The sequence below is a fragment of the Cystobacter fuscus genome, assembly GCF_002305875.1.
Classification (GTDB): Bacteria; Myxococcota; Myxococcia; order Myxococcales; family Myxococcaceae; genus Cystobacter; species Cystobacter fuscus_A.
In genome coordinates this window covers 9,168,928-9,628,706 of the sequence record NZ_CP022098.1, presented here as the reverse complement: position 1 = coordinate 9,628,706, position 459,779 = coordinate 9,168,928, and the positions used below count along the sequence as shown (strand labels likewise).

Here is a 459,779-nt window from a genome sequence, read left to right as displayed (position 1 = left end):
CTTCAGGCGCTCCGTGTCCGTGCGCCCTTCGTCGAGCCGGGTCCACGCCTTGTCCAGTGCCCTCCGGAAGCGCTCGGCGTCGTAGGGCTTGAGCAGGTAGTCCACGGCGTGGGCGTCGAAGGCCTTCAGGGCGAACTGATCATAGGCCGTGGAGAAGATGACCTCGGGGCAGTGCTCGGGCCCCAGGGTCTCCAGCACCTCGAAGCCGGTGAGCCCCGGCATCTGGATGTCGAGCAGCACCAGGTGGGGCTTCAGCGCCTCGATGCGTGCCACCGCCTCGGCGCCGTCCTGGGCCTCGCCGGCCAGGGTGAACCGCGCATCGTCCGCGAGGAAGCGCTTCACCTTGGCCCGGGCGGGGGCCTCGTCATCCACCACCAGCACGGAGAGGGGCGTCGTCATGGCAGGGCCTCCTCGGAGCGGGCCCTCGTCACGGGGACCCGGATGCGGACGCGGGCGCCACCCTCGGGGCCCGCTCCCAGCTCCAGGTGGCCCTCGGGCCCGTGGAGCAGCTCCAGCGCCTGCCGGAGCCCGGTGAGGCCCAGGCCGGCGCCGTGCGTCGCCAGGGAGGGGCGCGCGAGGCCCCGGCCGGTGTCCTCGACCTCCAGCAGCAGGGCGCCCCCCTCGCTCCAGGCGCGGAGTCGGACCTCCAGCCCGGTGAGCTGCTCCTGGTTGTGCTTGAGGGCGTTCTCCACCAGGAGCTGGAGCGCGAAGCGGGGGACGGGGAGGGGCTCCAGGCCGGGTTCCAGCTCCCAGCGGACGCGGAGCCGCTCTCCGAAACGGGCCTGCATCAGGGCGAGGAACCGCTCGGTGTGCTTGCGCTCGTCGGCGAGTGGCCAGGTGGGACCGGTGCCGCGCTCGAGGCTCTCGCGCAGCAGCAGCCCCAGGTCGCTCAGGAGCCGGTCCGTCTTCGCCAAGTCCTCGTACATCACGGAGCTGATGGTGTTGAGCGCGTTGAAGAGGAAGTGCGGGTTGAGCTGGCCCATGAGCGTGCGGAGCTGGGCCGCCTTGAGCTGCCCCTCGAGCCGGGCCTCGCGCAGGGCGTTCTCCTGGCGCTCCTTCCAGGCCGCGTAGACGGTGAGGCCCGCGTAGGCGAGCACGTAGACGATCAGATCCTTCTGGGCCTCCATGGGCACCCGGAAGCCCAGGTGCCCGTAATCGTAGGAGCCCCACCCGAGGAGCGCGTAGAGCAGGTTCCGCGATCCCACCATCAAGAGGATGTGCAGGGACGTGTAGAGCAGCCAGGTGCCCAGGTGGATGCCGAGGAACCGCCCCCAGGCCGCGCCACGGCTCCTCCCGGAGGCACGAGGGCTCGGGGCATTCAGGATGGCGGTCTGGACCATGGGAAGCAGCGGGAAGGCCGCGAGGGCTCCGGTGAGCTCCCACAGGAAGGGGCGGGTCCAGGGGACGGTGCTGCCGTCCGCCCTCATCGTGAGCCACACCGTGCTGCCCAGCCAGAGGCCCACCGCCACGCCGAACCCCAGCAGCGCCAGGGCCTCGCGGGCGCGGAGGACGGGCCAACGCCAGGGGCGGGACTCCAGGGCGGGCTGGCGCGTGGGGGTCGCTTCCATGGGGACTCAGGCTCCGGACCTGGCCTCGAGGGGGCTCGGGGTGGGAACCGCACCTGGCGCCACCGGCTTCCGGCCCGCCATGCCGAAACAGGGGCGGAGCCAGGGCACGCGCTTCACACACTCGCAGAGCGCCCAGGTGACGAGGAAGGACAGGGTGAGCACCAGTCCGAAGCGGGTCCACGGGCCCACGGCCGGCCGCAGGAGCGCGAAGCCCACGAGCACGATGACGGTCTGGTGGAAGATGTAGAACGGATAGGCGAGCTCCTGGGCGTACGTCACCCAGGCGCTGCGCGTGGGGATGTGGGCCCGCGCGTAGCCGAGGGCGGTGAGCAGCAGGCACCACACGAGGGCGTAGGTGCCGAGGTGCTCGAAGGGGAAGGGGTACTCGAAGGAGGGCACCATGAGCGCGAAGAGCACCCCGGAGATTGCCAGGGAACGGTGGCGCATGACCACCAGCCGCTCCTGGAGCCGGGAGCCCCGGCCGAGGATGTGCCCGAGCAGGAAGAGCTGGCCGTAGTAGACGAAGGTGTTGGGGTCGTCGGTGAGCGCGTGCGTCTCGGGGAAGCGCCGCAGCAGGATGCGGCCCAGGGCCAGGGGCAGGAAGAGGAGCCAGGGGTTCCAGCCCCGCGCGAGCCACGCCTCGGCGCGCTCGAAGAAGGCCCGGCCTCGCGCTGTCTCCAGCCACGCGAACAGGGGCGCGGCCAGGAGGCAGTAGATGAAGAGGTAGGCCACGAACCAGAGGTGGTGCCAGCTGAAGCTGCCCGCGGGGTAGGACACGAACTGGAAGACGGACGGGTAGAAGTCCAGGTAGCCGCCGTGGAAGGTGCCCCGGAAGAGGCGCTCGGCGTAGATCTGCGGGGGGACGATGACGAAGATGCCGAAGACGAGCGGCCACAGCAGGCGCTTCGTCCGGTCCCACACGAACGCCCCGAGCCCCCGCCGTCTCAGGGCCATGGCCGTGACCGCGCCCGAGATGAGCATCAGCAGGGGCATGCGCACGTGGTGCAGGAACTCCATGGGGGGCTCCAGGACGGGCAGGAGCTCGGGGGCCTTCAGGTGCCAGTCCCAGGAGTTGAACATCATTCCGGTGTGGAAGAGGTGGAGCAGCAGGATCGCCACCACCCGGAGCCAGTCCAGGTCGGGGCGGCGCTCGGTGGCGGGTCGCGGTATCGGGTTCATGGTCCCTCCTGGAGAGCCACGATGGGGCCCGGTCCTCCCAGGCTCCATGCGCTTGTCGCCAGCCGGTCTCCGGGCGGCGCAAGCCGGTCTCGGGCCATCACCGGGATGCCGCACCGCTTCTTGACTTCACCGATAGTGGGGAAATCAAGTCGTACCCGGCGAAAGTGGTTGAAGGGGACCCCTCGCCCTCGGACCCCCCCACCGATGAGAAACAAGATGAATCGCTCGAAGTGGATGTCGTACGCCGCGCTGGCGCTGGCCTGTGTGGTACCTGCCCGGGAGGCCGTCGCGGCCACCCAGCAGACCCAGGCCAGCACGGCCATCCTGGTGCAGGGTTTCCATTGGAACTCGGCCAGCTACGCCAATCCCAACTGGTACAACGTCCTGCAGGGCAAGGCGAGCGACCTGGGCGCCATGGGCTTCACCCACGTGTGGCTCCCGCCGCCCTCCGACGCGGCCTCCACGCAGGGTTACTTGCCGCGCCAGCTGAACGTCCTCAACTCCAGCTATGGCAGCGAGACCGACCTGAAGAACGCCATCACCGCTTTCTCCAACGCCGGCATCAAGTCGGTCGCGGACGTGGTGATCAACCACCGTGTGGGGTCGACCGGCTGGTATGACTTCACCAACCCGACCTGGGGCACGTACTCCATCGCCGCTGGCGATGAGTGCAATTGCTCCACGGGCGCCGCGGACTCGGGAGATGGCTACAGCGCCGCCCGGGACCTGGATCACAGCAACGCCACCGTCCAGGCGGACATCAAGAGCTGGCTGTCCAGCCGGCTCAAGGGCGTGGGCTTCAGCGGCATCCGCTTTGACTATTCCAAGGGCTATGCCCCCGGCTACGCGAAGCTCTATCAAGACGACATGAAGCCGGACTTCTGTGTCGGCGAGATCTGGACGAACCTCGACTACAACAACGTGGAGCGTATAGGCGGGATAGAAGCCATGTTGAGGGTGAGGGCTGGAGCGGAGAGGCCGAGAAGGGCCGCTGCCGGGGCTAGCAAGGCCGCGCGCCGCGCCAGTACACGGGGCGGTGCAACCCCTTGGGGCACACCTCTGCCCTGGCCGCCCTCGCTTGAGGAGAGAGGCAGGGGAGTTGGGGCGTGTTGACAGCAGACGGGGGTGCTCACGCAGATCGATCTGAACATCGCGCCCGATACGCGCTTTCTGTCCACCCTGGAGTGGAGGGGGTGGAGTCCCGACGGCCAGATGCTGTGGCAGCACCGTGCTCCCGGCGTCGCGCCCAACGTCCGCAACGGGGAGTTCCCCTGGTATTACGAGGTCCATCCCCGGGGTGAGGGCTTCCTCATCGTCAACTCCTGGGAGCGTGAATATGGCACCACCAGCATCGACTTCGGCTGCGCCGAGGTGCTCGACGGCAAGCAAGCCAACCGGCTGCTTCTGATGGATGGGCAGGGCGCCTGCACCCGCAGCCTGGGCATCGAATACGTGCCTACAGGAGTCGCCACCTCGGGCGAGGACTTCTGGATCTCGCGCTGCCTCTATCATGGCGCGGGAGTCCAGTGGCCCTCCATGCAGCGCCGCGACGCCATGAACCAGGTGCTGACCGATGTGATGGTGAATCCTCCTCCGCCGTACCTGACGCACGTCAGCCAGTCCACGCTGCTGAGCTGGGGAGACGGCAAGCTCAGCCGGCGGTCCGAGTCCTTCGAGCCGCTCTGGTCGCACGTCCTCCCCATCTTCGGACAGGAGAATCCCGCGGAGCTTCCGGATGGACAGCTGGGAGTGGTGGGACGCCGGAGCCGTTCCGAGGGCTTCACCTTCGGAACGAGTGTCATCCCGCTCGGCGATGACTTCGTCATGGTGCGGTTCTCGGGCCAAGGCAAGCCGCTCGGCGCGGTGGCCACCGGGATTCCTACCCGGGAGATCCCCGGTCAGCCCAGAGCCATCACCACGGACGCTCTGGGGATGATTGTGGCAGGAGGCGAGGCGAACTCGGTGGTGGCCCTGTCCTGGACGGGGAGCAAGCAGTGGGAGCGCGCCGTGAAAGACATGGTCCCGGAGCTGTGCCTGCCGAAGGTGCACTCCGTGGCCTCCCACGCCCGATACGGAGTGCGGGTGGTGGGGCTAGGCTACGTGCCTGCCGTGGATGGCACGTGCGAGGAGACACCCCAGAGCCAGCGCATCTTCGTCATGGCCCTCACGCGCTGAGCCGGTAAATACCTTTGGGTGCCGCTAGCATGCCTTTTGGTTATGCTGCGATCATGGAACTCAGACACGTGAGGTATTTCGCGGCGGTTGCCGAGCAGATCAGCGTGACCCGCGCGGCGCAACTGCTTCATGTTTCTCAACCTGCGCTCAGCCGGCAAATCCGCGACTTGGAGGAGGAACTCGGAGTCGATCTCCTCGAGCGATATCCCAATTCCATCGCTCTGACGGAAGCGGGCAAGGTGTTTCTCGCCGAATGCAAGGTCATCCTCCGTCGGGTCGAAGACGCCGTCGAGAAGGTGCGACGGAAATCGCCTTCGCATCGGTCCATCCTGAGGATCGGATTCGCCGCCACGCCGGCCGTGGAAATCCTGAAGCAAGCGATGCGGGTTTTCCACAAGCAGCATCCATCGATCCAGATCGAGCTCAAAGACCTGTCGAGCAACGGGATCGTCCGCGGCGTGAGGGATCTGAAGCTGGATCTCGGAATCACCATCGGCGTCGCTCCCCAGTCATTCGAGGGGCTGGCGATGAAAGAGCTCGGAAGCTACGGCGTCACCGTGGCTTTCCCCAAAGAGCACCGTTTCGCGAAGCTGAAGCAAGTGCCGTTGGCCGAAGTCGCGAAGGAAGGGCTGATCACCTTCACGAAGAGCGAGCACCCGGAGGCTCATTCGGCGATCCGGAAGATCCTCTCCGGGTTCACCGAGGAGCCGAACATCGTGATGGAGTGCGACGGGATCTCCAGTCTCTTCGCGGCCGTCGAGTCCGGCAAAGGCGTCGCGATCGGCTTCGAGACGATGGCGAAGCTCGCGGGCAGCCGGCTCAACTTCCGTCCGGTGCTGCCGGCCCCGCCCAGGCTGCCCGTCGTGGTGATCTACGATCAAGCCAAGCTGTCCTCGGCAGGGACCGACTTCCTGGCCACCCTGGCCGCCGTGAAGCTGAAGTCGCTTCGTCCGGCGGCAGGTCTGCTCATCGTCTGACGCCTCTCATCGGAACAGCTCGTCATTTCGCGCCAGAGTAGCCGCCGAAGTACTTGATCGGGGACCACGTCGGGATGATCTTCGGCAGTTCCGGAGCGAGTTTGCTGTATTTGCCCGCACCGAACACGACCTTCCCGTCCACGACGGTCATCACGGAAGTGATGTGCTGGATCTCCCCTTCCGGCACCGAGAAGTAGTCGGTGCTCAGCAGCGCGAAGTCCGCTAGGTTGCCCGGCGCGATCCTCCCGCTCTCGTTCTCGGTCTTGGTGAACCACGCGGCACCCAAAGTATAGAGTTTGAGCGCCTCTTCCCGGCTCAGGCGGTTGTCCTTGGCCAGGATCTCCGAGCCCGACACCGACTTGCCGGTGACCATCCACTGGATAGCCACCCACGGGTTGTAAGAAGAAGCCCTGAATCCGTCGGTGGTCATGGCCAGCGGGATCCCGCTGTCGACGAGCTGACGCAAGCGAGGCGTCTGCAGGGCCACCTCGCGGCCGTGGGTCTTGATGAAGCCGTCTCCGTGGAGCGCCATCTTGTCGTCCAGCGCGATTCCGCCGCCCAGTTTCTTGATCCTTTCGATGTTTTTCGGGCTGATCGTTTCGGCGTGCTCGATGCTCCACCGCAGGCCGTCGAAAGGCATTTTCTTGTTCAGCGATTCCAGAGCATCCAGGAATGGAGAGATGTTCTCGTCGTAGCTGACATGCATCCGGAACGGGCTTCGCCGCTTCACCAGCTTGCCCACGTCCTCTTCGACGGTCTTTCGCATGAGTTCCCGATCGATCACCACCGCCGGCCGGTCGAAGTTCTCATGGTCGTGGAGTTGGGCGTTCAGCACTTCTCCGTTGGTTTGGTATTCGTGACCATGCGCCAGGGTTGGGTGCGTGTTGTCCCCGGGGCTGGTCGGAGACTTCTGGGTGATGGCATCGATCTCGGCGTCCACCATCGAAGCGCCGGGCTCGACGAGCTGGAGATCCATGAAAGGCAAACGAACGTTCAAACGCTGATCCTTGATCAGGGCTTCAATGGGCTTGTGCCCTTCCGGGTAGGGGATGATGCTGCCGGACTCCAGCGCTGATACCACTCCGAACCGGTTCAAGTCGTTGATCGCGTAGGCGAGCGAGTTCACCTTCTCCTCGAAGGAAGGCAACGGGACCACCGCTTCGAGCGCCACGAAGGTCCAGGTGAACCCTCGCACGACGCCGGTGTACTTGCCTTGCTTGTCTTTCTCGAACTCCGTGCCGGGCGGCATCTGGAACTTGGGGGTTCCCACGCCGATCTCCTTCATCGCCAACTCGTTCAAGAACGCCTGGTTGTAGGCGTATTGAACGATGTACGGCCGGTCAGGTACCGCGGCGTTCAGCTCCTCCGGGGTCGGGAACCGGTTCTCCTTGAACTGATACGGCGACCAACCCCCGATCACCTTGACCCATTGGCCCTTGGGCGTTCTTTTGGCCTGTTCCTTCAACATCTCGAGGGCGCGGCTCAAGGTGGGAACCCCGTCCCACCTCACGTTGTAGTTGTAGTTGTTCTCATTCAGCACGTGGACGTGGGCTTCATTGAGGCCCGGGATCAGGCGATGCCCCTCCGCATCGATCAGTTGGGTTTTGCTGTTCTTGAGGGCGAGGATCTCGGCGTCGTCGCCCACTGCGTAGATCCGCCCTCTTTTGATCGCGACCGCGGAAGCCGCCGGCTGCGCCAGGTGCTGAGTGGTGATCTTCGCGTTGAAAACGATCAGATCGGCCCCGGGACGAAGCTCGTCTCCACGCGCAGGGAGGCCGGCGAGCAACAGGTGCGAGAGAGCCAGGAGTCGGAGTGCAGACATGGGTCCTTTTTCACGGCAGAGGGTTGCATGGGGAGGCCAGCAGAGGGCCAAGTGATCTGCCTTGGGTGAGAGTCTCGTACGGAAGAAAATCCCGGAACACTACTTGTTGGTAGGGACTAGCATGCCTATCGGGCATGCTGCGGTTCAGAGCTGGGTCGGCAACAAGCTCGCGGCCCAGCCCCAGAGGCGCTCGGCCCAGCTGCGCGCCTTCCATTCGGCAAGTAAACTTGCGAGAGAGCCTGCCGCCGCAGAAGTGACGCTGCGGCGGCAGGTTGTGCTGAGCCGCCACCCTCTATCGCGCCTCGGCGTATAGGCGGGATAGAAGCCATGTTGAGGGTGAGGGCTGGAGCGGAGAGGCCGAGAAGGGCCGCTGCCGGGGCTAGCAAGGCCGCGCGCCGCGCCAGTACACGGGGCGGTGCAACCCCTTGGGGCACACCCCTGCCCTGGCCGCCCTCGCTTGAGGAGAGAGGCAGGGGAGTTGGGGCGTGTTGACAGCGGCTGCGCCAGGTTCAGCACCACGCCCGCACTGGGAGGCCTGGAGTGGCCTGGACGTCCTGCCTTCCCTGGAGCCCGCCCTGCTGGTGCCCGAGGGCCGGCGTGCCGTCATCGTCGCGCCCCATCCGGATGACGAGGTGCTCGGGACCGGAGGGCTGCTCGCGCGGCTTGGTCGGCTCGGGCGGGACGTGTTGGTTCTCGCCGTCACGGATGGGACGGCGAGCCATCCGGGGTCCACCTCCTGGCCGGTGGAGCGGCTCGCGCGGACGCGGCCCCGGGAGACGCAGGAGGCGCTGCAACGGCTCGGGCTGGGCGGGGCGCGGGTGGAGCGGGTGGGGATTCCCGATGGCGCCGTCACCGAGAACGAGGAGCGGCTGGTGGAGTGGTTGGGCGCGCGGCTTCGTCCGGACGACGTGGTGCTGGCCACGTGGCGCCTGGATGGACACCCGGACCATGAGGCGGTGGGGCGGGCGGCGTCGCGGGCGTGTGCGGCGTTGGACGGCCGCTGCGTGGAGTTCCCCATCTGGATGTGGCACTGGGCCCGGCCCGGAGACACGCGGGTGCCCTGGTCCCGGGCGCGGCGCATCGAGTTGGACGAGGCCACGCTCGCGCTCAAGCGCCGGGCCATGGAGGCGTACGTGAGCCAGTTGGAGCCGGATTCCACCACGGGAAACCCGCCCATCGTGCCCCCTTACGCGCTCGAGCGGTTGATGCGGCCCTTCGAGGTGGTGTTCACATGAGCGTGCCCATGGCGCACTTCGAGCGCATGTACGCCGACAGCGAGGACCCCTGGGAGTACCGGCGGCGCTGGTACGAGCGGCGCAAGCGGGCGCTGACGTTGGCGATGTTGCCGCATGCCCGCTATGCGCGTGCGTTCGAGCCGGGGTGTTCGATTGGCGAGCTGAGCGCGGAGCTGGCGGCGCGCTGTGACGCCCTGCTGGTGGGTGACGGCAGCGAGGCGGCGGTGCGCGTGGCCCGGAGGCGCCTGGCGCCCTGGCCGCATGTTCGGGTGGAGCAGCGGCTGCTGCCGGACTCGTGGCCCGAGGGGACCTTCGAGCTCGTGGTGCTCGGCGAGTTTGGCTACTACCTACCTGGGGGCGCGTCACGCTCCTCTCCTCCGCACCTGCTTGGGGGAGCAGAAATGGCCGCACTTTCGCGCCTGGAGCGAAGACGCCATGAAACCTCGTGAGGTTTGCCCGAGGCGGAGGTACGAGGGACGCCACACGTCGTAAGAATTCCAGCCCGGTGAAGAGCAGGTGCGTGGTGCCGTCCGGCAGCGGGCGCCTCATGCGGTAGGCGATGCGGCCATCCTCCATTCGCGACAGGCGCTCCAGCGCCAGCGCGCCACGCGCCCCATAGCGGCACAGCCGCTCCGGCCCCTGCCTGTCATTGGCATGGAGGTGCGTATTGGCATGCAGGGAGAATCCTTCCAGGAAGGCGCACCGGGGCTGCTTTCGGGGAGGGGGCCGGACGTCCACCTCCGCCCAGCGCAGCCGCTGCTGCAGGGAGTGCGCCTGGTACGCCTGCAGCGCGTCCTCGGGTCCTTGCGCGGGCAGGGCCCCTCTTTTCTCCAGCAGGCGCAGCACCCGATGACGCACCACCCTCAGCAGCCTCTCCACCTCACTCTGCGTGGGCGGCGGCAACGTCTCGAAGCGCACGCCGCCCTCCCGCGGCACGAAGACGCCGTCCGGCACCAGCGAGTGGAAGTGCGGCGTCACCTGCAAGGCGGAGCCGAAGAACTGGATGAACGACACGGCCCCGACCTGCCCACCCCGCAGGCCCTGCCGCCGTGCCCTTCGGCGTTGAAGGGCAAACACCGCGCGCAGGAAGACGGTGAGGACGTCCGAGAGCAGTCCCACGTCCTTGAGCAGCACCCACCGGACCCGATGCGGAAAGGACAGCGTCCACTGCCGGTAGGGCACGTGCGGCAGCACCCCCTCCACCAAATGCACCGCCGTCACATGCGCCCGCTTCGCGTTGCAGGACGGGCACACCCCTCGGCCCTTACACGAGAAGGCGACGAGCAGCTCGTCCTTGCAACTCTCGCAGCGCACCCGCGCGAAGCCGTGCGCCAGCACTCCGCATTCCAGGTACTTGGCGAAGTCCCGCTCCACGTACCGGGGCAGGCCGCGCCCTACCTCGCTGGCCTCCGCCAGCAATGTGGCCAGGTTGTCCCTCACCGCCTCGTACAGCACCGTCCCCTCCGGCTGCCTTCGCCGGTACACCCACCCGTGCGTCCCCACCTGCCCCTCCCCAGCCACACCTCGCCAGGGCACACGCTACCGTCCGCCTCCCACAGGTCTTCGCGGAGCCCCTGCCTGCTTGTGGGGGGCGAGGCCTACGAGAGTAGAAGGCGCAGGAGGGTCGCGGCCCGCGCCGGGTTGCCTGCTTCCAGGGCCGCCAGGGCCGACGCGACGTGCTTTGCTACATTGCTACAGCAGACCCGCGCTGGAGCGCTCTCAACACACGTCGGCGCGGAGCAGCGAGCAGCGTAAGCGGCTGGAACTCCTACGAAAACCGCTCTCGACCGCTCTGAAGCGCTTTCTCTGGACGCCTCCGGCGGCGGGTTCGATTCCCGCCGCCTCCACTGGATGAAGCAAAGCCCCGGGCGCCATCAGGCGACCCGGGGTTTTCTTTTTCCGCCGAGACCGCCTGAGCCTGCCCAGGCCGCCCTCCCATGGGGGCGCGGTAGGGGACTGGGCCTGTTGGCTCTGTGGTGGCGTAAGCCTCAACGTTCAGACGACTCGTAGGGGTGACTCGGCGAGGCTCGACGCGGGGCGTCCAACGCCCTGAGAGCTGGTGGGACTCCTCCATCATTGACGGTGAGGCGGTTTGTGCCGTGGAGTGTGCCTCCATCCTCACCAGGAGAAATGATGCACAGGTTGCTCGTTCTTGCCGTGCTGACCTCCGCAGTGCTGTTCAGCGCCTGCGGCTCCGGAGGTGAGAGCACTGAGTGCCTCACGGGAGGCTCTGGCACACTCCAGGTGAATGTGACGGGACTGCCTGCCTCCACGCCTGGGAAGGTGACGGTCACCGGACCGGGAGGCCCCCAGGAGCTCACCAGCTCGCGGACGCTGACCGTGACGAGCGGGAGCTACACCCTCACCGCGGGAATTGTCGCCGCCAGCCACCCCCTCGTGAGGACGGCCTTCCGGGCGGATGCCACGCCCAACCCCGTCTGCGTGCACGAGGGGCAGAACACCACGGTGGCCGTGGCCTATGCCCCCATTGGCAGCAGCGGGAAGCTGTGGACGAGCAATGGCTCGGGCGGGAGCGCACCGCTGCTCGGGTTCTCCGCGGACGTGCTGGGCACCAGTGGGAGCCCGGCCGCCACGGTGGCGGCCACCACGGCTGGCGCGGAGGGCTCCGCGTTCGATCGCGAGGGCAACCTGTGGGTGGTGGGTGCAACGGCGGCGGATCCGCCGGTGCTCCGGCTCCCCGCCTCCGCGCTGGGAACCTCGGGCCGGAAGACGGCGGACATCTCCCTCACGGATGGCCCCCTGGAGGGCGGCTTCCCCCGAGCCCGCGCGCTCGCCTTCGATGCGAGCGGGAACCTCTGGGTGTCCGTGGTCTTCAACAACAAGATCGTCCGCTACACGTCGGAACAGCTCGCCACCAGCGGTAGCCCGACTCCCTCCGTCGAATTCAGCGGGCTCGAGGGCCCCTCGGGACTCGCGTTCGACTCGGCGGGCAACCTGTGGGTCGCCTTCATGGGTGCGGACCGCGTGGCCCGCTACAACGCGAGCCGCCTCGGGGCCTCCTCCATGGCCTCGCCGGACCTCGTTATCGAGGCGCAGACTCCGCCGCCCGTCATCGGCACCCTGCGCGCGCCCACGGGGCTGGCGTTTGATGTCTCGGGGAACCTGTGGGTGAACTTCAATGGGACGCTCACCCGCCTCACCCCTGGAGAACAGGTGGGCTCCGGCTCCATCACCGTGACGCCCACGGTGCAGGTGGGTCTCTCCGTCACCGCGCTTCCGGACGGGCTTGTGTTCGACGAGTCGGGGAACCTCTGGTTCGCCCTCAGCGCGGGGCAGTTCGGGCGTCTGGGCCCGAGCCAGCTCACCAGCTCCGGCAGCAAGACGCCCGAGGTCATCATCACCAGCCCCGATGTCGCCTATACCGGCTGGTTCTCCCTCTATCCCGCCCCTGCTGGACTCCCTCTGTACCACCGGCTCCCGTAAGAGCTCGTTTCAAGAATGGACCCGAGATGGCAGAGCACGTGACGTGCCTCTCGCGGTTGTGTCGGCAAGCTTCCCCGAGCTCGCTGCCGACGTGACGGCGTCCCCTGGAGCCAACCTCGGCGTATAGGCGAGATAAAGGCCATGTTGACGGTGAGGGCTGGTGCGGAGGGGCCGAGGAGAGCCGCTGACGGGTGCCGCCGAGCCGTGCGCCAGCACTGGGGCCAACTGGTAGAACGCGCCCCATGGACAACCCCGAGACCTGGCCCGAGGGACTTCCCGTCACGCAGGTGCGCATCGCCCGCCCCACCGACAAGTTGGAGGAGCTCGTGCGCTTCTACGTCGAGGGGCTCGGCTTGAGGCATCTCGGCGGCTTCGAGGGCCACGCCGGTTACGACGGCGTGTTCATCGGGCTCCCCGGGTATGGCGTGCACCTGGAATTCACCCGGCACGCGTCGGGCAGCCCGTGCCCGGCCCCCACACGCGACAACCTGCTCGTCCTCTACGTGCCGGATGCGGTCGCGCGCGATGCGCTCGTCGCGCGGCTCTCGGCCATGGGCTACCCGCCCGTCGAGCCCGAGAATCCCTACTGGGCCCGGCAGGGCGTCACCGTGGAGGATCCCGACGGCTGGCGCGTGGTGCTGCAAAACACGCGCGGCATCGGGCCGTGAATCGGACCCCGGCGGGGTCCTATCTCGCGGGCCATACGCACCCGAGGTGCGCCCATTCGCGTCAGCGTCCCCGCGGGCGGCTGCGTTCCGGGCGCAAGATGGCCACCTCTCCGTCGAACGCTCCTTCTCCCAGGCGCGAGAGATGGAGCGCCTCGGGGCCTGCATGCAGGACGAGATCGTCCGCGTCCAGGAGCCCGTTCGCGTTCCCGTCCGAGTAGAAGGCCCCCACGTGCTGGAACTGCCTCGCGGCGTATAGGCGGGATAGAAGCCATGTAGAGGGTGAGGGCTGGAGCGGAGGGGCCGAGAAGGGCCGCAGCCGGGGCCAGCAAGGCCGAGCGCCGCGCCGGTACACGGGACGGTACAACCCCTTGGGGCACACCCCTGCCCTGGCCGCCCTCGCTGAGGAGAGAGGCAGGGAGTTGGGGCGTATTGACAGCGGCTGCGCCAGGTTCAGCACCGCGCCTGCTGGGGTGGTCCCCGGGCCGGGGCCCGCTTCAGAGCCTGCGTGGGCAGTCCCAGGTGCTCCAATATCGAGCGCATCCCAGCGGGGGCCGTCACATACGCCAGCACCTTTCGCCTGCCTCCACACCGCGGACAGGCGAACACGTCCAGTGCGAACGTCCTGCGGAGCAGCCCGGCCCAATCACCCGCGCCGTCCTCTGATTCCTCGGCTCCTCCACCGTCGCGGCCAAGCAGAGGCTCTCCTTCTGTGGGCCCGCCTCCGTCCCCGCTTGAGTGGGCTTGCCCCGATTACGTGGACAGTAGGATTAAGATGCCAACTTTTGCGGTAAGGCCGCAAGCTCAAAATCCACTGGACTGACGTAGCCCAGCGAAGAGTGCCGCCGCTGGCGGTTGTAGAAGACCTCGATGTATTCGAAGAGGGCCAGCCGAGCCTGCTCGTGCGTGGCGAAGGCGGTGGTGTAGACGAGTTCCTGCTTCAAGCTGTTGAAGAAACTCTCCACCACGGCGTTGTCCCAGCAGTTGCCCTTGCGCGACATGCTGCATTGGATGCCCCGAGCAGCCAGTGCCTGCTGGTAGTCGGTGCTGGCGTACTGGCTGCCCCGGTCCGAGTGGTGCAACGTAGACGCCGGGCCTCGCACCGTCACCCTCGGGAACGTCGAGTTCCCGGTGAACCAGCAGGAGGGGCCCTGAGCACCGCCACCGCCAGCCGTGCCGAACCGCAAGAGGCTGCGCGCCCGCCGATCTCCGGCAAGCGCTCGTAGGCCCGTTGGAGCGGGTTCAAGTGCACGGGGTTGTCCAGGTCGAACTGCGCGCCCGTGAGCCCGAGGCGCGCGACCTCCGTTCTACAACGGCATGCGGTCCTTCGCTCCTCCGAGCAGCTCGAACGCGGCGTCCCACGTCTGTGAATCGGATTCAGCGCGCGGCGGCAGACGGTAGTGGGCGGGTCGACCGTCCTCGTCCGGGGCCCTCGGATCGGCGCCCGCGTCGAGAAGCAGCTTGATCATCGGAAGGTCCAGCCGACGTGCCGCGTGCCCGAGCGCGGTATATCCGGTCAGCCCGCCCCAGTCGTTGATCGTCCGAGTCGCCCCGGCGGCCAGGAGAAGAGTGGCCATGCCCACATTGCCCCTCTCTACGCATGCCCGCAGCGGCGTGTCCCCCTCGCTGCTGCACACGTTGGGCTCAGCCCCCGCCTTCAGGAGCGCTTCAACTGCCGCCAGCTCGTTTTCGCAGACGGCTATCAACAAGGGAGTCATATCCCGCTCGACGTCCCAGGCGTTGACGTCCGCGCCGTGCTCGATGAGCGCCAGGACCACGTCGAATTCGCCTCCATCGGAGAGCTCGTTGATAGCCACCTGCAACGGACGCAACCCCGGCCACTTCGACTGCGGCTCGTTTGGATCGGCCCCTCCGGCCAGCAGCGCCCTGACCTGGACCGTATCGTGCCTCTTGATCGCTGCGATGAGTTCTTGCGACATAATTTATTTATCCGCCATCGGATGACCCGGAGCGCAATTCTCCTTTTCGAGCTTCTCGGCCTTTGTGACTGCCCGTTCGAGTTGGAGCATTATTTTCTTGTGGCCCTCATCGGGCTTTCCTCCAAAGCATTTTTTCTGAATTTCCCATCGCTTATCTACAATTTTCTTCAGAGCTTCGATACGCAGCCGGATGGCAGAGCACGGCGCCTTATCCATCTGTTTTGAGTTGGGCGCCTTCGGATTGAAGGGGGGAACTGACGCGCTGAGCTTATCCTTCTCCGCCTGAAGTGTGTCGAGCAGACTGTTCTTGCAGGTCTGATTCGCATGGCGAGGAATCCGGTCATATTCCTCCACACTGGTGTAGGGCTTGCCCGTCGCCGGATTGGTCGCAGTCCGCCAAGAGGTGGGAGCCTTGACTGCCGCAACCGGATCCGAATCAAAGTCCGGCACGACCTCCTCTGCTTCCTGACGCTCAAATACCTCCATGAGCCGCCGTGACTCCTCCGCTACGTCCAGCAGTCGCGCCTCGTACTCCCGCTGAGCGTCGAGCCACTCCGGGCGGCGGTCGATCTCTGGCCCAGCGGTGCTGGAGGGGTAGACAGTGTGCCCCGCCAGCGGGGAAAGGGGTGGAACGCGAGGGCACGGGGTGGGACGGGACGGGATGACGAACCCGAGGAGAATCAAGGCGATAGCGGGTAACAGCGCGTCCTGCTTAGGGTTTTCTATCGCCTTGCTCACGGGTTCGATTCCCGCTGCCTCCACTGGATGTAGCAAGAGCCCCGGGCGCCATCAGGCGACCCGGGGTTTTCTTTTGCCGCCGAAGCCGTCAGCGTCCGGATCGTAGTGCTTCCAGCGAAGTCCGGCGGCCTCACCGTGCCGGAGTGACGAAGAGCTATGTTGTCGGCGAGTGGGACGAGTGCCGCTCCCGGGAGAAGGACACATGAGCTGGCGAAGGGTGTTTGCGTTCACGGTGTTGATGGCGGTGGGAACGGGTGCCCGGAGACATGGAGGGAAGGCGGCACCATCGACCGGGCGATGTCGAAGGACCTGGCTGAGGAACTGCACCGGCACGACTGCTCCTTGAGCGAGGCGGAGTGGAAGAGGACATGTGCGATTGCGGCTCGGTGGGAGCGGGATGATTGCCCTCATGCGTGTCAGTTCAGGGCCGGCCCGTGATGCGTTGGCGCATGACTCTGGCCCCCCTGCTGGCCCTTCTTCTCCTCCTGCCGTTGGCCTGGGCCATCCATACAGCCATGCTGAGGGGATTGCGTCCGGCTCCTGAAGCGCCGCTCGTCCCGATGCTGTCGCCTGGAGCGCGTCAGAGCTTGATGTCCTACGAGCGCCCCTGCTCGGGCCGCGAGGACTGCGAGCCACCGCTCGCGTGCTTCTTCAATGCGCGCTCGATGTGGACGTACTGCACCGACAGCCGGTGCATGACGGACGAACACTGCACCGAGGACATGGTGTGCCGCACGATGGAAACGGTGAAGGGGGGGCCTCGGCTCCGCCAATGCACGCTGGTGGGTGTGCGCAAGGAAGGGGAGCCCTGCTTGGACATGTCCGATTCACGTGAAGCGTCATGTGAACGGGGCCTCATGTGCCAGAACTACCGGTGCGGCCGGCCGTGCCGGATGGACGAGCCTGGGAGCTGTCCGGAGGGCTTCTTCTGTCGCGAGGGCCTGGATGGGCCTTCCTGCCTGCCAACGTGTGAGGGCCGTGCGTGTCCCGAGGGCCAGCACTGCATTCGGCCCGACCTCGATGAGGGAGTGTCGGTGTGCGCGCAGGTGTATGGCCAGAACTGCCAGGAGACGCCCTGCCCTGATGGCCAGAAGTGCTCCATGTGGAATGTCTACGACCACCCGCGCGAAGCCTGGGGGACGTGTCTCATCCGTTGTGGTGAGGAGCACTCGCCTGCATGCCCCGAGGGCTTCATTTGCCGGATGAAGTACTGCAGGAAATCCTGTGACCCGGCCGTCCCCAATGATTGCGGTCTCCATTACAAGTGTCACCGCTACTCCGAGGAGTACGCCTGGACGTGCCAGCCGGACATGTAAAGCCATTCGTTAGAGCGGGGCCTCGGAAGCCACGGGGCGGGGCGTTGACACGGGACGCGGCGTCTGGGACGGCGTCTGCCGGGTGGTACGGTTGTCAATGCGACCCACGGTGCTCTCCCTTTCCCAGACAGGACGTCTGGTTTTTCGGTGCGGAGACCACCCAATCCCATCTTCCTTGTCTCACTGGGGCTGGCCCGCTCGACAACTGCTTCCTCGTCCGCCCGCCGTATGGGAGGGTTCCGCCCTCACGAGGAGGAAGCACCCGGATGCTCACGCTCTATGCTTTTGGATGTGTCCACGCGAAGGTCATTGGCGTCACGCGCGACCTGCGCCCGCTGTGGATGTTGGAGGAGTGCGGCCTGCCCTATCAGGTGCGCGGCCTCGACCACTCCGCGGGCGAGCTGAACTCCGAGGCGTACCGGCGGCTGACCCCGTTCGCCCAGATTCCGGTGCTCGAGGACGACGGCTTCGTGCTCACGGAGACGGGCGCGATCCTGCTCTACCTGGCGGAGAAGTCGGGCCGCCTCATCCCCTCGGATCTCCAGGGCCGCGCCCAGGTGACGCGCTGGTGCTTCGCCGCGCTCAACACCGTCGAGCCCCCGCTCTTCCAGATCGCGATGATCGATCTGTTCAGCGCCGGCGACCCCTCCGAGCAGGCGCGCCGCCCCGGGCTCGTGAAGTGGGCGGACCGCGCGCTGGGCGGGCTCGAGGAGTGGCTGTCGGCTCGCCCGTACCTCGTCGGTGAGGACTTCACCGTGGCGGACGTCCTGATGACCACCGTGCTGCGCGAGGTGCGTGGCAGTGACGTGCTCGCCCGCTACCCACGCGTGCGGGCCTACCAGCAGCGGTGCGAGGCCCGACCCGCCTGGCAACGCACGCTCGACGCCTACGAGCAGCGATTGGGCGCACCGCCCGGCAGTACTCGCTAGCCAGGATTTCGCGGAGCAGTTCGCGGGAAGTGCGCGAGGTGCAGCGCGTCTTCAGCTCGAGAGGGAGCAGGGCGAGACCGAGCAGGAGGACACGCATGGAAGCGCGGGCTCAAAGCGCGCGCTTCATGCCTTCGTGGCTCGCCTCGAAGCCCAGCCGTGTGTAGAAACGGTGGGCGTCGGTGCGGCGCTTGTCGGTGGTGAGTTGCATCATCCCGCAGCCACGGGCCCGGGCGCGGGTCATCGCATCGCGGTGCTCACGGTGCGCCGCGACGCGGCCAAGGTCGCCCCCGCGGCGCAGCTCCGTCTGCCCCCGCCGGGCTACTCAGAGTCCGTTGGGGACCACGGTCACGGTGCCGGATCCCCTGTTGGTCAGGATGAGATCGGCGTACCCGTCCGCGTCCATGTCCGCGGTGGCGATGGCGTTGAGGCCAGGCGAGGCGCCGGTCGTGACGACGGTGCCCGAGGTGAAGCCTCCGTTGCCGTTGCCGGTCATCGGGCGGACGCCGCCCGAGGCCGTTGTAACGAGGATGTAGGCGTCGAGCTTGCCATCGCCGTTGAAGTCATCGGCCACGACGCCCAGCGCCGAGTTGGTGGCCGTAGTGGTCGCGGCGGCGGACTGAACGCCGCTCGCGAAGGTGCCGTTGCCGTTCCCTTTGAAGAAGAAGAGGTACCGGCCGGCCGCGCCGTTCGAGAGGATGTCGAGCGTGCCGTCGCCGTTGGCGTCGCCGAAGGCGATGCCCGCCGTCTGGCCGCCGACGGCGTTGGTGTAGGAGACTGGTGCGGCGAACGAGCCGTTGCCCTGGTTGATGAGGATCGACAGGCGTGCGCTGGCGGGGCTCGTCACCACGAGATCGGAGAAGCCATCGCTGTTCAGGTCACGGCAGGCGATCGTCGACTGCACGCCGCCGGTGTTCGGGATGCCGATGAGCGTGGGCGCGCCGAAGCTGCCCGCGCCGGTGCCGAAGAGCACGCTCACCTGGCTCAGGGTCACGCTTGTCGTGGCGATGTCAGCCACCCCGTCGTGATCGAAGTCCCCGGTGCAGAGGTGGACGGAGCCCGGGGTGCCGGTGGTGAAGCTCGTCGGCGCGCCGAAGGTCCCGGGCGCGCTCGGGCCCAGGTTCTTGTAGACGCTGATGTTTCCGTTGTTGAGGAGCAGGTTGGTCTGGCCGTTGACGGTGACGGCGTCGAGCCACCCGTCGCCGTCCACGTCCACGGCCACGACCGCGTTGCTGGAGAGTGAGGCGCTCCCGTAGTTGACCTCCGACTGGACGCTGGCGTCGCCGTTCCCCAGGAACACGGAGAGCGAGCCGGAGGGGGTCAGGATCGATCCGGATTCGGCGTTGGCCACCAGGATGTCGAGCTTGCCGTCGCCATTCACATCGGCGACCGCCGGGGCCAGCGGGTTGTGGTTCGCGGGGGAGCTGACCGGCGTGCCGGGGACCTGGCCGGTGGGCGCGGCCTGACAGGTGCCGTTCGAGCAGAGCTGGCCCGTCGCGCACACGATGCCGCAGGCGCCGCAGCTATCGGCGTCGCTCTGGAGATTCACCTCGCAGCCGTCGGACGAGTTCCCGTTGCAGTCCCCGAGGGTGCCGGAGCAAGCCTGGCAGTTGGTCCCCTCGTAGGTGGGAGCGCACGCGCACGTGTAGCTATTGATGCCGTCGGTGCAGGTGCCGCCGTTCAGGCACGGGCTTGCGGCGCATTCGTCGATGTTGGTCTCGCAGTTGGTGCCGGTGAAGCCGGGAGCGCACGCGCACGTGTAGCTATTGATGCCGTCGGTGCAGGTGCCGCCGTTCAGGCACGGGCTTGCGGCGCATTCGTCGATGTTGGTCTCGCAGTTGGTGCCGGTGAAGCCGGGAGCGCACTCGCACGTGTAGCTATTGATGCCGTCGATGCAGGTGCCACCATTCAGGCACGGGCTTGCGGCGCACTCGTCGATGTTGGTGCAGGTCACGCCGTCGCCCTCGTACCCCGCGTTGCAGGCGCAGGTGAAGGAGCCCACGGTGTTGGTGCAGGTGGCGTTTTCGTTGCAGTTGTCGGTACCGGCGGCGCACTCGTTGACGTCGGCGCAGGTGCCGCTCTGGCACGTGAGGCCGTCGCAGCAGGGGACCGTGGCGTCGCACGGCGCGTTCACGGACAGGCAGCCCTGGCCGCTGCACGTCGGGTCGTAGAGCGTCGAGGTCGGGTCGAGGCTGGTGACGTAGTCGCCGTCGTGAGCGCTGTGCGCGTTGATACACGCCTGCTCGCTAACACGGACGATCGTGTAGGGATGAATCGTCGAGCTGGTCTTGTGGCAGATATGGACATGCCCGTTGACATCGAAGTAGTTGCACTGCTCGGCGGGGAGCGCGTCATGGCTCTCGCCCACGGTCTCGTCGCCTTCGTGGCTGTCGGCCTCGGAGGGTTCAGTGCTGGTGCAGCCAGCGAGGAGCAGGGCGGAGAGAGTCGGGATCGTAAGGTAGGAGAGAGAGCTTTTGAGGTAGCGCATGTCTGGGTCTAGTCCTCTATTCTTGTCTTGTATACGCGTTATACGCGTGGGGTGCCTCGCGCAGCACCGGCCCTGATGGAGAAGCGTCAGGTCGTCAATACAAGGTACCCGTTCACCGGGTTGATGCATCTGGACTGGAATGAGTCACGCCTCGATGGCCAGCCTGTCAGATACTCGACGTTGTTGATGCCAAAAAAGGATGTGCTTGGATGGGTTGAAACGTGGACAGGCCTGCTCTCAAGACCTTGAGTTCCCGTAGTGCTTCGGGCCCAACTCCGAGGCTTGGCGGGAGTGCGACGCCACCAAGCGCTTCCTGGGGCGCGTCCGGGCGTTCACTGGGGGTGCACATCCTCCGAGACCTTTGGCGCCATCACCCCCCGGCAATCCAGTTCTCGATACGCGTGAGGTCCTCCGGCGTCAGCTCGAGCTGCGCCTGTCGACAGAGGTAGATGACATTGCGGCGTATAGGCGGGATGGGTGCCGTGTTATCGAACCATCAGGGGCAGAAGCCTGTCTTCCGGCATCATGGGAATGGCCTGGTAGTATTCGCAGCCTTGCCTGAAGAGGGAATAGGTCCGCGTCTTCACCGTATTGGCCTTGAGGTAGCGCTTGGAATACAGTCCCACTCCCTCAATCGGTTGAGCAGTAAGTCCTCGCCCGAGCCCGTCGTGACGAGAAAGATGACCCCGAGGCCGAGGGAGGCTCGCGGCCGTACCTGGCAGTCCATCATTCCACGGCCAAGGCCTACCCGGGTCCGGTTTGAGAAAACCCGGGTTGTACCCATCCTTCGTCAGCAGTGCATCGGGCCATGATGGCCCGAAACCAGGGAGGGATGCATGAATCGATTCCAATGGTACGTCATGGGGAGTGTCCTCGCGGCCGGTCTTCTGGGACTTGCACACGAGGCCTCTGGTGAGACTCTGGCGGTGGAGCCTGCGACGAATTCACAGTGCAAGCCGCGCACGCTGAAGGGCAACTACGCCTATGCGAGCGATGGGTACACCTTGAGTGGGACCGAGCGGGTCCCCTTCTCACAGGCCGGTCATGATTTCTTCCAAGGGGACGGGACCTTGACCGGTGCGGTGACCGTCAACGTCCAGGGCGAGCTCTTTCGCCTTACCTACTCTGGCACCTACACCCTCGAGCCCGACTGTCGCGGCACCATGACGGTCATCGACAACCTCGGAGTCACCGCGCACTTCGACATCTTCGTCACGAAGAACGGGTCGGAGCTGTCCTTCCTCCAGACCGACGCTGGCAACGTCACCTCCGGCTTCGAGGTGCGAGGGGACTAAGCTCGACTTTCGCCTAGACTCCAAGTGCCCTCGCTTCACGTCGGAGTCAGTGCTCGGGGCTAATAGGTGCCCTTGAGCGAGACACCCGAGAAGGTGCTGGAGGCGTGCAGCATCACGTAGAGGCGGGTGGCCGCGGTCTTCGCCGCGATGCCGCATGTCTCGGCGTTGCCGCTCTTGTTCGGACGGCAGTCATAGTCGGTCGTGGTCGGCATGGCGCCAGCCTTCACGTACAGGTTCGCGTTACCTGTGCCACCGCTCATGACGAACGAGGAGGCCTTGTTGGCTGGAACGTCCAGGTAGAAGTACAGCGCGCCGCCCGTGGCGGCGCCCAGGCCCGTCATCGCCACGCCATTGCTCAGCGCGAGAGCGGGCGGTGCGACGCCCACGCCCACCGCCTGCCAGGCCGCCGTCACGGAGGCGATCTCGGCCGAGGTGTAGCCGAGCGCCGCCGCGGCCTGTTCGGTGTATGTCTTCGCCTGGGCGTAGAGGGTGTACATCGTGAAGTAGTCCGTGTTGGCCTTGTAGAAGATGCGGCCGGCCTTCTCCACGCCAATGCCCGTCACCACCGTGGTGCTCTTGCCGCGCGGGTGCGTGCCTCCCTTGGACAAGAGCGCATAGGCCAGGTTGCCGATGCCCGAGGTGTAGTGCACGTCGACGACACCCACGCCGCTGGACCAGTAGTCGATCGAGGCGCCGTCCTTGGCCGGGTCGTCCATGTAGCGGATCGCATCCCCCTCGGTCCCCGGCGTCCAGACGTCCTCGCCGATCTTGTAGATGTCCGGGTCCGAGGACCAGGAGCCCGAGGCCCAGCTCTGGCAAACGCTGGCGAAGATGTCGGACAGGGACTCGTTGAGTCCTCCGGTCTCGCGCGAGTAGACGAGGTTGGACTCGTACTGGGTCACCGCGTGGGTGAACTCGTGCGTGGTCATGTCCTTGTCCAGACCGAGCGGCAGGGACCTCACGCCGTCGCCATCGCCGAACAGGATCTGGTTGCCGTCCCAGGAGGCGTTGACGTAGTTGGTGCCGTAGTGGACCTTGGCCTTCATTTGCGCGCCCGCGTTGTCGTACGAGTCGCGGTTGAACAGGATCTTGTAGCAGTTGTAGGTCTCGCCCAGGTTGTCGTAGGTCGTATCCAAGACCACGTCGCCCGTGGGTGAGTCTCCCTCCCCGCGCACGATGGGGTCGTTGGTCTTGCTCGAGGAGACGTTGCGATTGAGCGCCGTGTGGATGTCCGAGCCGCGTTGCTCGACGGCTCCGCTCACCGCGTTGACGAACACATGGTCACGGATGGGCAGTGTCTCGCCCTCGCCCGTCACCACCACCTCGTAGACCAGCTTCAACTTGTCGTCCTGGCTGGAGCGCACGTACACCAGACGCGGCTCGCCCTCGGCCTCGAGGTGACGGCCCGGGGTGGTGTTCAGGGCGGCGAGCCTGGCGGCGTCGCTGGCGATGAGGGGCTTGGAGGGAGCCTGCTCTCCGTCACGCGCCGAGCCATTGGCCGCGTAGATGAGGCCATTGGAGTCCTGGTGGAGGATGAGCTCCCCGCCCACCACGGGCAGTCCGTTCTTCATCTGGCCATAGCGGGTATGGGTGTGGCCCTGCTCGTCCCGGTGAGAGCGCGTCCGCACCAGGTCGGAGGCGCGCAGGCGGAACACCGCGGCGATGTCCGACAACGACGCGCCCGCGGCGAGGCCCTGGGCGGCGCCCAGCCGGCCCTTGATCATGAAGGGAACGCCATCGTCGTACGAGCCCACGACCTCGGCGGAGGAAAGCGCCGCGAGCGCGGTCTGGATATCCCCGGTGGAGTCGAGGCCGCGCTCTTGACGGGGGGGAGACTCCGACGGATCCGTCCCACAGGCCGAGAGAGTGAGTGACAAGCATGCCGCGAGCATCCGGGTCCGCATACAGTGTTTCCTCTTGATGCGCGGCGGGATGCCGCGGGGCGGGAGAGTATGACTGAGATTGGTAGTATTCGGGAAGGAACTCCTTTCAATGGATTCACTGAAGTCCCTGTCATCGATGTTCGCGCGCTCGTGGACGCGTCGTCGGGTGCCGCCGCGCGCCGAGCCGTCGCGGAACGGCTCGGTGCCGCCTGTCGGGAGAGCGGCTTTTTCTACGTCGTCGGTCACGGCGTCGACGAGGCCCTCCAGACGCGCCTGGAGGCATTGAGCCGCCGCTTCTTCGCGCTGCCCGTGGAAGAGAAGATGGCCATCCGCATGGCGCTTGGCGGGTCCGCCTGGCGGGGCTACTTCCCCGTGGGAGGTGAGCTGACCTCGGGTCGTCCCGACCGCAAGGAGGGCCTCTATCTCGGGACCGAGCTCGGCTCCGACCATCCGCTCGTCCGGGCCGGCACGCCCCTCCATGGCCCCAACCTCTTCCCGAGTGAACCGTCCGGTCTGCGCGAGGCCGTGCTCGACTACCTGGCCGCGCTCACCCGCCTCGGCCACTCGCTCATGGGTGGCATCGCGCTCAGCCTTGGCCTCGAGGAGGAGTACTTCGCCACGGGGGCCATGGCCGATCCGCTCGTGCTCTTCCGCATCTTCAACTACCCGCCTGGACCTGACACCGCCGGGGACGGACAGCCCGCCTGGGGCGTTGGGGAGCACACGGACTATGGCGTGCTCACCATCCTCAAGCAGGACGAGGCCGGTGGCCTCCAGGTGAAGTCCCGCATGGGCGGCGAGGTGCGCTGGGTGGACGCGCCACCCATCCCCGGCTCGTTCGTCTGCAACATCGGTGACATGCTCGACCGCATGACCCGTGGCGTGTACCGCTCCACGCCGCACCGGGTGCTCAACCGCTCCGGGCGCGACCGCTTGTCGCTGCCCTTCTTCTTCGACCCCGGCTGGACCGCCGAGGTCCATCCCCTCGAGGCCCCGGCCCTTCGTGGCGTCGCCACCGCCGAGGACTCCAGCGAGCGCTGGGACGGGCAGAGCGTCCACGCCTTTCGTGGCACCTACGGCGACTACCTGCTCGGCAAGGTGGGCAAGGTCTTCCCAGACCTGCGCTCCGAGGTCCTCTCGAACTCCGAGTCCTAGCGAGTGCTGGCTTCAGGAGCGCGTGTGGAGCGCTCCCTGGCCGAGAACGGCTGTGAGCCGAGCAAAACCTACCCGGGCCGGCGGACGGGTAGTCTACGGGCCATGCTCAGTCCCACTCCCCCTGTCCGCCGTGCGACCCACGACGACATACCCCACCTCGTCCGGACGCTGGTGCGATCGTTCGATCGGGACCCGATCCTCCGCTGGTTCCTGCGCGAGGACGAGCGGCGTGTGCGGGCTCTGGAGATGTACTTCGAGATCACCCTGCGCGAGTTCACCCTGCCTCATGGAGAGGTATTGACCACCGAGGACCGTGCGGGGACCGCGCTCTGGGTTCCCCCGGGCCGGTGGAAGCAGGGGCTGCGCGAGCAGCTTCGGGCGTCATCCACCATTGTCCGCTGCGTCGGCCTGGGCAAGGTGGTGCGCACCCTGCGCGGGTTGAGACAGATGGAGAAGCATCATCTCCCCCGGCCCCACTACTACCTGGCGTTGCTCGGCGTGGAACCCGAGCACCAGAGGCGAGGATATGCCTCCGCGCTGTTGCGGCCCGTGCTCGAGCGCTGTGACCGGGAAGGCGTGGGGGCCTACCTGGAGAGCACCACTCCGGAGAACACTGCCCGCTACCAGCACTTCGGCTTCAAGGTTGTCTCTCACCTGCGATTGGGACGCGGTGCGCCTTCCTACCCTGGCATGTGGAGAGAACCAACGGGGGCTCGCCTCCATGAAGAGTCGGAGTAGGGCAGGGGGCGGCGTAAAGTGTAATACCCCGAGAAGAGCCAGGTTCACGCCGCGTTGAATCGGCACTGGCGTCACGCGGCCCTGCCAGGAGAAGAGATGCGTCAGGTTCTCGCATGGATGATGGTGGTGGTCCTTTGTTGGACGGGTTGTGCGGTAGGAGGGAGGGTCGGTCAAGAGAGGCCAGATGCGCGGCTATTGGAGGCGCAGTCCGACTTTGACGCGGCGACGAAGCTCAAGGACGCGGGCAATTACTCCGAGGCACTTGCGCGGGCCGAGCATGCGCTCGCACTCAGAGAGGCCGTGCTCGGGAGCATGCACCGAGACGTCGCCAGTTGCCTGAACCTGATGGGAGACCTCTATCGGAGGCAAGGAGACCTGGCCCGAGCCGAGCCCCTCTTGCTGCGCGCGCTCGCCCTGCGCGAGGCCGCCCTGGGCAACAGCCACCCCGACGTCGCCTCCTCGCTCAACAACCTCGCCATTCTCTACAAGACCCAGGGGTTGTACGACCGGGCCGAGCCCCTCTACCTGCGCGCGCTCGCCATCTACGAGGCCGCCCTGGGCAACAGCCACCCCAACGTCGCTGACTCGCTCCACAACCTCGCCGCCCTCTACTACGTCCAGGGGTTGTACGGCCGGGCCGAGCCCCTCTTGCTGCGCTCGCTCGCCCTCCGCGAGGCCGCCTTGGGCAACAGCCACTCCAAAGTCGCCGCCTCGCTCAACAGCCTCGCCGTCCTCTACATGGACCGGGGGTTGTACGGCCGGGCCGAGCCTCTCTACCTGCGCGCGCTCGCCATCTACGAGGCCGCCCTGGGCAACAGTCACCCCTACGTCGCTGACTCGCTCCACAACCTCGCCAACCTCTACATGGACCAGGGGTTATACGGCCGGGCCGAGCCCCTCTTGCAGCGCGCGCTCGCCATCTACGAGGCCGCCCTGGGCAACAGCCACCCCACCGTTGCTGACTCGCTCAACAACCTCGCCACCCTCTACTCCGCCCAGGGGTTGTACAACCAGGCCGAGCCCCTCTACCTGCGTGCACTCAGCCTCCAGGAGGCCGCCCTGGGCAACAGCCACCCCGCCGTTGCTGACTCGCTCAACAACCTCGCCGTCCTCTATAGGAACCAGGGGTTGTACGGCCGGGCCGAGCCCCTCTTGCAGCGCGGGCTCGCCATCTACGAGGCCGCCCTCGGTCCCAGCCATCCCAACGTCGCCTTCTCGCTCAACAACCTCGCCACCCTCTACAAGGCCCAGGGATTGTACGGCCGGGCCGAGCCCCTCTTGCAGCGCGCACTCACCATCAAGGAGGCCGCCTTGGGCAACAGCCACCCCAACGTCGCCTCCTCGCTTCACAACCTCGCCAACCTCTACATGGACCAGGGGTTGTACGGCCGGGCCGAGCCCCTCTTGCAGCGCGGGCTCGCCATCTACGAGGCCGCCCTCGGCCCCAGCCACCCCGACGTCGCGGACTCGCTCGGCAACCTCGCTAGCCTCTACTTGATACAAGGGTTGTACGGCCGGGCCGAGCCCCTCTACCTGCGCGCACTCAGCCTCCAGGAGGCCGCCCTCGGCCCCAGCCACCCCGACGTCGCCTCCTCGCTCCACAACCTCGCCGTTCTCCGCCTGGCGCAGCATCGCCTCGACGATGCCCTTCCTCTCTTTACTCGCGCCTTCTCCCTCTTCGAGCAGCGCCTGCGTCACGAGGCTCTCGACTTCTCCGAGTCTCGCCTTTCTTCCTTCCTCCGCTATCTGCGTGACGCGGAAGAGAAGAACTACGCCCTGCTGCGCGCCTATCCCCAGGACGCCCGCGTGCAACACCTGGCCCTGAGCACCGCCCTCCTTCTCAAGGGCCGCTCTGTCGAGGAAACCGCCCACATTTCCCGTACCGTCTACCAGAGCCTGGGCCCCGAGGACCGCGTCGCCTTCGAGCGCCTACGCGCCCTGCGCACCCACCTGGCCTCCATGTCCTTCTCGGGCCCCGGCGCGCCCTCTCCCGAGGACTACCAACAACGACTCAAGGCCCTGGCCGACGAGGGCGACGCGCTCGAAGCCGACCTCGCCCAACGCTCCGCTCGACTGCGCTCCCACTCCTCCTTGCCTTCCCCCAGCGACATCGTCGAGCGCGTCGCCGCCTCCCTGCCCCAGGACGGCGCCCTCGTCGAGTTCGTCGCCTACAGCGACACGCCTCTCGTCCCCCAGCCCGGCACACCCGTGGCGGCAACCCCGGCGCCGCTGCGCTACCTCGCCCTGGTGCTCTTCCCCGATGGCTCCACCCGCGCCGTGGACCTGGGCTCCGCCGCTCTCATCGACTCCGCCGCCTCTCGCCTGCGCGACGCCCTGGCCCATAAGCACGCCTCCTTCGAAGCCATCGCCCAGCGGCTTCACCGGCTCGCCTTCCAGCCCCTGCTCCCCCTGCTGGGCAAAACCCGCCGCCTCCTGCTGTCTACCGACGGCCAGTTGAGCCTCGTCCCCTTCGCGGCCCTCCACGACGGCAAGGACTTCCTGCTGAACTCCTACGACTTCACCTACCTCACCTCCGGCAGGCAGTTCCTCCCTCGTCCCCAAGACAATCCCCCCACTTCCTCCATCATCGTCCTGGCCGACCCGGACTTCTCGGCGTCTGTTTCCGCCCCCCCTTCCTCTTCCAGCCCATCCTCTTCGCGCGCCCCGTCCTCCGACGCCCTCGCGCGCTTCTTCTCCCGCTCGGGCTTGCCCACCTCCTCCTGGGTGCCGCTGCCGGGTACACGCCAGGAAGCCCTGGACATTCAACGCCTGCTACCCCAGGCCCAGCTCTTCCTGGGGCCCGAGGCGACCAAGCAGCGCCTTTTCCAGCTACCGACCCCGAGCATCCTTCACGTGGCCACCCATGGATTCTTCCTCGGCGACGTCCCGGCCTCACGGAACTCCCGCGCTGTGGGCCTCTTCGGCGAGTCGATGAGCAACGCCCCTCCGCCCCAGCAGGACCCCCTGCTCAACTCCGGCCTCGTCTTGGCGGGCGCACGCTCCACGGCCTCGAGTTCCTCTGCTCCTCGGCCCGATTTCTCCCTCGTCACCGCCCTGGAGCTGGCCGGGCTGAACCTCTGGGGTACCCAGCTTGTCGTCCTCTCTGCCTGCGACACCGGCCGCGGTGAAGTCCGCCTGGGCCAAGGCATTCAGGGCCTGCGCCGCGCCCTCGTGGTCGCCGGGGCCGAAAGCGTCGTCATGAGCCTGTGGAAGGTGAATGACAACTCCACGCGCCTGCTCATGGACGCCTACTATCGCCACCTGCTCGCGGGGCAGGGGCGAGCCTCCGCCCTGCGTGAGGCTATGCGCTCACTGCGCGCTTCCCCTCTCCATCACCATCCCTATCACTGGGCCCCCTTCATTGCCCTGGGCAGCGATGCCCCCTTGCACGGCATCTCCCCCAGCACGCGTTGAAGGCCGCGTCTGGAAATAACGTTTCCAGTAGACGACGACGCATAGGCGGGATGGGGGCGGTGTGGAGGGGAGAGAGCCCCAAGGAGGGTGTCCAAGGAGGGTGTCTGAGCAGGCCGAGTGGGCAGTGACAGGTGCCCCAGAGCCCTTCATCCCAATCGTCACCCGCCGGCCGAGGGCCCCACGAGCCGCTCATTCCTGGAACGACGAGAACTCCGTCTCCTGGGCGGTGATGAATTCCAGCAGTGCGGGCACGCCGTCTTGCGTCCTGGCGATGCCGCGGTGGATGGCGGGGATGATCTGCTCGGGGGTCGTCACGCGCTCTCCATGGCCCCCGAGGGCCCTCGCCAGGTCGGCGTAGTTGCCGGAGATGTCCGTACTCCGGTACCGCTGGGTGGAGACCGGCATGACCGGTATCTCGAGCGCCATGGAGGAGTTGTTGAGGAGGATCGAGAGGATTGGAATCCGCTCGCGGACCGCCGTCTCGAAGTCCATGCCCGTGAAGCCGATGGCCGCATCACCCCAGATGTTGATGCAGAGCTGGTCGGGTCTCGCCAACTTAGCGCCCATCGCCAGCCCCAGGCCGTAGCCCAGTTGCGTGGTCTTTCCCCAGCCGATGTAGGAGAGCGGCGTGATGCTCTCCCAGAATGGCGAGAGCTGATCTCGCGGGCTGCCCGCGTCGTGCGTGATGACGGTGTTCGCGACATCCACCGTGTGCATCAGGTCCCAGATGACACGGTAGGGAGACAGGGGCGCCGCGTTGCTGGTGAGCTTGGGCCTCCACGTCGCCAGCCACTCTGCCTTGACGGCGGCGATCCGCCGTGTGACGTCGCCGGCTCTGCCGCGCGGCTTCCCCCCCAGCCTCTGGCGGATTGCCTGCACGAGCGCCTCGAGCGTCAGGCGGGCATCACCCGCGAGCGCGTGCTCGGCTTCGACGTCCTTGTGGATGTCCGAGGGATCGAGCGTGGCGTGGATGAGTGTCTTGCCCTTCGGAACCTTCACCCCGAACTTGGTGCTCGTGAAGCTGCAACCGATTCCCAGGAGGGTATCCGCGCTCTGCAGGAACGCGTGCACCGTGCGAGGAACGGCTCGGCCACCGGAACCGAGGGAGAGCGGATGATTCTCCGGAAACGCGCTCTTGCCTCCGAGGCTGGTCATGACCGGCGCCTCGAGCAACTCGGCCAGCGCCCTCAACTCGGCCCAGGCCCGCGCGTAGTGGACGCCCTGTCCGGCGTAGATGACGGGCCGCGCGGCGTCGACCAGGACACCGGCCACGCGCTCGACAGCGGCCGGGTCCGGTGCCGAGCGGACTTCCGGTGCCGGGCGGTAGTGCCAGGGCTCGGGCACCTCCTCGTTGAACAGATCGCTCGGGATCTCGACCAGCGTCGGGCGGGGCCGGCCATTGCGCGCCTGGAAGAAGGCACGGCGCAGGGCCTCGGGAATGACCCGGGGCACCAGGACCTGCTCGGCCGACTTGGTGATGTGGTGGAAGTTGAGCGTCGAGCTGAAATTGGGATTCACGCCGGAATGCGAGCGCGGATAACCCATGGGCAAGACGACGAGCGGCACCGACTCCCCATAGGCCTGCGCCACGCCGCCGAAGGCGTTCTCCGAACCCGGACCGTTCTGCATGCAGAAGACACCCATGCGCCGGCCAGAGGACATGCGGCTGAACGCGTCGGCCATGTGCAGACCGGTGCGCTCCTGCCTCACGATGATCGGCCGGATGTCCACGTTCGCGGCGGCCTCGATGATGGGGTTCATGGGATAGGCGAACAGATATTCGACACCTTCCGCCTTGAGGATCCGCGCGATTGCGTCAGCGACCTTCATGTCTTGCTCCTTGCTCCGAACGCTTCGGTGAGGCAGTCCAGTGTCTCCAGCTCTTCCAGGTGGAGAATCCTCTCGATGAGCTGCTCGCTCCGTGCCCGCGGCGCCTCCTCTCCACCCTGACGAAGGCAGGATCGGAACTTGTCCAGGATGCGCTCACGGAGATCCGGACGGGATGGGTCCCCCGCCTGAACTTCCAGGGTCCGCTGCCAGCGTGTTCCATCCCTGGCCATGAGTTCGACCGTGACTGGCAGCTCCGCACCGCGCGGTCCCGAGGGGCTCGACGCCTCGACCGTCACTCGCCTGGCGAGTTGGAGCACTTCCGGGTCGTCCTGGAGAGCATCCTCCTCGAGATCCTGGAGGGTGAAGCGCCTCCGCACCATGGCGGCCGCAACGAGATAGGGCAGGTTGACCTGGAGCTGGATTCGGGTGCTTCCCACCTCATGGGGGCGGCCGAGCTGCTCGGCCACTTCCCGAGGCGCGAGAACGCGGATTCCGGCCAGCCGCCGGGCGTCGATCGGATGGTCACGCATCAGTTCGAGAGCGGCCTGGAGCGGCGCCTGCGCCGCACTGCAACACGGGTGGAGCTTGCAGATGAGCTCGGTACCGAGGAATCGCCGACCCAGGCCATCGAGGAGGATGGCTTCGCTGAAGGCCCCACCGGTGTACAGCGCGGACAATCCAAACGGACCCGAGAGGAAGCGGGTCGCACCGGTGAAACCAGCCCGGGCGAGGTGCCCGGCGGTGACCGCCGCCCGAGCCGCGAGGCCGCACTGCAAGTATTTGGCGGCCCCCCCATCGAGCAACGCCTGCCGGTTGCCCATGGCCTGCGCATAGGCAAGCCCTAGCGTCTGACGAACCCCGCGCACATCGAGTCCGAGCAGCCGGGCCGTGGCCGCCGCCGCCCCGAATGTTCCGAACAAGGAGGTGGGCCACCACCCCTCGTTCATTCCCTCTCGGGCGGCGACTCCCAGGCGACAGGTGAGGTCCACCCCCAGCGCGATGGCCGTCAGGAGTTCGCGTCCCGAGACACGCCCCCGCTGCTCCGCCACCGCGAGGGCGGCGGGAAACACGGTCGCGTTGGCGTGGACGTTCGCCGCCACGTGGGTCTCGTCGTAGTCCAATACGTGGGCCAGCGTCCCGTTGATGAGCGCGGCCTGCTCCGCGGCCACCCGGGTGCCATTGCCCAGTATCGTACTTTCACCACGGCCGCCTTGTTCCAGCACATACTCCAGCAGGGGTTGAACCGCCGCGACGCGCGCCCCGGCGAATGACACTCCCAGCGTGTCGAGGATGAAGCTCTTTGTTGAGTAAATGACTGCCTCTCCGAGCGCCTCGTACCGAGTGTGGACGACATGTTCCGCGAGCTGGAGTTCCATCTCATGCCTCAAAAGACGACGTCCATGTCTTGACCTGGATGATTGAGCGCATATACTGCCAGTGCTATCCAGTTCACTTCGAGCGGATAGCAATAAATCCAACAAAATGGGGGTCGAGCATGGCGGTCGACAAGGACTCAATCACCTTCGAGCCCATTCGTGGGAGCGAGGTGACGAAGGCAAACTCCGCCTTGGCCGCGAAGGTCAAGCTGACGCAGGGAGACATTGGCACGAAGCGGCAGGACAACTTCGTGGCCTGGAACTGCCCCTTCGATGAGTGCAGGGTACCAAAGCGCTAGGAAGTCTGGCGAGAGAGCGCCCTCGTCGGCCGGGTCCGGCTTTCGCGGGTAACGAATCAACGAGGGCGGATGGCTCCCGCCATCCGCCCCGGCCCCTGGAGAGCGAGTCGCATGGGTTCCAGCTCCAATGTGATTGCGGAATTGACCATCGAGGCCCTGAGAGCGAGCGGAGCCAGGGGTCTGGCCAGCTATGAGCGGCTCCTGTGTGCCTCCTTCGAGGCGTGCGCGCCGCCCTTCGGCAAGCGCTGGTATGGTGAGGCCTACCGGGAGCAGGCAGCCGATCCCTCCTGGCTCGCGAGGTCCCTGGTCACCAATGCGGAAAAGGAGGCCGAGGGGGCCCGCATGTTGTGGCGGATGGCGGGTCTCATCGAGTCGCCGGTCATCGCCGAGCAGGTGCGTCGCCATGCGATCGACGAGTCCAACCACGCCCGCTATTACATCGCGATGCTCGGTCTGGCGTTCCCGGGCTGTGCGGGTGAGGATGTCCAGGCGCAGTTGGATGCCATTTCGCCGCGCTACTCGGTTCGCGAGCATCCAGAGCGAGGCGCGGTCACCGAGGAGCCAGTGCTCACCCTGGATGCGCTGGTGCAGATGAACATCGGGGAGATCCGCACGCGGGTCCATCAGCTCCTGCTGTATCCGATGCTCATGCGCCACAGTCCCCCGGAGCAACATGCCCGCATCAAGGGAGTGCTCGACGTCATCACCTCGGATGAAACACGGCACATCGCCTACACCGCGCAGGCGATGGAGGCCATGGCGCGCGACGGCTCCGAGGAGCTCGTCCGCGACATGCTCTTCAGCAGGCTCGAGCAGTTCTGCGTCCTCACGATGAAGGAGCTCGAGGCGCTCACCTTCGATGGCGCCTAGCCCAGGCTTCCTGCCCCGGAGAATCCATTGGTGCTCCTCACCCGGATGCTTGCTGGCGCCATCCTCATCCACGAGGCGCTGTATATCTTCAGGGATGGCCTCGGCTACCTGACGAATTGCTTCCTTCCGACGTTCGGTCTGCGCCTCGGTCCGCGAGCCCATGCCTGGGTGCATGGGGGGCTCATGGCCACCTGTGGAGCGCTGCTGTTCATGCCGCAGGCCGGATGGCTCCAGCTCACCTGCCTCGGATTCCTCTCGCTGGTCATCGCCAGCTACTCGCTCCGGCTCTCGAACCACCTGATCCTGGCCTGGTTCATGATGTTGACGCTCTGTCTCGCGCGAGGTGTCGAGCAGATGGAGACCTTCGTGTCCCTCGGCGTCCAGGGCCTCATCGTCCTCACCTACTTCTTCGCGTTCCTCCACAAGCTGAACGCGGATTACTTCTCGCCCGAGCGGAGTTGTGCATCCCAGCTCGTCGACTTTCTCTGCTGGGATCGCGGCGTGCACAGCCCGGGGCTCATCCGGTTCTTGCGGGGTGTGGGCATCTACGGAACGGTGCTCGTGGAGGGAGCACTGCCATTGCTGCTGTTGTTTCCACCCACGCGGCCCCTCGCGCTGGGAGTGGGCGTCCTGTTCCACTTCAGCATGGCCCTGCTGGGAATCGTGAACTTCTCGTCGATGATGTACGCGGGGTTGATGGCGTTCGTGCCGGAGCAGGCGCTTCTCGATGCCACCGCCCAGGTCCGCGCCCTGCCGCCCCTCGTCATTGGGGCGAGCTGTGGCTTCAGCCTCCTGGTGGTGTGGGTGCTGACCCCTCGTCATGCCAACCGCCACTGTCCCTACGTGATGCGTGCCCCCGCATGGCTCATCCAGTTGGGTTTCGGCGCTGGAACGGCGCTGCTGTTGCTGGGAATCGGCATGCTCTCCTGGCGCTCATTGGAGGTACCGGGCTGGGCGCTGCTCGGCTCGCTCGAGCAGGGAACGTTGCTCACGTTGTGGGCCGCGTTCCTGGTGAACGGTCTCGGGCCGTACCTGGGATTCAAGACGGAGTTCAGCTTCGCCATGTTCAGCAATCTCCGCTGCGAGCCGTGGCGCCATCTCTTCATCCCTGGCAACTGGCGGCTCTTCCAGGGGCCAGACTACGTGCGGATCGCCCACATCGAGGGGCTGCCTCCCGTGTCCACCCTTCAGGGAGACCCGGGGGCCCTCCTGGCGCATCGCGTCCTGTCCCAACCCGAGGCTTACCGCTATACCCGCTACTTCCTCCGCGAGTCGCTCTCTCGCCTTTCCCGCGCCATGAGTCCGGGTCACCCCCTCCGCGTCCGCTACGTGGACCGGGAAGGAAGCCACGAGGTCGATGGCGACACGAGTGGGAAGCTTCCGGGCAGCCGTGGTGGCCTTCCCGTGAATTTCTTTCCCTTCATCCTGCCCGATGACCCCGAGGCGCCTCATTCTGAACAAGGAACAGTACTCAACGGAAAGGAGCGACAACTGTTCTGATTCGCAGCAGAGGGAGATGTATCGCAGCCCGTGCTTTCACGAGACGTGTGACAGAAGAAGTGGCTTTTCACGAAGAAAGGGAGACCCATGCCTCAGTACGCCATCCTGTCGAAATATAGGAACGCCGCGGACCTCCGTTCGTTGCCCCAGCGCGCGCAGTCGGTACGGGAGAAGACCCTCAAGGAGCTTCCCCAGCTCAGGTGCACCCTCAAGCTCGCATTCCATGGGGGCCCCTACGATTCCCTCGACGTCGTCGAGACGGATGACGAGAAGGAGGCGCAGCGGGCGGCGGAGATCATTGGTGAGCTCGGCGAGTGCACGACCGAGGTCATCGCGGTGACCCACTGGCAGGACTTCGTGCGGACCACCCAGCGGGTCGCGTCGACGCTCCGCTAGCGGGCCCCGTCGCCGCGCCAGGCCAGGAGGGTACCCCCCTCCGCAGGTGGGTACCCTCCGTGGCCGACGCGGGGCCGTCGTCGTGACTCCGCTCCACCAGTTGACTGCAGGTCTTGGTGTACCGCACGTCCGAGAATTCGACGCCTGCTTGGACTGCACATGCGGGAATGTGACGACAGGCGTCCGGGAGCGGGTGTTGCCAATGAGAGGCATCTGGGTATCCGTCGCCGTCGAGCCCCCTGAAGGGATGTCTCGCGTCCTTGCCCACCGGGGCCCGGTTTCGTCCGGCCCGCACGTCTTCGAATCGCCGGCGGGAGCCGTGCATCTGTGGCAATGCGCCCATGCCGCGCCCCGTGAGGAGACGGGAAGGGAGCCGTGGCGCGGACGCTTCCATACCGTCTTCGATGGTTGTCTCTACAATCGCGAGGAGTTGTCCCGCCTGGTCGAGGTGCCTCCAGGAGCGACGCTCGACGACTCCGAGCTCATGACCGCCCTCTTTTCCAGATGGGGGGCCGAGTGTCTCTCTCGCGTCAACGGAATGTTCGCCCTGGTCATCTGGGACGACGTGGAGAAGCGTCTCTTCGCCGCGCGGGATCGCTTCGGCCTCAAACCCCTCTACATCTACAAGGGTCCGAGGGTCCTCGCGTTCGCCTCGGAGATCAAGCAATTCCTACCGATGCGGGGGATGGACGTCCGGTTGAATGCCCGGGCGGGCCTCGAGTTCCTCGTCGCGGGCTTGACGGACCACTCCGACGAAACGCTCTTCCAGGACGTGCTGCGTGTCCCGGGAAGCACCTGTCTGCAACTCGATTTGAAGCAGTGGCGCTGCACGGAGACCCTTCCGCCATTGCGAAGGTGGTACGAGCTTCCCGAGCCAGGTAGTCTTCGCCTGGAGGAGCCGGAGGCGGTGGAGCGGTTCCGAGACCTGCTCCTCGACGCGGTTCGTGTGCGCTGGGCGCAGCCGGGGCCCAGGGGCCTCTGTCTTTCAGGCGGGCTGGACAGCTCCGCCATCGCCGCCCTGCTGACCTCCGAGCTCGAGCGGTCCGGGTCCGCCGCGGACAGGCTCGTGACCTTCAAGGCCTACTTCGATGACCCCTTGTACGACGAGCCGCACCTGCTGAAGGCGGTGCTCGAGAGCACGGGGGCCATCCACCATCGGAGTCACTGTCATGGCGAGGATGCCATGAATGTGCTCGACCCCCTCGTGTGGCACATGGACGAGCCCTTTGGCCGCGCGAGTCTGGCCGCCCAATGGATGCTCTTCGAGCAGGCGGAAGAACTGGGTATTCGTTCCACCCTGGACGGCCAGGGCTCCGATGAGCTGCTCGCCGGCTACATGAGCATGGTGCGGGCGCACCAGGACGATCTCCACCGACAGGGCGCCGGGGCCAGCGCGGGCCTCTCCTCGAGATCCTCCCTGCCGGTGGCGGAGTTGCTCGACGGGAGGGAGCGGTACTCCTGGCTCACGGCGGACCTGCGGGAACGGGCCGCGCGCCTCCCCGCCTTCGAGCCCAACCCTCGGAGCTTCAACCTCGGAGAACTCTGCGGCTACCGGGTGTTCCACGGCGATCTGCCCATGATGATGAGGCACAACGATCGGATTGGCATGGCGCATGGGGTGGAGACCCACGTGCCCTTCATGGATCACCGTGTGGTGGATTTCTGCATCGGGTTGGGCGGCGCGTACAAGATCATCGGAGACGAGACGAAGTACCTGCTGCGCCGCGCGATGCAACACCTGCTCCCGCCCATCATCATCAAGCCCTATGGGAAGGGGAGCTACTCCTCCCTGGAAGAGGGATGGTTCAGGGGAGGAGCGGGCAAGGGCTTGAAAGAGGGGGTGTTGGAGGTGGTCCGCGAGCGGCCGGAGTTGTTCGACGTACGGGCCGTGGAGTACCTGGCCCGGGAACCCGCCCGGGCGGACAAGGAAGTCCTGATGTTGCTCTGGCGCATTCTCTGCTTCGGGCTCTGGATGCGGAAGTTCAGGGTGGGCAGCTGAAACCTTCCCAGGGAAAGCGAGGAAGACATCATGAGAACCGATGAGATTGTCGAGCGTGTGAGGGCAGAAGGCTGGTGCGTCGTGGATGGCATCATCCCGGCCCTGGAATTGCCCGAGGTCCAGGAGTCGGTACGCGGGGAACTCGATGCGCAGAGCGCCGGATGGGCCGCGGAGGTCTCGCGGATCTCACAAGCCGGTTTCCAGATGCCGCCCAAGGGAATCCTCCATGCACAGGCGGTGATCAACCGCCAGCCCCAGCTGGCGAGCCACGTCACGCACCCTCGTCTGATGGAGGCCTGTGAGGCGCTGCTTGGCCGTTACTTCAGGGTGTCCTCGGTTGGGGCCATCGTCACGTATCCCGGTAACGAGCGGGGCTACTGGCATGCCGACTGGCCCTTCAACCAGAAACTCGCCACGGCCCTTCCAAGTCCCTACCCCGACGCCGCGATGAACATCTCGGCCATCTTCATGCTGTCGCGGTTCAACAAGCGGACGGGTGGAACGATCCTGTTGCCTGGCAGCCACCGGCGCTCCTTCAATCCCAGCGGAGGGAGCCCCGCGGAGCAGTTCGAACCACACTCTGCGGAGGTGACTGCCGTCGGCGAGCCGGGGGATGTCTTGTTCTACGACAGTCGCCTGTGGCACTGCGTCGCCCCGAACCTGAGCGATGGGCCGAGGATGGCCTTGAACGTGCGCTACTCGGCGTGGTGGCTCAATCTCGAGTTCCGGAGGAAGAACTCACCTGAATACGAGCGGCTCCTGCGTGATTCCAAGGGGAAGGACAATTCGGTTCCCCTGATTCCGCGGGCGTCCTTCGAGTCCATGCCGGAGCGCGCCAGACCGTTTTTCGCACATTGGGTCGAGCGCTGACGCCGCCACCTCACCAAGGCGATCTTCAACGCGGAGGAGCCGCGCGGCCGATCACGGTTGACACGGCGACCCCAGAAGGCTGGCACGGCGGGATGCGCCGATTCCCGCTGCTGCTCCTCGCCCTCGGTCTGCAGCACTACCAGCCTCTCCTCTCCGCCCTGGCGCGGGTGCCGCTCCACCCTCTCGAAGGTGGGGGCCGGCGGCATGCACCGCCCCGGTATTCTCCAGGCAGGCACTCAGGGCTCTGTCTCTTTCCTTGGTTTGGCGTCAAAGTGCTTCTCTCTCCGGGGCCGTGCTCTCACGGCGCCGGGAGTGGCCGGTATGGGGGAGGGTAGGGAACCCACGCACCTGACGTTGTTCCCATCAAGAGGGGCCCATGTGATGCTCGATTCAGGTTGGGTAGGGGTTCCATGAAGGAGCCCCGGGCCGGTGCCGACAGCGTTGGTCGAGCTGCCCCCCAGGCCCCATGCGACAACCGCGGGGGAAAACACCGTGAAGTGGTTCCGCAACTTGAAGGTCGTCACGAAACTCACGCTCGGATTCGGGCTGCTCACGGTGCTTGCCGTCTTCGTCGGTGTGCAGGGCCTGCGTGGCATGGCCCAGACAGACGAGAGCCTCCAAGAGATACACGAGCACCACGCGCTCGGTCTCGCGAAGCTGCTCGAGGCGGACGTACACATGCTCCACATGTCCCGCACCATTCGAAACGTGGTGCTGGACGTGGGCACGGAGCGGCTCTCGGATCGCACCGCGGAGCTCGAGAAGAGCCGGGAGCAGCTCGAGGAGGCGTTCGCGGCATACCGGCGGACGATCTTCAGCTCGGATTCGGCCCAGCAGCGCAAGGCCGCGGAGGTGGACCGGCTCCTGACCCAGCTCCAGCGCGAGCAGCAGGATGTCCTGCAGCTCGCGGCGAGCGGGCGGCTGCCCGGGATGCTCACGACGAGCAAGGATCTCTACGTCGACGCGGGCGTGAAGGAGGTCCGGGCGGTCGAGAACCAGATCGAGGCGGCCATCAAGGAGCTCGAGGCGCACCAGTTCGCGGCGATGGAGCAGTTCTCGGAGCGGTCGGCGAGTTCATACGCGGAGTTCAGGCGGTCCGTCATGGGTGTCATCTTGGCTGCCGTCGTCGTCGCATTCGGGATCGGACTGCTCACGACGGTGGTGATCGCGGAGCAGCTCGGCGGGGAGCCGGGATACGCGGCGGAGATGGTGCACAGGGTGGCGGACGGAGACCTCTCCGTGAACGTGGAGACGAAGGGGAACGACAGGACGAGCCTCCTGTTCGCCCTGAAGGAAATGGTGAGGAAGCTCTCCGAGGCGATGGCGGAGGTCCGGATGGGAGCCGCCACGCTCAGCGCGGCCGCCACGCAGGTCTCGGCTTCCTCGCAGAGCCTCTCTCAAGGTACCGGCGAGCAGGCCAGCAGCGTGGAGCAGACCACCTCCAGCCTGGAGCAGATGACGGCCAGCATCACCCAGAACCGGGACTACAGCCGGCAGATGGCACAGATGGCCGTGAAGGGCGCCAGGGACGCCGAGGAGAGTGGCCAGGTGGTGAAGAAGACGGTGGAGGCGATGACCTCCATCGCGGAGAAGGTGTCCATCATCGAGGAGATCGCCTACCAGACGAACCTGCTGGCGCTCAACGCGGCGATCGAAGCGGCGAGGGCGGGAGCGCACGGCAAGGGGTTCGCGGTGGTGGCCACGGAGGTGCGCAAGCTGGCCGAGCGCAGCCGGACGGCGGCGAAGGAGATCAGCGGACTGGCGACGAGCAGTGTGAAGGTGGCGACGCGCTCGGGACATCTGTTGGAGGAACTGGTGCCCTCCATCCGCAAGACGGCGGACCTGGTGCAGGAGGTGGTGGCCGCCTCCAACGAGCAGGCCGACGGGGTGGTCCAGATGAACAAGGCCATGCAGCACGTGGACCAGGTGACGCAGCGCAACGCCTCGGCCTCCGAGGAGCTGGCCACTACCGCCGAGGAGCTCTCCGCCCAGGCGGAGGTGCTCACCCAGCTGGTGTCCTACTTCCGTGTGGAGGACAGCCACGAGCGCGGTGCTCGCATGCCGCCCCGTCCTGGAGTGGGGAGTGCTCCCCATGGGCAGACTCCGCCCACGGCGCACGCGCTCAAGGCCGCGGCGAATGCCCACGGTCCCGTGGCTCCGGCTCCTCCTCCCGCCGATGAATCACCGATGACATGAATCATCATGCGTGAGCCCATGTGTCCATGGGGGTAGGAGGAGAAGACCATCCTCCTCGACGAGGACGGGGGTCGTCTTGAGCAGGGAGAGGCGGCGGGCGAAGGGTGAGGTCTGGAAGTGGAAGAGGATGCGCATCGTCAGCGAAGGGCGAGGGGGTTGATGGCTCACGCCCATGCGGCGACGTGACCTTCAGGATGTGGTCCTGTCAGCGATGGCATGCCCGGCCGGAAGTGGCGGCTCGCCAGACGCTTTCGGCTTCGGGAGGCGCAAGGTGAAGAGGCTTTCGCCGTCGACCCGCGCGTAGTCGAGTGTGCCGCCATGCGCCTCGGCGATGGTCCGCGACATCGCGAGCCCCAGGCCGATGCCCTCGCCGTGCCGCGACGGGTCCGCCCGGGCGAAGCGCTGGAAGAGCCGGGCCTGGAAGGCGGCGTCCACCCCCTCGCCGTCATCCCCCACGGTGACGCGGAGGCCCATGTCCGTCGCGTCCAGCTCCACGCGGATGCGCTCGCGGGCGTGGCGGCGCGCATTGGAGAGCAGGTTGTCCAGCACGTGGGTCAACAGAACCGGACTGCCCCAGACCTGCGTGGGGCCGCCCTTCAGCTCCAGCGTCAGGTTCCGGGATTGCGCCGCCAGGTGCTGCTCCGTGCGCTGGAGGGACAAGCGCGCCAGGGAGTACAGGTCCACGGGCTCCACGGTCATGGCCTGGGTGCCGGCATCCGCGCGCGCCAATTGGAGCAGTTCGTCCACCAGGTGTGTGAGCCGGCGGGTCTCATCGAGCACGATCGCCAACGTGCGGCGGTATTCCTCCGGCGTCCGCTCCCTGCGCAGGCTGACCTCCGTTTCGCCCAGGATGATGGTGAGCGGCGTACGTAGCTCGTGCGCCGCGTCGGAGGTGAAGGAGCGGATGCGCACGAGCGACGCGCGGGCATCCGCGAGGAGTTCATTCAGGGTCGCTGCCAGCGTGTCCCACTCGTCTCTGGTTCCCCGATCGGGAAGGCGCAGGTCCAGCTCCGAGGCCCGCGCGGCGCGGACCCGGTCACTGGCTTCGCGCAGCGGCGCCAGCGCCCTGCGGGCCAGCGCGCCAGCGATCGCCGTGGACCCGAGCACTGCGAACGGCATGCTGAAGAGGATGGCGCCCAGGGCCTGCCGGGCTTCGTCGAAGATTCCCTCGGTCAACCCCAGGCTTGGGTTCGCGGTGTGTTCGATCCACTCCCCGGTGGCCAGCACCGCCGTCACCAGCACGCCGTAGAGGAGCGTTGTTCCCAGGACGGAGCAGGCGAAGAAGAATGTCAGCTGTTCGCGAAGCGTGCGCGGACGCCTCATGCGCGGCTCCGGAGCACGTAGCCCACGCCGCGCACGGTGTGGATGAGCCTGGTGGGAAAGGGCGTATCCACCTTTGCCCGGAGATAGCGGATGTAGACCTCCACGACGTTGGAGAAGGTCTCGAGGTCGTGCTCCCACACGGCCTGCACGATGCGTGTCCGGGACAGGACCTCGCCCGCGTGCTCGAGCATGAATTGCAGGAGCGCGTACTCCCGGGCGGTCAGTGGAATCTCCACGCCGGCCCGGACCACCTTCCGGGTGGTGGGGTCCATGGTCAGGTCCGCGTGGCTCATCAAGGGCGTGGCGCGGTTGTCGACGCGGCGGAGGATGGCGCGGATGCGCGCTAGCAGCTCCTCGAAGGCGAAGGGCTTGATGAGATAGTCGTCCGCGCCGGCATTGAGCGCGCTGATGCGGTCCGCGACCGCATCCTTCGCGGTGAGCATGAGGATGGGCGTGGTGTCCTGCTTCGCACGCAGCGCCCGGAGCAGGTCCAGCCCGGACAGCCCCGGCAGCATCCAGTCAAGGATGATGAGCGCGAAGCGCTCGTGGCGCATCATTTCCTGGGCCTGCGTGCCGTCCACGCTCTCGTGCACGCGGAAGCCCTCTTCCGTGAGGCCCCGTGAGATGAAGGCGCGGACCCGCAGTTCGTCTTCGACGATGAGGATGGACATGATGGGATTCCTGGCAACCAGGTCCTGGTGGGGCACAAGAGTGGAAGTCCCGGAGGAATGTCAACCGCAGGCGGGCTCCCCGCTGCGAGGGGAGGAACTCCGCGTGGGCCCGGTGGGCCTGATCGACGAGGGCCACCAGGGACAGGCCAATTCCATGGCCCTGCTTTCCGGCGTGGGCGCTCGGCGTGCGGTAGGCCGGAACTCAATCCCGAGGAAGGCTGCAACAGCCAGGTGAACGCCGACATGCGCAATGCACTCCCCGACTCAGTCGAAGAGCTTCACCGTCAGGTTCGCTCGGCCTTCATCCGCCTTGCCCGTCGCTACTCGGCCCTGGGTGGCTTCTTCCACCATGCAGGGCTACCCCTTCGCGGACCTGCCTGAAGGGGGTTAGAGCTGGATCTTGAAGCCGCCGATGAGCGTGCGGGGCGCATTGGGGCGGGCGCCGTACGGACGGCGACCGACGATGACGGCCTCGTTCAGGATGTTGCGGCCGCTCACGTAGAGTTGCCCCCAGCGGGTGATGTTCCAGTGGGCGTTCACGTCGAACGCCAGCAGCGCCCCCGTCTTCTTGCCCTCGGGGATGTCGCCCTGGCCCGCCTCCTCGCGCATGCTGCCCAGGTAGGTGGAGTTGATGAATGCGCCCCAGCGCGCGCCCTCCACGCCAATGGAGGCGAAGAGCTGGTGATGGGGTACGTACGGCAGCTCGTCTCCCGCCACCACGTTGCCGAACTGTGGATCCGACGAACGGAAGTCGTTGAGCAGCTTCGTGCGCGTGAACGTGTACGCCACCGTCAGCGGGAAGGTGAGACCGCCGCCCGGACGGAAGGTCTTCTCCGCGTAGGCCTCCAGGCCGTAGATGTTCGCCTCGCCCGCATCCACCTGCCGGTCCAGGTTGTCGTTGAGGCAGCCGTTGGAGAAGGTGCAGACGTCGGTGAGGTTGGAGTAGTCGTTGAAGAAGCCCACCACCTCGAAGCGCTCACCGCGTCGCGACCAGCGTGCACCGGCCTCGTAGTTGATGCTCTTCTCCGGGCCCACGGTCTGGGGCTGGCCCGGCGCGGGCGGGGAGAAGCCCCGGTAGGCGCCGGCGAACAGACCCAGCGCGGGGCTGAGCGCGCCATAGACGCCCAAGCCCGGCATCAGCGCCTCCAGCGCTCCGCTCTGGGTGGTGCCCGCCATCTTGTCCACGGACTGGGAGCGGATGACCTCCAGCCGCACGCCCGGCGTCACCACCAGGGGCCCCCAGGCGATGGCGTCCGTCGCGTGCAGCGCGAGCGCATGCGTGGAGTCCTTGTTGTCGGCGGTGACCTCGGTGGTGCCCCCCTCGGCGACCAGCTCGCCGGACACCATGCGGAAGCCGTCCTGCGTGTGGCGCCGGTCGATGCTGTCGAAGTGGTAGCGCACGCCGAACTCGGCGCTGTGCGACAGCGGGCCCGTCTTCGCCGTCCAGCGGGCGATGCTCTGGATGCCCTGGCTCACGAAGACGCGGTGGTTGGGCCCGATGAGGAGGATCTCTCCCGGCGTGGACGAGTCCAGCTCCCCGGTGAGCACTCCGTAGTAGATGGCGTTGCGCGCGCTGGTGGGGTCCGCGAGCACGTTGGAGATGTTGATGCCCCGGAAGCCGTTCACCTTGCGCCAGGAGCGGTCCAGGTCCTGGCGGTACAGCGACGTCGTCACCGTGATGTCGCGCCCCTCCAGCACGTGGCTGAGCACTGCCTGGGTGCGGTGCCACTGCATGTGGTCGAACTGGCTGGCCTTGTAGCGGCGCAGCGGGTTCGCCGCGAAGTCCGCGTCCGACAGGCCCAGGTACGTCTCGTTGGAGGCCTCGTCGGAGTAGCCCAGCTTGAGCTGGAGCGTCTGGCGCAGCTCGCCGTCCGGCACCAGCCGGTAGCGCGCCTTGGCCATCCACTCATTGCGGTGGAAGCCGGTGGTGGCGTCGCTGTTGTCGATGTCCTTGAACCCGTTGCTGCGCAGGTGGATGCCTTCGATGAGGAAGCCCGCGCGCTCGGTGCTGGCGCCGAAGTAGCCGTGCGCCTTGCCGTAGAGGTACTGGCCGCCCGCGACGTCCAGGCCGAACGACTCCTGCGTGGGGATGTCTCGGGTGATGAGGTCCACCGACCCGCCCACCGTCTGCGGACCCTGCTGCACGGAGGAGGGGCCCTTGAGCACGCGCACCGACTGCATGCGGGTCATCAGCGGGAAGTAGTACGCGGCGGGCGCGGAGTACGGGGCCGGCCCGAAGAGGATGCCGTCTTCCAGCAGGGTGACCTTCTTGCTGCGGTCCGGGTTGACGCCGCGCAGGCCCAGATTGGGCCGCAGGCCGAAGCCGTCCTCGCCGCGGCCGTACACGCCCGGCACGGACTGGAGGATGGCTTGGGGGTCGTCCAGCTCGTAGCGCTGGAGCTTCTCCGGCTTGAGGATGTGGATGGAGCCGCTCGTCTTCGCCTCGGACGTGCCCACCACGACGCTCTCGAAGCGGTGCTTGTCGGCGGGCGGCGCGGCCGGAGGCTCGGTCTCGGTTGGCGGCGGTGCCAGCGGAGCCTCGGTCGGGGTTGGGGAGGACTCCTGCGGTGTCGGCGGCGTCTGGGCCAGGACCGACGAGGAGACGACGAAGGAAACCACGGCGACTGCCCAGGTCGGTGCACCCATGAGGACGAAGACTCCCGGAGGAATGTGCGAAGAGATGCGGCGGTCGACCGCGCCAGCGGGGGAGTGGAACGTCCCCGCCGGCCCCGGAAGACCGACGCCGACCGCGACTGTGTGAACGACTACTGTGCTTCGGCGGCGCCCGCGATGACGATCTTGCCGTTGGACTGCACGGCGACGCTGCGAGCGGCCTCCTCCAGCTTGCCGACGATGACGTTCACCGTGACGATGCCACCGGTGCCGAAGGTGGTGTCGCGCGTGCCGTCCAGGTTGAAGCGCGCGATGGCGAAGCGGTTGTCACCGCCCTCGGTGACGAAGCCCGCCGCGTATACCTTGTTGTCCGGGCCGAACGTCACGCCCCAGAAGCGGTCGTTCTCCGTCTCGGAGAAGGGCACCGCGCCCGCGAACTCCGCGCCCGTCGTCATGTTGCGGATGAGCAGCACGGCGTCGTCGTCCTGTCCGCCACCGGCGCGGTAGCCCGCGGCCGCCACGTACTCCTCGGCACCCACGTTCGCCTTCTCCACGTCGAAGAAGGCCTCGTCCGGACGGTCGAAAGAGTAGAGCTTGAAGCCTTCGTTGAAGCCGTCCGCCGTCGCCGGCCGGCCGTCCGCCGTCAGCAGCACCGCCATGGCGTCGATGTTGCCCGACGTCGGGGTCCCGCTGCCCACCATGAACACGCGGTCGTCCTTCAGCGCCACCGCGTCACGGCCGCGGTCGTTGTCACCGGCCAGGTCCAGGATGAATGAACCGTCCGTGCCGAACGTGGTGTCGAGTGCGCCTGTTGCGGTGTAGCGAAACGAGATGAGGTCCACCGTGTTGCCGGACACGCCCGCCGCACGGCCGTAGCCGGTGGTGACGTAGGCGCCCGTGGACAGGCGCACCGCGGCGTAGGCCTCGGCGATGCCCCATTCCTTGGTCGGGTCGTTCGTGGCGAACGGCGCCGAGTTCAGTACGCCCTTGGATCCGAAGGTGTTGTCCACCGTGCCCGCCTCGTTCAGGCGCAGCAGCACGATGCGGTTGGCGGACTGCGCTCCCACGCCCGAGGGCTGCGACAGGTAGCCGGCGGACATGATCTTCCCGTCCTCCTGCACCATGCCGTGGCGAGCGGAGTCACCCAGACCGCTGATGTCCAGTGCGTAGAAGCCCTTGCGCGCGTTCGCGGCGGGGGTTGCGTTGAAGGTCTCGTCCAGCGCGCCGTTGGCGGTGATGCGGGCGATCACTCGGTCGGTGTCCGTGCGCGTGCCTTCCGCCTTCTTGGTGGCGAACACCACCAGCCGGTCCTGTGCGTCGCGGCTGATGCCCCACATGGCATCACGCACCGTGCCGGCGCCCCTGCCCAGGCTCACCCGCGAGATGCCGTTGCCGCTCGCGCCGAAGCTGTTGTCCACCGTGCCGTTGGTGTTGAGACGCACGAACGCCAGGTCCGTGTCTGGCGTGTCGGTGCCCGCGTCGGTGCCCGCGTCCGTCTGGGTGCCCGCATCCGGTGTCGGGGCGGGAGCTTTGTCGTCACCGCACCCACCCATGTAGGTCATGGCCAGGCCTAGGACCAGCATGCTGGGCAGCAGCTTTTCGATGCTCCGGTGCTTCCTCTCATTCGTCATGTTCAACCCTCGGGTGGGTGGTGAGTGATTTATGAGAGCGATTCTCATTTTTGGTGCCCACGCATGAGAATGGCTCTCATTTACGGTGGTCGAAAATGAGAACGATTCTCATTTTCAGACTCGTAATTGGGCGCCTGAGTAGACTGCGAGGCCCTCGAAGTCAAGGTGCCGTCCTGGTTTCGATAATAATTGTCAGTCGCAAGTTTGGTTGATACTGCGAGGGCCATGACTGTCTTCAAAGCCCGTCCTGAAGCGCCCTCCTGGCTGGGAGTGAGGGCCCTGGGGTTCATCGCGGTGCTGTGCGTGGCGTGCAGCGACGGCAAGCCCAAGCCGGTGGATCCTCCCCCCGGTGCTGGTGCGGACGTGCGCGCGCGGCTGTTGAGCGCGGCGGGCGAGTGCATCCTGGGGACGGCGCGTGACTTCCTGCCCAGGGCCGCGGCGCTCCAGGCGGCGACGGCGGCGCTGCGGGACGCACCGGACGCGGCGGCCCAGGCGGCGGCGCGCACGGCGTTCCACGAGGCCATGGACGTCTGGCAGGTGATGGAGGCGATGCAGGTGGGGCCCGCGGCGCCGCGCGGCAGTCCGGGCGGCGCGGAGATCCGCGACAACATCCATTCGTTCCCGCTCTACAACCGGTGCTCCCTCGAGGAGCAGATCGTCTCCAAGGGGTACGAGTCGGCCAGCTTCCCCTCCAGCCTGGTGACGCGGCGAGGGTTCCTGGCGCTGGAGTACCTGCTCTTCTATGAGGGCGCGGAGACGGCGTGCGGACCGAACTCCGCCATCGTGGCGCAGGGGACGTGGGCTGCGCTGTCCGTGGACGAGCGGGCGGCGCGCAAGCGGGCCTACGCGGCGGTGGTGGGAGCGGACGTGCACGTGCGCGCGCGGGCCCTGGTGGATGCGTGGGCGCCGGAAGGCGGCAACTTCCTGAAGACGCTGGCGATGGCGGGCTCCGGCAACAAGGTGTTCCCGACAGCGCAGGTGGCGCTCAACGCGATGAGCGACGCGCTCTTCTACGTGGAGCGCGAGGGCAAGGACCAGAAGCTGGCGCGGCCGCTGGCGCTGCGCGACTGCGCGTCGGACATCTGCCCGGAGTTGCTGGAGTCGCAGTTCGCGGGCCGTTCGAAGCAGAACCTGCACCTGAACCTGGTGGGCTTCCGCCGCATCATGGACGGCTGCGGCCCGGACTTCACGGGCACGGGCTTCGACGACGTCCTGGCGGCGGCGGGCGCGGAGGGCGTGGCCACGCGGATGCGCCAGCAGGTGGTGGAGGCCGAGTCGGCGCTGGCCGCGGTGGAGGAGGAGGACCTGCGGCAGGCGCTGGCGCGGGACAAGGCGTCGGTGATGACGGTCTACAACGGGTTCAAGGGCATCACGGACCTGCTCAAGACGGACTTCATCACCACGCTGGACCTGGAGCCGCCCGCGGGCCTCGAGGGAGACAATGACTGACGCGGCTGGCGGCGGGAGCGGGGCGTTCCAGCGTCCGGTGGCTCGGATGTGGGCATGGTTGCTGGTGCCCCGGGACATCGCCGCGCTGGTGGCGTTCCGGGTGGCCCTGGGGCTGCTCATCACCGTGTCGGCGGTGCGCTTCCTGGCCTACGGCTGGGTGGGCGCGTTGTTCGTGCAGCCCAGGTTCCGCTTCACCTATTGGGGGGTCGGCTGGGTGCCCGTCCTTCCCGGCCCATGGATGCCCACGCTCTTCGTGGTGCTGGGCGTGCTGGGGGCGCTGTTGATGATAGGGCTGTTCTACCGGGCGACGGTGGTGCTGCTGTTCACGGTGTTCGCCTATGTGCAGCTGTTCGACGTGACGAACTACCTCAACCACTACTACCTGGTGAGCCTGCTGCTGGCGTTGATGTGTTTCGTGCCGGCGCACCGGGCCTTCTCCGTGGACGCGTGGCGCAGGCCGGCGCTCCGGCGGGACTGGCTGCCGGCGTGGTGCACGGTGCTGCTGCGCTTCCAGGTGGCCGTCGTCTACGTGTTCGCAGGGCTGGCGAAGGTCACCACGGACTGGCTGGTGCACGCGCAGCCGCTCAACATCTGGCTGGCCGCCCGCACGGGGCTGCCATGGGTGGGGCCGCTCCTGGAGCAGCGCTGGGTGGCGTACGCGGCGGCCTGGGGCGGAATGCTGTTCGACAGCACCATCGTGCTGTTCCTGCTGTGGCGCCGCACGCGGCCGTTCGCGTACGTCGTGGTGTTGGGCTTCCACGCGGTGACGTTCGTGCTGTTCCCCATCGGGATGTTCCCCTTCATCATGGTGACGGCAGCGCTGGTATTCTTCGACCCATCGTGGCCACGCGCGCTCGCGGCCCGAGTGCGACTGCTTCCCGCCGCCGTGCGTCCTTCCGTGGCAGGCGAGGGGGCACCTCCGGCGGCGCCGGGTTGGAAGGGCCGCATGGCGCTGGGGGCGGCGCTGGCCTACGCGTTCCTCCAGGTTGCGCTGCCGTTGCGCACGCACGCGTATGGCGGCAACGTGCTCTGGCACGAGCAGGGGATGCGCTTCTCGTGGCGGGTGATGACGCGGGAGAAGAACGGAAGCGCGACGTTCATGGTGCGTGACAGCGTCACCGGCCGGCAGTGGCACGTTCCGCCCAGCCAGTACCTCACGCGGCTGCAGGAGCGGGAGATGGCGGTACAGCCGGACCTCATCCTGCAACTGGCCCACCGGATTGCCCGGGACTTCGAGACGGCCACGCACCACCCCATGGAGGTACGGGCTGACGCGCGGGTGTCCCTGAACGGCCGGATGTCGGAGCCGCTGGTGGATCCGTCGGTGGACCTGGCAAAGGAGGAAGACGGCCTGGGACCCAAGGCATGGATCCTCCCCGCGCCCGAGGGTCCCCCGGTGCATCTGCGCCCCACGCGGGGCGGCGGCCCCGGTGCCTGACTCCGGCCGTCAGCCCAGGGTCAGCAGTGCGCCGCAGACCATCATCCCCACGCCCATGACGAGCTTCCACGACATGGGCTCTCCCAGAAGACCCCACGCCAGGACGAGCGTGAGGGCCAGGCTGAGCTTGTCGATGGGTGCCACCCGCGAGGCGGGAGCGAGCTGGAGCGCCCGAAAGTAGGCCAGCCAGGACAGGCCCGTGGCCACACCGGAGAGGGCGAGAAAGAGGAGCGTGCGAGCGTTGAGGGTGGGAAGGGCGGCCCCCTCTCCCCGGGCCAGCGCGATGCTCCAGGCGAAGACCAACACCACCACGGTGCGCAGGGCGGTGGCGAGCGTGGAAGGCACGCCCTCCACGCCCACCTTTCCGAGAATGGCGGTCAGCGCGGCGAAACCCGCGGAAGCCAGGGCGTAGGTCCACCACGTCATGTGCGTGACTCCTGGGATTCAGCGATCACGGCCTACTCGGCCTCGCGCGGGCTCCTATCGACGCCCGATCAGCGCGGCAGCCACGACCAGGACGCCGAAGATGGCCGCGTTGAACTTGGGCTGCCAGTATTCCATGAAGAGGACCGCGATGGCGAGCCACCCGACGGCGGCGACCACCGACACCGTCACGACGGGGAGTTCCTTGAGCATGTCCAACGCGCGCCACGCGAGCCATAGCCCGAGCAGACCGAACACGAACTGTCCGAGCGCGAACGCTGAGTGGAGGCCGTAGTAGAGGGTCGTCTCGGTGCTGGGAACGTGCTTGCCACGTAGGTGCTGGGACACGACGTCGATGACGAAGTGCATCACTCCGGTGAAGGTCAGCCAGCCGTATGCTGCGTAGACGATGTACTTGTGCATGTCGTGCCCTGCGGGATTTCCGCGAATGCGCTCATTGAAAAGTGACTCCGGTGAGCTCCTCGGACACGCGCCAGAGGCGTTCGGCAGCCGTTTTGTCTTCCGCTTGCGGAGGAACCTTCGCCAAAGTCGGAAAGCCACGCATTTCGTTCATCTTGTCGGGGCCGTAGTAGGCGCCGGCCCTCGCCTCGGGCGAGGTCGCGGCGAAGAGCGTGGGGAGCGCACCCTGCGACGCGGGCTGGAACATGAACCACATGAGCGTCCGCGTCATGCCGGCGGCACTCCAACGGCCGGGAGCGTTGTGCAGCAGGTCGGTGCGCGAGATGCCGGGGTGCGCGGCGATGCTGGAGACGCCCCACCGATTCGCCTCGCTGCGCCGCTGCAGCTCGAAGGCGAAGAGCAGGCAGGCGAGCTTCGACTGGCCATAGGCCCGCATCGACTGGTAGCTCCGCGTCGCGTGCAGATCGTCGAAGTCGATCGCGCCGGCCCGCGCGGCAACGCTCGACAGCGTGACGACGCGCGTGTTCGTCCCATTGCGCAGCAGCGGCATGAGGTGGGCCGTCAGGGCGAAGTGGCCGAGATGGTTGGTGCCGAACTGCAGCTCGAAGCCATCCGAGGTTGCCTGACGCCTCGGTGGGGTCATCACGGCGGCGTTGTTGATCAACAGATCGAGACTCCCTCGCTGCCCCTTCAGCCGTGCGGCGAAGTCGGCGACGGACTTGAGGCTGGCGAGATCGACCTGCTCGAACCGGACATTCGCAGAGGGGACTTCGGAGCGGATTCTCGCGACAGCCTCCGCGCCTTTCTGATGATTGCGGCCCGCGATGATGATCTCACCGCCTGTCCGTGCGAGTTCGAGGGCATCCTCGAGTCCGAGACCTCCGGTACCGGTGATGACGGCCGAACGGCCCTTCTGAGAAGGCATGTTGGAAGTTGTCCACTTGGTCATGCGCCGTGGTGTAACGATCCACGCGGGTGTCGGTAAAGCGCGAGACTTCCGACACACTGTCTGGTAAATGAAGACAATGAGCCTTGACCTCGATGCCCTCAAGGTCTTCGTCCGGGTGGCGGAGCTGCGGAGCTTCACGCAGGCCGCTCACCAGCTCGGGATGCCCAAGGCACGCGCGTCCGCGCACGTGCAGAAGCTCGAAGCCGAGCTTGGAACGCAGCTCCTCCAGCGCTCGACCCGCGTCGTGCGCCCCACGCCCGAGGGAGAGCAACTCCTGAAGCGTGCCCACGGTTTTCTCGCGGAGGCCGAGGAAATCGCGGCGCTCTTTCATGCGAGTCGTGCGTTGCGTGGACGGGTGCGCGTGGAACTCCCCGTCCTCATTGCGCGCGAGTTCGTCATTCCTCGGGTGCCCGAGCTGCTCGCGCGCCATCCGCAGCTCCAGTTGGACATCTGCGCGAGCGACCGACTCGTGGCGGCGGTGCGTGAGGGGTTCGATCTCGTGCTGCGCGTGGGGCCGGTCAACGAACCGGGGCTCGTCGGGCGCCGCATCGGCGAGGCGCCGATGATGAACTGCGCAAGCCCCTCGTACCTGCGCCAGCATGGAACTCCGCGCACGCTGGACGATCTGCGCGACCACCTCGTCGTCCACTACGCAACCGACCCGGTCCCGGCCTTCGAGTACTTCGACGGCGAGACGTACAAGGAGCTACCGATGCGCAGCGTGGTGACCGTCGACAACTTCGACGTGTATGAGGCGGCGTGCATCGCGGGCCTGGGCATCGTGCAGGTGCCGCGACCCGGGCTGGAGCGGCACGCGAACAAGCTCGTCGAGATTCTGCCGGAGTTCACCGCACGACCGGTGCCCATCACGCTGCTGCACACGCACGGGCGCTCGGTGCCGCGTCGCGTGCGCGCCGTGATGACCTGGCTGATAGAGTTGCTGGCGCCCACCGTCGGCGAACTCGTGAGAGCTCGGTGAGGTGTCGCCAGGTCGTCGGCGTTACTCGATTTCGCGCCCCACGAGTCCATCACTCTGCGCGCCTACCCGTCACGAGGTGGACGTAAGCCTCCAGCCGGACGACTCCGTCTCGCAGGTGGCGCGAGAAGCGTTCCGTCAAAGCTCGACGCGCGCTTGCTCGCACCACGTCGTCCGCCTTGGCCAACGGCTCCGCGATCGAGAAGGCCGTGAGCGCGAAGTCCGCTGCCGCTGCCGCGGTGAGGCCACCACCGATCGCGAGCTCTCCGTGCCACGCGCGTACCTCCAGGTCGCCGAACCCAGCCCGCTGGAGCAACATCAGCAGCTTGTCGGGCTCACCATAGCGAAATGGGCCTGGGGTATCGGGCAGGGGGGGCGGCAGTTCGACGACCTCGGCGACGACGTCGCGCACCGTCGTCACCCAGGGGTTGTCGGCGGGTCGCCCCCAGACGGCGAAGGCGAAGCGTCCTCCCGGCACGAGCCAGCCCATGAGGTTGCGGAAGGCGGTGGGAGCGTCGTCGAAGAACATCACCCCGAAACGTGAGGTGAGTCGCTCGTAGGGACCCCTGGGCGGTGGCGTCGTCGCCACGTCCGCTGTCAGGAAGGTGATGGCGTGCTCATCGGGTGGAGTACGGGCGCGCGCCGTCTCGATCAACCCCGGCGAGATGTCGAACCCGTCAACGATGCTCCCCTCTGGCGCTCGACGTAGGAGCTCCCGCGTCGTTCCGCCGCCGCCACATCCGACATCGGCGATCCGAACAGGCTCGTCGAGACGCAGCGCACGGATCAGCGGTTCGTCGATTGGCGCGAGCATCCCTTCCATGCCGTCGAGCCTGGCGCGCCACTTCTCGCCTCGGGTAGCAGCCCAGTCGAACTCCGGGGAGTCCTTGTTCGTCTTCATAGTCCACGCTTTCTGTCGGCCCAGTAGGGCTTGGTGCGAATGCTACGCTTCGACCATCCGGCCTTGAGCAGATCCTCGCGGAGCCGGACGATCGAACGGTCGAAATGCGACGCCCTTGAGGGAGTCTCCCTCGACGCGGACATCACGATTGAGCCTCGACGACGGCGGGAGTGGAAGTCCCGAGCCGCCAGCCCTTCGCGCGCTCCTGCTCTCGCCACAGCCCCGCGTACACGTCTCCCTTGGCGAGCAGCTCGTCGTGCGTCCCCGACTCCGCGATGCGCCCCTTGTCGAGCACGACGATGCGGTGCGCACGCCGCACGGTGCGAAGGCGATGGGCGATGACGACGACGGTCTTCTTCTTCACCAGCTCGTCGATGGCGCGCTGGATCTCCGCCTCGGCGGATGCGTCGACCGATGCGGTCGCTTCGTCGAGCAGCACGATGGGCGCGTCCTTGAGGATGGCGCGCGCGATGGACAGGCGCTGACGCTCGCCACCGGACAGTGAGCCGCCTCCTTCACCGAGCACCGTGTCGTAGCCATTCGGCAACGCGCGGATGAACTCGTGCGCCCGCGCTGCCCTCGCCGCGTTTTCGATCTCTTCGCGCGTGGCGTCGGGACGGCCGACACGGAGGTTGTCGAGGATGGTCCCCGAGAAGAGGACGACATCCTGGAACACCATCGCGATGTGCTGATGAAGTGTCTCGAACGGTACGTCGCGGATATCGACGCCGCCGATGCGGATGGTGCCTTTCCCACGCGGGATGTCCCATAGCCGCGCGACCAGGTGCACCAGCGTCGACTTGCCCGAGCCGGAGGCACCGACGAGCGCGGTGAGCGAGCGCTCGGGAAATGTCGTCGAGACGCCGTCGAGCACGGCCTCGTCTTCGTAGGCGAACGAGACGCCATCGACCTCGACGTCGAAGCGCTGGATGGGCGCCGCGGGAGAAGCCGGCTCCGCGAGCGGCCTCTCGGCGAGCAGACGATCGACACGGCCGAGCGCGCGTTGCGACGCCCGCAGCATGAGCAGCGCCACGCCAAGGTCGGCGACCTGGCGCACGACCCCAACGGTGACGACGAGGAAGACGAGCAAGACGGCGGGCTGAATCGATCCGCGCAGCGCCAGCGCGCTCCCCGCGTACGCCACCGCGACGAAGCCCACCTCGATGACGAAGCCGAACACGGCGAGCAGCGGCGACGGCAGGACGTCGGCGCGGATGAGGCCATCACGCAGGCGCTCCATCGCCTTCACGAAATGCTGGTAGACCTCGCCGTGTCGGCCGAAGGCACGCAGCACCGCGATGCCCTGCACGTATTCGACGACGCGGGCGCTCACATCGGCGGTGGCCTCGAGCACCGCTTCGATCTCTCGTACGAAGATGGGCGTCGTCGCAGCCAGAACGAGGAGCGCCACCGGGAGCGACGCGAGGATGACGAGCCCGAGGCGCAGCTCCAGGAAACAGAGCCCGAGCCCGACCAGCATCGGCAGCGCGAAGCTCGCCGCGAAGATGCCGAGGGTGTGCGACCAAACGTCTTCGACGAGTGCCACGTCCGTGGTCAGCACGCCTGCGAGCTCGCCGCTCCGGCGCCCGGTGAAGAACCCCATCGGCAGGCGCCGCAGGTGGTCCGCGGTGCGGATGCGCGCCTGCCCCATGAGCGCATGCGCGGCGATGAAGATGTTGGACATCGCGCCGCGCGAGAACGCGAGGCGCAGGAGCACCGAGAGCACGATGCCACCGGTGATCCACCCCGTCAGATGCATCGACAGCCGGTGCTCGAGCGCCTCTCGGACGAAGAAGAGGACCAGCGCGTAGGGCACCGCGATGGTGAGCGCTTCGGCGAAGGCGAACACCAGCCCGCGACGAAGGCGCGCGTCTTTTCGCCCCGCGAGCTGCTCGCCGAGCAGGAAGATCTCTCGAAGCATCACGCCACCTCCTGTGCGCGGGACGTACCCGAAGGCTCACCAAGCGACCAGTCCAGCGCCTCGGTGTGGCTGTTCCACAGGCGTTGATAGAGCGCGCAGCGTGCGAGCAGCTCTTCGTGCGTGCCTTGGTCATTCACACGGCCGCCATCGAGCACGACGATGTGATCGGCGGTGGCGATGGTCGAAAGGCGATGCGCGACCACGAGGACCGTCCGCCCCGCGCACAGCTCCGAGAGTGCTTCCTGGATGCGGGCTTCGTTCTCGGGATCGGCGAACGCCGTCGCCTCATCGAGCAGCAGCACCGGCGCGTCCTTGAGCAGCGCGCGGGCGATGGACAGACGCTGCTTCTCGCCGCCCGAGAGCCGCGCGCCTCGTTCGCCGAGCATCGTGTCGTACTTCCGAGGCAACGTCTGGATGAAGTCGTAGGCGCGTGCGGCACGACAGGCGGCGTCGATCTGCGCGACGGTGGCGTCGGGCCGAGCGAGACGAAGGTTCTCGCGGACCGTGCCGTGGAAGAGGAAGACGTCCTGGAACACCATCGAGATGCGCGAGAGCAGCGCGTCGAGTGGCACGCGGCGCACGTCGGCACCGCCGAGTTCCACGGTGCCGTTCGTCGCCTCCCACAGCCTGGGGACGAGTCGCACCAACGTCGTCTTGCCCGCGCCCGAGGGCCCCACCAGCGCCGTGACCTTGCCGGGCGGTGCTTCGAAGGACACGCCGTGGAGGACGGCGGGCCCTCCCTCGTCGTAGCGGAAGCCGACGCCGCGGAACGCGACGCCGTCGTGCGCGGGTCGTGCGGTGCTCTCGTTGCTCTCCAGATCCGGCGTCGTGAGGATGGTCTGGATGCGCGCGTTGCCCGCCTTGATGCGGTCGACATTTCCCCATGCGAACAGGAGCCTCATCATCGACATGAGGAGCTGTGGCCCCAGCACGAGGAAGAGCACCAGCGACTCGAGCGAGAGCGTCCCTTGCGTGTACAGCCAGCCGCCCATCGGCACGAGCACGACGAGGCTGGAGCCGATGAGCGCGCCGAACGCACCGTAGCCGCGGCCGTTGGTGCGCATGAACCCCTCCATCCACGCGAGCCCTTCCTCGATCGAACGAGAGAGATCGCCGAAGCGCCGCGCGGACAGGCCGAACGTCTTGATGACGTGGATGCCCCGCAGGTACTCGAGCAGCGACGTGTTCATCCGGCTCTGGATCTCGTTCCATTGCTGATGCGCCTTGCCGACGTCGCGCATCGCGATGGCCATCGTCAGCACGGCGAGCGGCGCCATCACGAGACTCGCGAGTGTCATGCGCCAGTCGACCCATAGCAAGGCAATGGCGGTGGAGAGCGGCACGATGAACGCCGCGACCGCGTCAGGGAAGTGGTGGGCGACGAACGCCTCGATCTGGTTCACGTCATCCAGCAGCGTCTTCTTCAACTCGCCCGCGCCGCGATGGCTGAAGAACGAGAGCGGTACCGCGCCGAGCTTCTTCGCGAGCCGGAGACGTAGCTCGTGCAGGATGCGGAACGCGGCGACGTGCGCGGCCATGTTGGCGGCGGCGACGAAGACGTAGCGCAACGTGAGCGCACCCGCGGCGATGAGCGCCAGCGAGCGAACCGCGTCGAGATCCGGCGGCGCGGCGTAGATCGCCGTCGCCATGCGCGCCACGACGAAGAAGGGCACGAGCGCGAGGGCCGCGGCCAACGTCGACGCGAGAGCCGCTCCGGCGACGAGCGGGCCCTGCAGCGCGAGGAGAGAGCCAAGTCCCCTGGTCGACTCTGCTCGCTCCGTCGTGAGGTCGCCGCTCATGCGCGTCTCCGGCTGATGATGACAATGCGAGTCGTTCGCATGATGTTCTGGAAATTCGATCTTTCCGTCAAGTCCGACGCACGGTGCGCGGAGCGTTTACTTGGGCTCATGCCGCTGAGGAAATCGCGGGCGCGGCGCCGCGTATTGGATCTTTTTACCCGTACACCGAGACGTGGTCGGTGTCCGCGACACGTGCCGCGAGCCACTCGCGCGGGCTCGAGCCCGCGAGGGCGCGGAACTCGCGAAGGAAATGCGCCTGGTCGCAGTAGCCGTGCTCGTAGGCCAAGGCCGCTCCACGCAAGGCCCCTTGCTCCAGATCGCGCAGCGCCGCTCGAAACCGTCGGACGCGCCAGAAGGACTTGGGGCTCAAGCCGACCTCGTCGCGGAAGAGCGCGAGGAGGCGCTTCGGCGAAAGCCCCGTCCGGCGATTGACCTCCGCGACCGACGTGAGGGTGGGTTCTTCGAAGGCGCGGAGAGACGCGCCAAGCGCGGGCCCCAGGTCGAACGAGCGGCGTACTCGTTTGAGGAGCAGGGCCTCCAGCAGACGCGCTTGATCGACCGGCGTGGGTGCCTCCATGAGTCGCTCACGCAGCGAATGGGCTGACGTGCCCCACAGCGCTTCCAACGAGACGCTCTGCTCCGCCATCGCGTCGGCGGGGACGTCGAAGAAGGGGCGTGCTCCGCCAGGCTTGAAGTGGACGCCGACGGTCGGGCCAATCGCGGTGCCGATGAGCAGCGGGCTCTGCCTCGCGCCGCACAAGATGGCCCCGGAGAACTCGGCCGGCTCGCTCGTTCGCTCGTCGGGATAGATGCGCATCGGGCTCTCTCCGAGGTGGACGACGAGCGCCTGCGCGCCCGTTGGCAGCACGCGCTCCCGCGGCGCCTGTGCGACATGGGCGTCGGACACCCAGAAGAAGTCGACGAGCCGATCGAGAGGTGCCCTTGGCCGATAGAACGCGTGACTCATGTTGCACGCTGGCAGTTCTTGCAGACGCCGAAGAGTTCGTGGACGTGTCCGGTGAGGCGAAAACCCAGGTGCTCGGAGATGTCTCGCTGGAGCACTTCGAACGCCTCGAACTCGAACTCGACGACCTTCTTGCACGAGGTGCAGATGATGTGGTCGTGGTGCTCTCGCTCGAAGGCGCGTTCATAGCGATGGCCCTGGCCGGCCGAGAGGAGGGACTCCTGGATCAGCCCCGCCTCCACGAGGAGCGGCAGCACGCGGTAGACCGTCGCGGCGTGCGTGTCCGCAGCGCCTTGTGCGCGCAGCTCGGTGAGCAGCTCCTCGGCGGTGAAGTGCCCCTCGTACTGAAGCGCGGCGCGCGCGACGGCATCTCGCACGCCGGAACTCTTGAGACCCTTCCCGTGCACGACGGCACGGAGTTGTTCTAGGGCCCGTTCGAGCCCACCCGAGTCGAGGGCCGGAGCGTTAACCCTGCGCATGAGCGAACTATGCGAGTAGTTCGCATGATCTTCAAGCGCCTTCCGCCGGAGTTTCCGGAGCATCGCAATCCCATGCCTGGCCGCGGTTGGTGTCGCGCGGGAATTCAAGGCGCTCCGCCGACTTGCGTCGAGCGCACGAACTCTCGGATGGTGAGAATGGCGGCTCAAGTAACCTGGGGCGCCTCGAGTCCGAACGCATAGGTGGGATGGGGGCGGTGTGGAGGGTAGAGATGTTGCCGCTCTTGCGCGGTTCCACTCCTGTGTCCGTTTCCAGGGAACAGGAGTTGGGGGGGCCGAGCCCGCCGGGTCCCGGCGATTGAAACCCGATTCCACCGCATGGTAGGACGAGGGAGACCGCTCGCTCCCGACCGAACATCATGGAATCCCCCGGAGCTGGACGACCTCGTCGGCGGTTGACTCGAATCCTCGCAGGCGTGCTCCTGCTTCTCGTCGCGACCCCCGCGCTGGTGCTGGTCACGGCGGTGGTCGTTCTGCACGGCCTCGACCGTCCCTGGCTGAAGCAGCGCATCGTCTCCACGGTGGAATCGGTCACTGGCCTGCGGCTGGACTACCAGACAGCCCAGGTCGCCGTGCTCTCGGGTCTGCGCCTGGAAGGGCTGGTGGTGCGTACCCCATCGCCGTTTCAAGGCGTCGCGCCCGAGCTGCTGCGCGTCGGCGCCCTGGAGGCGCAATGGTCGCCCGGCTCCCTGCTGAGCGGGACCGTCCTGGTTGAGCGGGTGGCGGTGCGGGACGTGGTCTTGACCCTGGTGGCCGACGAGGCGGGGCCCACGTCTCTCACGGGATTGATGGGGCCGGAAGCCCCCGAGCTTCCGCCCGTTGACGCGCCTCTCGGGGCCTCTCGGCAGGTCGCTGCTCTCCTGTCCTTCGCGCCTCCCATCGGGAAGGTCGAGGTGTCGGGCGTGTCGTTGAGCTACGTCCGCGTTCGGAACGGTGAAGTGATCGATCGCTGGTCCTTGCGTGGGCTCGCGGCCACGGTCGAAGCGAAGCCTCAGGACGATGGATGGAGGATCTTCGCGCAAACAGGCCAGACCGGTAAGCCGCTTCCACTGGAGTTGAGCCGTGAAGGCCCGGCCATTCCGTCGGCCCTGGCTCAACTGGAACTGACCCTCTCGGCGGAAGCAGGGGCGTCGGCCGCTCGCGCGCGGGTGGACCTCGATGTCGCGCGGCAGACGTTCGATCCGCGGTTCACGGTTCGCACCCTGCTGCACGGCACGGTCTCCGCGAAGTTCGATGTCGAGAAGCGGCACATCGCCATCGAGCTGGACCGCACCCAGCTGACCGACAGCGCCGAAGTGCAAGCCCAGGTGGTGCTTCCGGATGCGGCGGGTGCTCCGCCAGTCATGACGCGGGCCCTGGCGGATGTTGATCTCGGACGGTTGCTGCAAGGGGTCCCCGCCGATTGGCTTCTGTTCTCCATCGAGCGCGGCAAGGTGCATCTGGACGCCCACGAGGTCACGCTCAGCGCCATGCCGCAGCTGGGCGCCCAAGGCAAACTCGGGCTGGACATCGACGTCGCGGCGCTCCAGCTCGTTCAAGACGATCTTCGGGTGGCACTCGGAGGTGGACGCGTCTCCTTGGTGGCGACCCCTGATCCCCAAAAGGGATTGGCCGCCCAACTCGCATTCGCGCTCCAGGGGCTCGATGTCGGGGGGCCCACCACGCTTCGTGTTCCGAAGGCCCACGGCGAACTGAAGGGTCACCAGCTGCGGCCAGAGCCCTCCTCGCCCATCAAGGTCGCGGGGGATGCCTCCCTGTCCGGAAGGGTGGATGCACTGGACGTCCGTGCCCCCGGGCTCCGTGCGACCGCTGAACGTTTGGGATTTCACCTCGATGCCCCCTTGGCGGGTGAGCCGCCCTTCGCACTGAAAGCGGACGTGCCCGTGGGAGCACTCCAGGTGGTGACGGCGGATGGCCGCGAGGTGCTGAAGGGCCCCGTGCACGTGACGCTCAACGTGTCGGAGGCGTTCCCTCGGTTGGACGAGCCACGGCTCGGCCGGGCCCGTGCCCGTCTGGAACTCGACGTTGGCACGATGCACGCGTCGATGGATGCCACCAAGGGGACCGACGATGTGGCGTACACCTTGGCCGTCCAGACCCCGGACCTCGCCGTCGCCCGGCCCTTCATCCCCGAGTCGATTGCCGCGCGCTTTCCCTGGAAGCACCTGGCCGTGAACCTGGCCTCCACGGGCAAGCTGGCGGCGCTTTTTTCCTCCTCGCCACGGTTGGAGCACCGGACGGAACTGAGTCTGCAGCGGCCGGGATGGGATGACGTGTCGGCCAGCAGCCTCGCCGTCGTGATGCGTTCGCGAGGAGATGTCTGGCGGCACAAGGGCGAGCTGGATCTTCGAATCGACGGGCTGCGTGTTGGTGAGAACGACGCGGGTTCTCAGCACCAGACACTGACGCTGGACCTCGATCGCCGGAAGCCGTCGCTCCGGTTGGGGCTCACCAGCCACGAGGGGCTGAAGATCTCACTCGATGCCGCGCTGGCGTTCGACCGGAAAGCCCGCGCGCTTCGCTGTGATGTCGAGGGCGACCTTCCGCCCCTCGGTGCGCTGTCTCCTCTGCTGGCCAAGGCCCGGGTACCCGCGGAACTGGATCCCTCGCGGCTCGCATTGAACGTCGAGTTGCATGGAACGCTGCTCGGCGTGATCACGGACATCGCCACCGATGGAACCCCGAGCCTGGCCCCCGCCCCTCTGCGGACCGCCAACTTCGAGGGAAAGGCGGTGGTGGACGCGCGCGGCATCCGCTGGAGACAGGATGGCCGGTCGATCAACCTCCCCGCGTTGCATTGGCAGGTCGAGTCGCACGCCGAGGGGCCGCGGCGAATCGTCCACAGCAACCTGGCGGTGGAAAAGCTCGCCGTGGGCATGGGCGATCGCCGGCTGTCATTCGCCGACGTGTCCAGCGACACCACGGCCACCATCCCCGAGAAGTGGGAAGCGGACGAAATCGAACTGAAACAACTCTTGAAGGTCCGCTCCCTCGAGCAGCGGCCAGCGCTGCCCTATCCGGTTCAGGACCTGGAATGGTCGTTCTCCGCTCGCCGTGGGCCCAATGGCGTCATTCACGTTCCCGACCTCCAACTGACCAATGCGGGGACGAGTACCCAGCTGAAAGCCAGGGGCCGGCTCGAGCTCGGTGACGACCGGCGCCGCCTGGCGGTCCAGGGTGAGCTGGAGCAGGACTTGTCCAAGCTCGCGCAGCCCGGTCTCATCGAGAGCAGCGGCCAGGTCACGGTCAATTTCCAGCTGGCTTCGCCCAACTTGGTGGTCTTCCGAACCCTCTCCGAGCTTCTCCTCCAGAACGTGAGCCTGCGGCTGCCCGGATCGGGGATCGCGATCGAAAGGCTCGATGGCAACGTGCCACTGACTGAAAACGTGGAGTTCACCGAGGGCCGGGTGCGTCTGCTGAACGACATCGACGTGAACCCGTACTCGATGCTGCGTTTCGCCGACCAACACCCCTTGCTCTCGCGCAACGGCTTCATGTCGGTGGGCAGCATCACCACGCCGCTCATTTCCATCGCGCCCCTGGCCGGAAACCTGTCCATCAACCAGAACATGGTGTCCTTGAGTCAGCTGGAGATGGGCGTCCGCGGTGGGCGTATCACCGGACAGTGCATGTTGGACTGGCAGGGAAAGAACTCCACCCTGGAGGCACACGTGCGGGCGACCGGCGTGAAATCGTCTCGGGGCGAGCCCTTTGACGGAAATGCCGCCGTGGTCATCTCCGGCAAGGATCGCAGCGTCAACGGACGCGCGGAGATCCTGCGCATTGGCAACCGCCACCTGCTCGACCTGCTCGATCTCGAGGATCCGCACCACACCGATCCCGCCACCAACCGCGTCCGCTACGCATTGGGATTGGGCTACCCGGAGCACGTACGGGTGAACTTCAACCGCGGCTTCGGCCGCCTGAGCATCACCATGGGTGGCCTGGCCAGGCTGCTCAGCATCGACGAGATCCGGGGCATCCCCATGGGTCCCATCGTCGACCGTGCCATCAACTCCCTGTCCCTTTCGGAGGCCACGCCATGAAACGCCGCGGGTTGTTGCTGCTTGCCGCCCTCGCCCTTCCCGGGTGCATCCGCGCCCCCGAGATCGTCATGGTCGATCGCGCGACGGCGCTCGAGGAGCAGGCCTCGGGATCGTTCAAGGACGTGGAACGGCGTCTGGATCGCGCGGGCATGAGCCCGACCCCGGTGCCGCTCACGCCCAACCAACTGGAGGAACTGGGCATCCAACCCACGCCATTGGTCGAGAACCTGGGCAGGACGCAGGCGGACCGCGTCGACGAGCTGCTGCGGCGCCACTGTGTGGGGGAGGGGAGGGATGGGTTGCTGGTGGACACCCGGAGCCGCTGCCAGTCCGGACGCTTGTCGGCCGATGACGCCGCCCTGGTGGAGCGGGTGAACCGGGCCCGGCGGCACCTGTGGCAGTGGATGCGGACGGTCCGCCCCAGCGTGCCCGAGGAGTCGTTGCGCCGGAACTGGCAACAGGTGCACTCGGAGGGGGTGATCTGCGGCGGCTGGGTGGAGTCCGAGGACGGCACCTGGGGAGAAAAGAAGTGCTGACGCCTCGTGGCCGGTGCTTCCTGGTCCTGGCCGTTCTCCTCGCGGGCAGTGCCTGGGCGCAGGACGATGAGAACGACGGAGGCTTGCGCAGGCCCTCACGGCTCACCGTGGGCATGGGAGATCAATTCCTGGGGCAGTTGGCGCCCGATGGGAACACGCTGATCTTCGTGTCCAACCGCAACATCGCGACCGAGATCTACGTTCAGGAGCTGGAGCAGGGCCGGGAGCGCCGCCTCTTCGACGAAGGCGCCGATGTGACCTGGCCGCGCGTCAGTCCCGACGGCAAACACCTGCTCTACATTTCGTTCCGGAACCAGGCCAGCGGTCAGCTGTGTGTACGGGAGCTGCCTGGCGCGGAAGGTCGCCGCTGCCTCGAGGAAGAGACCAGCGCGCTGCAGGCGGAATGGATCGATGCCTCGCATATCGCGCTGGTGAGCCGGGCGACCATCCAGGGCGATCTGCGATTGTCGCGGGTCTCGGTGGCGCGCGAGCTGAGCGCGAGTCCCCTGCTCGAGCGCAACCTGACCAGTCCCGCCCTCTCTCCCGATGGGCGCTGGCTGGTGTACGTCCCGGTCGAACGCTCCGTGCAGCAGGTGGGCCCTGGCTTCGCCGCGCGCGCCTCGCCCCATCTGGAGGTATTTCGGCTGGATCGCCCCGGCGCGGTCCCCATCCCGCTGGCGCTCGATCTTCCGGGACAGACCGGACAGCCGGTGTTCGCGCGCGATGGGCGCTCGCTGTACGTGGTGCAGTTCTTCACCGACTCCAATGCGGACGGGGTGATCGACGCCAGCGACAGGGGAGTGCTGTTCCGGGTGCCTTTCGCCGCCGAGCGCGAGGACGCGCCCGGGTTGGCCGCTGCCTCCAGTCCGGACCAGCTCACCAGTGTGTCCTGGAGCTGCGAGTACCCGGCCCCCGCGACCGAGTCACTCATCGCGACCTGTTCGCGTGATCAATCGCTGGATGTGTATCAGTTGCCGCTGGATGGCCAGGTTCCCAGCACCTGGGACGTTCCTCGTCTCAGCGCGGAATTGAAAATGGTCGGCAGGCGCGCGGATCAACTCCTGCTCTACCACCAACGCCTGCTGCGCGAAGTCCGGCCCAAACTGCGTCGTCTGCTGATGATGCGCCTGAGTCAGCTCCACCTGGCTGCCGAGGACTTCGATGCGGCGGAGTTCTACGCCCGCCGCATGCACTCGGTGGACGATCCCGCCACCGCGGGACTGTCGGAGCCGCTGCGGCTCCTCATCGATCACCGTCGCGCCATGAAGGAGAGCGAACGTGGCCGCATGGTGGACGAGCCGCTCGACGCCGAACGCAAACGCATGGCCGCGTTGGATCCCGCCGCCGCTCCCAGCCCCCCCTCCGCCGTCTTCCAGCACGTGGTGCGCAGTGAGCTGGCGGAGGACGCTGGCGACTTCACTCTGGCGCGTCAGGAACTGGAGGCGGCCCAGCTGACCGACACCACGCCGCGCGCGGTGCTGGAAGCCTATTACGAACGAGCGGACACGCTGTACCGCACGCTCGACGATCGGGAGGCCCTGGTCGAAGCCGGCCGCCGGCTCTCCATGAACAAGGTGTTTCCCGAAGACGACCAGCTCGACTTCGCTCGCGCCGCCGTCCGCGCCCTGTACCGGGGACGCCCCTATGACGAGGCGGATGCCGTCATGGCCCGGGCTCTCGCCTCGGCACCCGCCGGCTCGGCCTATGCGTTCGCCTTGGAGCTGGGCCGGCACGTCAATGCGTTGCACGACGAGCGTCCCCCCCGCGCCGTCCGGGAGGCCTTGATCGCGTTCTACCATCAGCAGAAGGAGCCCCTTCGCCGGCGCGTCCTGGTGCAGGACGCCGTCGAGCGCGCGGCGGGCCTCGGCGCCGATGGCGTGCTGGAGGCCCTGGCGACGGTCTACGTCGACGACGCCCCGCCCGGCACCGAGGAACGCCGCCAGGCCGAGCGGTTGTTTCGCCGCGCGATGATGGGCCGCGCCTATCGCCGGTTGGGGAGGCAGCGCCTGGACGAAGCCCGTGCCGACTTCGACCTCGTGACTCAGCGGACTGGCTCACTGGAAAGTGCCGTCGAGTCCATGAGCCTGCGTTTGCGTGCCGGCGTCAGCCCCGAGGTGGTGGAAAAGGAAGTCACCACCTCCTCCGCCAGCATGGCCAGGCCGCTCGCGCACTTCGTGAAGGCCTACCTCATGGCGCGCCAGTTGCCCAAGCTGGAGGATGACCGCGCCCACGCCCGGGCGGTGGCGGCGGCCGTGAAGGAGCTGCGTGCCTCGTGGCAGGAGCTCAAGAACCAACGCGAGGTGCATGCCCTCTCGGGTGCCATTCATCACGAGGACTTCCTCCGCGGCCACGCTCCCGCCGCCGCCGAGCGCGCCAACCGGCACTACCTGATCGCCCTGGACCTGGTGCGCAACAACGTCCGCTACCGGGCGATGATCCTCGGCGCGTTGGGGCTGTTGCACACCCAGGTGGGCAACTTCCACATCGCCCTGGGCTATCTCGAGCAACGGGACAAGTTGCCCTACGTGGACAACGCGCCGGGGCTGGCGGTGTCCCTTTCCCGCGCTCGGGCGCTCTTGCACGTCGGCCGCGAGGAAGAGGCCGCGCAGGCGGCGGATCAGGCCCTGGCCATGGTGGACGCCACACCGAAGCTGGCCAGGTTCGTCCCCCTGGTACTGGATCGCGCGGCGCTCTACAACCTCGCCGCGGGCCGATTCGAGCGTGCGTTGGCGCTCTATGATCGCGAGCTGCCCACCGTGGAAACGGGTCCCAGCGACGCGGAGGGTCTGCGCAACCGGTTGGTGGTGCGGCTGGCCCGCTGCGCCGCGGAGCTGGGGGCGGGGCAACCCCAGCGGGCATTGGAGGACCTGGACCGCGTCGAGCGCGACCTGGCGACCCCAGTCGTGCAAGCCTCGCTGACCTGGGCACACGCAACTCCCCAGCACGTTCAGCGCTCCTATCGCATCATCGCCGCGGGACTGCGCGCCAATGCGGAGACCCGACTCGGGCACCTGGACGCCGCCGCCCACGCACTCGAACAGCGGCGGGTGCTGTTCCTGGAACAGTTCGCCGAGTCGGATCGCGATGAGGACCTCCGCGCGGTGACGCTGGCGGAGATGCGGCTGGCCGAGAATGCCGTGGATCGCCGGGACACGACGCGGGCGGGCCACTGGTTGGGCAAGGCGCTCGAGCACACCGACACCCTGATCGAGCGCACCCACGCACCTCTCGATGCCGGTCAGCTCGACGTGCTCTGGTTCGCGGCACAGCTGCACTCGGATGGGAACACGCAGGTGCCTTTCGATGTGCACGAGCGTCTGGGTCAGGCACAACGCGCCCTCATCGACCAGCGTGATCCTTCCTGGCGCTCCTATCTGGCGTGGATCGAGATCTATCTGGCTCTTGGCGCGAACCCGCCAGCAGAGATCCGGGATGCCCTGGTTCTGCCCGCGCAGCCATAGTCGAGCGGCGTGAGCCTGCCCCGAGCTGATGGCTTTCCAGCGGTTCGTGTGTACCCCGGGGTGAGGCCAACCCGCCATCGGCTACCTGGGGAGCCTCTTGGGGCAGGGCGGCCTCATCGGATGGGTTTGTCCCTGTGTCGGAGCACCACCAACTTCGCTCCAGAAGGAGGTCGCTTGCTCATGATACGTCGAATCACAGTGTGTCTCGCCGCGCTCGTGCTCACCTCGCCCGTCTGGGCGCAGGATCAGGAGCACAAGGGCGCCCCTCCCGCAGCGAAGGGCTCGGTCACCCCCGTGGACATGTCCAAGATGGGGCCGTGGACCCGCAAGCCCACCCACGAAGCGAAGACCCGAAAGGAGGTCGAAGCCTGGTTCAAGGAAGGCGACGCCATCATGAAGCGGCGCGACTTCGAGGCGGATATCGCCCGGGCCGACTTCCCGATCTACATGGCGACCGATGACAGCAAGGGCATCCCGACGGCCGAGACGTACGACCGGCGGAAATACACGGAGATGATGAAGCCCATGTTCGAGCAGATACCCGCGGACACGCAGATGAACCACAAGCTCGACATCACCGTGTTGTCCGACTCGCTCGTCAGTTTCACCGATGACTACACCATGACCATGGGCGGGAAGAAGAAGCCCGGCCGGCTCACCGGGCTCCTCGTGAAGCGCGATGGCCAGTGGAAGTGGAAGGCGTTCTTCGAGGCGGGATGGGGCGAGGCGCAGACCTCCGCCGTCGGCGGCTCTGGAACGTCCGGAGACCAGGAGAAGCCGAAGTAGGCTCCTCGGGAGCGCATGGCGGTCGTGCCAGGGCAGGGGGGGTGAGCGCTTCCACGCTCACCCCCCTGGCGTGACTGTGTCCGCACTCACCTTGGTTGCTTTTTATAACCAGGGAAGCCATTCATGACATGACCGGGTTGAACGGGTGCACCATGGCGCGCTTCAGCATGTTCCCGCTCCGGTGTCCGGGGGCGGTTGGAGCATTCAAGGCCCCCAGGGCGCGAGGTTCGCGCTCACCGGTCCACGTCCGACGTAAAGGAGAACGGCCATGGAGAAGATCAGTCCCTGCCTCTGGTTCGACGGACAGGCCGAGGAGGCCGCCCGTTTCTACGTGTCGCTCCTGCCCGATAGCCGGATCGACGAGGTGGTGCGCTCGCCCGCGGACAATCCGAGCATGCGCGAGGGCGGCGTCCTGACGGTCGTGTTCACACTCGGCGGCCGGCGCTTCGTCGGGCTCAACGGCGGCCCGCACTTCAAGTTCAACGAGGCGGTGAGCTTCCAGATCCACTGCGAGGATCAGGCCGAGGTCGACCGGCTGACCCAGGCGTTGTCGGCGCATCCCGAGGCCGAGCAGTGCGGCTGGGTGAAGGATCGGTTCGGCCTGTCGTGGCAGATCGTTCCCCGCCGCCTGAGCGAGCTGCTGAGCAGCCCGGATGCCGCGAAGGCCCGGCGCGCGATGGAGGCGATGCTGAAGATGAAGCGGATCGACATCGCCGCGATCGAGCGCGCCGCGGCGGGCGGCGCCTGAAGAACCCGGCGGGTGTGCACCCCAGGGTGGACGCCGGCGCCTGGAAGGACTTCATGGGGTGTGCCGCTCATTCAGGGCAGGGTTTTCCTCCCGGGAGGCGGCTCGCATACATCGGTGGCAACGTCGAGCGCCGCTATCGCAAGCTCCGGCCCGAGGTGGAGACGCTTCCGTGGGGGACACTCCGCCCGGACGAGGCGATCTCCATCCCCCTGCTTCGAGGCACCTGGCGCTCCGCGACGCACCCGCTGGTGAAGGGGGTGTTGGGTCGGATCGTCAAGGACGAGGCCGCGCACGGGCAGTTCGGGTGGGTGTTCCTCGACTGGGCGTTGCCGATGCTGGAGGAGGACGAGCGGGAGGTCCTTCGGGAGGCGGCTGGGAGGACGATCGCCGCCGTCCGGGAGAACCAGGCACGCATCGCGGCACGGGGGGAAGGGGAGGCCAGCGCGATCCATGCGCTCGGGTGGATGCAATCCCAGTCGTATCTGGACCTCGCGCGCAGGTCGATGGAGACCGAGGTGCTCGCTCCGCTGCGGGCACGTGGGCTCGAACCTCTCTGACGCGACATGCGCGGGTACCTCACGGGCAGTGCGGTCGACCCGGCGGTGTTCCGCATCACCGTCTTTGTCGGCGTGGGCCGCGCTCGGGGTCCTCGTGCCTTCGACGCTCCTGGCCATCCTGGGCCTGTTCACGCGGGTGGCGATGGTGCTCGCGGTCCCTCAGTTCGCCGGGACGGTCCTCCACACCCACCACCTCCTGTGGTTCGCCGTGCTGCTCGCGGCGAGTCCCTGCGCGGATGTGCTCTCGGTGGACGCGTGGCTTCGCGTGAGGAGGCACGGCATCCGGGTCGCTCCGGACTCTGTGCACGGCAGGGAACGGCGTAACTGGCTGGAACACTTCAGGTTTTTTCAAGAAGTCTCGTTTTCTGGTTAATCTGGTTTTCATGGATCGTAACGTTATGATAGAGAGGCCGGCCAATTCAGCTTCTGCGTTGAAAGGGGTGCTTGAATGCGTGGAGCAGCTTCTCGCTTGTTTCTGCTGTCTCTCGTGGGGGCGATGACACCGGGCTGCGGGGAGTCCCCCGCGGAGGGCGGGTTGGACGAGGCCCTCGGAGGCGTCGTCGAGGCGCTCTCCGTCGATACCAGCAAGACGTACAACCTCGTCGGAGTGGGCAGCGACAAGTGTGTACAGCCCAAGGGCGGGAGTACGGGCGCTGGTACGGATGCGGTGATCTCGACCTGCAGCGGGGGCGTTGCCCAGCGGTTCGAGTTCCTCGCGCAGTCGGGCGGCTACTACAGCATCAAGAATGTCTCCAGTGGCCTGTGTCTCGACGTCACGGATGCCTCGACGAGCAGCGGCGCCCTGATCAAGCAGTGGTCCTGTTCGGGCGGGACCTACCAGCAGTTCCTGATCGAGGACACCGGCGAAGGGACGGTGAAGCTGGTGGCTCGGCACAGCGGCCTGGTGATGGACGTCATTGGGGGGGCGACGAGCAACGGGGCGGGGCTCCAGCAGTGGGGTTGGAGTGGGTCGACGAACCAGAAGTTCAAGCTGGTGGCCAGCGGCACGAGTGGTGGTGGTGGTAGCGATCCCTGCTCCATCTCCCTCTCCGATAAACCCGATGGCTTCGCCGCCCAATCAGGAGGCACCACGGGGGGAGGAAGCGCCTCCCCGATCCAGGTCACGACGACAAGTCAGCTCAAGCAGTACCTGGAGGATGGCCAGGCACGCGTGCTCCACATCATGAATGACCTGGACTTCAGGACCGCGGCTCGCACCGTGTCGGGATGCGAGAAGAAGGCGTCCTGTGACTCCATGGGCAAGGCCATCAAGGAGTTCCGGGTTTCGAGCACCTGCAACTCGGACGAGGTGACGTCCACCCGTACGCGCAACGAGACCACCATCAACGTCAAGTCGAACAAGACGGTGATCGGCATGGGTGACGGCGTCAGTCTTCGCGGAGTGTCGTTCAACCTCGGAAACCAGGAGAACTTGATCTTCCGCAACCTCGACATCCGCGACGTGAACCCAGGCCTCATCGAGGCGGGTGACGGATTCACGCTCACCTCGTCGAAGCACGTGTGGATCGATCACTGCTCGTTCGCGCTCATCAGCGATGGCTACCTCGACGTTGGCACCACGGCCTCCGAGACCAGTACCCATCCCGACTACATCACGCTCTCGTGGAGCTACATCGATGGGCGGACTCCGTACCAGTGTGGTGGTCAGCACAGCTTCGTGAACTTCGCCAACAACGCGAAGATGACCTGGCACCACAACTGGTACGACAACAGCTCGGGAAGAAACCCGAAGCTCGGCGGCGCGCTGATGCAGGCCCACCTCTACAACAATTACTGGCTCAACACGTCCTACTTCTGCATCACCGCCGCGGAGAATGCGCAAGCTCGCGTCGAGAGCAACTACTTCGAGAACGCGAGCAAGCCGCATTGGCTTCAGGCTCCGGGCGCGATCGCCATCGACAGTGGGAACGTCTATACCGGCAAGTCGTCGTCCAGCTCCCGGGACGTTGGCGGCAGCGTGTTCTCCGTCCCCTACTCGTACACCAAGGACAGTGGCACGGCCGCGAAGGACCGCGTCAAGGCGTGCTCCGGACCGCGGCGGATTCAGTAGCCGCGCTCGCGGGTTTGGGGACAGGGGGCGTCGGTGGGAGCGCCGAGCTCCTCCGGCTCCAGTACATCGAGCGGCGTGCAGCCGCTTCGGTGGCGGATGGGCAGCCCCGCGCGCGGCGCTAGGCACGCTTGATCGCGGCTTCGAGGTTCGTGAGGACCTCAAGCTGGCCCAACAGAATGGTCGCGGCGGTGTAGCAGTGGAACGACTGGACCTTGCCGTCCTTCAAGTGAAAGACGTCACAGCAGGGCGCGTGGATTTCCTTGCCTGTCGCGGGAATTGTTCCGACAGGCAGCTCCAGCGGCCCCCGATGCGTGCCGTTCAATGACAGCTCCACCACGACGACATCACCGCTGACATAGAACTTGTCAAGCGCCCGGTGCATGTCGGGAAATGCCGTCGCATAGATCTCGACCGTGCGGCCGATCTCGTCGCCACGATATTTACGACCAGCGGACACATCGTAGAAGTAGCCATCGTTCGCGAACAACGACACGAATTTCTTGACGTCCTGGACCTCCGCTGCCTCGTAGAGCGCGCGGATCACCTGCTCGTTCTTGGTCATTGCCATTCTCCTCGTCTGTGGTGGGTGAAGATTCCAGAGTTGTTGTGCGCGAGCGCGGAGGCGGCGATGGAGGTGCGGACTTCCATCGAGGTCTCCGGTCGAGTGTCTTGTTGAGGTGGCGCAGAAGTATCGACTCGCCACTCCTCGCGAAATAGAAAAGCCTGCAACTCATCGTTGCAGGCTTGTCGAGTCAGGAGAACTCGTGCGGGCGGGCTACCGCCCGAAGAACGACACCTGCTGGAATCGCAGTCCGGCCAGGATCTGCTCCACCCGCGCGTCGGACAGCGACCCGATCCGTTCACCCAGGCGGGCCTTGTCGACCGAGGAGAGCTGCGACACGACCACGACGCTCTGCTTGGGAAGGTTCCCCTCGCCCACCTCGAGCAGGACATTCCCCGGCTCGCTCGCCCGGTGCAGGTTCGACGTCAAGGCACACACGACCACGGTCGTGATGCGCGAGTGGTTGAAGACGTCGTCCTGAACCACCACGTGGGGATGGGAGTAGCTCGGGACGGGGCCGCGCGAGTCATCTGGCGCGATCCAGAACACGTCACCGCGGTTGATCCTCGCCGAGCGTGAGTCCGTGGGTTCTTCTGTGTTCGTCTTCATTTCGCGCTCACGGGCTTCTCCAGCGCGCCCGCCAGCCAGAGTCCCCAGAGCGTCACGGCAATGAAGAGAAGGGACAGCCCGAGGTTGATGGGGATGCCCATCTGGCGCAGCTCGTCGGTGGCGTAGACGTCGGTGCCGGGGATGAACCAGGAGACCAGCAGGCCTGGCCAGAAGGTGAGGGGCGCGAGCGCCGCGAGCCACGCCTTGGCTTTGTCCAGGGGCCCGGTGAGCGCGCCGAGCGAGGCGAGCGACACCAGGACCAGCGTGGTGAACTGCATTCCGATGTGAAAGCGGGCATGGCCCGGCCACCGCGGATTGAACAGGTGAGTGGCGTTGAACACGTCGGCGATTCCGACCACGACGACCGTCGCGATGATGGTGAACCCGAAGAGGGCCTTGGTGAGCCGGGTCCGGGTCGAGGCCTGGGAGGTGGAGTGGAAGACCGGCATCTCAGGGCCGGTCGTGGTGGGATTGGACATGACCTGAAGTATAGGAGCTGGTTTTGGAACGACAGACGCGTCTTTGACACCGCGGCGTCAGGCGAAGTGGTGGCCGGGCAGACCCATCTGCGTGCGGCCGAGGCTGGTGAGTGCGTCCCCGCGGCTGAGGACCATGTGCATCGAGGCCGCGTTCACGTCGCGCCACAGCGCCTGCATGGCGGACGTCTCGAACAGGGACATGGCCCCCGAGTCGAGGAACAACTGGTTCGTCAGCTCGGCGCAGGTCCGCGTGATGAAGGCACGCTGGCCGAACATCCGCGCGCGCTCCTCGTCGCTCGGAACCTGGCGCTCGGCCTCGGCGGCATCCCACGCGTCGCGGACATACTGCAGCAGGAGCGCCCGCGCGGCGTCCCACTTGACGGTGGCATCCGCGAGCGTCATCTGCGAGTACGGGGCCTCCTTCGCCGCGGTGTGCTCGTAGGCTCGCACGCGCTTCTTCGTCCAGGCCGCGTACTCCTCCAGGACCCGCTGCGCCGCGCCCAGCGCCGGATAGCACAGCTGAATGGCCGCCATCGCCATGAAGGGCAGCTTGTACAGCGTGCCGGGCTCGCTCACCTCACCCTGCGGCTTGCCGTCGGCGGCGAAGCGCGCCAGGGCGAAGATACGGTGCAGCGGCACGAACACGCGCTCGAGCTTGACCTCGTTGCTCGCGGTGCCCCGCAGGCCCACCGTGTGCCAGGTGTCCTCGATCTTCAGCTTGTCCGCCGGGACGAACATCGCGAGCGGCTCGGGTTCCGTCCGGCCGGGCAGCTTCGCGACGACGGCCAGACCAGCCCACGAGCACCACTCCACGCCGCTGACGAACTTCCAGTGACCGGACAGCAGGAAGCCTCCGTCGACGGGCTCCGCCTGGCCGGCGGGAACCAGCGAGTCGACGATCAGCCCCGGCTTGGAGTCGCGGACCTCCTGCTGGAACCGCTCGGACATGAACGACAGGTACCACTGATGTCCGATCGTCAGGCCGTAGAGCCAGCCGAGCGCCGCCGACCCACGCGACAGCTCCCGTCCGATCTCGACGATCGTCAGCGGGTGTCCCTCGAGGCCGCCCATTCGCTTCGAGGTCCCGAGCCGCAGCAGTCCCGAGTCGAACAGCGCGTCGATGACCACACGGGGAATCCGACGGGTGGCATCCGTCTCCTCCCGGTGCTTCCAGGCGAGCTCGGCGAGCCCCCGGGCACGCATCATCAACTCCGCCTCGGTGAACTCCTCGTTTTGAACAGCCATTCCCTGTCTGGACATGACATTCATCCGTTCCCGGCGCTCCGGTGAGCGACCGATCGATGTCTTCCATGCGGTGCATCCGCGCGGAGGGCTCCCTCCGGAAGACCGCCATGGAAGAGCGGTGTGACGGTGCGTGAACATGTAGTGCCATGCATGGCTGGCTGTCAATTGACGAATTGAATGGTTTGCGGCGAACGGGCGCCTCGGTATCGATGCCCTCGATGTGAGCTGCCTGCCGCGGCAGAAATCCGCTTGTGTTGTGCGAAAGGGCTTTCCAGGGCCGCCGCGACAAGTGCAGAGTGTTCGACGTGGCCGTCATGTCGTCCGCTGGACGGGGTGGTAGGGCAGCTCCAGGGTGAACGCGGCTCCACGCCCGGGCCCGTCGCTGTGGACGGTCAACGTTCCACCCAGTTCCTGGGCCGCCAGGGCGCTGGAGTGCAGGCCGAAGCCATGCCCTTCGTCCCGCGTGGTGAAGCCATACTGGAAGATGCGGGTGATCATCTCCGGCGCGATGCCCATGCCGTTGTCGCGGATGACGATGTGGACGCGGTCCGTGGAGGTCTGCTCCAGGCTCATCAAGAGAAGCCGCTCGCTCGGTGCCACCGTATCCAGGGCGTACCTGGCATTGCTGATGAGATTGACGAGGATCATCAGCGTCTTGTGCTTGTCGATCATCAGGTGGGGCAGGGGGGTCAGCTGCCGCTGTACCCGCACCTGGTGGCGCGAGAGCTCGGCCGAGTTGATGCGCAACGCGTCTTCCAGCAACTCCGCCAGGTCGACGGGCTCGTGCATCCGGGGCGCGCGGGCGTGATTTTGTTGCATCTTGATGATGTCACCGATGTGCTCGGTATAGCGGCCCACGTCATTCAGCAGCGAGACGATCTCCGTGCGCTCCTCGAGCAGGTTCTGCCCCAGCCGGTCCAGGAAGGGCAGCAGGAGCCGTCCGCGCTCATCCTGGGTCAGGAAGCGCGTGAGGTCGTCCTGGTTCTGCTCGAGCATGTTCGTCACCCGGCCCACCTGCTCCAGCCGCATCTTGAGCATCCGATCCTTGGCGAGCTGGGCCGAGGTGTAGACGCTGTTGAGCACGTTGCCCACGTTGTGCAACACATGGGTGGCGCTCTCCGCCATGCCCGCCCGCCGGGCCGTCTGCATCAGCTTCAGGTGGACGTCCCTGAGCTCGCGGGCGCGCTCCTCCACCCGCTGCTCCAGACCCTCGTTGTTCTGGCGCAGGGCCTCCTCGCGGTGTTGGACCTGGTCGGCCATGTGCTGGAAGGCGCGGGCCAATTGCCCCAGCTCGTCGCCGCGTGAGGTGCCCAGCGCCACCTGGAAGTCACCGGCCGCCACCTTGTCGGTGGCCTGGGTCAGGGTCTGCAGCGGGCGCGCGATCTGCTGCTGGAGCACCCGGTACATGATGACCAGCTCCAGCAGCAGCGACAGGAGGCCGAGCAGCAGCACGTAGCGCGCCGCGAGGAAGGCGGGCCGCGACACCACCTGCTCCGGCAGCACCGTGGCGAGGTTCCATCCGGGACCCTTCAGCCGTGTCACGGCGATGTACTCGCCGTGCTCTGGCAGCTCCAGGAGCGTCTGGTCGGGCGCGCGGTTCTTCACCCGCTCGAAGATGCCGCGCAGATGGGCCGCCTTCTCCCGGGAGCCGAGGCGGCTGACCGCGACGTCGGGTTGCTCGGCGCCGCTCAGGATGTTGTAGGCGCTGCGGGTGTCCTCCAGCCTCTGCTCGGGGTGGGCGATGAGCTGACCATCGTCGCGGAAGAGCACGTTGTAGGCACCGGGCAGATGGCCGTCGATGGTGCGGGCCATGACCTCGTCGAGCAGCACGTCGTGGCCGATCGTCGCGACATGGCGGCCGTCCAGGTCCAGCGGCGTGGCGCCCGACACCATCCATTCGTGGCTGATGGGCTCGTTGTAGATGCCCGTCCAGGTGGTCTGCCTCCGTGGGTTGTTCTCGGGTTGGCTGAGGATGAAGTCCTCGAAGCCGGTGATGGAGAAGTCGGACGCGAGCTCATGGCTCCAACGGGGAGTCCACGGACTGAAGCCCACGATCGCTCCCTCCGGGAAGGTGATGTAGGTCGTCTTGAAGCGGATGTAGAAGGCGGGCCCGTACTTGGAGAGCACGTCGTACGCGGCCACGAGCCGGGCGCGGAATCCGGCGTCGAGCGTCACGTGTGGGGGCATGAAGACATGGATGCCCTGGAGGGACTCTTCCTGCTCGGGGCGGTTGCGCAGCGTGCCATCGGGCAGCCGCGCGACCAGGCTGTCGAAGCGAGCGCTCACGTCCTCCCGTGGGAGCTCCCGGAGCCGTTCCTCCAGGGCCTTCTTGAGGAACGCATGGTTGTCTTCGGCCAGGGTGAAGATGGCCTGCTCCCGCTGGCCGCGCTCGGCGACATGCCGTTGCAGATGCTCCAGGGCCTCGGTGCGCAGGGCGTGGAGCATGTGGAGGTAGCTGACGAGCGTGGAGAGCGCGATGACGACCGCGATCCGCACGCCCATCTTGAGGAGCGTCGAGCGGGCCAGGGGGGCTCGGGGACGGAACGAGGGGTTCATGGTGACTTGCCGACCTGACTTGCTGCGCTTCCCGTCCGGCTTCAGGAGCCGCCGGTTCACGAAAGTATCCAGCCCCCCCGCAGTTCATCACGTCACACGCCTCGAAAGAATGGGGACCGCGTGGATGCGGCGGGCGGGTGAGTGGCGGGAGGGGCGGAACTCGGAAGGAAGCCAGCCGGGCCGACAGCCGGCGATGCGCGGAACCCACGCGCACCAGGAGTCAGGGGCTCGCGAGCGACTCCACCCGGGACAGCCGCAGCTTCAGGGTATGGGTCCCGTCCGCGGAGATGGGGAGTTCGAGCGTGCCCGCCGCGAAGTCCTTCTCCTCGAGCCTGTAGGACGTGGTGAGGATCTCCTCACTGGAGAAGAGATCGACATCCAGGACCCTGATGCTGATGGGCGCGTTCAGCAGCTCGGGGGAGGTGGTCACACAGGCGCCATTGTTCCAACTGGGAGTGAAGCTGGAGGACTCTCCGGTCTTCACCTTGCCCACGGAGCCCCCGGCCGGGCAGTCCAGTTCCACGACCACGTCGGGAGCATCGGAGCCCACATCCCATGAACCTCCATCTGGTTTCGTGGGTGGAATCGAGGCACTCAGCGGCTGGAGCGACCAGTGCGTGGCGCGATCGGCGAGGCATTCCCAGCCCCGGAGCACGTCCTGCTTCTGGCAGCTCTGGAGCAACTGGCACATCGCGCACTGCGCCCCCATGCTTCCACACGCGTATTGGGACTGGGTGCGGTAGCACGCGCCCCTGAGGCAGCAACCGCCCTCGCAACTCTGCGGGGTGCAGGTGGGCTCCGCGGGCGTACCAGGTTCCGTGGGTTCACCAGGCTCCGTGGGCTCACCAGGCTGTGGAGACCCGAGGGGGGGTCCTCCCGTGCTGGGCAGATCTTCCAGCCCCAGACCACAACCCCCAACGGCTCCGGTCAGTGGAGCCACGAGGAGAGAGAAAACAAGCCATCTCGCAATCTTCATACCGTCTCCCTTGTGTGACACCCATGGCCCTTCGATTCGCATCTACAACCGGGAAATGCATGAGACGGAGGCGGAGAGGTTCGCGTGTTCAGCCACACCATCCAGATACCAGGAGCCGTTCTGGACGTAGGCGCGCACGGAGTCCAACGTGCCTCCGAAATGGCCCGATACCATGCTCAAGAAGCACACCTGCCCGGTCGCCGTCCCCAAGGGGATGGTCCCCATGCCCTTGGACCAGGTGAATTCGCTGTGGTGGGTGACCTTCCCCACGCACCGGGCGGTCGCCGAGGCGCCAGGCTGTGAGCCGCCCCCGAGATAGTAGTAGCCGTCGCTCCCCACGGAGATCTCGATGCGATCATTCGCCCCTTGCAACCGGCCCGAGATGTTCGTGAGAAAGCAGGCGTTGCCCTCCTGAAGGACCATCCGCACGGGAGGCGTTCCCGCGCTCCACATGAAATCACCGGTCCTGGGATAACCATTGGCACAGGTCGCCGAGGCGCACACTCCGGCCTCGCTCGAATTCCCAGAAAGATACCAGGAGCCATTGCTCGTCAGGGTGGAAACCGAGTCCGTGGCGCCTCCAAACCTGCCAGACATCCGGCTCAAGGCGCAGGTCTGCCCGACGTCCTCCGCGAGGCGGGGCGGGGCTTCTCCCCGGCACCAATCGAAATACGTTGGCAGCCGGGTGACGACGCTGATCTCACTCAAGACCTTCTTCCCCGAGGTGATCACCAGCTTCTCGCTCTCGCCGCTGTAGTCGATGCGCGCATCGTCGACCCGGATGGTCATGAGGTAGTGCGACAAGAAGGATCTGGCGAAAGTGATGTCCTGCTGAGAGCCATTCCTGTTCTGCAGGAAGATCCTGACGTTCGAATCCCGGATGTCCTTCTCGAACAAGTCATAGCCGTAGAAGTTGACGCCCACCAGGGAGCCCTGCTGGATCTGCTCCAGCTCGACCACGGTCGGAGACACCGTGCAGAAATGCGGCACCGGGGGGGCTGGGGTCCGGCCGTCCATCTCGTCGAGGATCCGCTTGAGCCCCTCGATCATCCGGTTCCCGATGAAGTCCACATCACATCTGAGCTCGGCGCTGCCCGTGGCGATGCCTCGCTCCGCCAACATCGTCACCTGATGGGCGATGAGGTCATCGCCATCCTTGAACAGGTTGGCTTCGAGTTCCTTCATCGTGGTCTGCCATGATGAGGATTCACGGCCAATCATGTCGATCGCGCCCTGGATCGTGGTGACCGCGCCATTGATTTCCTGGCAGGAGTTGCTCAACACCGCCACCAGACACAACAGGGGGATCTGGACATGGCGGCGAAAGGAAAGGGTTTGACGCTTCATGTCCTGACTCCGGGAGTGATGAAAAGACGACTTTTCAAGCATAAGGCCTCCATAAACGTGATTTCAAGGACAAGCCTGAAAAACCTCTATGATGAAAAAATTCTGTGGGGTTGAGGATTTCCAGACGAGGGGTTCTCCTCCTGTCTGGTCACACAGCACCGTGAGCGTGGGTCGCGCCTTCTTCTTCTCGCCGAAGGAAACTCGATGGAGTTCATAACGATTCGGAGCGGCGATTGAGGCTTGCCGGGCGTGGGGGGTCCGGGCGAAGGAGGAATGGCGGGCGCATGTCGACGTGGATGCGCGGAGGGAAACCAATGAAGAGGAGCTGGCGATGGAGCTGAGCGCGGGGGTGTGGGAGTCGCTGAAGGCCGTGCGGGAGCGTGCGCCGCTCGTGCACAACATCACCAACTACGTCGTGATGAACAACACGGCCAACGCCCTGCTCGCGGTGGGGGCCTCGCCCGCAATGGTGCACGCGCGGGAGGAGGCGGCCGACTTCGCGGTCCTCTCGCAAGCGCTGGTGGTGAACATCGGCACCCTGTCTCCGGACTGGGTGGAGGCGATGCGGTTGGCCATCCACGCGGCGCGCCATGCTCGGGTGCCATGGGTGTTGGATCCGGTGGGCGCCGGTGCCACGCGCTATCGCTCCGCCACCTCCGCCGATCTGGCGCGACAGGCTCCGGCGGTCATCCGCGGCAATGCCTCGGAGGTGCTCGCGATGGCGGGTGAGGCGGGGGCCACGCGCGGCGTGGACAGCACCCAGTCCTCCGACGCTTCGCTCGAGGCGGCACGAGGGCTGGCCTCCCGCCTGGGCACCGTGGTGGCCGTCACGGGCAAGACGGACTACGTCACCGACGGCTCCCGCGTGGTGGCGGTGGACAACGGCCACCCGCTCATGGCCCGGGTGACGGGCATGGGGTGCACGGCGTCCGCGCTCGTGGGCGCCTTCCTCGCGGTGGAGCCCGACGCGGTACTGGCCGCCTCGCGCGCCCTCGCCACGCTGGGCCTGGCCGGGGAGCTCGCCGCCGAGCAGTCCAAGGGTCCGGGTTCGCTGCAACTCCACCTGCTGGACGCGCTCTACACCCTGGATGAGGCCACCGTGCGCGCCCGCGCCCGCCTGCGCTGAAGGAGACCGTCCGCATGACCCGTCGTGTGCCCGATCTGTCCGTCTACCTCGTCACCGACCGCCTGCTGTCGCGCGGGCGCGGGCTGGTGGACGTGGTGCTCGCCGCGGTGCGCGGCGGAGCGACCCTGGTGCAATTGCGCGACAAGGATGTCCCGGCGCGCGAGACGCTGGCATTGGGTCGGGCGCTGCTCGAACGGCTCCGGCCGCTCGGGGTGCCGCTCATCGTCAATGATCGGGTGGACCTGGCGCTGGCGATGGGGGCGGACGGTGTGCACGTGGGGCAGGGGGACCTGCCGCCCGAGGTGGCCCGGCGGCTGCTGGGGCCCGACGCGCTGGTGGGTCTGTCCATCACCGGGGCGGAAGACCTGCCCACGTTGGATCCGTCGGTGGTGGACTACGCGGGCGTGGGTCCCATCTTCCCCACCGGCTCCAAGCCGGATGCCACCCCGGCGCTCGGGCTGGAGGAGCTCACCCGGCTGCGGCGCCTGCTGCCCGTGCCGACCGTGGCCATCGGTGGCATCTCCGCCGCCAACGCCGCGGCGGTCGTCGCCGCCGGGGCGGATGGGGTCTCGGTGGTGTCCGCCATCTGCTCCGCGGACGACTGCGAAGTGGCCGCGAGCACCCTCGTCCGTGTCGTCCGCGAGGGGCGCGCGCGCAGGGGCTGCCCGTAAGGCCAGACAAAATGAGTGCCTCGACTCCCCGTTCACCGGGTGCCCGGGGAGTTCCCGACCGGCTCAAAGTCCGTCGGGATAGCACCACCCGGAGGTGTTATCGACCCCGCCGTTGGCGAGCGGGTAGGAGACATAGCCAAGCTCTTCTCCCGCGCCGCATTCCGAGCGGGCGCGTGCGTAGCGGTAGCAGGTGCCATGGCCCGAGCGTGTCAGGTCGACGCAGACGCCTCGCGCACCCTCGACGCCGCAGAACTCGGCCCAGTTGACGCTACAGGTCTCGCCAATGAGTGCCGGATCGAAGAGATAGCCAATGGGCTCCATGACCGACTGCTCGATGCACAGGCCATAGACGCCGCATACCGTGCCGGTCGGGCACCCCGGGTCCGCCGCCATGAAGTCGCACGTGGCGAGGCACTGCCGCGTGTCGTTGTAGGCGCTGGAGCAGGCATAGCCGGGCGCGCAGTCCGTCGAGGCGAGCTGGTCCTCGCTCGCCGCGGGTGTGTACGTGCATGCCTGTCCCTGCGTCTTGGTGCCCAGTGACTCTTCGAGCGTACCGTCGCTGCCCACGGTGTCGTCGGCGACGCAGGTGTGGTTTGGGGGGATCGTGGTCAGCGCACCTTCGCGGGGATCGCAGCCGCCGGGGCGGATCGTGCTCCACTTCGCGAACCGGATCCATCGGCACTCACCGCCCTCCACCGGTGCGGTTCCAGTGTACGGCACTCGGAGTGGCGGAGCGGCCACCGACTCGCGCAAGAGCACATTGGCGATTGCGCCGGCGGTCTGCTGGGGCGAGACCTTGCTCGCGACGAAGAGCTTGCCCGACTCGGCGACGAAGGTCTTCGCCGTCGACGCACCGGCGTCCTGGTAGCCATAGACGCATTGCTCGCACGAGAACAGGTTGGTGCCGCCGTTGGCCAGATCATGAAGCCCCAGGGCGGTGTTCACGTCCAATCGGATGTACGCGGAATCCGCCACCGCGGGATCCCCGAGGTTCGAAAACTCTCCGCGATACGTCGGCTGTTGCCCATACCTCACGGGTGACAGCTCGATGCCATTCTCGAGCTCGCCGAGGGTGATCTCCGTACACCCGGCGGGAGGCGGTTGGTGCAGCGTCTCTTGCTCGAGTGCTTCCATGGGATCCTGCACGGGAGCCGGCGCTTGTGTCTCCCGGCCACATCCCACCACTGCCGTCAGCAGAACCACGCCCCACCGCCACCCACTGGAAGATGCAACGTCGGCTCGACGGTACGTCATGTGAGTTCTCCCATTCGCGACGTGGCTGAAATATTTCAGCCATCCAGGAAAATCCTGGTTCGCATAAGTGACGTGGAGTAGTCAACACAATTGCCGAGACATGAAATGAATGGGGGCGTCGTGGGAGTCTCATTTTCTCATGGCTGAAGAATGCCTTTGTCTTGTCAGCCTTTCTTGCTGGGTCCCGGCTCCGGGACCCACGCGGGCCGTGCCCTGCTACGTGAGAGGAAGTTCCAGCGTGGCCACGGCGCCCTGGCCAGGCCCATTGCTTTCGAGCGTCAGGCGTCCATTGAGTATCTGCGCCGCCAGCGCGCTCGAGTGCAGCCCGAAGCCGTGGCCATTCTTGTGCGTGGTGAAGCCGTGCGTGAAGAGCTTGCCCTTCACCTCGGGAGCGATGCCCATCCCGTCGTCCTCCACCTGGATGCGAGCCACCGGCCCCGCCGCGCTCAGTCTCACCCACAGGTGACGATTCCCCTCGGGCATGGCCTCCAGCGCGTGACGGGCATTGCTGAGCAGGTTGATGAGGATCTGCAACACCTTGTGCTTGTCCACCCTCACCTTGGGGAGCACCGCCAGCTCGCGTTGGACGCTGACGCCATGACGTTGCAGCGTCTCCATCTGGATGCGCAGGGCATCATCGATGAGCTGGGCGAGATCGCACTCCTCCGTCATCAACGCGTTGCGCGCGTACGTCTGCTGCACCTGGACGATGGCGCGGATGTGGTCGATGTGCCGGCCCATCGCATCCATGTCCTCCATGAGGCGGGTCTGTTCCCGCACCAGCTCGTCGGCCACCACCGAGAGGTACTCCGGCAGGCGGCTGCCGCGCGAGCCCTCCGCGAGGAACTCCACCAGGTTCGCCTGGTTCTCCATCAGCAGGGTCGTGGCTTGCTTCAGCCGGCCCACGCGGGAGGAGCCCACGGCCTGGCGCATCATTTCCAGGTTGACGACGGCGCTGGTGAGCACATTGCCCACGTTGTGCAGCACGTTGGAAGCCACCTCGGCCATGCCCACCTCGCGCGCGGTGTCCACCAGACGGGCCTGGGCCTGCTTGAGCTCGCGCGTGCGCTCCTCCACCCGCCGCTCCAGCTCCTCATTGGCCCGGCGCAGCTCCGTCCGGGCGCGTTGCACGTCCGCGTACAGCCGCGCGTTCTCGATGGAGATGGCCGCCTGTGAGGCGATGTGTCCCAGGAGCGCCAGGCGCGCCGGACTGAAGGCATTGGTGGCCAGGTTGTTCTGCAGATACAGCGCTCCGGAGAACTGCTCCTGCTTCATCAGGGGCAGACACAACACCGAGCGCGCTCCGCCACGCGCCAGGGAGGGATCGGCCGAGAACGGGTGGGGCTTGGAGGCGTCGCCAATGAGCACGTGCTCCCGGGTGCGCCGGACATAGGACAGGATCGTCCATGGCAACTCGTGCGTTGCCCCCTCCGGCGACGTCCCGGAGATGGCCGCCACCGAGAGCGTGTTGCCTTCCGGCAGCAGCAGGGCGCCGCTCTGGGCGCCCGCGTTCTCGATGGCCGCGCGCAGCAGCGTCGTCACCAGATTCTCCAGCACGATCTCGCTGGAGACGGCCTGCTGGGCCTTGACGACGGTGAGCGCGTCGATGCGGGTCGAGGCCGTGCTGTGGGTGGTCAATGCCTCCTCGGCGTCCGCCGAGGACGCGACGTGGGGCCACTGGGATTCCAGGTGCTGCACCTTGCCCAGGGCTCCCCACTGCAGGTACGCCGCCCGGGCTTCTCTCGCGAAAGCATGGGCGACCACCGAGGCCTGCCGCGTGCGCCAGAAGTTGGCCGCGAGTTCGCTGGCCAGTCCCACGTACTGGGGGGCAGCGTTCTCCCGCGCCGAGCGGATGGCCTCTTCATAGGCGCGTGTGGCCTCGTCCGCCCGGCCCGCGAGGCGCGCCAGCTCCGCGGACACGAGCTGCTCGAGCGCGTGGAAGTTCTCGGGGCAATGCTCCGCCCAGTCCGCGAGCTGCCGCTGGTGGACCTGGATGGCCTCGAGATAGCGCCGCTGTTCCTCGGGCGAGGCTCCCTCGAAGCACGCGGCCAGGCTCAGGGCGCGAAAGAACTGGTACTCCCTGAGAAAGAGCATGCCGTGCATGGACCAGAGCAGCTCGGACGCCTTGTTCGCCGCCTCCAGGGCTTCCGCGTAGGCGCCGCACATGAAGCGCGACTGGAGCTTCACGATCCAATAGACGCACCGCATGGTGCCCATGCGCGCGGGAATCTGCCGGGTGGCCTCGAAGGCCTGCTCATCGAAGTCGCCCCCGCTCAACGTGTCGAAGGAGCGCGAGAGCCCGCGCATCTGCTGCACGTAGGCCTGGTAGCTCAGGAGCATGTCCATCGCATCCACGACCCCCGCCTTGTTCACGAACTCGCCGCGCGAGACCGCTTCCTCGTAGACGTCCTTGAGGTTGTGCCCCATGGCCAGACGGTTCTGGACGATCATGTGGCAGAAGAAGCTGGCGTTCAGGTAGTCCCCGGACTGGAGATCGTCCCGGAAGCCGCGCAGGGAAATCTCGTGCACGAGGTGGATGGGACGGGTCCAGTAGTCGGTGTATTGCACCCCGAAGAGCACCCGCGTGCGGCGATCGGGCAGGTCGTGCCGCTCGATGAGCTCGCACGCGAGCTGGCCCAGGGCCTCGCCTTGCCGGTACCGCTTGAAGTAGGAGCTGGTCAGCACCCCGAACCAGCAGATTCCCAGCACCGCGGCCTCCGAGAAGCCGTAGCGGAGGGTCAGCGACACCATGCGGCTCAGGTCGATGATGAGCAGGTGGTGATCGCTGAAGTAGGCCGGTCCGAAGAGCGAGGCGAGCACCCCCATCACCAGCTTCATGTCCGGATCCGTCATGGGCGGCAGATCGATGAGGCTCTCGATGGAGCGCTTTCCCAGCAGCGCCCACACCTCGTCGTGGGCGGCGATCGCCTCCTCCTGGGTGGGGTGGCGTGAGATGGGCATGCCCAGCACGTCGAGGCATTCCAGCATGCAGGTGACGGCGCCCTGGATGTCGCCCGTGACGAGGCCGATGTCATTCTTCAGGCAATACGCGGCGGTGATGTCCGCACGGCTCCGCGCGCGGGACAGCAGCTCCTCCGTGAGCTGGCGCGTCTCGGCGATGTTGCTGCTCAGCAGTTCGCATCTGGCCCGCGCGAGCCGTACCTTGAAGGCCAGCTCGGGGTCCGTCTCCCAGGGGTCTCCCGGGATGAGCGTGAAGGCCATCTCGAGGTAGCTGAGGGCGGGGCGGAGCGCGACCGCGGCCGCGGCCTTGCGTCCCGCCTCGGCGTTCAACCGCGCGAGCTGGTGGCGTTCCGCGGCCTCCTCCATCAGCTCCACGCCGGCGTTGAGCTGGCTCACCACGTCGAAGAGCGACTCGTGCACCTGCTCCTGTGTCAGGCTCTGGAGCAGCAGGCGGCCGATGCGCAGGTGGATGGCCTTCTGCTCCTCCTGGGAGACGAGGGAGTGGGCCGCCTGCTGGATGCGGTCATGCAGGAAGCGGTACTGCTCCGGGCCGGAGCGCACCAGCATGCTTTCCTGGAGCGCGGGCTCGAGCCCCTGTTCCACCTCCTCCAGCTGTCCCAGGCCGGCGAGGGTGCCCAGCATCTGGAGGGTGAAGTGGGTGCCCACGCACGCGGCCAGCCGCAGCAGGTGCTGCGTGCCCGGGGGGAACTGGCGCAGCTTGCCCACCATGAAGTCGACGACGTTCTCCGAGTAGTCCCGGGCCCGTACTCCCTCGGCATCCCACCGCCATCCTCCCTCGGGCACCCGCACCAGCAGACCATCCTGGTGGAGTGCCACCAGCAACTGCATCAGGAAGAAGGGGTTGCCTCCCGTCTTCTCGTGCACCAGCGCCGAGAGCGGGGCGATGGCCTCCCGTTCCGCTCCTGGCAACGCATCTCCCACCAGGTGCTCCACCTGAGCCACGCTCAGCGGCTCCAGCCGGATGTCCACCAGCCGGGTCCGCGCCGCGAGCACCTCGCGCAGCATCGGCAGGAGAGGGTGCGTGGGGCCCACCTCGTTGTCCCGGTAGGCGCCAATCCAGAGCACCGGCGGGGCTTCCGGCTGGGGATGCGACAGCAGATGTCCGAGCAGCTGGAGGCTGGCCGGGTCCGCCCACTGCAAGTCATCCAGGAACACCACCATGGGGTGCTCCCGGGTGGCGAACACCGAGAGGAACTGGCGCACCACCCGGTAGAAGCGGTGCTGCGCCTCGTTGGAGGACAGTTCCTGGAGCGCGGGTTGCGGGCCCGCCAGGATTTCCAACTGGGGCACCAGCTCCACGAGCACCTGGCCCTTGCCTTCCCAGGCCCGGTTCACCTGTTCGCGCCACCGGGCGAGCTCCTCGTCGCTCCCCGCGAGCAGTTGCTGCACCAGCTCGCGGAGGGTCTGCGCCAGGGTGGCGTAGGGAATGTCTCGCTGGAACTGGTCGAACTTGCCACGCAGGAAGACGCCGCGGCGCTGGACCACGGGCTTGTACAGCTCGTTCACCACCGAGGACTTGCCGATGCCCGAGTATCCGCTGACCAGGAGCAACTCCGGCTCGCTCGTCTGGGCCACCCGCTCGAAGCTCTCGAGCAGGGTGGCCACCTGCGCTTCGCGCCCGTAGAGCCGCTGCGGCAGTTGGAACCGGTTGGGCGTGTCGCGCGTCCCCAACACGAACTCCTCCTGCTCGCTCTGGCTCAGCGCCTCGCGGCAGCGCTCCAGGTCCGCCTTGAGTCCCTCGGCGCTCTGGTAGCGCTCCTCGGCCACCTTGGCCAGGAGCTTGAGCACGATGGCGGACAAGGCCGGCGGCACCTGCGGATTCAGCTCATGCGGAGGTCTGGGCTTTTGCGCCATGTGCGCGTGGAACCATTCGAGCGCATCCCGTCCCTGGAAGGGGCGCTGCCCTATCAGCAGCTCGTAGAAGGTCACTCCCAACGAGTAGAAGTCCGTGCGGTAGTCCACCGCGCGGTTCATCCGCCCCGTCTGCTCCGGCGACATGTACGCCAGCGTGCCCTCCACCAGATGCGTCGGCGCCGCGTCCAGGTGCTCCACCTGCTGCAGCGTGGCCACACCGAAGTCGATGAGCCGTGCATCCCCCGACGGCTCCTCGATGATGTTCGAGGGTTTGATGTCCTTGTGGATGACGTTGCGGGAGTGGACTTCCCCCAGGGTGGACGCCAGGGAGATGGCCAGGTGCAGGAACCGGGAGAGCTCCATGGGCTGACCCGTGAGCTCTGACAGGGGTTGGCCGAGCACCCACTCGAGCAGGAGCAGGGGCCGCTCGTGGAGTCGCTCGCAGGCATAGGGCCTGGCCACGCCCCGCACGTCCTTCAGCCGCTGCAGGATTCCAAACTCCCGCCGGTACCGCTCGTTCTCGACGGGACCTGGCGAGGCGGCGATCGGCGTCTTGATGATGACGGGTAGGGCATCGGCCTCGCGCACCGCCTGGAACAGCACGTTGGAGCCCATCGCTCGGATGGCGCCGAGAACCCTATAACCCGGTATGTCCAACATGCGGAGGACCCTCGTGGGCGAGAACCCGTCTCAATGACGGCGTCGCGCCAGCACTTCGGATCATACGTGTTCGAGTGCACGCGCAACCCACACGGGAGGAGGAGCGCATGGTGTGCCCCCGAGAACCTGCCGAGGGGGCATTCCCGGAGTTGCTCCTCGCCCTTGGGAGGGGGAGGCCGTGAGGCCGCTATCTTCCGGAAGCCGCTCCGCTGGGTGGGTTCCCCTGTTGGCGCGTCAGCACGGCGGGATAGCCGACGACATGCACGCCCTGGTTGTCGTGGTCGAAGCTCGCCAGGAAGATGCCCTCTCGGCCCGGGTTGACCTTGGAGATGGAGCGGACGCGCTGCCCGTCGTGCAGGGTCAGGTAGAGGGGCTGTCTGCCACTTGGATCCAGCACCAGGTAGCCCGTCTCGTGCGAGATGGGGAACAAGGCGGGCGGCAATCTCAAGAGCAGCGGTTTGATCCACGGGTTCGCGTGAATCCATGCCGCGCTCCTGGGGCGGCCACGATAGAGCGCCACGTAGATGCGCCCGCGCTCATCCCGGCTCAGCCCGTCTGGCATTCCTGGCAGGCCCTCTTGCAGGATCTCGGCGGTGCCTGCCTTGGGGCCCCCCACGAACAAGCGCAACAGCCGGAACTTGGGCGTCTCGGAGATGAGGATGGACTCCTCCATTCCAGTGCCGCCCTGGGCGGATTTGGAACCAGGGTCCAGCAGGACTCCGTCGACGAAATGGAAGTCCTGGGCCACCAGTCGAGCGCTTTGGCTCTCCAGATCGAACATCCACAGCCGTCCGTTGCGCGCCAGGGTGATGGCCTCGCGGAAGCTCGCCTCATGCCCCATGGCCGCGCCGGGATAGTCATAGGGCTCCGACACATAGAGGCGTTGACCGTCCTCGCTGATGTCCAGGTCGTTGCAGAACGCCAAGGGCCGGCTGTTGGCCTCGGTCATGTCGGCGAAGCGCAGCGCGGGGGTGGACGCGAGGGGGTACACCGTGCCCTCGCCTCGTCCTCCCGTTGGCTTCAGGGGTGGAGGCAGGGGAACCCGCAGGGCGACGGCTCGTATCTCCCGCGTGGACGGGCGCAGTTCATAGACGCCCACGGCGGCGTCGTGCTCCGGCCGGAACCCATGGAGATGCGAGGCACAGAACAGCATCCGGTCTGGATCCCCAGGCAGGAATTTCGCGCCGGACGCCACGAGGGGGGTCCGCACGAAGCGCTCGGCCTTGCCACTGCCGAGCTCCAGCCGCCAGATCCAGCCGTCTCGGGCGGTGATGAATGCCTGGCCGCGCTCCTCCTGCAGCACCACGTCGTCGTGTCCGGGCACCGTCGGCCCCAGCACGCCCGCCGCTCCCACGTCATCGCCGGTCGCCTTGACCGCGAGGAGCGCCGCGCTGGGCTCCGGCAGGACATAGGCCTCGGCCGGACGGATATGCGCCGGTGGCGCGCTGAGCAACCAGGCTCCGAGGACCACGACCACGAGCCCTCCCACCAAGCCCATCCTCCTACGCACCATGGCCCACCTGCCTGGCGATGCCGTTCACCCGTGGCACATCGTCATCCAACCAATACGCACGCTCCGGTTCGACCACCAGGCGCTCTTCGCACATGGCGCCGCCTCCCTCCCAGCCGATGTGGGGCTCGATGGCCCACAAGCCCGGCTTGCTCGCGTGAACATCGAGTTGGAATTGCCTCGGGCCGAACGAGGAGTCTTTCTGCTGGGCGGAACCCGACTGGATGGGGTTGCGCGCGAGCAGGGGTTTTCATTAGCTACGCGCCCCCTCTCTCCCTCCCAGGAGATGCCTCATGTCCGAACTCCGACCTCCCCTGCCTCCGTTCACCTACGAAACCGCCGTCGAGAAGGTCCGCAAGGCCGAGGACGCGTGGAACTCACGCGATCCACAGCGGGTGGCGCTGGCCTATACGCAGGACAGCCGTTGGCGCAACCGCTCCGAGTTCGTCCAGGGACGTTCCGAGATCGTCGGTCTGCTGACCCGCAAGTGGGAGAAGGAACTCGAATACCGTCTCATCAAGGAACTTTGGGCGTTTCACGAGAACCGCATCTCGGTGCGCTTCCAGTACGAATGGCATGACTCCGCGGGCAACTGGTTTCGCTCCCATGGGAACGAGCAATGGGAGTTCGACGAGAACGGCCTCATGCGCCGGCGCGAGGCGAGCATCAACGACGTGCCCATCTCTGCCTCGGAGCGCAAGTTCCTCTGGCCCCTGGGCCCACGCCCGGTGAATCACCCGGGGCTGCGCGAACTCGACCTCTGACCGGGTTCAGGGGAATGCCTTGACCCTGGTCGCGCGGTGCCATTACTCCAGCAGGGCAGCGGGGTGCCGCTGGTTGCTCGTTCGCCGGGCGGAGCACCACGACTCCTCCCGCGCCGTTGCGCGGCGTGGGGCGTGTCCACTGTAAGGCCCTGGCGGGTGCTCCGTCCGCCGGAGCGAAAGGAGTCGTTCTTCCCATGGCTCACGAGCACACCCACCCACGGCACTCCCACGCGGACCCCCAGCATGCTCCCTCCTCGATCGCGGAGGGCAAGGTGCTGGATCCGGTGTGTGGGATGACGATCGATCCGGCGACCGCCAGGGGAGGCAGCCACGTCCACGAGGGGACGACCTACCACTTCTGCAATCCGAAGTGCCGGGAGCGCTTCGCCGCCGAGCCCCAGAAGTTCCTCGTGCCCCAGGCCACGCCGGAGCCGGTGGAGGCGCCGCCGGGCACGATGTGGATCTGCCCGATGGATCCCGAGGTCCGCCAGGATCACCCCGGGGCCTGCCCCCTGTGCGGCATGGCGCTGGAGCCCGAGCAGCCGGTGACGATGATGGCACGCACCGAGTGGGTGTGCCCCATGCACCCGGAGATCGTGCGCGACGCGCCGGGGGCGTGCCCCACGTGTGGCATGGCGCTGGAGCCGCGCACGGTGCTGCCCGAGGAGGCGCCGGACCCCGAGCTCGTGAGCATGACGCGGCGGTTCCGGGTGGGCCTCGTCCTCTCGGTGCCGCTGTTCCTCCTGGGCATGTCCGAGATGCTTCCGGGCCAGCCGCTGGGGCGCGTCCTGAACCCGCGGGTGCTGGCCTGGGTGCAGTTCGTGCTGGCGTCTCCGGTGGTGCTCTGGGCGGGCTGGCCCTTCTTCGAGCGGGGCTGGGCCTCGGTGAAGAACCGGCACCTCAACATGTTCACCCTCATCGCCCTGGGGACGGGGGCGGCGTACCTCTTCAGCGTCGTCGCCACGCTGGCGCCGGGACTGCTCCCGCATGCCTTCACCGGCCATGGGGGCGCGGTGCCCGTCTACTACGAGGCGGCGGCGGTCATCGTCACGTTGGTGTTGCTGGGGCAGGTGCTGGAGCTGCGCGCTCGCCGGGCCACCTCGGGCGCCCTGCGGGCGCTGCTCGGCCTCGCCCCGGCCGTGGCCCGGCGCATTCGCGAGGATGGAGCGGAGGAGAACGTCTCGCTGGAGCAGGTGCGGGTGGGGGACTCGCTGCGCGTGCGCCCCGGCGAGAAGGTGCCGGTGGATGGCGTGGTGCTGGAGGGGGCGAGCGCGGTGGACGAGTCCATGGTGACGGGCGAGTCCCTCCCCGTGGAGAAGGGCCCCGGTGCCCGTGTCACCGGTGGCACCGTCAATGGCACGGGCGGCCTGGTGATGAAGGCCGAGCGGGTGGGGCGGGACACGTTGCTCGCGCGCATCGTGCAGCGGGTGAGCGAGGCCCAGCGCTCGCGCGCGCCCATCCAGAAGCTGGCGGACAAGGTGGCGGCGGTGTTCGTTCCGGCCGTGATCGCCGTGTCGGGGGTGACGTTCCTCGTCTGGGCCTTGCTGGGGCCCGAGCCGCGGCTGGCGCACGCGCTGGTCAACGCGGTGGCGGTGCTCATCATCGCCTGTCCGTGCGCGCTGGGTCTGGCCACGCCCATGTCCGTGGTGGCGGGCATGGGCAAGGGCGCCGGGGTGGGACTGCTCATCCGCGATGCCGCGGCCCTGGAACTGCTGGAGAAGGTGGACACCCTGGTGGTGGACAAGACGGGCACGCTCACCGAGGGCAAGCCGAAGCTGGTATCGGTGGTGGCGGCGGACGGCGTGGACGAAGCCCGGCTGCTCCACCTGGCGGCGAGCCTGGAGCGGGGCAGTGAGCACCCGCTGGCGGCGGCGGTGGTGGCGGGGGCCGAGGCGCGCGGAGCGGTGCTGACGGCGGCGCGGGACTTCCGCTCGGTGACGGGCAAGGGGGTGACGGGGCTCGTGGGGGAGGCGCGGGTGGTGCTGGGCAACGTGGCGCTGCTGGAGTCGCTCGGCGTGGACGCGGGCGCGCTGCGGCCTCGCGCGGAGGCGCTGCGGCGCGAGGGCCAGACGGTCATGTTCGTGCTGGTGGACGGCCAGCCCGCGGGACTGCTCGGCGTGGCGGATCCGGTGAAGGCGACCACGCCCGAGGCACTGGCCGCGCTGCACCGCGAGGGCGTGCGCGTGGTGATGCTCACGGGGGACAGCCGCACCACGGCCGAGGCGGTGGCGCGGGAGCTGGGCATCGACGAGGTGGTGGCGGAGGTGCTGCCCGAGGGCAAGGGCGACGTGGTGAAGCGGTTGCAGGCGGAGGGCCGCACGGTGGCGATGGCGGGGGACGGGGTGAACGACGCGCCGGCGCTGGCCCAGGCGGACGTGGGCATCGCCATGGGCACGGGGACGGACATCGCCATGGAGAGCGCGGCGGTGACGCTGGTGAAGGGGGACCTGCGCGGGATTGCCCGGGCGCGCAAGCTGAGCCGGGGGACGCTGCACAACATCCGGCAGAACCTCTTCTTCGCCTTCGTCTACAACACGCTGGGCGTGCCCATCGCGGCGGGGGTGCTGTACCCCGTCTTCGGCCTGCTGCTCAGTCCGATGCTGGCCGCGGCGGCGATGAGCCTCTCGTCGGTGTCGGTCATCAGCAACGCGCTGCGGCTTCGTCGGCTGGACCTGTAGTCCCTGGAGGACCGCTCCGGAGCAGGCACAGCCCCACCCGGACTCGTGACGGGAATCCGAGCGGGGCCGTGAGGATTCGAGACAGCCGATTCCTAACAGAACCAGCCGTTCTGCACCCAGCCGTTGAAGTTGCAGTAGCCGTACGCGAAGCCAAATACCCAGTCACCGCTCACGCTGCTCACGGTGAAGCTCTGGGCAGGCGGGGTGCCGTACAGCGTGCAGGTGGTGCCCGAGCTGGGCCCGCTCCGGAAGACAGTCAGGGTATTGGCGCAGACCGTCAGGCGCCGGCCCGCATCGGCCGAGGTCGCGTAATAATAGGGTCCGCCCATGGCGTGAACGGTCCCTTCCTCCTGGGGCGCCTGGGTCTGGGTTTGGGGCGCCTGGGTCTGGGTTTGGGGCGCCTGGGTCTGGGTCTCCGGAGTGGCGTCCGTCTCCGTGGGAAGCTCTCCACCACCACAACCGACGACCAGCAGTGCGCTCGTGACGACTGCTGAAGCAATGATACGCATCAGAGATGTACCTCCTGGGGTGAGAGCCCTGGAATTATCATTCTCCGGAAAAACAGCTAATGCTTATTTTCCAGGAAATGTCAGCCCATGGACACCTTCGTGCCAGGGCAGCCCGGTCAGCCGATGAAGCGAGAGCAGGAGCGCATGCAGCGACGCCGGCGGGTCACCGGGAAGCGCGCATGCCAAAATCGAAACCAGTGAGTTTCGGAACTTGACGGTTTCGATACTTGGCGGTATCGATATTGGACCGCTGCTTCCCGAGCCGCGGGAGGGAGACGGAAGAACATGCGCTACAACGTACTCGGCAACAGCGGGCTGTTCGTGTCGGAGCTGAGCCTGGGCACGATGGTGTTCGGCCCCAGCAGCGGACGCTACGCCGGGGCCGGCGACGTCGGGCAGGACGACGTGGACCGCATCGTGCGTCGCGCGTTCGACGCGGGGATCAACTTCGTCGACACCGCCAATGTCTATGCCGGCGGGCAGTCGGAAGAGAGCATCGGCCGCTCGCTCAAGAATCTCGGCATCGCGCGGCACGAGGTGGTGATCGCGACCAAGGTCGAGCACGCGACGGGCTCGGGACCGAATGATGGCGGGGCCTCGCGCTACCACATCGTGGACCAGCTCAAGAAGAGCCTGCGAAGGCTTGGCACCGATCACATCGATCTCTATCAGCTCCATGGCTGGGATCCGGCAACGCCCGTCGAGGAGACGGTCCGCGCGCTCGACGACCTCGTGCGGCAGGGACACGTCCGGTACGTGGGCGTGTCCAACTGGGCCGCGTGGCAGGTCACCAAGGCGCTGGGCGTCGCGGCGCGGCTCAACGCGGTCCCGTTCCAGTCGGTGCAGGCCTACTATTCGCTCGTCGGTCGAGAGCTGGAGCGCGAGATCGTGCCCATGCTCCAGACAGAACGACTCGGCCTGTTGGTGTACAGCCCGCTCGCCGGCGGCTATCTCTCGGGCAAGTACCGGGGCGCCACGAAGAGCGGGCGGCGCTCGATCATCGCGTTTCCCCCGGTGGATGAGGTGAAGGGCGCGCCGGTGCTCGAAGCGATGGACGGCATCGCGGCGAGACACGGCACGTCACTGGTGGCCGTCGCGCTCGCCTGGCTTCTCCAGCAGCGGGTGGTCACCAGTGTCATCCTCGGCGTCAAACGACTCGACCAGCTAGAGGAGCACCTGAAGGCGCTGGAGGTTCGGCTGTCGGAGGACGACCTCGAGACGCTCGACGCGGCGAGCGCGCTGTCGCTCGAGTACCCCGCGTGGATGGTCCAGACGGCCGACGCGGCGCGCACGACGCTCCTGAAGACAGGCGAGCTCCCGGATCCGCGTTGACACCTCGTGGCCTTTCGGAACCTCATGGTTTCGAAACCCATGGGCATCCGCATAGGGAGATACACGACATGCCTCAGTCCCCTGACGAACCCGTCGAGACCGTGCCAGCGCAGTCGGGGCGCAAGCGAGACCCCTCGCGCGACGCCGCCATCCTCGACGCCACGCTCGAGGTCCTCGCCGAGGTGGGCGCCGAAGGCCTGACGATGGACCTGGTGTCCGCGCGGGCGGGGGCCGGCAAGGCGACCATCTACCGCCGCTGGACGTCGAAGACCGAGCTCATCATCGACGCGGTCGCGCGCATGAAGCGCAACCAGGTCGATCTCCAGCAGCTCCCCGACACGGGCACGCTCCGCGGTGACCTGCTCGGCCTGTTCAAGCCGCAGTCGCTCGAGGAAAACGAACGCAAGCTCAAGATCATGACGGCGCTCGCGGCGCTGATCTCACAAGATCCGGCACTCGCCGAGACCGCCAACAGCGCGATGGTGGAGCCGTGGGCCGAAGCACATACCGCGCTGATGCGGCGAGCCGTCGCGCGCGGCGAGGTGTCGGCCTCCGCCGACATCGGCACGCTCTCCCAGATCATTCCGGCGATGGCCGCCTACCGCGCCCTCGTCCAGCGCAAGCCGTTCGACCTGGCCTTCCTCGTGTCGATGGTGGACGGAGTCCTCCTGCCGGCCCTGCGCAATCACCCCTCACGGGGCGACGAGGCCCCGTTGCCCCCACCCGCCACGACCGCGCGGAAACGCGCGAAATCCAAATCAGTCTAGGAACTCAATGACAAACATCTCCGATGCAATGACACGAATCAACTGGCTCGCGGTCCTGGCCGCGACCTTCGCCTGCACCGTGCTCGGCGGACTGTGGTTCACCGCGCTGTTCGGCAAGGCCTATGCCTCCGTTCTCGGCCGGGCGCACGACCCGAAGGCGAAGCCCGCGCCCATCTTCATCGTGGGGCCGCTCGTCTGCACGCTGATCGCGGTGATCACCAGCGCGACCCTGATCAAGGTCTTGAACCTCACCTCGGTCGGTGACGCCATCACCTTCGGGGCGGTGGTTGGCTTCGGCTACTTCGTCTCGACCATGGCGAACACCGCCATCAACCCCAACATGCCGCGCCCGCTGATGTACAGCCTGGTCAGCGGGCCCTACTTCTTCCTCCTGAGCATCATCACCAGCCTCATCCTCGTGACGATGCCCTAGCGAGGAAACCTGATGTTCTCGAACGCCAGCGCCCCCTCGGCCGGGGTGCCGCGCAGCGCGCACGTCGCCAGGGCGGCGCCTCCCGGCACCACTCGCCGAGCCACGTCTTCGCCGCCGTCCCGCGGATGAGGATCGGATTGCCCTCTCCAGCGCACAGCCAGCCGAGTCCTGAGCCATCCCCTCATTTTAACAGGCGAGCAAGGGAGCGCCGCGTAGGCCGAGTAGTGCGAGAAGTAGGACCCGCATGCTTACTTCCGCAGTCATGCGTAAGCCTCGCCTTGATGACCAGCAGGTGCATACCTTTCTGGAAGCCCTCTTCGAAGAAGACCTGCACGCCAAGCGCGTGTTGTCCCTGGCCTACGCGGTCCTGGGTGTCATTCACGCCGCCAGCCTGGGGGTTCATCTCATTGGCAAGGCCCTGGCGTGGGCCCGAGGCACCAAGAGCAAGCATGGGGTGAAGCAGGTGGACCGGCTCTTGTCCAACCAAGGGATTGATGTCTGGGAGCTGTTCGCACAGTGGGTGCCCTTTGCCTTGGGACAGAGAAGCGAGGCGCTGGTGGCGCTGGACTGGACGGACTTCGATGCGGATGGGCAGACAACGCTGGTGGCGTCGTTGGTGGCGAGCCATGGACGCACGACGCCCCTGGTCTGGCTCACGGTGGAGAAGTCCGCCTTGGAGGGGATGCGCAATGAAGTCGAGGACTTCGTGCTCAATCGACTGCGGCAGGTGGTGCCCGAGCGGGTGCGGCTCACACTACTGGCCGACCGGGGCTTTGGAGACCAGAAGTTCTATGCGCTGCTCGAGCAACTGAAGTTTGACTACGTGGTGCGCTTCCGTCAGTGCATTCAAGTGATGGATGAGACGGGAGAGAAGAAGAGCGCGGGGGAGTGGGTGCCCGAATCGGGCCGGGCGGTGCGCCTGGTGGGAGCGCGAGTCACCCAGGACGAAGCACCCGTGGGGGCAGTGGTGTGCGTGAAGCAGAAGGGAATGAAGGAGGCGTGGTGCCTGGCGACGAGCTTGAAAGAAGCGACGGCGGCCTTCGTGGTGGGGCTGTATGGCAAGAGGTTTCGAACGGAGGAAACATTCCGCGACATGAAGGACTTGCGTTTTGGAATGGGCCTGTCGTCGGTGAGGGTCCGCTCGACGGAGAGGCGGGACCGGCTGCTGTTGGTGAGCGCGCTGGCCTGCGCATTGCTGACGCTGCTGGGGGCGGCGGGGGAGAGCTTGGGGATGGAGCGTTACCTCAAAGCCAACACAGTGAAGACGCGCACCTACTCGCTCTTCCGGCAGGGCTGTGAGTATTACCAAGCCATCCCGATGATGCCGGAGGAGCAGCTCGTCCCGCTGATGGAGCGATTCGCTTCGCTGTTACGTGAACAACCAGTTTTTCAGGAATTTCTCGGCCCAATATGAGGGGATAGCTCAGAGCCGAGTCTCATCGCGCGGCGGTCTCGCCCTTGAGCAGCTGCCGGGCCACGTGATCGGCGGTGAACTGGCCGCCCCTGCAGCCGTCCGGGGGCTGGCCCCCCGCGTACGCGTTGGGCTTGGGCGCGCAGACGAAGGTCTGCTTGTGCTCGTCGCCCAGCACCTCCTCGGCCCACTTCTTCAGCTCGGCCGCCTTGCCCTGCGCCTTGGCCTCGAAGGCCAGCTGCAGCTTCGCCTCCAGCCGCAAGTCCGCGGTGGGCCACTTGCGCTCCTTGGGCCGCGCCTCGAGCCCCTTCACCCCCTCGCGGTAGAGCGCCAGCGCCTCAGCGCGCTTCTTCTCCAGATCCGCCACGCCCGCGAGGATGACGTACCCCTCGGGAAAGCCCTTGAGCTGCCCCTGCTTCTTCGCCCCGCGCAGCAGTGCCATCGCCTGCTCCCGCTCCGGGCTTTCCACGCCGCGCAGGAGCCGGAGCAGGCTATCCGCAGCCCGTTTGCGCAGCCGCTCCTCGCCGTCCTGGCAGAAGGGCAGGGCGCGCTCGACGGCCTTGGCCCTCAAGGGCGGCTGCGCCAGCGCCCCCAGGGCGTACTCCCGCACCTGAACCGACGGATCTCTCAGCGCCAGCGGCAGCGCCCGCTCTGCCACCGCCTCCCCGCGGCTGCCCAGGAAGTCCATGGCGCGCGCGCGCAGCAGCTCGGGCTCCCGCCGCTCCTCCAGCACGCGCAGGCCGAAGGCCTCCGCCTCCGCAGGCACACGCTGCTGCAGCGCCCGGAACACCTTCTCGTCCCGTTCCGGTCCCCCCGCCGGCAGCCGCGCCAGCGCGCGCACCTCCTCCTCCGTGCCAGTGGCCCCAAGCCCCATCACCGCCATCTCCTGCAGCCGGGGCTGCGTGCCGGGGGCCCGCAGCAGCTCCTGCCAGAAGCGGCTGAGCGCCGCATCACCTCCCTCCTTCACATCCATCGAGCGCTCCAGCAGCTCCTGCGCCAGCCGCTGGCGCTGCGGGGGCTCCGAGGCGCCCTGGTAGGCCTGGATCAGCTCCGCCGTGCTCTTCTCGGGGACTGGCGCGTCCCGCGTGAGCTGCCGCGTCTTCGGCTCAAAGCGCACGGCCGTGCCCTTGGGCTGCGCGTACATGGGCGGCACCCTGCCCCCGGTGGGCACCTCCAGCACGAGCAGCTCGCCCTCGAAGCGGGCCGCGCTCACCCACTGCTGGCCGCAGCTCGTCTGGGGCAGCTTGCGCTTCTCGCCTGCGGTGAGCTGAGGCTCCAGCGACAGCTTCCGCGCCTCGCCCCCCGGGCCATAGACGGTGAACTCGGCGGAGAAGTCGTCCACCAGCGCCACGTACGGGCCGCTCGGCGACAAGAGGGCCTGCTGCTCGTAGGGGGCCTCCTGGAGTGTGTGCTCCCAGAGCTTCTTGTCCGAGCGCACCTCGCGCAGCGACAGCGTGGCCGGGCCGAAGGCGCGCTCCCCCATGCGCGAGGACAGCTCGAAGGCCCCGTCCGCCGTCCGCTTCGTCCAGGAGCGGGGCACCGCCAGGGCGCATGCCGGCGCCTCCCAGGGCACGAGGAGCAGCACGGCGCTGAGCAGCAGGAGACCATGGGCCAAGCATCGGAGCATGCGCAAGACGCTAGCCGCTGCCTGCCCGTGGGACAAAGGTCCCAGGGGTCCAGGGCGGGTGTCCTGAGAAGAGCCGGGGGTCGAGCCGGCTGTCGTCTGTCCGAGCCGGCAGGAGGCGAGGACGTGAGCCTGGCGCGCCTCCGGTCCTCTGCTTTCTTTTGGAACCCCATCACTCCCGGTGAAGTCTCCGTTCATCGAGGTCTCGAGCCATCAGGCGCTCGGGCCGGGAAGTCTCGTGGAAGGGGTAGGGCCTTTTTCTATGCATTCGCGTCTCATTTACGAGTGCTCGCGGAGGAAGGGTTTCATTCAGGGTGTGCGAGGAGGCGCGGAGGGCCATCCCGGGAAAAGAAGAGGTAAATGCCTGGATGAGGGGGGCGCGGTGGAGGGTTGGATCAATACCTGGAGTACGAGTCGCGGGCAGTCCGCGAACTCCGCTCCGGGTCGCTGCGAGCCAGTGAAGAGGGGACATTCCGAGCTTCTTTCCTGGAGCCTCGTTCGTTCACCTGCATCATTGGGAGGTCTATTTTCATGAAGAGCATATTCGCTGGTGTGAGCATGCTGATGTTGGGAGCGGCACTCGCGGCGGGGTGCGGTGGTCCCCAGGACAGTTGAGAGGAGGCGCAGACCCCTGCCCCCGCGCAGACTCAGGTTCCTGCGGACTCGACCACCCCTTCGGAAGCGCTTCCGCCCTGGGCTCAAAAACAGACGGGAAAGGTGGGGGAACTCTCCGCTTGCTGCTACGTCAAGTGCTCGAAGTGGCACGGCCCATTCAGGGATGTTGTCTTCAACAACTGCACGAATTTCGGCAGGTATTGGTGCCCTCAGCAGGGTGGTGGTGCTTTCTCGGACGCCAAGTGGGATAGCTGCTGAACGCCGCCGTGAGCGCTCAGCACCCGCATACCCGGCCCGAGCGCCTCACTCGCAGCCCGCGGCCTCTGGGGCATGCCTCCACGCGCCAGGCGCTGCGGGAGTTGCGCGAGCAGTACCGGGCCTTCATCGCAGCATTCCGAGAGGCGGCAGTTCGCTGGGGGCGGGGGGGCTTCTCAGCACCCTTTCTGCCTTTCTCCTTCCCGCCACCTGTCGTGCCATGTCGCGTCGCTCGAGTTCTTTGACACCCTCTCTGGTGGGTGTGCCCCATGCACCCGGAGATCGTGCGCGATGAGCCGGGGGCGTGCCCCACGTGTGGCATGGTGCTGGAGCCGCGCACGGTGCTGCCCGAGGAGGCGCCGGACCCCGAGCTCGCGGTGCTGGCGCTCGCGCCGCTCATGCAGGCGCCGTTCGTCACCTTCGCGCTCGCGCGCCACCACCTGCGGCACTCCGTCACGGGCCGCTTCGCCTCCGGGCGCATCGCCCTCACGTTTATTGAGACACGAGGAGAGCCCTTACATTGATTACTGGATGCCGACGCCCACGAAGAGCTGGCACGTGATGGGATCGACCGACGAGCTGTTGTTGAGCAAGCACGTCGCACCCTGCTGACCATAGACGGACGCGGTGACGAGCGCCGTGCAGACACCGTCGGCGATGCGGACGTCAACCTCCCAGGTGCAGGTCTTCGCCCAGCCGTAAATATCGTTCGGGTTGGTCGTATAGCCGAAGATCTGGACCCAGGGCGTGAAGGTCGGGACCCGGGCCTGGGCCGCGCCCGAATAATGATCGGGGTCGTATACGGAGTGCAGGAAACTGGGCAGCGGAACCGGCACGCTGGAGCCATAGAGCTTGCCAATCGAATAGATGAGCCAGCCAGACGTCCAGTTGCCGAACATATAGGTCTGGGTCACTTCTGCGGCCAGCGGCGCCACCTGCCCATGGCCACGCAGCGCGGGGAGTTGCACCGTCTGACCTGGAACGAGGCTCATGTACCCCGACCGATGGGCGAGGAAGTCCTCGGTGGTGGGCTCCGCCGCGGATGCGATCGCGGGGACGAGGCAAAGCAGGGACAGGGCCAGCATGGGCTTCAAGTGGCGCGTCATGGATGTCTTCCTGTGTCTGGGGTTTCGGGTCAAGAGTCCGGGAAACTCATACTATCAGCGCGAGTTGTGTTCAATCCCAATGAGTCTGGATTTTGATTTCAGTGGCGACAAATGTTTGCGGGCGTATAGTACTATACGTTCTGCACCCAGCCGTTGAAGTTGCAGTAGCCGTACGCGAAGCCAAATACCCAGTCACCGCTCACGCTGCTCACGGTGAAGCTCTGGGCAGGCGGGGTGCCGTACAGCGTGCAGGTGGTGCCCGAGCTGGGCCCGCTCCGGAAGACAGTCAGGGTATTGGCGCAGACCGTCAGGCGCCGGCCCGCATCGGCCGAGGTCGCGTAATAATAGGGTCCGCCCATGGCGTGAACGGTCCCTTCCTCCTGGGGCGCCTGGGTCTGATAACGGATTTCAGTTGAATGTTCCGATCAAACCTGCTCCTCCCCGAGGGAGGAGGAAAAGTACATCGGAACACTCAACTGGTTTCCGTAATGAGTCTCCGGAGTGGCGTCCGTCTCCGTGGGAAGCTCTCCACCACCACAACCGACGACCAGCAGTGCGCTCGTGACGACTGCTGAAGCAATGATACGCATCAGAGGTGTACCTCCTGGGGTGAGAGCCCTGGAATTATCATCCTCCAGAAAAACAGCTAATACTTTTTTTGCAGGGAATATCAGCCCATGGACACCTTCGTGCCAGGGCAGCCCGGTCAGCCGGTGTCCACGTAACCTGATCAAGCCCACTACTGAGTCAGAACGAGACGCGGTGTAGACGGTTGAGCCCATCCCCTTCAACTGCTTCCGCGGACTTGCGAGTTGGCGCGCGCGGTGCATCCGGCCTGGCGGAGCGCAAGCAGGGGGAAGGGGATGGGCTGGTCGTTGACGCGGAAGCGAGGACATGGCGGAAGAGGGGCGCTTCGCGCAGGAGTGGGCTGAGCCGGTGGAATTGGAACTCGCGCCACTGCCGTGCTGGGAAGGACTGAACCCGGTCAGTTGCAGCCCAAGTAGTAACCAGCGCTGTTCAGGGAGAGCCGGTATCCCGCTCCGCACGTGAAGTAGGTCCCACTCGCTGACTGGACGCTGTGCGAGCTCGCGAGGATACAGGTGTAGAGATCGCCAGTCGACGCATAGAGGCTGGTCGATTGGCCACTCCTGCAAGTGATGTAGACACCGCGGCCAGTCCGGATGCTCGAGTTGCTGGAGAGGGTGCCCGTGTCAAAGTAACCCGAGGCATTCAGGGTCACCGGAGTCCCCTCCAGAGCCGTCAGATAGACGCCGCTTCCCGTGCGGATCGACGAGTTTGAGTTGAGCGTCCCCTGCTGCCAGTAGCCCGAGGCATGCAGGGTCACCGGAGTCCCCTCCAGAGCCGTCAGGTAGACGCCGCTTCCCGTGCGGATCGACGAGTTTGAGTTGAGCGTCCCCTGTTGCCAGTAGCCCGAGGCATCCAGGGTCACCGGAGTCCCCTCCAGAGCCGTCAGGTAGACGCCGCTTCCCGTGCGGATCGACGAGTTTGAGTTGAGCGTCCCCTGTTGCCAGTAGCCCGAGGTATAGAGCGAGAGGAAGTTTCCCCCCTGAGCCGTCAGGTAGACGCCGCTCCCTGTCCGGATCGACGAGTTGTTCGCCAGGATGCAGGACTGAAGGTTGCCGTTGGCATCCAGGGTGATGTTGCTCTGGCAGGACACGTACACCCCGGAGCCCGTCCGGACGCTGGTCAAGGTCTGCACTGGCAGCAGTTCGCTTTCGACTTCTGCTTCAGCGGTGGGTTCCTGCCCCGTCCCGTTCAAGGCCTCCTCCGGGGCCTCGACCCCGCATGCGGAAACGCCCAGGAGCGACATCAGAACAAGCCATGTTTTCTTCATAAGAACCTTCCCCGATGGGTCACTTCTCTCTGACTCCTCCCCAGGGAGACCGGGAGTGGATGGGCTATGCAGTAAATTTTTTGGCTCTTCCGCACAAAAGGCGCGCCCCGACAGCGATGGGCGAGCTCGCGGGGAGAGCGGCACACGGCAGCCGCGGCTCGGGCCTGTGGAGGGCTCCCAGGGGGGAGCGGTGCCAGTGGGCGCGCCGTCGGCGGGGAGCGGCGAAAACGAAGCGGCCCACCCCCACCGCGAGTTCGCGGGGAAGTGGGCCGTCCGTGTCAGGAGCTCTTCAGCCCGTCAGGGCTTGGTCCAGGTGTAGGTCGGGGTGTCGTACTGGGCGCCGTTCTTGTTGTAGGTGTACGAGTAGGTGATCACCTTGCCCGAGCTCAGGCCGGTCACGGGGAGCTCCCAGCGGCCCGTGGTGTTGTTGAACGTCAGGGTGACGTTCTGCTGCGAGATGCCCGAGTAGGCGTAGTGCACGATGACGTAGGCCGCCGTGAAGCCCGTGGGCTTGAACCACGAGGTCGCCTGGGTGGCGCTGTTGCTGTCCCACCCGTACGTCCACTCGGTGCCCGTGCCGCCCGTGCCGCCCGCCTGCGTGGTGGCGCTCGCCGTGTTGCTGACGGCCGAGAGATTGCCCGCCGCGTCCCTCGCCTTGACGGTGTAGCTGTAGGTCGTCGAAGCCGCCAGGCCCGTGTCGCTGTAAGACGTGGCGGTCGAGGTGCCCACCTGCGTGCCGCCGCGGTAGATGATGTAGCCCGTCACACCCACGTTGTCCGTCGAGGCGCCCCAGGTCAGGTTGATCTGGCTGCTCGAGGCGGCGGTGGCCGTCAGGCTCGCGGGCGCGGTGGGCGCCTGCGTGTCGCCCGTGGCCGCCTTCGTGGTGGCGCTGGCGGAGGCGCTGGCGGCCGAGGCATTGCCCGCCGCATCGCGCGCCTTGACCGTGAAGGTGTAGGTCGTGGAAGCCGCCAGGCCCGTGCTGCTGTACGACGTGGTGCCCGAGGAGCCCACGAGCGTGCCGTTGCGGTAGATGTCGTAGGCGGTCACGCCCACGTTGTCCGTCGAGGCGCTCCAGGTCAGGTTGATCTGGCTGCTCGAGGCGGCGGTGGCCGTCAGGCTCCCGGGCACGGTGGGCGCCTGCGTGTCGATCACCGGCGTACCGGTGCCCGCGAACTCGTTGATGGTCTGACGCATCGCCTCCGCGGGGGAGTTCGCGTAGACGCGGCCCCCCTGGCCGTTGATGACGTGGGTGATTTCACTGCCAGCCGTGCCGTTGAGCCAGATGGTGGTCATGTGGTGGATCTTGACGCCCGTGACATTGGGCACCTCGATCGCGTTCTCCGACTTGACGGCCGCGTCGCGGAAGTAGGAGTACACCCCCACGCCCCACGCCTCGTGGCTCGTCACCGTGTCGGCGACCTTGTACGACGCGTAGCCGTTCACCGTGCCATTCTTGCTCATCCACGACGACTGGTTGGGCACGTCATAGGGAATCTCGGACTGGTAGAAGTACACCCGGCCGCCGTTGCCGTTCCACAGCGTCTGGTACTCGTTGTGGTGCTCGTTGAACAGACCGTACATCGTGACGTTGTTGCCGTTCACGACGAGGCCGCTCTTGGTGGGGTTGATGTTCCAGGCGGCGCCCTCGCCGTGGTCCGCGCGCCACAGCCACAGCTGGTCTCCCACCACGTTGTGGCTGTTGATCTTGATGCCCACGTCGTTCTTGCCCGCCGTCGGGCCCGCGGTGCGCACCGTCAGGTCATAGAGGAAGGTGGGGTTGGCCGAGTGGTTGGCCGAGCTGCCCGTGGGACCGACTTCCAGCAGGGAGGGCGAGTTGATGGCGCCGGCATCGATGATGAGACCCGCGATCTTCACGCCGTCCACATCGGCCACGGAGATGGCCGGCTGACCGCTGGTGGGGATGAGGGAGGGGACACCCAGGCCGAGGATGATGGTGTCGGGCCTGGTGACCCGCAGCGTGTCGTTGAGTGGGTAGATGCCGGGCGTGAAGAGGATGTGCTTGCCGGCGCTCAGCGCCGAGTTGAGGCTGGCGGCGCTCGCCGTGGACGGCTGCGCGATGTAGAACTGATCGATGGAGATGGACGTGCCCGGCGTGGAGCCGGCGGCCCAGCTGGGGCCCTGGGTATTGGTCTGCAGGGCGGGAACGAAGACGGCGTACTGGCCGGTGCTGGTGACGTAGAGGTAGGGCTTCTCCCGGATGATGGGCGTCTGGGCCACCGTCGTGTAGGCATCCGTCGGGAAGTTGGCCTGGCTGGGCGCGTTGATGTCGCCCACGAAGACCATGTTCCACACGGCGTTGCCCCAGCTTCCCCACTTGCTGTTGCGCGCGAGCCATTGCTGCTGCGAGCCGGGGAGCACCTGGCCATCCACCACGGAGTCGGCGAGGAAGCCGCCGCTGGCCCAACCGCCAGCGCCCGTGCTGGGATCCACCTGGAAGAGCCACAGTCCGCCCGCGCTCTTGATGTGCATGCGCCGCAGGGGGGCGGCCTGGGAGACGGCGATCGTGGTCGTGTTGTTGGTGGCGGCCGAGGCGTTGATCGAGAAGTTCTCGTAGGCGCGCCAGAAGTTGCAGGTCGCGTTCATGTTCGGCATCCAGTAGGCCGGAACGTTCACGCCACCGTTGATGAGCACGTCGTCGGGGTTCTGCCCGAGGCCCGCCACGTGGGTATAGAAGCCCACGTCGAAGAGGACGTTGTACGTTCCCGGCTTGAAGAGCAGCGCGTAGCGCTCGGTGCCGAACTGGTTGGACTCCATCTGCGTGAAGATGGAGGTGGCCTTGGCCTGGATGTCCGCGGCCGGCATGCTCGTGTCGAAGACGTAGACATTCGGGCCGAAGAGGGTGGTGTTCGCCGCGGAGACCGGCCCGGCATGGGCACTGCCTGGCAGGAGCGCGCAAAGGCCCGCCACGGCGGCCCAGGTGGAAACCATAGACGCTACGTTCTTGATCATTTCGATGCCTCCAGGAGGACCGTGGCACCGTCTCGGATGTCGCGCTGTGTCAAACCCATGCGGCGCAAGTCGAGACGAGCTCGTGTTCTCGGAGAGATCATTAAAACTTAATTATCGAGAAAGTAAAGGCCGCTTTTGAAAGCGCTTTCACCTTGTCCCGGACATGTTGACTGGAAAGTTTGAACAGAGAGCGTCAGGGGAGGCGCGTGGAGTCGGGTCCGACCCGGCCAGACAGTGATGACGCTCCGCGTAAGGCCATGCGTCCGACACTCGTCGGCGGCGGTCCGCCCACTGGTGACAAGCGCTTTCAGGGGACGGGCGGGGCCGCGGGCCCCTCGATGACATGCCGCATCATGGTGGGGGAGGTGTGTCAGTCACGCCTGCGCATGGTGGACTCGCGCACGATGAGGTTCAGCGGGAGGTCCGGCTGGGAGACCTGCTGGCCGTTGATCATCCGCAGCATCGCCTCGCCCGCGGCATGGCCCAGGTCGTACGCCGGCTGGCGCACGGTGGTGAGCGGCGGGGTGGTGTAGAGCGAGCTTGGCAGGTCATCGAAGCCAATCAGCGACACGTCCTCGGGGACGCGGATGGACCTCCTGTAGAGCTCCAGGCGGGCGCCGTAGGCCATCTGATCATTGGCGATGAACAGGGCGGTGAAACCCTGGCGCGTCTCCAGCAGCTGGTTGAGCGCCATCAGGCCACTGGCTTCGTGGAACTGGCCGAAGGCGATGAGCCGCTCGTCCACGGGCAGGCCTGCCTGGAGCAGCGCACGACGGTAGCCCGCCAGGCGCTCCTGGGCATCGATGTTGTGCGCGGGCCCGGCGATGTGAGCGATACGGGTATGACCCAGCTCGATGAGGTACCAGGTGGCCTCGAAGGCGGCCTGCTCGTTGTTCAGCTGGATGCTGGTCACCCGGGGGCCTTGCAGGTGGCGCCCGGTGGTGACGAGCGGCAAGCGTTGCGAGGAGTGGAGCAGGGCCTCGTCGTCCATCATGGAGTTGAGCGAGATGATGCCCTCGACACGGCGCGCGACCAGCAACGCCACGCGCTCCACCTCCTTGGCCACGTTCCCATGACCGCTCACGAACAGCGGCGAGTAGCCTGCCTTGGCCAGGCTGTCCTCGATCCCCTTGAGTGTCTCGTTATAGAAGGGGCTTGCGATATTGGGCGTGATCACCCCCACGGACATGGTGTGGCCGCGAGCCAGTCCCCGGGCGATCACATTGGGTTGATATTGGAGTTCCGCGATGGCGCGCTCCACGGCCCGGCGCTTGCTCTCGCGCACGCGGGCGGTCCCGTTGAGAATGCGCGACACCGTACTCGGCGAGACACCCGCGCGACGGGCAACGTCCTCCAGCGTCACCCCGGGCGTAGAACTGCGCTCGTCCATGGGGGGGCTCATAACATCACTCCGGGAAAACCGTCAAAAACGTTTTCCAGGAGACCGAGGGAGACACGGCCGTTTCCCCTCCGCGCGATGGTCGCACTTCGTCTCGCACAAGGGGCGCAACCCAGCGCAGAATGCCGGGTGACCCGGTCGGGTCCGTCTGACACCAGGGGCGGCCGGACGGCGGTGGAGGCAAACGAATGGATGTCAAAGGCGTTGCGTTCCTGGCTCGGCAACTCCAGGCGGAGCAGACCTTCGGTAGGGATCGGTGGCGCGCATTCCTCACCGAGCAGGCGAAGCGGGACCCCGTCTTCGCCCAGCCCGTGCTGCCGGTGACGCGCATTCCGGCGGATGCCTTCCTGCGGCTCAACGACGCCATGACCCAGCAGTTCTACGCGGGGGATCCACAGGCCTATTGGAAATACGGCTTGAAGTCCGCCGAGTACGCGCTGGGCCAGGGCCAGCTCAAGGCGCTGTTCAGCAAGGGAGACTACCGGCGCTTCGCGCTGTTCACCCCGGGCATCTGGAAGGGGTACTTCACCGAGGGCGAGCTGACGGCGCAGGTTCGCGGCAATGTGGCGGAGCTGCGAATCACCGGCGTGCCCCGGCCGCACACCTACTTCGAGCTGTCGGTGATGGGCTTCGCGTCCGGCGGGCTCACCTACCTGAGCGGCAAGGAGATTCCGCACGAGGTGCTCAAGGGCTTCGGCCGGGGTGACCTGGAGGTCGCCTACCGCTTCACCCTTCCCGAGTGAGCTAGAGTCCTCCGGCGCTGTACACCTCCTGGAGACCTCATGAAGACCCCGCCCGTGGCGCCTCCGCGCGATGGACCCCCGACGACGCGCATCGAGGGCGTCGCCAAGGTGACGGGCCGCGCCGACTACACCGCGGATGCCGTGCCCCAGAACCTCGCCCATGCCGTGCTGGTGGGCGCGACGATCGCCCACGGCACCATCGTCACCCTCGACACCACCGAGGCGCGCTCGATGCCCGGCGTCCTCACCGTGCTCACCCACCTGAACGCGCCACGTCTGGACAAGGCCGCCGTCTTTCCCCTGGGCGCCGCCGGCAGCCGGCGCCCGCCACTTCAAGACGAGCAGGTGCGCTACCGGGGCCAGCACGTCGCCGCCGTCATCGCCGAGAGTCTCGAGGCCGCCCGCCACGCGGCCTCTCGGGTGCGGGTGACCTACCGCGAGACACCTCCCGCCGCCACGCTCGGCGCTGGGGAGGCCCGGCGCGTCGCCTGTCTGGGGCTCCTCTCCAAGGCGTTGAGCGGGGACTCGCATCGAGGCGATCCCGACGCCGCGCTCGCCTCCGCGCCGCTCACCCTCGACGCCGTCTACACCACGCCCCGCGAGTTCCACGTCGCCATGGAGCCCCACGCGACGCTCGCCTGGTGGGACGACGCGGAGCACCTCACGGTGCGCGAGGGCTCCCAGTGGGTGGATGGGGCGCAGGACGTGCTCGCCGTCTGGTTCGACTTGAAGCGTGAGCATGTCCGGGTGCTCTCCGCCTTCGTGGGCGGCGGCTTCGGCAGCCGGCTCAGCCTCTACCCGCATGTGGGGATCGCGGCCATGGCGGCGCGCGTGGTGCGCCGGCCGGTGAAGCTCGTCCTCGCCCGCTCCCAGGTGTTCCATTCGGTGGGCAACCGGCCCGCCACCCGCCAGCGGCTGCGCCTGGGCGCGGAGGCCACGGGCAGGCTCTCGGCCCTCATCCACGAGACGACGAACGAGTCGGACCGGGACTCCCATTACGCCGAGCAGGGCTCGCGCGCGTCCGAGGCCACCTACGCCGTGGCGAACTACCGGGCCGAGAACTCCATCGTCATGCTCGACATCCCCGTGCCCGGCTGGATGCGCGCCCCGGGCGAGGCCCCGGGCAGCTTCGCCATCGAGTCGGCGATGGATGAGCTCGCGGCCCAGGCCCGGATCGATCCGCTCCAGCTGCGCCTGCTCAACCACGCCGACTCCGACCCACACTCCGGCAAGCCCTGGTCGTCGCGCGGGCTGAAGGAAGCCTATGTCGCGGGGGCCGAGGCCATCGGCTGGTCCCGCCGCGCGCTCGAGCCCCGGAGCCGGCGCGAGGGCCACGAGTGGGTGGGGCTCGGCATGGCGACCGCCGCCTACCCCACCCGGCACGCTCCCTCGGAGGCACGGGTGGGCATCTCCCGCGACGGCGGCGTGTACGTCGAGAGCCGGGGCGTCGACATCGGTCAGGGCACCTACACCGCCCTCGCCCTCATCGCCGCCGAGGTGCTCGGCGTGCCGCCCTCGCGCATCGACGTGCGGCTCGGCGACACCCGGCATCCGCGCTCGGCCTTCGCCGGAGGCTCCATGCTGTCCTCCTCGCTCGGGCTCGCCGTCCATGGCGCCGCGAGCACGCTGCGCGACCGGTTGTTCGAGCTGGCGCGTCGGCAGCCGGCCTCCCCGCTCCACGGCCGGAGTTGGGAGGAGCTCTCCATCCGGGAGGGCCGCGTGGTGCTGGGCGCGGACCCGGCGGTGGGCGTGGACTTCGCGGCCCTCGTCTCGGGCTCGGGCCAGGAGCAGCTCGACGCCACCCACCGCACCCATCCCACGCTCATCAGCCGGCTCAGCGGCCCCAAGGCCTTCACCACCATGGCGGCGGTGCGGACCCAGGCCGCGGGCGACAGCTCCTGCTATAGCTGGGGAGCGCAGTTCGTCGAGGTCGCCGTCGACGAGGAGCTGGGCACCGTGCGCGTGCGCCGCATGGTCGGGGCGTTCGACTGCGGGCGGATCCTCAACCCCCAGGCGGCGCGCAGCCAGTTGCTCGGAGGCATGACGATGGGGCTCGGCATGGCGCTCACCGAGGCGGGGCACGTCGACCCGCGCACGGCGCTCGTCGTGAACGGGGACCTGGGCGAGTACCTCGTCCCCGTGCAGGCGGATGTGCCGGAGATCGAAATCCTGTTCGTGGGCGAGCCGGACCCGACCACGGCCCCGCTCGGCATCAAGTCGGTGGGAGAGATTGGCATCACGGGCGTCGCCGCCGCTATCGCCAACGCCGTCTACAACGCCACCGGCCGCAGGCTGCGCGACCTGCCCCTCGACCTGCGTGTATGAAAAGCATTCGAGCGAGTGTAGGGGCGCTGTGGAGGTAAGAGGTTGGCCAAGGATTCGTCCGGCTCCGACCAATAGCCCGTGGGGCCGGTTCTCCAAGGGCCGGGGTGTTGCTAATCCCCTCGAGAAGCCGTGTCCAGGAGCGTGAGCATGGTGTCTTCACACTCGGGGCGTGCCCCGACGTTCGGTGAGGAGATCGATCTTCTCCTCATTGAGCTGTTCAAGGCCAAGGCGCCCTATGAAGAGCGCAAGCGCGGACTGCTGGCGCTGGAGAAACAGTGGATGCGCAAGGCGAAGACTCCAGCCCAGAGCCTCGCGGTTCAGCGCATCGTCGCGAAGACCATCCTGACCGAGGCCTTCGGATTCGACATGCCGTGGAAGGAATTCGGGCGGTGGCTCCGGCGCCTTCAACGGCTTGGCTTCCAGGAGTTGGGAACGCGCGTGCACGTGGCCTGCCTCTACGTGCAGTCTCTTCACCGCTTCCCCCGGCAGGCCCGCGAGGCCTGGGCGATGCTGGAGGACGTGGAGCGGAGAGCGCTCCGACTTCGTCGCGATCGTCCCCTCAGACAGGAACATCTGGAGTCGATTACGCACGCGAGGAACGCCGCCAGGGTGTCCTCACCGCCGTGAGGAGATGCCCGCCTGGGTTTCCCCTGCACTTCGAGTGGCCGCGTGGGCTCGGCTCCTGGAGGTCACACCCGCGAAGTAGCTCTGGCCGCGGCAGTGGCGCAGGACATGGGCAACCGAGCGAGTGTGTCATCGGAACGCATCGACGATGTAGGCTGCGGCCTTGGAGCCTTCGAGGATGGCCATCCCGGGCTTCGACTCGGGCAGCTTCCGCATCTGGTCGCGGCTGAGCCGAGCGACCGCGCAGATGGGAACCTTCTCGCCGTCGGGCGGGTGGGCTTCGTACCACCGAATGACGACCTGTGGGCCGCTCGTCCAGACCTGCCCATACAAGCGGGTCGTCGATTCAAGTATCCCAAGATCTTCATCCAGCATGCTCTCGATAGGTCCGTCGTAGAGAGTGATGCGCCTTGCATCGAGTTGGTTCGCATCAAGGGACACCCAGGCATCATCCCCAACGCGCAGTCTCATGTATCGCATTGCCTTCTTTGCTTCCTCGGGGCACTCCTGCGGACCTGGGGTGCCGTCCGGGCGCAGCACCACGCCACCAGTCGTGGTGCATCCGGAAGGCGTAGTAAGTAGGACGATAGAGCTGAGCAGCAGAGCCTTGGTCGTGGGCATGAACGGTACCTCTACTGCCGAACCAGCGTGTGATCCACCGCAACGGCCACCTGTAGCAGACCGTCCCCACGGAAGAGCTGGAGGACCAGCTCGGCGAGCTGCCCCCCGTCCGTCTGGAAGGCGCTCCTGTCCACAACGACAGCGATGTTTCCCGACTGGCCGGGGACGATCACGGGTCGGTCCATGCGGAGCGCAAAGGGCCGAGCGGTGTAACTGGTGAAGTCGCGCGTCAGGTAGGCACCGTCGAGCTTCCAGGGCTCGCCGTAGTAGGTATTCTTCAGGTGAACCACGACCGCTGCCTTCCCAGGCCCTTCGTATAGGTCGACCCACACGTCCATGTCCTCGTTGGTGTTACCATGCCAGCGTCGCTTGCGACGAAACGGTGTCTTCTTCACTGCGCCGTTCGCAAGCAGCGTCGCGTAGGCGTGATCGACCGGGTTCTCTTCCTTCTTGAACCGCTCGTTCTCCTCGCTCAGTTTGCGCTCGCGATTGAGGGAGTCATAAAGGGACGAGAGGACCGCGTTGTAGCTGTCGTGGTCCTTGAACACGTTGACCTGATAGTCGATCCATCCCCAGTCCTCGCGGCTCTTGGGCTTCACAAGGAACGTGAACTCCGTCTCGTCAACGAGGGTCACGAGAAGGGGCAGCGCCTCGCCGTTGTCGAGGTCACGCAGCGGCTCTACTCGCGTGCCTCGCCTGTAGGCTGCCGGTCATCGTCCCCGTTCAGGGAGCCCAAGAATCGCCGGAGCACAGGCCTGGTGCGGGCTGGCTCGTCACCACGGTGGCCTTGGAGCCATAAGGAGGCTGGAGGAAATAACTTTTCCCTCTCCTTCCCAAGTAGCCATAAGCCATCCCCTTGCGACGGGTTGTGTGCTTTCCTGAAATGGAAAAGTTATTTCCTCCAGCCCCCATTAGCTAGAGTTCGTCCCAAACTTCGGCATCGGACGGAAAGATTCCATTCCTGGCCAGAATTCGGTCGTTCTCAAGCATCGCTTGCAGTTGCTGGTGCAAGAATGGCTCATCGGGAAACTTCTCCAAGGCCTCGCGCTCGAGCGCGGAGTCTTTGGAAAGCGCCTCAAACTTGACGGCGTCGCGTCCAGCCGCAGCGCGAATGGCAGCGCGCGTCGCGAGAAGCCAGCGGACGGATTCGGCTGTATTCATCTCTCCACCCTCGGGCGCTGTCTGTCAAACGCAGCGACAACCTCGCTGAAGATAATCTCCAGGTCCGGCAAGCTGAGGAAGCCATCGCACCGCCGCATCTGCCAGAAAAGGGCAGTCTGGACCTCTTGAAGATGCGCCGTCGCGAAGTCGACGCCCGGTGGCTTTGGCGTCAGGCGCGCCCGTGTCTCGACATCCCCCGACTGGCTGCTGACACAGTGCATGAGTAGACGAGCAGTTATGCACTCGCGAACTCTAGGTGGCAAGTTACGACGAGCATCCTCGCGGCCAGAGGCCAACGATGCTCGTCGTAGCCTCTCACGGCAGCCCAGCGCCTCCGGGGCGCCCGGGCTAGCCGTGGCGACAAGGAGTTCGTCTATTGTTTCAACAGGTGGGGGCCTGGGCCCCTTTTTGATTGCCTTCACCTCGTCCGCAGCCCAAACCCCCAGCTCACCTGTCGGCGGGAGCACCCGAGTATTCGGCGAACGCGTGATGGGCGGCACCTGGTCGCCTGGCTGCCCCACCATCGGAGCACCTGCTCCCGCAGGCGCGTAACGAGATACAGGGAACACCGGTGGCGGGGCAGGCTCGGAGGCAACCGATTGGGCGTGAGAAGCCGTGGAGAAATAGACGGCAATCAACACGGGCCGAAAGTCCATACGAGAGGCTCCACCACAAGAGGTCGGACGTCTTGTATGCGGCCCTGGGCGTCCGCTGCAAGCTGGAGGCCTCACTCCCCCCCACTCACCGCGTCTCATCCCGAGCCGGGGGCTACAGACGGGAGCGAAGCGATCGGAGAACAGCTCCTCGGTGACGAGCCCGGGATGGGGTCCTCGCCCGTACCGGATCGCCGCGTCGGCGACGCCGGAGCGGAAGCCGAGGTGGATGCCCTCGTCGACCGTCTGCTCGACCACCCGCGTTGGAGTGCCCCGGCTTCGGTGTGAACTGTCTGGTTTCGCCATCCCTCGATTCTCGTTGCTCATGAACCCGAGACAACCCACGTCCGCCGTTGGCATGCTCGCCTCCATGAGGAACCCCATCCCCGCCGAGGTGTCTCCCGCGAGCAAGCCGCTCGCGCTGGTGACGATTCCCATCCCCCCGTCCGAGTCCGGTGTCCGCCGCGACGCGCGCTTCGCCGCGCCCGGCGAGAAGCGCACGCGCTACCACCTGCCCGAGTCGCTCGAGTCCGCCTCGCCCGTCGGCTACCGCACCCGCGTCTCGCTCTCGCGGGAAGAGGCCGGCACGCTGCTGTCGCTGCTCTCGCGGCCGAGGCCGTCCCGCTTCGTCCCCGGTCCCGCCCCCACCGAGCGCGAGCTCTTCGAGGAGTGCTCGCTCGGGGTGCTCTCCGCCAGGCAGTCCACCAACTTCCGCGGGCAGCGCGAGGTGCTCCTCGGCCCCAAGGACTCGGAGCAGGCCGCCTCCCTGCTGCGGCGCATCGGCCGCGCGGAGGCGCCCGTGCTCGAGGGCGCCGCCTTCACCCATGTCGTGCTCGCGCGCCCCTACCGCACCCCCTTCACCTTCCTGCTCACCTTCGTTGGCCACAAGCCCCTGACCAGCCTCCTCACCGTGCCGCTGCGCGCCTGGGCCAAGCGCTTCCGCCACGCGGATGACATCCCCACCGTCGGCTACCTCAAGGAGCTGCACCTGGGCGTGCTCGCGGAGGCGATGGAGCGCGCGGCGGTGATCGCCTCCGCGGGGACCCGGGCCGCCCAGGTCTTCCTGGCGCCCTTCGAGAAGCCCGCGGACGCGGCGGCCCTGCGGGAGCTGGAGGCACTGGTGGGGCTCACCCCGGCGGAGCGCGCGGCGGGCTGGCGCGTCTCGCTGGTGGCCCAGGTGGGCCATGTCCCCGAGGCGGAGCGCGTGCCGATGGAGCGCGCCACGGCGCGGCGCCTGGGCGCGGCGCTGCTCGCCCTGCGCAGCGAGCGCATCCAACCCGGCGTCAACGCCGAGCCGAGCGCCCCCTCGGCCTATCAGGCGCGCCAGCCCCTGGACGTGCCCGACGAGCTGACGGTGCAGGCGGGCCGCGCGGCCTACAATGCCTTCGTCCGGTTCACCGGGGTGTCGCGCGAGCGGGCCAAGGAGCTGATGCTGCTCGAGCGCATCGATGTGCTCACGCCCCAGGGCAGGGAGCGGTTGCGCGAGGTGCGCGAGGACCTGGAGCAGATTACCGGGAAGATCATCGCCCGGCTGCCGCTGTGGGCGGACCTGGCGCTCGGACGCGCGCTCTCGCGCAACAGCGCGCGGGGGCGCAAGGCCTTCGCGCTGGCGGGCCAACGCATCTACGTCGGAGGGTTGTCGCGCCGCGAGGTGGAGCGCTCGGGGCTGTCCTTCGCCCACGCGGTGCGTGCCTTTGGCGCGGCGGCGGCTCGCGGCGCGCTGGTCGCCGAGGTGGCCGGCACGACGGAGATTCCCGAGGGGTGTGATCTCCGCGGGGGCGTGTGTCTGATGGCGGGGCCGGTGAACCAGAACGACATCGGCAAGCAGTTCTTCGGCGGCGAGGATCTGCTCGAGCGGGCCTTCACCGGGCGCGAGCCGACGAGTCTGTTGGTGTGGACGTTCAAGGCCAAGACGGTGGCCGACCCGATTGGCAACGAGCAGCAGTTGCTGGACGCCGCGCGCAAGGGGGCGCTCGTGGACTTGAGGCCGGGGCCGCACGAGGTGGTCGCGGTGCGACGGGGGACGGTGCTCGGGCCCATGCGCCGGAGGGAGGGCCGGGTGAATGCCGAGCGGGCGTTCGGGGATGTGGGCAACTTCGTGACCGACCCCGAGGGCCGGGAGATCGCTGGCAACCGGGGCACGCCCTGGTCCGCGGACGAGGCGGACGCTCCGGTGTGGCCGGGCGGCACGCGGTAGGCCCTCGTACCTGCCCCGGTTCCAGCGCCTCCCGGCGGTGCTGGACGCACTGTTCGGCGGGTGTCGCGGGCTGTGCGCTCCGCGACCCACGGGCAGTGGACCTGCCGCCCAGATGACAAGTGCGGGTGTCTTATCTCAAAAGAGACACTTGGCCGGGCCCTGTCCTGGGGGGAGCTGTTTTTTAGGTTTAGTCTGTATTCCTGGTTGAGCGGGGGATCGTCGTCCTGGCCTCCTCAAGAGAGCCTCGGGATCGGCCTCGTGGTTTTATGTCTGTCAATGGGGGGATGAAGTCATGAAGCCAGCAAGTGGAGAGGAGAGCGTTTTGCTCATGGATCGGCTCGCGCGTTCCCGGGCATGGGGGGACCTGCTCCTCGGAGCCCAGGTGCTGCTCTGGGCGGTATTTCCTGGCTGTGGCCACAGCGAAGTGGAGCCGCTTGACCAGGAGCCAGGGTTGTCCAGCACGGTGGAGAATCCGTTGTGGTCCACCAACAGCATGACTCCCAATGGGCTCATCATGAATGGGCTCATCATGAACGGGCTCTCCACCAATGGGCTCATCATGAATGGGTTGATGACGAGCGGGCTGAGCAGCGCGACGTTCAAGGATTGGTTCAATGCCAACCCGGAGGGCTATTCCAGCATGGTCATGAAGTACGTGGTCGGCTGCGCGGTGCAAAGCGGACAGGGCCGCACGTGGACCAACCCGCTCACCCAGGTGAGCTATACCTGGAATGGGGTGCTCGGGCTCACGCCGGACTGGGCCAGCGGGCTGCCCGCGACGGAGCGGGAGCAGCAGCTCCTCACCGCCTGTCTGGCGGCTCACGTCAACAAATACGGCCTGCAGGTGCTCGTCTCGGTGCAGGGCCTGAATGCCAAGGGGGTTGCCCTCCCCCGGGAGAGCAACGAACTCACCACGTTCTCCGTGTTGGAGGGGGCCTTCTTCGGAAACCTGGCAGTGGGCGGCTCCGCGTATGTCTGCCGGGGCTCCACCCTGAATGGAATGGAAAGCAGCCTCCGGGCCTGTGGGCTCACTTCCCAGGACACCGGCGTGAGCGTGGAGTGCCCGCCGCTCGTCCACGTGGGCCCCTGCTCGAGCTACTGCCAGCTCGACTCCACGAAGAGCTACTACACGCAATGCACCTATGGCGGGAAGACGTACGCCCCGCTCACCACCCGCCTCCGGGCCACGGACATCTACAAGTGCGGGGATGGCGTCTGCCAGGTGTCGGAGTCGTGCGGCACCGGGTCGCATTACAACAACTGCAGTGACTGCGGCGCCCGCCGGTGAAGACAGGCGTGCTCACGCCGTTCCCGGGAGGCTCGCCCGCTCCAGGCTGCGCCGCAGCCGTGCCCGCATGAGGTTGGGAATGAGGGCGGCGCGGCGCAAGGCCTCCTCCAGCAGGTCCACCGCCTCCTCGCGCCTGCCCCGCCGCAGCCTCGCCAGGGCGCGCAGCTCCAGCACCTCCAGCGGCTCCTGCTCCGTCGAGCACCTGTCGGAGCGGGCCTGGAGTTCGCGCCACTCCTCGGCGCTCGCCTCGCGGGTGGCCAGCTCCACCGACTGCAGGAGCACTTCCTCGGAGGGACTGAAGCGGGCCCCGCCGCGCTCCACCTCCTGGCACACCGCGGTGAACACCTCGCGGGCCCGCGCGTCCTCCCCGGAGAACGCCAGCACCCGCGCCTCCAGCAACAAGGCCGAGGGCCGGGGCGCCACCTCCGGATTGCGCCGCTCCAGTTCGATGGCGCGGGTGATGTGGGGCAGCGCCGCCTGGGTGTCTCCCGCCTGGTAGAGCAACTCCCCCATGTTGTACTCGGCGAAGTACTCCCACCCCACCATGCCCAGCTCGCGCCCCAACTGCATGACGCGCTCCTGGTCTCTCAGCGCGCTCTGCAAGTCCTCGCGCGCCACCCAGAGGTTGCGGCGGTTGTTGATGGCGCTGCCCAGGTGGAGCCGGTCTCCCCGCCGTTCGCAGGCGGCGATGACTTCCTCGAAGATGCGCCCGGCCTCGTCGATGTGGCCCAGCGTGGGGAGGATGGCGGCCAGCAGCAACTGGGACACCACCAGCGACTCGTACCCGGCGTCGCCCAAGCCGCGAGCGCGCGTGGCGGCCTCCTCCAGAAGGGGGCGGGCTTCCTCCCAGTGGCCCTTGCGCAGCTGCGCGCGCCCCAGTCCCAGCCACACCCGAGCCTCGAGCAGGGCGGAGCACAGCCCGGCGGAGAGCAGCAGCCGCCGCGCCTCCACGACCCGGGCCTCGGAGCGGCCATAGTCGTTCATCCAGTCCAGGGCCATCGACTCGTCCAGCAGCAGTCCCACCTCCTCACCCACCGCGCCCATGCGCTGAGCCAGCTTCCTGGCCTCGGCGAAGTCCGCCAGCGAGTCCTCGTAGCGTCCCACGCGGTAGCGCATGAGGCCCCGTCCGCGCAGGGCGAGGCGGCGGCGCCACTCGTCGCCCTCGTCCAACAGCTCCAATTTCCGGGTGTAGGTGGACTCGGCCTCCAGGTAGGCGTGGCGCGCACGGGCGGAATCCGCCAGGTCGGCGTAGAGCGCGGCGGCCTCCTGGCGCAGGCCGGCGGCGGCGGCGTGCAGGGCCAGTCGGGGCATGCGGTGGCGCTCCCCGCTCCGCAACTCGCGCCGGTGGTGGCGGTAGGCCGCCCGGTGGATGCGCGTCTGATCCTGCTTGGGCAGGGAGCGTGCCACGATGGCGCGCAGCAGCTCGTTGCGGAAGCCGAGGTTTCCCCTTCCGTCATCCACCAGGAGTCCCAGCTCCAGCAGCCGACGGGTGGCGTGGCGGGGATCCAACGGGAAGTCCTGCGCGCCCCCGTCGCGATCCAGCTCCCGCACCACGTCCTCGGTCTCCTCGAGGGTGAAGTCCGGGCCGAGCAGCGCGCACAGCCGCGCGTGCGCGGCGAGCTCCACGGGCAGGGTGTTCAGCTCGCGCTCCACCAGCCATTCCACCAGGTGCAGCTCCGGAATCCGATCCAACTCGTCCGTGGCCAGGTACCAGCTGCCACCACTGGTGTGCTGGCGCACCAGCCCCTGGCGCTTGAGGCCCCGCATCAGCTCCACGATGAGGAGGGGAACGCGCTGGGCGTGGTGGGAGAGCCGTGCCAGCGCCTCGGCGGGGATGTTCTCCGCCGGGTGGAGGTGCTGGCGGCACAGCTCCATCGCGCTGGCCAGGGACAGGGGGGCGAGTTCGAGGCGGCGGTGGTGCTCGGTGCGCGAGCCCGAGGAGGGACGGCCTCGCGCGAAGCCCGAGCGGGCCAGCACGCACACCCAGAGGGGATGGCGGGTGCCCGCCCGGGTCGCGTACTCCAGCGCGTCCAGGACCGTCTCCTCGGCGTAGTGGGCATCGTCGAGGATGAAGCAGAGGGGTTGGCGGCGGGCGCGCGCGGCCAGCAGCTCGCCCGCGGCGCGCATGGCCAGCGAGCGCAGCGCGCCGGGTGCCGCGGCCCGGCTGCGCACCTCGGAGGCCGTGTGGGTCAGCCAGCCCAGGGCGGAGGCCACGCCGGGCCACAGCTCCGTGCTCAGCGCGGGCCCCAGCAGCTCGAGGCAGGTGGCCCGGCCCATGTCCTCGGGGAGCTGCTTGTCCCGCCAGGCGGGGCCGAGCGCGGCGCGGATCAGCATGCGCAGCGAGCCCTCCAGGCCGCCCTGGATGGGTTGCCGGGCCCGCCAGGCGTACACGCGCGCGTGGGGCAGCCGGAACTGGAGCCGTTGGACGAGGGTGGCGCCCAGGTGGCTCTTGCCGTGGCCCCAGTCCCCCAGCACGGTGACGAGCCTGGGCGCCTGCTCCTCCAGGGCCAGGCTCGCGCTCCGCTCCAGCTCCGCGAGCTCCTCATCGCGGCCCAACAGCTCCCCGCTCTCGAGGCACAGGTCGGTGACGTCCTGGGGGGCGACCGCGAGCGTGGCGATCCGGAAGAAACCTGGCCGCTCGGGGACGGGGACGAACTGCTTCTCGGGCAGGGCCTCCACCGCGGCACGGGTGAGCAGGAGGGGAGGGGCGCCGTCCTGCCCGAGCTCGGGTTCGTTCCGGGAGAGGGCATTGCCCAGGTAGCGCGGTGGACCACCGGGGCGCGGCTGGACCACCACGGACAGCAAATCCAACAGCGTGGCCGTCGCCAGCTCCTGGGCCACGAGTCCCTCCGCGGCTCGCAGGGCGTGTTGCAGGGGCTTGTCACCCGCGTCCGGCTCGAACACGCCGGCGAACCGGCTGTCTTCGTGGAAGGCCAGGTGCCCGCCGAAGCTGGCGAGCACCTTCTGGAGGGTGACGGGGGTGGCGCCGGAGCGGAAGAAGAGCACCGCGACGGTGCGCCGGCGGGGCGCGGGGTGCACCAGCGGCAGGTGGGGTGGGGGCGTCAGGGCGCGAGGGCGCGGCTGCTCCTGACGGGACAGGGCGTCCCGGAGCGCGCTCCCGAGGTCCTCCGCGCGCCCGAAGCGCCGGTCGCGCTCCTTGACGAGGCAGCGCAACACCACCTGCTCGAGCGACTCGGGGACGGGGGCCAGCTCTCCGGGCCGGGGGGGACGGCGCGAGAGATGGGCCTGGAGCACATCCACTTGCCGGCCGAAGAAGGGCGGCCGTCCGGTGAGCATCTCGTAGAGGATGACGCCCAGGGCGTAGAGGTCCGCACGCGCGTCCAGGTCCGCTCGCCCCTCGCACTGCTCGGGCGCCATGTACTCGGCCGTTCCCGCGAAGGCTCCTTCGATGGGGATGAACCGGGTGCCATCGGGCATCGGCTCCACCGGGGCGTGCAGCGCGCGCGACAGGCCGAAGTCGAAGAAGCCGGCCCGGCCCGCCGAGTCGTCGTAATAGATGTTCTCCGGTTTGAGATCGCCGTGGACGAAGCCGCGCGCGTGCACCACCGCCAGGGAGTCCACCAGGGCCAGGGCACATCGGGCGAACATGTCGGTGGGCAGGGGACCGTCCCGCCGTGCCAGCAGCTCGGCCAGCGTGGGCTGGGTGATGAGCTGCATGGCGATGTACGGCACGTCCGTGGCGATGACGGTGCCCACCTCGTACACGGCGGGGACGGTGGGAGGCCCCAGGGCGCGCAGCACGGCGGCTTCCCGGTGCAGTTGCGCCCAGGCCAGCGGGGACTCCGGGTGGGCCACCTTGAGGGCCACCCGCTCTCCGTCCCGCTCCCGGTGCGCGAGCACGAGCATCCCGAATCCCCCCCGTGCCATCACCTCGTCCAGGTGGTAGCCGGCGATGGCGAACGGAGGCGGGGGGTGCTCACGAGCAAGGTGCGGCTCTTCCATGGGGGAGGCCCCACGTGGACAGTCCGTGTGGGTTCCCGCCCATCGTCGTCCGCAAGTCTGGCAACGCATCACGACGTATTCTGCCAGGGTTGGCCGCCCAGGATTCCGCCCGCTCCCGGGGTGCTCCCCGCCCTGGCGGTCAACCGACCGACGCCCGACAGTTCCAGGGAGACCGGTGGTCGTGCTGGTTGTCTTTGGGGACCCCCGTGAGCGGGGTAGCTTGAAGTCCGACAACGCCATCATGAGCGGGGCCCGCGAGGGGAGTCTCCGCTGGAGGACATACGGGATGACGCGCACGGCGATGAAGCAGTCTTCCGCGCAGCCGGGCTGGCGCGGGACCTTCCGCGACCTGACGAAGGATCAGGGCTTCCAGCCGCTCCGGGTGGAGGGGAAGTTGCCGGAGGACCTGCGGGGCACGCTGAGGCGGGTGGGTTCGATGACCTTCGGCGTGGGGGCGGAGCGCTACGGGCACTGGTTCGACGGGGACGGTGGCGTGATGGCGGTGCGCTTCGACGGGAGCGGCGCACGAGGGGCGGCGCGGGTGATCGACACCCCGGGCCTGCGCGCCGGGCGCGCGGCGGGGAGGATCCTCGGCGGCGGTTACGGAACGGGGTCCTCGCCGTGGCGCAGGCTGAGGCATGGGGCGCAAAAGAGGAACGCGGCGAACACGTCGGTGCTGGAGTGGAACGGGCGGATTTTCGCGCTGTACGAGGGGGGCCTGCCCACGGAGCTCTCCCCGGAGGATTTGCGCTGGCTGGGCGAGACGGACCTGGGCGTCATCCTGACGAACTTCTCCGCGCACCCGCACCGGGTGCCGGGGCGCGAGGCGACGTACAACTTCGGCATGCGCTACGGGCGCGTCACCACGCTGGAGCTGTACGAGCTGCCGGATAGCGGGGGCGCGCGCCACCTGGGCCAGGTTCCCCTGCCCGGGCCGACGATGATCCATGACTTCATCGCCACCGAGCGGCACCTCGTCTTCTTCGTGACTCCCCTGCGGCTCGACGTCTTCAAGATGCTGCTGGGGGTGGGGTACTATTCGAGGAACCTGGAGTGGCGGCCGGAGCTGGGGACGCAGGTGCTGGTGGTGCCCCTCGATGACCTGGCCAACCCGGTGCGCATCGAGACGGAGCCGCTCTTCACGTGGCACTTCGCCAATGCGTACGAGCGCGAGGGGAGCGTGGTGGTGGACTACGTGCGCTACCCGGACTTCGGCACCAACACCTGGCTGCGCGAGTTGACGCACGGCGTGCCCACGATGCCCTCCCAGGGCCGGCTGCACCGGGCGACGCTGGACTTGAAGGCACGCACCTTCCGCACCGAGGAGCGCCTGGCCCTGTCTTCCGAGTTCCCCCGGGTGGCGCCGCGGGTGGAGACGCGGGAGCACCGCTACCTCTACCTGTCCGTGCACTCGGGGCCGGCGGCGCAGCGCGGGCCGCACGACGCGGTGGCGAAGGTGGACATGACGACGGGGCGCGAGGAGCGCTTCGCGCTGGGGAGCGAGCCGTACCCCACCGAGCCGGTGTTCGTGCCGCGAGCGGGTGCCATCGAGGAGGATGACGGCTACGTGCTGACGCAGGTGTACGACGCGCCGAGTGGCCTGACGCACGTGGCGGTGCTGGACGCGCGGCACCCCGGCGCGGAGCCGCTGGCCCGGGCGTGGTTCGAGCACGCCATTCCCATCACCTTCCATGGCGGCTTCACCCCGGCTCCCTCGTCCAGCGGCTCGTAGCCCGGGTCGCTCTGGGGGCGGTGTCAGGATCTACTGGACATGTCCTGAGTCAGGACGGTGCGGGTGCACGGCCGGATTCTCCCGCGCTTCCAGGGGGTTGGCGGCTCGGATGTCAAGGTTCCATACAGCGGCGGGGGCCGACTGCGACATCCATGTACCAGGGGAGGTGCTCGCGCCATCAAGGATTAGATGGGCTTACGGCTCTTTAGCAAATGGCATGGATTCTGCTCGAACCGGGAACGGCCTCGGTGACATCTCCGTCACCGGCCAGCAGGAGGTTTGCCCTTGGTTCGTCATCGGATTCTGACCGCGCTCCTCGCCTTGCCCCTCGCGGCGTGCGGCGTGGAGGGCACGAACGCGACGCCGGAGAGCACCGACGAGATTGGCACCCTGTCCTCGGCCGACGTGAAGTCCGCGCTGAGCGCCATCCCTGGCGTCCAGATCGTCGGCAAGCACGAGGACGGAGTGATTCCCTTCTACGTCCGGGGTGACTTCGGCTCCACGGGCCAATCCCTACGGGGGCTCGCGGCCGGTGACGTGCGCGCCCGGATGGGCGACGCGCTCAACCGCATCGCTCCCATCTTCCGCCTGCAGGCGGCGGACCTGATGGTGCGGCGCACCCGCGTGGACGCCCAGGGCCACACGCACGTGCGCTATGCCCAGACGAAGAACGGCCTGCCGGTGGTGGGCGAGGAGCTCGTCGTCCACGTGGACCCCCAAGGCCACGTCTACGCGGTCAACGGCACGGCCCGCGATGGCGAGAACGTCCCGGCCGTGGCGCGCGTCTCCCGCGAGGCGGCCACCCAGTCCGCCCTGCGCCACACCGAGGGCACCGGGCTGAGCGCCGGGAGCGCCCAGCTCGTCTACTACCGCCCCGCGGGCAGCCGGCTCCAGCTGGCCTACGAGGTGGTGGTGACGGGCGAGGGCGCCCTGCTGCCAGTGCGTGACCACGTCTTCGTGAGCGCGCGCGATGGCTCCCTCCTGGGCCGCACCACGGACATCCACACCGCGCTCAACCGCAAGGTGTACTCGGCCAACAACACCAGCAGCACTCCGGGTACGCTCAAGCGCTCCGAGGGCCAGGCCGCCACGGGCGACACCCACGTCGACGTCAACTACGACAAGCTCGGCGGCACCTACGACTGCTACAAGAACAACTTCGGCCGTGACTCGCTCGACAACGCGGGCGCGACCCTCATCAGCACGGTGCATTACAGCACCAACTACGTGAACGCCTACTGGGACGGCACCCAGATGGTGTACGGCGATGGCAACGGCACGGACTCGACCATGCTCGGTCTGTCCGCGGACGTGACCACGCACGAGCTCACCCACGCGGTGACCGATCACGAATCCGACCTCATCTACTCGGGCGAGTCCGGTGGCCTCAACGAGGCGATGAGCGACATCTTTGGCGCCTACTGCGAGAGCTACGCCTCGGGCACCTGGGCCACCACGAACGAGGTGTTCATGGTGGGTGACGACATCTGGACCCCGGCCATCCCGAACGACGCCCTGCGCTACATGTACGACCCGGCCAAGGACGGCGCCTCGCTGGACTACTGGACCAGCAGCGCGGGCAGCAAGGACGTGCACTACAGCTCGGGTATCGCCAACCTGGCCTTCACGCTGCTCTCCAAGGGCGGCACGCACCCGCGTGGCAAGTCCACCACGGTCGTCCCGGCCATCGGCGTGCAGAAGGCCGGCGCCATCTTCTACAAGGCCAACGTGGACCTGATGACGCCCAGCACCACCTTCGCCCAGGCGAAGACGTACACCGAGCAGGCCGCGGCGGCGCTCGGCTACGACGCGGCCACCGTGGAGGCCGTGACGGCGACCTGGACGGCCGTGGGCGTGGGCATCCCCCCGCCGCCCCCCTGCACGACGCAGGTGGCGCTCTCCAACGGTGTGGCGGTGACGGGCATCTCCGCCAGCGAGGGCGTCTGGAGCTGCATCTACACGCTGGCCGTTCCCGCCGGCTCCACCAGCCTGACGTTCGACCTGAGCGGTGGCACGGGTGACGGCGACATGTACGTGAAGTTCGGTGCCGAGCCGTCCAGCACCGTGTACGACTGTCGTCCGTTCAAGGGAGGCAACACGGAGACCTGTACCATCGCCAACCCGCAGGCGGGCACCTGGTACGTGAAGATCTTCGGCTACTCCGACGCCTCGGGCATGAGCCTCAAGGGCACGTACTCCTCGGGCTCCGGCGGTGATGGCAGCGTGCTGACCAACGGCGTGGAGACGGCCTCGTACTCGGGCTCCTCGGGCACGTGGAAGTGCTTCACGTTGAGCGTGCCGAGCGGGAAGACCTCGGTCGTCTTCACCCAGACGGGCAAGACGGGCACCACGGGTGACGCGGACCTGTACGTGAGGCAGGGCTCGCAGCCCACCACCAGCTCCTACGCCTGCCGCCCGTACAAGAGTGGCAACAGCGAGAGCTGCACCATCAGCAGCCCGGCCGCGGGGACCTGGTACGCGTGCTCGTACGGCTACAGCGCCTACACCAACGTGACGATGAAGGGCACCTACTAGCCCTCCGGCACGCACCGTGACGTCCGGACGCCCGGGAGCCCCATGGCCCTCGGGCGTCGTCTTTTTCAGGAGTCGGAGAACAGGGGCCCGTGGGGGCGCAGCGGCAGTCGGATGCAGAAGGCCGTGCCCTTGGGGTGGTTGTCCTCCACCCAGATCCATCCCCCATGGGCCTGCACCGCGCGGCGGCAGAAGGCGAGCGCGAGCCGGTTGCCGCCCTCGGAGCGTCCCGAGGTGGGGGTGTTCTCGTCGGGCAGGTGGGCCTCGAAGAGGTGAGCGCGCGCGGAGGGGGGGATGCCGGGGCCCTCGTCGCGCACCCGCAGCTCCAGCAGGCCGGGCTCGGGGTTGGTGGCCTCGAGCGTGATCCTGCTGCTGCCCAGCGCCGTGTACTGGAAGGAGTTGTCCAGCAGATTGGCGAGGGTGCGGCGCAGCAGCTCGCGGTCCGCGATGAGCAGCGGCTCCGCCAGCTTCACGCACTGGATGAAGCGGCGCGGGGAGCTCACCAGCCGTTGCTGGAAGTCCCGCGCCACCTCGGACAGCAACAGGTGGGCGTCGAAGGGGGCCGCGACGAGGGGGGTGGCGGACTCGTCGCCGCTCGTGTCCAGCAGGTTGGACACGGTGCGCTGAAGATTGTCCGCCGCGTCGCGGATGTCGCGCGTGCTGCGCTGCAGCTCCTCGGGTAGGTGCGGGCGGTAGAGCGTGAAGGTGGCGTTGGTGAGGATGGTGGACAGGGGCGCCTTGAAGTCGCGCATCACCCGTTGGAGCAGCCCGTCCTTCTGGCGCTGCAGGCTGGCCAGCGTGTCGCGCTGCGAGCGCAGCTCCTCCTCGCGCCGCTCCAGCTCGCGCACCCGCAGCCGCAGCTGCAACTGGGCCTCCACCTGACGGCCGATCGCCGCCAGCATCTCCGCCTGCTCCGCGGTGAGCTGGCGCGGCTGTTGGTCGATGACGCACAGGGTGCCGATGTTGTGCCCCTCCACGCTCTTGATGGGGACGCCCGCGTAGAAGCGCAGATGGAGCTCCCCGGTGACGAGCGGATTGTCATGGAAGCGCTCGTCCTCGCGCGCGTCCGGCACCACGAAGGGCCGCTCGTCCAGGATGGCATGGGCGCAGAAGGCGATGTCGCGCGGGGTCTCCTGGGCCTCCAGTCCGACGCGGGACTTGAACCATTGTCGGGAGCGGTCCACCAGGGACACGAGCGCGATGGGCATTCCGCACATCCGCGAGGCCAGTCGCGTGAGATCGTCGAAGCCGGCCTCCGGCAGGGTGTCGAGGATCTGGAGGGCATCCAGCGCCGCGAGGCGCGCCTCCTCCTGCGGGTGGGGCGGGGCAACCTTCATGGATCGTTCTCCGGAAGGAGAGACTCGCTCCAACGATGCCCGACCTCATGGAGGCTGCCCAGGGGGATCCGCCCGAGGCCCGCCTGTCTGGCGGGGTACCTTCCCAGGTATGTAGTAGAGTCTGGCGCTTCAAGGAGGACGCACCAGGTGTTCAACGGTCTTCGGTGGTTGGAATCGTTGCTCGAGCGCGCGGGGCTCGGAGGCGTGGTGGCGGAGGCGTACGGAGCGCTGCGCGGCCGCGCCCCGTGCAAGCCGTCCGGTGCGTCCCGTTCCTGGCCGGAGGACGTTCCCCGGGTGGCTCCGCGCCAGGAAGTGCCCGGGCCCGTGGCGCCGGCCGGGACGCCGCTCGCGCCACCGCCTGCCACGCAACGTCCGGAACCGCTGGCGGCGCGGCCGGTGGAGCGCCCGCGCGAGGTGTCCCCGGCCGCATCGCCGAGGGCTCCGCGCGCGAAGAAGGCCGCCGCGCCGAAGAAGAAGGCCACCGCCGTGCGCAAACCAGCCTCCGGGCGGAGCAAGAAGGCCGCGCGCGGGCAGGTGGCTGGCTCGGCGCGGGCACCAGCCGCCGAGCCGGAGGACACCGTGGGCGCGCTGGTGGACGCGCTCCGGGCTCATCCCAGGCAAGAGGAGCTGGTGGCCGCCGGGCGGCGGAAGGACCAGCTCCTGCGCTCGCTCATTCCGCTCTACCTCGCCCGCGCCCTGGAACTGGAGGTGACGTCGGGGATCACCTCGCGCTTCTGGGGTGAGCTCGGCGTGACGTACGCCGCCCCGAACGCGGCCAAGGCGCTGCGCCTGAACGCCGGCTTCACCCAGGACACCCCCAAGGGCAGGGCGCTCACGCCCAAGGGGGTCAAATACGTCGAGTCGGCGCTGACCCAGCTGCGCTCCTCTGGCGCCTGAGCCGCGCGTCGCGGGCCCGTCCCGCTTGCCTGCCAGACCCACGACTCGCGGGAGGGGTCGGAGCGACCCCTGTCCGGGGTGGATCCACCGAGTGTCACCCGGTGCAAGGAACTGCGCGCGGCGGGCACACGGTCCCAGCGTTATCCTGATATGAGCGTCCTCCACCGGGGAGCGTGTATCCGAGGGCGCTCCCTCCTGGCTGGCGAGCGGGCATCCGAACGCATTCCCGCTCGCGGGGGCCTCACATCGTTCCCCGGACCCTGTCGTCCTGTAGGGGCCTGTCCCATCTTCATGGGGACCGGCCTGAAACCCTTTTCGGAGGTAAGTCACATCATTCGCGACCAGAGAAGCAGCCGCGGCGGTAGCCGCGATCAGAGAACCAATCGCCGTATCCGCGCCCGGGAAGTCCGGGTGGTGGGCCCCGATGGCGGGCAGCTCGGCGTCATGCCGCTCGAGGCCGCCCTGGATCGGGCCCGCTCCGAGGGACTCGACCTGGTCGAGATCAGCCCCATGGCCGTTCCACCGGTCTGCAAGATCATGGACTACGGCAAGTTCAAGTACGAGGAGAAGAAGCGGGCCTCGGAAGCCAAGAAGAAGCAGGTCGTCGTCCACCTCAAGGAGATCAAGCTCCGCCCGAAGACGGAGGAGCATGACTACGAGTTCAAGGTCCGCAACGTGCGGCGCTTCCTCGAGGATGGAGACAAGGCGAAGGTGGTCATCCAGTTCCGGGGCCGGGAAATCACCCACAAGGAGCAGGGCACCACCATCCTTCAGGACGTGATCCAGGACCTGAAGGAAGTGGCGGTCGTCGAGCAGGCCCCCCGCATGGAAGGGCGCCTGATGTTCATGATCCTCGCGCCCAACCCCAAGGTGGCCCAGCGTGCTCGCGAGCTGGCGAGGCAGGCCGCGGCCAGCCCCAGCGCCAAGAAGCCGGCGAGCGAGACCAAGCCCGCCGCGTCCTCCGCTCCCACGGCGGACGAGCAGGACGCACAGAGCGCCGCTCCCTGAGGGACGAGTTCCTCCCCGGGTGTGGGCCGGAAGCCGCTGGATTCCCAGCCGCTTCCGGCGTCGCATCGGCTCGACGGCCCTTGGCGTGGACGCCCCCGGAGATGCGGGAAGCTGATCCGCCCGGGATCTCCCTCCGGTAAAAGGAGGGCCATGCTCACCATTTTCGACTGTGACGGCGTGTTGATCGACTCGGAAATCCTGGCGTCGGGGGTCTACGCCGAGATGATGCGCGAGCTGGGCCTCTCCCTCTCCCATGAGGAGGCCATCAACCGCTTCACCGGGCTGACCCACGCGCAACTCGAGATCCTCATCCACCGGGAGCTCGGGCGGCCCCTGCCCTCAGACTTCCGTCAGCGCGCGACGCTCGAGATCGATCGCAGGTTGGAGAGCGTGAAGCCCATCGCGGGTGTGCATGCGCTGCTCGATCGGCTCCAGGGCCCGCGCTGCGTCTGCTCGAACTCGAGCACCGCGCGGCTGAAGATCAGCATGGGCGCGACGGGCCTCTGGGAGCGCTTCCAACCCCACATCTTCTCGGCCCCCGAGCTGGGCCGCTCGAAGCCCGCGCCCGATGTCTTCCTGCACGCGGCCCGGGTGTTCGGTGTGCAGCCGCGCGACGCGCTCGTCATCGAGGACTCCTCGCACGGCATCGAGGGGGCCGTCGCGGCGGGCATGCGGGTGATCGGCTTCACGGGAGGCGGCCACTCCTGGCCCGGTCATGCACGGGCCCTGCTGGAGGCGGGAGCGGTGAAGGTGGTGTCCCGCCTCGAGGATGTGGGCACGGCCATCGAGGCGCTCGCGGCCTGAGCGGCTCCGCTCAGCTGTCCTTCTTGTCCTCGTCGATGATGTGGCAGCGCATGTCCTCGTCGAGCGCGTCCTCGATGAAGCCGCGCACCACGTCCGCGCGGGATTGCACGCCACCTGCTCAGGGCCGCTCGTCGCCGAAGAGCGCGAGGCTGAGCGACAGATCCTGATGCACGTTGCCGAGTCCCGGCACGTGACCCTGTTCGCCGAAGGTGCACAGGCCGAGCATGGGCACCCCGGGAAGCAGTCGCGTGAACGTGCGCAGGCCTTCGTCGATGCGGGGCCCCAGGGCACCCGCGCACCCGGCGCAGAAGATGAGCGAGGCCCCCTTCACCTCACGCGCCGTCAGTCCCGCCCGCGCCAGCGTCATGTCGATGAGGTGGGCCATCTCGTTCACCAACCCCTCGGGCGTGCCGGTCATCAAGCACACCTCGTCCCGGGGCTCGATGTTGGCGAAGATGTCCACCGTGCCCCGGTCCGCGTGGAGATGGGCCGGGTGCACCGTGATGTAGTGCTCCCCCTGGCCGAACTCCCGGCGCACGGCGATGGGCCGGAGCGCCGTCTGCGCGAGGATGTTGCCGCCCGAGCGCAGCTGCTCGTCGATGGCCCCCTCCATCCAACGCCCCAGGACCTGGGCAGCGGGCTGATCATCCAGCGTCAGCAGGGTCCGGCCCTCGGAGCCCGTGGCCCGCGCGCGCGTGCCCGTGGGGGCGTAGGGCACCGACAGCGCCGTGCCACACCGCAGCTCGCCGAAGAACCCCAGCAGCGACACGCCCGAGCGCACCGGCCCCTCGTGGGTGAAGACACTCCACTGTCCCGCGATGGCGTGATCCGCGGCGCTGCCTCCGGAGCAGGGCACGTCCGGACAGACACTCGCGATGCCCGTCAGCATCGCCTCCTCCTGCCCCGGCGAGGCATTGAAGAGAATCATCCTCGGTTGACGGCCTCCGGCCTGGCGCACCAGCGCGCGTGCCGCGGTCTCTCCCGCCCGGCGCCCCTCCTCCTCCTGCGACGATGCCACGAAGGCCATTCCCGGTGGGCCGCCGAACAACATCACCGCCAGCGCCCCATGGCCCTCGTTCTGGACGCCCTCCGGCGTGAGCACCCCGAGCGACGTGGTCACCCCGTGCAGCGCGACTCCGGGCAACAGCTCCCGGAAGGTGGCATGGACGTCCGCCGCCTCGTGGTCCACCGTCGCGGTGAGGTAGGCCGCCTGGATGGGTGCGCCGCCCAGTCCCGCCCGTGCCCGCTCCACCGCGCCGCGCATTGCCTGCTTCGTGTCCTGGTCATGACCCACTCCCACTCCAATCGTCACCGTCATTTGTCGTTCTCCAGCAGGGTTTGAAGTTCTCGCAGCTCCTCGGGCGACAAGACCCGGACCAGCGCCTGCTCCAGTCGCCTCAACGCGTCCGGAGGGTCCGGCTCATCCGGTGGAATCGCGCGCACGTTCACCCCGCTCATCATGATGAGGCGCGCGACGCCGAAGCCGAGCTTGCGCTTCTCGACATAGGCGGTGATGCGGCTGATGCGATTGGCCATGGAGACCCCGTGTCCTGGAGCTAGCCAGGAGTCAGCATCCCACCAGGGATGGGCGAGGCGTCATGGTTTTCTCCCCAGGCGCTCACCGTCGGGCGGGAACGCTCAGTAGGTGATGGGGAGGATTGAATGAATCTGTATTTTTCAATACCCGCAGTAGGGGAGGGTTACTCCTCGGGTGTCTGCTTTCGCGAGAGAGGCCTCGAGGGCGGAGCGGGACGGCAGGCGAGCGCCTCGCCCTCGTGGGCCTCGCACATCCCCACGAGTGCGCGGGTCTGGTGGCTGAACTCGCAGGCCGCTCCAGGGCTCTTGGTGGCGCAGGCCTGCACCGCTTCGAGAGCCGGGCCGGGCCGGCTGGCGGGCAGTGCGTGAACCGACGCGGAAAGCAGGGCCGTCACCACGGTCAGCGTTGCCTGGATGCGGGATGATGGGCGCACGGGCTCCTCCGGGGAGTGAGGATGCGACGTGCGCCAGTTTGCGCGCCGAATGTTTCGGTTTCATTTCGGCCGCGCTGGGGTGCCGTTTTTCGCGGCGGGTGACGCGTCAGCGGTACACGGGCGAGGCCTCATGCGTGCGGTTTCCGCGCTCGCGCTCCCGGCGTTCACGCTCGGCACGCTCCCGGGCTTCCCGTTCCCGGCGCTCACGCTCGGCGCGCTCCCGGGCTTCCCGTTCCCGGCGTTCACGCTCCTCACGTTCGCGACGCTCGCGCTCGGCACGCTCGCGACGCTCCCGCTCCTCACGCTCGCGACGCTCACGCGCCTCCCGCTCGCGGCGCTCCCTCTCCTCTCGTTCGCGGCGTTCCCGCTCCTCTCGTTCGCGGCGCTCCCGCTCGGCGCGTTCGCGGGATGACTCGCGCTCCGGGCCACTCCGGCCGTGCACGGTGCCGGGATTGCCGTTGGGCGGGCCGTCGTTCCGCGACGAGGCCAGGGCCGGGGTGCTCGAATACAGAGCGAAGGCAACGGACATCCACGTGAACATGCGCTTCATGGCGGTGCTCCTTCATTCCAATGCTTCGGTGCGCGGAGCTCTTCTCGAACTTCTCGAGGGGGCTGCTCGCGTCCCGTTGTGCATGAATGGACCGCTGGAGGTGGCCGCGTATTTACCGCTCCGGGACGGAGTTTGATTTCGAAGTATTACTTCGCCGGGAAGGACTCCTTGAGCATGTCGATCAACGCGCGCAGCGCCGCGGGCATCTGCCGGCCACTCGGATGGTGCAGGTAGAAGCCCGGGAAGGGCGGGGACCACTCCTCCAACATCGGCACCAGCCGGCCCTCGTCGATGAACGGCCGCATGAAGCTCTCGGACCAGAAGGCGATGCCGAGGCCCTCCATCGCGGCCTCGATGGCGAGCCTCCGATCATTGAGGATGAGCGGACCCTTCACCGCCACCTCGAACCATTTGCCCTCCCGGGCGAACTCCCACGGGTAGAGGGCCAGGCTGCCAGACTGGCGCCAGTTGATGCAGGTGTGGTTCAGCAGCTCCTCGGGCGTGCGGGGCGTCCCATGGCGCGCGAGATAGCCGGGCGAGGCCACCGCGAGCTGGCGCAGCGGCCCCCCGAGCTTCACCGCCACCATGTCCTGCTCGAGCCGCTCGCCCAGACGCAGCCCCGCGTCGAAGCCCGCCGCGACGATGTCCACCACCGCGTCATCCACCGTGATGTCGAGCGCCACGTCCGGGTACTTCTCGTGGAAGCGGACGAACAGGGGCTGGAGGAAGTGCACGGTGGCCGAGCGGGGGGCCGTCAGGCGGAGGGTGCCCGTGGGGCGCTCGCGAAAGGCGTTGATGCCCTCGAGCGCCGCGTCCAGCCCCTCGAAGACGGGCACGAGCCGCTCGAGCAGACGCGCTCCCGCCTCCGTCAGGGCGACGCTGCGCGTGGTGCGGTGGAGCAGCCGCACCCCGAGTCGCTCCTCCAGGTGACGCATCGTCTGGCTGAGCGCCGAGGGCGACACGCCCAGCTCCGCGGCGGCCCGCGCGAAGTGCCCATGCCGGGCAATGGCGGCGAAGGCCTGGAGATCCGCGAACTCACCGCCACGCATGCATCCCTCCGTAGGATCAATGCCAGCACCCCAGCGCGCAGAACCGTGGGTGGGTCGAAGTGGCTCTCCACGTGACGTGCCCCCTGGTGCGAGTTCATGCCAGATGCGTCCGGGTGAAAACGCGGAGCTACACCAGGGTCCTCGCGGCGCGCAATATCCGCTTCGCCGTGTGTAGGACATTCGTTGCCGCGCTCGGGTCCGCGGGCTCATCTTCCCCCGACGAGGAGCGTGGGGGCCCGGTAATCTCGCGGCATGCGTCGACTCTGGATATTGGGACTGCTCTTGACGTCCGTTGCGTGCCGCGAGAAGGCTCCTCCCGAGGGGGCCGTGCGGGTCACGGTGAATTATGGCTCCTACCGGCCCGAGTGTCTGCGCGTGGTGGCCAAGGACGCCCAGGGGCAGGAGGGCCGGACGGAAATCCTCCAGGACAATTTCAAGGATCCGGATGGGAGGAAGATCCTCGTCGGGGTGTTCCGCAAGGCCGAGTGGAGTCGGGAGCTGACGCTGGAGGTGTCCTCCTTCGATAACTCCGAGGGAGAGGCGTGCTCCGGCAACGTGGTGGAGCAGCACTCCTCGCCGCCCATCCCGGTGCCCCCGGGGGACTTCGCCACCTACGAGGCGACGCTGCGGGCGAAGGACGATGACGGGGACTCCTTCGCCGCGCGCGAAGAGGGAGTGATGGGGCTGGACTGCGACGACAAGAGCGCCGAGGTGCACCCCGGGGCCGCCGAGCGGTGCAGCGTCGCGGTGGACTACGACTGCAACGGCTTCAAGGGCTGCCAGGACTCCAGGTGCCAGCAGTCGGCGTGTGATGATGACAATCCTTGCACCACGGGCGACCGGTGTGAGGGCTCGGGAGTGTCGGCGCAGTGCAAGGGCCAGGCGGTGCAGTGCGAGACGCCCGCCGGGGCCTGCGTCCTGGGGGCCGCTTGCTCCCAGGAGACAGGACAGTGCGTCGTCACTCGCAAGCAGTGCGCCGCACCAACGAATACCTGTCTCGAGGCGGGTGTGTGCAATGACACCACCGGCAATTGCGACTATGCCCCCAAGCAGGCCTCCATGAGCTGTGATGACAACCAGGCCTGCACCACGGGAGATGTGTGCAATGGATCAGGGGTCTGTCAGGGCACCCAGACCCCGTGCACGCCCTCCAGCATCTGTTTCCGCGTGAAGTCGGGCTGTACGGCGCTCGGCAATTGCATCGAGGAGCCGGATCCCGCCAAGGTGAGTACCACGTGCACGCTCGAGGGGGGCACGAATGGGGTGTGCCGTGCCACCGACGGCAAGTGCAGCCGCTTCCCCTACATTCCGAGCAACTTCGATCCGGATACCGTCCCCTCTGCGAGCATCATTCCCCTGAACATCACGTGTGATGTGACCTTCAACTCGGAGGACTTGAGCTGGAATCCCGCGACCTGCGTCAGCAATCCGCCCACTCCCATCGAGTTGTCTCAAGGCTCCGGCATGGTGCTGCTCGCCTTGTCGAACTTGAATTTGAACGCGAGTCTTCGGCTCGAGGGCACTCGCCCCGTCATCCTGGCGGTCTACGGAGATGCCACGCTGAACAACCACATCCTCGCCAATGGCAGGGGCACGGTGCCCGGCGCGGGCGGCAGCTTGGAGCAGGCCTGCACGGTACGGCGTGGCCGGGGGGGCGTGTTCAGTGGCTCGGTGGGAGGAGGTGGCGGAGGCGCTGGAGGGGGAACCGCCGGTGCCGCGGGAGGCAATGGGACGGCTGCTGGCTCGGATCGTGGCGAGGGCGGGAGCGCGGGGGGGAATGTCTTCGTGCCTCTCGAGGGCGGTTGTTCGGGAGGGTCTGGAGGAGGTGACGTCGAGGCGGGCAAGGGGGGCGCCGGAGGGGGCGCGGTGCAGATTTCGGTGGCGGGCACCCTCACGGTCAACCAACGGGTCTCCGCCAGTGGAGGTGGCGGGCGCGGCGGGCAGGGCACCGCCGATGGTAAGGTCGGAGGAGCAGGAGGAGGAGGCAGTGGAGGTCAGGTGTTGCTCGAGGCCCACCAACTCAATATCGGCAACTCGAGTCGGCTGACGGCGAATGGAGGAGCGGGGGGCGAGGGCGGTGGTTTTCTCTCCGGCGGCACCAGGAGCAATGGCAGAGCGGGAGGGGATGGTCTCGTGGATTCGGCGAACCAGGCTGCTGGTGGACGTGATGATTCAACCTCGGGTGGAGATGGAGGAGCCGGGGGCTCTCGCAACGGACCTCCTGGTGCTGGCGACGCGGGCCTGTCGGTCGCCGGCTCCAGTGGCGGAGGCGGAGGAGGCGGCGGTGCCGCGGGCCACATCCGGCTGAGGTCCGTGAAGTCCTGCTCCATCAGCAACGCCAACTCCATCAGCCCGGCGACCGACACGCAGTGCCCGCTGTAGTTTGTCTCCGCGCGTGTGCCCTCGTCACTCGTTGTCCATTTCGTGAGGCGAGCCACTCCGAGAGGGGTGGCTCGCCTCGCCGTGTTTCCTTCTCCGGACCCATCTCTCCCTGACGACGTGCGCCCAGGCCCGGTAATCTCGCGGCATGCGTCGACTCTGGATATTGGGACTGCTCCTGGCCTCCGTTGCGTGCAGCGAGAAGGGACCCCCCGAGGGGGCCGTACGGGTCACGGTGAAGTACGGCTCCTACCGGCCGGCGTGTCTGCGCGTGGTGGCCAGGGACTCCCAGGGGCATATGGAGCAGACGGACATCCTCCAGAACCAGTTCAAGGCTCCGGAGGCGAGGCAGGTCCTGGTCGCGGTGTTCCGTAAAGCCGAGTGGGAACGGCAACTGTCGCTGGAGGTGTCCTCCTTCGATGGCTCCACGGACGCGGGGTGTTCTGGCACCTTGATCGAGACGTACTCCACCTCCGAGCCCATCCAGGTCCCCCTGGGTGACATCCTCCCCTTCGAGGCGACGCTGCGGGCGAAGGACGATGACGGCGACTCCTTCATCGCGCGGGAAGAGGGCGTGGCGGGGACGGACTGCGATGACGGGGACAACACGGTGTATCCGGGCGCCGCCGAGCGGTGCAGTGCCTCCGTGGACTCCGACTGCAATGGTTTGTCCGGCTGCCAGGACTCCAGGTGCCAGCAAGCTTCGTGCGACGATGGCAATGCCTGCACCACGCAGGATGTGTGTACCGGAGCGAGTGTTTGTCAGGGTGCCCCGACTCCGTGCACGCCCTCCAGCAACTGTGTCCGAGTGACTGGAGGCTGTACGGCGCTCGGCAATTGCACCGAGGAGCCGGACCCCAGCAAGGTGAGCGCCACGTGCACGCTGGTGGGAGGCACCGGGAATGGGGTGTGCCGTGCCACCGACGGCAAGTGCAGCCGCTTCCCCTACGTTCCGAGCAACTTCGATCCGGATTCCATTCCCGCGGCGAGCATCATTCCCCTGAACATCACGTGTGATGTCACCTTCGACTCGACGACGCTGAGCTGGACTCCCGCGACCTGCGTCAGCAATCCCCCCACACCCATCCAACTGCCTGAAGGCTCGGGCATGGTGCTGTTCGCCTTGTCGAACTTGAACTTGAACGCGAATCTTCGGCTCGAGGGCACTCGCCCCGTCATCCTGGCGGTCTACGGAGACGCCACGCTGAACTACAACGTTCTCGCCAATGGCAGGGGCACGACGCCCGGCGCGGGCGGCCGTACACAGCAGACCTGCCCGGAGCAGCGTGGCAGGGGCGGCGTGTCCAGTAACTCGGTGGGTTCAGGTGGCGGAGGCGCTGGAGGGAAGACCAACGGTGCCGCGGGAGGCAATGGGACGGATGCTGGTGCGACGCGTGGCGATGGCGGGAGCGCGGGGGGTAATGTCTTCGTTCCCCTGGCTGGAGGTTGTCCGGGTGGTGGCGGCGGCGAGGACAGCGTGGGCGGCGCGGGCGGCGCGGGCGGGGGCGCGGTGCAGATTTCCGTGGCGGGCACCCTCACGGTCACCAAACAGGTCTCCGCCAGCGGAGGTGGTGGGCGAGGAGGGCGGAACACCGCCGACGGTGCGGTGGGTGGCGGAGGGGGCGGAGGCAGTGGGGGGCAGGTGCTGCTCGAGGCCCATCAGTTGAATCTGAACGCTTCTTCCCAACTGACGGCGAATGGCGGAGGGGGTGGTGAGGGCAGTGGCTACCGTTCCAGCAACAACCGGTCCGAGGGCAACAATGCTGACGACGGTTCCACGACGTCCGGCGGCCAGGCCAATGGTGGAAGCAACGGCTCCAATGGGGGCGGGGATGGAGGCAAAGGTGGCGCCCAGGCGTCGCCTGGTCCTGGCGGCAATGCCACTCCGGTGGCGACTGGTGACAAGGCAACTGGGGGTGGTGGCGGAGGCGCCGCGGGCCACATCCGGTTGAGGTCCGTGAAGCGCTGCTCCCTCAGCAGCTCCATCGTCATCAGTCCGCCGACCGACACGCAGTGCCCGCTGTAGCCAAGCTCTCTCGGGGTGCCGCCCGTGGGCCACCGTGCCCACGGGCCGCCCGCGTCACCTCGCGCGGCGTCCACGGAGGCCGTCATGTGCGGGAGAGTCGGGGCACCATCAGGCTGAGCGGCAGCGCGGCCAGCACCACGATCGTGGCCACCAGGTGCACGTCGTTGATGCTCGCCACGAACGCGAGCGCTTCCATGCGCTGGGGCTCCTCCATGACTCCCCGCTCCACCAGTTTCGCTCCCTCGATCCGGCCGAACGTGGACAGCAGCGAGGTGAAGATGGCGATCGAGAACGAGCCGAACACGTTGCGCAGCCAGTTGCTCAGCGAGGACGCATGGCCACTGAGCACGGGAGGAATCTGCTCCATTCCCGCGTTGCTCGCCGGCATGGTGGACAGCGAGATGCCCACGTTGCGCACCAGCATCCACAGCAACACGTAGGTGCGTGAGGTCTCCGGCTCCAGGTGGCTCAAGGCATAGGTGCCCACGCCGATCATCGAGATGCCCGTCACCATGAGCACGCGCGGCCCGAGCACGCCATACAGGCGTCCGACGAGCGGCATCAGCAGCGCCATGGCCAGGGACGCGGGCAGGAGGATCAACCCCGTGTCGAGCGGCGTCCTCCCTTGAATCCGTTGCAGGAACACCGGCAGCAGGAACACGCCCGCGTACAGGCTGATCGTGATGATGCTGGAGACGATCAGCGTCAGCAGGTAGCGCCGATTGGTGAGCACCCGCAGGTTGAGCAGGGGCGCCTCCACCTTCAACTCCCGGGCGATGAAGACGAGCAGCGACACGCCCCCCAGCACGAACAGGCCCAGGGTCTTCGGGTTGCCCCAGCCCCACGTCCCGCTCCGGCTGAAGGCCATCAACAGCGCCAGACTGCTGATGACGACCGTGAGCAGCCCGGGCAGGTCGAAGGGGCCGGGCTCGCGCAGCCGGTACCAGGCCACCTCCCGCTGCGTCAGCACGAGCGCCAGCAGGCACAGCGGCACGTTGAAGAAGAACAACCACCTCCAACTGCTCAGGGTGATCAACGCTCCGGCCAGCGTCGGACCGAAGGCGGGCGCGAGCATGGCCGACAGGCTCCAGAGGCTGATCGCCAGTGCCTGCTTCTCCCGGGGAAGTACCTGGTAGATGAGCGTCATCGTCACGGGCATGACGAGCCCGCTGAACGCCCCCTGCAGGCACCGGAACGCCACGAGCGACATCGCGTCCCACGCCCACCCGCACAGGAGCGACGCCACCAGGAAGCCCCCCATCGCCGCCAGGTACAGCCACTTGAAGCTGAACCTGTCCCCCAGATAGCCGGTGAGCGGCGCCACCGTGCCCATGGCCAGCATGAATCCCGTCAGCGTCCACTGCATCAGGGCGAGCTCGGCACCGAAGTGCCGCTGCATCTCGGGAATGGCGATCGTGATCGAGCTGGAACTCAGCACCGTGATGAACGAGCCGAGGAAGAGCGCGAACATGAACGGCCAGAACCTCACCTCGCGAGGTGCTTCCGCGTTCATGGTGGGCCCTCCTTTCGGCGCGCTTCCATCCCATGTTCGCACTGGCTCGTCCACGACTTCGCTATCCTCGCCCCGGAGAGGACCTCTGGAATGAACCTGCGCTGTCAGTCATGCGGAGCGGAGCTGGTGGTGGCCGCCGAGTCGTTCACCACGGTGTGCCCCTATTGCGTGGCTCCTTCCGTGGTGGAGCGCCCGGCGAGCGTGGATCGGCCCGTCCCAGCCTTCGCGTTGGGTTTCGCATTGACCCGGGAAGTCGCCGCCGAGCGGGTGAAGCACTGGCTGCGCACTCGCCACCCCTGGGCGCATGGTGGGCTCAAGCGCGCCTCGCTCCAGGACGTCCGGGGAGTGTACGCGCCCGCGTGGCTCTACAGCGCCCGCGCCGAGTCGCGCTACAGCGCCTCCATCGGCGAGAACTACCAGGAGACCGAGACGTACACGACCACGGAGAACGGCAAGACCGTGACGAAGACACGCACGGTGACGAAGACCGAGTGGCGCTCGCTCCAGGGCGAACACTCCGAGTACGTGCTGGACGTCCTGGTGACGGCCTCCCGTGGGTTGCCCAACGCGGAGCTGGAAGCGCTGGAGCCCTTCGATCTGCGGGCCCTGGCGCGCTACGAGCCGGCGCTCGTGGCGGGCTGGGTGGCCGAGGAACCCTCCCTGTCACGCGAGGACTCCCTGCGCCAGGCGCGCGAGGAGGCGCGTGAGCGGATCGGCCGCCGGCTGTCTGCCTTCATGCCGGGCGACTCACACCGCGAGCTGCGGCACGACACGCGGCTGGAGGAGGAGTCCCTGGACGTGTGCCTCGTGCCCGTCTGGGTGCTCGCGGCGCGCTACGCCCCCGACGCGCCCCCGGTGCGCGTGGTCGTCAACGGGCAGTCCGGCGAGGTGTTCGGCCAGGTGCCCGTGTCATGGGCCAAGGTGCTGCTCACCGTGCTCGCCGTGCTGGCGCTGGTGCTGCTCCTGGCGTGGTGGTTCTCGCGAGGAGGTGGACGATGACGGCGTGCGCGAGGTGTGGCGGTGCGCTGGAGGTGGGCGATCTGCGCTGCCCCTTGTGTGGACTGGCGGTGCCCGCGGCCCGGATGCCGGTGGCCGACACGGCGCTCGTGCGGGCGAAGGTGGTGCGGTGCGACACGTGTGGGGCCTCGCTCGAGTACTCGGCGGAGGTGAAGGCCCCACGGTGCGCCTTCTGCGCGTCCGTGATGCACGTGGAGATGACGACGGACCCCCTGGAGCAGGCCGATGCCTTCCTGCCCTTCACCGTGGACGTGGCGGCGGCCCGCGAGGCGCTCGGACACTTCCTGGCTCAGAAGCGCTTCTTCCGGCCCGGGGACCTGGCGCGGCTCGCGGCGGTGCAGTCCCTGCAACCCCTGTGGTGGCCCGCATGGGGCTTCAGCGCGGGCGCCCGGGTGAGCTGGGCCGCGGACTCGAACGCGGAGAGCCGCCGCTCGGACTGGGCGCCCCACGCGGGCCAGGTGGAGCTGTCCTTCCAGGACATCCTCGTGTCCGCGTCCCGGGGTCTCACGGAGCAGGAATGCGCCCGGCTCTCCGGAGCCTACTCCCTGGCGCGGCTGGAGGACTCGTCCCGCGGCCCCGAGGAGGCCCAGGTGGAGCGCTTCGACGTGACGCGCTCGGGGGCAAGGCGGCAGATCCTCGCGGCGGTGGAGGCCGAGGCGCGCGAGCGGATCCAACGCGAGCACATCCCCGGCCGTCGCTTCCGCAACGTGCACGTGGCGGTGGTGCTCTCCCACCTGGAGACGCGGCGCTACGCGCTTCCCGCCTACGTGCTCGCCTATCGCTACCGCCACAAGGTGTACCGGGTGGTGGTGCATGGGCAGGATTCGGCGGTGGTGCTCGGCGAGGCCCCGGTGTCGGTGCTCAAGGTGGTGCTGGTGGTGCTGGGGGTGTTGCTCGTGCTCGGGCTGCTCTTCCTGTTGTCGCGCTGAGCCGCGAGCCCGGTGCGGCTGATGTGGGATGGCCTGGTGGCATGGGTGTGATTGCCTCGCACGACACCGGCCCTGTAGCGTCTGGCCATGCCCCCCTCCCTGGTCGGACTGCGTGCCGCGCTCAAGCCGTCTTCCTCTCCGCCCGACGTGGCGCAACTCCGAGGGCTCTACTCGGGTCTTCCCGACCGGGAGCTGCGGCAGTTGAGCCTGGAGGAGATGTTCGCCCTCGGGGAAGCCACCGCGGACCGCATGGGCTTCTCGGATGCCACCTTCATCACCCTGGGGCAGCGCTACGAGAAGCTCACCGGGTGGATGCCGGGCCGCGTCGTCTTCGAGCTGCTGCAAGCCCGCAAGTTCATCCAGACCCACGTCGTCATCACCAACGACATCCTCCCCAACCTGGGCCCGTGGCCCGTGCTGAGCGGGGACGCGGGCATCACCCAATACCTCCAGGCCTATCAGCAGCGCATCCAGTACGCCGAACAAGCCACGCACGCGCATCTTCCCCGCGGTGTTCCCAGTTTCGAGCGCGACATCCTCGCGACGTTCCGCAAGCTCGCGAGCAGGTTCAATGGCAGCCTGCTGCTCAGTGCGCTCTACCGGTCGCTCCGGCACAAGAACAAGTGGCTGCTCATCTTCCCCAAGGTGTCCTCGCAGGCGCTCCCGGATACCTCCGATGGTCGATCCTTCTGCGAAACGAAGCTCACGGGCTCGCCCCAGGTGACCCCCGCGGACGAGGACGCGGCCGAGTGCACCCTCCACATGGCGGCCAGCCGCGACTCCACCGTGACGCCCGGCGCCGGCTCCCACTGCATGCTCCATGTGGATCCGTACTACATGCGCGAGGATCGCCAGACGATGACCGCGAAGTCCCAGCCGCGCTTCGACGCGAAGAGCAAGGGCTTCACCTCGCGCCCCATCACCAATCCCTTCTACATCGCCTTCGGCCATGAGCTGATCCACGTCCTCCACATCAGCTACGGGCTGGCCACCGCGTCGGTGAGGGGCGAGCCGCCCCTGTCCCTCAGGAGCTTCGATGACCTCGAGGAGGAGCGCACCATCATGGGCACCGGCTACTACCGGGTGCTCGCCAAATTCGACCGGGAGTTCTTCTTCGGCTTGCACGAGAACATGCTGCGCATGGACTGGGTCGACGAGGATCCGCAAATGCAAATGCGCCTGGGTCACGACGGCTCCGAGATTCGTCCCTGGGAATGAGAAAAAAGGTCTCATTCCCTGAATCCATTCCGTGGCGTCGACACGACTTGCTTCTGCCTCCCTGATCCTGTTCAAGGGAGTGAATGCGTCTACCGTCGCGCGACGCCCCCGCGTTCGCCACCGCTGTGTCCGAAGTGCCCTCCTGGGTGGATGTGCTCCGGGAGCGGGCTCGCGCTCAACCCGACGCGCGTGTCTTCACCTTCCTCGACGAGGAGGGTGAAATCCCTATCACCTATGGTGAATTGGACGAGGGCGCTCGCGCCGTCGCCGCGATGCTCCAGCGCCACCTCGCCCCGGGAGACCGCGCGCTGCTCTTGTATCCGCCGGGCCGGGAGTACGTGCTGGGGTTTCTCGGCTGTCTCTACGCGGGCGTCATCGCCGTCCCCGCCTATCCGCCAGACCCCACCCGCCTGGGGCGCACCCTGCCTCGGCTCCAGGCGCTCGTGGCCGATTGCCGGCCCGCCGCCGCCCTCACCACCTCGCCCCTGCTGGACATGGTGGAATTCCTCACCAGCGAGGCTCCGGATCTGCGCTCGCTGCGCTGGCTCGCCACGGATGCCCTCGCCCCCGGCACCTCCGACGTCTGGTCCTCCCCCCGGCTGTCCCCCTCGGACCTCGCCTTCCTGCAATACACCTCCGGCTCCACCGGCACGCCCAAGGGCGTGATGCTCAGCCACGCCCACCTGCTGCACAACTCGGGGCTCATCTCGCTCGGGTTCGATGCGCCCCCCCAGCCCGTGGGCATCATCTGGCTGCCGCCCTACCACGACATGGGGCTCATCGGCGGCATCCTCCAGCCCCTCTACCGCGACATCCCCACCGTCCTGATGTCGCCGCTCTTCTTCCTCCAGCGCCCCCTGCGCTGGTTGGAGGCCGTCTCCCGCCACGGTGGCACCGTCAGCGGCGGCCCCAACTTCGCCTATGAGTTGTGCGTGCGGAAGAGCACTCCCGAGGAGCGCGCCGCGCTGGACCTGAGCCGCTGGTCGGTCGCCTTCTGCGGCGCCGAGCCCATCCGCCAGGAGACGCTCGATCGGTTCGCCGAGGCGTTCGCCCCCGCGGGCTTCCGGCGCGAGGCCTTCTATCCCTGCTACGGGCTCGCCGAGGGCACGTTGATCGTCAGCGGTGGACGGCGCGCCGAGCCCCCCGTGGTCCGCCACTTCGAGCGCGATGCCCTGTTGCGCGGGGAGGCCCGGGTGTCCTCCTCCGAGGGCGTGGCGATGATCGGCTGCGGCCAGTCCCTGGGCGACCAGGAGGTGCGCATCGTCGATCCCCAGACGCTCGTGCCCTGTGCTCCGGGCCGCGTTGGAGAGATCTGGGTCCGCGGCCCCAGCGTGGCCCAGGGCTATTGGGAGCGGCCCGAGGAGACCGAGCGCACCTTCCACGCCCGGCTCGCGGGCTCGGGCGAGGGGCCCTATCTGCGCACTGGAGACCTGGGTGTCCTCGACGGGGGTGAGCTGTTCGTCACCGGCCGCCAGAAGGATCTCCTCATCATCCGGGGCCGCAATCACTATCCCCAGGACCTCGAGCTCACCATCGAGCGGTGTGATCCAGGTCTGCGCCCCGGCTGCGGCGCGGCCTTCTCCGTGACCGTGGACGGTGAGGAGCGCGTCGTGGCCGCCCATGAGTTCTCCCACCGCTCCGGCGATGCGGCGGAGCGCTCCCGCGAGGTCATCGCCCGCATCCGTCAGGCCGTGGCCGAACAGCATGAGCTCGCCGTCCATGCCGTGGTGCTCCTCACGCCGGGAAGTCTCCCGAAGACGTCGAGCGGCAAGGTCCAGCGCCACGCCAGCCGCGCCGCGTTCCTCGAGGGCTCCCTGGAAGTCATTGGCTCCTGGCGCGAGGACTCCTCGTCCCCCGGTGGGCAGGGGACACAGCCGGTGGAGGCGGAGGCTCCCGTTCCTTCTCCGGGCTCGACGCCCGAGTTCCTGTTGCCATGGCTTTCCGCGCGCTTGTCCCGGGCGCTCGGCCTCGCCCCGGGAGAGCTGTCGCTGGACGAGCCCCTCACCCGGTACGGGCTCGACTCGCTGCGCTCCCTGGAGGTGCAGAACGGTCTGGAGACCGCCCTGGGGGTCGCGCTTCCCGTCACCTTCCTGCTCCAGGGCCCGAGCACGCGGGAGCTGGCCGCGCGCCTCTCCGCGCGTTCCGCTCCCGCCGCCGAGGCTTCGGTCACCCCGGTGGACCCGGCCGCGCCCGCGCCCCTCTCCGATGGCCAGCGCGCCCTGTGGTTCCTCCAGCGCATGGCTCCCGACAGCACCGCGTATCACGTGGTGCGCGCGGTGCGGATTTCCTCACCCCTCGACGTCCCCGCGCTGGAGCGGGCCTTCCAGACGCTCGTGGCGCGGCATGCCTCGCTGCGCGCCGTGTTCCCCGAGGAGCAGGGCGCTCCCGTGCAGCGCTTCGTGGCGTGGCCGGGCTCCGTGCTCCACGTGGAGGACGCCTCCGGCTGGAGTGAGTCCGCGCTGGAGGCCCGGCTCGATGCCGAGGCGCGCCGGCCCTTCGACCTCGCCCAGGGTCCGTTGATGCGCGTCCTGCTGTTCTCCCGGGGCGCGGACTCACACGTGCTGCTGCTCGCGATACACCACCTCGTCACCGACTTCTGGTCGCTCGCGGTGATGGTGGAGGAACTGGGCGCGCTCTACTCGGCGGAGACGGGGGGCACTTCCGCCGTCTTGCCTCCGGGTGCACCCGAGCCCGTCGCGGCGATCCAGGCTCTCTCGGCGCGGCTCGCGGGCCCGAGGGGCGAGGCTCTGCGTGCTTTCTGGGGCTCCCGTCTTGGCGGAGAGCTGCCCGCCCTGGCGCTTCCCCTGGATCACCCCCGGCCCCGGCTCCAGTCCTTCCGGGGTGACTCGCTCCCGTTCCACGTGGGCCCGGAGACCACCGCGCGCGTGAAGGCACTCGCGCGGGAGCATGGCGCCACTTCGTACATGGTGCTGCTCGCGGCCTTCTTCGCCTTCCTGCGCCGCTACACCGGCCAGGAGGACCTCCTCGTGGGCTCGCCCACCGCCGGCCGCGCCCGCCCGGAACTGGCCCGGCTCGTGGGCTATCTCGTCAACCCCGTGGCCCTGCGCGCCTCGCTCCCGCCGGGGCTCTCCTTCGCCCAGCTCATCTCCCAGGTTCGCACCACCGTGCTGGAGGCGCTCGAGCACCAGGAGTGGCCCTTCGCCCGGCTCGTCGAGCAGCTCCAGCCCTCGCGTGAGCCGGGGCGCTCGCCCCTCTTCCAGGCCATGTTCGTCCTCCAGCGCGGCCACCTTCCCGGAGACCCGGGGCCGCTCTCCGCCTTCGCACTCGGCGAGGCCGGCGCGCGCATGCGTCTGGGTCCCCTGACCCTCGAGTCCCTGCCGGTCTCGACTCGCGGCGCGGCGTTCGACCTCACCCTGATGATGGCCGAGACGGGCGAGGGGCTGGGCGGCTCGTGGGAGTACTGCTCGGACCTCTTCGAGCCCTCCACGGCCGCGCGCATGGCCCGGCACTTCGTGTCGCTGCTCGCGAGTCTGGTGGAGTCCCCCGAGCGCCCGGTGGAAGCAGCGGAGTTGCTGGACGCGGAGGAGCGCGCCCGGGTGCTGGGCTCCTGGAGCGAAGGTCCCCGCGTGGACGTGGCCGAGGGCAACCTCGCGGGATTGTTGATGGAGCGGGCGCGGCGCTCCCCCGGCCAGGAGGCGCTGGTGTGCGGCGCCGAGCGGCTGGACTACCGCGAGCTGGAGGCTCGGGCCCGGAGGCTCGGTCACCGGCTGCGGCGCGAGGGCGTGGGCCCCGAGGTGCGCGTGGGCGTGCTGCTGGAGCGGGGCGTGGACGTGGGCGTGGCCTTCTGGGGCGTGCAGCTCGCGGGTGGCGTGTACGTGCCGCTGGATGCGGTGCAGCCCCGCGAGCGGCTGGAGTGGATGGTGGAGGACTCGCGGCCCCTCGTGGTGGTGACGCGCGCGGGCCTGGGCGAGCGCTGCCGGGTCCCCCCGAGCGTTCGCGTGCTGCGGCTGGACGAGCCCGGAGACGACGCGGCGGGCCCGCTGGAGAGCGCGGCCGGTGCCGAGCACGCCGCGTATGTCATCTACACCTCGGGCAGCACCGGCAGGCCCAAGGGCGTCGAGCTGACGCACCGGGGGGCGCTCCACCTGGCCCACACCCAGTGGCGCGTCTTCGGGCTCGCCGAGGGCAGCCGCGTGCTCCAGTTCGCGCCGCTCGGCTTCGATGCGTCCATCTCCGAGTTCCTGATGGCGGTGGCCGCGGGCGCGGCGCTGATCTTCCCCGCCGCGGGCGAGCTGCTCGTGGGCGAGGGGCTCAAGCGCACGCTGGTGGAGGGGAGGGTGGACACGGCCACGCTGCCTCCCTCCGTGCTCGCGCTGCTGCCCCTCGAGGGATTGGAGACGCTGCGCACCGTCATCTCCGCGGGCGAGGCGTGCCCGGTGGAGCTGGTGGCGCGGTGGGCTCCGGGCCGGCGCTTCCTCAATGCCTACGGGCCCACCGAGGTGACGGTGTGCGCCTCGTGGGCCGAGTGCCGCGCGGACGAGGCGCGTCCTCCTCCCATCGGCGGGCCGCTGGGCAACACCCAGGTGTACGTGCTGGACGCGGCCCTGTGGCCCGTGCCCCCTGGCGTGGCCGGTGAGCTGTACGTGGGCGGCCCGGGCGTGGCTCGCGGCTATCTCGGCCGGCCGGAGCTGACCGCCGAGCGCTTCGTTCCCCATCCCTTCGCCCGCGAGCCCGGCGCGCGCCTGTACCGCACCGGCGACGTGGTGCGCTGGCGGGTGGATGGCGCGCTGGAGTACCTCGGCCGCGCGGATGCCCAGGTGAAGCTGCGCGGCATGCGCGTGGAGCCCGGTGAAATCGAGGCCGCGCTCCTGGAGGTGCTCGGGGCCCGGCAGGCGCTCGTGCGTCCCTGGAAGGGCGCGGACGGGGAGACCCGGCTCGTGGCGTACCTCGTCCCCGGCGCCTCCCCGCTCCCCGAGGGCCGCGAGGTGCGTGAGCGGCTTCGCTCGCGTCTGCCCGAGCACATGCTCCCCGCCGCCTTCGTCCCCCTGGAGGCCCTGCCGCTCACGCCCCATGGCAAGGTGGATACGCGTGCCCTCCCGCCTCCCCAGCCTCCGGGCCGCTCCGCCTCCTTCGTCGCGCCGCGCACTCCGCTCGAGGTGTCCATTGCACGCGCGTGGAGCCAGGCGCTCGGTCATGAGGGCGTGGGCCTGTACGAGCACTTCTTCGATGACCTCGGCGGCAGCTCGCTCACCGTGGTCCGTGCCCGTGCCCTGCTGCGCGAGGAGCTGAAGCAGGACGTGCCCATCACCCACTTCTTCGAGCACCCCACCGTCCACGCGCTCGCCCGGCGCCTGGGCCCTTCATCTCCACCCCCGTCCGACTCCACCCCCCACCAGGATCGCGCCGAGGCCCGCCGTCAGGCCCTCCAGCGCCGCAACCCGAGAGGTAACCGAGGCAATGGCTGATCAGCAGTCGATGGATGAGGGGAGCGGCAACGACATCGCGATCATCGGCATGGCGGGGCGCTTCCCCGGTGCCTCGGACGTGCACGCCTTCTGGAGCAACCTGCGCCAGGGCGTCGAGTCCATCTCCCGCTTCCGCGAGGACGAGCTGGAATCATCGCCGCTCGTCCCGGACGCGTTGCGCTCGCACCCGGACTTCGTGCGCGCCGGCGGTGTGCTCGAGGGCGCCGACCTCTTCGACGCCGGTTTCTTCGACATCGCCCCGCGCGAGGCGATGTGGATGGATCCCCAGCAGCGCGTCTTCCTGGAGTGCGCCTGGGCCGCGCTCGAGGACGCCGCGTACGAGCCCGGCCGCTTCCCGGGGAAGATCGCCCTCTACGCCGGCGTGGGCCAGTCCAACCACGTGCTGTCCCTGCTCGGACAGGTGCGCAAGGAGCCCGCCGCCCTCTTCGAGGCGCTCGGCACCACCACCGCCGAGAACGCCACCACCAAGGTCTCCTTCAAGCTCAAGCTGCGCGGCGAGAGCATGGCGCTCTACACCGCCTGCTCCACCGGCCTCGTCTCCGTCCACATGGCCTGCCAGAGCCTGCTGATGCGGCAGTCCGACATCGCCCTGGCCGGCGCCGTGCGCATCTCCCTTCCCCAGCGCACCGGCTACCTCTTCCAGGAGGGGATGATCTTCTCCCCCGACGGGCACTGCCGCGCCTTCGACGCGCGCGCCCAGGGCACCATCAGCGGCAACGGCGTGGGCGTCGTCGTCCTCAAGCCGCTCGCGGACGCGCTGCGCGATGGGGACCACGTCTACGCCGTCATCAAGGGCTCGGCCATCAACAACGATGGTCACCTCAAGGTCGGCTACACCGCCCCCAGCGTCGAGGGCCAGTCCGACGTCATCTCCGAGGCGCTCGCCTATGCCGGCGCCAGCGCGGGGGACATCGACTACGTGGAGGCCCACGGCACCGGCACGCCGCTCGGGGATCCGATAGAGATCGCCGCGCTCACCCGCGCCTTCCGCCGCGACACGGACGCCCAGCGCTTCTGCGCGCTCGGCTCGGTGAAGACGAACATCGGGCACCTGGACACCGCCGCGGGCATCGCCGGCCTGCTCAAGGCCACGCTCGCGCTCCACCACGAGGAGCTCCCGCCCAGCCTCCACTTCGAGCGCCCCAACCCCGCCATCGACTTCGCGGCGAGCCCCTTCTTCGTCCTCACCGGCCGCCAGGACTGGAAGCGCGGCGAGCGGCCCCGACTCGCGGGCGTCAGCTCCTTCGGCATCGGCGGCACCAACGCGCACACCATCCTCGGCGAGGCCCCACTCGTGGCCCGGCAGCCGAGCACCCGCTCCCGGCAGCTCGTCACGCTCTCGGCCCGCACTCCCTCCGCCCTGGAGGCGATGACGCGTGAGCTGGCCGCCCACCTGGACGCCCACCCCGGCGTGGACGTCGCGGACCTGGCCTTCACCCGCGCCGTGGGTCGCAAGGGCTTCGAGCACCGGCGCGCCCTCGTCGTGGAGGACGTGGCCTCGCTCGCCGCCCGGTTGAAGTCGCCCCCCACGGCCCGGAGCCTTTCCCACCTGGAGGCCGCCCGCGAGCAACGCGTGGTCTTCTTGTTCCCCGGCCAGGGCGCGCAGTCCGTGGGCATGGCGCGCGAGCTGTACGTCTCCGAGCCCGTCTTCCGGGAGCACGCCGACGCGTGCCTCGAGCCGCTGGCGTCCCTGTTGGGCCGGGACTTGCGCTCGCTCTTGTACCCGGCGCCCGGACAGGAATCCCCGGCGCGTGAGGCCCTCGCGGATCCCCGCTACGCCGTGCCCGCGCTCTTCTCCGTGGAGTACGCGCTGGCCCACCTCTGGATGCACTGGGGCATCGAGCCCCATGCCCTGCTCGGACACAGCCTGGGCGAGTACGCCGTCGCGTGCTTCGCGGGTGTGTTGTCCCTGGAGGACGCGCTGAAGCTCGTGGTGGCGCGCGGCCGGTTGATGGCCTCCATGCCCCCGGGCGCGATGACCGCCGTGGCCTGCTCCGAGGAGGTGCTGCGTCCGCTCCTGGTGGGTGGGCTCTCGCTGGCCGCCCTCAATGGCGACTCGCGCTGGGTCGTGTCCGGCCCCGTCGAGGAGATCGAGGCCCTGGAGCGGGAGTTCGCGGGCCGGAAGGTGAGCACGATGCGCCTGCCCACGCGCCAGGCCTTCCACTCGGCCGCCGTGGAGCCGCTCATGGCTCCGCTCCAGGAGGTGCTCGCGGGACTGCGCCTGTCTCCGCCCCAGCGCCCCTATGTCTCCAGCCTCACCGGGACGTGGATCCGCGCCGAGGAGGCCACGGATCCCTCCTACTGGGCTCGGCAGATGCGCGAGCCCGTGCGCTTCGCCGAGGGCCTCGAGACCCTGCTGCGCGAGGGGTACTCCCTCTTCGTGGAAGTGGGGCCGGATCAGTCCCTCACCGGTCTCTCCCGCACGCGCCTGCGGGGACAGTCCGGTGCCCTCGCCGTGCCGTCGCTGCCTCGCGCGGGTGGCTCCGCGTCCGAGCAGGCCACACTCTTGGAGGCGCTCGGTGAGCTGTGGAGCGCTGGCCTCGAGGTGCGCTGGGACCGCTTCTACTCGCACGAGCGGCGCCTGCGGCTGTCCCTGCCCACCTATCCCTTCGAGCGGCAGCGTTTCGCCCTGGAGTCCCGCTGGCTGGAGCCCGAGGCGCCCACGCCCGCTCCGGCCCTTCCCGCGCCCGCTCCCGTCATTCCGGCCGCCGCTCCCGTCGCCGCGTCCGGGCAGGGTCCTCGCAACGACATCGAGCGTCAGGTGATGGAGATCTGGCGCGAGCGGCTGGGCATCGCGGACCTGGGTCTCCATGACAACTTCCTGGAGCTGGGCGGCAACTCGCTGATGGCCGCGCAGATGCTCACGCGCCTGCGCGAGACCTTCCCCGTGCAGCTCCCGCTGAGCGATCTCTTCGAGGCCCCCACGGTGGCGGGGGTCGCCTCGCGCATCGAGGCGCGCCTGAAGGAGCAGGGGCCCGGCGTGGGCCGCGTCCCGGTGCCGCCGCTCGTTCCCGTTCCTCGCGAGGGCGAGCTGCCGTTGTCCTTCGTCCAGGAGCGCGTGTGCGCCCTGGATCGCTTCGTGCCCGGCAACCCGGTGCTCAACATGCCCGTGGCCCTGCGGCTGACGGGTTCGCTCGACGTGGCCGTGCTGGAGCGGAGCCTCGCCGAGGTCATCCGCCGTCACGAGGCCCTGCGCACCACCTACGCCACCGTGGACGGACGCGCCGTGCTCCGCGTCCTCCCCTCGCTGTCGCTGCCCCTCTCCGTCACCGTGCTCGAAGGTTCGCCGGAGGCGCGCGAGGCCGAGGCGCTGCGGCTCGCCCGCGAGGAGGCGGCCCGGCCCTTCTCCCTGGAGAAAGGTCCCGTCATCCGCGCGGGTCTCGTGCGCATCGACACGGACGTCCACCTGCTGCTCGCCACCGTGCACCATGTCGTCTCGGACACCTTGTCCATGGTGGTGCTCGTGCGCGAGCTGGCGGCGCTCTACGGGGCCTTCGTCCAGGGCCAGCCCTCGCCGCTTCCGCCCCTGTCCGTGCAGTACCTGGACTACGCCGCCTGGCAGCGCCGGGCCCTGGCCTCGGGCGCCTTCGCCTCCCAGCACGCCTACTGGACCGAGCGCATGGCGCGGCCTCCCGCTCCGCTCGCGCTGCCCGTGGACCGTCCGCGGGACTCCGTCCGCCAGCTCCTCGGCACCCGCCGCGTGTTCGGCTTCTCCCGCCGCCTCACCAACGCCGTCCACGCGCTCGGCCAGCGCGAGGGCTTCACCGACTTCATGATCCTCCTGGCCGCCTTCAAGGCGCTGCTGGCCCGCTACGCGGGACACGAGGACATCGTCGTGGGCACGCCCATCGGCAACCGCACCCGGGGCGAGCTGGAGCCGCTCATCGGCTACGTGGCCCACGCCGTCCCCCTGCGCACGGACCTCTCGGGAGACCCCTCCTTCCTGGAGCTGCTGTCCCGCGTGCGCGACACCACGCTCGGCGCCTACGCGAACCCGGACATCCCCTACGAGCACCTCGTGCGCGAGCTGGAGCCCGCCAAGGATCCCGAGCGCGCCCGCCTGTTCGACGCGCTCTTCGTCCTCCACGCCGGCTTCCCCTCGAGCATGGAGCTGTCCGGCCTCCGGCTGAAGCTCGTGGACGTGCCGGACGTGCCCGCCCAGTTCGGCGCCACGCTCTCCCACCTCTCCATCTTCATGGGCGAGGGCGAGCACGGCTTCGAGGGCAGTCTCGAATACGCCGCCGAGCTGTTCGAGCCGCCCACCATCGACCGGCTGCTCGGCCACCTCGAGGCGCTCCTCGACGCCGCCGTGGCCGACCCGCACCAGCGGCTCTCCGCGCTGCCCCTGCTCACCGACGCCGAGCGCCCTCCGGCCGCCACTCCGCTCCCGGCTCCCGAGGTGACGCCCCTGCCGGCCCTGCTCGCGCAACAGGCTTCGCTCGCTCCCGAGGCGCTCGCCGTCCTCGCTGGTGTCCGGAGCTTCACCTGGCGCGAGCTGCGCGATCAGTCCCTGCGACTCTCCCGGCTGCTCGTCCAGCGGGGCGTGGGTCCGGGGCGGCTCGTCGCCGTGTGCCTGGAGCCCTCGGCCGAGCGGCTCGTGGCCCTCTGGTCCGTGATGGAGGCCGGTGGGGCCTGGGTCCTCCTGCCTCCCGCGCGGCTTCGCGAGCTGGCCTCGCTCTCTCCCGAAGGCGTGGAGCCCCCGCTGCTGCTCACGCACTCGCGGCTCCAGACGAGTCTGGTGCTCGACGCCTCCCGGGTGCTGCGCGTGGATGCGCTGTCCGAGGTGGACACCGCTTCGTTGGCGCCGCTCCCCCGGGCCACTCCGGACGCCGGGGCCATGGTGTGCCTCGAGCCCCTGGCCAGTGCCTCCGGGGCTCCGCTCCAGGGCATCCACACGCACCGCACCGTGGCGCACCTGCTCCACGCGCTCGATGAGGCGCAGGGCTCGGCGCCCGGGGGCGCGTGGCTCTGGTCCGAGGAGCCCGGTGTGCACGGAGGCGGCCTGGAGGTGCTCTGGGCCCTGAGCCGGGGCCTGCGGGTCGTCCTTCCTCCCGAGTCCCCTCACTCGCGGTTCGTGCCGGTGGGGCGGGGGGCTTCGTCCCGCCGCGCGCTGGACTTCAGCCTCTCGTACTTCGCCAACGACGAGGATGGGCTCGGCCGGCGCAAGTACCAGCTCCTGCTCGACGGTGCCCGCTTCGCCGACACGCATGGGTTCTCGGCCATCTGGACGCCCGAGCGCCACTTCCACGCCTTCGGTGGCCTCTACCCGAGCCCCGCCATCACCGGCGCGGGCATCGCCACCGTCACCGAGCGCATCGGCATCCGCGCCGGCAGCGTCGTCATCCCCCTGCACGACCCCATCCAGGTCGCGGAGGAGTGGGCGATGATCGACAACCTCTCCGGAGGCCGCGCGGGCGTGTCGTTCGCCTCGGGGTGGCATGCGAACGACTTCGTCTTCGCTCCCGATAACTACGCGCGCCGCAAGGAGATCATGCTGCGCGGCATCGAGGCGGTGCGCCACCTGTGGCGGGGCGGCTCGGTGCGCCGCCGCAACGGCGATGGCCAGGAGGTGGAGATCTCCATCCGGCCCCGTCCCGTGCAGGCCGAGCTGCCCTTCTGGCTGACGGCCGCGGGCAGCCCCGACACCTTCCGGCTCGCGGGGGAGATGGGCGCCCACGTGCTCACCAACCTGATGGGCCAGCAGCTCGACTCGCTCGCGGAGAAGGTGGCGCTCTACCGCGAGGCGTGGCGGCAGCACGGGCATGGTCCCGGCCGGGGCCACGTGAGCCTGATGATCCACACCTTCGTGGGCTCGGACGTGGCCGAGGTGCGCCGCACCGTGCGCGAGCCCCTGCTGCGCTACTTCCGCGGCTCGGTGGACATCTTCAGTGGCTTCGCCGCGAGCCAGGGGTTGAAGGTGGATCCGCGCGCGCTGACGCCCGGGGACATGGACGCGCTGTTGGAGCACGGGCTCGAGCGCTACCTGGAGGACGGCGGCCTGTTCGGCACGCCCGAGTCCTGCCTCCCGATGATCGAGCGGGTGCGGCGGCTGGACGTGGACGAGCTGGCCTGCCTCGTGGACTTCGGCGCGAGCACCGAGGCGACGCTGGGCAGCCTGCCGCACCTGGACGCCTTGCGGCGGCGCTCCCAGCCCGAGGACACCGGCCCGGCCACCGTCGTGCTGCACGAGAGCGGCGCGGAGATGGAGGCCCTGCTGGCGCTCGTGCGCGACGCGGGGGTCACCCACCTGCACTGCACGCCCGCGCTGGCCCGCGCGCTCGTCGCGATGCCCGGAGTGGCCGAGGCGCTCCGTCCGGTGCGCCGGCTCCTCGTCGACGGGGTGGCTCCCGAGCTGGCCGCCTCGCTCGCTCGCGCGGCCGGGGTGGAAGTGGTGCGCCGTGAGCACGCGTTCGGGCCCGGCACCTGGTTGCCCGTGCGTCCCGAGGCGAGTCCGGAGCCCTCCATCCTTCCGCCTCCTCCGGCGCATGTGCGGCTCCAGGTGCTCGACTCGCGAGGCCAGCCCGTTCCCGTGGGCGTGGCCGGAGCGCTGGCCGTGGGCGGGGGTTGGGTGCCCCAGGGCTTCTGGCTGGCCCCGGAGGCCACGCGCGATCGGCTCGTGCCCCATCCGTCCGAGGTGGGCGCGCGGTTGCTCACCACGGGGCAGCGCGCCCGCCTGCGCGCCGACGGCTCCGTGGAGCTGCTCGAGGCGAAGCCCTCCTCGGCGCCCCGTCCGGCTCCCGCCCGGTCTCCGGCTCCCGCCGCTCGCGGGGAGCAGGGTTCCCGTGCCGAGGGCCCTCCCCCCATCACCCGCGTGCCGAGGGAGCAGTCCCTGCCGCTCAGCTTCGCCCAGCAGCGGCTGTGGTACCTGGATCAGCTCGAGCCCGGGAACGTGGCCTACAACAACGCGTCCGCGATCCGTCTGAGCGGGAACCTGGACGTCTCCGCGCTGGAGCGAGCCATCGCCGAGGTGGTGCGCCGCCACGAGGCCCTGCGGACCACCTTCTCCCTGGAGGACTCCGGTCCCGTCCAGCACATCGCCCCCTCGCTGTCCGTGCCCCTGGAGCGCACGGTGCTGGAGGACTCCGGCGAGCGTGAAGCGGCGATCGCCCGGTGGGCCCGCGAGGAGGCCCGGCGTCCCTTCGAGCTGTCCGCGGGGCCGCTGTTGCGCACGGCGCTGCTGCGCGTGCACGACACGGAGCACGTGCTGCTCGTCACCCCGCACCACATCGTCTCCGATGGCTGGTCCGCGGGCGTGATGATGAAGGAGCTGGCCGTGTTGTATGCCTCCTTCGTCAAGGGTGCTCCGGCGCCGCTGCCCGAGCTGCCCGTGCAGTACGCGGACTACGCCGCGTGGCAGCACCAGTGGATGCGTGGCCCCGCCCTGGACGCGGGCGTGTCCTGGTGGAAGGAGACGCTGGCCGACGTGCCCATGCTGCGCCTGCCCACGGACCGTCCCCGGCCGGCGGTGCAGACGTACCGGGGCGCCCGGCACCACTTCAGCGTGCCCCGGAGCCTCGCCGACTCGCTGGGAGCGCTCGCCCGACGCGAGGGGGCCACGCCCTTCATGGTGCTCATGGCCGCCTTCCAGTTGCTCCTGTCGCGCTACAGCGGGCAGGAGGACTTCGCGGTGGGCACCGCCGTGGCGGGCCGCGACCGGCCCGAGCTGGAGCCCCTCGTCGGCTGCTTCATCAACTCGGTGGTCCTGCGCGCCGGGCTCTCTGGAGACCCGACGTTCCTGGAGCTGCTGGGCCGCGTGCGCACCACCTCCCTGGGCGCCTTCGCCCACCAGGACACGCCCTTCGAGAAGCTCGTGGACGCGCTGAACGTCACCCGAGACCTCGGCCACTCGCCGCTCTTCCAGACGATGCTGGTGCTGCACAACACGCCCATGCCCACGGTGAAGCTCGCGGGGCTCACCTTGAGTGGCATGGAGCTGGACATGGGCGCCTCCAAGATGGACCTCGTGCTGGAGATGCGCGAGGGCCCGGAGGGCCTGGGGGCCGGGCTCGAGTACAACACCGACCTCTTCGACGCGGCCACCATCGCCCGCATGGGCGAGCACTTCCTGCGCCTGCTGGAGGGCATCACCCAGAGGCCGGAGCAGCGGCTCTCCGCGCTGTCGCTCCTGTCCGACGCCGAGCGCCAGCGTCTGCTCACGGAGTGGAATCCGCCGCTCCCTCGCGCGGACGCCACCACCGTGTGGGCGCTGTTCGAGGAGCAGGCCGCCCGGACTCCCGACGCGCCCGCCCTGGCCGATGCCACCGTGGTGCTGTCGTACCGGGAGCTGTGCACGCGCGCCCACCGCATCGCCCACCTGCTGCGCCGCCAGGGCGTGGGCCCCGAGTCCGTCGTGGCGCTCGGGCTGGAGCGTCCCCTGGACGTGGTGTCCTCCATCCTGGGCACGCTCGCGGCGGGCGGCGCCTGGCTCCCGTTGGACCTCGCCCACCCGCCGGAGCGGATGCGGCTCGTGCTCGACGAGGCGGGGGCCCGAGTGGTGCTCACCCGCGCCGCCCTGAGTGGCCGGTTCGAGGGCAGGGAAGGTCGGGCGGTGGTCGCCCTGGAGGACGCGGCCTCCGAGCCGGCGACGCCTCCAGGCTCTCCCCCCGAGCCGCACCATGCCGCCTATGTCCTCTTCACCTCGGGCTCCACGGGTGTTCCCAAGGGCGTGGTGGTGGAGCACCGCCAGCTCGTGCACGCCACGCGCGCCCGGGCCCAGGTGTACGGCGCGCCGGGCATCTGCGTCTCGCTGTCGCCGTTCACCTTCGACGCCTCGCTCGCCGGACTGTTCTGGACGCTGCTGCACGGGGGCACGATGCGCTTCCCGGAAGCGGGGGTGATGGAGGATCCCCGGGCCCTGGCGGCGTCGCTCGCGCGGCACGGCGTCACGCACCTGGTGGGCTTCGTGCCCGCGCTCTACGCCCAGATTCTCGCGGCGGCTCCGGCGGGGGGACTCTCCTGCGTGCGCGCCGTCTGCCTGGGCGGCGAGGTGTTCCCGCGTGAGCTCGTGCGCGCCCACCACGAGGCCCTGCCAAACACGCCGCTCTACAACGAGTACGGTCCCACCGAGGCCACCATCTGGTGCACGCAGCACCGGGTGGATCCCTCCGATTCGGGGCCGGTGCCCATCGGTCGTCCCATTCCGGGCTCCCGGGTGTACGTGCTCGACGAGCGGCTCCAGCTCGCGCCCGTGGGCGTGCCGGGAGAGTTGTTCGTGGGTGGCCCCGGCGTGGCGCGCGGCTACCTGGGACGCCCGGGGCCGACCTCCGAGCGCTTCCTGGTCGATCCGTTCGAGCCGAGCCCCGGCGCGCGGCTGTACCGCACGGGAGATCGCGTGCGCTGGCGCGCGGACGGGGTGCTGGAGTTCCTCGGACGCCAGGACGGACAGGTGAAGGTGCGGGGCTTCCGCATCGAGACGGGAGAGGTGGAAGCGGCGCTCGCCTCCTACCCGGGGCTGCGCGAGGTGGCGGTGGTCGTGCGCGAGGACGGACGGGGCGTCCGGAGGCTCGTGGGCTACGTCGTGCCCCAGCGGCGCCCGGGCCCCGAGGCGGAGGCGCTGCGTGCCTTCCTGCGTGAGCGGCTCCCCGAGTACATGGTGCCGGCCACCTTCGTGGAGCTGGAGGCCCTGCCGCGCACGCGTCCGGGCAAGGTGGACACGCGGGCCCTCCCGGCTCCGGAGTTCCAGTCCGGCGGCCGGAGCACGGCGTACGTGGCGCCTCGCAACGAGCTGGAGGAGCGGCTCGCGGGCCTGTGGCGCGAGGTGCTCGGCGTGGAGCGCGTGGGGGTGGACGACAACTTCTTCGAGCTGGGTGGGGACTCCATCCTCAGCATCCAGATCGTCACCCGGGCGGCGAGGGCCGGCATCGAGCTGTCACCGCGCCAGCTCTTCCAGAATCCCACGGTGGCCCGGCTCGCGGCGGTGGCGAACACGCGGCTGGCGGTGCGGGCCGAGCAGGAGCCGGTGACGGGTCCGGTGGCGCTCTCGCCCATCCAGCGCTGGTTCTTCGACCAGGCGCCCGCCGAGCCCCACCACTGGAACATGTCGCTCTTCCTGGAGGTGCGCGGGGCCCTGGACGTGGAGGTGTTGGAGCGGGCGCTGACGCACGTGACGGAGCACCACGACGCGCTGCGCCTGCGCTTCGCGCGCGAGGCGGATGGTTGGCGGCAGGTGTGCGAGGCCCCGGGCATGCCGCCGCGGGTGGAGCAGGTGGACCTGTCGGGCGTTGCCGCGGAGCTCCAGGCGGCGGAGCTGGAGCGGCGGGCCACGCAGGTGCAGGGCTCGCTGCGGTTGGAGGAGGGGCCGCTGCTCCGGGCGGTGCTGTTCCACCTCGGGGCGGGGCGCTCCGGGCGCCTGTTGCTCGTGCTGCACCACCTGGTGGTGGACGGGGTCTCCTGGCGCATCCTCCTGGAGGATCTGCTCACGGCCTACTCGCGGCTCTCCGTGGGGGCCGCGCCGGAGCTGCCGCCGAAGACGACCTCCTTCCAGGCCTGGGCGCGGGGTCTCTCCGAGCATGCCCGCTCGGACGCCCTGGAGGCCGAGCGCTCCTGGTGGTTGGCGCGTCCCTGGTCGCGCGTCACGCGCCTGCCGGTGGACGGGTCGGGGGGCGACAACTCCGAGGGACTCGTGCGGAGCGTGAGCGGGAGCCTCACCGCCGAGGAGACGCGGGCGTTGCTGCAGGACGTGCCCCGCGCGTACCACACGCAGATCAACGACGTGCTCCTCACGGCGCTCGCCCAGGTGGTGGGGCGTTGGACGGGCAATCCGCTGGTGCTCGTGGACGTGGAGGGTCATGGCCGCGAGGAGCTGCTCGCCGGGCTGGACGTCTCGCGCACGGTGGGCTGGTTCACCACGTACTTCCCGGCGCTGTTGGACCTCCAGGAGGCGAAGGGTCCTGGTGAGGCCCTGCGGGCCGTGAAGGAGCAACTGCGCGCCGTGCCTTCCAAGGGCATGGGCTTCGCGCTGCTGCGCCACCTCGTGGAGCCCTCGCCGCTCGTCGCACTCCCCCGGGCGGAGCTGAGCTTCAACTACCTCGGACAGGTGGATGGAGCCCTGGCGGAGGGCGGACTGCTCGCGCTCGCGCCCGAGAGCGCGGGAGCACAGCGGGGCCCAGGCAATCGCAGGCCCCACCTGCTCGACGTGGTGGGCGCGGTGGTGGGGGGCCGGCTCCAGCTCACGTGGTCGTACGGGCAGGCCCCGCACCGCGAGGACACCGTCGCGCGGCTCGCGGCGGACTTCCTCACGCGGCTGCGCGAGCTGATCGCCCACTGCCAGTCCCCCGAGGCGGGCGGCCACACTCCCTCCGATTTCCCGCTGGCGAAGGTCAAGCAGAACCAACTCGACAAACTCTCCGCCCGTTTCGGCAAGAAGACCCGATGAGCGACAACCTCGAAGATCTCTACCCGCTCTCCCCGCTCCAGCAGGGCCTGCTCTTCCACGTCCTCCAGTCGCCGGGCACCGGCCTGTATCTCAACCAGCTCTCGTGTGAGCTGCGCGGCCCCCAGGAGATCTCCACCTTCCTCGAGGCCTGGCGGCAGGTGACGGAGGCGTACCCCATCCTGCGCACGGCCCTGGTCTGGGACGATGTCGACGAGCCCCTCCAGGTCGTGCTGCGCGAGGTGGAGTTGCCGCTCGTGCGGGAGGACTGGCGTGGCGTTCCGCCCTCGGAGCTGGAGGCGCGGCTGGCCACGTGGATGGAGGAGGACCGGCGCCGGGGGTTCGATCTCGGCACGCCGCCCCTGATGCGGCTTGCCCTGCTGCGCACGGGGGACACGACGTACCGCTTCGTCTTCAGCCACCACCACATCCTCCTGGACGGGTGGTCCGTTCCGCTCCTCATCCGTCAGGTCTTCGTCGTCTACGAGAGCCTGGCTCGGGGGCACTCGCCACGGGTGGAGCCGTCACGGCCGTACCGGGACTACATCGAGTGGATTCAATCGCGGGGCCTGGAGGAGTCCGAGCGGTTCTGGCGCCGCTCGCTCGCGGGCTTCTTCGAGCCCAATGAGCTGGGCAGGGGCTTCCCGGTGACGGGGGATGGCGCTCGGACTGGCCGCGCCACGCGCAAGCGCTACCTGTCCGCCGCGGCCACCGAGGCGTTGAGCGCGTTCGCGCGCCAGCACGGGCTCACGGTCAACACGGTGGTGCAGGGGGCCTGGGCGATCCTCGTCGGGCACTACTCGGGGCGGGAGGACGTCGTCTTCGGCACCACGGTGTCGGGCCGTCCGCCGGAGTTGCCCGGCGTGGAGCAGATGGTGGGCCTGTTCATCAACACGCTGCCGGTGCGCGTGCGGCTGACTCCGGACGAGCCGCTGGTGGCCTGGCTGGGTGCGCTCCAGGCGTGGCTGCTGGAGATGCGGCAGCACGAGCACTCGCCGCTGGTGAAGGTGCAGCGCTGGAGCGAGGTGCCCGCGGGCACGCCGCTCTTCGAGACCCTGCTGGTCTTCGAGAACTACCCGGTGGACGCCGCGCTCTCCACGCCGCTGCCCTCGCTGGAGGTGCGGGACGTGCGCTCGGTGGAGACGGACCACCATCCGCTGACGCTCGTCGCGGTGCCCGGGCGCGAGCTGCGGTTGGAGCTCTCCCATGAAGGGGCGCGCTTCGATGGGGCGTACGTGGAGCAGATGCTGGCGCGGCTGGGCCACCTGCTGGAGTCCATGGCGGCCCGGCCCGGTCAGCGGCTGCGCGAGCTGTCCCCGGTGAGCGGGGATGAGGCCCGGCGACTCCGGGAGTGGGGTACCCCGGGGGCGGAGGTCCCCCGGCCCGAGGCCCTGCACCGGCTCTTCGAGCAGCAGGTGGCCCGGACGCCGGACGTGGAGGCGCTGGTGTTCGGCTCCCAGCGGCTCACGTACGCGGAGCTGGAGGCACGGGCCAATCAGCTCGCGCACCACCTGCTCGGCCAGGGCGTGACGGCCGAGTCGCGGGTGGTGGTGTGCCTGGAGCGCTCGCCGGAACTCATCATCGCGATGCTCGGAGTGCTCAAGGCGGGCGGGGCGTACGTGCCCCTGGATCCCTCCTGGCCCGCGGCGCGGCTCCAGGCGATTCGGGAGGACAGTGGCGCCGTCCTGGTGCTCGCCCAGGAGCGCACGGCGGCCTGGCTCGAGGGGACGGGCGCCCGGAAGGTGCTGCTCGACGTGGAGCGCGAGACCCTGGCGCGCGAGCCCCGGAGCGCTCCCGAGGTGGCGGTGGATCCCGGGCAGCTCGCCTACATCATCTATACGTCGGGCTCGACGGGACGGCCCAAGGGCGTGCTGGTGGAGCACCGGGGCGTGCGCAACACCATCGCCTCCGCGGCACGCTGGTGGTCGGCCCAGCCCGGCAAGCGCTTCTTGCAGTTCGCCTCGGCGAGCTTCGATGCCTCCGCCTTCGACATCTTCAGCACCCTGCTGAGCGGCGCGACGTTGGTGATGGCTCCCCGCGAGTCGATCCTTCCCGGAGCGGGGCTGCTGCGGCTCTTGCGCGAGGAGCGGGTGACGGGCGCGATGCTCACGCCCTCGGTGCTGGAGGCCACGCCGGTGGAGGCCCTGCCCGAGCTGGAGTCGTTGCTGGTGGCGGGCGAGGCGTGCAGTCCGCGTCTTCCCGCGCGCTGGGGACCGGGCCGGCGCTTCGGCAATGTGTATGGGCCCACGGAAGTGAGCATCTGCTGCACCATCGCCGAGTGCTCGCCGGACGCGCCCGTGACGCCCCTGGGCCCGCCGCTCGCGGGGACGACGGCCTACGTGCTCGACGCGAGGCTGCGGCCGGTGGCGCCTGGCGTCCGGGGTGAGCTGTATGTCGGCGGCGCGGGCGTGACGCGGGGCTACCTCGGGCGCCCGGAGCTCACCGCCGAGCGCTACATCCCCGATCCCTTCAGTGGTGAAGCCGGGGCGCGGTTGTACCGGACGGGCGACGTGGTGCGGTGGATGCCGGACGGGCAGCTCGAGTTCCTGGGCCGCGCCGATCAGCAGGTGAAGCTGCGCGGGTTCCGCATCGAGCTGGGAGAGATCGAGACGGCGCTGCGGGCGCTGGAGTCGGTGGGAGAGGCCGTGGTGGTCCTCCGTCCGGGGCCCCAGGAGGGCTCACGGCTGGTGGGCTACGTGGTCGCTGCCGCGGGGAAGCCGGCGCCCTCGGGTCGCGACCTGCGTGAGCGGCTGCGCGAGCGGCTGCCGGAGTACATGGTTCCCTCGGACATCGTCGTGCTGGAGGCCCTGCCGCTCACGACGAGTGGCAAGGTGGATCGCCGGGCGCTGCCCGAGCCGGAGCGCACGCGGGACGTGGCGCTCGCCTATGAGCCGCCGCGCACGCCGGTGGAGCGGACGCTGGCGGAGGTCTGGGCGCAGGTGCTCGGGCACGAGCGCGTGGGCATCCACGACGAGTTCTTCGAGCTGGGTGGGGACTCCATCCTCGCCATCCAGATCATTTCGCGGGCGGCGCAGGCGGGCGTGCACGTCACGGCCCGGCAGCTCTTCGCGCACTCGACGGTGGCCCGGCTCGCGACGGTGGCGGGCTCGGCGCCCGTGGTGGTGGCCGAGCAGGGTCGGGTGACGGGCCCGGTGGTGCTCACGCCCATCCAGCGCTGGTTCCTGGAGCAGGAGTCGCTGGCCCCGCATCATTATAATCAGGCGCTGCTCTTCTCCCTGCGCGAGCCCATGGATGCGGGGTTGCTGGAGCAGGCTCTCCAGCACCTGCGCCTGCACCACGATGCGCTGCGCCTGCGCTTCACTCGGGACGGCGGAGGCTGGCGCCAGGAGAACGGAGGGCCCGAGGGCCGTCTGTCGCTGGAGCGCGTGGATCTCTCCGGACGGGAGCCCGGTGAGCGCCTCGCGGCCCTGGAGGCGCATGCGGCCCGGGTGCAGTCCTCGCTGAACCTGGAGGAGGGGACGCTCGCGCGCGCGGTGCTGTACGACCTGGGGGCGGGGGAGCCGGGACGGCTATTGCTCACCATCCACCACCTCGCGGTGGACGGCGTGTCGTGGCGGGTGTTGTTGACGGATCTGCTCACGGCGTGGAGTCAGTCGCGCGCGGGCGGACCGGTGAGCCTGCCGCCGAAGACGACGTCCTTCCAGCAGTGGGCGGAGCGGCTGGAGGCCTACGCCCAGACCGAGGCCGTCCAGGGGCAGGCGGCGTACTGGCTGGGCCTGCCCTGGGAGCGTGTCTCCCGGCTACCCGTGGACGTGCCGGGCGGAGAGGACACCGTGGGCACCTCGCGCGTGGTGCGAGTGGAGCTGGGCGCGGAGGAGACCCGCGCGCTGCTCCAGGAGGTGCCCCGGGCCTGGCGCGCGCGGGTGGAGGAGGTGCTGCTCACCGCGTTGGCGGAGACCTTCCGGGAGTGGACGGGCGCGCCCGCGCTGCTCGTGGACCTGGAGGGGCATGGCCGCGAGGACGTCCTCGAGGGCGTGGACGTGTCGCGCACCGTGGGGTGGTTCACCAGCCTGTACCCCGTGGTTCTGGAGGCGGGAGACGGACGGGTGCCCGAGTCGGGACTCAAGGCGGTGAAGGAAGCCCTGCGCCGCGTCCCCGAGCGTGGGCTGGGCTTTGGTCTGCTGCGCTACCTGTCTCGCGAGGGCGAGGTGGCCGCGCGGCTGGGAGCCCTCCCCCCGGCGGAGGTGGCCTTCAACTACCTGGGACAGTTGGACAACGTGCTGCCCCCCGAGTCTCCGCTCGCGCTGCTCTCCGACTTCGTGGGGCCCACGCAGGAGCCGCGGGCACGCCGCTCGCACCGGATCGTCGTCAACGCCATCATCTCGGGAGGCTGCCTCCAGGTGTCCTGGACGTATGGTGAGCGGGTCTTCCGGAGCGAGACGGTGGAGTCGCTGTCGCGGGGCTTCCTCGCGTCCGTGCGTGCGCTGCTCGGGCGGTGCGCGGCGGAGGATGGGGCGAGCGTGCTCACTCCGTCCGACTTCCCGCTGGCCCCGCTGGGACAGTCGGCGCTGGACGTCCTGGTGGCCCGGGTGGCCCGGGAGGGCGCGCGGGGTCGGCGCAACCTCGAGGAGCTGTACCCGCTTTCTCCGCTCCAGCAGGGCATGCTCTTCCACGTCCTCCAGGCGGCGGGCGGTGGGGTGTATTTCAACCAGCTCGCGACCGAGCTGCGCGGCACGCTGGAGCTCTCCGCGTTCACGAGGGCCTGGCGGCAGGTGGTGGAGGCGCATCCCATCCTGCGCACCGCCATCTTCTGGGAGGGCGTCGACGTTCCGCTCCAGGGGGTGTTCCGCGAGGTGGAGCTGCCGTTCGTCCAGGAGGACTGGCGCGGGGTGCCCGCCGCCGAGCAGGACGCCCGCTTCACGCGGTGGCTGGAAGCCGACCGGGAACGGGGCTTCTCGCTGTCCACGCCGCCGCTGGTCCGCCTGGCCTTGCTGCGCACGGGAGACGCGGCGTACCGCTTCGTCTTCAGCCACCACCACCTGCTGCTCGATGGGTGGTCGGTGCCCATCGTCGTCCGTCAGGTCTTCGCGCTCTATGACCAGCTCACCCGGGGGGTGGAACCTCGGGTGGAGCCGTCGCGGCCCTATCGGGACTACATCGCCTGGCTCCAGGGGCGAGGCCTGGAGGAGTCCGAGCGGTTCTGGCGCCACGCGCTCGAGGGGTTCTCCGAGCCCACGGAGCTGGGGCGCTCCCCGGGGCATCCGGCGGACGCGGGCCGGCGGTCGCGGCAGGTCCACCTGTCGGAGTCCGCCACCGAGGCGCTGAATGCGTTCGCGCGCCAGCACGGGCTCACGGTCAACACGGTGGTGCAGGGGGCCTGGGCGCTCCTGTTGGGTCACCACGCGGGCACGCGCGACGTCGTCTTCGGCACCACGGTGTCGGGCCGTCCGCCGGAGTTGCCCGGCGTGGAGCAGATGGTGGGCCTGTTCATCAACACGCTGCCGGTGCGTGTGCGCTTCTCTCCGGACGAGCCGCTCGTGGAGTGGTTGCGGCGCAACCAGACGTGGCTGATGGAGATGCGGCAGCACGAGCACTCGCCGCTGGTGAAGGTGCAGCGCTGGAGCGAGGTGCCCGCGGGCACGCCGCTCTTCGAGAGCCTGATGATCTTCGAGAACTACCCGGTGGACACGGCGTTGGCCACGTCGCTGCCCGCGTTGGAGGTTCGCGACACGCGCTCGTTGGAGGTGGATCATCATCCGCTGACGCTCATCTCGTCGCCGGGGCGCGAACTGCCGCTGCACCTGTCGTATGACGGCGCGCGTTTTGGCGGGGCGCATGTGGAGGGAATGCTGCGGCAACTGCGCCACCTGCTGGAGTCCATGGTGGCCCGGCCCGGATCTCGGCTGGGCGAGCTGTCCCTGGTGGACGACACCGCGCGGGGGCTGCTGCGGGAGTGGAGCGGGGCGGACGTCCGCGCGTACGCGCCGGAGTTGCTGCACGGGTCCTTCGAGCGGTGGGCCCGGACTGCACCGGAGGCGGAGGCGATCCGCTTCGCCGGGGAGCGGCTCACGTATGGCGAGCTGGACGCGAGAGCGAACCAGCTCGCGCACCACTTGAGGGGCCAGGGGGTGGGGGCGGAAGCGCGGGTGGTGGTGTGCCTGGAGCGCTCGCCGGAACTCATCATCGCGATGCTCGGGGTGCTCAAGGCGGGCGGGGCCTATGTGCCGTTGGATCCGTCCTGGCCGGCGGCGCGGCTGCGATCCATCCTCGAGGACAGTGGGGCCGTGCGGGTGCTCGCCCAGGAGCGCACGGCGGGGTGGCTGGAGGGGACGGGCGTGCGGAGGGTGCTGCTGGACACGGAGCGCGAGCGCCTCGCGCGCGAGCCGCGGACGACTCCGGCCGTGGCGCTGGAGCCGGGCCAACTGGCCTATGTCATCTACACCTCGGGCTCCACGGGCAAGCCCAAGGGCGTGCTGGTGGAGCACCAGAGCGCGAGCAACACGGTGAAGGGCACGCGCTGGGCGTGGGCGATCGGCCCGGACAAGCGGGTGCTCCAGTTCGCCTCGGCGAGCTTCGACGTGTCGGTGTTCGAGATCTACGGCGCGCTGAGCGACGGGGCGTGTCTGGTGATGGCGCCGCGCGAGGCGTTGATGCCGGGAGCGGACCTGCTGCGGGTGCTGCGCGAGGAGCGGGTGACGACGGCGGTGCTCACGCCCTCGGTGTTGGAGGTGACGCCCGTGGAGGCGTTGCCCGCCCTGGAGTCGATGATGGTGGCGGGCGAGGCGTGTGGACCCCGTCTGCCCGCGCGCTGGGGTGTGGGGAGGCGGTTCGTCAACGCGTACGGGCCGACGGAGGTCTCCATCTATGCGACGGCCGCCGAGTGCCCGCCGGGCTCGCCCGTGGTGCCCATTGGACGGCCGCTCGCGGGAGCGACGGCGTACGTGCTCGACGCGGAGCTGAAGCCCGTGGCCCCGGGGGTGCGCGGGGAGCTGTACATCGGTGGCGCGGGCGTGACGCGGGGTTATCTCGGACGCCCGGAGTTGACGGCCGAGCGCTTCATTCCGGATCCCTTCGGCGCGGCCCCGGGCGCGCGCCTGTACCGCACGGGCGACGTGGTGCGGTGGCTGCCGGATGGCCAGCTGGAGTTCTTCGGCCGCTCCGATGATCAGGTGAAGCTGCGTGGCTTCCGCATCGAGCTGGGGGAGGTGGCGGCGGCGCTGAGGGAGCAGCCGCGCGTGCGTGACGCGGTGGCGCTGGTGCGCCAGTACGGACCGGGAGATCAACGGCTGGTGGCCTACGTGGTGCCCGAGGCGGGAGGGCCAGCGCCTTCTGTGCGCGAGTGGCGCGAGCGGCTGCGCGAGCGGTTGCCGGAGTACATGATTCCCGGGGCCTTCGTGGTCCTGGATGCGCTGCCCTATACGACGAGCGGCAAGCTGGATCGCCGGGCGTTGCCCGCGCCGGAGCGAGTCCGGGACACGGCCGCGACACCGAGCGTCGCCCCGCGCACGCCCGTGGAGCAGTCCCTGGCCGAGGTGTGGGCCCGGGTGCTCGGCCACGAGCGCGTGGGCATCCACGATGACTTCTTCGAGCTGGGAGGCGACTCCATCCTCGCCATCCAGATCATCTCGCGGGCGGCGCAGGCGGGCGTGCACGTCACGGCCCGGCAGCTCTTCTCCCATCCGACGGTGGCCCGGCTCGCGGCGGTGGCGGGCTCGACGCCCGGAGTGGTGGCCGAGCAGGGCCGGGTGACGGGCCCGGTGGTGCTCACGCCCATCCAGCACTGGTTCCTCGAGCAGGAGTCGCCGGAGCCGCATCATTATAATCAGGCGCTGCTCTTCTCCCTGGGTGAGCCCCTGGACGCGGGGCTGCTGGAGCGGGCCCTCCAGCACCTGTACCTGCACCATGACGCGCTGCGGATGCGCTTCACGCGGGATGGCGGGGGCTGGCGCCAGGAGAACGCGGGCGGTGAGGGCCGGTTCCCGTTGGAGCGGGTGGACCTGTCCGGAGTCGCGCCGGGTGAGCGCCGTGCGGCCCTGGAGGCCCATGCCACGCGGGCGCAGGTGTCGTTGGACCTGGCGGGCGGGAGCGTCGCGCGCGCGGTGCTGTTCGACCTGGGGGCGGGAGAGCCGGGGCGGTTGCTGCTCGTCATCCACCACCTCGTGGTGGACGGTGTGTCGTGGCGGGTGTTGCTGACGGACCTGCTCACCGCGTGGCACCAGTTGCGCGAGGGACGTGCCGTCCAACTGCCTCCGAAGACGACGTCCTTCCGGGAGTGGGCGGAACGGTTGGAGGCCTGGGCGGGCACTCCCGCCGCGCACGAGGAGACCGGCTACTGGCTGGGCCTTCCGTGGGAGCGCGTCGCGCGCCTGCCGGTGGATCTGCCGGGAGGCGATGACACGGTGGCGTCCTCGCGCCAGGTGGGCATGGAGCTCGACGCCGAGGAGACGCGGGCGTTGCTCCACGAGGTGCCGCGTGCCTGGAGGACACGGGTGGAGGAGGTGTTGCTCACCGCGCTGGCGGAGAGCTTCCGGCGGTGGACGGGCTCGCCCGTGCTGCTCGTGGACCTGGAGGGACACGGCCGCGAGGACATGCTCGAGGGCGTGGACGTGTCGCGCACCGTGGGGTGGTTCACCAGCCTCTTCCCGGTCGTGCTGGAGACGGCGGACGGAGCGCCTCCGGAGGCGGGGCTCGTGAGCGTCAAGGAGACACTGCGGCGGCTGCCCCGGCGCGGCGTGGGCTTCGGCGTGTTGCGCTACCTGTCCCGCGAGCCCGGGCTGCGGGCCCTTCCCGACGCCGAGGTCTCCTTCAACTACCTGGGCCAGCTCGACCACGTGCTGCCCGAGGGCGCGCCGGTCTCGATGGCCTCCGAGCCGGTGGGGCCCACCTGGGCGGGCGGCACCCGGCGCCGCCACCTGATCGACGTGAGTGCCATCGTGTCCGAGGGCCGTCTCCAGCTCTCCTGGACGTACAGCGAGACCGTGCACCAGCGTGGCACCATCGAGGCGCTCGCCCGGGACTTCCTGCGCGCGCTGCGGACGCTGATCGCCCGGTGCACGAGGGAGGACGCGGGGGGCTTCACGCCGTCCGACTTCCCGCTCGCGGCGCTCGGGCACCGGGAGCTGGACTCCCTGGTGGAGCGGGTGACGCGGGGCGAGGCCCGGCTGCGGCGGAACATCGAGGACGTGTACGCGCTCTCTCCGCTCCAGCAGGGACTGCTCTTCCACGTGCTGCGTGACACGAGCGCGGGCGTCTACCTCAACCAGATGTCCTGGGCGGTGCACGGGGAACTGGACGTGACGGCCGTGGCCGGGGCCTGGCGGGAGACGGTGGCGCGGCATGCCCAGCTGCGCACCGCCTTCTTCTGGGATGGGCTGGAGACTCCGGTGCAGGTGGTGCTGCGCGACGTCCGGTTTCCCCTCCACTCGGAGGACTGGAGGGAGGTGCCCGCCTCGGAGCAGGGGGCCCGGCTCGCGGCGTGGGTGGAAGCGGATCGGCGGCGGGGCTTCGAGCTGGAGCGGGCGCCGTTGATGAGGCTCGCCCTGCTGCGCACCGGGGAGCGGGTGTGGCACTTCGTGTGGAGCTACTCGCACCTGTTGTTGGATGGCTGGTCGGTGCCGCGGGTGATGGGCGAGGTGTTCGGCCGCTACGGCGCGCTGAGCCGGGGCGAGGTGCTCTCCCTGCCCGAGCCGCGTCCCTACCGGGACTTCATCGACTGGCTGAGGCGCAGGGACCTGGAGGCGGCGGAGGCGTTCTGGCGCCGGTCGCTCGCGGGCTTCACCTCGCCCACGCGGGTGGGAGCGGATCGCGGCGCTCCGCCGGAGGGAGGCCCGGTGCGCCGGGAGTGGCATGCGCGGCTGAGCCCCGAGACCACCGAGGCGTTTCGGACGTTCTCGCGCCGCCAGCAGGTGACGCTGGGCACGTGCATCCAGGGGGCCTGGGCGCTGCTGCTGCGCCACCACGCGGGCGAGGACGACGTGGTCTTCGGCTGCACGATGTCGGGCCGTCCCGCGTCCTTGCCGGGCGTGGAGGAGATGGTGGGGTTGTTCATCAACACCCTGCCGGTGCGCGTGCGGGTGCCGCGAGGCAAGGCCGTGGGGGAGTGGCTGCGAGAACTCCAGGCGTGGCTCGTGGAGATGAGGCAGTACGACTACACGCCACTGGTGGATGTCCAGCGCTGGAGGGAGGTGCCGCAGGGCACGCCGCTCTTCGAGACGCTGGCCGTCGTGGAGAACTACCCGATGGACGCCGCCCTTGGCGCGGGGGGGGCGCTGGAGATCCGCGACGTGAGGGGGCACGAGCTGGACACCTTCCCGCTGACGCTCATCGCGGAGACGAACGAGGAGGTGAGGCTGCGCCTCTTTCATGACGAGCGACGCATCGACGGGGCGGACGCGGAGCGGATGCTGGGGCACCTGCTGACGCTGCTCACCCGCATGGTGGAGGATGCCGGGCGCCCGGTGGTGGAACTGTCTCCGCTGGACGAGGCGGAGCGCGGCCGGGTGCTGCGGGAGTGGAACGCGACGGCGGTGGCGCGCGAGGGGGGCGAGGGGCTCGCGGCGTTGTTCGAGGCGCGGGTGAGGCACGCACCGGAGGCACTGGCGGTGGTGATGGGGGCCGAGCGGCTCACCTATGGCGAGCTGGACTCACGGGCCAACCAGGTGGCGCACCGGTTGCGCCGGATGGGGGTGGGCCCGGACGTGTGCGTGGGCCTGTGCGTGGAGCGCTCGCTGGAGCTGGTGGTGGGGCTCTGGGGAATCCTCAAGGCGGGCGGGGCGTACGTGCCGTTGGACCCGGCGTATCCACCCGAGCGGCTGCGCTACATGGTGGCGGACTCGGGGGCGGGCGTGGTGGTGACGGCGGGCGAGGTGGCCCAGGGGCTCGTGGGGCCGGGGGTCCGGCTGCTGCGGTTGGACGCGGAGGCCGAGGCCCCGGGGGCCTGGCCGGAGACTCCCGTCGTGGGAGGCGCGGGGCCGGAGCACCTCGCCTACGCCATCTACACCTCGGGCAGCACGGGCCAGCCGCGGGCGGTGATGGTGCGCCAGGGCGCGGTGGTCAACCTCATCGAGGCGCTGCACCGCGAGGTGTACGCATCGCTGGAGCCGGCGCGGCGCGTGAGCGTCAACGGCTCGGTGTCCTTCGACACGTCGGTGAAGCAGCTCTTCCAGGTGTTGAAGGGCCACGTGCTGGACCTGACGCCGGAGGAGGTGCGCTTCGACGGCGAGGCGCTGCGCGAGTACCTGGAGCGGCAGCGGGTGGATGTCTTCGATTGCACGCCCTCCCAGCTCCTGTTGCTGGTGGAGACGGGCTGGCTGGAGGAGACCCCGCGCGCCCTCACGCTGTTGATTGGCGGTGAGGCCATCTCCGAGGTGCTGTGGCGGCGGCTGGGCGCGGCGCGGCGGGTGCGTGCCTTCAACGTCTACGGACCCACCGAGTGCACGGTGGACGCGACGGTGTGCCTCATCGGGGGAGCGCACGAGCGCCCGGTGCTGGGACGGCCCATCGACAACGTGCGGCTGTACATCCTGGATGGGCACGGACGGCCGGTGGGCGTGGGCGTGGCGGGAGAGCTGTACATCGGGGGGGCGGGCCTGGCGCGCGGCTATCTCGGCCGTCCGGACGTGACGGCGGAGCGCTTCGTGCCGGATGGCTTCGGGAGCGAACCCGGAGCCCGGCTGTACCGGACGGGAGACCGGGCCCGGTGGCGGGTGGATGGGACGGTGGAGTTCCTCGGGCGCGTGGACTTCCAGGTGAAGCTGCGCGGCTACCGCATCGAGCTGGGCGAGGTGGAAGCGGTGCTGAGGGAGCAGCCGGACGTGCGGGACGCGGTCGCCGTCGTGCGCGAGTACGGGCCGGGAGATCAGCGGCTGGTGGCCTACGTGGTGGCGGGGGCCGGGGTGGAGGGTGCCGCGCTCCGTTCCGTCCTCGCGGCGCGGCTGCCCGAGGCCTGGGTGCCCGCGGCCGTCATGAGCCTGCCTTCCTTCCCGCTCACGCCGAGTGGCAAGGTGGATCGCCAGGCGCTGCCGTTGCCCGGAGGGGTCTCGCGGAGCGAGGGCTTCGTCCCGCCGAGGACGGACACCGAGCGGCGGCTCGCGGAGCTGTGGGCCGCGACGCTGGGCGTGGAGCGCGTGGGGGCGACGGACTCCTTCTTCGCGCTGGGCGGACACTCGCTGCTGGCCACGCGGCTCGTGTCCCGTATCCGGAGCGCGTTCGCGGTGGAGTTGCCGTTGCGCGCCGTCTTCGATTCGCCCACGTTGGAGGCATTGGCCCGGCGGGTGGAGGCGGCTCCCCGGAGGGCGGTGCGGTTGTTGGCACCACCGCCCCTGGTTCGGCGTCCCGAGGGGGAGGTGCCGCTGAGCTTCGCGCAGCAGCGGCTGTGGTTCCTGGATCGGCTCCAGCCCGGGAGCGCGACCTACAACATCCCGTACGCGGTGCGGCTGATGGGCGCGCTGGATGTCCCGGCATTGGAGCGGGGGCTGGCGGCGATCCTCCAGCGGCACGAGGTGCTGCGCACGACGTTCGGTGAGGTGGAAGGACGGCCGGTGGCGCGCGTGGATGCGCTGGGAGCGGTGTCCCTCGGGCGGGTGGAACTCTCGGGGCTGCCGAGGGAGACGCGCGAGGAGCGGGTGCACCAACTGGCGGAGCGCGAGGCCCGCGAGTCGTTCTCGCTGGCGCACGGGCCGCTCTTGAGGACGACGCTGTTGCGCCTGGCGCCGGAGGAGCACGTGTTGCTGATGACGATGCACCACATCGTCACGGATGGCTGGTCCATGGGCGTCTTCGTGCGCGAGCTGGCGGCGCTGTATGGGGCCGCGTCGCGAGGGGAGCCGAGCCCGCTGGCGGAGCTGCCGGTGCAGTACGCGGACTACGCTCGTTGGCAGCGCGAGTGGCTCCGGGGCGAGGTGCTGGAGACGCAGTTGGCGTACTGGCGCGAGCACCTGGCGGGCAGCCCTCCGGTGCTGAACCTGCCGCTGGACAGGCCTCGGCCCGCGGAGCCGGCGTTTCGCGGGGGAGCGCATGCGTTCGTCGTGCCGGAGGCGGTGGTGGAGCCGCTCCGGGAGTTGGGGAGACGCGAGGGGTGCAGCCTGTTCATGGTGCTGCTGGGAGGCTTCCAGGTGTTGCTCGGCCGGTGGAGCGGGCAGGAGGACATCGTGGTGGGCTCGCCGGTGGCGGGGCGCACGCGGGCGGAGGTGGAGGGGCTGATTGGCTTCTTCGTGAACACGCTGGTGTTGAGGACGCGGGTGGGTGGGGCGCCGACGTTCCGGGAGGTGCTGGGGCGGGTGAGGGAGGTGGCGTTGGGGGCGTATGCGCACCAGGACGTGCCCTTCGAGAAGCTGGTGGAGGAACTGCGGCCCGTGCGGGACATGCGGTACACGCCGCTCTTCCAGGTGATGTTCTCGTTGCAGAACCAGCCTCGCGAGCGGCTGGAGCTGCCGGGGCTCACGCTCACGGCGCTCGAGGCGGTGGCGGGGGGAGCGAAGTTCGATCTCTCCCTGTTCTTCGAGGAGGAGGCGGAGGGAGGGCTGCGTGGGGTGTTCGACTACGACGCGAGCCTGTTCGAGGAAGGCACGGTAGCGAGGTGGGCCTCGGAGCTGGTGGCGCTGCTCGGGGCGGTGGCGAGACAGCCGGAGGTCTCCCTTCTCCGGCTGTTGGGAGAGAGGCCCGTGCCCACGCGGACTCCGGAGCAGCCGCTCGCCGAGCCACTGCGCGCTTCGCCGGGGTACGTACGGCCCGAGGAGCCGGTGGCGCTCGAGCTGGCGGGGCTCTGGCGCGAGCTGCTCCAGGTCGAGCGGGTGGGGCTGCACGACAACTTCTTCGAGCTGGGAGGGCATTCGCTGCTGGCGACGCAGCTCGTGGCGCGGGTGAAGCAGCGCCTGGGGGTGGAGCTTCCGCTGCGGGTGCTCTTCGAGGCGCCGGACCTGGGCGCGCTGGCCGAGCGCATCCAGTCCCGCGAGGGAGTGCCCGGGGCGGACGAGGGCAACCGGGTGACGCTCCAGGCGGAGGGGACGGGGACGCCCTTCTTCTGGGTGCACCCGGTGGGAGGCAACGTGCTGTGCTACGCGGAGCTGGCGAGGCGGCTGGGGACCGGGCGTCCCTTCCATGCGCTGCGGGCCACGGGGTTGGACGGGCGCGAGGCGCCGCTCACGCGGGTGGAGGACATGGCGCGGCGGTACGTGGAGCAGGTGCGCGCCGTGCAGGCGGAGGGCCCCTATCTGCTCGGAGGCTGGTCCTTGGGGGGGACGGTGGCGTTCGAGATGGCGAGGGAGCTGCGGCGCCAGGGGCAGGAGGTGGAGTTGCTGGTGCTGCTCGACAGCTTCGCGCCCTCGGAGTCGCCCGGGCCCGAGGGAAATGAGGCCCTGCTGTTCGCCGGTTTCGCGGCGGATCTGGCGCGGAGCGCGGGCCAGGAGTCACGGCTCACGCCCGAGTCCTTCGAGAACCTGTCGACGGAGGAGCGGCTGCGCGCCTTGTGGAGCCATGCGGTGGAGGCGCGGTGGCTGCCCGTGGGGACGCGGCTGGAGGAGGTGCGGGCGGTGGTGGAGGTGGTCCGGGCGAACCTCCAGGCGGTGTCGCGTTACACGCCCGAGCCCTCCGCGGGGCGGGTGGTGTTGCTCCGGGCGAGGGATGCCCGGCGAGGCGCGGAGCGAGACCCCACCCATGGCTGGGGGGGCCTCGTGCCGTCCGGGCTCACGGTCGAGGACGTGCCGGGAGACCACCACGGCGTGCTCCGGCCGCCGCACGTGGAGCACCTGGCGGAGCGCCTCGGGCGGCTGCTCCGGTAGGTTCTGCCCTCCCCGCGCGGATGAGTCCGCGCGGGCGAGGGCCTACTCGGACTTGGGGAGGGTGAAGATGGTCCAGTCGGTCCTCTCGTCCAGACCACCCCAGAGGAGCACCTTGTTTTCGGACAGTAGGATGGCGTTGCCCTTGCCGTGTTGCTTCGGATCCTCGCCGAGATCGGTCCAGGGCTTCTTGGTGTTGGTGGGATCGTAGAGTTCGACGCCGCCGATGCCTCCGATGGCCAGCGCCTTGGACTTGGTGAGAGGGATTGTCTTGTGTTTCCAATGATCCTTGTTCAGCGGGGGCCCACTGATCCATATCTTCATGGACGGATAGTACAGGGCGGTTGATTTATAGCTGAGCCCATTGCTACCGCCAGTGACCAGGATCTCGTTCGAGTCAAGGCGAGTCGCGGCATGGTCGGGAGGAGCCACGAAGGGAGAGGCGTATTCCTGCTGGATCCACGTGTTGGCTTCTGGGTTGTAGATGTCCACGCCGTGGTTGCTCAACGTCATGACTTCTCCCGAGCCCAACGAGATTACTGTGGCATCGAGTGTGGAGTACCTCAAGTTTCCTGCGGAACTCCACTGGTTCGTGGCGGGATCATACAGCTCTGCGGTGGTGGCATCCGCTTCCTTCTCGCCGGTGGGAGTCTCGATGAGGGTTCGCCCACCTGTTACCAGTATCTTTCCCGACGGCAGCAAGGTGGATTGATGCTTGTAACGCGGCCGACTCAGGTCACTGGTGGTTTTCCATGTGCCCGCGACCGGGTCGTACAGTTCCATGCTCTTGAGGAGTTCACCTGAAGAAAGGCTCTGGCCTCCCGACAACAGCACCTCGCCTGACGGAAGCTTCACGGCGGAGGCCAGCTGGCGTGGCTCGTTGATTTCTCCCGTCGGCTTCCACTCGTTCTTTACGGGATCATAGAGTGCTGAAGCCGTCTTGTTCCATTCGCTTCCCGGCGCATGGGGCCGACCTCCCGCCACCAGGACCAGACCCGAATCAAGCATGACCACGGAGGAGTTGGTTGTCTCCCCTTGCACCGTGTTCGTGATGGACTCCGAGATGGGCCGCTCAGGCCCACATCCCACGGTGAAGCTGACCCCCAGGACCAGTAACGAAAGACCCAGCGCAGTGCGCATGCATTGCTCCGAATAGAGAGGGCTGTCCCCAGCAACTGTCGGCGGACGGCGTGTGAAGCCATATCTCATTCGGAGTGTTTCGTACACGTGGATCATTCAGCCGGTGAGAAAATGAAACAAGCATTTCAGGGGATGTCTGTAATTGTTGGCTCTCTTCTGCTGAGTGGACGAATCCATCCAATGGGTGACCCATGTTGGACGAAATCGTCCAATCCCTCTCGCTGGACGATTTCGTCCAATCCCTCTCGCGATCTGCGGTGCACGCGCGAGTTGCCGGCATGTGGCGACAGCGCTTCTCCCCCAGGGCGTTGCTGACCAGCCATCCCTGGGGGATGCGCTCTGTACACCTTGAGCGCGGTGGTACTCAGCCCTTCACTCAGCGTCCGCCGAGGAAGTCACCCTTGCCGATGTCCAGGCCGTTGTGGCGCAGGATGGCGTAGGCCGTGGTGACGTGGAAATAGAAGTTGGGCAGCGCGAAGGAGAGCAGGTAGGCCTGTCCCTGGAACTGCACTTCCTGGGTGCGCATCTTGAGGGTGACGGTGCGCTCCTCGCTGCCATCGACCTGCGCCGCGCTCACGCTGTTGAGGAATTCGATCGTCTTGGCGATGCGTGTCTGGAATTCGGGGAAGCTGGACTCGGTGTCGGGGAAGCTCGGGGGATCGATTCCCGCGAGCCGGGCGGCACAGCCCTTGGCCACATCGCTCGCGGTTTGAATCTGGAAGGACAGCGGCCGCATGTCGGGCGCGAGCCGGGCGTTGAGCAAGACGGACGGGTCGATCTTCTTCGTCTCGGCATACGTGGCGGCCTTCGCGAGGATCGCCGACAGATTGCCCAACATGCGCACGAAGGTGGGAATGGAGGCCTGATACATCGACAGGGACATGGTGTCTCCGGGGGTAGGGGGACTGCGAAGGGCGCCCACCCTGGATTCGGGGGAAGACGAGGGCGGGGGCCGGCCGGCAGGTTGGGGGCCCGCGCGAGGGCTGTCAATCGCCGAATCCGTCACGCCGGACGCCGGGCCCGCGTCCCACTCATCGCCGCGGTGCGGCAGGGCGGGGCGCCTCGCCCCGTTCGGAGCGGCCGGCCCGAATCTCCATCAACAATCGTGCGCGGTAACATCTGGGCGCGGAGGCATTCACCCGGGGCTGCTTCGAGATGAATGGACGAGTAGTGGTGCGACTGTGGGGCCGCGACGTAGAGGTGGCCGTGAAGGGGAGTGGTAACGCCTTGGAGGGGCTGGGGGTGGACAATGCGCGCTGAGCCTGTGGGGTACAGGTGGGGGGTGCTGGTGCTGGGGGCGGCTCTGCTCACGGGTGGCTGCGTCACACTGGCGTTGCCCCCGGTGGGTCGTGGCACTCGAAGTCCGCTCGCCATGTCTGCCTTGCGAGCGGAAGCGGCCGGTAGTTCCCAACTCGAGATGCCCTCGGCTTTCTCTCCCTCAGAACCAGGAGAGCAGGAGCAGCGTGCTTCCATCGAGCCGGATGAGGAAGAGAGGCTGCGCTGGCGTCGAGGTGTCCGTGGGTTGGGCTCGGAGGTGGCCAAAGGGGGGATGGCACCGCGAGACCCGCCCTCATGCGGGGGGCAGGCCGTGCCGGAGGGTTGGCCGGATTACTCCACCTGGTGGGACGAAGAACTGCTCGCGCCCTTCCTCTCGTGCACCTCGCCCGCCGAATTCGTCGCGTTGCAGGACAGGGTGGACATGCCCCGGCTGGTGGAGGCGTTGAGTGACTGGAATGCCGTGCGACTGGGCTCACTGGGGCCTGTGCGAGAAGATGCCGCCGGCCTCGTCAACCTCAAGCGCATCGACTTCCTTCTGCGGGCCACCGAGCGGTATGGGCCCCCAAGGGCCACGGTATTCGCCCTCTTCGTCCTCCATTCGGCCCATGACGACGACCTGCGGGAGATGCTTTTCCTGCTGGCCCGGGACAAGCAACTGGAGGAGATGCTGCGGCAGCTGCCCACATTCCGCGCGGGGCTGGAAGACAGAGGTCTGAGGCCCTCGGCTCGTGCGGACAGGGCGTTTGAGTGGAAGGACGTGGGCCGGGGCCTGGCCCGCGCTGGCAGGGACGCACTCGCCACCAGCCAGTTGGTGGGTGGGGTGAGGGAAGCCACCTTGTTTACCCTCAAGGGCCAACTGCCACTGCCCTACCAGCAGGCGCTGGATGAGGTGGAGACAGCACTGGCGCGGGAGCATTTCGCGCCAGGCAATGTGGCACTGGGAAGCTTCGACCATCTCACTTTCGGTGTGCCGCTGGGCTTCTACGGGCTGGTGGCCGGCACGGGTCATGGGACATACGCGCTGTACCAAGGCCAGTATGAGCAGGCCACGCGCGAGTTGGCGCCGACGGCGTTGCTGGTGGGGCTGTATGCGGGCGGTAAGGGACTGCGCGCTTTCTCCGAGGGCCGAGGTGTACCGGGTGTTGGTGTGCCACGGCTCCGGGAGCCCATGGGGCTGGAGGTGCGGCTGCGGGCCCTCAAGGCAGTGGTGCGCGAGTTGGAGGTGCAACTGGGCGTGGAGGGGCTGAGGAAGCTCGTCAGCTACGTTCGTGCCAGCCGGGAGGCGGGCCGCCTCGTGGCCGTGGAAGGAGTGGACGGCGCCCTGGCCTTGTACGCGGCCGGGGGGGATGCAACCCAGGCCCGCCCGTTACTGTCCCAGGCCAGGGCCGAGCGAGGGCGCGCCCCTCTTGCCTCCAACAAGGCCCGTGCCGGCAATGCAGCCGGGAGCATTGCCTCCTTGGTGGACAAGCAGGTGGGTCTCACCCCCGAGGTGGTGGAGGCCAAGCTGGCGGCAGCGGAACTGGAGTCCCCGGGACAGCGCCTGCCCGCGGACCCGGCGATGCTGGAGAAGCACAAACCTCTGGTGGATGCTCCGCAATCCGGAGCCGAGGGCAACCCACGCTGGGGTGAGTACGTCAGCTACTTCGAGAAACGCCTCGTGGAAATAAAGAGGGGGCATACGAGAAAGGGACCCCTACCCTGGAAGGCCTATGAACAACTGCGGACGTGGTTTGCCCGGGGCCTGGCCTTCGAGCGCATCATGGTGGACCTGCTGGAGGCAGACGCGGCTCTGCCTCGGACTCAGCGCCGCTTTCTCGGAGACTTCAACACGCCCCGTATCGACAAGTACGTGGGTGTGTCGAAGCCGGGCATCGGCCTGAGCTTCGCGGACGTACTCATCATCGAGGCGGGCGAACTGGGCGGACGGCCTCCTCGCGTCGAGACGCTCAGCTTCAAGAGCCGCGATTTGTCGCGGTTGGATGGCAAGGCGCTGGAGGCCCAGATGATTGTGGATGCGAGGGAGGCCCTCTCGAAATATGGCGAGACGCTGGATATCCGTCGACCCTCCCTCCAGCCCCTCTTGGGCGAGGGCAGCAAGGTGCCGGTTTCAAGAGTTCGCCTCGTCTATGAAGGGGACGTCCTCAAGCCCAGGGATTTACGAGAATTGAGGTCAGCCGTGAACGCAACCAGGAAAGAAGTTCCGGGTGTGGAGGTGCTGTTCCAATGAAGAAGTTGAGCGTGCACGACTTGATGCCGCAGGACAGCCTCCGGCTCTCTTTCGACGGGACCATCGATCCGCGGGCGGAACTGGAGAGCGAACTGGGACCCTTCTTCCAGGCGCTCGAGGAAAATGCCGACGGATGGATGCCGGACGTCGTTGAAGGCAAGCGGCGACGCAAGTACAGCCGCGCCGCCGTCTGGAAGGCGCTGGAGGAGGAGCGCCGCGAAAGAGGAACAACCATTGGGCTCTACCGGACGAGCTGGCCCGCGTTGGACATGACGCTCAGACTCTGGTTCCCACCTCTTCCTTCCGAACTGAGCATCTCTGTCGAGGTGAAACCCCTGTCCTTCTTCGCGGAGGAGGCGCACTGTCGCCGATTCGTGGACATGGTGCGTGCCTGGGCCTCTCTCTACCCGGTGTCCCATGCCTTGGCGCATAGTTTGGCTGACGACCAGTTGGCGGGCGCTCCCGACTTTGGCCGTGATGAAGAGACCTCGCGAAGGGACGGGTTCGACAAAATCTACGAGGTATTCTGGCTCAACGTCTTCGGTCGGAAGCTGGTGGAAACCGTCGGCCGCGAGCGCATGTTGTCCACGCCGGCCCATCGGGTGGAGGAGTTGCCAAACGGGTCTGTCCTCCTGGTGACGTGGCCTACGGTAGCGGACTTCGCCAGCGCGGAAGCGCGCAGGGCCCAGGCTCGCGCCTACGCCCACCTCCGCCCGGACCTGGACCCTGACACCGTGATGAGGACCCTGAGCGAGCGCAGCACCACACTCGCCTTCGTGGAGCCTCGCTTTCACCCGGACGTCGCCCCCCTTCTCTCGCGCGTGGTGGATGATGTCGCCATTCACGAGCGCCAGCGGAAGATTGCCGAATTCAACGCGTACCAGCCACCCGAGCCCGAGGAGTGGCGCCCCTCCGACTCCGCCCTGCCTCCGGACGTGGCGGATTCGGAGCGCGCTCTCCAGCATTACAGCCACCTTGCCGAACACCTCGTGGCGCTGCTGCATACGAAGGTGCCCTCCGTCTTCGCGGAGACGCCCGAGTCTCTCACGGATGTGGACTACCAGTTCTGGCGCGAGCAATTCCCGAGAGTCTTCGAGCGGGAGAAAATCGACGCGCATGCGGTGCCCGCCATTGGTGCCTACCTGGGGGCGGTGTTGGTGAGAAACCTGGGGGGTCAATGGATACCGCGCAAGAGGCTGGAGGAAGCCCAGGTGCTCGTGGGCAATCGCGTCTGGTTGCCTTTCGTTCGGGCCCATCGGTACATGCGCTCCTGCCAGTCACTGCTGGACTACTCCCTCGCCCATCTGTACCGCGTGGCCGAGCGGCACCGGGGCTGTTGGACTGGTTCATGAGCCCACTCATCGCCGCGGTGCGGCGGGGCGGGGCGCCTCTTCGAGCAGCCTTCGCACGATGCGCAGCAGGCGCTCGCCCGCGTTCTCCTTGTCCATGTTCTGGGCGCACACCTGGGCGCCATCGATGACGAAGATGAACTCGCTGGCGGCCGCCTCGGGCTCGGGGATGCCCGCCTGGGCGCAGAGGGCCCCCACCCGGCGCGTATACGCGCTCTTGTGGGCTTCGATCACCTGCCGCCCGGGGTGGTTCCGGTCGGGCAGCTCCGCCACGGAGTTGAGGAACGGGCAGCCCCGGTCCGACTCTCCCGACAGCCGCTCGGCGATGTACTTCGCCCACCCGAGCAGTTGCGCGCGGGGGTCTCCCGGGTGCTCCGCGGCGAGCCGCTCCAGCACGCCCTCCTCGCGCGCCGCCTCGAGCCGCAGCCATTCGGTCACCAGCGCGTCCTTGGACTCGAAGTGGCGGTAGAGCGCCATCTTCGTGGTCTCCGCCCGCGCGGCGATCGCCTCCACGCCCACGCCCCGGATGCCCTCCCGGTAGAACAGCTCCTCGGCCGCCGCGAGGATCCGCTCCCGGGGCGGCACCTTCGTCGTCTTCTGCTCCTTCATCCCTTCCCCTTGACTCCGATACCGCTCGGTATCATTAAGCGATACCGCTCGGTATCATCCGAGCCCGGACGGTGTCCGGCAATCCTACATCCAGGAGACCTTTCATGACGATGCGCACCCTTTCCAGGAGTGCCACGCTGGCCGCGTTGCTCACGGTATCGGGAGGGCTGTTCACGGCGCCCGCCCAGGCCGCCGCGCCGCTGGTGAAGACCCAGGCGCCGGGCTTCTACCGCATGATGTTGGGCGACTTCGAAGTCACCGCGCTGTCGGATGGCACCCTGCCGCTGCCGGTGGAGAAGCTGCTGACGAACGTGCGGCCGGGCCGGGTCGAGGCGTTGCTGGCCGCCGAGTACCTCACCTCGCCGGTGGAGACGTCGATCAACGCCTATCTGATCAACACGGGCTCCAAGCTGTTCCTGGTGGACACGGGGGCGGGCGAGCTGATCGGACCGTCCGCGGGCCAGCTGGTCACGAGTATTCGCGCGGCGGGCTACCAGCCCGAGCAGGTCGACGCCGTCCTCATCACCCATGTGCACCCGGACCACTCGGGGGGCGTGGTGGTGGCGGGCAAGCGCGTCTTCCCGAACGCGCGCGTGTACGTGGACAAGCGCGAGGTGGACCACTGGCTGAACGCCGCCAACGCGCAGAAGGCGCCGGAGGGTGACAGGTCGCGCTTCCAGGAGGCGAAGGCCTCCTTGACGCCGTATGCCGAGGCGGGCCAGCTCGAGACGTTCACGGGCAACACGCAGCTGGCGCCGGGCCTCAGGACCCTGGAGGCGCCGGGCCATACGCCGGGGCACACGTTCTACGTCGTGGAGAGCCAGGGGCAGAAGCTCGTGTTCTGGGGGGATATGATGCATGTGGCGGCGGTGCAGTTCCCCGAGCCCTCGGTGACGATCCAATTCGACGTGGATTCCAAGGCGGCGGCGGCCCAGCGCGCGAAGGCCTACGCCGAGGCCGCGAAGCAGGGCTACTGGGTGGCCATCGCTCACGTCTCGTTCCCGGGCCTTGGTCATCTGCGCGCCAATGGCAAGGGCTACACCTGGGTGCCGGCCAACTACAGCGTCCCCCATTGATGAGTCTTTCCTGCAACGGTTTGGTCGTGGCTTCGTCCTGACAATGACATGCCATGTCAAACCCTGCGAGCCTTCGACCGGGCCTTGGCACGCACGAGCCCCTTGGCCTCGGGAGTGCCCGGTCGATTGCTGGTTGAGCTGCCTCGAGTGCGCGGGATTGTTTTCGAGAAGACGATGGAGGGCCTCGCTGTACTATGCGCGCCCCGCGAGGGGGAGCCATCCCGGCTTCCACCCAGGGCGGCAAACTACAACGAATTCTCGTGTTGCCATGAAGGCGGGTTTTTGGTGTATTACCCGTGTCTTCACAACTCATCCCCGACATCAGTCGAGCGAGGCTCCTCCATGAAGCGTCTTACCTCTGTGTTGTCTTTCGTCCTGGGTGCCACCCTGTCCGTTGGATGTGGGGGCGAAGTCGACCCGGGGCTCGAGCAGGAGGCGGGGATCGGAGAGTCCTCCTCGACGGCGGCGGCCGAGACGGAGGCGGCCCCGGCCGCGACGGCGCTGCCGGCGTACTGTAACGGGGTGCTCACCTGGAATGCGTCCTGGACGGCGTTCGAGGACGAGGTGCTCAAGCTGGTGAACCAGAAGCGGGCCGCGGGCGCCACGTGTGGTGGTGTGGCCAAGCCCGCGGTCCCGGCGCTCACCTTCGACGAGCGGCAGCGGTGCGCGGCCCGCGTCCACTCGCAGGACATGGGCACCAACAACTTCATGAGCCACACGGGTTCCAACGGCTCCACCCCGTGGCAGCGCATGACCAACGCCGGCTACGTCTGGCGGTCGGCCGCGGAGAACGTCGCCGCGGGCCAGTCCACGCCCGCCGCGGTGGTGAACAGCTGGATGAACAGCTCGGGCCACTGCAACAACATCATGGGCAGTGGCCTCAAGCACCTGGGCGTGGGCTACTTCTACGCGCCCTCGAGCACCTACAAGCACTACTGGACGCAGGACTTCGGCGCTCAGTAGGACGCTCGGTGCACCTTCCGCGGGCTCTCGCGGCGTTTCCCCAAGGATTTCAAGCGTTTGACGTTTCTCCCTCCGGCCGGTACGGAGGGCGGAAACGTTTTTCCACGTGGCGCGTAGGTGGGCCAGGGGATGGGGAACGCGACGGACGAAGAGCTCATGGAACGCTTCTGCGAGGGAGATCACGCTGCTTTCGAGGTCCTGTTCAGCCGGCATGCCGGCGCGGTGCAGGGCTTCCTGGCACGCATGGTGCGTGATGGCGCGCTCGCGGAGGATCTGCTGCAGACGACGTTCTTGTCGGTCGTCCGCTCGCGGGACCGGTTCGAACGGGGGACGCGTTTCGGACCCTGGTTGATGACGATCGCCGCGAACGCCGCGCGCGATGCCCTGCGCCGTCGCCAGCACCGCGAGGCGTATCGGGACAGCGCGCCCCCGCCGGCTCCGGCCACCGCCGATCCGGGAGATCCCGGCATGCGCAAGCGCCTGGAGGACGCGCTGCAGCGGCTGTCGCCGGATCAGCGCGAGGCCATCCTCCTGCACAAGCTCGAGGGCTGGTCCTACGAGGAGATCGCCTCGATGCGCGGCATCAGCGTGAGCGCGGCGCGCGTCCGGGCCCACCGCGGGTTCGAGAAGCTGCGGCAACTGCTGGACGGGCTGGTGGGGGAATGATGGCTCCGTCCCTGGACACATTGCTCTCCCGGGAGGTTGCCGGGAACGAGGCCGCGAGGGCGCGGGCCCTGGGGGCGGTGCGCGCGGAGCTGGCGCGTCCCATGCCCGTGCGTGGCTGGAGGACGCAGGCGGCGCGACTGCTCGGCGTCTCGGTGGGGCTGATGGCCGCGGTGGCCGGGGTGTTGTGGGCCCTGGGCCGCACGTCCGGCGAAGTGCTGTGGGCGCATGCGCCCGTGCTGGCCTTGCTGTGGACCATCAGCGCCGTGTGTGCCCGGGCCGCGCTCGCGCCCCGGAGACTGGCGCTCCAGCGGGTCGGGCTGGGCCTGGCGCTCGTGGGGGCCGCCGCCCTCGTCCTCGCGCGTGACTCCGGTCATGAGTCGTCCACCTTTCCGGAGTGGATCTGCACCCTCAGCCAGTTCGGCATGGGGCTGGTGCCGGGAGTCGTGGCCCTCGCCGCGCTGCGTGGCGCCGCCTTCCATCCGCGGCGTGCCCTGCTGGGCGGTCTGTCCGTGGGCACCGCGGGTGCGTTCGTGGGGGAACTCGCGTGCGCGCAGGGGCGGCACCATGTCCTGCTCTATCACCTGTCTGCCTGGGCGCTCGTCAGTGTCACGACGCTCGTGGTTTCCAGATTCCTCACACCCCGGTCCTTCGCCCCATGAGCCAGCAGACGGCACTCATCCTCGCCCACGACGTGGAGGGCGCGCCCGTGCGCATCGGAGAGCCGATGCGCATCGCCCTCACTGCCTCCGAGGAGTCCCTGGACAATCGGTTCCAGGGGAGGTGGGGCATCGTGGTGGGGCTCGTGTACGACGATCCCCTCCGGCAGTACCCGCACGAGCCCCTGGTGAAGGTCCGGGTCGAGGACCTGGGCGAGGATCTGTTCTTCCCCTGGGAGCTCGAGCGCTCGTCGGAGTGGTTCTGGCGTCGGCTCACCGGGCCGGGCGGGTCGATGCCCATGGGCCTGCATTGGGTGCACTGAGGCTTGCGGTGGGCTCGGCGGCGTCGGGCAGGCAGCCCATGGCCTGGAGGGTGTGGTGCACGGCGGCATCCAACGGCGTGTGCGGCTCCTGGCCGAGGAAGGCGCGCAGGCGCGTGTTGTCGAGGCGGGCGGGGTGCTGCCAGAGGTAGCGCATCTCGAGCAGCTCGCGCAGCGTGGTGTTGAAGGGCGAGGCGAGCCGCAGCAGGGCCCAGGGCATCCGGCGCACGGACGGGGCGGGGTGGCCGAGGACGCGCAGGATGCTCCGGCTCATCTCCGCGCCGTCTTCCAGCCAGTGACCGCCGAAGTGGAAGCGCGCGAAGGCGGGCAGCTCCTGCTCGCGCTCGGCGAGCGCGGCCAGGGTGGCGGCGAGGTCGGGCAGGTAGGCCCAGGCATGGCCCACGCCGGGCGCATTGGGATGGGTGATGGACCGGGGCCGCGCGCCCGGCTTCACGAAGCCCTGGGAGAACCAGTTGTTGCCCGCGTGGGGCCCGAAGAAGTCACCGGCGCGCACGATGAGGGCGCGGGTGCCGCGCGCGGCCTCCTCCTCGATGCGACGCTCCATGGCGACGCGGATCTGGCCCTTGCGGGTGTGGGGGTGCTGGGGCGAGTCCTCCTCAAGCACCGGGAACGCATCGAGGCCGTAGTTGTAGACGGTGCCGGGGAGCACCAGCCGGGCACCGGCCTGTCGAGCCGCCTGGAGGCTGCTCTCCAGCATGGGCAGCACGAGCTTCTCCCAATCCCGGTAGCCCGGGGGGTTGACGGCGTGGACCACCAGCTGGGCACCGCGCGCGGCCTGGATGACGTCCTCGGCGCGCAGGGCATCCCCGCGGATCCACTCCGCGCCCGCGAGCCGGGCATGCCGCCCGCCCGCCTGGGTGCCGCGATGCAGGGCTCGCACCTTCCACCCCTTGGCGAGCAGGGCGGCCGCTGTCTCTCCGCCCACTCCGCCGGTTGCTCCCAACACCAACGCGATTCGTTCCTTCGTCATGAGTTCCTCCGTCGTGGCGACACGGCGAAGAATGGGGCTCCGGGGGCTCGTTTGAAATTGTAGATGTCCGTGGAGCTGTTATACGAAAATGTATGACGGACGAGCTGGACTGGCAGCTGTGCCGGTCGTTCCTGGCGGTGTTGGACGAGGGGAGTCTCTCGGGCGCCGCGCGGGCGCTGGGGCTGACGCAGCCGACCATTGGCCGCCATGTCGAGGCCCTGGAGCAAGCGCTCGCGACGCCCCTGTTCGTCCGCTCACCCCAGGGCCTGGTGCCCACGGAGGCGGCGTTGGAGATCCGCCCGCATGCCGAGGCGATGCGAGCGGCGGCGGCCTCGTTGCGTCGGGCTGTTTCGGGAGCGGAAGGAGGGGCGCGGGGCACCGTGCGGCTCACCGCGAGCGAGGTGGTGGGCGCGGAGGTGTTGCCTCCCATGCTCGCGCGGTTTCGCGAGCGGCATCCGGGGATCGCGCTCGAACTGGTGTTGTCCAACCGCACGCAGGATCTGCTGAAGCGGGAATCGGACATCGCCATCCGGATGATCCGGCCCGAGCAGTCGGCGCTGTTGTCGCGCAAGGTGGGCGTGACGACCCTGGGCCTGTACGCGCATCGCGACTACCTGGCGAGGCATGGGACGCCCCGGAGCATGGAGGAACTGGGTGGACAGGCGTTGATTGGCTTCGACCAGGAGTCCCCGTCGATCCAGACCCTGCGGGCGATGGGCTTCCGGATGGGCCGGGAGGGGTTTGTGTTTCGCACGGACAGCGATCTCGCGCAGCTCGCCCTCATCCGGGCGGGGGCGGGGATCGGTGTCTGTCAGGTGGGGGTGGCGCGGCGGGAGGAGGCGCTCGTGCATGTGCTCCCAGAGGATTTTGCCTATGCGCTCGACCTCTGGGTCGTCATGCACGAGAACCTCCGGACGAGCGAGCCGATGCGGCTCGTCTATGATCACCTCGCCGCGGAGCTGAAAGCCTATGCGCTGACCTCCCGCCGCTGAACTCAGACAGACGGAGGGAAAGAGCGGGCCGAGAAATTCCGGCGGTACCTACCCGTGACCAACCCGGCGGCTTGACGGGCCCACCTGTATTCTCGTGTAGTCGCGGAACGACGGCTTTTGGCCGTGCCGTTTCCGGAGGTGCGCCGTGTCCACCCGTCTTCCTGGCGTTCGCCCTCCGAGCGCGCGGCTGAGCCCCAGCCTTGGCGCCTGGGCCCTCCTGGTTCTCTCCCAGTTGTCATGTGCCACGGACACTCCACACGGCAGACTCCTCGTCGGCCACCGCTCCCACTCGCTGACGCCCCCACCGGCTCCCCAGGAGCGTGTGGCCGCCTTGGGGGAGCCCGGCCTCGAATCCGCCACCGTGTACGACGTGGACTTCCTGGAGCCCGGCGCTATCGCCACCCGGCCGGTACCCATCCCCAGGGTCGAATTCCAACGGGCTTTCCTGCGCCTCTCGAGCGACGTGCGGCTGGGGGCGAAGACTCCACAAGCGGCTGCCCGGGAGTTGCTCCACCTCCTGCCGCCACCCGAGGGCGTAGAGACGGTGGACAGCCAGGGAGACTGGCTGCTGGAGGTGTATCGCGACCAGGCCTACACCCTGGTGCCCGAGCGCCAGGAGGGCCCGGTGGTCCTCACCCCCGCGGCGGATGAAGCCCTGAGAGCCAGGTACCTCCAGTGGTGTGCGCCCCGGGGAGGAGGCGACTGCCTGGGCCTTCTGGACGACGGGCCCTACCTGCGCACCGATGACCGGCGGGCGTTTGCCCTGGCCCTGGCCTTTGGCCACGTCCTCGACGAGACGCGTGCGGCCCTGGTGCACGAGCTGCTGGACGTGCGGATGCTCGTCTCCACGGTTGTCTGGACGGTGGCCCTCTACTGCATGATGTGGGTGGTGCCCGAGCCAACGAGCAAGGCCCTGGCCGCTGGCATGACCCTCCTCCTGATGGGCTATGTGGGCCTCGAGACGCTGTACGGGCTGATGGATGGCTGGGCCCGCATGGCCGACACGGCGCACCACGCCACCACCTTCGAGGAGCTGCGCGCGGCGGGCGAGGACTTCGGCAAGGTACTGGGAGAGGACGCGGCCCGGGCCATGATTCTCGCTGTGGCCACGCTGGGCGGGCACACGCTGGGGCAGGTGCTGCCGCGGGTGAAGTCGCTGCCGCGCTTCAACCTCGCCGGGAAGCAGTTCGAGGCGCAGGGCGGCGCCGGCGTCATGGGGCGTCTGGAGGTGACGGAGGCGGTTCTCGCGACGGAGGGGGCCCTGGCCAAGGCCATTGCGACGGCGGAGACGGTGGCCACGTCTCCGCAGGGCCCCCTGGCCGTGGTGATGCTCAAGAAGGGACAGGGCAGTAGGGCGGGACAGGCGCCTGGGGGCCGCTTCGCGGAAACCGTCATCCGCCACCGGGGTGGCAACCGGCAGGTGGAACTCAGCGATGGCCAGCGCTGGCACGTGCCCCGCGGCAAGTCGGCCGCGGATATTCCCGCCGAGGACAAGGTGGGGGACATGCTCCAGGAGGCCGTCACCCAGGCCGCGAGAGAGTGGGGGCCCGACAAGCTCTCGGCTGAGGAGTTCGCCGCCATTCAAAGGGCCGAGAAGCAGGGTGAATACTGGCTTTCGCGACTGCTCGAGCGAGAGGCTCGCGGCGCTACGTGCAACTGAAGGTGAAAACGCAGTTCGATCACCTCTACGACTTCAGCCTGAGCAAGGGCATCGACGTGGTTGACCCGGTGAGCGGTCGCAAGTACGAGATTCTCTCCGGAACGGCGTCGAATATGGCTCGGCATGGCAGGCGCATGGCGGGCGAGTTCTTCCGGATGCTCACCTTCTAAAGGGGCGGCGATGGATTGGCTTGGTAATGTCGTCTTCAACGACCGGGAAATCGAAAACGAGCGGTTGGAGCTGACGGACACGAAGGCGAACTACATCCTCGGCCCCAACCTGACGCTGAGGAACTGCACTCTCGTGCTGAAGGTGTCCGCTCGGCGCCTGAGCCTCAAGCAGCCCCGCTTCATCGACTGCACCTTCGAGGTGAAGCAGGAGTTGAAGAATTACCAGAGCTGGGTGGCCGCGTCCCTCAAGGGCTGCCAGTTCAAGGGGCGGCTGACAGGGTGTGATTTCGGCCTCTGGCCTGAATACATGAGCCTGCCGTGGTATCAGCATGGCTCCATCGAGGACTGTGACTTCACCGAGGCCCGCCTGGATGGTTGCCGCATCATGGGCTGTGACCCTGCCATCATTCGTTTTCCCAAGTGGCCGTGTTTCACCATCCTGGACCCCATTGGCCGAGCCTCCGAACTCCGCGGCCTCACATGGCCAGGCCCCTTGGGTGAACTCATTCGGGATATGCTTCCCAAGCACCCACCCAGAACCAGGGCCTTGACCTACTACGCCCCATCGGCCGCCAAACTGGTCGAGACCACGCCCGAAGAGATCAGAGCTGTCATCGAGAAGTTTGACGGCATCCTCTACTGACGGGCTCGCCGCTGAACTCAGACGGAGGGAGGAACCACGAGCAGGCACGTGGGGGCGGGGATGTCCAGGGGCTGGCCCACGGGCGAGAGCCGTCCGGTCTCCGCGTCGCGCCGGAAGGTGACGACGGTGTTGCCCTTCTGGTTGGCCACCAGCAGGTATGCGCCCGTCGGATCGATGGCGAAGTTGCGCGGCCAGTTGATGCCGCCCGTCACATGCTCCACGAGGGTCAACCTTCCCGCGGAATCAATGGCAAACACGACGATGCTGTCGTGGCCGCGGTTGGATCCATAGAGGAATCGGCCGTCGGGGCTGACGTGGATGTCCGCGCAGTAGCTGGTCCCGGTGTAGCCCTCGGGCAGGGTGGAGACCGTCTGGAGTTCCGTCAGCACGCCGCGCTCCTTGTCATAGGAGAAGGCGATGAGCGTCGAGTCCAGCTCGTTGATGCCGAAGGCGAGGTTGCCATTGGGGTGGTAGGCCAGGTGGCGCGGTCCCGCCTTGGCGTGGGTGGAGAACGAGGCGGGCTCGCCGGGCGTGAGCTTTCCCTGCCGCGCGTCGAACCGGTAGATCATGATCTTGTCCAGCCCGAGGTCCGGGGCCAGGGCGTACTGGTTGGCCGCGTCCAGCCGGATCTGATGGGCGTGGGGCTCCTGTCCGGCTTCCGTTCCCTGGTGTTGCTTCACGTCGACGGTGGCGCCCAGTCCACCGTCCGGCAGGATGGGAAGGACGGCGACGTTGCCGCCGACGTAATTGGCCACCAGCACGAAGGCGCCCGTCGCATCCACTTCCAGGTAGCAGGGCGCGCCGCCCTGCGAGGACTGCCGGTTGATGAAGGTCAGCTCCCGGCTCTGGGCGTTGATGGCAAAGGCACTCACGGCACCACTGGGCTTGCCTTCGTACTCCACCAATTCATTGACGGCGTAGAGGTAGCGTCCCTTTGGATCCAGGGCCAGATAGGAAGGCTCGGCCACGTTCGGGGTGACCGCCAGCTTTTGGAGGGCACCGGTGGCCAGATCCAACCGGCACAGGTAGATGCCCTCGCTGCCCCCCGAGGTGTACGTGCCCACGTAGAGCCACAGCTCGGTGGGGGCGGGGGGCTGGGGCTCCGGCGTCGGTTGCCCGTCTGTGCAGGAGGACAGGACGACTCCCGTCGTGCCCAGACCCATGAGATAGACGAAATCGCGGCGTGTGATGTTGGTCGGGTTCATGGCGCGGATTGAAAGCAGAAAACAATGGGTGCGCCAATCAATTAGAACCCTCTGAGTCCTACCGGCCGCCCAGGGTGGGCAGTGAGCGCATGGAGGTGCGCCCCACCATGATGTCGACGAGCTTGCCCACGCGCCGCCAGATGCTCTCCTGCACATAGGGCACGCCGTGCTTCTCGCACAGGGCCTTCACCCGGGGCTGGGCCTGCTGATACTTGCGCATGGGCAGGGTCGGCCAGAGGTGGTGCTCGATCTGGTAGTTGAGGAAGCCCTGGAGGAAGTCGATCCCATCGCTCCCGGTGGCGTAGTTGGCCGAGCCCACCACCTGCCGCACCGCGAAGGTCGCGTGGCTGTCGGAGCGCCCCTGGAAGCGGTAGAGATCATCGCCCGCGTGGTTGGGCGCGATCAGCATGAAGCTCTGGATGTTGGTGAGCAGCTCGGCGAGGACGCTGTTGGCGAAGACGCTGAACACCGCCCAGGCGCCCAGGGGCGCGAACAGGGCGGGCAGGAGCACGAAGCGCAGGGCCGCGTAGGGCAGCAGGCAGGTGCTCCAGAAGTCCCGGCCCTGGGGGGTGAGCGGGTTGAAGGCCGTCACCAGCGGGGGCGTGCCGAACTCCTCGGCCCCGCCCGCGCGGCGCCGCTCGGCCCGGCGCCACTCGAAGAAGGTGTTGGGCGCGTAGTACGTCACCTTCCAGGTGCAGGCGAAGAATGCCACGATCGCGTACTTCGCCCACAGCGGCATGGACGAGCGGCGCAGCCACTGGGTGTTCTCCTCCACCAGGTCCGGGTCCGCCGTCTCGCCCGTGCGCCCGTGGTGCAGGGTGTTGTGCTCGTGGCGCCACGCCTCGGGGTGGATCCAATCCGGCCAGTCGATGAAGCGGCGCCACCCGGTGGCGAAGCGCTTTCCGGTGGAGTGCTCGGGCATGCCGGGCACGCGGTCATAGCCCCGGTGCGTGACGTGGTGGGCCATCATCGTCCAGCGTGCCGTGTTGCCCTGCGCGATGAGCAGCGCGGAGAGCGGGTTGGGCATCACCCAGGACGTCGCATACCCGAGCAGCGAGCACACCCGGCCCCAGCGTTGGATCTTCCGGAAGTGCGCGCGGTCCTCGGGACCGATGGAGGACTCCAGCTCCACGCGCAGGGCTTGGAGGTCGCGGGCGAAGGCTTCCTCATCGATGTCCGGGAAGACTGCCGGAGGGGGCGCTTCCGTGCGGTAGGCGACGGCCGTGGTCATGAAGATGTGGGCTCCTGGTTGCTCGTGCGGTCGGTGGACTGGCCACGAGGCTCGCCCATCGCGAGCGAGGACCGCTAGAACTATCGTCCCGAAGAAAGCACTCCGGCCGACCGGGCCCACGTGCCCGCCTGTCGCACGGCCAGGAAGGGTGGCGCTCCGTGTTTGACGATGTCGTCACGTGAGGGTTTGCACCCCGCCGCTTCCCTGCCTGGGCAGCCTGCTTCCCCCTTGCCCCCCCTTCGGGCCCATGTTACGCCGCGTCCCGAACCTCCTTGACTCCGCGAGTAAGAATCATTCTCAATATGGTTTCTCCAATTCGAAGCAGGCGTGCGTGGGCGGGTCTCTCCTTCGCGTTCGCGACGGCGGCGGCGGCGCAGGAGCAGGGGGGGGAGGCGCTCACCCTGGACACCGTGAAGGTGGAGGGCGAGCGGGAGCGCGCGACGGAGCCCGTCGTGGGCTACACCGCCCGGCGCAGCGCGAGCGGCACCAAGACGGACACGTCGCTGCTGGAGACGCCCCAGTCCATCTCCGTGGTGGGCCGGGAGCAGATGGAGGCCCAGCAGGCGCAGTCCATCGTCGAGGCCACGCGCTACACGCCCGGGGTGCGCTCGGAGACGTTCGGCGGCGACTCGCGCAACGACTGGTTCCTGGTGCGCGGCTTCACCGCCCAGGAGTCCGGCTACTACCTCGACGGGCTGCAACTGCCCGCCGGCTCCTTCGCCACCTGGCGCCTCGAGCCGTTCGGCATGGAGCGCATCGAGGCGGTGCGCGGCCCCTCGTCCGTCCTCTTCGGGGGCACCAATCCGGGAGGTCTGCTCAACCTCGTGAGCAAGAAGCCCCCCACGGAGGCGGTGCGGCACGTGGAGCTGGGCATCAACGAGTACGTCAACGGCTACGGCGCGGTCGACCTGGGCGGCCCCATCGGCCAGGGCGGACAGTGGTTCTACCGGGTGACGGCGCTCGCCCGGGGTGGCAACACCCAGGTGCGCTACACCGACAACAACCGGCTCTTCCTCGCGCCCAGCCTCACCTGGAAGCCCACCGAGCGCACCTCGCTCACCCTCCACGGCAGCTACCTGCTCGACCGTACCCGCGGGCAGAACTTCCTGCCCTACGTGGGCACCGTCGTGGACGCGCCGTATGGGCGCATTCCCACGGACCTCTTCACGAGCGATCCCAGCCTGGATCGCTTCAAGCGCGACCAGGGCCTGGTGGGCTACGAGTTCGAGCACCGCTTCGATGACACGTGGACGGTGCGGCAGAACCTGCGCTACGGCCACCTCGCCATCGACTTCAAGAACCTCTACGGCGTGGGCTATGCCGGCCCGGCCGACGAGGCCCAGCTCGCCCGCGGCAACTTCGTGACGACGCCCACGGTCGGGCTGCTCACCGTCGACACCCAGGCCGAGCTGCGTTTCTCCACCGGCCCCGTGCGCCACACCGTCCTCGTGGGGCTCGACTACAAGCACTACGCGCTCGATGACGAGCAGGGCTACGAGGCCGGCGCGCCCCTGGATCTGCGCAACCCCACCTACGCCACCTATGCGCCCACCGAGTCGCGCTACGCCGTCAACGCCATCCGCCAGAACCAGCTCGGCGTGTACGCGCAGGATCAGCTCCGGTTCCTCGAGCGCCTGCACCTGGTGCTGAGCGGACGTCATGACTGGGTGGGCCTGCGCCTGGACAACGCGCTCACGCCGGCGTCGAGCTATGACGGCGGCCAGCGGGCCTTCAGTGGCCGCGCGGGCCTGCTGTATGCCTTCGACAGCGGCTTCGCGCCGTACGTGAGCTACTCCCGCTCCTTCAATCCAGTGGCGGGCACCTCCGCCGAGGGGACGCTCTTCGAGCCCGAGCGGGGCACGCAGCTCGAGGCGGGCGTCAAGTTCCAGCCGGAGGGCACGCGGACTTCGCTGGGACTGTCCGTCTTCGAGCTGCGGCGCGAGAACTTCCTGACGACGGAGGGCTTCGTGCAGCGTCAGATTGGCGAGGTGCGCTCCCGGGGCCTGGAGTTCGAGGCGAACGCGAGCCTGGCCCAGGGGCTGAACCTCGTGGGCTCGGCGTCGCTCTACCAGCTCGCCATCACCCGGGGCGTGGAGCTCGAGCAGGGCAAGCGGCCCACGGGCGTGCCGGAGTTCCTCTCGTCGCTCTGGCTCGACTACACCCTGCCGGACGGCGTCCTGAAGGGCCTGGGCGCCGGGGCGGGCGTGCGCTACGTCGGCCAATCCTTCGTCGATCGCGCCAATACGTTGGCGGTGCCGGGCTACGTGCTCGTGGACGCGGGCGTGCACTACGAGCGCGAGCACTGGCGGGCGGCCGTCAACGCCTCGAACCTGCTGGATGCCACGTATGTGTCGTCCTGCAGCTCGGAGTCGGCCTGCTTCTACGGCGACCGGCGCCGCGCCATGCTCAACGTCGGCTATACGTGGTAGTTCGCGCGAGCCCCCGGGCGAGGGCTCCACAGCCGAGGGCGAGCAGGCACAGCAGCACCTCGGTGAGGAACACCGACGGCAGTCCCCGCGCGAGCGCGGTGAACAGGTGGGCCTCCTGGAACACCACGTCCGAGGCGGCGACGCCCGCGTAGAGCGCCGCCGCCCCCGTGCACAGCCACACTCCCGCCCGGAGGGGCGGGTCCCGGGGAAGCAGGGTGAGCGCGGTCGCGAGCGCCCAGGCCCCGAGGAACAGGCCGAACTCCCAATCGGCCCGTCGCGCCAGTGCATCCGGCAGCGCGCGGTTGCTCGCGAAGTAGACCGCGGCGGCGAGGACGAGTCCTCCGGACACGCCCACGGTCAGCCTCTCCAGCAGGCGGTTGCCCCGGTGGGCACGCGGCTCGTCCCGGCGCTCCAACCAGATGAGGTTGCCCGTGACGAGCACCGCGCACAGCGCGAGCGCGAGCAGGGCGTAGAGGCCCTTGAGCAAGAGGCCCCCATAGTGGGCGTAGTGCAGATCGAAGAGGACGCGCTCGAAGCTGAACGAGGGGGTCCGGGAGTCGATGCTCGTGCCGAACGTCTCTCCGCTCACCGAGTCGACGAAGGCATAGTGGTCCGCGCCGAGCGGCGCGAGCTGGAAGAAGACGCTCACCCAGGCCTTCGCATCGCCGTGGAAGTGCAGGTCGACGTAGCGCGGCGTGCCTTCCGCTCCGGGCACGGAGGCGCGGGCGCGGGCGACGAGCTCATCCAGGGGCCGCATGGCCGCCTCGCGGTGGGCCTCCTCGCGCACCGGCTGGGCATAGCCCCGGAGCTGATTCACCCGGGCCGGGTCTCCCCGGAACACGCCGGCCGCGAGCCCCTGGCCCATGAGGCCCGCCAGGCACAGCACCGCCCCCGTCCAGCCCATCATCGCGGTGAAGGGCAGCCCGAACACTCCGAGCACCTTGTGCGCGTCCGAGGAGGAGAAGCGCGGCTTCACCTCTGGCCGGAACCGCCACCACTGCTGGCGAAGATCCTTGAGGTGGATGACGAGCCCGCTCACGAGTGTGACGAGCAGCGCGACCGCCACCAGCCCGGAGAACTCCTGGCCCCAGGGAAGGCGGTAGAAGAAGTGCATCCAGTACAGCTCGCTCGCCAACCGGCTGCGCTCGGGCAGCACCTCGCCCGTGAGGGGATCCAGCCAGAGCACCCGTGTCCCCGTGGGCTCGAACACGTAGGCGGTGACGAGCCGCGTCTCCTCGTGTGTCAGCAGCCCCAGGTTCGCGCCGCGTGGCAGCGGGACGTGCTCCCTCACGCGCTCGAGCAGCGCGTCGAAGGACGGAGGGGACTCGCCGGGCGGCGCGCTCTGGAACGCGGGCTCCTGCCAGACCTCGATGTCCTCGCGGAACAACGAGAAGACGCCGCAGAAGAAGATGACGAACAGGAAGAGGCTCGCGATGACTCCGGCCCACGCGTGCAGATCCCACTGGATGCGGAAGGTACGGGGGGCGAGTTTCACCCGGACCTCCTCGCCGCCAGCGCCACGGCGATGGGCAGCACGATGGCGAGGCACACGCCCCACGCCACCCGGCCGTTCCTCATCAGCGGCAGCACGCACGCGAGCGCCACCCAGAGCGGCACCATGACGTGGAAGCCGAGGAGGAAGGCCCACACCCCGGACACGGGCAGGAACGCCACCAGGGCCGCCCCCACCGCGAACGCGACGAGCGGCGCTCCCAGGATCGCGGCCAGGGTGCGTGCGGCGCTGTGATTCGCCGCCTTGCTCAGCACGGAGGCCGTCACCTGGAGACTCCCGCGATCATCACCGGCACGAGCCCCACGAGCCCGCTCACCAGCGCCACCGCGCGTGCGCGCTCGGGACGGGGCGCCAGCACGAGCACCAGCACCGACGCGGCCGTCATGGCGAGCACGAGCGATACGATCAGTCCCTGGAGGACACCGAACCCGGCCACCGCCGAGCCCGCCGCGGCGAGCGCGAGCGGCACCGCGATCCACCGGGAGGCTCCGCCGCCGTCCTGGCCCAGGACCGAGACCGCCGAGAGGGAGAACGCGAGGGCGGCGAGACTCAGCATCGCGCTTCCCGCTTCCCGTATGTCAGACACTCGAGACGAAGATGCAAATGACTAGCGTTTTCATCTGGAGCGACCCGGCTGTCAAGCGCCTTGGCGCTCCCCAGGCCGGTGCCGCTGCCGGGTTGGAGCGGCGGCGCGGAATGCACAGCGTCCAGGGGAGGAGGTATTCATGGGCAAGGCGCTGGCAGAGACGAAGCTCTTCGCGGGTTACGGCAACACGGAGATGCCACTCGGCTCCTATGCGTTGCTCATGGGCGTCTACGGCTCCGCGCTGGCGAGCTACTTCGCGTGGAGGGGAGGGCGGGGCCGGAGCGCGTTTCCGCGGATGAGCCTGGAGGACGTGGCGCTGTTCGGTCTGGCCACCCACAAGGCCACGCGCATCCTCGCCAGGGACTTCGTGACCGCGCCCCTCCGGGCGCCCTTCGTCCGCTTCGAGAGCACGGACCGTGCGAGCGAGGTGACGGAATCCTCGCGGGGGCGGGGCCTGCGCCGGGCGGTGGGGGATCTGCTCTCGTGTCCCTTCTGTCTCGGGCCGTGGGTCGCGGGAGCGCTGGCCTGCCTGCATGCCGTGCGGCCGAGGGAGACCCGCCTCGTCGCCTCCATCTTCGCCCTCACCACGCTCTCCGACTTCCTCCAGCGCTCCTATGAATGGGTGGGGCAGGAGTTGAAGCGCACCCGCGAGCGCGCCGAGGCGCTCGAGGTCTCCGAGGGCTCCCTGAGCGAGTCGGAGCCCACTCCAACCCACTGAGGGACTGCGGCGATCGGTTGGCCGATGCCAGCTGCTCTGCGGGCAGTGGGCTGCTCCTACGGCCTGTACCACATCACGAATGCGTCAATGTCCATTGATTCCTGGTCGCGCGGATCCGGGGCAACAGGAACTGCTCACACTCATCGTCCGACCAGGTTCCACCAGGAAAAATGTGCCATGCACCAGCAGCAGCAGCATCTCCAACGGATAGATAGAACGCTTGCTGAAGGTATACGATGGTCTTGAGTCTTCCGTTGGATGCATCAAGCGACAATCGATCGAGCAGCCAACGCATCATTTCACATACTCCGTGGCCTGCTGCGGCCATTTTGCGCAGTCCGGTAGTCAAGTTTCTGTCGACTTCCATGGATTTATGTCTCATTTGGTGAATAAGACCCGAATGAAGCTATATGAACCAGGAGCGCCCTTGGATTCGACTACGACAGCTCTTGTGAACCCGTACTCGGCTGCGCGACGAGCCGTCCATGTCTTCGTGACTGCCATCTCAATCTGTTCGCCCCGAGTCATGTACCGGAAACGCTCGAGGTACTCGGGCGAGGAGGCGATGAGGGCCGCGACTCCCGCCGGGAGGTGTTGCAGCGCCGCGAGGCTGTCCAGCGGGCGCGTGAGCAACTGCCCCATGGCCTGGTACAGCTCGACGAACGCCTCCTCCGCGCCATCCAGCGAGCGGCCAATGAGGTCGGCGTCGTCGTACACCTCGGCCAGCGGGGGACCTTCCAGTCTGGGGCGCAGTTGCGCATCCGCCTGCCGGAACACCCACCCCTTGACGGTGTAGAAGCGGCCCAGCTCGAAGACGCCCGCGCGAAAGGCTTCCTCCTTCCACTCCACCGGGCCCACCTTCTGCTGCGTGCGTCCGTTGAGCGTCCAGGCCAGATAGCCGTCCGGCCGTAGCACGGCCACCCCCTTGAATCGCTCCACCCGGCGCAGCAGCTCCTCGCGGGAGACGGCCCCTCCCACCAGCACCTCCCGTAGCAGGTGACAGGCAGCCATGCGCGGCGGGAACGAGCCCAGCGTCACGGTCGGGTCCTTCCGCCTGAGAGCGGAGCCGCAGCACCAGCAGCGTGGACGTCATCAGCGCCTCCGTTGGTCGACTCCCAATCTAACGGGTGCCCCCCCGACAAATCCGGATAGCCTGGACAGAAAGGCCAGGGAGTTCGTGGGCCAACGCCGGCATGCGCAGTGAGCGCGCCGGACATGTGCGTGGCGGGCGCCGGTTGTAACCCGTGCTCCACTTCACGTTGGGGATCCTGCTTCCCTTGATGCCGTTTTCGCGCGTGCCGACCTTGCCGCGCCACGGACGGGATGCCCGTGGGAGGGAGGGGCACATGGGAAGGCCAGGGGCCAGGGGCGGACGATGCTTCATGGGGACGGGAGGGTTGCTCTCCTGTCTTCTCCTTCTCGCGTGTGAGCCGCCCTCGGAGGAGATGGTGGCCGTTCCGCTGGAGGTCCCCAGTGTCTCGCAACCCTCGCGCGAGGATCCTTCCTCCTCGAGGCCACCGCCTGAGCAGCCAGCGCCCACGCCATCGGAACCCACGCAGCCGCCCCCCACGCAGCCGCCACCCACGCAGCCACCTCCCGAGGTCCCCCAGGGCCGCTCCTGGTTCGTGAGCACGAAGGGACGGGATGACGCGGCGGGGACGCGCGAGGCGCCATTGCGTACCATTGGCCGGGCCGCGGAGCGTGCTCGCCCGGGCGAGGTCATCCAGGTGCTCTCCGGCGTGTACCCCGAGGAACTCATCCTCGGCTCGCGGGGCTCGGGCGCTGCGGCCATCACCGTGCGTGGCGAGGGCTCGCCCCTGCCCACCGTCGCTCCAGGCAATACGCAGCGCAGCACGGTCATCCGCGTGCAGGGGCGCTGGAACCTGGAGAACCTGCGGGTGGATGTCGGGGGCAAGCCGATGTTCGCCATCATCTTCGAGAGCGGGGCTGGCGGCTCCACCCTGTCCGGGAGCGAGCTGCGCAGCGGCACCTTGAGCGCGGGGGTGCTCGTGGATGGTCCGCGAGGCCTCACGCTCCAGAACAACACCATCCATCACTTCATCAAGCCCGGGGCGGACTCCCACGGCGTGGTGGTGGTGGGCCCCTCGCGCGACGTCGTCATCCGGGACAACGACATCCACCACAACTCGGGGGACTCCGTCCAATGCCAGGCGGGGACGGCTCCCGCCACCGGCCTCGTCATCGAGGACAACACGCTGCACGACGAGGGGGAGAATGGCGTGGACATCAAGCAGTGCGACGGGGTCATCGTGCGCGGCAATGTCATCTCCAGCCTGCCCAACACGGCCATCCGCGCCGCGGGCTCCTCCGCGGGCGAGGCGGTGGTCGTCCACCTCTCGGCCCGCAACGTCACCGTCGCGGACAACACCATCACCAACGCGGGCCGGGGCATCTCCATCCTGGAGGACGCCGCGCCCCCCGCGCACATCCGGGTGGAGGGCAACCACCTGCGCAACCTCCGTGACAACCCCCAGGGCAACGGCTTTGGTATCCGGGTGGAGGGGGGCCGGGACGTGGTGGTGGTGGGCAACACGGTCGAGTCCTCGGCCAACTACGCCCTGATGCTGGCCGCGGACGGCAAGCGCGTCACGGGCCTCGAGGTGCGCGACAACACCCTGCGGGGCGGCGCGAACGCCCCCCTGCTGCGCCTGGGCGGGGAGGGCTTCCGTCCGGACCTGGTGCTCCAGGGCAACTTCTACTCCCTGGGCGGCATCCTGAAGGCCGATGGCGTGCTGGAGCTGCTCGAGGGGCCCCTGTCGCCCTTCCGGGCGGACTTTCCGGGCGAGCGGCTCACACTCTCCGACCCGGACAAGCTCCAGGTGTGGCGGCAGGTGATGGGGGTGGACTCGGGGACGGCGCTCATCGAGTGAGTTTCCGCCCCTCCGAGGGTTGACCCGATCGCGGGCTCGGGGGAAGTGTTGACCCGATCGAGTCTTCGCGGAGGGTTCATGGGTCATGTCGTGAGCAAGCTGGGCTGGGCCGTACTCGCCTGTGTGGGAGCGGCTTGTCTGGGAGTGGTGGCGTTGCACCGGGGAGAAACCATCAACGCCACCTGGTTGGTGGTGGCCGCGGTCTGCGTCTATCTCGTCGGCTATCGCTTCTATGGGCGCTTCATCGCGCGTACGGCGCTGCGGTTGGACCCCACCCGGGCCACTCCCGCCCAGCTGCGCAACGATGGCCTGGACTATGTGCCCACGGACAAGTGGGTGCTGTTCGGCCACCACTTCGCCGCCATCGCCGGAGCGGGGCCGCTGGTGGGGCCGGTGCTCGCCGCGCAGATGGGCTACCTGCCCGGGACGATGTGGATCCTCTTCGGCGTGGTGCTGGCCGGCGCGGTGCAGGACTTCATCGTCCTCTTCCTGTCCACGCGCCGCGACGGCAAGTCCCTGGGCGACATCGTGCGCCTGGAGATGGGGCCCGCCGCGGGCGTGGTGGCCATGGTGGGCGTGTTGATGATCATGATGATCATCCTCGCGGTGCTGGCGCTCGTCGTCGTCAAGGCGCTCGCGTCGAGCCCCTGGGGCACCTTCACCGTGGCGATGACCATCCCCATCGCCCTGCTCATGGGCATCTACCTGCGCACCCTGCGCCCGGGCCGCGTGCTGGAGGTCTCCGTCATCGGCTTCGTGCTGCTGATGCTGTCCATCTGGCTGGGTGGCCGGGTCGCCGACTCACCCTCGCTCGCACCGCTGTTCACCTATGACGGCAAGGCCCTGGCGTGGATGCTCATCGCCTATGGCTTCTGCGCCGCGGTGCTGCCGGTGTGGCTGCTGCTGGCTCCGCGCGACTACCTGTCCACCTTCCTGAAGATCGGCACCGTGCTGGTGCTGGCGCTGGGCATCGTGCTGGCCGCGCCGGATCTGCGGATGCCGGCGATCACCCGCTTCGTGGATGGCACGGGGCCGGTGTTCTCCGGCGGCCTGTTCCCCTTCCTGTTCATCACCATCGCTTGTGGCGCGGTGTCGGGGTGGCACTCGCTCATCGCCTCGGGCACCACGCCCAAGATGCTGGCCAACGAGAGCGAGTCGCTCCTGGTGGGCTACGGCGCCATGCTCATGGAGTCCTTCGTCGCCATCATGGCGCTCATCGCCGCCACGGTGCTGGATCCGGGCGTGTACTTCGCCATGAACTCGCCGCCCGCGGTGATAGGCACCACGGTCGAGCAGGCGGCGCGGGTGGTGGGGCAGTGGGGGTTCGTCATCACCCCCGAGCTGCTCGCCCAGACGGCGAAGGACATCGGCGAGTCCTCCATCCTGTCGCGTGCCGGCGGCGCGCCCACGCTCGCGGTGGGCATGGCGCAGATCCTCCATGGCCTGGTGGGCGGGGAGGGGATGATGGCCTTCTGGTACCACTACGCCATCCTGTTCGAGGCGCTCTTCATCCTCACCACGGTGGACGCGGGCACGCGCGTGGGCCGCTTCATGATCCAGGAGCTGGCGGGGCTCGTCTACGCGCCCCTGCGAAAGACGGACTCCTGGGGCGCCAACCTGGCCGCCACGGCGGTGTGCGTGGGTGGCTGGGGCTACTTCCTCTACCAGGGCGTGGTGGATCCGCTCGGCGGCATCAACACGCTCTGGCCCCTGTTCGGCATCGCCAACCAGATGCTGGCGGCCATCGCGCTGACGCTCTCGTGCGTGGTGCTCGTGAAGATGAAGCGCGAGCGCTACGCGTGGATCCCCGGGCTGCCCACCGTGTGGCTGGTGTGCTGCACGCTGACGGCTGGCTGGCAGAAGGTGTTCAGCTCGGACGTGCGGGTGAGCTTCCTCGCCCACGCGCGCGCGTTCTCGGCCGCCGCCGAGCAGGGCAAGGTGCTGGCTCCGGCGAAGACCGTGGCGGACATGCAGCAGGTCATCACCAATGACTACGTGGACGCCTCCCTGACCGTGCTGTTCATGATGGTGGTGGTGGTGATCGTCGGCTTCGGCGTGCGCGCCATTCTGGCCGCCCGGCGCTCGGCGGAACCCACGGCGCGCGAGACGGCTCCCGCGACCCTGCCGGTGGTGGGCTCCTGACGTGGCGGGCGCGAGCGAGGCGCTGCGGCGGTTCTGGCGGCGGGCGGTGCAGACCGCCCGGCTGGTCATCGGCGTGCCCGACTACGACACCTACGTGGCGCACATGCGCGCGAAGCATCCGGAGCGCGGGGTGATGAGCTACGAGGAGTTCTTCGCCGAGCGCATGCGGGCGCGCTACCGCAACGGGGGCGGACGCTGCTGTTGAGCCACGACGGAGGGGGGCTCCCCCCTCCGCCATCCCGGACGAGCTACGCGTTGTTCTTGGGGATGCCGAGCGCGTCGCGCCAGTAGTCGGTGACGAAGAGCTGCTTGGGATCCATCTGCGCGCGCAGTGCCAGGAACTGCTTCCACTGGGGGTAGCGCTGCGCCAGATACTCGGGCCCCATGTCTCCCCCCGGCATGTACTTGGCCCAATGCGGGCGGAAGTCGTACTCCTTCAGCAGATCCCAGTACTGCTGGTAGAAGGCCTTGAGGGCCGCCTCGTCCCGGAACAGGTCGTGGAACCAGAACACGTCCACACGGACCACGTCCTGCTTGTAGGCGGGGCTCAGCCAGAGATCATCGGCCTTGGCCGCATAGATCTCGCAGGAGTAGGAGCCCGTGGCCCCGAGCCCCCCCTTCTCATAGAAGTCACGCAGCTTGTTCATCACCTCCTGCGTCTTCTCGAGGGGAATCCACAGCTCGGTGAACTCGGTGGGCATCAAGAAGTCGGAGACATCGTTGTCCATCGGCAGACCGCGGTACCAGGAGTCCCAGAACTGCTGCTTGCCCTTCGCATCCTGGGGGGCCGTCCTGTTCCCAGGCTGGAGCTCCGCCAGGACGTCGCTCGGGACATGGATGTGGTAGTAGCGAGGCAGCGTCAGGCCACGCTCGCTCAGGAGGGACTGCAGTTTGGGAAGGTGGGTGCTCACGTTCGGCATCCGGGCCAGCACATCCTTCCAGAGATCGATCGCCACCGAGGTGACGCGGATTGAATCCGCCGAGGTCGGAGCCTCCGGGCGCAGCAGCCGGAGCACCGGACCCCCGGCGGCGCGCCGTCCCGCGGAACCCTGCGCGGCCGCTCCCCGCATGGAGCCGCCACCCGTGTTCTTCCCAAGCTCGACGATGCGCACCTCGTCCGAGAACACGCCTTGCGGAACCTCCAGTTGAGGGGCCTCCGCCGGCGGCGCGTCTCCCGTGTAGACAGGCGCGAACTGGTCGATCACGAAGGGCAGGATGCACGGCCCATACGTCAGATCGATGAGCAGCGTGACCTCGGCGCGCAACAACGGATCCTGGATGAGATTGACCAGGGTCGGCCAGCCAGCGGAGAGCTGGTAGAACACGGACGCGACAATCTGTGCCGGAATCTGACTCCCGAGGACGACTGGAAACTCCAGATACTGCTTGGGTTGGAAGGTTTCAGGGGTCATCCCCAGCGTGGTGTAATCCGCGGCGGTCATGCGCTGGGCCTTCCAGACGACGATGCGCTCGGCCCCCTTCTGGGGCCACCACATCAGACGGGTGTACTCCGTCTGGCGCATGAACTGTTCCAGCGAGGGCTTGTCGGGTGTGCCTGGCCCGAAGAAGTCGATGGGGCAGTTGACGTCACTCAAGGAGTAGCACGTCTCGTTCCCGATGATGTTGAAGCCATCGCTGGGCTTGAAGGTGAGGGTGGAGGTGATGCCCATGAGCCCCATGGAAACGAGCACGGCCTCGAACTCCGGGTCCTTCCCTCGGCTGTACGAGCGCACCACGCCCTGCCCATCCACGAGGGAGATACCGACAATGCTGTCGGTGTAGGCGTACTTCAGCGAGCCTCCCGAGCAGCCCATGGTGGTGAATCCTCCCACGGCCTGATGGGTGACACCTCCCATGTCCGGCACGGCCTGTGCGAGCTGCTGCATCTGGTAGAACAACGTGTTCTCCCAGGGCTCGGGTGCATCCAGCCCCAGGCAGCACCCGGCCTGGACCGTGAAGGTCCCACCCGAGTTGAGGGTGACCTTCCTGTACTGCTCCAGCGAGATGTTGATGGCGTTCGACGCGGTGGACAGGATGGCCTCCCGCACGGAATGGCCTGAACCAATCACCCGAACTTGCAGGTTGTTCGAGGCTGCATACTGAACGAGTTGAACGATGTCCTCCTCGCTCGTGGGGTAATGAAGGCACGTCTGCGAATCAAACTGGACGGAGGGGACCTGCGGCGAGAGCGCTTTGGCGATGGTCATGTCTACCTCGTGGTGGGTCATCCCCTCGATAGCAAGCCCCGTTCCATGGGGATGCCGCACGCCCCTCTCCCGGCTCTCCCTCGGGAGGGGCGGCGCCAGGTGGGGCGTTGACACGTCAGCGAGCTGTCACTGACATGTCAGCCCGTTCATGCCCCCCGAGAGGGTGTCCCCGAGAGGGTGTCAAAGAACTCGAGCACGGCCCTCCCAACAGCAGCACGGCCCAATGGAGAGTCCTCATCGTGCGCGCTTCTGGGGACCTCACGCAGGGGAGCCCTACCCACCAAATACCCGCTCAGTCCGGCAGAGTTGACAGGACAGCAATCCGCCATGGAAGGTATCCCACCCGCCTTTCCGGGTAGCCAGTGCGCCGGGCTATCTTCCCTCGCGGTTGTTGTTTCAAGGACGTGTCCCATTCCAACTCGTACAGGTGCGGAGGTGCAGCATGTCCACTCGTCGTGGTGATGCGTCCACCTCGTGCGCACGGCCGCCCCCAGCACTGGAGGTTTTCCTTCCGGCGCGTGCGTGCATGCACCTGGTCGAATCGAGCCCCGGTCCCGGAGCATCGGCGCCGCGGCAGGCACGTACTGGCACGGGGCCGGAGGTTTCGGCACTCGCCCGGCGGGAGTCGAAGGCGGGAAGGGGAGGGAATATGCGCCTGTCCCATTGGGTCAAAGGACTTCATGCCCTCCTGCTCGCAAGCTGCCTCGTCGCCAGCACGAGCGTGGCCGGCGAAGAGCTGAGACGAGAGCGGGTGACGCTCTCGGCCAAAGCGCATGCGCGAGCCAAAGCTCCCAGCCCCCGCGTGGAAGATTGGAAGGTGGGCGTGCTCTCCCTCCGGGTGATGGATCCCGGCCGCCTCGTGGTGGAGGCAGGCGATGAGGTTATCGCCGCGGGCGATCTGAACTGGGGGGAGGACGAGCGGCTGCGGGTGGATCCAATCAAGGGCCACCCGCCGACACCGCTCCCCCGAGTGGTGAGCCGCGAGCGAGGCCGGGAGGAGGTGGAGGTAGACGTACCGGAGGGGATTGGCGCCGGAGCCATGCTCACCCTCTCCCATGAGTGGGCCTGGCACCACCAGGACACGCCCGTCCTGGAGCGTACCTGGCGCCTCCCGCCCATGGAGGGCATCCCGCCAGAGTGGCTGGAGGACGAGCTGGTTGAGCTGCAGCGGGAGGACACGCCAGAGAACGGGGAGGACGGCGCGCTCGCCCTCCTCTCGGCACAGGAAGCTTCCTTCCCCGTTCAGGTGGACCCGGCTCGGCCCGAGCTGCTCTGGGTTCCCGGGTATGCCTCGCGTGAGGAAATAGCCTCGCGGCTCTTCGGGGATGCCGCGGCGGCGAGCGCTTTCGACATCGAGCCCCGTGCACCACCCTCCAGCGCCAAGGAAGGACTCCAGGTCTGCGTGCGCGTGCGCCACCCGCAAGCGCTCGTACCGGAGTTGCTCGCCACCATGCGCCGCGCCCTGGAGGCGCAGCTCGAGGCGGATGTCGCATGGAGCCGCTCCCAGCTCTCGGCGGCCTCCCTGGACAGGGTCAGGGCCGTCGCGCTGGTGGAACGCGGCCTGCGCTGGGCTCAACGCTCGGACATTCTGGATGGGGCCGGGCAGAGCTTCTTCGACCAATACCTCCAGGCGCTCGAGCCCTTGAGGGACGAGTCGCAGCGCGGGCACATCCTCGGAGAAGCCGCCGAGCCCCTGCAGAAGGCCATCGCTCTGCGCTCCAAGCGCTTCAAGGCGAGCTACAGCGTCACGGATGGCTCTCCCGTCCTCACCCCGGGCAGCGTGGTGGGTCGCTTCTATTTGGCAGACGGCTCCAGCGTCCAGGTACGAGCCCTGCTGCTGCTCACCGAGGAGACGTCCCTGGAGCGGGCGGAGTTGAGGGTACGCAACCTTCCCCGCAGCACACCACGTGTCATCATCCCCGGGAAGGACGGGCACTGGCGGGGATACAGCGCCGAATTCAACACCACCGCCGGAGCGCCTCAGCCGCTCAAGCAGCCCGAGGGAAACGCCTACTGGTACTACCCCGGGACGCTCCTCATCCGCCCGGGAGACTGGCGGCCGGGGCTACCCGGCACGGGGGATTTGGCGGCCCCGCGGCGGGAGCTTCTCCAGACAGCCATCGCCGCGGCGACCTCTCAGAAGCCCCAACCTCTCCTCGCCCTCGACCACGACGTGCTCTCCCTGCTCACCCCCGACGAGCGCCTGGGCGTCTTCAACACCATCCTCGGTGGCTCTGCGCTCACCTCCGACATGAGAGAGGATGCAGTGCACCTGCTGACGCGTGTGCTGCTGTCCACACCTGATCTGGAATTCCCCTCTCTGGAGCGCAAGCTCACTTCGAATGGGGCGCTGGAGAAGCTGCTCATCAGCAACGCGCCGGACAACAAGGTGTTGCTGGGACAGGCCTTCACCCAGAAGGCCCTCGCCTCGTTTCCCCTCACGCTGGACCTCCTCGAGTCCCTGCCCACCTTCCACCTGGGGCGTGAGGGCGAAAAGACATACCTGCTCAACGTCCCCTATGGGCTGGTGTCCACGGTGCTGGTGGCACCGGAGGCATGGGAGGCACAGCAAGGGGTGCACCTTGGAGCCGAACCCGCTCTGCCCGGAGAAGCGGTGGGGCCCTCCAAGCGCATGGCCCTGTACTTCCAGCCGGTGCAGCAGGAATTCAAGGTGCGCTACTTCCCCTCCGTGGACGAACTGCCTCGCAGCCGGGCCCTGCGCCCTCTGGACTGGGTGCGGGTGAAAGTATCCGGGCCACAGCCTCGCACGCACCTGATGACGGCCATGGAACTGGCCCTGCTCGCCTCCACGCCGGACACGTCGCTTATATGGTCCGCGATTAGCCGCATCACCGAAATGCAGATGTTGTACGGCGCCGTGTCGGCGCTGGCGCGGGCGCCCCTGTTGACAGGAGTGCCAGCCATGGCCGCGCAAGGTGGCACGCTGGCGGCAATACGCGGAGCGGCGGTGCGCCTGTTCGTGGGCCGTATCTCTCTGGTGGCGACGCTGGCGGTGGTTGACACGTACCGGGACGAACTGTCGCAGACGCCCGAGGGACGGGACTTTCTCGCAGTGCATGACGCGGCGATGCTGGTGCTCGCTGGCCGGGACATCTACAAGCTCGCCACCTCGGGCATCGGACGCGAGCTGGCACACCGGGGCAGGCTGGCGTTGAGCGCGGCTGGGTCACGGGCCTCGTCCGGACTGCGCGAGTCGGTGGAGTCCGTCCAAGCCCTGGTGAAAACGCTGGAGCGGATGCTCGCCGAGGGCAAAGCCGTTGCGACGCCGGACGGACTGCGGTTTCCCCTTCCTGGCGGCGCCGAGGCATTCAAGCAGGCCTTCTTCGCCATACGCGGGGAGATGGCCGCCGCACGGGCCCTTGGTGGCATTCGCGGCGCGGGGCTCGCGGCCGAGGAGGCCGAAAAGACGCTGGAGGCATTGAAGCTGCTGGCGGCGGAGAGCCAGGAGATGGCGCTCGCCTACGGTGCGGTGGCACGGCGCGCGGCCGCGCTGCCGGCCGAAAAAGCCCAGGCCTACCTTGCCGCAGTGGAGAAGATGAGTGCCGGTACCCGCAGCGCGGCGAAACCGGCGCTCGCGGAGTTGCTAAGGGGCTCAGGATCACGGAGCCTGAAGGATCCGCTTGCCTTCCTGCAGGAGGCCGAGTGGCTCGTCAGCCACCCGGAGCTGGACGCCGAGGCAGTCGTTGAGCTGGCGAGAAAAGCGCGCAGAGACAGCGTCGACCTGGGCTGGCTGCGCTCCACAGGGCTGAGCCTGGAGTACCTCAACTTCATGGGCAGGAGCGAGAAGACGGCTTGGCGGCTCTTCCGGCGCGCAGCGGCCGAACCGAGGAACTTAAAGGTGCAATTGCAGGCGCGCGAGCACCTCCGAGGCATCGCGGTGGAAATGCTAACAGAGCGCAATGCGCAGAATCTCTTCCCGGGATTCCGACTAACCGGTCGGCAGGTGGAAACGAAGGCGGGGCACATCATCGACAACGTGCTTACGGCAATGGGGGGCTCGCGACTTCAACATGGGGTGGAAGTCAAAGGCTGGAATGACAATCGATGGCGCAGGGCGCTTGACTCCTGGCTGAATCGAGATGCAGGCAGAACGCTTGACGAACAGCAGGAGGCGCTCGTCAAGCAACTCCAGCACCTGATCGACCAACTCGCGGACGCGGCGAACGCACCTCGCGGAAAACCGTTCCTCGTCGTTACCGACAAGCTGAGTGGCCCTACCAAGGAAAAACTATCCGACTTTCTACGAACAAACGCGCGAGGGACTCAGGTCATAGAGATGGAGGAAGCTCAAATACTTGGGACGACGAAGCATCTGCGTGCGGCACTGAATCTGCCGGAGAATTTGTCTGGAGGTGCGCCATGAGCCGGTGGCCTCTCTGGGCGGTCCTGGCTCCAGGCGAGCCCGCACGACTGGAAAGCCGTGCCCTGACCTTGGTAATGCCGGACTGGAACGAAGAGGACGGCGAAGAGCAGCCCTTCGAGGTCATCCCGGGCAGTGGCGGATACCACGCCATAGTAGGTACGGACCCCAGCTACGTGGGCGCCGAGATGCAAATCGCCGAGGCCCTGTCGCTCGAATCCGATGAGCCCGTGTACTCGATTGAGCGCGCCAACGATCCCTGGACCGTCACGTCGTGGCGAAACGGTTCTCTGGAGATCCTGGAGGTGGACCCAGACTCACTGGCCGAGTCTCTCGGCTGTCCGCTGCCGAGCCGCGAGAAGCCTTCGGATTCGCCTACAATCAAGCCTCTGCGCAAAGCCGCACTGGTGGAAGGCGTCAGGGCAGAGGAGGCGCACCGCGCGCTGCAGGAGGCCGACGACCCATTCCCTCCCGGACACTACCGACTTGAGGACACGCCGCGAGGGCTCCTCATTGCTAGCGGCACAGGCAATATTGGGTACGCCGACATCACGGTGTCGGAGCTATATCCCCACGCGACCGTATACGCAGTGATTGCCTCGCCGGACTTGCACGAGTTTTTTGTTACCGTGAGGCGAGGTGGAGAGGGCGTCGAAGAGTTCGCCCAGCCGCCTGAGGACTTTCCTCGGCTGCCTGTTGTTGGTGACATCAAGGGCGAGAGGTCGCCTGAACGGATTCTGGCGGCACTGGGCATCCCAGCCGAGTGGTTCCGGAATGAATGACGGATGCCGGGGCGGCCGCGCCCAAAGCCCCACCTTCCGGCAGAGCCGAGCGGGCCCCGCGAGTTGCACGGGCGCAGCACCTCCTCCAGTCGAAGCTGCAGCCGCTTCAGCTATCCCGGCGGTCATCGCCTCGCAGATGTCCCTGACGGTGCCGTGACGGGGGCTGCTCATGCCGCGAGCTTGTTGCTCACCTGAAGCAGCCCCGGCCGGTACGTCGAGGGCAGCCAGACCCAGGGGAAGCCAATCTCCGGGTACTGGGAGATCATCTCCCGGAGGTAGCGGACCAGGTTGATGATCGTGGCCAGCACCATCACCAGCAGCAGTGCGCGGTGGAGTTCTGGCTGGAGTGACGAGGGCAGCGCCGACAAGGGGAGCACGAGGAGGAACAAGGCCCCCTCGGCCGTCAGCCAGGCCGGAGCCTTGTTGACGAGCTGGCGCGCGTGGATGCTCACCGCGAGGCTGCTCATGGCGAGGGCGACGAGGGCCCGGGCGTAGAAGACATCGCTCGAGTCCTGGAGCCAGAGCACATGGATGCCGAGGATGAGCACGGGCGCGGTGAGGATCCGCACGTAGAAGCGCCCGGAGGACAGCCGCGAGCGGGCCATGAGCACGACATCCTTCACGAGGGACACGACGCCGCACCCGAAGGCCGCGAGGCTCGCGAGCGCATAGGTGAGCTGGAAGCCGCGGGTGTCGAGGAGCTCCACGCCCTGAAGACAGACGGACAACCCCAGGAACAGACAGAAGACATAGTTCCAGAGGTGGTTGATATAGGGGTCACGCATGATGCCCGTGGCGAAGTAACGGCACAGCCCGAGGTAGAAGAACAACTGGCCGGTGGCGGTCAGCAGGATGTAGGGCATGAAGGAGACGCCCTGGTGGGGACCGAGCCGCGCCACGATCATCACGGCCATGGCCGAATTGGCGACGTCGACCCAATGGTCCCAGAAGTGGCGCGCGGTCGATTGTGTCCCGTTGCGCCGGGCCTGGGTGCCGTCCATGGCATCCAGACAGAAGTGGAGCACCCGGCAGATCACCCAGAGGCCATACATCCACCGCGCGCGCTCGAAGGTATGGACGGCGGCGAGCAGGAACAGGTGCAGCAGCAACCCGGGCATGCCCAGGATGACGGGGGAGAGGCGGTAGGGCAGGTAGCGGACGGCGGCGCGCCGGCATCCCTCCCGGAGCGTCCGGATGAGGGCATCTTCCTCCGGGCGCTTGTAGCTCTGCTGCTTGTCGAGGACCAATACATGTGGCTCCAACGCCCCTGCCTGCTGCTCGCTCATCACCATGATCTCCACTGCCCCTTCGTCCCGGGCGGGTCTCGTGACCCGGGATGAGGCGCATGGTGCGGCGAGGCGGACTTCCGAGCAGTGCGCCGCCTCACTCCAGGGCCGTGGCGTGGATCACAGCCCCGTGGCCGCCGCGACACGGGGTGTGGGTGTGAACCCTCGCCCCGGAGGGGGGAGGCCTCGTTATTCCGGCCACTTGGGCCCGGCGTGCCTCCTGCAATGAGGGAAGCCCATGAACCCGCTCCTCCTGCTCTTGCTGTTGTCCGCCACGCCCAAGCCCATGTTGCTGACGCCGGGGACCTTTCATGGGACCGAAGTCCAGGCAGCCAACGGTGCGCCCTTCCTCGCGCTGTGTGAGGGTGGCACCGAGCTGCGCCTCGTCCGGCTGAGCGTCCATCAGGTGGAGGACCCGATACTGGACCGGGAGGGAGGGGTGCCCACGGGCAAGGAGGTGAGCGCTCCCTGTGAGCCGTTGGTCTTGTTGCGTGACGTCCAGGGCGTCCGCGAAGGCCCCGTGGAGCGTGCCCGGGTGACGGACTCCGGCATCGCGTCCTCCGGAATCGGACCCGATTCAGTGCGGATCGAGCTGCGTGGCGGGACGTGGCGCCTCGAGCGTACGAAGCTGGGTGAGACCGGCTTCCGCCTGACGCTCCACGGGGGGCCCGCGCCCGTCGTCCTGTACGAGGTCCAGGAGACGGACGATGGGAGCTGGGAGGTGCTCTGGGCCGGTGACTTGAACCACGACGGCGGGCTGGACCTCGTGTTGCGCACGTCCCGCCACTACAACGTGCTCCACTTCCGGCTGTTTCTCTCCGGGGCGGAGCAGGGGGGCGTGCGCGAGGCCGCGGTCTTCGAGATCATGGGCTGTTGAGGCCCGGGCCTGGGGACCTCAAGAGCGCGGAGGCTCCTGGGTCAGATCGATCTCGTCCTGCGTGCGGAACAGCCGCAGGTCATCGATGCGCACATAGGGCAGCACCGTTCGCAGATTCTCCGCGGGCTCGCCGTTGAGGAGCGCGGTCAGGTGTTTGGCCAGCACGGCGCCGACGCGCGACTGCGGCTGGTAGTAGTAGGTGACGTGCTGCTCGGAGAGCGTGAGGAAGGGCATACCACCGAAGCCGACGACACTCACGCCGTCCCGCTTCGTGTCCCGCCCGCTCTCGAGCAGCCCCTCCAGCGTGCCCACGATGGACATCTGGTTCGCGCAGATGATCGCCGTGATGGAGGGCTCACGCTGCAGGATCTGCCGGACGGCCTCGCGGGTGCGCCGCACCGACAGGTCTCCCTGGTAGACGAGGGCCTCGTCCCAGGGCAGCCCCACCTCGCCCAGTGCCCGCTGATAGCCGCGCAACCGCAGACCGACATAGTTGAACCCGCCCGTCGGGTTGAGCAGGACGATCTTCCGGTGCCCTTCGCGCGACAGACGCACGACCGCGTCGAAGACCGCGTGCTCGTCGTCGTGGTCGACATAGGCGTGCGGTGTCTGCAGCTCGGTCCGTCCGAAGCTCACGAACGGGAAGTCCTTCTCCAGGCAGAACCGGGCCCGCTCGTCCATGGGCGTGGTGCGCGAGAAGACGACCGCGTCGGCGAGCCGTTGATCGTAGATCTTCCGGACCGGATCCAACGGCGCCTGGTGGCCCGTCTGCGCCAGGACGAGCAGGTTGTAGCCCGCGGTCTCCATGCCGTTGGACAGGCTCTCCACCTGCGCCAGGAAGCCCGGCTCTCCGTAGTCACCGACCTCGGGCGCGTAGAGGATGGAGCAGACCTTGTACGTCCGGCCGGTGCGCAGGTGGATGCCGCCGATGTTCGGCACGTAGCCGAACCGGGCGGCGGCCTCCTTCACCCGCTGGATCGTCTCCGGCCTGACCTCCGGACCGTCCTTCAGCGCGCGGGACACCGTGCTGATCGACAGTCCGAGGTGCGTGGCCAGTGTCTTGAGGTTCGCTCGTTCCGACCCTGCCGGTCGCATGGTCTCATCCCCGTCCTGGCGCTTGCTTCGTTTGGCACTCACGTCATTCGAGTCCAGGTTCAGATGCCTGACAAGGCATTCTCGGCGATCACTTTCCGCATGAAGTGGAAGGACGCCTTGGGGGTGCGCTTCTGGGTCTGGTAGTCCACATGCACGAGGCCGAAGCGCTTGGCGTAACCGCGCGCCCACTCGAAGTTGTCGAGCAACGACCAGGGCATGAACCCACGGACGTCCGCTCCCTCCGATATCGCGCGCTGCAATCCGATCAAGTATTCCCGGTAATAGGCGATACGGTCCTGATCGTCAACCCGGCCATCGGCCCCGACCACGTCGATGAAGGCCCCGCCGTTCTCGGTCACGTAGACGGGCGGGTTGCCGTAGCGCGCCTTGACGAACATGAGCGCCTCGTAGAAGGCGTGCCCGTCGATGGCCCAGTTCATCTCCGTGCGGCGGAAGTAGAGTGGCGGGTCGGCATGCTGGAAGGGCCAGGCGCCGTTCGAGCACTGCTGGAGGTAGCTCGGGAAGTACTGGTTGACGCCCACGAAGTCGATCGGCCGGTGGATCTCCGCGAGGTCGCCGTCGCGCACGTGCTCGGCGAACCGGTCCGCGAGCGAGGCCGGATACCGGCCGTGGTAGATGGGATCGAGGAAGACGCCGTTCCACTTGTCCTCGAAGAGCGGCACCAGGTGGGCATCGCGCTCCTGGAACTGGGGCAGCGGCCGGGCCTTGTGGATGGGGATCACCGTGCCCACGCCGGCGCGGGGCGTCAGCTCGCGCAGCACCGCGACGGCCCGCCCATGCGCCAGGTTGAGGTGGTGCGCGGCGCGCACGGCGGCGCGGGGATCCGTCAGGCCCGGCGCATGGCGCCCCTCCTCGTGCCCGACCCAGGCCGAGACGCTCGGCTCGTTGAAGGTCACCCAGTTCTCGACGCGATCCCCGAGCCGCCGGGCGACGAGGGCCGTGTAATCCGTGAACCAGCCCGCGATGTCTCGATTGGTCCAGCCGCCGCGGTCCTGCAGCGCCTGCGGCAGATCCCAATGATAGAGACATGGCCAGGCGCGCATGCCGCGCTCGAGCACGCCGTCCACGATGCGATCGTAGAAGTCCAGCCCCTTTTCATTGACCCGGCCCCCCCCCTCGGGGAGCACCCGCGGCCACATGATGGAGAGGCGGTAGACCTTGGCGCCCAGGTCTCGCAGCAGATCCAGGTCCTCGGGGTAGCGGTGGTAGTGGTCACACGCGACCTCACCCGTGTCCCCGTTGGCGACCTTGCCGGGCGTCGCGCAGTAGGTGTCCCAGATGCTCCGGCCCCGCCCATCGTCCGGGGCGCCGCCTTCAATCTGGTAGCTGGAGGTGGACACCCCCCACAGAAAGTTTTCGGGAAAGCGCATTGTCATGTCTCGAACTCTTTTTGTACTGGCTTTGCCGCACCGCGTTGCCGTCTGTTTTTGGCGCGCCGCGACATGGTTTTTCCTTGTCGCACCGCGTCGCCTACACTGACGGAGATCGTAACGTTCTCAGCTCGTTATTTCGACCGTTTCTTTCTGCGGGAAACCCGCTAGAACCGCATTGACGGCGGAGTCAAAGTATGGGAGGAATCAAGAATCGAAACGTTACGATTCCTTGTCGCGCGCCAGCGGGAGCGGCTCGTCATGCGAGCGCTCGGGGCTTGGATGGGTCTGGCGGGGTGGGATACGGGTGCCGTGGTTGCTGAGCGGTAGGGGCTGGTGGGTTGGGCGGTCTTCGTCGGGCAACGAAGTCCAACAGGTAGCGAGACGGCTCCGTGTCCTGTTTCTCCGGGCGCCACGGACCGGCCGGTCGTTCCTTGCTTATTCCATACATACGCATCAACGTGGAAAAGCAGTTTTCGTTTGCATTCAAGAATTCACTGATGTATCAGGGGAATCCGCGATGGCCTGCTGAGTCAGACGGGCCGTGCCCGCCTCCGTGATTCCTTTCATTGTCTGTGCAGTGAATGTGTTGTCCCGCGTGAGATGCGTGGGGATGGGGATGCTCCCCACTTCCATCCCTCGAAAGTCATCTCTTCGTGATGTTGGAAAACGCTGACGCGGTCCCGGCAGGACGGTCGTCCCCGGTCATGTCGTGCATTCATCTTACCCCAGGAGGAAGTGATGTTCTTGAAGCCTGTCAAAGCAGCGATGACGCGTGCCCTCTGTCTGGCCATCGCGGCGACCGTTCCCGCGCAAGCGGTTGCGGCCAGCCCCCGGCCCGCGCCCGTGCGCACGCTGTCCAAGGCGCTCGCGGGTGAGTCTTCCGCCTATACGCAGCGCTTCCTGGATCAGTACAACAAGATCAAGGATCCGGCGAACGGGTACTTCAGCCCCAAGGGCGTGCCCTATCACTCCATCGAGACGCTGATGGTGGAGGCGCCGGACCACGGTCACGAGACCACCTCGGAGGCCTACGGCTATTGGCTGTGGCTGGAGGCGGTGTATGGCCAGGTGACGGGGGACTGGGCGCCCTTCAACGCCGCCTGGGCCAACATGGAGAAGTACATCATCCCCTCGCACGCGGATCAGCCCACCAACCAGTACTACAACGCGAGCAAGCCGGCCACCTACGCCGCGGAGTGGGACTTGCCGAAGCAGTATCCCTCCCAGCTGCGCCCGGAGGTGGCGGTGGGCAACGACCCGATCGCGGCCGAGCTGCAGGCGGCGTACGGCACCAGCGACATCTATGGCATGCACTGGCTGCTGGACGTGGACAACTGGTACGGCTACGGCCGCTGCGGAGATGGCACGACCTCGCCGTCCTACATCAACACCTTCCAGCGCGGCTCGCAGGAGTCCGTGTGGGAGACGGTGCCGCACCCCTCCTGCGACACCTTCGCCTGGGGCAAGTCGGGCCATGGCTTCCTGAGCCTGTTCACGGGTGACGCCAACTACTCGCGCCAGTGGCGCTACACCAACGCGCCGGACGCGGATGCCCGCGCGGTGCAGGCGGCGTACTGGGCCCACATCTGGGCCAAGGAGCAGGGCAAGGAGGCCCAGGTGGCCGATGCCGTCAAGAAGGCGGCGAAGATGGGCGACTACCTGCGCTACTCGATGTTCGACAAGTACTTCAAGCGCATCGGTGATTGCATTGGCGAGACCAACTGCCCCGCGGGCAGTGGCAAGAACAGCATGCACTATCTGCTGTCCTGGTACTACTCGTGGGGTGGTGCCGTCGACACGAGCGCTGGCTGGGCCTGGCGCATCGGCTCGAGCCACAACCACTTCGGCTACCAGAACCCGATGGCGGCCTACGTGCTGAGCAGCACGTCGTTCCTGCGGCCCCTGTCCGCGACCGGCGCCGCCGACTGGGCGACGAGCCTCAAGCGGCAGATCGAGTTCTACACCTGGTTGCAGTCGGCCGAGGGCGGCTTCGCGGGTGGTGCCACGAACAGCTGGAACGGTCGCTACGGGCAGCCGGACAACGCGTCGTCCTTCTACGGCATGTACTACGACTGGCAGCCCGTCTACCACGATCCCCCGAGCAACCAGTGGTTCGGCTTCCAGGCGTGGTCCGTGCAGCGCGTGGCGGAGTACTACTACGTCACGGGTGACGCGCAGGCCAAGAAGCTGCTCGACAAGTGGGTGGCCTGGGCCTCGCAGAACACCAAGCTCACCACGGATGGCAAGTACCAGGTCCCCAGCACCCTGGCGTGGTCGGGTACGCCGGACACCTGGAACCCGGCCTCTCCGGGCACCAACAGCAACCTGCACGTGACGGTCGTGGACCACACCACCGACGTGGGCGTGACGTCGGCGTACGCCCGTACGCTGGTGTTCTACGCCGCCCGGTCCGGCAACACGGCGGCCAAGACCCTGGCCAAGGAGCTGCTCGACCGGATGTGGACGAACTACCAGACGCCCAAGGGCGTGGCCGTGCCCGAGAAGCGCGAGGACTACAAGCGCTTCGACGACACCTACAACGCGACGACGGGCGACGGCGTCTTCGTCCCCTCGGGCTGGTCGGGCACGACGGCCCAGGGCGCGACGGTCGACTCGAACGCCACGTTCCTCAGCCTGCGTCCGAAGTACAAGCAGGATCCGGAGTGGGCGAAGGTGCAGAGCTTCCTCAACGGCGGCCCGGTGCCCGAGTTCACCTACCACCGCTTCTGGGCCCAGGCGGACATCGCCATGGCCATGGCGGACTACGCCCGGCTGTTCGAGGGTGCTCCTCCCGCCGCCGGCATCGTGGCCTCGTCGACGGACATCAGCGTGGCCGAGGGGGGCTCCGCGAGCTTCACGGTGAGCCTGTCCGCCGCCCCCGCGGGCAACGTCACGGTCTCCGTGGCCAAGGCTTCCGGTGACGCGGACCTGTTCGTGTCGTCCGGCGCCACGCTGACCTTCACCCCCGCCAACTGGAACGTGGGGCAGACGGTCACCATCTCCGCGGTGGAGGACGCGGACCAGACGAACGGGACGGCCAGCTTCAAGCTGAGCGCGACGGGCCTGTCGGCGGTGTCCGTCAACGCGACCGAGCTCGACAATGACATCCCGGCCCCGCCGAGCTGCACGGTGACCGTGGACGCCAGCAACGACTGGGGCAACGGTCACGTCGCCCGGGTCATCCTCCAGAACGCGGGCACGCAGCCCATCTCCAACTGGAAGATCAGCTGGACGGCCACCAACGACTTCACGCTGGCCAACTCCTGGAGCGCGACCTTCACGAAGACGGGCCGCTCGGTCGAGGTGACGCCCCAGGGCAACTCGACGGTTCCGGGCGGCAGCAGCATCGAGGCCGGCTACGTGGCCAACTACAGCGGCGCCAAGCCGGTGCCCAGTGGTCTCCGTCTGGAAGGCCAGAACTGCAACATCGTCGTCAAGTGAGGGCGGGGCCGCTCAACGTCTTGGCAGGTGCTGAGTTCATGGGGAAGCGTTGAGCGGCCTTCCTTTCAGTATTCGAGGCGGCGGGGAACGGAGCGTTCCTCGCCGCCGTCTTGCAATCCAAGCCTCCCCTCTCCCCCCACTCCATGGACGCAACGAAGGAGCCGTTCCACGATGCGTAAGTCTTTCCTGACAACCCCCGCCGCGCTGCTGATGGGCTTGTCGTCGGTCGCGAGCCCGCTGGCCGCGCAAGCGCAGACGTTCAACTACGCGGAGGCCCTGCAGAAATCCATCTGGTTCTACGAGGCCCAGCGCTCCGGTCCCCTCCCCAGCAACAACCGGGTGAGCTGGCGCGGCGACTCCGGCCTGAACGACGGCGCCGACGTGGGCAAGGATCTGACCGGCGGTTGGTACGATGCCGGCGATCACGTGAAGTTCGGCCTCCCCATGGCCGCCAGCGCGACCCTGCTGGCCTGGTCCCTCTACGAGTACGAGGATGCGTACCAGCAGAGCGGACAGCGCGCCGCGCTCCTGGACAACCTGCGCTGGGTCAATGACTACTTCATCAAGGCGCATACCGCTCCGAACGAGCTGTATGGCCAGGTGGGCGCGGGCAACGCGGACCACTCCTGGTGGGGACCGGCCGAGGTCATGCAGATGGCGCGGCCCGCCTTCAAGATCGACGCTTCCTGCCCCGGCTCGGACCTGGCCGGTGAGACGGCCGCGGCCATGGCCGCCTCGTCCATCGTGTTCAGGCAGGCGGATCCGGCCTACTCGGCCACCTTGTTGACGCACGCCAAACAGCTCTTCACCTTCGCGGACACCTACCGGGGCAAGTACTCCGACTGCATCACGGACGCGAAGTCCTTCTACAACTCCTGGAGTGGCTACTGGGACGAGCTGAGCTGGGCGGGTGCCTGGCTGTACTTGGCCACCGCGGAGAGCAGCTACCTGACGAAGGCCGAGAGCTACACCTCCTACTGGGGCAACGAGAATCAGACGCCCTACTGGAGCTACCGGTGGACGCACAACTGGGATGACAAGCACTTCGGTGCCCAGCTCCTGCTCGCCCGCCTCACGGGCAAGGACATCTACAAGTCCTCCACGGAGCGCAACCTGGATTACTGGACCACCGGCTTCAACGGCGAGCGCGTCCGCTACACGCCGGGTGGGCTCGCCTGGCTGGATACGTGGGGCAGCCTGCGCTACGCCGCGAACGCCTCGTTCCTCGCCTTCGTCTACTCCGACGACATCGCCGCCAGCGATCCGGCCAGGGCCACGCGCTACCGCGACTTCGCCGACCGGCAGGTCCGCTACATGCTCGGCGAGAACCCCCGCAACTCGAGCTACGTGATTGGCTTCGGCGCGAACCCGCCCCGCAACCCGCACCACCGCACGGCGCACGGCGCCTGGGCCGACTCCCTCTCCAACCCGGTCGAGAGCCGGCACATCCTGTATGGCGCCCTGGTGGGTGGCCCGGACGCGTCGGATGCCTACGTGGACGACCGGTCCAACTACACCGCGAACGAGGTCGCCACGGACTACAACGCGGCCTTCACCGGTGTGCTGGCCAAGATGTACCTCCTGCACGGCGGTACGCCCGACCCCACCTTCCCGAAGCGGGAGACGCCCACCACGGACGAGTTCTACGTGGAGGCCGGCATCAACGTGTCCGGCCAGAACTTCACGGAGATCCGCTCGTACGTCAACAACGTCTCGAGCTGGCCCGCCCGCATGGGTGACAAGCTGTCCCTGCGCTACTTCATCGACATCTCCGAGGTCATCGCCGCCGGAGGTTCCGCCGCGAGCCTGACCGTCTCGATGAACTACAGCCAGGGCGCCAAGGTCCTGCCGCTCAAGCAGTGGTCCGGCAACATCTACTACGTCACGGTCGACTTCACCGGCACGCCCGTCTACCCCGGTGGCCAGTCCGCCTTCCGCAAGGAAGCCCAGTTCCGCATCGCCGCCGCGGTGGGCGCCGCGTGGGATCCGACCAATGACCCGTCCTACAAGAACCTGACCGCTTCCGCGGCGAGGACGTCTCTCATTCCCATCTACGACAACGGTGTGCGCATCTTCGGCTCCGAGCCCGGCCCCATCGTGGTCGACACCATCCCCCCCGCGCTCCCGGTCGGTCTGCTGGCCGCCGCGGCCAATCCCACGCAGATCAACCTGAGCTGGAACGCGAACACCGAGCCGGACCTGGCGGGCTACAATGTCTATCGCTCCACCACGAGCGGCTTCACGCCCTCGGCCGCCAACCGGGTCGCCAGCGGCCTCACGACCGCCTCCTACTCCGACGCCGGGCTGAAGGCCTCGACCGTCTACTATTACAAGGTCACGGCCGTCGACACGTCTGGCAACGAGTCCCCCGCGTCCTCGCAGTCCTCCGCGTCCACGCCCGCCCCGGATACCCTTCCGCCCGCGGCTCCGGCAGGCCTGAAGGCCACCTCGGCCAGCTCCAGCCAGATCAACCTGTCCTGGACCGCCAGCACCGAGGCCGACCTGAAGGGCTACAGCGTCTACCGCTCCACGACGAGCGGCTTCACGCCCTCGGCCGCCAACCGGATCGCCAGCGGCCTCACGACCGCCTCCTACGCCAGCACCGGCCTGACCGCCTCGACCGCCTACTATTACAAGATCACGGCCGTCGACACGTCCGGCAACGAGTCCTCCGCGTCCACGGAAGTCTCCGCGACCACGCAGCAGGCCCCCGCCTCCAGCCTCTCGGTCCAGTACCGTGACGGTGATTCCAATTCGCCGGCCAACAACCAGGCCCGGCCCCACTTCCGGATCGCCAACGGGGGAACGGCCGGCGTTCCGCTCTCGGAGCTGAAGGTCCGCTACTACTTCACGCCGGACTCCGGCGAGTCGGTGCAGGTCGCGTGTGACTACGCCAACGTGAACTGCTCGAACATCACCTCCACCGTGGTCCAGCTCTCCACGCCGAAGACGGGTGCCTCGCACTACATCGAGTTCGGCTTCACCACGGGCGCTGGCTCCGTGGCGGCGGGCGGCGACACGGGCGAGATCCAGATCCGCTTCAACAAGAGCAACTGGTCCAACTTCGACGAGACGAACGACTACTCGTTCGACCCCACCAAGACCTCGTTCTCCACGACGAGCAAGATGACCGTGTTCCGCAGCGGCGTCCTCGTCTGGGGCACCGAGCCGTAAACCCGGCACTTCGAGCGAAGGAGAAGAACTTCATGCGAAAGCCAAACAAGAGCGTGTCTCGTGCAGCGATCGTCGGCCTGACCTCCCTGGGGCTGGTGTTGCCCCTCGACGCGGCGCTGGCCCACGGCGGACTGACGTTCCCCGCGACCCGGACCTACGCCTGCTACCTGGATGGCAAGGCGGGTGGTGGGGGAGGCGATCTGCAACCCACCAATCCGGCCTGTGTCGAGGCCGTGGCCCTGGGCGGAAAGAATCCGCTCTGGAACTGGTTCGGCAACCTCATCAGCAACGCGGGGGGGCGGCACCGGGAGATCATCCCGGACGGGAAGCTGTGCGGACCCACTGCGCTCTTCGACGCCTACAACCTGGCGCACCCGGCCTGGCCCACGACGACCCTGAAGTCGGGCACGACCATCACCATCCGGTACAACGCGTGGGCGCCGCACCCCGGCACCTGGTACCAGTACGTGACCCGGGATGGGTGGGATCCGAGCCAGCCGCTGAAGTGGTCCGATCTGGAGCCGGCACCCTTCGACACGGTCACCAATCCGCCGATCAACGGCAGCGGCCCGGATGGCGCCGAGTACACGTGGAGCGCGCAGTTGCCGGTGGGCAAGAGCGGACGGCACATCATCTATTCCATCTGGCAGCGCTCGGACAGCCCGGAGGCCTTCTACAACTGCTCCGACGTGCTCTTCGACAGCGGCGCGCCGGATAACGAGGCGCCCACCGCCCCTGGGACGCCCACCGCGAGCGGCGTGACCGGGACGACCGCCGACCTGAGCTGGCCCGCCGCGCACGACAACCAGGGCGTGGTGGGCTACGACGTGTACCACCTGATGGGCTCCACCCCCCATCGGATGGCCTCGCCCACGGGCACCTCCACCCGCCTCACGGGCCTGACGCCCTCGACCGCGTACTCCTTCTACGTGGTCGCGCGTGATGCCGCGGGCAACCTCTCCCCGGCCTCCGGCGTGCTCTCGTTCACCACGACCGAGACCGCGCCCACCGGGAACTGCCACGTGGTCTACACCGAGCCCAACAAGTGGTCCGGTGGCTTCACCGGCAACATCCAGATCACCAACACCGGAACCAGCGCCATCTCTGGCTGGACGCTGCAGTGGGAGTTCGGCGCTGGTCAGACGGTCGTGAATGGCTGGAGCGCGAAGCTCTTCCAGCACCATTCCTCGGTGAGCGCGGAGAACGAGGCCTGGACCGGCACCATCCCCCCGAATGGCTCGGTCACCTTCGGGTTCAACGCGAACTCGCCGACGCCCAACGCTCCGGCGCCGGCCGCCTTCCTGCTCAACGGCACGCTCTGCACCACGCCATGAGTTGAAAGTCATACACCGGGGTGGGTGCTCTCGTTGCACCCACCCCGGTGGCGTTTTCCTCAGACGTGCTGTGCCCAGGCGCCTTCGTGTTCCTGGGCCTGGGGGTGGAGCATGCCCGCTGAGTTGGATTGGAAGTGGGCGGCCCTGGTGCTTGGGGCCGTCGTGCTGTCCACCGGCTGCATCACGGTGACTCCGCCCGCGGGACGCGGTGTGCTCCTGGACCGCAACCCGGCTGCCGCGTCCGGGCTGGTGGGCGAGGTACGTGGTGACGTCCAGCACGTGGCCACGGGGGCGAATGCACCCGCGAGGCTGCTGCGCCGACGGGGAGAGCGCGTACAGGGCACGGAGGTGGCCATGGTGAGCCCGGCTGAAATGGCCGTGCGCGCGGTGGCCAGCGGGGCCAGGCAGGCGGACGCCTTCGAGTACCTGCTGCTGCTGGCGGGCCTGGACAACGTCAACGACGAGCCCCCACGAGGTGCTCCCCTCACGCCCGAGGAGGCGGCCCGGGTACTGACGGTGCTGTTGAACAAGCCCGTGACGCTGGGCTCGTTCCCGCCGCGCATGGCTGCCTGTCACCTGCTACGGGAGGTGCTGGTGGGAGGGGCCGTCTCCCGCGAGGAGCTGCTGCGCCGGGTGGAGCGATTCAAGGGGGTGGCCGTGCTACGGCCGGACGGCTATCTGGCCTGGACGCTCAACGGACGCACGCAGCAGAAGGTGGGCCCGGTGGAGTGGAAGGAGGAAGCCTTTCGCGCGGGCGCCTTCGAGCTGGGCCGCTTCTACGTCGTCAAGGGGTGGGTGTTCCGGCAGGCGGATGCGCAACTGCGCCCCAGACTGGAAGGTCCCCCGCTGGCCGAGGTGTACGACGACGCCGACCTCATTGGCCGCTCGCTGGATGGCGCGGAGGAGGCATTCGTCGAGCTGTACCAGGCCATGGGCCAGCTGCTCACGCGCCCGCTGGACAGCCTCGCGGCGCTGCAACACCTCCCGGCGGGAGTCGCGGCCCTCATCGCCTCCTCGCCCGAGTACCTCGAGCGTTTCCGGTACATGACTCGGGGCGAGCAGGTGAAGGCAGTCTCCAAGCTGCTGACCCACCTCCTCGTCACGTTTGGCACGGCCGGGGGCACGACGAGCACGCTGACGCGGGCAGTGGGCGGGTTGGAGGTCACCATGCCCGTGCTGTCCCTCTCGGCCGAGGGTCTACTGTCGGTAAGGACGGTGGCGGTGGCGGCGGGCACGGTGACGACCACGCTGGAGGTGGGCGTGGGCTCCGTCTCCATCCTCCACATGGCCAGCAGGGATGATCATGCCCCAGGGGGTGAAAGCAAGAATTCCTATGTGGGCTTGACGAGGGCGCAACTCGAAAAGTCAAGAAGAAGCTTCATCAAGCTGATCGAGGAGCATGAGAAGAAGCTGCTGGAGTACCGTACCGATCCCTTCGCCAACGATAATCTTGGAAAGCTCAAGAACCAGCCTCCTGAGATTCAAAGGAAAATCATCCAGGGACGGATCGATGACGTGGAGAGGCAATTGAGGGGCCAGCGTCTGAACTTGAAGAGGGTCGAAGAGGTCCTGCGCACGCTAGATGGAGGACCGTGAGCGCATGCGAATCCTCATGCAGGAGCTGATGCTGATGCTGGAAGGGCTCGTCCGGGGGGAGGCCATGCTATTTGGGGTAGACGTCCTGACAATCGACGATATGGACCGTTATTGGGTGGTCAGATCCCCGGAGTGGACCGAGTTCCACCAGGATCCCAAGCTGTCCGTGGGCTCTCTCCTGGATGACTGGGCAGGACTTCAGCGGATGTTCGAGGGCAGCGCGCCCACCGCGGTTGATTTCGAGCGCCTGGGAGCAGTGCTTCGTGTCGTCTCCGATCGCATCCTCGAGCCTTCCACCTCGGAAACGGGTGGGAGCAAGGCCAGGCGCATCGACATCCATTTGCGGCAACTGCTCCTCCTGCTTGCAATTCTCGTCGAGCACTACCAGCAGGCAGGCGTAGACGCACTGGAGATCGACGACATGGATTATTATTGGGTTGTCGAGCCCCCGGATTGGACCGATTTCCAGAAGGACCCGTCGCTCTGCGTGGGTTCTCTCATCGATGATTGGGCGGAGCTCCAGCGGGTGCTGAAGGAAGACATCGCCACCACGGTGGACTTCAACCGTCTGGGGGCTGTGCTCCGTGCCGTCTCCGAGCGTCTCGGCCGACAGTGAAACCGCCAGCCGTTCTCGGTGACCGCGGAGAAAGGAGATTGACGGGCCGGTCTAGGCCAGATCTCTCTGTCCCGAGCGACGGACGACCAGGCTGATGATCGTGAACACGATCGTCAAGGACGCGGCGAATCCGTTCTTGTCACTCGTGTCCACGTCCCAGGGCCAGGGTGAACCGAAGAGCATGGCGAGGAGCACCACCCATGCGATCACGCAGCACCACAGGCCCGCCGCTCCCACGAACGAGCGCAGCCGCGCGCTGAGGGTGGAGGGCTGGGGAAGGGAGGGGGCGTCCGTCACGGAGGGATTCGTGGAGCGCTGCTCGGCCTGGAGCTCCTTGTAGAGGCGCCGGCCCCAGCGCACCTCGAGCAGGAGCACCAGGAGTGTCAGTGGGAGGAGAGGGAAGGAGCCCCGGAAGAGGAGGGTGTAATAGGCACCCTGCAGCAGGGTGGTGGCGGCGAATCCGGAGGCCAGCCGCCAGGTGCCGCGCGCGCGATCCTCGTCGAAGCGGGCGCGGCCCACGAAGGCGCCCAGGATGATGCCGGTGAAGGCCTGTTGGGGGACGGAGGTGACGGCGCGAAGCATCGCCAGTCCCGGGCCCGCTTCATCCGAGAGCGCGATCACGTAGAAGAGGTTCTCCAGCATCGCGAAGCCGAGCGAGACCGTGGCGCCATACACCACGCCATCCAGGGGCTCGTCGAAGGCGGGCTTGTTCCAGACGTACAGGCGCAGCACGAGCAGCCTGAAACACTGCTCGGGCAGGGCGACACCGAGGAAGGCCAGCAGCAGCGCCATGTCCCAGGTCTGCATGCGCCAGCCCCAGTGAACCGCCAGCGCATGGACGCCGAATGCCACCGGAACCACGGGCACGCAAAGGGCCACACCCCAGAAGAACGTGCGCCACAGGAGCCCGCGTGGCTCGGGATCCTTGTCCCGTGAGTGGACGTACCAGAGCAACAGCATGGGGGGCAGGGCGGCGGCGGCCCCGAGTGCGAACGGAGACATGGGGACGCAAGGTAGCCCGCGAAGGCTCCAGGTCGCATGGGTCTTGAGAACAGATAGTATCGGCACTCCCGGACGCGGAGGCAGGAGCGATGTCGATGCCGGATTCGGAAACCCTGGATGGCTCGACCCCGGAGAGCACGCCGCTGGCGGCGGAGCACGCGCGCCGGCTGCCCCTGTCCGCGTTCACCGTGCTGGCCGGGGGCGACGTGTTCGAGTCCGTCCAGGGACGGCCTCCCAAGGACGGCGTGAGCCGGGCCCGCGCCTGGTTCCAGGCGAAGGTGAGCCTCCGGGCGCATGGTGCTCCCGCCGAGCTGCTCCAGCGCGTGGAAGGGGACATGGTCCGGCAGCTCTCGGGCAACCTCCAGCTCATCGGCCGCATGGACGCGGCGCGGCCGGTGGAGGTGGACCTCATCCCCCCGGGGCAGCCCCTGGCGAAGTATGGCTATCCCCGCTCCGTGTCTCCCCAGGCGGCGGGTCTGTTCTGGGATCATCCGGAGTGGCCTCGCGCCCGCATCGCGCTGCGCCAGGACAAGCTGGGCCCCGAGCCCCATCTGGTGTTCCACGAGCTGGCCCATGCCATCCAGGGCATGGCCTTCACCCAGGAGGAGAACGAGCTCATCTACCGGACGCTGCGGCGCACCTACCGCGTCCGCGCCCGCATGGACGAGGTGTTCGCGCTCTACAGCGAGCGCGAGTTCATCCCCACCGTCACCGCGCATGATCTGCGCGCGCCGGGGGTGTACGGCATGGCGCGCCAGCGCTGGAACGAGGAGCACGTCTTCACCCGCTTCGTGCGCAACCTCTACTTCCCCTACAAGCCGCTGGCGGGCCCCGCGTCGGGCCAGGGCGCGTCCTTCTTCGGCTGAGGCTCAGCGCTTCTTCTTGCGGCCCCGGGACGCCGGAGCCCCGGTCGTGTCGCCCATCGCCGGCACGCGCATGCCCATCGACTCGGCCAGGCTCACCGCCGTGGCCAGGGGCACCTGCGTGTCCTTGAGCCGGTTGCGCGAGGGATCCAGCACCAGCCCCACCGCCAGCGAGAAGTCCGTCCGGGTGAGGATGCAGCCACGGAAGTTGCTGCCCGTCAGGTCCGTCCCCTCGAAGTCCGAGTCCGTGAGGTCCAGATCGAAGAAGTTGGCCTCCTGCGCGGTGCAGCGCAGCACGTCCGTCTTCCTCAGGCTCAGCCCCACGAACGAGGCGTAGCGCAACACGCACCCCTCGAACGCCAGCTCCGGGTTGGCCGAGATGCTCGACCAGTCGATGCCCATCAGCTTCGAGCCCTCGAAGCGCACCCCCCGCAGCGCCGCCTGCGGAAACCGCGCCCGGGTGAGATCACACCCCTTCCAGGTGCAGTCCTCGAACTTGCACTGGCGCCACTGGCTCTCCTGGAACTGGGAGCGCTCGAAGGTGCAGCGGTAGAACTCCTTCTGGTTCAGCTCCAGCCCCTGCAGCTCGAGGTCCGTGAACGTCTCGTTCTCGAAGCCATCCTCCCGCTCGAGCCGGCGCACCAGCTCTTCCCGGCTCGCCCGCTCCCTTGGTTCCATGTCCATGGGGCCTCCATCTCATGGTGGGTCGGCTCCGGGAAGGAGGTGCCGTACCCGGGGGCCTGTAGGTCCCGCGCTCACTGAAATTCGCGTGCCGGACCTCGCGGCGGCCCCGTAAAAACTTCCGGGTTTCAGCCCTAAGCATGGGGGGAGCTGGATGCAAGCCCTTGTATTCATTGATGACCGTGCAGGTCGCGGGTTGGCACCGCTCTTGCTGAAAGCAAGGGCACGCAGTCTTCGCGGTCCCATCCCACGCGTCTTCCCCCGAGAGACATCATGACCCAGGCCTCCGCCTTCTCCTCCGCCGACTCCCTCTCCACCTACCTCTCGGAGATCAGCCAGTACCCGCTGCTGTCCGTGCAGGAGGAGCAGGCGCTCGCGCGGCGCTTCAAGCAGGGCGACATGGCCGCGGGCCACAAGCTGGTGACGAGCAACCTGCGCTTCGCGGTGAAGGTCTCCTACGAGTACCGCTCCTACGGGCTGAAGATGTCCGACCTCATCCAGGAGGCGAACATCGGCCTGATGAAGGCGGTGCAGAAGTTCGACGCGGACAAGGGCATCCGCCTCATCTCCTACGCGGTGTGGTGGATCCGCGCCTACATCCAGAACTACGTGCTGAAGAACTGGAGCCTGGTGAAGCTGGGCACCACGCAGGCCCAGCGCCGGCTGTTCTTCGCCCTGGCGCGCACGCGCCGCGAGCTGGAGAAGATGGGCCCCGGCGAGGGCAACATCGTCGACGCGGAGGAGATCGCCCGCAAGCTCAACGTGAAGGCCACCGAGGTGCGCGAGATGGAGCAGCGCATGGGCGGCCGGGATTTGTCGCTGGACGCGCCGGTGGGCGAGGACGGCGACGCCACGCACATGGACTTCGTGGAGTCCGAGTCCGTCTCCCAGGTGGACGAGGTGGCCGACCGCCAGGAGGCCGACCTGACGCGCGCCCGCATCCGTCAGGCGCTCACCCGGTTGGATCCGCGCGAGCGCTTCATCATCGAGCACCGGGTGATGGGCGACTCGGAGATGACGCTGAGCGAGCTGGGCGAGCACTTCGGCTTCTCGCGCGAGCGCGCGCGCCAGCTGGAGATCCGCGCCAAGGACAAGCTCAAGGCCGAGCTGATGTCGCTCATGGCCGAGCGCGACCAGGACTCCGCGGTCCACGCCGGGTAGTTCCCGGCGCGCGGTCCACGCCGGGGGTCGTCCCCGGCGGTCCGCCGTGCCCTGCTCCTCAGTGCGGCCAGCGCCCGTGGGCTCCGTGGAAGTCCACGAGTGGCGCGGCATGTTTGAGGTGGGGCCGGCCGGCCGGATCATTCTCCAGGACCGTCTCGAGCTGGCCTGAAAGAATTTCCTCCATGCTGGCCAGGGGGGAGATCCTCCACAACCGGCGCAGCTCCTCCTCGGTGATCTCTCCCAGGAGTTCGCCGTGCTCCTCGTCCACCACCGGCAACTGGCGCACTCCGAGTTCCTGCATCACCCGGAGCGCCGCCACGATGGTGTCCCCGGCGAACAACGTGGCCGCCCGCGAGACCCACTCCTCCACCGACCCCTGTACCCGCCCGTCCATGTGCGTCTCCTCCGACCTGTCCTGAAGTCTTAAGCAAACGTCCTGCCAAGGGGAGGGTCTCCCCCGTCAACGGCCGTTCCCGGACGGTAGGCGGGCCGTGCCTCGGGTAGCCTGGGGGTCCGTTTCCCGGTGGGGCGGAGGAGGCACGTGTGGTGCGGGCGATGGCGTGGCTGTACCGATTCAACGAGCCGTTCGTGGGGCGTCTGGTCACGACGGGGGTGACGATCGCCGCCACCTTCCAGCCGTACTTCTGGCTCAACAATCACCTGCCGCCGCGCTTCGACTTCCTCACGCCCCTGGACACGGCGATTCCCTTCCTGCCGTGGACGTACGCCGTCTATTGCAGCTTCTTCGCGCTGCTGCTCGGGGCGGCGTGGTGCCTGGAGGCGCGCGAGTACCTGCGGATGCTCGCGGCGGTGCTGGTGGCCAACGCCGTGTGCTACCTGGGCTTCTTCCTCTTCACCGCGCACTACCCGAGGCCTCCCGTGGACAGCATTCCCCCGGGTTTCTGGCGGGAGCAGTTCGCGCAGATGAGGGCCTCGGACAACGCGGGCAACACCTTCCCGAGCATCCACGTGGCCACCACCTGGCTCGGGGCGCTGCGGCTGCGCCACCGGCGCGGCGGTGTGTTGTGGCTGGTGTGGGCGGGCCTCATCTGTCTGTCCACGCTCACGGTGAAGCAGCACTTCGTCGTGGACGTGCTTGGCGGGCTCGCGGTGGCGGGGGGCGTTCACGCGCTGCTGTTCCGCCGCGCGGCGCCGTCCGCTTCCGTGCCCACGACGGTGGAGGCCCGCTCATGAGCGAGCCCCTGGCGCCCCCGCCGTCTCCTCCCGGCACGCTCAACGTGGTGCTGGCGCTGGGCATCGTCTCCGGGGGCGTGGGCCTGCAGTGGCTCGCGTCCCGGGCGTCCAGCTCCGGGGCGGTGGTGGGGTGGGGCGTCGTGTTCGCGTTCCTCTTCCTGCCGCTGTACTCGCTCCTGCACGAGGCCGAGCACCGGGTGTTCCACTCGAACGCGCGGGTGAACGAGTCCTTCGGCGTGCTGCTGGCCGCCTTCTTCCCGGGGCCCTTCACGTTCCTGCGCGCGTGCCACCTGGGCCATCACCGGCGCAACCGCGGCGACGCGGAGATGTTCGACCTGTACTACCCCTCGGACAACCTCGCGTGGAAGCGGGTGTACTTCTACTTCCTCTACACGGGGGGCTTCTGGCTGGCCGTTCCCGTGGCCGTGGTGTCGATGCTGCTGTGGCCCGGGCTGCTGCGCGGCCAGGTGCTGCGCGACCCCTCCGCGGTGGCCATGCTCAACGGCATTCCCTCGGGCTTCTTCCGCCGCATCCGGCTGGAGTGCGTGGGCGTGGTGCTGCTGCACGTGGGGCTGGTGGTGGGGCTCGGTCTGTCTCCCGGGCGCTATCTGCTGCTCTACGCGCTCTTCGGGCTGAACTGGTCGGCGCAGCAGTACATCACCCACGCGGCGAGTCCCCGGCACGTGCTGGATGGCGCGCACAACCTGCGCGCCGCGCGCGTCTACGAGGTGCTGCTGCTGCACTTCAACTGGCACCTGGCGCACCACCAGCACCCGCGCGTGCCCTGGTTGTACCTGCCGCGCTACGACGATCCGTCACGCGAGCGGCCGGGCTACCTCATGGCCTTCCTGCGCTTCTGGCGCGGACCCCAGCCCACCGAGCCGCTCGCGGCGCGGGCACCCGGTGGGGACCAGGAACCCGGCGTGTCGTGATGCCCGCCCCTCGTCCCCCGCGCGCTTCAGGGCTTCGGCCTGGCGCCCGTGAGCTGTGACGGGTGGGTGGGTACCTGGATCTCCCCGGCGATGATCTTCGCCTTGAGCGACTCCATCGTGCGCAGGGCCTCGTCCTTGCCGGGGAAGTCCAGCCGCACCGGCGCGTAGGCGATGCCGCCCTCCTTGAGGCCCAGGGACTGGGTGCCGCCCCGGAACTGGCCACGCACCTGGTCGCGCACGGCCTCGTACACCACCAGGTCCACGCGCTTGATGACCGCGGACAGCACGGCCTTGGGCGCCAGATGGGAGGGATCCGAGTCCACCCCCAGGACGTAGACGACCTTCCCCTCGTCGCGCGCCTCCTTCACCGCCTGGATGGCGCCCAGTCCATCCACTCCCGCCGCGGCGAAGATGACGTCCGAGCCCTTGGTCAGCAGATCCTGCCCCACCTGCTTGCCCAGGGCGAAGTTGGTGAAGCCCCCGGTGTAGTTGGCCACCACCGTGGCCTTGGGATTGGTGGCCGCCACGCCGGCGCGGAAGCCCGCCTCGAAGCGCTTGACCAGCGGTATCTCCATGCCGCCCACGAAGCCCACCTTGTTCGTCTTCGTCGCGAGTCCCGCCAGCGCGCCCACGAGGTAGCAGCCCTCCTCCTCACGGAAGACGACGGTGCGCACGTTGGGCAGGGTGTACGGCTCGCCCTGGGGCGACACCAGCGGGCTGTCCACGAGCAGGAAGTGCATCTCCGGGTCGCGCTTCGCGGCCGTCTCCACCGCGTTCTCCAACTGGAAGCCCACCGCGAGCGACAGCGGCACGCCCTGGTCCGCGAGCAGTTGCAGGTTGGGCTCGTAGTCCTCCGCCACGCGGCTCTGGATGACGACCGGGGTGATGCCGAGCGGCTCCACCGGCGAGTCGCGCCGGGCCAGGTCCTGGCCCAACGAGCCCTGGAGCGAGGCCTGCCGCTCCTCGGGGGTGAGGTCCTTGTAGCCGCCTCCCTCGTACCTCACGCCCGCGGCCCACTCCTCCAGCCCCCGCAGGGCCGAGTCGTTGAAGGACTGGTCCCCTCGCCCTCCGAGGCTGAGCACGAGGCCCACCCGCGTCGTCTTCGGCGCGGGCTTCATGGCCGTCGGGGCGGACGGGGCGGCGGGGGCCACCGGGGCGGGTTCCTCCTTGGCGCTCTTGCAGGCCAGGAGCAGGGATGACGCGAGGAGCAGGGTCGAGAGGCTCGGGCGCATGGGCCCGTGTCCTAGCATGGACGCGATGCGTCAGGTGCTGGAGCCGTTCGCGCGCATGCGGTGGAGCCGGTCGTAATGCCGGTAGCCGAGCTGATCGAGCGCGTCCGGGGTCGCCAGGCCGACGTCCACCAGGGTCTTGATGTCGTACGTGCCCGCGAGCACCGGGGGCGCGTAGTTCCGGATGGCCTCGGGGGTGCGGAACTTCTCCAGGGGGAAGAGCACCGTGCTCGTGTGCACGTGCATGAAGTGCGCGGCGGACTGCCGCTGCCAGCCGGGTACGCCGGGCGCGGTGATGACGTGGGGCGTCGCCAGGAACGTGCCACCGGTGAGGATCTCCAGTTGCTGGCCCACCTGCGCGACGAGGCACCCGGCCGGGGCGACGCCTTGCACGAGCCGGCCCTTGGGCTCCTCGGGGGTGGCGCGGGTGCGCAGGTACAGCCCGCTCCGCTCATCCGGCCGGGGCGCGGGGCGGACCTGGGGATCCAGGAACCGGCCACCGGGCAGCAGCGTGAGCAGGTTGAAGTCCGTGTGCTCCTCGCCCCAGAGGATGCCGGTGTTCACCTGCGAGGGCTTCAGCGGCAGGTATTGCAGCACCCGGGTGACGTGGGGACCCCGCTCGCAGACATCGGTGAACGTCTTCTGGGGCACGCCGAGCGCCATGGCGGCACCCCGCAGGAGCGACAAGCCCGCCTCGTGCAGCGAGCGGCCGAGCGAGAGCAGTCCTTCCTGGAAGTACGGCGGCGCGTCCTCCGGCCAGATGTTCTCCGGGTAGAGGTTGGGGAACTCGAGCACGGAGTTCTCGTCGGGCGGGTAGGGCGCGGCGAAGTAGCACTCCTTGAAGTCGGGCTGACCATTGCCGGCCACGGCGACCTCGGTGTTCGGCGGTGTCCAGCCTCGCTGGTACCAGATGTCGGCACGGCCGTAGGGGCGCTTGGCCTCGGTGGGCCGGGCGATGAACGCACCGAACGCGTCATAGAGCCGGTCGAGTGCCTGGGCATCGACGCCATGGTTCTTCACGTAGACGAGCCCGAAGACGCCGAAGGCCTCCCGGATCGCCATCGTGCCGCGCTCGATTCGGGAAGGGTCCTCTGATGAGAGATCGGCGAGGTCGACAGTGGGAATGTTCATCGGGAGTTCCGCCATGATGGCCCCTGGTGTACCGCGCCTCGCGTCCTGACGGAATACGGGCCGGGGCAAATGACCCCGGCCCGTTGTCTCACCGCGGAGCGTCAGCGCACGCCGGACGTCGTGCTTCCGGGCTGCGTGGAGGGCAGGGTCGAGAGCCCGGGTTGCTGCACCGGGGTGCTTCCAGGCGAGGTCGTGGTGCTGCCCGACAGCGGGCTGCCCAGCGAGGAGCCGCTCGACAGCGAGCTACCCGACAAGGAGCCGCTCGACAGCGAGCTGGAGTCACCCGGCAGCGTGGTCTGGAAGTTCGAGGAGCCAGTCATGGGGAGCTGAGAGCTGAAGCTTCCGGAGGAAGACTGTTGTCCCAGGGTGCTGCCCAGCAGGGGCTGCTGGAGGGTGTAGCTGCCCGTCAGGGGTTGCTGGAGGGTGTAGCTGCCCGTCAAGGGCTGCTGGAGGCCATAGCTACCGGTCAGGGGCTGCTGGAGCGCATAGCTGCCGGCCATCGGTTGCTGGAAGGTGTAGCTGCCCGTCAGGGGTTGCTGGAGCGCATGGCTGCCAGCCATGGGTTGCTGGGACTGGGTGGTGTCTTGTTGCTGCGCATTGGCGATTCCCACCATGCCCAACGAGGTCGTCACCACCGCGACCGCCAGGATGTTCGTCCGCATGTTCTCGCCTTTCATTCGTGAGGCGCGTGGCCGCGGGGGAAACCTCCTTCCCGACCAGGACCAGCCATCGCGATTCCAAGGAAAAAGTATTCACGAGCGGACGCTCGGTGAAGCGTCCCTCCCCAGCGCCGCGAGTCGGCGAGCAGTGGAGCCCGCCTACCTGCCTGGGTGGGACGGCCAGAAGGTCACCGCCCGGGCGCTCTCCGAATTCCAGACGAGCTTGCCTCCCCGGTACAGGTACGGGTGCGCACCGGAGTCGGCGAGCGAGAGCAGGAGAAAGGTCCCCCGTATCTGGACGCTGGCCAGGTCATTGGGCCGCAGGGGAAAGCCGGGGAGCGCGGACACCTTCTGCTTGTCCACCTTGCGCACGAGCCCCGTTGCCAGGGCTTCCTCCTCCCCGAAGGGGATGCTCCAGACCGCGAGGCGGAAGCCCCCAGGGCGCAGCAGGGTCCACTCCCCCTCGGGCTCCTCCGGGGAAAAGGCATACAGTTGATCGAGGACGACGTCGTCCTCGAGCTCCTCGGGCATGAAGCGCGGATCCAGGGTGTGGCTCGAGCGCTCACCCAGCTTCTGGCGCAGCGCGAGCACCCGCGGCCCCGTGGTGTCGGTGGTGGCCTTCACTTCCCGCCGCTTCCAGGCGCCGTCCCGCCACTGGAAGGCGTGGGCGAGCAGGGGCCGCTTCCCCTCGCTCGTCTCGAGCACGACGCGGGTGCCGTCAATCTCCGCCTCTCCCTGGCGCTCCTGCTCGGGGCTGGGCTTCTGGAGGGTGAGCCCCAGCAACTGGCCCTCGGCATCGAAGCCGAACTCGATGAGCTCTCCCGAGCCCGGCAACGGCAGCTCCGTGGCGGCGGCCGTCTCCACGTCCACGAGGAACAGGCGGTCGCGGAAGGCGGGGGAGGGAAATCGCTCGGGGAAGGTGGGCCTGCCCGTCACGGGCGCGCTGACGCCGCCTCGCCAGAACCTCGCCGCGCCGCGTTTCCCATCCCGGCTCAGCGCGGTGGCTCCTCCCTGACAGTCCACGGCGAGCCGGGCGATGACCTGGCGGACGGCCGAGAGGGGTTGGAGCCGGACCCACTCACAGCCCTCTCCGGCGGGCTCGAGCAGGGACAGCAGGGGCTCGGGAGCACGGGACGTCCGGGGTTCCCGGGCGAGTGCCGGCGCCGCGGACCACAGCAACAGCAGCAACGAGACGGACAGGGGGCGGTGGAGGGTCGTCACGAGGCGGCCCATTGTTCCACACGCCCCCTGGGGGGACTCACGAGGGATTCAGCGGGGAATCAGATGTTCCAGCGGATCATGCCCTGGAGCACGTTCTCGATCTTCCCCTGGATGAGGTAGCGGTTGTAGGCGAGCTGGTACTCGCCACCGAGGTAGATCTTGCCCGGGGTGAAGTGGACGAGCTTGCCGAAGTCCCACAGCAGCTCGGGCTGGGCCAGGAAGAAGCGGTTGCCCCGCGAGCCCGCCATCGCGCCCACGCCCTCGCCCTCGCCGAACAGGCCCGTCTGGAAGAAGCCGAGGAAGAGGAAGTCCTGCGTGCCCAGCGAGAAGGACTTCTGCCAGGCGAGGCCCACCTGCAGGTCCACGCCCCGGAACGCCCAGTCATCGCGGATGACCGTGGTGGCCGTCACGAAGTCCATGCCCGGCACGGCCAGGTCCCACTGCAGGCCGTAGTAGTGCAGCATGCCGAACTTGCTCACGTGCTCCATCTCGTACTTGAGCGAGACGTCGCGCAGCGGTCCCCAGTCGAACTTCCGCTCCAGCACCTTCTCCGCGATCGACTTGGGCGACACCGCGATCGTGATGCCACCGAAGAAGCCGCCCTTCGTGTTGGCGCTCTGCTTGAAGACGCTCGCGGGGGTGAAGGGGCCGGTGATGTCGTAGTACAGGAACACCGACCCGTACTCCCACTGCTGGAACGCCTTGATGGTCAGCGTGGTCCGCGCGCCGCCGCCATTGAAGTCCTCGTTGAAGCAGTCCACGGCGCCGCGGTAGCGACCTCCGAGGGCCATGTTGTCCTTGTCCCCGGTGAAGCACGGTGCGCGCAACAGCTCGAACCAGACTCCGGCGAAGGCGGTGGACGACGTCAGCAGGGAGGCGAGCAGGGCGACAAAACACAACGAGCGACGGTTCATGCGGATCCCCTCGGGTGGCGCGCCCTAGTGAAGGCGGGGGACCGGCTTCGTCAAGTTTTCGATGGCGCGACGCGCCAGGGAAAGGCGCACCCACATGCCGTGGGTGCCCGCTTTCACCCTCGCGTCAATCCTTGCACCTTCAAGGACATGCCAGGGAAAGCGCCTCGGAAGGGAGCTCACCCCGTGACACGGACTCCTCGTGGTGACTGGAGGAGGACTCGGGGCCCGCCAGGGATTCCACCTGCGAGGCGCGCAGGTGCAGCAGCGGTCCCGGCACCAATCCGCCGAGCACCACCAGGGCGAACAGGGCGAACACCATCCCCCGCTCCCGGGGCAACAAGTCCTCCACCGTCTCCAGCAGGGCCGCCTGGCCATGGGCGGGCGAGCCGAGGAAGGTGCGCTGGAAGGCGCGCAGGAAGGTGACGCCGTTGATGGCGGTGGTCAGCAGCAGGGGCAGCGCCACCAGTGGGTGGGTGTCCAGGATGCCGTGCAGCAGCAGATCCTCGCCCACGAAGCTCAGTGTGCCCGGGAAGCCGAGGCTGCCAAAGCCCATGAGGAAGAAGAAGGCCGCCAGACGCGGGCCGCGGCGCACGAGTCCTCCCAGCCGCGTCATGTCCGTGGTGCCCGTGCGGGCCTCGATGGCGCGCACGACGAGATCCAACCCCGTGAGCGCGATGCCCGCGGCCACGCTCTGGATGAGCGCGCCGGAGATGCTCTGCGTGTTGCCGATGGCGAGCCCCGCCAGCATCAGGCCCGACTGGCTCGCCAGGAGGAAGCCCACCACGCGGCGCAGATCCGTCTGCGCCAGCGCCAGCACCGCGCCATACAGGGCGGCGCACAGGCCCAGCGTTCCGAGCATCACGCCGCCCCGGTTCCACTCCCCGGGCAGCAGCGGCATCACCACGCGCACCAGCAGGTACAGCCCCGCGTGCGCGTTCACCAGCAGCAAGCCCACGCCGAACGGGCCGCGCGCCATGAGCACGGGCAGCCAGGAGTGGAAGGGCACCACCGCCATGCGCACGCACACCGCCAGCATCAACAACGCGAACACGGGCAGGTGCCACGTCGCCGGCAGCCCCCGGGCGATCAGCTCCGTCAGGCCGAAGGGCGCCGGTGCTCCAGTGCGCCAGCCCTCGAGGCCCACCAGGGCCGTGGCCACCACGAGGGGCAGCGCGCTCATGAGCATGTAGACGCCGAAGGTGCGCAGCGCCCGGGCCTCGGGCCGTGCCCGCGCCTGACGCGCCAGCAGCGCGCCGGTCGGCACCAGGGTGGCGATGAAGAAGACGGTCATCAGCGCCAGGTCCTCGGCGCAGAAGAAGCCCAGGGTCATGCTCTCGGTGAGCAGCAGCGCGCCGAGCGTGCCCCGGTCGAGCGACTGGCGCGGACCGGCCGCCACCAGCCCCAGGGTGAGCAGCGCGGTGACCACCAGCGCCAGCACGCTCATGCCATCCACGCCCAGCCGCAGCTCCACGCCGAGCCCCGGCACGCGGAACCACGACTCATGCAGCTGCACGCCGGGGACGCCGCCCTCGAAGAGGACCACCGCGCCCAGTGTCAGGAGCAGGGTGAGCGTCGCCACGCCGAGCGCCACCCGGCGCTGACGCTCGGGCTGGCGGAGCTGGCGCAGCGCCGCGGCGCCCAGCGCGGGCAACACCACCAGGAGGGAGAGAAGGGGAAGGGACGTCCGCATCACACGACTCCTGTCGACTGACTCTGACTGCTCGGCGCTTGCTTCGGCTCGGCCGGCGCCTTCTCGGGGGCGGACTTCCAGCCGCTCAGCGCGCCCGTCCAGCTCCGCTCCATCCGGTCCATCCACTGGCCCGCGCGCAGCAGCGGACCCATCGCCCACCGCTCGTGCATCACCTCCAGCGAGAAGCGCTCCAGCGCCAGCCGGTAGAAGCGCCGCCGCCAGCCCTCGGGGAGGACATGGTGGGCCACCGCCACCGTGGGACGCTTCGCCTCGCGCAGGGCCGCGCGGCGCGACAGCTCATCGCGCAGCACCGACGGGGCACGCAAGAGTTGCAGACAGCGCAGACAGGCGTGCGCCACCAGGTGCACCAGCGCCAGCCGGTACAGGCCCAGGCCCACCTCGGCGAACATCAACCCCACCTGCGTGAGGACGCCATAGGCCAGCGAGCTCTTCACGTCCGTCTGTACGCGCCACACCAGCGTGGCGTGCACGGCCGTCAGCAGCCCCACCACCACGAGCGCCCCGCTCGCCACGGGAGAGCGCTGAAGCAGTGGCGCCACGCGCAGGAGCAGGTAGACGCCCGCGTGCACCGACAGGGCACCATAGAAGAGAGCGCTCGAGGGCGTCGGGCCCTCCATGGCGCGCGGCAGCCAGCTGCTGAAGGGAAGCTGGGCCGACTTGCCCATGGCCGCCAGCATCAGGCACAACCCCAGCGCCGTCGCCGGCCCCGCCGCCAGGGCCACCGCCGGCCCCGGCCACGCCCGGGCACCGAGCGCCTCGGCCCACTCGGCCGTACCCGCGAAGTGGTGCAGCAGCACCGCGCCCATCAACAGGCCCATGTCGCACAGGCGGTAGAGCGTGAAGGCCCTCAAGCCCGAGCGCACCGGCGTCGTGCGCTCGTGGAAGAAGCCGATGAGCAGCGCCGACGTGAGGCCCACCATCTCCCAGCCCACGAAGAGCAGGTCGATGCTGCCGCTGGCCACCAGCACCTGCATGCCCGAGGCGAACAGGGCCAGCAGCAGGAAGAAGCGCGCGAAGCCCGGCTCGCGGTGCAGGTAGTTCACCGAGAAGCGGCCGATGAGCAGGGTGATGGCGCTCGAGAGCACCATCATCGTCGCGGACAGCCGGTCGACGAACAGGGTCACCGGGAAGGTGTACTCACCGCTGGAGAACCACCGGCCCACCTCCACCACCCACGCGTCCTGGTGGTTCCACACGAGGCCCGCCGCCGCCGCCACCGAGGCACCCAGCGAGAGCCACAAGGCGCCGAGCACCCCGCGCACCACGGCGCGCTCGCCCGGAGCGCGGTGCAACAGCATCACGCCGCCCAGCGTCACGAAGGCCAGCAGGGGCCAGAGCGGGGCGGTGGCGGCGACCCACCCCAGTTCGAGGTTACCGACGGACATGGTCAGACTCTTTCTTCTGGGAAGCGTCGATCAGCGCCGGAGGCAGGAAATCGCGCTGACCGCGATACCACTCCGGCGAGGAGGCCACCACCGGCAGGGGCGCCGGCGGCGGGGTGACGGGTTGGAAGCCCCGGGGCGTGAAGCGCATCTGCGCGCCGGTGACCGGGTCCACGCTCACGAGCTGGACCCATTCATTGCCAATGAGCTCGCGCAGGATGGGCTGGCGCTCGTAGATGCCCCCGAGCACCTCCACGCTGGCCTCCACGACCAGGAGCAGCCGCACCGGCTCGTGGATCTCGATCATCTGCCGGGGCAGGCCCGTGCGCAGGTCGCTCTCCACGCCGTCCATCACCCCGAGCAGGCTGGTGAGGTTGTGGGGCAGCTTGGTGCCGGACCCGTAGCGGTCATTGTCGATGCAGGAGAAGTAGTACTCCAGGTTGATGCCCGCGCCCACGGGGCCCGCCGCGGCGAGGATGCGCTCGGCGATGGCGCCGGAGGAGTCCCTCGTGGGGTCATACGAGATGAGGAAGGCGCGCCGGTCCAGGAACAGGCCTCGGGTGAGGGCGCGGCGTCCCACCACGCACGTGGCGTTGGTGACGTGGCCCAGCTCGGGACGCGCCTGGCTCAGGTCCGCCGCGCGCTCCTCCACGTGCCGCAGGGCCGCCTCGGGAGACAGGCTCAGGGGCGCGGACTCGAAGCGCCGGCAGCGCTCGTGCGCCGACAGGGTGCGCGCGCTGTCCAGCGACTCCTTCAGGGCGGTGAACTCGCCGCGCAGGGCCTCGGGCACCGCCTCGGTGTCGTAGAGCACGATCTCATCGGTGGTGGTGTTGTGCAGGCCGCCGATGAACCACGTCGTGTCGGGGATGTGGATGCCGCGCTCGCGCAAGAGCGCCCGCACCTCGGGCCGGTTGGCCATCTCCGAGAAGAGGCGCGCGTTGGGGCCGCCGTGACGGCCGCCGCAGGCACCGCAGTCGTAGGCGGACTGGTGCGGGTTGTTGACGCTGATGGCGCCATGGCCCAGCACCACCACGAGCGGCGCGAAGCCGTCCACCAGCCCCAGGTTCTCCAGCGAGTTGGCCACGCGCGCCGCCTTCTCGGCGACGGTGAAGCCCAGGGGCTTGAGGTGGAGCTGCTCGGCCGCCTCGTCCCTCAGGCTGGTGAGCTGCGTGCGGGGCGTGGGCAGCAGCCGCTGGGCGAGTGCCCGGCGCATCAGGCTCACCCGGCGCGGGGCGAAGATCTGCAGGGGCAGCATCAGCGCGGAGACGAGTCCCAGCAGGGGCGTGAGCAGCCAGCTGAACTCGAGCGCGTGCGAGCCGCCGTGCAGCCAGTGCTCGAGACGGGCCCCGAGGGCGCGCAGCCGGGCGCGGGTCTCGGCCAGGTGGCCGTGATCCGGGTGGGCCCGCTCCTCGACGATGTGCGCCGGGGTGACCACGATGGGGCACAGGGCGGCGAGGCCCGCGTCGTCCAGGCCGCGGTAGTCCATGGCCACGCCGAAGAAGCCGGCGATGCCGAACGTGTCGTGCCGCGGGCTCTGCTCCTCGAAGTGCCGGCGGAAGGACTCCTCGCGGTCATCCATGCAGAAGACGACCTGGAAGCGCGGATCCTCCACCGTGCGCTCCGGCTCGGGGCGGAGCCGGTTCTGCGCGAGCGCCTGGAGGATGTCCATGCGGTAGTGGTGCTCGTAGGCCTCGTGCCACACGCGGCGGCGCGCCTGCGCGTCGAAGGCCTCCAGCCACGCGAGCAGGGCCTGGCGCCGGACGAGCGGGAAGTCCGCCACCTCCAGGGCCGACAGCCCCGCCACCTGCATGAGCTGGAAGAGCCGCCAACTGCCCTCCTCGAGTGGGTGCTCCAGGGCCGCGGGCCGGTGCGCGGCGGCGTCGCTCGCGCGGGCCAGGAGCCCGGAGAGCGGCCCCTGGTAGTCCAGCCGGCGCCGGGCCACGGTGCGCAGCGCGTGGCGCTCCAGGGTGAGGCGCACCGCGAGGAAGTCGATGAGGTGTGCCGGAGGCGAGCCCGCGGGCCGATCGGCCGGGTTGTGCTCCAAGCGGTGGAACATCCCGGCCCAGCCCGGCAGCGCGAGCAGCACGCGGGTGATGTAGGGCTCCCACTGCGCCTCGGGCACGCCCAGCTCGTCGAGCGCGGCGAGCACCACGTCCCGCGCGGACAGGCCCTGGGCGGAGGCCCGTCTCAAGTCCACCTCGAGGTCCTCCAGCCACTCGGGCAGCACGCCCATGCCGGTGAGCTTCAGCGCGCGCCAGGCGGCGTACAGCCCCGACTCGCGCTCCGGCAGGCTCCAGTGCGACTGGCCCTCGTCGAGGAAGGCCGAGCAGATGCGGATGAGGTGGGGGTTGACCAGCTCGTTGATGTCCTCCCCGGTGGCCAGCCGCAGCAGCTCGCGGTGGCTGCGCACCCCACCGGGCTCGGCCTTCTCTCGCGAGTCCGGCGCGGTGAGCAGGGGCGTGCGGCAGGCGGCCCAGAGCGCCTTCACCGCGAAGCGCTCGGGGTGGCGCTCCAGGTGCTCCTTGAGGGAGGCCAGGGAGCCATCGCCCCCGAACGCCGTGGCCAGGGCGTCCTGGACGAGCGCCACCTCGGCGCCCAACCACCCCTCCACGGACAGGGTCGTCGTCGCGCCGAGCAGCCGGGCGCGCACCTGCGCGACATAGGCCTCGGTCCGGGCGGAGGGGATGCCCAGGCGGCGCAGGGCGATCTCCTGGGCCAGGGCCCGCCGCGGCTCGGCGGCGGCGGCGCGCACGGCGGTGTTCAGCGTGGGCTCGAGCAGGGCCATGGCCAGATCGGTCATCGTCCAGTCCCGGCCCACCCGGTCCAGCCACCCGCGGATGCCCTCGGTGGAGCGCCGCAGGAGCCGCTCGCGCGCGGCCGTCGACACGTCCGGCCGGAGCGAGGAGGTCGCCGCCAACTCACTCATCCGCCAGCGCAGCGAGGCGGCCGTCTCCACCGGAGGCGGGTGGAGCAGGGCGAGCAGCTCCAGGTCCAGGCGTGACAGCGGGGCCGGCACCATCTCCTCCCGTCGCTCTCCCTGCTCCCGCTCGGCGAGCACCGCCTTGAGATCCACGTCGGTGATGCGCCCGCGCCGGTACAGCTCGCGGTAGCGAGACTCGGGGAGGTAGGTCTCCGTCTCGAACGTGGCGCTCGCGGCGGCCAGCGCCTCGTGGAAGGGCAGGTGCTGGAAGGCGTGCAGCGTGTTGTGGTGCACGAACACGCCGATGGGACCCTGCGCCGGCAACAGGTGGCCCGCGTGCTCCAGCACCTCACTCAGGTGCTGTCCGCGGTCGGTCGAGGGGGAGTGGCTCATGGTCGGAATCCAGACGGGAAGAGGTTCAGGCGCTCAGGAGCGGACGGGCAGGGGGGCCTTCGCCGACTTCTTGCGCGCGGAGTGAGGATGCGCGGAGAGGCTGCGGTGTTGCTCGAGCCCGCGCACGTGCAGGTGGCGGCCCTGGCGGGAGAACTCGCCCTCCAGCTCGTGCAGCCGCTCCATCACCGTGTGGTCCACCAGGCGGGCCTCCGTCAGGTCGACCTCCACGTGGGTCGCGTGGGCGTGGCGCGCGAGCTGCTTCTTGAGCTTGAGGAAGTTGGTGAAGACGGCCGCCTGGCGCACGCGCAGCACCACCTGGCCCGCCTCGGTGTGCTCCTCGATCTGCGGCTTGAAGAGGCCGGCGAACGGCGCGCCGTTGATGAGGTGCACCACCACCTTGAGGGCCATGCCCGCCGCCACGCCCACCAGCAGATCCGTGGCGAGCGTCACGCCGATGGTGAAGGTGAAGATGACGAACTGCTCGGGCCCGATGCGGAACGTGTTCACGAACTCCTTGGGCGACGCCAGCCGCACGCCCGCGAAGATGAGCATGGCGGCCAGGGCGGCGAGCGGAATCCGGTGGATGAGCATGGGCACGAACGCCACGAAGAGCAGCAGGAACAGGCCGTGGAAGAAGTTGGACAGCCGGCTCCTGGCCCCGTAGCCGATGTTGGCCGAGCTGCGCACCACCTCGGAGATCATCGGCAGGCCACCGAGCATGCCGGAGATGAAGTTCCCCACGCCCGTGGCGAGCAGATCCTTGTCGAGATCCGAGCGGCGCTTCTCCGGATCCATCATGTCCATGGCCTTGGCCGTCAGCAGCGACTCGATGCTGCCCACCAGCGCGAACATGACGATGTACTTGATGGAGGTCGCGCTGAAGACGGCGGAGAAGTCCGGCAGGGTGATGGCCGACAGGAGGTTGCTCGGCAGGTTCACGAGGAACTTGGGGCCCACCGTGAAGAGGCTGTGCGAGAAGGTGAAGGTGTGCTCGTGGTCCAGGTCGAAGTAGAGCCCCATGGGCACCGCGAACAGCAACGCCAGCAGGGGCGCGGGGACACGCCGCAGCGCCGCCACGCGTTTGGCCACCGCCGCGTGACCGAAGAGGATGACGAGGCTCATCGCGCCGATGAAGGCGATCTCCGGGTTGAGCTTCATCACGCTCCGGGGAATCTCCGCCAGCAGGTGCAGCGGCTCCTTGGCCTCGGGCGCCACGCCCAGGAGGACGTGGATCTGCTTGGAGCAGATGATGATGCCGATGGCCGCGAGCATTCCGTGCACCACCGACGAGGGGAAGAAGTCCCCCAGGGTCCCAGCGCGCAAGAGCGCGAAGACGATCTGCACCGCCGCGGCCACCACGATGGTGGCCAGTGCCCGGCGGTAGCCCAGCACTCCGTCACCCCCGCCCAGCTCCGTCACCGCGCCGAGCGCGATGACGATGAGCCCCGCGGCGGGCCCCTTGATGGTGAGCCGCGCGCTGCCCAGCCAGGAGGACACCACCCCTCCCACCACCGCCGTCAGGATGCCCGCCACCGGCGGGAAGCCACTGGCCATCGCGATGCCCAGGCACAGCGGCAGCGCGATGAGGAACACGAGAAAGCCGGAGACGATGTCACTCTTCCAGGTCGACGCGCTCTCGGACGCGGCCTGGGGGGGAGTACCGGAAGGCTGAGGCTGCATGGGTTCCATCCTCTTGAGGCGCACGGGCTCGCGGCGTTCTTGACGCGGCGCGTGCTTCACGAGAGGCAGGGACGGAACGATTCACTTCCGGGTTCCCGGTGTTTTATTCTTCCCTCGTGGTTTTTTTCCGTTGGCGAGTGAAATATTTGTGAGCAAAGCAAGTTCCATGCCTGGGGAAGAGAAATAGAGTGAAATCCGATTGACGTCGTTCGGGAACCCGCGTGTGAGTCGTTCCATCCTTATGGACAGTGTCGTGACGTGGAATGCAGCAGACCATCGCCCGGAAGGGTGCGTGGGGTGGGGTCCGTCCTGGGCGGGGCGGCGATGAGCGGCGGGGTGGAGGGCGCGGGGGGGTGGGGGCGGGAGCGTTTCGAGGCGGAGATCCAGCCGTTGCTGCCGCGTCTTCACCGGCTCTGCCTGACGCTGTGCCGGAACAAGCAGGAGGCGGAGGACTTGCTGCAAGACGCCCTGGTGCGGGCCTACGTCCATCGGGAGAGTTACCAGGAGAGGGGGTCCTTGTTTGGCTGGCTGTGTGGAATCGTTCGCAACCAGTTCGTCGAAACGCGGCGCGCGCTCGCCCGGCGCCGGTCGTTGTTGGACTCGGTGCTCGAGGGGGCGTCGTCGGTGCTGGGCTCGCTCTTCACCGGTGGGGTGGAGCAGAAGGATCCCGAGGCCCGGCTGTGCGGCAGTGAGGAGGCCGAGCTGATGTTGCGCTGCCTGCATGCCCTGCCCGAGAAGTTCCGTCTGGTGGTGTTGCTCTGTGACGTGGAAGAGCTTGGGTACGAAGAGGTGTCCGCGGTGCTCGGGATTCCGGTGGGGACCGTGAAGAGCCGTCATTTCCGGGGACGTGCCCAGCTGGGTGCCGCCTTCAAGGCGCAGCTCGCCCAGACCCCGGCCGCCGTCAACGCAGGAGGTCGTTCATGAGCGCTCCCAATGACAAGTCCTTGCCCCCCTTGCCGGGAGAGGCCGTCCAGGCCCTGGATGCGTTTCGAGACGAACGGCCGTCCACGCATCTCGAGAACCGCATCCAGCTGGCGCTCCAGGCGGCCGCGTCGGGGAAGACGCCGGCGAGGCCCAAGCCCCCGGAGCGCCAGGCGCGCCTGGCCTGGTTGGAGCACCGCGTCACCCGCAAGGTGATGGGCCTGGCCCTGGTCACCTCGGTCATCCTGCTGGCGGTGCGGGCGGACGACTGGAGCGGGGACTCGGAGGTCCTCAGCGAGATCATGCCGCTGCGCCATGTCTCCTTTCAGTTGTCCCACGGGAGCCCCGGGTGGCTGGAGCTGCCCTGGACGCATGGGGTGCATTCGGGTGAGCCGGCCACCGTCCACCTGGAGGCTCCAGAGGAACTGAACCTCCACCTGCATGCGGATGGACTTCCCTCGGTGCGGCTGGTGGGGTGTGACGCGGGGCGCTGCATCCACCAGTTCACCGCGGACACCGGCGCGGACGCCACGCCGCTGCGCGTGCGCATCGACAAGCCGGGCCGGTACGAGTTCCGCGTCTCGCATGCCTCGGACGCGCGCCAGGTGCGCGAGCACTTCGTCGTGGAGGCCACACACTAGGCGCCGTGTGGTAGGGGAAGCCTCCATGGCTTCTCCTCCCCGTTACGGCCGCTCGCTGGCGCACAAGGCCCGTCAGCGCACGCCGGGCCATCACTACAACGCGAGCTTCCTGCCCGCGGCCGAGCGCGCCGCCATCCTCGGCTGGTTGGGCCAGCTGCACCCCTTGTGGGAGGAGCGCTACTCCAAGCATTTCCCTCCGCCCCCGGGCCAGTCCCAGCGGCGCCTGTTGCGGCCGGTGTACTGGTTGGGCAACTGGCAGTTCGCCTGTCTCGACTACTACCGGCCCCCCAAGGGCGTGAAGGACCGCTGCGTGAAGGCGGAGCCCTTTCCGGCGGTGCTCCAGCGGCAGGTGAAGAAGGTGGAGGAGCTCGCGCGCCGGATGTTCCGGGGCCCGGACATGCCCGAGGGCTGGCACCTCAACACGTGCCTGGTGAACTTCTACGGCAGCCGCCTGGAGGACGGACAGTGGGTGGACACCGCGCGAGTGGGGGAGCACAAGGACTTCGAGCCCGGGCCGGTGGCCTCGCTGTCCCTGGGCGAGCGCGCGCTCATCCAATTCGTCACCTCCAGCCGCCCGGGCGAGCGCGACGAGGTGGTGCTCGAGCAGTGGCTCGATGATGGGGCCCTGCAGCTCTTCGGTGGGGCGCGCTGGAAGGAGCAGACCTTCCACCGGGTGCAGCGGGTGGACACGCGCGTGGGCCACGTGATGCCCCCCGAGATGCCGGACTTCAAGACCCGGCGCATCAACCTCACCTTCCGCTATGTGCCGGACGCGCACGTGACGCCCTTCGCGCGGCTCTCCCCCGAGGCGCGCGAGGACGTGCGGCCCTACATGGAGACGCTCGCGCGCCACAGCGCTTTCTTCCGCGCGGAGCTGGAGCGCGAGCGCGACGCGCGGACGTGACGCGGGCCCACCACGGCCTCACCACAATCCGTGGATGCGCAAGAGGGTCGCCAGCGACGAGCCGCCCCGCCGGTAATCGCCGAAGAGCCGCTCGGCGGTGTCCACGGTGGGGTTGGACCAGACCTTGCGCTCGCGCTCCTCGTGCACCTCCAGGCCGCAGTGGATGAGCGAGGCGCGCGCCTCGTCCGCGGACGCGAAGGTGACGTACTCGAAGAGCAGCGGGTTCTGGCTGGTCACGAAGCACTGCCGGCCGCCCAGCTCGCGCACGACGGCCTCCACCCAGCGCGGATGCAGCGCATGGACCAGCTCGTCGGCGATGAGGAAGTCCTCGTTGACGTCCAGGTAGTACAGGAGCGACAGGAGCCGCTTCTGGCCGTAGCCCAGGTGCTCGCGCGACAGCACCGCGCCGTCTCGCCGGGTGAAGCCGAAGCCGAAGTGGCCGAACTCCAGACGTCCCCCGCCCTCGTAGCTGCGCTTGTCCATCAACTCCACGCGGAAGCGCCCCGCGCCCAGCCCCGCCAGGGTGACGAAGCGGCCGAGGAAGCCGCGCTCGAGTTCGTCGTGGCGGATGTCGATGAAGCCCGTGGCCAGCGCCTGCTCCGCGCGCTCGCGCAGCACCCCGGGCAGCCACGTGGGCAGCGACATCAGTCCGAGCGGGAACACCTCCTCGCCCCTCATCTCCATGCCGTACTGCGCCTGGGCAATCCGCTCGTACGTGCCCAGCCCCTCGTCGAAGCGCGCCGGGGCGAGCAGGAAGGTGCGGCGCAACAGCTCCTTGAGCCGCTCCTTGAATTCGGGCTCCAGCCGCTGGGCTCCCAGGAAGAGCACCACCCAGACGGTGCGATCCAACAGCGACCAGTGCATCGTCTGGGAGTAGGCGGGCTGTCCGTTCACCTCCCAGGCCAGTCCCTGCGCGTCCGCGCGCAGCACCAGCCGCGCGGCGGGCGCGTCGAGCTCGAGCGTCACCTCCATGAAGGGCTGGAGCGTGGGCTCGTTCACGGGCTCGCCCCGTGGCACGAGCGCCAGGGGCTCGGGTCCGGCGTCCTCGGGCCGCGAGAAGTCGGGGCGCGTGTTGCGCACGCGCACCTGGAGCGTCATCCCGGGAAAGGTGAAGGCGTACTCCAGGGAGAACTCCTCGCGGATGAGCCCGGAGAAGTCCGAGGCGAGCACGCGCGAGAGGAGATCCAGCAGCGTCGTGCGGCCGGTGCCGTTCTCGCCGAGCACCAGGTTGAGCGAGGGGCCGAAGACGAGGTGGGCGCCCGGCGCCACGTCCCGGTACTGGTGGATGCGCAGCTCTGTGAGCTTCATGAAGGACGCCGCCTCAACAGGTTCAGCAGCCGGAGCGAGGAGGAGCGGCTGCCCTGGATGATCCACGGATCGATCTTGTCCCCGCCATTGGTGAACTGGGGCGAGAGCACGAACACCCGCACGCGCGCCTTCTCCATCATCGCGTGGAAGCGGGGGTCGCGCAGCAATCCTCCGCACGCGCGCAGTTGGGGCGAGGGCTGGAAGCAGTCGAGATCCAACGACAGCCAGTCCGCCTCCGTCACGCCGGGTCGCTCGAGCACCTGTCGCCAGTGCAGCGCCGTGGTGTCCACGAACCAGGGCACCAGGGTGGAGAAGCCCACGTCCCGGCCGCTCATCCGGGCGGTGGGCTCGGCCTTGGCCGTGGTGAAGAAGATGTCCTCCTCGGTGAGCACGGGCGTGGCGTCCCCGGGACGCTTGAGGCCCTCGAACAGCCGCCACCAGGTGGCCGCCTGCTGGGGTGTGCGCGACTCCAGGTAGCTGTCCTTGCACCAATCCGAGTGGCGGTCCGCGTGGAAGAGCGAGCGCGGCAGCCCGCCCGTGGTGCGGTAGTGGTACAGCGCCACGTCGAGCATGTGGTGGTCGCGCAGCACGTAGTCCGTGCGTCCCTTCGCGTCCCTCATCACCCGGACGGTGCCCCGGAGCACCTCGTCCAGCTCCGCCGCGCCGAGCGCGTCACGCCACTCCGCCTCCTCGAAGAGGAGCTGCTGGCGGAGGTAGGGCTGCTCTCCCGTGGGCCCGACCACGTCCTCCGGACCCGTCCACCGGTGCACCCGCTGCTCGAACCGCTCCGCCTCGCCTTCCTGGAGCACCTCGCGGATGACCTCGCGGATGTCCGAGCGGTGGCCGAGGCCGGGCACCGCCACGCGCACGCCACCTGGCTCGCGCGCGCCGTCCGCCACCGGCCGCAGCCGGAAGGCGTAGGCCGCGTCGGTGGGCTTCTTCCAATCGGAGTAGCGGATGAGCACGTGCGCCTTCCTCGCGGCCCGCCCACGAGAGGGGTCTCCTCCGCGGCGGGGGGGCGGGCGGTAGATGACCGGAAACACCGGCGTCGTCACGGAAATTGCAGGTCCTCCAGCAGGGCCTGGTAGAGCCGGGGGCGCTCGGCGGTGAGGTAGAAGTGGTTGCCCGGAAACATCCTCGGGCGGAAGTCCGCGGTGGTCTGCTCTCCCCACTCATGCACTTCCTGGGGGCGGACCGTCGCGTCCTCGGTGGCGCCAAAGGACGACAGGGGCACGTCCAGGGGCGGCTCCGGCACGTACCGGTAGCTCTCGGCGAGGAAGAGATCCGCGCGCAGCGCGGGCAGCACCGTCTCGCGCACGTCGTCGCTGGTGAGGACCTCCCGGGGCGTGCCGAAGCGCAGCGCGATCTGCTCCAGGAACTCCGTGTCCGGCAGGTGGCTGATGGGGGGCGCGGCCCGGGGCCGCAGATGCAGCGCCGGGCAGGCGGACAGGAAGAGGCGCACGGGCATGGGGGCGCCCAGCCGGCGCAGCGTCCGCGTCAGCTCGAAGGCGATGACGCCTCCGAAGCTGTGGCCGAAGAAGGCGAAGGGCCGCTCCTTGAGGAAGGGCAGGACGCGGCGCGCCAACGTCTCGATGAGCGTGGGGAAGTCGGTGATGGGGGGCTCGGTGCGGCGCGTGGCCCGGCCCGGCAGCTCGATGGGGCACACCTCGATGGCGGCGGGCAATTGGGTGGTCCATAGCCGGTAGATCGAGGCGTCTCCTCCCGCGAAGTGGAAGCAGAACAGACGCAGGCTCGCCTGGGGACGCGGCTCGGGGCAGGTCACCCAGCGGCGATAGACGGGGGGGACGGACATGGGCGGAGGCCCATGCTGCGAAGGAGACGGGGGCCACGTCAATCCCCGGCCCCCTCGTTCCTCCCGGGGGCGCGGCGTCGGAAGACGGAGCGCGAGGCCTGGCGCCCCGCTGGCCCCACCAGTCCTCCGCCCCGGCACCAGGGGAGGTGTCTGTCCATGGCGGGACGTGCGAGTGATTGGTGGGGACGGGGCGGGGGACTCACCCTCCCTGTGCCCGCTCGGTCGTGACCCCGGGTTCGGCCGCGTGGGAGGATTGTCCTCGGGTACGAGGATGAAGGGGGGCGTTTGAGCGTTGAGAAGAAAGAGGGAGGACGGATGCCGCGCGGTTCGCGCGAGGTAGGCCCTGCTTGCTATGCTTTCGCTCTCAGCCGAGCCCGGACAGGACGCTTCCTCGCCTGATGCTTCCCGGTCCATGACGTCATCTCGTTCCAGTCACTCGGAGGAGGTTCCGGCCAGCTCCACCTCCGCCTCCAAGGCCAGCGAGTCTCGCGCTCGGGAAGTCGTGCCCCTGGAGGAGGAGCACGAGCGCCTGCTCGCCCTGGCGGACGTGTCCTCCCAGATCTTCTGGACGAGCGCGGGGATCGAGAAGTCGGTGGGGGGTCTGCCAGGCTGGATGGACTTCACCGGACAGCCCCCCGAGGCCCTGCGGGGCAGGAGGTGGCTGAACTTCGTCCACTCGGAGGATCGGTCCCACGTCGAGCAGGCCCTGGCGCGGGGTCAGGCCGATCGCGCCGCCTTCTCCGTGTCCTTCCGGCTGCGCCGCTCGGACGGCCAGTACATCTGGATGCTGGGGCGGGCCGTCCCCCTGCTCGACGCGAATGGCGGGGTGCGCGAGTGGGTGGGCACCAGTACGAACATCCATGCCTATCGCCAGGCGCAGGAGCGCGCGTCCTTCCTCGCCCGGGCGGGTGAGGTGCTCTCCGCCTCGTTGGACTACGACGCCACGCTCGCCGCGCTCGCCCGGATCCCGGTGCCCGCGCTCGCCGACTGGTGCATCCTGGACGTGCTGGGCCCGAACGGACAGTTCTTCCGTGCCCAGGTGGTGGCGGCGGACCCCTCCCTGGAGGCCCTGGCGCAGGAGGTGCGCGGACTCACTCCGCTGCCCCACGCCAGGTCCACCTATCCTCCCACCGTGGCGCTCGTGGAGGGCCGTGCCTCGCTGCTTCGGGACGTGACGGATGAGCTGATGCGGCAGGCGGCGCAGGACGCGCGGCACCTCTCGATCATGCGCCGCGTGGGCATGCGCTCGCTGCTCACCGTCCCCCTGCTCGCCCATGGGCGCATCCTCGGGGCGCTCACCCTTTCCTCGTCCACCTCGGGCCGACGCTATGACGAGGAGGATCTGCGCTTCGCCCAGGAGCTCGCCCATCGCGCGGCGCTCTCGGTGGACAACGCCCGGCTCTACCGTGAGGCCCGGGAAGCCATCCGCCTGCGCGACGAGTTCCTCTCCATCGCCAGTCACGAGCTCAAGACGCCCCTGACGCCCTTGAGCCTCAAGTTGCAGTCGCTCGAGCGCTCCGCCGAGGCCCACCCCGACTCGTCCCTGGCGCCGCTGGTGCGCTCCACCGTCGAGTCGGGGCGGCAGCAGTTGCGCAAGCTCACCACGTTGATGAATGGTCTGCTGGATGTCTCGCTCATCGCCTCGGGCTGCTTCGAGTTGCGGCGCGAGGAGGTGGATCTGCTCTCCGTGGTGCGCCAGGTGGTCGCCCGGCTCACGCCGCGCGCCGGCAAGTTCCGGGCCCCCCTGGTCGTCGAGGCCAACTCCCCGGTCGTCGGCCGGTGGGATCGTTCCCGGTTGGAGCAGGTGGTGACCAACCTGCTGGACAACGCGCTGAAGTATGGGGCGGGCGCGCCCGTGGTCATCCGCGTGACGGTGGACAACGGCTTCGCGCGCCTGTCGGTGCGGGACAAGGGCATCGGCATCGCGCCGGATCAGTCCCGCCGCATCTTCGAGCGTTATGCCCGCGCGGTGTCCGAGCGCAACTATGGGGGCCTGGGCCTGGGTCTCTACATCACCCGGGCCATCGTGGAGGCCGAGGGGGGCCGGGTGCACGTGCACAGCGCGCTCGGCCAGGGCGCGACCTTCGTGGTGGAGTTGCCGCTGCGCTCGTGAACCCTCGGGAGGGCCCTGTCGTTCGCCCGCCTGGTGCCGGAGGGAGCGGACATGGGCCTTCCATCTGGCGTGGGGGGGCGCTCCCGAGGAGGGAGGCGGGACACGCGGCCGGGGTGTCTGGCGAGGGCAGGGAGGCGTGTGCAGGTTGGTGGGGCGGAGGAGGCTCGTGCCCAAGGCAATCATCTTCGAGGTGGATGGGACGCTGGTGGACTCCAATGTGCTGCGCGCGCGGGCCTGGCAGGAGTCGCTGGCGCGCTATGGCGTCCAGGTGCGGCTGCCGCGGGTGCTCGCGCAGCTGGGCCGAGAGGGAGACCGGTTCCTGTCCGCCCTGCTCTCGGAGGAGGACTACCTGCGCCACGCGGATGAGCTGACGAGCTACCACCGGGCGCTCTTCCACGAGGAGTACCTCGCGCGCGTGCGGCCCTTCCTGGGCGTCACCGAGCTGCTCCAGCGCCTGCGGGACGAGGGCTGGCGCATCGCCCTGGCCTCCAGCGCGGAGCCCGACGAGCTGGAGCACTACATCGAACTGCTCGGGGTGGCGGACCTCATCGACGCGCGCACCACGGATGCGGAGGTGGAGGGCCACCGGTTGAACGAGGAGATTCCCGCGGAGGCCATCCGCCTGTTGGGGCTCGACGGCACCGACGAGGCGCTCACGGTGGCCGCGCTGCCCCATGACATCGAGGGCGCCGTGCGCCTGGGCCTGCGCTGCCTGGGGCTGGTGTGCGGGGGCTTCTCGGAGGAGGACCTGCGGGGCGCCGGGGCGATGGCCGTCTTCGGCTCGCCGCAGGATCTGCTCGCGCGCTACGCCGAGTCCCCTCTGGCCACGGAGCCCTGAGCGGGGCTCCGGAGGGGGGCGCTCGGGGGACGGCTCACGCGGCCTTGGCGGGCTCGTCGGGGAGCTTGAGCGTGCCCTGGCCCGAGTCGCCCGAGCGCGTCATGCGGCTGTAGAGCGACAGGGACGGATCGAAGAGGAACTTGAGCCACAGCGCCGTCCACGAGCGGTGGGAGTGCAGCGTGTCGTAGTACTCGGGGGCGATCTTCTTCACCTGGGGCAGGCGCGTCCAGGGCACGCGCATCACGTCGTGGTGCTCGTTGTGGTAGCCCACGTTGAACGCCACCCAGTTGAGCGGGCCGTAGTACGAGTACGTCTCCTGCGGCGGCTTGACGAGGTAGTGCTCCTGGATCCACCGCGCGCCCAGCGGATGCAGGCCGATGGCGAAGATGGAGGAGAGGAACATGTAGACGAGCGCGCGCGGCCCCATGAGCGCGTAGCTGCCCCCGATGAAGGCCAACTGCACGCCGAGGTTGGCGATGTACCACCCGTCGAAGAACGGCACGCGCTTGAGCCGCTGCACGCGCAGCGCCTGGAAGGCCCAGAAGTTGAGCATCCAGAACGCCTTGCCGAAGAACGTGTTGCCAATCACCTTCGCCTCGAAGGGCGAGGCCAGGTCCGCGTCCAGCTCCAGGTCCCCTTGGAAGCGGTGATGGATGAGGTGGTACTTGCGGAAGGAGATGGCCGCCGGGAAGAGGATGGGCAGGTTGGCGAAGATCTGCAGGAGGGCGTTGGCGCGGGGGGTCTTGAAGACGAGGTTGTGGGTGCACTCGTGGATGAGCACCCACAGGCCATGGTCCAGGAAGGCGCCGACGAACCACGCGGCGGCGAGCAGCGCCCACCAGGGCGAGTCGCGCAGGGCCCAGGCGAGCCCCACCTGTCCCGCCACCACCAGCAGCACGAAGGCGGCGGTGATGGGGGTCGGGCCGCACAGGTCCTTGAGCTCGGGGTGGGCACGCAGGATGGTGCGAGCCCGCTCCAGATGGGGCTCCTTCTCCGTGCTACGGAAAAACTCCAAGGGGCGCGGCTGACTCAAAGGGGTTCCTTTCGCTCGGGCGAAAACGGGCGCGCAGCTTCGCACACCGCTCCCGCTCGACGCCATGCGGCACTTCATGGGATTCCTCGCCCCCTTCCTCCTCTGACGACCATGCTTTCATCTCCAACCCCTCCCCAGTTTTTCTTGGTGGGTCCATGAGTTCGAGCCTCACCCTGCGCGCCGGTCCGGACGCCGTGCGCCTGATTCGTGAACGAGGACTGCGCGCGGAGGACGTCGACGTGGTGCCGGGCGCCTCGGGCGGACCGCGGTGGCTGGTGCTGGCCGGCTTGGATCGCATGCTCTTCGGCGAGTTCTTCCGCGCGCGCACCCGTCCGCTCCACCTCATCGGCTCGTCCATCGGCAGCTGGCGCCTGAGCTGCCTCGCCCAGAACGATCCCGTCGCGGCCCTGGGGCGCTTCGCCGAGGCGTACATCTCCCAGCGCTATCCGCCCAATCCCTCCGCCGAGCTGGTGAGCACCACCAGCCGGGGCGTCGTGGACGCCATCGTGGGCACCGATGGCGAGGCGCAGATCCTCGGCCACCCCTGGGCGCGGCTGCACGTGCTGACCAACCGGTGCCGGGGCCTGTCCGCCAGCGAGCAACGTCACCTGCAGACGTTGGGGCTCACCCTGAGCGCCCTGGGCAATCTGCTGAGCCGCCGCACCCTGGGGCTTCAAATCGATCGCGTCATCTTCCACACCGCCGGAGACACCAGCCCCTTCCGGGGCCTCAAGGATCTGCCCTCCGTGCACCTGCCCCTGACGCGCGAGAACCTGCGGTCCGCGCTGCTGGCCTCGGGCTCCATTCCCCTGGCCATGAGCGGGGTGCGCATCGATGGCGCCGGACCCGGAGTCCATCGGGACGGTGGGATTCTCGACTACCACCCGGACCTGGACTTCGGCGTGGGCGAGGGGCTGGTGCTCTACCCCCACTTCTACCCCTACCTCGTGCCCGGCTACTTCGACAGCGCGCTCCTGTGGCGCCGCGCCGGGCCCGCCAACTTCCGCCGGGCCCTGCTGCTCTCCCCGTCGCCGGAGTTCGTCGCGCGCCTGCCCTTCGGGAAGATTCCCGACCTGGATGACTTCTACCGCCTGTCCGACGCGGAGCGGATTCGCACCTGGCGCCAGGTGCTGAGCGAAGGCGAGCGCATGGGCGACGAGCTGCGGGAGTTGCTGGCCACCGGAAGGCTCGCCGAGCGCCTCCAACCCCTGCACTGACCGCGGAGCAGGGGGGGTGTAGTAGGACCTCCAACCACGGAGCAGGACAGGGGCCTGGTTTCCAGGAAGCCACACCCTGGTGATACCTTTACAGGTACACGGGCCCCCACCCCGCCTGGGCTCGTCGTTCCCGCTGTCCTCGAGATTCATTCATGCGCCAGTCCGCCTCTCCGTCGAATCGTGGCTTCACGCTCATCGAGCTGATGATCGTCGTGGCCATCATCGGAATCCTCGCCGCGGTCGCCATTCCGAACTTCATCAAGTTCCAGGCCCGCTCCAAGCAGGCGGAAGCCAAGTCGAATCTGAGGACCTGGTTCGTCGGCCAGCGCGCCTACCAGCAGGAGAAGGGCGCCTACTCGGAGTTCTCGACGACGATCGGCTTCTCGCCGGAGCGCGGCAACCGCTACGCCTACTACTTCGCGCAGACGCAGACGTGCGAGCAGCGCCAGGCCTCGGGAGTCACCCTGCCCAAGAACGCCAACTGCATCTCCGTGGACGAGGCGAAGTTCAAGGTGGCGGTGGCCCAGCCCGCCTTCGTGCCCATCTCGTTCTCCTGGAACGCGGGAAACGGGGAGGATCCCAAGTCGCCGGGCATCTCGGGAAGCTGCCCGGGCTGCAACATCGACGCGTTCGCGGCGGGTGACATCGACGGGGATACCGGGGGCGTGGACACCTGGCACATCGCCACCAAGGACGCGAAGCTGAGCACGTCCCCGTGTGGCAACGAGGAGCTGGTCGTCATCGCGGGCGTGCCGCTCAACACCTTCAACGACGTGGAGTGCGACAAGTAGCCCGGCCGCGCCGCGTGCCCGGCCCCGGGCGGCTCAGTGCCCGGGCCGGTACATGGCGGCGGTGCGTTGGGCGAGCAGGCCGCGCGGCAGCAGCCTCGCGGCCAGTGCCAGCGTCTGGTTGAGCAGTCCGGGGACGGACAGCTCCTTGCGCTGGACGAAGGCGCGCACGGCATGGGTGGCGCACTGCGCGGCCGTCATCACCCCCAGGTCTCCCGCCTTGAAGCGCCGCGACAGCCCGGAGTTCTCCAGCAGCTCGGTGGAGATGCCGCCCGGGGCGAAGACGGTGACGGACACGCCCGAGTGCCGCAGCTCCTGCGCCAGCGCCTGCCCATAGCTCAGGATGAAGGCCTTGGTGCCGCTGTAGGCCGCCTGGTACGGCACGGGGATGAACGCCGCCACGCTGGAGATGAGCATCAGCCCGGCCGCGCCGCCGCGCGCCTGCCCTCCTGCTTGTTCAATGAGGTGGGGCAGCAGCAGGCTCGACAGGCGCACCATGCTGGTGACGTTGGTGTTGAGCAGGGCCTGGAACGCGTCCCAGTCCAGCTTCATCGCCTCGCCCCAGTAGGTGACGCCCGCGTTGAGGATGGCGCCGTGGAGCACGCGCTCCCGGGTGGCCTCGGCGAAGACCCGCTCCACGTCCTCGGGGCGCGACAGGTCCGCCACGATGAAGGCGGCCTGGACGCCGTGTCGCGTGCGCAGCTCCTCGCACAGGGCTTCCAGGCGCTCCTTGCGCCGCGCCACCAGGACCACGTTGCCCCCGTGGTCCCTGGCGATGGCGCGGGCCATTTCCAATCCCAGCCCCGAAGAGGCCCCGGTGACGAGTGTCCACCGGGATCGCAGATCGATCGTCCGATTCATGCGCCGCACCCTAGCCGCCTTCCCCTCCGGGATGTTGGGCGGACTGAGGGCTTACGGCGTGGTGGGATCCAGGGTGGAGAAGATCCAGCCCATGCGCTCGTGGCCGGACTTGTTCCACTCCGTGTTCTGGCCGTTGGTCACCGCCGAGTCGGCGAAGTCCGGGGCGCTGGAGCCCGTGGCCGTGCCGCCGAAGGTGCCCACGGAGACGGAGCTGCCGTAGAACGTGGGGTGCGTGTCGTCCGACTGCATGTAGTCGTAGCTGGTGCTCGCGTTGACGAAGTGCGTGTTGGAGTCACGCAGGGTGGCCACGAGCGTGCTGGTGATGCGGGTGACGTAGGCGGCCTCGGTCTCGCCCGACTTGTAGCGCAGCGCCTCGCGGTCGATCTGCCCGTCGCCGTTGGAGTCGTAGTCGGCGCCCATGTACTCGGCGAAGGCGTCCGCGCACTTGAAGCCATACTTCTCCGCCAGGCTGCACGTGCGCCAGTTGCTCTTGGCCAGGTAGGGCAGGAACTTCTGCCGCTGGTTGATGGGCTTGCCCGTCGCCGAGTCCGAGCAGCTGGTGAGCTTGTTGTCCGTGTTGAACCCCGGGTAGTAGATGTTCATCACGATCTTCGCCTTGGCCGTGGTGGCGTACTGGTTGATGGCCTGCATGGCCTTCTCCGTGTACGTGGTACAGTTGGCCAGGGCCGTGTCCAGGCCGCTGTAGCTGCACGTCCCGCTCTGATCCTCGAAGGCAGAGCGCGCCTGGAGATAGTCGTTGCCGCACATCTCGAACATCACCACGCGGGTGTTGCTCGCCTGCATGTACGAGCGCTCGGAGACGATCTTGTTGTTGTAGATGTCGTCGGCCTTGGCGCCCGACTTGGTGCGCCGGAAGACTTCCATGTTCGAGTTGAACTCGCGCGCCAGATACTCCCCCTGCACCTGGGGACCGGAGCGCTTGGCCACGCTGCTCAGCGAGCCCTTGTAGCCCGCGAAGATGGAGTCACCATAGGCCACGACGCGGTACGTCGTGGAGGCTCCGCGGTTGATGGTCCACGAGGTGTTCTGATTGATGGTGCTCGCGAGCGCGTCGCCACCCACCACGAGGGAGGCGGTGAGCGCGCAGGCAAGGGAAACCCTCTGCCCGTCGAAACGAGAAAACATGAGAGGCTCCTGCTGTAACTGGGTTTGGGGGTAAGGCGGGGATCGACGGACTCGTCGATTGCGCCCGCATAACACAAAATCCCAGGTTCTAATAACTTTTGATGATTCAACGCGGATGTAACGCATTGCGTGCGGACGCGGCCAGGCGTGACGCCGTGCGCCAGGAATTGGCGGAGTGTCAGTCCCAGGACACGTCACACACGAGGCGGTTCGTGTGGGGTTGCATCGGGCGCAGCTCGACGCGGCCCTTCTTGGAGACCCGGCGCAGGAACATCTCGAAGGTGGCCGCGAGCGCCTCGGCGAAGGTGCCGCCGCGGTGCAGCAGGGGAGGGAAGTCCTCGAGAATCATTTCCACCCGGCCGTGGGAGGGCGTGTCGCGGATGGGGCGGTAGGTGAGCCGTCCGCAGTCGCGGAACGCCTGCTCCCAGGCGTAGGTGGACCACTTGAGCATCGCCTGGGGCGTCAGGCCGAGCAGACGCACCGCGCCATCGAAGAGCGACTGCATCAGGGGGGCGGACACCAGGTGCTCGGCGAGGAGGGAGAAGAACTGGCGGAAGCCGGGAGTGCCCAGGGTGAGATGGAGGGCATCCGTCAGCCACATGCTCTCGGGCATGGGGATCCAGCCCAGCCGCGGCGTGGACTCGAGCAGGGCGAGCGTCGCGGGGGGGATGTCCATGAAGATCCGGCGCTGTTGGTCCTCGGGCAGACTCCGGGCCGCGTCCAGGATGGTCTTGCAGACGAAGCCGCGGATGGCGGGTAGGCCGGGCATGGGTTGTCGACTATGCCACACCTGGAGCGGCCGGACGCACGAGGGCTTCCTCGTGGCGGGCCACTCCCCGGGGGAGTCGGGCGCCCGGGGCGCGGGGCGGTTATGAGGAGTGCCGCATGACGACCTCCCTGGAAACACCGTCCGTGGCCACCGGGCCCGGGGACGTGGACGCCCTGACGGCGCTGCTGCGCGGCCGCCGTGTCGTGGTGCTCACGGGCGCCGGGTGCAGCACCGAGTCGGGCATCCCCGACTACCGTGGCCCCGGCACGCGCGCGCGCGCCCGCAACCCCATCCAGCACCGCGAGTTCCTCGCCCGGCCCGAGGTGCGCGCGCGCTACTGGGCGCGCAGCCTCATCGGCTGGCCCCGCTTCTCCGCGGCCCGGCCCAACGCGGCGCACCAGGCGCTCGCCGCCCTGGAGGACACTGGCCACGTGCTCGGGCTCATCACCCAGAACGTGGACCGGCTGCACCACGCCGCGGGCAGCCGACGCGTCATCGAGCTGCACGGCGCGCTCGCCCGGGTGCGCTGCCTCCTGTGTGGCGCGCTCGAGCCGCGCGAGCAGTTGCAGCGGCGGCTGCTGGAGCTCAACCCCGGCTTCACCGCCGCGAGCGCCGAGTCCCGGCCCGACGGCGACGCCGAGCTGCACGACGACGCGGTGCGCGCCTTCCAGGTCGCCGCGTGTCTCGAGTGCGAGGGGACGCTCAAGCCGGACGTGGTGTTCTTCGGCGACAACGTGCCCGTGCCCACCGTGCAGGAGGCGTTCGCGCTGCTCGAGGAGGGGGATGCGTTCCTGGTGGTGGGCTCGTCGCTGGCCATCTACTCGGGCTACCGCTTCCTGCAGCGCGCCGTGGATCGCCGCATGCCCGTGGGGCTCATCAACATCGGTGAGTGCCGGGGACATGAATGGATGGAGGTGCGCGTGGAGGCGCGCGCCGGCGAGGTGCTGCCGCGGCTCGCGAGCGCGCTCGGCGCCGGATAGGCTGCCGCGCGCACCCCAGGAGGCCTTCTTCGATGTCCACCGTCATCCGCCCCGCGACGCGGGAGGACCTTTCCTCGCTGGCCACCGCCCTGGCACCGCTGCCGCTCTTCCAGGCGTACAAGCTGGACGCGAGCGCCCTGACGGCGCGCTTCCACGGCGCGCTCGATCGCGGCGAGGGGTTGTTGCTGGCCACCGGGGACAGCGGTCCCGTGGGGGTCTGCTGGTTCCTCACCCGGGGCACCTTCGGCACGGGCGCCTATCTGCGCACGCTCGCGGTGAGCGAGGCGAGGCAGGGCTCGGGCCTGGGCGCGCGGCTGCTCGAGGCCTACGAGGCCGGGTGTGACTCGCCCACCGGGGGCTACTTCCTGCTCACCTCGGACTTCAACACCGCGGCCCAGCGCTTCTACCAGCGGCATGGCTACCGTCAGGTGGGCCAGCTTCCGGACTTCGCCATGCCGGGCGTCTCCGAGCTCATCTTCTGGAAGCCGCGCGTCAGGGGATGACGCCGGCCACCAGGGCGGGCTCGAGGGTGGGGGCGGTGGTGGGCTGGCACGTGGGCCAGGTGTTGTCATCCAGCAGCGTGCCCACGGTGACGAGCTCGAAGCCGCGCTTGCGCAGCCCCTTGATGATGGCCGGGAGCGCCTCGGCGGTGGGGAAGCGCTTGTGGTTCATGTGCATCACCACGATGCCTCCGGGGCTCGCCTGCTTGAGCACCCAGTCCACCATGCGCTTGGGGGTGACGGTCCCGTCCGGGTCACCCGAGGGGAGATCGAAGTTGATGGTGGTGAGCGCCGCCTGGGAGGCGAGCCACGCCACGCGCCCGTCCACCTCGCCAAAGGGCGGACGGAAGTAGCGGGGAATCTGGCCCGTCAGGTCGTACACGACGCGCTGGGCGCGCTGCAGCTCCTCGATCACCTGCCGGTCATCCCTCACCTTGGGCATGTTGGCGTGGGAGAAGGTGTGGTTGCCGAGCTCGAAGCCCGGGTACTGCGCGAGCTCCTGGAGGCGCCGCGGATTGGCCAGTGCCCAGCCGCCTCCGATGAAGAGGGTGGCCGGCGTCTGGGTCTCCAGCAGGGTGCGGATGACGCGCTCGTCGTACTCGTTCTTGCGCGTGGTGCAGGCGTCGAACGTGAGGGCGATGCGCTTTCGCAGGCGCGAGCCGTTCGTCACGATGGGAGCCGTCACGCACGCGGTGGGCCCGGCGGCGGCGGCCGGAGCGGAGGGGGGCGGGGGCTCGGGGGCCTCGGGCTCCTCGGGGGGCGTCCACGCGCAAGCACTCGCGACGAGCACCACCAACACCATCGAGAAACGCACGGAGGAACGACGCGCCATAGGGCCTCTGGTTATAGCGCGGACGCCCTCGGTCTGTTGATGACGCAACAAGTGCTCCGAGGGCCTGGGGACGAGGGGAATCGCACCGTGGGCGGAAGATTCTCCGCGGAGGGGGACTTGACGCGAGCTCAGCGTGAGCGGAGGGCGATCTCCATGAGTTCCTCGTCGGTGAGGGTCAAGGGGTTGGCCTTCATGCTGCTGGCCGCGCGGGCTCGCGCCACCAGCCGGGGCACCTCCGCTTCCGTCAGGCCGTAGGCCCCGAGTCCGGGCACGCGCAACGCCTGACACAGCTCGCGCACCCAGGTGATGCCTTCCTCGGCCCGCGCCTCCACGCGTCCGGTGAGCAGCGCCGCCACCTCCTGGAAACGCGCGAGCGAGGGGTGCTCGGGTGCCCGGGCTCGCAGCGCGCGCAGGTTCACCTCCATCGTGGCGGGCAGCAGGGCCGCGCAGACGGCGCCATGGGGTGCGTCGTACATGCCGCCCACCGGGGCCGCGAAGCCGTGCACCGCGCCCAGCCCCGAGTTGGCCAGACACAGGCCACCCAGGAGGCTCGCGAGCGCCAGGTCCTCGCGCGCGGACGCGTCCGGAGTGTCGAGCACCGCGCGCCGCAGCGAGCGCGCCGAGCGCTGGATGCCCTCGCGGGCGAGCGCGTCGGTGAGCGGGTTGGCGCGGGCGGACACCAGGGGCTCGATGAGCTGGGAGAGCGCGTCCAGGCCGCTGGAGGAGAGCACGCCCGGGGGCGCGCCCTTCAAGAGGTCCGGGTCCACGAGGGCCAGGCGGGGCAGGAGGGTGGGGCCGCGCAGGCTCGCCTTCACCTGGGCGTCCTTGACGCCGAGCACGGCGTTGCGGGTCACCTCGGAGCCGGTGCCAGCGGTGGTGGGAATGGCGACGAGGGGCAGCGAGGGCCTGGTCAGCGCCTGTCCCCGGCCCACCACCTCCAGGTAGTCGAGCGGATCTCCCCCGTGGGTGGCCAGCGCGGCGATGGCCTTGCCCGCATCCAGGGCGCTGCCGCCGCCGAGGGCGGCCACCGCGTCACAGCGCTCGTGGAGGGCGAGCGCGGTGCCTTCCCGGACGCGCTCCACCGTGGGCTCTCCCTCCACCGTGAAGGGCACCCAGGACAGCCCGAGCCGCTCCAGGCCCTCGCGCAAGGGGGCGGCGCGCGTGGTGTCGCGGCCGGTGACCAGCAGCACCCGGTGGCCGCCCAGGGCCCGTATCGCCTCGGGGGCATCGGCCAGACGGCCCGCCCCATAGAGGATGCGGGTGGCGGTGGCGAACTCGAAACCCGTCACCGCCATGTCACCAGCCCTCGTCCGAGGGGAAGAGGTTGGTGAACTTCCGGGAGGTGCGCGGCTCGGCCATCATGGAGGCCACGGTGTCGCGCCAGGTCAGGTAGTGGGCCGTCTCCTTGTGGGCGGCGGGGGCCTCGGGGGTCCGGTACACCTCGACGAGCACGAAGCGCGTGGGATCCTCGGAGTCCTGGATGACGTCGAAGCGGGCGACGCCGGGCTCCTTCACGCTCTGGCTCGCGTTGGCCAGGGTGGCTTCGCGGAAGGCGTCGATGGCTTCGGGTTTGACGCGGATCTGCACGTGGACGACCAGCAGGCTGTGGGGCATGCGCCGACCATAGCGCCGGGCGGGGGAGGGAAGGGATCTTCGGACGGCAAGGGGGCGCCGGCTTTGTTATGCACGGGCGCACATGAGCCGACTCGTCTTCTTCGTTCTCATCAATCTGGGGGCCTGGCTCGTCCTGCGCCGGCTGTGGCCCGAGGTCCGCACGGGGTGGCGCCGGAGCGTGCTGCTCGGCCTGGCCGTGTTTTCGGGGGTGTCGCTCGTGCTGCCGTGGCTGCTCGGGCACGGAGCGCACGGCGGCGTGCCGTGGGTGGACGCGCCGCTGCGGCTCTTCGGCTCGGCGTGGCTCATCTCCGCGCTCATCGTGTTGCTGCTCGGCTGGCCCCTGGCGCTGGTGCTCTCGCGGCGGGAGCGCGCCCGGGAGAAGCGCGCCGCCGAGCCTGTCGCGACTCCGCTGCCGGCGGGAGTCGATCTGGAGCGGCGCGGGCTGCTCTCGGGGGTGGGGCGCGCGCTGCCCTTCGCGGCGGTGGGGACGAGCACGGTGGGGCTCGTGGAAGGCTCCTCGGGCTTCGTGATCCGCGAGGTGGAGGTGCGGCTGCGCGGCCTGCCCCGGGCGCTCGATGGCTTTCGCATCGGGCAGATCACCGACGTGCACGTGGGGACGTTCATCGACACCACCTACGTGCGCGCGGCGGTGGCGGCGATGAACGCGGCGCGCGTGGACCTCCAGGTGATGACGGGGGATTTGATCGACGATCTCTCGCAGCTCGACGAGACGATGGCGGCGCTGGAGACGTGCGAGGCGCCACACGGGATGCTCGCCATCCTCGGCAACCACGAGCACTGGCGGGGGTTGGAGGAGGTGCTCGAGGGCTATGCGCGCAGCGCGCGCCGGGGCAGTCCGGTGCGGCTGTTGGTGGACGAGGCCCAGGTGTTCGAGCATGCCGGGCAGAAGGTGCGCGTGGTGGGCGTGGACTACCCCATGCGGGGGCGCAGCATGAGGGTGCAGGCGGACCGCATGGAACAATCGGCGGAGGTGGCCTTCGCGGGGGCTTCCGCGGACGAGGTGGTCATCTGCCTCACGCACCATCCCTCCTTCTTTCCCCTGGCGCTGGAGAAGGGGGCGCGGCTCACGCTCGCGGGACACACCCACGGTGGCCAGGTGGCCATCTGGGGCGTGCCCGTGTTCTGGTTCGCCTTCGATTACATGCTCGGCCGCTACCGCAAGGGGAATGGTCAGCTCTATGTGTCGGGTGGCACGGGGCATTGGCTGCCCTTCCGGCTCGGGGTTCCCGCCGAGGTGACGCTCCTCACGCTGCGCGCGGAGGGTTGAGGGTGCGGTGAGTCTGAGCGGCATCGAGAAGGAGCACAGGCTCCTGACACGAGGCGCCTGATACCGGCTAAGAACAAGCTCCATGTTCTCGAGCTTGTTGCTGGTGGTGCTGACGCAGGTGGCCTGCTCACCCGGCGAGATGTCGGTGGTGTGCAGTTGCAAGCAAGGCATGGTGAGTGCCTGCGTGTCCCTCGCGGGAGACGACGCGCGCAGGGCCGCGCAGGTGCTGGACGAGGTGCAGGAGGTGCTGGAGCAGGCTTCCTGGAAGGCGGGCGAGGAGGAGAAGAAGCAGCAGTTCGAGGCGGCGGCGGAGTCTTTGTCCCAGGCGCTGGGGTCCTCCGAACCGCCCCAATGCAAGGGCCAGAATCACCACCTCATCTCCCGCCGCATCGCCAAGGGACTTTCAAGGCACCCCACGCTCAAGGGGTTGTACGAACCTCGCGACCCGCGCTTCGTCTCTCGGGCCAAGGATGAGCAGTCGCACTGCGGCTACCAGGAGTGGCACCGCAAGGTGGACGAGGAGGTTGTCAACTGGCTTGAGCAGTTCCCCCAAGCCACGCCCAAGCAGTTCATGGACAAGTTGCGCGAGATCTACAGCCGCCCGGAGATGAAAGCGAGGTTCCCCAATGGCTTCTGATGCCACTACCTCCCAGCGTTTCTTCGTCCTGGAAGAGGGTGTCCTCGGCTCCCATTACGACGCTGATGTCGACACCGTCGAGCCCGTCAATCTCGCGGATGCGCCTCGTTGCCCACAGTGTGGTGGCTTCATCGGCTTGTTGAAGTGGCTCCCCCCGTATCGGGTCAATCTGGAACTGCATGGGGATGCACTCGGGGATTTCATCAAGAACTCAGCGTATGACCTCCTCATCTCCGAGCGATTCGCGGAGGCCTTTCGCACCGAGGAGCTTATCGGGCTGGAGGGCTTTCACCCCGTCGAGGTGCTCCGGGTGCGCCGCATGAGAAAGGGACCTCGCAAGCCTGTCACCGTGCCTCGCTACTTCGTGGTCTCGACCTGCTTCGGCCCAGCCGCGGTGGACCTGGTGTTCAGTCGCATGCGCATCTCCGAGCCCCCCTCGTGCCCGGAATGCCGCATGTCGGGCATCGACACCATCCATGGTTTCACCCTGGAACCGGGAACCTGGCGGGGAGAGGACATCTTCCGTCCGCGTGGTCTGGTGGGAGACCTCGTCGTCTCCGAGCGTTTCAAGGACTTCGTCGAGCGACATGGGCTGACGAACATGCGGCTCACGCCCACCGAGCAGTTTGTGCGGGACCCTTCCCATCTCGGACCCGCTCCCCTGCCTACTCCGTGAGCGGAGACGGGTCCTGTGACACCTACCGAAATACCGGCCAAGGACAATCCCCATGCTCTCGAGCTTGTTGCTGGTGGTGCTGACGCAGGTGGCCTGCTCACCCGGCGAGATGTCGGTGGTGTGCAGTTGCAAGCAAGGCATGGTGAGTGCCTGCGTGTCCCTCGCGGGAGACGACGCGCGCAGGGCTGCGCAGGTGCTGGACGAGGTGCAGGAGGTGCTGGAGCAGGCTTCCTGGAAGGCGGGCGAGGAGGAGAAGAAGCAGCAGCTTGAGGCGGCGGCGGAGTCCTTGTCCCAGTCGTTGGGGTCCTTCGAGCCGCCCCAATGCAAGGGGCAGAATCACCATCTCATCTCCCGGCTCATTGCCAGGGCGTTGGAGGAGCACCCCACGCTCAAGGGGCTCTACAAACCTCGGGACTCGCGCTTCGTCTCTCGGGCCAAGGATGAGCAGTCGCACTGCGGCTACCAGGAGTGGCACCGCAAGGTGGACGAGGAGGTCGTCCGATGGCTCAAGAGCAAACCCAATGCAACTCCCAAGGAGTTCATGGACAAGTTGCGCGACATCTACAGCCGCCCGGAGATGAAAGCGAGATTCCCCAATGGCTTCTGAACTCCCTACCGCCCCGCGCTTCTTCGTCTTGGAAGAGGGCGTTCTCGGGTCTCGTTACGATGCCGACGTCGACAAGGCCGAGCCCATCAACCGCGCGGATGCGCCTCGTTGCCCACAGTGCGGTGGCTTCATCGGCTTGTTGAAGTGGCTCCCCCCGTATCGGGTCAATCTGGAGCTACATGGGGAAGAGCTCGGGGATTTCATCGAGACTTCTGCGTATGACCTCCTCATCTCCGAGCGATTCGCGGAGGCCTTTCGCACCGAGGGGCTTATCGGGCTGGAGGGCTTTCACCCCGTCGAGGTGCTCCGGGTGCGCCGCATGAGAAAGGGACCTCGCAAGCCTGTCACCGTGCCGCGCTACTTCGTGGTTTCGACCTGCTTCGGCCCAGCCGCGGTGGACCTGGTGTTCAGTCGCATGCGCATCTCCGAGCCACCTTCGTGCCCGGAATGCCGCATGTCGGGCATCGACACCATCCATGGTTTCACCCTGGAACCGGGAACCTGGCGGGGAGAGGACATCTTCCGTCCTCGCGGTCTCGTGGGAGACCTCGTCGTCTCCGAGCGTTTCAGGGACTTGGCCGAGCGACATGGGCTGACGAACGTGCGGCTCACGCCCACCGAGCAGTTCGTGCGGGACCCTTCCCATCTCGGACCCGCCCCTCTGCCCACCCCGTGAGCCGGGACGAGTCCCTGGCCTGGGCTCACTCGACGGACGTCTGTTCCTCCGTCGCCTGGGCCTCGCTGTCTCCGCAGGCGAAGGGGAGGGGCGCGTCGAGGGCCTCCTGGTACTCGGTGAAGGTGATGTCCCCGCCCTCGTGCAGGACACCCAGGAGCCTGTCCACGTTCTTCTTCCACACCTCGGACAGCTCTCCGCGAGTGCAGTACACGTGGTAGCGCACCGGGTTGGGGATGATGGTGGCGAGGAAGGCGGACTCGCGGATGCTCAGCTCGCGCGCGTCCTTGCCGAAGTAGTGCCGCGCCGCCTCGCCGATGCCGTAGATGCCCGGGCCCCACTCGATGATGTTGAAGTACACCTCCAGCATCCGTTCCTTGGAGAGGCTGCTCTCCAGTCCCAGCGTGAGGTAGGCCTCCTTCACCTTGCGCGCGTATGTCTTCTCCCGCGACAGGAAGAGGTTCTTGGCGAGCTGCTGGGTGAGGGTGGAACCCCCCCGCACCTTGTCGTCCGGGGGCTTGAGCAGCAGCGTGCTCAACGAGTCGAAGTCGAAGCCCCGGTGCACCCAGAAGGCGGCGTCCTCGCTGCGCAGCACCGCGCGCACCAGCACCCGGGGCAGCTCGGCGGAGGGCACGTAGCGGGGGTTGCCCGGGCCGATGTGCAGCTCCCGCCCGCGTCCTTCCGCCGTCAGCGGCCGGTAGTCGAAGGGCGCGCGCAACCACGCCAGCGGCCCTGGCGGATCCGACGCCTTGCGCTTGGACACGTCGAGCTTCGCCTTGACCTCCCACTCCTCCCGGCGGGCCACGGGGCCGGCCACCGTGAGCGTCCCCTGGAAGTGTCCCTCCAGCTTCGCCAGCTCCTGATCCGGCACCAGGGACGGAGGCAGCGCCGCCAGGGCCTGCTCGAAGGTGAGCGGCCGCAGCTCGGCGCGCAGCGAGAAGCGCGGGGCCTGCTTCCAGTCCGCCTCGCCCGTCACCTCGACGCCCGCTTCGCGGCGCTCGCCCACCGCCACCCGGAGGGACTCGAGCTTCGCGTGCCGGCGCTCCAGCTCCCAGCGCGCACGGCCCTCCGCCGAGAAGGCGAGCGGCCCCACCGGCTCGGGCGCGAGCCGGGCATCTCTCAGTGCGAGGCCCTTCACCGCCAGCGAGAAGGTGGCCTCCCGGCCGTCCACCCGCGCCTCCGCCTCCAGGATTCCTCCCTCCATGGTCCAGGGCGGCTCCGCGAGCGACAGCACGGACCCCGCCGGGACCTCGCGGACCTGGAGCGTCCCGGTGATGCCGGACTCCGCCTTCCGGAGGGACAGCTCCGCGTGTCCTCCGCCGGGCAGTCCGGCCTTGGCCTCCAGCCCGGGGATGCCATCCACGTCCTCGCGCCGTACCCGGGCGGAGAGTGGGCCCCATTCCACCCGGCCGCGCCGCTCGAAGGCCAGGTGCAGGTCCTCCACCACCACCTCCGGCCACGCGCCCCCACTCCCCGAGGAGGCCGCGGGGACCGAGGCGGGACGTGGCGCGCGCATCCGCTGGACCAGGGCCCGCAGCTCCCGCCCGGACGGGCCCGCCTCGATCATCACCTCCGAGAGCACCACCCGGCCCACCTCGATCCGGCCCGCCAGCAGCGCCCGCCACCGGGGGCGCACGGTGATGTGCTCGATGCGCACCACCGGAGGGCCCTCGGGACGGGTGCCCGGCACCTCCAGCGGCCCTAGCGTCACCGTGCCCGTCCAGCCCACGTGGAACTCCTCACCCAGGCGCACCGGGCCCAACCGTGACTCCAGGGCGGGCCTGGCCCGGGCCATCACCCGGGCGCGAACCTCGTCCCCCTCGAGCCAGGCCTTCCCGGCCACGGCCCCCCCGGCGAGCAGCACGGGGAGAAGACACGCGACGAGGAGCCTCTTGGACAGGGGGCGGCGGGGGGGCGGCATGCAACCGGCTTCCCTATCCGCCGGGCGTGTGGGGTTCAACCCTCCCCGTCCACTTCTCCCGGCGCTCGGCCCCTCGCACCAGGCAGGCGGTGGGCGGGGTCGCCGCTCGCTCTCGCCTTGACACCCTCGAAGGGTGCATGCTGTGGCCTGAACGACGAACCCGAAGGAGCCAGTCATGCCCGGGACGGGGTCACGCCGCTTCCTCTTGGTGAGGGCACGGTCGTGGATGTGCGCGCTGCCCCTCGATGAGGTCGAGGAGACCATGAGGCCGCTGCCGATCACTCCGGTGGCGTCGGCGCCCGCCTTCGTGCGCGGAGTCAGTCTGGTGCGAGGCACGTCGGCCCCGGTGGTGAGCCTGGGGGCGCTGCTGAGTGGCGGGGCCGCCGAGCCCTGCATGGGTGGGCGCTTCGTCTCGCTGCGCGTGCCCGAGGGCCGTCTGGTGATCGAGGTGGATGAGGTGCGGGGCCTGTCCTCGCTGGAGGCGGACGCCCTGGAGGCCGTCCCCTCCCTGCTGCGCGAGACGGCCCAGGGTCATGTGCAGCGGTTGGGGGCGCTCGACGGCCACCTGCTGGCCGTGTTGGGCTCGTCCCACCTGTTGCCCCGGGAAGTGTGGGAGCGCCTGGGGCGGTCCGAGGGGAAGGAACTGTCTTGACCGAAGCCCTGTCGCGCTCACCCCTCGCCCGCTTCATCACCCTGGTCGAGCAGCGGTTGGGCCTGCATTACGAACCGGAGCAGTGGGGCGAGCTGGCGCCCCTGCTGTTCGAGCGCTCGTCCAGCCGCGGGGTGGAGGAGTACCTGTCGCTGTTGAACTCCACGGCCTCCGAGGCCGAGTGGAGGGCGCTCGCGGAGCGGCTCACGGTGGGGGAGACGTACTTCCTGCGCCATCCCGCCCAGCTCGAGGCGCTGGTGTCCAAGGTGCTGCCCTCGTTCGCTCAGCCGGGGTCCTCCCTCCGCGTGCTGTGCGCCGGGTGCTCCACGGGAGAAGAGCCCTACTCCATCGCGCTGCTGTGCCGCGAGCAGGGCAAGGTGGACCCCGCGCAGCTGCGCGTGCTGGGCATCGACGTCAACCCGCGCGCCATCGCCCATGCCCGCAACGCGCGCTACTCGCCCTGGTCGCTGCGCTCCGTGCCCCAGGCCCTGCGCGAGCGCTGGTTCCAGCGCTCCTCCGAGGGCTTCTTCCTGCGGCCCGTGCTGAGGGATCAGGTGCTCTTCGAGGAGCGCAACCTGCTGGAGGAAGCCCCCGCCTTCTGGGCCCCGGCCTCCTTCCACGTCATCCTCTGCCGCAACGTCATGCTCTACTTTCCCCCCGAGGTGACGCGGAAGATCATCGCCCGCATGTCGCAGGCGCTCGTCCCCGGCGGCTATCTCTTCCTGGGGCCCAGCGAGACGCTGCGCGGGATCTCCGAGGACTTCGAGCTGTTGCGCAGCGCGGATGCCTTCTACTACCGCCGCAAGGCGCCCGCCCCGGCCGTCGCCCCCGAGCCCGTGAGCGCGCCCGTGCCCGCGACGGTGAAGGCACCTGTCCGGCAGCCGCCGCCGACGCAGGAGGGGCTGGACGCGCTGCTGCCGCTGCTCGACGCGGAGCGCTACGCCGAGGCCTGGGCCCGGCTGGACGCGCTGCCCCAGGCGGCACTGCCCCAGGGGCAGTTGTTGCGTGCCGTGCTGCACCTGAACGCGGGCCGCTTCGCCGAGGCCGAGCACGCGGGGCAGCAACTCCTGTCGGTGAGGGACACGGAGGCCTCGGCCCACTTCCTGCTCGGGGTGTGCCTGGAGCACTCCGGGGACGAGGCCGGGGCGCGCAACCGCTACGCGGCGGCCGCGCGCGCGGATCCCACCTTCGCCTTGAGCCACCTGCGCGCGGGGACCCTGGCGCGGCGGGCGGGCAACGTGACGGAAGCGCGGGTGGCGCTGCGCATGGCGCTCTCGCTGCTTCCCCAGGAGAAGCCCTTGCGCCTGACGCTCTTCGGCGGGGGCTTTGGTCGGCATGGCTTGATGCAGGTGGGCTTGCGTGAACTGCAGGCGTGTACGGAGGTTCCATGAGTACGTCATCCCAGCGGGGAACCCTGCGGTTGGAGGAGCTGCGCGACAGCTTCGATTCGTCCTTCTCCCGGCCGCCTCCGGCCCAGCGCGAGCCCGGCGAGGCCCTCTTGCGGCTGCGCGTGGGCCGGACCTCCCTGGCCGTGCGGCTCGGGGATCTCTCGGGCCTGCACCTGCTGCCCCGTCTGGTGCGCCTGCCCGGGGCGCCGGCCTCGTTGCTGGGGCTCGTTGGCCTCCGGGGCCAACTGCTCGCGGTGCATGATCTCTCGGCGTTGCTGGGCCTTGCCTCGGGGGAGGCCCCGGGCTGGTTGCTGATCGCCGGAGGCGCGCGCCGCGTGGGCTTCGCGGCGACGGGCTTCGAGGGCCAGCTGCGCGCTTCCGCCGAGCAGCGTCACCACGATGCCGCCTCCTCGCCCCATCCCCTGCTCGCCACCCGCGTGTCACTGCCTGACGGTACGCTGTTGCCCGTGCTGGACGTGGACGCCCTGGTGCGCCAACTGTTGGAGGAGGCTTCGCGCTCCACATGAGCCTGGACAGTGATCCCCTTCTCTACTTCCGTATCGAGGCCCGGGAGCTGCTGGAGCAGCTCACCCAGGGCCTGCTCGCGCTGGACGACGGCGAGGGTGGTGCGGAGGCCGTGCCCGAACTCTTCCGCTACGCGCACACCCTCAAGGGGGCGGCGCGCGTGGTGGGGCAGGTGCGCCTGGCGGAGATGGCGCACGCGGTGGAGGACGCGCTCTCGCCCTACCGCGACAGCGGCAACCTGCTGCCCGCCGACAGCGTGCACGAGTTCCTGCGGCTGGTGGGCCAGATGGCCGTCGCCCTGGATGCCCTGGACGCGCCGCCGCCGGCGCCCGAGCAGGCGCCTTCCCAGGAAGAGTCCGCCATCCGCCTCGCCGAGGCCCCCTCGTCCTCGTCCGAGGTGGTGCGCGTGGAGCTGGAGCGGCTGGACACGCTGCTGGAGGGCTTGAGCGAGGCGGTGGTGCAGCTCGGGGGCCTGCGCGGCGTGGTGGAGTCGCTCGCCCAGGCGCAGCAGGGGGCCAATGGCCTCATCGAGCAGCTCACCTCGCCGGTGGCCTCCAGCGGCACGGCCGCCGAGCGTGCCCGGTGGCTGTCGCGGGTGTTGGCCGTGGCCGAGGGCATCCGCTCCTCGCTGGGCAAGGCGGGGCGGCAGCTGGGTGGCGGGCTGGGGCAGGTGGAGTCGGAGCTGGGCCGTCTGCGCGACGGGGCCCACACCCTGCGGCTCGTTCCCGCGCAGACGCTCTTCGGCCCCCTGGAGCTGGCCGCGCGCGACGTGGCCTCCTCGCTCGGCCGCCAGGTGGAGGTGCGCGCCGAGGGCGGTGACATCCAGATCGACGGGCACGTGTTGTCGGCGGTGCGCCAGGCGCTGCTGCACGTGGTGCGCAACGCCGTGGACCACGGGTTGGAGAACCCCGACGAGCGCCGGGCCCTGGGCAAGTCCCCCGCGGGCACCTTCAAGCTCGAGGTGCGGCGGCGGGGCGGGCGCGTGTCCTTCCTGTGCGAGGACGATGGGCGGGGCGTGGACCTGGGGCGGGTGCGTCAGGTGGCGCTGGAGCGCGGCGTGGCCACGCTCGACGAGGTGGAGACCCTGGATGACGCGGGGCTCCTGGAGCTGCTCTTCCGGCCGGGTTTCAGCACGGCCCGCTCCGTCACCGACGTGTCCGGCCGCGGCGTGGGCCTGGACGTGGTGCGCGACACCGTGCGCCGGCTCAAGGGCGAGGTGTCCATCTCCTCCCGGCCGGGTCTGGGCACGAGCATCCAATTGGAGGTGCCCCTCACCCTGGCCTCGCTGGAGGTGTTGGGGGTATCGGCCGGTGGCCAGCGCCTGCTGCTTCCCCTGGAGTCGCTCGGCGGCGCGCTCCACCTGCCGGCGGACGCCGTGACCTGGACGGGGGGCCGGGGCAGCATCTCCCACGAGGGCGAGGTGCTGTCCTTCCTGCCCCTGGTGGATGCGCTCGACAGCGCGGGCGCGGGCGCGCAGCGGCTCCGGGCCTGGTCCGTGCTGGTGCTCGACGCGGGCACCGGAGGCCGGGCCGCGGTGGGCGTGGACAAGCTGCTCGGCATCTCCCGCCGGGTGAGCCGGCCCCTGCCCTCCACCGTGCCCGCGCTGCCGCTGGTGGCCGGGGCCAGCTTCGACGAGCAGGGCGTGCCCCTGTTGCTCCTGGATGCCGCGGGACTCGTGCGCCGCATCCAGTCCGGGACCACGGGGGGCGCGCCCCAGGTACGTCCCCTCACGCGCCACCGCGTCCTCGTGGTGGATGACTCCGTCACCACGCGCATGCTGGAGAAGAGCATCCTCGAGGCCGCGGGCTACCAGGTGGAACTGGCCGCCTCCGGCGAGGAGGGCCTGGAGAAGATCAAGCGCGGCGGCCACTCGCTGCTCATCGTCGACGTGGAGATGCCGGGCATGTCCGGCCTGGACGTCACGCGCCACCTGCGCGCCACCCCCGAGTTCCAGTCCCTGCCCATCCTCATGGTGTCCTCGCTCGCCACGGACGAGGACCTGCGGCGCAGCCGGGAAGCGGGCGTGTCCGCCTACATCGTCAAGGGCGAGTTCCACCAGCACCGCTTCCTGGAGACGGTGGCGCGGCTGGCGGCGCAAGGAGCCGCCCAGGGACGGAGGCCCGCCTCATGAAGCGCCTGCGCGTCCTCATCGTCGACGACTCGCTGACGATGCGTCGTCGGCTCGCGGATCTCTTCGCGGCGGATGGCACGTTCGAGGTGGTGGGCGAGGCGCTCGACGGCCAGCAGGCCTTCGAGCACTGCCACCGGCTGCGGCCGGACGTGGTGACGATGGATCTGATGATGCCGAAGCTGGATGGGCTGCGCTCCACCGAGCTCATCATGGCCCATTGCCCCACCCCCATCGTCGTGCTCTCGGCGGCGGAGAGCCGCACCGAGGGCCAGCGCACGATGGACGCGCTGGCCGCGGGGGCGGTGGACGCCGTGGACAAGCCCTCGGGCCCGCCGGACGCGAAGTGGTCGCGCACCTTCCTGGAGCGGGTGCGGATGGCGGCGCGCGTGCGCGTCATCACCCACGTGAGGGCCCGCTTCCATCGCGAGCCGGTCCGCCCCCCACCCGTGGTGCCGGCGGTGCCCACGCTCGCCCAGGCTCCCCGGTTGCTCGTCGTGGGGGCCTCCACCGGAGGACCCGCCGCCGTGAGCTTCCTGCTCGGCGCGCTGCCGCCGGGCTTCCCCCTGCCCATGCTCCTGGTGCTTCACACCACCGAGCAGTTCGACACCGCCATGGTGGAATGGCTGGAGGCGCGCAGCGGCCTGCAGGTCCGCAAGGCCGTGGACGGCGAGGCCCTGCCGCTGCCGGGCCGGCTGTGCGTGCGCATGGCACCGGGAAATCGGCACATGGTGGTCCGGGGTGGGAGGTTGTGGCTCGAAGACGGACCCGAGCGCCACTCCTGCCGTCCCTCGGTGGACACGTTATTCGAGTCCGTGGCGCGGGAACTGGGCGCGTCGGCCATCGGATGTTTACTGACGGGCATGGGACGAGACGGAGCGGAAGGGCTGGGGGCGATGCGGCGCGCGGGGGCCACCACGGTGGTAGAGGATGAATCGACGTGCGTGGTATTCGGCATGCCCCGCGAGGCCATCCGGCTGGGCGCGGCACAGCATGTGGTGGGGCTGACGGCGCTCCCGCTCCTGCTGACGGCGCTCGCGCGAGCGGACGCGAGGGAAGGAACGGCATGAAGGCACGTGTGCTCATCGTGGACGACAGCGCGACGGTGCGCGCGGACATGCGCGGGGTGTTGAGCGCCGCGGGGTTTGGTACCACCCTGTGCGACAGCCTCGCCTCGGCGCGCAAGGCCCTGCGCGAGCAGGACTTCGAGCTGCTCATCCTGGACATGTTGCTGCCGGACGGGGACGGCGTGGAGCTGCTGGAGGAGCTGCGGCGCGACGCGCGCACCGCCAACCTGCCGGTGCTGATGCTGTCCACCGAGGCGGCGGTGGTGCAGCGGCTCAAGGGCCTGTCCCATGGCGCCAATGACTACGTGGGCAAGCCCTACGATCCGGCCTACGTGGTGCGCAAGGCGCACGAGCTCACGCAGGTGCCCGAGTCGGACGGCACGCCCCGGCTGGTCTCGGCGGGCCGGCGCCGCCGGGTGATGGTGGTGGATGGCCGCATCGACTTCCGCCACCGCGCCGCGGACGCGCTGCGCAAGGACGGCCATGACGTCATCATCGCCGAGACCGGCATGGACGCCATGCGGCTGTTGGAAGCCCAGCCGGTGGACTGCATCCTGTTGGACCTGGAGATGCCGGGGCTGGATGGGCCGGAGTGGGTGCGCTCGGTGCGCAGCCTGGATGGCACGGCCCATGTGGCCGTGGTGGGCCTGACGTCCGGCTTCGACGCGAAGCTCATCTCCGAGGCGCTCGCGGTGAAGGTGGATGCCTTCTGCTCGAAGACGGAGGACATCGAGGTGCTGCGCGCCCAGGTGCGCACCGAGCTGCGGCGCCGCGCGGAGTCCGAGGGGCTCACCACGCCCTCCGGCTCCTTCCCCGCCGTCCACTCCGCCACGCACGCTCCCGCGCACGCGCATGGGCACGCTCCCGCGCACCCGCCCACGCACGCTCACCCTCATCCGGTGACGCCCGCCGCGGTCTCGCCCCCGGCGCATCTGCCCTCGTCCCATGCACCCGCCGCCGCGCATCATCCTCCCGCGGGGCATACGGGCTCGCTCTTCGACGCGGTGGTGGCGCGCTGTGGCCTGTCTCCCGTCATCGCGCCCTCGACGATGACGCGCGCGTGCCGCAAGGCCGGGGTGGATCCTCAGCTCCTCACCCCCGTGTCGCTCGCCCGGGTGCTGCCCACCATCCGCGACATGCTGTCCATCTTCCTCGATGCCCAGGAAGTGGAGCGGCGTGTCCACTCCATCCAACTGCTCACGCAGGGCGGGCCCTCGGGCGCGGCCGCCGTGGACGTGCGCAAGACCCGGAGCCCCTAGGCGCCGGGGGGCTGCTCCAGGGCCCGCAGCGCGGCGCGGGCCCGCCACAGCCCCACGGCGTAGCCGAGGGCGAGCACCGCCAGGCAGGCCAGTCCCAGCCAGGTGTAGCGTTGGATGAGCATCAGCTCGTCCCAGCCGTACTGGTCCACGAGGACGGTCGGGTCGCTGAAGCTGCCCTCCTGGATGCCGAAGGGAATCATCGCGAAGTCCGTCCGGGCGCCCCACCACTCATGGAAGGTGTCCACGAAGGACGCGGCGCCGATGAGGAGATAGCCCCAGTGCAGCCAGCCCCGGCGCAGCGCGGACTCCCGGGGCAGGTAGAGCGTCAGCATGAGGAGCGTGCCGAGCACGAGGTTGCCGCCGTCGCCTCCGAAGGTGATGAGCATCCGGGACGTGGTGGGGCTGCCCAGCACGGTGCCCGCGAACTGGAGGAGGAGTCCCAGGGCACCCGCGGCCACCCAGAGCCGGCTGCGCAGGAGGATGCCCCGGAAGACGAGCCCCATGAGCAGGAAGGCCAGCCCCGCGAAGACGAGGGGGGTGCGTGTCTCCCAGACGAGGGTCTTCCACGGTCCGGGGATGGCCGGGAAGCCGCAGAACCAGGCGGTGAGGGCGTGGCCCAGCTCGTGGATCCACATGGAGAGGAAGGTGCGCAGCAGGAAGTGGCCCGTCTGGTTGCTCACGAGCAGCCACATGCCGAGCAGCACGACGGGAAGGGCGAACAGGCGCAGCCGCAGCTCGTCCCGCGCGTCCTCGAGGTCGCCCTGCCAGGTGAGTATCGTCTCCGGACGGCCCACGGGCACACCGGAGCCGTCGAGCGGGGGAGCGAGGGGAGCGGGGAGCGCCTGGGCGGACGAATCGGGGAGCGCGGCCGAGGCCGTCCGGGCCCGGGCCTTGGCGTAGAGCACACCGCATCGCGGGCACTCGGGCGTGAGGATTCGGGGCTCTCCACAGCGGGGACAGGTGGGGAGGGGCGGGCTCTCCATTCCCGCCCATTGTACAGGCTCGGGAGGCGGGGAGCTTCCCGTCTCCCCCCGGACGCGCTCAGTGCAGTGTCTTCTTGAGCTTGCTCATCCGGTCATGCGTGCGCTTCTGCGCGGGCAGCAGTTCCATGCGCACGAAGCGGCGGGCCTCTCCATGCGTCTTGTCCAGGTCGCGTTGGTAGTCGGCGAGGCCGTGATCCTCCCCTTGCTCGAGCGCCTGGATGGCCGACTGCTCTCCCAGGGCGTCCGCGCCCGCCTGGACGACCTTCGCGAAGGCTCCCCACACGCCCGAGCCCTCGGAGGGCGTGCCGCCCAGCCTGGCGATGCGGTCGCGGATGGCGTCGGCCCGTTGCTCGTGGTCTCGCAGGCAGTCCTGCAACTGATCGCGCAGCCGGTCCGTCGACACGTGGCCGATGGCCTGCCGGTAGGTCTCCACCGCGGACAACTCCCCGCGCAGGAATGAATTGAGCGTCTCCACATCCGTGTTCGCGTGCGACATGCGCTTGCCTCCGCTTCATGCGTGGTCCGACACCAAAGGTGAGGCCCCGGAGCGCGGCGGCAACATGCGCCTCCCTCCTCGCCCGCTACTCGCGTACTAGGAGAGCCGGGGGATGGAGGCTTCCAGCAACTCCCCGGCCACGAGCGCCGCGCCCCGTGCCTCGCAGGACTCCCACATGCGCAGGAAGGCCTCGGCCGAGGAGAAGAGCGGATCCAACTGCTCGTCCTTCATGCCCACGTGGACGAGGTCCCGGATGAAGTCCGGCACGAGCCCGATGTGGGCGAGACCCTCGGTGTTGAAGTCGAACTCGCGCGAGCCGGCCCGCGAGCGCACGAAGGGCACGTCCGTGCGGTACATGGTGCCCGAGTAGGGCAGGGGAGGCGCGTTCAACTGCGCGATCTGTTGCTGGCTCCGACGCTTGATGCGCAGCGAGTCGTCCACGAGCCCGTGGGCGGCATGGGGCCCGTAGCGGGGCCCGGGCTGCTGGTTGAGGCCGTTGAAGTCGGTGCCCATGGCCACGCCGCCCCGGCCCACCTCGCGCAGCAGGGACACGGCGTACTGGTAGGACTGTGCCCACGTCTTGGACGAGCGCGCGCAGTCGTTGGCCACGCTGCTGCCCGGGAAGTCCTTCAGCTCGTGCTGGTTGGTGATGGGGGCGAGCATCCCCCCGAGCTCCAGGATGCGCCGCGCCTGCTCGCGTGTCTTCATGCCCTCGTGGGCGCGCTTGCCCTTGATGCTCGTCTCGTGGGGCTCCATCGCCTGGTCGCGGAAGGCGCAGTGCGAGGCGACGACGGGGTAGCCGCGGCCCTCGGCCAGGGCGAGCGCCGCGTTGGTGCAGTGCGTGGACATGTGGTCCACGTCGAGGATGAACCCCTGGCGCATGGCCTCGCGCAGGAAGGCCTCGCCCACGGGGGTGAGCCCCTTGCGGTTGATGTGGCCCAGGCCCGGCGCGTTGAGGGCATAGCCTCCCGGGTAGCGTGCCCCATGCATCACCTCGTAGACGGTGATGGCCGCGCGCGTCTCGAAGCTCAGGTCCTGCCCCATGCGGAAGCTCACCTGATTGCTGCCCTCCACGTCGAAGAAGCGGCCGCGCAGGTAGTGGTTGAGCAGGTTGAACTTGTCGTCATAGACGGCGGCGCCCCCGAGGCTGTTGTTGGCCAGGTGCAGCGGCGTCATCATCCGGATGCCCTGCTCGCGCAGCCACTCGAAGATGCGTGGCAGGTGCTCGGGGGTGAGGGGCTGCTTGTTGAGCGCCGCCCGGTCTCCGCGCAGGCTGTCCAGCGAGTCCACCTCCACGCCGGCCACCACGGCGAGCTTGCCCTCGGTGATGAGCCGCCGGGCCTCGGCGGCGCTCAGGGCCAGCCCCATCCAACTCGAGTGCCGCGCGGTGAAGCGGCGCAGCTCCCTCATCTGCTTCTCGATGGATTGCTCGTCCGAGTCCAGGGGCTGCCCGCGCCGTTGCATCTGCTCGCCGAGCAGCTCGTTGTGCACGGCCACGCTGCACAGCAGCCGCAGCCCTCCGTCATGGGCGCGCTTGAGCCAGTCCACGAACACCTGCTGGTGCGCCATGGTGCTGAAGGAGGGCCAGTCCGCGTAGGTGCCATGGCCACAGGGGCCGTGGCCGAAGCCCCCCTCGATGAACGCCTGCACCAGGGGCCAGTCCCGGCCGAACTGCCCCAGTCCCCAGGCACCGTGCAGGTGGAGATCACACCGGGACAGCGCCCGCTCGATGTCTCCATCCGGGAAGCCCGCGAGCAGATGCCCGCCGAATCCGAGGTGGGCCATCACGTGGCAGTGCAGATCGGCGAAGCCAAACACGGGGGACGCCATGGGAACCTCCGGGGCCGGGCGGGAAGGTGACCCGGGACCACGGGGGTCTCGGATCGTCGCGGCTCTCCAGGGTATTTTAAACGCCACTCCCACGTCCTGGCTTCACGGCTCCAGGGTTGAGTACGAGGCACAAGCGCAGGGCGGCGTTGACGACCTCGTGAATCGGCCGCGAGTAGCCGCTGAGGATCCAGCTCAAGGCGATGTGGAGCACGCCTCCGACCACGCCCGCGCGCAGCAGGGGCTCGTCCGCCGCGCCGCCTCCTTCCCGTGGCGTGAGCGTCCGGGTGATCAGCTCGCCAAAGGCCTCGAGCGCGGCGATGAGGGCCCGGTCCACCGCGGGGCTCACTCCCGAGATCTCCACGAGGAAGACCCGCGCCGACTGGGGATTGCCCTTGAGCACCTCGTAATAGGTCTGGAGCATCGTGCGGGTGCGCCCGATGGCGTCTCCCGATGTCCCGGCAACCGCCTTCTCCAACTCCCCGAAGAGGAAGTCCTTCACCGCCTGGAACGAGGCGACGAGCAACTCCTCGCTGTGGGAGAACGACTCGTAGAAGTAGCGCTCGGTCAGCCCGGCTGCCTCACAGACGGCCTTCACCGTCGCGTGGCGATACCCCTGCTCGCCATAGACGCGGATGGCCGCCTCGATGAACTGTTCGCGCCGCTGCGCCCTGCGCTCCTCGGCGGAGGAGCCGCGATAGAGTCGTCGGTCGGCCATGCTGGTGGGCATGGGGCCTCCTATTGACATGACTCGTTGTCAGATACAAATTGACAACGAGCGGTGTCACTTCTTTCGAGCATGGAGATCTCATGGCTGGCCGCGCGGACCTGGGCGAACACACGTCGGGCGGCCTGGCCGCGAGGGTGGACATCCCGGTGGAGCACCATGACGTGCTCATCGTGGGCGCCGGATTGTCTGGTATCGGCGCGGCCTATCACTTGCAGACCAGGTGCCCGGGCAAGCGATATGTGATTCTCGAGGGGCGCGAGGCGATGGGCGGGACGTGGGATTTGTTCCGCTATCCAGGCATCCGCTCGGACTCGGACATGCACACGCTGGGCTACGCGTTTCGTCCGTGGGTCGAGGCGAAGGCGATCGCCGACGGGCCGTCCATCCTGCGTTACGTGCGGGAGACGGCGCGCGAGCATGGGATTGATCGGCACATCCGCTTCCGGCACCACGTCAAGCGGGCCTCGTGGTCCTCGAAGGAGGCGCGCTGGACGGTGGAGGCCGAGCGTGGGCCCGGCGGGGAGCTCGTGCGCTACACCTGCGACTTCCTGTGCATGTGCAGCGGGTACTACAACTACGCGGAGGGCCACCGGCCCGAGTTCCCCGGAGAGGAGCGCTTCCAGGGCCCCATCGTCCATCCGCAGTTCTGGCCGGAGTCGTTGGACTACGAGAACAAGCGCGTCGTGGTGATTGGCAGTGGCGCGACAGCCGTCACCCTCGTGCCGGAGATGGCGAAGAAGGCCGCGCATGTCACCATGCTGCAGCGCTCGCCGACGTATGTCGTCTCGCGCCCGGCCGAGGATCGCCTCGCCAACGCGTTGCGCCGCCGTCTGCCGGCGAGGCTCGCCTATGCGCTCACACGCTGGAGGAACGTGCTGGGCGGCATCATCTCCTTCAAATTGGTGCGCAAGTGGCCCCACTGGGCCAGCCGGCGCCTCATCGAGCTGGTGCGCGAGCACCTCGGTTCTGGCTACGACGTCGCGACCCACTTCACGCCGCGCTACAACCCGTGGGAACAGCGCGTCTGTCTCGTCCCGGACGCGGACCTGTTCAACGCGCTCAAGCAGGGCCGTGCCTCGGTCGTCACCGATCACATCGAGACATTCACCGAGAAGGGAATCACGCTGCGCTCCGGCCAGCAGCTCGAGGCGGATGTCATCGTGACCGCCACGGGGCTCAAGCTGCAACTGCTCAGCGACATCGAGTTCAGCGTCGACGGCGAGCGGCGGGACCTGTCGAAGAGCCTCACCTACAAGGGCATGATGTTCAGCGACGTGCCCAACCTCGCCTTCGCGTTCGGCTACACCAACGCGTCGTGGACGCTGAAGGTGGACCTCACCTTCGAGTATGTCTGCCGGCTGCTCAATCACATGCGGCGCCATGGCTACACGCACTGCATGCCGCGCCGTGACGACTCGGTCGAGGAGCAGCCCTTCCTGGACTTCTCGTCGGGCTACGTCCAGCGGGCGCTCGGCCTGATGCCGAAGCAGGGCGCGAAGCGGCCATGGCGGCTCTATCAGAACTACGCGCTCGATCTGCTCACGCTGCGCTTCGGCAGGGTCGACGATGGCACGATGGAGTTTTCTCGCGCGACGAAGCCCGCCACGGTCGGACAGCCCCAGCTCGCGGCGAGGACGCGCGAGGCCGCCTGACGTCCGGCTCTTGCATCCAGCCGTTTCCCGGGCGGGGTGCGCTCACCCGATAGGTTGTCTCGCGGAGGGCGCGCCTCTCGTTGCCCGGGCATGGGTTGTGATCTGACTCACATGTCCGTTGTGAAAGGGATCACTTCCAGCCGGCAGGGGGATGAATAGTCTTTCAAGAAAAGAACAGTCCTGGTGAGTGGGCACCGGGCGTTCCCGTCGTGAAAGGCTGTCCTCCAGGGAGGTCGTCGTGACTGGACGCGCGCACATGGATGAGGTGGAGCAGAAGGATTCCCCCGACGCCAGCCTTTTGGAGAGGACCCTCACGTGCGGACAAACCGGTGTGCCTCGCCCCAGGATGGAGGAAGTCGCGCACCCTGGTCTCGCATTGTCCCTGGGCGGTCCCCCGCTGGCGGGCCGCTACACCGTGTTGGAGCTGCTCGGACAGGGCGGGATGGGAGTGGTGCTCGCCGCTTATGACTCGCGGTTGGATCGGCGCGTGGCCCTCAAGTTGTTGCGTCACGGATCGGTGCCCAGCGTGCCCCAGCTCGAGGCCCGCATGGTGCGTGAGGCCCAGGCCATGGCTCGGCTCAACCACCCCAACGTGGTGGCCATCTACGACGCGGTCAACCTTCCGGAAGGTTCACTCTTCATCGCGATGGAGATGGTGGAGGGGCAGACGCTGCGGCAATGGTGTGAACAGCAGCCTCGCACGTGGCGCGAGGTCCTGATGGCCTATCTGGCCGCCGGTCGGGGGCTGGCTGCGGCACACGCGTCGGGCATCGTCCACCGCGACTTCAAGCCTCACAACGTCCTGGTGGGAAAGGATGGGCGAGTGCGGGTGACGGACTTTGGGCTGGCACGAGCGGAGTCTTCACTCGACCAGGTGCACGCGGCTCCAGCCTCCACCTCGGCGGCTGTCTGGGCCAGTGGGCTCACCGTGCCGGGCACGCTGATGGGCACTCCCGCGTACATGGCTCCCGAACAGCTGTTGGGCAAAGCCGCCGACTCCCGGAGCGATGTGTTCTCTTTCTGCGTGGCCCTTTACCAGGCTCTCTACGGGCAGTTGCCCTTCAGCGCCACCAACATCGCTGAACTCACCCGCGCCCAGCTCGATGGCCAGATCAATCCGCCTCCTGCTCAATCCAATGTGCCAGAGTGGGTGACTCGCACCGTCTTGTGGGGGTTGAAGGCCGCTCCCCAGCAGCGTCCGGCCTCCATGTCGGAGCTGATCGCGGCGCTGGAGGACTCTCCCCAGAAGCATTGGGTCTGGCTGCGCACCGGCGCCATGGTGGTGATGTTGACCTTGCTGGTCGTGTTGCCGTCTCTGCTTCGCCCCCTGCCCACCGACCCCCTGTGTCGTGGCGGTGCCCGGCGTCTGGCGGGGCTGTGGGATGACGTTCGCAAGGAGGCTCTCGGTCAGGCTTTCCAGACTACCGGCAATCCCAATGCGGACGAGTCCTGGGCCCGCACCTCTGGAGTGTTGGACACCTATGCGCGCGACTGGACGGCCATGCATGTCGAGGCGTGCGAGGCCACGCGCGTGCGCGGTGCGCAGTCCGATGAGGTGCTCTCCCTTCGTATGGACTGTCTGGAGCGGCGGCTGCAATCGCTGCGCGCCCTCACCGACGTCTACGCCCATGCGGATGCCTCCTTGGTGGATCAGGCGGCCAAGGCGGCTCATGTACTGCCAACCCTCAGCAGTTGCGCCAACGTGCAGGTGTTGCGCGCTACCGTCCGGCCGCCGGATGACGCGGCCACCCAGCACAAGGTGGAGCGGCTTCGGGCACGGCTCGCCGATGCCCGGGCCCTCTTCGACAGCGGCCAGTTCAAGCCGGCCCTGGAGCGCACCCGGACGCTCGCCGACGACGCCCTGGCGCTGCGCTACCGCCCCCTGCAGGCCGAGGTGCTCGAGTTGCGCGGCGCCCTGGAGGAGAAGTTCGGGAACCTGGAGGACTCGGAGGCCTCGCTCCGTCAGGCGGTGTGGGCCGCGGAGGCGGGCCGCCACGACGAGGTGATCGCCTCGGCCTCGGCCCGGCTGGTGCGCTCGGCGATGCTCCAGGCGCACTTCGAGCAGGGCCGGGAGTGGGCCGAGCACACCCGCGCCGTCCTGGAGCGCATGGGCGGGGACGCGCGCATCGAGGCCTTCGTCACCAACGCCCTGGGCGCCATCTTCATGCGCGAGGACAAGACGGCCGACGCTCTGGAGAACTTCCGCCAGGTGGTGGCGTTGCGCCAGAAGGTCTACTATTCCACCCTGGGCGCGAGCTATTGCCACCTGCGCGACCACGCGCGGTGTCTGTCCGCCCACGAGCGCGCCCTGGACATCCGCCGCCAGGTCTTCGGTCCCGAGCACACGGACGTGGCCGCCAGCCTGGTGGATGTGGCGGGGGTCCTCCTGGCCCTGGGCCGTCCGGGCGAGGCGTTGGAGCACTACCAGCGGGCCCTGCGGCTCGCGGAGGCGGCTCGGGAGCAGGTGCCCTATCAGCTCATCAATCCCCTGAGCGGCATCGGTGAGGTGCTGCTCGCGCAGGGCAAGCGCGCGGAGGCGCTGCCTGACAAAGGCGATAGCAGACAGTCGTGGCGTGGACCAACACTCCAACGCTTGCCCACTGGCTCTGCTGATGCAGGAGGATGTCCCCCACTCACACGCCTCGCTGGAGTGGGAGGTCAAGGCTCCCCTTCCAGCAGCACCTGTTTTTGTCCGCCGAGCGCCTTGAGCAGGTGTTGGCGATCTGGAGGGGCCAGCCCATTTCCGAGGTCCATGCGCTCAGAAGCGCAGCAGCGCCCCTTCCATCGTCAGCCCGGGGCCGAAGGCGAGCATCACGCCGTACTCACCCGGCTGGGGCTTGTCCTGGGCGATCATGTCCTCCAGGACGAGGTAGACGGTGGCCGAGGAGCAGTTGCCGTACTCCTCGAGGATGTGCCAGGTGGAGCGGAGCTGGGAGTCGCTCAGCCCGTACTTCTGGCCGATGACCTCCACGATCTTCGGCCCACCCGGGTGGATGGCCCAGTGCTTGATGTCACCGGTGCTCAGCCCAGCCCTCGCGGTGAGGGTTCCGATGAGCGAGTCGATGTGCTCGCCGATGAGGCCGGGCACTTCGGGCGAGAGCGTCATCCGGAAGCCCTCGTCCACCAGTCGCCACGTCATCAGGTCGACCGCGTCGTAGAGGTGCGTGGAGGTGAAGTCCAGCACCTGGGGTCCCACGCCCGGCGGCTCCATGCTCATCACCGTGGAGGCACTGGCATCGGCGAAGAGCGCGTGGACGACGACCTGCTCGCGGCTCGACTCCTCGGGGCGGACGTGGAGCGAGCTGAACTCGGTGCAGTTGAGGAGCACGCGCTCGTTCGGGCGGGCCAGGAGGCTGTCCAGGGCGACGTTGAGCGCGTTCATCCCTCCGTTGCAGGCCATGTTGCCCACGAAGGTTCGTCGCAGCCGGGAGGGCAGGTGATGATTCCTCGCCAGGAGCAGGTCCGGCGTGGGCGCGATGTAGCCGGTGCTGCTGGCCATGACGAAGCTGCCAAGGGTCTCACGATCCACCTTGTGCAGCACCGCCTCCAGTGAGCGGCCGCCCACCTCCAGCACTTCCCGCTCGAAGATGGCCATGCGCTCGCCGAGCCCGACCTTGCGCCTCAGCACCTCGTTCGGGTCCAGGGCCAGGTAGCGGCGCTTCACGCGGACACGGCGGATGATGCGCTCGAGCGCGGCGATGTCCCCGTACATCTGCTTGCCGAACGTCTCGTAGAGATCCTTCTGGAGATAGGCGTTCTTCGGGAACGCCGAGCTGAGGCCGAGGAACGTGGGATGAAGATCGCGGGTGGACATGTTGTTTTTCATGGCGGGTTCGTTCTGTGAGAAGGAAGGGGCTTCGAGGCGAAATCCCTCTCCACGCCTTGGCGGTGATATGTGGATGGAGTGCGGTGGTTTTTTGTTGTGATGACGCGGGGGAATGAGCTGTCTTCAGCGTGCGTTCCGCGTGAGGATCCGCTCATTCATCGCGGCATCCACGAGGGTGTTGGGTCGCTGCCCCTCCTGGACGCAGTGGGTGACGAGATCGAGCAGCTCGTTGATGATCCGGATGATCTGGTTGGGGCTGTAGCCGTACGTGCGCATCTCTCGGAAGAATGAGCGCGCGGTGATGCGTGGACCCTTGGTGTCTGTGTTCATGGAGGCTTCCTTCCCAGGCGGTGGTGGAGTGGGCCGTTCCGGTTGATGAACAGATAGAGGCGTCCGAGCGGAGGTGTGACGGTACGGCGTCTCAGCGCAGGTGGCGGGCGAGCCTGTCGAAGAGCGCCCCGGGAAGCACCTGCATCGAGCGCATGAAGAGGGCGGCCTGCCAGGGCATGGCGCACCGGGCCCTGCCCTGGAGGATGGCGCGACCCATGCGCGCCGCCGCGTCCTTCTCATCCAGGGCGAAGGGCTCGGGATGGGCTCGCACCGCGTGGTGGTTGCGCAGGTGGCCGGGGTAGACGCAGGTGATGCGCAGGGGGGTGTTCCACAGCTCCGCGCGAAGGCTCTCCATGAAGTTGGAGATGAACGCCTTGGAGCCCGAGTAGGCCGAGCGCCCCGCCAGGCCCCGGTACGCGGCGAGGCTGGAGATGCCCACCAGGTGCCCGCGGCCACGCTTCAACATGCGTGGCAGCACCGCCGTCAGGAGCGCCACCGTGCCCGTGACGTTGTGCTGGATGAGGTGGTGCGCTTTCTCCCAGGAGAAGTTCCAGGCGCTCGTCTCCTCGTACATGCCCGCGGCGACCACTAGATCCAGCCCTCCACACTCCTCGTCGATGGCGAGGATGCGCTCTCGTGCGGTCTCCACCCGGGTGGTGTCCAGCTCCACCGGGATGAGCAGGGAGCCGGAGCCCCGGGCCCGCGCGAGGTAGGGCTCCAGCTCCTCCGGTTCGTGCGCCGAGACGTAGACGCGCATGCCCCTCTCGCCGAGCCAGAGCGCCAGTTCGCGTGCGAGCTGGCTCGGCGCTCCCGCGATGAGCGCGGTTCGATACTCCTGCTCCATCATGTGCCGTATCTCCTGGCGGGCCTCATGGGGCCCGCCTCGTTCGTGTTTGTCTTCAGCTCGGGTGGCGCGGGGCGCGAGGGTTCAGCGTGTGCCCCGGCGAGCCTGGTGATACTTGTGGCGCGGGAGCTTCCAGAGCTGTTCGCCGCGGTCGGCGCCCTGGGCCACGAAGAACAGCTCCCCGGCCGAGCGCGTCAGGACCAGGGGGGCCGAGCTGTTGGACCCGGGCAGCAGATCCCTCAGCACACGCGTGCCTCGCACGGAGCCGTCGGTCACCCACGGCTCATTGCCCGCCTCCGGGCTGGAGCCGGTGAAGATGACGCGGTCGCCCATGGGGATGAGGTTGGGCGGCCGGTAGCGGTCCGAGATGAACAACGGCTTGTGGAGCAGCCGCGTCCCGCTCGGGGTGCCGTTGGTGCGCCAGAGCTGGACGTCCCGAGGGGTGGGGCTCGTGAGGCCTGGGAAGTAGACGGTCATGAAGAGCTGGCCGTCTGTCTCCGCGGCGTTGACGACGAGGGGCTCCTGTGGCGGGGGCGCTCCGGGACCGAAGGGGTTGGGGATGTCGGTGATGTGCTCCGACTGGGAACTGCCTGGCTCGAGCTTGCGCAGCCTCACGGCCCCATCGGGCGATTCGCTCGAGGTGAAGTAGAGCCGACCCTTGAAGACGGTGAAGGGCCGTGGCCGGGAACCCTCGGGTCCGGGGACGATGTCCTCCACGAGCACCGTGCCGCTCTCCGTCGAATCCGACCTCCACAGTTCTCGTCCGTGGACGGAATCCGTGGCGGCGAAGTAGTCCACTCCTTCCTCGATGAAGACGGGGAAGTTGGGGAACGAGCTGGGAGGGCCCGGATTGATGTCCTTGATGATCGTGGTTCCGGCTTCGGTGCCATCGCTCTTCCAGGGCTCGCGGCCGTGTTCCGGATCCAATCCACTGAAGTAGAGCGTGTTCCCGGAGGCGGTCAGCCCGATGGCGATCTCCCCGCTGGCCACCGTGCCCAGATCCTTGACGCGCACGGTCCCGGCTCCGGTGCCATCGCTCTTCCACAATTCTTGATGGATCGGGGTCCCCGGGTACGTCCGCAAGAAGAACAGGGTGTTCCGGACGGCGACCAGCTCTTCCAGGGACGAGGAGCCGGGTCCCGGGGTGAGATCCTCGAGCATGCGCGTGCCCTGGGAAGTGCCATCGCTGATCCACGGCTCGGCGCCGTGCTCTCCGTCATCCGCGACGAAGAAGAGACGGCCGCCCGCGACGGTCAACTCGCTGATGCTGGCGCCGGCCACCGCGGGGAACTGTTTGACGAGCACGGTACCCTGCGTGGTGCCATTGCTCCGCCAGAGGGAGGGCCCCCCGGCATCGGGACTTCGGCCGAAGAAGGTCGCCCCCCGGAACTCCACCAACTCCGTGATGGCGCGGACGCTGGGGTCGTTCATGGCCGGGAAGCTCTTCAGGAGTTGCGCGTGCTCATGCTTGGAGCCGCCACTCCCTCCGTGTCTGTCTTCCTTTGCTCCCGCGAGCACTCCCCAGAGGGCCAGGGCCAGGGCACAGGCGATCGCCAGCCCACTCCAACTCTTTCGCATGGTGTGTACCTCCAATGTTGGAGGGGCTGAGTACGGATGCTGAAGATGTGATTCACCCCCCTCGGGATCGCATCACCGCCCGTGCCAGGCGCGCCCATGGCTCTCGAGCAGGCGCCTGGCCTCCTCCGGGCCCCAGCTCCCCGCGGCGTAGTTCGGCTCGGCGCCCTCCGTGGTCCATGCGTCCAGCACGGGCATGACCAGCTCCCAGGCCCGCTCGACCATGTCCTCCCGCGTGTAGAGCGTGGAGACCCCCAGCATGCTGTCCAGCAGCAGCCGCTCATAGGCCTCGGGCGGCGGCCCCTCCTGGGTGGAGGCGTAGACGTAGCTCATGTCCATGTCACGCACGCGCGCCTCTCGCCCGGGAGCCTTCATCGCCACGCGCAGGGTGACGCTCTCGTGCGGTTGGATCCGGATGAGCAACTGATTGGCGGACAGCGGCTCGCGCTGCTCCGTGCCGAAGAGGTTGCCGTGGCCCTCCTTGAACTGCACCACCACCTCGGTGGCGCGCTCCTTCAGCCGCTTGCCGGAGCGCACGTAGAAGGGCACGCCGGCCCAGCGCGGGCTGTCGAAGCGCAGGGTGAGCATCGCGTAGGTTTCCACGCCGGAGGTGGGAGAGACGCCGGGTTCCTGGCGGTATCCACACACGGGAGCGCCAGCGATGAGGCCCGGTCCGTATTGCCCGCGCACGCACTCGGCGCGGATGCGCTCGGGGGTGAAGGGCCGCGCCGTCTCCAACACCCGGACCTTCGCGTCGCGCACCGCTTCGGGCTCGAGGCTCGCGGGAGGCTCCATGGCGATGAGGGAGAGCACCTGGAAGGCATGGTTCTGGATCATGTCCCGCACCACGCCCGCGTGCTCGTAGTATCCGCCCCGCCCCTCGACGCCCAACGGCTCGGCGCACGTCACCTGGACATGGTCGATGTATTGACGGCTCCAGAGGGGCTCGAAGATGCCGTTGGCGAACCGGAGCACCAGCAGGTTCTGCACCATCTCCTTCCCGAGGTAGTGATCCATCCGGTAGATGCGCTCCTCGTCGAAGTACCGGTGCAGCCGGGTGTTGAGCCGCCTCGCGCTGGAGAGGTCCGTGCCGAAGGGCTTCTCGACGACGATGCGGGACCAGCCGCTCGCGTGGGGCCTGGACAGTCCCGACTCTCCCAGCCGCTCCACCACCTCGCCGAAGAGCGTGGGCGACACCGCGAGATAGAAGAGGCGGTTGTTCCGCGTCCGCCGCTCCGCTTCCACCTGGTCGAGCAACTCGCCCAGCCGCGCATGGTCCTGGGCGGAGGAGACATCCAACGTCATGTAGTACAGCCCCCGGGCGAACAGGTTCCACGCCGCCTCGTCCACCCGGTCGGCTCCGAGCGCCCGCGCGACCGCGATCCGCATCCGTGCGCGGAACTCCTCGTGTCCCATCGGGGACAGCGAGACTCCGACGACGGTGAACTCCACGGGCAGGTGTCCCTCCTGGAAGAGCCGGAAGAGCGAGGGGATGAGCTTGCGTCCCGCCAGATCTCCGGATGCTCCGAAGAGGATCACCGTGCACGGCTCGGGGATGTCCCTGACCTGCTCGTCGCCCGCCGCGATTTCGTTCCATGCCTCCATCGCTGATTGCATCCGTCCGCTCCTGTGCTGATTCCTTTTCTGGATTGAGGGTTGGAGCGGAGACGTGACGCATGTGATGTCTCTCTCGGCGCGGCTCACCGTTCACAACGGCCAGTCGCGCACTCCTCCTGAGAGGGACCCATTCCTCGCGGGAGAGACCATGGAGCATGACGGCAAGGGCGGCCTCGGGCTGCTCGTTCATCGGGTGCGCAGCGGCGAGCTGGACCGGGAGGGCTTTCTTCGCGCCGCCTTGAAGGCAGGCATCACGGATGAGCGGGCGGCGGTACTGGCCGACGAAGCCTTGGCTGCCTGTGAGAACCAGCGTCGGTTGCGCGAGCAGCCTCGTGAAGCCCATGACTTCATCGTCATTGGCGCGGGCTCGGCTGGCTGTGTGCTGGCCGCCCGGCTGTCCGAGGACCCGGCGAATCAGGTGCTGGTGCTCGAGGCCGGAGGCCCCGGAACCCATCCAGACGTGTTCATCCCATCGCGGTGGCGGCACCTGCTCGGCACCGAGCTGGACTGGCGCTACCAGACGGTGCCCCAGAAACACGCCGCGAACCGGGTCGTCCCCTGTCCCCGCGGCAAGATGCTGGGGGGCTGTGCCAGCAACAACGCCAGTGTCTGGGTGCGGGGCCACCGCCTGGACTTCGACGGCTGGGCCTCCCAGGGCAATCCCGGCTGGGATGACGAGACGGTCCGCCGTGTCTTCAAGGACCTGGAGGACTACTCCGGTGGCGAGGACGAGTACCGGGGCGTGGGCGGCCCGCTGCGCATCTCCCGCGCGGTCGATCCGCATCCGCTCGCCCGCGCCTTCATCGAGGCTGCCCAGGAGGCGGGGCTCCCGACGACCCGCGACTACAACGGCGCGCGGATGGAGGGGGCGGGCTTCTTCGACTTGAGCGTCGTCGATGGCGAGCGCTTCAACGTGGCCCGGGCCCTGCTCTTCCCGGCCATGAGCCGGCCCAACCTGACGGTGCTCACCCACGCCGAGGTGACACGGCTGATCTTCGAGGGCCGCCGGTGCACGGGCGTGGAGTTCCGTCATGGAGGCCAGGTGCGCCGGGTGCGCGCCTCGCGCGAGGTGGTGCTGTCGGCGGGTGCCATCAACTCTCCCAAGATGCTGATGCAGTCCGGGGTGGGGCCGGCGGACGAGCTCCGCGCCCTGGGCATCCCCGTGGTGCATGACCTGCCGGGCGTGGGCCAGGAACTGCAGGACCACATCCTGGTGGCGGGCATCAATTACGAGAGCCGCGTTCCCTTGCCACCGCCTCGGGGCAACGGCGCCGAGGCGACCCTGTGGTGGCGTTCCCAGCCGGGGCTCTCCCGCCCGGACATCCAACCCATCCTCCACGAGTTCCCCGTCGTCACCCCCGAGCTGGGCCCCCTGCCCGACAACGGCTACTCCATCATCCCCGGCCTGGTCCGTCCCGCCTCCCGGGGCCGCATGTGGCTGGCCTCCGCCGACCCCTCCGCTCCGCCAGTGCTCGACATGAACTACCTGGGCCACGAGGCGGACGTCGAGGCGCTGTGGGCCGCCGTCGAGCTGTCCCGGGAGCTGGGTGCTTCGCGCGCCTTCGACCGCTTCCGCAAGCGAGAGCTCATGCCTGGACCGCTCGGCCGCGCCGGGATGGTGGAGTGGATCCGCAAGGCGACCACCTGCTTCTTCCACCCCACCAGCACCTGCCGCATGGGCGTGGACGAGCGCTCGGTGGTGGACCCTCGGTTGCACGTCCATGGCCTCGAGGGACTGCGCGTGGCGGACGCGTCGATCATGCCGGAGATCACCTCCGGCCCCACCAATGCCCCCTCCATCCTGATTGGCGAGCAGGCCTCTCGCTTCATCCTCTCGGCGCGCAACGGCTGACATCACATCCGCGGCCTTCGCCCTCCACCAGGAAAACAAAAAAACAGCAATGGGAGTCGGATCTTGAATCGAGACATGTCACGCAACTGGATCGTCAGCACGGCCCTGCCTGTCCACTATCAGGTGCGGATGGTGGACGGCCTGCTCGACCCGGACAACCGGGCGCTGCTGGAGGCGGGCGCGACCCGGCGGTCCGACACCATCCGCAGACTCATCGTGATCGATGCCACCGTGGACCGCCTCTATGGCGTGCAACTCCGCCACTACCTCCAGCACCATGGGGTGAAGTACCAGCTCCTCGCGCTGCCCATCTCCGAGACGCTCAAGACGATGGATGCCGTCTTCACCGTGGTGGAGGCCATCAATGCGTTCGGCATCGCGCGTCGCCACGAGCCCATCATCGCCATCGGCGGCGGGGTGCTCATGGACATCGTCGGGCTCGCCGCGAGTCTCTACCGCCGCAGCACGCCGTACGTGCGCGTGCCCACCACGCTCATTGGCCTCGTGGATGCCGGGGTAGGTGCGAAGACGGGGGTCAACCATGCCGCGCACAAGAACCGGCTCGGGACGTACTTCCCCGCGAAGGACACGCTGCTGGATCGCTCCTTCCTGCGCACGCTGGACACCCGGCACATCGTCAACGGCCTCGCGGAGATCCTCAAGATCGCCCTGATCAAGGATCGCACCCTGTTCGAGCTGCTCGAGCGCCACGGCACCACGCTCATCGACGAGCGGTTGCAGGGGATGACGCCCGAGAGCGACCAGGCCGCGGCGCGGGTCATCGAGCGGGCCATCACGGGGATGATCGAGGAGCTGGAGTTCAACCTGTGGGAGCACAAGCTGGAGCGGGTGGTCGACTACGGCCATACGTTCAGCCCCACGGTCGAGATGCTGGCCCTGCCGGAGCTGCTGCACGGCGAGGCTGTGAACATCGACATGGCGCTGACCACGCTCCTCTCCGTGCGGCGCGGGCTGATCTCCGTGGAGGAGCGTGACCGCATCTTCGCGCTCATGCGCAAGCTGGAGCTGCCCGTGTATCACCGGCTCTGCGAGCCGGCGGTGCTGGAGGAGGCCCTGGCCGACACGGTCCGTCACCGTGACGGGCTCCAGCGGCTGCCGCTGGCCATGGGCATCGGCTCGGCGTGCTTCGTCAATGACGTGCAGCCGTCCGAGCTGCGCGCGGCGCTCGCCACCCTGCGCGAGCTGGATGCTGGCCCCGAGTCACTGGTGGAGGCCGCTCATGCGTGAGGGGCTGATCGTCGGAGATCTGGAGGAGCCCTCGGTGGTGTACGGCGTGCACGGCACCACGGGGCTCTCCCAGTGGAAGTGTCTGGCGCGGCGGGCCGGGTTGTTCGGCGCGTGGGAGGCGATCGAGTGGGCGTGGATCCCCCCGGGTGGAATCAGCGGGGAGCACGTGCACACGCGCACCGAGGAGCTCTACTTCATCCTCTCGGGCCGCGGAGAGATGACGCTCGATGGCAAGCCGTACCCGGTGGGCCCGGGCAACCTCATCCTGACGGGCCTCGGGACGAAGCATGGCCTGCGCAACGTCGGAGACGAGGGCCTGGGCTGGCTCGTGGTCGAGCTGTTGAGCCCGGCCACCGCGGCGGTGTTGCGCGGCTCGGCCCACACCCCCCCAACCCCTTCTGGAGGAAGTGACGTGACGAACGCCGTGGTTCTCAACTTGAGACAGACCCCTGAAGTGGATCCACGTTCCGTTTTCACCGGACCGCTGCGCCGCATCCGTCTGGTGAAGCTGGAGCCCGGGCAGCGGGAGGAGCTGTCAGCGGAGGGCGTGGAGCACACCCTGTTCACGCTCCGGGGCTCCGGAGAGAGCGCTTCGGGAGAGGCGACCGTCCCCTTGAAGTATGGCGTCTCCGTCACGCTGCCCCTGGGCACCGGGATGACCGTCACCGCCGGATCGAACGGGCTGGAGTACTTCCAGGCGATCCTCGAGGTGCCGGGAGGTGGAGCGCGATGATCCTCTCCACCATCGAGAAGACTTCTCGCACGCGCGAGCGGGGCGAGGAGATCCATTGGCGCTGTCTGGCCCGGCGCGGGATGTTGCATTCGGAGTGCGAGGCCTTGGATTACGTGCGCCTGGCTCCGGGCACCGAGTTCGCGCTCCGAGGCAGTGAGGGCACCGAGAGCGCCTGGTTCGTCATTGCTGGCACGGGGAGTCTCCTGGCTTCGGACTCGGATCCCGCGGAGCGTCCGCTCGGGGCGGGAGACCTGGTGCTCCTGCCCGCCGGGACGGATGCCCGCATCACCAGTGGGCGCGACGGATTGGAGCTGCTCTGGCTCGCCGTGATGCCCCACGCCATCACTCAATCCCTACCCATGAGGAGACCCGTGGCATGAGTGCGATTCAACCGAGAACCTGGCCTGGCGGCCTGATGAACGCGGTGGCCATCACTGCGCCGGGGCGTGTCGAGCTCACGCGGATTCCCATCCCGGAGCCCCGGCCGGAAGAGGTGCTCATCCGTCCCTCGTATGTGGGGCTGTGCGGCACCGATCTGGAGCTGCTGCACGGCACCGCCTCGTACCTCAAGGATGGCCGGGCCCGGCTTCCGCTGGTGTTCGGCCACGAGTGGTGCGGCCAGGTGGTCGCCGTGGGCGAGGACGTGGAGGGGATTTCAGTGGGCGACCGGGTGGTGGGCCAGACCATGGTGCCCTGCGGGCTGTGCCGGATGTGCCAGCGCGGCCAGCGGCCCCACTGCGAGCGGCTGGTGGAGGTGGGCCTCTACGGGCTGCAGGGCGCCGCGGCCGAGTACATCCGCATGCCCATGCGCTCGCTCACCGTGTTGCCGGAGGCCCTGGATGACCTGAGCGCCGCGTTCATCGAGCCGGCGGTCACCGTGGTGGGGGGCTTCGACAAGGTTCGCTGCGGGCTGGAAGATGAGGTCGCGGTGGTGGGGACGGGGACGATGGGGCTGCTCGCCGTGCAACTGGCCGCGCGGATGGCCCGGAGCGTGGATGCGATTGGCATCGACGAGGCGGGGCTGAAGCTGGCCAGGGCCTGCGGGGCCCGGCGCACGCTGCGGCCCGACGAGGCGCGGGATGGGGCCTACTCGCTCGTCATCGAGGCCTCCGGCTCTCCGCGCGCCTTCCTGAGGAGTGTCCAGCTCGCGGGGACCGGTGGCCGGGTGGCGGTGGTCGGCGTGGCGAACGAGCCGGTGGCCGGGTTCGTGCCCGGGGAACTCGTCCTGCGCGGGGTCGATCTGCTCGGCATCCGGCACGGCCTGGACTACTACGACCGGACGATCCAGCTCTTCGTCGACGGAGTCCTGGACGCCAGGCCGATGGTCGCCGGGGTGCTTCCCCCGGAGCAGGCCGGACACGCCTTCGAGCTGCTCGAGCGCGGCCGCTCGGGTCCGCCCAAGGTGCTGTTGCGCTTCAACGACAGCCGGAGGGCGTCATGATCCGGCGGACCCTCGAGGCCTGGAACGGGTCCTCGCGACAGCGCTCGGGCGGAGTGCAGTGGCTGGTCAACCGGGAGCTCATTCCGGAGGCGCTCGGGATGTTGATGATCCAGGAGCTGTCCGGGGGCTCCGGGTTGCCGGTGCACGGCCTGCCCGGAGCCGAGTCGGTCACCTTCCTGCTCTCGGGCAAGGGGGACTGGCTCGGAGACGGGACGAGCTGGCCGCTGAAGGCGGGCGAGGGCGTGTTCAACCCACCGGGGACGCCGCGTGCCTTCGAGGCCGGACGCGATGGGAACACGGTGCTCCTGGTGGTGTACGGGGGAAGCAACGACCCTCGGGACGCGGAGCCGCACGCGGTGCACGGTGGATCCGGATGCGGTTGCCGCATCTCCCGGACGGCGGATCAGGAGAGCCACAGTCCCCTGGGCGAGGCCGGTGGCTTCATCGACATGGGGGTGCACTGGCTGGCGACCACGCAGACGGTGGGCACCCGCTCGGTGGTCGTGGCCACCTCGACGTTCACCCCGGGAGGCAGTCACCAGCTTCATCGGCACCCGCATGCCGACGAGTTCTTCCTGGTGCTGCAAGGGGGTGGAGAGCACCTCACGAAGGACGGCCCGGTGCGGTTGAACCCGGGCGATCTGGCCTACATCCCGGCCGGTGAATGGCACGGCTTCCAGACGGATCCCGGCGTCACCACGCGGACGGTCTACGGCTACCTGGGCGCGGGCAGCCTCGCCCAGGCGGGCTACGAACTGCTGGAGGAAGAGACATGATCGAGCGTTTCGCCATCGTGACCGGTGCCAGCTCGGGCATCGGCAAGGCCACGGCCATCGCCCTGGCCGAGAAGGGCTTCGACGTGGGGATTGGCTACAACTCGAACGCGGAGGGCGCCCGGCGGGTCGCCGCGGAGGTGGAGGCCCATGGCGTGCGGGCGCTGCCCTTCCGTATGGATTTGACGAACCCGGCGGACGCGGCGGGCGCGGTGGAGCAGGCGATCCGTGTGCTCGGGGGCGTGGATGTCTTCGTCAACAACGCTGGAGTCAACCGCCGTGCCTCGTTCCTGGAGGAGACGGCGGAGGACTGGCAGCGCATCCTCACCATCAACACCACGGGTCCCTTCCTGTGTGCCCAGGTGGCGGCTCGCCACATGGTGTCCCAGGGGAGGGGAGGGCGCATCGTGAACGTGACCTCCGTCCACGAGCTGGTCCCCATCATGGGGGGCTCCGCCTACTGCGCCTCGAAGGGGGGACTGGGCCTGTTGACCAAGGTGATGGCGTTGGAGCTGGCCCGCTACGGCATCACCGTCAACGCGGTGAGCCCGGGAGAGACGGCCACGCCGATGAACGGGGTTCCCGACAGCCGGGACGCCGCGGAGATCTCCCGACCCGAGATTCCCATCGGCCGGCCCGGACGCTCCCGTGAGGTCGCGGCGCTCATCGCCCACCTGGCGGGACCGGATGCCGCCTACATCACGGGCGTCACCCTCTCCGTCGATGGCGGGCTGATGCTGATGAGTGCCATCCCCAATCAAGAGTACGCGGACCGTCTGTAACTCCTTCTGAAAGGCATACATCATGAGCCGTACCAACAAGGGTATTCCTGGCGCGCGCAGCGTCCATCACCTCGCCTATACCGTTCCCAACCTCGACCAGGCGGTCGACTTCTTCGTCAAGGTCCTCGGGGCCGAGCTGCTGTATCGGATTGGCCCCGTCGAGGATCAGACGGGCGACTGGATGACACGCCACCTCAACGTGCACCCGCGGGCCTCGACCCACATCGCCATGCTCCGCTTCGGGCCCGTGAGCAACCTGGAGCTGTTCGAGTACACGTCGCCGGACCAGCGGCGGGAGCTGCCGCGCAACAGCGACTGGGGGGGCCACCACCTGGCGATCGGCGTCGACGACGTGGATGCCGCGGTGGACTACCTCCGGTCGGTGCCCGGCGTGAAGGTCCTCGACGAGCCACAGACCATCACCGAGGGGCCCATCGCCGGGGACCGCTGGGTCTACTTCCTGACGCCGTGGGGCATGCAGATGGAGGTCCTCCACATGCCCAGGGGCATGCCGTACGAGGAGGACACCGACGCCCGGCTGTTCGAATCGAGCGAGCCCTGGGCCTGAGCGTTCACCCGGTGGGGTCCGTTCGAGCGCCCCCCGCCTGGGGGGTCCGGGCCTCGGGCCATTTCAAGCGCTTCACCAACATGCGTGGGGTGGGCGGACGGGGATCCGGCGCATCCAGGGGCTCGACGACGAGATCGAACAGCCCATGGTCGAAGGGCCGGCCCGGGGCGGGCGCCTGGGGGACGAGCCGCTCGCGCACGCCCTGCTTCGCGAGGGTCCGGGCCCGGTAGTGGCAGTAGGGGTTGTTGCCCGGTCTGCCGAAGAGGGCGTGCGCGGTGAAGCTGCATCCCGCCATGCACGTGGAGGCGAAGGGGCAGGTGCGGCAGAAGCCCCAGAGGTCCTCCACGGTGCGCGTGCGCGTGAAGGCGAGCGGAGTCGCGTTGTCCCAGAGGTCGCGCAGGGGCCGCTCGCGCAGGTTGCCGCCCACGTAGTGCGCCGTCTGCAGGGAGGGACAGCCCTTCACGGCCCCGTTGGACTCGATGCCCATCACGTACCGGCCCGCCATGCAGCCGCGCCAGTGGTCCGAGGCGTCGGGGCCCGGCGAGCGCAGGACTCCTTCCTCGGGCCCGAAGTAGCCCAGGTTGTTGCCGGGCATGAGGGTGATGCCGTCGGCGAAGGCGCGCTGCTTCAGCGCCGCGATGCGCGGCAGCAGCTCGAGCAAGTCCCACGGTTGCAGGAGCAGGGCGGGGCGATCGGCCGCGCGTCCGAGCGGCGCGGTGATTTGAAGCTGCCAGGCGCGAGGGCCCAGGCCCTTGAGGTGCTCGTAGAGCGGCTCCAGGTCCGCCTGGTTGAGCCGGTTGAAGTTGGTGTTGACCGCCACGCGCACGCCCGCGGCGCTCAGGAAGCCGAGCGCCGCCGTGGCCGAGGCGAAGCTGCCCGGGGCGGCCCGCATCAGGTCATGCGTGGGCTCCAGTCCATCGATGCTCACCGAGGCCGCGTACAGGCCCGCCTCGGCCACCTGCCGCGCCAGGGCCTCGGTCATGCCGCGCCCGCCCGTGGTCAGCCCAGGACGGATGCCCGCCTCCTTCAAGGCGCGGATGATGTCGAGGAAGCCCGGGTGCAGATAGGCCTCGCCGCCGATGAGGACCACCTCGCGCGCGCGCATCTCGCGCAGTTGACGCACCACGTCCAGGGCTTCCTCGGTGGACAGCTCGTCGGGTCGCTGCGTGCCCGCGCGCGAGCCACAATGGGTGCAGGGCTGATCACAGCGCAGCGTCAGCTCCCAGACCACGTAGGCCGGGTGGTGGTCGGGACGGGAGACATCGAGTCGGCGCAGCATGGACATCCCCTCGGCTGGAGCAAGAACCGGGCACACCCCTCGCCCCCTGACGCGCTTGTCATGGAGCGGAAGCGGGAGGCCAAGTGATTCCGGCGTTTTGCGCGCGGCATGAGCTTCGCTGAGGGCCCCGCGCGCCGGCCATCATGCAGGTGGCCCCGCAACGAGGATACGCCAATGACCTCTCTCTCGGCCTGTCAGCAATGTCGTGGTTTCGTTCCCCCGGGCAGCACCACGTGCGTGCATTGTGGCACCGCCCTGACGGCGGCCGAGCCTCGTGGCGGCACGGGGCTGACGGCCCTCCTGGGCCTGGCCAGCGCGGGAATGACGGCCATCACGCTGATGGCCTGCTACGGCATGCCGCCCTGTGACGAGCCCGCGCCGGACGGTGGCTCGGACCGGTACCACTGCTACGACCCCGCGCCGCATTGTGCCTCGCCCGCCACGGACGGAGGACTGACGGGCGCGGATGGGGGCATGACGGGCTCGGACGGGGGAGAGCTCCCCCCCTGTGACGACGTCTTCCCCTCGCCTGGGGATGCCGGCACGGGCTCCGACGCCGGCCACTGAGTCAGTGCATGGCTCGTGCGGTCCAGGTCCTTGACCCTCCGGGCAGACTCTCGCGGCGGAATCAGGAACCCGCTGTCACGGGGGCGGCGAGGAGGCGCAGGGGCTTTGGGGGGGGGCCGAACCAGTGGAGCTTTTTCGCGAGCGTCGTGACGTCCCCCACCACCGCGAGCACGGGGGAGGCCAGCTCGATTCGCTCCATCCGAACCAACTCCATCAGTGTCCCCGTGTAGATGGCTTGGTTCGACCGTGTACCCGATAGGATGATCGCCAGGGGCGTGGAGGGGGCGCGCCCCCCCTCCATCAACTCGCGAGCAATCTGGAGGATGGTCGACCCGCACATGAAGATGACGAGCGTGTCGGCCCCCTGCGAGCCCACCGCGTGCTCGTGGCCGGCATGCCCGGTCACGAATGCCACGCTCGACGCATGAGAGCGATGCAGCAGTGGGATTCCGGCATACGCGGCAGCGGCGATTCCGGAGGAGATGCCGGGGATGACCTCCCACGCAATGGCTGCCTCCACCAATGCTTCCGCCTCCTCTCCCCCGCGGCCGAAGATGAAGGGATCACCCCCTTTGAGGCGAGCGACGATCTGTCCCCGCCGCGCCCGCTCGATGAGGAGGCGTTGGATCTCCTTCTGGTCCATGCAGTGATGCCCCGCGCGCTTCCCGCAATCAATGACATCGACTCCTTGACGCGCGTGGGCGAGCACTTCGTGGCTCACGAGCTGATCCATCAAAATGACATCGCTCTCCGCCAGAGCCTCGACAGCCCGAAGTGTGAGGAGCTTCGGATCTCCAGGTCCCGCACCGATGAGGTAGACTTTTCCCTGGTTCATGACGGCATCCTCATGTCTTTTGCGCCGCGCTCAAGCCGACGTCCTCCGCCGCGAAGACTCCGAGCGAGCCGAGCAGCACCCACAGCGTGAAGCTCAGGTCGAAGTGCATGAAACAGGCGATGAGGGTCGGTAGGTGTCCGCCGGGTGCTTCTGCTTCAGGCTTTGGATTCATGGGAAGCTCCCGCGTCGGAAATGAACCGGGCAAGGCTGACGATCATTGCCCCCATCTTCGGGCGCTCCGGCACGACATGGGGTGTCACTCCGGACGCCTCCAACGCACTGGCGCACGTCGGGCCAACGGCAGCCACCACGGTGTCGTTCCGCAGCGCGGACCTCAGCGCCTCGGCGCGCCCCATCTCCGAGGCAACCTGGAAGAGGTGCCGCGCCTGCACCTGGCTGGTGAAGGCAATCGCCCCCACCCGGCGCTCGATGATTTCCTGGACCAGGGATTGGAGGGGCCCCAGGTCCTCCGGGAGCCTCCATTCATAGAGACAGGTCTCCTGGATGCGAGCCCTCCGGCCCGCGAGTGCCTGGAGCAAGGGCAGATTGCGCTCGCCATAATGGAGGAGGACCACGCACCTGTCCTCCAGGTCCAGAGGGTCGAGCGCCTCGATGACATGCTCGGTGGTGTAGGGCTCCTTGACTCCAATGGATGGCTCGAGCCCTTCCTTCCTCAGCGCCGCGTGGGGCTTGGAACCCCGACATACCAGCGTGGCCCGGCGCAGCCGCTCCAACAACTCTGGCTTGCGCCCGAGCCGCTCCGCCGCTTGAGAGAGTGCTTCCACGCCGGCACCCGTCAGAAGAACGACGACAGGCGAAGCTTCGTGCATGAGCACGCCGAGCAGCGCCGCGACCTCCTGCTCCGCGGACGCGCTCTGCTGCTCGCGCACGGCGGGCACGCAGTACGGCTCCCCGCCGTGGCGGCGCACGAGCGTGGCCAACTCGCCCGTCATCCGGCCCTCCAGGAGGGCCACTCGCACTCCCTCGAGCCCGTTCACGAGTCCTCCACCCGCAGAAGGATCTCCTCTCTGTCGCTCAGCTCGACCGTGTAGGTCTTGAGCGAGCCACAAGCGTGGCCCACGGCGAGTCCCGTCTTGATGTCGAACTTGTACCCATGCAGGGGGCACACCAATACGTTGCCGCCCAGGAGCCCGTCCGCGAGCGGCCCCCGCTGGTGCGGGCACTCCGCCTGCGTGGCGAGGAGCGCTCCGCTCCGGGTCCGGAACACCGCCACGGTGCGTTCCCCGACGGTGAAGGTCCTTCCCTCTCCCAAGGGGACCCGGGTGGCCAGCCCAAGGTTGTACACGACCGACATGGATTGAGCCTGCTCGTATTGCATTGCTTATGCCTCCGCCGTCACCGGCCGCGCGACCGAGCCGGATGCTTCGGACTCCATCGGCAGGGTGTGAGTGAACTGTGAAGGATGATGCGGGCGCATCGCCTCCTCCCAGGGGTCGACGAATGCGTCCACCGCCGCCTGGATATCCGCATCGAGCCTGGCGGCGAGCTTTTCCTCGTCCTCCACGAGGAGGCGGCGGAGCTTGTCGATGCCGACCCGCTCGACGAAGTCATGGGTTCGCTCCAGGTACTTTCCATGCTCCCGGTAGTACTGCATGAACCGTCCCATGAGCTTGAGGACGTCCTCGTGCGAGTCCACCACGCAGAGGATGTCGCCCTTGCGCACGCGCGAGCCCGCCGCTCCTCCCACATAGATTTCCCATCGGTCTCCCCCGATGGCAACCGCCCCCACGTCCTTGGTCGTCGCCTCGGAGCAGTTGCGCGGGCAGCCAGCCGTCGCGAGCTTCATCTTGTGGGGAGACTCGAGGCCCTGGAATCGCTTCTCGATGGCAATGCCAAGCGCGGTGCTATCCCCCAAGCCATAGCGGCAGAATTCACTGCCCACGCACGTCTTGCAGGTGCGGAAGGACTTGGCATAGCCGTGCCCGGAGGGCATTCCCAGCTCGCGCCAGACCTCGGGCAGTTTCTCCTTCGGGATGCCCAGCAGATCAATCCGCTGTCCCCCGGTGATCTTCACCATCTTGACATTGTGCCGCTCTGCCACGTCGGCGATCTGCCGGAGCTGGGCCGGGGACGTCACGCCGCCGAAGATGCGGGGAATCACGCTGAAGGTGGCGTCCCGCTGGATGTTGGCATGCACCCGGTCATTGATGAAGCGGGCATCGCGCTCGTCCTCATAGTCCTTGCCCCAGAGCGTCTTGAGGAGGGATGCCAGCCCGGTCTTGCTCGCCACGTCTTCCCGTCCGTCCGCGAGCGCCTCGAACACGGCGGAGACGCTGCGCAGCCCCCGTGCCTTGATTTCCGCCACGAGCTCCGCCTTGGCGAGGGGCACGCCGGGGACATAGTAGTGGGCGGAGGGATCCTCGACGGAGTTGTCGCCCACGGCATTCTCGAGCAGTGCCTGGACGTCCTTCTTGCAGGAGCCGCAGCCCGTTCCAGCACGTGTCGCATCGCACAATTTCTTGAGCGTGCGGTGGCCCTTGCTCACGGCCTCGAGGATGTTCTGCTTGGAGACTCCGTTGCAGTTGCACACCTGGGCGGTGTCTGGAAGCTGGAGGACACTCGGGGTCGAGGCTTCTCCCATGGAGGGGAACAGCAGCTCCGAGCGGCTCTCGGGCACCTGCGTGCCCCGACCGAACGCACTCAGGAGGTTGGGAGCGCTCGACGTGTCCCCCAGGAGGATGGCCCCTACCAGGCGTTGGTCGCGGATGATGAGCTTCTTGTAGATGCCCTGCGTGGCATCCATATAGGTGACTTCCTCGTCCTGCTCGCCCGTCACCTCTTGGGCGCCCATGACGGCCAGCTCGATGCCCATCACCTTCAGCTTGGTGGAGACCTGAGAGCCCGTATAGAGCGCTTGGGGATTGCGGCCCGACAGGCGCTCGGCGAGCACCTGGGCCTGCTCCCAGAGCGGGGCCACCAGTCCATAGACGCGCCCGCGGTGCTGGGCGCACTCGCCCAGCGCGTAGATGTCCTGCTCGTTGGGCGCGCGGAGGTCGTCTCCGACGACGATGCCCCGCTCCACATGGATCCCGGCCTCACGCGCGAGTTCGACGTTGGGGCGGATGCCCGCGGAGATGACCACGAGGTCGCAAGCCAGCGAACTCCCGTCATCGAAGAGCAGACCGTTGACGCGCTCGTGGCCGAGTAGCTCCCGGGAGTTCTTCTTCAGGTGGACGTGGAGCCCCATGCCCTCCAGCGTGCGCTGCAGGATGGCGCCCCCCTTGGCATCGAGCTGGAGCTCCATGAGGTGCCCCTTGAGGTGAACGACATGGACCTCGAGGCCGAGCTCGAGCAACCCGCGCGCCGCCTCCAGGCCCAGCAACCCTCCGCCGATGACCACTGCCTTCTTCGCCTTGGCGGCATGTTGGGTAATGGCGGTGCAATCATCCAGTGTCCGGAAGACGAAGACCCCCTCCTTGTACTGGCCGCTCTCGTTCTTGAGCCCGACGAGGGGCGGCACGAAGGCGCTGCTGCCCGTGGCGATGACGAGCTTGTCATAGTGCTCGGTGATCCCCCCGGCCCCGTGGACGAGCTTCTGGCGGCCATCGATCCGCTCGACCCGCACGCCTGCGTGCAGCGTCACGCCTTTCTCCTGGTACCAGGAGAGCGGGTTGATGAAGATGTCCCGCGGGTCATGGGTGCCGGCGAGGACTCCAGAGAGCAGGATGCGGTTGTAATTGCCGTAGGGCTCGTCGCCGAACATGACGATGTCGAAGTGCGCCGCGCCCCCGCGAGCCAGCAATTCCTCAACCAGGCGCGCGCCTGCCATTCCGTTGCCGATGACGACGAGTTTCTCTTTCTTCACGATGACTGTCCTTTCTTTCGAGAGGGCTGCTCCACACGCGCCGCGCATATCTTGAATTCGGGCATCCGGCTGATGGGGTCCAGCGCTGGGTTGGTGAGACGGTTCACCGCCTGCTCGCCCCCCCAGTGGAACGGGACGAAGACGGTGTCCTCGCGGATGAGCTGGGTCAGGTTGACGGTGAAGCGCGCCGAGCCGCGCCGCGTGGAGAGCGTCACCTCATCCCCCTCCTCGAGCCCATACCGCCGGGCCGCCGCCGGGTGCATCCGGGCGATGGCCCTGGGCGCCAGCTTCTCGAGTTCGGGCACACGCCGCGTCTGTGTCCCGGACTGGTATTGGGCCAGCACCCGCCCGGTGGTCAGGTAGAGCGGGTAGTCCGAGTCCGGCGTCTCGGCGGAAGGTTGGTGCTGGACCGGATGGAAGAGGGCACGCCCGTTCGGAGTGGCGAACCGCTCGGAGAACAAGCGCGGCGTCCCAGGATGGTCCTCGCTGGGGCAGGGCCAGAAGAGCCCTCCGGACGCCGCGATCCGCTCGTAGGTGACACCCGCGTAGTCCGCCAGGCCGCCGGCGCTGGCGCGGCGCAGCTCCTCGAAGACCTGGCGTGGCTCGTTGAATTGGAAATGCGCCCCCTTGCCGAGCCGCTCGGCGAGCGCACAGAGGATTTCAATGTCCGTGCGGACTTCCGGTGGCGGCTCGAGCGCGCGACGCCGCAGGAGGACGCGTCCCTCCAGGTTGGTCATGGTTCCCTCCTCCTCCGCCCACTGGGCGGCGGGGAGGACCACGTCCGCGAGCGCGGCAGTCTCCGAGAGGAAGAAGTCAGCGACCACCAGGAAGTCGAGCGCGCGCAGGCGGGACTCGATCTCGCGAGCGTTGGGGGCGGAGACCGCCATGTTCGACCCCATGACCAGCAGCGCCCGGATGCCGCGCTCCTGGCCGATGGAGGTGAGCAGCTCGTACGCCGACAGCCCGGGACCGGGGATGTCCTCCTCACGGATGCCCCAGACAGACGCGAGGTGGCGCCGTGCCGCTGGGTCCTCGATCTTCCGGTAGCCGGGGAGCTGATCCGCCTTCTGTCCGTGCTCGCGCCCACCTTGCCCGTTTCCCTGCCCTGTCACGCAGCCGTAGCCGCTGAAGGGCCGGCCCACCTTTCCAAGGGCGAGCGCGAGGTTGATATAGGCGAGCGTATTGTCGACACCGCGCGCCTGCTGCTCGGGGCCTCGGCCGGTCAGGATCATCGCCGTGCGGGCCTTGCCCAACAGGTGCGCTGCCTGGACGAGCTGGGCCTCGGGGACTCCGGTGATGCGCTCGACCCGCTCGGGCCAGTAGCCGGCCACCATCGCCTTGACCCGTTCGAAGCCCTCGGTGCGGGACGCGATGTACTCGCGGTCGACGAGGCCGTCGCGGACGAGGACGTGCAGCAGTCCATTGACCAGCGCGGTGTCCGAGCCTGGGATGAGGCGCAGGTGCATGGAGCCCTGCTGCGCCGTGGGTGAGCGGCGTGGGTCAACGACGATGAGCTGACCGCCATTGGCGCGTTGTGCATCGAGGTACTGCATGAAGGGGGGCATGGTCTCGGCCATGTTCCCCCCCGCCAGGAGCACCACCTCGGCGCCGGGAATGTCCTCGAGCGGGAAGGGCAGCCCCCTGTCCAGACCGAACGCCTTGTTCGAGGCTGCCGCGGCCGAGGACATGCAGAAGCGGCCGTTGTAGTCGATGTTCGAAGTGCCGAGCGCTACCCGGGCGAACTTGCCGAGCAGGTAGCCCTTCTCGTTGGTGAGCGAGCCGCTTCCGAAGAGGCCCACCGCGTCCTTGCCGTAGCGCTCCTGCGTCTCGCGGAGCCGTGTGGCCACGAGCGCGAGCGCCTCGTCCCAGTTGGCGGGCTCGAGGACACCGCGAGCATTGCGTATCCAGGGGGTCTGGAGCCGCTCCGGGTGGCTGAGCAGGGAGCCCGCCGTCCATCCCTTGACACACAACCGCCCTTTGTTGACGGGAAACGCCTCGTTCCCCGCCACGACGACCTTCTCACGGGCACCCGAGAGTTGGACGCCACACTGGAAGGCGCAGTACGGGCAATGCGTCGCCACACCACCATGGTTCGCAGGACCCTGAGGCATACGGTCTCACCTTCTCTGCAAACGGGACTCCAGCGCTGACGCGGAGTGTCTGCCTTCAAGTTGGCTCGGGTGAAAACTATTGAGCAAGACATGTAGTTCGGCTCACTCCGCCCGAGGGGAATTCCTGAGAGGATTCCAAGCCGGGCGCTGCAACCCGCCCATCCGGGGCAGGTGTCAGGGGATTCGGTCCGCGCTACACAAATCCTCTGACCCTCTCCTGAGCACGCGCCGTGCCAGAGCCTTTCTGCTACAGTGGGCCGCGCGGTGTCCTGTCACTCGCGGGGGCATTTTTCCCCCTGGAGTTCCAAAATGCCCCATCAGGGCGCCTTCGCCTCCCTGCCAGCTCACGGACCCGCGCACACTGGCTCGAGGGCTCGTTTACTTGCAGCCCCTCCTTTTGCGCTCCGTCCTCGTATGAGAATTTGAGAATCTAGCACTTTTCTCTGTCTTGGGTCGGGGGAAGAGACACGGGGGGATTCGTGCCCCCACGTCATGAGTCCTCGTCTCGGCGACGCCTTTTTCCATCGCGTCCGGGAGTGCAGGGTGATGCCACGGTGAACGCGCGGGCTCGCTCCAGACAGGAGCCGGCGCGCAGTCGCCATGCCCTCTCAGGAGAGAACTGCCATGAATCGACGTCAATTCATCCAAGGCGCGCTGGGCACCGCGGGTGCCATGTGGGTCGTCGGCTGTGGTTCCGAGGATCGCGTCCTCACGCAGCCGACCATCAAGCTCGGACAGATCGATCTCTCGTTCCACGCCGCGGCGGCGGCGGTGGTCGCACGGATCCTGACCGACCATGGCCACCCGGTGGAGTTCAACACCGCGCTGCATGAGGAGATGTTCGCGCGCATGCAGCGCAAGGAAGTCGACCTCCTGTCCTCCGCGTGGCTGCCCGGGAGTCACGGTGCGTATCTCGCTCCCTTCGAGAACGAGGTCGAGAAGCTCTCCGTCCTCTACAACCCCTATGCCTTTTGGGGCGTACCCGATTACGTGCCCGAGGACGCCGTGTCGGCTGTCGCCGACCTCCTCAAGCCAGACGTCGCCGCGCGGATGACGAAGGTGATCCAGGGCATCGGGCCCGGCGCTGGCATCAGCCGCTTCTCCGTGGAGATCATGCAAGCCTACGGACTCGGGAGCGCCGGCTACGAGTTCCGCAACGGGACGCAGCAGGACTGCGAGGACGCGTTCACTCGCGCCGTCGAGGAGAAACGCTGGGTCGTCGTCCCGCTCTGGCACCCGCAGCACCTCCACCACCGCTACCGCATTCGCGAGCTTGTCGAGCCCAAGGGGCTGCTGCGCGGGAAGGACGAGGCGACACTCATCCTGCGCGAGGAACACCTCTCGAAACTCGAGCCGGAGGCGCTGCGCATGCTGCGTGGGATGCATCTCGGCAACGCCGAGGTCACCTACCTCGACTATCTGATCAACGTCGAGAAGAAGTCCCCCGCCGAGGCCGCTGATCGCTGGTTCCAGGAGAACCCGGAGGTCGTCGAGCGATGGCGGAACGGATGAGCATGTGACCTTCCGCTCAAGCGCTCGCGCGAGTTCCCGGCGCGGGCTCCGTGCGGACCCGCAGGGACTTGAGGCCCCGGACGTTGAAGTTCGGAACGTTCTCCAGGTGCTGGCCCGGCACGAGCGAGAGCTGGCGATCCGGCGTGAGCAGTTCCTCCAGCACCACCCGGGCCTCCAGCCGCGCCAGGGGCGCTCCGAGGCAGAAGTGGATGCCGTGGCCGAGGGCGACATGGCCCGCGACGTTGCGCGTCACGTCGAAGCGATCCGGATCCTGGAACTTGCGCGGGTCGCGATTGGCGGAGCCGAAGAGCAACAGGACGTTGGCCCCCGAGGGGATGCGTGTGCCAGACACCTCCACGTCCTGCGTCACCTTGCGGAAGAACACCTGCGCGGCCGAGTCGTAGCGGAGCATCTCCTCCACCGCGTTGGGGATGAGCGCGGGCTCGCGCGTGAGTCGCTCCAGTTGATCGGGGTGGCTCAGCAGCGCGTGCATGCCATTGCCGAGCAGGTTGGTGGTGGTCTCGTTGCCCGCCACGAGCAGCAGCCGGCAGAAGGCGATCGCCTCGTCCACGGAGAGCAGGCCCTCGCGCACGCCGTTGTCCAGCAGCGCCTGCATGAGATCCTCCCGGGGCTGCTGGCGGCGCGCCTCCAGGGCCTGCGACATGTAGTCGTGCATCTCTTGAGAGGTGCGCTCGATGCCGGACAGCTCCGCGCCACGGGCCAGCGCGTAGAAGGTGGCGACGGCATTGTCGGACCAACGCTTGAACTCGTGCCGGAGCTTCGGCTCCGCGCCCATCATCTCCGCGATGACGATGATGGGCAGCGGCTCGGCCAGGTCCTTGATGAGATCGAACTCGCCCGAGCGGGGGAGCTGGGAGATGAGCTCGCGGGCGAGCTGCCGGATGCGCGGCTCCATCTCGGCGACGCGCTTGGGGGTGAAGGCCCGGGTCACCACGCTCCGGGTCTTCGTGTGCATGGGCGGATCCTCGCTGAGGAGGATGCCCCGGCGGAAAGCGCGAACGGCGGTGGGCGCCACCTTCTCCGCCGCGTCGAGCTGCTCCGGCCGCACGACGGCTCGCGCGGAGGAGAAGACCGCCGGGTTCTTGGTGATGGCGATGACGTCCTCGTAGCGGCTGACGATGTACCAGCCGAGCTGCTCGTTGAAGTAGACGGGGGCGTTCTCGCGGAGCGTCGCGTAATACGGGTAGGGATCGGCCTGCACCGCGGGCAACATGGGGTTGTAGTCGCTGGCTTGCATGGGGGTAGGAGGCTCTCTCGAGGGTCAGCGGGGCGGCGCGGGTTGCGACTCAGCGCTTCTTCCCCGCTCTCGTCAGGATGCTGAATCATCGGGCCCTGGTGGAAATCACCCGAAAGAGGGAGGGAACACTCACCGGCCCGTCGTTCATCGAGGAGCAGGGCGGCCTTGACTCAACAATGAATGGTTCGCGTTTCTCGCTGTTGATGTTCGAGGATACGCCCCCATGAAACTCCTGCCTGTTTCGTTGTGCTTCCTGTTGCCGTTGCTCTCCACCACCACTGACGGGTTCCGCATCACCAGGATTTGAAACGAAGCCCCCTCTCCCACGCATGCGGGAGAGCAGCGAGCGCTACTCGCGCTGAGCCATCCACCGGCCGCGCGCGGTCCACAAGGCCTCGCAGGCAGCCACCGCGCCCATCTGCAGCTTCACCTCGACCACGTCCGACAGGTCGGTGCGCCCCGGGTTGATCTCCACCGTCGGACGCTTGCGCGCCACCGCCTCGAGCACGGGCCCGTCGATGTAGGGGAACAGACTCGAGGTCCCGATGGAGAACACCATGTCGAAGCCCGTCGCGAGCTCCTGCTGGAGACGCATCACCTTCGTGTGCGGCAGCATCTCCTCGAAGAGCACGACCTCGGGGCGCAGCAGCGAGCCACACCGAGGGCAGTTCGGACACGGCTCCAGGTTCGAGTAATCCACCACGCGCTCGGTGAAGGAGCACCGCGTGCAGCGCAGCTCGTGGATGTCACCGTGGATGTCGATGACGTGCTTCGAGCCCGCCGCCCGGTGGAAGCCGTCGACGTTCTGCGTGAGCACCCAGCAGCGCTCGACGCACTCCTCGATGCGCGCCAGGATTTCATGGGCGCGGTTGAAGGTCGCCCCCCGGCAGGCGCGCTCGATCTGGTGGAGGTGATGCCACGTCAGCTCGGGCCTGCGCCGGAACGTGCTCCCCGAGAGCGCCACCTCGATGGGCAGCCCCTCGTCGGTCGTCTTGTCGTTGTAGAGCCCTCCGATGCCGCGATAGGTGGGGACTCCCGACTCCGCCGAGATTCCAGCGCCCGTGATGAACAGCACACTGCGGGCGCTGGACAGATGCGTGATGACGCGTTCGATCGCCTGGTCCATGAGGTGAGCGTCGCAGCCGGACGGCTCCCTCGCAAGGCCCGGTGGAGCAGTGGCCGGTCGTTGTAGTCGCGAGGGGTATAGACGGACTGCTCGTCAGCCAGCAGCACGTCGGCCAGACCGAACAACTCCAACAACCGGTGCCAGTCCGCAAAGGAGCGAGCCAGCCGAGAGACTTCCGTAGTACCAGGCTGAGCATTCTTCGGCGCTCAGGCCGTCCACCAGCGCCTCCGGCACATGGTTGGTGGCGGCGATGTCGAGCAGGCCTGGGCGGGCGGTGTGCCGTATGATTTCAGTTGACTACACGAACGCGGCGAGAATCGAACCCGCATTTGTGCTATTGCTGCTCGCCGCCATGGATCTGTCGAAGCTACGCAAGCCTGTTCTCGATCGGCTCGAGCGCCTACGCACCCAGTGGCGTACCTTCGCTGCGTTACCGGAGTCGCGGCTATTGCACTGGGTATTCGCCAGCGATGAGTGGTCGATGCTGGAGACGCTCTTGAACGTGGAGGAGTATGGGAGCGGCACGGGACCGGACTTGTTCCTGCGTCTCACCTCTCCGCTGCGGTCCCCGGAGCACTACGACCATGCGCTTGCTCAGGAGCTGATCACTCGACATGCAGCACTGAGAGAGCGCCTGACGGCAGCCGGTGTGGAGCCCTCCTGGCAACCTCCTCGCGTGGTTTCGGAGTCCGCCCCCCTGTCCGTCATGGCGCTCGCCACCTCGCTCCATCAGCACTATCTGCCGCGCTTCCGTCACCTGGCGCTCGTGCTCATGCCCGAGTCGGTAGCTTCCGAGACAGCCTGGTCTCAATGGGTGGAGCGCGCTGTGCGCGGACCCTTCTCTCCTCAGGTGCGCTGGGTCTGCCCGGACCCAATCGAGCGAAACGCTTTCAAGCAGGTTGCTCGTGGCACTCCCCGGCTCATTCACACCTGCGTGGCGGGGCTGAACATGGCCGCTGCGCTTGAGGAGATCTCCGAAGCAGCCGGGGACCTGGAGACCCCCCAGGGCCGCTTTCGCCACCTCTTCGTGCAGATGAGCCGCGCCCTGGGGGCTGGAGATCTGCAACTGGCCGAGCAGTGCAGGACCGAGGCGGTGGCGATGGCGGGCTCTCAAGGGTGGAGGCACCTCCAGGTGGTCGCGCAGATTGCGCTCGGCTCGGGGCTGCTGTCCGCGGAGGGGCCCCAGGCGGCCCTCGCTGAGTACCGCCAGGCCGAGGCCGTCGCCCTGCAGGCCCAGGCGGAGGGAGAGCCGAGCGGGGCCCGGCTGCTCTTGCAGGCACGCTTGGCGGTGGGATCCGCCCTGGTCGCCTCCGCGGACTGGAAGCACGCCGCCTCCGTCTATGAACAGGTGGCCGTGTTGGCCGCCCAGATTGGCGATCTGCTCATGGAGTTGGAGGGCTGGCGAATGGCTGCCTGGTGCCACGAGCAGGCCCAGTCATGGGAGGAGGCCTGGTACTGTGGCTCTCGGGCGCTTGAGACCGCCCAGCTCATGGACGCGCCCGCACGCCAGAGTTCCACCCTCGGTTACGCAGGAGCCTGCCTGCTGCGGCTCACCGAGCTGGCCCACTTCAGCGACAAGCGCACGGAGATCGAGCAGCAGATGGAGCACCTGCTCGGTCCGGTGTGGCAACCGACTTCACCCGGGGGGACCCAGGCATGATGCCCGCGGCGAAGCACCTTGATCCGTTGCTGGGGATTGACATCCACCTCATCATCACCCCGCCCGGCGTGGTGGTTCCCATCCCGCACCCCTTCGTGGGCATTGTCTTCGATCCCATGGACTACGTGCCCATCCTGGGCACGACCGTCTTCGTCGGTGGACTGCCGCGGGCCCAGGCCGGAACGGGCGGCATCGCCCTGCCCCCTCATTTTCCTATTGGAGGGGTGTTCGCCAAGCCTCCTGGCAATGAGGCGGAGATCTTCATGGGCAGTTCCACGGTGGTGGTGGAGGACGAGCCTTTCAGCCACCTGGCCCTGCCCGTGCTCAGTTGCCAGGACATTGGAGTGCCGCCCTTCCCGAGGCGAAGAAAGAAGAAGTCCATCTCCAGCTTGGTACTGCCCACGACCCTGGTGCTCTCCATTCCCCTTCCCGTGTTCATTGGCGGCCCGCCCACGGTGTCTCTGATGGCGCTGGGAATGAGGGCGGGCATGGCCATCCTGGGGGCGCTTATCTCCAAGGTGCGCAAGGCCCGTAGCACGCGCAAAGCGCAGAATGGTGTGCACTGCAATGGTGGCCACCCGGTGGATGTCATTACCGGAGCCAACTTCGATGACTTCCTGGACGCGCGCTCGCCGCCCCCGGGACTCTTCTGCTGGCGGCGCTACTACTCCACGGCGCGGGCGGACCTCTACGGCCCGCTCGGCTGGGGTTTCCGCCATGAGTACCAGCACACCCTGCATCTCTCGCCTCAGGTGTGGCGCTATGAAGACCCCACCGGGCGGACCCTGGACTTCGACCCGCTGGACGCGGATGCCGGGGAGGCCTCACTCCATGGCGTGGTGCTTCGGCGGACGGGACCCCGGCAGTTCACGCTCCGCGAGGGCAGTGGCCCGTTGCTCCACTTCGAAGCCCCGCCTGCCAGTCACGTTGCCAAGCTGCGCGTCGTGCAGTCCGGCTCGCAACGGCTTGAGTTGAGCTGGGATGAGGAGCGGCTGATCCAGTTGGAGGAGGTGTCGCCCGCGGGCCGCGTACGTTACCGGCTCAAATATGACGCCGCCGGCCTGCTCCTGGAGTTGCTTCGGATGGGGGGACGCGAGCCCCAATGCCTCGCTCGCTACACCTATGACCGTCAGGGCCACCTCGTCACCTCATGTGACGCGGAGGGGGGCTGCTATCTGTATGAGTATGACGGCGCGCACAGGTGGGTTCGCATGCGCGACCCCAATGGTTATGCCTTCTGGTGGAAATATGATCAGGCGGGCCGCTGCATCGAGACAGCCGGACAGGATGGGCTGTGGTGGACTCGCCTGGAGTATGACCCGGAGCGCTGGGAGACGCGCGTCACAGAGCGCTCCGGAGGGGTCCACATCTTCCGTTACAACGAGGATCTCACCTTGGTCGAGCTCGTTGATCCCTATGGGGGAGTACTCAAGCGGGAGGTCGCCGATGATGGGCGGGTCTTGCAGGAGATTGACTCCGGGGGCCGCGTCACGCGGATGCTCTACGACGCGCAGGGGGCACTTCTGGGGCAGCTCGATCCCTATCAGCGGGTGCTCCCCCCGGCGCAGGTCCTGCCCCAGCCCGAGCCTCCTGGGCCCGCCCCCCTCCCCGAGACGCCGCTCGGCTTGTTGCTGGGCAGTGACCGGGACGTGCCTCCACAGGTCGCACGGGGAGGGCAGCCCCCTCTCCTCGCGAGGGTGCCACAGGAGTTGCAGTCACTGCTGTCCCTGCTAATCCGGCTGTACCCGGCGGGCAGGAGCGCGGCGCCGGTGCTCTCGTTTGATGGCTTGGGCCGGGTGGTGTCCGAGGTGGACCCCGAAGGGCGGAGCCACCGTTGGGTCCATGACCGGGCCGGAAATGAAGTGGGCTACCGTGATCCGGACGGCCGGATCTGGCAGCAACGCATTGGCCGCTGGAATCTTGTCACCGCAGTGGAGGACCCGCAGGGCTCCCTTACCCGTTATGCCTACTCTTCCACCGAACAGGTGGTGCGTGTCGTGGACCCGGCCGGCACGCAGAGCGAGTACGAGTATGACGAGAAGGATCGCTTGGTAAAGGTTGCTCGCAACGGGCGGCTGCACGAGCAGTACACCTGGGACAAGGGAGACCGGCTGCTCGAGAAGCAGGACGCGCTGGGGCGTGTGCTGTTGCGCATGGAGTACGAGGACGGGGAGCGGGTGGAGACCCGCCATCTGGGCTCGGGCGGGATCCACCTGCTCGAGCATGATGAGCAGGGCCGGGTCATCCGTGCCTCCACCGGGGACCACGAGGTGGACTTGCGGCATGATCTCTTCGGGCAGATCCGCAGTGACCTGCGGAATGGCCGGGGTATCCAACGCCAGTGGGTGGGCGGGCGCTGTGTCACCATCGTGCTCGGACGCTTCACGTGGTCGCTGGAGGGCACGGCGGGAGACCCCTTGCGGCGGCTGGGTGATTCCACCGGTGGAGAGCACCTGTTCTGGTGGGACGAGCGCGGCCTGCTGCTGCGGGAGCATGCGCACGGGCTGCGCGAGCTCGCCCAGTATGATGGCGAGGGGCGGCTCCTGAGCAGCCTCACCTGGATGCAGGATTTCCAGGAGACGAAGCCCCCTCGGTGGACCCGCTACATGTACACGGCCGATGGAGATCTGGCCACTGTCTGGGAGGCGGATGGCCGGCAAACGCGCTACACCACGGATGCGGCCCATCGGCTCACTCGCGAGGAGGGGCCACACGGCCGCTTCGACTACGTGTTGGATCCGGCGGGCAACCTGCTGGGCAAGCCCGGGCTCGAGAACACCGTGCTCGCCGAGGCCAACCGCCTGGCCCGGGCCAATGACGAGACGTTCGTCTATGACGTCCGTACCCACCTGAGCGAGCGTCGGCGGCCTGATGGCTCCCGCACGTGCTACACCTATGACAGCGCGGACATGCTGGTGCGGGTGGAGGATGCGAAGGGCGAGCCCTGGACCGCCGAGTATGACGCCCTGGGGCGCCGCATCCGCTGCGGGCGGGGCACCCGGCAGCGAGAGTTCTTCTGGGACGCAGACCGCCTCGCCGCCGAGCTGTCGCCTCGGGGACAGCTACGGCTCTACGTGTATGCGGGCCATGACTCGCTCGTGCCCGTTCTGTTCGTCGACTACCCCTCGGTGGATGCGGCCCCGGAGAGTGGTCAGGTCTTCGTCCTCCTCGTGAACCAGGTCGGAGCCCCCCTCAGGATCGAGGATGCCTCTGGACGCACCGTCTGGTGGGCCTCCAGGCTCGAGCCCTACGGCCACATCACCGTCGCCCCAGACAGTCGGATCGAGTTCAACCTCCGCCTGCCCGGCCAATATCACGACCCGGACACGGGGCTGTTCTACAACCGCTACCGCTACTACGACCCGGTCCTCGGGCGCTACCTCCAGAGCGATCCGCTCGACCTGGAGGGGGGGATCAACCTGTATGCCTATGCGCCCAATCCATTGGTGCAGTTCGACGTCCTTGGTCTTGCACACTCCAAGAAGCGCAAGGCCAACAATGTCAATCAGCACAAGAAAAAGTCCGTCAAGAATCCGGGAGTAGTCAGCTCCTATCTCAAAACCCGGCGCGAGGTCCGCAAAAACAAGTACAGGGGAATCGACTGCGACCACATCCCCTCCTCCAAGGCCTGCAAGAAAGCGGTCGAAAACCACCTGGGCAACCCGCTCACCAAGGCGGAGTACCGCAAGCTCCACAACTACATCACGGCCATGCACGAGTCGCGGGACATCCACCGTGGTTTCAGCCGCACGTATGGCGGAAGGAATACCCAGAAGCAGATCGCCAAGGATGCTGCGGACCTGAAGGAGGCGGCAAAGAAAGACATGAAGGCCATCAAGGAGGCGCTCAAGGATGATGGGTGGTCCAACAAAAAGATCGATGATGCCTTCGACAAAATCCATCAGCGCAACAAGAATATCGGGCTGTATGATGATCTCGACAAGCTGTGCATGACGCTGGGGTTCATCTAGCCTGAGGCCGCAGGGTGTGGTCGAGAACCGTTTCACAGGAGGAAAGGCACGTGGGAGAGCAGACGCTGGGAGTACTCGTTGGCAAGACCTATGACGCACCCGAGGTGCAGGAGTTCGTGTCTCAGTTCGGCAATGTCGATGTCGACGAGGAGATCGGGGCCCCAGAGTCCGTGTACTACACCTTCGAGAAGGCCGGGGTGACGGTGCTCACGGATGTCCGCACGAAGAGGGTCACGCACATCATTCTGGAGGCCCCTCAGGGCAAGCGTGGGTACCACGGCAAGCTCCCCTTCGGGTTGAGCTTTGACTCGAGCAAGGAGCAGATCAGGAAGGCGCTCCAGCGTGAGCCGGATCGGACCAAGCCGTTCTTCGATGCCTGGGAGATGGGGGAGTACGTCTTCCATGTTGCCTACCGGGCGGGTGCCATCAAGTCGTTCACGTTCAAGGCGGAGTAAGCGTGGCCCGGATCGAGAGCCTCTGGATCGAACTGCTCCTGCCACGCACGCCTTGGGAGTGGAAGGATGTGCTGCTCGATAAATTCGAGCGGCACCCCACCTTCGCGCCTACACACTGGGGCCAGAGCGCCCGGGTCAGGGAGCCCTATCGGCGCGAGGAACTGGAGCGTTTCTGTGGCGAAGAGGGGGAACGGGAAGATCCTTCCCTTCCTACCCTGCGGCGAACGCAGCGCCCGCTGTACGTGGCCAGCTGGAGCCTGGGTGACGGCCCAGGGTGGCTGGAGGTCGAGGCCCGGATGATGCTCGAACCGGAGGAGTCCGCTTCCTACTTCGATTTCGCCAACCACCTCGCCAGCGCACTGCCGCTCGAGTTCGGCCTCGTCGACATTGCCTTTCAGGGGGTCCCGCGAGCGCTGGCGATGAACCCCAGTGGCCGGCAGCACGTGGACGTCTATGTGGAGTGCGGGCCCACCACGCTCTTTGCCCGGACGTACTTCGGCCCGCGGCTAATCAAGCTGATGGGGGGCCTGCCGGCCCTGGAGGGCAGTGGAGGCGTGGTACATCGGCTCGGCAACGGCGTGGTGGCACTAGACCTCGTGGCTACCCCCTGGCAGGCAGAGGCGAAGGCGCTCAAGCAACACCAGAAACAGGTGCTTGAGAAGCTGTTGCCGACGGGCATCTTCATGCGCCGGGAGCAACTGTTCTCCGAGCCGGGTCCGCGCTGGGTACCTCCCTCGACGTCCTGAGCTTTCCCGATGCGCGGCCATGCATTCCCCCTCGCTTCGTGACCTCGGGAACGGGCGAGGAGACGCCCGGTCAGTGCACCCCGGGGGCGGGACACGCCTCGAACAACGAGTCCATCATCCGCGCGGCGATCCATTTCGCGCCCTCACGGGTCGGATGCAGCCCATCCGCCTGCAGACTGCCGTCCGGCGAGCGCACCAGCCAGGTTCCGAGCGGCAGGAGGACCACGTTGTCGCGCGAGCGTGCCCACTCGGAGATACGCCGGTTGAGCCTCGCGAGCGTCTCCGGGGAGGGGAGCATGCCGGGTTCGAGTGCCTTGCCCACGGCGGTGGTCATCGCTGGCAGCTCGCCAAGGAGGATGGGTCCCGGAAGCGGCTCGAGCAACGCCAATCCCTGCTCCAACCGGGCCAGACGTTGCGCCTCGTCGAGTTGTGCGCCATGGACGAACCAGAAGAGGAAGTCCACGGCGACAGTCAGCGTCGGCGCGTACGTGAGCACCTGGTCCACCTGTCGCTGCCCGGCGGAGCGTGGGTTCTTGAAGAACCACAGGCTCGCGAAGTTGCGCACGGGCGCGTGCTCCGTCGCCACGGTGTCGTCCAGGAGGTCGGCGAGCGTCCTGCCACGGCCCTCCTGACGTCCCCAGCCGAAACCGGCCGAGACACTCGCCCCCATGACGGCGACGCGCGACAGGGTGGCGCTGGCGCGGGCGCATGAGCTGGAACGCGGCGGTGCCGCCCCCCACGCGGGGAGGGCCCCCACCACCAGCAGCCAGAGGAGGAAGCGCATCTGCATGGGGCTGTTCTCCAAAGGCAGGGTGACAACAAGGGGAAAGCGGGTGGGTTGCGAGTCGTACCGGGATTGCCCTTTCGCCAGAGCGTCATCCAGGAGGCCGGAGCCTCCCGGATGAAGAGGGGCGGCCCCTCGGACTACTTGCCCACGCTCGTGAAGGCGAGCTCCTCGCCACCGCCGTACAGGGAGAACTGGAACGGGGCGCGGGGGTCCTCGCTGTCGACCAGCAGCTGCACCGAGCCCACGTCCGCGAACTGAGCCAGCCAGGCGTCCACCTTGCTCGGGTCCGCGAGCACGTACACCCCCGGCTCCGGCTCGACGAGCGGGAACTGGCCACGGGCGATCGCCTGGCCCTTGGAGGAGTAGACCGTCAGGGTGGTCACGTTGCTCTTGAGCTTGGGGGGCCGGGTGCTGGTGCCCTTGAGGACGACGGCCATCTCCGAGCTGCCCTCGCTGAGGGTGATGCCGCTATTGGTGGACAGGAACTTCCACGTCAAGGTGGCCGAGAACGTGTAGCCCGTGCCCCGCACGGTGTCACTGTAGTACTCGCCCTTCACCGATGCCGTGGGCGGGGGGCACGCCGTGAGCATGACGATCGCGAGCACCGACATCGCCTTCACTACCAGTTTGGACATCTGCATGGGGCTGTTCTCCAAAAGGGGGGGGACCTCACCCGGATTCATTCTGGGCGGAGTGTCTTGTTGCAGAGTCCGTGCCGAGACCGGCTTTCCAGAGATTCCAGAGGGAAGGCGGGTTGCGGATTGTCCTGGAACGCGCTTGTTGTTGCCGCTGGAGCAGCGGCGATTCCGGTGTTGTTGCTTCCACCGCTACATCCGCGCTCGCCACCAGAGCGGACGGGGTCGCGCGAGGTGCCTGGGTGGTGCTGGTATTGTTGCTTTCCCGTCCCCGCCGCCAACGGCCATCGCTCAGGCCCCGATGCACTGTCCACCCTCCTGGATTGTGCGCGGCCGTCCGTGGCTCTGTCCCTACGGGTCAGGGACTGATCGAACGTCCTGGAGCGCAGTGCCCCTCCTGCTCGATGTGGTTCAGGATCGCCGCTGCGAGCGGGGGGACGACGGCGCGTGGAATCGTGTGCCCCATCCCGTCGATGGTCACGAGGGTCGAGCGCGGCAGGGTCTCCGCGAGGAATCGCGAGTTGGACTCGGGATTGGTGGGATCCTCTGGGGTGGTGATGACGAGCGTGGGTACGGTGACGTGAACGAGTTCCGCCCCCCGAGCCAGTCCAGAGGAGTCGGCCCGCGCGTGAGCATCCGAGGTGTCGTGACGGCCAGAGTGGGCGATGATGCGCCGCTCGAGTGCGCGGAACTCCTCGGCGTCGAAGGGAATCTTCCTCCCGTTGAGTCTGCGCCAGTTCTCGACCCGCCATTCGATCTGCGCCTCGCGGTCGCGCGGCTCGAACATGTGGCTCCAGAACGCGTACAGGTCCGGATCGATGGGGGCTCGCGCCGTCGCGTTGGCGCGGGCGGGAGCTCCTTCGAGGGCGGGCGCTCCGAATGGGGGACCCTGTCGAAGGCCCAGGTGGACGCTCCCGTGTCCCGGTGGTGGAGCGGGGTCAGGCTTTCACGGTGAGCCACGCGCCGAGTCCGCCGCATCCGGTCGCGTTGTAGGTGGTGCTGCGGTAGCCGGCCGGAATGGGCGAGTACGGACAGGTCCAGATGCCGTTGCGGACGAGTTGGTGGTACCAGGCGCCGATGCCGCTGCATCCGGTACGGTCGTAGTTGGTGGTGACGTACCCGGACACGATCGGCGAACCCGAACAGGTCCAGATCCCATCGCGCGCGAGCCGGTGGTACCAGGCGCCGACGCCGCTGCAGCCGTTGCGGTCGTACATGGTGATGACGTACCCGGACACGATTGGCGAACCCGAACAGGTCCAGATCCCGTCACGAGGGGGCTGCTGGTACCAGGCCCCCACGCCGTTGCAGCCATTGCGGTCGAAACTCGTGATGACATACCCGGCCGGAACGGGCGCCCCCCCACAGGCCCACACGCCGTCCAGGGCCAGCGGCTCGATGGTCGTCGCGGCGCTGGCCGTGCCAGCGAGGATGACGGACGAGATCAGCGCCACCGCTCCCAACATTGCGGCGATCTGGTTTCGAATGGCCTTCATCGTTGTGCGACTCCACGATTGACGCAATTGGCTATTCATTTTCACACCTGTCCTTTCGGCATGCGGGTTGATGTTCTTGCTGGAAGATCTGCGGTGCTGGTACCCCACGCTGTGAATTCCTCGGCCACCAGGTGGCGGCGAGGTTCGCATGGGTCCGGGGGGACGGCGGCAACATTGGCAGAGACACAACAGGTAAGCCAGAATGAATTTTAGCTACCACCTATAAGCCTATCATCCTCACGCTTCTCCCAGCGCACAAGGTCCGGGCGTCTTTTCAGTCGGCGTCGAGGTGTGATGCGCTCGGACCAGGCCAAGGGTTTGTGTTCTACTCCCCAATCGATGGAGTGGAGAGAGAACGTTTGGCTGGCTGAACTGGCATTGGCGCCTGTTCAAGGATCGCGAGCGCGAGGAGTCCTTGTCCGAAGCATTCATCCAGTTCGGAATGATTGACCTCACCGAGCATCCGAGCCACCGACGTGCCCACTCCAACTCACCAGGCTTTGAGACGGGGCCCCCTCTCCCAGGCATGGGTGGGAGGGCCCCGCTCCAGTGCCGCTATTGCGGAACGATGGAGAACGCGACGTCCTTCATGTCGATGCTGGGCCCGCGGATGCGCAGCTTCCCCTCCACCTGGGTGATGCCCTGGTTGGACGGGTCCACCTGGGTGACCGAGCCCACCACCTCCGAGGCATCCGCCACGCTGTTGCCGAAGAGCGGCATCGCGAAGGGCTGCACCCGCCACCGGACCCCGGTGTTGCGGCTGCCCTCGGGCGCGGAGACGACCTGCCACTCCAGTGTGGAGGGACACCGCGCGTCCTGCTTCAGCCGGGGCAGGTAGAAGGTCTCGCCCAGGGTATGGGCGCGCGGGTTCTGCAGCGGGAGCAGCGCCTCGGCGCAGACCGGCTCCGGGCTCGTCACGGCACGCACTGGCCGACAGCAGCAGCACCGACGCGGAATAGAAGAGGACGAAAGCATTGGCTCGCCTGGGGGCCCGTGGATAGAGGTTCCACCCCTGTGTCGCACGCCAGGAGGGCCTCCGCGCCTCGAATGTCGAGCATGAGATGTGGAGGCGGACCGAGCGGGCGAGGCCAACTGAACCCGGTGCCGAAGGCGGCCCCTTACTGTCTGGCGAGCAGCTCGACCTCGGCGAGCGACAGGCCCGCCGCGCCGGTCAGCGTGAGGCGGTAGTACGTGTAGTTGCCCGGGGTGGCGACCCGGAAGGCGCGCGTCTGCGTGCGCCAGCGGAACGTCTGGGCGCTGCGCCGGTCGAGGATCGTGAAGTTCGCCCCGTCGTTCGAGCCGCTCAGCGTCCAGCCAGTCGGGTCGACCGTGCCGGTGCCCGACGTCAGCGTGTAGAAGGTGACCTGCCGCGCGCCCGAGGAGAGCTGGTACTGCAACACGGGGTTCGCCGCGGTGAAGCTCACGCTCGTGGCCGAGGTGTCATCGAAGAGCCTGCCGACATTCGTGCCGTCGCTCGACGTGGCCGCGCCGCCCGTCGCGGTGTCGCGCAGCGGGCTCGGGGCGCTGCCGTTGGTGGTGAGCGAGGGCGGCGCATCCTCGGCACCGGTGCCCCACGAGGAAGGGGCGGGGCCCATGTCGAAGTCGAGCGTGGCACCGGCGGTGAGCAGCTCATGCGGCAGATAGGTCTTCGTATACGCCTGCCCGTTGACCTTCAGCGCCTGCACGTAGACGTTCCTCGGGCTGTTTTTCGGCGCGTTGATGGTGATGTCGTGGCCGTTCTCGAGGTGGATGACGGCCTTGGTGTAGAGCGGTGAGCCGATGACGTAGTTCGTGCTTCCCACCGCCAGCGGGTAGAAGCCGAGCGCGCTGAAGATGTGCCACGCCGACATCGCGCCATTGTCTTCATCGCCGACGTAGCCCTGGCCGATGTTGCTCCCGACGAAGAGGCGAGCGAGCGCGTCGCGGACCTTTTCCTGCGTCTTCGCCGGCTGACCGGCGTGGGTGTACATGTACGGGATGTGGTACGCGGGCTGGTTGTTCAGGCCGAGCTGTCCCATGCGCACGTCGCGCGCCTCGACCATCTCGTGGACGATCGCGGCGTAGGTGCCTTGAAAGCTCGCGGTCTCCGGCGTGGCGAAGAACTGGTCGAGCTTCGCGGCGAGCCCGGCCTTGCCGCCGTACAGGGCCGCGAGGCCGAGGCCGTCGTACGGCGCGTCGAAGGCCATGTTCCATCCATTGGTCTCGCTGTAGTCGTAGCCCCAGGCGCGCGGCTCGTAGTCGCTCTTGGACCTCACGAACGCGCCGCTCGCCGTCCTGCCCTGGAAGAACTGGATCGACGGGTCGAACAGGTTCACGTACCGCCGCGCGCGATCGAGGAAGTACTCCGCGCTCTCGACGAACTCCTGGTGGCGAGGGTGGTTCGTGTCCGTGGCGAGCGCGCTCGCCATGTTCGCGATACCGAAGTCGTTCAGATGGTTGGCCATCGCCCACGACAGGCCCGAGCCAGTCGAGTTCGGGGTGTAGCCGAGGAAGATCGACGACTCGAGTCCCTTGCGCCCGACGCCGCTGCTGGCCGGCAGGACCGTGGCGTTGCGCAGGGCCGCGTCGTAGATCGCCTCCACGTCGAAGTTGCGGACGCCCTTCACGTAGGCGTCGGCGAAGGCGACATCCGAGTGCGTGCCGGTCATGAGATCGGTGTAGCCGGGCGAGGACCAGCGCGCGATCCAGCCGCCTTCCTTGTAGTGCTGCGCGAAGCCGTCGATCAGCTCGCCCGCGGTGCCTGGCGTGAACAGCGCGTAGGCCGGCCAGGCCGTCCGGTAGGTGTTCCAGAAGCCGTTGTTCACGTAGATCTTGCCGCTCTCGATTTTCGCGCCGGTCTGCGTGGGCGTGTTGGTGCCGCTCGGCGTCGCCACCGGGCTGGCGTGCGAGTAGACGGGCTCGGTCGCCGTGCCGGTGTTCTCGAAGCCCGAGTTCGGGTAGAGGAACAGCCGGTACAGGTTGGAATAGAGCGTGGTGAGCTGGTCCTCATTGGCGCCCTGGACCTCGATGATGCCGAGCTTCTGGTCCCAGAGCTTCTGGGCACGTGCCTTCACGTCCTCGAAGCGATCGCCCTCCGCGATCTCGAGCGCGAGGTTCTTCCTGGCCTGCTCGACGCTGATGAGCGAGGTGGCGATGCGCATGGTCACGGTGCGGTCGTCCGCCGGGACGGTGAAGCGGAAGTAGCCGGTCACGCTCGTGCCGCCGCCGCCGGAGAGCATGCTGCTCGTGGTCACCGGCCGGTCGAACGTGGCGTAGACGAACATCCGCGTGGCGCCCACTGACAGGTTGCTGCGCGCGTCGGAGTAGCCCGTGATCGTGCGTGTCGAGGGGTTGAGGGTGAGCCCGCCGTCGTTGTTGACGTTGTCGAAGAGGAGGTTCGCGTCGCCGCCGGGGAACGTGAAGCGGAAGAGCGCGGCGTGGTCGGTGGGGGTGAACTCGGCCTGGACGCCATTGTCGAACTTCACTCCGTAATAGTAGGGCCGAGCGATCTCGTTCTCGTGCTGGAAGGTGAGGGCACGGCTGGTGCGGTTGGCGCTCGGTGTGCCACTGGCCGCCGAGGGCATGACCTGGAAGCTCTGCCGATCACCCAGCCACAGGCTCGGCTGGTGGCTCACGGCGAGTGCCTGGAGCGCCGAGCGATTGTCCACGTTGTTGCGGCGGTGGTACTCGTAGAGAAAGTTCGGCGAACTCGCGTCGGTCACCGGGGTCCAGAAGTTGAAACCGTGCGGGATGGCCGTCGCGGGGAAGTTGCTGCCGCGCGAGTAGCTGGCGTTCGAGTGGGTGCCACGCAGGGTGGTCACGTAGTCCGACAGATGCGTGGGCGTCACGTGCACGGGCGAGGCCGTGATCCGCACGTCGTCGATCCATCCGCCGAAGCTCGAAACCGGGCCGTTGGGTTGGTCGTAGCCGATGAGGATGCGCTTGATCGTCTTGCCGGCGGCGACGTCACCGATGCGTGAGACCTTGTGGTTCCACTGATTGGGGTAGAGCGTGCGCGAAGCGCCCTGGCCCGTGGGGCTCAGCACCGCGTGGTTCTGGTCCACGGCGTTCAGCTCGCTCAGGTAGGTGCCGTCGTCGAAGGCGAGATCGAGCGCCGCGTAGGTGCTCGGGAAGTTCGGGTTGTTCGTCGCCGGGTCGACGAAGAGCAGATACGACAGCTCCGTCGTCGGCGTGACCCGTATGTTGACGTCGAAGAGCTTGTTGTAGGCGTAGCCGCGGCCGCTCGCGGTGACCGCGCCCGCGAAGCGCAGCGCGTGCGTGCCGGTGAACCCGGTGCCGATCTTGGAGTTCCACGAAGAGCCAGGGCCGTTGCCGACCGCGCTCTTCATGTCGGTCACTGGCGGCGGCGCGTCATCGCCATCGGAGAGCTGGAACTCGGCGAGCTGCAGGGTGGTGCCGCTGCGGTTGGCGGTGATGTTGAGCCGGTAATAGGGATAGGGGGTGGTGTTGGTGAACTCGTAGGTGCGGGTCTCGAGGCGGGTGGTGAACGACTCGTTGCTGCGCTGGTCGAGCGCGGTCCAGCTCGTTCCGTCCTGCGAGCCCTCGAGCGTCCAGGTGGCGGGGTCTCGCTCGGGTGAGTCGTTGGCGGAGGAGAGGGCGTAGCGCTTCACGGCGAGGGGCCGCGCGAGCTCGCACTGCACCCAGCCCGTGTTCTGGTACGCCAGCCACTTGGAGGTCAGCTCCCCGTCGGTGAGGCGGGCCACGCTCTCCTCGGGAGGGTTCTCGCTGCTGGCGGTCACCGAGCGCACCTGCGCCATGATGTTGCCGCGAATCCGCGTGTCCGGCTCCCCGGTGATCCCGGAGGACTTCTTCTGCCCCTTCGCGTCGAGTTCGACCGTGGAGCTCCAGGCGGGCTGTGGGTCCGCGTCCTCGAACGACGAGTAGAAATCCTGGGGGGTGCCAGGGTTGCCCGCGTCGATGTCATGCCCGGCATCGGGTCCGGTTTGGGAAGGGGAGCCGCAACCAATGGTCGCGACGACCGCGAGGGTGAGCAGGAGAGTGCGAACGATCATGCGTGAACCCTTGGAGGCATGAGGTGCCGTTCATCCTAGACGAACGCCGGCCACCGGGTCAGTGCATGGCGGGGCCGATGAGCCAGCGGGCGCGGGCTCGGGCCACGACCTCGCCCGCCGCGTCGGTGAGGTCCGCCTGGACGTCGTACTCCTTGCGCTCGCCGGGAGTGGTCGCGGGCGCGTGGCACTCCGCGGAGATGGGGCCGCGCGCCTTCTTCAGGTAGTCCATCTCCAGGTGGGTGATGATGCCGCGCATGCCCCCGGTCAGCGAGGACAGCACCGCCAGTCCGGTGGCCACCTCGCCCAGGTTCATCAGCGCGATGGCGTGCACCGAGCGCAGGTGGTTGCGCACCGCGCGCCGATCCCTCATGCGCACCCGGACGTAGCCGGGTTCGAGGGAGAGCACCTCCGGGCGGATGGAGCCCGTGTACGGTGCCATGTTGCCGATGAGCTGCCCCATCAGGACACCGCCTCCCGGTGCGTGGCGAAGCACGTTCCACAGGAGGCGCAGGTTTTCGGAGGAGGCGAGCTGGCTCAGGGACTGGGTCAGGCTGGAGAGGGTGGGCATGGCCCCTGGGACATAACATCCCCGGGGCCCGGAGGGGCTGCCTCCCCGCCGTGCTTCAGCCGATGTTGTTGACGAGGCCGCCATCCACGCGCAGCGCGGCGCCGGTGGTGGCCGAGGCCCGCGTGCTGCACAGGTAGACGGCCAGGTGGGCCACCTCCTCGGGCGAGGCGAAGCGGCGCAAGAGCGAGCCGGGACGCGCGGTGCGGAAGAAGTCCGCCTCGGTCTGCTCGACCGTCTGGCCCTTGGACTTCGCCAGATCCTGCAGGAAGTCCTGCACGCCCTCGGTCTTCGTGGGGCCGGGCAGCACGGCGTTCACCGTCACGCCCGACTCCGCCAGCTCCATGGCGAGCCCGCGCGAGATGCTCAACTGGGCCGTCTTCGTCATGCCGTAGTGGATCATCTCCGTGGGGATGTTGAGGGCGGACTCACTGGAGATGAAGAGGACGCGGCCCCAGCCGCGCTCGCGCATGCCGGGCGCGTAGTGGCGCGAGAAGCGCACGCCGCTGAGCACGTTGGCCTCGAAGAAGCGCGTCCAGTCGGCGTCCGGAATCTCGAAGAAGGGCTTGGGCTCGAAGATGCCCAGGTTGTTCACGAGGATGTCCACCGCGGGCACGCGGGCGAACACCGCCTGGGCGCCCTCGGCGGTGGTCGCATCCGCCGCCACGCCCTCCACCTGGGCGCCGGGCACTTCCTGGCGGATGCGCGCGATCGCCTTGTCGACCGACTCGCTCTTGCGGCCGTTGATGAAGACGTGGGCGCCCTCGGCGGCCAGTCCCTTGGCGATGGCGAAGCCAATGCCGAAGGTGGAGCCGGTGACGAGTGCTCGACGATTGCGGAGTTCGAGATCCATGCTGGAATTTCCGTGGAAGGGGGTGGGGTTGATGCCGGGAGACAACGGGGGGCCCGGGATACTTTGTTGGGGGACGCGGCGCTAGGCTGTTGTTCCTCCGGAGACCATTGATGCCCATGCTTCCCCCGCGTTCCCCGATTGACGTCGCGTTGGGCGTGTTCTTCCTCAACCTGCTGCGCTACGTGGTGTTCGCCCTTCCGGCGTTCGTGTTCTTCCACCGCCGCACGCCGCGGCGGTTCTCGTCCCGGCGGTTGGGACCCGGGCCGGTGAGCGAGAAGCAGGCGCGCCGGGAGATCCTCTATTCAATGGGTTCCCTGGTCATCTTCGGGCTGGTGGGCGTGTGGATGTACGCGCTCGCCGAGGCCGGGCTGTCGCGCTTCTACACCGACGACCGCCATGGGCCGGTGTGGTTCGTCCTGTCCATTCCGGTGATGCTCCTGGTGCACGACACGTACTTCTACTGGACGCACCGCTTCATGCACTGGAAGCCCATCTTCGAGCACGTCCACAAGGTGCACCACCTGTCGCACGATCCATCGCCGCTCGCCGCCTACGCCTTCCACCCCCTGGAGGCCGTCATCGAGGCGGGCATCGGACCGCTCATCCTGCTGACCCTGCCGGTCCATCGCAGCGCGTTCCTCATCTTCCTGACCCTCCAGCTCTTCATCAACGTCATCGGGCACCTGGGCGTCGAGCTGTATCCGCGGGGCTTCCTGCGCTCGCCCGTGGGCCGGTGGTTCACCACGACCACCCACCACCACCAGCACCACCAGCGGATGAAGTGGAACTTCGGCCTCTACTTCAACGTGTGGGATCGGCTGCTGGGCACCAATCACCCCCAGTACGAGTCCACCTTCGAAGCACTCACCACCCCCGTGCCCGAGTCTCCCGCCGAGGAGGCGGCCGAATCCGAGCCGGCCCTGACCGGGGAATTCTCCTCGCGCCCGAGCTGAAGGCCCCTCCTCCCGCTCGCCCTCCGTGCATCCGGTACATGGGACGAGGGCGGGCAGGTGCAGGGTCGCGTCACCGTGCTGAACATGTTTTCAGATGCAACCGGCCCGACCGGTTTCATGGAAAGGGACTTCAGCCATGACGGACACACGAGGTGAGCGCGCGGGAGCGGGTGGGCAGGAGGCCCTGCGCGAGAACGGGATGATGCGGCACCTGCTGGACTCGCTCGAGGCGGGCAAGGACATCGGCCATTTCGGCCGGCTCGTCTTCGCCATGGTGGCACGCTACTTCCTGGACGAGGCGGAGCTGAAGTGGCTGCTCCTCCAGGATCCCGCGTGCGACGAGGCACAGGCGCTCTCGCTCATCGAGCAGGTGAAGGCGCACGACTACAGCCCGCCCCGGAGGGAGAAGGTGCTGCAGTTCCAGCAGCAGCAGGACTTCCCCATCATCCCCAATCCGGAGGACCCGGACGAGGGCAACGTCTACAAGGACCTGCGCTTCCCGGAGCACGTCTACGCGCACATCTCCGAGTACCGGGAGCAGAAGGCGCACGTCCACGAGGCGGAGGCGGCGCACTCCGCGTGACGTACGCGGGGCGCGTCAGGCGCGCGCGGGCAGGTGCTCGAGCAGCCGCGAGAGATCGGCCTGGATCTCGTCCGGCTTCGCGGTGGCGAGCTCATCCGCGCCGTGGTTGCCCCAGGTGACGGCGTAGGTGCGCAGGCCCGCGGCGCGACCGGCGAGGATGTCGTGGGTGGTGTCGCCCACCATCCACAGGCCCTCGGAGCCGAGCGCGGCCAGGGCCCGCTGGATGACGTCCGGCGCGGGCTTGTGGGGAAAGCCGTCGGTGCCCTGGATGTGGTCCACGGCGGACGTCAACCCGAGTGCCTCGACGAAGCGCCGGGCCATGTCGGTGCGCTTGGTGGTGGCGATGGCGAGCGTGTAGCCGCGCTCGCGCAGGGTGCGCAGCAGCTCCACGGCGCCGGGGAAGGGGCGCGAGCGCGTGACGAAGTTGCGGGGGTAGTGCTCGCGGTAGAGGGCGCACAGGGTGGGGATCTGGTCGGGCGCCGCGAAGTGCGCGTACATGTCCTCGAGGGGCAGGCCGATGAGGGCGCGGACCTCCGCGACCGAGGGCACGGGCAGCTTCTGGCTCTCCAGGGCGTACTGGAAGCTGGTGATGATGTCCGGCAGCGAGTCCACCAGCGTGCCGTCGAGGTCGAAGACGATGGTCTTGGGCGGGGCGGTCATGGGCTCCATCCTCGCCTGTGTCCCCCAGGTGGGCCATGACGCTCAAGCGCCTTCTCTCGTGTCCCCAGGGCCCCGGCCTGTCCGCGGGGGAGCCGAGCGAGGGGGTGGTGGCGGGGGAGGGGAGTCCGGAGGTACTTTTGGAGCCCGGGTGTTTGCTTCCCGCCCCCCTGAGCGGTTAGGGGAGGTGAGGGACTCCGCTCATGGCCACTCCGCTCCGCTACGCCCACCCCTTCCTGCCCGTCACCCGCGCCGACATGAAGGCCCGGGGTTGGGAACAGCTCGACATCATCATCGTCACGGGTGACGCGTACGTGGATCACCCCGCGTTCGGCCCGGTGCTCATCGCCCGCTTCCTCGAGGGGCGTGGCTTCAAGGTGGGGATCATCTCCCAGCCGGACTGGCACTCGGCCGAGCCCTTCAAGGAACTGGGCAAGCCCCGGCTCTTCTTCGGGGTGGCCGCGGGCAACCTGGACTCGATGCTCAACCGGCTCACCGCGCAGAAGAAGAACCGCTCCGAGGACCAGTACAGCCCCGGGGGGCGCACCAACGCCCGGCCGGACCGGGCCACCATCGTCTACGCCCAGCGCTGCCGCGAGGCCTATCCGGACGTGCCCATCGTGCTGGGGGGCATCGAGGCGTCGCTGCGCCGCATCGCGCACTACGACTACTGGAGCGACAAGGTGCGGCGCGCCATCCTCTTCGACGCCAAGGCGGACCTGCTCGTCTTCGGCATGGGCGAGCGCCCCATCTGGGAGATCGCGGACCGGCTCGACCGGGGCGAGCTCATCGAGGACCTCCGGGACGTGCGGGGCACGGCCTACCTCATCAACGACGAGGCGATGAAGGTGCACGAGGCGGACCCCGCGCGGCGCGCCGCGGACCAGAAGACGGTGGTGCTGCCCTCGTACGAGGAGGTGGTGGCCGACAAGGAGGCCTTCGCGCGCATGTCGCGCGACTTCCAGATGGAGACCAACCCCGGCAACGGGCGTCCCCTGGCGCAGCGCCACGGCAACCGCGCCGTCTACTTCAACCCGCCGGCGCTTCCCCTGGAGGACGGGGCGGGCAAGGGGGACAGCGCGTCGGTGGCCATGGACGAGCTGTATGACCTGAAGTTCAACCGCGTGCCGCACCCCATGTACCGGGAGCAGATTCCGGCCTACGAGACGGTGAAGCACTCGGTGGTGCTGATGCGTGGCTGCTTTGGCGGGTGCACCTTCTGCTCCATCACCGAGCACGAGGGCCGGGTCATCCAGAGCCGCAGCGCGGAGAGCGTGCTGCGCGAGGTGCGGGCCCTGCGGCGCATGGGGGACTTCCGCGGCACGCTCACGGATCTGGGGGGCCCCACGGCCAACATGTACAAGCTCAAGTGCAAGAGCGAGGACATCGAGAAGCGTTGCCGCAAGCTGTCGTGCGTGCACCCGGGCGTGTGCGAGAACCTGGACACGGACCACGGGCCGCTCATCGACCTGATGAAGCAGGTGCGCCAGGAGGAGGGCATCAAGCACGTCTTCATCGCGAGCGGCGTGCGCTACGACCTGGCCGAGCGCTCGCCGGAGTACGTGAAGGAACTGGCCGCGCACCACGTGGGCGGCCAGCTCTCGGTGGCGCCCGAGCACGTGTCGAAGCGGGTGCTGGAGAAGATGAAGAAGCCGGGCATCGAGAGCTTCGAGCGCTTCCAGACGATGTTCGCCTGCGCGAGCGAGGAGGCGGGCAAGGAGCAGTACGACATTCCCTACTTCATCAGCGGGCACCCGGGCTCGGAGCTGAAGGACATGGTGGAGCTGGCGCTGTGGCTCAAGCAGAACGGCAAGCGGCCGCGCCAGGTGCAGGACTTCATTCCCACGCCCATGTCGGTGGCCACGGCCATGTACTACTCGGGGTTGGATCCGCTGAAGATGGAGCCGGTGTACACGGCGCGGGGCCTGCGCGAGAAGAAGCTGCAGAAGGCGCTGCTGCTCTACTGGAATCCGGAGCAGTGGCCGCTGGCGCGCGAGGCGCTCATCCAGGCGGGCCGGGAGGACCTCATCGGCCGGGGACCCCACGCGCTGGTGCCGCCGGAGACGGGCGCCGAGGCCTCGCGCCGCAAGCAGGCCGAGGCGCGCGAGCGGCAGGAGCGGCGCGCCCGGTAATCGCCCTGTGGGCCCTGTTCACCTGGGTGGGGTGAAGGCTCCCCGGTGACGACGTTGTTCATCGGGGCTCCGGTGTCGGCACCACCGGAGCCCGCATGGGCGGTGAGTGTGGCGCGGGGCTACTCAGCCGTTGCTGTCGACATCACCCACCACTGATGACGCCACCGCTGACCACCAGGCCGTAGTCCGCGTCCAGCGCGGTCGTCTCCACGTGGGAGTCCTGGACGATCTCGTCGCCCAGCACCTCCACCGTCCATTTGCCGGCCACGGGGTTCTGGATGAACACGTTCTCCACCGTGTCGATGGTGTTGGACGTTCCCCCCGGGGTGGAGAACCTGCCCGTCGTCAGGCCGTAGTTGCCCCAGTAGACGGTGCCGTTCGGGTCCGTCACGCGGAGCGACAGGTCGTTGATGCGCGTCTGGGCCGCGCCGACGGTGCCCATCGGATCGGTGAAGACGAGCGTGACGTTCAGCTCCGTCTCACCGCTCGGGACGGTGACGTCGTACGTCTTGACACCCAGCGGTGTGAGGAGGTCCGTCTCGTCGATGACGCTCGTCTTCGGGGCGCGGTCGTAGAGGCGCCGGATGTCGGCGGTGCCCCAGCCCTGCTTGTAGCGGTCGACGTCCGCGTTGGAGCCGCCGGCCTGCCAGTTGTAGCGGTAGGCGTTGTTGATCATCAGCGCCTTGGCGGTGGCCATCTGGGGGCGGCTGTCGAACACGTCCGCCTTGCCGCCGAAGCCGCTCCAGACGCCCTCGTGCCACATCTGGAAGAGCAGACCGAAGTGGCCCGCCGTCTGCGGTGTGGCGGAGCTGGTGCCGCCGAACTGGGTGTAGTTGGCGTTGCCGCTGCCAGTCGCCGACTGGATGGAGTCGTAGAAGTAGGACAGGTCCGGCTTGATGCGGCCGTCCGCCGCGGGCCCGATGCTGCCGGTGTAGTTCCAGCGGTCATCCGCGCGGCTGGCGGTGTTCTGGTGCTGGACCGCGCCCACGGAGACGATGTTCTTCGCCCACGCCTGCGGGCGTGAGTTCCGGCTGCCCGTGTTGCTCTGCGACTGTGTGCTGAGGATGGGGTGCTTGAAGAGGTAGTCGTCCACCTCGGCGGAGATGGTGGTGTAGGCGGTGCCCTGGGCGCTGCCCACGCTGGAGGTCTGGAACACGGCGCGGTAGGGCCCGGCCGGGTTGATGAGCTCCTTGTTGATGTCGTAGCGGGACTTGGTGCCGCCGAACTGGGTGGACTCGCTGTAGCGGAAGAAGATGCCCTGGCCGCTGGGAATCATGCCGCGCGCGGCCGGGTTCGCGCCCCGGGCGAAGTTGTTGCTGTAGCAGCTGCTGCCGTGGAGCGAGCCCGTGGTGCCCGTGCTGTGGATGATGGGGGCGGTGCTCCACTCCTGATGCGTGGTGAGCAGCTCGGTGTCGAAGATTTCCCCGCGCACGCCCTGGCCCGTCCAGCCCTCGAGCCCCTCCAGGTAGTTGGCGCCGCCCACGTCGCGGACGATGTCCATGTCCACGCCACCGGGGCCACCCCACCGGTCGATGAACTGCACCGCGTTGGAGCGAGCCACCTGGCGCAGCTGGGCCGCGGTGAGCGTGGCCTCCACGCGCAGGCCTCCCTGCTCGATGAGCTCCACCGTGCCGCCGAGCTTGCGCACCAGGGCGGCCACCTCTTCCTGCCGTCCGGCGCCGCTCTCACCCAGCATGATGGAGTAGCGCTGCGGTGCCAGCGCCGGCGCCAGCCCCATCAGGGATTCCCGCAGCTCGCGCTCCAGCCGGTACTCGGGGTGGTAGGGCCCCACCCAGCGCACGTAGGGCAGCTCCGCGACGCGCTTCTGCGCGTCCGCGTCCATGTCCACCACGAAGGTGTGGTCGGTGAGGAAGCGCAACACCTTGCCGCCCTGGCGCTCGATGGCCTCGCGGAACTCCGGCAGCGGCGCCCCGAGGAACTGCACCAGGTGCAGCGTGTTGTCCGGATCCGCGGCGAGCAGACGGGTGGCCAGCGGCTGCGTGACCTGGAGCGGGTCGAACTGCGCCGCGTCCAGACGTACCAGGTAGCTGGTATCCCTGACACGGCCAACCGCCTCCGTCCCGCCGCGCGTATAGGCCGTGTAGCTCTGGCGCATCCCGTTCGTCTGCGATTCCTGCCACGTATGCAGTTGGATGGCCGTGCCGGGAACCTGGATGGAGCGCAGCGCCAGGACAGGCCGCTCGGTGCGGTGGATGACGAGCCCGGCCGGCGTCACGAGCGAGTAACCCCTGGCTCCACCCGCGGAGACCTCTCGCGAATCACTGACGAGCACCGCCGGAGGCAGCGAGACGCCGCGCGCGGAGGCAGGTGGCTGTTTCGTGTCGGACGGGCCCGCGATGGCGGACAGAGGAGCTACGAGGGCACAACCCACCACCATGGCCCTCAGCGGGCGTACTCCGCCCACCGGCCACGTAGACGACTTTCGCATGTATCGGTGCTCCTTGATGTTGAGTGCCACCGCGCGTCCGTCGACGACGCGCCGCCCCCTGCCGCACCCGTGACACCGGCAACCGCTACCGTCGAGCCAGTGCTCGCGTGCAGCCCGTCGCTTTCTTCGTGCTACCGCACACCTTGATTATCGGAAGCGTCCAGAAATCCAGAGGAAAGCCGGAAGGATCTCTAAGGCAGGCGTTGTCGGTTTGTCAACTCAAACAACCATGTTTCGTTCGTAGCGTGGTTTTCTTCCCGGCTCCGCCATGTCCTCGCAACTCCTTTCGCGGGCATGGAAGGGGAACCCGTGGTCGCCGTGACGGAGCCGTGAGACTCCGCTCCCAATGACGGATTCTTGGAAAATTCCACGGTTCGACTCATCGGGCTCTCCTCGCCGCCTCCCATGGAGGTTGTCCACTGATGAGGCGGCTCAGTGGGCCGCCTCATCCACCTGGTCGACGATGAAGCGACGGCATTTCAACGACCAGAAATAGTTGGCCTGGTACCAGACCTTCAGGCCGTGGATGTAAAGCTTCGTATCGTCATTCAGGCCGAGGGGGGCTCGCGCCAGTCCACTCGCCTCCCGCTCGAAGTCCGCGATGCGCGACTCGAGCAGGCCCACCGTCCGAAGGACCGCCTCTTGCTCCGGATGTCCGTGCCGCCGCATGAGGATGATCACGATGTTGTGGACGTCTCCTTGCTCCATTTCCTTTGGAAATGAGACGAGATCGTTGGACAGCGTGATGATCTCCGACGAGAGGTATTCGAGGCGCCCCCTCCTGGCATTCGTCCAATCCACACGGCCGTACTGGATTCCCGCCGCGGGCACGACCAGGTCGAAGCAGGGATGGGCGGCGCCCGTGTGCTGTCGCTTTGCCAGATACTCCTCGACGTCCGGGCAGTACCCGACGCGGCGGTTGTGGGTCTCCCATTCATAGGACTCGAGGTAGTCCGCGACATGCCCCGCGAAGCGCTCCCGCAGGCCAGGAGGGGCCACGGCCCGCAGTCTCGACCAGATGTCACTCAGCCCTGATTGGAGCGTTCTCCGAGGGACCTCCCGCGCCACGGTGGACGTGTCGTCGAGGATCGACAACAGGCTCTCCCGGGATTGCCGGGCCCTGTCGGTGCTGTGACCGTCGTCCCCCTCATCGAACTGGTCATCGTACTCGAACAGCCAGGCCATCCAGTCATGGGCCAGGAGCAGGTTGTCGCGAGAGGCTGTGGGATAGGCCATGGCCGCGAACAGGGGAACCTCGATCCTCCGGTGCTTCGCGAGGCGGCCCGGCTTGTCCGTCAGTCCCACGCTCTCCAGCCAGAGATCCGCTTCCCGATGGATCCCCGGGTAGTGCTTGTTGAGGGGCGGCGGAGGCCCCCAGTCGACCGTTTCCAACGTCTGGTGGATGGACTGTTGATTCACTTGGACTCTCAAGAGGTTACCTCTTCCGACGTGTGACCCGCATCCGCAACTGCTTCGGGATCAACGAGACATGTGCTGGCGCGGGCTCGATCGGCCCCTCGCGCACGCACCGCGCCTCCCAGTGCGAGGCGATCGTCGCCAGGGTCAGCATGACCTCGGTCACCCCGAGCATCTCCCCGATACAGCGGCGAACCCCCCCACCGAAGGGGACGAAGCTGTTCATCGACAGGCGGTTGGAGCGCTCGGGGAGCCACCGGTCGGGATCGAAGCGGTCCGGCTGTTCGAAGGAACTGGGGCTGCGGTGCAGCAGATAGGGGCTGTACGCGATCCCGGTTCCCCGCGGGAGCGGGTAGGCGCCGAGGACGGTGTCACGCATCGTCACCCGGGTGAAGAGCCAGCCCGGTGGATAGAGGCGCAGCGCCTCCATGACGATTCGACGTGTTTGCTTCAGCTCGGGGATGTCATCCCATTGTGCGGCCCGCCCACCGAGAACACCGTCCAACTCGGCCTGGAGCCGTTGGGTGACGTCCGGATGGTGGCTCAGCAGGTACAGACACCAGCACAGGGTCGCGGCCGACGTCTCGATTCCCGCCAGCAGCAGTGTCGTGACTTGATCGTGGACCTCCTGGGGGGACAGTCCCGCGCCATCGCCCTCGTCCTTTTCCCTCAGGAGGATGGACAGCACGTCCTCGCGTTCCACTCCGGACGCGATGTACTCCGAGATGATCCTGCTGATCTCCTGATGCAGCACCTCGAGCGCCTGCTTGTAGCGGAGGTTGCCAGGAGTGGGCAGCCGCTCGAAGAGCACACCCGGCCCCACCGTTCGCACGAAGAGGCCGTTGAGGTAGATGGACAGGGCCTCGGCGATTCTCGCGATGGAGGCGTCGGCCATTTCAGCCGAGAACATCGATCGCGCCGCGATGCGGGAGACGATGTGATAGGCGGCGGCCTTCATGTCGACCACGGCGTCATCTTCCCAGTCGCGGAGCGCCACCTCGACGACCCCGGCCATGACGGACGAGTAGTCCTTGATCGAACTTTTCTTGAAGGCGGGCTGCACCAGGCGACGCTGTCGTTTGTGCGGCTCCGACTGGCTCGTGAGCAGCCCATTGCCCGTCAGCTCGCTCAGCTTCTCGTAGAGGGAGCCTCCTTTATCGAAGGTGGCGCTGTCATGCAGGACCTGACGCGTGAGTTCGGGATCGGTGATGACCACCATGGGCATCTGCCCGATGTAGACACGGACGAGACTCCCGACCTTCTCCAACGAGAGAAGGAAATCTCGTGGTCTGGAGAGCAGGGGCCAGGAATGTCCGAGAAGTGGCCAACGAGCGGGGGCGGTCGGGACCCGCATCGGGGCCGCTCGTGACGTCTCTTCCTCTACGAGTTGCATGCCGTCCCATCTCTCATTCCTGTTCGTGGAGTGCAATGGTGAGTGCTCGCTCCCTCTTTCGGGTGAAGCCTTGCATGTGCTTTCGGGTGATTTCCTCCCATGTCCGACACGCTACTGGTGCGAGTGGACCTGGCGTCTCTGGCCTTGAACCGAGCGCACCCCCAAGGAAGACATCATGAGCACCTTCACCACCGCCGACGGATGCGAACTGGACTATCACCTCGCGGGTTCGAGTTCGAGCGAGCGTACCCTGGTATTGCTGCACGGCTGGTCACAGTCGCGCGCGATGTTCGATCGGGTCATCCCCATGCTCGCCAGTCATTACCGTGTCGTCAGCTACGACCAGCGTGGCCACGGTGAGTCCGGCCATCCTCCGCACGGCGCTCGCATCGCCCGGCTCGCGCGTGACCTCGACGAACTCCTGACGTACCTGGGGATCGAGCGGGCGGATTTCGCGGGCCACTCCATGGGGGCGTCGGTGCTGTGGAGCTACCTCGACCTGTTCGGCTCCGCGAAGGTGAGTTCGCTCATCATCATCGACCAGCCCAGTGCCTGCACGGTTCTCCCCTGGTTGAACAAGGTCGAGGCGACCGAAGTGGGGGCCATCTTGGATTTCCCCGGTGCCGAGGCCTTCTGCAAGGGCGTCCTCGGTCCCGACGCGGCGGCCGTGCGGCACGACTTCCTCGTCTCCATGCTCACCAAACAGATCTCCAGCGCGGATCTGGCGTGGCTCTACCAGGAGAACCTCAAGCTCGAGGGCGGCTTCGGCTCACGGCTGTTGCTGGACCACATCATGCAGGACTGGCGCGACGTGCTGCCACGCATCGACGTGCCGACGCTGGTGATGGCCGGCGAGGTCAGCCACGTCAACCCGGCCTCGCAGAAGTGGAGCGCCGAGCAAATCCCGGGCGCCCAGTTGCGCATCTTCACCGCCGAGGAGGGGGGCTCGCACTTCCCATTCTTCGAGCGGCCGGAGCCCTTCGCGACCGCCTTGCGCTCCTTCCTCGACGCCCAGCCGGTGCCGCGTGCCCGGGCAGGCGCCGTCGCCTGACGTATCCGCCTCGGCGCGCGCTCTCATCTCCCTCGCGCCAGGCGGGCGATATCCTTCAGCCTGCTCCACCAGGCCGCTTTCGGCCTCCGCCGGTAGACGATCTCGGCTGGGACCTTCAATTCCACTTCCGTGCCGGCATCGGTCCGGCTCCACACTTGCAATGTAGCCCCGATCCTCGCTGCCCGTTCGTGCATCCCCGCGAGGCCCCAGTGCCCCGGACGGCCGCCCATTTCGAGAACCTCCGGGTCCACGCCCGCGCCGTCGTCCCGGATCCGCACGCGCAACTCGTCGGAGTCGTAGTGGAGTTCTGCTTCCACGGCCGTGCCTCCCGCGTGCTGGAACGCGTTGAGCAGGGCCTCTCGGCCGATCAAGAAGATCTCCACCTGCACGGCGGCGTTCAACTCTTGTGGCACACCTTCCGTGACCAGACGGAACGACATCGGGAGGTTCTCCGCCAACTCCTTCCCGACCCGCACGAGCGCGTCCGACAGGTCGCGACCCGCGTGGGCGGACGAGCGCAGATCCATCACCCGGTCGCGGCCCTCGGCCAGTACCTCGTCCGCGCGATCCAGGGCCTTCTCCATCGCCTGACGTGCCGGCTCGTGCTCGGGGAGCTGCTCGGCGACGGCCTGCAACCGGAGCACCAGCCCCTGCACGCTCTGCAGGAGGGTGTCGTGCAGCTCCCGGGCGATCCGCTCGCGCTCCGCGTGCCGCTCCTCCAGACGGCCGCGCATCTTCGCGGTCAGTTGGCGCAGACGCAGCAGATACATCAGCCAGAGCAGCAGCAGTCCGGCCGCCATGCAGAGCGTGCGAAACCACCAGGTCTGGTGGACCGCGGGCGGAACGACGAACTCGAGGCTCGCGCCGTGCTCGTTCCACACGCCGTCGTTGTTCGATGCGATCACGTGGAAGCGGTACTGCCCCGGCGCCAGGTTGCCATAATAGGCGGTGCGCCGCGTACCGACGTCCTGCCAGTGCTCGTCCACGCCTTCCAACCGGTAGCGGAAACGCACGCGCTCGGGGATGGACAGGCTGAGCGCGGCATAGTCGATCTCCAGGTTGGCGGGATGGATCGGAAGCGTCACGTCCGCTGCTGGCGCGTACCGGCGGCCATCGGCCTTCACGGAGAGGATGGACACCGGTGGAGGCAACGGATTGCGGGCGATCCGCTCGGGATCGATCCAGACCACACCGTTGCTGGTGGCGAACCACAGACGCCCGTCGCCGCCCGCGATGGCCGTGGGCAACGGACGCAGCAGCGTCGGCCTGGCCGGAAGCCCGTCGAGGAAGTCGAACAACTCATAGCGCACGCGATGGCCGGGATCGCCTACCGCGCGCCGGACCTCCTCCGCCGGGACGTGAAAGACCCCCGGCACGGCATGCACCCACAGGCTGCCATCGGGGCGCTCGATGATGCCGCTCACGCTGCGGAACGATTCGTCACCGTCGGCGACGAGTGGACGAAAGCGCTCACCGTCATGGAAGGCCAGTCCGAACTGGCCGCCGACCCACACATACCGGCGGCCGGCGGTCAGGGCGGCGACCACCCCCAGCCTGAGCCCGTCGTCCTCGGTGAACCGCCGGACCTCGTCGCCGTCGACCCGCGTGATGATGCCCCGCTGATGGCCCAGCCATACCCGTCCGCGACCATCGGTCATCGCGGTGTGGATGCTCTCGCCATCCAAAGGACCCAGCGGCTCCTCCACCGAGTGCCAACGGCCATCCTCCCACTGCATCAGTCCACCGGTCGTCAGGGACACCCAGAGTGTGCCATGGCGATCGCGAGTCATGGCCTGCACCTGCGCGAGCGGATCCGGCAGTGGCGTGACGCGACTCAGGCGGCCGTCCTCCACCCGCCACAGGCCGTCGTCCGCTCCCAGCCAGACCACACCCTCTTCGTCGCGGTAGGCGGAGCGGACCGGGGAGCCGAGCTGCTCGAACGAGACCTCGCCGTCGTGCAAGCGCATGAGCGGACGGTTGGTGGTACCCGCCCAGACCTCGCCGGCATTCCCCGCGATCAGGGCGAAATCGTGCGAACCGCGCGGGAACTCCGCCAGCACCATCGAGCTGGTGCGGAAGCGATCGAGCCCGCCGCTGGTGCCCACCCAGACATTGCCCTCGCGATCCTCGAGCACTGGCCATGCGTAATCCGCGCTCAGGCCATCCTTCTCGGTGAAGGACTCCACCTCCCCACCCACCTCCGCCGCGTCTCCGGCCGACGAGCGCTCGGGATGGGCGAGGCGGCGGACCCCATCACCCAGGGTGGTGAGCCACAGGCTCCCGTCGCGGGCGAACAACATGCCCGCCGACTCCACATGCAGGGTGGGGGGATTCTCCGTCTGTCCGTGGCCGGGCACCGGAATCGGTCGCACGTCACCGCCCGATTCCGTCATCCAGATCCTTCCATCCGGTGCCTGCCTCAACTGGAACACCCACCCGACGCTGACGTCCGTGGGCACGAACCTGTGCGCGCCGCGCGGCAGATACAACAGGGTCTTCTCGGTGGCGACCCACAGCGTGCCGTCCCGATCCACGAACAGGTGCCGGGACTTGCTGCCCGGATACCCCCAGGATTCTCCAATCTGTTCCCAGCGCGTGCCGGACAGACGGAACAGTCCTCCACGCATTTCGGAGGCCCAGACGTTGCCGTCCCGATCCGTGGCGAAGGCGGAAACCGACCTGGTCGGTGCGCCCTCGGTGCCATGATACCGGGTCAAGTGTCCCTCTTTCAGGAACGCGACGCCGCCGAGCTGGAAGCCGATCCACAGCCCACCGTCGGGCGGGGCGTACAAGGTCTGGATGGTGGAGAAGGGATCGCCCGAGGGCGGCTCGAACCGTTCGAAGCGGATGCCCTCGAACCGGTACAACGAAGCGGCCGCGGCAAGCCACAGATACCCGTCTTCTGTCTGAGCGATCGCGGAGATCTGGCCGGGAGCTCCTTCCTTGATCGTCCACCGGGTGTGGTGGAACTGAGTGAGGCGTCGGTCCTGACTGAATGCCCGCGCCGTGTCCGCGAAGAACGTGAGCACCGCGACGAGTCCGAGGAACAGCGCCTGCTGCCAGAACCTGACGGGTCCCCTGAGCCTCGTCCCCACCATCGGTATTCTACCTCGACGGATACGAGCCGCTGCCGCCGCGCGGCCACGCTCAGATATCGATGATTCCCCGCTTCAGCGCGACGACCACCGCATGCGTCCTGTCCTTGGCGCCGAGCTTGGTCAGGACGTTCTTCATGTGCGTCTTGACCGTCTCCTCGGAGATGCCCATCCGGGCGGCGACTTCCTTGTTGGCGCTGCCGCTGGCCACGAGGCGCAGGACGTCACATTCCCGTGCCGTCAATTCGTCGTCCGCCACGTGCTCGGCCATCTCGGTGGCGATATCCGCGGCGATGCGGCGACGTCCCGCATGCACGCTGCGGATGGTTTCCACCAACTCCTTGCGCAACATGCTCTTGAGCAGATATCCGGACGCGCCTGCCTTGATGGCGCGCAACGCCTGCATGTCGCCCTTGTAGGTCGTCAGGATGATGATTCTCGCGGTGGGGAACTCGGTGCGGATCGCCGTGATCGCATCGATGCCATTCATCGTGGGCATCTGCACGTCCATCAGCGTGATGTCTGGCAGGTGGTCGCGGAAGGCTTGCAGGGCCTGCTCTCCATTCTCCGCCTCGGCGACCAGCTTCATGTCCGGTTGCCCGGCGATCATGCTGCTGAGCCCTTCGCGCAGCAGCGGATGATCGTCGACAATCAGGATGCGAATGGGCGGGTTCGTGGAGCTCATCGCTCAGCGCCCTCCGCCGGGCGGCCGGAGAGGCCCATGTCGCCCCGCGAGGCCGTTCCACCCGCAGTCATCACCCTTCGTCGTGGAAACATCGGCTCCGTCCCGTTGAGCTCGACCAGCGAACGGTCGTTGGATACCCGTCATCGACATCGTTGGAATCCCCCGAAATGGGGAGGCCGGGCTCCCTTATCTCAGATACAATCGCGCCGCACCAGGGGGGGTAAGATGGACCGGTGCAACGCCTCTTCTCCATGTTTCCCGAAGGTGGCCCCGGGGTCGGACTGCTGTTGCTGCGCCTGTCGGTCGCCCTGTCCCTGCTGCCCCACCTCTCCGGCGGACCGCTGATGAATGCGATGCTCGCGCTCCTGGCCATCGGACTCTGCCTGGGCGTTCTGACACCTACCCTCGCGGTCGTGTGCTTCCTGTTCTCTTTCTACGACTTCATGGTCATGGGCGGCGTGACCCTGCCTGAAGCGGGTATCGAGCTGCTCGCCGCGGGTGCACTGGCGCTCCTCGGACCCGGCGCTCACTCGGTGGATGCGTGGTTGTTCGGAAGGCGTGTTGTCACCCTGCCGCCGCGCAAGAAGACCCGCGTTGATGAGTAACGGGCCGGTGGGCGTTCACTCCCCCATTCGGGTGATCCGCTTCCTGCGCTTTCGAGTGTTTTTTCTCGAGTCCTGACGCTCTAGTCTGTTTGGCATAACCCAAACCGAAGAGGAACAGTCCCATGCCGCCCAAAGCCTCCCCCACGCCCGGAAAGGGCCTCCTGTCGCCCACCGACCATGCCTTGATCCTGATCGATCACCAGTCGCAGATGACCTTCGCGACGCATTCGATCGACATCGCGCAACTGCGCAACAACACCGCGCTCATCTCCAAGGCCGCCGCTGGCTTCCGCGTCCCGACCCTGCTGACCACGGTCGCGGAGAAGAGCTTCTCGGGGCCGTTGTTCCCGGAGATCACCGAGGCGTTTCCTGGTGCGAAGGTCTACGACCGCACCTCCATGAATGCCTGGGAAGACAAGCAGGTGATCACCCAGATCAACGCCTTCGAGAAGGAGCGGCTGGTGTTCGCGGGACTGTGGACGGGCGTGTGTATCGTGGGTCCCGTCGTGTCGGCGATCGACCAGGGCTTCAAGACGTTCGTCATCACCGATGCCTGCGGTGATGTGTCCGACGAGGCGCACGAGCGTGCGGTGCAGCGGATGATCCAGGCCGGTGCGGTTCCGATGACCAGCCTGCAGTACCTGCTCGAGCTGCAGCGCGATTGGGCGCGCGAGGCCACGTACGGCCTGACCACCGGCATCGCCAAGACCCACGGTGGCGGCTACGGAATCGGCTTGCAGTACGCCAAGACGATGTTCGGAGCGTCCGAAGGCGGTCACTGATTGATGGCCATGCGGCCATCGGATGTCGTAGGTGATAACGATTGTCTCCGGCTCGAGTCGCCGGAATGGAAAGGATTGTACCGATGGCCGACATGATCGTCAAAAATGCCCGGATCACCACCCTGGACCGGGATAACCCGTCGGCGACGGCGTTGGCCGTCGCCGATGGCAACCTGCTGGCAATCGGCGAAGAGGCCGCGGTGATGGCGCATGCCACCGCCAGGACCCGGATCATCGATGCCGGAGGCCGGCGTCTCATCCCCGGCCTCAATGACAGCCACCTCCATCTGATCCGCGGTGGCCTGAACTACAACATGGAGCTGCGCTGGGACGGCGTGCGCACGCTGGCCGACGCGATGGCGATGCTCAAGGAGCAGGTGGCGCGGACACCGGCACCGCAGTGGGTGCGGGTGGTGGGCGGCTTCAGCGAGCACCAGTTCGCGGAGAAGCGGCTGCCGACGCTGCGGGAGCTCAACGAGGCCGCGCCGGAGACCCCGGTCTTCATCCTGCATCTGTACGACCGGGCACTCCTCAACCGCGCCGCCTTGCGCGCGGTCGGATACACCAAGGACAGTCCTGAGCCTCTCGGTGGGCGGCTCGAGCGAGACCATGCCGGCAATCCCACGGGCCTGCTGCTGGCCAAACCCAATGCGCTGATCCTGTACGCGACGTTGGCGATGGGACCGAAGCTGCCGCCGGAGTTCCAGCTCAACTCCACCCGCCATTTCATGCGCGAGCTGAACCGGCTGGGCATCACCTCGGTGATCGATGCCGGCGGAGGCTTCCAGAACTACCCGGAAGACTACGAAATCATCCAGAAGCTGCATGCCGACGGCGAGCTGACGGTGCGCATCGCCTACAACCTGTTCACCCAGAAGAAGGGGGGCGAGCTCGCGGACTTCGACAAGTGGTCGCGGATGCTGACGCCGCTCCAGGGCGACGGCATGCTGCGTCACAACGGCGCGGGCGAGATGCTGGTCTTCTCGGCGGCGGACTTCGAGGATTTTCGTGAACCGCGCCCGGAGCTGCCGCAGGGCATGGAGGGCGAGCTGGAAGACGTGGTTCGCCTGCTGGCGCAGCGCCGCTGGCCGTTCCGCATCCATGCCACCTACGACGAGAGCATCAGCCGCGTGCTCGATGTCTACGAGAAGGTGAATCGCGAGGTGCCCTTCGACGGACTGCACTGGTTCATCGACCACGCCGAGACCATCTCCGATCGCAACATCGAACGCGTGCGCGCCCTGCGGGGCGGTATCGCCATCCAGCATCGCATGGCGTACCAGGGCGAGTACTTCGCGGAGCGCTACGGCAGCGCGGCGACCCGGAACACTCCGCCGGTGCGCAAGATGCTGGAGGCGGGCGTGCCGGTCGGCGCCGGCACCGATGCCACGCGCGTGGCCAGCTACAACCCGTGGGTGGCGTTGTATTGGATGGTTACCGGCCGCACCGTGGGCGGTCTGTCGATGTATGGCGACGACAACCTGCTGGAACGAGAAGAAGCGCTGCGCCTGTACACGCACGGCAGCGCGTGGCTCTCCCATGAGCAGGATCGCAAGGGCATCCTGAAGGTTGGCCAGTATGCCGATTTCGCACTGCTGTCCTCGGACTTCCTCCACGTGCCGGAAGAAGCCATCAAGGACATCACCAGCGTGTTGACCGTGGTGGGTGGCAAGGTGGTGCACGGCGGTGGTGACTTCGGCCCGCTCGCCCCCTCGCTGCCCAAGCCCATGCCGGACTGGTCGCCGGTGAACCGGTTTGGAGGCTACCAGGGCGGCACCCAGGCGCAGGCCCGTGCCATGTTCGCTCGAGCGCAACGGCATTCTCACTCACACGGAACGTCGTGTGCCGTGCATGGTCATGGCAAGGATCACGCCGCACACCACCCGACGCCAGGCGGCGGGCTGCGCGACTTCTGGGGTGCGTTGGGATGCTTGTGCTATGCCTTCTGATGCTCCGGCGATTGGCGCATGGGCACCGCTTCGCCATCCCAGGTTCCGTGCGCTCTGGCTGGCGGTTCTGACCAGCAACGTCGGAACCTGGGTCCAGGATGTCGCCGCCTCCTGGTTCATGTCGGAGCGGACGGGCTCACCGCTCATGGTCGCGGCTGTGCAGTCCGCGACGACGCTGCCGGTCGTGGCGTTCGCGCTCGTTGCCGGCACCCTGGCGGATATCGTTGATCGTCGGCGATACCTGCTCGGGGTGCAGCTGTGGATGCTCCTCGTGGTCACCCTGGTCGCCCTGCAGGCACATGCCGGCCGGCTCGGTGCCTGGTCCCTGCTGTGTCTGACATTCGCGCTCGGCACGGGCGCGGCGATGGCGATGCCCGCACAGGCCGCGACCACCGCCGACCTGGTCCCGCGCACGGTGCTGGCGCCGGCAGTGGCCTTGAGCTCCATTGGTATGAATATCGCGCGATCCATCGGCCCCGCCCTGGGCGGGCTGGTCGTGGCGCGATTCGGCGTGGCCTGGGCATTCTCACTGAATGCGCTGTCGTTCCTGGGGGTGGTGTTCGTCCTGTGGCGGTGGAGGCCGGTGCAGTCCGTCTCGACCCTGCCCGCCGAGTCTTTCGGAGGAGCACTGCGCGCGGGGTTGCGCTATGCGGTGCGAGCCGGCGAGTTCCGGTCGGTGTTGGTCAAGTCGGCCTGCTTCTTCGTGTTCGCCAGTGCTCTCCCCTCGCAGCTGGCGATCGTGGTTCGACAGCAGCTCTCCGCTGGAGCGGGCACCTATGGAATGTTGCTGGGGTTCATCGGTGCGGGTGCCATCGGTGGAGCCATCGTCTTGCCGAAGCTCCGCGAGCGGTTCAATGCCGACAGGCTGGTGCCAGCCGCGACCCTGGTCTACTCCCTCACCATGCTGGCCCTGGCGGGCATCCGCGATCTGCGGCTCCTCTGCGTGGCGATGCTGGCCAACGGCGTGTCGTGGATCACCGTGCTGTCATCGCTGCAGACAGCCGCGCATGTCTCGGTACCCGCCTGGGTTCGCGCCCGGGCGCTGTCGCTCTACATCATGGTCTTCTCCGCGGGCATGGCGGGTGGCAGCCTGATCTGGGGGACGCTCGCGCAGCACGCCGGCACCGGGTTCGCGCTGACGGTGGCGGCGGTATTGGCGGTGCTCGCGGGGGTCTTCTCGCTGCGCTTCCGTCTGAGCGTGGCCATGGCGCGGGATACCGCCCCGTCCGCACATTGGCCGCAGCCGGCCGTGGCCGCGAAGATCGATCATGCCCGAGGTCCGGTGCTCGTGACGGTGGAATACCTCATCGGGCCAACGAATCGCGAGGAGTTCCTGCACCACATCCATCAACTCGGAGGCACTCGCCAGCGCGACGGTGCGGTGCAGTGGGGGGTGATGGAAGACGCGGCGCAGCCGGGTCGCTTTCTCGAATATTTCATCGTCGATTCCTGGCTGGAGCACCTCCGCCAGCATGAGCGTGTCACCCACGAGGAGCAGCGCTTGCAGGACAGGCTTCGTGCCCTGCATCTCGACGCGCGGCCACCGTCCGTGCGCCACTTCGTCGGCGCCACGCCATCAAGCTCTTACCTCGTCGCGTTGGAGAACGTCTCATGAGCTGGAAACTAGGTGTTGGCCTGCTGCTCGGCCTTGCCATCGGCTTTGGTTGCCGCTGGCTGGGAATTCCCGTACCCGCGCCGCCCGTGCTGGTTGGCGCTTCACTCGTTGTCGCCATGACGAGCGGCTACCTGCTGGCCGACAATTTCATCGCGGCGCACCCCGCGCGTCATCGCCACGACTGCGGCGGGCCCAGCGGTGATACCAAGGAGCCGCGCACATGATGGAACTCCTGGTCGGTCCTGTCCTGGCGTTGGCCATTGGTGCCGGCTGCCGCCTCCTCGACATTCCCTTGCCCGCCCCGCCGAAGCTGCAAGGCGCGCTGCTGGTGCTGGCAATGACCGTTGGCTATCTGCTCGGCGATCATCTCCTGGGTTGAGTTGACAATCATTGTCGGGAATGGTGAGGAACTTGGTGAGAGCAATCAGGCTCCAGACATCGCTGGGTATGAGTGCGAGACTCACTGAACGTGAAGCCATCGTCTTCACCTCATCCCAAGCAGATCCGGGATGAGGATGCTTACTCCTCGGACGGGGCGGCCTCAATGCGCGGACGGCTTTCCGGTACCGCGGGCGACGGTTCGCATGATGTCTTGACGGCTGCATGCTGACTTCGGGACGGCGAGAAAATGGCCGAGGTCCTCTCGTGAGATGGACGGGCCGGGGAAGGCGGGTTCTGCTAGAGTGGTAGTCGTGAAGGTGCTGACCTGGAACGTCCTCCACCGTGTGCACGCCGAGAACCACGGCGAGCCGGCCATTCACCGCTGGCGCGATGAGCTCGAGCGCGTGCGTCGCGTCGTCGACCTCGTGTCGAAGGCCTTGCGCGTCGACGGCTTCGAGGCCGTGTTGTTGCAGGAGGTGAGTGGCGACGTACTCGAGTCCCTGCGCGGCCACCTGCCGATGTGGGCCGTGCTCAACCACCCGTACCCGCGCGTGCCGAGGCAGAAGCGGCCCGGTGCGCCGATGCGCGACCTGAGAGAGCATCTGGTGGTCATCGCACCCGAAGGTTCGACGGTGTTCCGTGCGCGGACCTTCGAGGGCGACCCCGGCAAGGGCGTGCTCGCGGTCACCGTGCCCTCGGGGCTGGTCGTCGCCAGCACGCACGTGAGCTGGGGACCGAAGGGCGAGGCGCAGTTGGCCGCGCTGCGGGAGTTGTTCCACGCGTCGAGCGCGCCCGTCTGCATCGGTGGTGACTTCAATGCCGAGCGCGAGGTGCTGGTGCGCGCGTTCGGCGCGGACGTGGTGGTGGGCGCGCTGCCTCCCGACTCGCCGCGCACGCGCCCCGCGGAGGGCGGGACTGGCGGCGCCGACATCGACCACCTGCTGGTCCACGGCGCGGAGCTCAGTGACTTGCGCGTGCTCGACCATCACGGGTTGTCTGATCACCGCCCCGTCGCGGCGGCCGTGGTGAAATGGACGCTTTGACGGTCAGTCGCGGCTGTCAGCCGAGCTGACCCGTCAGCCATGTTCAGCTCCTCCTGCTTTCGCGTGGAGCAACGTTGCATGGGGGACTGTGCCGGTTCAGGGACGAGGCTGCGTTTCCGCGCCTCGCGTTCGGTAGCGCGCACACGTGGCGAGCGTCTCCATCGCTCACGCGCAGGCTCGCGTCACCCCCGAGCAGGTGCACCCTACTGGGCGGACGTCAGTGCTGGAGCGGATGAGGTTGACGCCCATCTCCTTCATCTTGGCCATGTCGCTGAACACCACGGCCCGGTTCATGGTCCAGTCATCGGGCCAGTTGCGCGGGCCTGTTCGGGGCACGGGCTGGTAGTTGACGCCCTTGGCGATGAACGGCTGGCCATTGAGCAAGAGCTGCTTGCCCGAGATCGTCAGCGTCTCCGGCGCGCGTCTGGCGTGCGCTTCGGGTGCTACCCCCAACAGCGTGAGGACTCCCATTCCAACAATGAACCGGTACATGCTGAAAACTCCTTTTAGACGGTAATACGGGGGGCCTTGCGAAGGTGAGGCCACCTCGGGATGGTGCGCGAGGGCCGCACGGTGAGCCACCGCGGCCTCGCGCATGCAGCCCACGAATAAAATTGAATCGAGAGTGGAGCCTCCTGCCTGAGTCCCCTGGTGGCTCGTGTCATCAGGGGTGGTGACTCGTGTCATCAGGAGGCAATGATAACCGTCTCGTGCGCGACACAGACCAGGCCATGAAAACGTTAAAACATGAAATAATGAAAAATCAGGAAAACGGCATGGAGGTTGCTTTGGAGCGGCCGCGAGAGGGAACAACCCCCTTTCTTCCCTCACGAGGAGAACATCATGTCGCGAAAGACGGCGTTTCGTTGTGTGTCCCTGTTGAGCGTCCTGGCGGGAGTGGGTGGATGCAATGTCGCCGAGGTGGAGACCGCCGAGCAGGCCGGGCAGCTCGAGCGCGAGGCCATCGTGTCGAGCATCACGGAGGGGGACTATGTCATCCGCTCCGTCATGACGAACAAGTGTGTCGACGTGGCCTCGGGGAGCACCGCGGATGGCGCCAAGGTGCAGCAGTACGACTGCAATGGCAGCAACGCGCAGAAGTTCCACATCTCCCCGACGTCGGACGGGTACTGGAAGATCATCAACCTCGCCAGCGGCAAGGGGCTCGACATCATCGACGTCAGCACCGCGTTGAACGCCAAGGTGCATCAGTGGTCGTACGTTGGCGGGGCCAACCAGCAATTCAAGTTCGTGAGCCGGGGCAACAACCAGTTCAGCTTCCATCCGCGCCACACGAACCTGGCCATCGATCTGTACTGGGGTTCGGCGGACAACGGCACGGAGTATGTCCAGTATACCTATACCGGCGCCGCCAACCAGCTCTTCACCTTCGACCGGGTGGATGGCGGCACTACTCCGCCTCCGTCCTCGGGCAAGGGGTGTCTGGGCACCAATGATGGGAAGACGAGCCTGCGCTTCATCAACCGGTGCTCCTTCCCGGTCACCTTCGCTGGCAACAACATCACCGGGGGAGACCTGAACTCGGGCCAGGAGGCGTGCCGGACCATCGGCTCCGTCACGGACATGATGCTGACCAAGCGCTACTGGGGCTTCCGCAAGGGCGAGGACCCGGGCTTCGAGCATCACTCGCTGGCGGAGTTCGGCTTCAACGAGGTGTTCTATTCCTACAACAGCTGGGATTGGTTCAATCTCAGCCACGTGGATGCCCACAACCTCCCCCTGAAGATCATTCCCTACGATCTGGCGGGTGGGACGACCTGCACGGGCCAGACGCGCAGCTGCCCGATGGACATGCTGGCGAATTGCCCCGCGGAGGGCCAGCTGCGCAACGCCGCCGGCCAGATCATCTCCTGCGTGAGCCGCGACCGCGACAACCCCAACAGCGTCGTGGCGAGGTACTTCGACGCGATGTGCTCGCAGTCGTACTCGTGGTCGGGCGATGACTCGGTGATGGCGGCGTGCAACGCCGAGGACTTCGACATCGTCTTCTGCCCGTTGAACTGATCTCGAAACAACGGCGTTGACACCCACCGCTCCGCCGCGGACCATCGTGAGTACGTCGGTGGGACGGTGGATGCGCGGTCATCGGGTCGTGTCCGCGCTCCGGAGCCCGTCCTCGATGCAAGGGGGAGGGCATCATGCCTTCACGCGGAGTCGTCATCATCGGTGGGGGTATTGGTGGGCTGTGTGCCGCCATCGCGCTCCGGCAAGCCGGCCTCGAGGTCGCGGTGTACGAGCGGGCCGAGGCCTATCGGCCGCTCGGTGCCGGGCTGTCGCTCTGGCCGAACGCCATGAGGGCATTCGAGGCGCTGGGCCTGGCTCGGGAGGTGGCCGGCGTGGGGGCCTCGTGGCGTGAGACGGTGATACACCGGTGGGATGGCAAGGTCCTCTCCCGCCTGTCGCTGGAGGCGCTGTGCCGGGAGATGGGGCAGCCAACGGTGGGGTTGCCCCGCGCGGAGCTCCAGCAGGTGCTGCTACGGGCGCTCGGGCCGGACGTGGTTCAGCTGGGCGCCGCCTGTACGGACTTTCACGTCGAGGATGAGGGGGTACGAGTCACCTTCGCCGATGGTCAGCAGGTGAGGGGTGACTGTCTCATCGGCGCGGACGGACTGCGCTCGGTTGTCCGCCAGCGGCTGCTTCCAGAGGTGAGGCCGCGGTACGGCGGCCGGACCTCCTGGCGCGGGGTCGTGAATGTCGCATCCGAGGTGATTCCCGAGGGGGGCCAATTCGAGTTCTACGGTCCGGGAGCCCGCTTCGGCATCACCCACATCGGTCGGGGACCGGGGGGGATGTGGCGGATGTATTGGTTCCTGCTGGTCCCTGCGCCCGAGGGCGGGCGAGACGCGGAGGGAGGCCACCAGGAGGCGGTGCTGAGTCATGTCCGGGGCTGGTGCGAGCCCGTCGAGTCCCTGGTGCGTGCCACGCCGGAGTCCCACATCGTTCGCACGGACATCCACGACCTGGAGCCGCTGCCGCGCTGGGGAGAGGGCCCGGTCACGTTGCTGGGCGACTCGGCGCACGCGATGGTGACCGACCTCGCGCAGGGTGCATGTCAGGCCGTCGAGGATGCCCTGGTGCTGGCGAAGCTGCTGCGCGAGGACTCCGACCGGGTCCGGGCGCTGCGGACCTACGAGGCGAGACGCCGGCCTCGCACGGCGTACGTCTCCGAGCTGAGTCGGCGGGCAGGCGCCATCCGGTACCTCCGCAACCCGGTGGCGCGGTGGGGGCGGGATCTGCTGATGCGGACCCTTCCGTCCTCCGTGGCGCTCGACCAGCTTCGCCGTGTGGTGGGCTACGATTTCCTGGTGCCGTGACAACGAGGGGCGGGGTCCCTCTTTGTAGTACGAAGCACCCCGACGCACGTCCACTCCAGGAAAGGCAGACATCAGATGAGCAGGAACAAGACACGCTCCACCTCCGACATGAAGGACCTCCTCCAGGTGGCGGCCGAGGGCAGGTACTCCCGCCGTGAGTTGCTGAGGCTGCTCGGTCTCTCGACCGCCGCGCTCGGGATGCCGACCCTCATCGGGTGCTCGGACTCGCGGGACTACGACTACATCATCATCGGCGCGGGCTCCGCGGGTTGCACGCTGGCCGCCAGGCTTCTGGCGGACTCGGACGCCCGCGTCCTCCTCATCGAGGCGGGAGGCACTCATGATCGTCCGGAGATCAGGGACTTCACCCAGTCCTACAAGTTGACCCAGCCGGGCGCCGAGACCGACTGGGCCTACAAGTCCGAGCCCCAGGCCTCGTTGAACGGCAGGCCCCAGTCCTACTCCTGTGGCAGGGTGAGTGGTGGCAGCAGCTCCATCAACGGCATGGTCTGGGTGCGCGGCAACCGGGCCGACTACGATGGCTGGGCCGCGGCCGGGTGCCGTGGCTGGGACTTCGCGAGTGTCCTTCCTTCCTTCCAGGCCCTGACTGGTCCCATCCGCCCCTCCAACGAGCTCACCGCGCGCAACGCGCTGTCCCAGGCCATCGTCCAGGCCGCGGTGGGTCTCGGCCATCCCTTCAACGAGGACTACAACGGCGACGACCAATTGGGTGTCACCTATAGCCAGCTCAACGTGGTGGACGGCATCCGCCAGGACGCCTTCTCCACCTTCGTGTCTCAATACCTGGCCAATCCCCGACTCACGCTGATGCTGAATGCCCGGGTGAAGCGACTCTCCTTCGACAGCGCGAAGAAGCTCGAGCGCGTCATCCTGGATGGCGACAGCGGCGAGCTCTCCGTGGAGGCGCGGCGCGAGGTCATCGTCTGCGCGGGCACCATCCAGACGCCCCACCTGCTGATGCTCTCGGGCATTGGCGACCCGGTGGACCTCGAGCCCCATGGCATCCCCGTGGTGGCGAAGGTCGCGGGGGTGGGGAAGAACCTGCATGACCATCTCGTCTCGGTGGCGGTGAGGAAGCTCCGGCGGCCCGAGCCCGATACCCATCTCACCACCATGGACGTGAACATCTTCACGGGCCAGGGTCCTCGCCCAGGGTCTCCGAAGTTCCAGGTCCAGACGTACTACATGCGCTACGGCTGGGGATCCTATCCCTCCGAGGCACTGGCCTTCGGTCTCATCAACCTGCACCCCACGAGCCGTGGCACCGTGAAGCTGCGCTCGGCCAACCACCAGGACGCTCCCGTCATCGATCCGAACTTCCTGGGCACGCAGGAGGACGTCTCCAACCAGCTCGAGGGTTACAAGCTCGTCCGCCAGTTGCTCGGCGCGCCGGGCCTGCGCGACTGGGTCGAGGACGTGGAGCACACCCCCGGTCCGGAGGTCGTTACCGACGAGCAGTGGGTGGAAGCGCTTCGGCGGAACTCCGAGTCCGATTTCCACTCGGTGGGTACGTGCAAGATGGGCACGGATGAGCTGTCGGTGGTGGACCCGGAACTGCGCGTGCGTGGCGTCAAGGGATTGCGGCTGGCGAGCGCCGCCATCATGCCCTTCGTCACCTCGGGCAACACCAATGCCCCCGCGATGATGATCGGCGACCGTTGCGGCCGGCTCATCCTCGGGGCGTCCTGAGCAACGACGTCCAAGGACAGGGGTGAAGAGCAGCATTCGGACACCTGTCCATGCGGCAACAGCTTCTCGCGGGAGATGTTCCAGCCGCGGGAGGAGCCGACCTTCCCTTGATTCCAGCCGAGCCCCTCCTCTCGAAGGGCTCGGCTTTTTCCTGGCGCTCCCTCGTACCGGGCTCTTCAGCTGCCCGCGCCTCTTCGCGTTGCCCTTCATTCCCTGCCCTCGCGTCCGGGTAGAGATTGACTCCTGGGGGAGGGGCTGACCCTCCCACCTGGAGGGTGTGAAGTCCTTCACATCCCTAGCAATTACAAGCAACTCCACCGTGAGGAATGCGCCACGAGACCGGTGAAGCGGCGTGGCACCCTTCTGGCAATTGATTGCATTCGCATCCAGGCAGGAACGCGAGTGGGTGCCATAGGGCAGGACCATTCAGGAACTGTCACTTCGGTGTGTTGATTATTCTGGCTTCGAGGGGATCATGCGGACCATTCCATTTGTTTCCGTTCTCGTTCTCGTGATGGGTTTCCAGGGTTCCAGCAAGGCGTCGGACTCCTGCTGTGACACGTCGTCACCCGCGGTGACAGCGGAGATGGGGGGGGTCGAGGAGCGGGCCATCCTCCGGGCTGTCGAGGGCTACGCGGAAGGCTTCATCCGAGAGGACATGCGGCTGTTGCTCAACCTCTGGGATCACAGGGCCCCGGAGGGAGTGTCGTATGTCGCCGCGGAGTTGGATCAGCCCCTCTCCGGGGCGGAGGAATTGCGCGCTTACTATCAGAGTTTCCTGAACACCCTCATCGTCTACAGCGGAGAGGTCACGAATCTACGGATCTTCCTCAAGGGTGACATGGCGTATGTCTTCTGCCAGTTCAACTGGGTCTACCGCGTCAGGGCGGGAGGGCAGGTGCTGGAGCAGCCCACTCGCGCCACCTTCGTACTCCGCAAGCGTGGCGGGCGATGGCTCTATCATCACTTCCATGAGTCCATCTCGTTCCATTACGAAGCCCCTGCTGCTCCGAGCCTGATGGGAACGGTCATCCAGTAGGAGACACGCGGAGTCTGGGAAGGGGCCCGCCTCGGCTCACGGACAGTGGAATGCGGAGTCGGGAATGGACGTCTGGGTGTGTACTGACTCTCCCCCGGAGGATTGACCCTCCCATCGGGAGGTGTGAAGTAAATCACACCTTCAGGGATTCCAGGATGTTTCACCAGGGGTGTGCCGCCGCATCACCCTCCTGGGCAATGGCATCGTTCTGGCAGTTGCATGTGAGCGCATCCGATGTCAGGTTGGGCGCCCGGAAAATGGGTCCATCCAGGACACGTCGTTTCAATCCGCGAGCCAGAGCCGGCCAAGAGGGAAAATCAATGCGAGCCATTCAGTTCATCATCGTTCTCATGGTCGTGACTGCATTTCAGGGTTCCAGCGAGGCCGCGGAGCCGTGTTGCAAGGGAGCGGTGACGTCGATGAACGTGGACACTCTGGGGGTCGAGGAGCAGGCCATCCTCCGGGCGATCGAGGACTATGCGAAGGGATTCATCCAAAAAGACATGGGGCTGCTGCTGGGCCTCTGGGACACGCGCAGCCCGGTGTCATACGTCGCGGTGGAACTGGATCAGCCCATTCTCGGGATCTCGAACCTGCAAGGCTACTACCAGGGTTTCCTGAACAGCCCCTTCACCGTTCACGGCGGAAACGTCACGGATCTGCGAGTCTTCTTGAATGGCGACACGGCGTATGCGTTCTGTCATTACAATTGGGTCTATATGACTGGACCGGGGGGCTCCACGCTGGAGCAGCCCACTCGCGCCACCTTCGTCCTGGTCAAGCGGGACGGGCGCTGGCTCTATCAACACTTCCACGAGTCCATCCTGGTCCCCGCCGGGTCCACCGTGTCGAAGTAGAGCGAGCGCGCCCGGTCATTCAGGGTTGATGGCGATCGCGGTAGTCCACCGGGACGAACGTGTAGCCATGCTCCTCCGCGCGGATGTGGCCAATCCCCGGATAGGGCAGGTGCGGCGCCGCGATCAGGGCGCGAGTGCTCGCCGCCACGGCGAACTGCTTCTCACGCTGAGCCGCGGCATCCTTGGGGTTGACGTCGTAGACAATCGTGATCGCCGTGTTCGGGAACTGCACGGAGGCCACGTGGACGATGTCGCCAATGAACGTGATGGATTCGCCCCGGCTCTCCACCTGGTAGAAACCGTGCCCGGGGGTATGGCCGGGCGTGGGGATGGCCTTGATGCCAGGGAAGAGCTGGGTTTCGCGGGTGAACCCCTGAACCTTCCCGGCCTGCATGTACGGCCCGACCGTCTTGACTGCCTCCTCGAAGTACTTCTTGTCGTAGCCATGGGTGCCGCCCTGGTTCGCGGGATTGAGGAAGAAGTCCAGGTCCGGCTTGCCGACGTGCAGCGTGGCGTTGGGAAACACCCGGTTGCCCTCGCTGACGAGGCCGCCACTGTGGTCCGTGTGGATGTGCGTCAGCAGGATGTCGTTGATCTGCTCTGGCTCGTAGCCCGCCAACTTGAGGCTGCCGAGGAGCTTGCCGCCACTGCCCGGTCCGAACAAGCCGCCGGCGCCGGTATCGACCAGGATCAGCCGGTTTCCCGTATCGATCAGGAAGGCCGTGATGGACGCCTCGACAGGATTGCTCAGGAAGGCATGGTGGAGCATCTTGTCGACCTCCGCGGGTGATGCCCCCCTGAGGAGCGCGTGCAGGTCCTGCGGCACGGTGCCGTCGGACAGCGCGGTCACCTGGAAGTCACCGACGCGGTAGCGGTAGACACCCGGTACCTGTGCTCGCGCCTGGGCAACGCTGGTGTCGGCTGCCGGCGGTGCCGCCTCGGTGGTGAGTGGCATGGCGCTGGAGAACAGGGCCGCTGCCGCGACCACGCCGTCGAGAAGAAATCGATGGAAACGCATGTTTTCTCCTGTTGGGATGCCGTGGGTTCGGTCGAACCCCGGTGGGAGATACATACGGTTGCCCCGTGCTCGTCGTGAGTTGCGCGTGTTTATAGGAGGTATAGGCGGGATGGATATCCGGCGGGCGGACCTGCCCTTGCTCATTTCCCTGGACGTGTTGCTCGAGGAGCTGAATGTGACACGTGCGGCGCGCCGGTTGAACGTGAGCCAGCCGGCGCTCTCCGCCCAGCTCGGCCGCTTGCGTGAGCTGTTCAAGGATCCCCTGCTCGTTCCTTCGGAGGCGGGTCGAGGAATGACCCCCACACCGCGGGCGCTCGAGTTGCAGCCGGCCTTGCACCAGGCGCTGCTCGATCTGCAAAGCGCCGTCGTGAGCCGCGTGGAGTTCAACCCCCAGGAGGCGCAGCGCCATTTCACGATCGCGCTCAACGACAACATCTTCACGACCATCGGTCTCGCCGTGGCCCGGGATGTCCTTGGTCTTGGTGGACCCGGTATCCGTCTCAGCTTCGTCGCGCCGGTCGAGGAGAATCTGACCTACCGGATGGAACGTGGAGAGATCGACCTCTACGTCGGGCTTTCAACCAAGATTCCCGATGCGCTCAAGAGCCGCCGCCTGCTCACCGACGGGTTCTGCTTCGCCCAGCGCAAGGCGCACCCCAGAGGCGAGAAGGCTCCCACGCTCGAGGATTACTGCCAGCTCAGTCATGTCATGGTTTCCCAGGGGGGTGGTTTTCATAGCGCGGTCGACGACGCCCTCGCGCGGCATGGCAAGGCGCGCCGTGTCGCCATCACCGTCCCGAACTACAACCAGGTCGCCCTCGTCCTCGCTGATACGGACTGTGTCGCCACGCTCCCCAGCAAGCTCCTCCAACGCTACGCGTCGGGTCTCGACCTCCTGCCACTGCCGTTCGCCATGCAGCCATTCGATCTCGCGATGGGTTGGCATGCCCGTGCACAGCACGATCCCGCGCATCAGTGGCTGAGGGAGCGCTTCGTTCGTGCGGCCACCCACCGGGTGTAGGCCCGGGACCGGGCTTCGTCGTGAGGCTTTCTACAAGATGTCCCCTGGAGGCAACCCGGGACGCGCCATGAGTTGGGATTCCAGCTCGGGCGGTAGGGCGTTCAGCTCCCGGAGCACGTCGCCGATGACTCTCACGGCGTGGCGCATGTCGTCGGGCGCCACGGTACCGATGCAGCCAATGCGGAAGGTGGGCTCCGTCGTGTTGTAGAAGTTCGAGATCAGCACGCCGCGACGCTTCAGCGCGTCCACGAAGCGTTGAAGCTCGAAACCACCGCCAGGCTGGTGGAAGGTGCCGATGATGGGGCCCTGGTGCTCCGCCGCCAGGTAGGGACGCAGACCCAGCGCCTCCATGCCCTCGCGCAGGATGCGCATGTTCTCGAGGTAGCGGGCGAGGCGCGCGGGCTGGCCTCCCTCTTCCTCATAGAGGTGCAGAGCCACGCCGAAGGCCCGCAGGACCTGCGCCGCCGGCGTGAAGCGCGGGGTACCGGAACCCGTAAGCTCGGCCTTCAGCAGCACGTCCGCGAGGTCGAGGCTCCAGCTACCCGCTTGCCCATGGCGAGCGCGGGTGCGTTCGACGGGGCAGACCGCGAAGCCGACGCCCGGCATTCCTTCCAGGCACTTGTTGGGCGTGAAGACGAGGGCATCGACCTCGGGGTGATCGGCGAGGCGGAAGGGCCATGCTCCAAAGGCGCTGACGGCGTCGAGGATCACCCGCTTGCCGGCCCTGCGGGCAGCGGCGCCCAGCACCTCCGGGTCGTTGATGATGCCGCTGCCGGTCTCGCTGACCACGGCGCACAGGTGCGTCACCTCGGGATGAGCGGCGAAGGCCGCGTCCAGCTCGGCCGCGGTGACCGGGCGGGTGTCCGGCAGCTCGATCGTCACGGGCACGCGCCCGGCCTCGCTGGCGAGGCGGTGGATGCGCTCGGCGTAGGTTCCATTCATGGGCAGCAGGAAGCGCCCACCCGCGGGGATGAAGGTGCGGAGCGCGGCTTCCACGATGAAATGGCCCGAGCCCTGGAGCGGCAGGGTGGCGTGCTCGCCCGGGAGGCCCCCCGCGAGCTCGAGCACCTTGGCGCGGATGGCGGCGTATTCAGTACGAAAATCCGTGTCCCAGGGGGCGATGTCGGCGGCCATCGCGGCGCGCACGCGTGGATCGGTTTGAACGGGGCCAGGAATGAGCAGGAGCATCGGGAGCCGATAGTACGCTGGGCGGCCTCAATGCGCCCTCGGCGAAGAGGAAGGCCCGCCACATCCACTGGGACCGGTATGACGGGGACGCGCCTATCGCTGCGCGGAGATCAGCAGGAACATGGGACGGTCTCGCTCCTCGACCAGTTCGGGGTGCGCCGCGAGCTGCGCGTCGGTCGGCCCCCACTCCTCGACGTGCCGCGGGGTGAAGCCCTGTCTCAGGAGCGCGTTCAGCGTGGTCCCGAGCGTCCGGTGGTGCTTGACCACCCCGTCCGCCAGCCAGTGCGTCGTGCGCTTCCCCTCCAACTGATAGCTGTCGACCGGCCACGTTCTGCGCCCCTCCGGGTCGGTCATCCATTCTGGCCGGCGCGAAGCCATGAAGATGGGATGCTCGATGGAGAAGACAAACCATCCGCCGGGTGCCAGCCCTCGGTGAACCGTCGCGAGGAGCCGTCCCAGATCCTCGACGTAGTGGAGAGCGAGCGAGCTGAAGGCGAGGTCAAAGGATCCTTCCTCGAGCGCCAGTTGCTCCAGGTCGGTCCGTTGATAGGTGATCGCCCCATCCGAGGTTTCGGCCTTCGCGCGAGCGAGCATCTTCGCGGACAGATCCAGTCCGAGCACGTGAGCGGCTCCGTTCTCCCTTGCCCAGCGGCAGAACCAGCCGAACCCGCACCCGAGGTCGACGACCCGAAGGTCCTTGACGTCGGGGAGGAGCGCACGGAGCGCCGGCCATTCCGGCGCTCCAGCGAGGCCCTTCAAGGAGCGTGCGAGCTGGCTGTACCCCTCGAAGAAGACCGGATCGTCGTAGACGTTCTGGCTCATGTGCTGAACTACTGCACGTTCAGGAAGATGGCGGTGGGCACGCCCCAGTTTCCGCTGGTGTCCTGGCTCTCCACGAAGAGCGTGTGCCGGCCGGGCGCCAGGCCGGAGGTGAAGACCGTGGCCTGCACCGACTCGGCCGTGCTGTTGAAGCCGCCGTCCACCGCGCTCAGCGCGAACGTGGGCGTCCCCGACACCCACGACGGCTCATCGATGGAGTAGCGCGCGGCGGCGATGGCCTGCGAGCCTTCCGTGCCCCCGTTGGTGCCATAGCGGGTGTCATCCGCCCGAGCCGTGAGCGTCACCGGGGTTCCCTGGGCCACGGTGCTCGCCGACAGCGCGAGGTTGATGGAGTCCGGGCCCGCCGCCACCTGGTACGGCCGCCGCGCCGCCTTGAAGGCGTAGTAGAGGGCCGGCATGTTCTTGGGGACGATGGTGTTCTCGAAGGTGGTGCAGCTCTCGAAGAAGGCCCCTCCCATTTCGAAGGTGAACGCCGCGACACCGAGCCGCCCATAGGCGAAGGCGTCCGTGGAGCCCGAGGCCGAGTACAGACACGTGCTCACCTGGCACGCCTGATAGCCATTGAAGTAGTTGAACTTGCGCCCCAGGGTGCGCAGCTGGGTCGCGTTCGGCGCCGCCGCGGTGATGGCCGACCATGGATAGAGCACGTAGCCGCCGTAGCTGTGGAGGCTGAGCATCAGGCCCGTGGTGTCCGCGGGGGCGGGATCCGTGGTGGCGGGCCCACGCTGATCCGGGAAGAGGGAGAGGATGTAGTTCTCCAGCGACTTCGTCTCCGGCTCGGACGTCGCCGAGCGACCCCGGTAGGTTTCATTGCACGCGCTGCTGCTCGCGCCCGAGCCACCCCAGTCGAAGCTGCTGTTGCGGTTGAGATCCACTCCGTAGGTCGTCGTGGAGCAGGAGCCCTCGGTGGTGTTGGTGTTCTTCCGCTTGGACAAGCCCGTCTCCGCCACGCGGCGACCATCCGGGTTGGACTGCACCACCACGTGTAGCTCGGCGTAGTCGAGCAGCCAGGTGACATCCGCGTCCGTGCCGTAGCGGCTCACGAGTTGCTCGGCGAAGCGCGTGGCCAGCTCCGCCGTCGTGTACTCGCGGGCGTGGATGCCGCCCATCAGGAAGAACCGCGCCTTGGGGCCCGAGCGCGCCTTGTTCGTCAGCACCAGCACCCGCAGGTCATCTCCCGGCTTGCCCCCCGCCGTCACCTTGTCCCAGGTGTCGCCGATGTCATTCCACGAGGCGAGGTTCGGGTAGGTGAGGGGCAACTGCGCCATGGCGGCGTAGGTCTCGTCCACCGTGCGGTAGCACGAGTAGCCAGGAATACCGCCGGCCAGGGACCTCAGCCCCTCGCGTGGCTCGTTCAGGAGCCGCGTCTGTTCCTCGAGGAGCTCCACGCGACGGCCTTCCTTCACCAGCGCGTCGTACTCCTCGGGCGAGAGCACCGCCTCCACGGTCTTCTTCTCGTGATCCACCGCGGCGCTGAGATCCAGCGTCTCGGCGAGCCGATCCAGATCCACCCGGGACTTGAACGACACCCGGGCGAGGAGGACGGACGGGCGGGACGGCTCCTCCGCGGGAGCTGCCGCCTGGGCAACGAGGGGAGAGAGGGCGAGCGCTGCGGCTGCGAGAACTCCAGTGACGGGCGACGACATGGGGGTTCCTCCACGGCAAGCGAGGAGGCGCACCCTATTCAAGTTATACGGGATATACAAATATTACAGGGACTGACCTCATTGCTTGACGCCTTTCCAGGGGCGCGTCGCTTCAGTCTCCGACCACCTGGTCGATGGCCCCGAAGATCGTGCCAGCCTCATCCCGCATCTCGATTCGCACCCGGTTGCCACGCTTCAGGAACGGTGTCTTGGGAGCGCCGCTCCGGAGCGTCTCGACCGTGCGCAGCTCCGCGATGCACGAGTAGCCCGCGCCGCCTTCCGCCACGGTCGTTCCGGGCCCGCCGTCGGGCCCACGGTTGGACACCGTGCCCGAGCCGATGAGCGTCCCCGCGCACAGCGAGCGCGTCCTGGCCGCGTGGGCGATCAACGTGCCGAAGTCGAACGTCATGTCGACACCCGCGTCCGCGCGCCCGAAAGGCTGGCCGTCGAGGAAGACCTCGAGGCGGCGGTGCAGCTTGCCGTCACGCCACGCGGTGCCCAGCTCGTCGGGGGTGACGAACACCGGCGAGAACGCCGACGCGGGCTTGGACTGGAAGAACCCGAAGCCCTTGGCCAGCTCACCCGGAATCAGGTTGCGCAGCGACACGTCGTTGACGAGCCCGACCAGTACGATCGCCCCGAGCGCCTGCTCGCGCGTCGCACCGAGGGGCACGTCGCGGGTCACCACCACGACCTCGCCCTCCATGTCGCAACCCCAGGCCTCGTCCGCGAGCGGGATGGGCTGGCGTGGGCCGAGGAAGCCATCGGAGCCGCCCTGGTACATCAACGGGTCTGTCCAGAACGACTCTGGCATCTCCGCCTTGCGCGCCTTGCGCACCAGCTCGACGTGATTCACGTAGGCCGAGCCGTCCGCCCACTGGTAGGCCCGAGGCAGGGGGGCCGCGCACCGCTCGGGGTCGAAGGGCTCGCCCTCGAGCGCACCGCTCTCCAGCCGCTCCGAGAGCGAGCGCAGCAGCGGCGCATGGCGTTCCCAATCGTCGAGCGCGGCTTGCAGGGTCGGAGCGGCGGACGACGCGTCCGTCTGCCGCGAGAGATCCTTGGACACGACGACGAGGCGGCCATCCCGCCCCTTGTTCAGGGATGCGAGCTTCATGGTGCGGAACCTCCCTTCGCGGGCACCTGGGCTTTGCGGAACTCACCCCAGCAGGCGTCGTAATCCGACTGCAGTGTCGGGCTCTCCATCGCCGCGCTCGTCGGCGCGATGACCCAGCGCGTCTCGAACATGAAGGCGAGCGTGTTGTCGAGCTTCCGCGGCGCGAGGTTCGCGGCCACCGCCTCCTCGTAGGTCTTCCGGTCGGGGCCGTGGGCGCTCATGCAGTTGTGGAGCGACACCCCGCCCGGCACGAACTGGTCCGCCTTGGCGTCGTAGACACCGTGGACCAGCCCCATCATCTCGCTCATCACGTTGCGATGGAACCACGGCGGCCGGAACGTGTGCTCGGCGACCATCCACCGGGGCGGGAAGATCACGAAGTCGCAGTTCGCCGTCCCCGGCGTCTCGCTTGGCGACGTGAGCACCGTGAAGATCGACGGATCCGGGTGATCGAAGCTCACCGTGTTGATGGTGTTGAATCGCGCGAGATCATACGCGTACGGCACGTGCGTGCCATGCCACGCGACCACGTCGAACGGCGAGTGATCGAGCGTCGTCTCCCAGAGGTGGCCCTGGAACTTCTGCACGACGCGCGTGGGCCGCTCGACGTCCTCGTAGCTCGCCGTGGGGGCCAGGAAGTCCCGCGCATTGGCGAGGCCATTGGAGCCGATGGGGCCCAGCTCGGGGAGCTGGAACGGCGCGCCGTAGTTCTCGCAGATGTAGCCGCGCACCGGTCCGTCCGGCAGCTCCACGCGCATGCGTACCCCGCGAGGGATGAGGGCCACGTGCCCGGGCGGAACCCGCAGCACACCCATCTCGGTCACGATCCGGAGCGCCCCGGATTGCGGCACGATGAGCAGCTCCCCGTCGGCGTTGAAGAACGCGGTGTCGACCATTGACGCGTTCGCGGCGTAGACGTGCATCGCCGCGCCCACACCGAGGGCGGGCGAGCCATTGCCGCCCATCGTGAACAGCCCCTCGAGGAACGTCGTCGGCTCCGTCGGCAGCGGCAGTGGATTCCAGCGCAGCCGGTTGGGCGTCGGCGGAACCTCGTCGAACGGCCCGCTGCGCAGGTGGCGTGCCTCCGTCCGGCGGTACGGCGGATGGGTCGCGCTCGGCCTCAGCCGGTAGAACCACGTCCGCCGGTTCACACCTCGCGGAGCGGTGAAGGCCGTGCCCGAAATCTGCTCGGCGTAGAGGCCGAACGCGACGCGCTGCGGCGTGTTCTGGCCGACAGGCAGCGCGCCGGAGATGGCCTCCGATGCATGCTCGTTCCCGAAGCCCGCGAGGTAGTGGATGGTGTCCATGGCGCCCAGATAGTAACGGATGAAACCAGTTTGACAAGGTCACGGGTCCCGCCCCAGGGAGCGGTTCGCGGTGCGCTCGACACGTTCGAGCAGCGAGCGCAGCACCGCCCGTTCGCCGGGCTCGAGGTCGGCGAGTACCTCTGCCTCGGCCTCGAGCGCCGCGGGGGCCACGCGCTCGTAGATGCGGCGGCCCGCGGCGGTCAGCGACAAGCGGCGCGAGCGTGCGTCACTCTCGCTCGTGGTGCGTCGCACCAGGCCTCGTTCCTCGAGGGTGCGCGCGGCGCGGCTCACGGGGACCTTCTCCATCCGCGTGCGCCTGACGAGCTCGAGCTGCGTGCGATCGCCCTCTTCCCCGAGCACCGCGATGAGCCGCCACTCCTGCGTACTCAGGCCGTATTGCTCCGTGTACACGCGTGCGATCCTCTGGCTGACGACGTTCGCGGCGACCGAGAGGCGGTATGGGAGGAACTCGTCGAGGGTCAGGCTCAGGGGGCGCTTTCGGCTCATCGTGCCGAGTTATAGTGGGGTCACCCGGGGAAACCCGCGAGCGCTCACCCGGGCCCGGTGTGTTCGTCCCTCGGACAACAGGTGCGAGCACGTGGGCCAGGCGAGGGCTTCCCCAACTGCCTGGTGGGCGTCCCATCGTCCCATCGTTCCGGCGTCCGACGCGCCGCGGCGAAGGTATCTCCACCCTTGGGGGCATGACGGACCTCTTCCAGCTCTTCGCGGTGTCGGCCGTGGTCATGGGCATCTCCCAGACCATCACCCGGGAGCGCCTCTTCGAGCCCCTGCGTGAGCGGCTGGGGGGCAAGGAGAAGCTGTGCGGCTATCTGGTCTCCTGCCCTTATTGCACCTCGCACTACGTGGCCTTCGTGCTGGTACCGCTCACGGGCACCTATCCCATTCGGGTGGTGGTGGGCGGCTGGGTGGGAGCGGTGCTGAACTGGTTCCTCTCGTCCATCCTCCTCACCGTCATCGCCGCCTTCTTCCGGGTGCTCTTCTGGTTCGTGGACGAGTCGCAGGGGCTGGTGCGCCGGCGTCAGCGGACGGAGGAGGAAGAGGTGGCGACCCGGCGTGTCATCCGCCAGCAGGCCGAGCGGCAACTGCCCGACGAGCCGCGCGCGGACGGGCCCCACTGACGGGCGTCTGACGGTTGCGAGAGGGGCGGGGAGGGCGTTAAGTGGCTCGCATGTCCTCGAATGCCAATTCCGTGGGCGGCACGCTCGCCATCGAGGTGGAGATCCGCAAGGAGAAGACGTCCGCGCTCCGGCGGGTGGCCACGCGGGTGGAGTCGTTGTTGGAGGAGTTGAAGCAGGTGGAGCAGTCCCTGGCCGGCACGCGAGGCCCCGAGCGGGCGCGCTGGGTGGCGCGGCACAAGGAGCTGCGGGCCGAGGCGGACAAGCAGCGCTGGTACCTCATCGTGCAGCGCGAGGCCATGGGCCTGTTCCACCACGACGACGTCTACGAGCTGTACCGCCTGCCCGCGCCGGTGGAGTAGGGCGGCCTCAAGCCCGGCGCCGGTAGATGCGCTCCTCGGCGTCCACCTCGTCGTAGTCGTTCTCCAGCACCGTGTGGCGCAGCGTCTCGCCGCGTCCCAGCACCAGCACTCCGAAGCGGCGCAAGGACTGGTGCAGCAGCCGGTGGACGCGTGCCTGCAGGGGCGCGCCGAAGTAGATGAGCACGTTGCGGCAGAGCACCACGTTGAACTCGTTGAACGTGCCGTCGCTCACCAGGTTGTGCTGCGCGAAAACGACGTTCTTGCGCAGCGAGGCCTTGAAGATCGCGTGATCGTAGTTGGCCGTGTAGTAGTCGCTGAAGGCGGCGGTGCCGCCGGCGCGCATGTAGTTGGACGTGTACTCGCGCATGTGCTCCAGCGGGAAGATGCCCGACTTGGCCCGCTCCACCACGGCCACGTTCATGTCCGTGGCGTAGATGCGGCTGCGCTCGTACAGCCCTACCTCCTGCAGCAGGATGGCGAGCGAGTACACCTCTTCTCCCGTGGAACACCCCGCGTGCCAGATGCGCACGAAGGGGGCGGAGAAGAGGTGGGGCACCACCTGCTCGCGGAACGCCCGGAAGAAGGTGGGGTCGCGGAACATGGTGGTGGTGTTCACCGACAGGTGCTGCAGCAGCATGTCCATCGCCGCCGAGTCGTGCAGCACCTTGGCCTGGAGCGCGGAGAGGCTCTCCAGCTTCAGGGCATGGACCATGTTCCACACCCGCCGCCGCAAGGACATGCGGGCATAGCCCCGGAAGTCCAGGCCATAGCGTCGCAGGATGCCCTCGAGGAGGAGATCCAGCTCGATGTCCTCGAGAGCTTCCTCGGCTTGTCCTTCCGCGCGTGGCCTGGCTTCCGTCATGCCGACTATCCCTTCTGGGCACGCTCCGCGGTGCGGAACAGCCACACGCGCAGCAGGCTGATGAGCTGGTCGGTCTCCACCGGCTTGGTGATGTAGTCACTGGCGCCGGCGTCGATGCACTTCTCCCGGTCTCCCTTCATGGCCTTGGCCGTGAGCGCGATGATGGGCAGGCTCTTCAGGGTGTTGACCTGGCGGATGGCGCGCATGGTCTCGTAGCCGTCCATCTCCGGCATCATCACGTCCATGAGCACCACGTGCAGGTCCGGCGTGTTGCGGATGATCTCAATGCCCTTGCGGCCGTTCTCCGCGTAGAGCACCTGCATCTTGTGCCGCTCCAGCACGCTGGTGAGGGCGAAGATGTTGCGCACGTCGTCATCCACCACGAGCACCTTCTTGCCCGCGAGCACCGGATCGCTCTGGTGGAGCTGCTTGATCATCGCCCGCTTGCTCTCGGGGAGGTTGGCCTCCACGCGGTGCAGGAAGAGCGCCGTTTCGTCCAGGAGCTGCTCGGGCGACTTGACGCTCTTGATGATGATGGCGTCGGTGACGCGCTTGAGGACCGTCTCCTCCTCCTCGGTGAGCTCCTTGCCCGTGTAGACGATGATGGGCGGGGTGTGGCCCTGGCTCTTCATGGCGTCGATGAGCTGCAGGCCCGTCATGTCCGGCAGGCCCAGGTCCAGCACCACGCAGTCGAAGTACTTCTCCTGCATGCACTGGAGCGCCTCGTGGCCGCTGCCCACGGCGGTCGTCTTCACGTCTCCGTTGCCGATGAGGGTGACGATGCTCTCGCGCTGGCGCAGGTCGTCCTCCACCACCAGCAGGTTCTTCACCGGCCGCTCGATGAAGCCCTTCACCCGGCCCATGGCCTCGCCCAGGGCCTCGCGGGTGACGGGCTTCTGGAGCACCGCGAGCGCGCCCAGCTTCAGGCCGCGGCTGCGCTCCTCCTCGCTCGCGGAGATGATGTGCACGGGGATGTGGCGGGTGCGGCTGTCATGCTTGAGCCGGTCGAGCAGGTTCCACCCGTCGATGACCGGCAGCCCGATGTCCAGGGTGATGGCGTCCGGCTTGTACTGGCGTGCCATGGCGAGGCCCGTGTCGCCGCGCAGTGCCACCAGGCCCTTGAAGCCCTTCTCGCGCACCAGGCCGAGCAGGATGCGGGCGAAGACGATGTCATCCTCGACGATGAGCAGCGTGCGGTCTCCCGGCTGGAGGTTGCGCCGGTCGTCCTCCACCTCCTCCTCGCGTGACAGCTCTTCCTCCTGAACCGCGTTCTCCACCTCCGCGCGCAGCGCATGCATCCGCGCCTCCGGGCTCATCCGGGCGCCGAGGCTCCCTCCTCCGTGGCTCGGGGTGGTGCCGTTGCCATGGCCGCCGCCGTTGCCGTTTCCGTTGCCGTTTCCGTTCGGCTGCACGGGCCGGGTCGAGCTGAGCGAGGGGGCGACGTAGGTCTGGGGGACGTAGAGCGTGAAGGTGCTGCCCTTGCCCGGGGCGCTGACCACCTTGATTTCACCGCCCAGCAGCTTGGCGATCTCCCGGCTGATGGACAGACCCAGGCCAGTACCGCCGTACTTGCGGCTGGTGGTGCCATCGGCCTGCTGGAAGGCCTCGAAGATGATCTTCTGCTTGTTCTCCGCGATGCCGATGCCCGTGTCGATGACGGAGAAGGCGAGCACCGAGCCACCCTGGTTGAGGATGGGGTGCTCCAGGCTCCAGCCACCGCGGGCCGGACGCACGTCGAGGATGACCTGGCCCTCCTCGGTGAACTTGAAGGCGTTGGCCAGCAGGTTCTTGATGACCTGCTGCAGCCGGCGCCCATCGGTGTAGAGGTTGGCGGGCAGGGCCTGGGCGAACTCCAGCTTGAAGCCGAGCTTCTTGTCCACGGCCATCTGCCGGAAGGTGCGCTCCACGAAGTCCTTCAGGCTGGCGAGCGACACCTCGTCCACGTCCACGCTCATCGTCCCGGACTCGATCTTCGACAGGTCCAGGATGTCGTTGATGAGCGAGAGCAGGTCGCTGCCCGCGCCGTGGATCGTCTGGGCGAACTCCACCTGGCGGCCGGAGAGGTTGCCCTCGGCGTTCTCCGACAGGAGCTTGGAGAGGATGAGCAGGCTGTTGAGGGGCGTGCGCAGCTCGTGGCTCATGTTGGCCAGGAACTCGTTCTTGTACTTGGAGGACAGGGCGAGCTGCTGGGCGCGATCCTCCAGGGACATCTTCGCCTGTTCGATCTCGCGGTTCTTGCGCTCGACCTCCATGTTCTGCACCTGCAGGAGGCGGCTGCGCTCCTCGAGCTCCTCGTTGGTCTGTTGCAGCTCCTCCTGCTGCTGCTTGAGGCGCTCCTCGGAGGCCTGGAGGCTCTTGGCCTGCTGCTCCAGGCGACGGTTGGTCTCGGTGAGCTCCTGCTGACCGCTGCGCAGCTCGTCGGCGAGGCTCTGGGACTGCTTGAGCAGCTCCTCGGTGCGCATGCCCGCGGCGATGGTGTTGATCACGATGCCGATGGACTCGGTGAGCTGGTCCAGGAAGGACAGGTGCGTCTCGCTGAAGCGGTAGAAGGAGGCCAGCTCGATGACCGCCTTCACCTGGCCCTCGAAGATGACCGGCAGCACCACGATGTTGAGCGGCTTGGACTCGCCCAGCCCGCTGTTGATGCGGATGTAGTCGTCCGGCACGTCCGTGAGGAGGATGCGCTCCTTCTCCACGGCGCACTGGCCGACGAGGCCCTCGCCCAGGCGGAAGTTGTTGGCGAGGTTCTTGCGCTCCCGGTAGGCGTAGGTGGACAGCAGCCGGAGCGTCTGGGTCTTGTCCGAGCCGTCCATGAGGAAGAAGACGCCGTGCTGGGCCTGCACCAGGGGCGCCAGCTCCTTGAGGATGAGCTTGGAGACGGTCTCCAGCTCGCGCTGACCCTGGAGGATGCGGGTGAAGCGCGCGAGGTTCGTCTTGAGCCAGTCCTGCTCGGTGTTCTTCTGCGTGGTGTCACGCAGATTGGCGATCATCTGGTTGATGTTGTCCTTGAGGGCGGCCATCTCGCCCTGGGCCTCGACGGAGATGCTGCGCGTCAGGTCGCCCTTGGCCACCGCGGTGGCCACCTCGGCGAGCGAGCGCACCTGGGTGGTGAGCGAGCCGGCCATGGAGTTCACGTTGTCCGTGAGGTCGCGCCACGTGCCGGCCGCGCCGGGCACCTTGGCCTGACCGCCCAGCTTTCCTTCGATACCCACCTCGCGGGCCACCGTGGTCACCTGGTCGGCGAACGTGGCCAGCGTGTCGATCATCCCGTTGATGGTGTCGGCCAGGGCGGCGATTTCACCCTTGGCGGCGAGGGCCAGCTTGCGCTTCAGGTCACCCGCGGCGACCGCCGTCACCACCGTGGCGATGCCTCGCACCTGGGCGGTGAGGTTGCTGGCCATGGAGTTCACGTTGTCCGTGAGGTCCTTCCAGATGCCGGCGACGCCCTGCACCTGCGCCTGACCGCCGAGCTTTCCTTCCGTACCCACCTCGCGCGCCACGCGGGTCACTTCGGAAGCGAACGAGGAGAGCTGATCCACCATGGTGTTGATGGTGTTCTTCAGCTCGAGGATTTCCCCCTGCACGTCCACGGTGATCTTCTTGCTCAGATCACCCATGGCGACCGCGGTGGTGACCTTGGCGATGTCACGCACCTGGGCGGTGAGGTTGCTGGCCATGGAGTTCACGTTGTCCGTGAGGTCCTTCCACGTGCCACTCACGCCCTTCACCTGGGCCTGGCCGCCCAGCTTTCCTTCCGTACCCACCTCGCGGGCGACGCGCGTCACTTCGGAAGCGAACGAGGAGAGCTGATCCACCATGGTGTTGATGGTGTTCTTCAGCTCGAGGATTTCCCCCTTCACGTCCACGGTGATCTTCTTGGACATGTCGCCATTGGCGACGGCGGTGGTCACCTCGGCGATGTTGCGCACCTGGGCGGTGAGGTTGCTGGCCATGGAGTTCACGTTGTCCGTGAGGTCCTTCCAGGTGCCACTCACGCCCTTCACCTGGGCCTGGCCGCCCAGCTTTCCTTCCGTACCCACTTCCTTCGCGACGCGGGTCACTTCCGAGGCGAAGGTGTTGAGGTTGTCCACCATGGTGTTGATGGTGTTCTTCAGCTCGAGGATCTCCCCGCGCACATCCACGGTGATCTTCTTGCTCAGGTCACCATTGGCGACGGCGGTGGTCACCTCGGCGATGTTGCGCACCTGGGCGGTGAGGCCACTGGCCATGGAGTTCACGTTGTCGGTGAGGTCCTTCCACGTGCCGCTCACGCCCTTCACCTGGGCCTGACCACCGAGCTTGCCCTCCGTGCCCACCTCGCGCGCCACGCGGGTCACTTCCGAGGCGAAGGTGTTGAGGTTGTCCACCATGGTGTTGATGGTGTTCTTCAGCTCGAGGATCTCCCCCTTCACGTCCACGGAGATCTTCTTGGACATGTCGCCGTTGGCCACCGCTGTGGTGACCTTGGCGATGTCACGCACCTGGGCGGTGAGGCCACTGGCCATGGAGTTCACGTTGTCCGTGAGGTCCTTCCACGTACCGGCCACACCCTCGACCTGCGCCTGTCCACCCAGCTTGCCTTCCGTGCCCACCTCCTTGGCGACGCGGGTCACTTCCGAGGCGAACGAGGAGAGCTGGTCCACCATCGTGTTGATGGTGTTCTTCAGGGCGAGGATTTCCCCCTTCACGTCCACGGTGATCTTCTTGGACAGGTCACCGCGAGCCACCGCCGTGGTCACCTCGGCGATGTTGCGCACCTGGGCGGTGAGGTTGCCGGCCATCTGGTTCACGTTGTCCGTGAGGTCCTTCCACGTGCCGGCGACATCCTTCACCTGCGCCTGACCGCCGAGCTTGCCCTCGGTGCCCACCTCGCGGGCGACGCGCGTCACCTCGAAGGAGAAGGTGTTGAGGTTGTCCACCATCTTGTTGATGGTGTTCTTCAGTTCGAGGATCTCACCGCGCACATCCACGGTGACCTTCTGGCCGAGGTCACCGTTGGCCACCGCGGTGGCCACCTTGGCGATGTCACGCACCTGGGCGGTGAGGCCGCTGGCCATGGAGTTCACGTTGTCCGTGAGGTCCTTCCACGTGCCGGCCACGCCTTCCACGCGGGCCTGGCCGCCGAGCTTGCCCTCGGTGCCCACTTCCTTGGCGACGCGGGTCACTTCCGAGGCGAACGAGGAGAGCTGATCCACCATCGTGTTGATGGTGTTCTTCAGGGCGAGGATTTCCCCCTTCACGTCCACGGTGACCTTCTTGCTCAGGTCGCCCCGGGCCACCGCCGTGGTGACATCCGCGATGTCACGCACCTGGGCGGTGAGGTTGCCGGCCATCTGGTTCACGTTGTCCGTGAGGTCCTTCCAGGTGCCGGCGACGTCCTTCACCTGCGCCTGGCCACCGAGCTTGCCCTCGGTGCCCACCTCGCGGGCGACGCGCGTCACCTCGATGGAGAAGGTGTTGAGGTTGTCCACCATCTTGTTGATGGTGTTCTTCAGCTCGAGGATTTCCCCCTTCACGTCCACGGTGACCTTCTGGCCGAGGTCGCCGTTGGCCACCGCGGTGGCCACCTTGGCGATGTCACGCACCTGGGCGGTGAGGCCGCTGGCCATGGAGTTCACGTTGTCCGTGAGGTCCTTCCACGTGCCGCTCACGCCCTTCACCTGGGCCTGACCGCCCAGCTTGCCCTCGGTACCCACCTCGCGGGCCACGCGCGTCACCTCGCCCGAGAAGGTGTTGAGGTTGTCCACCATCGTGTTGATGGTCTGCTTGAGCTCGGCCATCTCACCGCGCACGTCCACGGTGATCTTCTTGGACAGGTTGCCGTTGGCGACGGCGGTGGTCACCTCGGCGATGTTGCGCACCTGGGCGGTGAGGTTGCTCGCCATCAGGTTCACGCTGTCGGTGAGCTCCTTCCAGGTGCCGGACACGCCGCGCAGCACGGCCTGGCCGCCGAGCTTTCCTTCCGTGCCCACCTCGCGCGCCACGCGCGTCACTTCCGAGGCGAACGAGGAGAGCTGGGTCACGGTGCTGTTGATGACCTGGGCGGTGCGCAGGAACTCGCCGCGGAGGGGACGATCCTCGAAGTCCAGCGCCATCGTCTGGGTCAGGTCGCCCTTGGCCACGGCGCCGATGACGCGCGCCACCTCGGTGGTGGGCAGGGCCAGGTCGGTGATGAGGGAGTTGATCGCCTCCAGGCACGACTGCCAGCCACCCACGGCGTTGGGGAGCGAGGCGCGCTGGGCGATGCGGCCCTCGCGGCCCACCACCTGGCTGATGCGCGCGACCTCGTTCGTCAGCGCTTCGTTGAGGCTGATGACCTCGTTGAGCGTGTCGTAGATCTTCCCCGTGGTCCCGGTGCGGTCCTCGGGCATGCGGGCCTGGAAGTCCCCCTTGCGGATGGACTGAAGCGTCTTGAGAAGGAGCTTGGCGTCGATCGTGTTGTCGGACTGCGCCTTGTCGGACGACGTGGCCATGGCGGGAGACATCTCCTGTGCTGCGGGTCGGGAGGCGGACGGGTCGGGAGGCGGGCCGCCGCGGGAGGAGGAACGAGGCATGGATGGGGGCTCAGGCGGCGTTGCACAACCGCTTCAACACCTGGGAGAGGTCCTCGGAGGACACGGGTTTCACGAGATGTGCGTCGAAGCCGGCGGCGAGTGCGCGCTTGCGATCCTCCGGGTGGCCGTAGCCGGTGAGGGCGACGAGGCGGGTGTCGGCGCCACCGGCGGAAGCGCGCACCAGCTCCGCCACCTGATAGCCGTCCAGCTCGGGCAGGCCGATGTCCACCAGCGCCACCTGGGGACGCTGGGAGAGGACCAGCTCCACCGCGGCGCGCCCGTCGCTGGCCTCCTCCACGTGGTGGCCGTGCAGCTCGAGCAGATCGCGCAGCGTCTCGCGGATGTCCGGGTTGTCCTCCACGAGGAGGATGTTCAGCGGCCTCAGGGCCGGGTTGAGCGAGGCGGCGGACTTCAACAGGTTGGGAAGCGCCAGGGGCGCGGTGGCCTCGGCGGGCAGCGGCAGGCGCACGATGAACTCGCTGCCCTGGGAGAGGCCCTGGCTGTGCGCGCTCACGCGTCCGCCATGCATCTCCACGAGGCTGCGCACCAGGGTGAGGCCGAGCCCCAGTCCTCCCTGGGCCCGGTCGCTGCCCGGATCCACCTGCACGAAGAGCTCGAAGACGCGCTGGAGCATCTCCGGACGCAGGCCGACGCCGTTGTCTCGCACGGAGAGGACGAGCTCTCCGTTGTCGCGCCGGGCCGTCAGCTCGATGCGTCCGCCCGAGGGCGTGTACTTGGCCGCGTTGTGCAGCAGGTTGGCCACCACCTGGGTCATCCGGGTGGGATCCACGTTCAGGATCAGCGGCTCCTCGGGCAGGCTCACGCTCAGCACGTGGTGGCGCTGCTGGATGAAGGGATCGCACGCCTGGATGGCTCCATCCACGATCTCCTTGAAGGTGACCAGGCGGGGCCGGATCTCCACCTTGCCCCGGGTGATGCGGCTGACGTCCAGCAGATCATCCACCAGCCGCGTCATGTGACTCACCTGGCGATCCGCGCTGGCGAAGGCACGCTGGAGGATCTCATCCTGCGGGGCACGCAGCTGGAACACCTCGAGCGCGTGCCGGACGGGGGCCAGGGGGTTGCGCAGCTCGTGGGCCAGCATGGCGAGGAACTCGTCCTTGCGGCGGTCCGCCTCGCGCAGCGCGAGGATGAGTTGCTCGCGCTCGCGTGCCACCGCGGACAGCTCCGCCTGGGCCTGCTCCTTCTCCTTCACCAACCTCGCGAGCTCCTGGGCGCGTTGCTCGCGCGCCTCGGACACCTTGCGCTCGCGCTCGACTTCCTGCTGCAGAAGGGAGCGCTCGTAGTGTGCCCGCGCCTCGGCGAGCTGCTGGGCGTGGGCACGGCTCTCCGCCTGCCTGAGCAGCGCCTCCTGCCGCCGCACCTCCTCCTTCTTGCGATGCAGCTCCAGGAACACGCCCACCTTGGTGCGGAGGATCTCCGGAACGATGGGCTTGAAGAGGTAGTCCACCGCGCCCAGCTCGTAGCCGCGCGAGACGTTCACCTCACTGCGGTTGAACGCGGTGATGTAGATGATGGGGATGTGCCGCGTGCGCTCGCGCATGCGGATGAGTGACGCGGTGTCGTACCCGTCCATTCCGGGCATCTGCACGTCCAGCAGGATGAGGGCGAACTCCCGCTCGAGCAGCAGGCGCAGCGCTTCGTCGCCCGACGCGGCGGTGACGACGTTGGCGCCGAGATCAGCCATCAACACCTCCAGCGCACGAAGGTTCGCGGGCGTGTCATCCACGGCCAGCACATCGACTCGGGAGAGCGTGGAAGACGGCGAGGGGGCGGCGGAGGGCGGGCTAACCGGCAGGTCGGACACGGTCGCTTTTTTACCGTTTATCGGGACGCAGACCCAGGCCAGTCCTTCTGCCTTCTGTCGTCTGAATGACGACCAGACGTCCAAACGAGCCTGACCGGATGGGCAGTCGACGCGCCCGGGTAGCGGAAGGTGGGGGCATGTCCGTGGCCCGCCGGACTCTCAGGACTCGCCGGGTTCTTCCGCCTCGGGAGGCTCGAGGAGCGTCTGGAGCGCCACCCGGAACAGCCGGAAGCGGGGTGGGGGCAGGGCGCGCACGAGCATGGCGAGTCGGCGGAGAGCGGGTTGCGTTTCGAGCTCCTCCTCGGCCTGTTCCTGTTCGTCCGGACCGGAAGGCGGAGGCGGAAGGGCGAGGAGCATGTCCGCGGAGATGCCCAGGACGACGCACAACTCCCGGAGCTTGGGGACGCTCGGCAGCATGTCCCCCCGCTCGATGCGCCCGTAGACGGTGGGGACGAACCCCACGGCATGGGCCACCTGCTCCTGGGTGAGATCCAATCGGGTCCGGGCCATCCTCAGGCGGGTGCCGAGACCGGGTTGTGGCGTTTCGTCCATGGGGTGCGCTCCCACGCGGGACAAGGGTACCCGAATCCCTGGACGGGGCCCTCCCCTCGGGTGGCGGGACCCTACCTGATGGGAAGAGTCACTGGAAGAAAACCTGACTCATGCTCCCGCCGCGGGGGGCTCAGTGCCACGAGGCCCCGGAGCCGAAGAACTCCTCCAGCTCGCGCGGCGTGGGGGCATGGGGCACGTCGGGGAAGAGCACGCTCCGGGACGCGCGGCCGAGCAGGTGGCGCTCCTCGTCCACGACCCACAGTTCGTCCAGGGCCGAGTCCTCCATCCTCCGCATCGCCTCCTCCACGGGGGTGTCGGGGGAGAACCCCTCGATGTCCTCGCTCATCACGGAGGTCACCCGGGAGACATCCACGTCGTGTCCCATGGCGACGCCGCGCACCACGAGATCCCGGTCCGTCACCAGCCCCACCAGCTTGCCGTTCTCGCACACCGGGAGGCTGTCGGCGTCGAGCCGGCGCATCATCTCTGCGGCCTGCCGCAGGGTGGCGCGGGGCTCGAGCACTTCTTCTTCGCGCGTCATCACGTCCTTGAGGGTCTTCATGATCGACGGCTCCTTCGCAGGGGTTGTCCGGGAGAGGTCAGCAGGCTCGCGCCCAGAGTGCCCGCATGTCCGCGGGCAGTGCGTCGCTCACCTGTTGGGCTTCACCCTCGGTGATACAGGCGCGGAGGGTGGCGAGGACCGCCCGGGTCACGCTCTCCGCCCGGGCCCGGTCCGCCCCGATGTCCGCTTCCACGCGTTGGAGCAACGCCTCCAGACCCGAGGGTCCGGGGACGTCGTCTCCTTGGCGAGGACAGCCTTGGAGTACTTCCTGGAGCTTCAGGGGAAGCCACGCCCGCGGATCATCCGCCGTGACGTGACGCAGGGGTCGTTCCAGCGCGCACAACACCGACACCAGTGCCCGCCGGGCCTGTTCCCTGGGCAGGCCGCTCCGCTCGCCGAGCTTCTCCAGGAAGAGCGCGTAGCTCCGGGTGCACCGGGCCCGGTGTCGTCGCTCACGCAACAGTCGTAGCTCGTCCTCCATCCGCTCGGGCTCGTCCGCCATGGTGCGTCCTCCCAGTTGTACGGTGGTGATCACCCGGGGCGGATGCACCTGCCTGGCACCTCTCTGGAAAGCAGGCAGGGGAGCGGAGCGAGGGGGCCGAGCCGATTGGCGGTGCGGGTCCCCGGAAATAAGCGGAGGGGCGGACTCAGCCCTGGCGCCAGGCGGCGATGGCGAACAGCACCCAGCCCACGAGGAAACCCACGCCCCCCAGGGGGGTGATGGCGCCCAGGACGCGCACGCCGGAGAGCGCCAGGGCGTACAAGCTGCCGGAGAAGAGCACGATGCCCACCACCAGGGCCCATCCCGCGCCGTTGAGCAGGGGGCCAGGCCGCAGGTGCGCGAGTAGCCCGACCGCGATGAGTCCCAGCGAGTGATACATGTGGTAACGCGCGCCTGTTTCGAAGATGGTTTGCATGTCCGGAGGGAGCCTCGTGCGCAGGGCATGTGCACCGAAAGCTCCCGCCGCCACCGACAGGAACGCGCTTGCCGCGCCGAGAATGAGCCACAGACGCATCGTCGAGCGCCTTTCTTTCCTCAGAAGTCCGACCGAGGCACCCTACCGCGCCCAGTCCAGCGCGTCTCTACTTTCTCCCGATGCCAGCTCCCTCCCCCAAGAAGCCCACCTCCCGTAAGTCCTCCCTTCCCGCGGTCCAGCCCTTCGCGCTGCGGCCCTCGTCCATCCAGGGCCAGGGCGCCTTCGCCACGCGTCCCATCAAGAAGGGCGAGCGCATCATCGAGTACCTCGGCGAGCGCATCACCCAGGACGAGGCGGATGAGCGCTACGACGACAGCGCCATGGCGCGCCACCACACCTTCCTCTTCAGCGTGGACGACGACACGGTCATCGACGCGGCGCGTGAGGGCAACGACGCCCGGTTCATCAACCACTCGTGCGCTCCCAACTGCCAGGCCTTCCTGGAGGACGAGCGCATCTACATCTACGCCCTGCGCGACATCGCCGTGGGCGAGGAGCTCAGCTACGACTACGGCTACGAGCGCACCGAGGACATGGGCCCGGAGGAGGAGGCGCTCTACGTCTGCCGCTGTGGCGCTCCCGCTTGCCGGGGCACCATCCTCGCTCCCCTGAAGAAGGAGGAGCCCAAGAAGAAGGCGTCCGCGAAGAAGACTTCTTCCTCGAAGAAGAAGTCGTCGAAGAAGGCGCCCTCGAAGGCCGGGGGCAAGCGCGCGTCCAAGGTCCGCTCCGGACGGGGAGACAAGGGCCGCACGCGCGCGGCCCGTGGGTGAGTGCGAGAGCGGTGGACACCGGGAGTCGAACCGGGCACCGTCCCGTCGCCGCGCGCCCCGGCCTGGTCCCGGGGCGTGACGGGTTGACCCGTACGGAGGATTCCCTTTGACCCTCTCCCTCTTCGCGGCGCTCGCCCTGACCGCCGCGCCCACCGCCCCTCAGCCGTACACCGTCCAGGATCAGGTGATGATGCGCCGGATCCAGGATCCAAGCGTGTCTCCGGATGGCAAGCGCATCGCCTTCGTGCTGCGCACCACGGACCTGGAGGCCAATCGCGGCCGCACCGATCTGTGGCTCGTCAACACGGACGGCTCGTCCCCGCGCCAGCTCACCTTCACCCCGGAGAGCGAGGGGCAGCCCACCTGGAGCCCCGATGGCCAGAGCCTCTACTTCCTCTCCTCGCGGGGCGGCTCGAGCCAGGTGTTCCTCCTGCCTCTGGACGGAGGGGAGTCGCGCGCCGTCACGAAGCTGCCCCTGGACGTGAGCGCCTTCCGCCTGTCGCGCGATGGCCGGATGCTCGCCGTGGCCCTGGAGGTCTTCCCCGACTGCCCCACGCTGGAGTGCACCCCCCAGCGCCAGAAGGAGCAGGCGCAGAAGAAGAGCACGGGCCGCGTCTATGATCAGCTCTTCGTCCGGCACTGGGACACCTGGGCGGATGGTCGGCGCTCGCACCTCTTCGTGCTGCCGGTGGATGGCTCCGCCGCCCCGCGTGACGTGATGGCGGGCATGGATGCGGACGGCCCCAGCAAGCCCTTCGGCGGCCCGGAGGAGTTCACCTTCACTCCGGATGGCAAGGGACTCGTCTTCACCGCGCGCGACGCGGGCCGCACGGAGGCGTGGAGCACGGACCTGGATCTCTTCCTCGCGTCCGTGGAGCGCCCCGGCAAGCCGCGCAAGCTCACCGAGAAGAACCGCGCCACGGATACCCAGCCCGTGTTCAGCCCGGATGGCAAGACGCTCGCCTACCTCGCCATGTCGCGCCCGGGCTTCGAGGCGGACCGGCTGCGCGTGGTGCTGCGCTCGTGGCCGGATGGCCCGGAGCGCGTCCTCGCCGAGTCGTGGGATCGCTCGGTGGGCGCGCTCACCTGGAGCGCGGACGGCAAGTCGTTGCTCGCCACCGCGGGAGACACGGGGCAGCAGCCCGTCTTCTCCCTGGATGTGGCGAGCGGCCAGGTGCGCACGCTCATGGGGCAGGGAAGCTGCTCCGATCCCCGGCCCCTGCCGGATGGTCGCGTCGTCTTCCTGCGCGATGATCTCAAGTCACCCGCGGACCTGTACGTGATGCGCGCGGATGGCAGCGAGCCGCGCCAGCTCACGCGCGTCAACGCGGACGCCCTGGCGCGCATCCGCTTCGGTGACTTCGAGCAGTTCTCCTTCCCGGGTTGGAATGGCGAGAAGGTGCACGCCTTCGTGGTGAAGCCGGTCGACTTCGATCCGAAGAAGAAGTACCCGGTGGCCTTCCTCATCCACGGTGGTCCCCAGGGCAGCTTCGGCAACCACTTCCACTACCGGTGGAACCCGCAGGCGTACGCGGGCCGGGGCTACGTGGCGGTGATGGTCGACTTCCACGGCTCCACGGGCTACGGCCAGGCCTTCACCGACTCCATCAGCGGGGACTGGGGCGGCAAGCCCCTGGAGGATCTGCGCAAGGGGCTGGAGGCCGCGCTCGCGCGCTACTCCTTCATGGACGCGGGCCGGGTGTGCGCGCTGGGCGCGAGCTATGGCGGCTTCATGATCAACTGGCTCGCGAGCCAGGAGCCCGAGCGCTTCCAGTGCCTGGTGAACCACGACGGCAACCTCGACGAGCGGCTGGCGTACTTCAACACCGAGGAGCTGTGGTTCCCCGAGTGGGAGCACGGGGGCACGCCGTGGGAGAAGCCCGAGAACTTCACCAAGCACAACCCGATCGATCACGTGGCGAAGTGGAAGACGCCCATGCTGGTCATCCACGGCGGGCAGGACTTCCGCGTGGTGGAAACGCAGGGCCTGTCCACCTTCACCGTGTTGCAGCGCCGGGGCATCCCCTCCAAGCTGCTCTACTTCCCGGACGAGAACCACTGGGTGGTCAAGCCCGCCAACAGCCTGCAGTGGCACGAGGAGGTGCTGGGCTGGTTGGACCAGTGGACGAAGAACCCGGCGCCCAAGGCGAAGGCCGCGAAGTAGCTTTCTCGGGGCTCTGTCGCCGCCGCGACAGAGTTCCGCCGCGGGTTCCTCCACTCTGCCGCCTGGCCCGAGGAGTGGAGGCAAGCCCGAGATGACGCACTACATTCGCTACACCGATTCCGTGGAGGTCCGCCAGGCGGACGAGGACGCGCTGATCCAGAAGATCGTCGCGTCGATGGGACGGGTGAACCGCGCTCACTTCGAGCGCCACCGCCATGCCCAGCGCGACGCGCACGCCAAGAGCCATGGGGTGCTCGTTGGCACGTTGACCGTGCTCGACGGTCTGCCAGAGCACCTGCGCCAGGGCGTCTTCGCCGAGCCGCGCAGCTACCCCATCGTGGTGCGCTTCTCCTCGGCGCCGGGAGACCTGCAGAGCGATCGCATCGCGACCCAGCGGGGCATGGCCATCAAGATGCTGGGGGTGGAGGGGAACAAGGTCCTGCCGGAGCACCGGGACGAGAAGACCCAGGACTGGCTGCTGGTCAATCATCCGGTCATCCCGTTCGGGGATGTCGCCGCCTACTGGAAGGTCCAGCGGTTCGCCGAGAGCCGTGGCTCCGCTTCCGAGTTCTCCAAGCAGCTCACCTCCACGCTCGCGCGGGGTGCCCACAAGGTGCTGGGGCTGGCCGGCGTCCACAACGAGACGGTGAAGGCGCTGGCGGTGCGCAACACCCATCCGTTGGGGGAGACGTTCCACAGCATGGCCGCGCTGCGCTTCGGGGACCACATCGCGAAGCTCAGCGCCGCCCCCTTGTCCCCGGAGCTCCGGCGGCTCACGGGCAGGGAACTCGACATCGATGATCCGTCCTCGGGCGTGCGCGACCTCGTCACCGCCTTCTTCGACTCGCACCCGGCGGAGTACGAATTGAGGGCCCAGCTCTGCACGGACCTGGAGCGCATGCCGGTGGAGGACGCCTCGGTCGAGTGGCCCGAGCGCCTGTCGCCCCACCAGCCCATCGCGAGGATCTCCCTGCCTCGTCAGGACGCCTACAGCCCCGCGCGCCGCGTCTACGCCGATGACGTGCTGTCCTTCAACCCCTGGCATTGCATCGAGGCGCATCGCCCCCTGGGCTCCATCATGCGCGTGCGGCGCACGGCCTATGAGGCGTCCTCCCGCTTCCGGCACGAGATGAACGTGCGCCCGCGCGTGGAGCCCCGGGACCTCTCGGACATTCCGGCCTGAGCCGGGGCGGAGTAGGGTGGCGGGCATGGCTCCGTCCCCTGATTTCGATGCCTACCGCTCCGAGTTCCCCATCGTGCGCGAGCAGCTCGCCTTCAACCACGCGGGTGTTTCGCCCACGAGCCAGCGGGCCGCCACCGCCATCCGGGAGTGGTCGGAGGATCTGCTGCTGCACGGCGTGCGCTACGAGCGGGGTTGGGAGGCGCGCACCGAGGCCACCCGGGCGCTCGCCGCCCGCATCATCGGCGCCGAGCCCGAGGAGATCGCCTTCGTGCGCAACACGGGGCATGGGCTCGGCCTCGTCGCCGAGGGGCTCGACTGGCGCCCCGGGGACGAGGTCGCCGTCGCCGCGTCCATCGAGTACCCCTCCAACGTCTACCCCTGGCTGCACCTGCGTGACCGCGGTGTGATCGTGCGGGAGATCGAGGCGCGCGAGGGCGGGGTGACCCCCGAGGCCGTGGCCGCCGCGCTCACTCCCCGTACCCGGCTCGTCGCCGTGAGCTCCGTGCAGTTCGCCTCGGGCTACCGCACGGACCTGGAGGCGATTGGCGCGCTGTGCGAGCGCGCGGGCGTCCTCTTCTGCGTGGATGGCATCCAGAGCGTGGGCTGCATCCCCGTGGACGTGAAGAAGTGCCGCATCCACTTCCTCAGCGCCGACAGCCACAAGTGGATGATTGGCGTGGCGGGAATCGGCTTCTTCTACGTGGACCGGAACGTGTTGCCACGCGTGCGGCCCGTGCTCGTCGGCTGGCGATCCACCACCGACGCCTGGAACTTCAACGAGGCCCACTTCGAGCTGCGCCCGGATGCCAGGAAGTTCGAGGAGGGCAGCCACAACTACGCGGGCATCTACGCGCTCCACGCCGCCCTGGGCCTGCTGCTGGAGGTGGGGATGGACGCCGTCGCGGCGCGCATCCGCGAGCTGCTCGTCCACGCGGACGCGGAGCTGCGTGCCCTGGGGTGCTCCACCGGCCCCACCCCCGAGCACCGCGCGGGAATCCTCACCTTCCTGCCTCCTCGGGGGGATGTGAAGGCGCTCGCCACGCACCTCACCGAGAACCTCGTGAGCTTCTCCCTGCGCCGGGGCCGCATCCGCCTCTCGCCCCACTTCTACATCCAGCCCGCCGAGGTGGATCGGGTCGTGGCGCTGGTGCGCGACTTCTCCGGAAGGTGAGGCGCATGAGGGTGGATGCGACTACGCCGGAGGGTTGAGCATTCGCAGGCAGATCTCCTCCCAGACCGAGCGGCTGACGCGCATCGCCGCGTCCTTGCAATGGACGATCAGCAGGCACGCCGACAGGTATTTTTCGAGCCTGGCCCTGCCTTCCACCAGCTCGCGTGGCTCAGGGGAGAGTTGCAGCGTCCTGACGAAGAGCCCCAAGAGCTGTCTCCACGTCTTGAGTACATCTTGGAACGAAGCATTCCAGCTCAGTTGATGACGTAGGACTTGCACCCGCGGTTCCACCTCATCCCACTTCCCCGAGAGGACCCGGCTTGAAGCCAGTTCGGCGAAGGCGTTGATCAGACACCGGGCGTGCCTGACAAAGAAGTCCCGGGCCCGGCCCTTGGCCTGAGCCCAGATGTAGCTGCAGTCGAGGTTGAAGTCGTAGGCGATGTCGTGGCTGGAGCCGAGTTCGCGGACGAGGTCGCGAGCCAGATTGAAGTCGAAACCGAGGCCGCGGGCCTCGATCCGGTTGATGATGAGGGAGACGGAGAAGTCGCACTTGCGATAGGGGTCGAACTCCTCGGCGAGAATGCGGTCGAGGTCTATCGCCTGGCTGATGTCGAAGGCGAGGGCCATGGCGAAGGCACGTCGGGCCGCGGTCTGCTCCGCATCGTCCAGGGGCACGTGCTTGCTGCTCGCCCAGCGCACGAGCCGGACGGCATTCCCCAAATGCTGTTCGGCGGATTGCTGCATCCGCAGCAACAGATCATCCGCTTTGCGGACCGCTCCCGCCAGGAGGATGAAGACTTCTTGCCAGCGCGCATCGAACAGGCGCGTGCGGACGAGCTCCGCGAGCCGCTGGGGGTCCTCATGCCAGATGGCCGTGAGGTACTCCTGCAGCGTGAGGTGCGAGAATGACCAGGCGTCCTGGGCCCGCTGAACGATGAGTCCTTGTTGGACCTCGATGGCCTGCAACACCTGGTCTCCATTCAGGTGCTTGGGCGCATTGAGCTCCTCGCGGAGGAAGTGGGTGATGGACTCGGTCAGCTCCCGGCGGGTGAAGAAATAGCGGTTGTCGTGAAAGGCTGGCGCGGCGATCTCGGCCAACATCTGTACTTCCATCCTGGCATGGAGCTCCCGGTAGATGGGCTCATGGTGGACGCGCTTGGAGGCGGCCCACCGCTCCATGAGAATCTCCAGCGCCTGCCGGTAGAGCTCGCTCCGGTTGGCGGGCAGGCGCTGGCGGTCATCGTAGGTGAGGCAGAGAAACGTCAGCAGCAGGGGCGTGTGGGCCAGTTCCCTGGCGGAGGCGTGGGCGGGTTCCCCGAGCAACTTCAAGAACTCCTCGGAGAGCCGGTACTGGCGATCCGTGTCGGAACGGAACCAGTTCTGGACGAAGCTGGCGACCTGCTGGTCGTCGAAGTCGGACAGGAGCACATCCTCGAAGCGGCTGAAGTAACCCTTGTAGAAAGCGGTCCGGCACGAGATGACGAAGCGGTTGCCGCTGTAGCGGTCCACGAAGTCACTCATGTGCGAGATGGCCTTGTCGAGCTGACAGTCGGGGACCTCATCCACGCCATCGAGGAGGAGCAGGAGGCGTCCTTCCTCCAGGAGTGTTCTGACCAGCTCGCCGGACTCGGGCAGGCCACAGATCGCCAACTCGTTCTGGATGAGTGGGGTGAGATCGATCGCATCCGTGCGGAAGCGGCGAAGCTCGATCAGGACGGGAAGGCAGTCGTGCTCGTAGCGGCTGAGTTCAATGGCGCCGAGGTCGGGTCCGCGGCCGAGCGATTCGAGCAAGGGGGCGCTCCAGGTTCGTCGCGGTAGGAGCGCCTCCAGGCCGAGCCGGCGGAGGAAGGTGGACTTGCCCGCCCCAGGGCAACCGAGGACGTTGAGAAAGCGGGACTTGTTGGAATGCTCCAGGCAGTCTGTCCTGCTGCCTGGATGCGCCTTCGGCCAGGACAAGCGCTTGCCTCGCAGAAGGAACAACTTGTGCAGCTCTTCCACCGAGCAGAAGCTCTTCATGGCCCGCGGAGGAATCGCCTGGGCGGCCACGTAGATGTCCCTCAAGGGAACAGGCTGATCCATGTTGAGGACCTTGATGTTCCCGTACCGCTCCAGGAAGTTCCGGGCGTACGCATGCATTCCCCGTCGAACCCTGTCATGGTCGGCGATGCGTCTGCTCAGACCCTTGAGCCCCTCCCAGACGAGCTGAAAGGCCGTGCCCGCGGTCAACGCCAGCAGTTGCTCCTCGACTCGTAACGACATGAATTCCCCTGCACCGAAGGACCTGGGCCTCACAGTACGGAGAGTTCGGCGGAGGAATGTGAGCCCGCGAGGATACGCGTCTTTCTCGGGCCCGTGGGGCTGGTGCGTGTCCGCGCACCCAGGCGATGCCTTGTCTTGCTGGTGCGCGGATCTCACTCAGGGGGCGAGGGTGCCTCCATGAAGGCCTTGGAGCGGTGGAAGCAGAAGGCCCGGGCGCTCAAGACAGAGGTGGTGGCGCTGCTCCTCGCGGTCCGGCACCCCGCGGTGCCGTGGTACGCGAAGCTCCTGGCGGCGGCGGTGGTCGCGTACGCCCTGAGTCCCGTGGACCTCATTCCCGACTTCATCCCCGTCCTGGGCTACCTCGATGACCTGATTCTTCTCCCGCTGGGCATCCTGCTCGTCCGCCGGCTCATCCCTCCGACGGTGCTCGCGGAATGCCGGGAGCGGGCCCTTCGAGAGGCGCGCCCGCGCGAGACGAACTGGATCGCTGGCGCCATCATCATTGCCCTCTGGGCAGCGCTCGGGCTGTGGCTCGTGCGGTGGTGGTGGCAGCGGTCTTCTTGATGGCCCGTTCCCAAGGGAGCGGATGTTGGGTGCGTTTACAGGTTTTACTCGGATGGAGTATATTCTTCGAGTTCCTGGAAGTGCCTCCGCTCGCACGCGGTTGTCGCATGCCGGGTACCCGTCGCCACCGCACGAGGAGTCAAGTCATGAGGTTTCAGTGGGTCCGGATGCTCGCCGTCCTGTGGGCGGTGGGCTGTGGGGGCAGCGCGGAGGAGAAGTCCCTGGTCCAGGTCGAGCAATCGCTCGCGGGCTTCGAGGTGAGCGCGCCGCTGTCGCTCAACAAGGTCGCCTTCCTCCAGGGCGAGCGCGTCGAAGGCTCCGTCACCTACAAGAACACCACGGGCCAGAATCTCGTCATCGCCAACCTCGCCATCGCCATGCGGACGCCCACGGGAGGCTACGCGGACCTCTCGCCCGGTACGGGGACGCGGACGCTGACGCCCGGCCAGACGCTCTCGCTGACGGCCGGCCGTACCTTCTCCGCCAGTGATGCCCCGGGTACCTGGAAGCTCTTCGCCAGTTGGCAGGACAGCAGTGGTGCGTGGCACGAGGAAGCACCGCGCACCCTCACCCTCCTGGCGCCCGCCACGAGCCGCCTGAGCATGACCAGGCCCCTGGCGCTCAACACGAGCGCTCCCTTCGTGGGCGAGCTCCTCCAGGGCACGGTGACGTACCAGAACACCGGCACCACCCCCTTCTCCGTCCAGACGCTGGTCATCGCGGCTCGCCGGCCCGATGGCTCACAGGCGGATCTGTCGCCCGCGATCCACGGGCGCACCTTCCAGCCAGGGGAATCCGTCACGTTGTCCGCGACGCGGACGTTGGACCAGGCGGGCACCTGGAAGGTCTTCACCAGTCACCAGGGCGCCGATGGTCAATGGATCGAGCAGGCGCCCACTCTGCTGGCGGTGAAGACGGGCACGCCCCCGCCCTCGAACTGGCGGCTGGTCTGGCAGGACGAGTTCGACGGCTCGGGTCCGCCGGATCCGACGCGCTGGGGCTACGAGGTCGGCTACGTGCGCAACAACGAACTCCAGTACTACACCCAGGGCCGCCTGGAGAACGCCCGGCGCGAGAATGGTCAGCTCATCCTCGAGGCTCGCAAGGATGGCTGGAACGGGCACGACATCACCTCGGCCAGCCTCGTCACCAAGGGCAAGAAGAGCTTCCTCCAGGGTCGCATCGAGGTGTTCGCCCGGCTGCCCACTGGCAAGGGAACGTGGCCAGCCTTCTGGTTGCTGGGCACGAACATCGACCAGGTCGGTTGGCCGGCGTGCGGGGAGATCGACATCATGGAGAACGTCGGCTACCAGCCCACCGCCATCCATGGCACCGTCCACACGCCGTTCTACTACCACGGCTCCTCCGCGGGTCCGCGGGGCGGCAGTACCCAGGCGTCCTCGCCCTGGCTCGACTACCACCTCTACGCCATCGAGTGGTTTCCGGATCGCATCGACTTCTTCGTGGACTCGGTGAAGTACTTCACCTTCCTCAACGAGGGGACGAGCACGAAGTGGCCTTTCGACAAGCCTCACTACCTCCTGTTGAACCTGGCCATCGGCGGTTCGTGGGGGGGCAGCCAGGGCGTGGACATGAGCCTGTTCCCGCATCGCGTGTACGTGGACTATGTCCGCGTCTACGAGCGCATCTGACGAGCACGCCGGGGGTCGCGCTCACGCCTCGCGTGACTCCCTCCCCGCCAGACGAGGCGTCGCGGCCAGTGGAGCGTCCGAGAGGGTGAAGCCGAACGTGTTGCGGCCCTCCGCGCTCGTCGCGAAGACGGTTCCGCCGTGCATCTTGGCCACGGCTTTCACGATCGACAGCCCGAGGCCGTGGTTGTCCCGGCTGTTCCGGCGCGCGCCATCGGCCCGATAGAAACGATCGAACAGCCGCCCGAGGTGCTGCTCCGGGATCGGTGCCCCCGGGTTCGTGACGGCGATGCGCATCTCGGACTCCCGCCGCGCGATGGCCACGACGATCTCGGCACCGCGCTCGGAGTGCTCGACGGCATTGAGGAGCAGGTTGCTGGCGGCCCTCAGGAACAGGGAGCGCTCGAACGACGCGTGGGCATCGCCCTCCACCCGGACGGAGACGCCCGCCTCCTCGAGGATGACGTCGAGGAACTCGACGGTCTTCGAGACCTCCTCCGCGGCCGAGGTGTGTACCCGGTCGAGCGCCGTCTCTCCTTGATCCGCCCGGGCGAGGAAGAGCATGTCGCTGACGATCTTCCGCAGGCGATCGAGTTCCTCGAGATTCGACTGCAGGACCTCCTCGAGCTGCGCCGCGGTCCGCTCCTTCGCCAGCGCGACCTGCGTCTGGCCGATGAGGTTGGTGAGTGGCGTGCGCAGCTCGTGGGCCACGTCGGCGTTGAAGCCCTCGAGCTGGGCGTACGCACGCTCCAGCCGGTCGAGCGCACCGTTGAACGAGGCGGCCAGGTCGGAGAGCTCTCGCGGCAGTGGTGAGAGCCTCAGCCGCTGTGACAGGTCTCGCGGACTCAGGGACTGGGCCTCCTGGGACAGGCTGCTCAGCGGCGCGAGTCCGACCTTGGCGATGCGATAGCCGAGGAACGTCACGAGCGCGACACCCGCGAGGCAGAGCGCGACGAGCGCTCCGGCGAAGGTGTCCAGCGTGTTGCAGAACCTCTCCGAATCCAACGCCGCGACGATCTGGACCGCGGGGCGCTCGCCCTTCGGGGGAATGGAGCGAGAGACCGCCCGCATCGAGCGGCCCTCCAGCTCGAGCATGAAGGGTCTTGGTGCCTGGGTGCCCAACCGCTCGCGGAGTTCCGCCGGGACGTCGCCGTACACGAATCGCGGGTCGGGCCCGAGCACCCAGTACCGCACGCTGTCATCGGCGGGTGTGAGCGTGTCGAGCTTCGTGCGGAGGTTCTGCCACGACACGGCGTTGTCGTTGCGGTTGACCATCATGCCCACGTATTCGAGCCGGGTGTTCACCTCGCTGAGCTGGTGGCGGCCGAGCTCCCGGTAGAGCACCCGGTACAGAGCGACACCCACCAACGAGAAGACCCCGAGCGCGGCCACCGCGAACATCACGGCCAGCCGTGTGGCGATCGAGGCCTTCATGGCGCCTCCCGCGCGTCGCGCACCTCGAGCACGTACCCCATGCCGCGGATGGTGTGCAGGAGCTTGCGCTCATAGGGCCCGTCCACCTTCGCCCTCAGGCGCTTGATGGCGACCTCGACGACGTTCGTGTCGCTGTCGAAGCTCATGTCCCAGACCTGCTCGGCGATCACCGTCTTCGACAGGATCTGCCCTTCGCGCCGGGCGAGCAGGGCGAGCAGGGCGAACTCCTTCGCGGTCAGCTCGAGCCGGTTTCCGGCGCGGTGGGCCTTGCGACTGAGCAGATCGATCTCGAGATCGCCAATGCGCAGCTGTGTCGACTCCTGCACGCGGCCGCGCCGGGTCACCGCCTGCAGGCGCGCGACGAGCTCGAGAAAGGAGAAGGGCTTGGCGAGATAGTCGTCCGCTCCCTCCCGGAGCCCATGGACCCGATCATCGACCCGATCCCTCGCGGTGAGCATGATCACCGGCGTCTGCTTTCGCGCGCGGATGGCCCGGAGCACGGCGAAGCCATCCATCTCCGGGAGCATCACGTCGAGGACGATCGCGTCATAGTCGTGCAGCAGGGCCAGTGCGTGCCCGTCCGGTCCGGTGCGCGCCACGTCCACCGTATACCCCTGCTCGTTGAGGCCGCGGTGCAGATAGTCGGCCGTCTTCGGCTCGTCCTCCACGATGAGCAGCTTCATGCGGTGTCCTGTCCCGGGGGCATCAGCCCCATGGTCTGGTAGAGGCCGACGAGCCGCAGGGACACGTCGGCGGTCGCCCGCGCCACCTGCAACTCGAGGTTGTACAGGGTGCGCTCGGCATCGAGGACTTCCAGCAACGAGAGGGTCCCCTCCGCGTACTGCCGGCGCGCGAGCCCGGCGGCCTTTCGCGCCGACTCGGTGGCGGTGGCGAGCTCGTTCCGCCGGCTCTCTCCCTGGGTGTAGAGGATGAGCGCCGTCTGGACCTCCTGGAGGCCGGTGCGCGCGGTCAGCTCGTAACTCAAGTAGGCCTGCTCCTGTCTCGCGTCCGCGGCGTCGATTGTGGCGCGAATGCGTCCAAAGTCGAGCAGCGGCGCGAGCAGGTTCGCCCCCACCGACCAGAGCAGGGAGCCTCCCGAGAGGAAGGTGCTCGTCTCCGCGCCACCCTGGAGGCCGAGCATGCTGGCGAGGGTGATCCGGGGATACCGGAGGGCCTCCGCCGCCTCTCGCCGGGCGATGGCCGCGAGGAGCTGGGCCTCGGCGGCGCGGACGTCGGGCCGCAGGCCGATGACCTCCGTGGGAGTCAGGAGCACGCCGAGTGCGCTCGCGCTCGGGAGGGCTCCGGTTTCGGAGAGCACCTTCCCGAGTTCCTCCGGAGTGGTGGCGAGCAGCAGGACGATGCGGTGGCGGGAGGAGTCGGCGGACTCCGCGAGCTGGGCGACGAGGGCACGCGTCTCGCCCCGGGTGGTGAGGGCGCGCTCGACGTCGAGGCGGCTGGAGAGCCCCTGCTCGAATCGCGCCCGGGCGATGCGCAGTGTCTCTTCAGCCGCCTTGGCGTTCGCCTCGGCGATGGTGTGCTGGGTGCGGTAGAGGCGGTACTCCAGGTAGGCCCGTGAGACCTCGGCGGCCAGCGTGAGCCGCACGCCGTCGCGCTCGGCCTGGGTCGCCGTCCAGACCGCGTCCGCGGCGCGAGCCTCCTTGCGCAGCCGTCCGAAGATGTCCACCTCCCAGCTCGCCTCGACGCCGAGCGTGGCGGTGGTCCGCTCCGTGTTGAGGACCACGGTCTGTCCGCGGCTGAGCCCGGCGGTGCCCGTGAGCTGGGGAAAGAGCGCCGCCTGGGCACCCTGCCGCAGCGCTCGTGCCTCGCGGATTCGCGCATCGGCGATGCGCAGGTCCAGGTTCTGGCGCTCGGCCAGGGAGATCAGCTCATCGAGCACTGGATCTCCGAACGACCGCCACCACGCCGAGTCGATCGACGCGCCCCGGGCCGCGGCGGGAGCATGCTCCCACTCCGTCTGGAGTTCGGAAGGACGCAGGCTCGGTGCGGTCGAACTCGCGCAGCCGGTGACCGTGAGCAGCAGGGCCAGGAGTCTCGTGGAGCGGCGCATCACGTGGTCTCCATTTCCGCTGGACGGGACGGCTCCGGGGTGGACGGGCCGCGCTGGCGATGGAAGAGGCGATCGAGCGCCAGATACACGACGGGAGTCGAATAGAGCGTCAGGACCTGGCTGACGAGCAGGCCTCCCACGATGGCGATTCCAAGGGGTTGCCGGAGCTCGGACCCGGTGCCAAAGCCCATCATGAGCGGAATGCCTCCGAGGAGCGCGGCGAGCGTCGTCATCATGATCGGCCGGAAGCGGACGAGACAGGCTTCGTGGACCGCCTCTCGCGGCGACAGCCCTCGTGTCCGCTGGGTCTCCAGCGCGAAGTCGACCATGAGGATGCCGTTCTTCTTCACGATGCCAATGAGCAGCACGACACCGATCAGCGCCATCACCGAGAAGTCGTGTCCCATCATCCAGAGCAGGAGGATCGCCCCGAGTCCGGCCGAGGGCAGGGTCGACAGGATCGTCAGCGGGTGCACGAAGCTTTCGTAGAGGACGCCGAGGATGATGTAGACCGCGAGGAGCGCGGCGAGGATCAGGAACGGCTGGCTCTTCAGCGACTCCTGGAAGCCGCGCGCGGTGCCCTGGAAGTTGCGCGTGATCGCGGCGGGCATCCCAATCTCGGCCTCGGCCTGCTCGATGGCGGTGACCGCGTCTCCGAGCGCCACACCCTGTGCCAGGTTGAAGGAGATGTTCACGGCCGGGAACATGCCGTTGTGGCTGATCGACAATGGCCCCGTCGTCAGGGGCTCGAGCTTCGCGACCGAGGAGAGTGGCACCACTTCTCCCGTCAGCGGAGAGCGGATGTGGAGATAGGCGAGGCTCCGGGCGGTGCCGCGCTGCCGTTTGTCGAGCTCGATGATGACGCGGTACTGATTGACCTCGGTCTGGTACTCGTTGATCTGCCGCTGTCCGAAGGCGTCATAGAGGGTCTGGTCGATGTCACTGGCCGTGATGCCGAAGCGGGCCGCGGCCGCTCGATCGATCGTGAGCCGCGTGACGCTGGCGCCGATCAGCTGGTCGTTCGACACGTCGCGCAGCTGCGGGAGTTGGGTGAGCTTCGCCGTGAGGGTCTCGGCCCACTCGGACAGCAGGGGGCCGTCGCTGCTCTTCAGCGCGTATGTGTACTGCGCACGCGAGGGGCCTCCGCCGAGGTTGATGTCCTGGGACGGGCGCAGGTAGAGCATGATGCCGGGCACCTGGGCGAGCTTCGGCCGTAGCTGATTGATGAACCCACCGACCGAGACGTCACGGTCCGCGCGATTCTTGAGGGCGATCCAGAACCGTCCGCTGGACGTGCTCTGGCTGCCGCCCGTCGCGCCGACGGCGGTCGCGAACTGCTGCACCGCGGGCTCCTTCGCGATGATGTCGGCGATCGCGGCGTGCCTGGCGATCATCTCCTCGTACGGGATGTCCTGCGCCGCCTGGGTCGTCCCCAGGATGAAGGCCGTGTCCTGCTCCGGGAAGAACCCCTTGGGGACGTACACGTAGCAGGCCACGGCGGAGGCCAGCGCCAGCCCGAAGCCGAGCAGGGTGAGCCGCTGATGCTCCAGCGCCCACTTCAAGGTCCGCTCATAGCCATCGAGCAGGCGCCGCGCGAAGCCGCCGCCCGAGTCGTGGCCATGGGCCAGGGGCTCCATGAACCGCGAGGCGAGCATCGGCGCGAGCGTCAGCGACGCGACCACCGAGAGGAGGATGGCCGCCGTCACCGTCATCGCGAACTCACGGAACAGGCGGCCGACGATTCCGCCCATGAACAGCAGTGGAATGAACGCCGCGATGAGCGAGAGGCTGATCGACATGACCGTGAAGCCGACTTCCCCGGAGCCCGCGAGGGCGGCCTCCAGCCGGTTCTTTCCCGCCTCGAGGTGCCGGTGGATGTTCTCCACCACGACGATCGCGTCGTCCACGACGAAGCCGACGGCGATGATGAGCGCCACCAGCGTGAGGTTGTTCAAGCTGAAGCCGAGCGCGTACATCATGGCGAAGGTCGCGATCAGGGCCACCATGAGCACCGCGCCGACGATGAGCGTGGCCGACACCTGCCGCAGGAAGAGCCCCATGATCAGCACCACGAGGGCGATCGTGATGACGAGGGTGAGCTGGACCTCGTGCAGCGAGGAGCGGATCGTCCGCGTGCGGTCAATGAGGATGTCGACCTCGATGCTCGCGGGGAGCTGCTCCCGGAGCCGGGGAAGGGCCTCCAGGATCCGGTCGGCGGTCTCGATGAGGTTGGCGCCCGGCTGGCGGCGGACGAGCAGGTTGAGCCCTGGCTTGCCGTTCTGCCACGCCTGGACGTAGTCGTTCTCCGCGCCAAGGCTCACACGCGCGACATCGCGCAGGCGGATGGGGGCGCCACCCCGGTAGGCGACGATGAGATCGTCATAATCCTCGGGGCGGAAGAGCTGATCGTTGGTCGAGAGCGTCGAGACCCGGGTGCCGCCGAAGAGTGCCCCCTTCGCCTGGTTGACGCTCGCCCCGCGCACCGCCGCGCGGATGTCGGCGAGCGTCAGGCCCTGGGACGCCAGGCGCTCGGGCGAGGCCTGGATGCGCAGGGCGGGGCGTTGCTGGCCGGTGATGCTGATCTCCGCCACGCCGGAGAGCTGGCTGAGCTGCCGCGCGAGCTGCGTCTCCGTGACATCGCTGAGCTCGGTGAGCGGCATCAGGTCCGACTGGACGCGGATGATGAAGATGGGGCTGTCGTTCGGGTTGACCTTGCGCCACGTCGGCAGGCTCGGCATCTCCGAGGGGAGCCGGCCGGAGGCGGCGTTGATGGCGGCCTGGACCTCCTGGGCCGCGGTGTCGATGTCCTTCTCCAGGTCGAACTGCAAGGTGATGGAGGTGACGCCGAGGGCGCTCGACGACGTCATCTCCGTGATGCCGGGGACGGCGCTGAGCTGCACTTCCAGGGGCGTCGCCACGGCGGAGGCCATGGTCTCCGCGCTCGCTCCAGGCAGGGCCGCGCTGATCTGGATCGTCGGGAACTCCGCCTCGGGGAGGGGGGCGATCGGAAGGCGTGGGTAGGCGAAGGAGCCCAGGAGGATGACGCCCAGGGTGAGCAGGGTCGTGGCGACCGGATGGGTCACGAACCAACTGGAGATGCCGCGCTTGGGCTCGCTCATCGGGCCGCTCCCTTCGAGGCGAGGCCCGTGGTCGTGGTGGTCTTCACCGCGCTTCCCGCCTTGAGGCGGGAGTGGCCATCGCTCACCACCGTGTCTCCGGCCGCCACCCCCGACGCCACCACGGCGATGTCATCGTCCGCGTAGCCCAGGGTGACGGGAACGACGGTGGCCTTGCCCTCCTCGACACGGAACACGAACGGGCCCTGGCGCCCCCGCTGGATGGCGCGGGCCGAGACGACGGTCGCATCCTGGCTCTCGCCCGTCCTGAGCTCGACGGCGACGAACTGGCCCGGCCAGAGCTTGCCCTCGGCGTTGGGAAACTCCGCCTTGAGGGAGATGGTGCCCGTGGAGGAGTCGATCTGGTTGTCGATCATCGACAAGTGCCCCTCGGCCAACGTCATTCCTCCCGCGCGATCGAACGCGGTGACGGCCGCGCCGGCCGGGTCGCGCAGGAGGGCCTGGAGCCGTGGCAGTTCGTCCTGGGGGAGGGAGAAGAGCACCGCGATGGGATCGAGCTGGGTGACGCTGACGAGCCCCTGCGCGTCGGACGGGCGGACGACGTTGCCGGCATCGACGCGGCGCAGACCCACCCTCCCGGTGACCGGCGAGGTGATGCGTGTGTAGGACAGGCGTACCTGGGCCGCGGCGATGAGCGCCTCGTTAGCGCGGAGGGTGGCCTCGAGCTGCTCGACCTGGGCCCGTTGTTGATCCACCGTCTGGCGGGCGATGGCCTCGTCGCGCACGAGGTTGCCGTACCGCTCGAGGTCGAGCCGCGCGGCGTGGAGCTGCGCCTCGTTGCGAGCCTTCTCGGCACGCGCCTGGGCGACCTCGGCGGCGATCGCGCGGTCGTCGATGCGGGCGAGCAGATCGCCCCGGTTGACCTGCTGGCCTTCCTTGAAGGCCACCTCGGTGAGGATGCCCTCCACCTGGGTGCGGATCACGACACTGTGAAGGGACTGGACGGTGCCGATGCCGCGCAGCAGATAGGGCACGTCGCGGAGGGAGGCCTGCTCGACGACCACGGGGACCGCTGGCGGCGTCGTGGCGGCGGGTGGCTTCGAGGTGCGGCCGAGCCACCACCAGGCAGAAGCCACGGCGAGCGTGATGACAGCGAGGAGACCTGGCTTCCGGGCCCATGGGCCACGGGAGCGTTGTTCGTGCGGAGCCATGTTGCCCGCGACTTCTAGAGGGCGGAGCGGGCAGGGAGATGACGCGAAGATGACAAGAATGTCAGGCAGTGAGGGGCGTGGGCGCCGCGCGAGCGTGCTAGGAGGGCCTCCCGCATGGCCACGGAAACCCAGAGCCCCCCGCCAGGGCGTCCCGCGTTCCTCGTCCGGTGGGGACGCGCGTTGCTGCCTCCGCTCGGAGCCTTCGTGCTCGCGCGCGGACTGCTCTTCATCGCCGCGTTCAAGGCCGGGCAGGTGCCCTGGCTCGCGGACGCCTGGGTGCGCTGGGACTCCGGGCATTACCTGTCGATCGCCGCCAACGGCTTCATCCTCCACCCCTGCGGCCCCGACTACGGTGGGCCGAGCAACTGGTGCGGAAACGCCGGCTGGATGCCCGGCTATCCACGCCTGATCGGCCTGCTCTCGCACACGGGCCTGGCACCCGCCCAGGCGGGTGTCCTGCTCTCCGCGCTGTTCTCGCTGGGTCTGCTCGTGCTGCTCTGGACGGGGTTTCTCGGGCAGCGGGCGAAAACCCTCCCGGTGCTGGGCCTCGCGGCGCTGTTTCCGGGACAGGTGTACCAGCACGCCGTGTTTCCCATCTCCATGTGCCTCTTCTTCTCGCTCCTCTGCCTCTTCTTCCAGGAGCGGCGCCGCCCGGTGCTGGCGGGCCTCGCGGGGGGCGTGGCCGCCTTCTCCTACACCACGGGTTTCCTCCTGGCCCCCGTGGTGCTGGGGGCGGAGCTCCTCGCGCCGGGCCGCTCCGAGGGGTCTCCGTGGCCGCGCTGGGGGCGAGGCGTGGTGATGGCGCTGGGCGTCATGTTGGGGTTCGTGGCCGCACTGGCGGTGTTCCAGGCGCAGACCGGGGCCTGGAACGCGCTCTTCCTCTCCCAGGCGAAGTACGGCCATGGCCTCGGCAATCCCCTCGATGCACTCGAGGCGGTGGTGGGTCCTCTCCTGCGCGGAGAGAGCAGGCATTGGAAGAACGCCAGCCCCCGGGTCCAGACCCTGCTGGTGGCCCTGATGGTCCTCGTCCTCGTCGCCCGGCCGCTGTCCCGGTGGCGGGAGATGGGACAGCGGGAGCGCTGGCTCGCGTTGTATGGGTTGGCCTTCTGGCTGTTTCCCCTCGTCATGGGACGGGGAGTGAGCCTCTATCGCGCCGAGTCCCTGCTCGTTCCGCTGGCCCTGCTTGCCTGGCGCCCGGCCGTGGCGGGGATGTGGCTCGTGCTCGCCGCGGCGCTGGTGGTCCCCATGGGCCGACTGTTCTTCCTGAGCATCCTCGTCTGAGTTCCGGGGCTCCTCCCATGACGCCGGTTCTCGCAGTGCTAACATTCCCGTCGTTGGGAGGAGTGGGGTGACCGCGACGAAGGGCATGTGGAGCAAGCGGACCGCCAGGGTGCTGACCGTCATCATCGTGGGCTTCTACGGTCTGGACATGCTGATGCTGGGCGGTTTCAGCCCCTGGACGCTGGGAATGCGTCTGGTGTGGGCGCTGTCGCTGCTGGCCTACTCGGCTTTCGATTCCGAGGTTCTTCCCGACCCCTGGGCGCGGTGGATCGAGGACCTGCACATCGTGGTCATCGCGTGCTCCGTGGTGGGGCTCGTCGGACTGACGGGGGGGACCCGGAGCCCCTACTTCGTCCTGGTGCCGGTGCTGCCGCTGGCCAACTGCTTGTTGTACCGGCGGAGCGCGCGGGCGGGCCTGCTGGGCGGAGCGGTGGGCTCCCTGGGTACCTTCGCGCTCGGGTGGATGATGGAGCACCACCTCCTCGATGCGCTCTTTCGCATGAGCATCGTGCTGGCGATTACCCTGTTCTCCACCTACCTCGCCCAACAGGTGGGGCTGACGCAGGGCTCGGAACAGGAAGTGCGGCTCGAGCGCGCCCGGCGCGAGTCCCTGGAGTTGCTGGCCGTCAGTGAGCACCGCCGGGCCCAGACGGAGAAGCTGGCGGAGCTCGGGCGGCTGGCGTCGAATGTGGCCCATGAGATCAACAACCCCCTGGCCTATGTGGGGTCCAACGTCGACTTCGTGCGCGACGCGCTGCGGCGTCCGGGCGAGGCGCCGCCGGAGGAGCTGGCCGAGGTGCTCGAGGAGACGCGGGAGGGGTTGAAGCACATCCGACAGGTCGTCGCGGACCTGAAGGGCTTCGCACGCATGGATGCGCGGGAGCCCACGGAGTGTGCGCTGGCGGAGGTCGTGGGAGATGCCGTGAAGCTGGCGTCGCTCCGGCTCAAGCACGTGGTGCGGCTGCGGGTGGAGGTGCCGGAGTCACTGCCGACGATCTTCGTGGTGCGGCAACGGCTGGTGCAGGTGGTGCTCAACCTGCTGGTCAACGCGGGTGACGCCCTGGAGGAGCACGGGAGGCGTGACGGCGAGGTCTGGGTGCGAGGGCTCGGAGGGGAGGGGCGCGTGGTGCTCCTCATCGAGGACAATGGACCTGGCTTCGCCCCCCAGGTGTTGCCCCGGCTCTTCGAGCCCTTCTTCACGACCAAGGGGCCCGACAAGGGCACGGGACTGGGCTTGAGCCTGTCGAGAGAGCTGGTGGCCCAGTTCGGCGGCCAGCTCACCGCCAGCAACCGCCCGGAGGGCGGCGCCCGTCTGTGCATCGAGTTCCCTGTCCAAGGCGTCCGGGAGACAGGGATTGAATAGGAGGGGCTCAGCGCCGGGCTACTTCGCGAGCTTCCAGACCTTGCATCCGGAAGAACCCACCCGCCATGTGCGGCAGATGGGGCCCTGGCTCGGGTCAGTAGACGATGCAGTCGAACTTCTCGATGATGGCCCGGAATTCTTCCGGGGTGGCGTCGTACCGCTTCGCCTCGGCTGGGGCGAGGAGTGTCAGGGCCTTGGTAGAAGGCGGTTGGTCGTACAAATCCTCGATGACAACAGAGCCAAAGCGTCCCGGCCACTGGACGCTGGTGAGTTCGCGGGCTCGCCCGATGGGGTCCAGAATGGTGAAGCAGGGCCACTTGGGAAAGCGAAGGGTGGCAGGATCCGAACCCATGATGCGACAACCATCCAGTTGGGCTTCGGTGAAGTCGCAGTCCTCGATAGCTCCCTGCTGATATTCCGAGTCGCTCCCGTATTCGGGCCAGTGTCCGAAGTCGCACCCATGCAACCGTCCCCTGAACCGGCAACCCTTGAGTGAGGCTCTTATCCAATCCTGGTGGTTCTTCAACTCTTGCTTCACCTCGAAGGTGCAATCGATGAAGCGCGCTCCGTCAATGGATAGATTCCGGGTGGGCACTTTCAACACGAGGGTGCAGTTGCGCAGCGTCAAGTTGGAGCCAAGGAAGTAGAGCGAGCCCTTGTCAGTCAGCTCCAGGCGCTCGTTTTCGATTTCCCGATCCTCGAAGAAGACCTTGTTGTAGAGCATCCGCTGCCCTCTCAGAAGGTGAGCATTCGGAAGAACTCACCCGCCATGCGTCGGCCATGCCGCGCCAGATTCGACTCCGTACCTGAGAGTATTTCGTACTTGAAGCCACCAGGGACTTCCACATCGACACCTTTGTTCAGGCTGAAGTCGTAGAGGTGCTTGAACTGGTCGCTCACCCGTTTTTGCACGAAACGCCCTCGAGCCTCGCGCTCCAACAAGCGCGCCAGCCAGTATTCGCCTTGCCTTTCTGCGTCTCTGATGGCAGCTCTCTCCTGTTGGCTAAGGCGGTGAGGCCCCCACTCGTTCGCGGCCTTGGTGACGGCCTCCTGGAGCATGTCGCCCACCTTATCCTCGGCGGGAATGTCCGCGGCTGACTTGCCCCGGGGCACGTGCCAGCGCTGCCCATCGCTGAGCTCTACCTGCCGGTTGCCGCCCCGGTGACGGATGACAGTTTCCGCAAAGCGGCCCCCAGGGGCTTGTCCCGGCCCACTGCCCGTCCCCTTCTTGAGCATCACCACGGCCAGGGGGCCCTGGGGAGACGTGGCCACCGTGTCCGCCGCCGCCACCGCCTTGGCCAGGGCGCCCTCTGTGGCAAGCGCCGCCTCCGTCACCTCCAGGCGCCCCATGACGCCGGCGCCGCCCTGTGCCTCGAATTGCTTCCCGGCGAGCTTGAAGCGCGGAAGCGACTTCACCCGTGGCAGCACCTGCCCCAGCGAGTGCCCGCCGAGAGTGGCCACGGCGAGAATCATGGCCCGGGCCGCATCCTCTCCCAGCACCTTGCCGAAGTCCTCTCCCGCCGCGCGCAACTCCTCGAAGGTGGTGGCGTGGTGCGCCGTGTCCGCCATGCGGGCCCATCCATCCATGAGCCCGTAGACTGTCTCGAGGCCCAGGTAGCCCATCAGCAGGAGGGTCATGCCGGCGGCCAGGGCCTTGGTCGTTGGCTCGGGCACCACCCACATCATGCAGTAGAGCGCCACCGTCCAGACGACCGTGGAGACGAGCATCCGCACGTCCAGCAGCTCACGCGCCAGGGCCCCGCGCGTCTCGTCGAGCACGTGGCCGAAGGCCAGCGCCAGGGCGAAGGCCCGCCGGTCATCCGTGCGCAGGTAGGGCCCGTCGTCCAGCAGGCCCAGGCAATCGCCTCCTCCCCGGGGCACACACCACTGGAGGTACCTGGCCCTCAAGGCTTCATCCGCCGCGGGGGTGAGCACCACCGGGCCCTCCTGGCGCTCAGGCACCAGGGTGTAGCCCTGGTCGCGATACACCTCCAGCAGCCAGTCTCCCTGGCTGTCCACCGTCTCAATGCCCTCGGGTGGCGGCAGGAGGTGGAGCAACTCCCGGGCGGCCGCTCGTGGAGTCTTCGCTCCCAGCTTCACGTCGCGGGAGAGACGCAGGAAGGCTTGTTGGAACTCGGCCCTGGGGAGGGGCACTGGCCGGGTGGCGACGTTGCCGGGCTCCAGGAAGTCCACGACGTACATGGTGGCGGACTCGAGGCCGGGCTCCGCCGTAGTGGCCACCTTCTCCTTGGGTGCTGGAGGGGGCGTCAGCGAGTTGGAGTGATGGGCCACGAAGCTGTTCCGTGGGGTGCCTGTGGCGCACGACAATTGGGAGAGGACGAGGAGGGCCCCGGCGCCAAGGAAGGGGCTCCGCCGCGCACTCGTAAGGCGAGCGCCAGGAAGACGATGGGTGGACAAGGCGCACCTCCGGAAGCGACACAGCCAAAAACCGTCGCTCCGGAATTACATGGAAATGCAGGTGGGCCCGTCAAGCCATCGGGTTGGCGTCGGGTGGCAGGATGCCTGCTGGACAAGGTGTCAGACGACTCATGGGGGATGCGGTGCCGAAACGAGTTTTTTGAGTGATGCCTGGAGGCTGTCCATGGACCCATAGGGTGAAAGTCCCGAAGCGGGAGAAGGTCGAACCGCATAGCTTGGGTGGCACCGAGAGGGGAGAGCCCTGCGGTGAAGCCCACCGACAAAGCCCCGGAAAGCGGGGTGAGCGAGTGCGCGGGCCGCAACGAAGAGTGAACGCCCGGAAGAGGCCTCGTGACTCGTCAACTCCGGGTGCCGAGCTGGCTCAAAGACGGCGAAGGCAGCAGGAACTCCCCGAAGACGACCTTGGGGGGTCCACCCGGCGGGGTAGAGGGCGGCGGCACGTGAACAAGGCCATGGATGGAAACAGGGAAGGGCTCCTCGCCCCGCGGAGAAAGCCCGCGGAAGCAAGGTAGCCGCGCGAGCCGAGGAGGCGAAGTGCGGTGAAGGCGAGAGCCTGGCAGATGGGTCCGTAGTAGCGAGGAAGCGGGGTAATGCCCGTGGAGCCAAGGGGCCCTGCCGGAGGCATTCGGAACGAGAGGTGAGGCGGGAGTGGGATGACAAGACCCACCGGAAATCCGCAGGAGCCTCGAATGAAGATGGACCGCTGGGCGAAATCCGCCCCCGGCTGGCAGCGGTGGAGTAGGGGCGAATGGCTCCGAAAGTCGGCGGCCAGAAGGACGGAAGCATAACCCCGGCGGAGGACGCCTCCGCGGTGAGCCGGATGCGGGAAACCCGCCCGTCCGGTTCGAAGTGGCGGGGGCCGGAGACGGAGTGATGGTGAGCTCTAAACGGGCACGAAGCCGGAAACGGCGGAGACGGCCAAGAGCAGCCTGCACACCACCGCGCCGGCCCTCGACCCGATCACCTTCCGTGGCCATGTGCGAGTCGCTCTGCGCAACCCCATCTGCGTAGCGCGTTAGGGCTCTATGGCTCGTGGCATCGGTTGTTGCTTCGCGCCGGGCAGGTAGCACTTACCCTGGTACTCAGCCTGATCCTCCTCGCAAGGAGGCTTGTGCGCGAGTTCGGCCCAGCACCCGCCGTTAATTTCCACGATGCTCTTCTTGCGCGGACAGGGCGGCACTGCCTGATTGCGAAAGGGCTTCTCGGGCAATGGATAGCCGAGCACTGCCTGTGCGTCCAAGTTTAAGTACACCAGCGATTGCGCCTCTTGCTGGATCTGCTCCTCGAATGAACCGCTCGGATCAGGGGGCGCATGGGGGCGTGTCAGCAGACATCCACTCAGTGCCAGGGCGAGTCCTGCGATGACGTGCCCTCGCGCGTGTCGTGAGATCGGAAGGGCGGGCCCCTGGGGCTGCGACTGCAGCCCGTTCAGCCCCGGCGCCAGATGGGCGCTGATCCCAGCATTGTTCTCCACGCGGGTGAACGCGGCGGAAGTGAGCACGAACACGTTCGCCAGTTCCGTCATGGGCACTGCCATGGGCGCTCCATTCACCAGGACGGTAATGGAAGCGGGGGAGGGCGCACTGGGAGAGGGCTCACAGACGACCAGCACCTCCCAGAGCCCAGAGGGCCGCCATTCCACACGATCCGTGGGACACAGCAGCAGGGCGGGCCTGCCTGTCTCCACGTGCCACGCTTCGTGGAGACGGCCGAGGTCGGGTCCCACCTCTTCATAGCTACGGCCAAGTTCGAACCGCCCCGATCTATTCTCCTTGCCGTGCGTCTCGTCCGCCACGTGTGCCCCCCTTTGAGGTCATCGCGCAGCCAAGCGGATTTGACCATACAAGTCAAGTGAGGGATGGTGTCTTATCAGGTTCGGTGCTGGACGGGTCCATAGTCCTGGACGGCCATGAGCGCGAGGTGAACCTATGCGTCCGATCCTCAAACACTCGGTGGCCACGTCTCTGCTCTCTGGACAAGGTGTCAGACGACTCGGAGGGGATGCGGCGCCGAAGTTAGTAGACGATGCAGTCGAACTGCTCAATGACGGCCCTGAACGCCTCCTCGGTGGTTTCGCGGCGCCTGGCGAGGGATGGGGCGTAGAACGTTACGGCCATTGTGCGGGGAGGATCCCTGTACTGGCCCTCCACGATGATGGGGCGAAAACCTCCCGGCCACTCGACGCTGTTGAGTTCGCGGGCTCGCCCAATGGGGTCCAAGATGGTGAAGCAGGGCCACTTGGGAAAGCGGAGGGTGGCAGGGTCACAGCCCATGATGCGGCAGCCATCCAGGCGGGCCTCGGTGAAGTCACAGTCCTCGATGGACCCAAGTTGACACCATGGCAGGCTGCTGTATTCGGGCCAGTGGCCGAAATCGCACCCCGTCAGACGCCCCTTGAAACGGCATCCCTTGAGGGATGCCCCTATCCAGTCCTGATAGTTCTTCAACTCCTGCTTCACCTCGAAGGCGCAATCGACGAACTGGGCCCTGTCGATGGACAGACGCCTGGAGGCCGCCTTCAGCACAAGGGTGCAGTTTTTTAGCGTCAGGTTGGGGCCGAGAATGTAGTTCGCATTCTTGTCCGTCAGCTCCAGCCGCTCGTTTTCGATTTCCCGATCCTTGAAGACGACGTTACCGAGCCAGTCCATGATCGTCCCTATTAGAAGGTGAGCATCCGGAAGAATTCGCCCGCCATACGCCGGCCGTGCCGCGCCAGGTTCGTGTGTGTGCCGGAGAGAATCTCGTACTTGTATCCGCCCGGTGAGAGGTCAACCACATCGACCCCTTGCTGGTTGAAGCGATAGAGATGTTGGAATTGTCGTTTTAGCTCTTCATGAACGTAGCGTCCCCGGGCTTCGCGCTCCAGCAGTCGTGCCAGCCAGTACTCGCCCTTCTTCAGGGCTTTGTCGATGGCGTCTCGCTCGGCTCGCGAGAGCCTGTTGGGTCCCCACTCGTTCGCGGCCTTGGTAACGGCCTCCTGGAGCATGTCGCCCACCTTGTCCTCGGCGGGAATGTCCGCGGCTGACTTGCCCCGGGGCACGTGCCAGCGCTGGCCGTCGCTCAACTCCACCTGTCGGTTGCCGCCCCGATGACGAATGACGGTTTCGGCATAGCGGCCCCCAGGGGCTTGTCCCGCCCCACGGCCCTGCCCCGTCTTGAGCATCACCACGGCCAGGGGGCCCTGGGGAGACGTGGCCACCGTGTCCGCCGCCGCCACCGCCTTGGCCAGGGCGCCCTCTGTGGCAAGCGCCGCCTCCGTCACCTCCAGGCGCCCCATGACGCCGGCGCCGCCCTGTGCCTCGAATTGCTTCCCGGCGAGCTTGAAGCGCGGAAGCGACTTCACCCGTGGCAGCACCTGCCCCAGCGTGTGCCCGCCGAGAGTGGCCACGGCGAGAATCATGGCCCGGGCCGCATCCTCTCCCAGCACCTTGCCGAACTCCTCTCCCGCCGCGCGCAGCTCCTCGAAGGTGGTGGCGTGGTGCGCCGTGTCGGCCATGCGGGCCCACCCGTTCATGAGGCCGTACAGCGTCTCGAGGCCTACGTAGCCCATCAGCAGGAGGGTCATGCCGGCGGCCAGGGCCTTGGTCGTTGGCTCGGGCACCACCCACATCATGCAGTAGAGCGCCACCGTCCAGACGACCGTGGAGACGAGCATCCGCACGTCCAGCAGCTCACGCGCCAGGGCCCCGCGCGTCTCGTCGAGCACGTGGCCGAAGGCCAGCGCCAGGGCGAAGGCCCGCCGGTCATCCGTACGCAGGTAGGGCCCATCGTCCAGCAGGCCCAGGCAGTCACCGCCTCCTCGGGGCACACACCACTGGAGGTACCTGGCCCTCAGGGCTTCATCCGCCGCGGGGGTGAGGACCACCGGGCCCTCCTGGCGCTCGGGCACCAGGGTGTAGCCCTGGTCGCGATACACCTCCAGCAGCCAGTCTCCCTGGCTGTCCACCGTCTCTACGCCCTCGGGTGGCGGCAGGAGGTGGAGCAACTCCCGGGCGGCCGCTCGTGGAGTCTTCGCTCCCAGCCTCACGTCGCGGGTAAGACGCAGGAAGGCTTGTTGGAACTCGGCCCTGGGAAGGGGCACTGGCCGGGTGGCGACATTGCCGGGCTCCAGGAAGTCCACGGCGTACACGGTGGCGGACTCGAGTCCTGGCTCCGCTGTAGCGGCCACATTCTCCTTGGGTGCTGGAGGGGGCGTCAGCGAGCTGGAGTGATGGGCCACGAAGCTGTTCCGTGGGGTGCCCGTGGCACACGACAACTGGGAGAGGACGAGGAGGGCCCCGGCGCCAAGGAAGGGGCTCCGCCGCGCACTCGTAGGGCGAGTGCCAGGAAGACGGGTGGACACGGCACACCTCCGGAAGCGACACAGTCAAAAACCGTCGCTCCGGAATCACATGGAAATGCGAGTTACAAAAGAAGAACCCCGGCACGCCTGAGGGCGCCCGGGGCTCGGTACCGCGACTCTGTCCGTGGCGGTGCTACTGCGCCGGGAAGAGGTTGTCGATGGAGAGGTAGCGCTCGCCCGTGTCGTAGCAGAAGCACAGCACCCGGCTGCCGTCCGGAATCTCCGGGATCTTCTGGTTCACCGCCGCCAGCGCCGCGCCCGAGGAGATGCCCACGAAGATGCCCTCCTCACGCGCCGAGCGCTTGGTGAACTCGAACGCCGCTTCCTCCGCCACCTGGATGACGCCGTTGAGCGCCTCCTTGTGGAGGTTCTTCGGGATGAAGCCCGCGCCAATGCCCTGGATGGGGTGGGGCGAGGGCTGGCCGCCGCTGATGACGGGCGACTTGGTCGGCTCCACCGCGAACACCTGCAGCTTCGGCCAGTGCTTCTTGAGCTCCTCGGCGCACGCCGTGATGTGCCCGCCCGTGCCCACGCCCGTCACCAGGTAGTCCAGCCCCTCGGGGAAGTCCTTGAGGATCTCCAGGGCCGTGGTGCGCTTGTGCACCTCGATGTTCGACTCGTTCTCGAACTGCTGCGGCATCCACGCCTTGGGGTTGGCCGCCACCAGCTCCTGCGCCTTGGCGATGGCGCCCTTCATGCCCTGCGCCCGCGGCGTCAGCTCGAAGGTGGCTCCGTACGCCGCCATCAACCGCCTCCGCTCGATGCTCATCGACTCGGGCATCACCAGGATGAGCTTGTAGCCCTTCACCGCCGCCACCATGGCGAGCCCGATTCCCGTGTTGCCCGACGTGGGCTCGATGATGACGCTGTCCGGCTTGAGCAGGCCCTTCTTCTCGGCGTCCTCGATCATCGCCAGCGCGATGCGATCCTTGATGCTGCCGCCCGGGTTGGCCCGCTCCAGCTTCATGTACACTTGGACCCGCGAGGGAAACAGCCGGTTGATGCGCACGTGCGGCGTGTTGCCAATCGTCTCGAGGATGTTCTGGGCCTTCATGGGTTCGGCTCCTCCAGGAATGATTCCGTTAGCCTAGACGAATATCCGCCATATCAGATGTGATATTCCAGCTCGTCGAATTCCGTCTTCCCCTGGCGGGCGCGGACTTCACTGCGGCGGGTCACCATGGACTCAGGGGGGATGCTCTGGGTGATGAAGGCGTTGCCGGCGATGACGCTGCCGCGGCCCACCACGGTGTCGCCGCCGAGGATGGTGGCGTTGGCGTAGATGACGACGTCGTCCTCGATGGTGGGGTGGCGCTTCTTGTCCGCCAGGGTCTTCTGCACCTGGAGCGCGCCCAGGGTGACACCCTGGTAGATGTTCACCCGCTGTCCGATGACGGTCGTCTCGCCGATGACGACGCCGGTGCCGTGGTCGATGACGAAGCGGCGGCCGATGGTGGCGCCGGGGTGGATGTCGACGCCGGTGCGCTGGTGGGCCAGCTCGGTGAGCAGCCGGGGCAGCAGGGGGTAGCCGAGTCCGTGGAGCGCATGCGCCAGGCGGTAGATGGCGATGGCGTAGAAGCCCGGGTAGGTGAGGATGACCTCGTCCACGCTGCGCGCAGCCGGGTCCGCCTCGAAGATGGCCTCGGCGTCCTGGCGCAGCCACTCGTAGATTTCCGGCAGCGCGTCCATGAAGCGCTGGGGGATGTCGTTGGTGGGCACGGGGTAGCGGGGCACGAGCGTGTCCAGCACTCGCGTGAGCACCGCCTCGACCGCCGCGACCTCGGAGCGCACGCCCACGGCGCTGTAGTCGGGACGGTGGGAGAAGTGGGGGAAGAGCAGCGCCAGCACCTTCTCGATGAACTCGGGCGCGGAGGCACGTACGTCCGGAGGGAAGCAATGGCGCTTGCGCGCCTCGATGAGCGTTTGGATGAGCCGAGCGTTGGGTTCCGCCATGGGCCGACGAGACTAACCACTAATAGCGGCCGCCGCCCACTGCGCTGACGATGGCCGAGAGCACCCGGTTCTCCACTCCCCAGACGGCCTTGTTGAGTCCCTGGATTCCGGCACCGCGCAGGTAGTCCGTGAAGTCGTGCAGGGCGGTGGAGCGCTGCATGCGCTCGCCCTTGGCCGCGTAGAGCAGCGGGGTGTTGGGGGCGCCCGTCATGCCCAGGTCCGGGCACGCCTCGGACAGCTTCTGGGCGTCGATCCCCGTCACCGCCGACAGCATGGCCACGGTGAACTGGTGCACGGGCAGCTCGCGCGCGTTGGGAATCTTCTCCAGCACCTTGGCGCGCGTCTCCGGGCCCGAGTCGAGCTTCTCGAAGGGCACCTTCGACATGGCCAGGAGCTGCTCGTTCGTCACGTGCTTGTTGTCGAGGATGGCGCGGCGGAAGAGGCTCTCGGGGGTGTCCCCCTTGAGGGTGATGGGGCACTGCTTGAGGCGCTCGAGCATGCCGTTGATGGTGCGTCCGAGCTCCGAGTCCGCCGGGGCGCGCCACGTGCCTTGCGCCGCCTTCACGGGCCGGGGCGCCGCGTCGAAGCCGCTCTTGTGCACGTGTCCGAGCGTCTGGGCGGCGTTCGCGTTGGACGTGCCGTTCACCGCCGCCTGGGGGGCGGGCCGAGGAGCGGCGGTGGGCACGGGCGCGGGCAGGGGGGAGAAGGAGCGGCGGCTGATCGGATCCATGCCGTCATTCTCTCGGTTTCGGAGAAATTGTTGCCGAGCCCAAGGCGTGGGGTGGCTGGCCCTCGCGGGGGTGGAGTAGGGTCGGGTGGACGTCCTCACTCCTCGTGGATGCGAGTCCGCCGCCATGTCCCAGAAGAAGCCAGGTCCCCAGCTCCCCATCGAGAACATGCGCGCCAAGCTGCTCGCCGACCCGGACACCCGGCGGATCGCGAGGGACGTGGGGATGGAGTTGGAGGATTACGTGGAGATGGTGCTCCACTATCTGCGCAATCCGGAGCAGGAACCCCAGCTCTACGTGGCCCCGGACGAGGAGCTGCGGGCCGCGGGCTACAATGCTCCCTCCTCCGAGCAGGTGGGCCAGTTCCTCCTGGCGGGAGTCCGGGGGGATCTGGGCCTTGGGAACGTCGAGGCCTACAAGAGCCAGTTCGAATCCCCGTCGGACACCCAGGACAAGCCCTCGCTGCGGGGCGACGAGGACCAGGAGCAGGTCCCGGTGGATGAGGAGACGAGCCAGGAGCTGCTCAAGCAGGTGCCCAAGGCACGGCCACGCCGCATGTAGTCTCGTTTTCACGCAACTCGAGAATCGCCTCCGCCGATAACTGCCTCATACGCCCCGTGATTCGGGGCCATTCATGAACCCACCCGGTGTGCATCCCGGGCAGACATGTGAGGCAGGCCATGGGAGTTGGCGGAGCAGGAGGCGCTGGCGGTTCGGGTCGGGGTGGTGGTGCGGGCTCGGCGGGCAAGAGCGGCGGTACGGCGGGCTCGAGCGCCGCGGGCAAGAGCGGAGCGGCGGGCAAGACCGGGGCGAGCGCCGCGGGCAAGACCGGAACGGCGGGCAAGACCGGGATCGGCGGGGCGCTGGGTGGCATCGGCAGCGCCATCGGCAAGGCGATGGGCGGGATTGGCAACGCGCTGGGCAGTGCCGGCAAGGCCCTGGGCAGCGCCGCGCGTGGGCTGAGCTCGGTGGCCGGCAAGGCCGCGAGTGCGCTCGGCAAGGTCTCGGGTCTGGTGCAGAAGGGTCTGAGCGCCCTGACGGGCCCCATCAAGAGCCTGGTGGGCAAGGCGCTGGACAAGGCGCCCTTCGGCATCGGTCAGCTGGCCAAGCCGTTCGCCAACAAGTTCATCGACCACTCCCTGGCCATGGTGGCCGCGGGCCCCCTGGGCGGTCTCGGCTCCCTGATGGGGGCGGCGCCCACGGTGGGCAAGCTGGCCGATATCGTGGGCACCGTGAGCGCCGGGGCCGCCGTGGCGGGTGAGGTGGCGGAGGGCAAGGTCAACATGCAGCACATGGCCGCCTTCGCGCAGGCCGCGCTGCTGCGTTAGTCCGAGCGGCGGCTTTGGACGGCCCCCGCGCGGGGGCCTCAGCCGCGCGTGAAGCGGACGCGGATGGGGGGCGAGGTGGCCAGGTAGGGCCGCCCCTCGGCGTCCAGGGCCGCATCGAAGCGCACCTCCCGGGCACAGGCGAGCGCCGCCTGCCCGAAGCCATGACCGGGATCCGATAGCAGCTCGGCCGTGGTGACCCGGCCCTCGGGGGTGACGACGACGCGCAGGACGACCGTCTGCTCGTCGATGCGCAGGGCGTCCGCCTCGCGAGGCCAGGGGCAGCTCCAACTGCGCGCGGGCAGTTGCACGGACCGGGCCCTGCCGGGAGAGGCGGGCCCGGGGGCCTCGGCGGCCGAGCCGGGGACGGCCTTCGTGGAGCGTCCGTTGGAGGCCGTCACGCCTCCGGCATAGCGCTCGGCCGAGCCGCTCACGATGTCGAAGCCCGTGAAGTCCAGGGGCGCCTCGGCGGCGTCCACGGCCACCACCGCGGCCGCCTGGGCGGGCTCGGCGGGCGGGGGCTCGGGGGCACGTCGCGCGGAGGCGCCTTCGCGGGCGCGGGGGCGCGGGCCACCCGGGGGGCGGGTGTCGGCGGAGGAGCCGGCGGAGGCGGGGTGGGAGGCGCTGGGGGTTGCAGGTCCACCACGTGCTCCACCTTGATGGATGGCTTGGGCTCGACGCGGGGGGCGGGCGTCGGCGTCGAGGGCCAGGCTCGCCAGGCGAGCACCCCCGCGGCGCCATGAAGAGCCACCGTCGCGAGGACGGCGCCCGCGAGGATGCCCGGCGGCCTCGTCCGCACGGGGCCCAGGATGATGGACGCGATGCTCTCCTCAGGGCTTCGCACGCTCGTCTCCCTCGCTCGCCGCCGGGGGCTGCACCGTGCCGAACGCCACCCGGGTGAGACCCGATTCCTTCAGCCGATCGAGCACGGAGATGACCAGCCGGTGGGGCACGGAGCCATCCGCCTGGATGACGGCTCGCAGCTCGGGGTCCCGGGCGAGCGCCTCCTGTGTTCTCTGCTTCAAGGCTTCTTCCGGTGTCACCTGTCCATCCACCCACAACTGACCGTTGGCGGTGATGGAGATGGCGAGCACCGTCTGTACCTGCTCGCTCTGGGAGGCCTGGGGCAGATCCAGCGGCAGGGCGGGGCTGTCGACGAGCTTCGTGGTGACCATGAAGATGACGAGCAGCACCAGCATGATGTCGACGAGCGGGGTGACGTTGATGCCCTCGATGATGCCGCCGCGGGGCTGGGTTCCACCGGCCATGGCTACACCACCCCTCGCGCGTGCTTGGGCTCGCGGACGCTGGCCTGGAGCGGCACGTCCGTGGGGGTGTCCTCCTCGGCGCGCTCGCCTCCGGCGCTGCCCTGCTCGCGGGCGGACAGATAGGCCAGCACGAGGTTGGTGAGGGCCTCGGCGTCCGCGAGCATGCGGGTGATGCGCCGCTGGAAGTAGTTGTAGGCGGCGACCGCGGGCAGGGCGACGCCGATGCCCACGGCGGTGGCCACCAGGGCCTCGGCGATGGCGGCCATGACGGCGTTGGAGGCGACCTGGGGCGTGTGGCCGCCCGTGCCGCTCGGCGCGTGGCCCAGCGCCTCGAAGGCCAGCAGCACGCCGATGACGGTGCCGAACAGCCCCACGAAGGGGGCGTTGTTGCCCAGCGTGCCCAGGTAGGCCAGCCGGTTCTCCAGGACGGAGCGCTCGACGGCGAGGGCGCTCTGCATGCCCTTGTCGGCGGCCATCAGCCCGCGGGGAGCGAGCCGCAGCCCGGCGCGGGCCACCATCGCGCCCAGGGACGTGCGCCCCTCGAGCTTCCCGAGCGCTCCGGCGAAGTCCCCGCTGGCCAGCGACGACTCGAGCGTCTGGGTCAATTCGCGCAAGCCGTCCTGCTTGCCCCGGAAGACGAGCCAGCGCTCGACGATGACGCCGAAGCTGGCCAGGGACAAGGCGAACAGCAACCACAACACCCAGTTGGCCCCCCACTGCACGAAGACGTTCTTGATGATTTCAACGATAGGCATCTTCGTCGTCCTTCGCCTTCAAGGCTCGCGTGGGGGGCCGTGGGGGAAACGGGGTCCTACTCTAGTCTCAAAGGATTGGGACTAGCGCAACTGGAGGAAGGAGAAGGCCAGGCCCTGGGTGGTGACCGTGGGCTTGCCCTTGTCTCCCAGCAGGTGCAGGGTCGTGGCCGTGGAGCCGGCGGCGAACTCGGAGTAGAGGATCTGATTGTCCGCCTCGTAGAGGAAGGTGCTGCCCGTGGTGGCCGGGAAGCCGTCCTGCTTCGTCGCGGTCCAGGCGCTGGTGTCCACCTTCCACCACTGCCAGCCGGCGCCGCTCGCGAGGAGGCGGGCACTGCTGAACGACGACTCGGGGGCGAGGCTCTCATCCAGCACGCGCACGTACGTCGTGCCCTGGGGGCCCGGGAGCAGGGCGCCCGTGACGGCGCCGCCCGCCAGCGAGTTCAGAGGCTTGTAGAAGGAGGTGTCGAACTGGAGCGTGTCCGGGTTGAACTTGAGCAGGCAGGGCTCCGGGTTGGTGTCGGGGCCCAGCCGGTGCGCCGCCGAGCCGTACGCTTCCGTCGCCAGGTACACCTGACCATCGGCTCCGAACACGCTGCTGTGCACGTAGCCGCACCGCTTGTCCGTCACGACGGTGGCCGTGTCGGTCCGCGTGTCGATGGAGACGACACCCGCCTGCTTGATGACGACGCCGGTCCTGGTGCGCCAGGCCACGGGCATGATGACCTGGTTCTCGCGGCGCGAGGGCGACGGCGAGAAGACGAGGCTCGCGCCCTCGACGGTCAGGCCCTCGAGCTTGATGGCCTTGATGACCGACATGTCCGTGGGGTTCCAGACGATGGCCTGGGAGGACGAGCCGTCGAAGTAGTAGGCCTTGGTCGGCGAGACGAACTGGAAGTTGCCCTGGTACTCGCCAATCGAGCTCACGCCCTGGTTGAGGAAGTCGACCTGGCCGTTCTGCTGCAGCGTCCCCTTGTCCGACAGGGTGTAGCGCGTGATGGTGGAGCCGTCATCCAGACCCACGTAGATGGAGCCCGTCTTCGCGATGCCCACGCCGAGCGCGCGGCCGGGAATGGAGAGGGCGTTGTCCAGCGAGACCGTCGTGGTCTGATCCACCTTGTCCGTCAGGACGATGTAGCTGATGGGCTCCTGACCGAGGACCTGGGTGGTAATGGCATACAGCGGCCCGGTGCCGTTGTTGGGGTTGTTCGGGGTGGGCTCCGGATCGCAGCCCGCGAGCAGGGACAGGGAGAGCGCCGTGGCGGCGAGGCACGAGGAGCGGAAGAGAGAGGTTCGATTCATGAGACTGCCTTTCTGCGGGTTGAAATCAGGGGGTCAGTGTTCCACGGTGAGCTTGGCGAAGATGCTTCGCCCGGGGCGTTGCACACCGAAGAAGTCATACGCGGGCGTGTCGGTCAGGTTCTGCACGTCGACCGTCCAGCCCATCGTCCAATTCCAGGCCCGGGTGACATAGGAAAGCGCCAGGGATTGGAGGAGCTGAGAGGGAATCTGCAGCTCGGGGTTCTCGATGCCCACGCCCTCCCATGCACGGGAGAAGGTGTGGACGTAGCGCACGTGCCAGGTGAGGGTCAGCTCGTCCCGGGCACTCATCAAGCCACTGGCCTGGAGGCGGGCGGTGCCATTGGCTTGCAGGTAGGGCCGATTGGGAATGCGCTTGCCCGTGAAGCCACCAAAGACTCCCTCGCGCGAGGTGTTGCGCAGATCCTGCCAGGTGACATTCCCATCCAGGGAGAGGTACTGCCCGGGTGACGTCCATCCGGCCGAGCCGGTGGCGCCCAGGGACCGCGCCGAGAACACGTTCTGATAGGTGAAGTAGCTCTCCCGGCCCACGAGGATGATGAGCTCATCCGCCAGCCGGCCGAAGCCCACCACGCTGGCGCGGAGCGCGCCCACGCGGGTGTCCGGGGCATCCAGCGCGAGCTCGAGATTGACGTTGTGGCTGCGCTCGGGATTCAGGTCCAGGTTGTCGGCGATGAGCGCGCCATCTCCGAAGATCTCGTCCGGGCGGGGCAGGCGGATGGCGTACTCATAGGAGGCTTTCGCGGTGAGTTCCCGGAGCAGACGCAGGCGCACGCCGTCACCCACGCCCAGGCCATGCATGTTCCGTCCGATGGGAGCGAAGGATTCATCGGGCATCAGCCGCTGGGCATCCGCCACCTGGAGGTAGTCCTTGAGAAAGACGATGTTCTCCAGGCGATCGTCCAGGGCGCCCAGGGTGTATTCCAGACCGCTGACCAGGGAGAGCAGGTTGCGGTTGGCGGAGAGGGGATCCACCTGTCCCAGGGCGCGCGTCCGCAGATCCTCGCCCGTGCGGCCCACCGCGGTGGGCGCGAGCGACAGGCGGAGCGTGTGCGCCGCCGTGGGGGTCCATCCGAACGTGAGCCGCGCGAAACCGGTGTGCTGGTTCACTCGCTGCTCGACGGGCCGCGAGAACAACTCTCCTGGCTGGGGCCGCGCCTGGGCGGCGCAGCTGCCCAGCCAGTTATAGAAGCACGTGCCGAGGTCATCCAGACGCGTGCGCCGCGAGACGTAGCCCGCGACCGCATCCACCGAGACTCCCCCGGACAGGAGCTGCTCGTAGCGCAGGGTGGCGCCGAGGGAGCTCTCCCCGCTGGTCGCATCCCCGTAGGGGACCGTCATGCTGGGGTTGCTCTGCAACTCCTTGTCACTCCCATTCATGAAGGCGCGCAGCAGCAGGCGCCGGGCCCAGGGCTTGTCGACGAAGCCCGCCTCGACGCTGGCCCCCCTGGCTCCATAGGCATCATGGAAGCGGTAGACCCGCCGGGGCTGCGGCCGCCCGAGCGCATCGCCGACCTTGGCGATGATGGGATAGTCATTCTGGGTGCTGTCGACAAAGGCATTGGCCCGGAGGAACAGGCCACTCGGCTCGTGCAGGTGCCGCCCGCTCACCGTGAGCCGGTGCGTGTCGAAGGAGCCCAGCTCATACGAAGCGGCGACACCCGTTCCGCGCACCTCCTGGTCCGTGACGAGCTGGACGGCGCCTCCGAGCGCATCGCTCCCGAAACGGATGGGGACGACGCCCTGGTAGATCTCCACCCGCTGCACGAGGTTGACGGGGACGTTGGCCAGCTCCGGCCCATAGCCCGCCAGCTCCAGCGGCACCCCATCCACGAAGAAGCGGATCTGCTCGTCCGTGAGTCCGGCGAGCGAGAAGCGCGCCCGGCTGCCGAGCCCTCCCGAGCGGCGCACGCTCACGCCCTCGGTGCGCGACAGCGCCTCGCCCAGGTCGGCCGCCTCGCGCTTGATGTTCTCCGTGTCCACCACCTGGACCGATTCGGCGGACCGGCGCCGGCGCTCTCCCTCGGACGGCCCCTGGACCGTGACCTCGATGGGCTCGTCCGAGCCCGCGGGCGGCGGCGGAGGGGCCGGAGGGGTGGGCTCCGGCGGCGGCTGGAATTCGTAGGTATAGAGGATGCGCGAGGGCATGGGCGTCCCGTTGCGCCGCGCCGGCTCGAAGCGCATGCGCAGCGCCGCCTCGCGCGCCGCCTCGTCGAAGCCATGCCCGGCAGGCCCCACCACCTCCGCCTGGGTGACCTGTCCCTCCGCGTCCAGCGTCAGCCGCAGGACGACCTTCGCCTCCAGACGCTCCTCGAGCGCCTCGGGCGGATAGGTGGCCTCGGCGGACTCCTTCAGCTTCGGCGCCTCGAGCGCGGGCGCCGCCGGCGCTTCCTGTGCCAGGGCTCCCCCCGTCCCCAGCAGCCCCGCCACCAGCAACGCCTTCCCCACTCCTCGGACCACCCCGCTCCACTGGCGGAATATGAAAATGGTTCTCATTCTCATTTTCGGGGCGGTGTTAGGCGTGATCCGGAGCGGTGTCAAGGAAGTTGGGGACTCAAGCGGCCTGGGCGCGAGGGGCGGGGAGGACGCGGAGGTGTTCGGCCACGAGGAAGGCGAGCTGGAGCGACTGGTCGGCGTTGAGCCGGGGATCGCAGTGGGTGTGGTAGCGCAGGGGGAGGTCGCTCTCGGTCACCTCGCACGAGCCGCCCAGGCACTCGGTGACGTCCTGTCCCGTCATCTCCAGGTGGAAGCCACCGGGGTGGACGCCCTCGGCGGAGGCAACCTGGATGAAGGTGCGCACCTCCGAGAGGATGCGGTCGAAGGGCCGCGTCTTGTAGCCGTTGCTCGCCTGCAGGGTGTTGCCGTGCATCGGATCCGTGGCCCAGACGACGGGGCGGCCGTCGCGGCGGGTCGCGGCCATGAGCCGGGGCAGGCGCTCGGCGATCTTGTCCGCGCCGAAGCGGCCGATGAGCGTCAGCTTGCCGGGGATGGCCTCGGGGTTGAGCACGTCCATCAGCCGCAGCAGATCGTCCGGCTCCATCGTGGGGCCGCACTTGAGGCCAATGGGGTTCTGGAGGCCGCGCATGAACTCCACGTGCCCACCGTCGAGCTGCCGCGTCCGCTCGCCGATCCACAGCATGTGGGCCGAGGCGTCGTACCACCCGCCCGTGGAGGGCTCGAGGCGCGTCTGGGCCTCCTCCACGTTGAGCAGCAGGGCCTCGTGGCTGGTGTAGACGTCGCGCGGATCCAGGCTCGGATTCTGCCGCTCGGGGTGTGCGCTTCCCCAGCGCCGGAGCGCCTCCTGGTCCGCATGGCGCTCCTGGGCGAAGGCGCGCACGATCTCCATCGTGTCCGCGCATTGCCGCCAGGCGAGCAGCAGACGCTCGGGGTCCGGCGTGCGCTCGGCGAGCGTGAAGGCCATGCCGTTGATGTTGTCGCCGCGGTAGGCGGGCAGGGTGATGCCGTCGCGGGTCTCCACGGGGCTGGAGCGCGGCTTGGCGAACTGGCCCGCGATGCGGCCGACGCGCACCACCGGACGGCCTCCCGCGAACGTGAGCGCCAGCGCCATCTGGAGCAGCAGGCGGAGGGTGCCGCGGATGTTGTCGGGCGAGAACTCCTTGAAGCTCTCCGCGCAGTCACCACCCTGCAGGAGGATCGCCTTGCCCTCGGCGACCTGGCCGAGCGCGTCCCTCAGACGGCGGGTCTCCTCGGGGGACACCAGGGAGGGCAGCCGGGACATCTCCTCCTCGACCCGCGCCAGCGCACGGGGATTCGGATAGTCGGTGGGCATGTGCTTGAGGGGCCTGTCCCTCCAGGAGCGAGGAGTCCAATTTCGATTCATCACGGGAGCGCCATTACCAGGGTGAGGACGGGATGAAGAGGGCGAGGGAATCATGGGCGTGGCAGGAGTCCGCGTGCCACGCAGTCATTCAGATAGCGGTCCATCAGGGCACGGTCGGGGGAGGGGCAGGAGATACCGCTATCGGCGAGGCTTCGGGTCAACTGTTCGCAACGGATGTGTCCCAGGCCAAAGGCCGCATCCGCCGAGCCCGCGCGCAGATCGAAGAACGCCATCGTGGCGCTGTTGTCCGCGGAGTCCGCGCGCCGGGCGAGACGCTCCCTCCATTCGGGGAGGGAGCACGAGTCCACCCGGTAGCCGTACGCGCGCACCCACTGGAACACGTCGCTCAAGCGCACGTCCGGGTGGGGGGCGAGGTTGAACACCGGTCCGCTCCGGGGCACCAGGGACAGGCGCACGATGGCGCGCGCCACGTAGTCCACCGGGGTCCACGTCTCGTGGACGTCCATCTGGGGAAGCACGCCCGCGGGGATGCCGGCCAGCAGGATGCGCCAGACCAGATCCTGCGGATTGACGATGCCCGTGCTGGACGCGCCCACCACGCGGCCCAGGCGGTAGACGGCCACCGGCAGACCGCGCTCGCCGGCCTGCTGCACGAGTCGCTCGGCGATCCACTTGCTGCGCTGGTAGCCGTCGAGCAGCCCCGGGTGGGCGGGGACGAAGTCCTCGGGGACCTCGGGCTGGAGGTTCGACGGGGGGGCCACCGCGAGCGTCGAGACGTAGTGCAGGGGCTTGGGCCGCACGGCGGCGGCCAGCCGCAACAGCTCGCGCGTGCCGCCCACGTTCACCGCCTTCAGGCTGCCGTACTCGCGCACGACGCTGACCACCGCGGCGTTGTGGTAGACGACGTCGCACTCGGCGGCCAGTCCGTGGAAGCGCGTGGCGCCCAGCCCCAGCCAGGGCTGGCTCAGGTCCGCCGGCAGCGCGAGCACCCGCTCGGCGAGGCCGTCGGTGGCGAGCCCCTGGCCCACCAGCGCCGTGCGGATGCGCTCCATCGCCTGCGCCTCGTCCCGGGCGCGTACCAGGCAGACGATTCGCGCATGCGTCTGGCGCAGCAACTGGTCGAGCAGGTGCGCGCCCACGAAGCCGGTGGCGCCCGTCAGCAGCACCTGCCGCGGCGGCGCCTGGGACACGGGGTTCTTGTCATGGGCGAGCGTCCTGGGGACGATCTCCTCGGGCAGCTCGGCGTCGGCGAGCATGGCGGCGGTGAGGCCACCGGCCTGGGCCTGGGGGCCCGAGCCGTGCTCCAGCGCCTGGGCCAGCCCCGCGGCGGTCGGATGGCGGAACACCGTGGCGACGGGCACCTCGCGGCCCAGGGCCACGCCGAGCCGGTTGGCCACCTGGATGCTCTGCAGCGATTGTCCGCCCAGCTCGAAGAAGTCGTCCTGGGTCGTCACCCCGCTCACGCCCAGCACCTGCTCCCAGATGCGGAGGATCTCCCGCTCCAGATCGGTGGCGGCGTCGGCGGCCGTCGTGCTCTCCTCGGTGGCCATCTTCCGGCGCAGCTCGGCGCGGTCCACCTTGCCATTCGAGGTGCGCGGCAGCCGCTCGGAGAAGACGAAGGCCCCAGGCACCATGGGCGCGGGCAGGACTCCCAGCAGGTGACGGCGCAGCTCCGCCGCCGTGGGCGCGGGCGAGGTGGCGACGACGTGCGCGCACAACCGCCGCGTGCCTCCCGGCAGGATCTGGCCGACCACCGCCGCGTCCTTCACCCCCGGCAGGCCGAGCAGCACGGTTTCGATCTCGGTCGGGTCGATCCGGTGTCCGCTGATCTTGAACTCATCATCCACGCGGCCGACGAACACCAACTGTCCGTCCTCGCGCAGCCGGGCCGTGTCACCGGTGCGGTAGGCTCGCGGACGGCCGGGCAGTTGCCCGAGCACCGTGAAGCGCGCCGCGTCCAGCTCCGGACGTCCCAGGTAGCCGCGCGCGAGGCCGCCTCCCAACAGGTACAGCTCGCCCTCGGTGCCCGGAGCGGCGGGCCGCCCACTCTTGTCGAGCAGCACCGCGCTCACTCCCGGCAGCGGACGGCCGATGGGCACTTCGTCGGAGGCCTCGCCCGCCTGGGGCCCGCTGAGCGTGGCGACGGTGGCCACCACGGTGGCCTCGGTGGGGCCGTAGGTGTTGAGCAGTTGCACTCCGGCGCCCACGGCGGTGCGCCAGCGGGCGACGCGCTCGGGCAGCGCGGCCTCGCCGCCGATGATGACCGTGCGCAGGGAGGACGGCAGCGCGAGCCCGCCCGTGGAGACGCTGTAGGCCAGCTCGTGCCAGAACGCCGTGGGCAGATCCAACACGGTGATGCCGGCGGCGGTGCAGGCGTCGAGCAGCCGGGGCACGGACTGGAGCATCTCGTCGGTGCGCAGCACCAGCCTCGCGCCGGCGCACAGGGTCAGGAAGATCTCCTCCACGCTGGCGTCGAAGTGCAGCGGAGCGAATTGCAGCACCCGGTCCTCGCGGCGCACGCCGTAGCGCGCGGTCGCGCCCGCCACGAAGTGGGCCAGCGCGCTCCGGGTGATCTGCACGCCGTTGGGCTGTCCCGTCGAGCCCGAGGTGTAGATGACATACGCGAGGCGCTCCTCCTCGCTCCGGGGCTTGGACGGGGACGGCTCGCGCGAGGGCTTGTCGTTGCGCCGCACGGTCAGACCGCCTGGAGGCACCGGCTCGGCCTTGGGCTCCGGGGTCTTGGCGGTGGTGACGATCAGCGCGGGCGCGGCGTCCTCGAGGATCCCGACCGTCCGGGCCGACGGCCCGAAGGGATCGAGCGGCAGATAGCCCGCGCCAGCGAACAGCACGCCCAGGCTCGCCACGATCGCGTCGATGCTCCGGGGCACCATCACCGCCACGGGGGCGTCGGGCCGCGCTCCTTCCGCGACGAGCCGCTCCCCGAGGGCCCGGGATGCCTCGAGCAGCTCTCGGTAGCTCATGCGGTACGGTCCGTGCTCCACCGCCACCGCGTCCGGTTGCTCACGGGCGCGCTCGGCGAGCAGCTCCAGCACCGGGCGCGGGGTGCACGGCAGTGGCTCGCCCTCGATGATGGCGGAGGTTCCAGGGGAGGCGGCCTCCGTGCTCGCCGGAGCGTGGCCCTCGTGCGTGGACGAAGCCAGGGGGAGGAGCTGGGAGAGGGGCTGTTGAGGGGCCGCGCTCAGCGTGGCCAGCACCTGGAGGAAGTCACGCTGGTGGGCATCCAGCTCGGTGGCGCCGTAGCAGGCGGGGTTGGCGTCGAAGTCGATTCGCGGCCCACCGCCATCGGCGCGGGCATACACGCCGATGGACAGATCCTCCACGGGGCCGGCGGAGATGTTGTGCGCGATCCCCGGCATGCCGGCGAAGCGCAGGCCGTAGTCGAACGGCATGATGTTGACCACCGGGCCGAACAGCCGACGCTGTCCGCCCACCATCTTCAGGTCCCGGCGCAGTTGCTCGTAGCGGTAGCGCAGGTGGGGCCGGATGGCGCGCATCTCCGCCGCCACGCCCCGGGCCAGCTCGAACAGTCCCTGCTCCGACCGCACGGGCACGCGCAGCGGCACGATGTTCATCGCCATGCACGGCACGCGCAGCGCGGCCGAGCCGAGCCGAGACATCACCGGCAGGCCGAGCACCACCTCCGGTGCTCCCGTCTTCTGGTGCATCCAGGCCGCCGTGGCGGCGAGCACCAGGTCCGGCCAACCCAGGCCCTCCTTGCGCGCCGCCTCCTGGAGCCGCTCCGCCTCACCCTTCTCCAGGTGACGCGTCTGGCGCACGAAGCGGGGCGACATGGGCTCGGGCCGGGCCAGGGTCACCGGCGTGGGCCGATCCGCCAGGCGCTCCATCCAGAAGGTCCGGTCGAGCGCGTACTGCGGCCCGTTGCGATAGGCGGCGTCCTCCTCCACCACCGGGCCCAGGCGGCGGAACCCCTCCGGGGTGGGACGTCCAGACACCTTCGCGGTGTAGAGCTCCGCCACCCGCCGCGCGAGCAACGAGAAGCCGAAGCCATCCATGGCGACGTGGTGGACGCGCTGGAACCAGAAGAAGCGATCGGGCGCGGCCTGGAAGAGCGCCTGGGTGAAGAGGGGACCCTGGCGAAGATCGACCGGCCGGGAGAGGTCCGCCCACATCCACTCGAGCGCCGCCGCCCAGGGATCCCGGGCGCCGCGCAGATCGATCCGGTGCAGCTCCCACTCCGAGAGGTCCGCCACCTGGACGGGTCCCTCGGCGCCGGGCACGAAGCGCATGTGCAGCGCCTCGGCCTCCCCCACCGTCTGGCGCACCGCCGCCTCGAAGAGGGCCGCATCCACGGGCCCCTGGATCTCGATGCACTCGCCCGCGTTGTACACGGCGCTCTGGAGGTCGAACTGCTGGCCCGACCAGATGCCGTGCTGGGCCGCGGACAGCGGCAGGGTGATCTTCTGGGTGTCACTCATGATTCGGTCCTCGGGTGGAGAAAGGCGCCCGGCGCGGTGGGGGCAGAGGGGCTCAGCGCGTCGTCACGGACTCGGGCTGCCGCGAGCTCGAGGACAGCAGCGCGTACCAGTCGGTCAGCGTCGGACGCTCGGCCAGCTCCACGAAGGTGATCTCCGCGCCCTTGCGCCTCCAGCGCTCCACCAGGCTCATGATGCGGATGGAGTCGAGTCCCCGATCGAGCAGGTTCTCGTCATCGCCGAGCTCCGAGGGCGCCTGGACCAACAGCTCGGCGACCTCCTCGCGGACGCTCTGGGGGGAGAACTCCCGCGCGTCCACCGAGCCCACCGGCCCCAGCATCTCGATGACCCGGTCGGTGACGGTGGTGACGGCGCACAGCTTCGCCGCGTAGTTCAGCGCCAGCAGGTGCTGCTCGCGGGAGAAGTCGCCCAGGGCATCGGCGACGAGGAACGGCTGGATCTCGCTCATGAAGCCATCGCTGGCCGTCTGCAGGCAGCCGATGTGGGCGTAGATGCCGGTGATGATGAGCTGATCACGGCCCTTCTCCTTCAGCAGCTCCATCAGCCCCGTCCTGCGGAACGCGCTGTAGCGCCACTTGGTGAGGTGGATGTCGCCCTCGGCGGGCTTCAGCGCGTCGATGATCTGCTCCGGGCCGGGACCGGCGGCGATGCCCATGCCCCAGAAGTCCAGCAGCAGGCCGCGCTGCTCGATGCTCTGCCCGCCGGGCTGGGCGGAATACACCACGGGGATGCCCAGTGCGGCGCAGTGCTGGCGCAGCCGCTGGATGTTCGCCACCAGCTCCGTCACCGGCGACTGGCCGGCCGTGAAGGCCTTCACGAAGTGGTTCTGCATGTCGTGGATCAACAGCACCGCGCGCTTGGGATCGGGCGTCCACGACACCTTGTTCATCGGCAGCTCGGCGGCGCCGGGCATGGTGTAGGGGGCAATGGCGGGAAGGGCCATGACGTGACTCCTGGAGACTCGGAAGAGGGAAGGGGGAAGAGCGTGTCGAGGGGCTAGGTCCTGGAGCCCAGGCGGGCGGCGAGCGCTCCGCGCAGGTCCTTCTTGCTGACCTTGCCCACGCCGGTCTGGGGGAACGCGTCGACGAACTCGATGCGGTCCGGAATCTTGAAGGCCGCCAGTCCGCGCGAGCGCAGGAATGCGTTGAGCGCGGCGGGGGTGGGGGGCGTCTTCTCGCGCGGGATGATGAACGCGCAGGTGCGCTCGCCGAGGAACGTGTCCGGCATGGCGACCACTGCCACGTTGTGCACCGCGGGGTGCGCCAGCAGGTGGTTCTCCACCTCCTCGGCCGCGACCTTGTCCCCGCCCCGGTTGATCTGATCCTTCGCGCGTCCCTCCACCACCAGGTCGCCCTGGGGAGTCACCCGCACGAGGTCTCCCGTGCGGTAGAAGCCGTCGGTGGTGAAGGCCCGCGCGTTGTGGACCTCGGCCTTGTAGTAGCCCCGGATGGTGTAGGGGCCGCGCGTCAGCAGGTGGCCCGTCTCGCCCGGAGCGACGTCGCGGTCCTCATCGTCCACCACGCGGATCTCGTCGGCGGGGGAGATGGGGCGGCCCTGCGTGGTGGAGATGCGCTCCTCGTCATCGTCCAGCCGGGTGTAGTTGACCAGGCCCTCGGCCATGCCGAACACCTGCTGGAGCGTGCACCCGAAGGTGGGACGCACCCGCTTCGCGGCCTCGTCGCTGAGCCGGGCCCCGCCCACCTGGAGTACCCGCAGACTCGACAGGTCATGCCGCCGCGCCTGGGCGGCCTCCAGCCAGATCATCGCCAGCGGGGGCACGAGCGCGGTGATCGTCACCTTCTCGCGCGCGATGAGGGGGAAGGCCTCGTCGGGGCTGGGGTTGAGCGCCATCACCACCGTGCCGCCCGCGTACAGCGTGCCGAGCGTGCCCGGCGAGCTGAGCGGGAAGTTGTGCGAGGCGGGCAGCGCGCACAGGTACACGCTGTCCCCGTCGAGCTGGCAGATCTCCACGCTGCCCAGCAGGCTGTAGATGTAGTCGTCGTGCGTGCGCGGAATGAGCTTGGGCACGCCCGTGCTTCCGCCCGAGAGCTGGAAGAAGGCCACGTCGCTCGGGGCCGGGCCGGACAGCGCCACGGGCTCGGCGTACAGCCCGCTCAGTGCCTGGAACGGACCCGCGTCTCCCACGACGATCACATGCCGCAGCGTGGGCACCGAGCCGCGCACCTGCTCGGCCAGCGTGCGGTAGTCGAAGCCCGAGTGCTTGTCGGGGATGATGTAGGCGACCGCCTCGGTGAACTCGCAGAAGTAGCCGATCTCCGCCTGGCGGTGCGCCGGCAGGGCGAACACGGGCAGCGCGCCCAGGCGGAACAGCGCGAAGATCACCTCGAGGAACGCGCCGATGTTGGGCAGTTGCACCACCACCCGATCCCTCGGACGGATGCCCAGGGCATGGAAGCCGGCGGCGAGCTGGTCCACGCGGGTGTCGAGTTCCCGGTAGCTCAGGCGCTGCGTCCCGGCGATGAGCGCCAGGCGCTCGGGGTGGCGCGTGGCGCGATCCCGGAGCAACTGGCCGAACGTCTCGCCGCGCCAGTAGCCCGCCTCGCGGTAGCGCGCGGCGAACTCCTCGGGCCACGGGGTGAAGCCCGGCAGGATGTCCTTGCCGGCCACGCTCACGGCTGCACCTCGGCGCCCTGCCCGAGCCCCATGGCCTGGAGCATGGTGCGGAACTTCGCCTCGGTCTCGGCCAGCTCGGACTCGGGCGTGGAGCCCACCACGATGCCCGCGCCCGCGAAGAGCCGCAGCGTGCGCTCGTCCGCCTCGGCGCAGCGGATGGTCACCGCCCACTGGCCGTCACCCGTCGCGTCGCACCAGCCCACCGTGCCCGTGTAGAAGCCGCGATCGAACGGCTCGATGGAGCCGATGGCCTCGTGTGCCAGCCGGGTCGGGAAGCCGCACACCGCGGGCGTGGGGTGCATCGCCGCGGCCAGGGTGAGCGAGGAGATGGAGGGATCCTTCAGCTCGCCGCTGATGCGGCTGGACAGGTGCCACATGGTGGGCGTGTGGATGAGCGAGGGGCCCGCGGGCACGTCCAGCGTCTTGCAGTACGGCCGCAGGGCCTCGGCCACCGCGTCGATCACCACCGCGTGCTCGTGGAGATCCTTCGGGGAGGCCATCAGGGCGGAGGCGCGCCGCTGGTCCTCGACGGGATCGGCGCTGCGCGCGGCCGAGCCCGCGAGCGGGTTGGCGAGCACCTGGAGTCCGGAGCGCGACACGAGCAGCTCGGGGCTGGCGCCGATGAGCGTGCGGCGGCCGCCACCAGAGGTGCCGGGCTGGGCGGGCAGGTCCACCGCGAAGGTGTAGCCCGCGGTGTTGCGCTGGGCGAGGTTGCGCAGCAGTTGGGTCAGGTCGATGGGGGTGGGGGTGTCCAGGTGCAGCGAGCGCGAGAGGACGACCTTGCGCAGGGGGCTGCTGCGCATCAGCTCCAGGGCCTGGGCGACGCCGTGCAGGTAGGCGGCGGGCTCGGGCACGGGGCGCACCGTGTAGCGCGCGGTGGAGGAGGGGCGCGCGGGCGAGGCCGTGTCGAACGAGAGGGGCCCGCCGCGCTGGAACGTCATGGGCACCACCAGGTGCGAGGACAGCGAGCCGTCGAAGGGCACCGCGCCCACCACCACGGGGATGTCATGCCCGGCGTTGCGCGCCTCGTTGAGGACCGTGGTCACGTGCTCGGGCAGGCGCTGGAGCGCGTCCGGGCCCTCCAGGGGCGGCACGGTGGCGAAGGTGCCGCGCGTGAGCAGGGTGCGCTTGGGCGAGGCGAAGAAGAACGAGGAACCCGCTTCGTAGCTGTCGAGCAGTTGGGTCGCCAGCGTCTGGGTCATGGGACGTTCGGACATGGGGGTCTCCTTGTGGGATGCGGACATGGCGCCTAGGCGCCCAGGGTGGCGCCGCCATCGACACACAAGTCGTGCAGCGTGATGTGGCGGGCGCGCTCGGACACGAGGAAGGCCACCGCCTCGGCGATGTCCTCCGGCGTGGCGATGCGGCGCAGGGGGATGCCCACGCGGAACGTCTCGGGCGCGCCGGCGATGACCGCTTTCGCGCCGTTCTCGTCCGACCACAGCAAGCGCTGCATCTCCGTGTCGGTGGAGCCCGGGGACACCACGTTGCAGCGGATGCCGTGCTGGGCCAGCTCCAGGCCGAGGCACTTGGTGAACATGGTCGAGGCGGCCTTGGAGGCGGCGTAGGCGGCCATCTGCATGCGCGGCACGCTCGAGGCGTTGGAGCCCACGGTGACGATGGCGCCCGACTTGCGCGGCACCATGCGCCGGGCCACCGCGCGCGAGACGTGGAACACGCCGTGGGTGTTGACCGCGAACGTGGTCGCCCAGTCCGCGTCGCTGAAGCCCACCACCGGGCCCATGCGCAGCACGCCCGCCACGTTGACCAGGGTGGTGATGGGCCCCAGCTCGTGCTCGATGCGCTCCACCACCGCCTCCACGGCGGCCGCGTCACTCACGTCCGCCACGTAGGCCTCGGCCCGGCGATCCCGCTCGCGCAGCCCCTCCACCAGCGCCTCCAACCCCGCCTGCTTCGTGTCGAGCGCCGCGATCGTGGCCTCACCCGCCAGCGCGCGGGCCACCGCCGCCCCAATGCCTTGCGCCGCTCCCGTCACCAGCGCCACCTGGGCTCTCGTCCCCATCCGAATTCTCCTCGTGAGAACTTGATAATGAGAATGGTTCTCATTATCGTTTTCGGGGCAGTCTCCTCCCACGTCTTGACGTGGCTTGTCAAGAGGCGGATGTCTGGGTTGGGATTGAAGAGGAGACCTGAGAGGTCATCCCTCGCCCTTCCGGGTGGAAGGAGGGAGGGACGCGCGAGGTCATGTCCGCGAGGCGCACGAGGCGCCCCGGGCACGAAGGGGTTCAAAGGGTTTCAGCTGTTGAGCATCGGGTGGCCCTGGTGCGCGACGAGCAGGTCATGCATGTCGTTGGCGTGCTCCTCCTCCTTGGCGAGGATCTCCTCCAACAGGCGCCGGGTGGTCGGGTCATGGTTGGCGAAGTAGCGGATCATCTCCTGGTAGGTCTGGATGGCGATGCGCTCGGCGATCAGATCCTCGCGGATCATCTCCACCAGGTTCTTGCCCTGGATGAACTGGCTCGCGCTGCGTGACAGCAGGCCCTCGGGGTTGAAGTTGGCTTCGCCACCCAATTGACTGATGCGCTCGGCAAGCAGCATGGCGTGGTCGTTCTCCTCCCTCGCGTGCTCGAGGAACTCCGCCTTCACCGACTCGCTGTTGATGCCTTGCGCGGCGACGGCGTGCGAGCTGTAGCGCAGCACGCACACGAGTTCGGTGGCCAGCGCCTCGTTGAGCACCTTGATGGTGACCTGCACATCCCCCTCGTAGTCCTGGGTGAGGGCACCTCTGTCCAGGTGCTCGCGTGCCCGGCGGCGGATCTCCGTGATGTCGGTCAGGAATGGTTGGGAATTGTCGGACATGGTGGGCCTCCCTTGATGAACCTGGGGACTGCTCCATCATGTTGAGCACGGCGCCCCGCAACACCCATCCCGGGGTGAGCATTCAAGAGGGCGCGAGGATCGCTCGGCCTCCCCCTCACCAGGCGGCCAGTCAGGCGGTGCGTGGGGCCCTGGCCTTCACAGCCACAGGCGCCAGAGCAATCCCAGTCGCGTGGTGTAGCCGACGGAGGCGCGCTCGATGTGGCCTTCGGCGGAGATGAAGAAGGTGGTGGGGAACTGCTCGAGGGTGAAGGCGCGCATCGCCTCGGAGCCGCCGAGCAGCACGGGGTAGTCCACGGCCTGCTCCCGGGCGAAGCGGTGCACGTCCGCTTCGTCCTCGTAGGCCACCGCCACGGACATTACCCGGGCGGAGTTGCCCACCATGCCCTGGAGCGCGGAGAGGGTGGAGGACTCGGCCTTGCACACCCCGCACCACGGAGCCCAGAAGGAGAGCACCACGGGCTTGCCCCGGAGCGAGGACAGGCGCACCGGCTCGCCGCCGGACAGGGGGCGCAGCAGCAGGTCCGGCGCGGGCGCCCCCGTGGGCAGGTGGCGCGTCTGCCAGAGGGACACCCCGGTGAGGAGCAGCGCCAGCAGCAGCACGTCCATGAGCAGGCGCGCCCACGCGGGGCGGCGCAGCCGGTGCCACAGCCGCCCGAGTCGTGTACCTGGTGCCCGCTGCTCGTCGTCCATCGCGGGGGCGACTAGAGCACGTCCTGGAGGCCGCGGGCCATCATCCAGTTGTCATGGTAGACGACGCCCGTGGGCGCGACGGTGTCGCTGCGGTACAGCCCCACCTTCAGGTAGTTGACCTGTCCGGAGAACTGGGTGGCGATGGAGCGCTTGGGCAGCACGAGCTGGCCGTCGTAGTACAGCTCGACGAAGCCCTCGCTGGCGCTGGCGGACCACTTCACGTGGAAGATGAAGTCGTGCCACTTGCCGCGCACCAGCGGCGTCTTCCAGACGATGACTCCCGGGCTGCCGCCGATGTTCAGCCGCACCTCCTCGCTGTACACGTAGAACTCCACGGGGGGCGAGCCGCTGCTGCCGTTGTGGTGCCACTGGGTGAAGAGCTGCCACGTCTTGGCGCTCGGGAAGTCCGCGGCGAACATCGTGCTCCACCGGTAGTAGTACTCCGAGCCCGAGGGCTCGTTCGTCATCTTCACCAGCTCGTTGCGGTTGCCGCTGGAGTTGATGGGATCATCCCCCTGCTTCACGGTGGCCTTGAGGGCATAGCCGCCCTGGCGCACGGGAGAGGTCACCACCGCCAGCCGGTCCGCGCTCACCATCTGCTCCCTGTCCCACTGCGAGCGATCCTTCGTCTCGAAGTCCGCCTTCCACACCACGCCGGAGGCGGTGGCCGGGCCGGCGCACACGCGCGCCTCGGCGATGCTCGCCCACTCGTTGAGGGTGTTGCCCTGGAAGGTGATGCGCAGGCGGCGCGAGGTCAGAGCGCTGAAGGTGTACGTCTCCGCCGCCGCCGTCGTGCCGGTGCTCTTGCCCGAGTAGACCTGCGTGTAGTTCATCCCGTCCGGGGAGACGGAGAGCGTGAAGGTATTGGCGCGCAGGTTCCCCTCGTGCCACGCGATCGCCACGCCCTGCATGCTCTTGAGCGAGCCCAGGTCGTAGTCGATCCACGAGCCCTTGCCGAGGTTGCTCCAGCGCGTGCCGAGCTGGTCATCCATCGTGTTCTGCGGCCCATTTCCATCATTGCCACTGGCCAGCACCGACTGGGCCGTGAGGGGGGTGCAGTTCTGCACGACCAGCGTCGTGGAGGCATCCGCGACGTCGCTGTCGGGGGTGCCTCCGGTGTCAGGGGTATTGGGAGCGCCGCACGCGGAGACGGCGATGACAAGCAATAGATCTGCCAGCAGCAGTGTTCTTTTCACGGAGAGGCTTCCTGGGGCGGGATAAAGACAGACGGTGCGAGGCTTTTCACCCGGAGACGGGTGGGGGGACGGCGGGACGCGCCCCTCCCGTTACGTCAGGGAAGCCGTGGGGTTCCTGGCGTGCGGGAGAGGAGGACTGGATCGTTCTCGTGTGCTCCTGAGTAACGCCGGCGTGGGGACGCCTGGGATTTCGCGCGTTCTCAGCATCTCTCAAAGATATTCTCTATTCAACACGGAAATCGCTTGCCTGCCTGTTGTCCAGGCGGTCAGGAATTGGATATTCCATTGTAATAGGAGAGTTCCAATTTCATGGGCAGACGTCCGCGTCGCGCGGTGCATGGATTTTCACCGGCATTCATTCATCACGGAGTACTGAAAGGGATTGAGGGCCGCGCGGGGGGGGGGATCAGCCCTCGCCCCCGGCGAGCCGCGTGAGCTCCCGCAGCGACTCCTGCACGGCGTTCCAGTCGGGAGCCGTCCCCCGCGCCCGGGCGGACTCGAGGAGGAACTCCATGCGCCCCGCGGCGGTGCTCACCGCGTGCAAGCCGTAGGAGCCAGCGGTGCCGTGCAGCCTGTGGGCGAGCGAGGACACCTCTTCCAGGTCCGGCGCCTGGCTGGACCGGGCCCGCAGCACCGCGTCCGACAGCTCGCGCACCTTGTCGCCCAGGCGCGACAGGTACTCGGTGCGCAGGGCCGTCAGCATGGCCGCCATGTCCTCGTCCTCGGCGTTGTCCGTCAGGGAGCGACTGGGCGGTGGGGGAGGGCGGGGCACCACGGCTTCCTCCACCCAGGCGACGAGCTCCTGGGGTGCGGGGGTGTGGGCGCGCAGGTCCTTCGGGAAGGTGGAGGCGAAGAGGACGGGCAGGTGGGGATCCGCGCGGCGCAGTTCCTGGATGAGCGCCGTGTCACTCATCCCCGGAGGCAGCCGGTCCACGATGACGGCGTCCACCCGCTCGAGCGAGAGCACGGCGCGGGCCTCCGCCACGCCGAGGGCCGTCTCCACCTGGTAGCCGCGCTCGCTCAGGTAGGCGGCGACGGGCGATCGGGGCTCCCCGCCGTCCTCCAGGAAGAGGAGCTTGCGGCGAATCATGACGCCTCCTGGTGGGGCCCGTGGCCGCCCTCGTGCTCGGCCAGCAGTCCGTTGAGCAGCTCCCTCACCGAGGTCATCAGGGCCTCCTCGGTGGTGCGCGTCTTGATGTGGTGGCGGGTATGGCCGAGCGTGAGCTGGTGCTCGTCCACCGAGGACAGGTCCCTCCCGGTGAAGACGATGAGGGGCGTGCCGCGGCCCTTGCCCTGGCGCAGGATGTCCACCACCTCGAAGCCGTCCATGCGGGGCAGGCCCACGTCCAGGACGATGAGATCCGGCGGGGTGGCGCGCGCGAGCGCCACCGCGTCCTCTCCATCCTGGGCCTCGTAGCAGACGGCGCCGAGCCGCTCCAACTGGGTGCGGAGCACCTGGCGCGTGCTCACGTCGTCATCCACGAGCAGCACGCGCGCCTGGCCGGGCTGGCGTACCGCGTAGCGCACCGTGCGCAGGAAGCTCGCCTCGTCGAAGGGCTTGAGCATCCAGTCCACCAGCAGGGGCTGGACGGAGCCCTCGTGCTGCTCGGTGAGCATGATGATGGGCAGCTCCCGGGTGCGCGGCTGCTCGCGCAGCCGGCGCACGAAGTCGATCTCCCGGCCCTCGGTGTGTCGGGGATCCACCACCAGCGCGTCCGGCGCGCCCACGTCGATGAGCCGCTCGGCCTCCTCCAGCGAGGGGGTGCGCAGCACGCGGTAGCCCTCGTGGGTGAGCAGGCCGCGCATGCGGCCGGACAGCTCCGCGTCCGTGGTCACCACGAGGATGGAGTGGCGCGATTCGTCCATCACCCGCGACACGACGCCCGAGCCCGCACGCGCCGAGGGCAGCGCGAAGGAGAAGGTGGCGCCCTCGCCCGGCTCGCCGTGGACCTCGATGTGGCCGCCGTGCTGCTCGATGATGGCCTGGGAGATGGCCAGCCCCAGCCCGGTGCCGCCCTTGGTGCGCGAGTCCGAGCTGTCGATCTGCTGGAACTTGCCGAAGAGCCGGTCGCGCTTGTCCGGGGGGATGCCGGGCCCCTGGTCCTTCACGGTGAAGCGCACCTGGCCGCGGGCGTCCTGGGCGGCCGTCACCTCCACCTTGCCGTCCACGGGGGAGAACTTGATGGCGTTGGAGACGAGGTTGGTGAGCACCTGGATGAGCCGGTCCCGGTCCGCCCGCACCGTGCCGGCGCCGATGACCTGGTGGCGCAGGCGCACGCGCGCTCCATCCGCCATGGCCTGCACGCCGCCGAAGGTGGTCTCGATGACCTCGGTGCTCTCCACCGGCTGGAGCTTGAGCTCCAGCATGCCGGACTCCATCTTCTCCAGGTCGAGGATGTCGTTGATGAGGCGGATGAGGCGCTCGGTGTTGGAGCAGGCGATGCGCACCATGTCCCGCGCGGCCGCGGGAAGCTCCCCGAGGATGCCGCCATCCAGCAGGCCCAGCGAGCCGCGGATGGAGGTGAGGGGCGTGCGCAGCTCGTGGCTCACCGTGGAGACGAACTCGTTCTTCAGCCGCTCCACCTCCTGGCGCTCGGTGATGTCGCGCACGTAGGTGGTGAAGCGCGGGGGGCCCTCGCTGCGCACCCGCAGGAGCGTGAGCTCGGCGGGAAAGGTGGAGCCGTCGGTGCGCAGGGCGGGCAATTCCAGGCGCGTGGCCTGGCCCGCCACGGCGTCGGCGCGCAGGGCCCGCGTCACCGCCAGGTGCTGCTCGGGCTTCACCGACGCGGACAGGACGAGGGCGCGGAAGTCGCGACCCAGGGCCTCGGCGCCGCGCAGCCGGAAGATGTGCTCCGCGGCGGGGTTGAAGTCCAGGATGCGGCCCGCCTCGTCCAGGGTGACGATGCCGTCGAGGGCGCTCTCCAGGATGGCCGCCTTGCGCGCCTCGCTCTCGCGCAGCTCCGCGTTGGCGGTGGACAGCGCCGCGGTGCGCTCCTCCACCCGCCGCTCCAGCTCCGCGTTGAGGGTGTCGAGCGCCTCGCTCGCGCGGGTGAGGCGCCAGAGCACCTGCAGCACGAAGGCGGCGAGCAGCAGGGTGAGGACGAAGAGGACGACGCGGGAGCGCTCGGCTCGCGCCTGCGCCTGCTCGTGCACCTGGAAGTAGGTGCTGATGACCTGATCGGCCGCGGGACTGGCGGCGCGTTCCACCAGGAGTTGGAGTGTCTCCCGGGCCTCCTTCGCGCGGGCGAGCAGACCCCGGGCCTCCGCTTCCAGCTTCGCGCGCGGCGCCTCGGTGTCGGGCTGGCCGGCCAGCTCCCTCGCGAGCGCGGCGAGCGCCCCCTCCAGGTGGGGCAGGTCGCCGTCCTCCGCGCCGCCGCGGATGGCCCGCGTGAGCAGCCGGACCCGCTCGCGGGGCTCTCCTGGCGGCCGCGAGGCGGCGAGCTCGGAGGACGTCCGCTCGAGGTTCGCCTGGACCTCGTTGCGGCGCTGCTCGATCTGCCGCAGCCGTGTGTGCAGCAGCTCCTCGTCCACCAGCGCGCGCACGAAGCCGTCCAGGGCCGTGCCCAGCTTCTGCTGTTCCTCGGCCCGCAACCGGGGCGGAACGCGCCGCAGCTCCTCCACCTCGCCGCGGAGTCTGGCGAAGGACTCCGGTGGGCTGTCCACCGTGCCCGACAGACCCAGGTGGAACTGGAGCAGGTCTCGCTCCAGCGCGTTGCTCTGCACCCGGAGCTGGCGCAGCCGGAGGCGGTATTGGTCGTACTCGTTGGAGTCGAGGGGGCGGCCCAGCGCGAAGACGACGCACAGGAGCGCCAGGGCCCCCGTGGCGAGCAGGGTGCGCTGGGCGAAGCGGGCTCTCACGGCGGGAAGTTTCATCGCGCGGAGGACGGCGGGATCAGGTGGACGGCAGCAGCTTCTTGATGTCCGCGGGCAGGGTGAGCGGATTGAAGGGCTTGCCGATGACGCCCACGGCGCCCAGCTCCAGGTAGCGCGCCATCTCCTGCTTCTGGATCTTCGCCGTCATGAAGATGACGGGCGTGGCCGCGGTGGCTTCCTGGGCCCGAAGCCGGGCGAGGGTGGTGGGCCCGTCCATGCCCGGCATCATCACGTCCAGGAGGATGAGGTCGGGCCGCTCGGCGGCGGCCTTGGTCAGCGCGTCGGCCCCGGACGAGGCGAGCACCGTCTGCCAGCCGCCCACCCGGCTCAGGCTCACCTGGCCGATGGTGCGGATGTCGTCCTCATCATCCACGAGCAGGACCTTGTGAATCGTCATGGGCAACCTCCGGGCGCGAGGACGGCGCGCCAACACCCAATCATGCCCTGGCCTCGCGCCGGGGCGCTGGTGGGTGGCTGGTCGCCCCCTTGCTTCAGAACCGCGAGAGCGCCAGGAACGTCTTCATCTTCTCGTTCGACTCTCGCAGTCGCACGGACAGGGTCCGGACGAAGCTCCACAACAGCACATACGCCAGATCCTTGTCCGTGAACATCAGCTGGTCCAGCTGCTCACGTTCAATGACCCACAACGTACACGCGGTATGGGCGAACGCGTCGGCCGAGCGGGGGATGTCCTCGATGACCGACATCTCCCCGAAGTACTGGCCCTTTTCCAGGATGGCGAGCGCCTCCTCGCCCATGCCGGGCACCTGCTGGGAGATGCGCACCTTGCCCTCCAGGAGGATGAACATCTCCTTGCCCACCTCTCCCTCCCGGAACAGACAGGCGCCCGCTTCGTAGCCCCGGGGCCGGGCGATCGCCGCCACCCGGTGGAGTTGACTGTGGGTGAGGCCCTCGAAGAGCGCAACCTTCTTGAGGAGCAAGGCATCCATGGTGTCGCAGCTTCGTACCATGACCGGAGGGGCTCTGGTACGGTGGCAACCCCTTTCCCTTCGAGAAACAGGAGCGACGACCCGTGGCGGAGAAGATCAACAAGGTGACCATCATCGGCTCGGGGCCCGCGGGCTACACCGCGGCCATCTATGCCGCGCGCGCCAACCTGCAGCCGGTCATGTTCGCCGGTGGCCCCACGCTCGAGGACGCGCAGCGCGTGCCCGGCGGTCAGCTCATGGTCACCACCGAGGTGGAGAACTATCCGGGTTTTCCCACGGGCATCACCGGGCCGGAGCTGATGGATCATTTCCAGAAGCAGGCCGAGCGCTTTGGCACCGTCATCCACATGGAGAACGTGGTGAAGGTGGACCTGTCCAAGCGCCCCTTCTTCATCCAGGGCGAGTCGGTGAGCTGTTACTCGGAGACCGTCATCATCGCCACCGGGGCGAGCGCCAAGTGGCTGCACGTCAAGGGCGAGGACCAGTACAAGAATCGGGGCGTGTCCGCGTGCGCCACGTGCGACGGGGCCTTCTTCAAGAACCAGGACGTGCTGGTGGTGGGTGGTGGCGACACCGCCATGGAGGAGGCCACGTACCTGGCGAAGATCGTCAAGAGCGTCACCGTCGTCCACCGGCGTGACTCCCTGCGCGCCTCGAAGGTGATGCAGGACCGGGCGTTGAAGAACCCGAAGATCTCCTTCATCTGGGACAGCGCCGTCGAGGAGGTGCTGGGCAACGAGCGCGGAATGACGGCCGCCGTGGTGCGCAACCTCAAGACGGGCGACGCGCGGCAGGTGGAGGCCTCGGGCCTGTTCGTGGCCATCGGGCACACGCCCACCACGAACCTGTTCCAGGGCGTGCTGGAACTGCACCCCTCGGGCTACCTCAAGACGGTGCCCGGCAGCACCCGCACGTCGCTGCCCGGGGTGTTCGCTTGTGGCGACGTGCAGGACAGCTATTACCGCCAGGCCATCACCGCCGCGGGCTCGGGCTGCATGGCCGCCATCGACGCGGAGCGCTGGCTCATCGAGGAAGGCGCCTGAGCCCCTCATGAGCACCAAGACGAGCACGAAATCCCAGACGGTGGCGGTCCACGCGGGCTCGCGGCTCACGGGCAGCAAGTCGCAGCCCGTGGTGCCGCACATTCAGATGTCCGCGGTGAGCTTCTTCGAGAACAGCGACGAGCTGGACGAGGCCCTGGACGGCAAGGACTACGTCTACTCGCGCATCGCCGCGCCCAACGCGGCGCTCCTGGAGGAGGCGGTGGCGGCGCTGGAGGGCACGGAGGCGTGCGTGGCCTACTCCAGCGGCATGGCCGCGCTGCGCGCCGTCTTCGATGCGCAGCGCTTCCAGCCGGGGGACACGCTCGTGATGCCGGCGGATGGCTATGGCGTCACCCGTCTGCTCTTCAAGAACCTGGCCGAGCGGACCGGGGCGCGCATCGAGGCGCTCGTGCTCTCGGAGCCCTCCGCGCCCGAGCGTCTGCGCGCGCTGCGTCCCCGGTTGGTGCTCGCCGAGAGCATCACCAACCCGCTCCTGCGCGTGCCGGATCTCCCGGCGCTGTCCCAGGCCTGCCGGGAGGTGGGGGCGCTGCTGGCGGTGGACGCGACGTTCCCGTCTCCGCATGGCCAGCGGCCGTGCGCGCTGGGGGCGGACTACTCCATCCAGTCCACGACGAAGTGGCTCAACGGGCACAGCGATGCCCTGGGCGGCACGGTGAGCGGCAGCCGCGAGAAGCTCGCGCCCCTGCGCGCCGCGCGCCTGCTCAACGGAGACGTGCTGGGACCCTTCGAGGCGTGGCTCACCCTGCGCGGGGTGCGCACCCTGCCGGTGCGCATGAAGGTCCATGCCGAGAACGCGGCGCACGTGGCCCGGCGGCTCTCCGACTGTAAGCTCCTCTCGCGCGTGCACTACCCGGGTCTGCCGGACCATCCGGATCACGCGGTGGCCCGGCGCGTCCTGCACGGGGGGTTTGGCGGCATGGTGGCCTTCGACATCCAGGGGGCGGGCCGTCCGGAGTGCTTCCGTTTCCTGGAGGCGGTGAAGCTCGCGCGCGCGGCGCCCTCGCTCGGAGACGTGGGCACGCTGGTGATGCACGCGGCCAGCGCGAGCGCGCGCCGCATGACTCCCGAGGAGCGGCAGGCAGCCGGTATCGGCGAGAGCCTCATCCGTGTCTCGGTGGGGTTGGAAGATCCAGATGACATCGCCGACGATCTGATCGCCGCGGTGTCGGAGGCGATGAATCGGTGAAGATGGTGGATGTGGGAGGCAAGGAGAAGACGGAGCGGGTGGCGGTGGCGACCGCTCGGTTGCGCATGCTCCCGGCGACGATCGAGCGCATCCTCCAGGGCAAGGTGGAGAAGGGGGATGTGCTGGCCGCCGCGCGGCTCGCCGGGGTGATGGCGGCCAAGCGCACGCCGGACGTCATCCCGCTGTGTCACCCCATCGCCCTGTCGGGCGTGGAGGTGGAGCCCACCCCGGTGGAGGACGGGCTGGAGTTCCGCGTGACGGTGCGCACGGTGGATAGAACGGGCGTGGAGATGGAGGCGCTCACCGCGGCGTGCGCGGCGGCCCTCACCGTCTATGACATGTGCAAGAGCGTGGATCGGGGCATGGTGCTCGAGCGCGTCCAGTTGGATCACAAGGCCGGGGGTCGCTCCGGGACGTGGGATCGGGGCGAGGGCGCGTAGGCCCCGTGCGGCTCACGACTTCGCGGACCGCTCGCCCACCAGGAGCCTGAGCTGGGCGATGAGCTGGTCGGGCTCGAGGGACTTGGGGATGTGCATCTGGAATCCCGCCTCGAGCACCTGGATGCGATCCTCCTCGCGCATGTGGGCGGTGAACGCGGCGGCGGGCACCTGGCTGATGGGTCCGTTCATCGCGCGCACCTCGCGGATGAGGCAGTAGCCGTCCTCCCGGGGCATGGCGATGTCGCACACCAGCGCGTCGAACCCGCTGGTGCCGCTCAGGATGGAGAGCGCGCTGGCCACGCTCTCCACCGCCTCCACGCGCGCGCCATGGTGTTCGAGGATCGACGCCACCGCCGTGCGCGTGAGATCGTCGTCCTCCACCAGCAGCAGCCGGAGTCCCTCGAGCTGGAGCACGACGGCGCTCGTGTTCTCGGCGCGAGGGGGCTCGCCGGTGTCCTCGTGGGCGGGCAGCCACACGGTGAAGATCGCGCCCTGGCCCCGGCCCGGGCTCTCCGCCCACACCGTGCCACCCTGCAACTCCACCAACTGCCGCACGATGGCGAGCCCCAGGCCCAATCCGCCGTTGGCGCGCGTCGTGCCCTCCTCCTCCTGACGGAAGGGCGAGAAGAGCAACGGCTGGAACTCGGACGGGAAGCCCCTGCCCGTGTCCTGGACGACGATGCAGACCCCTCCGCGCTCCGGCTCCAGGCGGACCTCCACCCTTCCCCCGGGCGGGGTGAACTTCACGGCGTTGGACAGCAGGTTGGACACCACCTGCCGCATCCGCCTCGGGTCCGCCTGCACCAGGGTCGTCTCCTGGAGGATCATCTCGAGCGCCAGGCCCTTCTGCCGGGCCAGGGGCGTGAGGTCGGCGACCGCGGCCTGGATGGGCTCGCCAGGCTCGCAGGCCTCGATCATCACGCTCAGCTTGCCGGAGAGGACCCGCGCCGTGTCCAGCAGATCGTGGACGATCCTCGACTGGGTCTGCGTGCATTGGGTCAGCGCGGCGATCGCCTCCGTCCGCCGGCTCTCGTCCGTCTGGAGCAGCTCCAGCCACAGCCGCATTCCCACCAGCGGGGTGGCCAGCTCGTGCGAGACTCGCGCGAGGAACTCGTCCTTCTTCCGGTTGGCCCGCTCCGCTTCGCTCCGGGCCGCCTGCTCGTTGGCCAGCAGGACTTCCCGTTCCGCCTCGGCGCGCTTGCGCTCGGTGATGTCCACGTTGATGCTCACCGCTCCGACGATCGTCTCGCGCAGCCGGACGGGCGCGGTGGCCGAGCGGATGACCCGCTGCTTCTCGGTGCCGCTCTGGGCCAGGTACACCTCGCGCGTCGACGTCTCTCCGCGCAGGGCCCGATGGAGCGCGTCCTCGATACCGCTGGAGCCCAGGATCTCCGGAGCGATCCGATTGGCGCGGATGTGGCCCGAGGCATCGGCGATGCAGACGCCGTCGGGAATGCTCTGGATGACCGCCTCCAGCTCGGCCGCGTGCTGTTCCTCCCGCCGCCGTGACTTCACCCAGTCGGCCCGGGCATGACCCTGGAGGGCGGCGGTGGTCACCGCGCTGGCCAGGAGACGGTGGAATTCGAGGTAGGGCTCATTCAACTCCAGACGTGCGCTCACCCCGGCCAGCAGGAGCGCGGTGGGCTCTTGCTCTCCTGGCAGGAAGATGGGGCTCGCCACCGCCTCCCGGGGCGGTTCCGGATACGGCCCACAGCGCAGGGGTCCGAAGCGCTGCTCGAGGTGTCCGACCTGGACGGGCCGACGCGCGCGCAGCACCTCCTCGAGTGGCCATCCGCTGGTGGTGTCTCCGTGGGTGGAAAGGAGGGGGGGACTCGCCGCCGTGCCAGGCGGGAGGCCCGTGCCACCCACCAGCCGCAGGGTGCTTTCCCGGGTGTCCCGGACATAGAAGAGGGTGAAGGGGAGATCGTGCGCGTACCCCTCGAGCGTCCGCGCGGCGAGCGTGAAGACTTCCGGGAGTGTCTGGGCATTGGCCATGGCCATGGCCACGTCGCGCAGCGCGCGTGTCCGGCGCTCGTGCAACACCTGCCGGGTGGTTTCGGTGAGGGGGTTCCACACCCCCACGACCGCTCTGCTCTCATCGCGGATCGGGCTGAAGGTTCCCGAGACGAACGTCTCCTCGAGGCGGCCGCCGCGGTCGCGGAACAAGGGCTGGTTCTCGAGGATGACCGGCTGGCTCGCGAAGGCCTTGTCGTAATGGTCGCGCAGCTCCGCCCAGCTCGCCCCCCAATACTCGCCGAGGGGTTGGCCGAGCAGGTGGGGCGGCGGGCCTCCGCTGAGCGCGCGGCAGCCATCGTTGTAGAGCATCACCCGTCGGGGCCCCCAGGCGATGAGGACGGGGAGGGGAGAGGCCATGCACAGGGACACCACCGTGCGCAGGCAGGCTGGCCACGACTCGATAGGGCCCAAAGGGGTCTCCGACCAGTCCTTGGCGCGGATTCGCTCCCCCATCTCGCCCCCATTCACGAGCCAGGTGGTGGATGGTTCGAGGCCGCCCCCCATGTCGTGTCCGGTCGCATCCATCAATTCGAGATGGTCGCGTACTCCCCGTGTGGGCCGTCAAGTCGCGCCGCGCCGCGCCATGTCACGCCGACAACCCCCGTCGTGAAGCCTCTCCTTTTCATGGATGTACAGCCATGCTGGATTTTTCAACCTGAATCCCCTTTCTCCCTTGACGCTGAATGTTGACCCGTGGGAATTACCGACCGGTCGGTAGGTGGCTGAGAACGGTTGGCCGGACGGGCACCCAGGGAGCGGACACGCGATGCATTCGGGTCGGAAGCAGGAAGACGGCGAGCGCTACCAGGCCATCCTGGAGACAGCGGCCCGGCTCATCTGCGAGCGCGGCTACGAAGGCACGTCGATGCAGGAGATCGCCGCGGCGTGTCAGATGACGAAGGCGGGGCTCTACCACCACGTGCAGAACAAGGAGCAACTGCTCTCGGACATCATGAGCTACGGCATGAGCGCCTTCGAGCAGGAGGTGCTCGAGAAGGTGCGGGGCCTGGCGGACCCGGTGGAGCGGCTGCGCGAGTGCATGCGGCTGAACATCCACCTGGTGACGGGGGTGACGGGCGGGTGCAGCAAGGAGGTCATCATCATCCTCCACGAGCACAACACGCTCACCGGCGAGGCCCGGGCCTCCATCGATGGGCGCAAGAAGCGCTACGTGCGCTTCCTCGAGGACTCGTTCGCCGAGGCGATGCGCACCGGCCGCATCCGCGCCGTGCAGCCCACCGTGGCCGCGTTCTCGTTCCTGGGCATGATTCTGTGGATCTACAAGTGGTTCCAACCCGGGGGGCGGCTGACGGCCACCCAGGTGGCGGACGACATGGTGGATCTGCTCTTCACGGGCCTGGTGACCCCTCCCGGGGTGGTCCCGGGGGCGCCTTCGCCGTTGTCCCGCGAGCGCCCGCCCGTTTCCGGAGGTGCATCATGAAGGCGGGTCGTTGGGGAAGTGTGGCCGAGCTGGTGGCCACCATTCCGGACGGGGCGTGGTTGGCTCCGGGTGGTTTCATGCTCGGGCGCGCGCCCATGGCGCTGGTGCTGGAGCTCATCGCGCAGGGCCGCAAGAACCTCCAGGTGATGTCGCTGCCCAACCCCCTGCCCGCCGAGTTCCTGGTGGCCGGGGGCTGTCTGTCCCGGGTGGAGCTGCCCTTCGGCGCGCTGCACCTGCAGGGGCGGGTGCGGCCGCTGCCGTGTCTCAAGCGGGCCATCGAGCAGGGGCGCATCTCGTGGCGCGAGCATGATGGCTACCGCGTGGTGCAGCGGCTGCGCGCGGCGTCCATGGGTCTGCCCTTCATCCCCGCGCCGGACGCGGACGTGTCCGAGCTGGCCGACGCCGAGCCGCTGCCCACCGTGACGGATCCCTTCACCGGCAAGGCCGTTCCGGTGGAGCCGGCCTTCTACCCGGACGTGGCGCTCATCCACGCGCAGGCGGCGGACGAGCAGGGCAACCTCTTCATCGAGGACCCCACCACGGACGTGCTGGTGGCGGGCGCGGCGAAGCGGGTGCTGGCGACGGCCGAGGAGCGCGTGGCGCGGCTGCCCCGGGTGACGATTCCCGGCTTCCAGGTGGAGCGCGTGGCGCTCTCGCGCGGGGGCGCGCTGCCCTCCGGGTGCGCCGGGCTCTACCCGCATGACGACGCGATGCTGGCGGACTACCTCGCCCTGGCCGAGTCCGGTCGCGAGGCGGAGTTCCTGGAGAAACTCTTGAGCAAGCGGAGCGTGGCATGAGCGCGGACGTGACTCCCGCCGAAGTGGTGGTGTCGTTGCTCGCCCGGGAGATCGAGGACGGCGCCGTGGTGGCCACCGGGGTGGCCTCGCCGCTGGCCATCCTCGCCATCGCCGTGGCGCGCGCCACGCATGCCCCGCGCCTGACGTACCTGGCGTGTGTGGGCTCGCTCAACCCGGACCTGCCCACGCTGCACCCCTCGTCGGAGGATCTGCGCTTCCTGGACGGGCGCTCGGCGGAGGTGTCCATCCCGGACCTCTTCGATCATGCGCGCCGGGGGCGGGTGGACACCGTGTTCTTCGGGGCCGCCGAGGTGGATGGCCTGGGCCGCACGAACATGACGGCCTCGGGGCGGCTCGGCGAGCCGCGCACCAAGTTCCCCGGCGTGGCGGGCGCGGCCACGCTGCGCCAGTGGGTGCGCCGCCCCATCCTGCTCGTGCCCCGGCAGTCTCGCCGCAACCTGGTGCCCCAGGTGCAGGTGGCCACCACGCGGGATGATCGCCGTCCCGTGCGGCTCATCTCGGATCTCGGCGTCTTCGAGCTGGGCGCGGCGGGGGCGCGGCTGCTCGCGCGCCACCCCTGGGCGAGCGTCGAGCAGATCTCCGAGCGTACCGGCTTCTCCTTCCAGGCCGAGGAGCGGCTGTCCATCACCCCCTTGCCGGACGCGCGCACCCTCGCGGCGATCCGGTCGATCGATTCCCATGGCTACCGCGACCAGCTCGTGGGGGCTTGAGCCAGCGTCTTTTCCCAGCAGGAGTCTTGGATGAAGGCTGTCGTTCTGCGTGAGTTCGGTGAGGCGAGCAACCTGCGCCTGGAGACCCTGCCGGATCCCCGTCCGGGTCGTGGCGAGGTGCTCATCCGCGTGCATGCCTGCGGTGTGTGCTACCACGACGTCATCAACCGCAAGGGCAACCTGCCGCGCACCCACGTGCCGGCGGTGCTCGGCCACGAGGCGGCGGGCGAGGTGGTGGAGGTGGGGCCGGACACGCCGGGATGGAAGGTGGGAGACCGGGTGGCCACGCTGCAGCGGCTGTCGTGCGGCGAGTGCGCGCTGTGCAAGAGCGGCCGCAACAGCCTGTGCAAGAAGGACAACCGCTTCTTCGGCGAGGAGATCTCCGGCGGCTACGCGCAGTACATGACGGCGCCGGTGATGGGCCTGGGCCGGGTGCCGGCGAACCTGTCCTGGCCGGTGGCGGCCACGGTGTGCTGCACGCTGGGCACGGCGGTGCACACGGTGCGCACGCGCGCCCGGGTGCGTGACGGCGAGACGGTGCTCATCACGGGCGCCAGCGGCGGCGTGGGTCTGGCGGCGGTGCAGCTCGCGAAGCTGGACGGCGCGCGCGTCATCGCGGTGACGAGCGGCGAGGCCAAGGTGCAGGCGCTGCGCGAGGCGGGCGCCGACGAGGTCATCGTGTCGCGCGGGCTGGACTTCGCGGCCGAGGCGCGCAAGCGCACCGGCGGCGAGGGCGTCAACGTGGCGATTGAAATCGTGGGCAGCGCCACCTTCGCCCAGACGCTCAAGGCGATGGCGCCGGGCGGCCGCGTGGTGGTGGTGGGCAACCTGGAGTCGGGCAAGGTGGACCTCAACCCGGGCCTCGTCATCGTCAAGGAGCTGGAGATCATCGGCGCCTACGCCACCACGCGCGAGGAGCTGGACGAGTCGTTGCGGCTCGTGGCGGAGGGGAAGATCCGCCCCTTCGTGTCCGAGACCGTGCCGCTGGCCGATGCCGGCAAAGCCCACTTCCGACTGGAGAACCGCGAGATCGCGGGCCGGTTGGTGCTCCTTCCCCAAGACACGCAGTAATCCATTTTTCCGAGCGAGGAACTCGTCATGAAGAAACAGGTTGGAATCGAAGCCCTGGCCATCGCCGTGCCCCGCCGCTACGTGGACATCGAGGAGCTGGCGAAGGCTCGCGGAGTGGATCCCGCCAAGTACACGTCGGGCCTGGGCGCCAAGGAGATGGCGGTGGCGGATCCCGGTGAGGACTCGGTGTCGCTCGCCGCGTCGGCCGCCGCCCGGCTCATCCAGCAGCAGAACGTGGACGTGTCGCGCGTGGGCATGCTCGTGGTGGGCACCGAGACGGGCGTGGACCACTCCAAGGCCGTCGCCTCGCACGTGCAGGGCCTGCTGAAGCTGCCGCGCTCGATGCGCACCTTCGACGCCCAGCACGCCTGTTACGGCGGCACCGCGGGCCTGATGGCCGCCGCCGAGTGGATCGCCTCGGGCGCGGGCGCCGGCCGCGTGGCCATCGTGGTGTGCTCGGACATCGCCCGCTACGGGCTCAACACCGCCGGCGAGCCCACGCAGGGCGCGGGCGCCGTGGCGCTGCTCGTCTCCGAGCAGCCGGACCTGCTCGCCCTGGACATCGGCCTCAACGGCGTGTGCACGGTGGACGTGTATGACTTCTGGCGTCCGCTCGGCCGTCGTGAGGCGGTGGTGGACGGGCACTACTCCATCAACTGCTACCTGGACGCGCTGTCGGGCGCGTACCGCGGCTGGCGCGAGCGCGCGCTGGCGCACGAGGTGGTGCGCTGGGGCGACACGCTGCCGAGCGAGCAGCTCGCGCGCATCATCTACCACGTGCCCTTCTGCAAGATGGCGCGCAAGGCCCACACCCAGCTGCGTCAGGTGGACCTCGAGGACTCGGCGAACGGCCGTGAGCTCACCCCGGAGGCGCGTGAGGCGGCGGCCAAGTCCAGCGCCAGCTACGACGCCCAGGTGGCCTCGTCGCTGACGCTCAACGCCCGGGTGGGCAACGTGTACACCGCGTCCATGTACCTGGCGCTCGCGGGCCTGCTGCACGGCGAGGGCGCGGCGCTCGCGGGCAAGCGTGTGGGCCTCTTGTCCTACGGCAGCGGGAGCTGTTCGGAGTTCTACTCCGCGACGGTGGGCGCCAACGCCGCCGAGCGCATGGCCAAGGCGGACGTGGAGGGCGTGCTCGCCCGCCGCGAGCGCGTCTCCGTGGCGGAGTACGAGCGCATCATGAACCTGCCCTACGAGGCGCCCGAGGCGATCACTCCGGCGCCGGGCGAGTTCCGCCTCAAGGAGATCCGCGACTTCCGCCGCATCTACACCGCGGGCTAGAGGCCGGACACCTTGGCGGAGCTGGCCACCGCGTAGGCGAGGGTCAGCTCCTGCTGGGAGCGGGGTGGGGCGGCCAGCTCGAAGCGCAGAATGCCCTCCTCGCTCACCTTCGTAGGTGAGGGCCGCGTCTGCTCCTCGAGCAGCTTCACCTCGACCGCCTCCACCTCGGAGACGGGCATGCGCTCCTCGATGGCCACGCGCACGGGGCGCTCGCCGGTGTGCGAGAGGAAGAGCTTCACCAGATGGGTTCGCGTGCGTCGTCCCGTGAGCCGCTGGGTGTCGTACTTCACGTCCGACTGGCGCACGATGCGCAGTGTGTCCTCGCTGCCGAAGCCCAGCGCGAGCCGCTCGCCCACGCCGGTGAACTTGAGCTGGGCGCGGCCCACGTAGCCGCTGGCGCGCACCAGCTCCACCGGGCCCGCCAGCAGCACGGCCGGGCCCCGGTTGTCGAAGCGCGCCACGCGGTGCACCAGGGGTGAGTGCTCCGGGTGTCCGATGAACTCGGACACCGCCGGCGAGGTGAACGCGAAGAGCGGCACCCGGTGGGGCGCTCCATTCGAGGGCAGGGTGACGCGGTGGCGCGCCGTGAGCGTCAGGGCCTCGCCGCCATCGTCCAGTCCCGGCAGCTCCTCCGTCTGCTGTGCCGCTCCTTCGCCCGTCTTCTGGATGACCTCCTCGCGCACGGCGACGTCCACCGTGTGCTTCTCCTGCTCGCTCTTGTCGCGCAGCCGCAGCCAGTCCTCCACCAGCCGGGGTGGGGAGGCGCCCAGGGTGGGCCGGGCCGTGGAGAACAGCAGCTCCACGTCCTTCCACTCCTCCTCGGTGCGCTGCCACACCATGGCCTCGCACTCGAGCGTCACCGACTCGCCGCCCCCGGTGGAGGCGAGCGTGGCCCGGTAGGCGGGCCGCCACACCGCGCACGGCACCAGGTAGGTGAGCCGCAGGGACACACTTCCCCCCGTGGGGTGCTCCACCTGAAGCTCCGCGGTGGTGACGAGGAGGGGCTCGGGTTGCTCTCCCTGGGCGAGCGCCGCCTGGGCCTCCACCAGCCGCTGCCGTGTCCGCTCCGCGTGCTGCCGCGCCTGGCGCAGGGCCTCCTCGGCGGCGGTGGTGCTCGCGCGCACCGTCTCGAGCTGCTCGTGCCAGGACTCCGGCTTCGCCTCGCTGGCCCCGGCGAACTCGGCGATGGCGCGCAGCACGTCCTCGCGTGCCGCGTTCACCACCTCCACGCGGGACTGGAGCCGTTGCACGTCCACCTGGGCGCGCTTCCACTCCGCTTCCAGCGCGTCCACACGGAGGCGGGCTTCCGTCTTGCCCTCGGGCGAGCCCTCGCGGGGTTTCTGCTTCCAGGCCCGGTGCAGGCGCGCCTGCGCCACGCTGCCTCCGGTGAGCTGGGCCTGGAGCGAGCGGTCCACCGCGAGCGGGGAGAGGCCCTCCACGCGCAACGGGTGGGCTCCCGCGGGCAGTTCCACGTCCGCGCGGCGCTCCACCAGCGCCCGATCCTCGAGCACGGTGACCTTGACGATGGGCAGATGAATGGGGGGATGCATCATGTCCTCCGGTTGCCGCCCACGAGCACCTTGTTCGAGGGAATCCGCACGGTCCACGCGGCGCTGAGCGTCTGGGTCTCTCCGGGTTGCAGGGTGATCCTCCAGGCCCGCTCGCCCTCCACGGGGGGCTCTCCTGGCGGCGGCACGCGCCTGCTCCACGGGGGTTTCACCTCGGTTTCCTCCACCTTGATGTCCTTCTCCGAGGGGGGCACGGACGGCACGCGCTCGAGCACCTCCACGGTGACGCGTTGGGAGGTGCGGTTGGCCAGCTCGACGCGCACGTGGTGTTGCAGCGTGCTGGCGTTGTTGAACATGCCGCCGGACAGCTCATCGAAGCGCGTGTGGCGCGACACCTTGAGGGACTCCTCGACGCCCAGGCCGAGCCGCTGGGTGGTGCCCGGCACGAGCGTGGGCAGGGGCGACGTCATCAGGAACTCTTCCCCGAGCGTGACATCCACCGGGCCGGCGAGCAGGGCATGGGGCGTGCGGTTCTCCACCTTCACGGTGCGGAAGACACGCGGCTCCACCGAGGGCACGCAGACGTACTCGGTACTCAGGCCCACCGGGGCGGAGAACACCGGTACGGTGTGCCAGCGCCCATCCGAGGGCACCTCCACGCGCGCCTCCACGTCGAAGCGGTAGTCGAAGTGGGGCGTGGAGTGATCGGGCGGCACGCACCAGGTCGGGGGTTCCTCCTGCTGGAGGGCCTCCGCCTCCTGCTCCGACGAGGCGATGAGCGCGAACACATCCACGTGCAGGTGCACGCCCAGCACCAGGAGCTGCTCGCGCGGCAGGGACTCGCGCTGGGGGTGCAACCGTCCCCGCGCCTCGGGCTCCTCCGCGGAGCCCAGCACGAGGCCCGCGTAGTCGAGCAGGTCGACCCCCGGCTCCAGTTCTCCCGGAGCCGGGGCGGGTGACGACTGGCTGGCGGAGCGAGACCGTTCCAGGGTCAACGGGACGGTATCCAGCTCATCCGCTTCCATCAGATCCATGGAGGGGGCCAGCTCGTCGGACAGCTCCGCCTCGCCCCCCTCGTCGAGCTCCTCCTGGCGCCGCATGAGCGGGACCATGGACTTCTTCTTGGCGGAGGGGGGGGCCGCGCCAGGCGCGGGCGCGGGAGGCGGTGGCGGCGCGGACATGGCGGGGGGAGGCGGTCCTCCTCCTCCCGGACCTCCCCGGGGGGCGCCCCCCACCACGGGCAGGGCCGACTGGGTGATGCGCTGGGGCGCCGGGGGCATGGCGAACTCGCGGACGCGGGTACGCTCGGGAGCCGGTGGGGCGGGGGGCGGAGGATTCGGGGGCCGGGCGGTGTCGTAGCTGGCGAACAGCTCGTCGAGTCCCGGAGGTGGCTCCCTCCAGCCCGAGCGCGCCGGAGGAGGCTGGCGCCGGCCGATGCGCAGGGCCTTCAGCTCGGGCACCTCGGCGCGCCGCTCCAGACGCGCGGTGGACAGGGACACGCGCACCTGGCTCCAGTCCTCGCCGGTGCGCTGGAGGATGGAGGCGCGCATGCGCAGCGAGCCCCCGTCGAGGGTGCGGGGCATCCGCAAGTCGTACCCGGGCACCCAGCGGGCGCCGGACACGGCGTACTCGAGCGCGAGCTGGACGTGGGCATCCGGCGCGCCCGCCTCCAGGGCCGCCTCGGACAGCGTGAGGACGACGGCGCGGTGCAACTGCGCGCGTTGACCCCGCGCCGCGGACGAGCCCTCCTCCAGCCGTCGCCGGCGCAGCTCCACCTCGGTGGCGGCGTCGCGCTGCTGGCGCTCCAGCTCGAGCTGCCGGGTGTGCAGGGTGGCCAGCTCCCGGTCGACGAAGTCCGCCAGCGCGAGCACGGAGGTGAGGGCGGGCTCACGAGGGGGGCGGGGCTCGTCCTTGGGGCGCGGCGGGAAGGAGGGCTTGAGGTTGCGCAGGGTGAGGACGTCGCGTTGCAGCCGCTCCAGCTCGGCCGAGACGGTGGCGAGCTTGTCCTGGGCTTCTTCCAGGGCGCGCTGGGTGGTGGGCAGGTCCGCCTCCGGGGGCAGTCGCACGTCGAGGACGGGCCGCACCTCGCGCACGCACAGGCCCGGGGGACCCTGGAGGACGGCCGCCCGGAGCGAGCCGGTGCGCAGGCTCAGCGGCAGTCCCTCGATGCGCACCTGGCGTGGAACACTTCCCCGCTCGCACGGCACCGACGCCAGTCGTGTGCAGAGCGCCCCCTCGGTATGGACGGTGACCGCATCCAACGTGGACGGTACGACGATCATCGAAGCCCCCTCGGCGGCTGCTCCGCCGCGAGGGGGCAGGCTAGCGGCGCGCGCGCCGGAGTGCGAGCCCGGGATGGTGCTATCGCTTGATCACACCGAGCGTCTCCAGCCGTTGACGCACCTGCTCGCGGCGGGGAGGCGGCGGGGGATTGGCCGCCAGGAAGGACTGGACGGTCTGGATTTCGTCGTACTGGTGCTGGAAGTCCGCGGTGGTGTGGAAGCTCCGGGCATCCACCACGATGGGGTACTTCAGGTGGTTGAGCGCCCCCGGGGGCAGGCGGGGCAGGCCGAAGCGGCCGATGAGCTGGCGCAGCACCGCGAGCGGCAGGGGCACCCCGATGCGCTGGGCCTGGTGGACGATGACGGACAGCGGCAGCGGCTGGGGCCCGGCCACGTTGAAGATGCCCCGGGGACGCTTCTCCACCGCGCGAACGATGGCCGCCGCCACGTCGTCCTCGTGCATGAACTGGAAGAGCGGATCGTACCCCGCCACGAGCGGCACGCGCCGGCCGCGCAGGAAGGTGGCCAGCGTGCCCTGTGCCGAGGGCCCCAGCGTGTAGCACACGCGCAGCACCGACGTGGCCAGCTGCGGCGTGCGCCACAACGCCGTGGACGCGTAGAGATCCGCGGCCACCAGGTCCGCCAGCTCCGGGAACGAGGCCAGCTCCTTGGGGGGCTCGTCCTCGGTGTGGTAGAGCGCCGAGTCCGGGGCCGCCCCGTAGAAGGTGTGGCGGCCCACGAAGACGGCGTGCTTCACGCCGTACGCCTGACAGTGCTCGAACACCACGCGGGTGCCGCCCAGGTTGATGCGGTGGCGCTCCTCGCCCTGCACGCGCAGCGACGTCACCGTGGCCATGTGCACCACGGCCTCGGGCCGCCGGGTGCGGAACAGATCCTCCGCCGCCCGCTTGCGCAGGTCCTCCACGTGCACTTCGATGCCCTTGGGGGCGTCCGGCCAGGGCCTCGTGTCGATGCCCACCACCGTGTGCTTGCGCGCGTGCAGGCCCATCGCCACGCGCCGTGCCACCGCTCCGGTGATGCCCAGGATGAGCACCCTCATGGCTTCACTTCTCCCTGCCAGCGCTCGTGGCGGCGCCGCTCGATGATGTCCGCGATGCGCGCCTTCACCTGCTCCACGTAGCCCTGGATGACCGAGTCCTCCTCGTTGCCCGTCCCCTCGAACACCAGGGGCTCGCCGTAGTGGATTTCCAGCGGCACCGGCAGGGGCAGCGGCAGCAGGTAGGGGGTGACGGGCACGTAGGGCATGCCGAGCGCCCGGCCCAGCCCGTAGAGGTTGGCCACCGTGGGGATGGCCGAGCCCCCTCCCAGGAAGCCGAAGGGGATGATGGGGGTGCGGGTCTTGAGCGCCAGGCGCATGAAGCCCGTGCCGAAGTCCACCAGATCATAGCGCTGGGGGTAGAGCTTCGCGGTGCCCCGCGCCCCCTCGGGGAACACGAGCAGCAGCCGTTCGTCCTCCAACAGGCGCTGCGCGTTCTCCGGCAGGCCGGTGAAGTGACCGCAGCGGCTGGCCCACACCGACGCCAGGGGCATGGCGCCGATGAACTTCTCCGCCATGGCCTGGGCCAGGCGCGGGGGATTGGCCTCCAGGAAGCACGAGGCGACGACCATGGCCCCGTCCACCGCCACGCCCCCCGAGTGGTTGCCCACCAGCATGGCCCGGCCCCGGGCGGGCACGTGCTCGATTCCCTGGCACTTCACCCGGAAGTAGTTCCGGTAGAAGAACGCCTGCACCTCGAAGACCACTCCCAGGTGCCACCGGGACACGCCGTAGGGATCCACCCCATAGGCGTTGAACGGCAACTCCAGTCTCCCCAGCCGCTCCTCCACCTCTTGTCGCCTCACGCCGTCTGTCCCTCCGTGGCCGGCCATGGTGTCAGATTCCGGCGGGGCCGGGGCACGCCTCCTGCTGTCACGAGTCGCCCTATTTCAATAAAAATATAATTTATTGGAATTAACGGAAATGCAGGAGAATCGTGTGAAAAATGTACAACTCGGCAATCCAAGGCTATCGGATCCTTCTTGTTTTTAGTGTACATTGATGTTTCTAGAACAGTCGTATGAGGATGGTTCCAATGAAAAGCACGGTCCGGTGGATGAGCATGTGGATGGCCCTGGTGGTGGCGGGGCTGTGCCTGGTTCCGGCGAGGGCTGCGGCGGTGGATGCCGATGCCGAGACCGGAGCCTGGGGGGGCATCAAGGTGGAGCGGCGCACCTTCCCCGTGCGCTTGTCCAACGGTCGCGTCTACAACCTCGTGGGCTACCTGTATTACCAGGGGAGCTTGAAGAACAAGCCGGTGCAGATCCTCGTGCACGGCATCACCTACAACCACAACTACTGGGATCTGCCGGAGATCAACCGCCAGGACTACTCGTACGCGCGCTACATGGCGCGCCAGCAGTACGCGGTGCTCGCGTTGGATCTGCTGGGCACCGGGGAGAGTGACAAGCCGAACGGGGACTTCCTCGATCTGTCGGAGTCGGCCAGCTCCCTGCACCAGGTGGTGCAGCGGCTCAAGGCGACCGCGGCGCGCAACACCTTCGAGAAGATCCTCTACGTGGGGCACTCCAACGGCGCGCTCACCATCACCTACGCGCAGGCGTACTACCGGGACGCCGATGCGGTGGTGCTCACCGGCTGGCTCAACACCTACCACCCGCTGCCCGTGGGGGACGAGGTCTTCGGCCCGCTGCTGGAGCAGGGCCCCTACGTGCAGGTGCCCCCGGAGCTGCGCACCGCGCTCTTCTACGATCCGAATCGCGGGCACGTGGACCCGGCGGTCATCGCCTACGACAACACCGAGGCGGACTTCGTGCCGCGCGGACAGCTCGTGGACCTCTTCACCCTGCTGAAGAACCCGGAGCCCATCCCGGCCGAGAAGATCACCGTGCCGATCATGGTGCAGCTGGGCGAGTTCGACGCGGTGGCGCCCGCGGCCTATGCCGCTCAGGAGGCCCGGGCCTATCCCCGCTCGCCGTACGTGTTCGTGGACAAGGTCGACGACGTCGGCCACGCCGTCAACGGCCACCGCAACCGGCTGCGCAGCTGGGCGATGATCTCCCTGTGGCTGCGTCTGGTGGGCTGCTGAGCGCCTCCACTCGCCCCCCAGGGGGGAGTCAACGGGGCGCCGCGGCGCGCAGGTGCTCCAGGTAGAAGGCCACCACCACCAGCGAGTGGGTGATGCTCCCCTCGAGGATGAGCCGGGGAACGGCCTCGCGGGGGTGGAGCTCCACGCGGATGTCCTCGCCGGCATCCGGGTTGCCCTCGTGGGCCTTCACGCAGTCGAGCGCCAGGTAGCTGTGGCACCGGTTGCCCTGGAGCGCCGGGTTGGGATGGACCGACCCGAGTGCGACCACCCGGCCCGCCACGTAGCCGGTCTCCTCCTCCAGCTCGCGCGCGGCGGCCAGGGCCGGGTCCTCCCCGGGCTCCACGATGCCGCCGGGAACCTCCAGCGTCACCGCGGAGATGCCGAAGCGGTACTGGCGGATGAGCACGAGCTGGTCCTCGCGCGTCACCGCGACGACGTTCACCCAGTCGCCGCAGTCGATGCGCACCCGGGGGTGCTCCTGGCTGGTGCGGGGGTCCGCGACGATGTCCTGGCGGACGGTGAGGATGGTGTAGTCGTGCTCCAGGCCCCGGCGAAGGCGGGGCCACGGTGGAAGTGGGCGCATGGGGCTAGTTCAGCAGCTCGGCGCGCTCGCGCAACTCCCGGACCGTCATCTCCAGCCGCTCCCGGTCCGGCGCGTCCGGGGACAGCTCCAGACAGCGCTCCACGTCCTTGAGCGCCGCGCGGTAGGCCCCCAGGTTGGCCAGGAGCGCCGCGCGCGTGCGCAGCTCGCCCGGGTGGTTGGGGGCGAGCATCAACAGCAGATCCACCACGGCGAGCCCCCGCTCATAGTCCGAGCGCTCCAGGTACACGCGCCGCAGGTTGGACAGCATCCGGTAGGCGATGAGCTCCACGGGCGCTGGCGACAGCATGGAGGGGTTGAAGCGCAACTGGGGCGCCACGCGCTCGAGCAACTGCTTACAACCCTCCTCGGTGAGGATCTCCCCCTCGTGGAAGGGGTCCACCACGAGCTTGTGGTCCCCCGCGCTGCACGCCACCAGGAAGTGGCCGGGAAAGGACACCCCGTAGAGCGGGATGCCCGCGCGCCGCGCCACCTCCAGGTAGAGCACCGAGAGCGAGATGGGCAGGCCCACCTTGCGCTCGAGCACCAGGTCCAGGAAGCTGTTTTCCGGCGAGTGGTAGTCGTCCTCGTTGCCGCGAAAGCCCTCGATGTCCGCCAGCACGTGCCGCAGCGCGGTGAGGCCGGCGAGCACCTCGCCGTGGCCCGCGTGCCGCTCCATCTCCAGTTGCACGCGGGCGGCCAGCGCGTCCAGGGTGTGCAGGCACGCCGCGGCGTCCAGGTGGGGCTGATTGAGCGTGGCGATGGCCAGCGCGGCGAGGTCCAGTCGCGGCGGATCGGCGGCGAGGGCGGACACGAGGCGTTCGCGGGCCAGGGGCGAGCTCAAGGTCGAGGTCGAGGTGATGCTCACGGGCTAAGCACTAACCCACGAGCGGGCAGACGGCAAAGGCAGGCAGGCAGTCACTGACCCGGAGGTTCGGGGGGCAACAACCGGCCCTTGATTTCGGCGTAGAGCGCCATCTGCGCCGAGATGAGGCCCGAGAGCAGTCCATCCTCGAACTCGAACGTCGGGTGTTCCTTGAGTTTCGGGAAGTCATGGGGGTTGCGCAGCTCCTCGGGGGTGATGTTGGGGACGACCTCGCGGGCCAGGCGCAGCACCTTGGCGCGCTGCTGGGTCAACATCTGCTCGAAGAGCTTGCTGGCGATGTCCAGCATCTCCCGTCCGCTCTCTTCCGTCATGGTGCGTGTCTCCTTTGGGGCGATGGGGCGCCGTCGGCCACGGAACACAACGGAATCCCGGGGCCGACGCAAGGGCGTCGCCATGCCGGAGGATGGCTGGCCGGCTGCCCGGGGGACAACGGGCGGGGGACCCGGGCGAAGTGGCCCCGCGGAGGATCCATCCCCAGGTTGAGACCAAGCCCCGGCCAAGAAGACATCCGGGCGGAAAGACAGAGGACACGATGGCATTCGGACAGGGGGAGAACCCGGCGCGCTCCATCACGCCCCACCTGGATTCCGTGGACTACCCCGCCAGACGCGAGCATCTCGTGGAAGCGGCGGAGGACAACGGTGCGGGCGTGGACATCATCAACGTCTTCAAGGCGCTGCCCCGCGAGGAGTACCTGTCTCGGGAGGAAGTGATGCGCGACCTGGCGGAGGCGGCGCGGCGCTTCGCCAATGGGGGCCTGCGCGACGACGACGGCGTGGTGCGCGACCGGCGCAACATCGGGAGAGACCTGGTGGAGGGCGCCTCGGACGACACCTCCCGTCACCCGTAGTCGGCGGCTCCTTTCGGGACACCACCTGCCCGTGGGCGCGGGGGCTCTTGCCTCCCACGTTCACGGGCGTTTCGTTGGGGCGTCCCCCCGCCGGGCCGGCGAAGCGAAACAACAGGAAAAATCTTGAATTCCCGTCTATCTAGGAAGGTGCTCCCTCTCGCGCGTCGCGGGGGGCGAACGCTCGGGAGACAGGCGAATGACGGGAACGTGGCGAAGTCGGAAGCGAGGGGATGAGGTATCGACCTCCGGTTCCGGGAGGTTCAGCGGGCTGGCGCTGGTAGTGGCGTGCGCGGTGCTGTGTCCCGGTGCGGCCGGGGCCCAGGTGAGCAGGACGCTGGTGACGCCTTCTCCCTCGCCGACGGCGCAGAAGGTCTACGGGCTGCTCGTGGACCTGGAGAACGGGGCGCGCGCGGGCAACCGCCGCACGATCATCGGCCAGCACTGCGAGGCGCAGAAGGAGATCCACCAGGAAGGCAGCTACGCGGGGGCGTACTACGACAAGGTCACCCAGCTCTCTGGCGGCAAGCGGCCCGCGTTCGTCGAGTTCGACCTGGGGCCGGGCTGGTACCAGTCCTCGTTCAACGAGGACGCCACGGCCTGGCGGGCCACCTTCAACGGGGTGGGCTTCCTCAAGGACCGTTGGACCTATGGCGATGGCCTCGTGGGACTGGGCTTTCATCAGCCCTATCCGGGCAGTCCGGTGAAGAGCTTCGAGAACACCCTCGTCGAGACCGCCACCAATGCCTCCGGCCAGCGGGTGAACCTGGATGACGCGTGGTTCAAGCGGGTCGTGGACTGGCAGAACAACACGGCCGAATACCAGACGCTGCTGAGGGATCTGTCCTGGGCCGCCAATCGCTTGCAGCCGCTGAAGGACGCGGGCGTCCCGGTGCTCTTCCGGCCGTACCATGAGATGAACAAGCGCTCGGGCCGCTTCTGGTGGGCCAACCGCGATCCCGCGCTCTACAAGCAGTTGTGGAGCATCATCTTCAACTACATGACGAAGACGCGGGGGTTCAACAACCTCATCTGGGTCTGGTCCCCCTATGCCTGGGATGGGACGTACGGGGGCGATCCCTGGAACTACTACCCCACCGAGGGCGCGGACATCGTCGCGGTCGACATCTACAGCGGCAATCCCTACCTGCCGGGGCGGTATTACACGGATCTCGCCGGCTACAACAAGCCGCGCATGCTGGCGGAGAACGACAAGATGCCGGTGCGCTGGGACAAGAACGTCTCGGAGATCGACGCCCGCCCCTGGGTCATCTACTCCATCTGGGGGGACACGGTGATTCGGGATGTCAGCGGTTCCGGAACGGCGAATGCCTGGAACGTCGAGAACAACTACCAGGCGATCAAGAACACCTACGCCTATGAGAAGATCCTGACGGGCGGACAGCAGCCACCCAACGGCACGGCCAATTACAACTGGTGGTCCGTGCACTGAGACGGGGAGGGGAGCCCCCGGGTGCTCAGGATGTTGACTCGCCCTGTCGATCCGGCTTTTGCTTGGAGGGCTGGCGCTGACGCCAGACCTCCGGGGCTGCGCGGGGGTGGGGGGAGAGAATGCTGAGGGCACGTGCGTCCGTGGTCGGGGGTGGACTCATCCTGGTGGTAGCGTCGGGCTGCCCTCATGCCTATGGCATCGAGGGCACCATCGACCAGGCCGTGCTCAAGGACTTGATTGAAAACGCGAGTCACGAGCAGTGCCCCGAAGATGAGATTCAGGACCTATGCGGCAATAAGTCCGACGAATGTATGGCGGATTGCCAGAGGCGGATGAGAAGGAACGCCCGTCCATGAGCTGGCGCGCGGCTGCTGCTCTGGTGTTGGGTCTGCTGTTCCCTCTTCCCCTGCTCTGGTCTCTGGGTCTGTTGCCCGTCCATGGACTCCAGTCTACTTCCCTCCAGGAATCGCGGAAGGTTGTTCCCCGGCTTTCAGCTGAACAACTCAAGCAGTTACCCACAGCGGGTCGTGCCTGCCGGGGTGATGCGGACTGCGATGCTCCGCTCGTTTGCCTGCGGGGACTTCTGATGATTCAGCCGGTCTGTGCCGCGAGCAGGTGTATGACGGATCTGGACTGCCAGGAGGGGTTTGCCTGCCGTGCGGTGCAGGTGGGCGAGCGCGTGGTTCGTGTCTGTGGTGCAATGGGGACGCAGAAGGAAGGGGAATGGTGTCTGAAGGTTCCCTTCGACCAGGATTCCGCCTGCGCTCCTGGCCTCGTCTGCGCGGCGTTCTCGTGCGGCCGCCGCTGCCGGCCTCAAGATCCCCAAGGCTGTTCCCCGGGCTTCGCCTGCCTCGACGTGGACGCCGAGGGTCCGGTCTGCCTGCCCAGTTGTGACGGGATGTCATGTCCCGAGGGCCAACGGTGCGTTCAGTTGCGCAAGGGAGGCTCGCTCTGCGTGCAGGTGCATGGCCGGGACTGTCAGCACGACGAACTCTGTCCGGAGCCTCAGGTCTGTGATGTCTTCCTGGGGGCGCGTCCTCGCCATGACGAGGCCTGGATGGAGTGCGTTCTTCCCTGTGTCGAGGACGGTCCGTCCTGCCCGAGCGGCATGGTCTGCTACGCCAAACGTTGTCGTCAGCTCTGCTCCAAGCAGAACGAGGCCCGCGTCTGCGCTCCGCGTGAAAGCTGTCACGTCGAGCCGGGTACGACGTCGGGTGTTTGCCAGATGGACCGCTGAGCAAGGCCCCGCGGGAGGTGCCGATGCGCTCGCGGGCGGCGGGGCTTTCTGCCAGCTTGCGCGGAACATCATGCGGACCTTTTCCTCCTTCTTCCTGCTCCTCCTCGCGGCCCCGGTCACCGCGTGCCACCGCGACATCCCCTCGTTGAATCCTCCCCCCGCCGCGGCACCTCCCCTGCGGCCCCTGTTCCTGCCCCCCGACGACTCGCTCCTCACGGAGACGGTGCGCACGTCCCTGCGGCACGGAAGCGCTCCGGACGCGCGGGAAGCGGAGATGACCACCGTCTCGAGCTTCTCCGCCGAGCAGGATTCCTGGGTCCTCACCCAGCGCGTGACACGCTCGCGCTACCTCCAGGAGGGCCAGCCGGTGGAATCGTTGGTGGACACCGTGCTCCAGCGCGCCGTGCTGCGTCTGCGGCTCGCGGCGGATGGCACCTATGTGCGGCTCGTGGAGCCCGAGGCCGTGCTGGCCGCCATCCGCGAGGTGGCCCCCAAGGGGCTGGATGTCACGCCACTCGAGCGCTTCTTCGCTCCGGATGCGCTCGAGGCGCGCACGCGCGGGGAGTGGGAGGTGAAGTACGGCGGCATCTACGGACGGGCCTGGGTCCCGGGGCAGCGCGGCTACGTGGTGGGCACGCTGCCCGTGGGCGGACGCGAGGTGACGTACCTGCTGGAGCGCACCCTCACCGGCACGCGGCTCACCGAACAGGGCGAGGCCCTGGTGTTCTCGTTGCGCTGCCTCGCCCAGCCGGGAGAAGCGTCGCCCCAGGCCGTGCGCGACACGCTGCGCCTCGCGGGCGACCCCCCGCTGACACCCGGCGTGGAGTGCGACGGAGAACAGTTGCTCGGCAAGGGACGCTTCCTCCCGGTGCGGCGCGGGTTCACCCTCAGGGCGTCGTTGGACGGAGAGACCTGGACATGGGCGACGCAGTCGACGCTGGAGTCGGTGCGGGCGCTCGAGGAGGAGCAGCGGTGAGCTACGAACAGAATCTCATCGAGGACGAAGAGGGCATTCGCGCGCTGGTGCGGGGCGCCAGGCGCGTGGCGGTGCTGGGCATCAAGACGGAGCAGCACTCGGGGCAGCCCGCCTTCTATGTGCCCGAGTACCTCGCCCAGGCGGGCGTGGACGTGGTGCCCGTGCCCGTCTACTACCCGGAGGTGACGCACATCCTCGAGCGGCCGGTGTTCCGCAGGCTCGTGGACATTCCGGGCGACATCGATCTGGTGGACGTGTTCCGCCGACCACAGGACATCGACCAGCACGTGGACGACATCCTCGCCAAGAAGCCCAAGGCGGTGTGGTTCCAGTCGGGCATCCGCAACGACGCGGCGGCGCGGCGACTGGCCGAGGCGGGCATCCGGGTGGTCCAGGACCGTTGTCTCATGGTGGACCACCGGCGCTACGCGCGCTGAGCGCGGTTGCCTCACGCCTCGTCTCAGGCCTCTTCGAAGGGAACGGGTGGCCGGGCGAAGGCTCGCTCGGCGCTCAGCCTCGCCTGGTGGAGCGCATCGAAGCCGCGCTCCATCTGCGTGGGGGACACGGGCGGCAGGTTGGACACCATCACGTAGACGGGAAAGCCCCGCTCCTTGAGCAGGGCGAGCTGCAGCTGGAAGTGGTCGCGTCGCAGCGCCGCCGAGCCCGCCGCGATGCCCTGCGCGTACGCCATGGGCCCGCCCAGCATCTTGCGCGTGCGGCTCGGCAGGTAGTGCACGAGGATGGCGTCCAGTTCCTTGCCGAAGGCGCTCTCGCGCAGGGACAGCGCGGGTGCCTTGTCCACCAGGCCCCCGTCCCAGTACAGGTCTCGCCCCACCCGCACCGCGCGGAACAGGCCCGGGTAGGCGCACGTCGCGTGCACCCGGGGCACCAGCTCCCCCGAGGTGAACACCTCGTGCGTGCCCTGCGTGAGGTTGGCGCTCGTGAGCAGCAGCGGATGCGGCAGCTCCTCGAAGGTGCGCACCGGCAGCGTGCGCTCCAGCAGCTTGCGGAAGCGTTCTCCCTTGAGCAGGCCCGTGGCCCCATGGCCCTCGCGCGGCAGGGCGTTGAACACCGCGCCAATCGGATCCGGATCCCAGAACGACTCGCGCGTCTGCTGCAGCACCAGCTCCTCGATGGCGTCCTCGCTCAGCCCCGCCGCCGCGTACGCCGCCACCAGCCCCCCCGAGCTCGTTCCCGCGTACGCCGCCGGCCTCAGCCCCGTGGCCGCCAGCCCCTTGAGGAAGCCCGCGTGTCCGAAGAAGCCAAAGTAGCCGGCGGAAAGAACGAGCCCGAATCGTTTGCCATGGAGGGTTTGTTGAAGAGTGTGAGCGGCCATGGTCCTTGTCTCTAGACCACCGTTCCCCACATGGCAACGCGGTGCGGTGTCCGGGAGGGTGGCCCCTCGGGGCGATTTCTCATCGATGCATGTTGATATATCGATGATTGGACGTCCAGAGCCGGGTTCCGAGTTCTCCCGGGAGGGACTCGACGGCAACCCGCATCACTTCTTCGCGGGTGGGGCGGAGCCGCTGGCGCGAGCCTACTTGAATTTCAAACTGTCATTGGTTGCCGGGGCTCTCTGGGGCCGGAGGGCTCCGCCGCGCGGATGGCGGGGCGGAGCGAGAAATACAAGACACATGGATAATTCCTGAAGACACACGCCGTGGTGTCAGCCGCACGAGCGGGGACGGGGGTCCGCGCCGGGGAGCTGAAATCACGATTGCGTGACATGTGAGGATTTCCAGACTGTCGCAATCCGGTGGGGGGGGCGTGCTTCCGGGGCGGTTGCCGGCGCGAGCGCGGTGGCTCCGGCCCCGTGGTGCGTCCCTCGGTGCTCCCCGTCTGGTGGGGTTCTCCTCGATTGGACCGATTCCATCCAATTCATTGGGACCAATTCCGTCTTGTTTTTGGAATGAAATACAGGTTTTACATGGAATCCGTCGAGGACCCGACGTGGGAGTCCAGAGCCTGTTGCGGCGAGTGTGGATACGCGCGCACCTTGGTGGCGTGACTGGTGCGGGGTGATGCTTTTTTTGGAGAAATGATTGATAAGTGACACGCTCGTTCCGGGTTCCACCGGCGTGCTCCTCATCCAGGTTCGAGGAAATGTCTGCCAGGTCCCTTCTCCCTCAAGGAGTTGACGGCGCTATGAGAAGAATCCGGGATGTCGCGATGGAGTTGGTCCCCTCGCAGAGTATCCGCGTGGTCGAGGGGGGAATTCAGGAACTCCTGTTCAAGGAGCTTCAATCCCTGCTTTCCAAGACAGGCCATGGCGGAGGGTTGATGAGCCCCTCCATCTACGATTCGGCCCAGGTCTTGAGAATCCTTTCACCCGCGGAGAGCGCCTCTTCTCCCGTGGTGGACTGGTTGTTGTCACAACAGCGGGCGGATGGGGGCTGGGGGGAGCCGATCAAGCCGATGCATCGGGACATCCCCACGATGTCCGCCATCCTCGCGTTGCGCCGCTTTCCCCAGCACCCGCGCACGCACGAGGCCTGTGAGGCGGGGGTGCGCTTCCTGCGCGCCCAGGCGCCGCACTGGGCCACGCTGCATCCGGAGGAGCTGCCGGTGGCCGCGGAGATCCTCGTGCCCGCGTTGTTGAATCAGCTCGGGCTGGGCGAGGCGCAACTGCCGCGCACGCCCTACGCGCAGCTGATGGCGCTGGGGGAGCGCAAGCGGAAGATCATCGCGAAGCTGCCCGTGACGCCCGGCGTGCCGTGGCTGCACGTCTGGGAGACCTGGGGCCAGGAGCCCACGGCGAACCTGATCGATGGGGCGGGGAGCGTGGGGCACAGCCCGTCCGCGACGGCGGCATGGGTGAAGGCCGCCTCGGGCCGGCCGGAGCTGACGCCGTTCGTCGATCGCGCCCGGGAGTACCTGCGCGAGAGCGGGCTGTCGACCGCGTCGTCCACTCCCGGACTCGTGCCGGTGGGCGGGCCGCACAACTACTTCGAGCAGTCCTTCGTCCTCTATGCCCTGCTCATGGGCGGGGTGCTGCAGGAGCCGCGTCTGGCGCCCTACGTGAACTCCGTGCTGGGGGATCTGACCCGGGCGCTCGGGCCGAACGGCATCGGCATGAGCGACTACTTCCTCCAGGACGGTGACGACACGAGCGCGGTGGTGGCCGTCATGCACGCCATGGGTCTTCCGGTGGATCCGGCGGTGCTCTACCGCTTCAAGCGGGACGACCACTTCATCGCCTACCCGGGAGAGATGCAGTCCTCGCCGACGCTGACGGCCCGTTGCCTCCATGCCCTGATGTTGCTGGGCCAGGACAGCGACGAGCTGGCCCCCTTCCAGCGCTACCTGCTCGAGCGCCAGGAGCCCAGTGGCCGCTGGTCCTTCGACAAGTGGAGCCGCTCGTGGCTGTACACCACGTTCCACTCGGTGGTCGGCCTCGTCGGCTCGCCGCACACGGACGCGGTGCGCCGCGCGCTGGAGTCGGTGCTCTCCGCGCAGCTCCCGGACGGGGGCTGGAGCTCCGATGGCCGCTCGAACATGACGGAGACCTCCTACGCCGTGCTGATGCTCGGTTTCCTGGAGCGCCATGGCCTGCACCACCACGGCATCTCCCCGGCGTTGGATCGGGCCTCGCGGTGGATGCTGCAGAACTACACCCCCGGCGCCCCGGCCGAGGGCAAGGTGAAGTGCTGGATCTCCAAGGAGCTCTACCGCATGGAGCGCATCGACACGGCCTTCGAGCTGTGCGCCCTGCTGATGATGCAGCGGCGTCAGTACGAGTAGCCGGGCGCGAGCGATGGGTCCGGGCGGAGTCGTCCGCCCGGACCCGTTTCAACCGCGTGCCTGGGCGAAGCGCGGCTCTCAGGGCACCGGGACGAAGCGGTAGAGGGCGCTCTCGATGTCGGACGTCAGGTAGATGGTTCCCGAGCCGCCTACCGCCACCCCCGTGGGGAGGTAGCCCGGCGGCAGGCCCGCGCTCTCGGGCACACCGATGCGCAGGCCGCTCGCGATGACGCTCAGTCGGCCCGTGGCCGGCTCGATGCGCACCAACCGCTTGCGGCCCACCTCGGCGACGATCAGCCCGCCGTCCGGATGCCGGGCGATGCCCTCGGGGGCCTTGAGGCCCTTGGCCACCGTGCGCCTGGCGCCATCCGACAGGCGCACCCGGGTCACCTTCCCCGAGCGCACCTCGGTGACGTACACCCCCGGCTCCTCCGCCTCCGTGTCGGCCGCGAGACCCACCGGTCCCTCCAGGCCCTCGGCGAGCACCGTGGTCCCCGCGGGCTCGGCGGTGTCCACCCGGACGAGCCGGCCCGTGGTGGCCTCGGCGACGAGCAGCGTGCCATCGGCGAGCTCGAGCGCGGCCTGGACGCCATTCGCGTTGGGAATCGTCCGCAGGATGTCTCCCGTGGTCCGATCCAGCACCTGCACGCTGCTCCGGTCCCCCAGGTAGGCCGTGCTCAGCACCACATGCTTCGCGCTCAGGCTCACGTTCATGGGGAAGTTGAGCGGGGAGGAGAGGACGCGGGTCGTCTGGGTGATCTTCCCATCGCGCCCGCCCACCCGGCGCAGGGCATACACGTCCGCCACGTACAGCTGCTCCTCCGGATCATCCGGGGCGACGGCGAGGCCGGAGGGCACGGCCAGGCGCGACTCGACCAGGAGCCGGACGGAACCATCGGCGGGATTGACCACGCGGATGTCGTTGTCGACCATGTTGGACACGTACACGAGGTCATCCGGGCCCACGGCCAGGTTGTCGAGCCCGGTGGGCAGCTTCGCGACGACCTCCTTGGCGCCCGTGGGCAGCCGGACGCGCACCAGCTCGCCCCGCGCCGAGTCGACCACGTAGAGGTTCTCGCGGCGCGCGTCGAAATTGACGGCGACCGGCATCGCGAAGCCCTCCGCCACGGCCTCGATGCTGCCCGTGTCCACGTCCACCCGGGCAATCTGCCCCTTGAGCAGGATCGGGCCGTAGAGCTTGTCGTCCGGGCCGAACTCGAAGCCGTTGAGGAAGCCGGGCCTGGCGATGGCCAGCCGAGGCGGCTTCTTCCCGCTCGGGTCCACCTCCCACAGCGCATCATCGCCCCGGCCGAGCTGGGTGACGTAGAACCGGCCATCGCGGCGGAAGGCCAGCGAGTTGAGGCCCGGCAGATTCCTGGCGATGACGCGCGTCTTTCCATCCGGGGTGCGCCGCATCAACTCGCCGGTGAAGAAGCCCGTCCAGTAGACCGAGCCGTCGGGACCCAGGGTCACGTCATCCGCGCCGCCCAGCGGCGGCCCCACCAGGGTGCTCACCGCGCCCGTGCCCAGGTCGACGGAGTGGACCGTCCGGCCGAGCAGGTTGCTGGCCAGCAGGTGCCCCTTGCCATCCACGACGAGCCCGTGGACGCCCTGGAAGTGGGAGCCGGCCACCACCACTTCCTGGCGGTAGGTCTTGGGAGGGGCGGCCAGGACCTGACCACCCGCCATCAACAGACAGGCGGCCAGGGACTTGGAGAGGAATCGGGACATGGAGGCTCTCATGGCGTGGAAGACACCTCGCCGCGCGTGAGCTCCAGGCCCGCGAGTTGCTCGCCCTGGCGCCACGTGCGCAGCACGTCGATGAACGCCAGCGTGTCACCCCCGAAGGAGGCGTAGCGCATCGCGTTCGGGCCCATCTTGACCCCCTCGTTGTTGTAGTAGCCGGGCGTGCACTCGGGGCCCCCGAAGACGGGGCTCGTCGTCATGAGACGGCCGAGGATCAACTCCCACCACTGCTGCTGGGCCTGCTCCGAGGGCTCGATCACCTCGATGCCCCGCTTGACGCACCGCTCGATGATGTAGGCGGCGTGTTGCGACTGCTCGTCGAGGATGTGCACGAAGTTGATCGCATGACCGCTCTGGATGACGCTGAACATCATCAGGTTCGGATAGCCGCGGCTGTGCATGCCATGCAGCGTCGCCGGACCGTCGGCCCAGCTGTCTCGCAGGGACCTGCCGCCGCGCCCGCGGATGTCGAAGCCCAGCGTCCCGGTGTAATCCAGCGAGACCTCGAAGCCCGAGGCGTAGATGAGGCAGTCGACCTCGTACTCCTTGCCCTTCACCACCACGCCGGTGGGGGTGATCCGCTCCACGCCCTTGCCCTCGGTGTCGACGAGCTGGACGTTGGGCCGATTGAACGTGTCCAGGTATTCGTCGTGGAAGCAGGGCCGCTTGCACAGCTGGTTGTAGTAGGGCTTGAGCGCCTCGGCCGTCGCCGGCTCCTTGACGATGGCGTCCACCCGCGCGCGGATCTCCTCCATCTTGCGGAAGTCCGCCAGCTGGCGGAACTCGGCGGCCTCCTGGGGCGTCTGGGCCTGCTGGGTGGCGGTGTCCTGGAAGATGTACGTCCAGCCATCCCGCACCAGGTCGACGTCCTGCTTACGACCGGAGACGATCGCGGTGAAGTTGCGGATGCGCTCCTGCTGCCAGCCGGGCTCGAGCGTCTTCACCCATTCCGGGTCCGTCGGCTGGTTGCCTCGCACGCCGACGCCCGAGGGCGTGCGCTGGAAGACGTACAACTGTTTGGCCGACGCACCGAGCTGGGGGATGGCCTGGACCGAGGTCGCGCCCGTGCCGATGATGCCCACGCGCTTGTCCGCCAGCCGGGTCATGCTGCTCGTGGGGCTGCCGCCGGTATAGGCATAGTCCCAGCGGCTGGTGTGGAAGCAGTGGCCCTTGAAGGACTCGATGCCCGGGATGCCGGGCAGCTTCGCCTTGTGGAGGATGCCGCCAGCGATGATCACGAACCGCGCCGCGAGCTTGTCGCCCCGATCCGTCGTGATGTTCCAGCGCCGGGTGTCCTCGTCCCAGTCCATCGTCTGGACCAGGGTCTGGAACAGCGCCGCCTTGTAGAGATCGAAGTGCCGGCCAATGCGCTGGCAGTGGGCGAAGATCTCCGGCGCCTTGGCGTACTTCTCCTTGGGCATGTAGCCGGTCTCTTCGAGCAGCGGCAGGTAGATATAGGACTCCACGTCGCAGGCGGCGCCCGGATAGCGGTTCCAGTACCAGGTGCCGCCGAAGTCGCCTCCCTTCTCCACGATGCGGAAGGAGTCGACCCCCGCCTGGCGCAGCCGCGCTCCCGCCAGCATGCCGCCGAAGCCACCCCCGACAATCAAGACGTCGATCTTCTCGGTCAGCGCCGGACGGGTGAAGCCGGGCTCGACGTAGGGATCCTTGTCGAAGTCCGCGAAGACGCCTTTGAGGGGGATGTACTGGGTGTTGCCGTCGGGGCGCAGCCGCTTCTCGCGCTCGAGCCGGTATTTCTCCCTCAGTGCCTCCGGAGAGAAAGAGACCTCACCCTTCTTCGTCGCAGTCATCCGCACACGTCCTTTCGGCTCGGCAGCCGCTCTCGATGTAATCAGCCGTTTACATCGCTGGACATAACGCAATCCCTATCGTAAGTAAACAGCCGTGTACACATCCCGACCGAGCGACCCCAAGACGTCGACGCGGCAGCGAGACGCCGATCGCACGCGTGCCGCCCTGCTCTCCGCCGCGCAGACGCTGTTCTCCACGCGGGGCTTCGCCAACACTGGAGTGCGGGATGTGGCGGAGCTGGCCGGGGTGAACTCCTCGCTCGTCAATCGCTACTTCGGCTCGAAGCAGGGGCTGTACCGGGAGACGTTGGAGCAGGTGCTCGACATCACCCCGATGCTTCAGGGAGACAGGCGCCGCTTCGGCGAGAACGTGGTGTCCATCTTCCTCGGCGTGCAGGATTCCCCGGGCCCACTGATGATGCTGATCCTCTCGGCGGCCGATCCCGAGGCGCACGCGACGAGTGTCGAGCTGCTCCACAAGAAGGCGATCGAGCCCCTGGCTCGCTGGCTGGGTCCCCCGGATGCCGAGGGGCGCGCGGCGCGGCTCAACATCCTCTGGAACGGCTTTCTCATGAGCTGGCGGCTGTTGCCCCTCCCACAGCTCGCCGAGGTGCGCCACTCCTCCACCCGTCGCTGGTTGGAGGCCGCGATCCAGGCGATCGTCGACGAAGGCGAGCGCTGATCCACCGCTGTCATCCCCGGCACACGATTTCCTGGCCCAGGAGAGCCCGGTTCATTAGGGTTCTCCGAAAATGGTACATCCGTACCACTTCGAGGGATGTCATGGCCTGGTTCGTTCTGATGGTCTCGGGGGTGCTGGAGAGTGGGTGGGCGCTCGCGCTCAAGAAGTCCGAGGGCTTCACCCAGCCGGTGCCCAGCGTGGTGTTCCTGGTGTTGGCGGCGATGAGCTTCGGGGGTCTGGCCTGGGCGATGAAGTCCCTGCCGGCGGGGCCCTCCTACGCCGTGTGGACGGGCATCGGTGCGGCGCTGACCGCCGTGCTCGGCATCCTCCTGTTCGGCGAGTCGGTGTCCGGGGTGAAGCTTGCCTCCATCGGGTTCATCGTCATCGGTGTCATCGGACTCGCCCTGTCCGGGGGCGGCCACTGATGTCACCCCCGGGCCCACGGGGGACGAGCCAGGAGCGGGGGCGGCAGCGGAGGGCGCGGCTCATCGAGGGCGTCACGCACGTGCTGCGGACGGGGGGCCTCCAGGCCGTGAGTGCCCGCTCCGTCGCGGACGCGGCCGAGGTGCCCCTCGCCGCCGTCACCTATTACTTCTCCTCCCTGGAGGAGCTGATCGCCGAGACCCTCGCGGAGATGCTGCGCCAGTGGGTGGAGCAGGTCCGTCGCACCACGCGGCTCGCTCGGGCGCACCCGGAGAAGGCGGACCTGGCCCGGTGGGTGACCCAGGCGATGCTCCCGTCCGGAGGTCCTGGCGCCATCCAGGCCCACTACGAGCTGTTGGTGGCGTGCGGGCGCCGGGCGGCCTTCTCGGCGGTGCTCGCCCGGGGACGCGCGGACCTCGACGAGGCGCTGGCGGAGCTCATCGCGGCCGCCCTGCCCGGCGGTACACGCCTCCCCAGTCCCCAACTGGTGCTCGCCGTCCTGGATGGCGCGGTGGTGAGCGCGCTCAGTGAAGGCTCGCCCGTCGACACCACGGTCCAGGCCCGCCTGGACGAGCTGCTGCGGGCATAGCGCGCGGGAGGCCGCATCCAGCTCCGAGGATGCGGCGGCGCCAGTCGCCGGGTGCGAGGTCAGGGGCCCGGACGTGGGTCGTGTCCGGCGTCGGTCAGCCGCGAGGCCACGGCCCAGACGCTCTGGACGAAACCCTGGAGCAGGGGGCGCAGGGGCTCGTCTCCGAGCGAGGCCACCACCGCGTCGAGTTCCCGGCGGATCCGGGCGGAGTTGTCCGTCCAGACCTGCCTCAACCGGGTGTCGAGCTCCTCCCGGGGCAGGCGCGTGGCGTCGATGTCGGTGAGGCGTTGGCGGTGCTCGGCCGCGTAACCCATCACCCCCGAGTTGAGGGGTTCGGAGGGATCGAACCGGACGTCCTGGGCGAAGCGCAGCAGGCGCGCCACGCCCCCGAGGAAGTCCGAGTCCTCGCGCAGCACCCCGAGCAGCTTCTCCAGATCCCTCGGGGTGAGCGCGCGGGCGAAGGGCAGGCCGCCCGCCAGGGCGACGGAGGACGCACCCGTCTCGGCGTAGCGCTCCAGGTACTCGTGCACGCCCTGCTCGAAGTCGGTGCCCTGCGCGCTCAACGCGTCCTGCTCGTCCCCGAGCGCGGCCAGCCGCCCGGGTCTGTCCTCCGGGGCGGCGCGCATCACCTGGATGAGGAGGGCGAGCCGCGCCTGCTGGCTGTTCTGCCGCCAGAGGCGGTCCGACCACAACTCCAACCAGTCCTGGACGAGCGCCGCGGGAACACCCCGGGCGCCTAGGGTGTCCTGGCCCAGGACCGTGATGGCGCCCAGCAGGGCCCGGCACACGTCGAGCAGGGCGCACGAGGGAGAGTGGAGCGCGGCCTGGAGCGGTCCGAGCGCGGCGCGGGCGGGCTCGGGGCGGGTCATCTCCTGCAACTGCTCCGTCACCGCGTCCAGGGTCTGCCGGGTCAGTGCCGCACCCTGTGCGAGCTCCTCGTAGAGCCAGTCGATGGCGGAGTAGTCCGTGCCCACGGCCCGGTAGTAGTCGGGCTCCACCTGGAAGGTCCTGCCGAGGAAGAGCTCGGAGAAGCGGTCCCCTGCCTGGTAGTACGCCTCGTTTCGTGAACGGGTGCGCACGTGGTGCCGGGCGCGTTCCAGGAGCTTCAACGCGGCGGAGGTGGTCTCTGGGAACTCGGCCATGTGGTCTCGGGTTTACCAGCCGGTGGGGAGCCGGAGCAATCGCGAGGGAACGTGGTAGGCAGGAGGCATGTTGACGCGCACGCTCGATATCGACGGCCCCGTGCACTTCATGGACTTCGGCGGCTCCGGGCCGACCCTGGTGCTCGTGCATGGATTGGGAGGCTCGCACCACAACTGGATGGGCGTGGGTCCGCGACTGGCACGGCACGCGCGGGTGGTGGCCGTGGATCTGGCGGGCTTTGGTTTGACGCCCCTGGCGGGCCGCTCGGCGGCGCTCCCGGCCAATCAGGTGTTGTTGGACCGCTTCATCCAGAAGGTGTCTCCGTCCGCGCCCGTCATCCTGGTGGGCAACTCCATGGGTGGCGCCATCTCCGTGCTGCAGACGGCCCGCAATCCCGGGCGCGTCTCCGGCCTCGTGCTGGTGGCTCCCGCGCAACCCCGGGCGGAGGACTCGCGGATGGAGCGCAACGTCCTCTCCCTGTTCCTCCTCTACTCGATTCCTGGCGTGGGCGAGTTCTTCGTGCGGCGGCGCTCGGCGCGCATGACTCCGGAGGCGCTGGCCCGCGAGCAGCTCGCGCTGTGCTGCCGTGACATCGGCCGCTTCCCCGAGGAGCTGGTTCGCGCGCATCTGGAGTTCGCCCGCGAGCGCCACGCGCGCATGCCCTGGTCCCATGAGGCCTTCCTCCAGGCGGCGCGCTCGCTCGTGAGCCTGTTGCTGCGCAAGTCGCGCTTCCGCGAGCTGGAGCGGAGCATCCGCGTGCCCACCCTGCTCGTGCAGGGCTCGGATGATCAGATGGTGCCGGTGGCCAACTCGCGCGAGCTGGCCAGGGTCCGTCCGGATTGGACCTACGTGGAGTACCCCGACATCGGACACACCCCGATGATGGAGCGTCCCGAGCTGTTCCTCGAGACGATGGAGCGTTGGTTCGAGGGGCCGGGCCGCGTGGCCCTGGACGCGGCGACATGAGCACGTCGGCCGCCCGCCGTGCCCTCGCGCTGCTGCCCCCCCACGCCACCACGGGCATCGGAAGCCTGCCGTACACCCAGCTCGAGCCGGGTCTGCGGACCGCGTTCGCGTTGGACATCCCCTTCCTGCCCCAGCTTCCGGTGGGCAGACCCGCGGAGTTCATGATTCCCCAGGCACTCGAGGGGCTGCCGGGCCTGGGGTTCGACGAGGCGGGGCGGTGCGCCGTGGAACTCGCGGCATGGTCCGCGGGACGCGAGGCCTTCGAGGCGCGGCTGGAGGCGGCGTTGTCCTCGGGAGAGCTGGCGTCCTTCGAGCCCTCGCCGGAGGCGAGTCTCGCCTGGCGTCCCTTCCTGGAGGAGGTGGAGCGCCGCGCACTTGCCTTCGCCAAGGCGCAGCTCGCCGG

General features: G+C 68.3%; 349 protein-coding genes and 6 pseudogenes (2 of these 355 only partly in view). 171 read left to right on the top strand and 184 right to left on the bottom strand.

What is annotated here, in order from left to right:
• The 3 genes in view from CYFUS_RS38895 to CYFUS_RS38885 are tightly spaced (at most 6 nt apart) and all read right to left on the bottom strand, a layout consistent with a single transcriptional unit that may run on beyond the window.
• On the bottom strand, positions 1 to 399 hold the 5' portion of the coding sequence (locus CYFUS_RS38895) for a LytR/AlgR family response regulator transcription factor (RefSeq protein ID WP_095989797.1). The gene continues 372 nt to the left of window position 1, outside the view; only the first 399 of its 771 coding nucleotides appear in the window; it begins with the start codon at positions 397 to 399; the stop codon falls past the left edge of the window.
• Positions 396 to 1,568, bottom strand: coding sequence for a sensor histidine kinase (locus tag CYFUS_RS38890; protein ID WP_095989796.1), 1,173 nt, complete (start codon positions 1,566 to 1,568; stop codon positions 396 to 398). The genes CYFUS_RS38895 and CYFUS_RS38890 overlap by 4 nt, the downstream gene beginning before the upstream one ends.
• Positions 1,569 to 1,574: 6 nt before the next feature.
• Positions 1,575 to 2,747 carry an acyltransferase family protein gene (locus CYFUS_RS38885; RefSeq protein WP_095989795.1) on the bottom strand — a complete coding sequence of 391 codons (1,173 nt, stop codon included), beginning with the start codon at positions 2,745 to 2,747 and terminating at the stop codon, positions 1,575 to 1,577.
• 216 nt (positions 2,748 to 2,963) lie between these two features.
• Between CYFUS_RS38885 and CYFUS_RS38880 the strand changes: the two genes are divergently transcribed.
• Genes CYFUS_RS38880 through CYFUS_RS38870 form a run of 3 tightly spaced genes read left to right on the top strand, consistent with a single transcriptional unit; the run spans position 2,964 to position 5,899 of the window.
• Positions 2,964 to 3,860: an alpha-amylase family glycosyl hydrolase gene (locus CYFUS_RS38880; protein ID WP_232537065.1), complete on the top strand. Its 897-nt coding sequence runs from the start codon at positions 2,964 to 2,966 to the stop codon at positions 3,858 to 3,860.
• A gap of 12 nt (positions 3,861 to 3,872) precedes the next feature.
• A complete protein-coding gene (locus CYFUS_RS38875) occupies positions 3,873 to 4,922 on the top strand; it encodes a hypothetical protein (protein ID WP_002632398.1) in 1,050 nt (349 codons plus the stop codon).
• A 29-nt stretch (positions 4,923 to 4,951) separates the two neighbouring features.
• Positions 4,952 to 5,899 carry a LysR family transcriptional regulator gene (locus tag CYFUS_RS38870; protein ID WP_081713719.1) on the top strand — a complete coding sequence of 316 codons (948 nt, stop codon included), beginning with the start codon at positions 4,952 to 4,954 and terminating at the stop codon, positions 5,897 to 5,899.
• Positions 5,900 to 5,921: 22 nt separating this feature from the next.
• Here the strand turns inward: CYFUS_RS38870 and CYFUS_RS38865 are convergent, their stop codons facing one another.
• Positions 5,922 to 7,721, bottom strand: a complete 1,800-nt coding sequence (locus CYFUS_RS38865) for an amidohydrolase (RefSeq protein WP_002632396.1) — start codon at positions 7,719 to 7,721, stop codon at positions 5,922 to 5,924.
• Positions 7,722 to 8,206: 485 nt separating this feature from the next.
• Between CYFUS_RS38865 and CYFUS_RS38860 the strand changes: the two genes are divergently transcribed.
• Positions 8,207 to 8,956: a PIG-L deacetylase family protein gene (locus CYFUS_RS38860; protein WP_198316294.1), complete on the top strand. Its 750-nt coding sequence runs from the start codon at positions 8,207 to 8,209 to the stop codon at positions 8,954 to 8,956.
• The gene (locus tag CYFUS_RS38855) at positions 8,953 to 9,405 is read left to right on the top strand and encodes a class I SAM-dependent methyltransferase (protein ID WP_095989794.1); all 453 of its coding nucleotides are present in this window, start codon (positions 8,953 to 8,955) and stop codon (positions 9,403 to 9,405) included. Before CYFUS_RS38860 ends, CYFUS_RS38855 begins: the two co-directional genes overlap by 4 nt.
• Before the next feature lie 34 nt (positions 9,406 to 9,439).
• Here the strand turns inward: CYFUS_RS38855 and CYFUS_RS54145 are convergent.
• Positions 9,440 to 10,396: pseudogene (locus CYFUS_RS54145) on the bottom strand (transposase); the annotation flags it as partial.
• Between the two features lie 690 nt (positions 10,397 to 11,086).
• On the opposite strand from CYFUS_RS54145, the gene CYFUS_RS38845 reads away from it, so the two are divergent.
• Entirely contained in the window at positions 11,087 to 12,400 is a 1,314-nt protein-coding gene (locus CYFUS_RS38845) for a hypothetical protein (protein WP_232537064.1), read from the top strand.
• A 242-nt stretch (positions 12,401 to 12,642) separates the two neighbouring features.
• Positions 12,643 to 13,068: a VOC family protein gene (locus CYFUS_RS38840; RefSeq protein ID WP_095989793.1), complete on the top strand. Its 426-nt coding sequence runs from the start codon at positions 12,643 to 12,645 to the stop codon at positions 13,066 to 13,068.
• Between the two features lie 767 nt (positions 13,069 to 13,835).
• Here the strand turns inward: CYFUS_RS38840 and CYFUS_RS38830 are convergent.
• From CYFUS_RS38830 to CYFUS_RS51280, 5 genes and pseudogenes are all read right to left on the bottom strand, one after another.
• A pseudogene (locus CYFUS_RS38830) lies at positions 13,836 to 14,159 on the bottom strand (integrase core domain-containing protein); the annotation flags it as partial.
• Between the two features lie 11 nt (positions 14,160 to 14,170).
• Positions 14,171 to 14,437: a DUF5953 family protein gene (locus CYFUS_RS54140; RefSeq protein ID WP_269770290.1), complete on the bottom strand. Its 267-nt coding sequence runs from the start codon at positions 14,435 to 14,437 to the stop codon at positions 14,171 to 14,173.
• Positions 14,373 to 15,005 (bottom strand): ankyrin repeat domain-containing protein, encoded by a 633-nt coding sequence (locus CYFUS_RS38825; RefSeq protein WP_095989791.1) that lies wholly within the window; start codon positions 15,003 to 15,005, stop codon positions 14,373 to 14,375. The genes CYFUS_RS54140 and CYFUS_RS38825 overlap by 65 nt, the downstream gene beginning before the upstream one ends.
• Positions 15,006 to 15,008: 3 nt before the next feature.
• On the bottom strand, positions 15,009 to 15,743 hold the full coding sequence (locus tag CYFUS_RS51285) for a hypothetical protein (RefSeq protein WP_157758910.1): 735 nt from the start codon (positions 15,741 to 15,743) through the stop codon (positions 15,009 to 15,011).
• A 595-nt stretch (positions 15,744 to 16,338) separates the two neighbouring features.
• A complete protein-coding gene (locus CYFUS_RS51280) occupies positions 16,339 to 16,563 on the bottom strand; it encodes a hypothetical protein (RefSeq protein ID WP_157758909.1) in 225 nt (74 codons plus the stop codon).
• Between the two features lie 762 nt (positions 16,564 to 17,325).
• Between CYFUS_RS51280 and CYFUS_RS38805 the strand changes: the two genes are divergently transcribed.
• Positions 17,326 to 17,988, top strand: a complete 663-nt coding sequence (locus CYFUS_RS38805) for a glutathione S-transferase family protein (RefSeq protein WP_095989787.1) — start codon at positions 17,326 to 17,328, stop codon at positions 17,986 to 17,988.
• 109 nt (positions 17,989 to 18,097) lie between these two features.
• Here CYFUS_RS38805 and CYFUS_RS54410 read toward each other — a convergent pair whose 3' ends face one another.
• Positions 18,098 to 18,229, bottom strand: a complete 132-nt coding sequence (locus tag CYFUS_RS54410) for a GNAT family N-acetyltransferase (protein WP_332468317.1) — start codon at positions 18,227 to 18,229, stop codon at positions 18,098 to 18,100.
• A gap of 81 nt (positions 18,230 to 18,310) precedes the next feature.
• The gene (locus CYFUS_RS38795; protein WP_232537062.1) at positions 18,311 to 20,473 is read right to left on the bottom strand and encodes an FG-GAP-like repeat-containing protein; all 2,163 of its coding nucleotides are present in this window, start codon (positions 20,471 to 20,473) and stop codon (positions 18,311 to 18,313) included.
• 836 nt (positions 20,474 to 21,309) lie between these two features.
• On the opposite strand from CYFUS_RS38795, the gene CYFUS_RS38785 reads away from it, so the two are divergent.
• Positions 21,310 to 21,768: a hypothetical protein gene (locus CYFUS_RS38785; RefSeq protein ID WP_157758908.1), complete on the top strand. Its 459-nt coding sequence runs from the start codon at positions 21,310 to 21,312 to the stop codon at positions 21,766 to 21,768.
• A gap of 59 nt (positions 21,769 to 21,827) precedes the next feature.
• On the opposite strand, the gene CYFUS_RS38780 is transcribed toward CYFUS_RS38785, so the two are convergent.
• Positions 21,828 to 23,672 carry a M4 family metallopeptidase gene (locus CYFUS_RS38780; RefSeq protein WP_095989784.1) on the bottom strand — a complete coding sequence of 615 codons (1,845 nt, stop codon included), beginning with the start codon at positions 23,670 to 23,672 and terminating at the stop codon, positions 21,828 to 21,830.
• A 48-nt stretch (positions 23,673 to 23,720) separates the two neighbouring features.
• On the opposite strand from CYFUS_RS38780, the gene CYFUS_RS38775 reads away from it, so the two are divergent.
• The 3 genes from CYFUS_RS38775 (at position 23,721) to CYFUS_RS38765 (ending at position 28,958) form a co-directional block, all read left to right on the top strand.
• A complete protein-coding gene (locus tag CYFUS_RS38775) occupies positions 23,721 to 24,806 on the top strand; it encodes an isopenicillin N synthase family dioxygenase (protein WP_095989783.1) in 1,086 nt (361 codons plus the stop codon).
• A gap of 171 nt (positions 24,807 to 24,977) precedes the next feature.
• The gene (locus CYFUS_RS38770; RefSeq protein WP_157758907.1) at positions 24,978 to 25,544 is read left to right on the top strand and encodes a GNAT family N-acetyltransferase; all 567 of its coding nucleotides are present in this window, start codon (positions 24,978 to 24,980) and stop codon (positions 25,542 to 25,544) included.
• 96 nt (positions 25,545 to 25,640) lie between these two features.
• On the top strand, positions 25,641 to 28,958 hold the full coding sequence (locus CYFUS_RS38765; protein ID WP_332468316.1) for a CHAT domain-containing tetratricopeptide repeat protein: 3,318 nt from the start codon (positions 25,641 to 25,643) through the stop codon (positions 28,956 to 28,958).
• 189 nt (positions 28,959 to 29,147) lie between these two features.
• Here the strand turns inward: CYFUS_RS38765 and CYFUS_RS38760 are convergent, their stop codons facing one another.
• Positions 29,148 to 30,788 carry a thiamine pyrophosphate-requiring protein gene (locus CYFUS_RS38760; RefSeq protein WP_095989780.1) on the bottom strand — a complete coding sequence of 547 codons (1,641 nt, stop codon included), beginning with the start codon at positions 30,786 to 30,788 and terminating at the stop codon, positions 29,148 to 29,150.
• Positions 30,785 to 32,164, bottom strand: a complete 1,380-nt coding sequence (locus CYFUS_RS38755; RefSeq protein WP_232537061.1) for an MmgE/PrpD family protein — start codon at positions 32,162 to 32,164, stop codon at positions 30,785 to 30,787. The genes CYFUS_RS38760 and CYFUS_RS38755 overlap by 4 nt, the downstream gene beginning before the upstream one ends.
• 119 nt (positions 32,165 to 32,283) lie before the next feature.
• On the opposite strand from CYFUS_RS38755, the gene CYFUS_RS38750 reads away from it, so the two are divergent.
• The 7 genes from CYFUS_RS38750 (at position 32,284) to CYFUS_RS38720 (ending at position 40,294) form a co-directional block, all read left to right on the top strand.
• Positions 32,284 to 32,463: a hypothetical protein gene (locus tag CYFUS_RS38750; protein ID WP_095989779.1), complete on the top strand. Its 180-nt coding sequence runs from the start codon at positions 32,284 to 32,286 to the stop codon at positions 32,461 to 32,463.
• A gap of 111 nt (positions 32,464 to 32,574) precedes the next feature.
• A complete protein-coding gene (locus CYFUS_RS38745; RefSeq protein ID WP_095989778.1) occupies positions 32,575 to 33,333 on the top strand; it encodes a hypothetical protein in 759 nt (252 codons plus the stop codon).
• A gap of 30 nt (positions 33,334 to 33,363) precedes the next feature.
• Positions 33,364 to 34,833, top strand: a complete 1,470-nt coding sequence (locus CYFUS_RS38740; protein WP_232537060.1) for a hypothetical protein — start codon at positions 33,364 to 33,366, stop codon at positions 34,831 to 34,833.
• An 87-nt stretch (positions 34,834 to 34,920) separates the two neighbouring features.
• Positions 34,921 to 35,229, top strand: coding sequence for a GYD domain-containing protein (locus tag CYFUS_RS38735; RefSeq protein WP_095989777.1), 309 nt, complete (start codon positions 34,921 to 34,923; stop codon positions 35,227 to 35,229).
• Positions 35,230 to 35,431: 202 nt separating this feature from the next.
• Complete coding sequence (gene asnB / locus CYFUS_RS38730) at positions 35,432 to 37,228, top strand: asparagine synthase (glutamine-hydrolyzing) (RefSeq protein WP_095989776.1); 1,797 nt, start codon at positions 35,432 to 35,434, stop codon at positions 37,226 to 37,228.
• 30 nt (positions 37,229 to 37,258) lie between these two features.
• Positions 37,259 to 38,098, top strand: a complete 840-nt coding sequence (locus CYFUS_RS38725) for a phytanoyl-CoA dioxygenase family protein (protein ID WP_095989775.1) — start codon at positions 37,259 to 37,261, stop codon at positions 38,096 to 38,098.
• A 492-nt stretch (positions 38,099 to 38,590) separates the two neighbouring features.
• Positions 38,591 to 40,294 (top strand): methyl-accepting chemotaxis protein, encoded by a 1,704-nt coding sequence (locus CYFUS_RS38720; protein ID WP_198316292.1) that lies wholly within the window; start codon positions 38,591 to 38,593, stop codon positions 40,292 to 40,294.
• A 189-nt stretch (positions 40,295 to 40,483) separates the two neighbouring features.
• Here CYFUS_RS38720 and CYFUS_RS38715 read toward each other — a convergent pair whose 3' ends face one another.
• The 4 genes from CYFUS_RS38715 to CYFUS_RS38695 all read right to left on the bottom strand — a co-directional run bounded on the left by CYFUS_RS38715 (position 40,484) and on the right by CYFUS_RS38695 (position 46,532).
• Entirely contained in the window at positions 40,484 to 41,617 is a 1,134-nt protein-coding gene (locus CYFUS_RS38715) for a sensor histidine kinase (RefSeq protein WP_095989773.1), read from the bottom strand.
• Complete coding sequence (locus CYFUS_RS38710) at positions 41,614 to 42,288, bottom strand: response regulator transcription factor (protein ID WP_095989772.1); 675 nt, start codon at positions 42,286 to 42,288, stop codon at positions 41,614 to 41,616. Before CYFUS_RS38710 ends, CYFUS_RS38715 begins: the two co-directional genes overlap by 4 nt.
• Positions 42,289 to 42,675: 387 nt before the next feature.
• Positions 42,676 to 44,934 carry a TonB-dependent receptor family protein gene (locus tag CYFUS_RS38700; RefSeq protein WP_095989770.1) on the bottom strand — a complete coding sequence of 753 codons (2,259 nt, stop codon included), beginning with the start codon at positions 44,932 to 44,934 and terminating at the stop codon, positions 42,676 to 42,678.
• A gap of 119 nt (positions 44,935 to 45,053) precedes the next feature.
• The gene (locus CYFUS_RS38695) at positions 45,054 to 46,532 is read right to left on the bottom strand and encodes a hypothetical protein (protein ID WP_232537059.1); all 1,479 of its coding nucleotides are present in this window, start codon (positions 46,530 to 46,532) and stop codon (positions 45,054 to 45,056) included.
• Between the two features lie 225 nt (positions 46,533 to 46,757).
• Between CYFUS_RS38695 and CYFUS_RS38690 the strand changes: the two genes are divergently transcribed.
• Positions 46,758 to 47,981 carry an imelysin family protein gene (locus CYFUS_RS38690; RefSeq protein ID WP_095989769.1) on the top strand — a complete coding sequence of 408 codons (1,224 nt, stop codon included), beginning with the start codon at positions 46,758 to 46,760 and terminating at the stop codon, positions 47,979 to 47,981.
• The gene (locus CYFUS_RS38685) at positions 47,974 to 49,419 is read left to right on the top strand and encodes an HTTM domain-containing protein (RefSeq protein ID WP_095989768.1); all 1,446 of its coding nucleotides are present in this window, start codon (positions 47,974 to 47,976) and stop codon (positions 49,417 to 49,419) included. Before CYFUS_RS38690 ends, CYFUS_RS38685 begins: the two co-directional genes overlap by 8 nt.
• 9 nt (positions 49,420 to 49,428) lie before the next feature.
• Here the strand turns inward: CYFUS_RS38685 and CYFUS_RS38680 are convergent, their stop codons facing one another.
• From CYFUS_RS38680 to CYFUS_RS38670, 3 genes are read right to left on the bottom strand one after another with little or no spacing between them, the layout of a single operon-like run.
• Positions 49,429 to 49,845, bottom strand: coding sequence for an EamA family transporter (locus CYFUS_RS38680; protein ID WP_095989767.1), 417 nt, complete (start codon positions 49,843 to 49,845; stop codon positions 49,429 to 49,431).
• Between the two features lie 54 nt (positions 49,846 to 49,899).
• Entirely contained in the window at positions 49,900 to 50,265 is a 366-nt protein-coding gene (locus tag CYFUS_RS38675) for a hypothetical protein (protein WP_095989766.1), read from the bottom strand.
• Between the two features lie 31 nt (positions 50,266 to 50,296).
• The gene (locus CYFUS_RS38670; RefSeq protein WP_095989765.1) at positions 50,297 to 51,211 is read right to left on the bottom strand and encodes an SDR family oxidoreductase; all 915 of its coding nucleotides are present in this window, start codon (positions 51,209 to 51,211) and stop codon (positions 50,297 to 50,299) included.
• Positions 51,212 to 51,287: 76 nt separating this feature from the next.
• On the opposite strand from CYFUS_RS38670, the gene CYFUS_RS38665 reads away from it, so the two are divergent.
• On the top strand, positions 51,288 to 52,190 hold the full coding sequence (locus CYFUS_RS38665; protein WP_095989764.1) for a LysR family transcriptional regulator: 903 nt from the start codon (positions 51,288 to 51,290) through the stop codon (positions 52,188 to 52,190).
• Positions 52,191 to 52,239: 49 nt separating this feature from the next.
• Here CYFUS_RS38665 and CYFUS_RS38660 read toward each other — a convergent pair whose 3' ends face one another.
• The 5 genes from CYFUS_RS38660 to CYFUS_RS38640 all read right to left on the bottom strand — a co-directional run bounded on the left by CYFUS_RS38660 (position 52,240) and on the right by CYFUS_RS38640 (position 58,251).
• Complete coding sequence (locus CYFUS_RS38660) at positions 52,240 to 53,088, bottom strand: class I SAM-dependent methyltransferase (RefSeq protein WP_095989763.1); 849 nt, start codon at positions 53,086 to 53,088, stop codon at positions 52,240 to 52,242.
• A 142-nt stretch (positions 53,089 to 53,230) separates the two neighbouring features.
• On the bottom strand, positions 53,231 to 54,937 hold the full coding sequence (locus CYFUS_RS38655) for an ABC transporter ATP-binding protein (protein ID WP_232537057.1): 1,707 nt from the start codon (positions 54,935 to 54,937) through the stop codon (positions 53,231 to 53,233).
• A 71-nt stretch (positions 54,938 to 55,008) separates the two neighbouring features.
• The gene (locus CYFUS_RS38650) at positions 55,009 to 56,808 is read right to left on the bottom strand and encodes an ABC transporter ATP-binding protein (protein ID WP_095989761.1); all 1,800 of its coding nucleotides are present in this window, start codon (positions 56,806 to 56,808) and stop codon (positions 55,009 to 55,011) included.
• Positions 56,809 to 56,962: 154 nt separating this feature from the next.
• Positions 56,963 to 57,775: a helix-turn-helix domain-containing protein gene (locus tag CYFUS_RS38645; RefSeq protein ID WP_095989760.1), complete on the bottom strand. Its 813-nt coding sequence runs from the start codon at positions 57,773 to 57,775 to the stop codon at positions 56,963 to 56,965.
• A complete protein-coding gene (locus CYFUS_RS38640; RefSeq protein ID WP_095989759.1) occupies positions 57,772 to 58,251 on the bottom strand; it encodes a Fur family transcriptional regulator in 480 nt (159 codons plus the stop codon). The genes CYFUS_RS38645 and CYFUS_RS38640 overlap by 4 nt, the downstream gene beginning before the upstream one ends.
• Before the next feature lie 377 nt (positions 58,252 to 58,628).
• Here CYFUS_RS38640 and CYFUS_RS38635 point away from each other — a divergent pair, with 377 nt between their 5' ends.
• The 7 genes from CYFUS_RS38635 to CYFUS_RS38600 all read left to right on the top strand — a co-directional run bounded on the left by CYFUS_RS38635 (position 58,629) and on the right by CYFUS_RS38600 (position 70,474).
• Positions 58,629 to 62,315, top strand: a complete 3,687-nt coding sequence (locus CYFUS_RS38635) for a hypothetical protein (protein ID WP_095989758.1) — start codon at positions 58,629 to 58,631, stop codon at positions 62,313 to 62,315.
• On the top strand, positions 62,312 to 62,851 hold the full coding sequence (locus CYFUS_RS38630) for a DUF1318 domain-containing protein (protein ID WP_095989757.1): 540 nt from the start codon (positions 62,312 to 62,314) through the stop codon (positions 62,849 to 62,851). The genes CYFUS_RS38635 and CYFUS_RS38630 overlap by 4 nt, the downstream gene beginning before the upstream one ends.
• The gene (locus tag CYFUS_RS38625; protein ID WP_095989756.1) at positions 62,845 to 66,312 is read left to right on the top strand and encodes a PD40 domain-containing protein; all 3,468 of its coding nucleotides are present in this window, start codon (positions 62,845 to 62,847) and stop codon (positions 66,310 to 66,312) included. The genes CYFUS_RS38630 and CYFUS_RS38625 overlap by 7 nt, the downstream gene beginning before the upstream one ends.
• Before the next feature lie 180 nt (positions 66,313 to 66,492).
• Positions 66,493 to 67,098 (top strand): nuclear transport factor 2 family protein, encoded by a 606-nt coding sequence (locus tag CYFUS_RS38620; RefSeq protein ID WP_157758906.1) that lies wholly within the window; start codon positions 66,493 to 66,495, stop codon positions 67,096 to 67,098.
• A 268-nt stretch (positions 67,099 to 67,366) separates the two neighbouring features.
• On the top strand, positions 67,367 to 67,846 hold the full coding sequence (locus CYFUS_RS38615; RefSeq protein WP_095989754.1) for a VOC family protein: 480 nt from the start codon (positions 67,367 to 67,369) through the stop codon (positions 67,844 to 67,846).
• Between the two features lie 14 nt (positions 67,847 to 67,860).
• The gene (locus tag CYFUS_RS38610) at positions 67,861 to 68,403 is read left to right on the top strand and encodes a hypothetical protein (RefSeq protein ID WP_095989753.1); all 543 of its coding nucleotides are present in this window, start codon (positions 67,861 to 67,863) and stop codon (positions 68,401 to 68,403) included.
• A gap of 469 nt (positions 68,404 to 68,872) precedes the next feature.
• Positions 68,873 to 70,474, top strand: a complete 1,602-nt coding sequence (locus tag CYFUS_RS38600) for an RICIN domain-containing protein (RefSeq protein ID WP_198316291.1) — start codon at positions 68,873 to 68,875, stop codon at positions 70,472 to 70,474.
• Between the two features lie 118 nt (positions 70,475 to 70,592).
• Here the strand turns inward: CYFUS_RS38600 and CYFUS_RS38595 are convergent, their stop codons facing one another.
• The 7 genes from CYFUS_RS38595 to CYFUS_RS38565 all read right to left on the bottom strand — a co-directional run bounded on the left by CYFUS_RS38595 (position 70,593) and on the right by CYFUS_RS38565 (position 78,248).
• Positions 70,593 to 71,036, bottom strand: a complete 444-nt coding sequence (locus CYFUS_RS38595) for a nuclear transport factor 2 family protein (protein WP_095989750.1) — start codon at positions 71,034 to 71,036, stop codon at positions 70,593 to 70,595.
• 213 nt (positions 71,037 to 71,249) lie between these two features.
• Entirely contained in the window at positions 71,250 to 71,645 is a 396-nt protein-coding gene (locus CYFUS_RS38590) for a type II toxin-antitoxin system PemK/MazF family toxin (RefSeq protein WP_095989749.1), read from the bottom strand.
• Complete coding sequence (locus CYFUS_RS38585) at positions 71,642 to 72,124, bottom strand: hypothetical protein (RefSeq protein WP_095989748.1); 483 nt, start codon at positions 72,122 to 72,124, stop codon at positions 71,642 to 71,644. Before CYFUS_RS38585 ends, CYFUS_RS38590 begins: the two co-directional genes overlap by 4 nt.
• Before the next feature lie 57 nt (positions 72,125 to 72,181).
• Complete coding sequence (locus tag CYFUS_RS38580; protein ID WP_198316290.1) at positions 72,182 to 73,384, bottom strand: acyl-CoA dehydrogenase family protein; 1,203 nt, start codon at positions 73,382 to 73,384, stop codon at positions 72,182 to 72,184.
• Positions 73,385 to 73,681: 297 nt separating this feature from the next.
• Complete coding sequence (locus CYFUS_RS38575) at positions 73,682 to 75,871, bottom strand: ATP-binding protein (protein WP_095992490.1); 2,190 nt, start codon at positions 75,869 to 75,871, stop codon at positions 73,682 to 73,684.
• A gap of 274 nt (positions 75,872 to 76,145) precedes the next feature.
• Positions 76,146 to 76,634 (bottom strand): hypothetical protein, encoded by a 489-nt coding sequence (locus CYFUS_RS38570; RefSeq protein WP_157758905.1) that lies wholly within the window; start codon positions 76,632 to 76,634, stop codon positions 76,146 to 76,148.
• A 309-nt stretch (positions 76,635 to 76,943) separates the two neighbouring features.
• Complete coding sequence (locus CYFUS_RS38565) at positions 76,944 to 78,248, bottom strand: hypothetical protein (protein WP_157758904.1); 1,305 nt, start codon at positions 78,246 to 78,248, stop codon at positions 76,944 to 76,946.
• 331 nt (positions 78,249 to 78,579) lie between these two features.
• On the opposite strand from CYFUS_RS38565, the gene thiM reads away from it, so the two are divergent.
• Positions 78,580 to 79,374: a hydroxyethylthiazole kinase gene (gene thiM / locus CYFUS_RS38560; RefSeq protein ID WP_157758903.1), complete on the top strand. Its 795-nt coding sequence runs from the start codon at positions 78,580 to 78,582 to the stop codon at positions 79,372 to 79,374.
• A 14-nt stretch (positions 79,375 to 79,388) separates the two neighbouring features.
• On the top strand, positions 79,389 to 80,045 hold the full coding sequence (gene thiE / locus CYFUS_RS38555; protein ID WP_095989743.1) for a thiamine phosphate synthase: 657 nt from the start codon (positions 79,389 to 79,391) through the stop codon (positions 80,043 to 80,045).
• Between the two features lie 63 nt (positions 80,046 to 80,108).
• Here thiE and CYFUS_RS38550 read toward each other — a convergent pair whose 3' ends face one another.
• The 3 genes from CYFUS_RS38550 to CYFUS_RS38540 all read right to left on the bottom strand — a co-directional run bounded on the left by CYFUS_RS38550 (position 80,109) and on the right by CYFUS_RS38540 (position 88,272).
• On the bottom strand, positions 80,109 to 81,299 hold the full coding sequence (locus tag CYFUS_RS38550; protein ID WP_157758902.1) for a hypothetical protein: 1,191 nt from the start codon (positions 81,297 to 81,299) through the stop codon (positions 80,109 to 80,111).
• A 216-nt stretch (positions 81,300 to 81,515) separates the two neighbouring features.
• Positions 81,516 to 86,795, bottom strand: coding sequence for a trifunctional serine/threonine-protein kinase/ATP-binding protein/sensor histidine kinase (locus CYFUS_RS38545; protein WP_095989742.1), 5,280 nt, complete (start codon positions 86,793 to 86,795; stop codon positions 81,516 to 81,518).
• Positions 86,796 to 86,982: 187 nt separating this feature from the next.
• Positions 86,983 to 88,272, bottom strand: a complete 1,290-nt coding sequence (locus CYFUS_RS38540; protein ID WP_157758901.1) for an SMP-30/gluconolactonase/LRE family protein — start codon at positions 88,270 to 88,272, stop codon at positions 86,983 to 86,985.
• Positions 88,273 to 88,598: 326 nt separating this feature from the next.
• Here CYFUS_RS38540 and CYFUS_RS38535 point away from each other — a divergent pair, with 326 nt between their 5' ends.
• The gene (locus CYFUS_RS38535; protein WP_095989740.1) at positions 88,599 to 89,069 is read left to right on the top strand and encodes a DUF1348 family protein; all 471 of its coding nucleotides are present in this window, start codon (positions 88,599 to 88,601) and stop codon (positions 89,067 to 89,069) included.
• Positions 89,070 to 89,263: 194 nt separating this feature from the next.
• Positions 89,264 to 91,747, top strand: a complete 2,484-nt coding sequence (locus CYFUS_RS38530; RefSeq protein WP_269770172.1) for a heavy metal translocating P-type ATPase — start codon at positions 89,264 to 89,266, stop codon at positions 91,745 to 91,747.
• Positions 91,748 to 91,839: 92 nt separating this feature from the next.
• Here the strand turns inward: CYFUS_RS38530 and CYFUS_RS52010 are convergent, their stop codons facing one another.
• Positions 91,840 to 92,256 carry a hypothetical protein gene (locus CYFUS_RS52010; protein WP_198316289.1) on the bottom strand — a complete coding sequence of 139 codons (417 nt, stop codon included), beginning with the start codon at positions 92,254 to 92,256 and terminating at the stop codon, positions 91,840 to 91,842.
• Between the two features lie 285 nt (positions 92,257 to 92,541).
• Between CYFUS_RS52010 and CYFUS_RS38520 the strand changes: the two genes are divergently transcribed.
• The 4 genes from CYFUS_RS38520 (at position 92,542) to CYFUS_RS38505 (ending at position 96,202) form a co-directional block, all read left to right on the top strand.
• Entirely contained in the window at positions 92,542 to 93,588 is a 1,047-nt protein-coding gene (locus tag CYFUS_RS38520; RefSeq protein WP_095989739.1) for an aldo/keto reductase, read from the top strand.
• Positions 93,589 to 93,656: 68 nt separating this feature from the next.
• Positions 93,657 to 94,355: a TetR/AcrR family transcriptional regulator gene (locus CYFUS_RS38515; protein WP_095989738.1), complete on the top strand. Its 699-nt coding sequence runs from the start codon at positions 93,657 to 93,659 to the stop codon at positions 94,353 to 94,355.
• Between the two features lie 7 nt (positions 94,356 to 94,362).
• A complete protein-coding gene (locus CYFUS_RS38510) occupies positions 94,363 to 94,788 on the top strand; it encodes a DUF1761 domain-containing protein (RefSeq protein WP_095989737.1) in 426 nt (141 codons plus the stop codon).
• A gap of 262 nt (positions 94,789 to 95,050) precedes the next feature.
• A complete protein-coding gene (locus tag CYFUS_RS38505; protein ID WP_095992487.1) occupies positions 95,051 to 96,202 on the top strand; it encodes an IS4 family transposase in 1,152 nt (383 codons plus the stop codon).
• A gap of 22 nt (positions 96,203 to 96,224) precedes the next feature.
• Here the strand turns inward: CYFUS_RS38505 and CYFUS_RS38500 are convergent, their stop codons facing one another.
• A complete protein-coding gene (locus tag CYFUS_RS38500) occupies positions 96,225 to 97,826 on the bottom strand; it encodes a HEAT repeat domain-containing protein (RefSeq protein ID WP_095989736.1) in 1,602 nt (533 codons plus the stop codon).
• Positions 97,827 to 98,950: 1,124 nt separating this feature from the next.
• On the opposite strand from CYFUS_RS38500, the pseudogene CYFUS_RS54710 reads away from it, so the two are divergent.
• Positions 98,951 to 99,067: pseudogene (locus CYFUS_RS54710) on the top strand (heavy metal-binding domain-containing protein); the annotation flags it as partial.
• A 150-nt stretch (positions 99,068 to 99,217) separates the two neighbouring features.
• Here CYFUS_RS54710 and CYFUS_RS38480 read toward each other — a convergent pair.
• The 5 genes from CYFUS_RS38480 to CYFUS_RS38460 all read right to left on the bottom strand — a co-directional run bounded on the left by CYFUS_RS38480 (position 99,218) and on the right by CYFUS_RS38460 (position 106,026).
• A complete protein-coding gene (locus CYFUS_RS38480) occupies positions 99,218 to 99,799 on the bottom strand; it encodes a hypothetical protein (protein WP_095989733.1) in 582 nt (193 codons plus the stop codon).
• A gap of 131 nt (positions 99,800 to 99,930) precedes the next feature.
• A complete protein-coding gene (locus CYFUS_RS38475) occupies positions 99,931 to 100,158 on the bottom strand; it encodes a hypothetical protein (RefSeq protein ID WP_095989732.1) in 228 nt (75 codons plus the stop codon).
• Positions 100,159 to 100,784: 626 nt separating this feature from the next.
• Positions 100,785 to 101,510 carry a hypothetical protein gene (locus CYFUS_RS38470; protein ID WP_157758899.1) on the bottom strand — a complete coding sequence of 242 codons (726 nt, stop codon included), beginning with the start codon at positions 101,508 to 101,510 and terminating at the stop codon, positions 100,785 to 100,787.
• A gap of 441 nt (positions 101,511 to 101,951) precedes the next feature.
• The gene (locus CYFUS_RS38465) at positions 101,952 to 104,624 is read right to left on the bottom strand and encodes a fibronectin type III domain-containing protein (RefSeq protein ID WP_095989730.1); all 2,673 of its coding nucleotides are present in this window, start codon (positions 104,622 to 104,624) and stop codon (positions 101,952 to 101,954) included.
• Between the two features lie 370 nt (positions 104,625 to 104,994).
• On the bottom strand, positions 104,995 to 106,026 hold the full coding sequence (locus CYFUS_RS38460) for a LacI family DNA-binding transcriptional regulator (RefSeq protein WP_232537055.1): 1,032 nt from the start codon (positions 106,024 to 106,026) through the stop codon (positions 104,995 to 104,997).
• Positions 106,027 to 106,211: 185 nt separating this feature from the next.
• Here CYFUS_RS38460 and CYFUS_RS38455 point away from each other — a divergent pair, with 185 nt between their 5' ends.
• The 3 genes from CYFUS_RS38455 (at position 106,212) to CYFUS_RS38445 (ending at position 109,718) form a co-directional block, all read left to right on the top strand.
• Positions 106,212 to 106,766: a hypothetical protein gene (locus tag CYFUS_RS38455; protein WP_095989729.1), complete on the top strand. Its 555-nt coding sequence runs from the start codon at positions 106,212 to 106,214 to the stop codon at positions 106,764 to 106,766.
• A gap of 39 nt (positions 106,767 to 106,805) precedes the next feature.
• Positions 106,806 to 109,091: a xanthine dehydrogenase family protein molybdopterin-binding subunit gene (locus CYFUS_RS38450; protein ID WP_095989728.1), complete on the top strand. Its 2,286-nt coding sequence runs from the start codon at positions 106,806 to 106,808 to the stop codon at positions 109,089 to 109,091.
• 147 nt (positions 109,092 to 109,238) lie between these two features.
• Complete coding sequence (locus CYFUS_RS38445; RefSeq protein ID WP_095989727.1) at positions 109,239 to 109,718, top strand: hypothetical protein; 480 nt, start codon at positions 109,239 to 109,241, stop codon at positions 109,716 to 109,718.
• Positions 109,719 to 109,844: 126 nt separating this feature from the next.
• Here the strand turns inward: CYFUS_RS38445 and CYFUS_RS38440 are convergent, their stop codons facing one another.
• The 3 genes from CYFUS_RS38440 to CYFUS_RS38430 form a co-directional block, all read right to left on the bottom strand.
• Positions 109,845 to 110,336 (bottom strand): serine/threonine protein kinase, encoded by a 492-nt coding sequence (locus CYFUS_RS38440; RefSeq protein WP_095989726.1) that lies wholly within the window; start codon positions 110,334 to 110,336, stop codon positions 109,845 to 109,847.
• An 11-nt stretch (positions 110,337 to 110,347) separates the two neighbouring features.
• Positions 110,348 to 111,010 (bottom strand): DUF2381 family protein, encoded by a 663-nt coding sequence (locus tag CYFUS_RS38435; RefSeq protein ID WP_420042718.1) that lies wholly within the window; start codon positions 111,008 to 111,010, stop codon positions 110,348 to 110,350.
• Positions 111,011 to 111,251: 241 nt separating this feature from the next.
• Complete coding sequence (locus tag CYFUS_RS38430) at positions 111,252 to 111,497, bottom strand: hypothetical protein (protein WP_095989725.1); 246 nt, start codon at positions 111,495 to 111,497, stop codon at positions 111,252 to 111,254.
• Positions 111,498 to 112,475: 978 nt separating this feature from the next.
• Between CYFUS_RS38430 and CYFUS_RS38420 the strand changes: the two genes are divergently transcribed.
• Entirely contained in the window at positions 112,476 to 114,347 is a 1,872-nt protein-coding gene (locus CYFUS_RS38420; RefSeq protein ID WP_232537053.1) for a hypothetical protein, read from the top strand.
• Between the two features lie 328 nt (positions 114,348 to 114,675).
• Positions 114,676 to 115,635, top strand: a complete 960-nt coding sequence (locus CYFUS_RS38415) for a hypothetical protein (protein WP_157758898.1) — start codon at positions 114,676 to 114,678, stop codon at positions 115,633 to 115,635.
• 12 nt (positions 115,636 to 115,647) lie between these two features.
• Here the strand turns inward: CYFUS_RS38415 and CYFUS_RS38410 are convergent, their stop codons facing one another.
• A complete protein-coding gene (locus tag CYFUS_RS38410; RefSeq protein ID WP_095989722.1) occupies positions 115,648 to 119,598 on the bottom strand; it encodes a serine/threonine-protein kinase PknK in 3,951 nt (1,316 codons plus the stop codon).
• A 286-nt stretch (positions 119,599 to 119,884) separates the two neighbouring features.
• On the opposite strand from CYFUS_RS38410, the gene CYFUS_RS38405 reads away from it, so the two are divergent.
• Complete coding sequence (locus CYFUS_RS38405; protein WP_095989721.1) at positions 119,885 to 121,330, top strand: carotenoid oxygenase family protein; 1,446 nt, start codon at positions 119,885 to 119,887, stop codon at positions 121,328 to 121,330.
• Between the two features lie 285 nt (positions 121,331 to 121,615).
• On the top strand, positions 121,616 to 123,865 hold the full coding sequence (locus tag CYFUS_RS38400; RefSeq protein WP_095989720.1) for a M4 family metallopeptidase: 2,250 nt from the start codon (positions 121,616 to 121,618) through the stop codon (positions 123,863 to 123,865).
• Positions 123,866 to 123,930: 65 nt separating this feature from the next.
• Here the strand turns inward: CYFUS_RS38400 and CYFUS_RS38395 are convergent, their stop codons facing one another.
• Positions 123,931 to 125,199, bottom strand: coding sequence for a GAF domain-containing sensor histidine kinase (locus CYFUS_RS38395; RefSeq protein ID WP_095989719.1), 1,269 nt, complete (start codon positions 125,197 to 125,199; stop codon positions 123,931 to 123,933).
• A 147-nt stretch (positions 125,200 to 125,346) separates the two neighbouring features.
• Between CYFUS_RS38395 and CYFUS_RS38390 the strand changes: the two genes are divergently transcribed.
• The 3 genes from CYFUS_RS38390 to CYFUS_RS38380 all read left to right on the top strand — a co-directional run bounded on the left by CYFUS_RS38390 (position 125,347) and on the right by CYFUS_RS38380 (position 127,908).
• Complete coding sequence (locus CYFUS_RS38390) at positions 125,347 to 126,096, top strand: hypothetical protein (protein ID WP_232537052.1); 750 nt, start codon at positions 125,347 to 125,349, stop codon at positions 126,094 to 126,096.
• 330 nt (positions 126,097 to 126,426) lie between these two features.
• Positions 126,427 to 127,104, top strand: coding sequence for a translation initiation factor IF-3 (gene infC, locus CYFUS_RS38385; protein ID WP_095992484.1), 678 nt, complete (start codon positions 126,427 to 126,429; stop codon positions 127,102 to 127,104).
• 150 nt (positions 127,105 to 127,254) lie between these two features.
• Positions 127,255 to 127,908 carry an HAD family hydrolase gene (locus CYFUS_RS38380; RefSeq protein WP_095989718.1) on the top strand — a complete coding sequence of 218 codons (654 nt, stop codon included), beginning with the start codon at positions 127,255 to 127,257 and terminating at the stop codon, positions 127,906 to 127,908.
• A gap of 118 nt (positions 127,909 to 128,026) precedes the next feature.
• Here the strand turns inward: CYFUS_RS38380 and CYFUS_RS38375 are convergent, their stop codons facing one another.
• From CYFUS_RS38375 to CYFUS_RS38365, 3 genes are all read right to left on the bottom strand, one after another.
• Positions 128,027 to 129,226, bottom strand: a complete 1,200-nt coding sequence (locus tag CYFUS_RS38375) for an FIST signal transduction protein (protein ID WP_095989717.1) — start codon at positions 129,224 to 129,226, stop codon at positions 128,027 to 128,029.
• The gene (locus CYFUS_RS38370) at positions 129,223 to 129,444 is read right to left on the bottom strand and encodes a hypothetical protein (RefSeq protein WP_095989716.1); all 222 of its coding nucleotides are present in this window, start codon (positions 129,442 to 129,444) and stop codon (positions 129,223 to 129,225) included. Before CYFUS_RS38370 ends, CYFUS_RS38375 begins: the two co-directional genes overlap by 4 nt.
• A 164-nt stretch (positions 129,445 to 129,608) precedes the next feature.
• Positions 129,609 to 129,878, bottom strand: coding sequence for a hypothetical protein (locus CYFUS_RS38365; protein WP_095989715.1), 270 nt, complete (start codon positions 129,876 to 129,878; stop codon positions 129,609 to 129,611).
• Between the two features lie 130 nt (positions 129,879 to 130,008).
• Here CYFUS_RS38365 and CYFUS_RS52005 point away from each other — a divergent pair, with 130 nt between their 5' ends.
• Positions 130,009 to 130,290 carry a hypothetical protein gene (locus CYFUS_RS52005; RefSeq protein ID WP_198316287.1) on the top strand — a complete coding sequence of 94 codons (282 nt, stop codon included), beginning with the start codon at positions 130,009 to 130,011 and terminating at the stop codon, positions 130,288 to 130,290.
• A 284-nt stretch (positions 130,291 to 130,574) separates the two neighbouring features.
• Here CYFUS_RS52005 and CYFUS_RS38355 read toward each other — a convergent pair whose 3' ends face one another.
• The gene (locus tag CYFUS_RS38355; RefSeq protein WP_095989714.1) at positions 130,575 to 131,477 is read right to left on the bottom strand and encodes a LysR family transcriptional regulator; all 903 of its coding nucleotides are present in this window, start codon (positions 131,475 to 131,477) and stop codon (positions 130,575 to 130,577) included.
• Positions 131,478 to 131,729: 252 nt separating this feature from the next.
• Here CYFUS_RS38355 and CYFUS_RS54135 point away from each other — a divergent pair, with 252 nt between their 5' ends.
• Together CYFUS_RS54135 and CYFUS_RS38345 are read left to right on the top strand one after the other, a co-directional pair.
• Entirely contained in the window at positions 131,730 to 133,859 is a 2,130-nt protein-coding gene (locus CYFUS_RS54135; RefSeq protein ID WP_095989713.1) for a putative metal-binding motif-containing protein, read from the top strand.
• Positions 133,860 to 134,004: 145 nt separating this feature from the next.
• Positions 134,005 to 135,882 (top strand): putative metal-binding motif-containing protein, encoded by a 1,878-nt coding sequence (locus tag CYFUS_RS38345; RefSeq protein ID WP_095989712.1) that lies wholly within the window; start codon positions 134,005 to 134,007, stop codon positions 135,880 to 135,882.
• Positions 135,883 to 135,964: 82 nt separating this feature from the next.
• Here the strand turns inward: CYFUS_RS38345 and CYFUS_RS38340 are convergent, their stop codons facing one another.
• Positions 135,965 to 137,395, bottom strand: coding sequence for an MDR family MFS transporter (locus tag CYFUS_RS38340; RefSeq protein ID WP_095989711.1), 1,431 nt, complete (start codon positions 137,393 to 137,395; stop codon positions 135,965 to 135,967).
• 90 nt (positions 137,396 to 137,485) lie between these two features.
• On the opposite strand from CYFUS_RS38340, the gene CYFUS_RS38335 reads away from it, so the two are divergent.
• The 6 genes from CYFUS_RS38335 (at position 137,486) to CYFUS_RS38310 (ending at position 172,115) form a co-directional block, all read left to right on the top strand.
• On the top strand, positions 137,486 to 138,394 hold the full coding sequence (locus tag CYFUS_RS38335) for a hypothetical protein (protein ID WP_095989710.1): 909 nt from the start codon (positions 137,486 to 137,488) through the stop codon (positions 138,392 to 138,394).
• Positions 138,391 to 139,341 carry a hypothetical protein gene (locus CYFUS_RS38330; RefSeq protein WP_095989709.1) on the top strand — a complete coding sequence of 317 codons (951 nt, stop codon included), beginning with the start codon at positions 138,391 to 138,393 and terminating at the stop codon, positions 139,339 to 139,341. The genes CYFUS_RS38335 and CYFUS_RS38330 overlap by 4 nt, the downstream gene beginning before the upstream one ends.
• Before the next feature lie 87 nt (positions 139,342 to 139,428).
• On the top strand, positions 139,429 to 140,559 hold the full coding sequence (locus CYFUS_RS38325) for a hypothetical protein (protein ID WP_095989708.1): 1,131 nt from the start codon (positions 139,429 to 139,431) through the stop codon (positions 140,557 to 140,559).
• Positions 140,560 to 140,642: 83 nt separating this feature from the next.
• Positions 140,643 to 145,985 carry a non-ribosomal peptide synthetase gene (locus CYFUS_RS38320; RefSeq protein ID WP_095989707.1) on the top strand — a complete coding sequence of 1,781 codons (5,343 nt, stop codon included), beginning with the start codon at positions 140,643 to 140,645 and terminating at the stop codon, positions 145,983 to 145,985.
• Positions 145,978 to 157,380, top strand: a complete 11,403-nt coding sequence (locus CYFUS_RS38315; RefSeq protein ID WP_095989706.1) for a hybrid non-ribosomal peptide synthetase/type I polyketide synthase — start codon at positions 145,978 to 145,980, stop codon at positions 157,378 to 157,380. Before CYFUS_RS38320 ends, CYFUS_RS38315 begins: the two co-directional genes overlap by 8 nt.
• Positions 157,377 to 172,115, top strand: coding sequence for a non-ribosomal peptide synthetase (locus CYFUS_RS38310; protein WP_095989705.1), 14,739 nt, complete (start codon positions 157,377 to 157,379; stop codon positions 172,113 to 172,115). Before CYFUS_RS38315 ends, CYFUS_RS38310 begins: the two co-directional genes overlap by 4 nt.
• A 42-nt stretch (positions 172,116 to 172,157) precedes the next feature.
• On the opposite strand, the gene CYFUS_RS38305 is transcribed toward CYFUS_RS38310, so the two are convergent.
• Together CYFUS_RS38305 and CYFUS_RS38300 are read right to left on the bottom strand one after the other, a co-directional pair.
• Positions 172,158 to 173,252, bottom strand: coding sequence for a Kelch repeat-containing protein (locus CYFUS_RS38305; protein WP_157758897.1), 1,095 nt, complete (start codon positions 173,250 to 173,252; stop codon positions 172,158 to 172,160).
• Between the two features lie 376 nt (positions 173,253 to 173,628).
• Positions 173,629 to 174,135, bottom strand: coding sequence for a DUF1993 domain-containing protein (locus CYFUS_RS38300; RefSeq protein WP_095989703.1), 507 nt, complete (start codon positions 174,133 to 174,135; stop codon positions 173,629 to 173,631).
• A 705-nt stretch (positions 174,136 to 174,840) separates the two neighbouring features.
• Between CYFUS_RS38300 and CYFUS_RS38295 the strand changes: the two genes are divergently transcribed.
• Positions 174,841 to 176,757 (top strand): hypothetical protein, encoded by a 1,917-nt coding sequence (locus tag CYFUS_RS38295; RefSeq protein ID WP_232537051.1) that lies wholly within the window; start codon positions 174,841 to 174,843, stop codon positions 176,755 to 176,757.
• The gene (locus CYFUS_RS38290; RefSeq protein WP_095989701.1) at positions 176,754 to 178,109 is read left to right on the top strand and encodes a hypothetical protein; all 1,356 of its coding nucleotides are present in this window, start codon (positions 176,754 to 176,756) and stop codon (positions 178,107 to 178,109) included. The genes CYFUS_RS38295 and CYFUS_RS38290 overlap by 4 nt, the downstream gene beginning before the upstream one ends.
• A 6-nt stretch (positions 178,110 to 178,115) precedes the next feature.
• Here the strand turns inward: CYFUS_RS38290 and CYFUS_RS38285 are convergent, their stop codons facing one another.
• Positions 178,116 to 178,715, bottom strand: a complete 600-nt coding sequence (locus CYFUS_RS38285; RefSeq protein WP_095989700.1) for a TetR/AcrR family transcriptional regulator — start codon at positions 178,713 to 178,715, stop codon at positions 178,116 to 178,118.
• 104 nt (positions 178,716 to 178,819) lie between these two features.
• On the opposite strand from CYFUS_RS38285, the gene CYFUS_RS38280 reads away from it, so the two are divergent.
• The 5 genes from CYFUS_RS38280 to CYFUS_RS38260 all read left to right on the top strand — a co-directional run bounded on the left by CYFUS_RS38280 (position 178,820) and on the right by CYFUS_RS38260 (position 182,399).
• Positions 178,820 to 179,791, top strand: a complete 972-nt coding sequence (locus CYFUS_RS38280; protein WP_095989699.1) for an MBL fold metallo-hydrolase — start codon at positions 178,820 to 178,822, stop codon at positions 179,789 to 179,791.
• Between the two features lie 342 nt (positions 179,792 to 180,133).
• Entirely contained in the window at positions 180,134 to 180,754 is a 621-nt protein-coding gene (locus tag CYFUS_RS38275) for a CAP domain-containing protein (protein WP_095989698.1), read from the top strand.
• Positions 180,755 to 180,883: 129 nt separating this feature from the next.
• Complete coding sequence (locus CYFUS_RS38270) at positions 180,884 to 181,420, top strand: RNA polymerase sigma factor (RefSeq protein WP_095989697.1); 537 nt, start codon at positions 180,884 to 180,886, stop codon at positions 181,418 to 181,420.
• Positions 181,417 to 182,079, top strand: a complete 663-nt coding sequence (locus CYFUS_RS38265) for a DUF1109 domain-containing protein (RefSeq protein ID WP_095989696.1) — start codon at positions 181,417 to 181,419, stop codon at positions 182,077 to 182,079. Before CYFUS_RS38270 ends, CYFUS_RS38265 begins: the two co-directional genes overlap by 4 nt.
• Complete coding sequence (locus tag CYFUS_RS38260) at positions 182,076 to 182,399, top strand: Carotenogenesis protein CarS (RefSeq protein ID WP_095989695.1); 324 nt, start codon at positions 182,076 to 182,078, stop codon at positions 182,397 to 182,399. Before CYFUS_RS38265 ends, CYFUS_RS38260 begins: the two co-directional genes overlap by 4 nt.
• Here CYFUS_RS38260 and CYFUS_RS38255 read toward each other — a convergent pair.
• Positions 182,350 to 183,387 carry an NAD-dependent epimerase/dehydratase family protein gene (locus tag CYFUS_RS38255; protein ID WP_095989694.1) on the bottom strand — a complete coding sequence of 346 codons (1,038 nt, stop codon included), beginning with the start codon at positions 183,385 to 183,387 and terminating at the stop codon, positions 182,350 to 182,352. The two genes, CYFUS_RS38260 and CYFUS_RS38255, sit on opposite strands and share 50 nt — an antisense overlap.
• A 92-nt stretch (positions 183,388 to 183,479) precedes the next feature.
• Between CYFUS_RS38255 and CYFUS_RS38250 the strand changes: the two genes are divergently transcribed.
• The 4 genes from CYFUS_RS38250 to CYFUS_RS38240 all read left to right on the top strand — a co-directional run bounded on the left by CYFUS_RS38250 (position 183,480) and on the right by CYFUS_RS38240 (position 186,852).
• Entirely contained in the window at positions 183,480 to 184,379 is a 900-nt protein-coding gene (locus CYFUS_RS38250; RefSeq protein WP_095989693.1) for a LysR family transcriptional regulator, read from the top strand.
• A gap of 322 nt (positions 184,380 to 184,701) precedes the next feature.
• The gene (locus CYFUS_RS38245) at positions 184,702 to 186,039 is read left to right on the top strand and encodes a hypothetical protein (RefSeq protein ID WP_232537050.1); all 1,338 of its coding nucleotides are present in this window, start codon (positions 184,702 to 184,704) and stop codon (positions 186,037 to 186,039) included.
• Positions 186,030 to 186,209, top strand: a complete 180-nt coding sequence (locus CYFUS_RS53350; protein ID WP_232537049.1) for a hypothetical protein — start codon at positions 186,030 to 186,032, stop codon at positions 186,207 to 186,209. The genes CYFUS_RS38245 and CYFUS_RS53350 overlap by 10 nt, the downstream gene beginning before the upstream one ends.
• 10 nt (positions 186,210 to 186,219) lie before the next feature.
• The gene (locus tag CYFUS_RS38240; RefSeq protein ID WP_095989692.1) at positions 186,220 to 186,852 is read left to right on the top strand and encodes a pentapeptide repeat-containing protein; all 633 of its coding nucleotides are present in this window, start codon (positions 186,220 to 186,222) and stop codon (positions 186,850 to 186,852) included.
• A 17-nt stretch (positions 186,853 to 186,869) separates the two neighbouring features.
• Here CYFUS_RS38240 and CYFUS_RS38235 read toward each other — a convergent pair whose 3' ends face one another.
• Together CYFUS_RS38235 and CYFUS_RS38230 are read right to left on the bottom strand one after the other, a co-directional pair.
• Positions 186,870 to 188,057, bottom strand: coding sequence for a lactonase family protein (locus CYFUS_RS38235; RefSeq protein WP_095989691.1), 1,188 nt, complete (start codon positions 188,055 to 188,057; stop codon positions 186,870 to 186,872).
• Positions 188,058 to 188,115: 58 nt separating this feature from the next.
• Complete coding sequence (locus tag CYFUS_RS38230) at positions 188,116 to 189,288, bottom strand: fatty acid desaturase family protein (RefSeq protein ID WP_095989690.1); 1,173 nt, start codon at positions 189,286 to 189,288, stop codon at positions 188,116 to 188,118.
• A 302-nt stretch (positions 189,289 to 189,590) separates the two neighbouring features.
• Here CYFUS_RS38230 and CYFUS_RS38225 point away from each other — a divergent pair, with 302 nt between their 5' ends.
• Positions 189,591 to 191,717: a TonB-dependent siderophore receptor gene (locus CYFUS_RS38225; RefSeq protein WP_095989689.1), complete on the top strand. Its 2,127-nt coding sequence runs from the start codon at positions 189,591 to 189,593 to the stop codon at positions 191,715 to 191,717.
• Here CYFUS_RS38225 and CYFUS_RS38220 read toward each other — a convergent pair.
• From CYFUS_RS38220 to CYFUS_RS38210, 3 genes are read right to left on the bottom strand one after another with little or no spacing between them, the layout of a single operon-like run.
• Positions 191,695 to 193,212 (bottom strand): PepSY-associated TM helix domain-containing protein, encoded by a 1,518-nt coding sequence (locus CYFUS_RS38220; RefSeq protein WP_095989688.1) that lies wholly within the window; start codon positions 193,210 to 193,212, stop codon positions 191,695 to 191,697. The two genes, CYFUS_RS38225 and CYFUS_RS38220, sit on opposite strands and share 23 nt — an antisense overlap.
• Positions 193,209 to 193,496, bottom strand: coding sequence for a hypothetical protein (locus tag CYFUS_RS38215; protein WP_095989687.1), 288 nt, complete (start codon positions 193,494 to 193,496; stop codon positions 193,209 to 193,211). Before CYFUS_RS38215 ends, CYFUS_RS38220 begins: the two co-directional genes overlap by 4 nt.
• A complete protein-coding gene (locus tag CYFUS_RS38210; protein ID WP_095989686.1) occupies positions 193,493 to 193,786 on the bottom strand; it encodes a hypothetical protein in 294 nt (97 codons plus the stop codon). The genes CYFUS_RS38215 and CYFUS_RS38210 overlap by 4 nt, the downstream gene beginning before the upstream one ends.
• A gap of 169 nt (positions 193,787 to 193,955) precedes the next feature.
• Between CYFUS_RS38210 and CYFUS_RS38205 the strand changes: the two genes are divergently transcribed.
• Positions 193,956 to 194,534, top strand: coding sequence for a DUF1360 domain-containing protein (locus tag CYFUS_RS38205; protein WP_095989685.1), 579 nt, complete (start codon positions 193,956 to 193,958; stop codon positions 194,532 to 194,534).
• 73 nt (positions 194,535 to 194,607) lie between these two features.
• Here the strand turns inward: CYFUS_RS38205 and CYFUS_RS51275 are convergent, their stop codons facing one another.
• Together CYFUS_RS51275 and CYFUS_RS38200 are read right to left on the bottom strand one after the other, a co-directional pair.
• A complete protein-coding gene (locus CYFUS_RS51275) occupies positions 194,608 to 194,901 on the bottom strand; it encodes a hypothetical protein (protein WP_157758896.1) in 294 nt (97 codons plus the stop codon).
• Positions 194,902 to 194,912: 11 nt separating this feature from the next.
• Positions 194,913 to 195,572 carry a hypothetical protein gene (locus tag CYFUS_RS38200; RefSeq protein ID WP_269770170.1) on the bottom strand — a complete coding sequence of 220 codons (660 nt, stop codon included), beginning with the start codon at positions 195,570 to 195,572 and terminating at the stop codon, positions 194,913 to 194,915.
• A gap of 587 nt (positions 195,573 to 196,159) precedes the next feature.
• Between CYFUS_RS38200 and CYFUS_RS38195 the strand changes: the two genes are divergently transcribed.
• The 3 genes from CYFUS_RS38195 to CYFUS_RS38185 all read left to right on the top strand — a co-directional run bounded on the left by CYFUS_RS38195 (position 196,160) and on the right by CYFUS_RS38185 (position 199,772).
• The gene (locus CYFUS_RS38195) at positions 196,160 to 197,425 is read left to right on the top strand and encodes a right-handed parallel beta-helix repeat-containing protein (RefSeq protein WP_232537048.1); all 1,266 of its coding nucleotides are present in this window, start codon (positions 196,160 to 196,162) and stop codon (positions 197,423 to 197,425) included.
• Positions 197,426 to 197,503: 78 nt separating this feature from the next.
• Entirely contained in the window at positions 197,504 to 199,567 is a 2,064-nt protein-coding gene (locus CYFUS_RS38190) for a carbon starvation CstA family protein (protein WP_095989683.1), read from the top strand.
• 1 nt (position 199,568) lies between these two features.
• A complete protein-coding gene (locus CYFUS_RS38185; protein WP_095989682.1) occupies positions 199,569 to 199,772 on the top strand; it encodes a YbdD/YjiX family protein in 204 nt (67 codons plus the stop codon).
• A 43-nt stretch (positions 199,773 to 199,815) separates the two neighbouring features.
• Here the strand turns inward: CYFUS_RS38185 and CYFUS_RS38180 are convergent, their stop codons facing one another.
• Positions 199,816 to 201,774, bottom strand: coding sequence for a D-arabinono-1,4-lactone oxidase (locus tag CYFUS_RS38180; RefSeq protein WP_198316286.1), 1,959 nt, complete (start codon positions 201,772 to 201,774; stop codon positions 199,816 to 199,818).
• A gap of 649 nt (positions 201,775 to 202,423) precedes the next feature.
• Between CYFUS_RS38180 and CYFUS_RS38175 the strand changes: the two genes are divergently transcribed.
• Together CYFUS_RS38175 and CYFUS_RS38170 are read left to right on the top strand one after the other, a co-directional pair.
• Positions 202,424 to 206,158: a hypothetical protein gene (locus CYFUS_RS38175; protein WP_157758894.1), complete on the top strand. Its 3,735-nt coding sequence runs from the start codon at positions 202,424 to 202,426 to the stop codon at positions 206,156 to 206,158.
• Positions 206,155 to 206,937, top strand: coding sequence for a hypothetical protein (locus tag CYFUS_RS38170; protein ID WP_157758893.1), 783 nt, complete (start codon positions 206,155 to 206,157; stop codon positions 206,935 to 206,937). The genes CYFUS_RS38175 and CYFUS_RS38170 overlap by 4 nt, the downstream gene beginning before the upstream one ends.
• 167 nt (positions 206,938 to 207,104) lie before the next feature.
• Here the strand turns inward: CYFUS_RS38170 and CYFUS_RS51270 are convergent, their stop codons facing one another.
• Entirely contained in the window at positions 207,105 to 208,223 is a 1,119-nt protein-coding gene (locus CYFUS_RS51270; RefSeq protein ID WP_198316285.1) for a CDP-alcohol phosphatidyltransferase family protein, read from the bottom strand.
• 238 nt (positions 208,224 to 208,461) lie between these two features.
• Here CYFUS_RS51270 and CYFUS_RS38155 point away from each other — a divergent pair, with 238 nt between their 5' ends.
• On the top strand, positions 208,462 to 209,100 hold the full coding sequence (locus CYFUS_RS38155) for a hypothetical protein (protein WP_095989677.1): 639 nt from the start codon (positions 208,462 to 208,464) through the stop codon (positions 209,098 to 209,100).
• An 18-nt stretch (positions 209,101 to 209,118) separates the two neighbouring features.
• Here the strand turns inward: CYFUS_RS38155 and CYFUS_RS38150 are convergent, their stop codons facing one another.
• Positions 209,119 to 210,195: a LacI family DNA-binding transcriptional regulator gene (locus CYFUS_RS38150; protein WP_095989676.1), complete on the bottom strand. Its 1,077-nt coding sequence runs from the start codon at positions 210,193 to 210,195 to the stop codon at positions 209,119 to 209,121.
• A gap of 59 nt (positions 210,196 to 210,254) precedes the next feature.
• Entirely contained in the window at positions 210,255 to 211,586 is a 1,332-nt protein-coding gene (locus tag CYFUS_RS38145; protein WP_095989675.1) for a GH1 family beta-glucosidase, read from the bottom strand.
• Between the two features lie 741 nt (positions 211,587 to 212,327).
• On the opposite strand from CYFUS_RS38145, the gene CYFUS_RS38140 reads away from it, so the two are divergent.
• From CYFUS_RS38140 to CYFUS_RS38120, 5 genes are all read left to right on the top strand, one after another.
• Positions 212,328 to 215,030 carry a glycoside hydrolase family 48 protein gene (locus tag CYFUS_RS38140; protein WP_095989674.1) on the top strand — a complete coding sequence of 901 codons (2,703 nt, stop codon included), beginning with the start codon at positions 212,328 to 212,330 and terminating at the stop codon, positions 215,028 to 215,030.
• A 171-nt stretch (positions 215,031 to 215,201) separates the two neighbouring features.
• Positions 215,202 to 218,204 (top strand): glycoside hydrolase family 9 protein, encoded by a 3,003-nt coding sequence (locus CYFUS_RS38135; protein WP_095989673.1) that lies wholly within the window; start codon positions 215,202 to 215,204, stop codon positions 218,202 to 218,204.
• A 32-nt stretch (positions 218,205 to 218,236) separates the two neighbouring features.
• The gene (locus tag CYFUS_RS38130; RefSeq protein WP_095989672.1) at positions 218,237 to 219,538 is read left to right on the top strand and encodes a lytic polysaccharide monooxygenase; all 1,302 of its coding nucleotides are present in this window, start codon (positions 218,237 to 218,239) and stop codon (positions 219,536 to 219,538) included.
• 111 nt (positions 219,539 to 219,649) lie between these two features.
• Positions 219,650 to 221,134 carry a hypothetical protein gene (locus CYFUS_RS53345; RefSeq protein ID WP_232537047.1) on the top strand — a complete coding sequence of 495 codons (1,485 nt, stop codon included), beginning with the start codon at positions 219,650 to 219,652 and terminating at the stop codon, positions 221,132 to 221,134.
• A gap of 4 nt (positions 221,135 to 221,138) precedes the next feature.
• Positions 221,139 to 221,750, top strand: coding sequence for a hypothetical protein (locus CYFUS_RS38120; RefSeq protein WP_157758891.1), 612 nt, complete (start codon positions 221,139 to 221,141; stop codon positions 221,748 to 221,750).
• A 51-nt stretch (positions 221,751 to 221,801) separates the two neighbouring features.
• On the opposite strand, the gene CYFUS_RS38115 is transcribed toward CYFUS_RS38120, so the two are convergent.
• Positions 221,802 to 222,752: a PrsW family intramembrane metalloprotease gene (locus CYFUS_RS38115; RefSeq protein ID WP_095989670.1), complete on the bottom strand. Its 951-nt coding sequence runs from the start codon at positions 222,750 to 222,752 to the stop codon at positions 221,802 to 221,804.
• Between the two features lie 95 nt (positions 222,753 to 222,847).
• On the opposite strand from CYFUS_RS38115, the gene CYFUS_RS38110 reads away from it, so the two are divergent.
• On the top strand, positions 222,848 to 223,618 hold the full coding sequence (locus CYFUS_RS38110; protein ID WP_095989669.1) for a hypothetical protein: 771 nt from the start codon (positions 222,848 to 222,850) through the stop codon (positions 223,616 to 223,618).
• A gap of 3 nt (positions 223,619 to 223,621) precedes the next feature.
• Here CYFUS_RS38110 and CYFUS_RS38105 read toward each other — a convergent pair whose 3' ends face one another.
• Positions 223,622 to 224,299 (bottom strand): pentapeptide repeat-containing protein, encoded by a 678-nt coding sequence (locus CYFUS_RS38105; RefSeq protein WP_095989668.1) that lies wholly within the window; start codon positions 224,297 to 224,299, stop codon positions 223,622 to 223,624.
• A 270-nt stretch (positions 224,300 to 224,569) separates the two neighbouring features.
• Here CYFUS_RS38105 and CYFUS_RS38100 point away from each other — a divergent pair, with 270 nt between their 5' ends.
• Entirely contained in the window at positions 224,570 to 225,457 is an 888-nt protein-coding gene (locus CYFUS_RS38100; RefSeq protein WP_095989667.1) for an RNA polymerase factor sigma-32, read from the top strand.
• Positions 225,458 to 225,515: 58 nt separating this feature from the next.
• Here the strand turns inward: CYFUS_RS38100 and CYFUS_RS38095 are convergent, their stop codons facing one another.
• Complete coding sequence (locus CYFUS_RS38095) at positions 225,516 to 225,851, bottom strand: CBS domain-containing protein (RefSeq protein ID WP_095989666.1); 336 nt, start codon at positions 225,849 to 225,851, stop codon at positions 225,516 to 225,518.
• A gap of 149 nt (positions 225,852 to 226,000) precedes the next feature.
• Here CYFUS_RS38095 and CYFUS_RS38090 point away from each other — a divergent pair, with 149 nt between their 5' ends.
• Together CYFUS_RS38090 and CYFUS_RS38085 are read left to right on the top strand one after the other, a co-directional pair.
• Positions 226,001 to 226,651, top strand: a complete 651-nt coding sequence (locus CYFUS_RS38090) for a phosphatase PAP2 family protein (protein WP_095989665.1) — start codon at positions 226,001 to 226,003, stop codon at positions 226,649 to 226,651.
• Positions 226,648 to 227,583 (top strand): fatty acid desaturase, encoded by a 936-nt coding sequence (locus CYFUS_RS38085; RefSeq protein ID WP_095989664.1) that lies wholly within the window; start codon positions 226,648 to 226,650, stop codon positions 227,581 to 227,583. The genes CYFUS_RS38090 and CYFUS_RS38085 overlap by 4 nt, the downstream gene beginning before the upstream one ends.
• A gap of 26 nt (positions 227,584 to 227,609) precedes the next feature.
• Here the strand turns inward: CYFUS_RS38085 and CYFUS_RS38080 are convergent, their stop codons facing one another.
• The 9 genes from CYFUS_RS38080 to CYFUS_RS38040 all read right to left on the bottom strand — a co-directional run bounded on the left by CYFUS_RS38080 (position 227,610) and on the right by CYFUS_RS38040 (position 240,823).
• Positions 227,610 to 228,815: a BMP family lipoprotein gene (locus CYFUS_RS38080; RefSeq protein WP_095989663.1), complete on the bottom strand. Its 1,206-nt coding sequence runs from the start codon at positions 228,813 to 228,815 to the stop codon at positions 227,610 to 227,612.
• Positions 228,816 to 228,845: 30 nt separating this feature from the next.
• Positions 228,846 to 229,943, bottom strand: a complete 1,098-nt coding sequence (locus CYFUS_RS38075; RefSeq protein WP_232537046.1) for an isopenicillin N synthase family dioxygenase — start codon at positions 229,941 to 229,943, stop codon at positions 228,846 to 228,848.
• 101 nt (positions 229,944 to 230,044) lie between these two features.
• Positions 230,045 to 230,605, bottom strand: a complete 561-nt coding sequence (locus tag CYFUS_RS38070; RefSeq protein WP_157758890.1) for a hypothetical protein — start codon at positions 230,603 to 230,605, stop codon at positions 230,045 to 230,047.
• A gap of 156 nt (positions 230,606 to 230,761) precedes the next feature.
• Positions 230,762 to 231,835, bottom strand: a complete 1,074-nt coding sequence (locus tag CYFUS_RS38065; RefSeq protein WP_232537045.1) for a hypothetical protein — start codon at positions 231,833 to 231,835, stop codon at positions 230,762 to 230,764.
• Positions 231,836 to 231,882: 47 nt separating this feature from the next.
• Positions 231,883 to 232,737 (bottom strand): hypothetical protein, encoded by an 855-nt coding sequence (locus tag CYFUS_RS38060; protein ID WP_095989660.1) that lies wholly within the window; start codon positions 232,735 to 232,737, stop codon positions 231,883 to 231,885.
• A gap of 139 nt (positions 232,738 to 232,876) precedes the next feature.
• Positions 232,877 to 234,427, bottom strand: coding sequence for a complex I subunit 4 family protein (locus CYFUS_RS38055; protein ID WP_095989659.1), 1,551 nt, complete (start codon positions 234,425 to 234,427; stop codon positions 232,877 to 232,879).
• Entirely contained in the window at positions 234,427 to 235,833 is a 1,407-nt protein-coding gene (locus CYFUS_RS38050) for an NADH-quinone oxidoreductase subunit L (RefSeq protein WP_095989658.1), read from the bottom strand. The genes CYFUS_RS38055 and CYFUS_RS38050 overlap by 1 nt, the downstream gene beginning before the upstream one ends.
• The gene (locus CYFUS_RS38045) at positions 235,820 to 239,143 is read right to left on the bottom strand and encodes a YbcC family protein (protein ID WP_095989657.1); all 3,324 of its coding nucleotides are present in this window, start codon (positions 239,141 to 239,143) and stop codon (positions 235,820 to 235,822) included. Before CYFUS_RS38045 ends, CYFUS_RS38050 begins: the two co-directional genes overlap by 14 nt.
• 33 nt (positions 239,144 to 239,176) lie before the next feature.
• Positions 239,177 to 240,823 carry a SulP family inorganic anion transporter gene (locus CYFUS_RS38040; RefSeq protein WP_095989656.1) on the bottom strand — a complete coding sequence of 549 codons (1,647 nt, stop codon included), beginning with the start codon at positions 240,821 to 240,823 and terminating at the stop codon, positions 239,177 to 239,179.
• Between the two features lie 297 nt (positions 240,824 to 241,120).
• On the opposite strand from CYFUS_RS38040, the gene CYFUS_RS38035 reads away from it, so the two are divergent.
• Genes CYFUS_RS38035 through CYFUS_RS38025 form a run of 3 tightly spaced genes read left to right on the top strand, consistent with a single transcriptional unit; the run spans position 241,121 to position 243,289 of the window.
• Positions 241,121 to 241,747 carry an RNA polymerase sigma factor gene (locus tag CYFUS_RS38035; RefSeq protein ID WP_232537044.1) on the top strand — a complete coding sequence of 209 codons (627 nt, stop codon included), beginning with the start codon at positions 241,121 to 241,123 and terminating at the stop codon, positions 241,745 to 241,747.
• Positions 241,744 to 242,385, top strand: coding sequence for a hypothetical protein (locus tag CYFUS_RS38030; protein WP_095989655.1), 642 nt, complete (start codon positions 241,744 to 241,746; stop codon positions 242,383 to 242,385). Before CYFUS_RS38035 ends, CYFUS_RS38030 begins: the two co-directional genes overlap by 4 nt.
• 25 nt (positions 242,386 to 242,410) lie before the next feature.
• The gene (locus CYFUS_RS38025) at positions 242,411 to 243,289 is read left to right on the top strand and encodes an alpha-ketoglutarate-dependent dioxygenase AlkB (protein ID WP_095989654.1); all 879 of its coding nucleotides are present in this window, start codon (positions 242,411 to 242,413) and stop codon (positions 243,287 to 243,289) included.
• 18 nt (positions 243,290 to 243,307) lie between these two features.
• Here the strand turns inward: CYFUS_RS38025 and CYFUS_RS38020 are convergent, their stop codons facing one another.
• The 3 genes from CYFUS_RS38020 to CYFUS_RS51265 are packed head-to-tail and all read right to left on the bottom strand — an operon-like array spanning position 243,308 to position 246,410.
• On the bottom strand, positions 243,308 to 244,597 hold the full coding sequence (locus CYFUS_RS38020; protein WP_095989653.1) for an AAA family ATPase: 1,290 nt from the start codon (positions 244,595 to 244,597) through the stop codon (positions 243,308 to 243,310).
• A complete protein-coding gene (locus CYFUS_RS53340; RefSeq protein ID WP_232537043.1) occupies positions 244,594 to 245,652 on the bottom strand; it encodes a hypothetical protein in 1,059 nt (352 codons plus the stop codon). The genes CYFUS_RS38020 and CYFUS_RS53340 overlap by 4 nt, the downstream gene beginning before the upstream one ends.
• A complete protein-coding gene (locus CYFUS_RS51265) occupies positions 245,649 to 246,410 on the bottom strand; it encodes a thioesterase II family protein (protein ID WP_157758889.1) in 762 nt (253 codons plus the stop codon). The genes CYFUS_RS53340 and CYFUS_RS51265 overlap by 4 nt, the downstream gene beginning before the upstream one ends.
• 412 nt (positions 246,411 to 246,822) lie before the next feature.
• Here CYFUS_RS51265 and CYFUS_RS38005 point away from each other — a divergent pair, with 412 nt between their 5' ends.
• Positions 246,823 to 248,523: a sensor histidine kinase gene (locus tag CYFUS_RS38005; protein ID WP_232537042.1), complete on the top strand. Its 1,701-nt coding sequence runs from the start codon at positions 246,823 to 246,825 to the stop codon at positions 248,521 to 248,523.
• A 166-nt stretch (positions 248,524 to 248,689) separates the two neighbouring features.
• Positions 248,690 to 249,361, top strand: a complete 672-nt coding sequence (locus CYFUS_RS38000; RefSeq protein ID WP_157758888.1) for an HAD family hydrolase — start codon at positions 248,690 to 248,692, stop codon at positions 249,359 to 249,361.
• 34 nt (positions 249,362 to 249,395) lie between these two features.
• On the opposite strand, the gene CYFUS_RS37995 is transcribed toward CYFUS_RS38000, so the two are convergent.
• Entirely contained in the window at positions 249,396 to 250,376 is a 981-nt protein-coding gene (locus tag CYFUS_RS37995) for a fatty acid desaturase (protein WP_232537041.1), read from the bottom strand.
• Positions 250,377 to 250,549: 173 nt separating this feature from the next.
• Between CYFUS_RS37995 and CYFUS_RS37990 the strand changes: the two genes are divergently transcribed.
• Positions 250,550 to 251,611 (top strand): patatin-like phospholipase family protein, encoded by a 1,062-nt coding sequence (locus CYFUS_RS37990; RefSeq protein ID WP_095989649.1) that lies wholly within the window; start codon positions 250,550 to 250,552, stop codon positions 251,609 to 251,611.
• A gap of 152 nt (positions 251,612 to 251,763) precedes the next feature.
• The gene (locus tag CYFUS_RS37985) at positions 251,764 to 252,402 is read left to right on the top strand and encodes a type IV pilin protein (protein WP_095989648.1); all 639 of its coding nucleotides are present in this window, start codon (positions 251,764 to 251,766) and stop codon (positions 252,400 to 252,402) included.
• A gap of 33 nt (positions 252,403 to 252,435) precedes the next feature.
• On the opposite strand, the gene CYFUS_RS37980 is transcribed toward CYFUS_RS37985, so the two are convergent.
• From CYFUS_RS37980 to CYFUS_RS37970, 3 genes are all read right to left on the bottom strand, one after another.
• Positions 252,436 to 253,260 (bottom strand): SDR family NAD(P)-dependent oxidoreductase, encoded by an 825-nt coding sequence (locus CYFUS_RS37980; protein WP_095989647.1) that lies wholly within the window; start codon positions 253,258 to 253,260, stop codon positions 252,436 to 252,438.
• Between the two features lie 51 nt (positions 253,261 to 253,311).
• The gene (locus tag CYFUS_RS37975; RefSeq protein ID WP_095989646.1) at positions 253,312 to 254,406 is read right to left on the bottom strand and encodes an SGNH/GDSL hydrolase family protein; all 1,095 of its coding nucleotides are present in this window, start codon (positions 254,404 to 254,406) and stop codon (positions 253,312 to 253,314) included.
• 178 nt (positions 254,407 to 254,584) lie between these two features.
• Positions 254,585 to 255,175, bottom strand: a complete 591-nt coding sequence (locus tag CYFUS_RS37970) for a hypothetical protein (RefSeq protein WP_095989645.1) — start codon at positions 255,173 to 255,175, stop codon at positions 254,585 to 254,587.
• 116 nt (positions 255,176 to 255,291) lie between these two features.
• Between CYFUS_RS37970 and CYFUS_RS37965 the strand changes: the two genes are divergently transcribed.
• Together CYFUS_RS37965 and CYFUS_RS37960 are read left to right on the top strand one after the other, a co-directional pair.
• Complete coding sequence (locus CYFUS_RS37965; protein WP_095989644.1) at positions 255,292 to 256,155, top strand: NAD-dependent protein deacetylase; 864 nt, start codon at positions 255,292 to 255,294, stop codon at positions 256,153 to 256,155.
• 32 nt (positions 256,156 to 256,187) lie between these two features.
• On the top strand, positions 256,188 to 256,658 hold the full coding sequence (locus CYFUS_RS37960) for a GNAT family N-acetyltransferase (RefSeq protein ID WP_157758887.1): 471 nt from the start codon (positions 256,188 to 256,190) through the stop codon (positions 256,656 to 256,658).
• On the opposite strand, the gene CYFUS_RS37955 is transcribed toward CYFUS_RS37960, so the two are convergent.
• From CYFUS_RS37955 to CYFUS_RS37945, 3 genes are all read right to left on the bottom strand, one after another.
• On the bottom strand, positions 256,648 to 257,487 hold the full coding sequence (locus CYFUS_RS37955; RefSeq protein ID WP_095989642.1) for a polysaccharide deacetylase family protein: 840 nt from the start codon (positions 257,485 to 257,487) through the stop codon (positions 256,648 to 256,650). The two genes, CYFUS_RS37960 and CYFUS_RS37955, sit on opposite strands and share 11 nt — an antisense overlap.
• Positions 257,488 to 257,615: 128 nt before the next feature.
• A complete protein-coding gene (locus tag CYFUS_RS37950) occupies positions 257,616 to 258,782 on the bottom strand; it encodes an iron-containing alcohol dehydrogenase (RefSeq protein WP_095989641.1) in 1,167 nt (388 codons plus the stop codon).
• 1 nt (position 258,783) lies between these two features.
• Positions 258,784 to 259,101, bottom strand: a complete 318-nt coding sequence (locus CYFUS_RS37945) for an antibiotic biosynthesis monooxygenase (protein ID WP_095989640.1) — start codon at positions 259,099 to 259,101, stop codon at positions 258,784 to 258,786.
• Between the two features lie 82 nt (positions 259,102 to 259,183).
• Here CYFUS_RS37945 and CYFUS_RS37940 point away from each other — a divergent pair, with 82 nt between their 5' ends.
• From CYFUS_RS37940 to CYFUS_RS53330, 5 genes are all read left to right on the top strand, one after another.
• Positions 259,184 to 260,389: a metallophosphoesterase gene (locus CYFUS_RS37940; RefSeq protein WP_095989639.1), complete on the top strand. Its 1,206-nt coding sequence runs from the start codon at positions 259,184 to 259,186 to the stop codon at positions 260,387 to 260,389.
• Between the two features lie 82 nt (positions 260,390 to 260,471).
• On the top strand, positions 260,472 to 261,026 hold the full coding sequence (locus tag CYFUS_RS37935; protein ID WP_095989638.1) for a Wall-associated protein precursor: 555 nt from the start codon (positions 260,472 to 260,474) through the stop codon (positions 261,024 to 261,026).
• Complete coding sequence (locus tag CYFUS_RS53335) at positions 261,016 to 261,702, top strand: imm11 family protein (RefSeq protein ID WP_232537040.1); 687 nt, start codon at positions 261,016 to 261,018, stop codon at positions 261,700 to 261,702. The genes CYFUS_RS37935 and CYFUS_RS53335 overlap by 11 nt, the downstream gene beginning before the upstream one ends.
• A 52-nt stretch (positions 261,703 to 261,754) precedes the next feature.
• Positions 261,755 to 262,309 carry a Wall-associated protein precursor gene (locus CYFUS_RS37925; RefSeq protein WP_095989637.1) on the top strand — a complete coding sequence of 185 codons (555 nt, stop codon included), beginning with the start codon at positions 261,755 to 261,757 and terminating at the stop codon, positions 262,307 to 262,309.
• Positions 262,299 to 262,985 carry a hypothetical protein gene (locus CYFUS_RS53330; protein WP_232537039.1) on the top strand — a complete coding sequence of 229 codons (687 nt, stop codon included), beginning with the start codon at positions 262,299 to 262,301 and terminating at the stop codon, positions 262,983 to 262,985. The genes CYFUS_RS37925 and CYFUS_RS53330 overlap by 11 nt, the downstream gene beginning before the upstream one ends.
• Positions 262,986 to 263,010: 25 nt before the next feature.
• Here the strand turns inward: CYFUS_RS53330 and CYFUS_RS37915 are convergent, their stop codons facing one another.
• Positions 263,011 to 264,903, bottom strand: a complete 1,893-nt coding sequence (locus tag CYFUS_RS37915) for a biosynthetic peptidoglycan transglycosylase (protein ID WP_157758886.1) — start codon at positions 264,901 to 264,903, stop codon at positions 263,011 to 263,013.
• Between the two features lie 175 nt (positions 264,904 to 265,078).
• On the opposite strand from CYFUS_RS37915, the gene CYFUS_RS37910 reads away from it, so the two are divergent.
• The 6 genes from CYFUS_RS37910 to CYFUS_RS37885 are packed head-to-tail and all read left to right on the top strand — an operon-like array spanning position 265,079 to position 271,919.
• Positions 265,079 to 265,555 carry a chemotaxis protein CheW gene (locus CYFUS_RS37910; protein ID WP_095992477.1) on the top strand — a complete coding sequence of 159 codons (477 nt, stop codon included), beginning with the start codon at positions 265,079 to 265,081 and terminating at the stop codon, positions 265,553 to 265,555.
• On the top strand, positions 265,552 to 266,943 hold the full coding sequence (locus tag CYFUS_RS37905; RefSeq protein WP_232537038.1) for a CheR family methyltransferase: 1,392 nt from the start codon (positions 265,552 to 265,554) through the stop codon (positions 266,941 to 266,943). The genes CYFUS_RS37910 and CYFUS_RS37905 overlap by 4 nt, the downstream gene beginning before the upstream one ends.
• Positions 266,940 to 267,467, top strand: a complete 528-nt coding sequence (locus CYFUS_RS37900; RefSeq protein ID WP_095989635.1) for a chemotaxis protein CheW — start codon at positions 266,940 to 266,942, stop codon at positions 267,465 to 267,467. The genes CYFUS_RS37905 and CYFUS_RS37900 overlap by 4 nt, the downstream gene beginning before the upstream one ends.
• Positions 267,464 to 269,596 carry a hybrid sensor histidine kinase/response regulator gene (locus CYFUS_RS37895; RefSeq protein ID WP_198316284.1) on the top strand — a complete coding sequence of 711 codons (2,133 nt, stop codon included), beginning with the start codon at positions 267,464 to 267,466 and terminating at the stop codon, positions 269,594 to 269,596. The genes CYFUS_RS37900 and CYFUS_RS37895 overlap by 4 nt, the downstream gene beginning before the upstream one ends.
• On the top strand, positions 269,593 to 270,663 hold the full coding sequence (cheB, locus tag CYFUS_RS37890; RefSeq protein ID WP_095989634.1) for a chemotaxis-specific protein-glutamate methyltransferase CheB: 1,071 nt from the start codon (positions 269,593 to 269,595) through the stop codon (positions 270,661 to 270,663). The genes CYFUS_RS37895 and cheB overlap by 4 nt, the downstream gene beginning before the upstream one ends.
• On the top strand, positions 270,660 to 271,919 hold the full coding sequence (locus CYFUS_RS37885) for a response regulator (protein ID WP_095989633.1): 1,260 nt from the start codon (positions 270,660 to 270,662) through the stop codon (positions 271,917 to 271,919). The genes cheB and CYFUS_RS37885 overlap by 4 nt, the downstream gene beginning before the upstream one ends.
• Here CYFUS_RS37885 and CYFUS_RS37880 read toward each other — a convergent pair.
• The 4 genes from CYFUS_RS37880 to CYFUS_RS37865 form a co-directional block, all read right to left on the bottom strand.
• Entirely contained in the window at positions 271,916 to 272,824 is a 909-nt protein-coding gene (locus CYFUS_RS37880; RefSeq protein WP_232537037.1) for a hypothetical protein, read from the bottom strand. The genes CYFUS_RS37885 and CYFUS_RS37880 overlap by 4 nt on opposite strands.
• Before the next feature lie 136 nt (positions 272,825 to 272,960).
• On the bottom strand, positions 272,961 to 273,398 hold the full coding sequence (locus CYFUS_RS37875) for a DUF2383 domain-containing protein (RefSeq protein WP_095989631.1): 438 nt from the start codon (positions 273,396 to 273,398) through the stop codon (positions 272,961 to 272,963).
• Between the two features lie 96 nt (positions 273,399 to 273,494).
• On the bottom strand, positions 273,495 to 275,228 hold the full coding sequence (locus CYFUS_RS37870) for a membrane dipeptidase (protein WP_095989630.1): 1,734 nt from the start codon (positions 275,226 to 275,228) through the stop codon (positions 273,495 to 273,497).
• A gap of 76 nt (positions 275,229 to 275,304) precedes the next feature.
• Complete coding sequence (locus tag CYFUS_RS37865) at positions 275,305 to 275,955, bottom strand: TetR/AcrR family transcriptional regulator (protein ID WP_232537036.1); 651 nt, start codon at positions 275,953 to 275,955, stop codon at positions 275,305 to 275,307.
• Positions 275,956 to 276,035: 80 nt separating this feature from the next.
• Between CYFUS_RS37865 and CYFUS_RS37860 the strand changes: the two genes are divergently transcribed.
• Together CYFUS_RS37860 and CYFUS_RS53325 are read left to right on the top strand one after the other, a co-directional pair.
• Positions 276,036 to 277,607 (top strand): flavin-containing monooxygenase, encoded by a 1,572-nt coding sequence (locus tag CYFUS_RS37860; protein WP_232537035.1) that lies wholly within the window; start codon positions 276,036 to 276,038, stop codon positions 277,605 to 277,607.
• Positions 277,608 to 277,863: 256 nt separating this feature from the next.
• Positions 277,864 to 278,817 (top strand): annotated as a pseudogene (locus tag CYFUS_RS53325) (serine/threonine-protein kinase); the annotation flags it as partial.
• Positions 278,818 to 279,569: 752 nt separating this feature from the next.
• Here the strand turns inward: CYFUS_RS53325 and CYFUS_RS53320 are convergent.
• Positions 279,570 to 279,785: a hypothetical protein gene (locus CYFUS_RS53320; RefSeq protein WP_232537034.1), complete on the bottom strand. Its 216-nt coding sequence runs from the start codon at positions 279,783 to 279,785 to the stop codon at positions 279,570 to 279,572.
• Here CYFUS_RS53320 and CYFUS_RS53315 point away from each other — a divergent pair.
• Positions 279,715 to 280,047, top strand: a pseudogene (locus CYFUS_RS53315) (tetratricopeptide repeat protein); the annotation flags it as partial. The gene CYFUS_RS53320 and the pseudogene CYFUS_RS53315 overlap by 71 nt on opposite strands.
• A gap of 318 nt (positions 280,048 to 280,365) precedes the next feature.
• Here the strand turns inward: CYFUS_RS53315 and CYFUS_RS37850 are convergent.
• The 5 genes from CYFUS_RS37850 to zwf form a co-directional block, all read right to left on the bottom strand.
• Positions 280,366 to 281,421, bottom strand: a complete 1,056-nt coding sequence (locus CYFUS_RS37850) for a type III polyketide synthase (RefSeq protein WP_198316283.1) — start codon at positions 281,419 to 281,421, stop codon at positions 280,366 to 280,368.
• Positions 281,422 to 281,556: 135 nt separating this feature from the next.
• Positions 281,557 to 281,763 carry a hypothetical protein gene (locus tag CYFUS_RS37845; protein ID WP_095989628.1) on the bottom strand — a complete coding sequence of 69 codons (207 nt, stop codon included), beginning with the start codon at positions 281,761 to 281,763 and terminating at the stop codon, positions 281,557 to 281,559.
• A gap of 91 nt (positions 281,764 to 281,854) precedes the next feature.
• Complete coding sequence (locus CYFUS_RS37840; protein ID WP_095989627.1) at positions 281,855 to 282,610, bottom strand: SDR family NAD(P)-dependent oxidoreductase; 756 nt, start codon at positions 282,608 to 282,610, stop codon at positions 281,855 to 281,857.
• A gap of 81 nt (positions 282,611 to 282,691) precedes the next feature.
• Positions 282,692 to 284,185, bottom strand: a complete 1,494-nt coding sequence (locus tag CYFUS_RS37835) for an ELWxxDGT repeat protein (protein ID WP_095989626.1) — start codon at positions 284,183 to 284,185, stop codon at positions 282,692 to 282,694.
• Between the two features lie 72 nt (positions 284,186 to 284,257).
• On the bottom strand, positions 284,258 to 285,799 hold the full coding sequence (zwf, locus tag CYFUS_RS37830; RefSeq protein ID WP_232537033.1) for a glucose-6-phosphate dehydrogenase: 1,542 nt from the start codon (positions 285,797 to 285,799) through the stop codon (positions 284,258 to 284,260).
• Positions 285,800 to 285,947: 148 nt separating this feature from the next.
• Between zwf and CYFUS_RS37825 the strand changes: the two genes are divergently transcribed.
• The 8 genes from CYFUS_RS37825 (at position 285,948) to CYFUS_RS37790 (ending at position 293,196) form a co-directional block, all read left to right on the top strand.
• Complete coding sequence (locus CYFUS_RS37825) at positions 285,948 to 287,651, top strand: GMC family oxidoreductase (protein WP_198316282.1); 1,704 nt, start codon at positions 285,948 to 285,950, stop codon at positions 287,649 to 287,651.
• A 63-nt stretch (positions 287,652 to 287,714) separates the two neighbouring features.
• On the top strand, positions 287,715 to 288,899 hold the full coding sequence (locus CYFUS_RS37820) for a sedoheptulose 7-phosphate cyclase (protein ID WP_095989623.1): 1,185 nt from the start codon (positions 287,715 to 287,717) through the stop codon (positions 288,897 to 288,899).
• Complete coding sequence (locus CYFUS_RS37815; protein WP_095989622.1) at positions 288,892 to 289,632, top strand: cupin domain-containing protein; 741 nt, start codon at positions 288,892 to 288,894, stop codon at positions 289,630 to 289,632. Before CYFUS_RS37820 ends, CYFUS_RS37815 begins: the two co-directional genes overlap by 8 nt.
• Entirely contained in the window at positions 289,629 to 290,012 is a 384-nt protein-coding gene (locus tag CYFUS_RS37810; protein ID WP_095989621.1) for a cupin domain-containing protein, read from the top strand. Before CYFUS_RS37815 ends, CYFUS_RS37810 begins: the two co-directional genes overlap by 4 nt.
• The gene (locus tag CYFUS_RS37805) at positions 290,009 to 291,073 is read left to right on the top strand and encodes a zinc-dependent alcohol dehydrogenase (RefSeq protein ID WP_198316281.1); all 1,065 of its coding nucleotides are present in this window, start codon (positions 290,009 to 290,011) and stop codon (positions 291,071 to 291,073) included. The genes CYFUS_RS37810 and CYFUS_RS37805 overlap by 4 nt, the downstream gene beginning before the upstream one ends.
• The gene (locus CYFUS_RS37800) at positions 291,070 to 291,849 is read left to right on the top strand and encodes a cupin domain-containing protein (RefSeq protein WP_095989619.1); all 780 of its coding nucleotides are present in this window, start codon (positions 291,070 to 291,072) and stop codon (positions 291,847 to 291,849) included. The genes CYFUS_RS37805 and CYFUS_RS37800 overlap by 4 nt, the downstream gene beginning before the upstream one ends.
• Entirely contained in the window at positions 291,846 to 292,628 is a 783-nt protein-coding gene (locus tag CYFUS_RS37795) for an SDR family oxidoreductase (protein ID WP_095989618.1), read from the top strand. Before CYFUS_RS37800 ends, CYFUS_RS37795 begins: the two co-directional genes overlap by 4 nt.
• A gap of 22 nt (positions 292,629 to 292,650) precedes the next feature.
• Positions 292,651 to 293,196, top strand: a complete 546-nt coding sequence (locus tag CYFUS_RS37790; RefSeq protein WP_095989617.1) for a VOC family protein — start codon at positions 292,651 to 292,653, stop codon at positions 293,194 to 293,196.
• 4 nt (positions 293,197 to 293,200) lie between these two features.
• Here CYFUS_RS37790 and CYFUS_RS37785 read toward each other — a convergent pair whose 3' ends face one another.
• Positions 293,201 to 294,475 (bottom strand): radical SAM/SPASM domain-containing protein, encoded by a 1,275-nt coding sequence (locus CYFUS_RS37785; RefSeq protein ID WP_232537032.1) that lies wholly within the window; start codon positions 294,473 to 294,475, stop codon positions 293,201 to 293,203.
• Positions 294,476 to 294,649: 174 nt separating this feature from the next.
• Here CYFUS_RS37785 and CYFUS_RS37780 point away from each other — a divergent pair, with 174 nt between their 5' ends.
• Positions 294,650 to 295,042, top strand: a complete 393-nt coding sequence (locus CYFUS_RS37780) for a hypothetical protein (protein ID WP_095989615.1) — start codon at positions 294,650 to 294,652, stop codon at positions 295,040 to 295,042.
• A gap of 61 nt (positions 295,043 to 295,103) precedes the next feature.
• On the opposite strand, the gene cobA is transcribed toward CYFUS_RS37780, so the two are convergent.
• From cobA to CYFUS_RS37755, 6 genes are read right to left on the bottom strand one after another with little or no spacing between them, the layout of a single operon-like run.
• Positions 295,104 to 295,877, bottom strand: coding sequence for a uroporphyrinogen-III C-methyltransferase (cobA, locus tag CYFUS_RS37775; RefSeq protein WP_095989614.1), 774 nt, complete (start codon positions 295,875 to 295,877; stop codon positions 295,104 to 295,106).
• Positions 295,878 to 295,887: 10 nt separating this feature from the next.
• The gene (locus tag CYFUS_RS51260) at positions 295,888 to 296,049 is read right to left on the bottom strand and encodes a hypothetical protein (RefSeq protein ID WP_157758884.1); all 162 of its coding nucleotides are present in this window, start codon (positions 296,047 to 296,049) and stop codon (positions 295,888 to 295,890) included.
• Positions 296,033 to 296,875 carry a uroporphyrinogen-III synthase gene (locus CYFUS_RS37770; RefSeq protein WP_095989613.1) on the bottom strand — a complete coding sequence of 281 codons (843 nt, stop codon included), beginning with the start codon at positions 296,873 to 296,875 and terminating at the stop codon, positions 296,033 to 296,035. The genes CYFUS_RS51260 and CYFUS_RS37770 overlap by 17 nt, the downstream gene beginning before the upstream one ends.
• On the bottom strand, positions 296,872 to 297,216 hold the full coding sequence (locus CYFUS_RS37765) for a Rieske (2Fe-2S) protein (RefSeq protein ID WP_232537031.1): 345 nt from the start codon (positions 297,214 to 297,216) through the stop codon (positions 296,872 to 296,874). The genes CYFUS_RS37770 and CYFUS_RS37765 overlap by 4 nt, the downstream gene beginning before the upstream one ends.
• A gap of 3 nt (positions 297,217 to 297,219) precedes the next feature.
• Positions 297,220 to 299,703 (bottom strand): nitrite reductase large subunit NirB, encoded by a 2,484-nt coding sequence (gene nirB, locus CYFUS_RS37760; RefSeq protein WP_232537030.1) that lies wholly within the window; start codon positions 299,701 to 299,703, stop codon positions 297,220 to 297,222.
• Positions 299,700 to 301,814: a molybdopterin oxidoreductase family protein gene (locus CYFUS_RS37755; protein WP_095989611.1), complete on the bottom strand. Its 2,115-nt coding sequence runs from the start codon at positions 301,812 to 301,814 to the stop codon at positions 299,700 to 299,702. The genes nirB and CYFUS_RS37755 overlap by 4 nt, the downstream gene beginning before the upstream one ends.
• 624 nt (positions 301,815 to 302,438) lie before the next feature.
• Between CYFUS_RS37755 and CYFUS_RS37750 the strand changes: the two genes are divergently transcribed.
• Positions 302,439 to 303,326 carry a glycine betaine ABC transporter substrate-binding protein gene (locus CYFUS_RS37750; protein WP_095989610.1) on the top strand — a complete coding sequence of 296 codons (888 nt, stop codon included), beginning with the start codon at positions 302,439 to 302,441 and terminating at the stop codon, positions 303,324 to 303,326.
• Positions 303,327 to 303,342: 16 nt separating this feature from the next.
• Here the strand turns inward: CYFUS_RS37750 and CYFUS_RS37745 are convergent, their stop codons facing one another.
• On the bottom strand, positions 303,343 to 304,584 hold the full coding sequence (locus CYFUS_RS37745) for a cytochrome P450 (RefSeq protein ID WP_095989609.1): 1,242 nt from the start codon (positions 304,582 to 304,584) through the stop codon (positions 303,343 to 303,345).
• 349 nt (positions 304,585 to 304,933) lie between these two features.
• A complete protein-coding gene (locus tag CYFUS_RS37740; protein WP_095989608.1) occupies positions 304,934 to 305,710 on the bottom strand; it encodes an NAD-dependent protein deacylase in 777 nt (258 codons plus the stop codon).
• 481 nt (positions 305,711 to 306,191) lie between these two features.
• Here CYFUS_RS37740 and CYFUS_RS37735 point away from each other — a divergent pair, with 481 nt between their 5' ends.
• The 4 genes from CYFUS_RS37735 to CYFUS_RS37720 are packed head-to-tail and all read left to right on the top strand — an operon-like array spanning position 306,192 to position 312,542.
• On the top strand, positions 306,192 to 307,370 hold the full coding sequence (locus CYFUS_RS37735) for a hypothetical protein (RefSeq protein ID WP_157758883.1): 1,179 nt from the start codon (positions 306,192 to 306,194) through the stop codon (positions 307,368 to 307,370).
• The gene (locus tag CYFUS_RS37730) at positions 307,367 to 311,341 is read left to right on the top strand and encodes an RHS repeat-associated core domain-containing protein (protein ID WP_095989606.1); all 3,975 of its coding nucleotides are present in this window, start codon (positions 307,367 to 307,369) and stop codon (positions 311,339 to 311,341) included. Before CYFUS_RS37735 ends, CYFUS_RS37730 begins: the two co-directional genes overlap by 4 nt.
• Before the next feature lie 50 nt (positions 311,342 to 311,391).
• The gene (locus CYFUS_RS37725) at positions 311,392 to 311,796 is read left to right on the top strand and encodes a hypothetical protein (protein ID WP_095989605.1); all 405 of its coding nucleotides are present in this window, start codon (positions 311,392 to 311,394) and stop codon (positions 311,794 to 311,796) included.
• A 2-nt stretch (positions 311,797 to 311,798) separates the two neighbouring features.
• A complete protein-coding gene (locus CYFUS_RS37720; protein ID WP_095989604.1) occupies positions 311,799 to 312,542 on the top strand; it encodes a hypothetical protein in 744 nt (247 codons plus the stop codon).
• 70 nt (positions 312,543 to 312,612) lie between these two features.
• Here CYFUS_RS37720 and CYFUS_RS37715 read toward each other — a convergent pair whose 3' ends face one another.
• The 4 genes from CYFUS_RS37715 to CYFUS_RS37700 form a co-directional block, all read right to left on the bottom strand.
• Positions 312,613 to 313,332, bottom strand: a complete 720-nt coding sequence (locus tag CYFUS_RS37715; protein ID WP_095989603.1) for an SGNH/GDSL hydrolase family protein — start codon at positions 313,330 to 313,332, stop codon at positions 312,613 to 312,615.
• 134 nt (positions 313,333 to 313,466) lie between these two features.
• Positions 313,467 to 313,970, bottom strand: coding sequence for a hypothetical protein (locus tag CYFUS_RS37710; RefSeq protein ID WP_095989602.1), 504 nt, complete (start codon positions 313,968 to 313,970; stop codon positions 313,467 to 313,469).
• Between the two features lie 352 nt (positions 313,971 to 314,322).
• The gene (locus CYFUS_RS37705; RefSeq protein ID WP_157758882.1) at positions 314,323 to 314,751 is read right to left on the bottom strand and encodes an alpha/beta fold hydrolase; all 429 of its coding nucleotides are present in this window, start codon (positions 314,749 to 314,751) and stop codon (positions 314,323 to 314,325) included.
• A gap of 151 nt (positions 314,752 to 314,902) precedes the next feature.
• Complete coding sequence (locus CYFUS_RS37700; RefSeq protein ID WP_198316280.1) at positions 314,903 to 315,460, bottom strand: hypothetical protein; 558 nt, start codon at positions 315,458 to 315,460, stop codon at positions 314,903 to 314,905.
• A 325-nt stretch (positions 315,461 to 315,785) separates the two neighbouring features.
• On the opposite strand from CYFUS_RS37700, the pseudogene CYFUS_RS53305 reads away from it, so the two are divergent.
• A pseudogene (locus CYFUS_RS53305) lies at positions 315,786 to 315,893 on the top strand (IS5/IS1182 family transposase); the annotation flags it as partial.
• 122 nt (positions 315,894 to 316,015) lie between these two features.
• Here CYFUS_RS53305 and CYFUS_RS37695 read toward each other — a convergent pair.
• The 4 genes from CYFUS_RS37695 to CYFUS_RS37680 all read right to left on the bottom strand — a co-directional run bounded on the left by CYFUS_RS37695 (position 316,016) and on the right by CYFUS_RS37680 (position 321,890).
• Positions 316,016 to 316,378, bottom strand: a complete 363-nt coding sequence (locus CYFUS_RS37695; protein ID WP_095989601.1) for a hypothetical protein — start codon at positions 316,376 to 316,378, stop codon at positions 316,016 to 316,018.
• A gap of 200 nt (positions 316,379 to 316,578) precedes the next feature.
• Positions 316,579 to 320,472, bottom strand: a complete 3,894-nt coding sequence (locus CYFUS_RS37690) for a GH92 family glycosyl hydrolase (protein WP_095989600.1) — start codon at positions 320,470 to 320,472, stop codon at positions 316,579 to 316,581.
• Positions 320,473 to 320,530: 58 nt separating this feature from the next.
• Complete coding sequence (locus CYFUS_RS37685; RefSeq protein WP_157758881.1) at positions 320,531 to 321,040, bottom strand: hotdog fold domain-containing protein; 510 nt, start codon at positions 321,038 to 321,040, stop codon at positions 320,531 to 320,533.
• A 55-nt stretch (positions 321,041 to 321,095) separates the two neighbouring features.
• Positions 321,096 to 321,890, bottom strand: coding sequence for an SDR family NAD(P)-dependent oxidoreductase (locus CYFUS_RS37680; RefSeq protein ID WP_095989598.1), 795 nt, complete (start codon positions 321,888 to 321,890; stop codon positions 321,096 to 321,098).
• A gap of 110 nt (positions 321,891 to 322,000) precedes the next feature.
• Here CYFUS_RS37680 and CYFUS_RS37675 point away from each other — a divergent pair, with 110 nt between their 5' ends.
• Entirely contained in the window at positions 322,001 to 322,843 is an 843-nt protein-coding gene (locus CYFUS_RS37675) for a sterol desaturase family protein (protein ID WP_095989597.1), read from the top strand.
• Between the two features lie 136 nt (positions 322,844 to 322,979).
• Positions 322,980 to 323,426: a hypothetical protein gene (locus CYFUS_RS37670; protein WP_095989596.1), complete on the top strand. Its 447-nt coding sequence runs from the start codon at positions 322,980 to 322,982 to the stop codon at positions 323,424 to 323,426.
• A gap of 15 nt (positions 323,427 to 323,441) precedes the next feature.
• Here CYFUS_RS37670 and CYFUS_RS37665 read toward each other — a convergent pair whose 3' ends face one another.
• A complete protein-coding gene (locus CYFUS_RS37665) occupies positions 323,442 to 324,086 on the bottom strand; it encodes an HAD family hydrolase (protein ID WP_095989595.1) in 645 nt (214 codons plus the stop codon).
• A 200-nt stretch (positions 324,087 to 324,286) separates the two neighbouring features.
• Here CYFUS_RS37665 and CYFUS_RS37660 point away from each other — a divergent pair, with 200 nt between their 5' ends.
• Complete coding sequence (locus CYFUS_RS37660; RefSeq protein ID WP_095989594.1) at positions 324,287 to 326,215, top strand: YgiQ family radical SAM protein; 1,929 nt, start codon at positions 324,287 to 324,289, stop codon at positions 326,213 to 326,215.
• Positions 326,216 to 326,357: 142 nt separating this feature from the next.
• Here CYFUS_RS37660 and CYFUS_RS37655 read toward each other — a convergent pair whose 3' ends face one another.
• The 3 genes from CYFUS_RS37655 to CYFUS_RS37645 form a co-directional block, all read right to left on the bottom strand.
• On the bottom strand, positions 326,358 to 328,664 hold the full coding sequence (locus CYFUS_RS37655) for a S8 family serine peptidase (protein WP_095989593.1): 2,307 nt from the start codon (positions 328,662 to 328,664) through the stop codon (positions 326,358 to 326,360).
• A gap of 432 nt (positions 328,665 to 329,096) precedes the next feature.
• Positions 329,097 to 330,083, bottom strand: coding sequence for a terpene synthase family protein (locus tag CYFUS_RS37650; protein ID WP_095989592.1), 987 nt, complete (start codon positions 330,081 to 330,083; stop codon positions 329,097 to 329,099).
• Positions 330,084 to 330,099: 16 nt separating this feature from the next.
• Positions 330,100 to 331,434 carry a cytochrome P450 gene (locus CYFUS_RS37645; protein ID WP_157758880.1) on the bottom strand — a complete coding sequence of 445 codons (1,335 nt, stop codon included), beginning with the start codon at positions 331,432 to 331,434 and terminating at the stop codon, positions 330,100 to 330,102.
• Between the two features lie 214 nt (positions 331,435 to 331,648).
• On the opposite strand from CYFUS_RS37645, the gene CYFUS_RS37640 reads away from it, so the two are divergent.
• On the top strand, positions 331,649 to 332,524 hold the full coding sequence (locus CYFUS_RS37640) for an alpha/beta fold hydrolase (RefSeq protein ID WP_095989590.1): 876 nt from the start codon (positions 331,649 to 331,651) through the stop codon (positions 332,522 to 332,524).
• Positions 332,525 to 332,547: 23 nt separating this feature from the next.
• On the opposite strand, the gene CYFUS_RS37635 is transcribed toward CYFUS_RS37640, so the two are convergent.
• Together CYFUS_RS37635 and CYFUS_RS37630 are read right to left on the bottom strand one after the other, a co-directional pair.
• Complete coding sequence (locus CYFUS_RS37635) at positions 332,548 to 335,622, bottom strand: sensor histidine kinase (protein ID WP_095989589.1); 3,075 nt, start codon at positions 335,620 to 335,622, stop codon at positions 332,548 to 332,550.
• A 49-nt stretch (positions 335,623 to 335,671) separates the two neighbouring features.
• The gene (locus tag CYFUS_RS37630; protein WP_095989588.1) at positions 335,672 to 336,304 is read right to left on the bottom strand and encodes a response regulator; all 633 of its coding nucleotides are present in this window, start codon (positions 336,302 to 336,304) and stop codon (positions 335,672 to 335,674) included.
• Between the two features lie 233 nt (positions 336,305 to 336,537).
• On the opposite strand from CYFUS_RS37630, the gene CYFUS_RS37625 reads away from it, so the two are divergent.
• The 7 genes from CYFUS_RS37625 (at position 336,538) to CYFUS_RS37595 (ending at position 342,679) form a co-directional block, all read left to right on the top strand.
• Positions 336,538 to 336,909, top strand: a complete 372-nt coding sequence (locus tag CYFUS_RS37625; RefSeq protein WP_095989587.1) for a hypothetical protein — start codon at positions 336,538 to 336,540, stop codon at positions 336,907 to 336,909.
• Positions 336,910 to 337,031: 122 nt separating this feature from the next.
• On the top strand, positions 337,032 to 337,691 hold the full coding sequence (locus CYFUS_RS37620; protein WP_095989586.1) for a hydrolase: 660 nt from the start codon (positions 337,032 to 337,034) through the stop codon (positions 337,689 to 337,691).
• An 83-nt stretch (positions 337,692 to 337,774) separates the two neighbouring features.
• Positions 337,775 to 339,640 (top strand): amidohydrolase, encoded by a 1,866-nt coding sequence (locus tag CYFUS_RS37615; RefSeq protein ID WP_095989585.1) that lies wholly within the window; start codon positions 337,775 to 337,777, stop codon positions 339,638 to 339,640.
• Positions 339,630 to 341,255: an MFS transporter gene (locus CYFUS_RS37610; RefSeq protein WP_232537029.1), complete on the top strand. Its 1,626-nt coding sequence runs from the start codon at positions 339,630 to 339,632 to the stop codon at positions 341,253 to 341,255. Before CYFUS_RS37615 ends, CYFUS_RS37610 begins: the two co-directional genes overlap by 11 nt.
• Positions 341,252 to 341,479 (top strand): DUF1427 family protein, encoded by a 228-nt coding sequence (locus tag CYFUS_RS37605; RefSeq protein ID WP_095989584.1) that lies wholly within the window; start codon positions 341,252 to 341,254, stop codon positions 341,477 to 341,479. Before CYFUS_RS37610 ends, CYFUS_RS37605 begins: the two co-directional genes overlap by 4 nt.
• A complete protein-coding gene (locus CYFUS_RS37600; protein ID WP_095989583.1) occupies positions 341,476 to 341,634 on the top strand; it encodes a DUF1427 family protein in 159 nt (52 codons plus the stop codon). The genes CYFUS_RS37605 and CYFUS_RS37600 overlap by 4 nt, the downstream gene beginning before the upstream one ends.
• Positions 341,635 to 341,947: 313 nt before the next feature.
• A complete protein-coding gene (locus CYFUS_RS37595; protein WP_095989582.1) occupies positions 341,948 to 342,679 on the top strand; it encodes an endonuclease/exonuclease/phosphatase family protein in 732 nt (243 codons plus the stop codon).
• Between the two features lie 165 nt (positions 342,680 to 342,844).
• On the opposite strand, the gene CYFUS_RS37590 is transcribed toward CYFUS_RS37595, so the two are convergent.
• Complete coding sequence (locus tag CYFUS_RS37590) at positions 342,845 to 343,171, bottom strand: hypothetical protein (RefSeq protein WP_232537028.1); 327 nt, start codon at positions 343,169 to 343,171, stop codon at positions 342,845 to 342,847.
• Positions 343,172 to 343,522: 351 nt separating this feature from the next.
• On the opposite strand from CYFUS_RS37590, the gene CYFUS_RS37585 reads away from it, so the two are divergent.
• From CYFUS_RS37585 to CYFUS_RS37565, 5 genes are all read left to right on the top strand, one after another.
• Entirely contained in the window at positions 343,523 to 344,704 is a 1,182-nt protein-coding gene (locus CYFUS_RS37585) for an RICIN domain-containing protein (RefSeq protein WP_095989581.1), read from the top strand.
• A gap of 134 nt (positions 344,705 to 344,838) precedes the next feature.
• Entirely contained in the window at positions 344,839 to 346,014 is a 1,176-nt protein-coding gene (locus CYFUS_RS37580) for an FAD-dependent monooxygenase (protein WP_095989580.1), read from the top strand.
• A 75-nt stretch (positions 346,015 to 346,089) separates the two neighbouring features.
• Positions 346,090 to 347,724, top strand: a complete 1,635-nt coding sequence (locus tag CYFUS_RS37575) for a GMC family oxidoreductase (RefSeq protein WP_095989579.1) — start codon at positions 346,090 to 346,092, stop codon at positions 347,722 to 347,724.
• 475 nt (positions 347,725 to 348,199) lie between these two features.
• On the top strand, positions 348,200 to 348,763 hold the full coding sequence (locus tag CYFUS_RS37570) for a YybH family protein (RefSeq protein ID WP_232537027.1): 564 nt from the start codon (positions 348,200 to 348,202) through the stop codon (positions 348,761 to 348,763).
• A gap of 419 nt (positions 348,764 to 349,182) precedes the next feature.
• Positions 349,183 to 349,620, top strand: coding sequence for a YybH family protein (locus CYFUS_RS37565; RefSeq protein WP_232537026.1), 438 nt, complete (start codon positions 349,183 to 349,185; stop codon positions 349,618 to 349,620).
• 19 nt (positions 349,621 to 349,639) lie between these two features.
• Here CYFUS_RS37565 and CYFUS_RS37560 read toward each other — a convergent pair whose 3' ends face one another.
• A complete protein-coding gene (locus tag CYFUS_RS37560; protein WP_095989577.1) occupies positions 349,640 to 350,638 on the bottom strand; it encodes an MBL fold metallo-hydrolase in 999 nt (332 codons plus the stop codon).
• Between the two features lie 109 nt (positions 350,639 to 350,747).
• Here CYFUS_RS37560 and CYFUS_RS37555 point away from each other — a divergent pair, with 109 nt between their 5' ends.
• Positions 350,748 to 351,659, top strand: a complete 912-nt coding sequence (locus CYFUS_RS37555) for a LysR family transcriptional regulator (protein ID WP_095989576.1) — start codon at positions 350,748 to 350,750, stop codon at positions 351,657 to 351,659.
• Between the two features lie 30 nt (positions 351,660 to 351,689).
• Here the strand turns inward: CYFUS_RS37555 and CYFUS_RS37550 are convergent, their stop codons facing one another.
• The 6 genes from CYFUS_RS37550 to CYFUS_RS37525 all read right to left on the bottom strand — a co-directional run bounded on the left by CYFUS_RS37550 (position 351,690) and on the right by CYFUS_RS37525 (position 358,261).
• Positions 351,690 to 352,847 (bottom strand): 2-aminoethylphosphonate--pyruvate transaminase, encoded by a 1,158-nt coding sequence (locus CYFUS_RS37550; RefSeq protein ID WP_095989575.1) that lies wholly within the window; start codon positions 352,845 to 352,847, stop codon positions 351,690 to 351,692.
• 93 nt (positions 352,848 to 352,940) lie between these two features.
• Complete coding sequence (locus CYFUS_RS37545) at positions 352,941 to 353,669, bottom strand: class I SAM-dependent methyltransferase (RefSeq protein ID WP_095989574.1); 729 nt, start codon at positions 353,667 to 353,669, stop codon at positions 352,941 to 352,943.
• 8 nt (positions 353,670 to 353,677) lie between these two features.
• The gene (locus CYFUS_RS37540; protein WP_095989573.1) at positions 353,678 to 355,333 is read right to left on the bottom strand and encodes a M14 family metallopeptidase; all 1,656 of its coding nucleotides are present in this window, start codon (positions 355,331 to 355,333) and stop codon (positions 353,678 to 353,680) included.
• A 112-nt stretch (positions 355,334 to 355,445) separates the two neighbouring features.
• The gene (locus tag CYFUS_RS37535; protein WP_095989572.1) at positions 355,446 to 356,447 is read right to left on the bottom strand and encodes a fumarylacetoacetate hydrolase family protein; all 1,002 of its coding nucleotides are present in this window, start codon (positions 356,445 to 356,447) and stop codon (positions 355,446 to 355,448) included.
• On the bottom strand, positions 356,444 to 357,754 hold the full coding sequence (hmgA, locus tag CYFUS_RS37530; RefSeq protein ID WP_095989571.1) for a homogentisate 1,2-dioxygenase: 1,311 nt from the start codon (positions 357,752 to 357,754) through the stop codon (positions 356,444 to 356,446). The genes CYFUS_RS37535 and hmgA overlap by 4 nt, the downstream gene beginning before the upstream one ends.
• Before the next feature lie 39 nt (positions 357,755 to 357,793).
• Positions 357,794 to 358,261, bottom strand: coding sequence for a MarR family winged helix-turn-helix transcriptional regulator (locus CYFUS_RS37525; protein ID WP_232537024.1), 468 nt, complete (start codon positions 358,259 to 358,261; stop codon positions 357,794 to 357,796).
• A 194-nt stretch (positions 358,262 to 358,455) separates the two neighbouring features.
• Between CYFUS_RS37525 and CYFUS_RS37520 the strand changes: the two genes are divergently transcribed.
• Together CYFUS_RS37520 and CYFUS_RS37515 are read left to right on the top strand one after the other, a co-directional pair.
• Positions 358,456 to 358,893, top strand: coding sequence for a hypothetical protein (locus CYFUS_RS37520; RefSeq protein WP_095989570.1), 438 nt, complete (start codon positions 358,456 to 358,458; stop codon positions 358,891 to 358,893).
• 50 nt (positions 358,894 to 358,943) lie between these two features.
• Positions 358,944 to 359,252 (top strand): hypothetical protein, encoded by a 309-nt coding sequence (locus CYFUS_RS37515; protein ID WP_095989569.1) that lies wholly within the window; start codon positions 358,944 to 358,946, stop codon positions 359,250 to 359,252.
• Between the two features lie 7 nt (positions 359,253 to 359,259).
• Here the strand turns inward: CYFUS_RS37515 and CYFUS_RS37510 are convergent, their stop codons facing one another.
• From CYFUS_RS37510 to CYFUS_RS37480, 7 genes are all read right to left on the bottom strand, one after another.
• Complete coding sequence (locus CYFUS_RS37510) at positions 359,260 to 360,114, bottom strand: CheR family methyltransferase (RefSeq protein WP_095989568.1); 855 nt, start codon at positions 360,112 to 360,114, stop codon at positions 359,260 to 359,262.
• Between the two features lie 5 nt (positions 360,115 to 360,119).
• On the bottom strand, positions 360,120 to 366,587 hold the full coding sequence (locus CYFUS_RS37505) for a HAMP domain-containing protein (RefSeq protein ID WP_095989567.1): 6,468 nt from the start codon (positions 366,585 to 366,587) through the stop codon (positions 360,120 to 360,122).
• Between the two features lie 91 nt (positions 366,588 to 366,678).
• Positions 366,679 to 368,418, bottom strand: a complete 1,740-nt coding sequence (locus tag CYFUS_RS37500) for a response regulator (protein WP_269770288.1) — start codon at positions 368,416 to 368,418, stop codon at positions 366,679 to 366,681.
• 237 nt (positions 368,419 to 368,655) lie between these two features.
• A complete protein-coding gene (locus CYFUS_RS37495) occupies positions 368,656 to 369,048 on the bottom strand; it encodes a helix-turn-helix transcriptional regulator (RefSeq protein WP_095989565.1) in 393 nt (130 codons plus the stop codon).
• Positions 369,049 to 369,178: 130 nt separating this feature from the next.
• Entirely contained in the window at positions 369,179 to 369,610 is a 432-nt protein-coding gene (locus tag CYFUS_RS37490; RefSeq protein WP_095989564.1) for a CBS domain-containing protein, read from the bottom strand.
• Positions 369,611 to 369,647: 37 nt separating this feature from the next.
• Positions 369,648 to 370,112: a DUF2267 domain-containing protein gene (locus CYFUS_RS37485; protein WP_095989563.1), complete on the bottom strand. Its 465-nt coding sequence runs from the start codon at positions 370,110 to 370,112 to the stop codon at positions 369,648 to 369,650.
• Between the two features lie 145 nt (positions 370,113 to 370,257).
• The gene (locus tag CYFUS_RS37480) at positions 370,258 to 370,626 is read right to left on the bottom strand and encodes a DUF423 domain-containing protein (protein ID WP_095989562.1); all 369 of its coding nucleotides are present in this window, start codon (positions 370,624 to 370,626) and stop codon (positions 370,258 to 370,260) included.
• Between the two features lie 80 nt (positions 370,627 to 370,706).
• On the opposite strand from CYFUS_RS37480, the gene CYFUS_RS37475 reads away from it, so the two are divergent.
• From CYFUS_RS37475 to CYFUS_RS37460, 4 genes are all read left to right on the top strand, one after another.
• Entirely contained in the window at positions 370,707 to 371,357 is a 651-nt protein-coding gene (locus tag CYFUS_RS37475; protein ID WP_095989561.1) for an SET domain-containing protein, read from the top strand.
• Between the two features lie 106 nt (positions 371,358 to 371,463).
• A complete protein-coding gene (locus tag CYFUS_RS37470; protein WP_095989560.1) occupies positions 371,464 to 373,521 on the top strand; it encodes an alpha/beta hydrolase family protein in 2,058 nt (685 codons plus the stop codon).
• Positions 373,522 to 373,612: 91 nt separating this feature from the next.
• Positions 373,613 to 374,704 (top strand): catalase family protein, encoded by a 1,092-nt coding sequence (locus CYFUS_RS37465; RefSeq protein WP_095989559.1) that lies wholly within the window; start codon positions 373,613 to 373,615, stop codon positions 374,702 to 374,704.
• Between the two features lie 25 nt (positions 374,705 to 374,729).
• Positions 374,730 to 375,875, top strand: a complete 1,146-nt coding sequence (locus tag CYFUS_RS37460; protein ID WP_095989558.1) for an aminotransferase class V-fold PLP-dependent enzyme — start codon at positions 374,730 to 374,732, stop codon at positions 375,873 to 375,875.
• Positions 375,876 to 375,896: 21 nt separating this feature from the next.
• Here the strand turns inward: CYFUS_RS37460 and CYFUS_RS37455 are convergent, their stop codons facing one another.
• Entirely contained in the window at positions 375,897 to 378,134 is a 2,238-nt protein-coding gene (locus CYFUS_RS37455) for an NACHT domain-containing protein (protein WP_157758879.1), read from the bottom strand.
• A gap of 177 nt (positions 378,135 to 378,311) precedes the next feature.
• On the opposite strand from CYFUS_RS37455, the gene CYFUS_RS54705 reads away from it, so the two are divergent.
• A complete protein-coding gene (locus CYFUS_RS54705) occupies positions 378,312 to 378,698 on the top strand; it encodes a YkvA family protein (protein WP_095989556.1) in 387 nt (128 codons plus the stop codon).
• Positions 378,699 to 378,844: 146 nt separating this feature from the next.
• On the top strand, positions 378,845 to 380,350 hold the full coding sequence (locus tag CYFUS_RS37445; protein ID WP_198316278.1) for a glycoside hydrolase family 16 protein: 1,506 nt from the start codon (positions 378,845 to 378,847) through the stop codon (positions 380,348 to 380,350).
• A 21-nt stretch (positions 380,351 to 380,371) separates the two neighbouring features.
• Here the strand turns inward: CYFUS_RS37445 and CYFUS_RS37440 are convergent, their stop codons facing one another.
• The 5 genes from CYFUS_RS37440 to CYFUS_RS37420 are packed head-to-tail and all read right to left on the bottom strand — an operon-like array spanning position 380,372 to position 388,062.
• Positions 380,372 to 381,781, bottom strand: a complete 1,410-nt coding sequence (locus CYFUS_RS37440; RefSeq protein WP_095989555.1) for a heavy metal sensor histidine kinase — start codon at positions 381,779 to 381,781, stop codon at positions 380,372 to 380,374.
• Complete coding sequence (locus CYFUS_RS37435; protein WP_095989554.1) at positions 381,778 to 382,464, bottom strand: heavy metal response regulator transcription factor; 687 nt, start codon at positions 382,462 to 382,464, stop codon at positions 381,778 to 381,780. Before CYFUS_RS37435 ends, CYFUS_RS37440 begins: the two co-directional genes overlap by 4 nt.
• Positions 382,461 to 383,849 carry an efflux transporter outer membrane subunit gene (locus CYFUS_RS37430; protein WP_095989553.1) on the bottom strand — a complete coding sequence of 463 codons (1,389 nt, stop codon included), beginning with the start codon at positions 383,847 to 383,849 and terminating at the stop codon, positions 382,461 to 382,463. Before CYFUS_RS37430 ends, CYFUS_RS37435 begins: the two co-directional genes overlap by 4 nt.
• A complete protein-coding gene (locus CYFUS_RS37425) occupies positions 383,849 to 386,968 on the bottom strand; it encodes a multidrug efflux RND transporter permease subunit (RefSeq protein ID WP_095989552.1) in 3,120 nt (1,039 codons plus the stop codon). The genes CYFUS_RS37430 and CYFUS_RS37425 overlap by 1 nt, the downstream gene beginning before the upstream one ends.
• On the bottom strand, positions 386,965 to 388,062 hold the full coding sequence (locus tag CYFUS_RS37420; RefSeq protein ID WP_198316277.1) for an efflux RND transporter periplasmic adaptor subunit: 1,098 nt from the start codon (positions 388,060 to 388,062) through the stop codon (positions 386,965 to 386,967). The genes CYFUS_RS37425 and CYFUS_RS37420 overlap by 4 nt, the downstream gene beginning before the upstream one ends.
• 189 nt (positions 388,063 to 388,251) lie before the next feature.
• Here CYFUS_RS37420 and CYFUS_RS37415 point away from each other — a divergent pair, with 189 nt between their 5' ends.
• Complete coding sequence (locus tag CYFUS_RS37415; RefSeq protein ID WP_095989550.1) at positions 388,252 to 389,418, top strand: hypothetical protein; 1,167 nt, start codon at positions 388,252 to 388,254, stop codon at positions 389,416 to 389,418.
• 67 nt (positions 389,419 to 389,485) lie between these two features.
• Positions 389,486 to 390,781, top strand: a complete 1,296-nt coding sequence (locus tag CYFUS_RS37410; protein ID WP_232537022.1) for a sensor histidine kinase — start codon at positions 389,486 to 389,488, stop codon at positions 390,779 to 390,781.
• Positions 390,782 to 390,875: 94 nt separating this feature from the next.
• On the opposite strand, the gene CYFUS_RS37405 is transcribed toward CYFUS_RS37410, so the two are convergent.
• The 8 genes from CYFUS_RS37405 to CYFUS_RS37370 form a co-directional block, all read right to left on the bottom strand.
• On the bottom strand, positions 390,876 to 391,505 hold the full coding sequence (locus tag CYFUS_RS37405) for a hypothetical protein (RefSeq protein ID WP_095989549.1): 630 nt from the start codon (positions 391,503 to 391,505) through the stop codon (positions 390,876 to 390,878).
• Positions 391,506 to 391,516: 11 nt separating this feature from the next.
• Positions 391,517 to 393,199: a hypothetical protein gene (locus CYFUS_RS37400; RefSeq protein WP_095989548.1), complete on the bottom strand. Its 1,683-nt coding sequence runs from the start codon at positions 393,197 to 393,199 to the stop codon at positions 391,517 to 391,519.
• Positions 393,200 to 394,235: 1,036 nt separating this feature from the next.
• Positions 394,236 to 394,757 carry a hypothetical protein gene (locus CYFUS_RS37395; protein ID WP_332468315.1) on the bottom strand — a complete coding sequence of 174 codons (522 nt, stop codon included), beginning with the start codon at positions 394,755 to 394,757 and terminating at the stop codon, positions 394,236 to 394,238.
• Positions 394,758 to 395,235: 478 nt separating this feature from the next.
• A complete protein-coding gene (locus CYFUS_RS37390; protein WP_095989547.1) occupies positions 395,236 to 395,868 on the bottom strand; it encodes a hypothetical protein in 633 nt (210 codons plus the stop codon).
• 11 nt (positions 395,869 to 395,879) lie between these two features.
• A complete protein-coding gene (locus CYFUS_RS37385; RefSeq protein WP_095989546.1) occupies positions 395,880 to 397,562 on the bottom strand; it encodes a hypothetical protein in 1,683 nt (560 codons plus the stop codon).
• Positions 397,563 to 397,695: 133 nt separating this feature from the next.
• Positions 397,696 to 398,616 (bottom strand): cysteine synthase A, encoded by a 921-nt coding sequence (gene cysK, locus CYFUS_RS37380; protein WP_095989545.1) that lies wholly within the window; start codon positions 398,614 to 398,616, stop codon positions 397,696 to 397,698.
• Positions 398,617 to 398,669: 53 nt separating this feature from the next.
• On the bottom strand, positions 398,670 to 399,515 hold the full coding sequence (gene epsC / locus CYFUS_RS37375) for a serine O-acetyltransferase EpsC (RefSeq protein ID WP_095989544.1): 846 nt from the start codon (positions 399,513 to 399,515) through the stop codon (positions 398,670 to 398,672).
• Positions 399,516 to 399,534: 19 nt separating this feature from the next.
• Positions 399,535 to 400,245 (bottom strand): hypothetical protein, encoded by a 711-nt coding sequence (locus tag CYFUS_RS37370; RefSeq protein WP_232537021.1) that lies wholly within the window; start codon positions 400,243 to 400,245, stop codon positions 399,535 to 399,537.
• A gap of 124 nt (positions 400,246 to 400,369) precedes the next feature.
• Here CYFUS_RS37370 and CYFUS_RS37365 point away from each other — a divergent pair, with 124 nt between their 5' ends.
• Both CYFUS_RS37365 and CYFUS_RS37360 read left to right on the top strand, forming a co-directional pair.
• Positions 400,370 to 400,804 (top strand): hypothetical protein, encoded by a 435-nt coding sequence (locus CYFUS_RS37365; protein WP_095989543.1) that lies wholly within the window; start codon positions 400,370 to 400,372, stop codon positions 400,802 to 400,804.
• 119 nt (positions 400,805 to 400,923) lie between these two features.
• Entirely contained in the window at positions 400,924 to 401,571 is a 648-nt protein-coding gene (locus tag CYFUS_RS37360) for a hypothetical protein (protein ID WP_095989542.1), read from the top strand.
• Positions 401,572 to 401,609: 38 nt separating this feature from the next.
• Here CYFUS_RS37360 and CYFUS_RS52000 read toward each other — a convergent pair whose 3' ends face one another.
• The 18 genes from CYFUS_RS52000 to CYFUS_RS37270 all read right to left on the bottom strand — a co-directional run bounded on the left by CYFUS_RS52000 (position 401,610) and on the right by CYFUS_RS37270 (position 425,369).
• The gene (locus CYFUS_RS52000; RefSeq protein ID WP_198316275.1) at positions 401,610 to 402,056 is read right to left on the bottom strand and encodes an energy transducer TonB family protein; all 447 of its coding nucleotides are present in this window, start codon (positions 402,054 to 402,056) and stop codon (positions 401,610 to 401,612) included.
• 342 nt (positions 402,057 to 402,398) lie between these two features.
• A complete protein-coding gene (locus CYFUS_RS37350; protein ID WP_095989541.1) occupies positions 402,399 to 402,836 on the bottom strand; it encodes an ExbD/TolR family protein in 438 nt (145 codons plus the stop codon).
• A 2-nt stretch (positions 402,837 to 402,838) separates the two neighbouring features.
• A complete protein-coding gene (locus CYFUS_RS37345) occupies positions 402,839 to 403,591 on the bottom strand; it encodes a MotA/TolQ/ExbB proton channel family protein (RefSeq protein WP_095989540.1) in 753 nt (250 codons plus the stop codon).
• An 81-nt stretch (positions 403,592 to 403,672) separates the two neighbouring features.
• Complete coding sequence (locus tag CYFUS_RS37340) at positions 403,673 to 404,890, bottom strand: MxcI protein (RefSeq protein WP_095989539.1); 1,218 nt, start codon at positions 404,888 to 404,890, stop codon at positions 403,673 to 403,675.
• Positions 404,891 to 404,923: 33 nt separating this feature from the next.
• Positions 404,924 to 407,404 (bottom strand): TonB-dependent siderophore myxochelin receptor MxcH, encoded by a 2,481-nt coding sequence (mxcH, locus tag CYFUS_RS37335; RefSeq protein ID WP_232537020.1) that lies wholly within the window; start codon positions 407,402 to 407,404, stop codon positions 404,924 to 404,926.
• 58 nt (positions 407,405 to 407,462) lie between these two features.
• A complete protein-coding gene (locus CYFUS_RS37330; protein WP_269770169.1) occupies positions 407,463 to 408,749 on the bottom strand; it encodes a 3-deoxy-7-phosphoheptulonate synthase class II in 1,287 nt (428 codons plus the stop codon).
• A 50-nt stretch (positions 408,750 to 408,799) separates the two neighbouring features.
• A complete protein-coding gene (gene mxcG / locus CYFUS_RS37325) occupies positions 408,800 to 413,167 on the bottom strand; it encodes a myxochelin non-ribosomal peptide synthetase MxcG (RefSeq protein ID WP_095989537.1) in 4,368 nt (1,455 codons plus the stop codon).
• 52 nt (positions 413,168 to 413,219) lie between these two features.
• Complete coding sequence (locus CYFUS_RS37320; RefSeq protein ID WP_095989536.1) at positions 413,220 to 414,128, bottom strand: isochorismatase family protein; 909 nt, start codon at positions 414,126 to 414,128, stop codon at positions 413,220 to 413,222.
• 53 nt (positions 414,129 to 414,181) lie between these two features.
• Positions 414,182 to 415,819 (bottom strand): (2,3-dihydroxybenzoyl)adenylate synthase, encoded by a 1,638-nt coding sequence (locus tag CYFUS_RS37315; RefSeq protein WP_095989535.1) that lies wholly within the window; start codon positions 415,817 to 415,819, stop codon positions 414,182 to 414,184.
• A complete protein-coding gene (dhbC, locus tag CYFUS_RS37310) occupies positions 415,816 to 417,036 on the bottom strand; it encodes an isochorismate synthase DhbC (protein WP_095989534.1) in 1,221 nt (406 codons plus the stop codon). The genes CYFUS_RS37315 and dhbC overlap by 4 nt, the downstream gene beginning before the upstream one ends.
• A 32-nt stretch (positions 417,037 to 417,068) precedes the next feature.
• Positions 417,069 to 417,842: a 2,3-dihydro-2,3-dihydroxybenzoate dehydrogenase gene (locus CYFUS_RS37305; protein WP_095989533.1), complete on the bottom strand. Its 774-nt coding sequence runs from the start codon at positions 417,840 to 417,842 to the stop codon at positions 417,069 to 417,071.
• Positions 417,843 to 418,075: 233 nt separating this feature from the next.
• The gene (locus CYFUS_RS37300; RefSeq protein ID WP_095989532.1) at positions 418,076 to 418,639 is read right to left on the bottom strand and encodes a ferritin-like domain-containing protein; all 564 of its coding nucleotides are present in this window, start codon (positions 418,637 to 418,639) and stop codon (positions 418,076 to 418,078) included.
• Positions 418,640 to 418,795: 156 nt separating this feature from the next.
• Positions 418,796 to 419,350, bottom strand: coding sequence for a TlpA family protein disulfide reductase (locus CYFUS_RS37295; RefSeq protein WP_232537018.1), 555 nt, complete (start codon positions 419,348 to 419,350; stop codon positions 418,796 to 418,798).
• An 11-nt stretch (positions 419,351 to 419,361) separates the two neighbouring features.
• Complete coding sequence (locus tag CYFUS_RS37290) at positions 419,362 to 420,546, bottom strand: heparin lyase I family protein (protein WP_095989531.1); 1,185 nt, start codon at positions 420,544 to 420,546, stop codon at positions 419,362 to 419,364.
• A 406-nt stretch (positions 420,547 to 420,952) separates the two neighbouring features.
• A complete protein-coding gene (locus CYFUS_RS37285) occupies positions 420,953 to 421,636 on the bottom strand; it encodes an Hpt domain-containing protein (RefSeq protein WP_095989530.1) in 684 nt (227 codons plus the stop codon).
• Positions 421,633 to 424,404 carry an ATP-binding protein gene (locus tag CYFUS_RS37280; RefSeq protein ID WP_095989529.1) on the bottom strand — a complete coding sequence of 924 codons (2,772 nt, stop codon included), beginning with the start codon at positions 424,402 to 424,404 and terminating at the stop codon, positions 421,633 to 421,635. Before CYFUS_RS37280 ends, CYFUS_RS37285 begins: the two co-directional genes overlap by 4 nt.
• A 34-nt stretch (positions 424,405 to 424,438) precedes the next feature.
• The gene (locus CYFUS_RS37275; protein WP_095989528.1) at positions 424,439 to 424,816 is read right to left on the bottom strand and encodes a response regulator; all 378 of its coding nucleotides are present in this window, start codon (positions 424,814 to 424,816) and stop codon (positions 424,439 to 424,441) included.
• Between the two features lie 94 nt (positions 424,817 to 424,910).
• On the bottom strand, positions 424,911 to 425,369 hold the full coding sequence (locus CYFUS_RS37270) for a cyclic nucleotide-binding domain-containing protein (protein ID WP_071897197.1): 459 nt from the start codon (positions 425,367 to 425,369) through the stop codon (positions 424,911 to 424,913).
• 83 nt (positions 425,370 to 425,452) lie between these two features.
• On the opposite strand from CYFUS_RS37270, the gene trxB reads away from it, so the two are divergent.
• The 3 genes from trxB to moaC are packed head-to-tail and all read left to right on the top strand — an operon-like array spanning position 425,453 to position 428,059.
• Positions 425,453 to 426,412 carry a thioredoxin-disulfide reductase gene (gene trxB / locus CYFUS_RS37265; protein ID WP_095989527.1) on the top strand — a complete coding sequence of 320 codons (960 nt, stop codon included), beginning with the start codon at positions 425,453 to 425,455 and terminating at the stop codon, positions 426,410 to 426,412.
• Between the two features lie 7 nt (positions 426,413 to 426,419).
• Positions 426,420 to 427,619 carry a trans-sulfuration enzyme family protein gene (locus CYFUS_RS37260; protein ID WP_095989526.1) on the top strand — a complete coding sequence of 400 codons (1,200 nt, stop codon included), beginning with the start codon at positions 426,420 to 426,422 and terminating at the stop codon, positions 427,617 to 427,619.
• Entirely contained in the window at positions 427,616 to 428,059 is a 444-nt protein-coding gene (gene moaC, locus CYFUS_RS37255; RefSeq protein ID WP_095989525.1) for a cyclic pyranopterin monophosphate synthase MoaC, read from the top strand. The genes CYFUS_RS37260 and moaC overlap by 4 nt, the downstream gene beginning before the upstream one ends.
• 12 nt (positions 428,060 to 428,071) lie before the next feature.
• Here moaC and CYFUS_RS37250 read toward each other — a convergent pair whose 3' ends face one another.
• The gene (locus tag CYFUS_RS37250) at positions 428,072 to 430,432 is read right to left on the bottom strand and encodes an ATP-binding protein (protein ID WP_157758878.1); all 2,361 of its coding nucleotides are present in this window, start codon (positions 430,430 to 430,432) and stop codon (positions 428,072 to 428,074) included.
• A gap of 409 nt (positions 430,433 to 430,841) precedes the next feature.
• Here CYFUS_RS37250 and CYFUS_RS37245 point away from each other — a divergent pair, with 409 nt between their 5' ends.
• The 5 genes from CYFUS_RS37245 to CYFUS_RS37225 are packed head-to-tail and all read left to right on the top strand — an operon-like array spanning position 430,842 to position 435,396.
• A complete protein-coding gene (locus CYFUS_RS37245; protein ID WP_095989523.1) occupies positions 430,842 to 431,516 on the top strand; it encodes a TetR/AcrR family transcriptional regulator in 675 nt (224 codons plus the stop codon).
• Positions 431,513 to 432,313, top strand: coding sequence for a CoA transferase subunit A (locus CYFUS_RS37240; RefSeq protein ID WP_095989522.1), 801 nt, complete (start codon positions 431,513 to 431,515; stop codon positions 432,311 to 432,313). Before CYFUS_RS37245 ends, CYFUS_RS37240 begins: the two co-directional genes overlap by 4 nt.
• The gene (locus CYFUS_RS37235; protein WP_095989521.1) at positions 432,310 to 433,044 is read left to right on the top strand and encodes a CoA-transferase subunit beta; all 735 of its coding nucleotides are present in this window, start codon (positions 432,310 to 432,312) and stop codon (positions 433,042 to 433,044) included. The genes CYFUS_RS37240 and CYFUS_RS37235 overlap by 4 nt, the downstream gene beginning before the upstream one ends.
• 30 nt (positions 433,045 to 433,074) lie before the next feature.
• A complete protein-coding gene (locus CYFUS_RS37230) occupies positions 433,075 to 434,115 on the top strand; it encodes an alcohol dehydrogenase catalytic domain-containing protein (protein WP_095989520.1) in 1,041 nt (346 codons plus the stop codon).
• Between the two features lie 27 nt (positions 434,116 to 434,142).
• The gene (locus tag CYFUS_RS37225; RefSeq protein ID WP_095989519.1) at positions 434,143 to 435,396 is read left to right on the top strand and encodes a hydroxymethylglutaryl-CoA synthase family protein; all 1,254 of its coding nucleotides are present in this window, start codon (positions 434,143 to 434,145) and stop codon (positions 435,394 to 435,396) included.
• On the opposite strand, the gene CYFUS_RS37220 is transcribed toward CYFUS_RS37225, so the two are convergent.
• The 4 genes from CYFUS_RS37220 to CYFUS_RS37205 form a co-directional block, all read right to left on the bottom strand.
• Complete coding sequence (locus CYFUS_RS37220; protein ID WP_095989518.1) at positions 435,393 to 436,946, bottom strand: DUF4139 domain-containing protein; 1,554 nt, start codon at positions 436,944 to 436,946, stop codon at positions 435,393 to 435,395. The genes CYFUS_RS37225 and CYFUS_RS37220 overlap by 4 nt on opposite strands.
• Complete coding sequence (locus tag CYFUS_RS37215) at positions 436,946 to 439,186, bottom strand: DUF4139 domain-containing protein (RefSeq protein WP_095989517.1); 2,241 nt, start codon at positions 439,184 to 439,186, stop codon at positions 436,946 to 436,948. Before CYFUS_RS37215 ends, CYFUS_RS37220 begins: the two co-directional genes overlap by 1 nt.
• A gap of 79 nt (positions 439,187 to 439,265) precedes the next feature.
• Positions 439,266 to 440,246, bottom strand: a complete 981-nt coding sequence (locus CYFUS_RS37210) for an SDR family oxidoreductase (protein ID WP_095989516.1) — start codon at positions 440,244 to 440,246, stop codon at positions 439,266 to 439,268.
• Positions 440,243 to 441,049: a 1-acyl-sn-glycerol-3-phosphate acyltransferase gene (locus tag CYFUS_RS37205; protein WP_232537017.1), complete on the bottom strand. Its 807-nt coding sequence runs from the start codon at positions 441,047 to 441,049 to the stop codon at positions 440,243 to 440,245. The genes CYFUS_RS37210 and CYFUS_RS37205 overlap by 4 nt, the downstream gene beginning before the upstream one ends.
• 230 nt (positions 441,050 to 441,279) lie before the next feature.
• Between CYFUS_RS37205 and CYFUS_RS37200 the strand changes: the two genes are divergently transcribed.
• The gene (locus tag CYFUS_RS37200; RefSeq protein ID WP_157758877.1) at positions 441,280 to 442,293 is read left to right on the top strand and encodes an alpha/beta fold hydrolase; all 1,014 of its coding nucleotides are present in this window, start codon (positions 441,280 to 441,282) and stop codon (positions 442,291 to 442,293) included.
• Positions 442,294 to 442,321: 28 nt separating this feature from the next.
• Here the strand turns inward: CYFUS_RS37200 and CYFUS_RS37195 are convergent, their stop codons facing one another.
• From CYFUS_RS37195 to CYFUS_RS37185, 3 genes are all read right to left on the bottom strand, one after another.
• Positions 442,322 to 442,876, bottom strand: coding sequence for an NUDIX hydrolase (locus CYFUS_RS37195; protein ID WP_095989513.1), 555 nt, complete (start codon positions 442,874 to 442,876; stop codon positions 442,322 to 442,324).
• Between the two features lie 4 nt (positions 442,877 to 442,880).
• Positions 442,881 to 443,705, bottom strand: coding sequence for a SirB1 family protein (locus tag CYFUS_RS37190; RefSeq protein WP_095992462.1), 825 nt, complete (start codon positions 443,703 to 443,705; stop codon positions 442,881 to 442,883).
• 86 nt (positions 443,706 to 443,791) lie between these two features.
• Positions 443,792 to 444,070 carry a hypothetical protein gene (locus CYFUS_RS37185; RefSeq protein ID WP_095989512.1) on the bottom strand — a complete coding sequence of 93 codons (279 nt, stop codon included), beginning with the start codon at positions 444,068 to 444,070 and terminating at the stop codon, positions 443,792 to 443,794.
• Between the two features lie 221 nt (positions 444,071 to 444,291).
• Here CYFUS_RS37185 and CYFUS_RS37180 point away from each other — a divergent pair, with 221 nt between their 5' ends.
• From CYFUS_RS37180 to CYFUS_RS37160, 4 genes are all read left to right on the top strand, one after another.
• Positions 444,292 to 444,609: a DUF2795 domain-containing protein gene (locus CYFUS_RS37180; protein WP_095989511.1), complete on the top strand. Its 318-nt coding sequence runs from the start codon at positions 444,292 to 444,294 to the stop codon at positions 444,607 to 444,609.
• 337 nt (positions 444,610 to 444,946) lie between these two features.
• On the top strand, positions 444,947 to 446,059 hold the full coding sequence (locus CYFUS_RS37175; protein ID WP_232537016.1) for a glycosyl hydrolase: 1,113 nt from the start codon (positions 444,947 to 444,949) through the stop codon (positions 446,057 to 446,059).
• 1,307 nt (positions 446,060 to 447,366) lie between these two features.
• Positions 447,367 to 448,272, top strand: coding sequence for a hypothetical protein (locus tag CYFUS_RS37165; RefSeq protein WP_095989508.1), 906 nt, complete (start codon positions 447,367 to 447,369; stop codon positions 448,270 to 448,272).
• Positions 448,269 to 448,709 (top strand): CoA-binding protein, encoded by a 441-nt coding sequence (locus CYFUS_RS37160; RefSeq protein ID WP_095989507.1) that lies wholly within the window; start codon positions 448,269 to 448,271, stop codon positions 448,707 to 448,709. The genes CYFUS_RS37165 and CYFUS_RS37160 overlap by 4 nt, the downstream gene beginning before the upstream one ends.
• 23 nt (positions 448,710 to 448,732) lie before the next feature.
• Here CYFUS_RS37160 and CYFUS_RS37155 read toward each other — a convergent pair whose 3' ends face one another.
• The gene (locus tag CYFUS_RS37155; RefSeq protein WP_095989506.1) at positions 448,733 to 449,608 is read right to left on the bottom strand and encodes a patatin-like phospholipase family protein; all 876 of its coding nucleotides are present in this window, start codon (positions 449,606 to 449,608) and stop codon (positions 448,733 to 448,735) included.
• Between the two features lie 812 nt (positions 449,609 to 450,420).
• Here CYFUS_RS37155 and CYFUS_RS37150 point away from each other — a divergent pair.
• A complete protein-coding gene (locus tag CYFUS_RS37150; RefSeq protein WP_198316272.1) occupies positions 450,421 to 452,016 on the top strand; it encodes a prenyltransferase/squalene oxidase repeat-containing protein in 1,596 nt (531 codons plus the stop codon).
• A 78-nt stretch (positions 452,017 to 452,094) separates the two neighbouring features.
• On the opposite strand, the gene CYFUS_RS37145 is transcribed toward CYFUS_RS37150, so the two are convergent.
• Complete coding sequence (locus CYFUS_RS37145; protein ID WP_095989504.1) at positions 452,095 to 453,747, bottom strand: SMP-30/gluconolactonase/LRE family protein; 1,653 nt, start codon at positions 453,745 to 453,747, stop codon at positions 452,095 to 452,097.
• 8 nt (positions 453,748 to 453,755) lie between these two features.
• Entirely contained in the window at positions 453,756 to 455,573 is a 1,818-nt protein-coding gene (locus tag CYFUS_RS37140) for a flavin-containing monooxygenase (protein ID WP_198316270.1), read from the bottom strand.
• Positions 455,574 to 455,667: 94 nt separating this feature from the next.
• On the opposite strand from CYFUS_RS37140, the gene CYFUS_RS37135 reads away from it, so the two are divergent.
• The 3 genes from CYFUS_RS37135 (at position 455,668) to CYFUS_RS37125 (ending at position 457,267) form a co-directional block, all read left to right on the top strand.
• Positions 455,668 to 456,255: a TetR/AcrR family transcriptional regulator gene (locus CYFUS_RS37135; RefSeq protein WP_095989503.1), complete on the top strand. Its 588-nt coding sequence runs from the start codon at positions 455,668 to 455,670 to the stop codon at positions 456,253 to 456,255.
• A gap of 101 nt (positions 456,256 to 456,356) precedes the next feature.
• Positions 456,357 to 456,680: a DMT family transporter gene (locus CYFUS_RS37130; RefSeq protein WP_002624922.1), complete on the top strand. Its 324-nt coding sequence runs from the start codon at positions 456,357 to 456,359 to the stop codon at positions 456,678 to 456,680.
• Positions 456,680 to 457,267 (top strand): TetR/AcrR family transcriptional regulator, encoded by a 588-nt coding sequence (locus CYFUS_RS37125; protein ID WP_095989502.1) that lies wholly within the window; start codon positions 456,680 to 456,682, stop codon positions 457,265 to 457,267. The genes CYFUS_RS37130 and CYFUS_RS37125 overlap by 1 nt, the downstream gene beginning before the upstream one ends.
• A gap of 59 nt (positions 457,268 to 457,326) precedes the next feature.
• Here the strand turns inward: CYFUS_RS37125 and CYFUS_RS37120 are convergent, their stop codons facing one another.
• On the bottom strand, positions 457,327 to 458,409 hold the full coding sequence (locus CYFUS_RS37120; protein WP_095989501.1) for a hypothetical protein: 1,083 nt from the start codon (positions 458,407 to 458,409) through the stop codon (positions 457,327 to 457,329).
• A gap of 67 nt (positions 458,410 to 458,476) precedes the next feature.
• On the opposite strand from CYFUS_RS37120, the gene CYFUS_RS37115 reads away from it, so the two are divergent.
• Both CYFUS_RS37115 and CYFUS_RS37110 read left to right on the top strand, forming a co-directional pair.
• Positions 458,477 to 459,376: an alpha/beta fold hydrolase gene (locus CYFUS_RS37115; RefSeq protein WP_095989500.1), complete on the top strand. Its 900-nt coding sequence runs from the start codon at positions 458,477 to 458,479 to the stop codon at positions 459,374 to 459,376.
• Positions 459,373 to 459,779 carry the 5' end (the start) of a hypothetical protein gene (locus tag CYFUS_RS37110; RefSeq protein WP_095989499.1) on the top strand. The gene runs 685 nt beyond the window's last position, so the window shows 407 of its 1,092 coding nt (coding positions 1-407); it begins with the start codon at positions 459,373 to 459,375; its stop codon lies off the right edge, out of view. The genes CYFUS_RS37115 and CYFUS_RS37110 overlap by 4 nt, the downstream gene beginning before the upstream one ends.

What these genes read in the sequence shown, in the direction of transcription:
- CYFUS_RS38890 (WP_095989796.1), bottom strand. Translation starts at nt 1,568, where the DNA reads ATGGAAGCGACCCCCACGCGCCAGCCCGCCCTGGAGTCCCGCCCCTGG.
- CYFUS_RS38885 (WP_095989795.1), bottom strand. Translation starts at nt 2,747, where the DNA reads ATGAACCCGATACCGCGACCCGCCACCGAGCGCCGCCCCGACCTGGAC.
- CYFUS_RS38880 (WP_232537065.1), top strand. Translation starts at nt 2,964, where the DNA reads ATGAATCGCTCGAAGTGGATGTCGTACGCCGCGCTGGCGCTGGCCTGT.
- CYFUS_RS38870 (WP_081713719.1), top strand. Translation starts at nt 4,952, where the DNA reads ATGCCTTTTGGTTATGCTGCGATCATGGAACTCAGACACGTGAGGTAT.
- CYFUS_RS38865 (WP_002632396.1), bottom strand. Translation starts at nt 7,721, where the DNA reads ATGTCTGCACTCCGACTCCTGGCTCTCTCGCACCTGTTGCTCGCCGGC.
- CYFUS_RS38855 (WP_095989794.1), top strand. Translation starts at nt 8,953, where the DNA reads ATGAGCGTGCCCATGGCGCACTTCGAGCGCATGTACGCCGACAGCGAG.
- CYFUS_RS38845 (WP_232537064.1), top strand. Translation starts at nt 11,087, where the DNA reads ATGATGCACAGGTTGCTCGTTCTTGCCGTGCTGACCTCCGCAGTGCTG.
- CYFUS_RS38840 (WP_095989793.1), top strand. Translation starts at nt 12,643, where the DNA reads ATGGACAACCCCGAGACCTGGCCCGAGGGACTTCCCGTCACGCAGGTG.
- CYFUS_RS38825 (WP_095989791.1), bottom strand. Translation starts at nt 15,005, where the DNA reads ATGTCGCAAGAACTCATCGCAGCGATCAAGAGGCACGATACGGTCCAG.
- CYFUS_RS51280 (WP_157758909.1), bottom strand. Translation starts at nt 16,563, where the DNA reads ATGTCCAAGCAGGGCTCCCCTTCCTTGCGCACACCCACCAGCGTGCAT.
- CYFUS_RS38805 (WP_095989787.1), top strand. Translation starts at nt 17,326, where the DNA reads ATGCTCACGCTCTATGCTTTTGGATGTGTCCACGCGAAGGTCATTGGC.
- CYFUS_RS54410 (WP_332468317.1), bottom strand. Translation starts at nt 18,229, where the DNA reads ATGACCCGCGCCCGGGCCCGTGGCTGCGGGATGATGCAACTCACCACC.
- CYFUS_RS38795 (WP_232537062.1), bottom strand. Translation starts at nt 20,473, where the DNA reads ATGCGCTACCTCAAAAGCTCTCTCTCCTACCTTACGATCCCGACTCTC.
- CYFUS_RS38785 (WP_157758908.1), top strand. Translation starts at nt 21,310, where the DNA reads ATGAATCGATTCCAATGGTACGTCATGGGGAGTGTCCTCGCGGCCGGT.
- CYFUS_RS38780 (WP_095989784.1), bottom strand. Translation starts at nt 23,672, where the DNA reads ATGCGGACCCGGATGCTCGCGGCATGCTTGTCACTCACTCTCTCGGCC.
- CYFUS_RS38775 (WP_095989783.1), top strand. Translation starts at nt 23,721, where the DNA reads ATGACTGAGATTGGTAGTATTCGGGAAGGAACTCCTTTCAATGGATTC.
- CYFUS_RS38765 (WP_332468316.1), top strand. Translation starts at nt 25,641, where the DNA reads ATGCGTCAGGTTCTCGCATGGATGATGGTGGTGGTCCTTTGTTGGACG.
- CYFUS_RS38760 (WP_095989780.1), bottom strand. Translation starts at nt 30,788, where the DNA reads ATGAAGGTCGCTGACGCAATCGCGCGGATCCTCAAGGCGGAAGGTGTC.
- CYFUS_RS38755 (WP_232537061.1), bottom strand. Translation starts at nt 32,164, where the DNA reads ATGGAACTCCAGCTCGCGGAACATGTCGTCCACACTCGGTACGAGGCG.
- CYFUS_RS38750 (WP_095989779.1), top strand. Translation starts at nt 32,284, where the DNA reads ATGGCGGTCGACAAGGACTCAATCACCTTCGAGCCCATTCGTGGGAGC.
- CYFUS_RS38745 (WP_095989778.1), top strand. Translation starts at nt 32,575, where the DNA reads ATGGGTTCCAGCTCCAATGTGATTGCGGAATTGACCATCGAGGCCCTG.
- CYFUS_RS38735 (WP_095989777.1), top strand. Translation starts at nt 34,921, where the DNA reads ATGCCTCAGTACGCCATCCTGTCGAAATATAGGAACGCCGCGGACCTC.
- asnB (WP_095989776.1), top strand. Translation starts at nt 35,432, where the DNA reads ATGAGAGGCATCTGGGTATCCGTCGCCGTCGAGCCCCCTGAAGGGATG.
- CYFUS_RS38725 (WP_095989775.1), top strand. Translation starts at nt 37,259, where the DNA reads ATGAGAACCGATGAGATTGTCGAGCGTGTGAGGGCAGAAGGCTGGTGC.
- CYFUS_RS38715 (WP_095989773.1), bottom strand. Translation starts at nt 41,617, where the DNA reads ATGAGGCGTCCGCGCACGCTTCGCGAACAGCTGACATTCTTCTTCGCC.
- CYFUS_RS38710 (WP_095989772.1), bottom strand. Translation starts at nt 42,288, where the DNA reads ATGTCCATCCTCATCGTCGAAGACGAACTGCGGGTCCGCGCCTTCATC.
- CYFUS_RS38700 (WP_095989770.1), bottom strand. Translation starts at nt 44,934, where the DNA reads ATGGGTGCACCGACCTGGGCAGTCGCCGTGGTTTCCTTCGTCGTCTCC.
- CYFUS_RS38695 (WP_232537059.1), bottom strand. Translation starts at nt 46,532, where the DNA reads ATGACGAATGAGAGGAAGCACCGGAGCATCGAAAAGCTGCTGCCCAGC.
- CYFUS_RS38690 (WP_095989769.1), top strand. Translation starts at nt 46,758, where the DNA reads ATGACTGTCTTCAAAGCCCGTCCTGAAGCGCCCTCCTGGCTGGGAGTG.
- CYFUS_RS38685 (WP_095989768.1), top strand. Translation starts at nt 47,974, where the DNA reads ATGACTGACGCGGCTGGCGGCGGGAGCGGGGCGTTCCAGCGTCCGGTG.
- CYFUS_RS38680 (WP_095989767.1), bottom strand. Translation starts at nt 49,845, where the DNA reads ATGACGTGGTGGACCTACGCCCTGGCTTCCGCGGGTTTCGCCGCGCTG.
- CYFUS_RS38675 (WP_095989766.1), bottom strand. Translation starts at nt 50,265, where the DNA reads ATGCACAAGTACATCGTCTACGCAGCATACGGCTGGCTGACCTTCACC.
- CYFUS_RS38670 (WP_095989765.1), bottom strand. Translation starts at nt 51,211, where the DNA reads ATGACCAAGTGGACAACTTCCAACATGCCTTCTCAGAAGGGCCGTTCG.
- CYFUS_RS38665 (WP_095989764.1), top strand. Translation starts at nt 51,288, where the DNA reads ATGAGCCTTGACCTCGATGCCCTCAAGGTCTTCGTCCGGGTGGCGGAG.
- CYFUS_RS38660 (WP_095989763.1), bottom strand. Translation starts at nt 53,088, where the DNA reads ATGAAGACGAACAAGGACTCCCCGGAGTTCGACTGGGCTGCTACCCGA.
- CYFUS_RS38650 (WP_095989761.1), bottom strand. Translation starts at nt 56,808, where the DNA reads ATGAGCGGCGACCTCACGACGGAGCGAGCAGAGTCGACCAGGGGACTT.
- CYFUS_RS38645 (WP_095989760.1), bottom strand. Translation starts at nt 57,775, where the DNA reads ATGAGTCACGCGTTCTATCGGCCAAGGGCACCTCTCGATCGGCTCGTC.
- CYFUS_RS38640 (WP_095989759.1), bottom strand. Translation starts at nt 58,251, where the DNA reads ATGCGCAGGGTTAACGCTCCGGCCCTCGACTCGGGTGGGCTCGAACGG.
- CYFUS_RS38635 (WP_095989758.1), top strand. Translation starts at nt 58,629, where the DNA reads ATGGAATCCCCCGGAGCTGGACGACCTCGTCGGCGGTTGACTCGAATC.
- CYFUS_RS38630 (WP_095989757.1), top strand. Translation starts at nt 62,312, where the DNA reads ATGAAACGCCGCGGGTTGTTGCTGCTTGCCGCCCTCGCCCTTCCCGGG.
- CYFUS_RS38620 (WP_157758906.1), top strand. Translation starts at nt 66,493, where the DNA reads ATGATACGTCGAATCACAGTGTGTCTCGCCGCGCTCGTGCTCACCTCG.
- CYFUS_RS38615 (WP_095989754.1), top strand. Translation starts at nt 67,367, where the DNA reads ATGGAGAAGATCAGTCCCTGCCTCTGGTTCGACGGACAGGCCGAGGAG.
- CYFUS_RS38595 (WP_095989750.1), bottom strand. Translation starts at nt 71,036, where the DNA reads ATGACCAAGAACGAGCAGGTGATCCGCGCGCTCTACGAGGCAGCGGAG.
- CYFUS_RS38590 (WP_095989749.1), bottom strand. Translation starts at nt 71,645, where the DNA reads ATGAAGACGAACACAGAAGAACCCACGGACTCACGCTCGGCGAGGATC.
- CYFUS_RS38585 (WP_095989748.1), bottom strand. Translation starts at nt 72,124, where the DNA reads ATGTCCAATCCCACCACGACCGGCCCTGAGATGCCGGTCTTCCACTCC.
- CYFUS_RS38580 (WP_198316290.1), bottom strand. Translation starts at nt 73,384, where the DNA reads ATGTCCAGACAGGGAATGGCTGTTCAAAACGAGGAGTTCACCGAGGCG.
- CYFUS_RS38575 (WP_095992490.1), bottom strand. Translation starts at nt 75,871, where the DNA reads ATGGGCGTGCGGATCGCGGTCGTCATCGCGCTCTCCACGCTCGTCAGC.
- CYFUS_RS38570 (WP_157758905.1), bottom strand. Translation starts at nt 76,634, where the DNA reads ATGGGGGCGCAGTGCGCGATGTGCCAGTTGCTCCAGAGCTGCCAGAAG.
- CYFUS_RS38565 (WP_157758904.1), bottom strand. Translation starts at nt 78,248, where the DNA reads ATGAAGCGTCAAACCCTTTCCTTTCGCCGCCATGTCCAGATCCCCCTG.
- thiM (WP_157758903.1), top strand. Translation starts at nt 78,580, where the DNA reads ATGGAGCTGAGCGCGGGGGTGTGGGAGTCGCTGAAGGCCGTGCGGGAG.
- thiE (WP_095989743.1), top strand. Translation starts at nt 79,389, where the DNA reads ATGACCCGTCGTGTGCCCGATCTGTCCGTCTACCTCGTCACCGACCGC.
- CYFUS_RS38550 (WP_157758902.1), bottom strand. Translation starts at nt 81,299, where the DNA reads ATGACGTACCGTCGAGCCGACGTTGCATCTTCCAGTGGGTGGCGGTGG.
- CYFUS_RS38545 (WP_095989742.1), bottom strand. Translation starts at nt 86,795, where the DNA reads ATGTTGGACATACCGGGTTATAGGGTTCTCGGCGCCATCCGAGCGATG.
- CYFUS_RS38535 (WP_095989740.1), top strand. Translation starts at nt 88,599, where the DNA reads ATGTCCGAACTCCGACCTCCCCTGCCTCCGTTCACCTACGAAACCGCC.
- CYFUS_RS38530 (WP_269770172.1), top strand. Translation starts at nt 89,264, where the DNA reads ATGGCTCACGAGCACACCCACCCACGGCACTCCCACGCGGACCCCCAG.
- CYFUS_RS52010 (WP_198316289.1), bottom strand. Translation starts at nt 92,256, where the DNA reads ATGCGTATCATTGCTTCAGCAGTCGTCACGAGCGCACTGCTGGTCGTC.
- CYFUS_RS38520 (WP_095989739.1), top strand. Translation starts at nt 92,542, where the DNA reads ATGCGCTACAACGTACTCGGCAACAGCGGGCTGTTCGTGTCGGAGCTG.
- CYFUS_RS38515 (WP_095989738.1), top strand. Translation starts at nt 93,657, where the DNA reads ATGCCTCAGTCCCCTGACGAACCCGTCGAGACCGTGCCAGCGCAGTCG.
- CYFUS_RS38510 (WP_095989737.1), top strand. Translation starts at nt 94,363, where the DNA reads ATGACAAACATCTCCGATGCAATGACACGAATCAACTGGCTCGCGGTC.
- CYFUS_RS38505 (WP_095992487.1), top strand. Translation starts at nt 95,051, where the DNA reads ATGCGTAAGCCTCGCCTTGATGACCAGCAGGTGCATACCTTTCTGGAA.
- CYFUS_RS38500 (WP_095989736.1), bottom strand. Translation starts at nt 97,826, where the DNA reads ATGCTCCGATGCTTGGCCCATGGTCTCCTGCTGCTCAGCGCCGTGCTG.
- CYFUS_RS38480 (WP_095989733.1), bottom strand. Translation starts at nt 99,799, where the DNA reads ATGACGCGCCACTTGAAGCCCATGCTGGCCCTGTCCCTGCTTTGCCTC.
- CYFUS_RS38475 (WP_095989732.1), bottom strand. Translation starts at nt 100,158, where the DNA reads ATGGGCGGACCCTATTATTACGCGACCTCGGCCGATGCGGGCCGGCGC.
- CYFUS_RS38465 (WP_095989730.1), bottom strand. Translation starts at nt 104,624, where the DNA reads ATGATCAAGAACGTAGCGTCTATGGTTTCCACCTGGGCCGCCGTGGCG.
- CYFUS_RS38460 (WP_232537055.1), bottom strand. Translation starts at nt 106,026, where the DNA reads ATGAGCCCCCCCATGGACGAGCGCAGTTCTACGCCCGGGGTGACGCTG.
- CYFUS_RS38455 (WP_095989729.1), top strand. Translation starts at nt 106,212, where the DNA reads ATGGATGTCAAAGGCGTTGCGTTCCTGGCTCGGCAACTCCAGGCGGAG.
- CYFUS_RS38450 (WP_095989728.1), top strand. Translation starts at nt 106,806, where the DNA reads ATGAAGACCCCGCCCGTGGCGCCTCCGCGCGATGGACCCCCGACGACG.
- CYFUS_RS38445 (WP_095989727.1), top strand. Translation starts at nt 109,239, where the DNA reads ATGGTGTCTTCACACTCGGGGCGTGCCCCGACGTTCGGTGAGGAGATC.
- CYFUS_RS38440 (WP_095989726.1), bottom strand. Translation starts at nt 110,336, where the DNA reads ATGCCCACGACCAAGGCTCTGCTGCTCAGCTCTATCGTCCTACTTACT.
- CYFUS_RS38430 (WP_095989725.1), bottom strand. Translation starts at nt 111,497, where the DNA reads ATGAATACAGCCGAATCCGTCCGCTGGCTTCTCGCGACGCGCGCTGCC.
- CYFUS_RS38420 (WP_232537053.1), top strand. Translation starts at nt 112,476, where the DNA reads ATGAACCCGAGACAACCCACGTCCGCCGTTGGCATGCTCGCCTCCATG.
- CYFUS_RS38415 (WP_157758898.1), top strand. Translation starts at nt 114,676, where the DNA reads ATGGATCGGCTCGCGCGTTCCCGGGCATGGGGGGACCTGCTCCTCGGA.
- CYFUS_RS38410 (WP_095989722.1), bottom strand. Translation starts at nt 119,598, where the DNA reads ATGGAAGAGCCGCACCTTGCTCGTGAGCACCCCCCGCCTCCGTTCGCC.
- CYFUS_RS38405 (WP_095989721.1), top strand. Translation starts at nt 119,885, where the DNA reads ATGACGCGCACGGCGATGAAGCAGTCTTCCGCGCAGCCGGGCTGGCGC.
- CYFUS_RS38395 (WP_095989719.1), bottom strand. Translation starts at nt 125,199, where the DNA reads ATGAAGGTTGCCCCGCCCCACCCGCAGGAGGAGGCGCGCCTCGCGGCG.
- CYFUS_RS38380 (WP_095989718.1), top strand. Translation starts at nt 127,255, where the DNA reads ATGCTCACCATTTTCGACTGTGACGGCGTGTTGATCGACTCGGAAATC.
- CYFUS_RS38375 (WP_095989717.1), bottom strand. Translation starts at nt 129,226, where the DNA reads ATGACGGTGACGATTGGAGTGGGAGTGGGTCATGACCAGGACACGAAG.
- CYFUS_RS38370 (WP_095989716.1), bottom strand. Translation starts at nt 129,444, where the DNA reads ATGGCCAATCGCATCAGCCGCATCACCGCCTATGTCGAGAAGCGCAAG.
- CYFUS_RS52005 (WP_198316287.1), top strand. Translation starts at nt 130,009, where the DNA reads ATGCGTGCGGTTTCCGCGCTCGCGCTCCCGGCGTTCACGCTCGGCACG.
- CYFUS_RS38355 (WP_095989714.1), bottom strand. Translation starts at nt 131,477, where the DNA reads ATGCGTGGCGGTGAGTTCGCGGATCTCCAGGCCTTCGCCGCCATTGCC.
- CYFUS_RS54135 (WP_095989713.1), top strand. Translation starts at nt 131,730, where the DNA reads ATGCGTCGACTCTGGATATTGGGACTGCTCTTGACGTCCGTTGCGTGC.
- CYFUS_RS38345 (WP_095989712.1), top strand. Translation starts at nt 134,005, where the DNA reads ATGCGTCGACTCTGGATATTGGGACTGCTCCTGGCCTCCGTTGCGTGC.
- CYFUS_RS38340 (WP_095989711.1), bottom strand. Translation starts at nt 137,395, where the DNA reads ATGAACGCGGAAGCACCTCGCGAGGTGAGGTTCTGGCCGTTCATGTTC.
- CYFUS_RS38335 (WP_095989710.1), top strand. Translation starts at nt 137,486, where the DNA reads ATGAACCTGCGCTGTCAGTCATGCGGAGCGGAGCTGGTGGTGGCCGCC.
- CYFUS_RS38330 (WP_095989709.1), top strand. Translation starts at nt 138,391, where the DNA reads ATGACGGCGTGCGCGAGGTGTGGCGGTGCGCTGGAGGTGGGCGATCTG.
- CYFUS_RS38325 (WP_095989708.1), top strand. Translation starts at nt 139,429, where the DNA reads ATGCCCCCCTCCCTGGTCGGACTGCGTGCCGCGCTCAAGCCGTCTTCC.
- CYFUS_RS38320 (WP_095989707.1), top strand. Translation starts at nt 140,643, where the DNA reads ATGCGTCTACCGTCGCGCGACGCCCCCGCGTTCGCCACCGCTGTGTCC.
- CYFUS_RS38315 (WP_095989706.1), top strand. Translation starts at nt 145,978, where the DNA reads ATGGCTGATCAGCAGTCGATGGATGAGGGGAGCGGCAACGACATCGCG.
- CYFUS_RS38310 (WP_095989705.1), top strand. Translation starts at nt 157,377, where the DNA reads ATGAGCGACAACCTCGAAGATCTCTACCCGCTCTCCCCGCTCCAGCAG.
- CYFUS_RS38305 (WP_157758897.1), bottom strand. Translation starts at nt 173,252, where the DNA reads ATGCGCACTGCGCTGGGTCTTTCGTTACTGGTCCTGGGGGTCAGCTTC.
- CYFUS_RS38300 (WP_095989703.1), bottom strand. Translation starts at nt 174,135, where the DNA reads ATGTCCCTGTCGATGTATCAGGCCTCCATTCCCACCTTCGTGCGCATG.
- CYFUS_RS38290 (WP_095989701.1), top strand. Translation starts at nt 176,754, where the DNA reads ATGAAGAAGTTGAGCGTGCACGACTTGATGCCGCAGGACAGCCTCCGG.
- CYFUS_RS38285 (WP_095989700.1), bottom strand. Translation starts at nt 178,715, where the DNA reads ATGAAGGAGCAGAAGACGACGAAGGTGCCGCCCCGGGAGCGGATCCTC.
- CYFUS_RS38280 (WP_095989699.1), top strand. Translation starts at nt 178,820, where the DNA reads ATGACGATGCGCACCCTTTCCAGGAGTGCCACGCTGGCCGCGTTGCTC.
- CYFUS_RS38275 (WP_095989698.1), top strand. Translation starts at nt 180,134, where the DNA reads ATGAAGCGTCTTACCTCTGTGTTGTCTTTCGTCCTGGGTGCCACCCTG.
- CYFUS_RS38270 (WP_095989697.1), top strand. Translation starts at nt 180,884, where the DNA reads ATGGGGAACGCGACGGACGAAGAGCTCATGGAACGCTTCTGCGAGGGA.
- CYFUS_RS38265 (WP_095989696.1), top strand. Translation starts at nt 181,417, where the DNA reads ATGATGGCTCCGTCCCTGGACACATTGCTCTCCCGGGAGGTTGCCGGG.
- CYFUS_RS38260 (WP_095989695.1), top strand. Translation starts at nt 182,076, where the DNA reads ATGAGCCAGCAGACGGCACTCATCCTCGCCCACGACGTGGAGGGCGCG.
- CYFUS_RS38255 (WP_095989694.1), bottom strand. Translation starts at nt 183,387, where the DNA reads ATGACGAAGGAACGAATCGCGTTGGTGTTGGGAGCAACCGGCGGAGTG.
- CYFUS_RS38250 (WP_095989693.1), top strand. Translation starts at nt 183,480, where the DNA reads ATGACGGACGAGCTGGACTGGCAGCTGTGCCGGTCGTTCCTGGCGGTG.
- CYFUS_RS38240 (WP_095989692.1), top strand. Translation starts at nt 186,220, where the DNA reads ATGGATTGGCTTGGTAATGTCGTCTTCAACGACCGGGAAATCGAAAAC.
- CYFUS_RS38235 (WP_095989691.1), bottom strand. Translation starts at nt 188,057, where the DNA reads ATGAACCCGACCAACATCACACGCCGCGATTTCGTCTATCTCATGGGT.
- CYFUS_RS38230 (WP_095989690.1), bottom strand. Translation starts at nt 189,288, where the DNA reads ATGACCACGGCCGTCGCCTACCGCACGGAAGCGCCCCCTCCGGCAGTC.
- CYFUS_RS38225 (WP_095989689.1), top strand. Translation starts at nt 189,591, where the DNA reads ATGGTTTCTCCAATTCGAAGCAGGCGTGCGTGGGCGGGTCTCTCCTTC.
- CYFUS_RS38210 (WP_095989686.1), bottom strand. Translation starts at nt 193,786, where the DNA reads ATGCTGAGTCTCGCCGCCCTCGCGTTCTCCCTCTCGGCGGTCTCGGTC.
- CYFUS_RS38205 (WP_095989685.1), top strand. Translation starts at nt 193,956, where the DNA reads ATGGGCAAGGCGCTGGCAGAGACGAAGCTCTTCGCGGGTTACGGCAAC.
- CYFUS_RS51275 (WP_157758896.1), bottom strand. Translation starts at nt 194,901, where the DNA reads ATGGAAGTCGACAGAAACTTGACTACCGGACTGCGCAAAATGGCCGCA.
- CYFUS_RS38190 (WP_095989683.1), top strand. Translation starts at nt 197,504, where the DNA reads ATGGGTCATGTCGTGAGCAAGCTGGGCTGGGCCGTACTCGCCTGTGTG.
- CYFUS_RS38180 (WP_198316286.1), bottom strand. Translation starts at nt 201,774, where the DNA reads ATGACCATCGCCAAAGCGCTCTCGCCGCAGGTCCCCTCCGTCCAGTTT.
- CYFUS_RS38175 (WP_157758894.1), top strand. Translation starts at nt 202,424, where the DNA reads ATGCGCCTGTCCCATTGGGTCAAAGGACTTCATGCCCTCCTGCTCGCA.
- CYFUS_RS38170 (WP_157758893.1), top strand. Translation starts at nt 206,155, where the DNA reads ATGAGCCGGTGGCCTCTCTGGGCGGTCCTGGCTCCAGGCGAGCCCGCA.
- CYFUS_RS51270 (WP_198316285.1), bottom strand. Translation starts at nt 208,223, where the DNA reads ATGAGCGAGCAGCAGGCAGGGGCGTTGGAGCCACATGTATTGGTCCTC.
- CYFUS_RS38155 (WP_095989677.1), top strand. Translation starts at nt 208,462, where the DNA reads ATGAACCCGCTCCTCCTGCTCTTGCTGTTGTCCGCCACGCCCAAGCCC.
- CYFUS_RS38150 (WP_095989676.1), bottom strand. Translation starts at nt 210,195, where the DNA reads ATGCGACCGGCAGGGTCGGAACGAGCGAACCTCAAGACACTGGCCACG.
- CYFUS_RS38145 (WP_095989675.1), bottom strand. Translation starts at nt 211,586, where the DNA reads ATGCGCTTTCCCGAAAACTTTCTGTGGGGGGTGTCCACCTCCAGCTAC.
- CYFUS_RS38140 (WP_095989674.1), top strand. Translation starts at nt 212,328, where the DNA reads ATGTTCTTGAAGCCTGTCAAAGCAGCGATGACGCGTGCCCTCTGTCTG.
- CYFUS_RS38135 (WP_095989673.1), top strand. Translation starts at nt 215,202, where the DNA reads ATGCGTAAGTCTTTCCTGACAACCCCCGCCGCGCTGCTGATGGGCTTG.
- CYFUS_RS38130 (WP_095989672.1), top strand. Translation starts at nt 218,237, where the DNA reads ATGCGAAAGCCAAACAAGAGCGTGTCTCGTGCAGCGATCGTCGGCCTG.
- CYFUS_RS53345 (WP_232537047.1), top strand. Translation starts at nt 219,650, where the DNA reads ATGCCCGCTGAGTTGGATTGGAAGTGGGCGGCCCTGGTGCTTGGGGCC.
- CYFUS_RS38120 (WP_157758891.1), top strand. Translation starts at nt 221,139, where the DNA reads ATGCGAATCCTCATGCAGGAGCTGATGCTGATGCTGGAAGGGCTCGTC.
- CYFUS_RS38115 (WP_095989670.1), bottom strand. Translation starts at nt 222,752, where the DNA reads ATGTCTCCGTTCGCACTCGGGGCCGCCGCCGCCCTGCCCCCCATGCTG.
- CYFUS_RS38110 (WP_095989669.1), top strand. Translation starts at nt 222,848, where the DNA reads ATGCCGGATTCGGAAACCCTGGATGGCTCGACCCCGGAGAGCACGCCG.
- CYFUS_RS38105 (WP_095989668.1), bottom strand. Translation starts at nt 224,299, where the DNA reads ATGGACATGGAACCAAGGGAGCGGGCGAGCCGGGAAGAGCTGGTGCGC.
- CYFUS_RS38100 (WP_095989667.1), top strand. Translation starts at nt 224,570, where the DNA reads ATGACCCAGGCCTCCGCCTTCTCCTCCGCCGACTCCCTCTCCACCTAC.
- CYFUS_RS38095 (WP_095989666.1), bottom strand. Translation starts at nt 225,851, where the DNA reads ATGGACGGGCGGGTACAGGGGTCGGTGGAGGAGTGGGTCTCGCGGGCG.
- CYFUS_RS38085 (WP_095989664.1), top strand. Translation starts at nt 226,648, where the DNA reads ATGAGCGAGCCCCTGGCGCCCCCGCCGTCTCCTCCCGGCACGCTCAAC.
- CYFUS_RS38080 (WP_095989663.1), bottom strand. Translation starts at nt 228,815, where the DNA reads ATGCGCCCGAGCCTCTCGACCCTGCTCCTCGCGTCATCCCTGCTCCTG.
- CYFUS_RS38075 (WP_232537046.1), bottom strand. Translation starts at nt 229,943, where the DNA reads ATGAACATTCCCACTGTCGACCTCGCCGATCTCTCATCAGAGGACCCT.
- CYFUS_RS38070 (WP_157758890.1), bottom strand. Translation starts at nt 230,605, where the DNA reads ATGCGGACGAACATCCTGGCGGTCGCGGTGGTGACGACCTCGTTGGGC.
- CYFUS_RS38065 (WP_232537045.1), bottom strand. Translation starts at nt 231,835, where the DNA reads ATGGGCCGCCTCGTGACGACCCTCCACCGCCCCCTGTCCGTCTCGTTG.
- CYFUS_RS38060 (WP_095989660.1), bottom strand. Translation starts at nt 232,737, where the DNA reads ATGAACCGTCGCTCGTTGTGTTTTGTCGCCCTGCTCGCCTCCCTGCTG.
- CYFUS_RS38055 (WP_095989659.1), bottom strand. Translation starts at nt 234,427, where the DNA reads ATGCGGACGTCCCTTCCCCTTCTCTCCCTCCTGGTGGTGTTGCCCGCG.
- CYFUS_RS38050 (WP_095989658.1), bottom strand. Translation starts at nt 235,833, where the DNA reads ATGTCCGTCGGTAACCTCGAACTGGGGTGGGTCGCCGCCACCGCCCCG.
- CYFUS_RS38045 (WP_095989657.1), bottom strand. Translation starts at nt 239,143, where the DNA reads ATGAGCCACTCCCCCTCGACCGACCGCGGACAGCACCTGAGTGAGGTG.
- CYFUS_RS38040 (WP_095989656.1), bottom strand. Translation starts at nt 240,823, where the DNA reads ATGCAGCCTCAGCCTTCCGGTACTCCCCCCCAGGCCGCGTCCGAGAGC.
- CYFUS_RS38030 (WP_095989655.1), top strand. Translation starts at nt 241,744, where the DNA reads ATGAGCGCTCCCAATGACAAGTCCTTGCCCCCCTTGCCGGGAGAGGCC.
- CYFUS_RS38025 (WP_095989654.1), top strand. Translation starts at nt 242,411, where the DNA reads ATGGCTTCTCCTCCCCGTTACGGCCGCTCGCTGGCGCACAAGGCCCGT.
- CYFUS_RS38020 (WP_095989653.1), bottom strand. Translation starts at nt 244,597, where the DNA reads ATGAAGCTCACAGAGCTGCGCATCCACCAGTACCGGGACGTGGCGCCG.
- CYFUS_RS51265 (WP_157758889.1), bottom strand. Translation starts at nt 246,410, where the DNA reads ATGTCCGTCCCCCCCGTCTATCGCCGCTGGGTGACCTGCCCCGAGCCG.
- CYFUS_RS38005 (WP_232537042.1), top strand. Translation starts at nt 246,823, where the DNA reads ATGACGTCATCTCGTTCCAGTCACTCGGAGGAGGTTCCGGCCAGCTCC.
- CYFUS_RS37990 (WP_095989649.1), top strand. Translation starts at nt 250,550, where the DNA reads ATGAGTTCGAGCCTCACCCTGCGCGCCGGTCCGGACGCCGTGCGCCTG.
- CYFUS_RS37985 (WP_095989648.1), top strand. Translation starts at nt 251,764, where the DNA reads ATGCGCCAGTCCGCCTCTCCGTCGAATCGTGGCTTCACGCTCATCGAG.
- CYFUS_RS37980 (WP_095989647.1), bottom strand. Translation starts at nt 253,260, where the DNA reads ATGAATCGGACGATCGATCTGCGATCCCGGTGGACACTCGTCACCGGG.
- CYFUS_RS37975 (WP_095989646.1), bottom strand. Translation starts at nt 254,406, where the DNA reads ATGTTTTCTCGTTTCGACGGGCAGAGGGTTTCCCTTGCCTGCGCGCTC.
- CYFUS_RS37970 (WP_095989645.1), bottom strand. Translation starts at nt 255,175, where the DNA reads ATGCCCGGCCTACCCGCCATCCGCGGCTTCGTCTGCAAGACCATCCTG.
- CYFUS_RS37965 (WP_095989644.1), top strand. Translation starts at nt 255,292, where the DNA reads ATGACGACCTCCCTGGAAACACCGTCCGTGGCCACCGGGCCCGGGGAC.
- CYFUS_RS37960 (WP_157758887.1), top strand. Translation starts at nt 256,188, where the DNA reads ATGTCCACCGTCATCCGCCCCGCGACGCGGGAGGACCTTTCCTCGCTG.
- CYFUS_RS37955 (WP_095989642.1), bottom strand. Translation starts at nt 257,487, where the DNA reads ATGGCGCGTCGTTCCTCCGTGCGTTTCTCGATGGTGTTGGTGGTGCTC.
- CYFUS_RS37950 (WP_095989641.1), bottom strand. Translation starts at nt 258,782, where the DNA reads ATGGCGGTGACGGGTTTCGAGTTCGCCACCGCCACCCGCATCCTCTAT.
- CYFUS_RS37945 (WP_095989640.1), bottom strand. Translation starts at nt 259,101, where the DNA reads ATGCCCCACAGCCTGCTGGTCGTCCACGTGCAGATCCGCGTCAAACCC.
- CYFUS_RS37940 (WP_095989639.1), top strand. Translation starts at nt 259,184, where the DNA reads ATGAGCCGACTCGTCTTCTTCGTTCTCATCAATCTGGGGGCCTGGCTC.
- CYFUS_RS37935 (WP_095989638.1), top strand. Translation starts at nt 260,472, where the DNA reads ATGTTCTCGAGCTTGTTGCTGGTGGTGCTGACGCAGGTGGCCTGCTCA.
- CYFUS_RS53335 (WP_232537040.1), top strand. Translation starts at nt 261,016, where the DNA reads ATGGCTTCTGATGCCACTACCTCCCAGCGTTTCTTCGTCCTGGAAGAG.
- CYFUS_RS37925 (WP_095989637.1), top strand. Translation starts at nt 261,755, where the DNA reads ATGCTCTCGAGCTTGTTGCTGGTGGTGCTGACGCAGGTGGCCTGCTCA.
- CYFUS_RS53330 (WP_232537039.1), top strand. Translation starts at nt 262,299, where the DNA reads ATGGCTTCTGAACTCCCTACCGCCCCGCGCTTCTTCGTCTTGGAAGAG.
- CYFUS_RS37915 (WP_157758886.1), bottom strand. Translation starts at nt 264,903, where the DNA reads ATGCCGCCCCCCCGCCGCCCCCTGTCCAAGAGGCTCCTCGTCGCGTGT.
- CYFUS_RS37910 (WP_095992477.1), top strand. Translation starts at nt 265,079, where the DNA reads ATGCCCGGGACGGGGTCACGCCGCTTCCTCTTGGTGAGGGCACGGTCG.
- CYFUS_RS37900 (WP_095989635.1), top strand. Translation starts at nt 266,940, where the DNA reads ATGAGTACGTCATCCCAGCGGGGAACCCTGCGGTTGGAGGAGCTGCGC.
- CYFUS_RS37895 (WP_198316284.1), top strand. Translation starts at nt 267,464, where the DNA reads ATGAGCCTGGACAGTGATCCCCTTCTCTACTTCCGTATCGAGGCCCGG.
- cheB (WP_095989634.1), top strand. Translation starts at nt 269,593, where the DNA reads ATGAAGCGCCTGCGCGTCCTCATCGTCGACGACTCGCTGACGATGCGT.
- CYFUS_RS37885 (WP_095989633.1), top strand. Translation starts at nt 270,660, where the DNA reads ATGAAGGCACGTGTGCTCATCGTGGACGACAGCGCGACGGTGCGCGCG.
- CYFUS_RS37875 (WP_095989631.1), bottom strand. Translation starts at nt 273,398, where the DNA reads ATGTCGCACGCGAACACGGATGTGGAGACGCTCAATTCATTCCTGCGC.
- CYFUS_RS37870 (WP_095989630.1), bottom strand. Translation starts at nt 275,228, where the DNA reads ATGGCGTCCCCCGTGTTTGGCTTCGCCGATCTGCACTGCCACGTGATG.
- CYFUS_RS37865 (WP_232537036.1), bottom strand. Translation starts at nt 275,955, where the DNA reads ATGCCCACCAGCATGGCCGACCGACGACTCTATCGCGGCTCCTCCGCC.
- CYFUS_RS37860 (WP_232537035.1), top strand. Translation starts at nt 276,036, where the DNA reads ATGGCTGGCCGCGCGGACCTGGGCGAACACACGTCGGGCGGCCTGGCC.
- CYFUS_RS37850 (WP_198316283.1), bottom strand. Translation starts at nt 281,421, where the DNA reads ATGTCCACCCGCGATCTTCATCCCACGTTCCTCGGCCTCAGCTCGGCG.
- CYFUS_RS37845 (WP_095989628.1), bottom strand. Translation starts at nt 281,763, where the DNA reads ATGAACACAGACACCAAGGGTCCACGCATCACCGCGCGCTCATTCTTC.
- CYFUS_RS37840 (WP_095989627.1), bottom strand. Translation starts at nt 282,610, where the DNA reads ATGATGGAGCAGGAGTATCGAACCGCGCTCATCGCGGGAGCGCCGAGC.
- CYFUS_RS37835 (WP_095989626.1), bottom strand. Translation starts at nt 284,185, where the DNA reads ATGCGAAAGAGTTGGAGTGGGCTGGCGATCGCCTGTGCCCTGGCCCTG.
- zwf (WP_232537033.1), bottom strand. Translation starts at nt 285,799, where the DNA reads ATGCAATCAGCGATGGAGGCATGGAACGAAATCGCGGCGGGCGACGAG.
- CYFUS_RS37825 (WP_198316282.1), top strand. Translation starts at nt 285,948, where the DNA reads ATGGAGCATGACGGCAAGGGCGGCCTCGGGCTGCTCGTTCATCGGGTG.
- CYFUS_RS37815 (WP_095989622.1), top strand. Translation starts at nt 288,892, where the DNA reads ATGCGTGAGGGGCTGATCGTCGGAGATCTGGAGGAGCCCTCGGTGGTG.
- CYFUS_RS37810 (WP_095989621.1), top strand. Translation starts at nt 289,629, where the DNA reads ATGATCCTCTCCACCATCGAGAAGACTTCTCGCACGCGCGAGCGGGGC.
- CYFUS_RS37805 (WP_198316281.1), top strand. Translation starts at nt 290,009, where the DNA reads ATGAGTGCGATTCAACCGAGAACCTGGCCTGGCGGCCTGATGAACGCG.
- CYFUS_RS37800 (WP_095989619.1), top strand. Translation starts at nt 291,070, where the DNA reads ATGATCCGGCGGACCCTCGAGGCCTGGAACGGGTCCTCGCGACAGCGC.
- CYFUS_RS37795 (WP_095989618.1), top strand. Translation starts at nt 291,846, where the DNA reads ATGATCGAGCGTTTCGCCATCGTGACCGGTGCCAGCTCGGGCATCGGC.
- CYFUS_RS37790 (WP_095989617.1), top strand. Translation starts at nt 292,651, where the DNA reads ATGAGCCGTACCAACAAGGGTATTCCTGGCGCGCGCAGCGTCCATCAC.
- CYFUS_RS37785 (WP_232537032.1), bottom strand. Translation starts at nt 294,475, where the DNA reads ATGCTGCGCCGACTCGATGTCTCCCGTCCCGACCACCACCCGGCCTAC.
- CYFUS_RS37780 (WP_095989615.1), top strand. Translation starts at nt 294,650, where the DNA reads ATGACCTCTCTCTCGGCCTGTCAGCAATGTCGTGGTTTCGTTCCCCCG.
- cobA (WP_095989614.1), bottom strand. Translation starts at nt 295,877, where the DNA reads ATGAACCAGGGAAAAGTCTACCTCATCGGTGCGGGACCTGGAGATCCG.
- CYFUS_RS51260 (WP_157758884.1), bottom strand. Translation starts at nt 296,049, where the DNA reads ATGAATCCAAAGCCTGAAGCAGAAGCACCCGGCGGACACCTACCGACC.
- CYFUS_RS37765 (WP_232537031.1), bottom strand. Translation starts at nt 297,216, where the DNA reads ATGCAATACGAGCAGGCTCAATCCATGTCGGTCGTGTACAACCTTGGG.
- CYFUS_RS37755 (WP_095989611.1), bottom strand. Translation starts at nt 301,814, where the DNA reads ATGCCTCAGGGTCCTGCGAACCATGGTGGTGTGGCGACGCATTGCCCG.
- CYFUS_RS37750 (WP_095989610.1), top strand. Translation starts at nt 302,439, where the DNA reads ATGAATCGACGTCAATTCATCCAAGGCGCGCTGGGCACCGCGGGTGCC.
- CYFUS_RS37745 (WP_095989609.1), bottom strand. Translation starts at nt 304,584, where the DNA reads ATGCAAGCCAGCGACTACAACCCCATGTTGCCCGCGGTGCAGGCCGAT.
- CYFUS_RS37740 (WP_095989608.1), bottom strand. Translation starts at nt 305,710, where the DNA reads ATGGACCAGGCGATCGAACGCGTCATCACGCATCTGTCCAGCGCCCGC.
- CYFUS_RS37735 (WP_157758883.1), top strand. Translation starts at nt 306,192, where the DNA reads ATGCTGGAGACGCTCTTGAACGTGGAGGAGTATGGGAGCGGCACGGGA.
- CYFUS_RS37730 (WP_095989606.1), top strand. Translation starts at nt 307,367, where the DNA reads ATGATGCCCGCGGCGAAGCACCTTGATCCGTTGCTGGGGATTGACATC.
- CYFUS_RS37715 (WP_095989603.1), bottom strand. Translation starts at nt 313,332, where the DNA reads ATGCAGATGCGCTTCCTCCTCTGGCTGCTGGTGGTGGGGGCCCTCCCC.
- CYFUS_RS37710 (WP_095989602.1), bottom strand. Translation starts at nt 313,970, where the DNA reads ATGCAGATGTCCAAACTGGTAGTGAAGGCGATGTCGGTGCTCGCGATC.
- CYFUS_RS37705 (WP_157758882.1), bottom strand. Translation starts at nt 314,751, where the DNA reads ATGTTCGAGCCGCGCGACCGCGAGGCGCAGATCGAATGGCGGGTCGAG.
- CYFUS_RS37700 (WP_198316280.1), bottom strand. Translation starts at nt 315,460, where the DNA reads ATGAAGGCCATTCGAAACCAGATCGCCGCAATGTTGGGAGCGGTGGCG.
- CYFUS_RS37690 (WP_095989600.1), bottom strand. Translation starts at nt 320,472, where the DNA reads ATGATCGTTCGCACTCTCCTGCTCACCCTCGCGGTCGTCGCGACCATT.
- CYFUS_RS37685 (WP_157758881.1), bottom strand. Translation starts at nt 321,040, where the DNA reads ATGCCCACCCTCTCCAGCCTGACCCAGTCCCTGAGCCAGCTCGCCTCC.
- CYFUS_RS37680 (WP_095989598.1), bottom strand. Translation starts at nt 321,890, where the DNA reads ATGGATCTCGAACTCCGCAATCGTCGAGCACTCGTCACCGGCTCCACC.
- CYFUS_RS37675 (WP_095989597.1), top strand. Translation starts at nt 322,001, where the DNA reads ATGCCCATGCTTCCCCCGCGTTCCCCGATTGACGTCGCGTTGGGCGTG.
- CYFUS_RS37670 (WP_095989596.1), top strand. Translation starts at nt 322,980, where the DNA reads ATGACGGACACACGAGGTGAGCGCGCGGGAGCGGGTGGGCAGGAGGCC.
- CYFUS_RS37665 (WP_095989595.1), bottom strand. Translation starts at nt 324,086, where the DNA reads ATGACCGCCCCGCCCAAGACCATCGTCTTCGACCTCGACGGCACGCTG.
- CYFUS_RS37660 (WP_095989594.1), top strand. Translation starts at nt 324,287, where the DNA reads ATGGCCACTCCGCTCCGCTACGCCCACCCCTTCCTGCCCGTCACCCGC.
- CYFUS_RS37655 (WP_095989593.1), bottom strand. Translation starts at nt 328,664, where the DNA reads ATGCGAAAGTCGTCTACGTGGCCGGTGGGCGGAGTACGCCCGCTGAGG.
- CYFUS_RS37645 (WP_157758880.1), bottom strand. Translation starts at nt 331,434, where the DNA reads ATGCGGGTCCCGACCGCCCCCGCTCGTTGGCCACTTCTCGGACATTCC.
- CYFUS_RS37640 (WP_095989590.1), top strand. Translation starts at nt 331,649, where the DNA reads ATGAGCACCTTCACCACCGCCGACGGATGCGAACTGGACTATCACCTC.
- CYFUS_RS37635 (WP_095989589.1), bottom strand. Translation starts at nt 335,622, where the DNA reads ATGGTGGGGACGAGGCTCAGGGGACCCGTCAGGTTCTGGCAGCAGGCG.
- CYFUS_RS37630 (WP_095989588.1), bottom strand. Translation starts at nt 336,304, where the DNA reads ATGAGCTCCACGAACCCGCCCATTCGCATCCTGATTGTCGACGATCAT.
- CYFUS_RS37620 (WP_095989586.1), top strand. Translation starts at nt 337,032, where the DNA reads ATGCCGCCCAAAGCCTCCCCCACGCCCGGAAAGGGCCTCCTGTCGCCC.
- CYFUS_RS37615 (WP_095989585.1), top strand. Translation starts at nt 337,775, where the DNA reads ATGGCCGACATGATCGTCAAAAATGCCCGGATCACCACCCTGGACCGG.
- CYFUS_RS37610 (WP_232537029.1), top strand. Translation starts at nt 339,630, where the DNA reads ATGCCTTCTGATGCTCCGGCGATTGGCGCATGGGCACCGCTTCGCCAT.
- CYFUS_RS37605 (WP_095989584.1), top strand. Translation starts at nt 341,252, where the DNA reads ATGAGCTGGAAACTAGGTGTTGGCCTGCTGCTCGGCCTTGCCATCGGC.
- CYFUS_RS37600 (WP_095989583.1), top strand. Translation starts at nt 341,476, where the DNA reads ATGATGGAACTCCTGGTCGGTCCTGTCCTGGCGTTGGCCATTGGTGCC.
- CYFUS_RS37590 (WP_232537028.1), bottom strand. Translation starts at nt 343,171, where the DNA reads ATGTACCGGTTCATTGTTGGAATGGGAGTCCTCACGCTGTTGGGGGTA.
- CYFUS_RS37585 (WP_095989581.1), top strand. Translation starts at nt 343,523, where the DNA reads ATGTCGCGAAAGACGGCGTTTCGTTGTGTGTCCCTGTTGAGCGTCCTG.
- CYFUS_RS37580 (WP_095989580.1), top strand. Translation starts at nt 344,839, where the DNA reads ATGCCTTCACGCGGAGTCGTCATCATCGGTGGGGGTATTGGTGGGCTG.
- CYFUS_RS37575 (WP_095989579.1), top strand. Translation starts at nt 346,090, where the DNA reads ATGAGCAGGAACAAGACACGCTCCACCTCCGACATGAAGGACCTCCTC.
- CYFUS_RS37570 (WP_232537027.1), top strand. Translation starts at nt 348,200, where the DNA reads ATGCGGACCATTCCATTTGTTTCCGTTCTCGTTCTCGTGATGGGTTTC.
- CYFUS_RS37565 (WP_232537026.1), top strand. Translation starts at nt 349,183, where the DNA reads ATGAACGTGGACACTCTGGGGGTCGAGGAGCAGGCCATCCTCCGGGCG.
- CYFUS_RS37560 (WP_095989577.1), bottom strand. Translation starts at nt 350,638, where the DNA reads ATGCGTTTCCATCGATTTCTTCTCGACGGCGTGGTCGCGGCAGCGGCC.
- CYFUS_RS37555 (WP_095989576.1), top strand. Translation starts at nt 350,748, where the DNA reads ATGGATATCCGGCGGGCGGACCTGCCCTTGCTCATTTCCCTGGACGTG.
- CYFUS_RS37550 (WP_095989575.1), bottom strand. Translation starts at nt 352,847, where the DNA reads ATGCTCCTGCTCATTCCTGGCCCCGTTCAAACCGATCCACGCGTGCGC.
- CYFUS_RS37545 (WP_095989574.1), bottom strand. Translation starts at nt 353,669, where the DNA reads ATGAGCCAGAACGTCTACGACGATCCGGTCTTCTTCGAGGGGTACAGC.
- CYFUS_RS37540 (WP_095989573.1), bottom strand. Translation starts at nt 355,333, where the DNA reads ATGTCGTCGCCCGTCACTGGAGTTCTCGCAGCCGCAGCGCTCGCCCTC.
- CYFUS_RS37535 (WP_095989572.1), bottom strand. Translation starts at nt 356,447, where the DNA reads ATGAAGCTCGCATCCCTGAACAAGGGGCGGGATGGCCGCCTCGTCGTC.
- hmgA (WP_095989571.1), bottom strand. Translation starts at nt 357,754, where the DNA reads ATGGACACCATCCACTACCTCGCGGGCTTCGGGAACGAGCATGCATCG.
- CYFUS_RS37525 (WP_232537024.1), bottom strand. Translation starts at nt 358,261, where the DNA reads ATGAGCCGAAAGCGCCCCCTGAGCCTGACCCTCGACGAGTTCCTCCCA.
- CYFUS_RS37520 (WP_095989570.1), top strand. Translation starts at nt 358,456, where the DNA reads ATGACGGACCTCTTCCAGCTCTTCGCGGTGTCGGCCGTGGTCATGGGC.
- CYFUS_RS37515 (WP_095989569.1), top strand. Translation starts at nt 358,944, where the DNA reads ATGTCCTCGAATGCCAATTCCGTGGGCGGCACGCTCGCCATCGAGGTG.
- CYFUS_RS37510 (WP_095989568.1), bottom strand. Translation starts at nt 360,114, where the DNA reads ATGACGGAAGCCAGGCCACGCGCGGAAGGACAAGCCGAGGAAGCTCTC.
- CYFUS_RS37505 (WP_095989567.1), bottom strand. Translation starts at nt 366,587, where the DNA reads ATGGCCACGTCGTCCGACAAGGCGCAGTCCGACAACACGATCGACGCC.
- CYFUS_RS37495 (WP_095989565.1), bottom strand. Translation starts at nt 369,048, where the DNA reads ATGGACGAAACGCCACAACCCGGTCTCGGCACCCGCCTGAGGATGGCC.
- CYFUS_RS37490 (WP_095989564.1), bottom strand. Translation starts at nt 369,610, where the DNA reads ATGAAGACCCTCAAGGACGTGATGACGCGCGAAGAAGAAGTGCTCGAG.
- CYFUS_RS37485 (WP_095989563.1), bottom strand. Translation starts at nt 370,112, where the DNA reads ATGGCGGACGAGCCCGAGCGGATGGAGGACGAGCTACGACTGTTGCGT.
- CYFUS_RS37480 (WP_095989562.1), bottom strand. Translation starts at nt 370,626, where the DNA reads ATGCGTCTGTGGCTCATTCTCGGCGCGGCAAGCGCGTTCCTGTCGGTG.
- CYFUS_RS37475 (WP_095989561.1), top strand. Translation starts at nt 370,707, where the DNA reads ATGCCAGCTCCCTCCCCCAAGAAGCCCACCTCCCGTAAGTCCTCCCTT.
- CYFUS_RS37465 (WP_095989559.1), top strand. Translation starts at nt 373,613, where the DNA reads ATGACGCACTACATTCGCTACACCGATTCCGTGGAGGTCCGCCAGGCG.
- CYFUS_RS37460 (WP_095989558.1), top strand. Translation starts at nt 374,730, where the DNA reads ATGGCTCCGTCCCCTGATTTCGATGCCTACCGCTCCGAGTTCCCCATC.
- CYFUS_RS37455 (WP_157758879.1), bottom strand. Translation starts at nt 378,134, where the DNA reads ATGTCGTTACGAGTCGAGGAGCAACTGCTGGCGTTGACCGCGGGCACG.
- CYFUS_RS54705 (WP_095989556.1), top strand. Translation starts at nt 378,312, where the DNA reads ATGAAGGCCTTGGAGCGGTGGAAGCAGAAGGCCCGGGCGCTCAAGACA.
- CYFUS_RS37445 (WP_198316278.1), top strand. Translation starts at nt 378,845, where the DNA reads ATGAGGTTTCAGTGGGTCCGGATGCTCGCCGTCCTGTGGGCGGTGGGC.
- CYFUS_RS37440 (WP_095989555.1), bottom strand. Translation starts at nt 381,781, where the DNA reads ATGAAGGCCTCGATCGCCACACGGCTGGCCGTGATGTTCGCGGTGGCC.
- CYFUS_RS37435 (WP_095989554.1), bottom strand. Translation starts at nt 382,464, where the DNA reads ATGAAGCTGCTCATCGTGGAGGACGAGCCGAAGACGGCCGACTATCTG.
- CYFUS_RS37430 (WP_095989553.1), bottom strand. Translation starts at nt 383,849, where the DNA reads ATGCGCCGCTCCACGAGACTCCTGGCCCTGCTGCTCACGGTCACCGGC.
- CYFUS_RS37425 (WP_095989552.1), bottom strand. Translation starts at nt 386,968, where the DNA reads ATGAGCGAGCCCAAGCGCGGCATCTCCAGTTGGTTCGTGACCCATCCG.
- CYFUS_RS37415 (WP_095989550.1), top strand. Translation starts at nt 388,252, where the DNA reads ATGGCCACGGAAACCCAGAGCCCCCCGCCAGGGCGTCCCGCGTTCCTC.
- CYFUS_RS37405 (WP_095989549.1), bottom strand. Translation starts at nt 391,505, where the DNA reads ATGCTCTACAACAAGGTCTTCTTCGAGGATCGGGAAATCGAAAACGAG.
- CYFUS_RS37395 (WP_332468315.1), bottom strand. Translation starts at nt 394,757, where the DNA reads ATGGCAGTGCCCATGACGGAACTGGCGAACGTGTTCGTGCTCACTTCC.
- CYFUS_RS37390 (WP_095989547.1), bottom strand. Translation starts at nt 395,868, where the DNA reads ATGGACTGGCTCGGTAACGTCGTCTTCAAGGATCGGGAAATCGAAAAC.
- cysK (WP_095989545.1), bottom strand. Translation starts at nt 398,616, where the DNA reads ATGAAGGCCCAGAACATCCTCGAGACGATTGGCAACACGCCGCACGTG.
- epsC (WP_095989544.1), bottom strand. Translation starts at nt 399,515, where the DNA reads ATGGCGGAACCCAACGCTCGGCTCATCCAAACGCTCATCGAGGCGCGC.
- CYFUS_RS37370 (WP_232537021.1), bottom strand. Translation starts at nt 400,245, where the DNA reads ATGGATCCGATCAGCCGCCGCTCCTTCTCCCCCCTGCCCGCGCCCGTG.
- CYFUS_RS37365 (WP_095989543.1), top strand. Translation starts at nt 400,370, where the DNA reads ATGTCCCAGAAGAAGCCAGGTCCCCAGCTCCCCATCGAGAACATGCGC.
- CYFUS_RS37360 (WP_095989542.1), top strand. Translation starts at nt 400,924, where the DNA reads ATGGGAGTTGGCGGAGCAGGAGGCGCTGGCGGTTCGGGTCGGGGTGGT.
- CYFUS_RS37350 (WP_095989541.1), bottom strand. Translation starts at nt 402,836, where the DNA reads ATGGCCGGTGGAACCCAGCCCCGCGGCGGCATCATCGAGGGCATCAAC.
- CYFUS_RS37345 (WP_095989540.1), bottom strand. Translation starts at nt 403,591, where the DNA reads ATGCCTATCGTTGAAATCATCAAGAACGTCTTCGTGCAGTGGGGGGCC.
- CYFUS_RS37340 (WP_095989539.1), bottom strand. Translation starts at nt 404,890, where the DNA reads ATGAATCGAACCTCTCTCTTCCGCTCCTCGTGCCTCGCCGCCACGGCG.
- mxcH (WP_232537020.1), bottom strand. Translation starts at nt 407,404, where the DNA reads ATGAGAACCATTTTCATATTCCGCCAGTGGAGCGGGGTGGTCCGAGGA.
- CYFUS_RS37330 (WP_269770169.1), bottom strand. Translation starts at nt 408,749, where the DNA reads ATGAATCGAAATTGGACTCCTCGCTCCTGGAGGGACAGGCCCCTCAAG.
- mxcG (WP_095989537.1), bottom strand. Translation starts at nt 413,167, where the DNA reads ATGAGTGACACCCAGAAGATCACCCTGCCGCTGTCCGCGGCCCAGCAC.
- CYFUS_RS37320 (WP_095989536.1), bottom strand. Translation starts at nt 414,128, where the DNA reads ATGGCCCTTCCCGCCATTGCCCCCTACACCATGCCCGGCGCCGCCGAG.
- dhbC (WP_095989534.1), bottom strand. Translation starts at nt 417,036, where the DNA reads ATGTCCGAACGTCCCATGACCCAGACGCTGGCGACCCAACTGCTCGAC.
- CYFUS_RS37305 (WP_095989533.1), bottom strand. Translation starts at nt 417,842, where the DNA reads ATGGGGACGAGAGCCCAGGTGGCGCTGGTGACGGGAGCGGCGCAAGGC.
- CYFUS_RS37300 (WP_095989532.1), bottom strand. Translation starts at nt 418,639, where the DNA reads ATGTCCGACAATTCCCAACCATTCCTGACCGACATCACGGAGATCCGC.
- CYFUS_RS37295 (WP_232537018.1), bottom strand. Translation starts at nt 419,350, where the DNA reads ATGGACGACGAGCAGCGGGCACCAGGTACACGACTCGGGCGGCTGTGG.
- CYFUS_RS37285 (WP_095989530.1), bottom strand. Translation starts at nt 421,636, where the DNA reads ATGATTCGCCGCAAGCTCCTCTTCCTGGAGGACGGCGGGGAGCCCCGA.
- CYFUS_RS37275 (WP_095989528.1), bottom strand. Translation starts at nt 424,816, where the DNA reads ATGACGATTCACAAGGTCCTGCTCGTGGATGATGAGGACGACATCCGC.
- CYFUS_RS37270 (WP_071897197.1), bottom strand. Translation starts at nt 425,369, where the DNA reads ATGGATGCCTTGCTCCTCAAGAAGGTTGCGCTCTTCGAGGGCCTCACC.
- CYFUS_RS37260 (WP_095989526.1), top strand. Translation starts at nt 426,420, where the DNA reads ATGAGCACCAAGACGAGCACGAAATCCCAGACGGTGGCGGTCCACGCG.
- CYFUS_RS37250 (WP_157758878.1), bottom strand. Translation starts at nt 430,432, where the DNA reads ATGGCCTCTCCCCTCCCCGTCCTCATCGCCTGGGGGCCCCGACGGGTG.
- CYFUS_RS37245 (WP_095989523.1), top strand. Translation starts at nt 430,842, where the DNA reads ATGCATTCGGGTCGGAAGCAGGAAGACGGCGAGCGCTACCAGGCCATC.
- CYFUS_RS37240 (WP_095989522.1), top strand. Translation starts at nt 431,513, where the DNA reads ATGAAGGCGGGTCGTTGGGGAAGTGTGGCCGAGCTGGTGGCCACCATT.
- CYFUS_RS37235 (WP_095989521.1), top strand. Translation starts at nt 432,310, where the DNA reads ATGAGCGCGGACGTGACTCCCGCCGAAGTGGTGGTGTCGTTGCTCGCC.
- CYFUS_RS37230 (WP_095989520.1), top strand. Translation starts at nt 433,075, where the DNA reads ATGAAGGCTGTCGTTCTGCGTGAGTTCGGTGAGGCGAGCAACCTGCGC.
- CYFUS_RS37225 (WP_095989519.1), top strand. Translation starts at nt 434,143, where the DNA reads ATGAAGAAACAGGTTGGAATCGAAGCCCTGGCCATCGCCGTGCCCCGC.
- CYFUS_RS37220 (WP_095989518.1), bottom strand. Translation starts at nt 436,946, where the DNA reads ATGCATCCCCCCATTCATCTGCCCATCGTCAAGGTCACCGTGCTCGAG.
- CYFUS_RS37215 (WP_095989517.1), bottom strand. Translation starts at nt 439,186, where the DNA reads ATGATCGTCGTACCGTCCACGTTGGATGCGGTCACCGTCCATACCGAG.
- CYFUS_RS37210 (WP_095989516.1), bottom strand. Translation starts at nt 440,246, where the DNA reads ATGAGGGTGCTCATCCTGGGCATCACCGGAGCGGTGGCACGGCGCGTG.
- CYFUS_RS37200 (WP_157758877.1), top strand. Translation starts at nt 441,280, where the DNA reads ATGAAAAGCACGGTCCGGTGGATGAGCATGTGGATGGCCCTGGTGGTG.
- CYFUS_RS37195 (WP_095989513.1), bottom strand. Translation starts at nt 442,876, where the DNA reads ATGCGCCCACTTCCACCGTGGCCCCGCCTTCGCCGGGGCCTGGAGCAC.
- CYFUS_RS37185 (WP_095989512.1), bottom strand. Translation starts at nt 444,070, where the DNA reads ATGACGGAAGAGAGCGGACGGGAGATGCTGGACATCGCCAGCAAGCTC.
- CYFUS_RS37180 (WP_095989511.1), top strand. Translation starts at nt 444,292, where the DNA reads ATGGCATTCGGACAGGGGGAGAACCCGGCGCGCTCCATCACGCCCCAC.
- CYFUS_RS37165 (WP_095989508.1), top strand. Translation starts at nt 447,367, where the DNA reads ATGCGGACCTTTTCCTCCTTCTTCCTGCTCCTCCTCGCGGCCCCGGTC.
- CYFUS_RS37155 (WP_095989506.1), bottom strand. Translation starts at nt 449,608, where the DNA reads ATGGCCGCTCACACTCTTCAACAAACCCTCCATGGCAAACGATTCGGG.
- CYFUS_RS37150 (WP_198316272.1), top strand. Translation starts at nt 450,421, where the DNA reads ATGAGAAGAATCCGGGATGTCGCGATGGAGTTGGTCCCCTCGCAGAGT.
- CYFUS_RS37145 (WP_095989504.1), bottom strand. Translation starts at nt 453,747, where the DNA reads ATGTCCCGATTCCTCTCCAAGTCCCTGGCCGCCTGTCTGTTGATGGCG.
- CYFUS_RS37140 (WP_198316270.1), bottom strand. Translation starts at nt 455,573, where the DNA reads ATGACTGCGACGAAGAAGGGTGAGGTCTCTTTCTCTCCGGAGGCACTG.
- CYFUS_RS37130 (WP_002624922.1), top strand. Translation starts at nt 456,357, where the DNA reads ATGGCCTGGTTCGTTCTGATGGTCTCGGGGGTGCTGGAGAGTGGGTGG.
- CYFUS_RS37125 (WP_095989502.1), top strand. Translation starts at nt 456,680, where the DNA reads ATGTCACCCCCGGGCCCACGGGGGACGAGCCAGGAGCGGGGGCGGCAG.
- CYFUS_RS37120 (WP_095989501.1), bottom strand. Translation starts at nt 458,409, where the DNA reads ATGGCCGAGTTCCCAGAGACCACCTCCGCCGCGTTGAAGCTCCTGGAA.
- CYFUS_RS37115 (WP_095989500.1), top strand. Translation starts at nt 458,477, where the DNA reads ATGTTGACGCGCACGCTCGATATCGACGGCCCCGTGCACTTCATGGAC.